Annotated in this window: 377 protein-coding genes, 1 tRNA gene, 3 rRNA genes, 8 pseudogenes and 1 riboswitch (2 of these 390 cut by a window edge); of the genes and pseudogenes, 233 read left to right on the top strand and 156 right to left on the bottom strand. The window is 71.4% G+C overall.

The features are described from left to right. Both pepN and BR98_RS41965 read right to left on the bottom strand, forming a co-directional pair. Positions 1–941 carry the beginning of an aminopeptidase N gene (gene pepN / locus BR98_RS10700; RefSeq protein WP_035842072.1) on the bottom strand. Its footprint begins 1,633 nt before the window's first position, so only the first 941 of its 2,574 coding nucleotides appear in the window; the start codon lies at positions 939–941; its stop codon lies beyond the left edge, outside the window. A 175-nt stretch (positions 942–1,116) separates the two neighbouring features. Further along, positions 1,117–2,886 (bottom strand): outer membrane protein assembly factor BamB family protein, encoded by a 1,770-nt coding sequence (locus BR98_RS41965; protein WP_035842070.1) that lies wholly within the window; start codon positions 2,884–2,886, stop codon positions 1,117–1,119. A 324-nt stretch (positions 2,887–3,210) separates the two neighbouring features. On the opposite strand from BR98_RS41965, the gene BR98_RS10690 reads away from it, so the two are divergent. The 6 genes from BR98_RS10690 (at position 3,211) to BR98_RS10665 (ending at position 11,589) form a co-directional block, all read left to right on the top strand. Then, on the top strand, positions 3,211–4,407 hold the full coding sequence (locus tag BR98_RS10690; protein ID WP_051969656.1) for an ROK family transcriptional regulator: 1,197 nt from the start codon (positions 3,211–3,213) through the stop codon (positions 4,405–4,407). Positions 4,408–4,606: 199 nt separating this feature from the next. Then, positions 4,607–5,701 (top strand): sugar ABC transporter substrate-binding protein, encoded by a 1,095-nt coding sequence (locus BR98_RS10685; protein ID WP_035842067.1) that lies wholly within the window; start codon positions 4,607–4,609, stop codon positions 5,699–5,701. 105 nt (positions 5,702–5,806) lie between these two features. Continuing rightward, the gene (locus BR98_RS10680) at positions 5,807–6,616 is read left to right on the top strand and encodes an ATP-binding cassette domain-containing protein (RefSeq protein ID WP_035842064.1); all 810 of its coding nucleotides are present in this window, start codon (positions 5,807–5,809) and stop codon (positions 6,614–6,616) included. Beyond that, on the top strand, positions 6,613–7,896 hold the full coding sequence (locus BR98_RS10675; RefSeq protein ID WP_035842061.1) for a sugar ABC transporter permease: 1,284 nt from the start codon (positions 6,613–6,615) through the stop codon (positions 7,894–7,896). The genes BR98_RS10680 and BR98_RS10675 overlap by 4 nt, the downstream gene beginning before the upstream one ends. Positions 7,897–8,055: 159 nt before the next feature. Next, the gene (gene dxs, locus BR98_RS10670; protein WP_035842058.1) at positions 8,056–9,981 is read left to right on the top strand and encodes a 1-deoxy-D-xylulose-5-phosphate synthase; all 1,926 of its coding nucleotides are present in this window, start codon (positions 8,056–8,058) and stop codon (positions 9,979–9,981) included. A gap of 54 nt (positions 9,982–10,035) precedes the next feature. Beyond that, positions 10,036–11,589 (top strand): ArnT family glycosyltransferase, encoded by a 1,554-nt coding sequence (locus BR98_RS10665; RefSeq protein ID WP_407639430.1) that lies wholly within the window; start codon positions 10,036–10,038, stop codon positions 11,587–11,589. Positions 11,590–11,697: 108 nt separating this feature from the next. Here BR98_RS10665 and BR98_RS10660 read toward each other — a convergent pair whose 3' ends face one another. The 6 genes from BR98_RS10660 to BR98_RS10635 all read right to left on the bottom strand — a co-directional run bounded on the left by BR98_RS10660 (position 11,698) and on the right by BR98_RS10635 (position 18,860). After that, positions 11,698–12,144, bottom strand: a complete 447-nt coding sequence (locus tag BR98_RS10660) for an SPW repeat protein (protein ID WP_035842055.1) — start codon at positions 12,142–12,144, stop codon at positions 11,698–11,700. 160 nt (positions 12,145–12,304) lie between these two features. Further along, positions 12,305–14,434 (bottom strand): 3-hydroxyacyl-CoA dehydrogenase NAD-binding domain-containing protein, encoded by a 2,130-nt coding sequence (locus tag BR98_RS10655; RefSeq protein ID WP_035842052.1) that lies wholly within the window; start codon positions 14,432–14,434, stop codon positions 12,305–12,307. 2 nt (positions 14,435–14,436) lie between these two features. Next, the gene (locus tag BR98_RS10650; RefSeq protein ID WP_035842049.1) at positions 14,437–15,654 is read right to left on the bottom strand and encodes a thiolase family protein; all 1,218 of its coding nucleotides are present in this window, start codon (positions 15,652–15,654) and stop codon (positions 14,437–14,439) included. A 179-nt stretch (positions 15,655–15,833) separates the two neighbouring features. After that, complete coding sequence (locus BR98_RS10645; RefSeq protein ID WP_035842047.1) at positions 15,834–17,078, bottom strand: HRDC domain-containing protein; 1,245 nt, start codon at positions 17,076–17,078, stop codon at positions 15,834–15,836. A gap of 111 nt (positions 17,079–17,189) precedes the next feature. Continuing rightward, a complete protein-coding gene (locus tag BR98_RS10640) occupies positions 17,190–17,906 on the bottom strand; it encodes a response regulator transcription factor (RefSeq protein ID WP_035842044.1) in 717 nt (238 codons plus the stop codon). A 303-nt stretch (positions 17,907–18,209) separates the two neighbouring features. Next, positions 18,210–18,860 (bottom strand): DUF3000 domain-containing protein, encoded by a 651-nt coding sequence (locus tag BR98_RS10635; RefSeq protein WP_035842042.1) that lies wholly within the window; start codon positions 18,858–18,860, stop codon positions 18,210–18,212. A 126-nt stretch (positions 18,861–18,986) separates the two neighbouring features. Between BR98_RS10635 and hemE the strand changes: the two genes are divergently transcribed. Next, positions 18,987–20,063 carry a uroporphyrinogen decarboxylase gene (gene hemE / locus BR98_RS10630; protein ID WP_035842041.1) on the top strand — a complete coding sequence of 359 codons (1,077 nt, stop codon included), beginning with the start codon at positions 18,987–18,989 and terminating at the stop codon, positions 20,061–20,063. On the opposite strand, the gene BR98_RS10625 is transcribed toward hemE, so the two are convergent. Continuing rightward, a complete protein-coding gene (locus tag BR98_RS10625) occupies positions 20,064–21,062 on the bottom strand; it encodes a DUF4349 domain-containing protein (protein WP_035842039.1) in 999 nt (332 codons plus the stop codon). It lies immediately after the preceding gene. Between the two features lie 163 nt (positions 21,063–21,225). On the opposite strand from BR98_RS10625, the gene hemG reads away from it, so the two are divergent. Together hemG and hemQ are read left to right on the top strand one after the other, a co-directional pair. Further along, the gene (gene hemG, locus BR98_RS10620) at positions 21,226–22,638 is read left to right on the top strand and encodes a protoporphyrinogen oxidase (protein WP_035842036.1); all 1,413 of its coding nucleotides are present in this window, start codon (positions 21,226–21,228) and stop codon (positions 22,636–22,638) included. After that, positions 22,635–23,348 (top strand): hydrogen peroxide-dependent heme synthase, encoded by a 714-nt coding sequence (hemQ, locus tag BR98_RS10615; protein ID WP_035842034.1) that lies wholly within the window; start codon positions 22,635–22,637, stop codon positions 23,346–23,348. Before hemG ends, hemQ begins: the two co-directional genes overlap by 4 nt. 28 nt (positions 23,349–23,376) lie before the next feature. Here hemQ and BR98_RS10610 read toward each other — a convergent pair whose 3' ends face one another. The 7 genes from BR98_RS10610 to BR98_RS10580 form a co-directional block, all read right to left on the bottom strand. Next, positions 23,377–24,174, bottom strand: coding sequence for a TIGR04222 domain-containing membrane protein (locus BR98_RS10610; protein ID WP_035842031.1), 798 nt, complete (start codon positions 24,172–24,174; stop codon positions 23,377–23,379). A gap of 144 nt (positions 24,175–24,318) precedes the next feature. Beyond that, on the bottom strand, positions 24,319–24,819 hold the full coding sequence (locus tag BR98_RS10605; RefSeq protein WP_035842029.1) for a SigE family RNA polymerase sigma factor: 501 nt from the start codon (positions 24,817–24,819) through the stop codon (positions 24,319–24,321). A gap of 71 nt (positions 24,820–24,890) precedes the next feature. Beyond that, the gene (locus BR98_RS10600; RefSeq protein WP_035842026.1) at positions 24,891–25,820 is read right to left on the bottom strand and encodes a hypothetical protein; all 930 of its coding nucleotides are present in this window, start codon (positions 25,818–25,820) and stop codon (positions 24,891–24,893) included. 207 nt (positions 25,821–26,027) lie between these two features. After that, a complete protein-coding gene (msrB, locus tag BR98_RS10595; protein ID WP_035842024.1) occupies positions 26,028–26,438 on the bottom strand; it encodes a peptide-methionine (R)-S-oxide reductase MsrB in 411 nt (136 codons plus the stop codon). Further along, on the bottom strand, positions 26,435–27,802 hold the full coding sequence (gene murC, locus BR98_RS10590) for a UDP-N-acetylmuramate--L-alanine ligase (protein ID WP_035843943.1): 1,368 nt from the start codon (positions 27,800–27,802) through the stop codon (positions 26,435–26,437). The genes msrB and murC overlap by 4 nt, the downstream gene beginning before the upstream one ends. 122 nt (positions 27,803–27,924) lie before the next feature. Continuing rightward, a complete protein-coding gene (locus BR98_RS10585; protein WP_083976248.1) occupies positions 27,925–28,383 on the bottom strand; it encodes an indole-3-glycerol phosphate synthase in 459 nt (152 codons plus the stop codon). A 110-nt stretch (positions 28,384–28,493) separates the two neighbouring features. Further along, entirely contained in the window at positions 28,494–29,264 is a 771-nt protein-coding gene (locus BR98_RS10580) for a dihydrofolate reductase family protein (RefSeq protein WP_035842021.1), read from the bottom strand. Between BR98_RS10580 and zapE the strand changes: the two genes are divergently transcribed. From zapE to BR98_RS10555, 5 genes are all read left to right on the top strand, one after another. Further along, the gene (gene zapE / locus BR98_RS10575) at positions 29,263–30,366 is read left to right on the top strand and encodes a cell division protein ZapE (RefSeq protein WP_083976245.1); all 1,104 of its coding nucleotides are present in this window, start codon (positions 29,263–29,265) and stop codon (positions 30,364–30,366) included. The two genes, BR98_RS10580 and zapE, sit on opposite strands and share 2 nt — an antisense overlap. A 101-nt stretch (positions 30,367–30,467) precedes the next feature. Continuing rightward, positions 30,468–32,723 carry a glycoside hydrolase family protein gene (locus BR98_RS10570; RefSeq protein ID WP_035842018.1) on the top strand — a complete coding sequence of 752 codons (2,256 nt, stop codon included), beginning with the start codon at positions 30,468–30,470 and terminating at the stop codon, positions 32,721–32,723. A gap of 48 nt (positions 32,724–32,771) precedes the next feature. Then, complete coding sequence (uvrB, locus tag BR98_RS10565) at positions 32,772–34,865, top strand: excinuclease ABC subunit UvrB (RefSeq protein ID WP_035842015.1); 2,094 nt, start codon at positions 32,772–32,774, stop codon at positions 34,863–34,865. Positions 34,866–34,949: 84 nt separating this feature from the next. Further along, positions 34,950–35,534: a TerD family protein gene (locus BR98_RS10560; RefSeq protein ID WP_035842013.1), complete on the top strand. Its 585-nt coding sequence runs from the start codon at positions 34,950–34,952 to the stop codon at positions 35,532–35,534. A 209-nt stretch (positions 35,535–35,743) separates the two neighbouring features. Then, positions 35,744–36,667 (top strand): TerC family protein, encoded by a 924-nt coding sequence (locus BR98_RS10555; protein WP_035842010.1) that lies wholly within the window; start codon positions 35,744–35,746, stop codon positions 36,665–36,667. Positions 36,668–36,693: 26 nt separating this feature from the next. Here BR98_RS10555 and BR98_RS10550 read toward each other — a convergent pair whose 3' ends face one another. The 3 genes from BR98_RS10550 to BR98_RS10540 all read right to left on the bottom strand — a co-directional run bounded on the left by BR98_RS10550 (position 36,694) and on the right by BR98_RS10540 (position 39,432). After that, a complete protein-coding gene (locus BR98_RS10550) occupies positions 36,694–37,788 on the bottom strand; it encodes a hypothetical protein (protein WP_035842007.1) in 1,095 nt (364 codons plus the stop codon). Positions 37,789–37,960: 172 nt separating this feature from the next. Beyond that, positions 37,961–38,614: an MBL fold metallo-hydrolase gene (locus BR98_RS10545; RefSeq protein ID WP_035842005.1), complete on the bottom strand. Its 654-nt coding sequence runs from the start codon at positions 38,612–38,614 to the stop codon at positions 37,961–37,963. 47 nt (positions 38,615–38,661) lie between these two features. Further along, entirely contained in the window at positions 38,662–39,432 is a 771-nt protein-coding gene (locus tag BR98_RS10540; RefSeq protein ID WP_051969543.1) for a maleylpyruvate isomerase family mycothiol-dependent enzyme, read from the bottom strand. Between the two features lie 250 nt (positions 39,433–39,682). Here BR98_RS10540 and uvrA point away from each other — a divergent pair, with 250 nt between their 5' ends. The 15 genes from uvrA to BR98_RS10470 all read left to right on the top strand — a co-directional run bounded on the left by uvrA (position 39,683) and on the right by BR98_RS10470 (position 54,884). Further along, complete coding sequence (gene uvrA, locus BR98_RS10535) at positions 39,683–42,589, top strand: excinuclease ABC subunit UvrA (protein ID WP_035843935.1); 2,907 nt, start codon at positions 39,683–39,685, stop codon at positions 42,587–42,589. Between the two features lie 75 nt (positions 42,590–42,664). Continuing rightward, the gene (locus tag BR98_RS10530; protein ID WP_035842002.1) at positions 42,665–43,117 is read left to right on the top strand and encodes a Rieske (2Fe-2S) protein; all 453 of its coding nucleotides are present in this window, start codon (positions 42,665–42,667) and stop codon (positions 43,115–43,117) included. Positions 43,118–43,152: 35 nt separating this feature from the next. Next, entirely contained in the window at positions 43,153–44,982 is a 1,830-nt protein-coding gene (gene uvrC, locus BR98_RS10525; protein WP_407639429.1) for an excinuclease ABC subunit UvrC, read from the top strand. Positions 44,983–44,996: 14 nt separating this feature from the next. Beyond that, positions 44,997–45,266, top strand: coding sequence for a helix-hairpin-helix domain-containing protein (locus BR98_RS42520; RefSeq protein WP_407639444.1), 270 nt, complete (start codon positions 44,997–44,999; stop codon positions 45,264–45,266). After that, positions 45,263–46,174, top strand: coding sequence for an RNase adapter RapZ (gene rapZ, locus BR98_RS10520; RefSeq protein WP_407639428.1), 912 nt, complete (start codon positions 45,263–45,265; stop codon positions 46,172–46,174). Before BR98_RS42520 ends, rapZ begins: the two co-directional genes overlap by 4 nt. Before the next feature lie 45 nt (positions 46,175–46,219). Beyond that, on the top strand, positions 46,220–47,299 hold the full coding sequence (locus BR98_RS10515) for a gluconeogenesis factor YvcK family protein (protein WP_035841999.1): 1,080 nt from the start codon (positions 46,220–46,222) through the stop codon (positions 47,297–47,299). Further along, a complete protein-coding gene (gene whiA / locus BR98_RS10510) occupies positions 47,290–48,270 on the top strand; it encodes a DNA-binding protein WhiA (protein ID WP_035841998.1) in 981 nt (326 codons plus the stop codon). Before BR98_RS10515 ends, whiA begins: the two co-directional genes overlap by 10 nt. A gap of 176 nt (positions 48,271–48,446) precedes the next feature. After that, positions 48,447–49,451 carry a type I glyceraldehyde-3-phosphate dehydrogenase gene (gene gap / locus BR98_RS10505; protein ID WP_035841995.1) on the top strand — a complete coding sequence of 335 codons (1,005 nt, stop codon included), beginning with the start codon at positions 48,447–48,449 and terminating at the stop codon, positions 49,449–49,451. A 159-nt stretch (positions 49,452–49,610) separates the two neighbouring features. Beyond that, the gene (locus tag BR98_RS41075) at positions 49,611–50,816 is read left to right on the top strand and encodes a phosphoglycerate kinase (RefSeq protein ID WP_035841992.1); all 1,206 of its coding nucleotides are present in this window, start codon (positions 49,611–49,613) and stop codon (positions 50,814–50,816) included. Between the two features lie 3 nt (positions 50,817–50,819). Beyond that, a complete protein-coding gene (gene tpiA, locus BR98_RS41070) occupies positions 50,820–51,605 on the top strand; it encodes a triose-phosphate isomerase (RefSeq protein WP_035841984.1) in 786 nt (261 codons plus the stop codon). A 95-nt stretch (positions 51,606–51,700) separates the two neighbouring features. Further along, entirely contained in the window at positions 51,701–51,937 is a 237-nt protein-coding gene (secG, locus tag BR98_RS10490) for a preprotein translocase subunit SecG (protein WP_035841981.1), read from the top strand. Between the two features lie 142 nt (positions 51,938–52,079). Next, the gene (locus BR98_RS10485) at positions 52,080–52,415 is read left to right on the top strand and encodes an RNA polymerase-binding protein RbpA (RefSeq protein ID WP_035841977.1); all 336 of its coding nucleotides are present in this window, start codon (positions 52,080–52,082) and stop codon (positions 52,413–52,415) included. 152 nt (positions 52,416–52,567) lie between these two features. Continuing rightward, entirely contained in the window at positions 52,568–52,972 is a 405-nt protein-coding gene (locus BR98_RS10480) for a GntR family transcriptional regulator (RefSeq protein ID WP_035841973.1), read from the top strand. Then, complete coding sequence (locus BR98_RS10475; protein ID WP_035841970.1) at positions 52,969–53,856, top strand: ATP-binding cassette domain-containing protein; 888 nt, start codon at positions 52,969–52,971, stop codon at positions 53,854–53,856. The genes BR98_RS10480 and BR98_RS10475 overlap by 4 nt, the downstream gene beginning before the upstream one ends. Beyond that, positions 53,853–54,884, top strand: coding sequence for an ABC transporter permease subunit (locus tag BR98_RS10470; RefSeq protein ID WP_051969542.1), 1,032 nt, complete (start codon positions 53,853–53,855; stop codon positions 54,882–54,884). The genes BR98_RS10475 and BR98_RS10470 overlap by 4 nt, the downstream gene beginning before the upstream one ends. A 94-nt stretch (positions 54,885–54,978) precedes the next feature. Here the strand turns inward: BR98_RS10470 and pgl are convergent, their stop codons facing one another. The 5 genes from pgl to tkt form a co-directional block, all read right to left on the bottom strand. Further along, positions 54,979–55,764 (bottom strand): 6-phosphogluconolactonase, encoded by a 786-nt coding sequence (pgl, locus tag BR98_RS10465; RefSeq protein ID WP_035841966.1) that lies wholly within the window; start codon positions 55,762–55,764, stop codon positions 54,979–54,981. Beyond that, a complete protein-coding gene (opcA, locus tag BR98_RS10460) occupies positions 55,761–56,924 on the bottom strand; it encodes a glucose-6-phosphate dehydrogenase assembly protein OpcA (protein WP_035841963.1) in 1,164 nt (387 codons plus the stop codon). The genes pgl and opcA overlap by 4 nt, the downstream gene beginning before the upstream one ends. After that, positions 56,921–58,450 (bottom strand): glucose-6-phosphate dehydrogenase, encoded by a 1,530-nt coding sequence (zwf, locus tag BR98_RS10455; RefSeq protein WP_035843928.1) that lies wholly within the window; start codon positions 58,448–58,450, stop codon positions 56,921–56,923. The genes opcA and zwf overlap by 4 nt, the downstream gene beginning before the upstream one ends. Before the next feature lie 90 nt (positions 58,451–58,540). Beyond that, positions 58,541–59,686 carry a transaldolase gene (gene tal, locus BR98_RS10450; RefSeq protein ID WP_035841961.1) on the bottom strand — a complete coding sequence of 382 codons (1,146 nt, stop codon included), beginning with the start codon at positions 59,684–59,686 and terminating at the stop codon, positions 58,541–58,543. Between the two features lie 48 nt (positions 59,687–59,734). Then, on the bottom strand, positions 59,735–61,834 hold the full coding sequence (gene tkt, locus BR98_RS10445) for a transketolase (protein WP_035841957.1): 2,100 nt from the start codon (positions 61,832–61,834) through the stop codon (positions 59,735–59,737). A gap of 436 nt (positions 61,835–62,270) precedes the next feature. On the opposite strand from tkt, the gene BR98_RS10440 reads away from it, so the two are divergent. After that, positions 62,271–63,212 carry a heme o synthase gene (locus BR98_RS10440; protein WP_035843926.1) on the top strand — a complete coding sequence of 314 codons (942 nt, stop codon included), beginning with the start codon at positions 62,271–62,273 and terminating at the stop codon, positions 63,210–63,212. 69 nt (positions 63,213–63,281) lie between these two features. Here the strand turns inward: BR98_RS10440 and BR98_RS10435 are convergent, their stop codons facing one another. Further along, positions 63,282–63,926 (bottom strand): DUF2461 domain-containing protein, encoded by a 645-nt coding sequence (locus tag BR98_RS10435; protein WP_035841954.1) that lies wholly within the window; start codon positions 63,924–63,926, stop codon positions 63,282–63,284. Positions 63,927–64,016: 90 nt separating this feature from the next. On the opposite strand from BR98_RS10435, the gene BR98_RS10430 reads away from it, so the two are divergent. Then, positions 64,017–64,346: a hypothetical protein gene (locus BR98_RS10430; RefSeq protein WP_035841951.1), complete on the top strand. Its 330-nt coding sequence runs from the start codon at positions 64,017–64,019 to the stop codon at positions 64,344–64,346. A gap of 112 nt (positions 64,347–64,458) precedes the next feature. On the opposite strand, the gene BR98_RS10425 is transcribed toward BR98_RS10430, so the two are convergent. Further along, positions 64,459–65,415 carry a COX15/CtaA family protein gene (locus tag BR98_RS10425; protein WP_035841948.1) on the bottom strand — a complete coding sequence of 319 codons (957 nt, stop codon included), beginning with the start codon at positions 65,413–65,415 and terminating at the stop codon, positions 64,459–64,461. Between the two features lie 158 nt (positions 65,416–65,573). Here BR98_RS10425 and BR98_RS10420 point away from each other — a divergent pair, with 158 nt between their 5' ends. After that, positions 65,574–66,110 (top strand): flavoprotein, encoded by a 537-nt coding sequence (locus BR98_RS10420; protein ID WP_035841945.1) that lies wholly within the window; start codon positions 65,574–65,576, stop codon positions 66,108–66,110. 12 nt (positions 66,111–66,122) lie between these two features. Here BR98_RS10420 and BR98_RS10415 read toward each other — a convergent pair whose 3' ends face one another. The 5 genes from BR98_RS10415 to BR98_RS36200 form a co-directional block, all read right to left on the bottom strand. Continuing rightward, positions 66,123–66,836 (bottom strand): hypothetical protein, encoded by a 714-nt coding sequence (locus BR98_RS10415; protein ID WP_035841942.1) that lies wholly within the window; start codon positions 66,834–66,836, stop codon positions 66,123–66,125. Between the two features lie 22 nt (positions 66,837–66,858). Beyond that, on the bottom strand, positions 66,859–67,548 hold the full coding sequence (locus BR98_RS10410; protein ID WP_051969541.1) for a pentapeptide repeat-containing protein: 690 nt from the start codon (positions 67,546–67,548) through the stop codon (positions 66,859–66,861). A 65-nt stretch (positions 67,549–67,613) separates the two neighbouring features. Next, positions 67,614–67,787: a multiple cyclophane-containing RiPP AmcA gene (gene amcA / locus BR98_RS39170; protein WP_157537587.1), complete on the bottom strand. Its 174-nt coding sequence runs from the start codon at positions 67,785–67,787 to the stop codon at positions 67,614–67,616. After that, complete coding sequence (gene amcB, locus BR98_RS10405; RefSeq protein WP_035841940.1) at positions 67,784–68,932, bottom strand: cyclophane-forming radical SAM peptide maturase AmcB; 1,149 nt, start codon at positions 68,930–68,932, stop codon at positions 67,784–67,786. The genes amcA and amcB overlap by 4 nt, the downstream gene beginning before the upstream one ends. Beyond that, the gene (locus BR98_RS36200; protein ID WP_083976242.1) at positions 68,932–69,384 is read right to left on the bottom strand and encodes an ATP-binding protein; all 453 of its coding nucleotides are present in this window, start codon (positions 69,382–69,384) and stop codon (positions 68,932–68,934) included. Before BR98_RS36200 ends, amcB begins: the two co-directional genes overlap by 1 nt. 289 nt (positions 69,385–69,673) lie before the next feature. Between BR98_RS36200 and BR98_RS10395 the strand changes: the two genes are divergently transcribed. The 3 genes from BR98_RS10395 (at position 69,674) to BR98_RS39165 (ending at position 72,431) form a co-directional block, all read left to right on the top strand. After that, complete coding sequence (locus BR98_RS10395) at positions 69,674–70,927, top strand: helix-turn-helix domain-containing protein (RefSeq protein WP_035841937.1); 1,254 nt, start codon at positions 69,674–69,676, stop codon at positions 70,925–70,927. A gap of 15 nt (positions 70,928–70,942) precedes the next feature. Then, positions 70,943–71,299 carry a hypothetical protein gene (locus BR98_RS10390; RefSeq protein WP_035841933.1) on the top strand — a complete coding sequence of 119 codons (357 nt, stop codon included), beginning with the start codon at positions 70,943–70,945 and terminating at the stop codon, positions 71,297–71,299. A 421-nt stretch (positions 71,300–71,720) separates the two neighbouring features. Further along, complete coding sequence (locus BR98_RS39165; RefSeq protein ID WP_198042153.1) at positions 71,721–72,431, top strand: LAETG motif-containing sortase-dependent surface protein; 711 nt, start codon at positions 71,721–71,723, stop codon at positions 72,429–72,431. A 70-nt stretch (positions 72,432–72,501) separates the two neighbouring features. On the opposite strand, the gene BR98_RS10380 is transcribed toward BR98_RS39165, so the two are convergent. Together BR98_RS10380 and BR98_RS10375 are read right to left on the bottom strand one after the other, a co-directional pair. After that, positions 72,502–73,221, bottom strand: coding sequence for an ABC transporter permease (locus BR98_RS10380; RefSeq protein WP_051969654.1), 720 nt, complete (start codon positions 73,219–73,221; stop codon positions 72,502–72,504). 41 nt (positions 73,222–73,262) lie between these two features. Then, a complete protein-coding gene (locus tag BR98_RS10375) occupies positions 73,263–74,192 on the bottom strand; it encodes an ABC transporter ATP-binding protein (RefSeq protein ID WP_035841924.1) in 930 nt (309 codons plus the stop codon). Positions 74,193–74,348: 156 nt separating this feature from the next. Here BR98_RS10375 and BR98_RS10370 point away from each other — a divergent pair, with 156 nt between their 5' ends. From BR98_RS10370 to BR98_RS10330, 9 genes are all read left to right on the top strand, one after another. Beyond that, positions 74,349–75,203, top strand: coding sequence for a helix-turn-helix transcriptional regulator (locus BR98_RS10370; RefSeq protein WP_035841921.1), 855 nt, complete (start codon positions 74,349–74,351; stop codon positions 75,201–75,203). Beyond that, complete coding sequence (sufB, locus tag BR98_RS10365) at positions 75,200–76,615, top strand: Fe-S cluster assembly protein SufB (protein WP_035841919.1); 1,416 nt, start codon at positions 75,200–75,202, stop codon at positions 76,613–76,615. The genes BR98_RS10370 and sufB overlap by 4 nt, the downstream gene beginning before the upstream one ends. Positions 76,616–76,674: 59 nt before the next feature. Next, positions 76,675–77,907 (top strand): Fe-S cluster assembly protein SufD, encoded by a 1,233-nt coding sequence (sufD, locus tag BR98_RS10360; RefSeq protein WP_035841917.1) that lies wholly within the window; start codon positions 76,675–76,677, stop codon positions 77,905–77,907. Continuing rightward, entirely contained in the window at positions 77,904–78,221 is a 318-nt protein-coding gene (locus tag BR98_RS10355; protein WP_035841915.1) for a bifunctional 3-phenylpropionate/cinnamic acid dioxygenase ferredoxin subunit, read from the top strand. Before sufD ends, BR98_RS10355 begins: the two co-directional genes overlap by 4 nt. 5 nt (positions 78,222–78,226) lie before the next feature. Then, the gene (gene sufC, locus BR98_RS10350; protein WP_035841913.1) at positions 78,227–78,991 is read left to right on the top strand and encodes a Fe-S cluster assembly ATPase SufC; all 765 of its coding nucleotides are present in this window, start codon (positions 78,227–78,229) and stop codon (positions 78,989–78,991) included. A 5-nt stretch (positions 78,992–78,996) separates the two neighbouring features. Continuing rightward, positions 78,997–80,262, top strand: coding sequence for a cysteine desulfurase (locus tag BR98_RS10345; protein ID WP_324606667.1), 1,266 nt, complete (start codon positions 78,997–78,999; stop codon positions 80,260–80,262). A gap of 14 nt (positions 80,263–80,276) precedes the next feature. Then, positions 80,277–80,729, top strand: coding sequence for a Fe-S cluster assembly sulfur transfer protein SufU (gene sufU / locus BR98_RS10340; RefSeq protein ID WP_035841911.1), 453 nt, complete (start codon positions 80,277–80,279; stop codon positions 80,727–80,729). Positions 80,730–80,740: 11 nt separating this feature from the next. Then, positions 80,741–81,127: a metal-sulfur cluster assembly factor gene (locus BR98_RS10335; RefSeq protein WP_267886045.1), complete on the top strand. Its 387-nt coding sequence runs from the start codon at positions 80,741–80,743 to the stop codon at positions 81,125–81,127. Positions 81,128–81,242: 115 nt separating this feature from the next. Next, positions 81,243–82,286, top strand: a complete 1,044-nt coding sequence (locus BR98_RS10330; RefSeq protein ID WP_035841909.1) for an AraC-like ligand-binding domain-containing protein — start codon at positions 81,243–81,245, stop codon at positions 82,284–82,286. Between the two features lie 207 nt (positions 82,287–82,493). Here BR98_RS10330 and BR98_RS10325 read toward each other — a convergent pair whose 3' ends face one another. Next, on the bottom strand, positions 82,494–83,831 hold the full coding sequence (locus BR98_RS10325) for an MFS transporter (protein ID WP_083976236.1): 1,338 nt from the start codon (positions 83,829–83,831) through the stop codon (positions 82,494–82,496). 270 nt (positions 83,832–84,101) lie between these two features. Between BR98_RS10325 and BR98_RS10320 the strand changes: the two genes are divergently transcribed. Further along, on the top strand, positions 84,102–85,739 hold the full coding sequence (locus tag BR98_RS10320) for a hypothetical protein (protein WP_157537582.1): 1,638 nt from the start codon (positions 84,102–84,104) through the stop codon (positions 85,737–85,739). Here BR98_RS10320 and BR98_RS10315 read toward each other — a convergent pair. Together BR98_RS10315 and BR98_RS10310 are read right to left on the bottom strand one after the other, a co-directional pair. Continuing rightward, on the bottom strand, positions 85,717–86,178 hold the full coding sequence (locus BR98_RS10315; protein WP_035841907.1) for an SRPBCC family protein: 462 nt from the start codon (positions 86,176–86,178) through the stop codon (positions 85,717–85,719). The genes BR98_RS10320 and BR98_RS10315 overlap by 23 nt on opposite strands. Further along, positions 86,178–86,621: a VOC family protein gene (locus tag BR98_RS10310; RefSeq protein WP_035841902.1), complete on the bottom strand. Its 444-nt coding sequence runs from the start codon at positions 86,619–86,621 to the stop codon at positions 86,178–86,180. Before BR98_RS10310 ends, BR98_RS10315 begins: the two co-directional genes overlap by 1 nt. 242 nt (positions 86,622–86,863) lie before the next feature. Between BR98_RS10310 and BR98_RS10305 the strand changes: the two genes are divergently transcribed. Beyond that, a complete protein-coding gene (locus tag BR98_RS10305; protein ID WP_035841900.1) occupies positions 86,864–88,069 on the top strand; it encodes a hypothetical protein in 1,206 nt (401 codons plus the stop codon). Here the strand turns inward: BR98_RS10305 and BR98_RS10300 are convergent. Then, on the bottom strand, positions 88,066–89,682 hold the full coding sequence (locus BR98_RS10300; RefSeq protein ID WP_232247315.1) for a PucR family transcriptional regulator: 1,617 nt from the start codon (positions 89,680–89,682) through the stop codon (positions 88,066–88,068). The genes BR98_RS10305 and BR98_RS10300 overlap by 4 nt on opposite strands. Before the next feature lie 148 nt (positions 89,683–89,830). On the opposite strand from BR98_RS10300, the gene pruA reads away from it, so the two are divergent. After that, positions 89,831–91,459, top strand: coding sequence for an L-glutamate gamma-semialdehyde dehydrogenase (gene pruA / locus BR98_RS10295; protein WP_035841898.1), 1,629 nt, complete (start codon positions 89,831–89,833; stop codon positions 91,457–91,459). 97 nt (positions 91,460–91,556) lie between these two features. Next, the gene (locus tag BR98_RS10290) at positions 91,557–92,486 is read left to right on the top strand and encodes a proline dehydrogenase family protein (RefSeq protein WP_035841896.1); all 930 of its coding nucleotides are present in this window, start codon (positions 91,557–91,559) and stop codon (positions 92,484–92,486) included. Between the two features lie 66 nt (positions 92,487–92,552). On the opposite strand, the gene BR98_RS10285 is transcribed toward BR98_RS10290, so the two are convergent. The 9 genes and pseudogenes from BR98_RS10285 to BR98_RS10250 form a co-directional block, all read right to left on the bottom strand. Further along, positions 92,553–93,176: a GOLPH3/VPS74 family protein gene (locus BR98_RS10285; RefSeq protein WP_035841894.1), complete on the bottom strand. Its 624-nt coding sequence runs from the start codon at positions 93,174–93,176 to the stop codon at positions 92,553–92,555. 5 nt (positions 93,177–93,181) lie between these two features. Further along, a complete protein-coding gene (locus BR98_RS10280) occupies positions 93,182–93,403 on the bottom strand; it encodes a hypothetical protein (RefSeq protein ID WP_035841893.1) in 222 nt (73 codons plus the stop codon). A 12-nt stretch (positions 93,404–93,415) separates the two neighbouring features. Beyond that, positions 93,416–94,348 (bottom strand): SPFH domain-containing protein, encoded by a 933-nt coding sequence (locus BR98_RS10275; protein ID WP_035841891.1) that lies wholly within the window; start codon positions 94,346–94,348, stop codon positions 93,416–93,418. A 101-nt stretch (positions 94,349–94,449) separates the two neighbouring features. Further along, on the bottom strand, positions 94,450–95,247 hold the full coding sequence (locus BR98_RS10270) for a putative protein N(5)-glutamine methyltransferase (RefSeq protein ID WP_035841889.1): 798 nt from the start codon (positions 95,245–95,247) through the stop codon (positions 94,450–94,452). A gap of 185 nt (positions 95,248–95,432) precedes the next feature. Continuing rightward, positions 95,433–95,780 (bottom strand): Uma2 family endonuclease, encoded by a 348-nt coding sequence (locus BR98_RS10265; protein ID WP_083976234.1) that lies wholly within the window; start codon positions 95,778–95,780, stop codon positions 95,433–95,435. Positions 95,781–95,869: 89 nt separating this feature from the next. Then, entirely contained in the window at positions 95,870–97,471 is a 1,602-nt protein-coding gene (locus BR98_RS10260; RefSeq protein ID WP_035841887.1) for a peptide chain release factor 3, read from the bottom strand. 115 nt (positions 97,472–97,586) lie between these two features. Then, positions 97,587–98,411, bottom strand: a complete 825-nt coding sequence (locus BR98_RS10255) for a TerD family protein (protein ID WP_407639427.1) — start codon at positions 98,409–98,411, stop codon at positions 97,587–97,589. Then, positions 98,408–98,770 (bottom strand): annotated as a pseudogene (locus BR98_RS42515) (TerD family protein); the annotation flags it as partial. The pseudogene BR98_RS42515 and the gene BR98_RS10255, both read right to left, overlap by 4 nt. 200 nt (positions 98,771–98,970) lie before the next feature. Then, the gene (locus tag BR98_RS10250) at positions 98,971–100,404 is read right to left on the bottom strand and encodes a hypothetical protein (protein ID WP_035841885.1); all 1,434 of its coding nucleotides are present in this window, start codon (positions 100,402–100,404) and stop codon (positions 98,971–98,973) included. 485 nt (positions 100,405–100,889) lie between these two features. On the opposite strand from BR98_RS10250, the gene BR98_RS37750 reads away from it, so the two are divergent. Further along, entirely contained in the window at positions 100,890–101,384 is a 495-nt protein-coding gene (locus tag BR98_RS37750; RefSeq protein ID WP_051969537.1) for an SsgA family sporulation/cell division regulator, read from the top strand. Positions 101,385–101,431: 47 nt separating this feature from the next. Here the strand turns inward: BR98_RS37750 and BR98_RS10240 are convergent, their stop codons facing one another. The 3 genes from BR98_RS10240 to BR98_RS10230 form a co-directional block, all read right to left on the bottom strand. Next, entirely contained in the window at positions 101,432–102,823 is a 1,392-nt protein-coding gene (locus BR98_RS10240) for a helix-turn-helix domain-containing protein (protein WP_063774734.1), read from the bottom strand. Between the two features lie 337 nt (positions 102,824–103,160). Next, positions 103,161–104,216 (bottom strand): M56 family metallopeptidase, encoded by a 1,056-nt coding sequence (locus BR98_RS10235; RefSeq protein ID WP_035841883.1) that lies wholly within the window; start codon positions 104,214–104,216, stop codon positions 103,161–103,163. Beyond that, positions 104,213–104,626, bottom strand: coding sequence for a BlaI/MecI/CopY family transcriptional regulator (locus BR98_RS10230; RefSeq protein ID WP_035841882.1), 414 nt, complete (start codon positions 104,624–104,626; stop codon positions 104,213–104,215). Before BR98_RS10230 ends, BR98_RS10235 begins: the two co-directional genes overlap by 4 nt. A 95-nt stretch (positions 104,627–104,721) precedes the next feature. On the opposite strand from BR98_RS10230, the gene BR98_RS10225 reads away from it, so the two are divergent. From BR98_RS10225 to BR98_RS10195, 7 genes are all read left to right on the top strand, one after another. Continuing rightward, positions 104,722–105,402 (top strand): DedA family protein, encoded by a 681-nt coding sequence (locus BR98_RS10225; protein ID WP_035841880.1) that lies wholly within the window; start codon positions 104,722–104,724, stop codon positions 105,400–105,402. Then, positions 105,399–106,046, top strand: a complete 648-nt coding sequence (locus BR98_RS10220) for a phosphatase PAP2 family protein (RefSeq protein WP_035841878.1) — start codon at positions 105,399–105,401, stop codon at positions 106,044–106,046. The genes BR98_RS10225 and BR98_RS10220 overlap by 4 nt, the downstream gene beginning before the upstream one ends. A 208-nt stretch (positions 106,047–106,254) precedes the next feature. Then, entirely contained in the window at positions 106,255–106,767 is a 513-nt protein-coding gene (locus BR98_RS10215; RefSeq protein ID WP_035841876.1) for a pyridoxamine 5'-phosphate oxidase family protein, read from the top strand. A gap of 111 nt (positions 106,768–106,878) precedes the next feature. Then, positions 106,879–108,000, top strand: a complete 1,122-nt coding sequence (locus BR98_RS10210; RefSeq protein WP_035841874.1) for a TIGR03364 family FAD-dependent oxidoreductase — start codon at positions 106,879–106,881, stop codon at positions 107,998–108,000. Between the two features lie 57 nt (positions 108,001–108,057). Continuing rightward, positions 108,058–108,741 carry a phosphonatase-like hydrolase gene (locus BR98_RS10205; RefSeq protein ID WP_035841872.1) on the top strand — a complete coding sequence of 228 codons (684 nt, stop codon included), beginning with the start codon at positions 108,058–108,060 and terminating at the stop codon, positions 108,739–108,741. Between the two features lie 285 nt (positions 108,742–109,026). After that, positions 109,027–110,007 (top strand): hypothetical protein, encoded by a 981-nt coding sequence (locus BR98_RS10200; RefSeq protein WP_051969536.1) that lies wholly within the window; start codon positions 109,027–109,029, stop codon positions 110,005–110,007. A 15-nt stretch (positions 110,008–110,022) separates the two neighbouring features. After that, the gene (locus BR98_RS10195) at positions 110,023–111,186 is read left to right on the top strand and encodes a hypothetical protein (protein ID WP_157537578.1); all 1,164 of its coding nucleotides are present in this window, start codon (positions 110,023–110,025) and stop codon (positions 111,184–111,186) included. 11 nt (positions 111,187–111,197) lie between these two features. Here the strand turns inward: BR98_RS10195 and BR98_RS10190 are convergent, their stop codons facing one another. Beyond that, positions 111,198–111,407, bottom strand: coding sequence for a hypothetical protein (locus tag BR98_RS10190; protein ID WP_035841868.1), 210 nt, complete (start codon positions 111,405–111,407; stop codon positions 111,198–111,200). A gap of 250 nt (positions 111,408–111,657) precedes the next feature. On the opposite strand from BR98_RS10190, the gene BR98_RS39160 reads away from it, so the two are divergent. From BR98_RS39160 to BR98_RS10170, 4 genes are all read left to right on the top strand, one after another. Then, positions 111,658–112,497 (top strand): hypothetical protein, encoded by an 840-nt coding sequence (locus tag BR98_RS39160; protein WP_035841866.1) that lies wholly within the window; start codon positions 111,658–111,660, stop codon positions 112,495–112,497. 23 nt (positions 112,498–112,520) lie between these two features. Continuing rightward, positions 112,521–113,987 (top strand): effector-associated constant component EACC1, encoded by a 1,467-nt coding sequence (locus BR98_RS10180; protein ID WP_157537576.1) that lies wholly within the window; start codon positions 112,521–112,523, stop codon positions 113,985–113,987. Beyond that, positions 113,984–114,952, top strand: coding sequence for a caspase family protein (locus BR98_RS36195; RefSeq protein WP_051969535.1), 969 nt, complete (start codon positions 113,984–113,986; stop codon positions 114,950–114,952). The genes BR98_RS10180 and BR98_RS36195 overlap by 4 nt, the downstream gene beginning before the upstream one ends. Positions 114,953–115,022: 70 nt before the next feature. Further along, positions 115,023–115,481 (top strand): pyridoxamine 5'-phosphate oxidase family protein, encoded by a 459-nt coding sequence (locus BR98_RS10170; protein WP_035841862.1) that lies wholly within the window; start codon positions 115,023–115,025, stop codon positions 115,479–115,481. Positions 115,482–115,565: 84 nt separating this feature from the next. Here BR98_RS10170 and BR98_RS10165 read toward each other — a convergent pair whose 3' ends face one another. The 8 genes from BR98_RS10165 to BR98_RS10130 form a co-directional block, all read right to left on the bottom strand. After that, complete coding sequence (locus tag BR98_RS10165) at positions 115,566–116,183, bottom strand: GNAT family N-acetyltransferase (RefSeq protein ID WP_083976226.1); 618 nt, start codon at positions 116,181–116,183, stop codon at positions 115,566–115,568. Positions 116,184–116,307: 124 nt separating this feature from the next. Next, on the bottom strand, positions 116,308–118,434 hold the full coding sequence (locus BR98_RS10160; protein WP_051969652.1) for an MMPL family transporter: 2,127 nt from the start codon (positions 118,432–118,434) through the stop codon (positions 116,308–116,310). Positions 118,435–118,456: 22 nt separating this feature from the next. After that, positions 118,457–118,777 (bottom strand): DMT family transporter, encoded by a 321-nt coding sequence (locus BR98_RS10155; RefSeq protein ID WP_035841856.1) that lies wholly within the window; start codon positions 118,775–118,777, stop codon positions 118,457–118,459. A gap of 5 nt (positions 118,778–118,782) precedes the next feature. Beyond that, positions 118,783–119,448, bottom strand: coding sequence for an HAD family hydrolase (locus BR98_RS10150; RefSeq protein WP_035841855.1), 666 nt, complete (start codon positions 119,446–119,448; stop codon positions 118,783–118,785). 2 nt (positions 119,449–119,450) lie between these two features. After that, positions 119,451–120,542 carry an ABC transporter ATP-binding protein gene (locus BR98_RS10145; RefSeq protein ID WP_051969534.1) on the bottom strand — a complete coding sequence of 364 codons (1,092 nt, stop codon included), beginning with the start codon at positions 120,540–120,542 and terminating at the stop codon, positions 119,451–119,453. Positions 120,543–120,585: 43 nt separating this feature from the next. Beyond that, complete coding sequence (locus BR98_RS10140; protein WP_035843898.1) at positions 120,586–121,398, bottom strand: ABC transporter permease; 813 nt, start codon at positions 121,396–121,398, stop codon at positions 120,586–120,588. Positions 121,399–121,406: 8 nt separating this feature from the next. Then, positions 121,407–122,384 (bottom strand): ABC transporter permease, encoded by a 978-nt coding sequence (locus BR98_RS10135; RefSeq protein WP_035841853.1) that lies wholly within the window; start codon positions 122,382–122,384, stop codon positions 121,407–121,409. Positions 122,385–122,393: 9 nt separating this feature from the next. After that, the gene (locus tag BR98_RS10130) at positions 122,394–123,554 is read right to left on the bottom strand and encodes an ABC transporter substrate-binding protein (RefSeq protein ID WP_035841851.1); all 1,161 of its coding nucleotides are present in this window, start codon (positions 123,552–123,554) and stop codon (positions 122,394–122,396) included. A 343-nt stretch (positions 123,555–123,897) separates the two neighbouring features. Here BR98_RS10130 and BR98_RS10125 point away from each other — a divergent pair, with 343 nt between their 5' ends. After that, positions 123,898–124,695, top strand: coding sequence for a GntR family transcriptional regulator (locus BR98_RS10125; protein WP_051969533.1), 798 nt, complete (start codon positions 123,898–123,900; stop codon positions 124,693–124,695). A 33-nt stretch (positions 124,696–124,728) separates the two neighbouring features. Here the strand turns inward: BR98_RS10125 and tmpA are convergent, their stop codons facing one another. Next, positions 124,729–126,369, bottom strand: a complete 1,641-nt coding sequence (gene tmpA / locus BR98_RS10120; RefSeq protein ID WP_035841850.1) for a 2-trimethylaminoethylphosphonate dioxygenase — start codon at positions 126,367–126,369, stop codon at positions 124,729–124,731. A gap of 378 nt (positions 126,370–126,747) precedes the next feature. Here tmpA and BR98_RS10115 point away from each other — a divergent pair, with 378 nt between their 5' ends. From BR98_RS10115 to BR98_RS10065, 11 genes and pseudogenes are all read left to right on the top strand, one after another. Next, positions 126,748–127,839 carry an amidohydrolase family protein gene (locus tag BR98_RS10115; RefSeq protein WP_035841848.1) on the top strand — a complete coding sequence of 364 codons (1,092 nt, stop codon included), beginning with the start codon at positions 126,748–126,750 and terminating at the stop codon, positions 127,837–127,839. Positions 127,840–127,863: 24 nt separating this feature from the next. Beyond that, positions 127,864–128,541, top strand: coding sequence for a uracil-DNA glycosylase (locus BR98_RS10110; RefSeq protein WP_035841846.1), 678 nt, complete (start codon positions 127,864–127,866; stop codon positions 128,539–128,541). Between the two features lie 901 nt (positions 128,542–129,442). Next, positions 129,443–130,654, top strand: a complete 1,212-nt coding sequence (locus BR98_RS10105; RefSeq protein WP_035841844.1) for a TolB family protein — start codon at positions 129,443–129,445, stop codon at positions 130,652–130,654. 630 nt (positions 130,655–131,284) lie between these two features. Next, positions 131,285–131,754, top strand: a pseudogene (locus tag BR98_RS10100) (uracil-DNA glycosylase); the annotation flags it as partial. A 517-nt stretch (positions 131,755–132,271) separates the two neighbouring features. Beyond that, entirely contained in the window at positions 132,272–132,568 is a 297-nt protein-coding gene (locus BR98_RS10095; RefSeq protein ID WP_035841842.1) for a WXG100 family type VII secretion target, read from the top strand. Then, on the top strand, positions 132,565–133,968 hold the full coding sequence (locus tag BR98_RS10090) for a WXG100 family type VII secretion target (RefSeq protein ID WP_035841840.1): 1,404 nt from the start codon (positions 132,565–132,567) through the stop codon (positions 133,966–133,968). Before BR98_RS10095 ends, BR98_RS10090 begins: the two co-directional genes overlap by 4 nt. A 12-nt stretch (positions 133,969–133,980) precedes the next feature. Then, positions 133,981–134,316 carry a hypothetical protein gene (locus tag BR98_RS10085; protein ID WP_157537572.1) on the top strand — a complete coding sequence of 112 codons (336 nt, stop codon included), beginning with the start codon at positions 133,981–133,983 and terminating at the stop codon, positions 134,314–134,316. Positions 134,317–134,944: 628 nt separating this feature from the next. Beyond that, positions 134,945–136,309, top strand: coding sequence for an ABC transporter substrate-binding protein (locus tag BR98_RS10080; RefSeq protein ID WP_035841838.1), 1,365 nt, complete (start codon positions 134,945–134,947; stop codon positions 136,307–136,309). Positions 136,310–136,350: 41 nt separating this feature from the next. Further along, complete coding sequence (locus tag BR98_RS10075; RefSeq protein WP_051969651.1) at positions 136,351–137,220, top strand: carbohydrate ABC transporter permease; 870 nt, start codon at positions 136,351–136,353, stop codon at positions 137,218–137,220. Beyond that, the gene (locus BR98_RS10070) at positions 137,210–138,148 is read left to right on the top strand and encodes a carbohydrate ABC transporter permease (protein WP_083976220.1); all 939 of its coding nucleotides are present in this window, start codon (positions 137,210–137,212) and stop codon (positions 138,146–138,148) included. Before BR98_RS10075 ends, BR98_RS10070 begins: the two co-directional genes overlap by 11 nt. A 42-nt stretch (positions 138,149–138,190) precedes the next feature. Beyond that, a complete protein-coding gene (locus tag BR98_RS10065) occupies positions 138,191–140,125 on the top strand; it encodes a hypothetical protein (protein WP_035841834.1) in 1,935 nt (644 codons plus the stop codon). Between the two features lie 96 nt (positions 140,126–140,221). Here BR98_RS10065 and BR98_RS36190 read toward each other — a convergent pair whose 3' ends face one another. After that, the gene (locus tag BR98_RS36190) at positions 140,222–141,862 is read right to left on the bottom strand and encodes a histidine phosphatase family protein (protein ID WP_051969532.1); all 1,641 of its coding nucleotides are present in this window, start codon (positions 141,860–141,862) and stop codon (positions 140,222–140,224) included. 282 nt (positions 141,863–142,144) lie between these two features. Here BR98_RS36190 and BR98_RS10050 point away from each other — a divergent pair, with 282 nt between their 5' ends. From BR98_RS10050 to BR98_RS10030, 5 genes are all read left to right on the top strand, one after another. Continuing rightward, positions 142,145–142,675: a Rieske (2Fe-2S) protein gene (locus tag BR98_RS10050; RefSeq protein WP_035841832.1), complete on the top strand. Its 531-nt coding sequence runs from the start codon at positions 142,145–142,147 to the stop codon at positions 142,673–142,675. Positions 142,676–142,966: 291 nt separating this feature from the next. Next, a complete protein-coding gene (locus tag BR98_RS10045) occupies positions 142,967–144,091 on the top strand; it encodes an ABC transporter substrate-binding protein (RefSeq protein ID WP_232247313.1) in 1,125 nt (374 codons plus the stop codon). 112 nt (positions 144,092–144,203) lie between these two features. Next, positions 144,204–145,046, top strand: coding sequence for an ABC transporter ATP-binding protein (locus BR98_RS10040; RefSeq protein ID WP_035841830.1), 843 nt, complete (start codon positions 144,204–144,206; stop codon positions 145,044–145,046). Positions 145,047–145,054: 8 nt separating this feature from the next. Then, positions 145,055–145,813 (top strand): ABC transporter permease, encoded by a 759-nt coding sequence (locus tag BR98_RS10035; RefSeq protein ID WP_035841828.1) that lies wholly within the window; start codon positions 145,055–145,057, stop codon positions 145,811–145,813. Continuing rightward, entirely contained in the window at positions 145,810–146,598 is a 789-nt protein-coding gene (locus BR98_RS10030) for an ABC transporter permease (RefSeq protein WP_035841826.1), read from the top strand. The genes BR98_RS10035 and BR98_RS10030 overlap by 4 nt, the downstream gene beginning before the upstream one ends. Before the next feature lie 37 nt (positions 146,599–146,635). On the opposite strand, the gene BR98_RS10025 is transcribed toward BR98_RS10030, so the two are convergent. The 3 genes from BR98_RS10025 to BR98_RS10015 all read right to left on the bottom strand — a co-directional run bounded on the left by BR98_RS10025 (position 146,636) and on the right by BR98_RS10015 (position 149,680). Next, positions 146,636–147,877 (bottom strand): ABC transporter substrate-binding protein, encoded by a 1,242-nt coding sequence (locus BR98_RS10025; protein ID WP_198042152.1) that lies wholly within the window; start codon positions 147,875–147,877, stop codon positions 146,636–146,638. An 83-nt stretch (positions 147,878–147,960) separates the two neighbouring features. Next, the gene (locus tag BR98_RS10020; protein ID WP_035841824.1) at positions 147,961–149,268 is read right to left on the bottom strand and encodes a hypothetical protein; all 1,308 of its coding nucleotides are present in this window, start codon (positions 149,266–149,268) and stop codon (positions 147,961–147,963) included. 4 nt (positions 149,269–149,272) lie between these two features. After that, complete coding sequence (locus BR98_RS10015) at positions 149,273–149,680, bottom strand: hypothetical protein (RefSeq protein ID WP_035841822.1); 408 nt, start codon at positions 149,678–149,680, stop codon at positions 149,273–149,275. Positions 149,681–149,945: 265 nt separating this feature from the next. Here BR98_RS10015 and BR98_RS10010 point away from each other — a divergent pair, with 265 nt between their 5' ends. Beyond that, the gene (locus BR98_RS10010) at positions 149,946–150,932 is read left to right on the top strand and encodes an SCO1860 family LAETG-anchored protein (protein WP_035841820.1); all 987 of its coding nucleotides are present in this window, start codon (positions 149,946–149,948) and stop codon (positions 150,930–150,932) included. A 147-nt stretch (positions 150,933–151,079) separates the two neighbouring features. After that, the gene (gene glnII / locus BR98_RS10005) at positions 151,080–152,102 is read left to right on the top strand and encodes a glutamine synthetase (RefSeq protein WP_035841818.1); all 1,023 of its coding nucleotides are present in this window, start codon (positions 151,080–151,082) and stop codon (positions 152,100–152,102) included. A 76-nt stretch (positions 152,103–152,178) separates the two neighbouring features. Here glnII and BR98_RS10000 read toward each other — a convergent pair whose 3' ends face one another. Further along, positions 152,179–153,423, bottom strand: coding sequence for an MFS transporter (locus BR98_RS10000; RefSeq protein ID WP_063774732.1), 1,245 nt, complete (start codon positions 153,421–153,423; stop codon positions 152,179–152,181). Between the two features lie 71 nt (positions 153,424–153,494). On the opposite strand from BR98_RS10000, the gene BR98_RS09995 reads away from it, so the two are divergent. Next, a complete protein-coding gene (locus BR98_RS09995; RefSeq protein WP_051969529.1) occupies positions 153,495–154,490 on the top strand; it encodes an ArsR/SmtB family transcription factor in 996 nt (331 codons plus the stop codon). 9 nt (positions 154,491–154,499) lie between these two features. After that, positions 154,500–155,264 (top strand): MOSC domain-containing protein, encoded by a 765-nt coding sequence (locus BR98_RS09990; RefSeq protein WP_035841816.1) that lies wholly within the window; start codon positions 154,500–154,502, stop codon positions 155,262–155,264. Here BR98_RS09990 and cobC read toward each other — a convergent pair. Continuing rightward, on the bottom strand, positions 155,257–156,666 hold the full coding sequence (gene cobC, locus BR98_RS09985; protein WP_232247312.1) for an Rv2231c family pyridoxal phosphate-dependent protein CobC: 1,410 nt from the start codon (positions 156,664–156,666) through the stop codon (positions 155,257–155,259). The genes BR98_RS09990 and cobC overlap by 8 nt on opposite strands. Positions 156,667–156,822: 156 nt before the next feature. Between cobC and BR98_RS09980 the strand changes: the two genes are divergently transcribed. From BR98_RS09980 to BR98_RS09970, 3 genes are read left to right on the top strand one after another with little or no spacing between them, the layout of a single operon-like run. Next, entirely contained in the window at positions 156,823–157,701 is an 879-nt protein-coding gene (locus BR98_RS09980; RefSeq protein WP_035841814.1) for an alkaline phosphatase family protein, read from the top strand. A gap of 4 nt (positions 157,702–157,705) precedes the next feature. Beyond that, positions 157,706–158,989, top strand: a complete 1,284-nt coding sequence (locus BR98_RS09975; RefSeq protein WP_035841812.1) for an MFS transporter — start codon at positions 157,706–157,708, stop codon at positions 158,987–158,989. Next, on the top strand, positions 158,986–160,005 hold the full coding sequence (locus BR98_RS09970) for a TolB family protein (RefSeq protein ID WP_035841810.1): 1,020 nt from the start codon (positions 158,986–158,988) through the stop codon (positions 160,003–160,005). The genes BR98_RS09975 and BR98_RS09970 overlap by 4 nt, the downstream gene beginning before the upstream one ends. A gap of 34 nt (positions 160,006–160,039) precedes the next feature. On the opposite strand, the gene BR98_RS09965 is transcribed toward BR98_RS09970, so the two are convergent. Then, complete coding sequence (locus BR98_RS09965; RefSeq protein ID WP_035841808.1) at positions 160,040–160,531, bottom strand: YcxB family protein; 492 nt, start codon at positions 160,529–160,531, stop codon at positions 160,040–160,042. Positions 160,532–160,674: 143 nt separating this feature from the next. On the opposite strand from BR98_RS09965, the gene BR98_RS09960 reads away from it, so the two are divergent. Beyond that, complete coding sequence (locus tag BR98_RS09960; RefSeq protein WP_035841806.1) at positions 160,675–161,412, top strand: SDR family NAD(P)-dependent oxidoreductase; 738 nt, start codon at positions 160,675–160,677, stop codon at positions 161,410–161,412. Here BR98_RS09960 and BR98_RS09955 read toward each other — a convergent pair. The 5 genes from BR98_RS09955 to BR98_RS09935 are packed head-to-tail and all read right to left on the bottom strand — an operon-like array spanning position 161,400 to position 167,964. Further along, positions 161,400–162,788, bottom strand: a complete 1,389-nt coding sequence (locus tag BR98_RS09955) for a cobyrinate a,c-diamide synthase (RefSeq protein WP_083976210.1) — start codon at positions 162,786–162,788, stop codon at positions 161,400–161,402. The two genes, BR98_RS09960 and BR98_RS09955, sit on opposite strands and share 13 nt — an antisense overlap. A 4-nt stretch (positions 162,789–162,792) precedes the next feature. Further along, a complete protein-coding gene (gene cobO, locus BR98_RS09950; protein WP_035843880.1) occupies positions 162,793–163,398 on the bottom strand; it encodes a cob(I)yrinic acid a,c-diamide adenosyltransferase in 606 nt (201 codons plus the stop codon). Positions 163,399–163,403: 5 nt separating this feature from the next. Beyond that, positions 163,404–165,395: a putative cobaltochelatase gene (locus BR98_RS09945; protein WP_051969649.1), complete on the bottom strand. Its 1,992-nt coding sequence runs from the start codon at positions 165,393–165,395 to the stop codon at positions 163,404–163,406. Positions 165,396–165,430: 35 nt separating this feature from the next. Beyond that, a complete protein-coding gene (locus BR98_RS09940; protein ID WP_035841792.1) occupies positions 165,431–166,978 on the bottom strand; it encodes a cobyric acid synthase in 1,548 nt (515 codons plus the stop codon). Continuing rightward, positions 166,975–167,964 (bottom strand): cobalamin biosynthesis protein, encoded by a 990-nt coding sequence (locus BR98_RS09935; protein WP_035841790.1) that lies wholly within the window; start codon positions 167,962–167,964, stop codon positions 166,975–166,977. Before BR98_RS09935 ends, BR98_RS09940 begins: the two co-directional genes overlap by 4 nt. A gap of 32 nt (positions 167,965–167,996) precedes the next feature. Further along, positions 167,997–168,203: riboswitch (cobalamin riboswitch) on the bottom strand. Positions 168,204–168,393: 190 nt separating this feature from the next. Here BR98_RS09935 and BR98_RS09930 point away from each other — a divergent pair. The 3 genes from BR98_RS09930 (at position 168,394) to BR98_RS09920 (ending at position 172,030) form a co-directional block, all read left to right on the top strand. Continuing rightward, on the top strand, positions 168,394–169,104 hold the full coding sequence (locus BR98_RS09930) for a helix-turn-helix domain-containing protein (RefSeq protein WP_157537570.1): 711 nt from the start codon (positions 168,394–168,396) through the stop codon (positions 169,102–169,104). A gap of 109 nt (positions 169,105–169,213) precedes the next feature. Continuing rightward, a complete protein-coding gene (locus BR98_RS09925; RefSeq protein WP_035841788.1) occupies positions 169,214–170,341 on the top strand; it encodes an alpha/beta hydrolase in 1,128 nt (375 codons plus the stop codon). Between the two features lie 363 nt (positions 170,342–170,704). Beyond that, positions 170,705–172,030 (top strand): coiled-coil domain-containing protein, encoded by a 1,326-nt coding sequence (locus BR98_RS09920; protein ID WP_035841785.1) that lies wholly within the window; start codon positions 170,705–170,707, stop codon positions 172,028–172,030. A 93-nt stretch (positions 172,031–172,123) separates the two neighbouring features. On the opposite strand, the gene BR98_RS09915 is transcribed toward BR98_RS09920, so the two are convergent. The 9 genes from BR98_RS09915 to BR98_RS09875 form a co-directional block, all read right to left on the bottom strand. After that, positions 172,124–173,020, bottom strand: a complete 897-nt coding sequence (locus BR98_RS09915) for a CDP-alcohol phosphatidyltransferase family protein (RefSeq protein WP_035841783.1) — start codon at positions 173,018–173,020, stop codon at positions 172,124–172,126. Then, positions 173,007–173,699, bottom strand: a complete 693-nt coding sequence (locus BR98_RS09910; protein ID WP_035841781.1) for a phosphatidylserine decarboxylase — start codon at positions 173,697–173,699, stop codon at positions 173,007–173,009. Before BR98_RS09910 ends, BR98_RS09915 begins: the two co-directional genes overlap by 14 nt. Before the next feature lie 285 nt (positions 173,700–173,984). Then, entirely contained in the window at positions 173,985–175,187 is a 1,203-nt protein-coding gene (locus tag BR98_RS09905) for an acyl-CoA dehydrogenase family protein (RefSeq protein WP_035841779.1), read from the bottom strand. 168 nt (positions 175,188–175,355) lie between these two features. Continuing rightward, entirely contained in the window at positions 175,356–175,859 is a 504-nt protein-coding gene (locus tag BR98_RS09900; protein WP_035841777.1) for a MaoC family dehydratase, read from the bottom strand. A gap of 2 nt (positions 175,860–175,861) precedes the next feature. After that, positions 175,862–176,827 carry an HpcH/HpaI aldolase/citrate lyase family protein gene (locus BR98_RS09895; protein ID WP_035841775.1) on the bottom strand — a complete coding sequence of 322 codons (966 nt, stop codon included), beginning with the start codon at positions 176,825–176,827 and terminating at the stop codon, positions 175,862–175,864. Continuing rightward, positions 176,824–178,863, bottom strand: a complete 2,040-nt coding sequence (locus tag BR98_RS09890; RefSeq protein WP_035841773.1) for a protein meaA — start codon at positions 178,861–178,863, stop codon at positions 176,824–176,826. Before BR98_RS09890 ends, BR98_RS09895 begins: the two co-directional genes overlap by 4 nt. After that, positions 178,863–180,200, bottom strand: coding sequence for a crotonyl-CoA carboxylase/reductase (gene ccrA / locus BR98_RS09885; RefSeq protein WP_035841771.1), 1,338 nt, complete (start codon positions 180,198–180,200; stop codon positions 178,863–178,865). The genes BR98_RS09890 and ccrA overlap by 1 nt, the downstream gene beginning before the upstream one ends. A 324-nt stretch (positions 180,201–180,524) precedes the next feature. After that, positions 180,525–181,400, bottom strand: coding sequence for a TetR family transcriptional regulator (locus BR98_RS09880; protein WP_035841769.1), 876 nt, complete (start codon positions 181,398–181,400; stop codon positions 180,525–180,527). Between the two features lie 182 nt (positions 181,401–181,582). Further along, positions 181,583–183,388 (bottom strand): 3-hydroxyacyl-CoA dehydrogenase family protein, encoded by a 1,806-nt coding sequence (locus tag BR98_RS09875; protein ID WP_035841767.1) that lies wholly within the window; start codon positions 183,386–183,388, stop codon positions 181,583–181,585. 457 nt (positions 183,389–183,845) lie between these two features. Between BR98_RS09875 and BR98_RS09870 the strand changes: the two genes are divergently transcribed. The 7 genes from BR98_RS09870 to BR98_RS09845 all read left to right on the top strand — a co-directional run bounded on the left by BR98_RS09870 (position 183,846) and on the right by BR98_RS09845 (position 190,197). Beyond that, a complete protein-coding gene (locus tag BR98_RS09870) occupies positions 183,846–185,267 on the top strand; it encodes a type I glutamate--ammonia ligase (protein ID WP_083976208.1) in 1,422 nt (473 codons plus the stop codon). Between the two features lie 10 nt (positions 185,268–185,277). Beyond that, complete coding sequence (locus BR98_RS42280) at positions 185,278–185,907, top strand: hypothetical protein (RefSeq protein ID WP_324606665.1); 630 nt, start codon at positions 185,278–185,280, stop codon at positions 185,905–185,907. Then, complete coding sequence (locus BR98_RS42275) at positions 185,832–186,431, top strand: amidohydrolase family protein (protein WP_324606664.1); 600 nt, start codon at positions 185,832–185,834, stop codon at positions 186,429–186,431. The genes BR98_RS42280 and BR98_RS42275 overlap by 76 nt, the downstream gene beginning before the upstream one ends. 180 nt (positions 186,432–186,611) lie before the next feature. Continuing rightward, on the top strand, positions 186,612–187,376 hold the full coding sequence (locus BR98_RS09860; protein ID WP_035841765.1) for a hypothetical protein: 765 nt from the start codon (positions 186,612–186,614) through the stop codon (positions 187,374–187,376). Positions 187,377–187,580: 204 nt separating this feature from the next. Beyond that, positions 187,581–189,074, top strand: coding sequence for a S8 family peptidase (locus BR98_RS09855; protein ID WP_051969526.1), 1,494 nt, complete (start codon positions 187,581–187,583; stop codon positions 189,072–189,074). A 108-nt stretch (positions 189,075–189,182) separates the two neighbouring features. Then, positions 189,183–189,398: a hypothetical protein gene (locus BR98_RS09850; RefSeq protein ID WP_157537568.1), complete on the top strand. Its 216-nt coding sequence runs from the start codon at positions 189,183–189,185 to the stop codon at positions 189,396–189,398. Between the two features lie 10 nt (positions 189,399–189,408). After that, a complete protein-coding gene (locus BR98_RS09845) occupies positions 189,409–190,197 on the top strand; it encodes an MBL fold metallo-hydrolase (protein ID WP_035841762.1) in 789 nt (262 codons plus the stop codon). Here BR98_RS09845 and BR98_RS36185 read toward each other — a convergent pair whose 3' ends face one another. Together BR98_RS36185 and BR98_RS09835 are read right to left on the bottom strand one after the other, a co-directional pair. Continuing rightward, positions 190,198–194,598, bottom strand: a complete 4,401-nt coding sequence (locus BR98_RS36185; RefSeq protein WP_083976206.1) for an nSTAND1 domain-containing NTPase — start codon at positions 194,596–194,598, stop codon at positions 190,198–190,200. A 4-nt stretch (positions 194,599–194,602) separates the two neighbouring features. Continuing rightward, positions 194,603–194,944 carry a CU044_2847 family protein gene (locus tag BR98_RS09835; RefSeq protein ID WP_232247311.1) on the bottom strand — a complete coding sequence of 114 codons (342 nt, stop codon included), beginning with the start codon at positions 194,942–194,944 and terminating at the stop codon, positions 194,603–194,605. 201 nt (positions 194,945–195,145) lie between these two features. On the opposite strand from BR98_RS09835, the gene BR98_RS36180 reads away from it, so the two are divergent. From BR98_RS36180 to BR98_RS09820, 3 genes are all read left to right on the top strand, one after another. After that, positions 195,146–195,523 (top strand): hypothetical protein, encoded by a 378-nt coding sequence (locus BR98_RS36180; RefSeq protein WP_157537566.1) that lies wholly within the window; start codon positions 195,146–195,148, stop codon positions 195,521–195,523. A 328-nt stretch (positions 195,524–195,851) separates the two neighbouring features. Continuing rightward, complete coding sequence (locus BR98_RS09825; protein ID WP_035841756.1) at positions 195,852–196,085, top strand: hypothetical protein; 234 nt, start codon at positions 195,852–195,854, stop codon at positions 196,083–196,085. Positions 196,086–196,444: 359 nt separating this feature from the next. Beyond that, positions 196,445–197,593, top strand: coding sequence for a hypothetical protein (locus tag BR98_RS09820; RefSeq protein ID WP_157537565.1), 1,149 nt, complete (start codon positions 196,445–196,447; stop codon positions 197,591–197,593). Between the two features lie 18 nt (positions 197,594–197,611). Here BR98_RS09820 and BR98_RS09815 read toward each other — a convergent pair whose 3' ends face one another. Further along, positions 197,612–198,475, bottom strand: a complete 864-nt coding sequence (locus BR98_RS09815) for a HipA family kinase (protein ID WP_035841752.1) — start codon at positions 198,473–198,475, stop codon at positions 197,612–197,614. A 56-nt stretch (positions 198,476–198,531) separates the two neighbouring features. Here BR98_RS09815 and BR98_RS09810 point away from each other — a divergent pair, with 56 nt between their 5' ends. Continuing rightward, positions 198,532–198,975: an SRPBCC family protein gene (locus BR98_RS09810; RefSeq protein ID WP_035841750.1), complete on the top strand. Its 444-nt coding sequence runs from the start codon at positions 198,532–198,534 to the stop codon at positions 198,973–198,975. A gap of 128 nt (positions 198,976–199,103) precedes the next feature. After that, positions 199,104–200,252 carry a glycosyltransferase gene (locus BR98_RS09805; RefSeq protein ID WP_035841748.1) on the top strand — a complete coding sequence of 383 codons (1,149 nt, stop codon included), beginning with the start codon at positions 199,104–199,106 and terminating at the stop codon, positions 200,250–200,252. A 123-nt stretch (positions 200,253–200,375) separates the two neighbouring features. Here BR98_RS09805 and BR98_RS09800 read toward each other — a convergent pair whose 3' ends face one another. Beyond that, positions 200,376–201,146 carry a zinc ribbon domain-containing protein gene (locus BR98_RS09800; protein ID WP_063774731.1) on the bottom strand — a complete coding sequence of 257 codons (771 nt, stop codon included), beginning with the start codon at positions 201,144–201,146 and terminating at the stop codon, positions 200,376–200,378. A gap of 330 nt (positions 201,147–201,476) precedes the next feature. Here BR98_RS09800 and BR98_RS39155 point away from each other — a divergent pair, with 330 nt between their 5' ends. From BR98_RS39155 to BR98_RS09765, 7 genes are read left to right on the top strand one after another with little or no spacing between them, the layout of a single operon-like run. Continuing rightward, on the top strand, positions 201,477–203,033 hold the full coding sequence (locus BR98_RS39155) for a sugar transferase (RefSeq protein WP_035841746.1): 1,557 nt from the start codon (positions 201,477–201,479) through the stop codon (positions 203,031–203,033). Positions 203,034–203,039: 6 nt separating this feature from the next. Further along, positions 203,040–204,383 carry an O-antigen ligase family protein gene (locus BR98_RS39150; protein WP_035841744.1) on the top strand — a complete coding sequence of 448 codons (1,344 nt, stop codon included), beginning with the start codon at positions 203,040–203,042 and terminating at the stop codon, positions 204,381–204,383. Next, complete coding sequence (locus tag BR98_RS09785; RefSeq protein ID WP_051969522.1) at positions 204,380–206,119, top strand: lipid II flippase MurJ; 1,740 nt, start codon at positions 204,380–204,382, stop codon at positions 206,117–206,119. Before BR98_RS39150 ends, BR98_RS09785 begins: the two co-directional genes overlap by 4 nt. After that, positions 206,109–206,903 (top strand): polysaccharide deacetylase family protein, encoded by a 795-nt coding sequence (locus BR98_RS09780; RefSeq protein WP_035841740.1) that lies wholly within the window; start codon positions 206,109–206,111, stop codon positions 206,901–206,903. Before BR98_RS09785 ends, BR98_RS09780 begins: the two co-directional genes overlap by 11 nt. Continuing rightward, the gene (locus BR98_RS09775) at positions 206,900–208,072 is read left to right on the top strand and encodes a glycosyltransferase (RefSeq protein WP_407639426.1); all 1,173 of its coding nucleotides are present in this window, start codon (positions 206,900–206,902) and stop codon (positions 208,070–208,072) included. The genes BR98_RS09780 and BR98_RS09775 overlap by 4 nt, the downstream gene beginning before the upstream one ends. Before the next feature lies 1 nt (position 208,073). Further along, the gene (locus BR98_RS09770; protein WP_051969520.1) at positions 208,074–208,853 is read left to right on the top strand and encodes a Wzz/FepE/Etk N-terminal domain-containing protein; all 780 of its coding nucleotides are present in this window, start codon (positions 208,074–208,076) and stop codon (positions 208,851–208,853) included. Then, entirely contained in the window at positions 208,850–210,022 is a 1,173-nt protein-coding gene (locus tag BR98_RS09765) for a GNAT family N-acetyltransferase (protein WP_083976204.1), read from the top strand. Before BR98_RS09770 ends, BR98_RS09765 begins: the two co-directional genes overlap by 4 nt. A gap of 39 nt (positions 210,023–210,061) precedes the next feature. Here the strand turns inward: BR98_RS09765 and BR98_RS09760 are convergent, their stop codons facing one another. Beyond that, positions 210,062–211,366 (bottom strand): glycoside hydrolase family 26 protein, encoded by a 1,305-nt coding sequence (locus BR98_RS09760; protein WP_157537563.1) that lies wholly within the window; start codon positions 211,364–211,366, stop codon positions 210,062–210,064. A gap of 346 nt (positions 211,367–211,712) precedes the next feature. Here BR98_RS09760 and BR98_RS09755 point away from each other — a divergent pair, with 346 nt between their 5' ends. The 9 genes from BR98_RS09755 to BR98_RS09715 all read left to right on the top strand — a co-directional run bounded on the left by BR98_RS09755 (position 211,713) and on the right by BR98_RS09715 (position 218,666). Beyond that, positions 211,713–212,639 (top strand): hypothetical protein, encoded by a 927-nt coding sequence (locus BR98_RS09755; protein ID WP_035841736.1) that lies wholly within the window; start codon positions 211,713–211,715, stop codon positions 212,637–212,639. 179 nt (positions 212,640–212,818) lie between these two features. Continuing rightward, positions 212,819–214,417, top strand: coding sequence for an ABC-F family ATP-binding cassette domain-containing protein (locus tag BR98_RS09750; RefSeq protein ID WP_035841735.1), 1,599 nt, complete (start codon positions 212,819–212,821; stop codon positions 214,415–214,417). Between the two features lie 355 nt (positions 214,418–214,772). Next, positions 214,773–215,006, top strand: a complete 234-nt coding sequence (locus tag BR98_RS09745) for a helix-turn-helix domain-containing protein (protein WP_035843861.1) — start codon at positions 214,773–214,775, stop codon at positions 215,004–215,006. A 259-nt stretch (positions 215,007–215,265) separates the two neighbouring features. After that, positions 215,266–216,084 (top strand): enoyl-CoA hydratase/isomerase family protein, encoded by an 819-nt coding sequence (locus BR98_RS09740; RefSeq protein WP_051969519.1) that lies wholly within the window; start codon positions 215,266–215,268, stop codon positions 216,082–216,084. 175 nt (positions 216,085–216,259) lie between these two features. Next, the gene (locus tag BR98_RS09735) at positions 216,260–216,760 is read left to right on the top strand and encodes an Asp23/Gls24 family envelope stress response protein (protein WP_051969518.1); all 501 of its coding nucleotides are present in this window, start codon (positions 216,260–216,262) and stop codon (positions 216,758–216,760) included. A gap of 29 nt (positions 216,761–216,789) precedes the next feature. Continuing rightward, complete coding sequence (locus tag BR98_RS09730) at positions 216,790–216,981, top strand: hypothetical protein (protein WP_035841733.1); 192 nt, start codon at positions 216,790–216,792, stop codon at positions 216,979–216,981. Next, positions 216,981–217,367, top strand: a complete 387-nt coding sequence (locus BR98_RS09725) for a hypothetical protein (protein ID WP_051969517.1) — start codon at positions 216,981–216,983, stop codon at positions 217,365–217,367. The genes BR98_RS09730 and BR98_RS09725 overlap by 1 nt, the downstream gene beginning before the upstream one ends. Then, entirely contained in the window at positions 217,354–217,974 is a 621-nt protein-coding gene (locus tag BR98_RS09720; RefSeq protein ID WP_051969516.1) for a DUF6286 domain-containing protein, read from the top strand. Before BR98_RS09725 ends, BR98_RS09720 begins: the two co-directional genes overlap by 14 nt. Positions 217,975–218,021: 47 nt before the next feature. Beyond that, positions 218,022–218,666 (top strand): hypothetical protein, encoded by a 645-nt coding sequence (locus BR98_RS09715; protein ID WP_051969515.1) that lies wholly within the window; start codon positions 218,022–218,024, stop codon positions 218,664–218,666. A gap of 26 nt (positions 218,667–218,692) precedes the next feature. On the opposite strand, the gene BR98_RS09710 is transcribed toward BR98_RS09715, so the two are convergent. Genes BR98_RS09710 through BR98_RS09700 form a run of 3 tightly spaced genes read right to left on the bottom strand, consistent with a single transcriptional unit; the run spans position 218,693 to position 221,340 of the window. After that, positions 218,693–219,454 (bottom strand): SDR family oxidoreductase, encoded by a 762-nt coding sequence (locus BR98_RS09710; RefSeq protein WP_035841731.1) that lies wholly within the window; start codon positions 219,452–219,454, stop codon positions 218,693–218,695. A gap of 59 nt (positions 219,455–219,513) precedes the next feature. Next, positions 219,514–220,314: an SURF1 family cytochrome oxidase biogenesis protein gene (locus BR98_RS09705; protein WP_035841730.1), complete on the bottom strand. Its 801-nt coding sequence runs from the start codon at positions 220,312–220,314 to the stop codon at positions 219,514–219,516. A gap of 30 nt (positions 220,315–220,344) precedes the next feature. Further along, complete coding sequence (locus BR98_RS09700; protein ID WP_035841729.1) at positions 220,345–221,340, bottom strand: DEDDh family exonuclease; 996 nt, start codon at positions 221,338–221,340, stop codon at positions 220,345–220,347. An 89-nt stretch (positions 221,341–221,429) separates the two neighbouring features. Here BR98_RS09700 and BR98_RS09695 point away from each other — a divergent pair, with 89 nt between their 5' ends. The 5 genes from BR98_RS09695 (at position 221,430) to moaA (ending at position 227,499) form a co-directional block, all read left to right on the top strand. Next, the gene (locus BR98_RS09695; RefSeq protein WP_035841727.1) at positions 221,430–222,473 is read left to right on the top strand and encodes a zinc-dependent alcohol dehydrogenase family protein; all 1,044 of its coding nucleotides are present in this window, start codon (positions 221,430–221,432) and stop codon (positions 222,471–222,473) included. Positions 222,474–222,636: 163 nt separating this feature from the next. Beyond that, positions 222,637–223,944, top strand: coding sequence for an IS4 family transposase (locus BR98_RS09690; protein ID WP_157537561.1), 1,308 nt, complete (start codon positions 222,637–222,639; stop codon positions 223,942–223,944). A 367-nt stretch (positions 223,945–224,311) separates the two neighbouring features. Next, complete coding sequence (locus BR98_RS09685) at positions 224,312–224,695, top strand: DUF485 domain-containing protein (RefSeq protein ID WP_035841726.1); 384 nt, start codon at positions 224,312–224,314, stop codon at positions 224,693–224,695. Continuing rightward, entirely contained in the window at positions 224,692–226,329 is a 1,638-nt protein-coding gene (locus BR98_RS09680; RefSeq protein ID WP_035841725.1) for a solute symporter family protein, read from the top strand. The genes BR98_RS09685 and BR98_RS09680 overlap by 4 nt, the downstream gene beginning before the upstream one ends. A gap of 180 nt (positions 226,330–226,509) precedes the next feature. After that, the gene (gene moaA / locus BR98_RS09675) at positions 226,510–227,499 is read left to right on the top strand and encodes a GTP 3',8-cyclase MoaA (RefSeq protein ID WP_035841723.1); all 990 of its coding nucleotides are present in this window, start codon (positions 226,510–226,512) and stop codon (positions 227,497–227,499) included. A gap of 24 nt (positions 227,500–227,523) precedes the next feature. Here moaA and BR98_RS09670 read toward each other — a convergent pair whose 3' ends face one another. The 6 genes from BR98_RS09670 to BR98_RS09645 all read right to left on the bottom strand — a co-directional run bounded on the left by BR98_RS09670 (position 227,524) and on the right by BR98_RS09645 (position 233,353). Continuing rightward, positions 227,524–227,769, bottom strand: coding sequence for a hypothetical protein (locus BR98_RS09670; protein WP_035841721.1), 246 nt, complete (start codon positions 227,767–227,769; stop codon positions 227,524–227,526). A gap of 304 nt (positions 227,770–228,073) precedes the next feature. Beyond that, positions 228,074–228,460: a DUF3099 domain-containing protein gene (locus tag BR98_RS09665; protein WP_083976203.1), complete on the bottom strand. Its 387-nt coding sequence runs from the start codon at positions 228,458–228,460 to the stop codon at positions 228,074–228,076. Positions 228,461–228,519: 59 nt separating this feature from the next. Continuing rightward, positions 228,520–229,107, bottom strand: a complete 588-nt coding sequence (locus BR98_RS09660) for an RNA 2'-phosphotransferase (RefSeq protein ID WP_051969513.1) — start codon at positions 229,105–229,107, stop codon at positions 228,520–228,522. 12 nt (positions 229,108–229,119) lie between these two features. Beyond that, on the bottom strand, positions 229,120–230,520 hold the full coding sequence (locus BR98_RS09655; RefSeq protein ID WP_035841720.1) for a metallopeptidase TldD-related protein: 1,401 nt from the start codon (positions 230,518–230,520) through the stop codon (positions 229,120–229,122). Next, on the bottom strand, positions 230,520–232,067 hold the full coding sequence (locus tag BR98_RS09650) for a TldD/PmbA family protein (protein ID WP_051969512.1): 1,548 nt from the start codon (positions 232,065–232,067) through the stop codon (positions 230,520–230,522). Before BR98_RS09650 ends, BR98_RS09655 begins: the two co-directional genes overlap by 1 nt. A 140-nt stretch (positions 232,068–232,207) precedes the next feature. Further along, the gene (locus tag BR98_RS09645; protein WP_083976202.1) at positions 232,208–233,353 is read right to left on the bottom strand and encodes an MBL fold metallo-hydrolase; all 1,146 of its coding nucleotides are present in this window, start codon (positions 233,351–233,353) and stop codon (positions 232,208–232,210) included. 280 nt (positions 233,354–233,633) lie between these two features. Here BR98_RS09645 and fabG point away from each other — a divergent pair, with 280 nt between their 5' ends. Beyond that, a complete protein-coding gene (gene fabG / locus BR98_RS09640; RefSeq protein WP_035841719.1) occupies positions 233,634–234,353 on the top strand; it encodes a 3-oxoacyl-[acyl-carrier-protein] reductase in 720 nt (239 codons plus the stop codon). 5 nt (positions 234,354–234,358) lie between these two features. After that, positions 234,359–235,126: an enoyl-ACP reductase FabI gene (gene fabI, locus BR98_RS09635; protein WP_035841718.1), complete on the top strand. Its 768-nt coding sequence runs from the start codon at positions 234,359–234,361 to the stop codon at positions 235,124–235,126. Between the two features lie 78 nt (positions 235,127–235,204). Here fabI and BR98_RS09630 read toward each other — a convergent pair whose 3' ends face one another. Next, positions 235,205–235,891, bottom strand: a complete 687-nt coding sequence (locus BR98_RS09630; protein WP_035841716.1) for a FadR/GntR family transcriptional regulator — start codon at positions 235,889–235,891, stop codon at positions 235,205–235,207. Positions 235,892–235,971: 80 nt separating this feature from the next. Between BR98_RS09630 and BR98_RS09625 the strand changes: the two genes are divergently transcribed. The 3 genes from BR98_RS09625 to BR98_RS09620 are packed head-to-tail and all read left to right on the top strand — an operon-like array spanning position 235,972 to position 238,005. After that, positions 235,972–237,288, top strand: a complete 1,317-nt coding sequence (locus BR98_RS09625) for an MFS transporter (RefSeq protein WP_407639443.1) — start codon at positions 235,972–235,974, stop codon at positions 237,286–237,288. A 27-nt stretch (positions 237,289–237,315) separates the two neighbouring features. Next, positions 237,316–237,438, top strand: a complete 123-nt coding sequence (locus BR98_RS41960) for an SGM_5486 family transporter-associated protein (RefSeq protein WP_267886044.1) — start codon at positions 237,316–237,318, stop codon at positions 237,436–237,438. Positions 237,439–237,477: 39 nt separating this feature from the next. Beyond that, positions 237,478–238,005, top strand: coding sequence for a SixA phosphatase family protein (locus BR98_RS09620; RefSeq protein WP_035841715.1), 528 nt, complete (start codon positions 237,478–237,480; stop codon positions 238,003–238,005). 20 nt (positions 238,006–238,025) lie between these two features. Here the strand turns inward: BR98_RS09620 and serB are convergent, their stop codons facing one another. Next, a complete protein-coding gene (gene serB, locus BR98_RS09615) occupies positions 238,026–239,267 on the bottom strand; it encodes a phosphoserine phosphatase SerB (RefSeq protein WP_035841714.1) in 1,242 nt (413 codons plus the stop codon). 224 nt (positions 239,268–239,491) lie between these two features. On the opposite strand from serB, the gene BR98_RS09610 reads away from it, so the two are divergent. Both BR98_RS09610 and BR98_RS09605 read left to right on the top strand, forming a co-directional pair. After that, a complete protein-coding gene (locus BR98_RS09610; RefSeq protein ID WP_035841712.1) occupies positions 239,492–242,098 on the top strand; it encodes an FHA domain-containing protein in 2,607 nt (868 codons plus the stop codon). Between the two features lie 102 nt (positions 242,099–242,200). Further along, positions 242,201–243,730, top strand: a complete 1,530-nt coding sequence (locus BR98_RS09605; RefSeq protein ID WP_035841711.1) for a helix-turn-helix domain-containing protein — start codon at positions 242,201–242,203, stop codon at positions 243,728–243,730. 77 nt (positions 243,731–243,807) lie between these two features. On the opposite strand, the gene BR98_RS09600 is transcribed toward BR98_RS09605, so the two are convergent. From BR98_RS09600 to BR98_RS09580, 5 genes are all read right to left on the bottom strand, one after another. Next, positions 243,808–244,563 carry a TetR/AcrR family transcriptional regulator gene (locus BR98_RS09600; RefSeq protein ID WP_035841710.1) on the bottom strand — a complete coding sequence of 252 codons (756 nt, stop codon included), beginning with the start codon at positions 244,561–244,563 and terminating at the stop codon, positions 243,808–243,810. Positions 244,564–244,635: 72 nt separating this feature from the next. After that, a complete protein-coding gene (locus tag BR98_RS09595) occupies positions 244,636–246,177 on the bottom strand; it encodes an MFS transporter (protein WP_035841707.1) in 1,542 nt (513 codons plus the stop codon). A 23-nt stretch (positions 246,178–246,200) separates the two neighbouring features. Continuing rightward, positions 246,201–246,764 (bottom strand): GNAT family N-acetyltransferase, encoded by a 564-nt coding sequence (locus BR98_RS09590; protein ID WP_051969510.1) that lies wholly within the window; start codon positions 246,762–246,764, stop codon positions 246,201–246,203. A 10-nt stretch (positions 246,765–246,774) separates the two neighbouring features. Beyond that, complete coding sequence (locus BR98_RS40200) at positions 246,775–249,003, bottom strand: hypothetical protein (protein WP_035841703.1); 2,229 nt, start codon at positions 249,001–249,003, stop codon at positions 246,775–246,777. A 94-nt stretch (positions 249,004–249,097) separates the two neighbouring features. Next, positions 249,098–253,051, bottom strand: coding sequence for a type VII secretion protein EccC (locus tag BR98_RS09580; protein WP_035841699.1), 3,954 nt, complete (start codon positions 253,049–253,051; stop codon positions 249,098–249,100). A 189-nt stretch (positions 253,052–253,240) separates the two neighbouring features. Between BR98_RS09580 and eccD the strand changes: the two genes are divergently transcribed. The 13 genes from eccD (at position 253,241) to BR98_RS09515 (ending at position 281,514) form a co-directional block, all read left to right on the top strand. Continuing rightward, positions 253,241–254,623, top strand: a complete 1,383-nt coding sequence (eccD, locus tag BR98_RS09575) for a type VII secretion integral membrane protein EccD (RefSeq protein WP_035841695.1) — start codon at positions 253,241–253,243, stop codon at positions 254,621–254,623. A 126-nt stretch (positions 254,624–254,749) separates the two neighbouring features. After that, the gene (gene eccB, locus BR98_RS09570; protein ID WP_035841692.1) at positions 254,750–256,177 is read left to right on the top strand and encodes a type VII secretion protein EccB; all 1,428 of its coding nucleotides are present in this window, start codon (positions 254,750–254,752) and stop codon (positions 256,175–256,177) included. A gap of 104 nt (positions 256,178–256,281) precedes the next feature. Continuing rightward, the gene (locus BR98_RS09565) at positions 256,282–256,626 is read left to right on the top strand and encodes a hypothetical protein (protein WP_035841687.1); all 345 of its coding nucleotides are present in this window, start codon (positions 256,282–256,284) and stop codon (positions 256,624–256,626) included. A gap of 39 nt (positions 256,627–256,665) precedes the next feature. Next, the gene (locus BR98_RS09560; protein ID WP_035841685.1) at positions 256,666–256,947 is read left to right on the top strand and encodes a WXG100 family type VII secretion target; all 282 of its coding nucleotides are present in this window, start codon (positions 256,666–256,668) and stop codon (positions 256,945–256,947) included. Positions 256,948–256,957: 10 nt separating this feature from the next. Further along, on the top strand, positions 256,958–257,398 hold the full coding sequence (locus BR98_RS09555) for a hypothetical protein (RefSeq protein ID WP_035841683.1): 441 nt from the start codon (positions 256,958–256,960) through the stop codon (positions 257,396–257,398). 142 nt (positions 257,399–257,540) lie between these two features. Beyond that, a complete protein-coding gene (locus tag BR98_RS09550; protein ID WP_157537557.1) occupies positions 257,541–259,703 on the top strand; it encodes a hypothetical protein in 2,163 nt (720 codons plus the stop codon). Between the two features lie 80 nt (positions 259,704–259,783). After that, the gene (locus BR98_RS09545) at positions 259,784–260,224 is read left to right on the top strand and encodes a YbaB/EbfC family nucleoid-associated protein (RefSeq protein WP_051969509.1); all 441 of its coding nucleotides are present in this window, start codon (positions 259,784–259,786) and stop codon (positions 260,222–260,224) included. Next, a complete protein-coding gene (locus BR98_RS09540; protein WP_035841680.1) occupies positions 260,217–260,525 on the top strand; it encodes a hypothetical protein in 309 nt (102 codons plus the stop codon). The genes BR98_RS09545 and BR98_RS09540 overlap by 8 nt, the downstream gene beginning before the upstream one ends. 45 nt (positions 260,526–260,570) lie before the next feature. Next, positions 260,571–274,994 (top strand): WXG100-like domain-containing protein, encoded by a 14,424-nt coding sequence (locus BR98_RS09535; RefSeq protein ID WP_157537555.1) that lies wholly within the window; start codon positions 260,571–260,573, stop codon positions 274,992–274,994. A 96-nt stretch (positions 274,995–275,090) separates the two neighbouring features. Then, positions 275,091–275,534, top strand: coding sequence for a hypothetical protein (locus tag BR98_RS09530; RefSeq protein ID WP_051969508.1), 444 nt, complete (start codon positions 275,091–275,093; stop codon positions 275,532–275,534). 62 nt (positions 275,535–275,596) lie between these two features. Next, the gene (locus BR98_RS36175; protein WP_051969507.1) at positions 275,597–277,003 is read left to right on the top strand and encodes a hypothetical protein; all 1,407 of its coding nucleotides are present in this window, start codon (positions 275,597–275,599) and stop codon (positions 277,001–277,003) included. Positions 277,004–277,039: 36 nt separating this feature from the next. Continuing rightward, complete coding sequence (locus BR98_RS09520; protein ID WP_035841677.1) at positions 277,040–280,390, top strand: right-handed parallel beta-helix repeat-containing protein; 3,351 nt, start codon at positions 277,040–277,042, stop codon at positions 280,388–280,390. Further along, entirely contained in the window at positions 280,387–281,514 is a 1,128-nt protein-coding gene (locus tag BR98_RS09515) for a S8 family serine peptidase (RefSeq protein ID WP_051969506.1), read from the top strand. The genes BR98_RS09520 and BR98_RS09515 overlap by 4 nt, the downstream gene beginning before the upstream one ends. Before the next feature lie 7 nt (positions 281,515–281,521). On the opposite strand, the gene BR98_RS09510 is transcribed toward BR98_RS09515, so the two are convergent. After that, complete coding sequence (locus BR98_RS09510) at positions 281,522–282,712, bottom strand: MinD/ParA family ATP-binding protein (RefSeq protein WP_157537553.1); 1,191 nt, start codon at positions 282,710–282,712, stop codon at positions 281,522–281,524. A 173-nt stretch (positions 282,713–282,885) separates the two neighbouring features. Between BR98_RS09510 and BR98_RS09505 the strand changes: the two genes are divergently transcribed. Together BR98_RS09505 and BR98_RS09500 are read left to right on the top strand one after the other, a co-directional pair. Beyond that, entirely contained in the window at positions 282,886–283,257 is a 372-nt protein-coding gene (locus tag BR98_RS09505) for a hypothetical protein (RefSeq protein WP_035841676.1), read from the top strand. Between the two features lie 225 nt (positions 283,258–283,482). Further along, entirely contained in the window at positions 283,483–284,085 is a 603-nt protein-coding gene (locus BR98_RS09500) for a sigma-70 family RNA polymerase sigma factor (protein ID WP_083976200.1), read from the top strand. A 56-nt stretch (positions 284,086–284,141) separates the two neighbouring features. Here the strand turns inward: BR98_RS09500 and BR98_RS09495 are convergent, their stop codons facing one another. After that, positions 284,142–287,003 (bottom strand): AfsR/SARP family transcriptional regulator, encoded by a 2,862-nt coding sequence (locus tag BR98_RS09495; protein ID WP_051969504.1) that lies wholly within the window; start codon positions 287,001–287,003, stop codon positions 284,142–284,144. Between the two features lie 359 nt (positions 287,004–287,362). Here BR98_RS09495 and BR98_RS09490 point away from each other — a divergent pair, with 359 nt between their 5' ends. Beyond that, complete coding sequence (locus BR98_RS09490; protein WP_051969503.1) at positions 287,363–290,101, top strand: AfsR/SARP family transcriptional regulator; 2,739 nt, start codon at positions 287,363–287,365, stop codon at positions 290,099–290,101. Between the two features lie 82 nt (positions 290,102–290,183). Here the strand turns inward: BR98_RS09490 and BR98_RS09485 are convergent, their stop codons facing one another. Then, positions 290,184–295,007, bottom strand: a complete 4,824-nt coding sequence (locus tag BR98_RS09485; RefSeq protein ID WP_157537551.1) for a ricin-type beta-trefoil lectin domain protein — start codon at positions 295,005–295,007, stop codon at positions 290,184–290,186. Between the two features lie 367 nt (positions 295,008–295,374). On the opposite strand from BR98_RS09485, the gene BR98_RS41955 reads away from it, so the two are divergent. Continuing rightward, positions 295,375–302,379, top strand: coding sequence for an RHS repeat-associated core domain-containing protein (locus tag BR98_RS41955; RefSeq protein WP_157537549.1), 7,005 nt, complete (start codon positions 295,375–295,377; stop codon positions 302,377–302,379). Next, positions 302,376–302,735 carry a DUF6086 family protein gene (locus BR98_RS09470; RefSeq protein ID WP_051969501.1) on the top strand — a complete coding sequence of 120 codons (360 nt, stop codon included), beginning with the start codon at positions 302,376–302,378 and terminating at the stop codon, positions 302,733–302,735. The genes BR98_RS41955 and BR98_RS09470 overlap by 4 nt, the downstream gene beginning before the upstream one ends. A 916-nt stretch (positions 302,736–303,651) precedes the next feature. Here BR98_RS09470 and BR98_RS41055 read toward each other — a convergent pair. Further along, complete coding sequence (locus BR98_RS41055; protein WP_035841671.1) at positions 303,652–303,861, bottom strand: hypothetical protein; 210 nt, start codon at positions 303,859–303,861, stop codon at positions 303,652–303,654. 107 nt (positions 303,862–303,968) lie between these two features. On the opposite strand from BR98_RS41055, the gene BR98_RS09460 reads away from it, so the two are divergent. Beyond that, positions 303,969–305,108 carry a GAF domain-containing sensor histidine kinase gene (locus tag BR98_RS09460; RefSeq protein WP_051969500.1) on the top strand — a complete coding sequence of 380 codons (1,140 nt, stop codon included), beginning with the start codon at positions 303,969–303,971 and terminating at the stop codon, positions 305,106–305,108. Beyond that, the gene (locus BR98_RS09455; RefSeq protein WP_051969499.1) at positions 305,101–305,772 is read left to right on the top strand and encodes a response regulator; all 672 of its coding nucleotides are present in this window, start codon (positions 305,101–305,103) and stop codon (positions 305,770–305,772) included. The genes BR98_RS09460 and BR98_RS09455 overlap by 8 nt, the downstream gene beginning before the upstream one ends. Before the next feature lie 27 nt (positions 305,773–305,799). On the opposite strand, the gene BR98_RS09450 is transcribed toward BR98_RS09455, so the two are convergent. Then, positions 305,800–306,612: a hypothetical protein gene (locus BR98_RS09450; protein ID WP_051969498.1), complete on the bottom strand. Its 813-nt coding sequence runs from the start codon at positions 306,610–306,612 to the stop codon at positions 305,800–305,802. Positions 306,613–306,782: 170 nt separating this feature from the next. On the opposite strand from BR98_RS09450, the gene BR98_RS09445 reads away from it, so the two are divergent. The 6 genes from BR98_RS09445 to BR98_RS09420 all read left to right on the top strand — a co-directional run bounded on the left by BR98_RS09445 (position 306,783) and on the right by BR98_RS09420 (position 312,389). After that, entirely contained in the window at positions 306,783–307,574 is a 792-nt protein-coding gene (locus BR98_RS09445) for an ABC transporter ATP-binding protein (protein WP_035841670.1), read from the top strand. Positions 307,575–307,685: 111 nt separating this feature from the next. After that, positions 307,686–308,108 (top strand): NfeD family protein, encoded by a 423-nt coding sequence (locus tag BR98_RS09440; protein WP_035841668.1) that lies wholly within the window; start codon positions 307,686–307,688, stop codon positions 308,106–308,108. 93 nt (positions 308,109–308,201) lie between these two features. Continuing rightward, positions 308,202–309,233 carry an SPFH domain-containing protein gene (locus BR98_RS09435; RefSeq protein ID WP_035841667.1) on the top strand — a complete coding sequence of 344 codons (1,032 nt, stop codon included), beginning with the start codon at positions 308,202–308,204 and terminating at the stop codon, positions 309,231–309,233. A 220-nt stretch (positions 309,234–309,453) separates the two neighbouring features. Continuing rightward, positions 309,454–310,212 carry a sulfite exporter TauE/SafE family protein gene (locus BR98_RS09430; RefSeq protein WP_035841666.1) on the top strand — a complete coding sequence of 253 codons (759 nt, stop codon included), beginning with the start codon at positions 309,454–309,456 and terminating at the stop codon, positions 310,210–310,212. A gap of 43 nt (positions 310,213–310,255) precedes the next feature. Then, complete coding sequence (locus BR98_RS09425; RefSeq protein WP_035841664.1) at positions 310,256–310,552, top strand: 4a-hydroxytetrahydrobiopterin dehydratase; 297 nt, start codon at positions 310,256–310,258, stop codon at positions 310,550–310,552. Between the two features lie 64 nt (positions 310,553–310,616). Then, positions 310,617–312,389: an outer membrane protein assembly factor BamB family protein gene (locus tag BR98_RS09420; RefSeq protein ID WP_035841663.1), complete on the top strand. Its 1,773-nt coding sequence runs from the start codon at positions 310,617–310,619 to the stop codon at positions 312,387–312,389. Positions 312,390–312,395: 6 nt separating this feature from the next. Here the strand turns inward: BR98_RS09420 and BR98_RS09415 are convergent, their stop codons facing one another. Further along, positions 312,396–312,935: an HNH endonuclease gene (locus BR98_RS09415; protein ID WP_035841661.1), complete on the bottom strand. Its 540-nt coding sequence runs from the start codon at positions 312,933–312,935 to the stop codon at positions 312,396–312,398. A 149-nt stretch (positions 312,936–313,084) separates the two neighbouring features. Here BR98_RS09415 and BR98_RS09410 point away from each other — a divergent pair, with 149 nt between their 5' ends. The 6 genes from BR98_RS09410 to BR98_RS42770 all read left to right on the top strand — a co-directional run bounded on the left by BR98_RS09410 (position 313,085) and on the right by BR98_RS42770 (position 323,464). Next, positions 313,085–313,726, top strand: coding sequence for a DNA-3-methyladenine glycosylase (locus tag BR98_RS09410; RefSeq protein WP_035841660.1), 642 nt, complete (start codon positions 313,085–313,087; stop codon positions 313,724–313,726). 94 nt (positions 313,727–313,820) lie between these two features. Beyond that, complete coding sequence (gene tyrS, locus BR98_RS09405; protein ID WP_035843798.1) at positions 313,821–315,086, top strand: tyrosine--tRNA ligase; 1,266 nt, start codon at positions 313,821–313,823, stop codon at positions 315,084–315,086. A gap of 628 nt (positions 315,087–315,714) precedes the next feature. Continuing rightward, positions 315,715–317,236 (top strand): 16S ribosomal RNA (locus BR98_RS09400). A gap of 280 nt (positions 317,237–317,516) precedes the next feature. Beyond that, positions 317,517–320,632: ribosomal RNA gene (locus BR98_RS09395) — 23S ribosomal RNA — on the top strand. A 137-nt stretch (positions 320,633–320,769) separates the two neighbouring features. Next, a 5S ribosomal RNA gene (rrf, locus tag BR98_RS09390) occupies positions 320,770–320,886 on the top strand. Together the 16S, 23S and 5S rRNA genes form the textbook arrangement of a ribosomal RNA operon. 235 nt (positions 320,887–321,121) lie before the next feature. Then, positions 321,122–323,464, top strand: a complete 2,343-nt coding sequence (locus BR98_RS42770) for a tetratricopeptide repeat protein (RefSeq protein ID WP_232247307.1) — start codon at positions 321,122–321,124, stop codon at positions 323,462–323,464. 60 nt (positions 323,465–323,524) lie between these two features. Here BR98_RS42770 and BR98_RS09375 read toward each other — a convergent pair whose 3' ends face one another. Then, entirely contained in the window at positions 323,525–324,895 is a 1,371-nt protein-coding gene (locus BR98_RS09375; RefSeq protein ID WP_083976196.1) for a DUF1015 family protein, read from the bottom strand. A 294-nt stretch (positions 324,896–325,189) separates the two neighbouring features. On the opposite strand from BR98_RS09375, the gene BR98_RS09370 reads away from it, so the two are divergent. Both BR98_RS09370 and BR98_RS09365 read left to right on the top strand, forming a co-directional pair. After that, complete coding sequence (locus BR98_RS09370) at positions 325,190–325,882, top strand: tetratricopeptide repeat protein (RefSeq protein WP_232247306.1); 693 nt, start codon at positions 325,190–325,192, stop codon at positions 325,880–325,882. Beyond that, a complete protein-coding gene (locus BR98_RS09365) occupies positions 325,879–326,904 on the top strand; it encodes an HAD-IIA family hydrolase (protein WP_035841657.1) in 1,026 nt (341 codons plus the stop codon). The genes BR98_RS09370 and BR98_RS09365 overlap by 4 nt, the downstream gene beginning before the upstream one ends. A gap of 67 nt (positions 326,905–326,971) precedes the next feature. Here the strand turns inward: BR98_RS09365 and BR98_RS09360 are convergent, their stop codons facing one another. After that, on the bottom strand, positions 326,972–327,319 hold the full coding sequence (locus BR98_RS09360) for an SCP2 sterol-binding domain-containing protein (RefSeq protein WP_035841656.1): 348 nt from the start codon (positions 327,317–327,319) through the stop codon (positions 326,972–326,974). A gap of 174 nt (positions 327,320–327,493) precedes the next feature. Here BR98_RS09360 and BR98_RS40190 point away from each other — a divergent pair, with 174 nt between their 5' ends. Genes BR98_RS40190 through BR98_RS09340 form a run of 4 tightly spaced genes read left to right on the top strand, consistent with a single transcriptional unit; the run spans position 327,494 to position 330,405 of the window. Further along, the gene (locus BR98_RS40190; RefSeq protein WP_063774730.1) at positions 327,494–328,330 is read left to right on the top strand and encodes a hypothetical protein; all 837 of its coding nucleotides are present in this window, start codon (positions 327,494–327,496) and stop codon (positions 328,328–328,330) included. After that, entirely contained in the window at positions 328,323–328,616 is a 294-nt protein-coding gene (locus tag BR98_RS09350; protein WP_232247305.1) for a hypothetical protein, read from the top strand. Before BR98_RS40190 ends, BR98_RS09350 begins: the two co-directional genes overlap by 8 nt. A 20-nt stretch (positions 328,617–328,636) precedes the next feature. Then, the gene (locus BR98_RS09345) at positions 328,637–329,443 is read left to right on the top strand and encodes a TlyA family RNA methyltransferase (RefSeq protein WP_035841654.1); all 807 of its coding nucleotides are present in this window, start codon (positions 328,637–328,639) and stop codon (positions 329,441–329,443) included. Positions 329,444–329,502: 59 nt separating this feature from the next. Next, on the top strand, positions 329,503–330,405 hold the full coding sequence (locus tag BR98_RS09340) for an NAD kinase (RefSeq protein WP_035841653.1): 903 nt from the start codon (positions 329,503–329,505) through the stop codon (positions 330,403–330,405). Between the two features lie 32 nt (positions 330,406–330,437). Here BR98_RS09340 and yczR read toward each other — a convergent pair whose 3' ends face one another. Continuing rightward, entirely contained in the window at positions 330,438–331,937 is a 1,500-nt protein-coding gene (gene yczR, locus BR98_RS09335) for a MocR-like transcription factor YczR (protein ID WP_035841651.1), read from the bottom strand. A gap of 91 nt (positions 331,938–332,028) precedes the next feature. Here yczR and yczE point away from each other — a divergent pair, with 91 nt between their 5' ends. The 3 genes from yczE to BR98_RS09320 all read left to right on the top strand — a co-directional run bounded on the left by yczE (position 332,029) and on the right by BR98_RS09320 (position 335,737). After that, the gene (yczE, locus tag BR98_RS09330) at positions 332,029–332,670 is read left to right on the top strand and encodes a membrane protein YczE (protein ID WP_232247304.1); all 642 of its coding nucleotides are present in this window, start codon (positions 332,029–332,031) and stop codon (positions 332,668–332,670) included. A gap of 75 nt (positions 332,671–332,745) precedes the next feature. Beyond that, entirely contained in the window at positions 332,746–334,479 is a 1,734-nt protein-coding gene (gene recN, locus BR98_RS09325) for a DNA repair protein RecN (RefSeq protein WP_198042183.1), read from the top strand. Positions 334,480–334,570: 91 nt separating this feature from the next. Further along, complete coding sequence (locus tag BR98_RS09320) at positions 334,571–335,737, top strand: glycosyltransferase family 4 protein (RefSeq protein WP_051969496.1); 1,167 nt, start codon at positions 334,571–334,573, stop codon at positions 335,735–335,737. 91 nt (positions 335,738–335,828) lie between these two features. On the opposite strand, the gene BR98_RS09315 is transcribed toward BR98_RS09320, so the two are convergent. Continuing rightward, positions 335,829–337,814, bottom strand: coding sequence for a glycoside hydrolase family 15 protein (locus BR98_RS09315; RefSeq protein WP_083976194.1), 1,986 nt, complete (start codon positions 337,812–337,814; stop codon positions 335,829–335,831). A gap of 611 nt (positions 337,815–338,425) precedes the next feature. Here BR98_RS09315 and BR98_RS09310 point away from each other — a divergent pair. The 11 genes from BR98_RS09310 (at position 338,426) to BR98_RS09265 (ending at position 350,789) form a co-directional block, all read left to right on the top strand. Further along, complete coding sequence (locus BR98_RS09310) at positions 338,426–340,060, top strand: CTP synthase (protein WP_035843781.1); 1,635 nt, start codon at positions 338,426–338,428, stop codon at positions 340,058–340,060. 117 nt (positions 340,061–340,177) lie between these two features. Continuing rightward, on the top strand, positions 340,178–340,804 hold the full coding sequence (locus tag BR98_RS09305) for an NUDIX domain-containing protein (protein WP_035841648.1): 627 nt from the start codon (positions 340,178–340,180) through the stop codon (positions 340,802–340,804). 145 nt (positions 340,805–340,949) lie between these two features. Continuing rightward, positions 340,950–341,438 carry an AAA family ATPase gene (locus BR98_RS42510; protein WP_157537547.1) on the top strand — a complete coding sequence of 163 codons (489 nt, stop codon included), beginning with the start codon at positions 340,950–340,952 and terminating at the stop codon, positions 341,436–341,438. Between the two features lie 173 nt (positions 341,439–341,611). Continuing rightward, positions 341,612–342,742 carry a hypothetical protein gene (locus BR98_RS42505; RefSeq protein ID WP_407639442.1) on the top strand — a complete coding sequence of 377 codons (1,131 nt, stop codon included), beginning with the start codon at positions 341,612–341,614 and terminating at the stop codon, positions 342,740–342,742. A 298-nt stretch (positions 342,743–343,040) separates the two neighbouring features. Then, positions 343,041–344,159 (top strand): alanine dehydrogenase, encoded by a 1,119-nt coding sequence (gene ald / locus BR98_RS09295; RefSeq protein ID WP_407639425.1) that lies wholly within the window; start codon positions 343,041–343,043, stop codon positions 344,157–344,159. A gap of 316 nt (positions 344,160–344,475) precedes the next feature. Beyond that, positions 344,476–345,600 (top strand): ParA family protein, encoded by a 1,125-nt coding sequence (locus tag BR98_RS09290; protein ID WP_051969640.1) that lies wholly within the window; start codon positions 344,476–344,478, stop codon positions 345,598–345,600. A 41-nt stretch (positions 345,601–345,641) separates the two neighbouring features. Then, positions 345,642–346,154, top strand: a complete 513-nt coding sequence (locus BR98_RS09285; RefSeq protein WP_198042182.1) for a hypothetical protein — start codon at positions 345,642–345,644, stop codon at positions 346,152–346,154. A 67-nt stretch (positions 346,155–346,221) separates the two neighbouring features. Further along, entirely contained in the window at positions 346,222–347,130 is a 909-nt protein-coding gene (locus BR98_RS09280) for a segregation and condensation protein A (protein ID WP_051969494.1), read from the top strand. Between the two features lie 407 nt (positions 347,131–347,537). Next, complete coding sequence (scpB, locus tag BR98_RS09275) at positions 347,538–348,095, top strand: SMC-Scp complex subunit ScpB (RefSeq protein ID WP_157537649.1); 558 nt, start codon at positions 347,538–347,540, stop codon at positions 348,093–348,095. 57 nt (positions 348,096–348,152) lie between these two features. Then, positions 348,153–349,565, top strand: a complete 1,413-nt coding sequence (locus tag BR98_RS41940) for a pseudouridine synthase (RefSeq protein WP_035841643.1) — start codon at positions 348,153–348,155, stop codon at positions 349,563–349,565. Positions 349,566–349,799: 234 nt separating this feature from the next. Then, positions 349,800–350,789, top strand: coding sequence for a helix-turn-helix domain-containing protein (locus BR98_RS09265; RefSeq protein ID WP_035843775.1), 990 nt, complete (start codon positions 349,800–349,802; stop codon positions 350,787–350,789). Between the two features lie 27 nt (positions 350,790–350,816). On the opposite strand, the gene BR98_RS09260 is transcribed toward BR98_RS09265, so the two are convergent. Genes BR98_RS09260 through BR98_RS09250 form a run of 3 tightly spaced genes read right to left on the bottom strand, consistent with a single transcriptional unit; the run spans position 350,817 to position 354,989 of the window. Then, positions 350,817–351,179: a DUF952 domain-containing protein gene (locus BR98_RS09260; RefSeq protein ID WP_035841641.1), complete on the bottom strand. Its 363-nt coding sequence runs from the start codon at positions 351,177–351,179 to the stop codon at positions 350,817–350,819. A 15-nt stretch (positions 351,180–351,194) separates the two neighbouring features. Further along, complete coding sequence (locus BR98_RS09255) at positions 351,195–352,817, bottom strand: DUF4139 domain-containing protein (RefSeq protein WP_232247303.1); 1,623 nt, start codon at positions 352,815–352,817, stop codon at positions 351,195–351,197. Between the two features lie 3 nt (positions 352,818–352,820). After that, positions 352,821–354,989 (bottom strand): DUF4139 domain-containing protein, encoded by a 2,169-nt coding sequence (locus tag BR98_RS09250; protein WP_157537543.1) that lies wholly within the window; start codon positions 354,987–354,989, stop codon positions 352,821–352,823. Positions 354,990–355,175: 186 nt separating this feature from the next. On the opposite strand from BR98_RS09250, the gene BR98_RS09245 reads away from it, so the two are divergent. From BR98_RS09245 to der, 3 genes are all read left to right on the top strand, one after another. Then, entirely contained in the window at positions 355,176–356,261 is a 1,086-nt protein-coding gene (locus BR98_RS09245) for a prephenate dehydrogenase (protein WP_035841639.1), read from the top strand. 140 nt (positions 356,262–356,401) lie between these two features. Beyond that, complete coding sequence (gene cmk / locus BR98_RS09240; protein WP_035841637.1) at positions 356,402–357,118, top strand: (d)CMP kinase; 717 nt, start codon at positions 356,402–356,404, stop codon at positions 357,116–357,118. 95 nt (positions 357,119–357,213) lie between these two features. Beyond that, the gene (gene der, locus BR98_RS09235; protein ID WP_035841635.1) at positions 357,214–358,659 is read left to right on the top strand and encodes a ribosome biogenesis GTPase Der; all 1,446 of its coding nucleotides are present in this window, start codon (positions 357,214–357,216) and stop codon (positions 358,657–358,659) included. An 18-nt stretch (positions 358,660–358,677) separates the two neighbouring features. On the opposite strand, the gene BR98_RS39135 is transcribed toward der, so the two are convergent. Together BR98_RS39135 and BR98_RS09225 are read right to left on the bottom strand one after the other, a co-directional pair. Beyond that, positions 358,678–359,352, bottom strand: a complete 675-nt coding sequence (locus BR98_RS39135; protein ID WP_051969491.1) for a hypothetical protein — start codon at positions 359,350–359,352, stop codon at positions 358,678–358,680. A gap of 162 nt (positions 359,353–359,514) precedes the next feature. After that, entirely contained in the window at positions 359,515–360,501 is a 987-nt protein-coding gene (locus BR98_RS09225) for a hypothetical protein (protein ID WP_035841633.1), read from the bottom strand. A gap of 591 nt (positions 360,502–361,092) precedes the next feature. On the opposite strand from BR98_RS09225, the gene BR98_RS09220 reads away from it, so the two are divergent. The 7 genes from BR98_RS09220 (at position 361,093) to BR98_RS09190 (ending at position 366,852) form a co-directional block, all read left to right on the top strand. Continuing rightward, the gene (locus tag BR98_RS09220; protein WP_083976191.1) at positions 361,093–361,842 is read left to right on the top strand and encodes a transglycosylase family protein; all 750 of its coding nucleotides are present in this window, start codon (positions 361,093–361,095) and stop codon (positions 361,840–361,842) included. 187 nt (positions 361,843–362,029) lie between these two features. Then, positions 362,030–362,392, top strand: coding sequence for a transglycosylase family protein (locus BR98_RS09215; protein ID WP_083976189.1), 363 nt, complete (start codon positions 362,030–362,032; stop codon positions 362,390–362,392). Positions 362,393–362,423: 31 nt separating this feature from the next. Beyond that, positions 362,424–363,350 carry a ribokinase gene (locus BR98_RS09210; protein ID WP_232247302.1) on the top strand — a complete coding sequence of 309 codons (927 nt, stop codon included), beginning with the start codon at positions 362,424–362,426 and terminating at the stop codon, positions 363,348–363,350. A 142-nt stretch (positions 363,351–363,492) separates the two neighbouring features. Beyond that, entirely contained in the window at positions 363,493–364,356 is an 864-nt protein-coding gene (locus BR98_RS09205) for an acyl-CoA thioesterase (RefSeq protein ID WP_035841631.1), read from the top strand. Between the two features lie 56 nt (positions 364,357–364,412). Beyond that, complete coding sequence (locus BR98_RS09200) at positions 364,413–365,192, top strand: DUF1684 domain-containing protein (RefSeq protein WP_035841629.1); 780 nt, start codon at positions 364,413–364,415, stop codon at positions 365,190–365,192. A 215-nt stretch (positions 365,193–365,407) separates the two neighbouring features. Then, positions 365,408–366,628: an MFS transporter gene (locus BR98_RS09195; protein ID WP_051969490.1), complete on the top strand. Its 1,221-nt coding sequence runs from the start codon at positions 365,408–365,410 to the stop codon at positions 366,626–366,628. A 150-nt stretch (positions 366,629–366,778) separates the two neighbouring features. Beyond that, a tRNA-Pro gene (locus tag BR98_RS09190) sits at positions 366,779–366,852 on the top strand. A 95-nt stretch (positions 366,853–366,947) separates the two neighbouring features. On the opposite strand, the gene BR98_RS09185 is transcribed toward BR98_RS09190, so the two are convergent. The 5 genes from BR98_RS09185 to BR98_RS09165 all read right to left on the bottom strand — a co-directional run bounded on the left by BR98_RS09185 (position 366,948) and on the right by BR98_RS09165 (position 371,573). Next, on the bottom strand, positions 366,948–368,261 hold the full coding sequence (locus BR98_RS09185) for a tyrosine-type recombinase/integrase (RefSeq protein ID WP_157537542.1): 1,314 nt from the start codon (positions 368,259–368,261) through the stop codon (positions 366,948–366,950). A gap of 379 nt (positions 368,262–368,640) precedes the next feature. Continuing rightward, a complete protein-coding gene (locus tag BR98_RS09180; RefSeq protein ID WP_198042151.1) occupies positions 368,641–369,777 on the bottom strand; it encodes a hypothetical protein in 1,137 nt (378 codons plus the stop codon). Positions 369,778–369,981: 204 nt separating this feature from the next. Continuing rightward, positions 369,982–370,608 (bottom strand): DNA-3-methyladenine glycosylase I, encoded by a 627-nt coding sequence (locus tag BR98_RS09175; RefSeq protein WP_035841627.1) that lies wholly within the window; start codon positions 370,606–370,608, stop codon positions 369,982–369,984. A gap of 36 nt (positions 370,609–370,644) precedes the next feature. Beyond that, positions 370,645–370,932, bottom strand: a complete 288-nt coding sequence (locus tag BR98_RS09170; RefSeq protein WP_035841625.1) for a YciI family protein — start codon at positions 370,930–370,932, stop codon at positions 370,645–370,647. 29 nt (positions 370,933–370,961) lie between these two features. Continuing rightward, positions 370,962–371,573: a TetR/AcrR family transcriptional regulator gene (locus BR98_RS09165; protein WP_035841622.1), complete on the bottom strand. Its 612-nt coding sequence runs from the start codon at positions 371,571–371,573 to the stop codon at positions 370,962–370,964. A 201-nt stretch (positions 371,574–371,774) separates the two neighbouring features. Between BR98_RS09165 and BR98_RS09160 the strand changes: the two genes are divergently transcribed. After that, a complete protein-coding gene (locus tag BR98_RS09160) occupies positions 371,775–372,386 on the top strand; it encodes a TetR/AcrR family transcriptional regulator (RefSeq protein ID WP_035841620.1) in 612 nt (203 codons plus the stop codon). Next, positions 372,383–372,943, top strand: a complete 561-nt coding sequence (locus BR98_RS09155; protein ID WP_051969488.1) for a carboxymuconolactone decarboxylase family protein — start codon at positions 372,383–372,385, stop codon at positions 372,941–372,943. The genes BR98_RS09160 and BR98_RS09155 overlap by 4 nt, the downstream gene beginning before the upstream one ends. Positions 372,944–373,031: 88 nt before the next feature. Here the strand turns inward: BR98_RS09155 and BR98_RS41040 are convergent, their stop codons facing one another. Then, positions 373,032–373,235 carry a MerR family DNA-binding transcriptional regulator gene (locus tag BR98_RS41040; protein ID WP_083976187.1) on the bottom strand — a complete coding sequence of 68 codons (204 nt, stop codon included), beginning with the start codon at positions 373,233–373,235 and terminating at the stop codon, positions 373,032–373,034. Positions 373,236–373,274: 39 nt separating this feature from the next. Then, entirely contained in the window at positions 373,275–373,460 is a 186-nt protein-coding gene (locus BR98_RS39130; RefSeq protein ID WP_035841618.1) for a hypothetical protein, read from the bottom strand. Positions 373,461–373,603: 143 nt separating this feature from the next. Here BR98_RS39130 and BR98_RS09140 point away from each other — a divergent pair, with 143 nt between their 5' ends. Then, the gene (locus BR98_RS09140; RefSeq protein WP_232247301.1) at positions 373,604–374,551 is read left to right on the top strand and encodes a maleylpyruvate isomerase family mycothiol-dependent enzyme; all 948 of its coding nucleotides are present in this window, start codon (positions 373,604–373,606) and stop codon (positions 374,549–374,551) included. Positions 374,552–374,729: 178 nt separating this feature from the next. On the opposite strand, the gene BR98_RS09135 is transcribed toward BR98_RS09140, so the two are convergent. Together BR98_RS09135 and BR98_RS09130 are read right to left on the bottom strand one after the other, a co-directional pair. Beyond that, complete coding sequence (locus BR98_RS09135) at positions 374,730–375,659, bottom strand: class I SAM-dependent methyltransferase (RefSeq protein ID WP_232247300.1); 930 nt, start codon at positions 375,657–375,659, stop codon at positions 374,730–374,732. Between the two features lie 309 nt (positions 375,660–375,968). Then, positions 375,969–377,516 (bottom strand): Na+/H+ antiporter, encoded by a 1,548-nt coding sequence (locus BR98_RS09130; RefSeq protein ID WP_035841616.1) that lies wholly within the window; start codon positions 377,514–377,516, stop codon positions 375,969–375,971. A 799-nt stretch (positions 377,517–378,315) separates the two neighbouring features. Here BR98_RS09130 and BR98_RS09125 point away from each other — a divergent pair. Both BR98_RS09125 and BR98_RS39125 read left to right on the top strand, forming a co-directional pair. Continuing rightward, on the top strand, positions 378,316–379,638 hold the full coding sequence (locus BR98_RS09125) for an APC family permease (RefSeq protein WP_035841614.1): 1,323 nt from the start codon (positions 378,316–378,318) through the stop codon (positions 379,636–379,638). A gap of 28 nt (positions 379,639–379,666) precedes the next feature. Next, positions 379,667–380,254, top strand: a complete 588-nt coding sequence (locus tag BR98_RS39125; RefSeq protein ID WP_157537540.1) for a hypothetical protein — start codon at positions 379,667–379,669, stop codon at positions 380,252–380,254. Between the two features lie 216 nt (positions 380,255–380,470). On the opposite strand, the gene BR98_RS09115 is transcribed toward BR98_RS39125, so the two are convergent. Together BR98_RS09115 and BR98_RS09110 are read right to left on the bottom strand one after the other, a co-directional pair. Beyond that, a complete protein-coding gene (locus BR98_RS09115) occupies positions 380,471–381,685 on the bottom strand; it encodes a YncE family protein (protein ID WP_035841612.1) in 1,215 nt (404 codons plus the stop codon). Continuing rightward, the gene (locus BR98_RS09110) at positions 381,685–382,476 is read right to left on the bottom strand and encodes a polysaccharide deacetylase family protein (protein ID WP_035841610.1); all 792 of its coding nucleotides are present in this window, start codon (positions 382,474–382,476) and stop codon (positions 381,685–381,687) included. The genes BR98_RS09115 and BR98_RS09110 overlap by 1 nt, the downstream gene beginning before the upstream one ends. Before the next feature lie 398 nt (positions 382,477–382,874). Here BR98_RS09110 and BR98_RS09105 point away from each other — a divergent pair, with 398 nt between their 5' ends. Continuing rightward, positions 382,875–383,048, top strand: a complete 174-nt coding sequence (locus tag BR98_RS09105) for a hypothetical protein (RefSeq protein ID WP_157537538.1) — start codon at positions 382,875–382,877, stop codon at positions 383,046–383,048. 36 nt (positions 383,049–383,084) lie between these two features. Beyond that, positions 383,085–383,609, top strand: a complete 525-nt coding sequence (locus BR98_RS09100) for a nitroreductase family deazaflavin-dependent oxidoreductase (protein WP_051969486.1) — start codon at positions 383,085–383,087, stop codon at positions 383,607–383,609. Here BR98_RS09100 and BR98_RS42500 read toward each other — a convergent pair. The 4 genes from BR98_RS42500 to BR98_RS09085 form a co-directional block, all read right to left on the bottom strand. After that, positions 383,594–384,085: a universal stress protein gene (locus BR98_RS42500; RefSeq protein WP_407639441.1), complete on the bottom strand. Its 492-nt coding sequence runs from the start codon at positions 384,083–384,085 to the stop codon at positions 383,594–383,596. The genes BR98_RS09100 and BR98_RS42500 overlap by 16 nt on opposite strands. A 92-nt stretch (positions 384,086–384,177) precedes the next feature. Then, a complete protein-coding gene (locus BR98_RS39115) occupies positions 384,178–384,327 on the bottom strand; it encodes a hypothetical protein (RefSeq protein WP_157537535.1) in 150 nt (49 codons plus the stop codon). Positions 384,328–384,549: 222 nt separating this feature from the next. Then, positions 384,550–388,488, bottom strand: coding sequence for a tetratricopeptide repeat protein (locus BR98_RS09090; protein WP_051969485.1), 3,939 nt, complete (start codon positions 388,486–388,488; stop codon positions 384,550–384,552). Further along, positions 388,485–388,913 (bottom strand): hypothetical protein, encoded by a 429-nt coding sequence (locus BR98_RS09085; RefSeq protein WP_051969484.1) that lies wholly within the window; start codon positions 388,911–388,913, stop codon positions 388,485–388,487. Before BR98_RS09085 ends, BR98_RS09090 begins: the two co-directional genes overlap by 4 nt. Positions 388,914–389,289: 376 nt before the next feature. On the opposite strand from BR98_RS09085, the pseudogene BR98_RS41035 reads away from it, so the two are divergent. Next, positions 389,290–389,444, top strand: a pseudogene (locus tag BR98_RS41035) (aminotransferase); the annotation flags it as partial. 87 nt (positions 389,445–389,531) lie between these two features. Here BR98_RS41035 and BR98_RS09080 read toward each other — a convergent pair. Further along, entirely contained in the window at positions 389,532–391,235 is a 1,704-nt protein-coding gene (locus BR98_RS09080; protein WP_035843738.1) for a chloride channel protein, read from the bottom strand. A gap of 385 nt (positions 391,236–391,620) precedes the next feature. Between BR98_RS09080 and BR98_RS09075 the strand changes: the two genes are divergently transcribed. The 3 genes from BR98_RS09075 (at position 391,621) to BR98_RS39110 (ending at position 393,349) form a co-directional block, all read left to right on the top strand. Beyond that, complete coding sequence (locus BR98_RS09075; protein ID WP_051969636.1) at positions 391,621–392,640, top strand: PP2C family protein-serine/threonine phosphatase; 1,020 nt, start codon at positions 391,621–391,623, stop codon at positions 392,638–392,640. A 174-nt stretch (positions 392,641–392,814) separates the two neighbouring features. After that, on the top strand, positions 392,815–393,006 hold the full coding sequence (locus BR98_RS09070) for a hypothetical protein (RefSeq protein ID WP_035841601.1): 192 nt from the start codon (positions 392,815–392,817) through the stop codon (positions 393,004–393,006). A 166-nt stretch (positions 393,007–393,172) separates the two neighbouring features. Beyond that, on the top strand, positions 393,173–393,349 hold the full coding sequence (locus BR98_RS39110) for a hypothetical protein (protein WP_157537533.1): 177 nt from the start codon (positions 393,173–393,175) through the stop codon (positions 393,347–393,349). Positions 393,350–393,748: 399 nt separating this feature from the next. On the opposite strand, the gene BR98_RS37695 is transcribed toward BR98_RS39110, so the two are convergent. From BR98_RS37695 to BR98_RS09050, 4 genes are all read right to left on the bottom strand, one after another. Then, on the bottom strand, positions 393,749–394,501 hold the full coding sequence (locus tag BR98_RS37695; RefSeq protein ID WP_198042148.1) for an STAS domain-containing protein: 753 nt from the start codon (positions 394,499–394,501) through the stop codon (positions 393,749–393,751). Between the two features lie 775 nt (positions 394,502–395,276). Then, positions 395,277–396,668 carry a nitrate/nitrite transporter gene (locus tag BR98_RS09060; RefSeq protein WP_035841597.1) on the bottom strand — a complete coding sequence of 464 codons (1,392 nt, stop codon included), beginning with the start codon at positions 396,666–396,668 and terminating at the stop codon, positions 395,277–395,279. Positions 396,669–397,030: 362 nt separating this feature from the next. Beyond that, positions 397,031–397,282: an ABC transporter permease gene (locus BR98_RS09055; protein WP_232247299.1), complete on the bottom strand. Its 252-nt coding sequence runs from the start codon at positions 397,280–397,282 to the stop codon at positions 397,031–397,033. 10 nt (positions 397,283–397,292) lie between these two features. Beyond that, positions 397,293–397,559, bottom strand: a complete 267-nt coding sequence (locus BR98_RS09050) for an STAS domain-containing protein (protein ID WP_267886056.1) — start codon at positions 397,557–397,559, stop codon at positions 397,293–397,295. A gap of 65 nt (positions 397,560–397,624) precedes the next feature. Here BR98_RS09050 and BR98_RS09045 point away from each other — a divergent pair, with 65 nt between their 5' ends. Beyond that, on the top strand, positions 397,625–399,274 hold the full coding sequence (locus BR98_RS09045) for an ISAzo13 family transposase (protein WP_407639401.1): 1,650 nt from the start codon (positions 397,625–397,627) through the stop codon (positions 399,272–399,274). Positions 399,275–399,469: 195 nt separating this feature from the next. On the opposite strand, the gene BR98_RS39105 is transcribed toward BR98_RS09045, so the two are convergent. Continuing rightward, positions 399,470–399,628: a hypothetical protein gene (locus BR98_RS39105; protein WP_157537529.1), complete on the bottom strand. Its 159-nt coding sequence runs from the start codon at positions 399,626–399,628 to the stop codon at positions 399,470–399,472. Between the two features lie 506 nt (positions 399,629–400,134). On the opposite strand from BR98_RS39105, the gene BR98_RS09040 reads away from it, so the two are divergent. From BR98_RS09040 to BR98_RS09020, 5 genes are all read left to right on the top strand, one after another. Continuing rightward, positions 400,135–400,818, top strand: a complete 684-nt coding sequence (locus BR98_RS09040; RefSeq protein WP_035841591.1) for a DUF3105 domain-containing protein — start codon at positions 400,135–400,137, stop codon at positions 400,816–400,818. Between the two features lie 14 nt (positions 400,819–400,832). Continuing rightward, entirely contained in the window at positions 400,833–401,519 is a 687-nt protein-coding gene (locus tag BR98_RS09035; RefSeq protein WP_232247298.1) for a DUF305 domain-containing protein, read from the top strand. Between the two features lie 279 nt (positions 401,520–401,798). After that, positions 401,799–402,311, top strand: a complete 513-nt coding sequence (locus BR98_RS09030) for a MarR family winged helix-turn-helix transcriptional regulator (RefSeq protein WP_035841589.1) — start codon at positions 401,799–401,801, stop codon at positions 402,309–402,311. A 618-nt stretch (positions 402,312–402,929) separates the two neighbouring features. Then, positions 402,930–403,325: a carboxymuconolactone decarboxylase family protein gene (locus BR98_RS09025; protein WP_051969483.1), complete on the top strand. Its 396-nt coding sequence runs from the start codon at positions 402,930–402,932 to the stop codon at positions 403,323–403,325. 3 nt (positions 403,326–403,328) lie between these two features. Further along, on the top strand, positions 403,329–403,568 hold the full coding sequence (locus BR98_RS09020) for a hypothetical protein (protein ID WP_035841587.1): 240 nt from the start codon (positions 403,329–403,331) through the stop codon (positions 403,566–403,568). Positions 403,569–403,676: 108 nt separating this feature from the next. Here the strand turns inward: BR98_RS09020 and BR98_RS39100 are convergent, their stop codons facing one another. Continuing rightward, entirely contained in the window at positions 403,677–404,048 is a 372-nt protein-coding gene (locus BR98_RS39100) for a hypothetical protein (RefSeq protein WP_051969482.1), read from the bottom strand. A 10-nt stretch (positions 404,049–404,058) separates the two neighbouring features. Further along, positions 404,059–404,232 (bottom strand): annotated as a pseudogene (locus BR98_RS41030) (IS21 family transposase); the annotation flags it as partial. Positions 404,233–404,461: 229 nt separating this feature from the next. On the opposite strand from BR98_RS41030, the gene BR98_RS09010 reads away from it, so the two are divergent. Genes BR98_RS09010 through BR98_RS09000 form a run of 3 tightly spaced genes read left to right on the top strand, consistent with a single transcriptional unit; the run spans position 404,462 to position 408,606 of the window. Continuing rightward, positions 404,462–405,439: an AAA family ATPase gene (locus BR98_RS09010; RefSeq protein ID WP_035841583.1), complete on the top strand. Its 978-nt coding sequence runs from the start codon at positions 404,462–404,464 to the stop codon at positions 405,437–405,439. Next, the gene (locus BR98_RS09005) at positions 405,432–408,062 is read left to right on the top strand and encodes a S8 family peptidase (protein WP_051969481.1); all 2,631 of its coding nucleotides are present in this window, start codon (positions 405,432–405,434) and stop codon (positions 408,060–408,062) included. The genes BR98_RS09010 and BR98_RS09005 overlap by 8 nt, the downstream gene beginning before the upstream one ends. 58 nt (positions 408,063–408,120) lie before the next feature. Continuing rightward, positions 408,121–408,606 carry a hypothetical protein gene (locus tag BR98_RS09000; protein ID WP_035841581.1) on the top strand — a complete coding sequence of 162 codons (486 nt, stop codon included), beginning with the start codon at positions 408,121–408,123 and terminating at the stop codon, positions 408,604–408,606. Positions 408,607–408,637: 31 nt separating this feature from the next. Here the strand turns inward: BR98_RS09000 and BR98_RS08995 are convergent, their stop codons facing one another. The 4 genes from BR98_RS08995 to BR98_RS08980 all read right to left on the bottom strand — a co-directional run bounded on the left by BR98_RS08995 (position 408,638) and on the right by BR98_RS08980 (position 414,603). After that, positions 408,638–409,771, bottom strand: a complete 1,134-nt coding sequence (locus BR98_RS08995; RefSeq protein WP_232247297.1) for a hypothetical protein — start codon at positions 409,769–409,771, stop codon at positions 408,638–408,640. A 162-nt stretch (positions 409,772–409,933) separates the two neighbouring features. Beyond that, positions 409,934–411,184 carry a tyrosine-type recombinase/integrase gene (locus BR98_RS08990; protein ID WP_051969480.1) on the bottom strand — a complete coding sequence of 417 codons (1,251 nt, stop codon included), beginning with the start codon at positions 411,182–411,184 and terminating at the stop codon, positions 409,934–409,936. A gap of 665 nt (positions 411,185–411,849) precedes the next feature. Next, positions 411,850–413,166: a tyrosine-type recombinase/integrase gene (locus tag BR98_RS08985; RefSeq protein WP_157537527.1), complete on the bottom strand. Its 1,317-nt coding sequence runs from the start codon at positions 413,164–413,166 to the stop codon at positions 411,850–411,852. Between the two features lie 285 nt (positions 413,167–413,451). Next, complete coding sequence (locus BR98_RS08980) at positions 413,452–414,603, bottom strand: hypothetical protein (protein WP_035841580.1); 1,152 nt, start codon at positions 414,601–414,603, stop codon at positions 413,452–413,454. Between the two features lie 341 nt (positions 414,604–414,944). On the opposite strand from BR98_RS08980, the gene BR98_RS08975 reads away from it, so the two are divergent. Then, on the top strand, positions 414,945–415,247 hold the full coding sequence (locus BR98_RS08975) for a hypothetical protein (RefSeq protein WP_035841578.1): 303 nt from the start codon (positions 414,945–414,947) through the stop codon (positions 415,245–415,247). A gap of 254 nt (positions 415,248–415,501) precedes the next feature. Next, positions 415,502–415,921, top strand: coding sequence for a cupin domain-containing protein (locus tag BR98_RS41025; RefSeq protein WP_157537525.1), 420 nt, complete (start codon positions 415,502–415,504; stop codon positions 415,919–415,921). Positions 415,922–416,161: 240 nt separating this feature from the next. Here BR98_RS41025 and BR98_RS42495 read toward each other — a convergent pair. Together BR98_RS42495 and BR98_RS08955 are read right to left on the bottom strand one after the other, a co-directional pair. Continuing rightward, positions 416,162–416,371, bottom strand: a pseudogene (locus tag BR98_RS42495) (transposase); the annotation flags it as partial. A gap of 210 nt (positions 416,372–416,581) precedes the next feature. Further along, the gene (locus BR98_RS08955; RefSeq protein WP_035841573.1) at positions 416,582–416,878 is read right to left on the bottom strand and encodes a hypothetical protein; all 297 of its coding nucleotides are present in this window, start codon (positions 416,876–416,878) and stop codon (positions 416,582–416,584) included. Positions 416,879–417,317: 439 nt separating this feature from the next. Between BR98_RS08955 and BR98_RS36165 the strand changes: the two genes are divergently transcribed. Next, entirely contained in the window at positions 417,318–417,725 is a 408-nt protein-coding gene (locus BR98_RS36165; protein WP_051969478.1) for a YciI family protein, read from the top strand. Here BR98_RS36165 and BR98_RS08945 read toward each other — a convergent pair. The 3 genes from BR98_RS08945 to BR98_RS08935 all read right to left on the bottom strand — a co-directional run bounded on the left by BR98_RS08945 (position 417,697) and on the right by BR98_RS08935 (position 422,164). Further along, entirely contained in the window at positions 417,697–418,761 is a 1,065-nt protein-coding gene (locus BR98_RS08945; RefSeq protein WP_035841570.1) for a class I SAM-dependent methyltransferase, read from the bottom strand. The genes BR98_RS36165 and BR98_RS08945 overlap by 29 nt on opposite strands. 269 nt (positions 418,762–419,030) lie before the next feature. After that, the gene (locus tag BR98_RS08940) at positions 419,031–420,578 is read right to left on the bottom strand and encodes a Na+/H+ antiporter (RefSeq protein WP_035843720.1); all 1,548 of its coding nucleotides are present in this window, start codon (positions 420,576–420,578) and stop codon (positions 419,031–419,033) included. Positions 420,579–421,015: 437 nt separating this feature from the next. Beyond that, the gene (locus BR98_RS08935) at positions 421,016–422,164 is read right to left on the bottom strand and encodes a lactonase family protein (protein ID WP_157537523.1); all 1,149 of its coding nucleotides are present in this window, start codon (positions 422,162–422,164) and stop codon (positions 421,016–421,018) included. Positions 422,165–422,579: 415 nt separating this feature from the next. Here BR98_RS08935 and BR98_RS08930 point away from each other — a divergent pair, with 415 nt between their 5' ends. From BR98_RS08930 to BR98_RS08915, 4 genes are all read left to right on the top strand, one after another. Beyond that, positions 422,580–423,296, top strand: a complete 717-nt coding sequence (locus tag BR98_RS08930; protein ID WP_035841569.1) for a flavodoxin family protein — start codon at positions 422,580–422,582, stop codon at positions 423,294–423,296. Between the two features lie 204 nt (positions 423,297–423,500). Beyond that, on the top strand, positions 423,501–424,223 hold the full coding sequence (locus tag BR98_RS08925; RefSeq protein ID WP_035841567.1) for a hypothetical protein: 723 nt from the start codon (positions 423,501–423,503) through the stop codon (positions 424,221–424,223). A 142-nt stretch (positions 424,224–424,365) separates the two neighbouring features. Beyond that, positions 424,366–424,686 carry a hypothetical protein gene (locus tag BR98_RS08920; RefSeq protein WP_035841566.1) on the top strand — a complete coding sequence of 107 codons (321 nt, stop codon included), beginning with the start codon at positions 424,366–424,368 and terminating at the stop codon, positions 424,684–424,686. Continuing rightward, entirely contained in the window at positions 424,686–425,333 is a 648-nt protein-coding gene (locus BR98_RS08915; protein ID WP_035841565.1) for a nucleotidyl transferase AbiEii/AbiGii toxin family protein, read from the top strand. The genes BR98_RS08920 and BR98_RS08915 overlap by 1 nt, the downstream gene beginning before the upstream one ends. Before the next feature lie 51 nt (positions 425,334–425,384). On the opposite strand, the gene BR98_RS08910 is transcribed toward BR98_RS08915, so the two are convergent. The 3 genes and pseudogenes from BR98_RS08910 to BR98_RS41020 form a co-directional block, all read right to left on the bottom strand. Further along, positions 425,385–426,635: a tyrosine-type recombinase/integrase gene (locus BR98_RS08910; protein WP_051969476.1), complete on the bottom strand. Its 1,251-nt coding sequence runs from the start codon at positions 426,633–426,635 to the stop codon at positions 425,385–425,387. 1,345 nt (positions 426,636–427,980) lie between these two features. Beyond that, complete coding sequence (locus BR98_RS08900; RefSeq protein ID WP_035841563.1) at positions 427,981–429,174, bottom strand: IS110 family RNA-guided transposase; 1,194 nt, start codon at positions 429,172–429,174, stop codon at positions 427,981–427,983. Positions 429,175–429,432: 258 nt separating this feature from the next. Continuing rightward, a pseudogene (locus BR98_RS41020) lies at positions 429,433–429,739 on the bottom strand (LacI family DNA-binding transcriptional regulator); the annotation flags it as partial. 385 nt (positions 429,740–430,124) lie between these two features. Here BR98_RS41020 and BR98_RS36160 point away from each other — a divergent pair. Continuing rightward, complete coding sequence (locus BR98_RS36160; RefSeq protein WP_051969475.1) at positions 430,125–432,305, top strand: autotransporter outer membrane beta-barrel domain-containing protein; 2,181 nt, start codon at positions 430,125–430,127, stop codon at positions 432,303–432,305. Between the two features lie 220 nt (positions 432,306–432,525). On the opposite strand, the pseudogene BR98_RS41015 reads toward BR98_RS36160, so the two are convergent. Beyond that, positions 432,526–432,663, bottom strand: a pseudogene (locus BR98_RS41015) (IS1380 family transposase); the annotation flags it as partial. Positions 432,664–432,768: 105 nt separating this feature from the next. Between BR98_RS41015 and BR98_RS08890 the strand changes: the two are divergent. The 3 genes from BR98_RS08890 to BR98_RS08880 all read left to right on the top strand — a co-directional run bounded on the left by BR98_RS08890 (position 432,769) and on the right by BR98_RS08880 (position 436,605). Next, on the top strand, positions 432,769–433,809 hold the full coding sequence (locus BR98_RS08890; protein WP_035841561.1) for a LacI family DNA-binding transcriptional regulator: 1,041 nt from the start codon (positions 432,769–432,771) through the stop codon (positions 433,807–433,809). 2 nt (positions 433,810–433,811) lie between these two features. After that, positions 433,812–434,855, top strand: a complete 1,044-nt coding sequence (locus BR98_RS08885; protein ID WP_232247354.1) for a LacI family DNA-binding transcriptional regulator — start codon at positions 433,812–433,814, stop codon at positions 434,853–434,855. A gap of 232 nt (positions 434,856–435,087) precedes the next feature. Further along, the gene (locus tag BR98_RS08880) at positions 435,088–436,605 is read left to right on the top strand and encodes an alpha-N-arabinofuranosidase (protein ID WP_035841558.1); all 1,518 of its coding nucleotides are present in this window, start codon (positions 435,088–435,090) and stop codon (positions 436,603–436,605) included. A gap of 136 nt (positions 436,606–436,741) precedes the next feature. Here BR98_RS08880 and BR98_RS41010 read toward each other — a convergent pair. The 3 genes and pseudogenes from BR98_RS41010 to BR98_RS08865 all read right to left on the bottom strand — a co-directional run. Beyond that, positions 436,742–437,095: pseudogene (locus BR98_RS41010) on the bottom strand (integrase core domain-containing protein); the annotation flags it as partial. A gap of 135 nt (positions 437,096–437,230) precedes the next feature. Continuing rightward, positions 437,231–439,345: an RICIN domain-containing protein gene (locus tag BR98_RS08870; protein WP_083976408.1), complete on the bottom strand. Its 2,115-nt coding sequence runs from the start codon at positions 439,343–439,345 to the stop codon at positions 437,231–437,233. A 1,191-nt stretch (positions 439,346–440,536) separates the two neighbouring features. Continuing rightward, positions 440,537–441,823 carry a glycoside hydrolase family 27 protein gene (locus BR98_RS08865; RefSeq protein ID WP_232247295.1) on the bottom strand — a complete coding sequence of 429 codons (1,287 nt, stop codon included), beginning with the start codon at positions 441,821–441,823 and terminating at the stop codon, positions 440,537–440,539. Positions 441,824–442,560: 737 nt separating this feature from the next. Here BR98_RS08865 and BR98_RS41005 point away from each other — a divergent pair. After that, entirely contained in the window at positions 442,561–443,388 is an 828-nt protein-coding gene (locus tag BR98_RS41005; RefSeq protein ID WP_051969471.1) for a DeoR/GlpR family DNA-binding transcription regulator, read from the top strand. Between the two features lie 210 nt (positions 443,389–443,598). Here BR98_RS41005 and BR98_RS08855 read toward each other — a convergent pair whose 3' ends face one another. After that, complete coding sequence (locus BR98_RS08855) at positions 443,599–444,672, bottom strand: LacI family DNA-binding transcriptional regulator (RefSeq protein ID WP_157537521.1); 1,074 nt, start codon at positions 444,670–444,672, stop codon at positions 443,599–443,601. Between the two features lie 415 nt (positions 444,673–445,087). Between BR98_RS08855 and BR98_RS08850 the strand changes: the two genes are divergently transcribed. The 11 genes from BR98_RS08850 to BR98_RS08800 form a co-directional block, all read left to right on the top strand. After that, positions 445,088–446,308 (top strand): ABC transporter substrate-binding protein, encoded by a 1,221-nt coding sequence (locus BR98_RS08850; protein WP_232247293.1) that lies wholly within the window; start codon positions 445,088–445,090, stop codon positions 446,306–446,308. A 78-nt stretch (positions 446,309–446,386) separates the two neighbouring features. Next, complete coding sequence (locus BR98_RS08845; protein ID WP_035841555.1) at positions 446,387–447,259, top strand: carbohydrate ABC transporter permease; 873 nt, start codon at positions 446,387–446,389, stop codon at positions 447,257–447,259. Between the two features lie 12 nt (positions 447,260–447,271). After that, positions 447,272–448,186: a carbohydrate ABC transporter permease gene (locus BR98_RS08840; protein ID WP_035841554.1), complete on the top strand. Its 915-nt coding sequence runs from the start codon at positions 447,272–447,274 to the stop codon at positions 448,184–448,186. Between the two features lie 139 nt (positions 448,187–448,325). Next, positions 448,326–449,183: a glycoside hydrolase family 43 protein gene (locus tag BR98_RS08835; RefSeq protein ID WP_035841552.1), complete on the top strand. Its 858-nt coding sequence runs from the start codon at positions 448,326–448,328 to the stop codon at positions 449,181–449,183. A gap of 177 nt (positions 449,184–449,360) precedes the next feature. Then, positions 449,361–451,763 (top strand): carbohydrate binding domain-containing protein, encoded by a 2,403-nt coding sequence (locus BR98_RS08830; protein WP_232247292.1) that lies wholly within the window; start codon positions 449,361–449,363, stop codon positions 451,761–451,763. A 113-nt stretch (positions 451,764–451,876) separates the two neighbouring features. Beyond that, on the top strand, positions 451,877–453,853 hold the full coding sequence (locus BR98_RS08825; RefSeq protein WP_035841549.1) for a glycoside hydrolase family 31 protein: 1,977 nt from the start codon (positions 451,877–451,879) through the stop codon (positions 453,851–453,853). Between the two features lie 33 nt (positions 453,854–453,886). Next, positions 453,887–456,202 (top strand): glycoside hydrolase family 127 protein, encoded by a 2,316-nt coding sequence (locus tag BR98_RS08820; protein WP_035841547.1) that lies wholly within the window; start codon positions 453,887–453,889, stop codon positions 456,200–456,202. A 10-nt stretch (positions 456,203–456,212) separates the two neighbouring features. After that, positions 456,213–456,356, top strand: a complete 144-nt coding sequence (locus tag BR98_RS39095) for a hypothetical protein (RefSeq protein WP_157537518.1) — start codon at positions 456,213–456,215, stop codon at positions 456,354–456,356. Positions 456,357–457,550: 1,194 nt separating this feature from the next. Further along, entirely contained in the window at positions 457,551–458,765 is a 1,215-nt protein-coding gene (locus BR98_RS08815) for a helix-turn-helix domain-containing protein (protein WP_157537516.1), read from the top strand. Between the two features lie 986 nt (positions 458,766–459,751). After that, complete coding sequence (locus BR98_RS08805) at positions 459,752–460,189, top strand: hypothetical protein (protein ID WP_035841543.1); 438 nt, start codon at positions 459,752–459,754, stop codon at positions 460,187–460,189. Between the two features lie 237 nt (positions 460,190–460,426). Beyond that, positions 460,427–461,373, top strand: the 5' portion of a protein-coding gene (locus BR98_RS08800; protein ID WP_407639424.1) for a sensor histidine kinase. Its footprint extends 607 nt past the window's final position; only the first 947 of its 1,554 coding nucleotides appear in the window; it begins with the start codon at positions 460,427–460,429; its stop codon lies off the right edge, out of view.

Here is a 461,373-nt window from a genome sequence, read left to right as displayed (position 1 = left end):
TCCATGGTGACCAGGTTGCCGAACCACATGTGGGCCAGCTCGTGCAGGATCGTGGTGGCCCGCGCCTCGTAGGAGGCGTCGGTCACCTTGGACCGGAACACGTACTGGTCGCGGAAGGTGACGGCGCCCGCGTTCTCCATCGCGCCCGCGTTGAACTCGGGGACGAAGAGCTGGTCGTACTTCTCGAAGGGGTAGGCGAAGTCGAACTTCTCCTGGAAGTACCGGAAGCCCTGCTTGGTGACGTCGAAGATGGCCTCGGCGTCCAGGAACTCCTTCAGCGACGGGCGGCAGTAGATGCCCAGCGGTACCCGCTGCGCGCCGTCCGCGAACTCGTCGAAGACGCCGACGTACGGGCCGGCGATGATCGCGGTGATGTAGGAGGAGATCCGGCCGGTCGGGGAGAAGGACCAGACCTGGGCCTCGCCGTCGCCGGTCGGCTCGGGGGTGGGGGAGTTGGAGACGACCACCCAGCCGCGCGGCGCGGTGACGGTGAACCGGAAGCTCGCCTTGAGGTCCGGCTGCTCGAAGGAGGCGAACACCCGACGGGCGTCCGGGACCTCGAACTGGCTGTAGAGGTAGGTCTCGCCGTCCACCGGGTCGACGAAGCGGTGCAGGCCCTCGCCGGTGTTGGTGTACGCGCAGTCGGCGACCACCCGCAGCTCGTTCTCCGCAGCCAGGCCGGTCAGCGCGATCCGGCTGTCGGCGAAGGCGGAGACGTCCACCGGCGCGCCGTTGAGCACGATCTCGTGCACGGTGGGAGCGACCAGGTCGATGAAGGTGGCGGCGCCGGGCGCGTTGGCGGTGAACCGGACCACGGTGGTGGACCGGAAGGTGCCCCCGTCACGGGCCGAGCTCAGGTCGAGCTCGATGTCGTACGCATCCACGTGGAGGAGCGCGGCCCGGGTGCGGGCCTCCTCACGGGTCAAGTTGGTGCCAGGCACTCGCAGGACTCCTTCGTCAGGCTACTTGGCCGCATCCTCCCACGAGGACCGGTCGTAGCCGGAGTGAGTTGCTCGTCCTGGGAATGCCGACGGGGTGCGAGGAAGTCCTCGCACCCCGTCAGCCGGCCGCTGTCAGCCGGGCCGTTGTCGGCCGGGCCGCCGGATCAGCGCCGGGTCACTTCTTGGCGAACAGTGTGGCGGTGGCTTCCATCGGCAGCGAGGGAATGGTCAGCACCTGGCCGTCGCTGGAGGCGAAGACCTGGGCGTCCTGGAACGGCATGAAGCCGATGTCCTTGGTGCCGAAGCTCGCTGTCGCGGTGAAGCTGCCGTCGGTGGCCGACAGGGTGCCCAGCCGGGCGCCCTTCTCGTAGCCGTCCATCGCGATCACGGTGGGGCCGTCGCCGGTGGTGCGGTCCACCAGGCGCAGGCCCTGATCGGCGTTGCCGTCGGTCGTCCACAGGGTCCGCCCGGAGGACAGGTCGATCGCCCGGACCGCGGTCTTGCTGTTCTTGTCGATCTCGACGTAGAAGGTGTTGCCGATCACCAGGCTCTTGGCCACCGGGGCGCCGGCGGCCGAGGGGCGCAGCTTGTCCTCGCCGGTGACCTTCAGCGGGATCTTGGTCCCCGGGTTGCCGGAGGCGTCGACCTCCACCATGTAGTCCTGGTCCGAACCGGAGGAGATCTGCAGCACCAGCGGCTTGGTGGAGAGGATGTTGCTCAGCCGCTCGCTTTCGCCGTTCAGCGCGAAGCTCTCGGAGGCCTTGCCGGTGTTGGCGTCGAGCACCTGCAACTGCTGCTTGGGGGAGCCGTCCGAGCAGTAGTCGCTGACCACCACCATGCCGCCGGCCGCCTCCGCGCTCTCGTTGCAGTACTTGCCGCGGTCCTGGTAGCTCCAGAGGGACTTGCCGTCGGTGATGCTGAACCCGGCCAGCAGCGAGCTGCTGGCGGCCGCCACCGCGGTGTCGGAGACGGTGACCGTGGTGTCGTAGCTCTTGCTGCTCAGCGGCGAGCCGACCTTGAAGATCAGCTTGCCGGTGTTGGCGTCGACGGCGCCGACCGAGGCGCAGTCCTCGTCGCCGAGGTTGAAGCTGACCCCGCCGATGTTGTTCTTGTTGAGGCCCGGGGACATGCTGCAGAAGGCCTTGGTGCCGCTGGGGGCGGGCAGCGTCCAAGCCTGCTTGCCGTCGCTCAGGTTGTAGGCGGTCAGCGCGGTGGCGTCGCCGCGCACCAGCAGCTTGTCGGTGGTCCACTCGCCGATGAGGCTGTGGTCGCTGGCGCTGCCGTCGGTCTTGGGGACGGTCCAGCTGACGGCCAGCTTGCCGCCGGTGCCACCACCGCCACCACCGCCGGTGGCGCCGCCGGTGACCCCGCTGCTGGTGCCGCCGGAGGTCTTCGGCCCCGGGTCGTGACCGCCGAACAGCACCACCAGGCCGATCACGATGCCGACCGCCAGCACCGAGCCGGCGATCGCGCCGAACATGAAGATCGGGTTGCGCTGCTTGGCCGGTGCCGGGACGCCGGCGGCCGGGCCGGGGTAGCCGTACCCGTAGCCGGGGGCGGCGGGCTGCTGGCCGTACGGCTGCTGCGGCTGCGGCTGCGCGTACCCGGGAGCGGGCTGCGCGGCGGGGTACCCGGGCGGCGCGGCCGGCGGGGGAGTCTGCGGGTAGCCGTAGCCGGCCGCGCCCTGCGGGTCGTACGGGCCGACCGGCGCACCCGGGGCCGGCGGTGCGGGCTGGGCAGGGAAGGCCGGTGCGGTCGGCTGGTAGGCGACCTGGGCCGCTCCCGGCTGCGGCGGTGCGCCCAGTGGTGCGCCCGGCGCCGGGTGGGCCTGCTGGCTCGGGATCGGCGCCCCGTCCAGCTGCGTCATCTGGTCCGCGACCGCCGCCGGGTCGACTCCGGGCCGCTGCGGTACCCCGCCGCCCGCGCTGGGCTGATCCCCTGCCATGTGATGCCCCGTCATTTGTCCGTGTGGGCCGCCCCGCCCGGCGCACTCTGGTGCACCGGATGCTGGATGGGCGGCTGAGAATAAGGGACATCGTAGAGGTGCGCGGTTTACGAGCTGCCCAAGGGCTGCCTCCCCGGCGCCCGGGCGTCGCGCCGGGCCGGTTCGGGTGTCCTGCGACGGCCTGCGGCTGCGCGGTGGCACCGGGTCGGCATAGAGTTCACAAGTTGAAGGTGAACTTCTGATAGACGCGAGCTCCGCCGCAACGGCGCGGCGTGGGCCGGGGGCGGTCGGGTTCCCGGGCCCTGAGGAGGGTTATTCATGTCCATGGACACGCCGGGTTCGCAGTCCTCACTGCACCGCGCCAACCTCGAACGGGTGTTGCGCGCGGTGCGGATGGCGGGTTCGCTCACCCAGGCCGAGATCGCCAGGTCCACCGGCCTGTCGGCGGCGACGGTCTCCAACATCGTCCGTGAGCTCAAGGAGAGCGGCACCGTGGTGGTGGCCGACACCTCCTCGGGCGGCCGGCGGGCCCGCAGCGTCTCGCTGAGCGGGGACGCCGGGATCGTGGTGGGCGTGGACTTCGGCCACTCCCACCTGCGGGTGGCGGTCGGCAACCTGGCGCACCGGGTGCTGGCCGAGGAGAGCGAGCCGATGAACGTGGACGTCTCGGCCGAGCAGGGCTTCGCCCGGGCCGAGGCGATGGTGGAGCGGCTGCTGGCGCAGGCCGGGTTCCGGCCGGACAAGGTGATCGGGGTGGGTCTGGGCGTGCCGGGCCCGATCGACGTGGAGACCGGCGCACTGGGCTCCACCGCGATCCTGCCGGGCTGGACCGGCATCGCGCCCGGGCGGGAACTGGCCCAGCGCCTGGGCATGGAGGTGTACGTCGACAACGACGCCAACCTCGGCGCGCTGGGCGAGCTGGTCTGGGGTGCCGGGCGCGGACTGAGCGACCTGGCGTACATCAAGGTGGCCAGCGGTGTGGGCTCCGGACTGGTCATCAACGGGCAGATCTACCGGGGGCCGGGCGGTACGGCGGGCGAGATCGGGCACATCACGCTGGACGAGGCCGGGCCGGTCTGCCGTTGCGGCAACCGCGGCTGTCTGGAGACCTTCGTGGGTTCGCGCTACCTGCTCAACCTCTTGAACGCGAGTCATGACCGTGAGCTGACCCTGTCCGAGGTGGTCCAGCTGGCGCAGCAGGGCGATCTGGGCTGTCGCAGAGTGATCGCGGATGCCGGCCGGCAGATCGGGACCGGTGTCGCCACCCTGTGCAACCTGCTGAATCCTCGTCGGGTGATCCTCGGCGGCGACCTCGCCGAGGCCGGTGAGCTGGTGCTTTCCCCGATCCGCGACTCGGTGGCGCGCTATGCGATCCCGTCGGCGGCCCGTCAGCTCTCCATCGTGCCGGGCACCCTGGGTGGTCGCGCCGAGGTGCTCGGGGCGCTGGCACTGGTGATGAGCGAAATGGGCGAAACTGGTGCAATCGGGCACGCTTCGCATGCGGTGGGTGCGCGCGGCTGACGGAACGTCGCCCCCCGAAAGGGGGACGAAACGGGACAGCCTGGGTCGGTTTGATCTCGGCTTAGCCTTCAGGAAGGTAACGAAAGGGTTTGGATCCTTCAAGGCTTGGGTTTACTTGTTGACGACAAGCCGGGGTGACGGGTTGACTCCTGTCACCTCGCCGCAACGTTGCGGCTCTGTCAGGGAGGCTTCCCCCACCATGAACGCAATGATGCGTCGCGTCGTCGTCGGCACCGCCGCGGTCTCGATGGCTCTCACCATGGCCGCCTGTGGCAAGGCCGGTGGCAGCAGCTCGAACTCCGCCAACTCGGGTGACAGCAAGACGGTCGGTCTGCTCCTGCCGGAGAACTCCTCCTCGGTCCGCTACGAGTCCTTCGACAAGCCGCTCATCGAGGCGAAGGTCAAGGCGCTCTGCAGCGACTGCACCGTCAAGTACAACAACGCCAACGGCGACGCGGCGATCCAGAAGCAGCAGTTCGACACCCTGGTCTCGCAGGGCGTCAAGGTGATCCTGCTCGACGCGGTCAACGCCAAGGGCACCGCCTCCTGGGTCACCGACGCGCAGAAGAAGGGCGTCAAGGTCATCGCGTACGACCGCCTGGCCTCCGGCCCGGTCGCCGCGTACATCTCCTTCGACAACGAGAAGGTCGGCGAGCTGCAGGGCCAGGCCCTGGTCGAGGCGCTGGGCGCCAAGGCCAAGGACGCCAACATCGTCATGATCAACGGTGACGACGCCGACCCGAACGCGGGCATGTTCAAGGCCGGCGCGCACAAGGTGCTCGACGCCGGTGTCAAGAAGATCGCCTACGAGCAGTCCGGTGAGTGGAAGCCCACCGTGGCCAGCCAGAAGATCGGCGCCGCCATCACCTCGCTGGGCAAGGACGGCTTCCAGGCCGTCTACTCCGCCAACGACGGCATGGCCGCCGCCATCATCACCGCGCTGAAGGCCCAGGGCATCAGCAACGTCCCGGTCGGTGGCCAGGACGCCGCCTCCGACGCCGTCCAGCGGATCCTGACGGGCGACCAGGCGTACACCATCTACAAGGCGTACAAGCCGGAGGCCGACGGCGCCGCCACCCTGGCCGTCAACCTGCTGCACAACCTGGACGTGACCGGCACGGCCACCGCGTCCACCGACAGCGACGGCGCCAAGATCCCGTCCCTGCTGCTCACCCCGGTCGTGGTGACCAAGGCCAACGTCAAGGACACCGTGATCGCCGACGGCCTGTACAAGGCCGCCGACATCTGCACCGCCCAGTACGCGGACGCCTGCAAGGCCGCCAACATCCAGTAGTACCGCGCGCCGGCCGGGCCACCACCAAAGGGCCCGGCCGGCCCCGCTTTGCCCCGCGCGAGACCGACTGAGCCGCGCCCCCAACTCCCCACGGAGCCCACAACCATGGTCCAGACAGACGCACCCGTACTGGCGTTGCGCGGAGTCTCCAAGCGCTTCGGCGCCGTCCAGGTGCTGACCGGTGTCGACCTGGAGGTGCATTCCTCCCAGGTGGTCGCGCTGGTCGGCGACAACGGCGCCGGCAAGTCCACCCTGGTCAAGACGATCGCCGGGGTGCACCCGATCGACGAGGGAACCATCGAGTGGGCGGGTCGGCCGGTCCACCTGAACCGCCCTCAGGACGCCCAGGCCCTCGGCGTCGCGACGGTCTATCAGGACCTCGCGCTCTGCGACAACCTCGACGTGGTCGCCAACCTCTTCCTCGGCCGCGAGCTGGTCCGCGGCGGGCGCCTCGACGAGGTGGCCATGGAGAAGAAGGCCAAGGAACTGCTCGACACCCTGTCCATCCGGATCCCCAGCGTGCGGATCCCGGTGGCCGCGCTCTCCGGCGGCCAGCGCCAGGTGGTCGCCATCGCCCGCGCGCTGATCGGCGACCCGAAGATCGTGATCCTGGACGAGCCGACCGCGGCGCTGGGCGTCGAGCAGACCGCCCAGGTGCTCGACCTGGTCGAGCGGCTGCGCGACCGCAGCCTCGGCGTGATCCTGATCAGCCACAACATGGCCGACGTGCGCGCCGTGGCCGACCAGGTCGCGGTGCTGCGACTGGGCCGCAACAACGGCGTCTTCCCGGTCGCCACCACCAGCCACGAAACCATCATCTCGGCCATCACCGGCGCCACCGACAACGCGGTGACCCGACGTCAGGCCCGCGTCGCGGACGCGACCGTTCACGCGAACGCGGAGGCGAACCAGTGAGCAAGCACGCCACCACCCAGAAGGCTTCTACGGTGACCGAGACCTCCGAGTCCGCCCCCATCCCCGCGGTCGACCCGCGCCTGCTGGTCCGCGAGCAGGGCCTGGCCGGCTACCTCTCCGAGTTCCAGCGCAAGCTGCGCAGCGGCGACCTCGGCTCGCTGCCCGTGGTGCTCGGCCTGGTCCTGATCGCCGCCATCTTCCAGGGCCTGACCGGCAAGTTCCTCACCGCCGGCAACCTGTCCAACATCACCCTCTACATCGCCGGCCCGGGCCTGATCTCGGTCGGCATCGTCTTCGTGCTGCTGCTCGGCGAGATCGACCTGTCGCTCGGCTCGGTGGCCGGCGTCTCGGCCGCGGTCTCGGCGGTGCTCTCCATCCAGCACGGCGTCAACGAGTACCTGGCGGCCGCGATAGCCGTGGTCGCGGCGCTGCTGATCGGCGCGCTGCACGGCTTCTTCTTCGCCAAGATCGGCGTGCCGGCCTTCGTGGTGACGCTGGCCGGCCTGCTGGCCTGGAGCGGTCTGCAGGGCTACGTGATGGGCAACACCGGGACGCTCAACAACATCCCGGACGGCTTCGTCGCCAACCTGGACAACTACTTCTTCGACTCGGTGGCCGCTGCCTACGGCCTGGCCGCGGTCTCGGTCGCCGGCTACCTGGTGGCCGCGCTGCTGGGCGCCAAGAACCGCCGCCAGGCCGGCCTGCCGGCCAAGCCGTCCAGCGAGATCGTGCTGCGCGCCGTGCTGCTGGCGGCGCTCGCCTTCGGCGCCGCCTACACCCTCAACCAGGACCGCGGCCTGCCGCTGGCGCTGGTGGTCTTCCTCGGTGTCGTGGTGGTCACCGACTTCGTGCTGCGCCGCACCTCCTACGGCCGCAAGGTCTTCGCGGTCGGCGGCGGCGTCGAGGCGGCCCGCCGGGCCGGCATCAACGTGGCCCGGGTGCGGATCTCGGTCTTCATGATCTCGGCCGGTCTGGCCGCGGTCGGCGGTCTGTTCATCGCCTCGCAGGCCGGCTTCGCGGACAAGCAGCTGGGCAGCGGCAACGTGCTGATGAACTCGATCGCGGCGGCCGTGATCGGCGGCACCAGCCTGTTCGGCGGCCGGGGCAAGACCTGGTCGGCGCTGCTGGGCATGCTGGTGATCCAGTCCATCGTCACCGGCCTGGACCTGCAGGGCATCAGCCAGTCGATCCAGTACATGATCACCGGCGCGGTGCTGCTGGCCGCGGTGGTCCTGGACTCGGTCTCCCGCCGCACCCAGAAGTCCTCCGGCCGAGGCTGAACATTCGCGCAGTGAGCTGGGACACGCCACCGTCAGGGGGCGTGTCCCTCGCTTTTGCGCGCCCCTCCCGGCGCAAGCTGTCCGAGAGGCGGACATTAGACTCGACCAGCCGGGCAGGCCGTAAGCCTGCCGGGACACGTACCGAAAGAGGAGGAACGGGTGCCCCTGCTGACCCGCATTCGGGGACCGCGCGATCTCGACCGGCTCACCCCGGGGCAGCTGACTGCCCTCGCCGAGGAGATCCGTGGCTTCCTGATCGAAGAGGTCGCCAAGACCGGCGGACACCTGGGCCCGAACCTCGGCGTGGTCGAGCTGACCATCGCCCTGCACCGGGTCTTCGACTCGCCGCGCGAGCGGATCCTCTTCGACACCGGGCACCAGTCCTACGTGCACAAGCTGCTGACCGGCCGGCAGGACTTCAGCCGACTGAAGATGAAGGGCGGCCTGTCCGGCTACCCGTCCCGGGCCGAGTCCGAGCACGACGTGATCGAGAACTCGCACGCCTCCACCGTGCTCGGCTACGCCGACGGCATCGCCAAGGCCAACCAGTTGCTGGGCCACCAGGACTGCCCGGTGGTCGCGGTCACCGGCGACGGCGCGCTGACCGGCGGCATGGCCTGGGAGGCGCTCAACAACATCGCCGAGGGCAAGGACCGCCCGGTGGTGATCGTGGTCAACGACAACGAGCGCTCCTACTCGCCGACCATCGGCGGCCTGGCCAACCACCTGAGCACGCTGCGCACCACCCAGGGCTACGAGCGCTTCCTGACCTGGGGCAAGGACGCGCTGCAGCGCACCCCCGTGGTCGGCCAGCCGCTGGCCGGCGCGCTGCACGGCGCCAAGAAGGGCCTGAAGGACTTCATCGCCCCGCAGGGCATGTTCGAGGACCTCGGCCTGAAGTACCTCGGCCCGATCGACGGCCACGACATCACCGCCCTGGAGTCCGCGCTGCGCAAGGCCCGCGGCTTCGGCGGCCCGGTGATCGTGCACTGCATCACCGAGAAGGGCCGCGGCTACCACGCGGCGCTCAACAACGACGAGGACCGCTTCCACGCGGTCGGCGTGATCCACCCCGACAGCGGTCTGCCGGTGAAGACCTCCGGCAAGGACTGGACCTCGGTCTTCGGCGAGGAGATGGTCGAACTCGGCCGCGAGCGCAAGGACATCGTGGCGATCACCGCCGCGATGCTGCACCCGGTGGGCCTGGCGCCGTTCGCCAAGGCCTTCCCGGAGCGCACCTTCGACGTCGGCATCGCCGAGCAGCACGCGGCGGTCTCGGCGGCCGGTCTGGCCACCGCCGGTCTGCATCCGGTGGTCGCGGTCTACGCGACCTTCCTCAACCGGGCCTTCGACCAGGTGCTGATGGACGTCGCGCTGCACAAGCTGGGCGTCACCTTCGTGCTGGACCGCGCGGGCGTCACCGGCACCGACGGCGCCTCGCACAACGGCATGTGGGACATGTCGATCCTGCAGGTGGTCCCCGGCCTGCGACTGGCCGCCCCGCGTGACGCCGAGCAGCTGCGCGCCCAGCTGCGCGAGGCCGTCGAGGTCAAGGACGCGCCGACGGTGGTCCGTTACTCCAAGGGCTCGGTCGGCCCGGCGGTCGCCTCGCTCGGCCGGATCGGCGGGATGGACCTGCTGCACGGCTCGCTCGAGTCCGCGCCCGAGGGCGAGAAGCGCGCGGACGTGCTGATCGTCTCGGTCGGCGCGCTGGCCCCGCTCTGCCTGGAGGCCGCCGCACTGCTGGACGCCCAGGGCATCAGCGCCACCGTGGTCGACCCGCGCTGGGTCAAGCCGGTGGACGCCGCGCTGCCCGGCCTGGCCGCCGAGCACCGGGTGGTGGTCACGGTCGAGGACAACGGGCGCGCCGGCGGCGTCGGCTCGGCCGTCGCCCAGGCACTGCGGGACGCCGAGATCGACCTGCCGCTGCGCGACTTCGGCATCCCGCAGGAGTTCCTCGACCACGCCAAGCGCGAGGAGATCCTGGCCGAGATCGGCCTGACCGCCACCGACATCGCCCGCCAGGTGACCGCTCTGGTCTCCCGGCTGGACATCGGTGTCGAGGTCAGTGGTCTGACAAAGTGACGGTCATAACCAAGGCCGGTATGGGCGCTGTGCCGCTCCGGCCCGCCCGGTAGGGTGCCCCTCGTGCCGACCGACACCGCAAGCCCCGTGCGCCCCGCCCAGCCGGCCACACCGGCCACCTCGCCGGCCGGGCGGCTGGTCGACCGCATCCGCGCGGGGTACTGGAGCAGGCTGGTCCCGGTGCTGGCGCTGCTCGCGGTGGTCACCCACATCCCCTCCTTCATGCGGCCGGTCTGGAGCCCCGACGAGGGCTACCTGGCCACCCAGGCCCGGATGCTGGCCAGCGGCGGGGTGCTCTACGACACCGTGGTGGACCGCAAGCCGCCGCTGCTGCCCTGGCTCTACGAGGCCTGCTTCTCGATCTTCGGCTCGCTCTCGCTCTGGCCGCTGCGCACCCTGGCGATCGTGGCCCACCTGGTCACCGCGATCCTGCTGGCCTCGATCGCCCGCGGCCGCTGGGGCAACCGGGCCGGCGCCGCGGCCGGCGCGCTCTACCTGATGGTCTCCATCGGGCTCTCCCCGGAGGACACCCAGGCGGCCACCTTCGAGGTCTTCATGCTGCCCGCCATGGTGGCCGCCTTCCGCTACGCCGAGCGGCGCCGCTGGCTGGCCGCCGGCATCGCGGTGGCGGTCTGCTCGTTGACCAAGCAGACCGGCGGCGCGGTGCTGCTGCCGGTGCTCTGGATGCTCTGGCAGGACGCCCGGCACCGCGGCGAACGCTGGCGGCCGGCCGCCGCCAAGGTCGCCTTCGGCTTCGCGCTGCCGATAGCGCTGGTCGCGGCGATCCTCACCAAGCCCAAGGGCTTCCTGTTCTGGGTGGTCACCGGCAGCGGCGACTACGCCTCGCTGGGCGGCGACTGGTTGCAGATGATCGGCCGGGCGCTCGGCAACTCGGCCATCCTGCTCGCCGCCGGCCTCGGCTTCCTCTTCCCGCTCGGCCACCGGCTCTGGATGCGCCACCGGACCGGCAGCGCGCTGCCGACCCGCGGTGAGGCGCACGGATCGGTCGGCGACCTGTGGGTCTGGCTGGCCTCCTCGGCGGTGGCCGTGGCCACCGGGTTCCACTTCTTCGGCCACTACTACCTGCAGTTGATGCCGCCGCTGGTGCTGCTCGGCGTCGGCGCGGTCTCCACCTCGGCGGTGCGCTGGAAGCCGGTGCTGGTCTACAGCACCGCCGCGGCCGCCGCCTTCTGGACGCTGGCCATGGCCTGGCCGGGGGAGCAGCTCAGCCAGACCACCCAGGTGGCCACTGCGGTGGCCGAACGCTCCAAGCCGCAGGACAGCATGCTGGTCTGGGGGATGCACCCGGAGCTCTACTGGCTGGCCGACCGGAAGCCTGCCTCCCGCTACCTGACCGCCGGCTTCCTGACCAACTTCAGCGGCGGCAAGGGTGCCGAGAACGTCGGCGAGCAGTACAGCGTCGCCGACGCCTGGCAGACCTTCGACAAGGACCTGGTCACCAACGGCCTGCCGGAGATCGTGGTGGACGACTCCGGCAACGCGCCCTACCAGCCGTCGCTGGTGCACGAGATCCAGAACCTGCTGGACAGCCGCTACCAGGTGGTGGGCGCCTACGGCGACACCATGGTGTACCAGCTCAAGAAGTGACCCGCTGAAGTGAGCTGCTGAAGTGAGCTGCTGAAGAAGTCCGCGGGCGATCCGCCGAAAGAGTGACCTGCCCGGCCGCGACGGCCGAGCAGGTCTGCGGGTGAGTGGTCAGCTTCGGCGACGAGTACCCATCACCATGCCGGCCGCGGTGAAGGCGAGCAGGCAGGTCAGGCCGCCCACGATCACCTGGTTCCAGATCATGCCCCGGGTCGCGGTGTGTCCGACGGTCACCACCCAGGGGGAGATGATCAGGAACACGCCGGTCGCGGCCATCGCCCAGGTCAGCCCGAACATCCGGGCCGGGGCGAGGGTGAGACCGAGTCCGAGCGCGGCGATGCCGATTCCCAGGATCAGGTTGCAGATCACCAGCTCGTGACTGGCGGCACTGAAGTGCACCACGTAGGGCGAGATGGCCAGGTACAGGCCCGCGAGGACAACCAGTCCGTCGACGGCTACTCCCTGCGGTCCGTCCATCATGCGTGCGTACCGGGTCCGCATCTCCGCGATGTCCGGATGCGTGCGGAGATCACCGGCTCGATGTGAGACGTCGGCCATACGACTCGCCTCCTTCGGGTGTGCAAGTCTGACTCGCTTGGCCTAACGGTATTATGCGCTTTGTCCGGATTTACTGTATAGCCGAAAGGGCGCCTCCCTCCGGTCGGAGAGAGGCGCCCTTCGTGTTGCGGCTGAACCTTAGGTGTGCTGCGGCTGAACCTTAGGCCGGAATGCTGGCCAGGCCGGGAGCCAGGAACTTCTTACCGGTGACCCGCTCGGAGACGCCCTCGCGGTCCAGGTACGGGGTGATCCCGCCCAGGTGGAAGGGCCACCCGGCGCCGGTGATCATGCACAGGTCGATGTCCTGCGCCTCGCCGACCACGCCCTCGTCCAGCATCAGGCCGATCTCCTGCGCGACGGCGTCCAGCGCCCGGGTCCGGACCTGCTCCTCGGTCAGCACGGAGTCGCCGAAGGAGAGCAGCGCCAGCACCTCGGGGTCGAGGACCTGCTTGCCGTCCTGCCAGATGTAGAAGCCGCGCTTGCCGGCCTTGACCACCTTGGCGAGGTTCTCGGAGACGGTGAACCGCTCCGGGAAGGCGCCGTGCAGGGTCTCCGAGACGTGCAGCGCGATGGCCGGGCCGACCAGCTCGAGCAGCGCGATCGGGGACATCGGCAGACCCAGCGGGAGCACGGCCTGCTCGACGGTCTCGAAGGAGGTGCCCTCGTCGATGATGTTCTGGATCTCGCCCATGAAGCGGGTCAGGATCCGGTTCACCACGAACGCCGGGGCGTCCTTGGTCAGCACGGCCGTCTTCTTCAGCTTCTTGGCGACCGCGAAGGCGGTGGCCAGCGAGCCGTCGTCGGTCTTCTCGGCCCGGACGATCTCCAGCAGCGGCAGGATCGCGACCGGGTTGAAGAAGTGGAAGCCGACGACCCGCTCCGGGTTCTGGAGCTTGGAGGCCATCTCGCTGACCGAGAGCGAGGAGGTGTTGGTGGCCAGGATCGTGGTCGGCGAGACCACGGCCTCCAGCTCGGCGAGGACGTTCTGCTTGACGCCCATCTCCTCGAACACGGCCTCGATGACGAAGTCCGCGTCACCGAAGGCGGTGGCCTTGTCCAGGTGACCGGAGACCAGGCCCTTGAGCTTGTTCGCCTTGTCGCCGTTGACCCGGCCCTTGGCCAGCAGCTTGTCGATCTCGGCGTGCACGTAGCCGACGCCCTTGTCGATCCGCTCCTGGTCGATGTCGGTGAGCACCACCGGCACCTCGAGGCGGCGGGCGAAGAGCAGCGCCAGCTGAGAGGCCATCAGGCCGGCGCCGACCACGCCGACCTTGGAGACCGGGCGGGCCAGCGACTTGTCCGGCGCGCCGAACGGGCGCTTGGCCCGGCGCTGCACCAGGTTGAAGGCGTAGATGCCGGCCCGCAGCTCGCCGCCCATGATCAGGTCGGCCAGCGCCACGTCCTCGGCGTCGAAGCCGGCCTGCAGGTCGCCGTCCTTGGCCGCGGCCATGATGTCCAGCGCGCGGTAGGCGGCCGGAGCGGCGCCGTGCACCTTGGCGTCGGCGACCGCGCGACCCCAGGCGATGCACTGGTCCCAGTTGTCGCCGCGGTCGATCTCCGGGCGCTCGACGGTGACCTCGCCCTTGAGGACCTGGGCGGCCCACAGCAGCGACTGCTCCAGGAAGTCGGCCGGCTCGAAGATCGCGTCCGCGATACCGAGCTCGAACACCTCCTTGCCCTTGAGCTGCTTGTTCTGGCTCATCGAGTTCTCGATGATGACCTTGACCGCGTTGGCCGGGCCGACCAGGTTCGGCAGGATGGTGCAGCCGCCCCAGCCGGGGACCAGGCCGAGGAAGACCTCGGGCAGCGAGAAGGCCGGCACACCGGAGCTGACGGTGCGGTAGGTGCAGTGCAGACCGACCTCGACACCGCCGCCCATCGCGGCGCCGTTGTAGAAGGTGAAGCTCGGCACCGGCAGCGCGGCGATCCGCTTGAAGACCTCGTGGCCGCCCTTGCCGATGGCCAGCGCGTCCGCGTGCTCCTTGAGGATCTCGACGCCCTTGAGGTCGGCGCCGACCGCGAAGATGAACGGCTTGCCGGTGATCGCGACGGCGACCACCTTGCCCTCGGCGGCCTCGGCCTCGACCTGGTCCAGCGCCTCGGAGAGCTTGAGCAGCGAGCCCGGGCCGAAGGTGGTCGGCTTGGTGTGGTCGAAGCCGTTGTCCAGGGTGATCAGCGCCAGCTTGCCGGCCTGCAGCGGCAGGTCCAGGTGACGCACGTGCGCGGTGGTGACGACCTCGCCGGGGAACAGCTCGGCGCCGCGCTTGAGGAGATCAGTGGTGTTGGTCATGGTCACTTGCCACCCTCGAAGTGGGGATTCTCCCAGATGATGGTGCCGCCCATGCCGAAGCCGATGCACATGGTGGTCAGGCCGTAGCGGACGTCCGGGCGCTGCTCGAAGCGGCGGGCCAGCTGGTTCATCAGGCGCACGCCGGAGGAGGCCAGCGGGTGGCCGTAGGCGATGGCGCCACCGAACGGGTTGACCCGCTCGTCGTCGTCCGCGATGCCGTAGTGGTCCAGGAAGGCCAGCACCTGGATCGCGAAGGCCTCGTTGACCTCGAAGGCCTGGATGTCGTCGATCGTCAGACCGGCCTTGGCCAGCGCCTTCTCGGTCGCCGGCACCGGGCCGATGCCCATCACCTCGGGCTCGACGCCGGCGAAGGCGTACGAGACCAGGCGCATCTTGACCGGCAGGCCGAGCTCCTCGGCCACGTCCTCCGCGGCCAGCAGCGAGGCGGTGGCGCCGTCGTTCAGACCGGCCGAGTTGCCCGCGGTGATGTTGCCGTGCGGACGGAACGGGGTCTTCAGGTTGGCCAGCGACTCCATCGTGGTGCCCGGGCGCAGCGGCTCGTCCACGGTGGCCAGGCCCCAGCCGGTCTCGCCGACCTCGGGGTTGGTGTTGCGGATCGCGATCGGCACCAGGTCGGGCTGGATGTCGCCGTTGGCGTAGGCCTTGGCGGCCTTCTCCTGGGAGCGCACCGCGTAGGCGTCGCAGCGCTCCTTGGTCAGGTGCGGGAACCGGTCGTGCAGGTTCTCCGCGGTCATGCCCATGAACAGGGCGGACTCGTCGACCAGCTTCTCCGAGACGAAGCGCGGGTTCGGGTCCACGCCCTCGCCCATCGGGTGGCGGCCCATGTGCTCGACGCCACCGGCGACGACGATGTCGTACGCGCCGAAGGCGATGCCGCCCGCGGTGGTGGTGACGGCGGTGAGCGCGCCGGCGCACATCCGGTCGATGGCGTAGCCGGGGACCGACTTCGGCAGGCCCGACAGCAGCGCGGCGGTGCGGCCGATGGTCAGACCCTGGTCGCCGATCTGCGTGGTGGCCGCGACGGCGACCTCGTCGATCCGCTCGACGGGCAGGTTCGGGTTGCGGCGCACGAGCTCCCGGATGCACTTGACGACCAGGTCGTCGGCACGGGTCTCGTGGTAGATGCCCTTCGGGCCGGCCTTGCCGAACGGGGTGCGGACGCCGTCAACGAAGACGACGTCCCTCGCGGTACGAGGCACGGGGGCTCTCCTCCCAGGGGACATGACATGGTGCGCAGATCCGCGCTCGCAAACGAGCAGCGCTGCTTCACCGGCCATGCTACTGGTCGGTAACCAACTTGCCCAGGGCAGGGCCCGTGCACTCGGATGTGTCCCGCGCCACGTGTGTCACCCGGTGGCCCGTGGGCCGCTGCGTGAGCTCACTCGCTGGGGGTGGCCGCCTTGGTGAAGGCCTCGGCGACGACCGGGGCCACCAGCTCGACCTGCCAGCGGCGGGCGCCGAGGGTGCGCAGCGCTCCGGCCACCGCGGGGGCGGTGATCTCGGTGGGCGGCTCCCAGGAGACCCGGCGGACCAGCTCGGGGGTGATCAGGTTCTCGGCCGGCAGCTTCAGCTGCTCGGCCAGCTCACTGATCGCGGCCCGGGCGCCGGAGAGCCGGGCGGCGGCCACCGGGTCCTTCTCGGCCCAGGCGCGCGGCGGCGGCGGGCCCTCGTGCGGTGCGGCGGCCGGCGGCAGCTGGGCCTCCGGGATCGCCCGGGCCCGGTCCAGGGCGCCCAGCCACTGCTCCAGCTGGCGCCGGTGCACGCGGGGTCCGAAGCCCTGCAGGCTTTGCAAACTTTGCAAATTAGTAGGCATGGCAAGCGCGGCGGCCACGATCGCGGCATCCGAGAGCACCCGCCCAGGCGACACGTCGCGGTCCTGGGCGATCCGGTCGCGGGCCTGCCACAGCTCGCGCACGGCGGCCAGCTGCCGCCGCCGGCGGATCTTGTGCAGCCCGGAGGTGCGCCGCCACGGGTCCACCCGGGGCGCGGGGCGCGGGGCCGCGGCGATCGCCGCGAACTCCTCCAGTGCCCATTCCAGCTTGCCCTGCTCGGTCAGCTCCGCCTCCAGCGCGTCGCGCAGCTCGACCAGCACCTCGACGTCCAGCGCGGCGTACCGCAGCCAGGGCTCGGGCAGCGGACGGGTCGACCAGTCCACCGCGGAGTGCTCCTTGGCCAGGCTGTAGCCGAGCACGTTCTCGGTCATCGGGCCGAGCCCGACCCGGGCGAACCCGGCGATCCGGCCGGCCAGTTCGGTGTCGAAGAGCCGCTGCGGGCGCATCCCGACCTCGGCCAGGCAGGGCAGGTCCTGGGTGGCCGCGTGCACCACCCACTCGGCGTCGGCGAGCACCTCGCCGAGCCCGCCGAGTTCGGGGCAGGCGATCGGGTCGATCAGCGCGGTGCCGGCGCCGGCCCGCCGCAGCTGGATCAGATAGGCCCGCTGGCCGTAGCGGTAACCGGAGGCCCGCTCGGCGTCCACCGCGACCGGGCCGGTGCCCTTCGCGAAGGCCGCGACCACGGCGGCCAGCGCCGTCTCGTCGGCCACCACCGGTGGCAGACCCTCCCGGGGTTCGAGCAGCGGCACCGGGGTGGTCTCTAGGGCGATGGCTTCTGCGGCGTCGGTCACCCCCTTAGGGTACGACGAGCCTTGCGGGGCCGACCCTGATCGTCAGGCGTGGACCAGCTCGAATGCCAACGGCGGTCCGGAGGAAACGTTCCTCCGGACCGCCGTCGCCGTTCAGTGGATGATGCCGGTGCGCAAGGCCACCGCGACCATGCCGGCCCGGTCCCCGGTGCCCAGCTTGCGGGCGATCCGAGCCAGGTGGCTCTTCACGGTCAGCGCGGACAGGCCCATCGCGACGCCGATCGCCTTGTTGGACTGGCCCTCCGCGACCAGCCGCAGCACCTCGACCTCGCGGCCGGACAGCTCCCGGTAGGCGGCCGGCTGGGCGCCGGGCACACCGGGCGCGCCGGGAGCCCCGGGGGCACCCACGTGGCCGGGCGCGCCGGGGATCCCCGGACGGCGCATCCGGCCCGCCAGGCCGCCCGCGCCCAGCGGCAGTCCCGGACGGCCGGGCAGCGCCACATTGGTCCGGGTCCCGGTGACCACGTAGCCCTTGACGCCGCCGGCCAGCGCGCTGCGCACCGCGCCGATGTCGTCGGCCGCGGAGAGCGCCAGGCCGTTGGGCCAGCCCGCCGCGCGGGTCTCGGCCAGGATGGTCAGCCCCGACCCGTCCGGCAGGTGGACATCGGCCACGCAGATGTCCCGGGGGGTGGAGACCCGCGGCCGGGCCTCCGCGATCGACGACACCTCGATGACGTCGCGCACACCGAGCGCCCACAGATGACGCGTGACGGTGTTGCGGACCCGCGGGTCGGCGATCACCACCATCGCGGTGGGCTTGGTCGGACGGTAGGCGACCACGTTTGCGGGGTGCTCTAGCAGGACCGACACCGTGCCTCCTGAGGGGAGTGGCGGACGGAACCCCGATGGGCGAAGGAGTCGGAGTGTTCCGCGTGTGGAAAGGGTCACAGACTGCTTCGGCATCATCCGTGCCCGGCTTTAGCGAATGATCACGATCTAGTGAGTCACAATACGGACATTTCGAGCGGACGACTGATACGACATGCCCAGAAGTCGGTCAAAATCGAATGTGATCGATACGAAACGGTCAGCCAGAGGTCGTTAGTTGACGACCCGTAATGGCCTGTGAGCAGGAGGTACCCGGGTTCGGCGGGGTCGCGGGCCCGTCAGCCTTCAGTGTGAGCGCGGACGGCGCCGGGCCGGCATCGGGACCACTCCGCCGAGTGACGGCGCGTCAGGCAGCGGCAGGGGCGTGGGTGCCGAGGGCGGCAGCCCCGCACAGACGCAGAGCAGGTCGGCCCAGGCGGTCAGGTGCCGCTCGAACCGGCCGTCGGCCGGCGTCCAGGAGGCCCGCAGCTCGATCTCGGTGGAGGCCGGCCGCTCGGCCAGCGCGCCGAAGTACTGCGAGGCGCAGTGGGTCACCGTGCCGCCCGGCTCGGCATAGCCCGCGCCGTGCGCCTGCAGCGCGTCCATCAGCCAGGCCCAGCCCACCTCGCCGAGCATCGGGTCGCCGGCGATCTCCGGCTCCAGCTCGGCCCGGGTCATGGTGACCACCCGGAACTCGCCGTGCCAGGCCTCCTGGCCGGCCGGGTCGTGCAGCAGCACGAAGCGGCCGTCGGCCAGCTCCTCGCCGTCCACCTCCACCTCGGCGGTCACCGCCCAGCTGTACGGGGCCAGCCGCCGGGGCGCGGGGGTGGGGGAGAGCCGAACCTCCGGGCGCAGCGAGGTGCCCGCGAGCGCTTCGATCGCGTTGCGGAACCCCATCGGCGCCGACTCCTTGCCCGTTCCGCCGTGCTGCGAGGGGTTCCCACCGACCGATGCCATGAGCTGAAGACTAGGCCCTGCCCGGCAGTTCCCTAAGGACCGGCACGCAGCTCACCGGGTCGTCGTTGGACTATCCCACGAGTGGGCCGCGCCATTGGGGCGCCTGGCGCGTGGGAGGATGGCCGGGTGAGTGAGACGACCGCAGCCCAGCCTTCCGCGCGCCGGAGTGCCGCGCACGACTCCGCCTTCCTGCGTGCCTGCCGGCACGAGCCGGTGCCGCACACCCCGGTCTGGTTCATGCGGCAGGCCGGGCGCTCGCTGCCCGAGTACCTCAAGGTGCGCGAGGGCATCCCGATGCTCGAGTCCTGCATGCGGCCCGAGCTGGTCAAGGAGATCACCCTGCAGCCGGTGCGCCGGCACAAGGTGGACGCGGCGATCTTCTTCAGCGACATCGTGGTCCCGCTCAAGGCGGTCGGCATCGACGTCGACATCAAGCCCGGCATCGGCCCGGTGATCGCCGACCCGATCCGCACCGCCGCCGACCTCGAGCGGCTGCGCCCGCTGGAGCCGGACGACGTCCCCTACATCACCGAGGCGGTCGGCCTGCTGGTCGACGAGCTCGGCGCCACCCCGCTGATCGGCTTCGCCGGCGCGCCGTTCACGCTGGCCAGCTACCTGGTCGAGGGCGGCCCGTCGAAGAGCCACGAGCGCACCAAGGCCATGATGTACGGCGAGCCCGAGCTGTGGGCGCAGCTGGTGGACCGCCTCGCGGTGATCACCGCCGGCTTCCTCAAGGTGCAGCTCGATGCGGGTGTCTCCGCGGTGCAGCTCTTCGACTCCTGGGTCGGCTCGCTGGCGCCGGACGACTACCGGCGCTCCGTCATGCCGGCCAGCACCAAGGTCTTCGACGCGGTGGCCGAGTACGGCGTGCCGCGGATCCACTTCGGCGTCGGCACCGGCGAGTTGCTCGGACTGATGGGCGAGGCCGGCGCGGACGTGGTCGGCGTCGACTGGCGGGTGCCGCTCAACGAGGCGGCCCGCCGGGTCGGTCCCGGCAAGGCGCTGCAGGGCAATCTCGACCCGGCGGTGCTCTTCGCCCCCACCAAGGTGGTGGAGACCAAGGCCCGCGAGGTGCTGCACGCGGCCTCCGCGCTGGGCACCAGCGGTCACATCTTCAACCTCGGCCACGGCGTCATGCCGAGCATGGACCCGGACGCGCTGTCCCGTCTGGTGGCCTTCGTGCACGAGGCCAGCGCGCGCTGATCACTCGGCGGGTGCGCCGCCCGCCTCGGACGGTTCGCCCGCTTCGCCCGCTTCGGCCGGTTCCGCCGGTTCCGCCGGGGCGGGGCGCGGCCGACGCCGGTCGAGGTCCGGACGGCGCCGGAGGAACCAGCGCAGCGCCCAGCCGAGCGGCCCGAGCACCAGCAGGAACGGTGTCAGCGCGGCGATCCCGACCAGCAGACCGTGCAGCACCGCGACCAGCACGTGCCAGCCGCCGCCCAGCGCGTGGCCGATCGAGCCCCAGAAACCGGGCTTGGCCGGCGCGGCGGGGACCGGTGGCGGGGCGGCCGGGGTCGGCTTGGTGCTCAGCTCCAGGGTGACGGTGGAGAGCGAGGTCTTGCCGGCCAGCTCCTGAGCCTGGCGCTGCAGCGACTCCAGGTCCGCCTCGCGCTTGCTCAGCTCGCTCTCCAACGAGACCACGTCGGCCAGCGTCTTGGCGTCCTGCATCAGCGCCCGCACCCGGTCCACGCTGGCCTGCTGGCTCTTCACCCGGCTGTCCAGGTCCACCTTCTGCTCGGTCAGGTCGTCGGCCTGGGAGGTGCGGTCGAGCACCTTGCCGAGCGCGGCCAGCTGGTCCAGCGCGCCCGCGAAGGAGGCGGACGGGATGCGCAGCACCAGCTCGGCGGTGTCGCCGGCGGCGTTCTCGTGCTGCACGTAGCCGGACTGGGCGGTGGCGAGGTCCTGGGCCCGGGTCAGTGCGGTGGTGACGTCGTCGACCTGTAGGTCGAGCTTGCCGGTGTAGGCCATCGCGCGGTCGGCGGCCGCGCTCGGGACGGGTGCGGGGGTCCCGGCGGCGCCCGGGACCTTGGCGGCGCCGGTCGCCGCGCCCCCGCCCACACCGCCGCCCGTGCCTGCGGCCGGGGCCGGGTAGGCCCCGTGCGCCGCCGCGCTGTCGTGGGACGAGCTGCCCGCGCTGCAGCCGGCCACCCCGATGACTGCTGCCACGGCCAGTGCGGCGGCGGCTCTTGCCCGATGCTCCATGTGGTGTCCCTCCCCGTTGCCGGTGAATCCGTCCACCCTTGGACGGGCCGGTAGTTGACGAGGTTTCACCTCTCCGGTTGCGAACCGATCACAGAACGAACACCATCCGCTACCCCTACCCCGCACCCAGGTCCGCCCCTCGGCGGGTGCGAGACTGCGGAGCATGGCAGAAGCACTACCCAAGGTCGCGGTCATCGGCGGCGGCATCGCCGGCCTCACCGCCGCCGCTCAGCTCGCCGGGGTGGCCGACGGCTCGCCCCGGGCGGCGGTCACGGTCTTCGAGGCCACCGACCGGTTCGGCGGCAAGCTGCGCACCGGCGAGGTCGGCGGGGTCCAGGTCGACCTGGGCGCCGAGTCGATGCTCGCCCGCCGCCCCGAGGCCGTCCAGCTCGCCCGGGAAGTCGGCCTGGCCGACTTCCTGGAGCCGCCCAGCACCGCCAAGGCCGCCGTCTGGACCCGAGGCGCGCTGCGCCCGCTGCCCGGCGGCCAACTCATGGGCGTACCGGGCGACCTGGACGCGCTGGCCGCCTCCGGCGTGCTGACCGAACAGGGCCTGGCCCGGGTGCGGGCCGAGCAGCCGGCCGAACTCGGCACGGATGTCGCGATCGGCGCCTACGTGGCCGAGCGGCTCGGCCAGGAGGTGGTGGACCGGCTGATCGAACCGCTGCTCGGCGGCGTCTACGCCGGACGGGCCGAGGAGATCTCGCTGCGCGCCGCCGTCCCCCAGCTGCTCGCCGTCGCCCAGGGCGGCGGCTCACTGGTCGAGGGCGTGCACCGGCTGCTGGACCGGCCGCAGGCGGGCGGACCGGTCTTCCAGGGCCTGCGCGGCGGCATCGGCACCCTGCCGGTCGCGGTCGCCGCCGCCTGCGAGCGGGCAGGCGTGGAACTGCGGCGCAACAACCCGGTGGGCGAGCTGCGTCGCACCCCCGAGGGCTGGTCGGTGGACGGCCGGGCCTTCGACGCCGTCCTGCTCACCGCCCCCGCACCGGTGGCCGCCGAGCTGCTGGCCCAGGCGGCACCGGCGGTCGCCGCCGAGCTGGCCGGGATCGAGTACGCGGGCATGGCGCTGGTCACGATGGCCTTCCACCGCGCCGACCTGCCCGCCCCGCCGCCCGGCAGCGGATTCCTGGTCCCGCCGGTGGACGGCCGCGCGATCAAGGCCGCGACCTTCTCCAGCCAGAAGTGGGGCTGGCTGGACCGCGCCGCCCCCGAGACCTTCCTGCTGCGCACCTCGCTCGGCCGCTACCGCGAGGAGGCGGCCCTCGACCTCGACGACGCCGAGCTGGTCAAGCGCTCGCTCGCCGACCTGCGCGAGGCCGTCGGCCTGACCGCCCAGCCGTACGCCACGACGGTGACCCGCTGGCGGGCCGGCCTGCCGCAGTACCCCGTCGGCCACCAGGACCGGGTGGCCCGGATCCGCGCCCGGGCGGCCGAGCTCGGCGGCCTGGCACTGGCCGGCGCGGCCTACGACGGCGTGGGCATCCCGGCCTGCATCGCCAGTGCCCGCCGCGCCGTCGACGTTCTGTTGACCCCGGCGCCGGGCGCGGCCGGTACGGAAGGGACAATGAGGGCATGACTGAGACCACCGAGCAGCAGCCGCAGAAGAAGAAGGCCCGCGACCTGAACCAGGTCATCCGCTACACCATGTGGTCGGTGTTCAAGCTCAAGGACGCGCTCCCCGAGGACCGCGCCGCGCTGGCCACCGAGGTCGACGAGCTGTTCGAGCAGCTCGCCGCCAAGGACGTGACGGTTCGCGGCAGTTACGACGTCTCCGGCCTGCGCGCCGACGCCGATCTGATGATCTGGTGGCACGCCGAGAAGTCCGACGACCTGCAGGAGGCGTACAACCGCTTCCGCCGCACCCGACTGGGCCGCCTGCTGAAGCCGGTCTGGTCGAACATGGCGCTGCACCGCCCCGCCGAGTTCAACAAGTCGCACATCCCGGCCTTCCTGGCCGACGAGCAGGCCCGCGAGTACGTCTGCGTCTACCCGTTCGTCCGCTCCTACGAGTGGTACCTGCTCCCCGACGAGGAGCGCCGGGCGATGCTGGCCGAGCACGGCCAGATGGCCCGCGGCTACCCCGACGTGCGGGCCAACACCGTCGCCTCGTTCGCGCTGGGCGACTACGAGTGGCTGCTCGCCTTCGAGGCGGACGAGCTGCACCGGATCGTGGACCTGATGCGCGACCTGCGCCCGTCCCGCGCGCGGCTGCACGTGCGCGAGGAGGTCCCGTTCTTCACCGGCCGTCGCAAGCCGGTCAGCGAGCTGCTCAACGGCCTGGCCTGACCGGTCCGGCGGGCGCTGCGCGGGTCTCTCAGCCGCGCAGCGCCGCCCGCAGCCGGGCGTCCGGCAGCGCCTCGGTGCCCTCGATCGCCACCGCGGTCAGCAGCCGCCGCTCGGCGTCACCGGCCGGATCGACCGGCTGCCGGCCGGTGCCCAGCTGCTGCGGGACGCGGATCTCGCGCAGCAGCTCGAGCCCGGCCGGCGCCGCCCAGCGGGTGTAGGGATGCACGTCCACCCGGGCCATCAGCAGGGTGCCGGTGGTCAGGATCAGCGGCAGCGAGAACCAGGCCAGGGTGGCCGGCGTACCGCCGTCGCCCGGCCAGGTCAGGGTCAGCGCGGCGGTCAGCAGCAGCACCGCGAGCAGCAGCGCCTGGCGCACCTGCCGCACCGCCAGCACCGTGCTCTCGCGCACCCCCGCCGGTGTGGCGAGCCCGGCCAGCGACAGCCGCACCCCGATCTCGGTCACCGTCGGGTGCCCGCTCAGCGACTCGCGCAGCTCGGCCGTGCGGCACTGCCCGTCCGGCCCGATCTCGCTGATCAGCGCCCGCTCCAGCCGGCTGCGGCCCTGCGGGTCGACCACCGTGGTCCAGCCGGTGTGCGCCAGGTGCAGCCGGCCCCGCCCGGTCATCAGCACCAGCGCCAGGTCCACCACCCGGCGCGGCCCGCCGGCCAGGTACGCCGTCTCGTACAGCCCGATCGCCACCGACTCCGACTCCGACTCCTCGTCCGTGAGTCCCGCCATCGCGTCGGCGGTGGCCGCCGCGCGCACCAGGCGCAGACAGGAGAGCACCGCGACGACACAGGCCGGGACCAGGAAGAGCAACCACATGGGCCCTGTTGTAGACCGCCGATGCCCGTCCTGGCAGGACAAACCGGTCGCGCGATACCGAATCGTGACCGCGGCGCGATCGCTGTTGTCCGGCCGCCACACCGGGGGGACTACCGGCCGGGCTTACCGGCCGGGTTTACCGGCTCAGCTGAAGAGCAGTTCGCGGTGCTCGCCGAGTTGGGTACGGAGCAGCGCCAGCGCCCGGCTGCTCTGCGACTTCACCACCGAGGTGCTCACCCCCAGCGTCTCGGCGGTCTGCTCCACGCTCTGGTCCTCCCAGTAGCGCAGCAGGACGATCGCCCGGTCCCGGTGGGGGAGCAGCGCCAGGGCGTTCAGCAGGGTCAGCCGCTCGGCCGTCGGGTCGCTGTGCTGCGGGCGGTCCGGAAGCTGGTCCACCGCCAGCTCACCGGTGCTGCGCAGCCGCTTGTGGTCGAGCAGCGTGTTGAGCAGCACCTTGCGGGCGTAGGCGAACGGGTCGCCGCCCTGGCGGGAGAGCCGCTTCCAGGCGAGGTACATCTTGGTGAGCGTGCTCTGGGTCAGGTCCTGGGACAGGTGCCAGTCCCGGCACATCAGGTAGGCGATCTGTCGCAGGCGGGTGGCGTTCGCCTCGGCGAAAGCGGTGAAATCGGCTTCGTTGCGCACCATCGGCTCCCGGTTTCGGTGGGGTTGAAGGGGATGCCGCGGCCCCGTCCCGGGGCCGCGGCGGTGACGGTGCGTCACATGGTGGGCAGATTCGGGTACTTCGCGTCGGCACCCTCGACGAAGGCCTTCGGCATGGTGAGGCCGATCGCCGGGTTGTCGGCCAGGGCCACGGCCTGGTCCTGCGTCAGGGCCGGGACGGCGGGCGGGTTCTTCCCGCTGTCCGAGGCCAGGCAGCTGCCGATGTCGATCCTGACGTCGACGCCGTCGGCCCGGCGGACCGTGATCGCGGTCGCCTGGATGCAGTTGGTGGAGTTGGTCTCCACCTGGACCAGGTTGCCCTTGGCGTCCTGGAGGCAGGTGTCGACGAACGGTGAGCCCTTCGGGCTCGGCTTGCAGTTCAGCGGGTTGTCGGGGTCGTCCTTGTACGCCGTGACGATGATCTGGCCGGTGCCGCTCGGGGTGTTCACGAAGGTGCGGACGGCCGGCGTCAGGACCGAGCCGTCGGGGAGGGTCCGCTTCGGGTTGGCGGCGTAGTGGTCGGTGGTCACCCCGTCCGGCAGGGAGTTCAGCACAGCGGCCAGCAGACCGGCCGGGCTGGCCTCGACCAGCGGACCGGGGTCGGCCGACGGGGTGGCCGACGGAGCAGCCGACCCGGCGGCGGAGGCACTCGCCGACCCGGCGGGGCCGGGGGTGGTGGAGGCCGCCGCGCTGCCGGCGGTGCCCGGTGACGCGGCGGCGGACGGACCCGCTGCCGCGGCCAGCTCGTTCGGCTGCTTGCCGTTGCCTCCCGCGGCACCCAGTGTCCCGACCAGCAGTGCGGCCGTGACGCCGACGGCGGCCACCGAACCGGCGAGCGCCGCCCCGGTCCGCCACCGCCGCTGCCGACGCCCGCGCCGGGTGGCCTGGCCCACCAGGTCACCCAGCGGCGGCGCGCCGAGCGCAGCCAGCTCGGTGGCCAGCGTGCTGTGGAACTCGTCGGAGTGGAACTCGACTTCCTCGTTCATTTCGGTTGCTTCCTCTGGTGGTCAACCGCACGCCGGCCATGCGGACCCGCTCCTGCGCGGGGCTCTGCACACCAGGACGGTTCGGACCACCGGGTCGGTCGCACCCGGGCCGAAAATAGGTTCCACGGTCGGCGCGGCCGACCTGCGGGGCACTGGACGGGAGCGGGACGAGATCGCCTCGCCCCGCTCCCGTCCGGTCGCCCTCGTTCAGTCGCTCTCGGCCGGCCGCAGCGTCAGCGAGATGCTGTTGATGCAGTACCGCTGGTCGGTCGGGGTGCCGTAGCCCTCACCCTCGAACACGTGGCCCAGGTGGCCGCCGCAGCGCGCACACCGGACCTCGACCCGGCGCATGCCCATCGAGCTGTCCTCGATGTACTCGACCCGGTCCTCGGCCAGCGGCGCGTAGTAGGACGGCCAGCCGCAGTGGCTGTCGAACTTGGTCTCGGAGCTGAACAGTTCGGCCCCGCAGGCGCGGCAGCCGTACACGCCGACCGTCTTGGTGTCGGTGTACTCGCCGACGAACGGCCGCTCGGTGCCGGCCTCGCGCAGCACGTGGTACTCCTGCGGGCTGAGCTGCTCGCGCCACTCGGCCTCGGTCTTGTTGATCTCGTAGGTCATCGGGCCAGCTCCTCCAGGATCGCCGGGCCGAGGTTGGTGACGTCCCCGGCTCCCATGGTGAGAACCAGATCGCCCGGCTTGGCCATTCCGGCCAGCAGCGCGGGGGCGGCGGCGAAATCGTGCTCGGCGGTCACGTCGGCGTCGGCGCGGTGGGCGGCCTCGATGATCAGATCGCTGGTGACGCCGGGGATCGGGTCCTCGCGGGCCGGGTAGATGTCCAGCACCACCGAGGCGTCGGCCAGCGCCAGTGCCTGGCCCATCTCCTCGGCCAGCTGCTGGGTGCGGCTGAACAGGTGCGGCTGGAAGACCACCAGCAGCCGGCCCTCGGCGGCCTCCCGGATCGCCTCCAGGTCGGCGGTCATCTCGGTGGGGTGGTGCGCGTAGGAGTCGATCACCTGGACGCCCGCGGCCTCGCCCTTGAGCTGCAGCCGCCGGCGCACGCCGGTGTACGAGCCGAGCGCCTCGGCCAGCTCCTCGGCGGGCACGCCGAGCGCGATCCCGGCGGCCAGCGCGGCCACCGCGTTGTGCGCGTAGTGCCGGCCCGGCACCGAGACGGTGAAGCTCAGCTCGGCGCCCTCCAGCTCCACGGTGACCTCGCTGGTCATCCCGCGCGGGACGACCGACAGCACCCGCACGGTGGCGTCCTCGGCGGCGCCGACGGTGACGATGCTCAGGCCGTCCAGGCCGAGCACCCGGGCGGTCAGCTCGCGGGCGCCGGGGTGGTCGGCGGAGATCACCAGCGTGCCGCCGGGCTGGATCCGCCGCACGAAGGCCCCGAAGGAGTCGTGGATCTCGTCCATCGAGGCGTAGTTGGCGTGGTGGTCGAGCTCCACGTTGAGGATGATGGCCACCTCGGGGGCGTACTTGTGGAAGCTGCGGTCGCTCTCGTCCGCCTCGGCCACGAAGATCTCGCCGGCGCCGTGGTGGGCGTTGGAGCCGGGGGCGTCCAGATCGCCGCCGATCGCGTAGGACGGGTCCAGGCCGAGGGTGGCCAGCGAGACCGCGAGCATGCTGGTGGTGGTGGTCTTGCCGTGGGTGCCGGCCACCGCCAGGGCCCGGCGCCCGCCCATCAGCGCGGCCAGCGCGTCGGAGCGGTGCACCACCGGGATGCCGCGCTCGCGGGCCGCGGCCAGCTCGGGGTTGTCGGCCCGGATCGCGCTGGAGACCACGATGCAGCTGGCGCCCTCCGGCACGTTCTCGGCGGCGTGGCCGACCCCTACGGCGGCGCCGAGCGCGCGCAGCGCCAGCACGGTCTCGGACTCCTTGGAGTCGCTCCCGGAGACCTTGGCGCCGCGCACCGTCAGGATCTTCGCCAGACCGGACATGCCGGCCCCGCCGATGCCGATGAAGTGCGGGGCGTGCAGGTCGTGGGCGGCGTCGTTCAAGGGAGTGCTCCGTAGTGAGTGGCGAAGTGAGTGGCGAATCGTCCTCGCGGGCCTGCCCGCAAGGACGATTCTGCACCAACCGGCGGTTCTCGCCGACCGCCTCAGGCTTCGCTGGCGAACAGCTTCAGCACTGGGACGCCCACCTTGTGCCGGGCCTGGGAGGCCCAGTCGCGGTGGAAGAACTCCTCCACGAAGTGCGGGGCGGTGAGCACCAGCACCTCGTCCGCCCCGGTCTCCTCGACCACGGCCCGCAGGCTGTCCAGCGGGTGGTCCTCGACCACCTTGCCGACCGCCTCGGCGCCGGCCTGGCGCAGGTGGCGCAGGCTGTGCTCGAGCGATTCCCCCGCCACGCTCGGGCCGCCCGGCTCCTCGCGCTCGTGCACCGCCTTGTCGAGATGACCGAGGGCCACGTCGTCAAGGGCGCGCAGCAGTTCGTCCGTCTTGCCACGGGGTTGCATCAGGACGACGAACGAGACCTTCTCCTCGCCGTGGAGCGTGGTGACCAGCTCCACGTCGGCGTCGGAGAGCGCCTTTTCGATCATCAATACGGTCTTGAACACAAGAGTCCCTTCCGTGTTGCAGGCCCCCGGGGTCCGGTGTCCCCTCCCATAGTGCCCGGAGGAAGCTTTCCTCACGCGGCACACACGGCGCACGGGCCACGTGGGAGTGATCAAAAGGCCGGACTGCTGACGGGGGTACGGCAGTAGCGAGTGAAGAGGAAACCTTTCTGCTCGATCAATGAGACCAGTCGCATCCGCTGCGCGTCAGCCATTTCGGCACCGTGCATGATCCGTGGTGCGTCGCCGGCGGTGACGAGCGGGGCCAGCGAGAGGCAGAGCTCGTCCAGCAGCCCGGCCGCGGCGAGCTGGGCCAGCAGCCGCGGGCCGCCCTCGGTGAGCTGGCGGGTCCAGCCCCGGGCGGTGAGCGCGGCCTGGGCGGCCGGCAGGTCGACCGAGCCGCGGCCGACCGCGACCAGGTCGGCGACCTCGGCGACGGCGGCCCGGGCGGCGGCCGGGGCGTCCTCGGTGGTGATCACCACGGTCCGCACCAGCGGCTCGGTGAACAGCGGGGCGGTCAGGTCCAGCGTCAGGCTGCGGCTGACCACCGCGATCGCGGGCGCCGGCGCCTGACCGGCCGCCTCCCGCGCCGCCGCGAACGCCTCCCGCGCCCGGGCCGGCCGGTAGCCCTCGGCCCTTACCGTCTCGGCGCCGACCAGCACCACGTCACTGAGCGCCCGCAGCACCCCGAAGATCCGTTTGTCGGCATCGCCCGACAGGCCCTCGGAGAGACCGGCGAGCTTGGCCGCCCCGTCCAGCGAGGAGACCATGTTCGCCCGCAGCCAGGGGCGGCCCAGGTTCACCTGCTCGGGGTACGCATACGTCTCGGCGAGCGCCTCCAGTGAGGAGAGATCGCGATGTGACGGAGAGATCAGCTGGCGCATGACTGGCAGTGTTCCACGACGCGTACCCTTTACTACCGTGCCCGGAGCCTCCCACCCTGATGCCATAGCCACCGCCACGACGACCGCGCCGGTGGCCCTCGCCGAGCGCCGCCCGGTGGTCCCGGCCGAGCGGCTGGTCGCCGAGATGGTGCCGCCGCCGCGCTTCGCCGGGGTGAGCTTCGGTTCCTACCTGCCGGACCCGACCCAGCCCAGCCAGTACGAGGCCGTCACCGTCCTGGAGGAGTTCGCGGCCGGGCTGAATGCCGCCGAGGCCCCCAAGCGCGGCTGGTTCCGCCGGGCCCCCGCGGCCCCCAGCGGCCCGGCCGGGGTCTACCTGGACGGCGGCTACGGCGTCGGCAAGACCCACCTGCTGGCCTCGCTCTGGCACGCGGCGCCCGGGCCGAAGGCTTTCGGCACCTTCGTGGAGCTGACCAACCTGGTCGGTGCGCTGGGCTTCCAGCAGGCCGTGCAGACCCTGTCCGGGCACAAGCTGCTCTGCATCGACGAGTTCGAGCTGGACGACCCCGGCGACACCGTGCTGGTCTCCACCCTGCTCTCCCGGCTGGTGGAGGCAGGGGTGAAGCTGGCCGCCACCTCGAACACGCTGCCGGAGAAGCTCGGCGAGGGCCGGTTCGCCGCCACCGACTTCCTGCGCGAGATCCAGGGCCTCTCGGCGCACTTCCGCCCGCTGAGGATCGACGGCCAGGACTACCGCCACCGCGGCCTGCCGGACGCCCCGCCGCCCTGCACCGACGAGGAGGTCACCGAGCGCGCCACCGGCACCCCCGGCGCCGCGCTGGACGACTTCTCCGACCTGCTGGCCCACCTCTCGGCCGTCCACCCCAGCCGCTACGGCGCGCTGCTCGACGACGTGCACGCCGTCTTCCTGCGCGGCGTCTGCCCGGTGGAGGACCAGTCCACCGCGCTGCGCCTGGTGGTGCTGGCCGACCGGATGTACGACCGCGAGCTGCCGATCACCGCCTCGGGCGTCCCGTTCGACCAGGTGTTCTCCGAGGAGATGCTCAAGGGCGGCTACCGCAAGAAGTACCTGCGGGCGATCTCCCGCCTGGTGGCGCTGGCCCGGGACAGCGCGCGGGCCTGATCGCCGTTATCGAGCGATGAGCGGCTCGTGATGCCGGCTTCCTACGATGACGGTTCGTCCACTACCGGACGATCCGTCATTTCTCACGCTGGAGCTCATCGATGCCCCGCGCCACCCGCCGTCCCGGCCTGCTCGCAGCCGTCCTGCTGCTGATAGCCGCGCTCTTCGGCACTGTCCAGGCCGCCCAGGCCGCCCAGGCGGCCACCCCGGCCACCCCGACTGCCCCGGCCGTCGTCGCCCCCGCCGCCACGACCCCGCCGGCCGGGGTCACGGTCACCGGCGTCGACCTGCACGACGGTCAGATCCAGAAGTTCGGTTCGACGTACTACCTGTACGGCACCATGTACAACTGTGGCTACCAGTGGCTGCAGGCGCCCACGCCCTGGTGCGGATTCGGCGTCTCCACCGCGCCGAGCATGAACGGCCCGTGGACCACGCCGACCATGCTCTTCTCGAAGGACGCGGCCGACCCGTACAACCCGGGCAACACGTACCAGGCGATCTGTGGCGGCTACGGTTCGGGCTGCTTCTCGCCGCGGATGGTGCAGCGCTCGGGCTGGGGGGCCAACGACGGCGTCTTCGTGCTCTGGTTCAACGCGCCCGCCTACATGAACCTGCCGGCCCCGAACACGGCCCCGCACGCCTACATGACGATGGGCTGCAACGGCCCGGCGGGCCCGTGCGGCGCCTCGGCCGGTGCGCCCTACGGCAGCACGTACCGCCCGGTCCTGCACCAGTGCGGCACCGCCAACGGCGACCCGGGGCTGACCGCCAGCTCCGAGAACGGCTCGATCGCCCTGATCTGCCCGGCAGTCGGCACCACCTCGGTCTCCATCGAGCAGCTCGACAAGTGGGGCACCAACGGCACCGGCGTCGGCGTCACCAACGTGGCCGGCCTGAGCAGTGCCGAGGCGATGGGCGCCTACCGGGACGCCGCCACCGGCACCTGGGTGATGACCTTCGCCGACCGCAACTGCGGCTACTGCGCGGGCACCGGGGCGGGCTACGCGACGGCGCCCAGCATGATGGGCCCGTGGACTGCGCCGACCAACCTCGGCGTCGGCCAGTCCGCCGACGCCCGTCGGGTGTTCTCCGCCAACTCCTGCGGCGGGCAGGTCGACACGGTCTCGGTGATCGACGGCCAGGCCTGGGAGAAGGTCGACTTGTGGACCGGCGCGATGAACGAGAAGGGTGCCGGCCTGCGCTTCGAGCCGCTCACCTTCACTCCCAGCACCCGTACCGCCGGTGACGCCCAGGTCTGGCGTCCCGAACTGGCACCGTTCGGCTGCACCGACACGCCCAGCACCACGACCCTGCCGGCGCCCGTCACGATCAGCGGTGTGGACCTGCACGACGGTCAGATCCAGAAGTTCGGTTCGACGTACTACCTGTACGGCACGATGTACAACTGCGGCTACACCTGGCTGAAGAACCCCACCACCTGGTGCGGCTTCGGCGTCTCCACCGCGACCAGCATGAACGGGCCGTGGTCCACCCCGACGCTGCTGTTCTCACCGAACGCGGCGGACCCGCTGAACAACAACAACAGTTACCAGGCGGTCTGCGCCAGTGGCTCCGGGTGCTTCTCGCCGCGGATGATCCAGCGCTCCGGTTGGGGCGCCAACGACGGCGTCTTCATCCTCTGGTTCAACGCGCCCGGGTACCTGAACCTCGGCGCCCCGAACGGCTACGTGGCGATGGGCTGCAACGGCCCGGCGGGCCCCTGCGGCGCTTCGGCCGGTGCGCCCTACGGCACCACCCACCGTCCCAACCTGCACCAGTGCAACGGCGCCAACGGCGACGCGGGGCTGACCACCTCGCCGGAGAACGGGGCGATCGCGCTGGTCTGCCCGCAGGCCGGCACCACCTCGCTCGCGCTCGAGCAGCTGAGCTACTGGGGCACCGACGGCACCGGCACCGGCGTCACCGGCCTGGCCGGACTCAGCAGCGTGGAGTCCACCGGCGTCTACCGGGACACCGCCACCGGCACCTGGGTGCTGACCTACGCCGACAAGAACTGCGGCTTCTGCTCGGGCACCGGGACCGGCTACGCGACCGCCCCCAGCCTGCTGGGCCCGTGGACGGCGCCGGCCAACCTCGGGGTCTGGAACACCAGCGTGCCCGATTCGCCCGCGCACGGCCGCCGGCAGATCACCGCGAACTCCTGCGGCGGCAAGCCCGACACCGTCTCGGTGATCGACGGGCAGGCCTGGCAGAAGATCAACCTGTGGACCGGTTCGACCGCACCGGCCGGTTCCAACCTGCACTTCGAGCCGCTCGGCTACAGCCCGTCGACCCACAAGGCGGGCGACGGACAGCTCTGGCGGCCCGAGGTCGCGCCCTTCAGCTGCGGGTGATCGGCTGATCCCCGGTTGAATGTCCGTGGTGGGTCGTACGGTGGTCTCGTGCGACCCATCACGAGCATTGAGCGGACCACGGCGCCTTTCGAGGTCGTCAGCCCCTACCAGCCCAACGGAGACCAGCCGGCGGCCATCGCCGAGCTGGAGCGCCGCATCCGCGCGGGCGAGAAGGACGTCGTCCTGCTCGGCGCCACCGGCACCGGCAAGTCGGCCACCACCGCCTGGATGATCGAGAAGCTCCAGCGGCCCACCCTGGTGATGGCGCCGAACAAGACCCTGGCCGCCCAGCTGGCCAACGAGTTCCGCGAGCTGCTGCCGAACAACGCGGTCGAGTACTTCGTCTCGTACTACGACTACTACCAGCCCGAGGCCTACGTCCCGCAGACGGACACCTACATCGAGAAGGACTCCTCGATCAACGAGGAGGTCGAGCGGCTGCGCCACTCCGCCACCAACTCGCTGCTCACCCGCCGGGACGTGATCGTGGTCGCCTCGGTCTCCTGCATCTACGGCCTCGGCACCCCGCAGGAGTACGTGGACCGGATGGTCCGGCTCAAGGTCGGCGAGGAGATCGACCGGGACGCGCTGCTGCGCCGCTTCGTCGACATCCAGTACACCCGCAACGACCTCGCCTTCACCCGCGGCACCTTCCGGGTCCGGGGCGACACCGTGGAGATCTTCCCGGTCTACGAGGAACTCGCGCTGCGGATCGAGATGTTCGGCGACGAGATCGAGGCGCTCTACACCCTGCACCCGCTGACCGGCGAGATCATCAGCCAGGACGACTCCATCCACGTCTTCCCCGCCACCCACTACGTGGCCGGGCCGGAGCGGATGGAGCGGGCGATCAACGGCATCGAGGTCGAGCTGGCGGAGCGGCTGGCCACCCTGGAGAAGCAGGGCAAGCTGCTGGAGGCCCAGCGGCTGCGGATGCGCACCACCTACGACATCGAGATGCTCCGCCAGATCGGCAGCTGCTCCGGCGTCGAGAACTACTCGATGCACTTCGACGGCCGCGAGCCCGGCAGCCCGCCCAACACCCTGCTCGACTACTTCCCGGAGGACTTCCTCCTGGTCATCGACGAGTCGCACGTGACCGTCCCGCAGATCGGCGCGATGTACGAGGGCGACGCCTCGCGCAAGCGCACCCTGGTCGACCACGGCTTCCGGCTGCCCTCCGCGCTGGACAACCGCCCGCTGAAGTGGGAGGAGTTCCTCGGCCGGATCGGCCAGACCGTCTACCTCTCCGCCACCCCCGGCCCCTACGAACTCTCCCGCGGCGACGGTCAGGTGGAGCAGATCATCCGCCCCACCGGCCTGATCGACCCCGAGGTGATCGTCAAGCCCACCGAGGGCCAGATCGACGACCTGGTGCACGAGATCCGCGACCGGGTGGCCAAGGACGAGCGGGTGCTGGTCACCACGCTCACCAAGAAGATGTCCGAGGACCTCACCGACTACCTGCTCGGCCTGGACATCCGGGTCCGGTACCTGCACAGCGACATCGACACGCTGCGCCGGGTCGAGCTGCTGCGCGAGCTGCGGGCCGGCAAGTACGACGTCCTGGTCGGCATCAACCTGCTCCGCGAGGGCCTGGACCTGCCCGAGGTCTCGCTGGTGGCGATCCTGGACGCCGACAAGGAGGGCTTCCTGCGCTCCGGCACCTCGCTGATCCAGACCATCGGCCGCGCCGCCCGTAACGTCTCCGGCCAGGTCCACATGTACGCGGACCGGATCACCCCGTCGATGGAGAAGGCGATCGAGGAGACCAACCGCCGCCGCGAGGTCCAGCAGGCCTACAACCAGAAGCACGGCATCGACCCGCAGCCGCTGCGCAAGAAGATCGGCGACATCCTGGACACCCTGGCCCGGGAGGAGATCGACACCGAGGAGCTGATGGCCACCGGTTACCGGGACACCAAGGCCAAGGGCAAGGCCCCGGTGCCGGCGCTGGGCGCCGACCGCAAGCAGGCCAAGAGCCTGCCGGCCACCGAACTCGCCGCGCTGATCGAGGACATGACGCAGCGCATGCACAATGCCGCGGCCTCGCTCCAGTTCGAACTGGCCGCCCGGCTGCGCGACGAGGTCAAGGAGCTGAAGAAGGAGCTGCGCCAGATGCGTGAGGCGGGCATCGCGTAGTAGCCCCGGCGACGGCGGCGCCCCTGGCCCGGGCGCCGCCCAGGGCCTAGGGTGAGCAGGGCGAAACGAAGAGGGGGCCGCACAGTGTCGGTGAGTCTGAGCAAGGGCCAGCAGGTGAGCCTGCGCAAGGCAAGCGGGGAGTCGCTGAGCCTGGTCAGGATGGGCCTGGGTTGGCGGGCGGCGCCCAAGCGCGGCCTGTTCGGCAGCCGGACCCGGCAGATCGACCTGGACGCCTCCGCGCTGCTCTACGCCGAGCACACCCCGGCCGACGTGGTCTTCTTCCAGCAGCTGGTGAGCAAGGACGGCTCGGTGCGGCACACCGGGGACAACCTGGTCGGCGGCGCCGGGGCGGGGGCGGACGACGAGTCCATCGTGGTGGACCTGACCCGGATCCCGGAGCGGATCACCCAGGTGGTCTTCACCGTCAGCTCGTACACCGGGCAGACCTTCGCCGAGGTGCAGAACGCGCACTGCCGGCTGTTGGACGAGCTGACCAACCAGGAGCTGGCCCGCTACGACCTGGCCGGCGGTGGCGGGCACACCGGGCAGATCATGGCCAAGGTCTTCCGCGAGCCGAGCGGCGGCGGCTGGGGGATGCAGGCGATCGGCGCGCCGGCCAAGGCGCGGACCTTCCAGGACCTGCTGCCCGCGATCGAGCCGTTCCTGTAGAGCTCTTTACCTTCTCTTGGGAATCACTGGTACTCTCCTTGGTATCGGAGGGGAGTATTCCCCTACGGTGCTCCCGTCATCACGGTGACCTTTCTGGTGGTCACCCGGGTTCACCGGTCCGCCTGAGCAGACGTTCCCGACCAGACGTCCCTCAGCAGGCGGACGGAAGAGACCTCCGGCAGTCGACACCTGCCGGAGGAGCAGCTTCCATGGACGTCTCTCTCACCCTGTGGATCACCACCATCGGGGTGCTGGTCGCCCTGATCGCCGCCGACTTCTTCATCGGCGGCCGCAAGCCGCACGAGGTCTCGATCAAGGAGGCCGGTGCCTGGACCGCGGTCTGGGTGGTGCTGGCGCTGATCTTCGGCGGTTTCCTCTGGTGGCGGTTCGGCGGGCAGCCGGCCGGGGAGTTCTTCGCCGGCTACGTCACCGAGAAGTCGCTGAGCGTCGACAACCTCTTCGTCTTCGTCCTGATCATGGCCAAGTTCGCGGTGCCGAAGGTCCAGCAGGCCCGGGTGCTGATGGTCGGCGTGATCATCGCGCTGGTGCTGCGGGCGGTCTTCATCGCCGGCGGCGCGGCCCTGGTCGCCACCTTCTCCTGGGTCTTCTACTTCTTCGGCGCCTTCCTGGTCTGGACGGCCTGGAAGCTGGTCAAGGAGGCCCGGGCGGGCCGTCAGGAGGCCGAGTTCGAGGAGAACCGGCTGCTCACGGCCGTCCGGCGGCGGTTCCCGGCGATCTCCGCGATGACCGTGGTGATGCTGGCGATCGGCACCACCGACCTGCTCTTCGCGCTGGACTCGATCCCGGCCATCTTCGGCCTCACCCAGCAGCCGTACATCGTGCTCACCGCCAACGCCTTCGCCCTGATGGGCCTGCGCCAGCTCTACTTCCTGCTCGGCGGGCTGCTGAAGAAGCTGGTCCACCTCTCGTACGGGCTCTCGGTGATCCTCGGCTTCATCGGCGTGAAGCTGGTGCTGCACGCCCTGCACGAGAGCGGGGTGCGGGTGCCCGAGATCGGCATCCCGCTCTCGCTGGGCTTCATCGTGCTGGTCCTGGCGGTCACCACGGTCACCAGCCTGCGGGCCTCGAGGCGGGCCGAGCTGCGGGCCGAGCTGCGGGCGGCCGAGGGCTGAGTCCCCGGCCGCCCGCGGAACGGGTGCTACTCGCCGGCGCCCGCGACGGTCACCGCGGTGCCCGAGTAGGAGCCGGGGACGGCGGCGTTGACGTTGCCGAAGGAGGTCCAGTGGCCGGTGGTGTCGCGCAGGGTGTGGAACAGCCCGCCGTTGTCGGTCAGCACGGCGATCTGCAGCACCGGGCTGCCGGTGATGGCACTGGTGCCGGAGGCGCCGACGCCGGTGATCCTGCCGGGGTTGCCGGCGGCGGCCTCGACGTTGCCGAAGACGGTCCAGTTGCCGGTCGCGTTGCGGATCGCGTGGTAGACGCCGGTCCCGTTGTTGCCGCTCACCACCACCTGCAGCTGGCCGTTGACGCCACCCACGGCGACGTGCTCGGCGGTGCCCGGGTTGCTGGAGTTGGCGAAGACGTCGCCCCAGCTGGAGAAGGCGCTCGCGCTGTCGGCCCGCTTGGCGTGCCAGAGCTTGCCGCCGGCCACGGCCACCAGCTGGGTGTCGGTGCCGTCGGTGCTGGCGGCGGCGAGCTCGGTGGTGCTGCCGATGCCGTTGAGCGACAGGCTCAGGTCGGACCAGTTGGTCCAGCTGCCGTCGGTGTGCCGGACGATCTCGTACAGGCCGCCGTTGCCGGCGATCGCGAAGAGGTGGAACTCGCCACCGACCACGACGGAGGCGGCCAGCTTGACCACCGGGGTGGTCGGCGGGCTGAACTGCGAGTGCACGATCGGGATCGAGCTGCTGATCGGCGCGGTGGTGCCGGTCGGCGAGACCCAGCCGGAGTTCTGGCTGTAGATCAGGAACTGGATCTCGTCGGCGAACATCGAGGCCAGGAAGGTGCTTCCGGAGCCGTTCTCGGCCTGGGTCAGCGACGAGGTGGCGCCGGGGTTGAAGTACATGTCCGGCACCGAGTCCCAGGCACTCCAGGTGCCGTCGGCGTGCCGGACGGTGTGGTACGGCGCCCCGTTGGGGCCGGTGTTGATGGTGAGCTGGAAGTCGTTCGGCGGCGAGACCACGCCGATCGGACCGACCGTCAGGGCGTTGGCCGGGACCGAGCTCACGGCCAGCGCGACGGCGGCGGCGCCGACCGCCAGGCGCAGCGCGGTGCGGGACAGACGAGTGGTCATGGAAATTCCCCCTGTGGTGAACAGCTGATGAAGGATCAGCAGCTCAACGGCGTGATCGCCGGATGCTGACCGGTACGGACCCTACCCGTTGACGATCATCGCCGAAAGCCCGTTCCAGGGGAGAGGCCCGGGGCCGCCCGGGAGGCCCCGGGCGGCGTTCACCGGGCGGCGTTCACCAGCCGCGCTCGCGCCACTGCGGCAGCTGCGGGCGCTCGGCGCCGAGGGTGGTGTCCTTGCCGTGGCCCGGGTAGACCCAGGACTCGTCCGGCAGCACGTCGAAGAGCTTGGTGGTGACGTCCCGGTAGAGGCTGTCGAAGGCCGCCGGGTCGTTCCAGGTATTGCCGACACCCCCGGGGAAGAGGCAGTCCCCGGTGAAGACGTGCGGGTGGCCCTCCGGGTCGTCGTAGATCAGCACGATCGCGCCCGGGGTGTGGCCGACCAGGTGACGGACCGTCAGCGACACCTCGCCGACCCGCACGGTGTCGCCGTCCGCGAGCAGCAGGTCGGTGGGGACCTCGATGCCCTCCGCGTCGAACTGGCCGGCCGCGGTGCGGGCGCCGGTGGCGGCGACCACCTCGGCCAGCGCGTTCCAGTGGTCGTGGTGGCGGTGCGTGGTCACCACGGTGGCCAGCTGCTCGCCGACGGTCTCCAGCAGGGTCGGGGCGTCGGCGGCCGCGTCGATCAGCAGCTGCTCGTCGGTGGCACGGCAGCGCAGCAGGTAGGCGTTGTTGTCGAACGGCCCGACCGCGACCTTGGTGATGATCAGGTGGGCGAGTTCCCGCAGGTCCGGCCGCCCGCCGACGTGGACGTCTCCGTGGTAGCTCAAGGGTCACTCCTCAGTCCGCTGTCCAGGGTGGACACCATGATCCTCCGTCAGCCCATCGGAGGGAGGGTGGGCAGGGCGGTGCGCGGGTCGGCGAGCAGGTGGCCGTCCCGGTGCACCTGCAGGCCGTCGCCGTCGGAGCGGCCGGAGAGCCAGGCGGTCAGGGCGCGCACCGGGCCCTCGACCCGCAGCTCGAACGGCGCCTCGGCGGCCGCCCCGGTGCCGAGCCGGGCCCGGTCGCCGGTGTCCTCGGCGACCAGCTCGACGCTCGGCAGGCCGTCCAGGGTGGCGAACCGGCGGGCCAGCTTGCCGAACTCGACGGTGGCGAACTCCTGGGGCCAGTGCGCGGGGGTGTAGCCGACGGCCAGGTCGACGTGGTGGTACTCCAGTTCGGCCAGCCGCTTCCAGGGCAGCTCGCTGGCCTGGAAGGTGTAGCCGTGCCGGTGCTTCAGCTCGGCCGCCCAGGCCTCGGCGGGCAGCTCGGCGGCGGCCGCGGCCAGCCGCTCGGCGGAGCTGCGCAGGTCGGCGAGCTGCTCGTCGAGCGGGCGGGGCGCGCCCTGCTGGATGCCGTCCTCGCGGGCCTGCTCGCTCGCGTACTGCGGGATGTCCTGGCCGGTGCGGGCCGATTCCAGCAGGTTGACCAGTGAGTCGGCGTTGCGGGACAGGTGCGCCAGCAGGTGGCCGCGGGTCCAGCCGGGCAGCGCGCTGGGCTCGGCCACCGCCGTGGGCGGCAGCTCGGCGACGGTGCGCAGCAGGTGCTCGGTGCTGGCTTCGACGGTGCGCAGGGTGGCGGCGGCGGTCTGGGCCGGGTCGCTGGTCATCGGGCGGGCCTCCTGGGTGGGCGTTGCCTTGGCTGGGCCGGACTCGTTGGAACAGCCGAAGGCTATCGCCGGGGGCGAGGCTGAGCAGGGGGTTTCCCGACGCCGGCCCGATTGTCAGTGGTGTGGTGTTCACTCCTTCGGGTGGTGTCGGCTGGACAAGGTCGATAATCGAACGCCTGAGCTATACGCTGATCGGCGACACTGGAAAAGCTCTTTTGTTGTCCGTTCCCGGAGAAAGGCGCCAGTAGCAGTGGCCGACCGCCTCATCGTCCGCGGTGCTCGCGAGCACAACCTCAAGAACGTCTCGCTCGACCTGCCCCGGGACTCGCTGATCGTCTTCACGGGGCTCTCCGGGTCGGGCAAGTCCTCGCTGGCCTTCGACACCATCTTCGCCGAGGGGCAGCGCCGCTACGTCGAGTCGCTCTCCTCCTACGCCCGCCAGTTCCTCGGGCAGATGGACAAGCCCGACGTCGACTTCATCGAGGGCCTCTCGCCGGCCGTCTCGATCGACCAGAAGTCCACCAACCGGAACCCGCGCTCCACCGTCGGCACCATCACCGAGGTCTACGACTACCTTCGGCTGCTCTTCGCCCGGGTCGGCAAGCCGCACTGCCCGCACTGCGGCCGGCCGATCGCCAAGCAGTCCCCGCAGGCGATCGTGGACAAGGTGCTGGAGCTCACCGAGGGCACCCGCTTCCAGGTGCTCAGCCCGGTGGTCCGCGAGCGCAAGGGCGAGTTCGTCGACCTCTTCGCCGACCTGCAGTCCAAGGGCTACGCCCGGGCCCGGGTGGACGGCGAGACCATCCAGCTGACCGAGCCGCCCAAGCTCAAGAAGCAGGAGAAGCACACCATCGAGGTGGTGATCGACCGCCTCACCGTCAAGGAGAGCGCCAAGCGCCGGCTGACCGACTCGGTCGAGACCGCCCTCAAGCTCTCCGCCGGCATGGTGGTGCTCGACTTCGTCGACCTCGACGCGGACGACCCCGAGCGCGAGCGGATGTACTCCGAGCACCTCTACTGCCCGTACGACGACGTCTCCTTCGAGGAGCTCGAGCCGCGCTCCTTCTCCTTCAACTCCCCGTTCGGCGCCTGCCCGGAGTGCACCGGCCTGGGCAGCCGGATGGAGGTGGACCCGGAGCTGGTGGTCCCCGACGAGGAGAAGTCGCTCGACGAGGGCGCCATCCACCCCTGGACCGGCGGCCACATGAAGGAGTACTTCGGCCGGCTGATCGACGCCCTCGCCGGCGAGCTGGGCTTCCGCACCGACATCCCGTGGGCCGGTCTGCCGGCCCGGGCCAAGAAGGCGCTGCTCTACGGCCACAAGGCCAAGGTCGAGGTCCGCTACAACAACCGCTACGGCCGCGAGCGCTCCTACGTCACCGGTTTCGAGGGCGTGATCCCGTTCGTCCAGCGCCGGCACACCGAGGCGGAGACGGACAGCAGCCGGGAGCGCTTCGAGGGCTACATGCGCGAGGTGCCCTGCCCGGCCTGCGAGGGCACCCGGCTCAAGCCGGTGGTGCTCGCGGTCACCGTCCAGGGCAGGTCGATCGCCGAGGTCTCGGCCATGTCGATCAGCGACTGCGCCGACTTCCTGGGCGCGATGAAGCTGACGGCCCGGGACAAGAAGATCGCCGAGCGGGTGCTGAAGGAGGTCAACGAGCGACTGCGGTTCCTGGTCGACGTCGGCCTGGACTACCTCTCGCTCAACCGCGCGGCCGGCACCCTGTCCGGCGGCGAGGCGCAGCGGATCCGGCTGGCCACCCAGATCGGCTCCGGCCTGGTCGGCGTGCTCTACGTGCTGGACGAGCCGTCGATCGGCCTGCACCAGCGCGACAACCACCGGCTGATCGAGACCCTGGTCCGGCTGCGGGACATCGGCAACACCCTGATCGTGGTGGAGCACGACGAGGACACCATCAAGACCGCGGACTGGGTGGTCGACATCGGCCCCGGGGCCGGCGAGCACGGCGGCAAGGTGGTGCACTCCGGCGCGCTCAAGGAGCTGCTCGCCAACGAGGAGTCGCTGACCGGCCAGTACCTCTCCGGCAAGCGGTCGATCCCGATCCCGGCGGTGCGCCGCCCGCGGGACAAGAAGCGCCAGATCGTGGTGCACGGCGCCCGCGAGCACAACCTCAAGGACGTCACGGTCGCCTTCCCGCTCGGCACCTTCACCGCGATCACCGGGGTCTCCGGCTCGGGCAAGTCCACCCTGGTCAACGACATCCTCTACACCCACCTGGCCCGTGAGCTGAACGGCGCCCGAAGCGTGCCGGGCCGGCACACCCGGATCACCGGCACCGACCAGGTGGACAAGGTGGTGCACGTCGACCAGTCGCCGATCGGCCGCACCCCGCGCTCCAACCCGGCCACCTACACCGGCGTCTTCGACCACGTCCGCAAGCTCTTCGCGGAGACCACCGAGGCGAAGGTCCGCGGCTACCTGCAGGGCCGGTTCTCCTTCAACGTCAAGGGCGGCCGCTGCGAGAACTGCTCGGGCGACGGCACCATCAAGATCGAGATGAACTTCCTGCCGGACGTCTACGTCCCCTGCGAGGTCTGCCACGGGGCGCGGTACAACCGGGAGACCCTGGAGGTGCACTACAAGGGCAAGTCCATCGCCGAGGTGCTGGACATGCCGATCGAGGAGGCCCTGCACTTCTTCGAGGCGGTCCCCGCGATCGCCCGCCACCTGCGCACGCTCAACGACGTCGGCCTCGGCTACGTCCGGCTCGGCCAGAGCGCGCCGACCCTGTCCGGCGGTGAGGCGCAGCGCGTCAAGCTCGCCTCCGAGCTGCAGAAGCGCTCCACCGGGCGGACCGTCTACGTGCTGGACGAGCCCACCACCGGTCTGCACTTCGAGGACATCAGCAAGCTGATCAAGGTGCTCTCCGGCCTGGTGGAGAAGGGCAACACGGTGATCGTCATCGAGCACAACCTCGATGTGATCAAGACCGCCGACTGGCTGGTGGACATGGGCCCCGAGGGCGGCAGCGGCGGCGGCATGGTGGTCGCCGAGGGCACCCCGGAGGAGATCGCCGGGGTGACGGCCAGTCACACCGGCAAGTTCCTGCGGGACATCCTGGGCGAGCGGGTCACCGACGAGGCCCCGGTGCCGGCCCCGCGCGGCGCCCGCAAGCGGGCCGTGGCGAAGAAGTAGCGGCGCGCGGAGCGGCTGAGGACGCGCGGTTAGACTGCCGCCGTCCCCAGCCGCTGCCCGCGAAGGAGCCGCACGATGTCCGAGGCCGCCGAGATGCCCACCACCTCCCGACGGACCCTGCTCTGCTGCGGCGCGGCAGTGCTGGCCGGCGGCTCCGCGGTCGCGGTGGCGGGCTGCTCCAGCAGCTCCGGCAGCAACTCCGGCTCGCAGGGCGGCGGCAAGTCCTCGGCCCCGGTCGACCTGGGCGCCGCGGCCGACGTCCCGGTCGGCGGCGGCAAGGTCTACCGCGACCAGAAGATCGTGGTCACCCAGCCCAGCGCCGGGGTGTACAAGGCGTTCAGCGCCCGCTGCACGCACGCCGGTTGCATCGTGGACCAGGTGGTCGACGGCACCATCCGCTGCCCCTGCCACGGCAGCCGGTTCGCCGTCGGCGACGGCTCGGTCCAGGACGGTCCGGCGCCCAAGCCGCTGCCCGCGTACCAGGTCACCGTCGCGGACGGAAAGCTTCAGGTGACCACCGCGAGCTAGGGTTTTGATGGCAGCGCAGCACAAGGGGGACCACGATGGCTGACCCGTCCACCTACCGGCCGGCACCCGGGGCGATCCCGACCTCGCCCGGGGTCTACCGGTTCCGGGACGAGCACGGCCGGGTGATCTACGTCGGCAAGGCCAAGAGCCTGCGCCCGCGCCTGTCCTCGTACTTCCAGGACGTGGCGAACCTGCACCCGCGCACGGCCACCATGGTCACCACCGCCGCCTCGGTGGAGTGGACCGTGGTCGGCACCGAGGTCGAGGCGCTGCAGCTGGAGTACTCCTGGATCAAGGAGTTCGACCCCCGGTTCAACGTCAAGTACCGCGACGACAAGAGCTATCCGGAACTCGCCGTCACCCTGAACGAGGAGTTCCCCCGGGTCCAGGTGATGCGCGGGGCGCACAAGCGGGGCGTGCGGTACTTCGGCCCGTACGGCCACGCCTGGGCGATCCGCGAGACGGTGGACCTGCTGCTGCGCGTCTTCCCGGTCCGCACCTGCTCCAACGGCGTCTTCAAGCGCGCCCAGCAGGTCGGCCGGCCCTGTCTGCTCGGCTACATCGGCAAGTGCGCGGCCCCCTGCGTCGGCAAGATCTCGGCGGACGACCACCTCGCGCTGGCCGAGGAGTTCTGCGACTTCATGGCCGGCCGCACCGGCAACTACCTGCGCCGGCTCGAGGAGCAGATGCGCGAGGCGGCGGCCGAGCTGGAGTACGAGAAGGCGGCCCGGCTGCGGGACGACATCGAGGCGCTCAAGCGCGCGATGGAGAAGAACGCCGTGGTGCTCGCCGACGGCACCGACGCCGACCTGCTGGCGCTGGCCGAGGACGAGTTGGAAGCCGCGGTGCAGATCTTCCACGTCCGCGGCGGCCGGGTGCGCGGCCAGCGCGGCTGGGTCACCGACAAGGTCGAGGACGTGGACACCGCCGCGCTGGTCGAGCACGCGCTGCAGCAGCTCTACGGCGGGGCCAACGAGGACGAGCTGCGGGAGTCCGTCCCGCGCGAGGTGCTGGTCCCGGCGCTGCCCGACCCGGTCGGCCCGGTGGCCGAGTGGCTGGCCGGCCTGCGCGGCGCGGCCGTCGACCTGCGGGTCCCGCAGCGCGGCGACAAGAAGGACCTGATGGCCACCGTCGAGCGCAACGCCCAGCAGGCGCTGGCGCTGCACAAGACCAAGCGGGCCTCCGACCTGACCACCCGCAGCCGGGCGCTGCAGGAGATCGCCGACGCGCTGGAGCTGGACAGCGTCCCGCTGCGGATCGAGTGCTTCGACATCTCGCACCTGCAGGGCCAGGACGTGGTGGCCTCGATGGTGGTCTTCGAGGACGGGCTGGCCCGCAAGAGCGAGTACCGGCGGTTCCAGATCAAGGGCTTCGAGGGCCAGGACGACGTCCGCTCGATGCACGAGGTGATCAGCCGCCGGTTCCGCCGCTACCTGCAGGAGCGCGAGCAGACGGGGGAGTGGGCGGTCCCCGAGTCCCCGGACGAGCCCGAGGACTCCCGAAGCGAGGACGGCCGCACCGAGGACCCCCGCACCGAAGACGCCCGCACCGAGGACCCCCCACCGAAGACGCCCGCACCGAGGACGGCCGCCCGAAGCGCTTCGCCTACCCGCCCCAGCTGCTGGTGGTCGACGGCGGCCAGCCCCAGGTCGCCGCCGCCCAGCGGGCCCTGGACGAGCTCGGCATCGACGATGTCGCGCTCTGCGGCCTGGCCAAGCGCCTGGAGGAGGTCTGGCTGCCCGGCGAGGACGACCCGGTGGTGCTGCCCCGCAGCAGCGAGGGCCTCTACCTGCTGCAGCGGGTCCGCGACGAGGCGCACCGCTTCGCGATCAGCTACCAGCGCGCCAAGCGGGCCAAGCGCCTGACCAGCGGCGGCGGCCTGGACGCCGTCCCCGGGCTGGGCGAGACCCGGCGCACCGCGCTGCTCAAGCACTTCGGCTCGGTGAAGAAGCTGCGCGCCGCCACGGTCGAGCAGATCTGCGAGGTCCCCGGGATCGGTCGGCGCACCGCCGAGACTGTTGTCGCGGCGTTGTCCTCCCGGACACCCACGACATTCGCCGTGAACACCGCCACAGGCGAGATCATGGAGGAGGCCGTGCAGCAGAGCACGGCAAGCACGGCAAGCACTGAGAGCGGGGAACCGAAGTGACTCTGTCCGACGATGGGGGTACCACCCGGCCGGAGGCCGGCGGCGAGACCGCCCCGGAGCTGGTGATCATCTCCGGCATGTCCGGAGCCGGTCGCAGCACGGCGGCCAAGTGCCTGGAGGACCTCGGCTGGTTCGTGGTCGACAACCTGCCGCCCGCACTGATCCCCACCATGGTCGACCTCGGCGCCCGCTCGCAGGGCGCGGTGGCCCGGATCGGCGTGGTGATCGACGTCCGCGGCCGGCAGTTCTTCGACGACCTGCGGGCCTCGCTGGAGGAGCTGGACAAGCGCGGCACCCGGCTGCGGGTGGTCTTCCTGGAGTCCAGTGACGACGCCCTGGTCCGCCGCTTCGAGAGCGTGCGCCGCCCGCACCCGCTGCAGGGCGACGGCCGGATCGTGGACGGCATCGCCCAGGAGCGCGACCTGCTGCGCGAACTGCGCGGCGAGGCGGACCTGGTGATCGACACCACCGACCTCAACGTGCACCAGCTGCGGGCCAAGCTGGACGCCCAGTTCGCCGACCACGACGAGCCGGAGCTGCGCTGCACCGTGATGAGCTTCGGTTTCAAGTACGGCCTGCCGGTCGACGCCGACCTGGTGGTGGACTGCCGCTTCCTGCCCAACCCGCACTGGGTCCCCGAGCTGCGGGCCCGCACCGGCACCGACCCGGAGGTCGCCGACTACGTCTTCCAGCAGGTCGGTGCCAAGGAGTTCCTGGACGGTTACACCGAGCTCCTGCGTATTGTCACCGAGGGTTATCGGCGAGAGGGTAAGCGGTACATGACCCTTGCCGTAGGCTGCACCGGTGGCAAGCATCGCAGCGTGGCCATGTCCGAGCGGCTGACGAAGCGTCTGATCGCCGACGGCGTGGAGACGGTGCTGGTGCACCGCGACATGGGACGGGAGTAGCGGCGGTCCCCAGCACCGCCGACCGGACAGGAACGTGGGGTAGGTGTGACGGGATACTCGCCAGGGCGGCAGACCCAGAACAAGGCCGCTGAGCGGGGATCCCCGGGCGCATCGAGGAGAACGCCCCCGAACGTCAAGGGAGCGGCGCCGCGGATCACCGCGCTGGGCGGCGGGCAGGGCCTGTCCGCCTCGCTCTCCGCACTGCGCCGGCTCACCTCGGACCTGACCGCCGTGGTCACCGTCGCCGACGACGGCGGCTCCAGCGGCCGGCTGCGGGCCGAGCTCGGCGTGCTGCCGCCCGGCGACCTGCGCAAGGCGCTGGCCGCGCTGTGCGGGGACGACGACTGGGGCCGCACCTGGTCCGAGGTGATCCAGCAGCGCTTCTCCGGCACCGGCGAGCTGGGCGGCCACGCGGTCGGCAACCTGCTGATCGTGGCCCTGTGGGAGAAGCTCGGCGACCCGGTGACGGCGCTGGAATGGGTCGGCCGACTGCTCAACGTGCAGGGCCGGGTGCTGCCCATGTCGGCCGTCCCGCTGGACATCGAGGCCCAGGTGCGCGGCCACGACCCGGCCCACCCGGCCGCCGTCACCGCGGTGCGCGGCCAGGCCAGCGTGGCCGTCACCCCGGGCACCGTGCAGTCGGTCCGGCTGCTGCCCGAGCAGCCGCCCGCGGTGCCCGAGGCGGTGGCCGCGGTGCTGGAGGCGGACTGGGTGGTGCTCGGTCCGGGCTCCTGGTTCACCAGCGTGCTGCCGCACCTGCTGGTGCCCGAGCTGGCCGAGGCCCTGGTCAAGACCAAGGCCCGCCGGCTGCTCTGCCTCAACCTGGCCCCGCAGCCGGGCGAGACCGAGGGCTTCACCCCGCAGCGTCACCTGGAGGTGATCGCCGACCACGCCCCGGAACTGGGCGTGGATGCGATCCTGGTGGACGAGCGGGCGGTCACCGGCGGCGCCTTCGGGGTCGCCGACCTGGCCGGCCTGGAGAAGGCGGCCGAGCGGATGGGCGCGGCGCTGGTGCTGGACACGGTGGCCGCCGCGGACGGTACCCCGCGACACGACCCGGAGCTTCTGGCCGCCGCGTACGACCGGATTTTCCGGACACATGGAAGGATCGGCCCATGGCGATGACGGCAGCGGTGAAGGACGAAATCTCGCGGCTCCCTGTCACCCGGGCCTGCTGTCGCAAGGCTGAGGTGTCGGCGATCCTGCGATTCGCGGGCGGACTGCACATTGTGAGCGGTCGGATCGTGATCGAGGCGGAACTCGACACCGGCATTGCGGCCCGGCGGCTGCGCAAGGACCTGCTGGAGATCTTCGGGCACGCATCCGAACTGGTGGTGATGGCCCCCAGCGGCCTGCGGCGCGGCAGCCGGTACGTGGTTCGGGTGATCAAGGACGGTGAGTTGCTGGCCCGGCAGACCGGGCTGGTGGACGGGCGCGGTCGCCCGATCCGGGGCCTGCCCCCGGCGGTGGTGTCCGGTGCGACCTGTGACGCCGAGGCGGCCTGGCGCGGCGCCTTCCTGGCGCACGGCTCGCTCACCGAGCCCGGCAGGTCCTCCTCGCTGGAGATCACCTGCCCCGGCTCGGAGGCGGCGCTGGCCCTGGTCGGCGCGGCCCGTCGGCTCGGCATCCCGGCCAAGGCCCGCGAGGTGCGCGGCGCCGACCGGGTGGTGATCCGCGACGGCGACGCGATCGGCGCGCTGCTCACCCGGCTCGGCGCGCACGAGTCGGTGCTGGCCTGGGAGGAGCGCCGACTGCGCCGCGAGGTGCGGGCCACCGCCAACCGGCTGGCCAACTTCGACGACGCCAACCTGCGCCGCTCGGCCCGCGCGGCCGTCGCGGCCGGGGCCCGGGTGCAGCGGGCCCTGGAGATCCTCGGCGACGAGGTCCCCGAGCACCTGGCCGCGGCCGGCCAGCTGCGGATGCAGCACAAGCAGGCCTCGCTCGAGGAGTTGGGCGCGCTGGCCGACCCGCCGCTGACCAAGGACGCGGTGGCCGGCCGGATCCGTCGGCTGCTGGCGATGGCCGACAAGCGCGCGATGGAGCTGGGCCTGCCCAGCACCGAGGCGAACCTGACCGAGGAAATGGCGCTCAACTGACCGTCCTGCTATGGCGTGGTGTACTCGGTTGACCTCCACAAGTACGCCACGCCAAGGGCTTGACCATGGGCTGATGTGCCCTGGCCGCGCCCAGCGAGGTAGGGTCATGGGTGGTCGGGGACATCCCATTTCCACCCCGTCGGCATAGCCCGGCGTACCTCAGAGGAGATCGGTTCGTGACGATCCGGGTAGGCATCAACGGATTCGGCCGCATCGGCCGCAACTTCTTCCGTGCGGTCAAGTCTCAGGGCGCGGACATCGAGATCGTCGGTGTCAACGACCTGACCGACACCAAGACCCTGGCTCACCTGCTCAAGTACGACTCCATCCTGGGCACCCTCCAGGCTGAGGTCACCCACACCGCGGACAGCATCACGGTGGACGGCCACACCTTCAAGGTGATCGCCGAGCGCGACCCGGCCAACCTCCCCTGGGGCGAGCTGGGCGTGGACATCGTGATCGAGTCCACCGGCATCTTCACCAAGGCCGACCAGGCCAAGAAGCACGTCGCCGCCGGCGCCAAGAAGGTCATCATCTCGGCGCCCGCCACCGACGAGGACGTCACCATCGTGATGGGCGTCAACGACGACAAGTACGACGCGGCGAACCACACCGTCATCTCCAACGCCTCCTGCACCACCAACTGCGTGGCGCCGCTGGCGAAGGTGCTGAACGAGAACTTCGGCATCGTCAAGGGTCTGATGACCACGGTGCACGCGTACACCAACGACCAGGTCACCCTTGACTTCCCGCACAAGGACCTGCGTCGGGCCCGTGCCGCCGCGCTGAACATCATCCCGACCTCCACCGGTGCCGCCAAGGCCACCGCGCTGGTGCTGCCGGAGCTCAAGGGCAAGCTGGACGGCACCTCGCTGCGCGTCCCGGTCCCGACCGGCTCGATCACCGACCTGGTCGTCACCCTGGAGCGCGAGGTCACCGTCGAGGAGGTCAACGCGGCCTTCCAGAAGGCCTCCGAGGGTTCCCTCAAGGGCATCCTGCAGTACACCGAGGACCCGATCGTCTCCTCCGACATCGTGAACTCGCCGTTCTCCACGATCTTCGACTCGCTGATGACCATGGTCCAGGGCAACCAGGTCAAGGTCTTCGGCTGGTACGACAACGAGTGGGGCTACTCGAACCGCCTCGTCAACCTGACCTCCCTGGTCGGCGGCCAGCTCTGACGCAGCGGGAGCTGACGTGATGTGAGGAGCAGGGCCCGGACGGCACGCACCACCGCCGCCGGGCCCTGCTCCTGCCCGCCCTCACCTGTCAAATCCCACCGGCGGCCCGGCGCTGTGCCGCCCCCAGCGCCACCCCCCTCTCTCTGGAGATCGAAGACCGTGAAGACCATCGACGACCTCGATGTGGCCGGCAAGCGGGTTTTCGTCCGCGCCGACCTCAACGTGCCGCTCAGCGGCAGCACCATCACCGACGACGGCCGGATCCGCGCCGTCGCCCCGACGATCGCCTCGCTGCTGGAGCGCGGCGCCAAGGTGATCGTCGCCTCGCACCTCGGCCGTCCCAAGGGCGAGCCGGACCCGCAGTACTCGCTCGCGCCGGCCGCCGTGCGCCTCGGTGAGATCCTCGGCAAGCCGGTCGCCTTCGCGACCGACACCGTGGGTGACAGCGCGAAGGCCACCGTCGCCGCCCTGGCCGACGGCGAGGTCACGCTGCTCGAGAACCTGCGCTTCAACGCCGGTGAGACCAGCAAGGACGACGCCGAGCGCGCCGCCTTCGCCGACCAGCTGGCGGCCCTGGCCGACCTGTACGTCGGCGACGGCTTCGGCGCCGTGCACCGTAAGCACGCCTCGGTCTACGACCTGCCGGCCCGGCTGCCGCACGCGGCCGGCCTGCTGATCGAGAAGGAGGTGGCCGTCCTCAAGAAGCTCACCGACGAGGTGGCCCGCCCCTACGTGGTGGTGCTCGGCGGCGCCAAGGTCTCCGACAAGCTCGCGGTGATCGACAACCTGCTGGGCAAGGCCGACCGGATCCTGGTCGGCGGCGGCATGGCGTACACCTTCCTCAAGGCCCAGGGCCACGAGGTCGGCCTGTCGCTGCTGCAGGAGGACCAGATCCCGGTCGTCCTGGAGTACCTGCAGCGGGCCAAGGACAACGGCGTCGAGTTCGTGCTGCCGGTGGACGTCGCGGTCTCCTCGGACTTCCCGGACACCAAGACGCACAAGCCCGTCGAGGACTTCGAGATCGTCGACGCCGACAAGATCCCGGCCACCAAGGAGGGCCTGGACGTCGGCCCGAAGAGCCAGGTGCTGTTCGCCGAGAAGCTGGCCGACGCGGCCACCATCTTCTGGAACGGCCCGCTCGGAGTCTTCGAGCACCCGACCTTCGCGGAGGGCTGCAAGGCCGTCGCCCAGGCGCTGATCGACTCTGATGCGTTCACCGTGGTCGGTGGCGGCGACTCCGCCGCGGCCGTGCGCATCCTGGGCTTCGACGAGACGAAGTTCGGACACATCTCGACCGGTGGCGGCGCGAGCCTCGAGTACCTCGAGGGCAAGACGCTCCCCGGTCTCGCCGCCCTGGAAGGCTGACACATGAGCGAGCGTCTCCCGCTGATGGCGGGCAACTGGAAGATGAACCTCAACCACCTCGAGGCCATCCAGCACACCCAGAAGCTGGCCTTCGCGCTGGCCGACAAGGACTACGCGGCCGTCGAGGTCGCCGTGCTGACCCCCTTCACCGACCTGCGCTCGGTGCAGACCCTGGTGGACGGCGACAAGCTGAAGATCAAGTACGGCGCCCAGGACATCTCGGCGCACGACTCCGGTGCCTACACCGGCGAGGTCTCCGGCCCGATGCTGGCCAAGCTGAAGTGCACCTACGCGGTGATCGGCCACTCGGAGCGCCGCCAGTACCACGGCGAGAACGAGCAGATCGTCAACGCCAAGGTGAAGGCCGCCTACCGCAACGGGATCCTGCCGATCCTGTGCATCGGCGAGCCGCTGGAGATCCGCAAGGCCGGCACCCACGTCGAGTACACGCTGGCCCAGCTGGACGGCGCGCTGGCCGAGGTGCCGGCGAGCGACGTCGAGCAGATCGTCGTCGCGTACGAGCCGGTCTGGGCGATCGGCACCGGCGAGGTGGCCACCCCGGAGGACGCGCAGGAGGTCTGCGCGGCGATCCGGGCCCGGCTGGCCGAGCTGTACGACGCCGAGCTGGCCGACAAGGTCCGCATCCTGTACGGCGGTTCCGTGAAGTCCTCGAGCGCGGCCGGCCTGATGGCCAAGCCCGACGTGGACGGCGCGCTGATCGGCGGGGCCTCGCTGGACGCCGACGAGTTCGTCAAGATCGTGCGGTACCGCGAGCAGGCGGTAGGCTAACGCCCTCGCAGCAACGTACTCTTTGGGCCGGGCCTCCTTCCCAGGGGGTCCGGCCCTTCGCCAAACGAGCCTTGTTCTAGAGAGTTGGTCCCGCCGTGATTCTCGGGTTCTCGATCGCCCTGATCATCTTCAGTGCGCTGATGGTCCTCCTGGTGCTGCTGCACAAGGGGAAGGGCGGCGGCCTGTCCGACATGTTCGGCGGCGGCGCGATGTCCGCCGGCGGCGGTTCCGCGGTGGCCGAGCGCAACCTGGACCGGATCACCATCATCGTCGGCCTGGGTTGGTTCGCCTGCATCGTCGTACTGGGTCTGCTGATCAAGGTCAAGAGCTGATTCGGACTCAGTTGTGCAGGCGGTGCGGACAGATCCTTATCCACTCCGTACACTAGGACAACTTGCCACTGTCCGCAGCGGGCGGCCGGTCGGCAGCGCCTGGGCACACCCAGGCGGTTAAGGGCACGCAGGGAGTCAGACCGTGGCAAGTGGCAACGCCATCCGTGGCAGCAGGGTCGGGGCCGGCCCGATGGGTGAGGCGGAGCGCGGCGAGTCCGCCCCCCGCAACCGGATCTCCTTCTGGTGCGCCAACAAGCACGAGACGCGCCCCAGCTTCGCTGCCGAGGCCGTCATCCCGGACACTTGGGACTGCCCGCGCTGCGGGTTCCCGGCCGGGCAGGACGAGCACAACCCGCCGGCGCCCTCGCGCAACGAGCCGTACAAGACGCACCTCGCCTACGTCCGTGAGCGTCGCACCGACGCCGACGGCGAGGCGATCCTCGCCGAGGCGCTGGCCAAGCTGCGCGGCGAGATCTGACGCTGCTCGAGCCTGAGCGCGGGCGGTGGACCTGAGGGTCCACCGCCCGCGCTCTTTCGTTTTCGCGTGCACCGGCGTTCCCCCTCGACTTGACGATCATGGCACCCCTGCATCACCATTCCACTAATGCCTTAGTGGAATGGTGATGCAGGATGGAATACCGCATCGACCGGCACAGCGGGGTGGCCACATACCTGCAGATCGTGCAGCAGACCAAGCACGCGCTGCGGCTGGGCCTGCTGGTGCCGGGGGACAAGCTGCCGACCGCCAAGGAGGTGGTGGCGGCGACGGCGATCAACCCGAACACGGTGCTCAAGGCCTACCGGGAGCTGGAGCGGGAGGGGCTGGTCGCACCCCGGCCCGGGCTCGGCACCTTCGTGCTGCGCTCGCTGGCCCGGGAGGAGGCCGGCACCGACTCGCCGCTGCGCGCCGAGCTGGCCGGCTGGGCCGCCCGGGCCCGGCAGGCCGGACTGGACCGGGACGACGTCGCCGCACTCGTGGCATCCGTGGTGGAGCAGGAGTTCGCCGACCGGCGAACTCAGGAGGGGAACCGATGACCGAGCTACACCCCGCCCTGGCCGCACACGGCCTCGGCAAGCGTTACCGGCGCGGTTGGGCGCTGCGGGACTGCACCTTCCGGCTGCCGGCCGGACGGATCTGCGCCCTGGTCGGGCCGAACGGTGCGGGCAAGAGCACCCTGCTCGCGCTGGCGGCGGGCCTGTTGACGCCCACCGACGGCCGGATCGAGCGGCCGGCCGGCGCCGGGCTGGCGTACGTCGCGCAGGACAAGCCGCTCTACCCGGGCTTCCGGGTCGCCGAGATCCTGCGGATGGGCCAGGAGCTGAACCCCGGCTGGGACCAGGCCAAGGCCGAACTGGTCCTGGCCGACGGCGGATTCCCGCTGAGCGCCCGGGTCGGCTCGCTCTCCGGCGGCCAGCGCACCCGGGTCTCACTGGCCCTGGCCCTCGGCCAGCGGCCCGACCTGCTGCTGCTCGACGAGCCGATGGCCGACCTCGACCCGTTGGCCCGCCACCAGGTGATGGGCCTGCTGATGGCCGAGGCCGCCGAACGCGGGCTCACCGTGCTGATGTCCTCGCACGTGATCGCCGAACTCCAGGAAGCCTGCGACTACCTGGTGCTGATGGCCCGTGGCCAGGTCCGGCTGGCCGGTGACATCGAGGAACTGCTCGCCGCCCACCGGGTGTTGGTCGGCCCGCAGACCGCGGCCGCCGCACTGGCCGGGCACCTGGTGGTGGAGGCCCGCGAGACCGGTCGCCAACTGACCGCCCTGGTCCGCCCGTCCGGCCCGGTGGCCGATCCCTGGGAGACCACCGCCCCGACCCTGGAGGAACTGTTGCTCGCCCATCTGCGCGCTCAGGACGCCCCCGCCCTGCTGACCGCCGAGGCGCAGGCCGAGCAGCCGATGGAGGTGGCGGCGTGATCCGGACGGAGGAGGTGAGCGCCCCGGCCCCGACTCCGGCCACCGCCGCAACTGCGGAGCGGGGGCGGCTGCGGCTGCGCGGTCTCGGCTGGCTGATGTGGCGTCAGCTGCGGCTGCCGGTCTGGGGCTGGCTGGCCCTGGTGGCGGTGGCCGCGGTGGCGGCGGTGGTGTTCCACGCGCGGGAGGTCTCGTACTTCAGCAGCCACCAGATCGCGGGCTGCGCCGAGATCAGCCTGGATCCCGCCTGCCAGCAGCCCGGGATCCAGCAGTCGGTGATGGAGTTCCGCACCACCTACGGGGAGCCGCTCAAGCTGGCCGGCCTGGCGCTGCTGCTCCTACCGGTCGGGCTCGGCGCCGCACTGGGCGCGCCGCTGCTGGCCCAGGAGTTGGAGCGCGGCACCTGGAAGGTGGTGCTGACCCAGCCGGTGAGCCGGACCCGCTGGGTGCTGGCGAAGCTGGCGGCGGTCGCGCTGTCGGCCGGTCTCGGCTCGGTGGCGCTGATGCTGATCTACCGCTGGGTCTGGCAGCCGGGGGCCAACGACGTCTCGGGGATCGCCTGGTACAGCACGGTCTTCTTCGCCTCCGGCGGCCCGGTGCTGGTGTCCACCGTGCTGCTCGCCCTGGCCGTGGGCGCGCTGGCCGGGGCGGTGCTGCGGCGCACGCAGCCGGCGATGGCGGCCACCGTCGTACTGGTGGGCCTGCTGCAGTACGGGCTGGACACCCTGCGCCCGTACCTGTGGGGCTGGCAGACCGAACTGGTCTCCCGCTCCGAACTGCCGAACAACACCTGGGGCTTCGCCCAGGGCTTCATGACCCCGAGCGGCACCCGGCTGCCGTACGACATCTGCGGCCGCCAGCTGGACTACCTGAGCTGCACCAAGCGCTACGCGGACGCCAGGGAGTACACCGACCTGCACCACGTGGCGGACTACTGGCCGCTGCAGCTGGTCGAGTCGGGCATCGGCCTGGCGCTGGCGCTCGCGCTGGTCGTCGGCACCCTCTACTGGGTCCGGCGCCGACTGGGCTGAGCCGCCCCGGAAAGGCAGCGGGACAGCGCACCTGGTCGGTGCACCGTCCCGCTGCCGTGCTGTGCCGTGCTGTGTGCTGTGCTGTGACAGACCGTCAGGCCGAGGCCGGCGGGTAGAGCTGCGGCGGCAGTTTGGCCGCAGCCGCGCGGTCCAGCAGCCAGAGTGTGCGGACCGTGCCGTACGCACCCGAGGCCGGGGCCAGCAGCTCGCCCGGACCGGACAGGGCCAGCGCCACGGCGTCCGCCTTGTCCTCACCGGCCGCCAACAGCCAGACCTCGCGCGCCGCCCGGATGGCCGGCAGGGTCAGCGAGATCCGGGTGGGCGGAGGCTTGGGCGCCCCGCGCACCCCGACCACCGTGCGCGCGGTCTCCCGCACGCCCGGGTGCTCGGGGAAGAGCGAGGCCACGTGGGTGTCCGGGCCGACCCCGAGCAGCAGCACGTCGAAGGCGGGCACCCGGCCGCGGTCCTGCGGACCCGCGGCCTTGGCCAGCTCCTCGGCGTACCGCTCGGCGGCGGCCTCCACGTCGGCGCCGTCGACGCCGTCCGAGGCGGGCATGAAGTGCACCCGGGCCGGGTCCAGCGGGACCCGGCCGAGCAGCTCGTCGGTGGCCTGCACCGCGTTGCGCTCGGGATCGGCGGAGGGGACGAAGCGCTCGTCGCCCCACCACAGGTCCAGCCGGGACCAGTCCACCGCGTCCCGGGCCGGGGACTCGGCGATGGCCGCGAGCAGCGCATTGCCGTTGCGGCCGCCGGTGAGCACCACGGAGGCGGTGCCCCGGGCGGACTGCGCGTCGACGATCCTGGTGATCAGTCGCGCGGCGGCCGCCTGGGCCATCAGCTCCTTGTCGCGGTGCACCACCAGCTGCGGGACCGGGGTCATGCGCCGCTCCGCTTGCGGGCGGTGGCCTTCTTCGTGGTGGCCGCCTTCTTGGCCGCGGGGGCCTTCTTGGCAGCCGCCGTCTTCGTTGCAGCGGGCTGCGCCACGGCGGGCTGCTCGGCGGCGGGGACCTTGGCGGTCACCATGGGCGTGGCCACCGCGGCCTCGACCACGGTGCTGCCCGCCGCCGCGGCCGGATCGGCCTCGACGACGGCGCCGGCCGGAGCCCGGCCCTTCGACGTGTTCAGGCTCTTCACGCCGGTGCGAACCGCCGCCGCGTAGATGTCGTCCGGGTCGAGCCGGCGCAGCTCCTCGGCGATCAGCTCGGCGGTCTCGCGCCGCTTGAGCGCCACCATCCGGTCCGGAGCACCGGGGATGGAGAGGGTGCCCATCAGGCCGTCCGGCCGGTCGAGCACGATCTCGCCGTCCCGGGTGCGCAGCCGCACCGCGGTGATGCCCGGGCCGCCGCTGACCACCCGGTCCACCGGCACCCGCAGGCGGTCGTGCAGCCAGAGCCCGAGCAACTCCACGCTCGGGTTGTACGACTCGCCCTCGACCACCGCGGAGGTGACCTTGGTGGGCTTCTGGTCCAGGGCGGCGGCCAGCATCGAGCGCCAGCCGGTGATCCTGGTCCAGGCGAGGTCGGTGTCACCCGGGCTGTAGCTCTCGGCCCGGACCGCCAGCTGGTCGACCGGCGACTCGGCGGTGACCGCGTCGGTGATCCGGCGCTGGGCGATCGCACCCAGCGGGTCCTGCGCGGCGTGCAGCGGCGCGTTCTCCGGCCACCAGACCACCACGGGGGCGTCCGGCAGCAGCAGCGGCAGCACCACGGACTGCGCGTGCGAGACCAGCTCGCCGTGCATCCGCAGCACCACCGTCTCGCCCGAGCCGGCGTCCGAGCCGACCAGGATCTCGGCGTCCAGCCGGGTCCCGGCGCGGGCCCGCGGCGAACGCCCGGCCCGCTTGATCACCGCCAGGATCCGCGAGGGGTGCTCACGGGAGGCGTCGTTCGCGGCCTTGAGGGCGTCGTACGCGCTGCCCTCGTCCACCACGATGACGAGCGTGAGAACCATCCCGGCCGCGGTGGAACCGCTGGCCCGGCGGGCGTCCATCAGAGCACTGTTGATCTTGCTGGACGTGGTGTCCGTCAGGTCGATCTTCATGGCCGGCGCCAGCTCCTGCCGTCTCGTGCGAGCATCTCGTCCGCCTCGGCCGGACCCCAGGTGCCGGCCGGGTACTGCGCGGGCTTGCCGTGCTGGTCCCAGTACTTCTCGATCGGGTCGAGGATCTCCCAGGAGAGCTCGACCTCCTGGTGCCGCGGGAAGAGGTTGGCGTCACCGAGGAGCACGTCCAGGATGAGCCGCTCGTAGGCCTCCGGGCTGGACTCGGTGAACGACTCGCCGTAGGCGAAGTCCATCGTGACGTCCCGGACCTCCATCGAGGTCCCCGGCACCTTGGAACCGAACCGCACCGTGACGCCCTCGTCCGGCTGCACCCGGATCACCAGGGCGTTCTGCCCCAGCTCCTCGGTCGCGTAGGAGTCGAACGGCAGGTACGGGGCCCGCTGGAAGACCACCGCGATCTCGGTCACCCGGCGGCCCAGGCGCTTGCCCGTGCGCAGGTAGAACGGGACCCCGGCCCAGCGCCGGTTGTTGATCTCCAGCTTGATCGCCGCGTAGGTGTCGGTCTTGGACTCGGGGTCGATGCCGTCCTCGTCCAGGTACCCGACCACCTCCTCGCCGCCCTGCCAGCCGGACGCGTACTGGCCGCGCACGGTGTGCCGGCCGAGGTCCTTGGGCAGCTGCACGGCGCTGAGCACCTTGAGCTTCTCCGCGACCAGGGCCTTGGGGTGGAACGAGGCCGGCTCCTCGATGGCGGTCAGCGCCATCAGCTGGAGCAGGTGGTTCTGGATCACGTCACGGGCCGAGCCGATGCCGTCGTAGTACCCGGCGCGGCCCCCGATGCCGATGTCCTCGGCCATGGTGATCTGCACGTGGTCCACGTAGGACCGGTTCCAGATCGGCTCGAACATCGAGTTGGCGAAGCGCAGCGCCAGGATGTTCTGGACCGTCTCCTTGCCGAGGTAGTGGTCGATCCGGAATACCTCGTCGCGCGGGAAGACCTCGTGCACGACCTTGTTGAGCTCCTGAGCGCTCGTCAGGTCGTGACCGAAGGGCTTCTCGATCACCGCACGGCGCCAGGAGCCCTGCGGCGGGTCGGCCAGGCCGTGCTTCTTCAACTGCTGGACCACGTTGGGGAAGAACTTCGGGGGCACCGAGAGGTAGAAGGCGAAGTTGCCGCTGGTGCCCTGTGCCTTGTCCAGGTCCTCGATGGTCTGGCGCAGCGTCTCGAAGGCCTCGTCGTCGTCGAAGGTGCCCTGGACGAACCGCATGCCCTTGGCGAGCTGCTGCCACACCTCCTCACGGAAGGGGGTGCGTGCGTGCTCCTTGACGGCGTCGTGCACCTCCTTCGCGAAGTCCTCGTGCTCCCACTCGCGGCGGGCGAAGCCCACCAGTGAGAAACCCGGCGGCAGCAGGCCGCGGTTGGCCAGGTCGTAGATCGCCGGCATCAACTTCTTCCGGGAGAGGTCCCCGGTGACGCCGAAGATGACCAGGCCGGACGGGCCGGCGATGCGCGGCAGCCGGCGGTCCGCCGGGTCGCGCAGCGGGTTCGCGGGCAACTGCGGGATCTCGCCTTGCGTCACCTCGGCCCCCTCAAGGTCGGGAAATGCCTGTGCATTGCTCACTGATGGGCTCCGCTTCAGTGCAGTCGAGCAGGGTCACTTACCTTCGGCGAAGGAGGCCAGCGAGGCGGTCACCGTGTCGAGCAGCTCCTGCCAGGAGACCTCGAACTTGCTGACGCCCTCGTCCTCCAGGACCTGCACCACGTCGTCGTAGTCGACGCCGACCGCGGCCAGCGCGTCCAGCACGCCCTGCGCCTCGGCGTAGCCGCCGGTGATGGTGTCACCGGTCACCACGCCGTGGTCGCCGGTGGCGTCCAGGGTGGCCTCGGGCATGGTGTTGACGGTGCCGGGGGCCACCAGCTCGGTCACGTACAGGGTGTCCGGCAGCGCCGGGTCCTTCACGCCGGTCGAGGCCCAGAGCGGACGCTGCGGCTTGGCACCGGCCGCCTCCAGGGCGGTCCAGCGGTCGCTGGCCGGCTTCTTGCCGTCCACCGAGCCGAAGACCTCCTCGTACGCCTGGTAGGCGAGCCGGGCGTTGGCCAGCGCGGCCTTGGAGCGCAGCGACTTGGCCTCGTCGGTGCCGATCGCGTCGAGCCGCTTGTCGATCTCGCTGTCCACCCGGGACACGAAGAAGGAGGCGACCGACTCGATCGAGGACAGGTCGATGCCCTTGGCCCTGGCCTCCTCGAGACCGGTCAGGAAGGCGTCGATCACGGCCTTGTAGCGGTCCAGCGAGAAGATCAGCGTGACGTTGACGCTGATGCCCCGGCCGATCACCTCGCTGATCGCGGGCAGGCCGGCCTTGGTGGCCGGGATCTTGATGAAGATGTTCGGACGGTCCACCAGCCACCACAGCTGCTTGGCCTCGGCCACGGTGGGCGCGGTCTGGTGGGCCAGCCGCGGGTCCACCTCGATCGAGACCCGGCCGTCGCGGCCGTTGCTCGCGTCGTACACCGAGCGCAGCACGTCGGCGGCGTCCCGCACGTCCGAGGTGGTGATCATGCGGATCGCCTCGTCGGTGGTGACCTTGCGCACCGCGAGGTCGCGCAGCTGGCCGTCGTAGGAGGTGTCGCCGCTGCCGGCGATCGCCTTCTGGAAGATGGTCGGGTTGGTGGTGACACCGACGACGTGCTTGCTCTGCACCAGTTCGGCCAGGTTGCCGCTGTTCAGCCGGGCGCGGCTGAGGTCGTCCAGCCAGATCGCCACGCCTTCGTCGCTGAGGCGCTTCAATGCGTCAGTCATACTGCTCAGTCCTTCGTGTCTATCAGTGGTTCAGGAAGCGGGCGGGGTCTAGCGGTTGACGGCTTCCAGCGAGCGCAGCGACTTGTGGGCGGCGTGCGTCACGGCCTCGGCGGTGATGCCGAACTCCTGGTACAGCACCTGGTAGTCGGCCGACGCGCCGAAGTGGTCCAGGCTGACGATCTGGCCGTGGTCGCCCACGAACTCGCGCCAGCCCTGGGCGATCCCGGCCTCGACCGAGACCCGGGCCTTGACGGTGGGCGGCAGCACCTGGTCGCGGTACGCCTGGTCCTGCTCGTGGAACCACTCGACGGACGGCATCGAGACCACGCGGGTGGGGATGCCCTCGGCCTCCAGTGTCTCGCGCGCCTGGACCGCCAGCTGAACCTCGGAGCCGGTGCCGATCAGGATCACCTGCGGGGCGCCGTTGGAGGCCTCGGCCAGCACGTAGCCGCCCTTCGCGGTGCCGTCGGCCGAGCCGAAGACCTCGCGGTCCCAGGTCGGCACGCCCTGGCGGGTCAGCGCCAGGCCGACCGGGCCGGGGTGGGTGGTCTGGCGCTCCAGGACGGTGCGCCAGGCGACCGCGGTCTCGTTGGCGTCGGCCGGGCGGACCACCGACAGGCCCGGGATGGCGCGCAGCGCGGCCAGGTGCTCGACCGGCTGGTGGGTCGGGCCGTCCTCGCCGAGGCCGATCGAGTCGTGCGTCCAGACGTAGGTGACCGGCAGCTTCATCAGCGCGGCCAGCCGGACCGCCGGGCGCATGTAGTCCGAGAAGACCAGGAAGGTGCCGCCGTACACGCGGGTCTTGCCGTGCAGCGCGATGCCGTTCATGGCCGAGCCCATGGCGTGCTCGCGGATGCCGAAGTGGATGGTCCGGCCGTACGGGTTGGCGCCCTTGAGCGGGTTGTCCTCGGGGAGGAAGGAGCTGCCCTCGTCGATCGTGGTGAGGTTGGACTCCGCGAGGTCGGCCGAGCCGCCCCACAGCTCCGGGATCACCGCGCCGAAGGCCTTCAGGGTGTCGCCGCCGGCCTTGCGGGTGGCGACGTCCTTGCCGGCCGGGAAGACCGGGAGCAGCTTCTTCCAGCCGTTGGGCAGCTCGCCGGCCTGGATCCGGTCGAACTCGGCCGCGCGCGACGGGTCGCTGGCGCGCCACTCCAGGTAGGACTTCTCCCACTCGGCACGGGCCGCCTTGCCGCGCTGGATCACCTGACGGGCGTGGCTGAGCACCTCGTCGGTGACCTCGAAGGTGCGCTCGGGGTCGAAGCCCAGCACCTTCTTGGTGGCGGCGATCTCGGCGGCGCCGAGCGCGGAGCCGTGCGCCTTGGCGGTGTTCTGCGCGTCCGGGGCCGGCCAGGCGATGATCGTGCGCATCGCGATGATCGACGGGCGCGAGGTCTCGGCCTTGGCGGCGGCCAGCGCGGCGCCCAGCTCCTGGACGTCGATGTCGCCGTTGCTCTTCGGGGCGACCCGCTGCACGTGCCAGCCGTACGCCTCGTAGCGGTGCAGCACGTCCTCGGAGAAGGCGGTGTGGGTGTCGCCCTCGATCGAGATGTGGTTGTCGTCGTAGAGCGCGACCAGGTTGCCCAGCTTCTGGTGGCCGGCCAGCGAGGAGGCCTCGGCGGAGATGCCCTCCTCCAGGTCGCCGTCGGAGACGATGGCCCAGATGGTGTGGTCGAACGGCGAGCTGCCCTCGGGCGCCTGCGGGTCGAACAGGCCACGCTCGTAGCGGGCCGCCATCGCCATGCCCACCGCGTTGGCGATGCCCTGGCCGAGCGGACCGGTGGTGGTCTCCACGCCGGCGGTGTGGCCGTGCTCCGGGTGGCCCGGGGTGCGGCTGCCGTGCACCCGGAAGGACTTCAGGTCGTCCAGCTCCAGGCCGTAGCCGGAGAGGAAGAGCTGGGTGTACAGGGTCATGCTGGTGTGACCCGGGGACAGCACGAAGCGGTCCCGGCCCACCCAGTTGGGGTCGGTCGGGTCATGGCGCAGAAAGCGCTGGAAGATGACGTAGGCGGCAGGGGCCAGGGCCATAGCGGTACCCGGGTGCCCGTTCCCGACCTTCTGTACTGCGTCCATGGCCAAAACGCGGGCCGTGTCCACCGTTCGCTCGTCAAGGTCGGACCACTCGATTGCGTTCGTCGGCGTCGTGCTCACCCTTCTCAGGGCTCCTTCCGTATTGAACTGTGACCCCGTGAAGGGACCGGGTCGGCCACCACACTGTGGGCCTGACGCTTGATCGGTAGTGCCGGTCACGGAGGGCTGTTCCCGCTTCTCCGGGCGAGCCTACCGTCAGTGCCGGGGCCCGCCTTCCGATCGCCCACAACCCGGCATTTCGCGGCCAGATTCCCAGTCGCACTGTGTGCAGTGCATCAGGGGCACCCATCCCACCTTGGCCTGGTTTGTCCCGGGTCGCGCTCCGCTGAACTGGGCAGTTCACCCACGGGGGTGCGGTCGGGCCCCGTCAGCCGACCCCGGAGCCGATCGGCGGATCGGAACCGTCTAAGGTGGCGTGGTACGCGCAGCGTGAACGGATTCACGAGCTCCTCGGAACCGGAACGCCTGCGAAGATTCATCTTCAGTTGGGGTGTTCGTGACCGCCGTCGAATCCCGCCCCGCCGGGGACAGTGGGACGACCCCCACCCCTCGGTCGTTCGGGGCCCGTCTAGGGGCATTCGTCGCACTGACCAAGCCGCGGATCATCGAGCTGCTGCTGATGAGCACGGTCCCGGTGATGTTCCTGGCGCAGCGCGGGGTCCCGAACCTGGTCCTGGTGCTGGCGGTGGTCGTCGGCGGCTACCTGTCGGCGGGCGGCGCCAACGCGCTCAACATGTACATCGACCGCGACATCGACGCCGTGATGAGCCGCACCGAGCGGCGGCCGCTGGTCACCGGGATGGTCTCGCCGCGCGAGGCGATGGTCTTCGGCATCGCGCTGGGCGTGGTCTCCACCCTCTGGCTCGGCTTCCTGGTGAACTGGCTGGCCTCCGGGCTGGCGCTGGCCGGCTACCTCTTCTACGTCTTCGTCTACACCCTGGGCCTGAAGCGGCGCACCGCGCAGAACATCGTCTGGGGCGGCATCGCCGGCTGCATGCCGGTGCTGGTGGGCTGGGCGGCGGTGACCGGCTCGCTGAGCTGGGCGCCGTTCGTGCTCTTCCTGGTGATCTTCTTCTGGACGCCGCCGCACTACTGGCCGCTCTCCATGAAGGTGCGCGAGGACTACGCCAAGGCCGGCGTGCCGATGCTGCCGGTCACGGCGGGCAACCTGGCCGTGGCCCGACAGATCGTCATCTACAGCTGGGTCATGGTCGCGGTCTCGCTGGCCCTGTGGCCGCTGGCGCACACCAGCTGGCTGTACCCCGTCTCGGCGGTGCTGCTGGGCGCGTTCTGGCTCAAGGAGGCGCACGGGCTGTATGCGCGCGCCAAGGCCGGAGTGGTGGGCGCGAAGCTCAAGGAGATGCGGCTGTTCCACTGGTCGATCACCTACCTGACGCTGCTGATGGTGGCGATCGCGGTGGATCCGTTCCTGCGGTAGTCCTCCAGCCTTCTTTTCTCCCTGCCTTCCTGCTTTCCTGCTTTCCTACCTCCCTGTCTTCCTGTCTTCCTACCGTCTCGGCGGTTCCTGGCTCGGCCCCACCCGGGTGCCGAGCCAGTCCTTCAACGGCCGGGCACCGCGCAGGAAGGCGGCGATCCGGGTCTTGGCCTCGGCGGTGCCAAGCCAGGGCTCCACCGGCCACTCCTGCCAGGCGATCAGCCCCTTGTGCCGCAGCAGTTCGATCCGCGGATGGTCCTTCGGGTAGCCGCGCGGGGCGCTCTTCAGCGAGCTCACCCCGACCACGCCGATGTCCTTCTTCGCCAGCTGGGCGATCACCCGCTCCAACTCCCGGCCGGTCACCTCCTCGTCGACCGCGCGCCGGTAGCGGTCCAGCTGATCCGTCGCCAGCTGGTACATGCCCAGGCCGGACGCCAGCCCGTTGGCCGAGAGCTGGATGTAGCCGCCCTGCTCCAGGAAGGCGCCCAGGTGGGTCTTGTACGGGGACTTGTCGGCGCTGAACCGCAGGTCGCGGTTGGGCCGGAAGATCTTGCCGGGGCCGAACTCGCCCTCCAGCTCCGCCAGCAGCTCGGCGGTCGGCCCGTGCACCGCCTCGTCGTAGAGCGCCTTGTGGGCGGTCCAGTAGGTCTTCGAGTTGTCGGCCTCGAGGCCCTCGTAGAAGTCGAGGGCCTCGGCCGGCCAGCCGTGGAAGGTCATGGGGCCAGGCTAGGGCCAGGTGGCGCGCTGTGGCCCGTGGCACACGCCCCTGCCGTCGCCAGCCCCGCTACCCGTGGGTAGCATGCGGACATGAGCAGCGCAGAGACCCTCGCCCCCGCCTCGGACGCCCGTGCCGAGCGCCGCGCCAAGCGCATCGCCAAGAACCTCACCGCGTTCAGCAAGCAGCACGGCGGCAGCGCCGACGCCGTGGTGGAGTACGTCGGCCGGGTCGCCACCCGGATCGTCCTGGTCGGCGCGGACGGCTCCTGGGGCGACCAGGTCGCGCCCAGCTACGCCGTCGGCCGCCGCGCCGCCGAGCTGGCCGGCCTGACGCTGCACGACTCCTTCGAGGGCGAGCTCGCCCTCAAGGTGCGCACCGGCCCGTACGAGTGGAAGCGGATGGCCGGCATCCAGCTCTGACACTCTGTCGAAGACATTCTGTCGAGCACACAGACAGAGGCCCTGACCCCCAGGTGCGGAGTGGGGTCAGGGCCTCTTGCCTGTCTTCGCCCGTCTATCTGTCTTCGCCCGTCTATACGGCTGCTGTCTCCTGCAGCTGTGCCGGCACCGCGGCGGGCTCGTCCGCCCTGCCGCGCAGCGCCAACGGGATCCGCAGCGCGGCGATCCAGGTCAGCGAGGCGCCCAGCATGTGCAGGCCGACCAGCACCTCGGGCACGTCGGTGAAGTACTGCACGTACCCGATCACCCCTTGGGCCAGCAGCACCAGGAAGAGCTCACGCGCACGGGCCCGGGCGGCCGGCGGCGCCTTGACGGCGGCCAGCACGAAGATGACCGCCAGCGAGAGGCCGACGGTGACGAACGCCAGGTCCGCGTGCACCTGGGCCAGCCGGTCGTAGTTGATCGGGATTCGCGGCACGTCGCTTGAGTCGCCCGGGTGGTGGCCCGCACCGGTCACCAGCGTCCCGGCCACCACCAGCGCGCCGACCACGCCCACCAGGACGTTCGCCAGCTTCCGCAGCGGTTCGGCGACCAGCGCCCTGACCGGCCCGTCCCCCTCCTTGGCCCGTTCCCAGGTCAGCACCGCGACCCAGACCAGCGCCAGCGCGGCAATCATGTGGCAGGCCACGACATAGGGGTTGAGCCCCGCGAGAACGGTGATCCCACCGAGCACCGCGTTGCTCATCACCACCCAGAACTGCGCCCAGCCCAGCCGGGTCAGGCTCCTGCGCCAGACCGGCGCGCAGCGCGCGGCCAGGATGGCCCAGCCGACCGCCGCGCAGAGCACGTACGTCAGCATCCGGTTGGTGAACTCGATGATGCCGTGCACCCCCATCGCAGGCGTCGGCGTCAGGCTCGCGGAGGTGCAGGTCGGCCAGGTACTGCAGCCGAGCCCGGACCCGGTCAGGCGCACCGCGCCACCGGTGACGACGATGACCACGCTCATCGCCAGCGCGATCAGGGCGGCCAGCCGCACCTGGGCGGCGGACGGGTGCCAGCGCTCGGCGAGGAGAGAGAAGGGGGTACGCACGGGTCGATTCTAGGTTGCGGGGCGGGCGATCTTGCGGCGGGGGCACGCAAGGCAAAACGGGACACTTCCGGCGGGCGCTGGACTGGTGGTCCCCTGCATCCGGTAGACCTGAGCGCACGCCGAGCCCCGCCGTTTCCGCCAGGAGTTGGAGTCCAGCCGTGACCGAGCACCGCGAGCCGTTCCTGTACGTCGTCGTCTGCGCCTCAGGCATCGCGGACGGGGTGGGCGAGTTGATCACCGCAGCCCACGCCGAGGGGTGGGGCGTCGGTGTGATCGCCACCCCCACCGCGCTCGGCTTCATAGACCAGCAAGCCATCGAGCTGCAGACCGGCTACCCGATCCGCTCGGCCTGGCGCACGCCCGGCATCCCGCAGCCCCTTCCACCGGCCGACGCCATCGCGGTCGCGCCCGCCACCTTCAACACCATCAACAAGTGGGCCGCCGGCATCTGCGACACACTCGCACTCGGCATCCTCTGCGAGGCGTACGGCCTCGGTATCCCCGTCGCCGTCCAGCCGTACGTCAACTCCGCCCAGGCAGCACACCCCGCGTACGACGACAGCCTGGCCCGCCTCCGCTCCATGGGCGTCCTGCTCGGCGACAGCGTCCCCCACAAGCCCAAGGCCGGCGGAGCCCGCGACAGTTACAACTGGACCCACGTCCTGGACCTGCTTCGTCCCGTGCTGAGCGCGTAGGCCGCCGGGTGCTCAGACCAGGGAGGGCAGAACTCCGCAGGGCCAGCGCCCGAGCCAGAAGGCGGCAGCGGACGGGTGGGGCTGGTCCTGGGTGGACCCGTCGTGGGGGAGCAGTTCGGTCGGGGCAAGGTAGCCCTCGCCTGGAGCCAGGCGGAGGCGATAGATGAGCAGCGGCTGGCGGGCTGCGACGTAGGCCCGGAGGTCATCGGTGTGTGGGTAGCGCTGCTCAGGGTTCTGGTGCATCGCTCGGCAGATCGACTGGATGTCGGTGGCACCGACGAGGAGATAGCGCGTACCGGGTCCGAGGTTGACGCACAGTCGGCGGCGGCCCTGGTGTTTGGTGGTGTACGACAGCTTGTCCCAGTTGTCGACGTGCAGGCCGATGCGGCGGCCATCGGTGTAATTCTCGGTAGTGGTCAGAGCGTTGGCGGAGCTGGCGGCTTGGCCGAGGTAGCTGGCATTCGGGTCGCCGAGGTTGTCTGCCAGCTGGGGGAGCGCGCCGGGGAGGTGACCCGGCAGCTTGATCAGCTCAATCAGCCGAGCGTCATCGGTTAGGGCAGTCGGCCTGAGAGTCCGTGCCTCCTGCGCACTGATGGCCCGCCAGGGGCCCGCCGGCACGACGGCGCCGTTCTCGTATCCGGGCTCGTGGTGGGTATGGCGGGCGGCGGTGACTTCACACCGCCCGCGCAGGGCAGACGAGTTGGTGTAGGCGATGCTGAGGTTCATCTGGTCCCTTCCGGGACCGGGCTCAGCGGCGGTCGTCGAGGGTGTCACCGAAGGTGACGTCGAGCTCGGCGACGAGGGCTTCGGCGAGCTCAGGCTGCTGGGACCGGTCGATGATGATCTTCTTGAGTGTGGTGACGCCCCTCACCGTGGAGAGATCGTTGCCGCGAAGGTCGAGCTCCTTGTACGTGCCACGCCCGAACTCGGTCAGCCGCAGTGTGCAGGCGTCGAAGACGGCCCGGCTCAGGTCACACCCGGTAAAGGTGGCCTCGGTCAGTACGGACTTGGAGAAGGCGACAGGGCCGGTGGCGCGGATGCCCTCCCAGGTCGCGTAATCGAGCTTGCAGCCTTCGAACAGGACGTTGTCCAGGGTGAGGCGGGCCAGGTCGGCGCCCATGAGCCTGCAATTCCGGAAGACGACGCGAGAGAGCTTGCTGTCGCTCCACTGGGTGGAGCCGAGATCGCAGCTGTCGAATTCGACTGAGTCCACCCGGAGATCAGCCAGCTGAACGCGGTCAGCGCGAAGGCCGGTGATACGGCCGGTGATGAGATGGGTCCTCAGCAGGTCGAGTTCGCGCAGATCGGCGTCGGCGTACCGGAAGTCCTGGACGGTGCCGCGAGGGTTCTCCAACGAGGCGACGTTCGTGAGGTAGATGCCGGGCCCGCTGACCTCGGGGAGAGTGATGCTGGTGCGGCCGACGCGGCGGGTGTCCATGGGTTTTCGCTCCTCGAGGATCGGGGCCGGGGCCGCGCAGGTTCGCGGCCCCGACGGTGTGGCGGCTAGCTCGCCTTGTTCCAGTTGTCCCAGGTCGGCCGGTTGTCGAACTTGGGGGTGTTGTTGTTCCAGGTGGGCCGGTTGTCGAACTTGGCAGTCGGGACGAGGCCGGCCGCAGCGGACGTGAGGTCGGTGAGAACCGGGGCCTGGGCCTCGGCCAGGTATTCGAGCATGGTCATTCCGGCTGTTCCTCTCGGACGGTATCGGACAGTGCGGTGATCAGGGCCTGCCTGGACACGCGGCAGTAGTTGGTTTCGGCGCTGTCCAGGCGGCCGTTCTCGAAGTAGCGATTGCCGGCCTGAGCTCCCCGGCAGAAGTCGAAGAACTGGCAACCGGCCTCGCACCTCTCCAGGCCGGTTAGGAACTCGTCCACGTATCGCAGCCGGTGGGCTTTGCCGAGCATGGCGGCGATGGACTCGCTGAGAACGTTCCCGGCCAGGAAGTCGTCGTACTCGGGGGCTGTCACGCCGGCCAGCTCAGGCGACAGCAGCACCACGTCCCCGCTGGAGGAGACAGTTGGGATGGGATCGAGACAGGCCGCCTCGGGGTTGACCTGCTGGCAGGTCCGTAGGGTCTTGAGGTAGTCGCCAAGACGGGCCACCTCCCGCACCGAACTGGTCGGATTACGGCGGGCCCACGCGATCGTGCGGCGCCAGAACTCAGCGGCCTGTTCTATGGTCAGCTGCGGGCGCTCGGTGTTGGCACCCTCGATCTCCTCAATGTTCAGGCCGATCGTGTGGCACCCCAGAGAGGCAAGAAAGCCGAGCAGGGCCTCGGGGCTGCCGATGGCTTGGGTCGTCACCACCGCGATGACGGAGAACGGGATCCCACGCTCCCGCAGACGGCTGATTCCCCGCGTGATCCGGTCGAAGGCAGGGCGGCCTTTTCGGTCGACGCGCTCGGTGTTGAGAGCCGCTGGACCATCAATGCTGACACCGACGCGGAACTGACGCTTCATCAGAAAGTCGCACCAGGCGTCAGTGATCAGAGTGGCATTGGTCTGGACGTAGTGCTGCAACAGGCCGGCCTGCCGGAGCGGCTCGAACGGCCTGGCCAGCTCGGTGAACCGGCGCACGCCGATTGCGAGGGGTTCGCCGGCGTGCCAGACGAGTTCGATGGGATGGTCCGGCGAAGCGAGCTCGGTGGCGGAGGTGGCGATGGCGGCAGCGACCTCGGCGGACATGGGGGCGCGCTTGTGTTTGTCGGGGAGGTAGCAGTAGGTGCAGGCCAGGTTGCAGAAGCTGTCCGGCTGGATGACAAGGGTCGTGGGCTGCGGTGAGATCCACCTGCGGTATCGGGCGGGACTGCTGGGCTGATATGTCATCAGGAATGGCTCCGATGGGTCAGCGGGAGTGGCTGGCAGCCGTGCGGCGCCGGGTCGGTTGGAGCGCACTCGAACCACACGGTCTTGCCGGTGCCGGCAGGCAGCCAACCCCAGCGCAGGGAAAGCGCATCCACCAGGGCGAGGCCTCGCCCCCGCAGTTCGTTGTTTCGGGGCTTGATCACTTCGGGAGGTCGCATGCTGGGGTCCCGTACCTCGACCCGCAGCGTCGTCCCGGTCCAGCGCACGGTGACCTTGCAGCGGGCACCGGTGTGCTCGATCGCGTTGGCGATGATCTCGCCTGCGCACAGCGCCACGTCGCTCAATGTGTCTTCAGACAAGGGCAGTTGCCAGAACCGAACGACGTCCAGCAGCGTGCGACGGGCGATCGGGACGTGTGCCAGTTCCGGCTCGACGCCCCACTCGTAGGGGCACGGGAAGCCGGCCGCCATCATCGTCCACCGCGTGGTGGCGACTGGTCGAAGGCGGTCGAGCTCTCGACCCGGCGGTTGTGTGGAGTAGGGAGGTGTCGCATTGGTGTTCTCCAGCAGTGCGAGGTCATGCCGCCCGGCGCTCTTCCACGGTCACCGTCGGGGGAGCGGCTTCCTGACGCCGGGCGACGTACGCCATTGAATGGCGCGGCAGTTGTCACCGACCAGAGCCGATGACGGGCAGAAACCAGGCATAATCAGCGCACTGGCTTTTCTGACCTCGAAGAACATCCTTTGTGGATCGGGGACATCGGTGGCGCGGAGGCGTGATCGTTTTGTCGAACGGCGTAGGACGCTGGGCTACAGTCAGGAGAAGCTCGCAGAGCAGCTGGGGGTTGCCCCCTCCACGATCGTGCGCTGGGAGAACGGCAGGGCCACTCCCCAGCCGTTCTTACGCCCGAAGATCGCTCGGCTCCTGAGGGTCACCGCCGTGGAGCTGACAGGTCTTCTGACATCAGACCGGCAGGCGTCCACCGGCGCGGTGATCTCGGGAAACCCTTCGAATGCTGGTGATGCTGAAGATATGAAACGCCGTGACTTCCTCGGGCTGCTGACCATAACCGGGACGCTTGTCGCGCTACCGCCGACTGATGCACAGGCCGAGGCCGAGGCGCTCACGCCTTCGGCCGAGACAGCCGTCCAGATGGCCCCACACCTCTGGCGTGTGTTCGGCCTCGCCGAGTCCAAACAGGACGTCTATCCGCTTGTGCGCCAGCAAATCGGTGCGCTCGCACGAGGCTTGGAAACGGTCCGCACCGAGGCTGGGCACAAGCAGCTGTGCGCGACGGCGGGAGAGCTCTACCAGTTGGCCGGTGAGATCTTCTTCGACGCCAACCGCTATGCCGACGCAGCGCACTGCTACACCCTGGCAGCCACCGCGAGCAGGGAGGCCGGAGCCCACGACCTCTGGGCCTGCGCGATGACAAGGCACGCATTCATCGAGCTGTACGAGCGCCGGTTCTCGGTGGCCGCGCCGATGCTGTCAGCGGCCTCAATGGTTGCTCAGCGGGGCGACGATCAGCTTTCCACGCGGTACTGGGTGGCGGCGGTCCAGGCAGAGGCCTACGCGGGCCTCGGCGATCTGGGGTCGTGCAGCAGGGCGCTTGATCTGGCAGACCAAGTCCATTCGTTGGGAGGCGAGGTGCACAACGGCGGCTGGCTGCGGTTCGACGGTTCGCGGCTCGCCGAGGAGCGCGGGACCTGCTACCTCGAACTGGGCCGGCCGGACCTCGCAGAGCAGTCATTGATGGCGGCACTGCAGCAGGACTTGTCGCTTCGTCGACGCGGGGCGGTTCTCGCGGATCTGGCCGCGCTCGGTGCGCAGCGCGGGGATCTCGATCAGGTGATGCACTACAGCGAGGCCGCTCTGGAGGTGGCCGGACAGACTGGGTCCGGATTCATCGGCAAGAAGCTGGCTGGGCTTCAGCCGCGCCTTGCGACGATGCCGAGAGATGGTCGAGTGTCGGACCTGTATCAGCGGATCGCGGCGCTCTCCAGCGCTGCCTGACGACAAGGAGTCGATGTGACGGACGATGGTCGAGTCTTCCGTGAGGCCTGGATCGACGGTGTGAAGAAGCACTTCCCCGGCGAGCCGAAGCCCGGTTACATCACGCCGTGGGATGACACGCCCGCGTGGGAGCGGCAGGCAGCCGCAGCCGTGTTCGGGCAGGTGCGTGACTTCGTGGTGGTCAGTGGGGGCACTGCCCGAAGGCTCAGCCGGGAGCAGAAGGGGCGCTTCGTGGCGCTGTGCTGGATCGCCCAGATCCACAAGCACATCGAGGATCCGAAGCCGTCGTACGTCGCCGACTGGGACGAGCTGCCCGCCTGGCAGCAGGAGACCGACGCGGACATCTTCGAGCGGATCGAGCAGGCCGTCTGACGTCGTTCGCCGGGTAGCGAAGAGAAACGGGCAGCGTGGAGGAGCCTCTGGAGGCTTGGTACGCCCGGCGTCGGCCGGAGGGCGCCCGCCGTGTCGTTCGCGCTCGTTGACCGTGGCGGTGTGGGCCGTGGGTGGCGGCATTGTGGTGGCCGCTTGGCGGCGGGCGGTCCGGAGGGGCTGAGCTTTCGTCAACTGTGTGTGAGGGAACCCCTGGTGATCAGCCCTGATCGCCGGGGGTGATTCGTTCGTCGGCAAACACAGGCACACCGACTTTTGAACCGCCAGATCCGATCCGGTCGTTCTGTTTGGGGGGTCACCGACAACAAGTGGCGGTAGAGTCCCCACACACCAGATGTAGCCGGTCGCTCACTGCTCCATTCAACGCCCGTGCTGCACAACCCCATTCGGAAGGATCATGGTTATGGCGCGACAAGGGCGGATATCCGGTCGGACGCTCGCCGGGGCAGCGGCACTCGCGGTGATCGGTACCGGTGCACTGGCCACCGACGCCTGGGCACACCACCCCACCATCAGCGCGACGTGCTCGACGGTGACGGTCGACCTCACCGACTACAACGACAAGGTGACCAACACGGTCACCGTCACGGTGGGTGGCCAGAAGGTGGTGGACGCCGAGAAGTTCGGCAGCTCGTACCACCACGTGTTCCAGGTGCCGGCGCACACCAAGCCGGTGCTCACGGTGCTGGACGTGGCTGCTGGGGACGACCTCAAGGGCGACAACAAGTGGAGCGGTGAGTGGACGGCGACCTCCGAGGTCTGCCCGACCCCCACGCCGACGCCCACCCCGACGCCCACTCCCACCCCGACCCCGACCCCGACCCCCACCCCGACGCCCAGCCACACCCCGACGCCGACTCCGAGCCCCACCATCCCGGTGCCGACCACTCCGGCGCCGACCACCCCCGCGCCGACCACCGCCGCGCCCACTTCGGCGGCCCCGAGCAGCAAGGCCCCGACCTCGGTCGCGCCGACCCCGTCGCCCACCGGCCCGGTGTTGGCCTCCACCGGTGGCGGCAGCAATGCCGGTCTGATCGCGGGCATCGGTGCCGCGGTGGTCGTGGTCGGCGGTGGCCTGGTGTTCTTCGGCCGTCGTCGGGCCGGTCGTCACTGAGTGCCTGAGTAAGCAGTAAAGGGGCGCGGACCATCGGTCCGCGCCCCTTTCATGTCAGAGGGTCACACGCCTACTCCCAGCGGAAGAACCGCGCCGCCGCGGCCAGGCCGAGCACCGCCCAGACCGCCAGGATGCCCAGGTCCGACCACGGCACCCCGGCGCCGGCCTGCAGCACCGAGCGGAGCCCGTCCGAGAGCGCGCTGATCGGCAGCAGTTCCAGTGCGCCGCGCACCGCCGAGGGGAACTTGGTGAGCGGCACGATCACCCCGCCCGCCAGCAGCAGCAGGATGAAGACCAGGTTGGCGGCGGCCAGCGTGGCCTCGGCCTTGAGCGTGCCGGCCATCAGCAGCCCGAGGCCGGAGAAGGCGGCGGTGCCCAGCACCAGGAGCAGCACCACGGACACCGGGTTGCCGTGCGGGGACCAGCCGAGCGCCAGCGCGATCACCGAGAGCAGTGCCACCTGCAGGGCTTCGGTCACCAGTACGCAGCCGGTCTTCGCGGTGAGCAGCGCCCAGCGCGGCAGCGGGGTGGCGCCGAGGCGCTTGAGCACGCCGTAGCGGCGCTCGAAGCCGGTGGCGATGGCCTGGCCGGTGAAGGCGGTGGACATCACGGCGAGGGCCAGCAGGCCGGGTGCCAGGAAGTCGACCCGCTTGCCCGGGCCGGTCACGGACACCACGTCGACGGCGCTGAACAGCACCAGCAGCACGGCCGGGATGACCACGGTGAGCAGCAGCTGCTCGCCGTTGCGCAGCAGCATCTTCGTCTCGAGGGCGGTCTGCGCGAGCAGCATCCGGCCGACGGGAGCGGCACCCGGCCGCGGGGCGTAGGTACTCACGAGCGCAGCTCCCGGCCGGTCAGTTCGAGGAAGACGTCTTCGAGGCTTCGGCGTTGCACCGTCAACGTGGACGGCATCACGCCGACGCCCGCGCACCAGGCGGTGACCGTGGCGACCAGCTGGGGGTCCAGTGGTGCGGCGTCCACCCGGTAGGAGCCGGGGGCGAGTTCGACGGCCGAGGCGCCGTCGGGCAGCACCTTGGTGAGTGCGCCGAGGTCGAGGCCGGCGGGTCCGGCGAAGTGCAGGCTGCTCTCGGCGCCGCCGCGGCAGAGCTCCTCGGGGGTGCCGGTGGCGATCACCCGACCCTGGTCGACGATGGCGACGGCGTCGGCCAGCTGTTCGGCCTCGTCCATGTGGTGGGTGGTGACGACCACGGTGACCCCGTCCCGGCGCAGGTCGCGGACCAGGTCCCAGGTGGCGCGGCGGGCCTGCGGGTCGAGGCCGGCGGTCGGCTCGTCCAGGAAGACCAGCTCGGGCCGGCCGACCACGGCCATCGCGAGGGCGAGCCGCTGCTGCTGGCCGCCGGAGAGCCGGCGGTAGGTGGTGCGGCCGCAGGAGCCGAGGCCGAGGCGCTCGACCAGCGCCGGGACGTCCAGCGGGTTGGCGTGCAACCTGGCACAGTGCGTCAGCATTTCGACGGCGCGGGCGCCCGGGTACACGCCGCCGGACTGGAGCATCACGCCGATCCGGGGCCGCAGCGCGGCCGCTTCGCGGACCGGATCCAGGCCGAGCACCCGAACCGTGCCGGCGTCGGGGCGGCGGTAGCCCTCGCAGGTCTCGATGGTGGTGGTCTTGCCGGCGCCGTTCGGTCCGAGCACGGCGGTGACGGTGCCGCGCTCGATGCGCAGGTCAAGGCCGTCCACGGCGGTCTTGTCGCCGTAGCGCTTGACCAGCCCGGCCACGTCGACCGCGGGTGTGGAATCCATACCGGCGAGTGTAAGAGCCCGCAACCGGGCTCCCCGACGGCGCCCCGGCTGGATCGTTCAGGCAGGTCAGGTAAGGCTTACCTGCGTGATGGATCCCACCGTTGAGGCGTGGATCACGGCTTGTTCGGCTGGGATTAATTACGCAACAATGGTGTTGTGAAAAACATGCGCGAGCACCAGCAGGAGTCGGAGGTCGAGTCGACCCCCGGGTTCCCGGTGCCCGCGACCTCGGCGGAGGTGCTCCTGGACGGGCACCGGGCGACCCGTGACCGGGTCGCTCGTTCGATTCTGGACCACGGTCCGTCCTCCGCCGCCGACCTGGCCAGCCGGCTCGGCCTCACCGCCGCCGCCGTCCGCCGTCACCTGGACGGTCTGGCCGCCACCGGTTTGGTCGAGTCCCGCGAACAGCGGGTCTACGGCAGCCGGGGCCGGGGTCGTCCGGCCAAGGTCTTCGCGCTCACCGAGTCCGGTCGGGACGCCTTCTACCAGGCGTACGACCAGCTCGCGGCCGACGCGCTGCGCTGGATCGCCGAGGCGGTCGGCGGCGGCAAGGCCGGGGAGGAGGCGGTCGCCGCCTTCGCCCGGGCCCGCTTCGGCCGGCAGGGCCAGAAGTACCTCACCGTGCTGGAGCAGGCCTCGGCCGACCAGCGCACCGAGGCGCTCGCCGAGGCCTTGAGTGCCGACGGGTACGCTGCCACCGTGCGGCGTGTCCCGACCGCCACGGCGTCGAAGGCGCCGGCCGGCGCCCAGCTCTGCCAGCACCACTGCCCGGTCGCGCACATCGCCGAGCAGTTCCCCCAGCTCTGCGAGGCGGAGACGGAAGTCTTCTCCCAGCTGCTGGGCACCCATGTGCAACGGCTGGCCACCATCGCCCACGGCGACGGGGTCTGCACCACCTATGTGCCGGCACCCGGTGCCGCACCGTCGCCCCGTCCGGGCTCCGGTGCAGCGCCGACTGCCGGTACGACCACCGAACCACCCGCTACGTCCGCGCGGAGGAACCCCGCATGACTGACACCGTTTCCCACCCGGAGCTCGAAGGTCTGGGCACCTACGAGTACGGCTGGTCGGACCCCGACGCGGCCGGCTCGGTGGCCAAGCGCGGCCTGAGCGAGGAGGTCGTCCGCGACATCTCGGGCAAGAAGTCCGAGTCGGAGTGGATGCTCAACCTGCGTCTCAAGGGCCTGAAGCTGTTCGAGAAGAAGCCCATGCCGACCTGGGGTTCCGACCTCTCCGGCATCGACTTCGACAACATCAAGTACTTCGTGCGCTCGACCGAGAAGCAGGCTGAGTCCTGGGAGGACCTGCCCGCCGACATCAAGGCGACCTACGACAAGCTCGGCATCCCCGAGGCCGAGAAGCAGCGCCTGGTCGCCGGTGTCGCCGCGCAGTACGAGTCCGAGGTCGTCTACCACCAGATCCGCGAGGACCTGGAGGAGCAGGGCGTCATCTTCCTGGACACCGACACCGCGCTCAAGCAGCACCCGGAGCTCTTCAAGGAGTACTTCGGCACCGTGATCCCGGCCGGCGACAACAAGTTCGCCGCGCTGAACACGGCCGTGTGGTCCGGCGGATCGTTCATCTACGTGCCGAAGGGCGTGCGCGTGGACATCCCGCTGCAGGCCTACTTCCGGATCAACACCGAGAACATGGGCCAGTTCGAGCGGACGCTGATCATCGTCGACGAGGACGCCTACGTCCACTACGTCGAGGGCTGCACCGCGCCGATCTACTCCTCGGACTCGCTGCACAGCGCCGTGGTCGAGATCATCGTCAAGAAGGGCGGCCGCTGCCGCTACACGACGATCCAGAACTGGTCGAACAACGTCTACAACCTGGTCACCAAGCGCGCCGTGGCGTACGAGGGCGCGACCATGGAGTGGATCGACGGCAACATCGGTTCCAAGGTCACCATGAAGTACCCGGCCGTCTACCTGATGGGCGAGCACGCCAAGGGCGAGACCCTGTCGATCGCCTTCGCGGGCGAGGGGCAGCACCAGGACGCCGGCGCCAAGATGGTGCACCTGGCGCCGAACACCTCCTCCAACATCGTCTCCAAGTCGGTGGCGCGCGGCGGTGGCCGCACCTCCTACCGCGGTCTGATCGAGATCGGCGAGGGCTCCAAGGGCGCCAAGTCCAATGTGCTCTGTGACGCGCTGCTGGTGGACACGATCTCCCGCTCGGACACCTACCCGTACGTGGACGTCCGCGAGGACGACGTGTCGATGGGCCACGAGGCGACCGTCTCCAAGGTCAGCGAGGACCAGCTCTTCTACCTGATGAGCCGTGGCATGACCGAGTTCGAGGCGATGGCGATGATCGTCCGCGGCTTCGTCGAGCCGATCGCGCGTGAGCTGCCGATGGAGTACGCGCTGGAGCTCAACCGGCTGATCGAGCTGCAGATGGAGGGTTCCGTCGGCTGACGCCCAGTCAGCTTGCAGGACCACCGGAACTTTTGAGGAAGAGAGCAAAACGAACAGCCATGGCTGACGTCAACACCCCCTCCGGCTCCACCACCGCCGGGTCGATCGAGGTCGGCACCGCCGGTGCGGGCGCCCAGCTGGCCGGTCCCGGCACCGGTCGGGCCACCGTGCAGCAGCCGATCGACGCCCGCGTTTCGGTCAAGCCGTCCTACGACGTGAACGACTTCCCGGTGCCCACCGGCCGCGAGGAGGACTGGCGGTTCACCCCGCTGCACCGCCTGGCCGGTCTGCACGACGGCTCGGCCCTCACCGCCGCCACCGGCGAGGACAAGGTCGAGTTCAGCCTGCCGGACGGCGTCACCGCCGACCTGGTGGGCCGGGACGACGCGCGGGTCGGCAAGGCCGGCAAGCCGGTCGACCGGGTCGCCGCGCAGGCGTTCAGCGCCTTCGAGCAGGCGCTGGTGGTCACCGTCCCCAAGGACGCCGTGCTCACCGAGCCGGTGAAGATCGACGTGCACGGCGAGGGCGGCGTCCGGTTCGCGCACCTGGTGATCGACGTCAAGCCGTTCGCCGAGGCCGTCGTGGTGCTCAACCACACCGGCACCGGCACCCGGGCCGCCAACGTCGAGCTGCTGCTCGGTGACGGCGCCAAGCTGACCTTCGTCTCGGTCCAGGACTGGGAGCGCGACGCCGTGCACACCGCCCAGCAGACCGCGCTGGTCGGCCGGGACGCCTCGCTCAAGTCGGTCGTGGTCACCTTCGGCGGCGACCTGGTGCGCATCCACCCCCGGGTCACCTACGCGGGCCCCGGCGGCGAGGCCGAGCTCTTCGGCCTCTACTTCGCCGACGCCGGCCAGCACCTCGAGCACCGCCTGCAGATCGACCACGACACCCCGCACTGCCGGTCCAACGTGGTCTACAAGGGCGCGCTGCAGGGCCAGGACGCGCACGCCGTCTGGGTCGGCGACGTGCTGATCCGGGCCGCCGCCGAGGGCACCGACACCTACGAGCACAACCGCAACCTGGTGCTCACCGACGGCGCCCGGGTCGACTCGATCCCGAACCTGGAGATCGAGACCGGCGAGATCGTCGGCGCCGGCCACGCCTCGGCCACCGGCCGCTTCGACGACGAGCAGCTCTTCTACCTGCAGTCCCGCGGCATCCCGCAGGAGGAAGCCCGCCGCCTGGTGGTGCGCGGCTTCTTCGCCGAGCTGGTCCAGCAGATCGGCGTGCCGGAGATCCACGACCACCTGATGGAGAAGATCGAGGCCGAGCTGGCGGGCGTGGCATGAGTTACCTGAAGGTCTGTTCGCTGAGCGAGCTGGCCGAGGACACGCCGCGGCGCGTGGAGGTCGGCGGCATCGCCGTCTCCGTGGTGCGCACCGAGGGCGAGGTGTTCGCGATCAACGACATCTGCTCGCACGCGAACGTGTCGCTCTCCGAGGGCGAGGTCGAGGACTGCCGGATCGAGTGCTGGCTGCACGGCTCCAGCTTCGACCTGCGTACCGGCAAGCCGTCCGGACTGCCCGCCACCAAGCCGGTTCCCGTTTACCCCGTAAAGATCGAAGGGGACGATGTGCTCGTCTCCGTCACCCAGGAGTCCTGAGCAACATGGCTACCCTTGAAATCCGCGACCTGCACGTCTCCGTCGACGCCGAAGGCGGCCCGCGCGAGATCCTCCGTGGCGTCGACCTGACGGTCAAGCAGGGCGAGACGCACGCCATCATGGGCCCGAACGGCTCCGGCAAGTCCACCCTGGCCTACTCGCTGGCCGGCCACCCGAAGTACACCGTCACCAGCGGCGAGGTGCTGCTGGACGGCGAGGACGTGCTCGCCATGTCGGTGGACGAGCGGGCCCGGGCCGGCGTCTTCCTGGCCATGCAGTACCCGGTCGAGGTGCCCGGCGTCTCGGTCTCCAACTTCCTGCGCACCGCGGCCACCGCCGTGCGTGGCGAGGCCCCCAAGCTGCGGCTGTGGGTCAAGGAGGTCAAGGAGGCCATGGCGGCGCTGCACATGGACCCGGCCTTCGCCGAGCGCAACGTCAACGAGGGCTTCTCCGGCGGTGAGAAGAAGCGCCACGAGATCCTCCAGCTGGAGCTGCTCAAGCCGAAGATCGCGATCCTGGACGAGACCGACTCCGGCCTCGACGTGGACGCGCTGCGCCAGGTGTCCGAGGGGATCAACCGGGTCGCCTCCACCGGCGAGGTGGGGACCCTGCTGGTCACCCACTACACCCGCATCCTGAAGTACATCAAGCCCGACTACGTGCACGTCTTCTCGGCCGGTCGGATCGTCGAGTCCGGCGGTGCGGAGCTGGCCGACAAGCTGGAGAACGAGGGCTACGCGGCTTACGTGAAGGGTGGCGCTTCCGAGTGACAATCATTCATCCCGGCTCGACGCTGAGCGGTCTGCTCGACACCGACGCGATCCGCAAGGACTTCCCGATCCTGCAGCGGGTGCTGCACGACGGCAAGCCCCTGGTGTACCTGGACAACGCGGCCACCTCGCAGAAGCCCCGTCAGGTGCTGGACGCGCTGAACGCCTACTACGAGCGGCACAACGCCAACGTCCACCGCGGTGTGCACGTGCTGGCCGAAGAGGCCACCGCGCTGTACGAGGGCGCCCGGGACAAGGTCGCGGCGTTCATCAACGCGCCCAGCCGGGACGAGGTGATCTTCACCAAGAACGCCTCGGAGTCGCTCAACCTGGTCGCCAACATGCTCGGCTGGGCCGACGAGCCGTACCGCGTGGACGCGGACGCGGAGATCGTCATCACCGAGATGGAGCACCACTCCAACATCGTCCCGTGGCAGCTGCTCTCGCAGCGCACCGGCGCGAAGCTGAAGTGGTTCGGGCTGACCGACGAGGGCCGGCTCGACCTGTCCAACATCAACGAGCTGATCACCGAGAAGACGAAGATCGTCTCCTTCACGCTGGTCTCCAACCTGCTGGGCACGGTCAACCCGGTCGAGGCGATCGTCCGGCGCGCCCAGGACGTCGGCGCGCTGGTGCTGATCGACGCCTCGCAGGCCGCCCCGCACATGGTGCTGGACGTGCAGGCGCTGGAGGCCGACTTCGTCGCCTTCACCGGGCACAAGATGCTGGCGCCGACCGGCATCGGCGTGCTGTGGGGCCGGCAGGAGCTGCTCGAGGACCTGCCGCCGTTCCTCGGCGGTGGCGAGATGATCGAGACCGTCACCATGGGCTCGTCCACCTACGCCCCCGCGCCGCACAAGTTCGAGGCCGGCACCCCGCCGATCGCCCAGGCGGTCGGGCTGGGCGCGGCGATCGACTACCTGTCGAACATCGGCATGGAGAAGATCGCCGCCCACGAGCACGCGATCACCGAGTACGCGGTGACCCGCCTGCAGGAGGTCCCCGACCTGCGGATCATCGGCCCGCGCACGGCCGTGGACCGCGGTGCCGCGATCTCCTTCGTGCTCGGCGACATCCACCCGCACGATGTCGGCCAGGTGCTGGACGAGCAGGGCATCGCAGTCCGGGTCGGCCACCACTGCGCCCGCCCCGTCTGCCTGCGGTACGGAATTCCGGCGACCACCAGGGCGTCGTTCTACCTGTACTCGACGCCGGGCGAGGTGGACCAGCTGATCGACGGCCTGCACCACGTCCGCAACTTCTTCGGCTGAGGAGTGGCTGCGGCATGAAGCTCGACTCCATGTACCAGGAGATCATCCTGGAGCACTACAAGAACCCGCACGGCAAGGGGCTGCGCGACGGCGACGCCGAGGTGCACCACGTCAACCCGACCTGTGGCGACGAGATCACCCTCCGGGTGCGGCTCGACGGCCCGGTGGTGGCGGACGTCTCCTACGAGTCCCAGGGCTGCTCGATCAGTCAGGCCAGCGCCTCGGTGCTGAACGACCTGGTGGTCGGGAAGACCGTCGGCGAGGCGCAGGCGATCCAGCAGGCCTTCCTGGAGCTGATGCAGAGCAAGGGCCAGGCCGAGGGTGACGAGGACGTACTGGAGGACGCGGTCGCGTTCGCCGGTGTCTCCAAGTTCCCCGCCCGGGTGAAGTGCGCACTGCTGAGCTGGATGGCCTGGAAGGACGCCACCGCCAAGGCGCTCGCCGAACACCCCGTCGTCAACGACTGAAGGAATTACTCATGAGCGACACCGAGGCCGGCACCCCGGCCGAGGCCGCAGTCGAGGGACCGACGGTCATCGTCGGCAGCACGGCCGGCACCGTCTCCGTCGAGGACCTCACCGAGGCCCTGATGGACGTGGTCGACCCCGAGCTGGGCATCGACGTGGTCAACCTGGGCCTGATCTACGGCATCCACATCGACGAGTCCGACGTGGCCACCATCGACATGACCCTCACCTCGGCGGCCTGCCCGCTGACCGACGTGATCGAGGACCAGGCCAAGACCGCCACCGACGGCCTGGTCCAGGACCTGCGGATCAACTGGGTCTGGATGCCGCCGTGGGGCCCGGACAAGATCACCGACGACGGCCGCGAGCAGCTGCGCGCGCTGGGCTTCAACGTCTGACCCGCCGTCATCGCGCACCATCGCGCTGCCGCGTGGATCGCCCCGAACGGGGGCGGGCCACGCGGCAGTTTGCGTCGCTTCAAAGTCTTTCGAGAGTCGCTTCAGGGGGAGTGCGATGCGGTCCACGCTGTCGTCGGCCGAGGTGCCGGCGGGGGAGCGGTTCGACTGGTTCGCCGAGGTGGTCGCCAGCGCGCTGATCCCGACCGTGCTCCGGTGCTCGCAGCCGGGTGAGTTCCTGGCGGACGTCTCGGTGCTCGACCTCGGCCCGGTGCAGGTGTCGACGTTCGACTACGGCGCGGTGCGGTCCTGGCGCACCCCCGCCACGATCAGGCGCAGCGACCCCGAGCAGTACCAACTGGCCCTGGTCACCGGTCGCCCGATGTGGATCTCGCAGCAGCGCAACGACTCCGGACGGTTCCTCGACGACCTGGTGCTCTGGGACACCTCGCGCCCGTTCGAGGCCGGCGTGCTGGACGGGAGCGGACCGGACAGCCTGGTTCGCGCCACCATCATCCAGTGGCCCAAGGACACCTTCCCGTTCCGGCCCGAGCGGGTCGACCGGCTGCTCGCCCGGCGGATCGCCGGCAACCAGGGCATGGGGGCGATCCTGGCCCAGTACCTCACCTCACTGGGAGAGCACGCGGGCGACTGCGGGCCTGCGGAACGCGACCGGCTCGGCCGGGTCGCGATCGACCTGGCCACCGCCTGCCTGGCCCAGCAGCTGGACGCCTACGACGAGTTGCCGGCCGAGACCCGCGCGCAGGTCCTGCTGGAGCGGGTCAACGCGTTCATCGAGCACAACCTCGGCGACCCGCGGCTGACACCGCAGGCCATCGCCGCCCGCCACCACATCTCGGTGCGCAGCCTGCACCTGCTGTTCCAGGGACAGCGGGAGAGCGTCGCCGCCTCCATCCGCAGCCGCCGGCTCGGCCGGTGCCACGCCGACCTGAGCGACCCCGCGCTGCTCGACCGCCCGGTCCACGCCATCGCCGCGCGCTGGGGGTTCACCAGCGCCGCCGTCTTCAGCCGGGGCTTCCGCGAGGCCTACGGGTTGAGCCCCAGCGAGCTGCGCCGCCTGACCGAGCAGAGCGGCTGCCTGGAACGTCAACGAGGCGTGCGCCTGGTGCAAAGTCCCGAGCCCGGCCCGGTCCTAGGCTGACGGACGTCCAGCCGGAACCTGCAACAGGAGAGTCCAGTGGTGAACCGTCCACGATGCGTGGGAACAGCGGGCTCCCCGAACGCCTAGACCCGAACGCCCAGACCCGAACGTACGCCGGATGCATGGCCAACGGCCGGGTGCCCTCCGTCTTCCCCACCCCCACCGGAGGGCACCCGGCCGTCGTCGATGCGTCCGGCAGACCCGGCGTCAGCGGCGCCGCAGCACCGCGCCGGCCAGGGCCAGGCAGCCGGCCGCGGCGACTGCCGCGAAGCCGCTCACGGCGGGCAGCAGGCCGCAGCTGCGGGCCAGTGCGCCGACGGCGACGATCGGCAGCGAGCTGCCGAGGTAGACGATCACCCACAGGGTGCTCATCTGGCTCGCGCGCGAGGCCGGGTCCATCGCGGCGACCGCGCTGGTGAACAGCGAGCGGAAGGCGATGCCCTGGCAGGTGCCGCCGAGGACGCTGCCCAGGAAGAGCAGCGCCGGCAGGTCGGCGTACTGGGCGACGACCACCAGGCTGAGGCCGCCGGCCAGGCCGGTCATGCCGAGCGCGATCAGGCGCGGCGAGCGGGTGGGCGGGACGAGCAGCTGGGCGGTGGCGGAGGAGCCGAGCAGCAGGGCCGCGACCACCGCGCCGACCATCCGCGAGTGGGTGTGCAGCAGTCCGGCCGAGAAGGCGGGGGCCAGGCTGAGGTAGACACCGAAGACCGCGTAGGAGATGAAGCCGGCACCGGCCGCGAGCAGGAAGGTCCGGCGGCCCTGGACCGGCAGCGCGAGGCGGCGCGGCTTGAGGTGGAAGGCGGTGGTGATCCGCGGCGGCTCGGTGGGGTGGCGGCGGGCGCCGGGCATCCGCGGGTGCACCAGGGCGAGCGGGACACACAGCGTCAGCAACGCCAGGGCGTGCACCAGGAACGGGGTGAGCAGCGGATTGCGGCCGCCGGCCAGCGCGGCGCCGACGATCGGGCCGAACGCGACACCGCCCGCCGAGCAGGCCAGGGTGAGCTTGGCGGCCAGCGTCGGGTGGTCGGGCAGCAGGTCGCCGAGCGCGGCGCCGGCGGCGCCGGTGGCCAGCGCCACCGCGATGCCCTGGACGGCGCGTCCCACGGCCAGCTGGCCGAAGGAGTGCGCGGTGGCGAAGATCGCGTCGCCGCTGGCGGCCAGGCAGACCGCGGGCAGGATCAGCGCGCGCCGGCCGAGCAGGTCGGACCAGTGGCCGACTGCGGCCAGCACCGGGACCAGGGCGAAGACGTAGACGGTGAAGAGCAGCGTGGTGTCGAAGGCCGTCAGGCCGAGGCGCTGCTGCAGCAGCGGGTAGACCGGGGTGGCCAGGTTGGCGCCGATCAGCAGCAGCAGCAGGGCGGCGGCGACGAGGCCGACCCGCACGCCGCGCAGGGCGTTCCAACGGCTGACGCCGGAGAGCTGGAGCTGGGTCCGTGGTGCGAGCTCCAGGGGGAGCAGGGCCTCCGAGAGCCGGGTACCGCTGCCGCTCGGACCGCTGAGGGTCGCCGAGGGCAGGCCGGAGCCGGCGGGGGAGAGGTCCGCCATGGCAGGGGTCTCCTGATGTGGCCGGGCGCCACCGCGAGACGGCGGGGTGTGCCGGCAGTCGGAGCGCGCTGTGGTTCTTGGGGTGTGCCGGGCGTCCTTGCCCAGGCGTGACCGCGCGCGGGGTGGGCACGGGGTCATAGGAAGGATACGTGGTGGTACCCGGGCGGCGTGCACGGGTGGCGCGCGCCCCCCGCAGGACGGGCGCCGTGACGGGCCAGGCCGATACGCTGATCGCAGTGCAGCCCCGCCCTTTTGAGGAGATCGCGCCTGATGGCCGGACGACGCCGCAAGAACACTGACCACCCGTCGGCGACCGGGCCTGGCGAGCTGCCCGCGGAGAGTCTGCTGCCGGCCGACTTCGAGCTGGCCGACCTGTACGGCGCACACGGCTCGGACGAGGAGGAGGACTTGGACGACCTCTCGGTCCTGGTGCCCCCGGTGCGCCTGCTCCCCGAGTCGGAGCTGGCCGCCGCCGCGCTCGCCGTCCCGCTGCTGGACCGGGCGATCAAGCTGGCCCGGTGGAGCGCCCCGACCCGTCCGGTGGACGACCTCGGTGACCTGCTGGACGGGGACCGGGAGGCCGCCGCCCGGTTCCTCGGCCTGGCGCCCGCCGACGGCGAGGTCCCCGAGGAGGCGGTCCTGGAGGCGATGCGGGTCTGGTCGCTGGCCGGGGACCTCGAGCTGGTGGTGCTCGCGCACGACGAGGCGGGCAACCGGGCCGGCGGGCCGAGCCAGGAGCTGGCCCCCGTGGAGGCCGGCGACTCGGAGGCGGTGCTGGAGCTCTGGCTGGCCGCCGCCGACGTGATCGCCGAGCTGGCGGCCGAGATCGAGCCGCTGGACGCCGAGCCGGACGCCGGTGAGGAGGCCGACGAGGAGCGCGCCGAGCAGCTGCTCGCCCAGTACGAGGAGGTCCAGGAGGAGGCCGCCGAGCTGCTGGACGAGGCGCTCCAGGTGCTCTACGAGACCACCGCCTTCGCCGAGCCCGGGCAGGAGACCATGCCGCTGGGCGTGCTCGCCGCGCTGCTGGTGGTGCCCGAGGGCGAGGAGCCGGACGAGGAGATGCTCGGCGACATCACCGATGTGATGGTCGCACTGGACCCGATGCTCGCCGACCTCGCCGAGATCGGGCTGCTGGAGTACCAGCCGATCGACCCCGACCTCTTCGACGAGGAGGAGGAACCGGAGTCCGGCGGCGAGCCGAGCGAGCGGGAGCCCGCCACCGGTGAGCTGGACGAGGCGGAGGCGGCCCGGTTCGGGCTGGTCCGGCTCACCCCGCTGGGCCAGTACGGAGTCCGCCAGTGGCTGCTGGACGAGGGCTACGAGGCGCCGCTGATCGGCGAGTACGCCACCGGGGACGCCGCCGCCCTGCTGCAGGGCATCGCGGAGGCCGCCAACGTGCTGCCCGAGCAGGAGATCCGGGCCTGGCTGACGGACCGTGAGCCGCTGGCGGCCGCCCGCGAGCTGCTCGAGGCCGCCCGCGGCAGCGACCGCAGCGCCCCGCTGCGCCGGATGCTCGCCCAGTTGGCGCTGGGCGAGCTGGGCCCGGCCGCCGAGCCGGCCGTCCGCGAGGTGCTGGAGGACCCGGAGCTGGGCGGCGGCGCGCGGGCCTGGCTGGTCTCCCAGGGAGTGACCGGGGTGCCGGCGCCGGAGCGGTCGATGGTGCTGTGGACCACGGTGGACACCTTCGCCGCCCAGCTGCTGGACAGCGAGGGCGACGCCGAGCTGCTGCGCGAGCTGATCTCCGGGATGCCGGTGACGGACAATCCGGCCAGCTTCTTCGGCGAGCTGTGGCGGGTCGACCACCCCTACACCGCGCAGGTGCTGGAGGCGGTCGGCGAGCTGCACGTGGACCGGCTGGTGGCCAAGGAGGCCCGCAAGGCGGCGTTCAAGGCCCGTTCGAAGAACTGAGCAGGCGTCGCAGGCCGCGCTCGCCCGCACGCATCATCAGGGCGTGGTTGACCAGGAAGAGCGGCCGCCCGGGCAGCGCGAGCCGGCGCATCAGCGGCTTGCCCGGGCGGACCTCCTCCTCGAAGACGGCACGACTGGCGCCGGGGCCGTCCGGGCTGACGGTCCACCGGGACCAGCCGGCCAGGTCCCCGGTCAGCTCCGCCTCCAGCACCCCGGCGGCCTCGTCCTGGCGCCGCTCGCGGGCGATCAGCACCAGCTCGTACGGCAGCACCGAGCGGATCCGCACCCGCCCGGAGCTGTCGTCCAACCGCTCCACCTGGCGCACCTGCGGCCACCAGCGCGGATACTCCTCCACCTCGCGCAGCGCGTGGTAGACGGCGGCGGGCGGCGCGGGCAGCCGCCAGCTGCTGACCAGGTGGTAGTGGTTGAAGTCCGGCATCAGGGCAGGTCCAGCTGGCCCCGTTCGGTGAACGGGAAGAACGGATTGTGCGCCAGCTCCCAGAGGTGGCCGTCCGGATCCTCGAAGTACCCGGAGTAACCGCCCCAGTCGGTGGCGGCCGGCGGCTTGACCACCGAGGCGCCGGCCTCGACGGCGACGGCCAGCGCCGCGTCCACCGCCTCGGGCGACTCCAGGTTGATCGCCAGGGTGACACCGCGGAAGGCGGGCTCGCCGCTCGGTGGGATGCCCGCGTCGGCCGCCAGCTCGTCGACCGGGAAGAGGCCGAGCGCCGAGTCGGCGGTGCGGAACCAGACGATCTCCGGGCTGGAGGCGGCGGACCGCTGCCAGCCGAGGGCCGCGTAGAACTCGGCGCTGCGGGCCAAGTCGGTCACGCCGAGGGTGACGATACTGATCCGGGCGGGAACCCCGTGCTCTGCTGTCATGTCTTTCAGCGTAGGCAGGGGCACCGACAAGATAGGGCCGACGGGCGGGTGACGGGGGCCGGACCGCGGATCTGCCAACCGTACGAGGGAAGCTGATGGCCCCGCAGGTCCCGCGCACGTATCGTGGGCGAACGCGGTCCGGCCCGTCCGGGCGACCCCCCTCCCGGCCGGGCGGCCGGAAGGTGCCCCAGCCGCAGTCGGCCCGCGACCGAACGACGGCGAGCCCCGGGGGTGCGGCGAAGGTGACGATCAGCAGCGACAGCTGGGCCGCGGAGCCGGGGGGCGACCTCTTCGCGGTCAACGAGGAGCGCCTGGAGGTCCAGGAACGGACCGTCCGCCAGATCTTCGCCGAACTGGACTTCGTGATCTACGGCGTGGACCGCGGCGGCCGGGGCGTGCGCGGCAACCGGGCCGACAGCAGTGCGGCCGACGGCAACGCCACTGACTGCGACGCGACCGACAGCGACGCGATGAGCGACTACGAGACGCTCAACGGCGACATCTCCTGGTTCGAACTGCGGTCCGGCGACTGGAGCTCGCTGGACGGCCCGTACGTCACGGTGCGCACCTACCAGCCCGGGATCGAGCGGCACACCCCGCTGCCCGAGCTGGAGGAGCTGATCGAGCGCGAGCGGGACCGGGTCTACGAGCAGCTCGGCCTGGACGAGGGCGACAGCCCGGGCCGGGTCCGCAGCCTGCGCGAGTGGATCAACGTCGGGGGTGAGCCGACCCCGGTGCAGATCCACGAGGAGCGCGGGGTCGGGCACGGCCCCACCGCCAAGGCCCGCACGGTCTGGGCCGGCCGGCTGATGGTCTACGGCTCGGTGGTGCTGCTCTGCGGGCGCGGGATCGAGCCCGCCGACGTCGACCTGCGGTACCTGAGCGGACGGGACCACGACCGCTTCATCACCGGCCGCACCGAGCTGCTGCGCCAGGTGGAGATCGCCAAGCTGCAACGGATGGCCCAGGCCAGACGCGGCCAGTCGGCGCTGACCGGGCTGGACGCGCACCGGCTGCTGATCGAGTCCAGTGTGGAGCGGGCCCTCGCCGAGCGGGCCCACCTGGCCTCCTGCGGTCGGGTCAAGCTGCCCCGGCGGTTGCGGGTCGGCGAGCCGGTGGAGCAGTGGACGGCCGCGATCCGGCAGCAGATGCGGTACGCCTCGGAGACCCGGCGGGAGGCGGCGGCCGCGGTGCAGCTGATGGTCGGTCAACTGTGCCGGCTGGCCGAGAAGACCGACTGGCTGGTCGGCAGCGCGGACGGCCGGGCGGCGTTGGAAGAGGTGATCCGCTACACCGTCTTCGCCAGCCAGGTGCCCAGCCTGCCCGCCCAGCTCGCCTGGGCGGAGCTCCAGCGCCGCCCGGCGGACAGCCCGCCGGGCAGCACCCTGCGCTGCGAGGCGGCCTGGCTGGCGGCCTGGGAGCAGTGGCGCCGCGAACGAGCCCGCTAAGCCCCGCTCCTGGGGCCGCCTTCTTCGTTGGGCAGCCGCAGTTGGAGCATCGCGAGCAGTCGCTGCTGCGGTTGGGCCAGGTCGATGCCGGTGAGCTGTTCGGCGCGGCGGACCCGGTAGCGCAGGGTGTTGGGGTGGATGTGCAGGGCCTGGGCGGCGACCCGCACCTCGCCGAGCGCGTCCAGCCAGGCCCGGACCGATTCGGCGAGCCGGGTGCCGTGCCGCACGTCGTAGGCGGTGAGCGCGGACAGCCGCGGGTCGCGCAGCGCCGGCCGCTCCTGCAGCAGCGCCAGCACCTCGCTGACCAGTACCTCCGCCTGCACGTCGATCAGCGCCGCGACCTCCGGCACCACACCGCCGCGCCCCATCGCGTCCAGGATCCGGTCGGCCTGGGCCCGGGAGGCCGGCACCTCGGACAGCCCGCCGACCGTGCTGCCGATCGCCGCCCGCAGCTCCACCGCCAGGTGGTCGCGGGCCGCGTCCACCACCTCCTGCGCCCAGTCCCGCACCGTGCTGGTCGCCAGGTTGGCCGGCAGGTCGGGCAGCAGCACGTAGATCCGCCCGTCGATCGGGGCCAGCACCGCCCCCCGGTGCCGGGCGGCGGTGTGCACCGAGATCAGGCCGGTCACCTCGGCCCGGCCAGGATCGGTGCCCGGCGCCGCGTACGCCAGCACGGTGGCCGGGCGGTGCGGCTGCAGTCCGAGGTGGGTGGCCAGTGACTGCGGGCCGGTGCTGCCCTCCAGCAGTCCGGTCAGCAGGGTCTGGGTGAGCCGGACGTCCGCCGAGACCTCCCGGCGCCGGCGCACCAGCTGTCCCGCCGCCACCCGGGCCGCGCCGACCAGTGCCTGCTCGGCCTGCGGGGCCAGCGGCTGCGAGCCCTCCTGCACCCAGATGGTGCCCAGCGGCTGGGCGCCGGCCCGGATGCCGATCGCCAGCCGTCGGCGCAGCCCCAGCTCCGGGTGCGGCTCGACCGGGATCACACTGTCCGAGCTGCGCAGATGCTGGAAGATGCCCCACTCGCGCAGCTTGGACAGGTACGGCTCGGGGCCCTGCCAGCCGAGGATGGACAGCCGCCGCAGGTCGTCCACCTCGTCGGAGTCGGCCGAGCGGGAGTAGGCCAGCACCCGGCTGGAGGTGTCCTCGATGGAGACGATGCCGCCGGTCAGCACGGCGGTGGTCTGGGCGAGCGAGAAGAGGTCGCCGGCGTTGTGCTCGGGGCTCTCCGGCGCGTCCGGGCCACTGATCACCGCCCGGGCCAGCGCGTCCAGGTGCTCCCAGCGGGTCTCGCGGCGGACCGAGAGCAGTGCCACCCCGGCCTCGGTGGCGGCCTCGCGCAGCGCGTCGGCCTGGCCGGGGGCGTCGAGTTTGACGGCGACGGCGGCGGCCCGGGCCCGGCCCGCGGCGCGCAGGGCGGGCAGCGCGGCCCGGCCACGGGCGCCGATCGCCAGCACCAGCTCGCCGGGGGCGGCGGTGGCCGGGTCCTCGGGGTCGAGGATCGCCACGTCCCGTACCGGCACGTCGAGTCCGGCGGGCGCGGCCTGCAGCTCGACCAGCGGCTCGCCGAGCGACATCAGCAGCTGGCGCAGCGGGATGCCGGCGGCCGGAGTACTCACGTCGCTACCTTCATCCATTCGAACAATGCCGTATGGATGACTTTAGCCGCCTGGCCAACCATGTGGGCCTGCCTCCCGGCTTAACGTTCCTCCATGGCCGACGTGCGACCCTCGTCGGCTCCATGACGAGAAGGAGAGCGTGCGCGCCATGGATGCTGTGACCCAGGTCCCCGCGCCGGTGAACGAGCCGGTCCACAGCTACGCCCCCGGCAGCCCGGAACGGGCTCGCCTGGAGGCCAAGCTGAAGGAGCTGGGAGGCCAGGAGCCTGTCCAGCTGACCATGACGATCAACGGTGAGCGCCGGATGGGCGCCGGCGCCGAGATCCACGTCGTCCAGCCGCACAACCACGCGGCTCGGCTCGGCACCCTGCGCAACGCCACCCAGGCCGACGCGCAGGACGCCATCGACTCTGCCCTGGCGGCTGCCCCCGCCTGGCAGGCGCTCTCCTTCGACTCGCGCGCCGCGATCTTCCTCAAGGCCGCCGACCTGCTGGCCGGCCCCTGGCGCGAGACGCTGGCCGCCGCCACCATGCTCGGCCAGTCCAAGACCGCGCAGCAGGCGGAGATCGACACCCCCTGCGAGCTGGTCGACTTCCTGCGCTTCAACGTGCACTTCGCCCGGCAGATCATCGCCGAGCAGCCGATCTCCTCGGACGGCGTGTGGAACCGCAGCGACCACCGCCCGCTGGAGGGCTTCGTCTACGCGATCACCCCGTTCAACTTCACCGCCATCGCGGGCAACCTGCCCACCGCCCCGGCGCTGATGGGCAACGTGGTGCTGTGGAAGCCGTCCCCCACCCAGCAGTTCTCCGCGCACCTGCTGATGCAGCTGCTGGAGGAGGCCGGCCTGCCCAAGGGCGTCATCAACATGGTGACCGGTGACGGCCTGGCGGTCTCCGAGGTCGCGCTGAAGCACCCCGCGCTGGCCGGCATCCACTTCACCGGCTCCACCGCCACCTTCCAGCACCTGTGGCGCGAGGTCGGCACCAACATCGCCGGCTACCGCACCTACCCGCGGATCGTCGGCGAGACCGGTGGCAAGGACTTCCTGGTCGCCCACCCGTCCGCCGACCCGAAGGTGCTGAAGACCGCGATGACCCGCGGTGCCTTCGAGTTCCAGGGCCAGAAGTGCTCGGCGCTCTCCCGCGCCTACGTCCCCGCCTCCCTCTGGGCCGGCCTGAAGGACGAGTTCCAGGCCGAGGTCGAGGGCCTGACCATGGGTGACGTCAGCGACCTGAGCAACTTCATGAGCGCCGTGATCGACGAGCGTGCCTTCGCCAAGAACAAGGCCGCCATCGACCGCGCCCAGGCCGACCCGACCGTCGAGGTGCTGGCCGGCGGCAGCTACGACGACTCGGTGGGCTACTTCGTCCGTCCGACCGTGCTGGTCTGTGCCGACCCGGCCAGCGAGTACTTCCGCGAGGAGTACTTCGGCCCGATCCTCGCCGTGTACGTCTACCAGGACGACCAGTACGAGGAGATGCTCGCGCAGATGGAGTCGGTCTCGGCCTACGGCCTGACCGGTGCGATCATCGCGCAGGACCGCGCGGCCGCCCAGGACGCGATGCTCAAGCTGCGCAACGCGGCGGGCAACTTCTACATCAACGACAAGCCGACCGGTGCCGTCGTCGGCCAGCAGCCCTTCGGCGGCGGCCGCGCCTCGGGCACCAACGACAAGGCCGGCGCCAAGCAGAACCTGATGCGCTGGACGTCGACCCGCTCGATCAAGGAGACGTTCGTCCCGCCGACGGACTACCGCTACCCGCACATGGGCTGACCCCACGCCCTGTGCCTCCCCGGGGCGGCGGCCCACCCTCAGCCGCCGCCCCACCCTCTCTACTTGACCTTCCTGCCATCCCCCACAGGAGTCCCCGATGCTCCGTTCCGCCCTCCTCGCCGCCTCCCGCTCGCCGCAGGTGCGCACCGTCGTGGAGAAGTTCCCGCCGACCCACGCGATAGTCGAGCGCTTCGTCGCCGGTGAGCTGCTCGACCAGGCGATCACCGCCACCGACGAGCTGGTCGCCACCGGTCGCAAGGTCACCCTCGACCACCTCGGCGAGGACACCAAGGACTCCGCCCAGGCCGCGGACACCGCGCTGGCCTACGAGCACCTGCTCGCCGCCCTCAAGGAGACCGGCCTCGCGGCCAACGCCGAGGTCTCGGTCAAGCTGTCGGCGGTCGGTCAGTTCCTGCCGGTGGACGGCGAGAAGATCGCGCTGGAGAACGCCCGCCGGATCTGCGAGGCGGCCGCCGACGCGGGCACCACGGTCACCCTGGACATGGAGGACCACACCACCACCGACTCCACCCTGTCGATCGCCCGCGAGTTGCGCGCCGACTTCCCGTGGCTGGGCGTCGTGCTGCAGGCCTACCTGCGCCGCACCGAGGCCGACTGCGCCGACTTCGCTGCGGCCGGCTCTCGGGTGCGGCTCTGCAAGGGTGCCTACAAGGAGCCCGAGTCGGTCGCCTTCCAGGGCAAGAAGGACGTGGACCTGGCCTACGTCCGGGCGCTCAAGGTACTGATGGGCGGCGAGGGTTACCCGATGATCGCCTCGCACGACCCCAACATGATCAAGATCGCCGGCCAGCTGGCCGAGTGGAACGGGCGCACCCCGGACAGCTTCGAGTACCAGATGCTCTTCGGCATCCGCCCCGAGGAGCAGCTGCGGCTGGCCGAGGCCGGCAACACCATGCGGGTGTACCTGCCGTACGGGCAGGAGTGGTACGGCTACTTCATGCGCCGCCTGGCGGAGCGTCCGGCCAACCTGACCTTCTTCCTGCGCGCGATGGCGACCCGGGGCTGACCCGGGGTCACCGACGGCCGCGCGGCCCGCTCCCCGGGTGGGGTGCGGGCCGCGCGGGCATTCCGGTCAGCCCTCCGAGTTCCGGTCGCGGATCGCCGCCCGCAGGGCGGCCGGCACCGGGCCGCAGTGCGCGGCCAGTTGCCTGATCCGCTCGCGGTGCTCCCGGCGCTGACCGAAGGTCAGCACCACCCGCAGCTGGGCCGCGTCGGCCAGTGCCACCAGGGCGGCGTCGGCCGGCTCCACCCGGGAGAGCGGGCCGCGCAGGGCGGTGGCGAAGGCGGCCGTCAGCGCCTTGCGCGGGCGCGGGTCGCGCGGCTCGACCCGGGTGGCCGGGAAGAGGCCGAGGACCCGGTACTGCTCCACCCGCAGCACCCCGGTGGCGGCCAGCGCCTGAGGCAGCGTGCGGACCAGGCCGCGGCGCCTGGCGACCCAGTACTTCCAGGAGCGCGGCCGGCTCTCGGCGATCTCCGCCAGCAGCTGGGCCAGCAACGGGACGAGGTCGGCGGGGGCCGGGCCGGTGGCGATCGCCTTGCCCTTCACGTCGCGCAGCAGCCCGCGCTGGAACAGTTCGGTCAGGGCGGCCGCGCCGAGCAGCAACTCCAGGTTGAGCCGGCCGCTGATGCGGCCCTTCTCGGGGTCGTAGCTGAGCAGATAGAGCTTGCCGGGCAGTGTGCGCGGGTGCGCGATCATCGGGTTCACTCCTCCGTCGGGGTCGCGTCGTCGTCCTTGGCCGGGCGCCCCCGCCTGGGCAGCCGGCCGACCCCGCCGGGCATCCGGCCGCTGTCGGCCAGTGCCCGGCGGAGCAGGAACTCGATCTGCGCGTTGGTGCTGCGCAGTTCGTCCGAGGCCCAGCGGGCCAGCGCGTCGTGGACGGCCGGGTCCAGCCGCAGCAGGATCTTCTTCCGCTCCGTCGCCACTGGCCGTGTCTCCTACTGGTAGAGGGAACCGGTGTTGACCACCGGCTGGGTGCCGCGATCGCCGCAGAGCACGACCAGCAGGTTGCTCACCATGGCCGCCTTGCGCTCCTCGTCCAGCTCGACCACGTCGCGCTCGGCGAGCCGCTCGAGGGCCAGCTCCACCATGCCGACCGCACCCTCCACGATCAAACGGCGCGCGGCCACCACGGCGCCGGCCTGCTGACGCTGCAGCATCACCTGGGCCACCTCAGGGGCGTAGGCGAGTCGGGTGATCCGGGACTCGATCACCTTGACGCCGGCCGCGGCGACCCGGGTGCCGATCTCCTCGTCCAGCTTGCGGGTGATCTCGTCGGCGCTGTCGCGCAGCGACAACTGGCCCGGCTGGTGGGCGTCGTAGGGGTAGCTGTTGGCGATGTGCCGGACCGCGGTCTCGGTCTGGATGGCGACGAACTCGACGAAGTCGTCCACCTCGAAGACGGCCTTCGCGGTGTCCTCGACCTGCCAGACCACCACGGCGGCCATCTCGATCGGGTTGCCGTCGGCGTCGTTGACCTTGGTGGTCTCGGTCTCGTGGTTGCGGATCCGGGTGGAGATCCGACGGCGCGAGGTGAAGGGGTTGACGAAGACCAAGCCGTCGGCCCGGATGGTGCCCCGGTAGCGGCCGAGCAGCTGGACCACGCGGGCCTGGCCGGGGGCCACCACGGTGAGGCCGCGCATCAGGATCAGCGAGGTGATCAGCGCCAGCGGGCCGAGGGCGAGCATGGTGACGCCCGCGGCCGAGCCGCCGTGGGCCTGCTGGACGGCGCCGACGATGAGCAGCGCCGGGCCGCCGAGGAACAGCAGCAGGCTGAGCGCCAGCACGGGCAGGCCGCTGCTGCCGGTGATCACTCGCTCGGTGACCTTGGGGGTGGGCATCTCGACGTTCTGGAACTCCTGAGCGGCCATCGGGCCGGCTCCTCTCTCCTCCGTTGCCCGCTAGCGTGGGCTTAGCAAAGTGATATCACTTTTTGCGAAGGTGGGGAAGGGCCGGCCCAGGACCTGCGGGCCTACCGGATCACGGCATGCGGGTTGCGGGTTGCGATCACCACGGTGGCTTCGAAGTCCTCGTCCTCGGCGATCCGCGCGGTCAGGCCGGCCCCGGTGACGATCCGGACGGCGCTCGCCACCTGCCGCTCGCTGGTCTCGAAGAGCAGATGCCCGCCCGGGGCCAGCCAGTGCGGCGCCTCGCCGGCCACCCGGCGCAGCACCTCCAGCCCGTCGGGCCCGCCGTCGAGCGCCACCCGGGCCTCGTGCACCCGGGCCTCGGCGGGGAGCAGCGCGATCGACGCGGTGGGGACGTACGGCACGTTGGCCAGCAGGAGCGCGACCCGGCCGCGCAGCGCGTCCGGCAGCGGGTCGAACAAGTCGCCCGCGTGCACGGCGCCCCGCCCTGCGAGGTTGCGGCGGGCGCAGGCCACGGCCGCCGGGTCGATGTCGGCGGCGTGCAGCTCGACCTCGACGCCGGCCGCCAGCGCCGCGCCCAACGCGCCCGACCCGCAGCAGAGGTCGACCACCACCGTGCCCGGGACGGTCAGCGCGCCCGCCTGCGCGAGCAGGAACTCGGTGCGCCGCCGGGGGACGAAGACCCCGGGGTCGACAGCGATCCGCAGCCCGCAGAACTCGGCCCAGCCGAGGACGTGCTCGAGCGGCTGGCCGGCGACCCGGCGCTCGACCAGCTCGGCGAGCTCGGCGGAAGTGGTGGCAGCGGCCAGGATCAGGTCGGCCTCGTCCTCGGCGAAGACACAGCCGGCGGCGCGCAGGGTGGTGACGAGATGAGGCACGACGAGGTGCGGCACAAGAGACATGAGAGCCTTTCGGGAAACCGAAGGATGCTCTCGCGGTTCAGCTCGCGTGACGGCGACCGCGCGGAGGGAGCACCCGGACAACAACAGCGTTGATGGGTCTCACCTCCTCGATCGGGGGCCACGGACCGGCCTGCTGGAACCGTACCAGAGCCGGGTTCGAAAGAATCAAGGTGCCTGACGCGCGCTCAGAGGAACGCGGCGGTGTCGAACTCGAAGTCGAACGGCGCGGGGAGCAGCAGGGGCTTGCCGAAGGCGACGCCGTGGTTCTCGGTGTACTCCTCGCCCTCTGGGGCGGAGAAGAGGGCGACGGCGGACTCCTCGCCGTCGATGAGGAGGTAGAGCGGGATCCGCGCGAGGGCGTAGCCGTGGCGCTTGGCGATGCGGTCCTGGAGGGGCTTGCTGGAGGTGACCTCTCCATCGATGAGCTCGGCTCGGAAGCCTTCAGGAGTGGCCAGGCTGAGGAACGCCTCCAGGAGGATCTCGTCCTCGGGCAGCGCCCCCTGAGCCGGCTGCTCATGTGTCATAGCACTCATGATGCCTCCTTCCGCGGGTCGCGGTAAGACTAGCCAGGCCGCTTCGCCGGGGAGGCGGAAGCGGCCTGGCGTCACCCGTTCGGGGAGGGTCAGTCCGCGGTGGCGATCAGGGGCTGGAGGTAGATGTTCGGCTTGGCGCGCTGGAAGGCGTTGAGGTGCCACTTGTCGGCGAACAGGGCCAGCAGGGCGTTGTCCGAGCGGCGGGTGAGGACCTCGGCGTCGGTGAGGCGGGCCTTGGCGAGCTCGGCGGCGCCGTCGGGGTCGGTGACCCGGGCGAGCTGGTAGGAGAGCCGGTCCAGGGTGATCGGCGAGGAGAACTCGTTGGCCATCCGGTGCAGCACCACGTCGAACTGCATCGGGCCGACGGCGGCCATCACCGGGGCCTGGTCGCCGCGTCGGTCGGAGACCAGCACCTGGACCACGCCCTCCTCGTCCAGCTGGGCGACGCCCTTGCGGAACTGCTTGGAGCGGCTGATGTCCTTGGGGCGGGCCACCGCGAAGTACTCGGGGGCGAACGCGGGCAGCGCCGGGAAGTCGGCCTTCTTGCCCGCGTAAAGGGTGTCGCCGACCCGCAGCGCGCTGGCGTTGATCAGGCCGACCACGTCACCGGGGTAGGCGGTGTCGACCACGGTGCGCTCGGCGCCGAAGACGGTGGAGGCGTACTTGGTGGCGAAGGAGCGGCCACTGGCGGCGCGGGTGACGTTCATACCGCGCTCGAAGACGCCGGAGCAGACCCGGACGAAGGCGATCCGGTCGCGGTGCGCCGGGTCCATGTTGGCCTGGATCTTGAAGACCAGACCGGAGAAGTCCTCGGCCACCTCGCGCGCGCCACCCGCGGCCAGCGGTCGCGGGCTGGGCGCCGGGGCCAGCTCCACCACGGCGTCCAGCAGCAGCTTCACACCGATGTTGGTGAGTGCGGCACCGAAGTAGACGGGGCTGATCTTGCCCGCCTCGAAGGCCTCCTGGTCGTAGCCGGGGCCGGAGGAGAGCACCAGCTCCAGCTCCTCCAGCGCGGTCTCCCAGAGCTCGCCCTCCTGCTCGGCGGCCTCGGCGGCGGTCAGGGTCTCCTCCAGCGCGGCGTGGGTGCCGCTGGGGACCTTGGTGTAGCGCAGCATGTGGTCGGTGTCCTCGGCCCGCACCACGCCGCGCAGGTTGCCGGCGGTGCCGACCGGCCAGACCATCGGGACGGGGGTGATGCCGAGGATCGTCTCGATGTCGTCCAGCAGGGCCAGCGCCTCGCGGCCCCGGCGGTCCCACTTGTTGATGAAGGTGATCACCGGGACGCCGCGGTGCCGGCAGACCGCGAACAGCTTGCGGGTCTGCTCCTCGAGGCCCTTGGCCGCGTCGACCAGCATGATCGCGCAGTCCACGGCCGCGAGCACCCGGTAGGTGTCCTCGGAGAAGTCGGCGTGGCCCGGGGTGTCGACCAGGTTCATCACACGGTCGCGGTAGCCGAACTGCAGCGCCGCCGAGGTGACGGAGATCCCGCGCTCGCGCTCCAGCTCCATCCAGTCGGAGGTCACACCGCGCCGGTCGCCCTTGCCGTGCACCGCACCGGCCGAGGTGATCGCCCGGGCGTGCAGGGCCAGCGCCTCGGTCAGGGTGGACTTACCGGCGTCGGGGTGGCTGATCACGGCGAAGGTCCGGCGGCGGCCGGCCTCGTCGAGGAGCTGCGCGGTGGTGATGGACATGGGCTGACTCACGTGTCACTGACCTCGGATTACCGACTGGGCACCGGCTTGGTGCAAGCGGCCGAGTCTACCCGGGGTTACCGGTCGAGCGGGAATCTGTCGGTAGCCGCGCTGGTCAGAGCAGTGCGGCCGAGGGCTTGACCATGCCGCGGGCGGTCTTGGCGTCGACGTACTCGCCGATCGCGGTCATCACCCACTCACCGGAGTACTGGCGGACCAGCTTGCACATCACCACCCCGGTGTGCGGTTCGGCGTTGGTGAGGTCGAAGCGGACCAGCTCGTCGCCGGAGCTGGCGTCGAGCAGCCGGCAGTACGCGTTGCGCACGTCGGTGAAGCGCTGGCCGGAGAAGGAGTTGATCACGAAGACCAGACCGCAGACCTCGGCGGGCAGGCTCTCGAGGTGGACGTCGATCGCCTCGTCGTCGCCGGAGCCGGCGCCGGTGAGGTTGTCGCCGGTGTGCTGGATGGCGCCGTTGAAGACGTTCAGCTTCATGAACCAGACGGTCTCCAGCCGCTCGCGCTTGGAGTCGAAGACGATGCAGGAGGCGTCCAGGTCGATGTTGCGGCCGTGGCCGGCCGGCTCCCAGCCGAGCCCCAGCCGGACCGAACTGAGCAGCGGGCGCCCGTTCTTGACCAGCGAGACCGAGCCGCCCTTGACCAGGTTGACCCGGCCCTTGTCCAGGTTGATCCGGGGCGCGGCAGGGGCGGTGGGGATGTGCGGGGGACGTTCGGCGGGGTGGCCGGGCGCGGCGGGGCGGCCGGCGGCGCGAGCGGGGCCTGCGGGGCCTGCGCGGTGGGTGAGCCGGCCGGCGCCGGCGGGGCGTAGTCGGGCATCGGTGGGATCTCGGCCGGTCCCGGCTCGTCCACCGAGACGCCGAAGTCGGTGGCGATCCCGGCCAGCCCGTTGGCGTAGCCCTGCCCGACGGCGCGGACCTTCCACTCGGCGCCGCGCCGGTAGATCTCGACCACCACCAGGGCGGTCTCACGGGTCAGTCGGGGCGGGGTGAAGGTGGTCAGCACCCGGCCGGTGTCGGCGTCGCGGATGGTCGCGGTCGGTTCGGTGCCCGCGAAGGTGGCGGCCGGGTCGTCCAGGCTGGCGGCGACCACGATCTTGGCCACATCGGCCGGAACCGCCCAGGTGTCCACGGTGATCGCGTCCGGCGCCGAACCGCTGGCCGGGCGGTGGGTGACGCCGGGGCCGCGCGGGGCGTTGAAGAAGACCAGGTCCGCGTCGGAGCGGACCTTGCCGGCCGCGGTGAGCAGCAGGCCCGAGACGTCCAGTCGCTGAGGGGCAGTCACCTCCACGCTCACCCGGACGGCAGACAGCGGGGCATTCGCCCCCTGAGTCAGGGCGGTGGTCACGTGATCCTCCTCGGCTGAGCGGCTACCAAGACGCTGCGGCGGCGTACGGGTCCGAACCACCGGCGCGCGGACACCCGAGCGAGCGCCGTGACGCGCCGGTATGCGCTCAGCCTAGCCAAGGGGGCGTAGTAGTGGGGTTAGCGCTTGGGGGCAAAAGGGCTGACGGGCTGTGGTTTGGCGGTGTTCTCCAGCGCGAAGCCGCCGTGGGCGGCGACCGCCTGGGGGTGGTGCAGGGCGAAACCGGAGGCGGTCCAGCCGCTGCCCGCGTCGCGGATGCCGGGGGCGGCCGCGCGGGAGTCCTGCACGGTGAAGGTGTAGGTGCCGGGCTGGACGTCCTCGCCGGGGGGTGGGGCGAAGCGGTAGACCAGGGTGGAGCCGTCCTGAAGGAGCGTCACCCGGGCGCCGGGGAGGGTGCTCCAGGTCATCGCGCCGGCGGTGGCGTCGGCGCGGTCCAGGCGCAGTTCGACCTCCGCGGCGGCGAGCGGCTCGGTGACGGTCAGGGTGACGGTGTGGCGGCGGCCGAGGCCGGCGGGGTCGGTGGTGCTGCCCTGGCCGGTGAGGATCAGGGCCTCGGCGCCCGCGTCGGCGTCCGCGTCCGCGCCGGTGTTGCCGGGCAGGTCCCGGAGGCCGGCGAGGTCGGCGAACTCGGCCAGGTCGGCCAGGCCGGTGACGTCGGTGCTGTCCGTGGCCTCGGGGGAGGGGCGCGGCGCCGGGACCACCGGTGTGATCGGCGCGGGCGAGGGGACGGGCGTGCGGGCCGGCGGGATCGGAACGGACGGCGTGGGCTTCCCGCTCGTGTCGCCGCTGGGCGTGGCCGCGGGCGTCGAGCCGGGCTTGCCGGTGGCCGTGGCGGTCGGCAGCACGCTGGGCGCGATGGTGGGCACCGTCCCCGCGGAGATGGTCGGCCGCGGGGTCGGCGTGGTCGACGGGCTCGAGCCGGCCGGTGTGCCGGCCGATCCGGTGCTGCTGGGGGCCGGTTGCGAGAGCAGGCCGGGCGCCGTCCCGGAGGGCAGCGGCCCGTCCGCGAGGCCGCCGGCTGCCGGGGGGCTGGCGGGAGCAGTCGGGGGGTGCGCGCCGTCGGTGGTGGGCGCGGAGGGCCCGGCGTGCGCTGGGCCGACCGGCTGGCCGACCGGTGCGGCCGACCCGGTCGTGGTCCCGGTGCCCCCGCTGGTCCTCGTGCCCCCGCCGACCGGTCGCGGCATCGGCGCCGGGCTGGTCGCCGAGCCCACCGGGGCGCCGGAGCCCGCGGCCCCGCCCGCCAGCGGCCCCACCGGGGCGCCGGACGGCGCCGGCTGACCGGGCGCGGTCGGGCCGGTGGGGGTGGCGCCCACGGTGGACATCCGCACGCCGTAGCCGACCCGCTGCTGGGCGCTGATCAGCCAGGTGGTGGCGATGCTGATGCCCACCACGGTGGACATCGCCATCGCCGCGCCGGAGACCTTGATCGCGGGCAGCCTGAGTTGGCCGCCGACCGGCTTCGGTCGGCTGTGCCGACCGTGCGGCAGCGGCGGCAGCTCCGGCCGGTCGGCGGTCCGCCGCGCGGCCGCAGGGGTGCTCTCCCGGTGCGTCACCGGACTCCTCTCCTCCCCAGTCGGCCTCCCCGGCCGACTGCCGCTACCCTGCTTAGGCCTCGTGGCGCCGGAGGCCTGACGAACCGTCGTTGCCGGGTGAACCGCCCGGCCCTGGTGGGCCGTCGGTTCCGGTGAGCCCGCTTCCCCCGTGGCCCACCCGTATCGACAGGGTGACGAGAGTACCAGCGTGACGGCGCTGCGTGACCGGCGTGGTCGGCGCCGGCTTGCCGCGCGAGGCCGGAACCGGCCAGCATCAATCGGCCGGACCGGCCACCTGGCGACGAAAACTGACGTACCGTCGGATGGATCGTCCCGAACGCGGGAGCGGACCAGGCGGCCCGAGGGCGGGCCGGAGCCGGGCCGAGTGGCTACCCAGCGGCGTCGAGCAGCCTGTCGAGCAGGCATTGCAACCCCCTGCAACCTTTGCGGCAGGGCACGACGGTCGAGCACGCTGGGCCGTCCCGTCTCGCCTCGGAGAATCAGCCATGCCGCGCGATCCACTGTCCGCCAGCAGCGGAGCCCCGTTCCAGGCCGGGCAGGTCCGGCCGGTGCCCTTCCGTCCGGCCCTGCCGGTGGAGGAGGTCCTGACCCTGCGCATCGCGCTGGGCCGGGACAAGGTCGGCACCGTGCCCACCCGCTTCCGGTACGAACCGGAACGCCCCTACGAGGTACTGGTCACCTTCCACCTCGGCCGTCCGGACGAGGTGGACTGGGTCTTCTCCCGGGAACTGCTCCGCGACGGCCTGCGTGGCCTGACCGGGCAGGGAGACGTCCGACTCTGGCCCGCACACTGCCCGTGCCACGGTGCGACCCTGCACCTGGCCCTGGAATCCCCTTATGGCAGCGCCCTGTTGGAGGCATCCGCACCGCGGGTGCGGGATTGGCTGGACCGCACCTATCTGGAGGTGCCGGAGGGCGCCGAACCGGACTGCGGGCCGACCGACGACCAGCTCTCGGCGCTGCTCTTCGGGGAGGACTAGGGCAGGTTCCGCGGGCCCCTGCCCCGCCTCGGCTCGCCGCCCAGCGGTCAGTCGGTCTCGTCCGGCTGTCTGGGGCTGGGGATCTGGGTGGGCAGGGTGTCGGCCAGGGCGCCCACGGTGCGGCAGCCCGGGAGCAGGGCGGTGCCACTGTCGAGCAGGGCGCGCAGGCGGCGGATGCCGGGGGCCGAGGAGGCCGCGAGCAGCTGGTACGGGTCCTGCGGGCGGACCACCTCCACCTGCACCGACTCCGCGAAGCGGTACGGCCGGTGCTCCAGCAGCCCGCCCAGGTACCGCCGCAGTCGGGAGAGTTCGGCCCGGACGGTGACCGTTCTGGTCGGGTCGCCGAACAGGCCCTCGGCCAGCTGGGCCGCTGTCCGCCCGGCCTGATGGGTGGCCAGCAGCAGCAACAGCTCGGCGTGCCGCGGGCTCAGCTGGTGCGACCAACTGCCCGCCCCGCCGCGCACCGAGACCTCGGGACGGTCCCCGCTGCTCAGGTCGAGCACCAGCCGGGCGCCCGCCGACTGCTCGGAGACGGCCTGCGGCGAGCCGGTCAACGGCCGTACCAGCCAGCCGTCCGCCAGCGGCTCGACCGCGCAGTCGCCCAGCGAGGGCAGCCAGTGCACCGGGGCCGAACCCCAGCCGTCGGTGGGCAGCCGCAGCCGGTTGACCGGGGCCAGGCCGGCGGTGGCGGCCGTCCAGCCGTCCCGGTCCACCACCAGGGCGGGGCCGGAGGCCTGGGCCAGCACCGGCTCGGCGACCGTGCGCAGCCGGTGCAGCGACTCCAACTGGGCGGCGCGCAGCTCGGTTTCGGCCAGTCGGGCGGCGGTGACGGCCAGTGCCAGCAGCTGCGGGTGGACGCCGCGGGCCGGGCCGCTGAGGTCCACCACGCCCGCCACCCGCCCGGTGCGCGGGTCACGGACGGGGGCGCCGACGCAGGTCCAGGCGTGCTGGTTGCGGACGTAGTGCTCGGTGGAGTGGACCCGCAGCGGCCGCCCGGTGCGGGCCACGGTGCCGATGCCGTTGGTGCCGACCGACTCCTCGCCCCAGCGGCCGCCGGTCATGAAGCCGATCAGGTCGGCGCTGCGGCGCAGTTGGCGGGGGCCCTCGTGCCAGAGCAGGGTGCCCGAGGAGTCGGCGACGGCGAGGATCAACGGCAGGTCGGTGACCGGGTCGAGCAGGGTGCCGCGCAGCGTGGGCATCACCGCGTCGAGGCCGCTGGCGCGGCGCCGGTGCTCGATCTCGGCGGTGCTCAGGTGCTCGGGGTCGCGGCCGCGTTCGGGGTCCAGGCCGAGGCGGCGCAGCCGCTCCCAGGAGTCGCCGATCTCCGGCCGGGGAGCCTGGCGTGGGATCTCGCCGGTGACCACCTGCTCGTGGGTCGACTCCGCGGGCGGACGGCCGAGGGCGCTGTCGGTCCGGCCCAGGTGCGCGGTCTCTCGCATGGTGGCTCCCCTCGCCGCGTCTGAAGGCTCCGCTCCCGGCCGGGGCAGGCCCTGGCGGTCCTGTCGCCCACAGCGTACGGGTGCGGGTGGTCGATCGGTCGAGCGATCCTTGCACGAGCGGGGGAGGTTGACGCCGTCTCGGGCGCACCTTCTAGGACGGGGCGTGACCGTCGGCGGAGCGCCGGGCCGGGCGCCGGGCGCGCTGCGGACCGGCTCCGCGCCGGTGAGCCGGGGAACGTTGCAGGTCAGTGCGGTGTGGTGGCGGTCGTCGGCAGCGGGGGCGCGTGTCGGGGTCGGCGAGCCGGTGCGAACCGCCGTGCACTCCGTGCGGTCGGCGTCAGTGCTCCTGGTCGCCCTGCAACTGGGCGCTCTCCACGGCGTGGTGCAGGTCCCGAGTGGCGTCGGCGGTGGCGGCCGCGCTGACCGCGAGGCAGGCGGTGAGCGCCAGCGCGGCGACCGTGCGGCGGCGTCGGCCGACCGAGTCGGGCGGGGTGCCGCGGTGCGGCGAGAGCAGCGCGGCCACCCGTCGGGGGACCGGACCGGTCGCGGCGGCGGGGGCCAGGAGCGGCCGGTCGCGGCGCGGTGCCTTGGCGGCGGCCAGCGCGGCCCGGCCGACCGCGCGGGCGGTCACCGCACGGTCGCCGACCGAGCGGGCGGCGTCCTCGTCGGCCCAGCGCTCGAGGTGGAAGCCGAGCGGTGTGCGCAGCTGGCGCAGCGCCGGGTGGAGCACGGCGGTGTACTCGGCGGCGGCCAGGAAGAGGTGGTGACGGGAGGTCAGGTGGGCCCGCTCGTGGGCCAGCAGCGCGGCCCGTTCGGGGGCCGGCAGCGCCCGCAGCATGCCGGCGGTGACCACGATCCGGCCGGGGCGGCCCGGCAGCGCGTAGGCGTCCGCGCGGTCGTCGTCGAGGACGGCGAGCGGGTGGCCCGGGGCGGGCCGGCCCGGACCGGCGGTCGGCAGGCCGACGGCCGCGGCGGCCCGGCGCAGCAGCGTCAGCGGGCGGCGCCACTCGGGTTCGACCGTCCGAGTCGGGTCCAGGCCGAGCGCGGCGCGGGCCCGGCGCAGGTCGCTGTACTGCTGGTGGGCGGTGCGCAGGGTCAGCGCGCCGGTGACCACCAGGGCGACCGCGGCCAAGGTGGCCAGCACCACGGTGGTCGGCGAGGCGTCGGCGAGCCAGGGCACCGAGAGGTGGCCGAGCGCGGCGACGGCCGGGATCCGCAGCAGTCCGCCGGCCACCAGCAGCCCGAGCGAGGCGGCGCTGGCCCCGGCCAGCAGCACGCCGGTGGCGCCGAGCACCCAGGCGGCGGCCCGGGGCGGCAGCGCGTCGGCAAGCAGCCGGGCGGCCGGGGCGGCGAGGAAGGGGACCAGGAAGGGGGCCCAGACGGCGAGGATCACGCGCGGCCGCCGGACACCGGATCGGTGGGTCCCTCGCCGGCCGGTCCGTCGCCGAGCAGCTCGCGCAGCAGCCGCTCGTCGTCGTCGGACAGGTCGGAGACGAAGCGGGCCAGCACGGTGGAACGGTCCTGCTCGCGGTCGAGCTCGGTGCGCATCCGACGGGCCGCGAGACCGGCCGGGTCCTGGACCGTCGGGGTGTAGGCGTAGGCGCGTCCGGCGCGGGTCCGCTCGACGGTGCCTTTGTCGTGCAGCCTGGCCAGGATGGTGGCGATGGTGGTCCGGGCCAGCTCACCGCCGAGGGCCAGCTGCACGTCCTGTGGGGTGAGCGGCTGGTCGGCGGCCCAGAGGGCGGCCAGCACCTGGGCTTCGAGCTCCCCGGACGGGCGGCGCGCGGCTGGCAGTTCCGGCATGTCGACGTGACCTCCAGTCGTCGTCTACAGTCGTGTAGACCGTCTACGTCACTGTAGACGGTCGGGGCGCGTTCCGCAGGACCGCCTCCACCAGTATGAGAGGTCCGCCAACCGTGCTCTCCGCCTCCTCCCAGCTCGCGGTGAACGTGCTCGATGCGTCGTCCCTGCTGGCCGCCTTCGGGGCCCTCGGCATCGCCGCCGTGCTCTTCGCCGAGACCGGCCTGCTGGTCGGGTTCTTCCTGCCCGGCGACTCGCTGCTGTTCACCGCCGGACTGCTCTGCGTCTCCGGCACCCACAGCGGGCCGCACCTGGTGCTCTGGCAGGTGATATTGGCCGCGCTGGCCGGCGCACTGGTCGGCGCCCAGATCGGGTACCTGATCGGCAAGCGCGGCGGACGGGCGCTGCTGGCCCGCAGCAAGCGCAAGAGCCTGCAGCAGGGCGTCGACCGGGCCGAGGAACTGCTGGCCAAGTACGGCTACGGCAAGGCCATCGTGCTGGCCCGGTTCATCCCGGTGGTGCGTACGGTGCTCAACCCGCTGGCCGGCGTGCTGGAGGTGCCGCAGCGCACCTTCACCTTCTGGCAGGTGATCGGCGGCACGATCTGGGTGGTCGGCGTGGTGCTGGCCGGATACGGGCTGGGGTCCTCCGTTCCCAATATCGACCAATACTTGTTGCCCATCATTGGTCTGGTAGTAGTTGTCTCTGTGATTCCGATTGCTCTCGAATTGTTCCGCGCCCGCAAGGCCGCCCGCCGCAACGACGGTGATGCCAGGTGACCGCGACCTCTCCCACCGGTGCCGCACTGCTCGCCTACGACGGCAGCGGTATCGACGGCGGCCTCTACCGGACCGTCAACGGCTGGGCCGACGACGCACCGCACTGGCTGGACCAGATGATCAAGACCTGGTCCGCGCTGGGGCTCGGCGTCTTCGCCGTGCTGATGCTGCTGGCCTGGTGGCAGGCCAGGCGGGCCGACTCGGTGGTGATGGCCCGGGTGCTGGCCGCGCCGCTGATCGTGGTGGCGGCCTACGTCGCCAACTCGGTGCTCAAGAGCGTGGTGCAGGAGGTCCGGCCCTGCCAGCAGCTCGGCACGGTCTCGCTGGAGGCCTGCCCGGGTGCCGGGGACTGGTCGTTCCCGAGCAACCACACGGTGATCGCCTTCGCGGCGGCGGCCGCGCTCTGGTTCGCGTATCGCTGGATCGGCTGGATCGCGCTGGTGGCCGCGGTGCTGATGGGCGCCTCCCGGGTCTGGGTGGGCGTGCACTACCCGCACGACGTGCTGGTCGGCGCCCTGGTCGGGCTGCTGGTGGGGATCCTGCTGGCGGTGGCGGCCGGGCGGGTCGCGCCGCTGGTGGAGCGGCTGCGGACCGGGGCGCTGGGGCCGTTCCTCGGGGCGGGGCCGGCGGTGCCGCAGACGTAGCGCGCCGCGGACGTAGCGTGCCGCAGACGTAGCGCCTCCCCGGCGGGGGAGGGCATGGTGTGAGCCTCGGGCCGGGTCGACGATTGGACGTCGACCCGGCCTGAGCCTTGTGCGGGTGTGGTCGCGGGAGCAGCATGAGACGCCCGTCGTGGTTCTGATCCGTCCGCTCCGTCCGTCGAAGGACTGCCTAGATTCCTAAGGACGCGCCATGCCGTACCAGCTCGAAGTCACCCAGGGCGACTGGCCCGCCGAGGAACTCCGCAAGGGCGTCGAGGGCCTGTTGGCCGAGTCGATGGTGCTCACCCTGGCCACTGCGGGCCCCGAGCACGGCCCGCACGCCAACCTCGCCTTCTACGCCTTCGACGAGGACCTGGTGCTCTACTTCGTCAGCGAGCGCTCCACCCGGCACAGCCTGCACCTGGCCGAGCAGGCCAGAGCCGCCGCCACGGTCTTCCTGCCGCCGCCGGTCTTCGGCGAGCAGCTGCGCGGGCTGCAGCTGACCGGACGGGCCGGCGAGGCCTGGGGGCAGCACGCCGAGGCGGCGCTGGCGGCCTATCAGGGGCGCTACCCGACTTTCGCCCAGGATCCCGAGGTGCGCGAACAGTTCCTGGCCGGCGGTGGTGCGGCCGCGCTCTACCGGTTCCAGGTGGAGGAGCTCACCGCGGTGGACGAGCCGCACTTCGGCCGGCGCAACTACCTGCGGGCCCGGGTGCTGAGGTAGTCCAGTTGTTCAGGTTGGCGAGGCCTGTTGTCTGTACAACTTGATGATTATTGGCTTTGAGGTCGCCGACTGGACACCCCCTGGTCACTTGGGCCACGCAGCCTGGTCGCCATGAGAGTCATAGTCGTTGGAGCGGGCGTGCTCGGCACCATGCATGCCTGGCAGGCCGTCGAGCGCGGCCACGAGGTGATCCACCTGGAGCGCGAGGCCGAGGCCCGCGGCGCCTCGGTGCGCAACTTCGGCCTGGTCTGGGTCGGCGGCCGGGCCGGTGGGGAGGAGCTGGCCACCGCGCTGCGAGCCCGCGAGCTGTGGGAGGGCATCGGGGCGAGGGTGCCCGAGCTCGGCTTCCGGCCGTCCGGATCCCTCACCGTCGCCCGCACCGAGGCCGAACTCGCCGTCGCCGAGCAGGCGCTGAGCCTGCCGGAGGCCGCGTCCCGCGGCTTCAAACTGCTCGACGCCGCCGAGACCCGCGCCGTCAACCCCGCCCTGCGCGGCACCTTCCTCGGCGCCCTGTGGTGCGAGCGGGACGGCGCCGTCGAGCCGCGCACCGCCCAGCGCGCACTGCGCCAGGCACTGCTGGCCAGCGGCCGCTACACCTTCCTGCCCGGGCGCGAGGTCCGCGAGGTGGTCGGCGAGCGGGCGGTCCGCGACGACCACGGCCAGACGCACACCGGCGACGCCGTGATCCTCTGCACCGGCGCCTGGCTGGGCGGACTGGTCCGCGAGCTGGTGCCCGAGCTGCCGGTCCGCCGGGTCCGACTGCAGATGATGCAGACCGACCCGCTGGACGAGCCGCTGACCACCGCCGTCGCCGACGGTGACAGCTTCCGCTACTACCCCGCCTACGCCGGCACCGCACTGGACGCGCTGCAGGCCGGCCAGCCGCAGCCGCCGGTCGCGGCCGAGCACAAGATGCAGCTGCTGCTGGTCCAGCGCCGGGACGGCTCGCTGACCATCGGCGACACCCACGAGTACGAGCACCCGTTCAACTTCGACGTGGTCGAGGAGCCGTACGAGCACCTGGTGGGCGTGGCCGAGGAACTGCTCGGGCGCCCGCTGCCGCGGATCCGCCGCCGCTGGGCCGGGGTGTACGCGCAGTGCGTCGACACCAGCCGGGTGGTGCACCGCGAACAGGTCCGCGACGGCGTCTGGCTGGTCACCGGACCGGGCGGCCGCGGCATGACCTGCTCCCCGGCCATCGCCGAATCCACCGCTGAGCTGCTCAACCTCTAACGACTCCTGAACCTTGAACCTCATAAAGACTCCTCAACCTGTAAAGGCACTTCACTGATGAGCACCTCCGACATCCGGCTCGTGGTCCTGGACATGGCCGGCACCACCGTGGCCGACGACGGCCTGGTCGAGCAGGCCTTCAATGCCGCCGCCACCGCGCTGGGCGTGCAGCCCGGCAGCCCCGAGCACGAGCCGATGCTCGCGCACGTGCGGGCCACCATGGGCGAGTCCAAGATCTCCGTCTTCCGGCACCTGTTCGGCGAGGAGGAGAAGGCCCAGCAGGCCAACGCCGCCTTCGAGCAGGCCTACGACGAGCTGGTGACGGCCGGGTACTGCGCGCCGCTGCCCGGCGCGGCCGAGGCGATCGCCGAACTGCGGGCCTCCGGGCGCAAGGTGGTGCTGACCACGGGCTTCTCGCGGGCCACCCAGGACCGCATCCTGGGCGCGCTGGGCTGGGAGCAGATCGCCGACCTGACCCTGTGCCCCGCCGATGCGGGCCGCGGGCGCCCGTACCCCGACATGGCGCTCACCGCGCTGCTGCGCACCGGGACCGACTCGGTGCGGCAGATGGCGGTGGTCGGTGACACCGGCTACGACATGCTGACCGGCACCCGGGCGGGCGCCTCGGTGGTGGCCGGTGTGCTCACCGGTGCGCACGGGGCGGAGCGGCTGCGCACCGACGGGGCCACGCACGTTCTGGGATCGATCGCGGAGCTGCCGGGGGTGCTGGGGGCGCTCTGAGGATTGTGGGCGGGCGGAGCGCTTTGAGTGAGCGCTTGCTCAGGGCGTTGGGGGACTCTGAGCGAGCGCTTGCTTGGGGGTGACGGGGCGGGGGAGCCCTGAGTGAGCGCTTGCTCAGGGCGCTGGGGGGCTCTGAGCAAGCGCTTGCTCGGAGCCTTGGGCTGAGCAAGCGCTCACTCAGAGCGCCGATGCTCTGTCACCTCGCGTGGTCACGCGAGGTGACAGAGCGTCAGTGATGTGCCACGATGCTCTGCGCAGTTGACGGTATGTCGCATCGGGGGACACATGCTCAACGGAAACGCGCTGCCCATTCCCGGCTGGGTGGGTGGTGACGGCAACAGCGCCTATCTGGACAAGACCCTGCGCCACGAAGCGGTCGAGGTGTCGCTGGACGACCGGGTCTCCGGACAGACGGTCTTCCGGCTCTGGCAGCGGGCGGCGATCGTCGCCTTCATCGTCTTCCTGGTCCAGATCCCGTTCCTGGCGATCTCGCTGATCAACTCTGGCGAGACCGACTACTACGGCCGGAGCAGCGGCCCGGATCTGGGGTTCCTGGCGGTCGTGCTGATCGACACTCCGCTGGTCTTCCTGCTGGTGCTGCTCTTCGCCAAGCTCACCGAGCCGATCGCCGAGTGGCGGGTGCTGCTGCACGACCGCAGCGAGCAGGACGTGCAGTCCACCTACTACAAGATCTGTGGCGTGGCGGCTCGGCGCGGCTTCCCGCTCGGCGTCAACTACCGTCGCCTGGCCACCGGTTACGGCGCCGAGCAGGCGAACAGTCGGCTCGCCTTCAGCAATGGCGACTGCGAGGCCGTGATCTCGGTCTTCCGCTACGGCGACAGCCTCTACCTGGGCTGGCAGATGTGGCGCACCCGGCGCGGCTGGCGGCTGATCGGGCGCTTCCTCGGCGACACCCTGGGCGGCATCTTCGGCCAGGCCGACCTCGCCTGGGCGATGCTGCGCACCGAGAACGTGCGGGCGATGCGCGAGGCGGTGCACTCGGTCTGCCGCGAGGGGCTGGTGACGGCGGTCGAACGGCAGGTGGTGACTGCGGAGTTCGGGTTCGGCGGCGGCCGGCCGCCGCAGCCGGAGTACCCGCGGGTGGCGCCGGTGCCGGGTGGCGTCGCCGCTGGGGCGCCGCTGTCGCGGGCGGTGCCGAGCCCGTCCGCCGGACAGCCTCCGTTGCAGGCGCCGATTCCGCCGCAGGCGCCGCCGCAGGATCCGCCGACCATCGGTGGGAACTGGACCGACCCCGCCCAGTCGTAAGGGGGCTGGGGCGTCGTGGGTACGAGCGTGGGCGCGGGCGACGGGGTGCTGCTGCACGTCACCCCCGCCGGTAGCTGGGCCTGGGTCGGCCTGCGGCTGGCCCCGGCCCGGGCGCTGGGCGGGCATCGCGGCTACGCCGACGTGCCGGAGCAGGAGCGTCGCCGCCAGGCCGTGGCCGCCGAGTTGGCCTGGCTGCGGGCGCAGTGCCGCCCGGGTGAGGGGAGCCGGTTCGACCTGCGGTATGTCACCGAGCCGGGCACCGGCTCGGTGCGGGCCGTGCTGCTGGGGCAGGTGGTGGCGGCCGGCTCTGAGCAAGCGCTCAGTCAGGGGCTGGCCCTGCGCAAGCGGTTGGCGGCGCTGCCGGCTCACCTGGTCGCCCGCCCCATCACCGACTCGGCCGAACTGCTGGCCGAGCTGCGCCCGGTGGACCCGGCGCACGAGGTCGTCGAGGTACGCAAGCGGCTCACCGCCCTGCCGATGCGCCGACCGGACAGCGACCGCAGCCACGCCGTCCTCGCCGACCCGCTGGTCGCCACAGGAGAGAGTTGGGAGCCGGTCTGGGCCGCCCTGGCCGCGCTGGCTGCCCGAGCCGAGCGCACCGTCCTCTCCGTCGCACTCGAACCCGTCCAGTCGGCCCCCGCCGAGCTCGCCGAACTGGCCCGCTACGCCGCCGAGTACCGCCGGCTCGCCACCCCCGGCCACACCGCCCCGCCCTGGCCGCAGATCCTGCCGGGCGACCCGGCCGCCCAGCAGGCCGCCGCCGCACTCGAGCAGGCCGCTCGCCGCCTGGCAGCGCCCTGCTACCGAATCCGGGTGACGCTGGCCGGCCCCGGAGCAGGGCAGCTGGCTCCGCTGCTGGCGGGCGTCGCGGGCGCAGCAGTCCTCCCGGTAGCTCCGGTCGACCACCCTGTGGTCCACGCCAACCTCGCCGGCCTCAACCTCGCCCCGCTGCCCGCCAGCTACCCGCAGTCGCTGCCGCAAGGCCACTACGGCTGGGTCGAGCAGACCTTGAGCTCGGTCGCCGACCCGGACGAGGCCGCAGCCGTCCTCCGGCTGCCGTACGAGATCCTGACGCACCGTCAACTCTTCGACGACCGCTTCGTGATCGCTGCTGCCGCGCCCGAGCCGCCGCACGAAGCCTCGCTGAAGGCGCCGGAACCCCCGTTTCCGGACCTCTGATCGCAGGTGCGCTACCGCCCCGCGAAGAGGTAGCCGAGCGCGGCGCCGGCCGAGGACATGATCAGGCTGCCCGCCAACACATTGAGCCGGTCCGGCAGTTCGAGTACGAGGCGAATCCCGCAGACCCGGACGTCCAACACCGGGGAGCTGGACGGGTTCGGTGCGCCCGCCTGCTCCGAAGCCTCCGACACGCTGCTCTGCGGGTTGTCACTGCTGGACATGGCCACTCTCCAGGGGGATGGTTCCACAGCCGGTGATCCGGTCGAACGGAGATAGGTCGCCGACACCGGGCGAACCCCACGGGACTACGGACAGATGGCCCGATCCGACCATTTCTGCGGCGGACGTTGGGAGGCCGTGGGCCGGTGCCTATAACACCGGGCAGGCGTCGCGACGGTGCGGTCGCCCGAAGCCAGTCTCGAGTCCAGTCTCGAAGTCCGGTAGATCTCCCGTCGATGTCCAGGAGCGCATATGGGTCAGGCCGAGCGGAGCGGTGAGACTCCACGCCCCGCCCAAGCCGATGGCCAGTCGACTGCGCAGGTTCCGCCGCCGACCCGGCCCACGGACCGCCGTCGGCTCTCCGCAGCGGCCGCGCTGCAACAACGGCAGGCCGACCGTGCACTGGTCGAGAAGCTGGCCGAACAGGATTGGTGTGGACCGGCGTTCCAGCTGTTGGAGCGCCGGCTCATAGAGATCGGCACCCAGGTGCTGACTCGCTGGATCAGCAGGGGCGAGATCTACGAGCGGTGCTACCTGCAGGGTCGCCCGATCGTCACCGACGCGGCCGCGCGGGCCGTCCTGCGCGAGGACCACGACGAACGCGCATCACTGGTGGGCGAGGCCGTCGCCCAGGCCTGGAAGCGGTTCCGCGAGCGGGCATTGATCGGCGGCGGCTGGTTGGCGGAGGGCGGGAGTTCACTCGCCTCCTATTTCGTCGGCGCCGTCCTGCTGGCCTTCCCGGCCGTCCACCGCCGGTGGTACCGGGAACGCGGCGTGGCCTCCCGGGAACACCTGACCGAGGACTGGGAGGCCCTCGCGGCCACCGGCCCGGCCGCCGTCCAGCCGGCCGCTGCCGCAGCGGATCTGGCCGAGGCCACGGATGTGCTGGTGGAGGTCGCGCCGGAGCTCACCGGCGAGCGGCTGCGGGTGCTCGCCGCGATCTTCCAAGGGATCACCGAGGGGCTCACCTACGCGGAGATCGGCTCCAAGGTTGGCCTGTCGGGGGAAGCCGTGGGCATGCGGGTCGCGAGATTCCGCAGTCAGTTGACCGAGAAGAAGCAGGGCACGGAGAACAGGCAGGGCCCGGAGTGACCAGAAGGGAGGAGGACGCAATCATGACCCAAGCCATGCCCGAGGCCGTCACCGGCGACCTGATCCGTTGGGCCCTGGATGTCCTGGAGGATTCCGCGCAGGCATCGGTGCCGGGCGACCCGGTGGATCAAAGTGCGGACTGGAAGCATCAGTTGGCCGCACTGCAACTGCCCGAGGACGACGACCAGTCCGTTGACGTCAGCTCGTTGAGCGAGCCGCTGGCCGAGTTCCTGACCGAGCTGGCCCGCTCCTCGCTGGCCCTCGGCAGCGAGTTCACGGAGATCGAGCCGGCCTTCGACTGGGACGAGGACCCCGGCGAGGCCCTGCCGGGGCTGCCGGGCCGGACGGCGAGCTTCACGGCCGATGTGGACCGGCTGGAAAGCCTGGGGGAGGCAGTCGACTTGAGGCACCACGCCATCCTGCTCGTGGACATCGAGGGCTTCGCGGCTCGCGCAGCGGAAGAGCAGCGCGCCCTCGAGCGCACGCTCTGGTCCACCCTTGCTGCGGTCCGCCTTCGCGCCGGACGCCACGAAGCTCCCATGACGCAGCTGGATAGTGGTGACGGCTTCCTGGTGCTGCTGCCCGCCGACACCTCGGAGAGCGACCTGGTCCACTGGATCCGCCAGTTCGGTCGCCAGGTGGTCGCGACCCAGCGTTCTGGGCCGGACCCGGCCGTTCGAGCTGTCGCCCGTCTGGACCGCATTCCCGGGGGGCGGTGGCTGACAGCACACCCCGCCGGCGTCGCCTCTTTTTTTCGCGATCCGTACTTCTTCCTCAGCTACGCGCAATCGCCGTCCGGCCACCGATGGGGCTCGGGTTCGCTGATGTTCATCGACGACCGCAGCGGACCGGCCTACGAGTGGGGTCGGGAGGCCGCCTGGGTACCGGATGCCGCCACCGGCCCACCGGGATTCCATGCGATGGCTCGCCAACGTTGGCTGGATCCCGTTCCGGATGTGAGTGTGCTGCTTCGTCTGAGTGCCCCCGGAGCCCGCAGCTCAGGACCCGATTGGCTGTCCCGTCCCGTAGACCCCCTCCCCACCTGGTACGGGACGCCGACGCCGACGGATACTGGCGGGAGGAATGGCGCCTGGCGTCGGCCGTCTGAGAGGAACTCACCATCCGTGACCCAGTACACCATCGCCTTCGACGGTGACCCCGAGGAGTTCGACGCCGACGCCCGCGAGCTGCGCGAGTTCCTCAGCCAGGACGGGGCGTTGCGGGGGCGGATCGAGAACCGGCTGGTCGCGCCGGCGCCGGGGGAGCAGGGCGGGGTGGCCGATGCGGTGCGGTACGCCACCGAACTCGGGCCGCTGGTGCTGCCGCCGTTGACCCTCTGGCTCGCCGCCAGGCTGCGCAAGGGCGGCAAGGTCTCACTGACCCTGCACCGGCCCGACGGGGCCGAACTCAAGCTGGACACCGAGAGCATCGCCGACGCCAATGTGCTGCTCGACCGGTTGGAAAGCTTCCTGGACCCCGAGGAGGAGTGAACCCGCAGGTGTTCTGGCCGCCGCTGCTCCCCGATCCCGGGAAGTCCCGGGCCGTGCTGGTCTCGGTAGCCACCTTCCATGACCCGGGCCTCGACGCGTTGCCCCAAGCCCACTGCGCCATCGACGAGTTGGCGGATGCCTTGGCCGGCCCGACCGGCCTGTTGCCCTGGGACCGGATCACCCGGATCCACGACCCGCGCAGCACGGACGAGGTGCTGGGGCCGCTGCGGGCGGCGTGCAGGGAAACCGAGGACCTGCTGCTCTTCTACTACGCCGGTCACGGTGTGCTGGACGGCCGGCGGCTGCACTTCGCGCTGCCCGACACGGATCAGGACCATGCGCCGACCACCGCCCTGTCCGCCCAACAGGTCCTGGAACTCATGCAGTCCAGCCCGGCCCGACATCGCCTGGCCTGGCTGGACTGCTGCTTCGCGGGACTGGCCCTGGACCTGCCGTCGGCCGGCGACGTCAACCTCCTCACCGCCGCCGACCGCACCCGCAAGGCGCTGTCGCCGCCCGGCCTGCGCAGCACGCTGTTCGCGACCACCCTGACCGACCTGCTGCGCGACGGCGTACCCGACGGCCCGCCGCACCTGGACCTGCCGCTGATCCACCGTCGCACCGAGATCGCCCTCGGCCAGGTCCCACCGGGCATGCCCAAGCGCACCCAGCCGCCCAACCCGGTCCACCGCCTGACCCACACCAGCGCCGACCTGGCCCTCGCCCGCAACGCCGCGCACGGCACCGCCCGCACCCGCGAGGGCCTGCTGTCCCGGGGCCGGTTCGCCCTGCAGACCGCCAAGGCGGACGCGGCCGGCCGCCCGGGGCGGGCCGCCCAGGCCGTCGCCCTGCTCACGGAGATCCTGCGGGAGGCCGAGGAGGTCATGGGCCCGACCGACCCGGACACCGAGCGGGTCCGCCAAGCCCTCGACTGGGCCAGGTGGCAGGCCGGCCGATCCGACTGACTGCTGCTCGGGGCGCGCGACACGCTCCGTGTCAGGGGCTGATGTCAGTCGCCGCTGGTATCCAGGAGTCATGGTGAGTTGGAGTGAGTTCGTCGCGGCCGAGCCCGAGTTCGCGTACCGGGTGCACGAGGTGTTCGAGGTGCGCAAGCACAAGACCGTGGCGACCCTGCGCCGTGACGGGGCGCCACGGATCAGCGGGATCGAGACGAGGTTTGAGGACGGCCAGCTCTGGGTGGGCATGATGCCGGACTCCGTGAAGGCCGCCGACCTGCGGCGGGATCCGCGGCTCGCGCTGCACAGTCCGACCGTGGACCCACCGCAGGACGATCCGAGTTCCTGGGCCGGAGAAGCGAAGATCAGCGGTCGTGGGATCGAGGCACCCGCATCCGAGGCGGGCGGCGAGCCGTCCGACCGCTTCCGGATCGAACTGGAGGAGGTCGTGCTGACCTACGTCGGCCGACCCGCTGATCACCTGGTCATCGAGTCCTGGAGCCCTGGCGGGGGGCTGCGCCGCCGCGAACGCCGCTAGTGCAAAGGCTGCCTAGTGCAAAGGGTTGGCTAGCGCAAAGGTTGGCTAGCGCAAAGGTTGCCTGGCGCGGCCCTGGGGAGCCCGTCAGGCCTCGCCGCGGGCTGCGCGGAGACGTTCACCGCGCAGGCCGACGCAGTCCAGCGCCCAGAAGGTCTCGGAGTAGACGAAGGTGCCCGTCATCCACGGCTCGTAGGCGGACAGTCGGGCGACCTGGAACGCACCGTCGGGATAGCGCAGCGACGGCGCGCGGAAGCCGGCCGCTTCGGCGGACCGGAAGCCGCGCCCGCCGTAGTAGCGGGGCGAACCCTCCAGGAAGACCAGCGGAATCGCGGCGGCGTCGGCTGCCGTGAGGGCGTGTTGGACGAGCCGGGTGCCGATGCCCTGGCACTGGAACTCGGGGAGCACACCCAGCGGCGACAGGGAGAGGACGTCGACCAGCCGGCTGGGTGCGTCCAGTCGGCCCGCGCTCAGCATGACGTGTCCGACGACCCGGTCATCGAGGGTGGCGACGAAGGACATCGGCGTCAACGGGGCTTTGGCGACGCGAAGTTCTGCCACCAGCCGGGGAACCCGTTCGCTGTTGCCGAAGGCCTGCGCGTGGAGGTCGCGTACCGGGACGTGATCGCCGTCCGTCTCCTGGCGGATGACCAACTCGGCATCGGCAGGCCCGATTCGGGGATCCGGAGCAGCGTGCGATGTCATGGTCGCGAGGCTAGCCCGGCGGCCGCAGGTGTGCGAGGCAATTGCGTGGCCTCGTGGCGGTGATCGAGTTGGTGATGCCGCCGCTGTACTTCTGGCTGGCGGACGCGGACGAGGCCCGATCCCGCTAGACGTGCGGCAGCAGTCGGTCCAGCCAGCGCGGCAGCCACCAGTTCACGCTGCCCAGCAGCTCCATGATCGCCGGGACCAGGACCATCCGGACCAGGGTGGCGTCGAGGAAGACGGCGACGGCCAGGCCCAGGCCGAACTCCTTGACCGCGATGTCGGGGGTGGCCAGCACCGAGAGGAAGACGGTGACCATGATGGCCGCGGCTGCGGTGATCACCCGGGCGGTGCGGCCCAGGCCCTGGGCCACGGCTTCGCGGGTGGCGGCGCCCCCGTCGTACTCCTCGCGGATCCGGGAGACCAGGAAGACCTCGTAGTCGGTGGAGAGGCCGAACAGGATCGGGAAGATGAAGAGCGGCACCCAGGCGGTGATCGGCGCGGTGGTCGGGAAGCCGAACAGCGAGCCGAGCCAGCCCCACTGGACGATCATGACCAGCACGCCGAACGCGGCGCCGACCGAGAGCAGGGTCATCACCGCGGCCTTCACGGCGATGGCCACCGACCGGACCAGGAAGACCAGCAGGACCAGCGCCAACCCGATCACCGCCGCGATCAGGTACGGCAGTCGCGCGGCGACCTCGGCGGCGAAGTCGGCGTCCCCGGCGGTCGGACCGCCCACGTGGACCACCAGGCCGGTGCCCGTGACGGCGGTGGGGATCACCTGACCGCGCAGCCGGTCGAGCAGTTTCGGGGTGGCGGCGTCCTGGTGCGCGGTGGTCGGGTAGGCGACGAAGAGCGCGGCCCGTCCGTCCCGGCTGGTCTGCACCGGGGTGACCGCCGCGACACCCGGGGTGCTCGCGACCGCCCCGACGAGTGGCGCCATCGTGGCGGCCGAGCCGCCCGCGGGCAGCTCGGCGACGATCACGAACGGCGCGTCGAAGCCCGCGCCGAAGCCCTCGCTCAGGATCCGGTGCGAGGCGTAGCCGCTGGTGTCGTGCGGCTCGGTGCTGTTGTCCTCGAAGCTCAGCCGCATCGAGAAGGCCGGGACGGCGAGCAGGATCATCACGGACGCGCCGGCCACCAGCCCGGTGACCGGACGCCGCTGGATCACCCGGGCCCAGCGCTCGGCCATCGGGCTGCGCGAGCCGGTCCGGCCCAGGAACGGCAGCTTGAACCGGTCGATGCCACGCCCGGCGAAGCCGAGCAGCGCGGGCAGCAGGGTGACCGCCGTGATCATGGTCATCAGCACCGTGACGGAGGCTGCCACGGCGGTGGCGTTGAGCAGCCGCTGCTGCACCACGAAGAGACCGAGCATCGCGATCACCACGGTGGCCCCGGCGAACAGCACCGAGCGCCCGGCCCGCGCGACCGAGACCACCACCGCCTGCTCGGGCTCGACGCCCTCGGCCAGCGCCTCGCGGTAGCGGGTGACGATGAACAGCGCGTAGTCGATACCGACGCCCAGGCCCAGCAGGGTGGCCACGATCGGGCTGAACCCGGGTGCCGGGAAGACGTACCCGAGCAGGAAGGTGATGGCCAGTCCGCTGCCGATGCCGAACAGCGCGCCCAGCATGGTCAGGCCCATCGCCAGCAGCGAGCCGAAGGCGATCAGGATCACCAGCATCGCCGCGAGCGCGCCGATCGCGTCCGACACGCCGCCGTAGGGGGTCTCGGCCCCGACCACGTCGGCGCCGCCCAGCGCGAAGACCACCCCGGACCCGCTCGCCCCGCGGGTCAGCCCGATCAGGTGCTTGACCTCGGAGGCCGGCAGTGGATTGGTGTCGGTCTGGATGGTCGCGAAGGCGATCGTGCCGTTCTGCGAGATCTGCCCGGGCACGGCGTAGGGCGAGCGGATCGCGGTGACGTGCGGGGCGGCCGCCAACTGCGCCGTCAGCGCGTCGACCCGCTGGTGCACCGCCGGCGTCGCGACCCCGGCGGGGGCCTGCACCGCCAGGGTCAGCGAGCTGCCCCTGCGTTCCGGGAAGTGCTGCTTGATCAGCTGCTGCGCCTGCGCGGACTGCGAGCGCCCGCCGGTGAAGTCGTTGTCGGCGGGCGCCTTGAAGCCGAAGCCGGCGGCCATCACCAGGACCAGGCCGACCGCCCAGAGCACGACCACCAGCCGCCGACGCCGGTAGCAGAACCGGCCGAGCCGCCCGAGAGCCCCTTGGTGTGCCGTACCCGAAGTCACCCGGCCCACGCTAATACGCAGGTCAGTGGGTGGCCCGCAGGTTGAGCAGCACCACGCCGACGATGATCAGCGCGATGCCCAGCAGCTGCGGCTTCCCCAGCTGCTCGCCGAAGGCGACCATGCCGATCGCCGCCACCGCCGCGGTGCCGGCGCCGGACCAGACGGCGTAGGCGACCGAGACGGGTATCTGCTTCAGCGCCTGGCCGAGCAGCACGAAGGACAGCACGTACCCGATGCCCACCCCCACACTCGGCCACAACTTGCTGAAGCCGTCGGTGAGTTTGAGGCAGCTGGTGGCGCAGACCTCGCTGAGGATGGCGAAGGTGAGGAGGAGGTAGGGCATGCCGGCTATTCTGCGGGCCGGGCGGTGAGCCCGGCGAGCAGGGGCAGGTCGGCCAGCAGCAGGCTGGACAGCAGCGTGATGCCGGGGCCGGCCGGGATCGCCACGTCCGAGGACGGGACCGCCAGCACCGCGCAGCCGGCCGCGTGCGCCGAGGCGACGCCGGTCGGGGTGTCCTCCACGGCCACGCAGACGGCGGGGTCCAGGCCCAGGTGGGCGGCCGCGGCCAGGTAGGGCGCCGGGTCCGGCTTGGTGCGCTCGGTGTCCTCGGCGGCCAGCGTGACGGTGAACCAGTCCCGGCCGAGGTGGGTGAGCACCAGGTCGACCACCTGCCGGGGCGAGGCGGAGACCAGCGCGGTCGGCACGGCGGCGTCGCGCAGTTCGGCGAGCAGGGCCAGCGCGCCCGGGCGCGGCACCACTTGGGCGGCGACCCGGCTGGTGAACGCGGAGTTGAGGCGCTCGCCGAGCACCGCCGCACCCGGCGAGCCGGTGACCACCGAGTCCAGGTGGGCGGCGGTGTGCTCGACCGCGTGGCCGAGCACCTCGGGCAGGTCGGAGTCACCGAGGGTGTACCCGACCTCGGCGGCGACCTCGGCGGTCGCCTCCCACCAGAGGTGCTCGGTGTCGACCAGGGTGCCGTCCATGTCGAAGAGGACGGCGGAGGGAAGCGGCATGGTCAGTTCCCCGCAGTGGTGCGCACGTCCACCAGGACCGGGCGGTCGGGCAGCACCAGCGAAGCGCTGCCGCCGATCGGCAGCTGCGCCGCCTGCTCGGTCGGCAGGTCGGCCTTGACCAGGGTGCCGTCGGACAGTCGGACGGTCAGCCGGGTGACCGCGCCGAGGAAGCTGGCACCGGTGACCACGGCGTCCCCGCCGGGCGTCAGGCCGACGTTCTCCGGGCGCACCAGCACGTCCAGCGCGCCGGACCTGGGCAGCACGCCGTCCACCGGGTGGCGCCGGCCCAGCACCTCGACGCCGTCGCCGGAGCGGACGGCCGGGATCCGGCTCATGGTGCCGACGAACTCCGCGACGAAGGCGGTGGCCGGACGCGCGTACAGCTCGCTGGGCGTCGCGCACTGCTCCAGTCGGCCGGCCCGCAGCACCGCGACCCGGTCGGCCATCGACAGCGCCTCCTCCTGGTCGTGGGTCACGAACAGGGTGGTGATGCCGAGCTCCTGCTGCAGCCGGCGGATCTCCTCGCGCAGGTTGAGCCGCACCTTGGCGTCCAGCGCCGAGAGCGGCTCGTCCAGCAGCAGCACCCGCGGCTGCAGCGCCAGCGCCCGGGCCAGCGCGATGCGCTGCTGCTGGCCGCCGGACATCTGGTGCGGGTAGTGCCCGGCCCGCTGCGGCAGGCCGACCAGCTCCAGCAACTCCTGGGCCTTGGCCCGCCGTTCGGCCTTGCCGAGGCCGCGCATCTTGAGCCCGAAGGAGACGTTGTCCACCGCGGTCAGGTGCGGGAAGAGGCTGTAGGACTGGAAGACCATGCCGGCGTCGCGCTTGTGCGCGGGCGTACGGGTGACGTCCTCGCCGTCGACCAGCACCTGGCCCGCGTCGTGGGTCTCGAAGCCGGCCAGGATCCGCAGCGCGGTGGTCTTGCCGCAGCCGGACGGGCCGAGCAGGGCCAGCAGCTCGCCGGGGTGGACCGTCAGGTCGAGTCCGTCGAGGGCGACCGTCGAGCCGAACGCCCTGCGCAGCGAACGGAACTCGACGGTGGCGCTGCCGGGGTGCAGCGGCGCCCCGTAGGGCGGGGCGACAGTGGAGGTGGTCATGGCGGTGAACTCCTGGAGAAGCTGTACGAGGGGGCGCGGGGGATCAGGACCGGGCGCGCCGCTGGCGGCCGACGGCGGACATCAGCAGCAGGACGATCCAGACGATCAGCAGGCTCAGGATCGAGACCGCGACCGACATCTGGCCGTCGCTCTTGCCGTTGGAGTTGATCCACACCGAGAACGGCGCGAAGCCGAGGATGGCGGCGGTGGTGAACTCGCCGAGGACCAACGCCACGGTGATCACCGAGGCGTTGAGCAGCGCGGTGCGCAGGTTGGGGATGACCACCGAGACGACCGCGCGCGGCCAGCTGGCACCGCAGCTGCGGGCCGCCTCGACCAGGGTCTTGACGTCCACCCCGCGCAGCCCGCCGTCGATCGCCCGGTAGGCGAACGGCAGTGCCATCGGCACGTAGGCGATGACCAGCACGATGGGGAAGTTCTGGTCCTGGATCACCATCAGCGTCTGGTAGAAGGGCGTGGCGCGCAGCTTGGGCGCCCAGCCGAGCACGTTGCTGATGCCGGTGGTGAGGGCGACGACCGGCACCACCAGCGGCAGCGAGCAGACGAACTCCAGCACCGGGCGCAGCTTCGGGGCGCCGAGCCGGACCGCGATCATGGCCGGGACCAGGACCAGCAGCAGCACCACGACGCTGGTCACGGCCAGCTCCAGGCTGAGCTGCAGGGCCGGCAGGAACCCGGGGGCCTTCAGCAGCTGGGTGTAGGCGTGGAAGTCGATGCCCTTGCGGCTGTCGATGCTGAAGTAGGCCGAGGCGGCCAGCGGCACCGCGAAGTACAGGCCGCCGAGCAGCATGACCGTGCCGCGGCCCCAGCGCACCTTCGAAAGACGGTTGTTCATCGGGGGGTTCAGCTCAGCCACTTGGCACTCCGGCGCTGGAGGGGCAGGTAGATCGCCATGACCAGGCAGGCGACCACGATCATGTCGAGGCCCAGGGCCATCGCCACGTTGCCCTGGCCGACCAGCACGTTGCCGGAGAGCGCGTCCGCGATCTGCAGGCTGACCAGCGGGATCGAGGAGCCCACCATGGCGTCGGCGGTGGCGTAGGCGGCGAAGGCCGAGCCGAAGAGCAGCACGAAGCCGCCCAGCAGCGAGGGCAGCAGGATCGGCAGCGCGACATGCCGCCAGTACTGCACCGTGGTGGCCCCGTTGTTGGCCGCCGCCTCACGCCACTGCACCCGCAGACCCTCCAGGGCCGGGGTGATGGTGAGGATCATCAGCGGGATCAGGAAGTACAGGTACACCACCGACAGGCCGGTGAAGGTGTACAGGCTCCAGCCGTGCGAGGTCAGCTTGAACTGCTTGGTGATCTCACCGGAGTTGCCGAGGGTGGCGACGAACATGAAGGCCAGCGGGACACCGCCGAAGTTGGCCAGCACGCCGGAGCCGGCCATCACGGCCTCGCGCAGCGCGCGGAACCGGGAGGTGGCCACCGCCTGGGCCAGCGGCAGGCCGATCACGGTGCCGAGCAGCGCGGTGAGCGCGGAGAGCTTCACACTGCCCCACAGCGAGGTCGCGTAGGCGCCCTGCAGGGAGTGGGTGACGTTGCCGGTGGTGAAGGTGCCGCCGCCGTCGGGGGCGTCGGAGGAGGTGGTGAAGGCGCCGATCAGGATGGCCAGCGCGGGCAGGCCGAAGCCGATCGCGAAGAAGGCCAGCAGCGGCACGGTGGCCAGCCAGGCGCCGCCACGGGGGCGTCGGCGGCGGGCGTGCGCGGCGGTGCCGGGGGCGGTGGGGGGTGAAAGCGTGGCGGCAACGGCCCCGGGGCCGCCGCTGAGCGTCTCAGCGGCGGCCGGGGACGGCGCCGGGGTGGGAGCCGTGTCATTCATGATGGATCGTCAGCCGCCGATCGCCTTGGCCCAGTTCTCGGTCACGACCTTCTTGGCCGCGTCGGTCTGCTCCTGGGTCGGGAAGGTGGTGAAGGGCTTCTCGATGGCCGGCAGCTTGGCCACCGAGGCGGCGTCCAGGGTGCCCGCAGTCTTCATCGCGTCGAACAGGGCCGGGGTGGCGTAGCCCTTGAGGAAGCCGTTCTGGCCCTCGGCGGAGTAGAGGTACTCCTCCCACAGGCGGGCGGCGGCCGGGTGCGGCGCGTCCTTGTTGATCGCCTGGTTGTAGTACTGGGCGTAGGAGCCGTCCGAGGGGATCGACACCTTCCAGTCGATGCCCTTGTCCTTGAACTTGTCGGCGTAGCCGGAGCTCAGGTAGGACCAGTCGACGGTGATCGGGGTCTCGCCCTTCTCGATCGTCGCCGGGGTCGCCTCGACCGGGTTGAAGTTGCCGGCCTGCTTCAGCTTGCCGAAGAAGTCGATGCCGGGCTGGATGTTGTCCAGCGAACCGCCGTTGGCCAGCGCGGCCGCGTAGACGGCGCCGAAGGCGGCACCGGCCTTGGTCGGGTTGCCGTTCAGGGCGACCATGCCCTTGTAGGCGGGGTTCAGCAGGTCCGCGAAGGTCTTCGGGCAGGTGCCGACCTTCTTGGCGTCGCAGCCGATCGACATGTAGCCGCCGTAGTCGTTGTAGCGCAGACCGTTGGCGTCCTTCATGGTGGCCGGGATCTTGTCGAAGTCGGCGACCTTGTAGGGGGCGAGGATGCCGCTGGAGGCGGCGCTCAGCGCGAAGGCGCTGCCCAGGTCGACCACGTCGGGGGCGCGGTCCTGGCCCTTGCGGGAGTTGATCGCGTTGATCTCGTCCTGGCTCGAGCCGTCCGGGTTCTCGTCCTCGATCTTGATGCCGTACTTCGCGGTGAAGCCGTCCATCAGCTGGCCGTAGTTGGCCCAGTCCCGGGGAAGGGTGATGACGTGGAGGTTGCCCTCCTTCTTCGCGGCGGCGACCAGGGCGTCCATGCCGCCGAAGTCGGCAGCGGAGGTGGCGGCCTTGGCGTCCTTGCCGCCCGCGGCCTTGCTGTCGGTGGAGGAGCCCGCGGAGCCGCAGGCGGTGAGGGAGAGCGCGGCGGCGGTCAGCACTGCCGCGAAGGCGGCGGCACGGGCGCGGTGCACGGTCACGGGAGGATCTCCTGGATCGAGGTGCGGCAGAGGGTCGCACGGCAGGTGCGCGGCTGCGACATGGAGGGGTGAGTCGGGGCCTGATTGGCCATCAAGTTGGCCAGCCAACTTCCTCCGACGCCGCCAAGTACGCCGGACCCCGGTGACGGGAAGGTGAACGGGCGCCCCAGAACAGGGGGCGGCTGCGGGAACGGTGCTGCCCGGATGGTGGATAACCGCCCATGTGGTGCGCGAACGGCCGACGCCGAACGGATAGGGTCGGACCCGTCCAATGCCGCGAACGTGGGCCGGACACTTGATCTGGGAGGGGGAACCGGTGGGAACGAGCGTGACGGAGAACGCGATGCAGTTGGACGGCCAGGAGGACGCGGCGGGCCAGGAGAACGGTCCTGACGCCGGTGGCGCCCTCTACCGCCGGGTTGCGGCCGACCTGCGCGAGGCGATCACCACCGGCGCCTACGGCGAGGCCGGCCGGCTGCCCGCCGAGGGCGCGCTGGCCGAGCGCTACGGCGTCTCGCGCGGCACCGTGCGCCAGGCGCTGGCGGTGCTGCGCGCCGACGGCCTGGTCACCTCCCGGCGCGGGACCCGGCGGGTGGTGCTGGGCAACGCCCGCGTGCAGAGCTTCTCCGAGCTGCTCAGCTTCACCCACTGGGCGCGCTCGATGGGCGAGGAGCCGGGCGGCCGGCTGGAGTCGCTGATCCGCCGGCCCGCCGACGCCGCCGAGCGCGAGCAGCTGCGGCTGGACCCGGGCGCCGAGGTGTACGTGACGCTGCGGCTGCGCACCCTGTCCGGCACCCCCGTGATGGTGGAGCGCACCATCTACCCGCCCCATGTCGGCGTGCTGGTCGCCCAGCTGCCGGCCGACGTGGTCTCGCACACCGAACACCTGCGGGAGCACGGGATCCTGTTCACCGACGCCGACCACACCATCGACGTGGTGACCGCCAACGCCGAGGACGCCAAGCTGCTCGGCTGCCGCCGCGGCGCCCCGCTGCTGCGCGAACGCCGCCGCACGACCGACCCCACCGGGCGCCCGGTGGAGTGGTCGCAGGACCGCTACCTGCCCGGCACGGTCGCCTTCAGCGTGCACAACTCGCTGGCCACCTCGGCGCTTTCCCGGCACGCGCGGGAGAGCGACTAGGGCCGGACAGGACCTGGCGCCGGCTGCCGGCCGTCAGGCGCTGGCCATCAGGGTGGCCAGCAGCGGGCGGAACTCCTCGAAGCCGGGCGTTCCGGCGTCGACCGCCTTCGCCTGGTCGTCCCAGCGGCGCACGGCGATCGCGTCCGCCGCGCCCGGCAGTTCGGCGAAGGCGGCGGCCTGCGCGGCGTCGTACGGGCCGCCCTGCACCAGCAGGGTGTACTCGGAGGCCTCCGAGAGGCCGGCCCGGTAGGCGGGTTCGACCGTGCACAGGTACCGCTTGGCCGCCACGTGCAGCCGGATCGGCTCGGTGACGGCCGGGCCGAACCACTGGGCCAGCCAGTCGGCGCCGGTGTCGCTGTGCCGGTTGTCCTGGCCCTGCATCAACTGGCGCCCGGTCACCGCTCCTTGACTGTGCTGGTCGAAGAAGTGACCCACATCGTGCAGCAGCGCCGCGGCCACCAGGTGGTCCGGCGCCCCCGCCGCCCGGGCCAGCGCCGCCGCCTGCAGCATGTGCTCGGCCTGGGTCACCGCCTCGCCCAGGTACTCCTGTGCGCCCTCCCGCTCGAACAGCTCCTGCAGTTCGTCCAGCGCGGCCGTGCGCCGGTCCAGCACCGCCAGGGTGGAGGCCAGCGAGTCCAGGTCGGCGTAGCACCCTTGCAGGTGCCGGCGCCCTCCCCCAGCCCCCTCGGGGGACTGGGAGGTGCCCCCAGGCTCAAAAGCGGTCCGGGCGTGCAGCAGCCGGACGTTGTCGAAGACCAGGCAGTCGCCCGGCCCCAGCCGGAACTCCAGCTGCAGCTCGGGCCGCAGGGTGATCTCGGCGAACCGTCGGTAGGCGGCGTAGAAGGCGTCCAACTCCGCCGTGGGCAGGTCGAGTCGGCCGATCGAGCGGTTGTTGAACCGGACCTCGCGGATCCGCCCGCGCGGGTCGGTCTCGATCAGCGGCCGGTCGGCCCGCAGCTCGGTGCGCCGGTCGCGGAAGACGAACGGCACCAGGGTGCGGGTCAGCACCGCGAAGTCGGCCGGCGACTCGGCGCGCAGCAGCGCGGCGGCCCGGAAGCCGTCGGCCAGTCCGGAGTCGCCGCCGACGGCCGCGTTCTCCAGGCAGTGCAGCAGCTGCAGGGTGGGTACCGGGTCGCGGTACGGGTTGTCGGTGTGCGGCGCGATCGCCACGCTGGTGAAGGCCAGGTTGTTCGGGTCCGGCTCGACCCGGACGTCGAACAGCTCGCCGTAGTTGGTCTGCCGGACGTAGCCGAAGCTCTCCGCCACCGCGCGCACCTGCCCCGGTCGGCACGGCACTTCGCGCAGCACCACGAAGCCGAAGCGCTGTACCGCGCGCAGCACGGCGGCCTGCTCGGCCGGGTCGGCCAGGTACGCCGACCACTGCGCCTCGGGGATGCCGGCGGCGAAGTCGGCGGCCTGCCAGAGCTGCTTGCCCTGCTCGGTACGCCGGTCGTCCCCGCCCGGGGTGGCCGGCCAGTCCTGCGGGTAGCGCGAGCGGTGGCCGTCCGACCAGAGCACCTCCAGCTGCCCGTCCCGCGTGGTGCTGGCGGCCACGGCGAGGTCCGCGGGCAGGTCGGTGATCTGGAAGAGCTTCTGGTCGGTGCGCGGGTCCCGGCACTGGGTGCAGGGGCAGTTGTCGCGCAGCCAGTACGGGGAACGGGCTGGGTCGGGCATGGCGAGTCCTTCGGCTCTCGTGAAGTTGTATAGCCAACTTCGCCTGAGAGGGACCCTGTCGAAGACGGGTGAGCAGCATGCGGCCGGCAGGTGGCGGGCGGCTGAACAGGATGGGGATGGGCTGCGCCCGGACTCGACGGGACCGGGGGGTGGTCCCGTCGAGCCCGGGCGCGGGCTCGACGGCGGCGACGGAGACAGGCGCGTCGCGGGCGGCGAGCCGCTGGAGCGGCCGGGTCGAATGGGCGGATGCGACCCGGCCGGCTCCGCGTGGAGAGGGCCTGGTAATGAGTCAATCACGCTTGTCATGTGTAGTCAATGAGCCTGTCAAGATCCTGTGGTAGGCGGAAGATCCACTCCGGCCCGGCATAGAGTGCGGGCATGACGGATGGCGTGGTGCTGCACATCAAGGGGCGGGTGCTGGTCGGCCCCGACGAGGTGAGGGACGAACTCTGGGTGCTGGACGGCCGGGTGAGCCACCAGCCGCCGGTCGGCGCCCGGGACGTCCGGACGGTCGCCGGCTGGGTGCTGCCCGGCCTGGTCGACGCGCACTGCCACGTCGGCCTGGACGCGCACGGCGCGGTCGACGAGGCGACCAGCGAGAAGCAGGCGCTGACCGACCGGGAGGCCGGCACCCTGCTGATCCGCGACGCCGGCTCGGCCGCCGACACCCGCTGGATCGACGAGCGCGAGGACCTGCCGAAGATCATCCGAGCCGGCCGGCACATCGCCCGCACCCGCCGCTACATCCGCAACTACGCGCACGAGATCGAGCCCGGCGACCTGGCCGCCTACGTGGTCCAGGAGGCCCGGCGGGGCGACGGCTGGGTCAAGCTGGTCGGCGACTGGATCGACCGCGACCGCGGCGACCTGGCCGCCTGCTGGCCGGCCGACGCGCTGAACGAGGCGATCGCGGCGGCGCACGCCGAGGGCGCGCGGGTCACCGCGCACTGCTTCGCGGCCGAGTCGCTGCCCGACCTGCTAGCCGCCGGTATCGACTGCGTGGAGCACGCCACCGGCCTGACCGAGGAGTTGATCCCGCTCTTCGCCGAGCGGCGGGTGGCGATCGTGCCGACCCTGATCAACATCGCCACCTTCCCCAAGCTGGCCGACGGCGGGCAGGAGAAGTTCCCGGCCTGGTCCGCCCACATGCGCCGGCTGCACGAGCGCCGCTACGACACCGTCGGCGCCGCGCACGAGGCGGGCGTCCCGGTCTACGTCGGCACCGACGCCGGCGGCTCGCTGGCGCACGGACTGGTCGCCGCCGAGGTGGCCGAGCTGGTCAAGGCCGGCCTGACCGCCACCGAGGCGCTCTCGGCAGCCAGTTGGGGAGCCCGCGAATGGCTCGGCCGGGACGGCCTGACCGAGGGGGCGTCGGCCGACCTGGTGGTCTACGCCGCCGACCCGCGCGCGGACGTGCGGGTGCTGGCGGACCCGCAGTTGGTGGTGCTGCGCGGGCGTCCGGTCGGCTAGGGCTGGGCCGATAGGGTGAGCGGTATGGCACCACGTCCCCTGCATGAGATCGTCGAACCCGGTTGGGCCCAAGCCCTGCAGCCGGTGGCCGGGCGGGTCGCCGCCATGGGCGAGTTCCTGCGCGGCGAGTTGGCCGCCGGGCGCACCTACCTGCCGGCCGGGCCGAACGTGCTGCGCGCCTTCCAACAGCCGTTCGACGAGGTGCGGGTCCTGATCATGGGGCAGGACCCATACCCCACCCCGGGCATGGCGATCGGTCTCAGCTTCGCGGTCGACCCGCAGGTGCGGAACCTGCCCGGCAGTCTGGTCAACATCTACCGCGAGCTTGGCCAGGACCTCGGTGGTCCGCCGCCCAGCAACGGTGACCTGACGCCGTGGACCCGGCAGGGTGTGCTGCTGCTCAACCGGGCGCTGACCACGGCGCCCGGCAAGCCGGCGGCACACCGCGGCAAGGGTTGGGAGGAGGTCACCGAGCAGGCGATCCGCGCCCTGGTGGCCCGTGGCGGCCCGCTGGTGGCGATCCTGTGGGGGCGCGACGCGCGCAACCTGCGCCCGCTGCTCGGCCCGGTGCCGGCTGTCGAGTCGGCGCACCCGAGCCCGATGTCTGCCGACCGCGGCTTCTTCGGCTCCCGCCCGTTCAGCCGCGCCAACGACCTGCTGGTCAACCAGGGAAGCCAGCCTGTGGACTGGCGGCTGCCCTAAGCTTGGCGTTTAACTTCGGCGGGTTCCTTGATTGACTCCGTGACCCTACCTTCGGTTTGGGAATCGCTTCTGAGCGCTCACAGGACTGTCGTCAAGACCTTCGGTCAACTCGGCGATGATGTCGGGCGGAGCGCCGCATCCGCGCGCCGCGAGGGCTCGACGGATCGCCTGCTAGCGCAAACGATGGCCCCTTTCGCGGAGAACCGCTCCTCCCCCGACTGCATGTCGGGCGCTTCGACGAACCTCCGAACGGTAGGGCTCCCCACCGCGGCAAGGTGCGACGCGGGGGAGCCGACAATCCCATCACCGACTTCCGGCCTGCCCGCGGAGCGAGCAAGAAATGTCGCACCCGTACGGTCCTTTCGCCTCCAGGACCGAGAGATCACCAACCATGTGAGTACACGTCAGACCCCGTTCATATCAGCCAGATTGATGCGCGAAATTGAGCCCCGGAAGGGCATCCGTTCCAGATCCAGGGCTGGTTGACATAGTAATTGTTTGCGCTAACAATCAGCTCTGGGGAGACATCAGAACGGATACGGATGTCCATCGACAACTCGGTCCGGCTGCGGCTATCGGGTTCCGATCCGTGCACGCGTGACCTGCGTCTGCGCCTTCCCTGTCTCTCCGTTTGCAGCGCAACTCTCCGGGACCGCCACTACGAGGTCACCGGACGGGCCGCGCCTCCTCCTTACCGATCGGAGCACATATGCCACGTCCTACCGCAGCACGCCGCCGACTGCCCGTCAGGGGTCCCGCCGTCCTGGGTGCGGCATCCGCCGCGCTGCTCCTCGCTGTGAGCCCCGCTGTGGCCGCCCCCGCCTCCCCGGCCCCACCCGCCAGCCTTGTGATCCCGATCTCCGCGTCGCAGAGCGGCGTGGCGGGGAACGGCTACAGCACTATGCCCAGCGTCTCCGCGGACGGCCGTCTGGTGGTCTTCCAGTCGAGCTCCACAGACCTGGTCGCGGGGATACCCACGCCTCCGCCCGGCGACGAGGACGCCCCGCCTCCCCCGGCTCAGATCTACATACGGGACGTCGTCGCGGGCACCACCAAGCTGGTGTCCGCCTCTGCGAGTGGCACACCTGGCGACTTCAGCAGCGACACTCCGGTGATCACGCCCAACGGCCGCACCATCGTGTTCTACTCCTACGCGACGAACCTGGTCCCCGGCGACACCAACGGCTCGTCCGACGTCTTCGAGTACGACGTGGCGACGGGTGTGACCACCCGGGTGTCCCTCGCCGCGGACGGCAGTCAGGCGAACAACGGCGTGCTGCCGGGCTACCACAGTCCGGCAGCGGTGTCCGACGACGGCAAGACGGTGGTGTTCACCTCCAGCTCCACCAACCTGGTTCCCGGGGTGGGAAGCGCGTCGAGCGCTCTGGTGTACGCGCGTGACCTGCGGCGCGGCACCACCGTCCTGGTCTCCGCGAACCAGGCGGGACAGCCGGCACAGGACTTCAGCCAGGGTCAGGCGATCTCGGGCGACGGAAGGGTCGTGGCGTTCTCGTCACTCGCGAGCAACCTGGTCCCCGGCGACACCAACAACAACTACGACGTGTTCGTCCGGGACCTGAGGACGGGCACCGTCACCCGGGTGTCGGTCAGCAGCACCGGAGCCCAGGGAACCGGCAGTTCCAGCACCGACCCCGTCATCTCGCGGGACGGGAGCACGGTGGCGTTCATGTCGGGCGCGAACGGGCTGACCTCGGACGGGCCGGCCAACCCCACGGGAGACATCTTCGTGCGCAACCTGCGCACCGGCACCACGGTCAAGGCATCCATCGGTCTGGACGGCCAATCCGGCAACGGCTGGAGCGGGAGCCGCGCTGCCTCGCTGTCGGCCGACGGGCGGTACGTCTCCTTCCAGTCACTGTCCACGAACCTGGTGTCACAGCCCCTGGCCTCCGGCTACCACGTCTTCGTGCGTGACCTGCTGTGCAAGAACACGCGCGTGGTGACGACTGCGCCCAACGAGAGCGGGGGCGGCGGATACGCGGGCGGTCTGACCGCGTCCGGGAAGTACGTGGTCTTCTACTCCTGGGCCTCCGATCTCGTTCCCGGGTGGACCAACAGCAGCAACCCGCAGATCTACCTCCGCAGGATCTGAGGCTCGGCCGTGCGGCGGGGCACCTGCCCGGGTGCTCCGCCGCACGGTCCATCTCCCCGGCGCTCGTACGAGCGGGCCGAACACGTCCGGCACCCAGGGCGACGCGGCAAGGACCGCCCCCGCCGACAGGCTTGCCCAGCTGGTGTCGGCGAAGGTGTCGGCGAAGGGATACGCAGGCCCCCTCGTCGCTCAAGATCCCACTTCCGATCAGGCATTCGAGGCCGCAGCCGTCTGCGTGTCGGCTGTGATGTCGTCGAGCGGCCCTCGCGCACACGGGAGGCGTCGCGCTGCCGACGTCGCGGCAACTGCGGAGGGCCACTTCACCGGCCGATGTGGGCTGGGCCCGCCGGGTAACGGGGTGGGCGTTGTCGGCGGCGGTGAACCGTGACCCACTTTGGGCTGTTGAGTTCTGACCCTTCGCGTCGTCGAAGCTGCAGTTGCCGATGCCAGAGGTGACATTCGGCGATGGGGGCATGGCGTTCGCCATGGAGGTGGAGACACTGCGCCGCGCCCGTAGCAGGGTGGGACGCTGACCAGGAGGAAAAGCGTCCTCGCTGGAAGGCGCAGCCCACCATGAATCAGGTCGGAGCGGGCGAGCTGAATCCACCAGGTCGGGCGCGGTGATCGGATCCGGGTTCCGGGCACGCGGTCGGCCTGAGCTTGTCGGTCGACCCGCAGGTGCGGAACCTTCCCGGCAGTCTGGTCAACATCTACCGGGAGATGGGCCAGGACCTCGGCACTCCGCCGCCCAGCAACGGTGACCTGACGCCGTGGACCCGGCAGGGGGTGCTGCTGCTCAACCGGGCGCTGACCACCGCGCCCGGCAAGCCGGCGGCGCACCGCGGCAAGGGCTGGGAGGAGGTCACCGAGCAGGCGATCCGCGCCCTGGTGGCGCGCGGCGGCCCGCTGGTGGCGATCCTCTGGGGCCGCGACGCCCGCAACCTGCGCCCGCTGCTGGGCCAGGTGCCGCGGCGATCGAGTCGGCGCACCCCAGCCCGATGTCGGCCGACCGCGGCTTCTTCGGCTCGCGGCCTTTCAGCCGCGCGAACGACCTGCTGATCAAGCAGGGCGCGCAGCCCGTGGACTGGAGCATGTCCTAGCTAGTGCCGCGTCAGGCAACCTTCGCCCCGTCGCGACGCCCGGCACGCACTCTCGCCGCACCGGCCGAAAGCCCAAGTACGTCCAGTACGAGGACTTCCGGCCGGCACGCCGAGAGCACGCACCGGACGCCGCTCCTTGACGGGCAAAGGTTGCCTGACGCGGCACTAGCGATGGACTCGTTCCTTGTAGTCGGCCTTGTCGCACCTCGGCGGTCGACCTCCGTGGGAGCCATCGTGCAGCCGATTCCGCGTCTACGCAGGTAGGCGCGGTTCGCGCGGGAGCCGTACGCCCTGTCGATGGCGGGTCCGAGCAGGGCGAGGGCAGTGCCAGCGGTGCCTTCCAGGAAGGCGGGCCCGACCGAGGCGAGCAGCCGCTGGGCTTGCGATGGGTGCTGCCGACGACGCGTTCTCGCGCCGCTCAGGCGGGAGTTGGGACGAGATCGAGACGGATCGGGGACTGCCGCAACACTCGGGCGTCGGTACTGTTGCACACAGGTTGCTTGCTCGGGGAGGGCACATGACCGATCGTCTGGTGGTCGATTTCGGCTCGATGGATCAGCTGCACACGGGACTTGGCGCGAGCGCCGACCGTCTGGAGGAGTGGCTCACCGACTTGGACCAGGCACTGGAGCGGATCGCCCGCTCCTGGCAGGGCGAGGCGCACGACGCCTTCTACGCCGCGTTCGCCCACTGGCGCGGCACCTCGCGTGAACTGCACGCGGATCTGCGCAAGTTGCACGAGCTGACCGGTACCGCACACGGGAACTACCGCGCCGCGCAGAGCGCCAACCGCGCTATCTGGCGGAATGTATGACGGCCCGTGCGGTCACCGACGGCGGTGGCGGCGGCCCGATCGCGATCACTCCGGCGGACCTCCAGCAGGCGGCCCTCGCCTTCGCGGGCGGTCAGGACAAACTGGACGCCGCCTGCTCGGCCCTCAACTCCGTGCTGCAGAACTCGGCGGGGATGGCAGGCGACGACAAGTGGGGCACGGGATTCGCCAAGAGCTATGACCCGGCGGCCACGAAGCTGTTCGACACGATGTCCGCGGCCGTCCGGGCGCTCGGGCAGGCCTCCACCGCGCTGGTCGGCACGGCGAACAACTACCTCAAGGCTGACCACCACTCGAACGCGTTGCCCTCGGCCCTCGGGCCGGACACCTACCAACCGCCCGCCGTGTACGCCGACATCGTTTACCCGGCGCCGCCGACCTGTGTCGGCCCGGGGAGCAACGACTGGCCACCGCCGCTGGACTCGCACTGGCCCGACGGGCACCAGGACCAGCTGCGGACCGCGGCCGGCGCCTACCGCACGGCAGCAGGCGCGCTGGACGACCTCGCCGGTTCGTTGCAACTCACCGTGCAGGGCCTGACGGACACCAATACCAGCGAGTCGGTGGACGCCATGGGCCGGTTCTGGGGGCACGTCTGGAAGGACGGCGACCCGGGCGGTGGTGCACCGCTCTCCACCGCGAAGCTTGCCTGCACAGTGCTGGCCAAGGCCTGCGACGACTACGCCAACGCGATCGACAAGGCGCACAGCGAGTTCGAGAACCAGCTGGCCGAGGCCGGCATCGCGATCGGCGTGACCACGGCCCTGGGCGTGCTCGGCACGGTGTTCACCCTCGGGATGTCCGACGGTGCGGCGGCCGGCCTGGATGCGGCCGAGGCGGCCGCGATCGTCGGCGGCGCGGACGCGTTGGCCGATGCCGCTCTCACCGACATCGCCGCGGAGGGGGTCGCCACCCTCGACACAGAACTCACGACGGCCGCGGAGAGCGTCCCGGAGCTGGCCACCGCGGATGCCGAGACTGCCGACGTCGAGACGACGCTCGACAAGGAACTGACCGATGCCGAGACCCGTGCGGAGGATCCCGCCGCCGATCCCGCCCAGTTGACTCTGGCCGAGAAGTCGCAGGCGGTCCGCGAGATCCTCACCGACTCCGACGGCAATTTGATAGGCGAGGAGAGCGCGACGGGGGTGCGCATGGTCACGCAGGAACAGGTCGACCAGGTGAAGCAGGAGCTCTACGACCGCCTCGGGCCGCCGGAGACCAGGACGCTACCAAAGGGTAACCTTGAGAATTGGCAGCTTTCCGGCGACCCGAAGGTCACCATCTCGTTCCGGGACTTCTCCGACTCGGGTGGCGATACGATCGACTTCAACAACGTCCCTGACCTGCCGGTCAAGCGTCTGCACATTCCGCAATCCTGAGAGGCTGGAATGATGTTCACCCCCTCGGAGTATCTCGAGGAGTTCTCCTACCTGAGCGACTACGTCCGCGAGGACTGGCTCGGGTTCTCGGTGATCACGGGCGCCGCGGCGAAGCTGCTCGGTGACGAGTACTCGGTCCCGGCGGAGCGGGAGTTGTGCCTGCGGCTGATCCGCGACCTGCTCGCCGAGGGCGCCCGTGCAGGCGACTTCAGCGAGGCCCTCCCGGGCAACCCGTTCGTACCATGGGAGTTGGACGCGGCCGGCACACTGGCCCGGATCCGGGCGGAGCTGGAGGCACTGGGGAAGTCGCCCGACTCCGGGGACGTCTGCTGGTTCCGGACGGTCTGACCGAGTGGTGTAAGCGGGTCCGAGGTCGGGTCGACGCCGGCGCGTGGCCGGAGTTGCATCAGTGATCGGTGGTTCCCCTGACACGGGATCATGGCGCCCTCGTCCCCCGCCGAGACTGATCGGTCCGGTCTCGTACTCGGCTGCGACAGTCCCGCCGAAGCCGGTGAGGGCGGCGAACATGTCGGTCGGGTCGATGTCCGATCGGATGCTCCCGGTGGCGGTCGCGGCGTCCGGGAGCGAGGCGAGGGCGGTCATCATCCCCCACGCGGTGCGCAGCCGATGTCCCGTCGCAGCTTTCGTCTGCCACTCATACCGCCGATAAAAGTATTAGTAATAGTCCCCCTGGGGGATTTTTCCGCCTAAGAAAAGGCGCGCAGCGATAAACGCTGGGGGCATCTATAGAATGCCGATGGCATTAACCCGCTCATCATTCTGACGAGCCTCGACATGAGGGCTTCCATGTGCGAAGAAAGCACGGCTTCGCTCCGTCCGGAAGGTTTGACATGAGGGAGTTCAACGCCTCCTGGGGCTACCCGCAGTGCCAGACCGTGAACGGGCCTGTGGAAGTGCGACATGTTCGGCCCGCATCCCGGTGGTGGACGGGCGCCACGACATAGTGGAGTTGTTCATGACAGCGAATGTCCGTGCGGTCGGCGCGAAGACAGCTGGCGGACCCCGCAGACGCACCGGCCTGCCGGTCGTGGCCGGCGCTCTCGTGATGGCCGCCGTCGCCGCGTGCGGCAGCGGTGGAACGGGCGGGTCCGCCGGAGGCTTCCATCCGGTGAAGCAGACCGGCGGCACTTTGACGGTATGGGTGGACTCCACCCGCCTGGCGGCCGCCAAGCTGTACCAGCAGGAGCACCCCGAGGTGAAGATGGACATCGTCACCTACGACGGGGACGCCAACGGCTCCGGCTACCTGCGCACCAAGGTCGACCTGTTCAACCGCACCGGCAAGGGCTGGCCGGACGTGGTCTTCAGCAGTCAGAACAACGAGACCACCTGGGCCGTGGACGCCGGCTTCACCGCCCCACTGAACAAGGGCCTCATCCCCGACTCAACGCTGTCCAAATGGGCGAAGGACGCCAACGTTCCCTGTACGGTCAACGGCACGTTGTACTGCCTGCGCAACGACCTGGCCCAGACGGTGCTGTGGTACAACGCGCCACTGATGAAGAAATGGGGCTACCAGGTCCCGCAGACCTGGGAGCAGTACCAGGCGCTCGGGCAGCAGGTGGCCGCCGAACACCCCGGGTATCTGGTGGGTTCGGTCGGCGACGCCTTCGCACCCGAGATCTACATGTGGGCGAGCAAGTGCGGGGCCAACCAGATCACCGGTCCCAAGACGGTGACGGTCCAAGCCACCGGTGAGAACTGCAAGCGCATGGCGTCGCTGCTCGACACGCTGATCGAGAACAAGACGATGTCGCTGAGCAGCGTCTTCAGCTCGGACTTCGGCAAGAACCAGGCCGACAAGATCCTCCTGATGCCCGGCCCGTCCTGGTTCGGCGGCGCGCTGTTCCAGGACACCTTCAAAACCCCGGCGGGCCAGCTCGCCGTCGCGCCGACGCCCAGATGGTCCGCCGAGGCCGGCACCACCGTGGGCAACGTGGGTGGCGGAACCTGGCTGCTGTCCGCCCACAGCGCGAACCTCGAGGCCGGCACGGCCTTCATGACATGGGTGACGACCTCGGACGATTACCAGGCCGACCTCGCCCCCAGCTACCCCGCCTACCTTCCCGCAGCCGAGCACTGGCTGGCCAAGCAGGCCGCCTCGGGCTACTACGTGGGTGACATCGCCGGACCGCTGCAGGCCGCGGCAGGCCAGGTCTGGCCCGGCTGGGGATACGGCGAGTTCAGTCAGGAAGCCGTCTGGGCAGCCACGATGACCCCCAAGCTGACCGCGGGGGAGTCGATGGTCTCCCTCCTGCCGACCTGGCAGAACGCGATCGTCGACTACGCCCGCGCCGACGGCTACACGGTGACGCAGTGACCTCGCACCACGTCGAGACCGGCCGGGCCACTGCGCGGAGCTTGCGCGCACGGTGGCCCGGCCGGGCCGGGCACGCCTTCGTCGCGCCCTACGTGGTGCTGCTGATCGCCTTCGGCCTGGTGCCGACCGGCTACGCGATCTACTACGCGTTCACCGACGTCGGGGGCTCCTTCACCGGCCTGTCCAACTTCTCCACCGCCGTGAACGATTTTCGGTTCGCTCCCGCCGTCTGGCACCTGGCCCTGTATCTGGTGTGCTGGCTGACGTCGCTGGTCGTCTTCGTCGTCGGCCTCGCTCTCCTGCTGCACCGCTTGGCACTGAAGGGCGTGAGCAGGGCCCTGCGGTTCCTCTACTACGTGCCCGGCGCGCTGGCCGGGGCGGCCGGCGTCATGGTGTGGCTGTTCGTGCTGGACCCCGCGGTCAGTCCCGTCGACTTCCTGCTGCGGGCCCTCGGTTACCACTCCTTCGGCGAGGTCATCGCCCCCGGCCACCTGCCGATCCTGTTCACCCTCATGGCCTTCTGGACCGGGGCGGGCGGCTGGATCGTGGTGATGTACGGAGCGCTGAACAACATCTCGACCGATGTCCTGGAGGCCGCGCGGATCGACGGCGCGGGAGCCTGGCAGACGGCCTGGCGAATCGAGATTCCGCTGCTGCGGAAGTGGATCGTCTACATGGTCGTCCTCGTTTTCGCAGGCGGTACCCAGTTGTTCATCGAACCCCAGTTGCTGTCCCAGGCGAGCTTGGGCGTCGCGGGCCGGGACTACTCGCTCAACCAACTCGCCTACGGTTTCGCGTTCCTGAACAACGACGTCAACACCGCGGCCGCCATTTCGGTCGGGCTCCTGGTGGTCGGACTGGCCGCGACGGGCGTCTTCGTGGCCAGATCAGGGTTCTTCGATGCGGACTGACATCGGGCGGCGCTCCGTCGCCCCCCTCGACCGGCAGGGCGCCGGGGCCGGTCCGGCCGGGAGGACCGGGCGAGGCCGCGTGAACCCGCTGCCGGCCCTGGTGCTGCTGCTGTTCCTCGTCTTCTTCGTGCTGCCGGTGCTCTGGCTGCTGCTGGCCGCCACCAAGACCGACGAGCAGTTGGCGCACAGCAGTCCCCTGTCGTTCGGCTCCCTCCACGCGCTGAAGGCCAACTGGGATTCCCTGACCGCCTACCAGGGTGGCGTGATCTTCACCTGGCTGCGGAATTCGGCCGTCTACTCGTTCGTCGCGCTGGCCATCACCCTGTGCGCGGTGGTACCGGCCGGCTACGCCGTGGCGATGATGGAGTTCCGCGGCCGGCACGTGCTTCTGATCGCCACGCTGGTGGTGATGCTGATGCCGAGCGCCGCCCTGGTCGTACCGCTGTTCCTGGAGCTCAACGTGGTGCACCTGATCGGCTCGATGTGGTCGATCATCCTGCCGTACGCGTTCTACCCGTTCGGGGTGTACCTGACCTACATCTACTTCAGCACGGCCCTGCCCCGGGAACTGCTGGACGCGGCCCGGCTCGACGGCTGCTCGGAATTCGGCGTCTTCCGCCGGATCGCGCTGCCGCTGGCGGCCCCGGTCGTCGCCCTGGTCGGCTTCTTCAGCTTCGTCGCCAACTGGACCAACTACTACCTGCCCTACGTGATGCTGCCGGAGAGCAACCAGTACCCCGTCCAGGTGGGCCTGGGAATACTGCTCAACTCGGTCCCCGAGTTCAACCCGACCGTGGGAACAGTGTCGGTCCAGCGTCCCGAACTGGCCCTGGCCACGCTGCTGGCGATCACGCCCGTCCTGGCCGTCTTCCTGTTCTCCCAGCGGTTCCTGGTCTCCGGCCTGCTCGCCGGCGCCAACAAGAACTGACCCCAGCCGGTCGCCTCGCGTGCCTGAACGGAGTTGTCCCTGATGCATCCCCTCCTCACGGCCTCGGTGCCGCTGCTCGAACCGCCGGGCTGGGCGATCGCGCAGCGCGAGCTGTTCGATCTGCTGGACCGGGCCCGGCGCCGGTTCGCGGCCGACTTCACCGGCCCGGACGGGCGGCTTCGCTACACCGGTGAACTGACCACCCGCGACGGCGCGGACGACTTCTACGAGGTCTTCTTCAACTGGCCGCAGCTCTACCTGCTCGGCGGCTCGGACGACATCCTGCGACAGGCCGAGCGGCACTGGGAGGGCGTCACACACCAGCTGACCGAGCTGGGCATGCTCAAGAACGAGTACGAGCGCGGCTATGACTGGTTCCACCAGGGCGAGAGCCTGCTCCTGCTGTACTTCCTGTGCATGGCCGCCCCCGACCGGTGGGCCGGGCGGGCACTGCGCTTCGCCGACCTGTACGTGAACCCCGCGCACGGCAACTACGACCCCGAACACCGCACCATCCGCCGGCCCCACAACGGCAGCGACCCCGACCGCGAAGGACTCTTCGACGGCGACGCCTACCCCTGGCTGCCGAACGAAGCCCGGACGTACGGCTTCCCGCTCGACTGGATCCTTCCCGCCGGGGCCCCGCAGCCGCCGCTGGAGGCCGACCCGCGCCTCGGCGAGGAGATGCGCCGCCGCATGGGCTCCGGCGACACCGCGGTCAACCTGGCCGCCGCCGGCCTGGTCCACAACGCCTGGATGCTCTCCGGCGAACAGCGCTACGCGGACTGGATCACCGAGTACGTCGGGGCCTGGCGGAACCGCGCCGCCGCCAACGGCGGGATCCTGCCCGACAACGTCGCCCCCGACGGCACGGTCGGCGGCCTGCTGGAGGGTCGCTGGTACGGCGGCCACTACGGCTGGTCCTGGCCGCACGGCTGGTACAGCATCGGGCACGCGGCGATCGTCGCCGCGCTGGCGGGCGCCGCCGTTACCGGCGACGACTCCTACCTGGACCTGGTACGCCCCGCTCTGGACGAGGTCATCTCGCACGGCAAGGTGATGCCCTTCACCGCGGCGGACTCCAGTCTCCGCTCCAAGTGGATCCCCCAGCTCGCCGAGGAGGTACGCACCCCCACCTTCCACGTGCCGCTGCGTTACAAGGACGAAGGCTGGTTCGACTACAACCCCATGCTGATGGCGGTGCCGACCGCGCTGTGGCACCACACGGCGTCGGAGGCCGACCAGCAGCGCATCGAGCGCCTGCGCGCTGCCGCCGGACACGACTGGCGCACGGTCCGCTCCTTCCGCAGCAAGGAGGAAGCCGGGCATGAGGAGCCCTGGCTGGCGTTCCTGGCGGGAGACAATCCGGACTACCCGGAGAAGATCCTGGCCGCCGCCCAGGCCCAGGTACGTCACCGGCTGACCCGGATGGAGCTCTACCGTGACAGGGAGGTGCCTGAAGCCGACATCCACCTGTGGCAGCAGTCCAACCCCGTCGTCACCGAGGCACTGGTCCAACTGACCTGGGGCGGCCCCCAGGTGGTCTACAACGGGGGACTGCAGCAGGCGCGCGTGCGCTACTACGACGCCGCCGCCCGCCGCCCCGGCCTGCCCGTCGGCGTCGCGGCCCTGGTGTCGTCCATCGACCCGGACGCCACGGTCGTCGACCTGGTCAACCTCGACCCCGAACTCGCCCGCTCGGTGATCGTCCAGGCCGGCGCCTTCGCCGAACACACCATCCGCACGGTCGATCACACCGCATGCGAGGACCCCTCCTGGATCGGCGACCTGTACGACTACGGTCACACGGCCCCGACAGTCACCACCCGCACGACGCAGGTCGAAGGGCCCTGGCTACAAGTGGAACTGCCCCGCTCCAGCACGGTCCGCCTCACCCTGCGGCTCGGCCTGCGCACCCAGGCGCCCTCCTACCGCACGCCCTTCGACATGCCCGGGTCGGTACGGCCCTCGGTGTAACTCCCGATCTTGAGAGAACACCTGATGAGCGAGGTGATCGTCTCCGTTGAGGCGGTTGAAGAGGTCCAGCCGGTCGAGCTTTCGCCGCTCATGGCGCTACTGGGGCGTGGGGGTGGTGAGCACCGGTGGGCGGGCCCGCCGGATGGCGGCCCGCAGGTCCTGGGAGTGGCCGTACCGGAAGACGTGCTCGTCGCCGTAGACCGCGAGGAAGAAGACCAGGGCGACGCCCAGGCCGATCACGGACGGGTGGGAGCCGGCGGCGGGTGCCAGGACCGCGGCCATGGCCAGCCACAGGAAGACGTTCGGGGTGTTCTGAGTGATGATCAGGTCGCGGCCGAGCCCGGCGGTCGGGCGCCGCAGCCGCAGGAACGCGACGGTCAGCAGCCGCAGGGCGGCGAGCAGGGCACCGGTGGCGGCCATGACCAGCAGCAGTTGCCAGGCCAGGTGGGGAATGTCGCGGACGTCCGCAGGGGTGAGCGCGAAGGTGGCGAGTCCGGCGAGCGGTACCAGGGCGAGGCCGCCGAGCCAGTTCCAGTTGGTGCTGAGGGCGCCGGCGCGGATGGGGTCACGGCGGCGCAGTACCTGTGCCCCGATTCCGGGCAGGACCAGGGCGACCAGCAGCACGGCGCCGTAGCTGAGCAGCGCCGCACCGAGGCCGCCGCCCGAGTGGGTCTCCCGGGTCGGTGCGATGGCGAGGGCGCCGAGCAGCGCCACCGGCATGACGACCGAGGCGGCGACGGTGTGCCGTACCGCGAAGAAGTAGTCACCTCCCCAGAGCAGGGACAGGGTCGGGGCGATCAGGGCGGGCGGCAGCAGTAGGAACAGCCCGGCGAGTTCGAGCGGCAGGCTGCTGCTCCCACCCCACAGCAGAGCCAGTCCGACGGCGAACCGGGCCAGGAGCAGTGGCAGGGCGGGACGTATGCTGCCCGGCGTATCGCGCAGGGTGTGCGGGTCGACGCGCAATAAGGTGAAGAAGGTCCCCACCCCTAGCAGCAGCGTCATCGAGGTGGCGAACACCCAGGGCGGCACGTGTACGCCGGCGAGCAGTTGGGCGGCGACGCCGGCGGCGGCCGCGAGGGCGACCAGCAGCGGCAGCCGGATCTCGACGATCTCGCCGAGGTCGTTGAGCAGTCCGGCCGCAGCCGGCGCGTTGGCGGCGCGCCGCAGGTCGTCCTCGGTCAGGGGGCGGGCGTTGGGGATCTTCAGATCGCGGTACCGCTCGGGCGGCAGGCCCGCGGCGGCGATCGCGAACATCTCCACGATGTACTTGTGGGCGACGACGACCACGGTGCGCCCGGCGTCGGACGCGGGCAACAGGACGTCGTGGTAGTAGACGGCGACCCGGTCGTACATCTCGCGCCAGCTCTCCCCGCCGGGCGGTCGGCCGGTGTGCGAGTGGAACGCCTCGGAGTAGCCGGCGAAGCCGATGCTCTTCTTGACCAGGCTCTTGTTGCGGCCGCTGAAGATCCCGAAGTCACGTTCCATCAGGGACTCGCTGACGACCAGTCGGTCGGGGCGGTGCTGCTGGCCGGCCATGATGATCTCGGCGGTCCGGCGAGCCCGGCCGAGGGTTGACACGTGCACCTCGTCGAGCTTCAGACCGAGTGCGGTGACCCGCCGAGCGGCCTGCTCGGCCTGGCGGACGCCGAGGTCGGTGAGTGGGGTGTCCAGTTGCCCGGCGAAACGATTCTGTTCGTTGGCCTGGGATTCGCCATGGCGGATGAAGTACAGGGGCATGGGCGTCCTCTGCGCTTGGAGGCGATGTGCGCGGACTTGAGGTGTGCCAGTCAACCCGGGGCCTAGTTGAACAGTCAAGTAAAAGTTAGCGTTCACATTGGGGCGGCCGACCGTGCCCTGACGCGGTAGCCCGGGCGAAAGACGCGCGGCCGGCAGAAACTCGTCCGCCGAATTGAGCGCAGAGCCGTCGGCGAACGTATGAGCGGTAGAACGCGGGCAACGCGCTCCCCGGTCGATCACGGACCCGTGTCACCGGCACTCTTCACCGAACAGGAACACGCAGTGGCTGAAAGCTCCAGAGCGACAGGATTCCCCACGCGCCGCGCGGTAGTGGCGGCCGCGGGCGGTACCGGGTTGGTGGCCGCCCTGGCCGCGTGCTCGGGCAACGACAAGCCGGCGACGGCGCAGGCACCTGCTGCCGGCGACTCCGCATCCGCAGCAGCCGGGATCACGCCGCCGGCGTCCAACAAGCCCGCCCCGACCGCGAGCGACTCGCCGGCCGCGAGCCACTCGCCTGCCGCCGGCGGAGCTCCGCTGGCCAACACCTCGGACATCCCCGTGGGCGGCGGCATGGTCTTCAAGGAGCAGAAGGTCGTCGTGACGCAGCCCGCCCCGGGCGAGTTCAAGGCCTTCTCGGCGGTCTGCACCCATCGAGGCTGCGCGGTCCAGGACGTGGCCGGCGGGACGATCAACTGCCCGTGCCACGGAAGCAAGTTCAAGATCAGCGACGGCAGTGTGGCGAACGGCCCGGCCACCCAGCCGCTGCCGGAAGCCAAGGTGACGGTGTCCGGGAACTCGATCGCTCTCGGCTGACCGCAAGGGAGCGTTGAGCCGCCGTTCGGGAGGCGCGCCGCCGGATCAGGCGGCCGCCGCCCGGACTGCCCGCGCGGCTCGGCCTGCCGACCGTCTGCCTGGCGGTGCCTGCGAAGGCACCCGCTCGAGACCCGCACCGACGCCGCCGAGGTGCAGTGGTTCCCGCCCGGACACAGCCGGGAAACATCGGTGCAATGCCGGCCGCCTAGCTTCCTCCCACGATCGATGTCTACGCGTGGAGACGCGCCCGCTGAAGCAGGCCGGATCCGCGAGCGAGCAAGGAGGGTTGCCGTGCAGCGGAACAACGCTGAGCGAGCTCTGGACAGAAACCGCCCGGGCGAGTCCGACCCGGGTCGGCGGGCGTTCCTGGCGCGGACCCTGGGACTGGGCGGCCTGCTGGTGGCCGGCGGGCCGCTGCTCGCCGCCTGCGGCAGCAGCGGCCCGGCCTCGAGCACCGCCGCCTCCGGGGCGGCCTCCGGCAAGCCCTCCCTCGGCACCGCCGCACTGCGCCTCGGCTGGGTCAAGAACGTGGAGTTCGCGGGCAGTTACCTCGCCGACAGCAAGGGCTACTACGCGGCCGAGGGGTTCAGCAAGGTCACCCTGGTCCCCGGCGGGCCCAGCGCGCCGTCCGCGGAGGCCGACGTCAGCGGCGGCAAGGCGCTGCTCGGCCTGACCTCGCCGGACATCACCGGCGCGGCGATCCTCAAGGGCGCCAAGCTCAAGGTCGTCGCGGCGCAGTACCAGGCGAACCCGTACGCCATCCTCTCGATGGCCTCGAACCCGATCGCGAAGCCGGAGGACATGTACGGCAAGAAGATCGGCGTCCAGGCCATCAACGAGTCGATCTGGAACGCCTTCCTCAAGGCCGCCAAGCTGGACGCCTCGAAGATCACCAAGGTGCCGGTGCAGTTCGACCCCACGCCGCTGACCCAGGGTCAGGTCGACGGCTGGTTCTCCTACATCACCAACGAGCCCAACACCCTGCGGGCCAAGGGCCTCAACGTGGTGACCTTCGCGCTGGCCGACCACGACTACCCGATGGTCAGCTCGGTCTACATCGCCACCGAGGAGGCGATCAAGACCAAGCGCGAGGCGATCAAGGCACTGCTGCGGGCCGAGATCCGCGGCTGGAAGGACAACATCACCGACCCGGTCGCCGGAGCGAAGCTGGCGGTCGGGACCTACGGCAAGGATCTGGGCCTGGACGAGGCCGAGCAGACCCTGGAGTCCAAGTCGGAGAACGCCCTCATCGTCACCGCCGACACCACGAAGAACGGCATCTTCACGGTCACCGACGACCTGGTGGCGAAGAGCATCGCCACCCTCAAGATCGCCGGGGTGGACATCACGTCGGCGCAACTGTTCGACCTCTCGCTGATCAACGAGATCTACAAGGCCGACCCTTCGCTCATCTGAGCCGCCCGAGTCACCTGAGCCGCCCGAGTCACCTGGGCCGCCCGAGTTACTTGAGCCGACTGAGTCACCTGAGCCGACTGAGTCACCTGAGCCACCCATCGCAGGAGTTTCAATGAACCACACCCCGGCGCCCGCCGAAGCCCTCGGGCCTGGCCCAGGCGCGCCGCCGGCCGACGCCCCGTCCGGACTCTCCGTGCGCGACCTGCGCAAGGAGTTCCGGCTGGGCCGAGGGCGGACCACCGCGCTGGACGGCGTGGACCTGGACAGCGCGCAGGGGCAGTTCCTCTCGCTGCTCGGCCCCTCCGGCTGCGGCAAGTCCACCGTGCTGCGCATCCTCGCCGGGCTGGAGGACCCCACCGCTGGCACCGCAACCGTGCACGGCGAGTCACCCCGCACCGTCCAGCAGCGCCACCAGCTCGGCATCGCCTTCCAGGACAGCGCCCTGCTGCCCTGGCGCAGCGTCGAGGCCAACATCCGCCTGCCGCTGGAGATCGCGGGCCTGCGCCCGCAGCCCGAGCAGATCGCCGAGCTGGTCGAGCTGGTCGGACTGACCGGCTTCGAGAAGGCCCGCCCCGCTCAGCTCTCCGGCGGGATGCGCCAACGCGTGGCGATCGCCCGGGCGCTGGTGGTCGAACCCGCGGTGCTGCTGCTGGACGAGCCGTTCGGCGCGCTCGACGACATGACCCGTCAGCGGCTCAACCTGGAACTCCAGCGGATCTGGCAGGCCCGCGCCACCACCACGCTGCTGGTCACCCACTCCATCACCGAGGCCGTGCTGCTCAGCGACACCGTCGCCGTGATGACGCCGCGGCCGGGCCGGATCGCGGCCGTGGTGCCGATCGACCTGCCGCGCCCGCGCACCCCGGAGATGATGCGCACCCCCGAGTTCCACGCCTACCAGGACCAGCTGTCCGAACTGCTCTTCGGCGGCGCGCTCCCGGGCGATGCCAGGTGAGGGCCTCGGTGCGGCGCTGGACGCCGACCGCGGTCGGTGTCGCGGCGCTGCTGGGCCTGTGGACGCTGCTCGCCCTCACGGTGCTCTCCACCGGGGTGCCGACACCGTGGGCGGTGGTCGGCAAACTCTCCTCCGACGGCTGGGCGTTCTACCAGCCGCACCTGAGCCAGACCGGCGGGGAGGCGCTCGCCGGCTACCTGGCGGGCAACGCCGTCGCGCTGCTCTGCGCGCTGCTGGTGCTGCTGGTCCCCGCGCTCGAACGGGTCGTCATGCAGCTCGCCGTCGCCTCCTACTGCATGCCGGTGATCGCCATCGGCCCGCTGCTGGCGCTCACCCTCGACGGTGACCAGCCGATGGTGGTGATGGCCGGGCTCTCGGTCTTCTTCACCACCTTGATCGGCGCACTTCTGGGCCTGCGCTCGGCCGATCCGACCAGCCTGGACCTGGTCCGCGCCTACGGTGGGGGGCGGTGGCAGCAGCTGCGCCGGGTCCGGCTGGCCGCCGCGCTGCCCAGCACGCTGGCGGCGCTGAAGATCTCGGCACCGGCCGCGCTGCTCGGCGCCATCATCGGCGAGTACCTGGGACGGGTGGACAACGGCCTGGGCGTCGCCATGACGATCAGTCAGCAGCAGCTCGACATCCCGCGCACCTGGGGGATCGCGCTGGTCTCGGGCGCCGTCGCGGGACTCGGCTACCTGCTCACTTCTCTGCTCGGGCGCCTCGCCACCCCGTGGGCCCGCGACACCACGGCAGGAGAGGGCCTGTGACCGCCACTGCCGTCGTGCGCCGCCTGCTCGCCGTCGTCGCCTCCGCGGCCCTGGTCGTCGCGGCCTGGTGGGCGTTGGTCAAGGGCTTCAGCCTCGATCCGCTGATCGCCAAGACGCCGCTGGACGTCTGGCACTACCTCAGCAGCGAACCCGACGCCGCCGTGCACCGCTCGCTGCTCGCCCACGGCCTGGGCACCACCCTGCTCGACGCCGTGGTGGGCTTCGTCTCGGGGCTGCTCGCCGCGCTGGTGGTCGCGCTGCTCTTCGTCCTGGTCAAAGCCGTCGAACAGACCTTCCTGCCCCTGGCGTTGACCGTCCGCTCGGTGCCGCTGGTGGCGATGACCCCGCTGATCACCCTGGTCTTCGGCCGGGGCCTGGCCGCCGCCGCCGTGGTGAGCGGCGTGGTGGTCTTCTTCCCCGCGCTGGTGACCATCACCTTCGGCCTGCGCAGCGCCTCCCGCCAGGCGGTCGACCTCTGCCGCGCGTACGGCGCGGGGCCCTGGACGATCGCCCGCCGGGTCCTGCTGCCCAGCGCCCTGCCCGCGCTGTTCGCCGGCGCCCGGGTGGCGGTGCCGGGTGCGATGGTCGGAGCCATGCTGGTGGAGTGGCTGGCCACGGGCAGGGGCCTGGGGTACGCGATGCTCCAGGACGGGTCCACCTTCGAGTACGAGCACCTGTGGGCTGCGGTCGTGCTGCTGACCGTGACCTCGGTGGTGCTGTACTACGCGCTGGCGGCCACGGAGGCGCTGGTGCTGCGCCGGTTCGGCCCGGGGGAGCGGCGGTAGCCGGATTCGCTTCAACGCGGCGGGCGCCTCGCGCGGCTCAGCCGTAGGCGGTGGCCCGCACCCGGTCCAGGTCGGCGAGGAGGGCGTCCAGCCGGGACGGGTCGTCGACGTAGGAGAGGACCGCCGAGGAGAACGCGGACTGCATCGCGGCGGGCATCTGGTCGGAGGCGTCGAACCGCACGGCGCTCGCGCCGGTCAGCAGCTTGCCGAGCCGCGCCGACAGATCGTCCGGGTAACTGCTCGGGGTGACCAGCCGGTTCGGGCTGAGCGCACCGCCGCGCTGCACCCAGATCGACTGGGCCTCGGGGGTGCTGAGGTAGGCGATGAGGTCGCGGGCGGCCGCGGTCGGACGGAACATCGCGAGCAGGTCCGCGCCGACCTCCCGGGCGCCGCTGAACGCCGGATCGAGCTGCGGGAAGGGAACGAAGTCGAAGTCCCGGCCCGCCTCGATCAGCGGACCGTCCTTCAGGTAGTCGTCGGTGATGAAGGAGGCCTCGTGGTCGAAGTAGCAGCCCGGAGAGGTGGTGAACAGCGGCTCGCCGACAGCGGCGAAGTTGGAGAGCAGCATGCCCCGCGGACCGTCGCGCACCATGCCCGCGGCGGCGACCACGTCGGCCCAGGTCTGCCACGCCCGGCGGATCTGCGGGGAGGACCAGGGCAGGCTGCCGGCTGTCCACTGGTCGTAGACCTCCGGGCCGGACTGTGCCAGGACGATGTCCTCCAGCCAGTCGGTGCCCGGCCAGCCTGAGCCGGAGCTGTCCTCCAGCCCGATGCACCACGGGGAGGTTCCGGTGGCGGCGATCCGCCGGTCCAGCGCGGTCAGCTCGTCCCAGCTGGCGGGCGGCCGCCAGCCGTGCGCGGCAAGGGCTTTGGGCGAGTACCAGAGCAGGCTCTTCAGGGTCGCCTTGACGACCACCGCGTACTGCTTCCCGTTCACGCTGCCCAGCCGCAGCCAGCTCGGATCGTACTGCTCGGCCAGCCCCGGGAGGCTGAGCGCGCCGTCCAGCGGGGTCAGCTGCCCGGCCTTGGCGTACTGCGTGAGCTTCCCGGGGCTGGACAGCACCGCGAGGTCGGGCGCGTTGCCGGCGGCGACCCGGTCGGCCAGCACACTGTCCGCGGCGCGGGAACCCTCGTAGACCACCTTGATCCCGGTCCGCTGCTCGAACGGCGCGACCATGGCCAGGAATTTGGCCTGCTCGCCGCCGCCCAGCCCCTCGCCGGTCCAGCCGCCGAGCACATGCACGACCTGCTGGGGGCGGCCGCTGCCGCAGGCCGTCAAGCCGCAGAGGGCGACCAGGAGCAGCGCCAGAACGGCCCTCGGCCATGCGCGGCTCGCGCCTCGGACCGCAACCCGTGGGCCGTTCATCGCACCCCCCGGTACTCGTCGATTCGTGGCCACAACCCGAGCAGGCACAGTCCCGCCACCGTGACGCTCAGCAGCGGCAGGCCCGGGCCGAGGCCCAACTCGGCGCCCGCCGAGGACTGGGCGGCGCCGAGCCGCTGCTGGGCGAGGACCGTCAGCCGGCTCAGCCCGGCGTCCAGGGCGGCGCCGCTGCCGCCCAGTTGGGCCGGGCCCCGGCCCAGCACCGTCGCTGCCGCGGCCGGATCCCGCCCGGCCGCCTGCCGCTCCACCTCGGCGTTGGCCGCCCTGAACTTCTCCAAGGAGTCGATCACCTGGGCCGTGGTGTCCTGGTCGGTGGGGGCGGAGTCGCTCTGCACCAGATCGCGGACCTGATCGGCATACCCGACGAGGCCGGCGGGGAACGACTCGGCGGGATCACCTTCGACCACGGCCAGCGCGTCCCCGGCCGAGGCCTGGGCGGCGAGGGCACGGGCCTGCCAGGCGCCGGAGAGGTTGTCCAGCGCAGCGGTCGCCGAGTCGAACGCCCGGTCGGTGTGCAGGCTCTGCACCAGACCCCAGCCCGCCAGCCCGGCCAGCAGCAAGGAGCCCGCCAGCAGCGCCGGATTGAGTCGCCGGTTGAAGTGGCGGCTGAGGAAGCGCTGCGTGCCGACCAGCAGGGCCAGGCCCAGGGCGGCCGGGGCGAGCACTCCGAGGAGCACGCCGGGCGCGAGCCAGGGGCTCTGCCGGTGCTGGTCCACCGCCTGCCGTTCGTCCCGCCGCAGCTTCTCGACCCGGGCGAGGATGCCACTGTCCGGCGCCTGCATCAGACGGGAGGCGTAGCTCAGGTAGGCGCCGGCCAGCACGCTCTGGCCGGCGTTGGCGTGGGCCTGCTCGACCAGACTGGTGTAGTCGACCAGCAGTCCCTCGACCGTCTGAAGCTTCCCGCTGCCGCTCGCCCCCGTCGCATCGTGCTCGGCGGCCTGGGCCAGTGCCTGGTGCGCGTTCTTGAGGTCCTCCTGGTAGCGCTGGCCCGGCCCGCTCAGCCGCATCGTCCCCGACAGCAGGCTCTCGACCGCGACCCGGTCGGCGTCCGCCAGGAAGTACCCGACCTGCGCGGTGTCGGCAACCGCCGGCACCGCCCTCGCATCGGCGTCCGACACCGCCCCGTGCGCCCCGCCGAAGGTCAGCCCCATCGTCGCCCACAGCGCGGCGACGCAGAGCAGCAGGGCGAGGACACGCAGCCGCAGCGACGCCGGAGTGCTGCGAGCGCCTGACAACCGGCCGGCGGAGCGGACCCGCCTGACGGGGAAGGTGCGCGTCGACGCCATCGGTTCAGCGCCGCCGGACCCAGGCGACCGCCTTCGTCGAGCCGAACCCCGCGATGACCACTGCCGAGACCAGCATGCCGAGCAGGCCCGACACCGTCCCGCCGAGCAGCACGAGGAGCACGCCGCCCAGAATGTTCAGCACCTCCAGTGCGATCACGGTGCGCCGCGCCCAGTCGTGGCGAGCCGCCGCACCCAGCGCGCCGGCCGCCAGGAGCAGCGCCGTTCCCAGCGTCACGCACGCCCCCGTCACGAGCAGGCCGCTGTCGTCCGTGTAGCCGTGGTCGATGTTGTTCCGGTTCTCGTGGAACAGGACCACGGCGAAAACGAGGTTGACGACCGCCTGGAGCCAGACCACCGCCAGTGCGCCTTTGAGACCACCCGGCATCCGGTCGGTCGAGTAGGACTGCACCATCTGTCCACCCCCTGCTTCCCCTGCGTCTCAGCATCGAGCGCGTTAGCTCAGATTAATGCAATTACTGCAGTCGTTCACAGTGGCTTTGATGGATCGTCAGTGAGTGAACCGGCGAGCCGGCGGCCCGTAGTGGCCCACTCCGGTCGATTGGCGGCTCACTTGAGGTTGTTTCATTCCAACGGGTGAACGGCGACCGGGAGTTGCCCCTGGGTTGGATGATCCGAGCAGAGGATGACGCTCTCATCACACCTATGGGAGCGTCATCTTGTCGTCTCGTACCGCCGCCCTGCTCGCCGCGACCGCGCTGGCCGCCCTGCCGGTCGCCCTGCCGGTCACCCCGGCCGCCGCCGCCCCGGCCGGCAGCACCGGCAACACCGGCAGCGCCAGCGCCGTCACCGCCGAACTCGACCTGCACGTCAGCCTGCTGAACAACGCGGTGGACGTGCCCGTGGAGCTGTCCCTGAACAAGGTCCACTCCCCGGCCGAGCTGCACGGCTCCATGCTGACGGCGACGGTGGCCGGCGTGGCCCAACCCGATCCGGTGACCCTGGTCAAGGCGGACATCGGCCGCTCGGACACCCACGTCGACGCGCAGGGCGCCAAGGCCTCGGTCACGCTGGCCAACGCCGACGTGCACGCCCCCGGCCTGCCGCTGACCGCGTTGCTCGGCCTGGAGGCGCTCAGCAGCGAGGCCGACTGCCCGGTGGACGGGCCGCCGACCGCCAAGGTGACCTCGCCCGCCCGGCTCACCGTGCTCGGCAAGCCGGTCACCCTGAGCGTGTACGGGCCGACCCATGTGGCGGTGCCCGGGATCGGCAGCGTGGACATGGAGTTCTCCCAGCGCACCACCACCTCCACCACCGCGGCCGCCTCGGCGCTGGTGGTGAAGGTGGCGGTCAACCCGCTGAACCTCAATGTGGCCAAGGTGGACGGGACCATCACGGTCGCCTCGGTGAGCTGCGAGAAGCCGACCGGGGGCCCGTCCGGGGCGGCCACGCCGAGCGCCGCGCCGTCCGGAGCGCCGGCGCAGGGGAGCGCGCAGCCCAGCACCGCCGCCCAGGTCGCCGATGCCTCCGCCGTCGCGACTTCCTCCGGCGCCCCTTCCGTCACCCCCACGAAACACGCCGTCCCCGGTGCCGAGCTCGCCTCCACCGGCAGCAGCGGCACCCTCCCGGTGGCCGCCGCCGGTGCTGCCCTGCTGGTCGCGGGTGGCGTGGCCGTCACCCTCGGGCGACGGCGCCGCCGGGACTGACCTGTCATGTCCGCCTGCACTCTCGCAGAGTGAGGGTGTCAGCGCGGACAGTCGGTTCACATGCTGGTTACATACGGGGAACAACCGGGAAACGGCGGCTTGCGACGCTACGCGGGCACCCACCACTCAAGTTCGCGAGGTATCCCCGTGGCAATCAAGGCCGAGTACATCTGGATCGACGGCACCCAGCCGACCGCCAAGCTCCGCTCGAAGACCCGGGTGCTGCCGAACGCGGACAAGATTCCGACCTGGGGCTTCGACGGATCCTCGACCAACCAGGCTGAGGGCCACGCCTCGGACCGCGTCCTCGAGCCGGTTCGCACCTACCCGGACCCGATCCGCGGCGGCGACAACATCCTCGTGCTCTGCGAGGTCAACGAGATCGACGGCTCCGCGCACCCGTCCAACACCCGCGCGCTGCTGCGTCCGATCGCCGAGCAGTTCGCCGCGCAGGAGCCGATCTTCGGCATCGAGCAGGAGTACACCTTCTTCAAGGGCTCCCGCCCGCTCGGCTTCCCCGAGGGCGGCTACCCGGCCCCGCAGGGCGGCTACTACTGCGGCGTCGGCGCCGAGGAGGTCTTCGGCCGCGAGATCGTCGAGCTGCACCTGGACCGCTGCATCGCGGCCGGCCTGGCCATCTGCGGCATCAACGCCGAGGTCATGCCCGGCCAGTGGGAGTTCCAGATCGGCCCGGTGGACCCGCTGCAGGTCTCCGACGACCTGTGGGTCGGCCGCTACCTGCTCTACCGCACCGCCGAGGAGTTCGGCATCGACGCCACCCTGGACGCCAAGCCGGCGCGCGGTGACTGGAACGGCGCGGGCGCCCACACCAACTTCTCCACCAAGGCCATGCGTGAGGGCTACGAGGCCATCATCACCGCCTGCGAGTCGCTCGGCGAGAGCCAGGAGAAGGTGTTCGAGCACGTCAACCAGTACGGCGACGACATCCAGTCCCGCCTCACCGGCAAGCACGAGACCGCCCCGTGGAACGTCTACTCCTACGGCGTCTCCGACCGTGGCGCCTCGGTGCGCATCCCGTGGCAGGTCGAGGTGGAGCAGAAGGGCTACATCGAGGACCGTCGCCCGAACGCCAACGTCGACCCGTACGTGGTGACCCGCCTGCTGGTCAACACCTGCTGCACCGCGCTGGAGAAGGTCGGCCAGGTCTGATCCGCCGCCAGTTCTGACGCTGCCCGCCCATCCCGCAAGGGGTGGGCGGGCAGCGGCGCGTCACCGGTGTCACGGTTCAGGCTCCGGTGCGGGCCTGGATCTTGCGGGCCAGCAGCAGGGTGGTCGCCGCGCCGGTCAGGCCGAGCAGCAGGCAGCCCCACCAGAGCGAGGCCGCGCCGAGCCCCGCGTAGGCGGCCGAGCCGAGCAGCAGCGCACCGAACCGGGCCGCCCCGCGCGCCCAGCCCGACAGCCCCTGGTAGCGGCCCTGCGCCCCGGCCGGCGCCAGGTCGGCCACCAGCGAGGAGTAGAGCCCGCTCACGCAGACCTCGCCGAGGCTCCAGACCAGCACGGTCAGCACGAAGCCCCAGGCGCTGTCCGCGGTCCCGGTCAGCGCCACCCCGAGGGTGACCAGCGTGCTGCCCAGGGCCCAGAGCCCGGCCCGGTCGAAGCGGCTCAGCACCGCCGCGGCGAACGGCTGCAGGGCCACCACCAGCACCGCGTTGACCACCGCGGCCAACCCGAAGACGGTGGCCGGCAGCCCGTGGTCGCGGATCGCCAGCGGCAGCGCGAACTCGGTCTGCGCGTAGGTCGCCTCGGCCAGCACCACCGGCAGCAGCAGACTGAGCATCAGCCGGTCGCGCAGCACCGTCCGGTAGCCGCCGCGGGCCTGCCGGGCACCCTCGGCCCGGCCCGCCGAGCGCGGCAGCCGGGCGGCGACCAGGGCCGCGTACGCCAGGCAGGTCGCCGCGTCCAGCGCGAACAGCAGCCCGTAGCCGTGCTCGGCCAGGAAGCCGCCGACCGCGCCCGCGACCGCCGTGCCGACGTTGATCGACCAGTGGAAGAGCCCGAAGGCGATCCGCCGCCGGGTGCCGCCGGCCGCGCCCGCCACCACCGCGCCGGCGCCCGGCATGTGCAGGCTGCCCGCCGCGCCCAGCGTGCCCGCCGCCAGGACCAGGGTGGCCAGGTTCGGCGCGACGAAGAGCAGGCCCTGCGCGCCGGCGGTGGCCAGCATGCCGGTGATCATGGCGGGCCGGCTGCCGAACCGGTCGGTCAGCAGTCCGCCGAGCACCGGGCCGACCAGCCCGCCCGCGCCCAGCGCGCCCAGCACGAACGGGATCCGGTCGGTCGGCACGTGCCGGAAACCGAGGAAGAAGACCAGGAACGGCAGCACCATGGTGCCGATCCGGTTGACCGCGGTGCCGCCGATCACCACCCAGAACGGGGCGCCGAAGCCGCCGAAGCGGGCCCGCAGGTAGGACGGGGCGGCAGGGGTGGAAACCGGTTCGGGCGGGCAGGCGGGGGCGATGAGCTGCGAGGTCATGCCGGAATCCTGCGGCGACCGCTACGGTTGCACCATTCATTCGGGCTCAGCCGAATCCACGGGGGGACACCGTGCTGGAACTGGCCTTCACGGCTCGCGACCTGGCCGTGACCAGGCTCGCCTACTCGCCGCTGTGGGAGGTGGTGACCAGCCGTCGGCTGCTGACCTCCGCCACCGCCCGCCCGCTGCACCGCCGCTGGGCGGACCGGGCCCGGCCCCGGCTGGCGGCCGCCGGCCTCGGCACCGGGCTGCTCGCCGACCTGATCCCCGAGCGGGGATACCTGCCCGACTTCCTCAACCCGCCGCCCGCGTCCACCACTCCCAGCCCGCGCGCCGACCGGGCGCTGGACGCCGAACTCGCCGTGCTGGCCCGCAGCACGCCGGAGCAGATCCGCGCCGACCTCGAGCGGCTCGAACACTGGTCACCGGCGGTGCACGCCTTCCACCAGGACCCGGCGGCCGTGCTGCCGCACCTGCTCGCCGAACTGCGCGGCTACTGGGAGGTGGCGCTCGCCCCGCACTGGCCGCGGCTGCGCGCGGTGCTGGAGGGCGAGTTGCTGCACCAGTCCCGCCGGTTCGCCACCGAGGGGCCGGCCGCCGTGCTGCGCGGGCTGCACCCCGGTGTCGAGTGGTGCAGCGAGACGCTGACCCTGCGGCACTACACCTGCGCCGCCGGCTCACGTGAACTCTCCGGACGCGGGCTGCTGCTGGTCCCCTCGGCCTTCGTCGGCCCGGCCAAGGTACTGATGGTCAACCGGCCGGCCGAGGTGGTCCAGCTCTGCTACCCGAGCCGCGGCGTCGGGGTGCTCTGGGAGCAGGCCACCGCCGAGGTGCCGGAGGCGGTGGCCGCCGTGCTCGGCCGCTCCCGCGCCCTGCTGCTCGCCGAACTCGCCGCACCCGCCTCCACCACGGAACTCTCGCACCGCACCGGCATGTCGGCCGGCGGCATCTCGCAACACCTCACCGCACTGCGGGCCGCCGGTATCGTCTCCTCGCAGCGCCTCGGCCGCTCGGTGCTCTACCAGCGCACCCAGCTGGCCGACTCACTGCTGGCCGCCGCCGGTTAAGCTGCCCGCATGATCGTGGGGGCGGTGCGTGAACTGCGGCGGTATCCGGTCAAGTCGATGCTGGGCGAGACGGTCCGGGCAGCGACGGTGACCGAGCGCGGGCTGGACGGGGACCGGCGCCTGGCCCTGCTGGACCTGGCCACCGGCAAGGTGGCCAGCGCCAAACAGCCCAGGCTCTGGCGGGAGTTGCTGACCGATCGGGCGGCCCGGGCGCTGCGTTCGGCCCGGGTCGGCGCGGTCGCCGACGAACTGTCGGACCTGCTCGGCCGCACGGTGCTGCTCACCGACCAGCCGCCCGCGGACGCCACCCTGGACCGGGCCAGGCCGGAGGAGGTGCTCAGCGCCGGCCCCGAGGCCGAAGTCGCCCACGACGTCAGCCGGCTGCGGGCCGGGACCTTCTTCGACTTCGCCCCGCTGCACCTGGTCAGCACCGCGACGCTGGCCCGGGTCGGCGCCGAGGCGGCCCGCTACCGGCCCAATGTGGTGGTCGAGGTGCCGGGCCAGGGCTTCGTCGAGAACGCCTGGGTGGGACGGGAGCTGACGATAGGTCAGGAACTCAGGCTGCAGGTCGTGGCGCCCACCCCGCGCTGCGCGATCCCCACCCTGCCGCACGGAGCGCTGCCCGCGCACCCCGAGGCGCTGCGCATCCCGGCCCGCGACAACCGCCTGGTCCCGCTGCCCGGCATGGCCGAGTTCCCGTGCGCCGGGGTCTACGCCCAGATCCTCGCCCCCGGCCGGGTGGCCGAGGGCGATCAGGTGTGCCTGGTCAGCTGAGCAGCTCGCCCAGTGCCGCGATGAACCCGTCCGTGGTGTGCGGATCGCGCACCGCCAGCCGTAGCCAGTCGGTCCCCAACCCCGGGAACGTGTCCCCGCGCCGCACCGCGTAGCCGGCCGTGCGCAGCCGGGTGCGGATCTCGGCCGCGCCCGGGAGTTCGATCAGCAGGAAGGAAGCCTGCGGGGCGCCGTGCACCCGGATCGCCGGGAACCGCGTCAGCTGCTCCAGCAGATACGCGCGGTGCTCCGCGAGTTGCCCGGCCGCCGCCTCGGCCTCGGCCAGGGCCGGTGGCCCGCTGCAGAGTTCGGCCGCCACCAGGGCGGGGGTGGAGACCGGCCAGAGCGGCTGCGCCCGGCCCAGCTCGGCGATCAGCCCGGCCGGCCCGAGCACGTATCCGATCCGCAGCCCCGCCAGCCCCCAGGTCTTGGTCAGACTGCGCAACACCACCACCTGCCCCGGGAGTCGGCGCAGCCCCGCGAGCGACTCGGTCTCGCCGGGGACGGTGTCCATGAAGGCCTCGTCCACCACCAGGGTGCGCCCCGGGCGGGCCAGCGCGAGCAGCGCATCGGCGGGGTGCAGGACCGAGGTCGGGTTGGTCGGGTTGCCGATCACCACCAGGTCGGCCTGCTCGGGCACCGCCCCGGCGGTCAGCCGGAAGCCCTCGGCCGGCGAGAGCAGCACCCGGTGCACGGTGACTCCGGCATCGCGCAGCGCCGCCTCCGGTTCGGTGAACTGCGGGTGCACCACCACGGCGTGGCGCGGTCGCAGGGTGCGGGCCAGCAGCACGAAGGCCTCGGCCGCACCCGAGGTGAGCAGTACCTCGTCCACCGGACGGCCGTGCCGGGCGGCGACGGCGGCCCGGGCCGCCGACTGCTCGGGGTAGGCGGCCAACTCGCCGAGCGAGTCCGCCAGCGCCTCGCGCAGCCAGCCCGGCGGGGTGCCGGAGCGCACGTTCACCGCCAGGTCCACCAGGCCCGGTGTGCGGACCTCGGCGTCGCCGTGGTGTCGCAGGTCGGGCGTCGGCAGCGTCGCGACGGCCACCGTCGACCGGGCCGACTTCCGCTTCGCGACCAGCAGTTCGCCGCCCGCCAGCAAGGCCGCCGCCTCCGCCACACTCGGGGTCCCGGTGACCGCCAGCACCTCGGGGGAGGGGGTCGGCACCCGGACGGCGGCCAGCCGGTCGGCCGGGTGTCCGACCAGCGGTACTCCGAAGGCCCGGGCCGCGCCGAGCAGTCCGGGCTCGGCGGCCCGGGCCTGCACGGTGGCCAGCAGCCGCACCGCCGTCGCGGGCAGCGCCGCCTCGGCCAGCACCTCGCCGATCAGCCCGAGCACCTCCTGCTCGGGCACTCCGGCACTCGCGCCGACTCCGACCACCACGCCGGCCGCGTTCTCGCTGTTCACCCGCGAAATCCCATCACGGTGCGTGATCGGGAGTCAATCCGCAGTGGTGTGCCGTTCCTCGCTTCTTCACTTTCGGTGTGCTGTCCGCGTCACCCCGTCACTCCTACGCTTGCCGCGCTCGGCCCGATCCCCCAAACCCCGTACGGAGGACCCGCCATGCCCACCCTGCCCCGTCGCGCCCTGACCGCGGCCGCCGCCGCGCTCGGCCTCGTCGCCGGCTCCGCCGCCCTGTGGCTGTCGGGCGGCGCCACCGCCCAGGCCGCGACCGGCCTGCCCACCCCCGACCACGTGATCGTGGTGGTGATGGAGAACCACGCGTACTCGCAGATCATCGGCAGCTCCAGCGCCCCGTACATCAACAACACCCTGAAGGCCGGGGGTGGCAACCTGACCAACTCCTTCGGCATCACCCACCCGAGCGAGCCCAACTACTACGCGCTGTTCTCCGGCAGCACCCAGGGCCGCACCGACGACAGCTGCATCGCCGTCCAGTCGCTGTCCGCCGCCAACCTGGGCTCCGAGCTGCTGGCCGCCGGCAAGACCTGGGCCAGCTACAACGAGTCGCTGCCGAGCCAGGGTTCGACCACCTGCAGCAGCGGCAAGTACGCGCAGAAGCACAACCCGTGGTTCGGCTTCAACAACGTGCCGCTGAACAGCGCGTACACCTTCGCGCAGTTCCCGACCGACTACACCACGCTGCCCAAGGAGGCGTTCGTGGTGCCGAACCTGTGCAGCGACATGCACGACTGCTCGGTCAGCACCGGCGACACCTGGATCAAGAACAACCTCGGCGCCTACGCGACCTGGGCGCAGACCCACAACAGCCTGCTGGTCGTCACCTTCGACGAGGACAACGGCAGCAACGGCAACCACATCGCGACCGTGGTCTACGGCCAGCACGTGGCTCCCGGCAGCTCCGCCACCGCCACCTACAACCACTACAGCGTGCTGCGCACCCTGGAGGACCTGGCCGGCCTGACCAGCCACGCGGGCAACGCCGCGAGCGCCTCGGACATCACCGGCATCTGGAACTGACACCGTGTACCTCGCGGATCGCCGCAGCTCTGCGACGGCGACCGCCGAAGCCGCCCCGGGCCACGGCCCGGGGCGGTCGGCGGTACGGGCCGTCTCGGCGACCGTGCTCGCACTGGGCACGGTCAGCCTGATCACCGACATCTCCTCCGAGATGGTCACCGCCGTGCTGCCGCTCTACCTGGTGGCCGGCCTCGGCGTCTCGCCGCTCGGCTTCGGGCTGCTGGACGGCATCTACAACGGCGTCGGCGCGCTCGTGAAGCTCTCCGCCGGCGTGGTGGCGGACCGCGGCGGCGGCCGGCACAAGGCGGTGGCGCTGGTCGGCTACGGTCTCTCCGCACTGTGCAAGCCGCTGCTGCTGGTGGCCGGTTCGGTGGCCGCACTCGGTGCGGTGCTCGCGGTGGACCGCACCGGCAAGGGGCTGCGCACCGCGCCCCGGGACGCGCTGATCTCGCTGTCCAGCGAACCCGAGCACCGGGGCCGGGCGTTCGGGGTGCACCGGGCGATGGACACCGCCGGGGCGCTGCTGGGGCCGCTGCTGGCCTTCGTGCTGCTGCGGGCCACCCAGGGGCAGTTGCTGGTGGTGGGTGGCGACCGGGCCGGGTACCGCGCGGTCTTCGCGGTGAGCGGCTGCGTGGCGGCGGTCGGTGTGGTGGTGCTGCTGCTCTTCGTGCCGGGGCGGTCGAGCGGCGGTGCGGCGGGCGGGCGACCGGCGGTGACCCGGGCCCTGTGGCGCCTGGCCGGGCTGCGCCGGCTGACCGTCTGCGCGGTGCTGCTCGGGCTGACCACGGTCAGCGACTCCTTCGTCTACCTGCTGATCCAGCGTCAGCTGGACCTGCCCGCCCAGTACTTCCCGCTGCTGCCGCTCGGCACGGCGGCCGGCTTCCTGCTGCTCGCGGTGCCCTTCGGTCTGCTGGCGGACAAGGTGGGCCGGCGCGGGCTGTTCCTGGCCGGGCACGGCGCGCTGCTCACCGGGTACGGGCTGCTGCTCGGCGCGGGTGGCGGCGGTTGGGTGCCGTTCGCGGTGCTCGCGCTGCACGGCACCTTCTACGCGGCCACCGACGGGGTGCTGGCCGCGGCCGCCGCCGACGTGATCCCCGAGGCCCATCGGGGCGCCGGGCTCGCCCTGGTGGGGACCGGGCAGACCGCCGCGCGGTTCGTCTGCTCGCTCGGCTTCGGTGCGGCCTGGACCGCCTGGGGTCCGCACAGCGCGTTGGCCGCAGCGGCCGGTGCGTTGGCGCTGGCGGCCGTGCTGGTCGCCGTCCTGCTACGAACGGAGCGTCCCGCGTGAGCCGAACCGCCCGCCTGACCGTGCTGTTGGTGACGCTGCTGCTGCTCGGCGGCGTCGCCACCGTGAGCGTGCTGCACGCCGCCGACCGGGCCGGGCGGCGCGATGTGGCGCAGCAGGGCGGCCCGACAGTGGCCCCCGGCGCGGTCTCGCTGCGGCCGGGCGCCCGAACCGTGGTCTTCCGCTCCACCGCCTGGGGCCCGCACCGCGACGAACTGGCCGCCGTGCCGGCCGACCGGCCGCAGGCGGAGCGCACCGCCTCGGGCGTCAAGTGCGAGCGCTTCTACGCGGCCGCCGGGACGGGGATCTGCCTGCGCGCCGACCCGGGCGCGGTTCAGGACGGCTACCGCGCGGTGGTGATGGACGCCCAGCTGCACGATCTGAAGTCCTTCCCGCTGGCGGGCATCCCCAGCCGGTCCCGGGTCTCGCCCTCCGGGCACCTGGCCGCCTGGACCGTGTTCACCAGTGGCGACAACTACGGCAGCCTCAACTTCTCCACCCGGACCTCGATCGTGGACACCCGCGACTGGCACCTGGAGGAGAACCTGGAGACCTTCGCGGTGCTCAAGGACGGTCAGCGGTACCAGGCGCAGGACATCAACGTCTGGGGCGTCACCTTCGCCGACGACACCACCTTCTACGCCACCGTGGCCTCGGCAGGCCAGACCTGGCTGGTCCGCGGCGACCTCGGCGCGCGGACGCTGACCACCCTGCACTCGAACGTGGAGTGCCCCTCGCTCTCGCCGGACGGCACCCGGGTCGCCTACAAGCACCGGATCACCGGGGCCGCCAACGACGTCCCCTGGCTGCTCTACGTGCTGGACCTGCGCACCGGCGTGGAGACCCCGACCGCCGAGAGCCGCAGCGTGGACGACCAGGCGGTCTGGGCCGACGACCACACCCTGGTCTACGCCCTGCCCGGCGACTACGGCAGCGACCTGTGGACCGTGCCGGCCGACGGCTCCGGCGCCGCGCGCGAGCTGCTCGGCGCCGCGCTCGCCCCGGCCTACCTGGGCTAGGGCCCGTCCGGACGGGCCCTGGCGGGACGGAGGATCAGATGAGCGCCCGGTACCACGGCCGCGGCTGCGCGGGCAGCTTCGCGGCGAAGAACGCGGCAACCTGGGCGCGGTCGGTCTCGTTGAAGGCCTGCTGGGGCAGGAAGGAGACGGCCCGGTTGGCCTGGTGCAGGTACCAGAAGCCGGCCCGCTCGGTCACCTCGCGGTAGTTGCTCCAGCCCACCTTGGCCGAGCTCGCGTTGGTCTCCAGCCGGTAGCTGCCCTCGGTGACCCGCACCGTCCAGGGGTTGGCGAGCAGCGGCGCGCTGCGCCGGGTGGCGCCGCGGACCGCCGCCAGCTCCAGGAAGACCAGCAGGCCCGGGCCGGTCACGATCAGCCACCACTGCGGGTGGTTGCTGGTGAACAGCTCCACCAGCCCCGCCACGGTGAACAGGACGCTCAGCAGCGCGATCCGGCGAATCGTCGGCAGGTTGCGGATCGCCTGGCGGAACTCGCGCGGGGTCAGCTGGAAGGTGGCGGTGACGTCCACAGGGTTCGTGGGCCTTTCTGCCTGGTCGGTACGGACTACCCGGGATTCTCGCAGCCACCACCGGTCGGATTCCCGGCGGCCCCGTCACCCGCCGGCGGTTAGGCTGCCGGGGACATCCAGTCATACGAGGGGAGTGGCGCACCATGCGTCAGATTGTCGTCACCGGCGGCGGTACGGGCATCGGCAAGGCCATCGCGGCCGCCTTCGCCGAGCAGGGGGACCAGGTGGTGATCACCGGGCGTCGCAAGGACGTGCTGGCCGAGGCCGCCGCCGAACTCGGGCCCAGGGTGCGCCCGGTGGTCTTCGACGCCGCCGACCCGGCGCAGGTCGAGGCCGCGCTGTCCGAACTGCCCGAGCGGGTCGACGTCCTGGTCAACAACGCGGGCGGCAACCGCGACCGCACCGGTCAGCCGGACGCCGCGCCGACCGGTCTGGCCGGTCTGGCCGCCGCCTGGCAGGCCAACCTGGACGCCAACCTGTTCACCGCCGTGCTGGTCACCACCGCCCTGCGCGAGCGGCTCAACCCGGGCGCCCGGGTGATCAACTTCAGCTCGATCGCCGCGCACCGCGGCGGTTCCGGCTCCTACGGTGCGGCCAAGGCCGCTGTGGAGAACTGGAACGTCACGCTGGCCCAGGAGTTGGGCCCCGAGGGCATCACCGCCAACGTGATCGCCCCCGGCTACATCGCCGAGACCGACTTCTTCGGCACCGGCGGCATCTCCGCCGAGCGGGTGGCCTGGAACGTCGGCCAGTCCGCCACCAAGCGGGTCGGCGTCCCCGCCGACATCGTCGGCATCGCCCTCTACCTCGCCTCCCCGGCCGCCGCCCACCTGACCGCCCAGGTCTTCCACCTGGACGGCGGCACGATCTACGGTCGCTGACCGGTCGCCGGGCCGGCGCAGTGCTCGACGAGGCGCTGCGCCACGCCCGGCGCTCCCGCCCAGTGCACGTGCAGGTAACTGGCGTGCAGGTTCGGGGTGCTGAAGCCCTCGGTGGCGGGGGCGCCGGTGGGGGTGCGCCAGCCCCAGGCGGGGGTGGTGGCGCAGGCCCCGGGGTCGCAGCTGGTGCGGTGGAATTCGTGGCCGCGCAGCCGGGTGCCGGCGGGGGCCAGCGGGCTGTCGTGCAGGGCCACGGCCTCGCGGTAGCCGAGGGTGAGGCGTTCGGTCATCCAGGCCGTGGCGTCGAGGATTCCGCACATCGGGCGGCCGTCCAACTCGCGGGCCAGGTAGAGGAGTCCGGCGCACTCGGCGGCGATCGGGGCGCCGGCGGCGACGAGCGAGGAGATGGCCTCGCGCAGCGGGGCGTTCTCGCTCAGCTCGGCCGCGTACACCTCGGGGAAGCCGCCGCCGATCACCAGTCCTGACGTTCCGTCAGGCAGTGCGGTGTCGTGCAGCGGGTCGAAGGGCAGCACCTCGGCGCCTGCGGCGGCCAGGAGTTCGGCGTTCTCCGCGTACGAGAAGGAGAAGGCGGGGCCGGCCGCGAGGGCGATCCGCGGGCGCCCGGGGACCGTGGAAACCTCGGCGGCGGGATCCCACGGCTCGGCGGAGAGCGGCGGAGCGGACTTGGCCAGAGCCAGGATCGCGTCCAAGTCCACTGAAGCGTCGATGAGTTCGCCCATGTCGCGGACCGCCTGGACGGCCTGCGCCGAACGTTCGACCACCGGGACCAGGCCGAGGTGCCGGGACGGCGTCGCCACCGAGGCGGTCCGCCGCACCGCGCCCAGCACCGGCACCCCCGCGCCCTCCTCCAGGGCCTCGCGCAGCAGTTGCTCGTGCCGGTCCGAGGCGACCCGGTTCAGGATCACCCCGGCGAGCCGGACCTCGGGGTCCCAGGAGGCGAAGCCGTGCACCAGGGCGGCCACCGAGCGCGACTGCGAGGACCCGTCCACCACCAGCACCACCGGCGCCCGGAGCAGCTTGGCGACATGCGCGGTGGAGGCCAACTCGCCACGCCCGGAAGCGCCGTCGAACATCCCCATGACGCCCTCGACCACCGCCACGTCCGCCCCCGCGGCCCCGTGCAGGAAGAGCGGCTCGACCCGCTCGGGCCCGCACAGGAAGGCGTCCAGGTTCCGGCCGGGCCGGCCGGTGGCCAGCCCGTGGTAGCCCGGGTCGATGTAGTCCGGCCCGACCTTGTGCGGGGAGACCTTGAGGCCGCGCGCGGTGAGCGCGGCCATCAGGCCGGTGGCGACGGTGGTCTTGCCGGCCCCCGAGGAGGGAGCGGCGATGACGATGCGGGGGATGTGCACGGAACTCAGAGCCCTACCACTCGATCCCGCGCTGGCCCTTGCGGCCGGCGTCCATCGGGTGCTTCACCTTGGTCATCTCGGTGACCAGGTCCGCGAGTTCGAGCAGCGGCTCGGGGGCGTAGCGGCCGGTGACCACGACATGCTGGGAACCCGGACGGTCGCGCAGCACCTCGACCACCTCGGCCACGTCCACCCAGCCCCAGTGCATGGGGTAGGTGAACTCGTCCAGCACGTAGAGCCGGTAGGTCTCGGCGGCCAGGTCGCGCTTGACCTGCTCCCAGCCCTCCTTGGCGGCCTCCTCGCTGGACTGCTCCATCTCGGCGGAGCGCTGCACCCAGGACCAGCCCTCGCCCATCTTGTGCCAGGCCACCGTGCCGCCCTCGCCGGAGGCACCCAGCACCTTCAGCGCGTTCTCCTCGCCCACCTTCCACTTGGCGGACTTGACGAACTGGAACACCCCGATCGGCCAGCCCTGGTTCCAGGCCCGCAGCGCGAGGCCGAAGGCAGCGGTGGACTTGCCCTTGCCGGGGCCGGTGTGCACGGCGGTGATCGGCTGGGTACGGCGCTGACGGGTGGTCAGGCCGTCGTTGGGGACGACATCGGGCTTGCCCTGGGGCATCGAGGTCACGCTGCCTTTCGCTGCGGGTGGGAGGCGGAACGGTGGGCGTGCACCAGGGCGGCCACGCCCTCGGCGCGCAGCTCGTCCAAGGTGACGGCGGTGGCGTTCAGTTGGGTGGCCAGCGTGCGGGCGAGGCCGAGTCGGACCGGGCCCGACTCGCAGTCCAGCACCACGGCGGCGGTGCCCTGCGCGGCCAGCAGCCCGGCCGCCCGGCCGGCCTCGGCGAGCGCGGCCCGTCCGCCGGTGGCCCGGCCGTCGGTGACCAGTACCATCAGCGGGCGGCGCTGCGGGTCGCGCACCCGCTCCAGCCGCAGCACCTCGTGGGCGCGCAGCAGGCCGGCGGCCAGCGGGGTGCGGCCACCGGTGGGCAGCTGCTCCAGCCGGGCCGCGCCGACCTCCACCGAGGAGGTCGGCGGCAGCGCCAACTCGGCGCCGCTGCCCCGGAAGGTGATCATGCCGATCTTGTCGCGGCGCTGGTAGGCGTCCATCAGCAGCGAGAGCACCGCGCCCTTGACGGCGGTCATCCGCTGCCGGGCGGCCATCGAGCCGGAGGCGTCGACCACGAAGAGCACCAGGTTGGACTCGCGACCCCGGCGCACCTGCTCGCGGAAGTCGTCGGAGCGCAGCACCAGGGCCCGGCCGGCGCGGCCGCGGGCCAGCTGGTGCGGGGCGGCGGCCTGCAGGGTGGCGGACAGGTGCAGCCGGGTCAGCGCGCCCTGCGGGCGGCGGGACCGCACGGTGTGGCCGCCGTCGGTCTCGGCGGGGGAGCGGCGGCCCTGGGTGCCGCGACCGGTGCCGGGGACCTTGAACAGCTTGGTGCGGTAGGCCTCGCCGGCCGCCACCGGGGCGGACTCGCGGGGCGGGGCGCTGCCGGGCCGGGGGAGCTGGGGCGTGCCGGGCTGGTCCTCGGCGCTGTCGGCGGCCTCGGCGGGGGCCGACGGCTCGCCGGGCTCGGGAGCTCCGCCGCCGGGTCCGTCCGGGCCGCTGCCGGGCCCGTCGTCCTCGGGGTCGGTGGGCTCCTCGGGTTCCGCGTGCTCGTCCAGCGTCCGGTCCAGCTGCTCCTCGTCCAGCCCGGGCGCGTCGAAGGGGTTGCGTCGGCGGCGGTGCGGCAGTGCGAGCTGGGCGGCCTTGCGGACGTCCTCCTCGGCCACCGCCGTCCGCCCGTCCCAGGCGGCCAGCGCCACGGCGGTGCGCGCCATCACGATGTCCGCGCGCAGCCCGTCCACCTCGAAGGCCGCGCAGACGGCGGTGATCTGACGCAGCGCCGGATCGCCGAGCTCGACCGAGGGCAGCAGCTCGCGGGCGGCGACGATGCGCTGAGCAAGCGCTTGCTCAGCAGCCTCGTAGCCCGCCGCGAACCCGGCCGGGTCCGCGTCGTACGCCAGCCGTCGGCGCACCACCTCGGCCCGCTCCGCCGGGTCCCGGGTCGCGGCGATCTCCACGGTCAGCCCGAACCGGTCGAGCAGCTGCGGCCGCAGCTCGCCCTCCTCCGGGTTCATCGTCCCCACCAGCAGGAACCGCGCCGCGTGCCGCACCGAGACGCCTTCGCGCTCCACGTACGAGCGCCCCATCGCGGCGGCGTCCAGCAGCAGGTCCACCACGTGGTCCTGCAGCAGGTTGACCTCGTCGATGTAGAGCACACCCCGGTGCGCCTGGGCCAGCAGCCCCGGCTCGTAGGCCTTCACGCCCTGAGCAAGCGCTTGTTCAAGGTCCAGCGAGCCGACGATCCGGTCCTCGGTGACGCCGACCGGCAACTCCACCAGCCGGGCCGGCCGTTCGGTGGAGCCGGCACCGTGCGGCCCGTCCGGGCACTGCGGATCCGGCGAGCCGGGATCGCAGGCGAACCGGCACCCGTCCGCCACCGCGATCGACGGCAGCAGCCCGGCCAGGGCCCGCACCATGGTCGACTTCGCGGTCCCCTTCTCGCCACGCACCAGGACCCCGCCGACCGCCGGTGAGACGGCGTTCAGCAGGAGCCCGAGCCGCAGGTCGGCCATCCCGACAATCGCGGTGAACGGGTATCGAACGTCACTCACAGTTGCTCACTTTCCATGCCACGTGCGGCCGGAGCCCCCGGCGGGACGAACGGCAGGCCATCCCCGGCCCCGCCCTCGATCAGCCGCCACAGCGCGTCCGTGTCGGCATGCTCCTCGATCAGATCTCCCAGCCGGTCCAACCGGGCCTCCCGCGCCGCCGCGAAGGAGGTGTCGGTCGAGGGCACGAAGGCCCGCCCCGCCATCGCCGCGACCTCGCGCAGGAAGGCCCGCCGGAATCCGTCGTTCTCCAGCGCCCCGTGCCAGGTGGTGCCCCAGACCGAGCCGACCCGGCAGCCGTCGAGGCTCTGCCCATGGTCATCAGAGATGAACGGCTCCCCGCCCTCCACCGAAACCAACCCGTGGTGGATCTCGTACCCCTCCACCCGCTCGCCGTACGCCTCGCCCACCGGCCGTCCGAGCACCTTCTCACGCCCGAACTCCACCGCCACCGGCAGCAGTCCGAGCCCGTCCACGGCCCCGGCGCCCGACTCCACCTGGTCGACGATCCGCCGCCCGAGCATCTGGTACCCGCCGCACACCCCCAGCACCGGCTGCCCGGCCGCCGCCCGCTCCCGCAGCGCCCGTTCCAGCCCGCGTTCGCGCAGCCAGGCCAGGTCCGCGACGGTGGCCCGGGTACCGGGCAGCACCACCAGATCGGCGTCGGCCAGCTCCTCGGGCCGGGTGGCCCAGCGGACCAGCACCCCCGGCTCCTGGGCCAGCGCGTCCAGGTCGGTGAAGTTGGACAGCCGCGGGAACCGCAGCACCGCCACCCGCAGCACGTCGGCGCCGAGCGGACCCTCGGACACCCGATCGACCACCGTCGACAGGTCCAGCGAGTCCTCCGCGTCCAGCCACAGGCCCGCCAGCATCGGCAGCGTGCCCAGCACCGGACGGCCGGTCAGCTCGTGCAGCATGTCCAGGCCCGGCTTCAGCAGCCGGGCGTCGCCGCGGAACTTGTTCACCAGCCAGCCCGCCACCAGCCGCTGGTCCTCGGCGCTCAGCAGCGCCAGGGTGCCGTACATCGCCGCGAACACCCCGCCCCGGTCGATGTCGCCGACCACCAGAACCGGCAGGTCGGCGGCCCGGGCCAGGCCCATGTTGGCGATGTCGCGGTCGCGCAGGTTGATCTCCGCGGGGGAGCCGGCGCCCTCGCAGACCACCACGTCGAAGCGGCCGCGCAGGTCGGCCAGGCACTCCAGCGAGCGCTCCAGCAGGTACGGCTTGCGCTCCCGGTAGTCCAGCGCGCCGACCTCGGCGATCGGACGGCCGAGCAGCACCACCTGGCTGCGGCCGTCCGCACCGGGCTTGAGCAGCACCGGGTTCATCGCCGCCTCCGGCTCCACCCGGGCCGCCTGCGCCTGCATCACCTGGGCCCGGCCGATCTCGGCGCCGTCGGTGGTGACCATCGAGTTGAGCGACATGTTCTGCGCCTTGAAGGGGGCCACCCGCACCCCCTTGCGGGCCAGCCAACGGCAGATCCCGGCGGTCACCACGCTCTTGCCCGCATCCGAGGTGGTGCCGGCGATCAGGATCGCGTTGCTCATATTCGTCCCCTCCAGAGAACCCGTGCCGAGAGACCCCGTGCCGAGAGAACCCGTGCCGTCAGAACCCGTGCCGCCACCGTCGTGCCCAGCGCCAACAACCCGACCCGGCGCGACAGTCGGCAGGCCCGCTCGATGTCCGAGACCGCCACCGGCCGCAACTCCGCACCCAGTACCGGCCGGTGCTCCACCCTCTCGCCGTACTGCAGCGTGCCGCCCAGCCGGACGCCCAGGGCGCCCGCGAAGGCCGACTCGGCCTGCCCGGCGTTGGGGCTCGGGTGGCTCGACCCGTCCCGGCGCCAGACCTTCCAGGCGGTCGCGGGGGAGTCGGCGGCCGCCACCGTGAGCAGCGCGGTGAGGCGCGCACCGGGCCAGCCCGCCACGTCGTCCAGCCGCGCGGCCGCCCAGCCGAACCGCCGGTAGCGGGGCGACTTGTGCCCGACCATCGCGTCCAGCGTGTTGACGGCCCGGAAGGCGAGCAGCCCGGGAGCCCCGGCCAGCGTGCCCCAGACCAGGGCGTTGACCACGGCGTCGGCGGTGTTCTCGGCCACCGACTCGACCACCGCGCGGGCGATCTGCTGCTCGTCCAGCGCGCTGGGGTCGCGTCCGCACAGGTGCGGCAGGCGCTGCCGAGCCGCCGTCAGGTCCTCGGCGGCGAGCGCGGCGCCGATGGTGCGGGCCTCCCGGGTCAGCGAGGTGCCGCCGAGCACCGTCCAGGTGGCCAGCGCGGCGGTGACGGTCCGTCGGGCGGAGCCGGCGCGGCGCTGCAGGGCGGCCGCGCCGAGCGCGACGGCGCCCACGCCGATCGCGGTGTGCAGGGCCCCCGCGCCCCGGTGGTCGCGCCACAGCACACGTTCCAGGGAGCCCGCCGCCCGGCCGAAGGCGGCCACCGGGTGACCGCGGCGGGGGTCGGCGAGCGCGGCGTCGGCGGCGTAGCCGACCACCGCGCCGAGCGCGTATCCAAGCGCAGGCGGCACGGCGCGCTGCATCGAAGCGTGTCCTCACTCAGGGTCCGCGCCCTGGATCGACGTAACCGGAGGCGAGAGTCTCCTGGCTCCCGGGTACAGACGCACGCCCGGGCCCGCTGGTGGAGCCGGCTGATGTCACTGCCGGCGGTCCTGTGGCGGACCGCCGTGACCATCTCTCGAACGTGCTCCCCGGTGACAGTGGCGGGACCGCGCCGGATTCGCACCGGCTTCCTCTGCTTGCCTCCGTTTGGCCCAAGGATCCCATCACGCGCCGGAACCGGGCGTCAACCAGGCGCCACCGCCGCGAACGGAGTGGTTGATCACACCGGCGGGGGCGCCGGTTCAACGCCCGTAGCTGGTGAATCGTCCAATGCCGTGTCAAGGCCCGCCGCCGCTCTTCGTGCGTTCAGCGGCTGGGGGCCGGATCGGCCCGGCCCTACCGTCACGGGCATGCGAAGAAGCAGGCCCCCCGCCCCCGCTCCGGTCCCGTTCTCCCCCGAGGCCGCCCGCGCCCATCGCGCCGGCCTCGGACTCACTCCGGAGCAGGTGGCGGCGGGGATGGCCGCGCACGGCGTACGGCTGCCGGCGGCCCATGTGCTCGGCTGGGAGAGCGGCGTGATCCGCCCCGGCGAGGAGGAGTTCATCGCGCTGGCCCGGGCCCTGTGGTGCCCGGCCGCGCAGTTGATGGGCACCGCGCCGGACTCGCTGCGCGACTTCCGGGTGGCCCGCGAGCTGACCCAGGAGCAGACGGCGGCCCGGATCGGGATCGGCCTGCACAGCTACGCGAGCGCCGAGCAGACCGGTCGCTGGAGCGGGGACGCGGACCAGAGCGCCGCCCTGGTCGAGGTGCTCGGCCTGCGGCTGCGCGACCTGGTCCGGATCACCGGCGTGGCCGAGGAGCTGGACCAGCGGCTGCGCCAGTGCGTGGACGGCCGCTGGCAGGCGCAGCTGAAGGCGGTGGCCAAACTGGTGCCGGTGCCGCGGGAGAGCATCGCGACGGCGCTCGCCGCGCTGCAGAACGAGCACCAGGTGCCCTCGCACTGGGGTTCCTCGACCTGGGGTCCCGCGACGCCCGCGGTCGAGCCGGAGCCCGCCGAGCCCCCGTACGACCGTTTCTGGGCGCTGCTGGCCCGCACCGACACCGGCGGTCTTCCGGTCTAGGCCCTTGACGTAGTCCGTCCCAACGGCGGCGCTGCGGTGGCCGCCCCGACCGGAACGCGATGAACTGGACGGACCCGTCCGACCCGCCATCACCACCCCGGGGAGAGCCATGCGTTGGGGAACCGCCGTCGCCACGGCCACCGCCGTCGCCATCGCAGCGGGCGCGGCCGCCCTGTTGATCGGACGTCGGGTCTCCGACCTCAGCCTGCGCCCCGCCACGGCCGAGGGCGGCCAGGCCAAGGGCGAGCCGGCGCTGCGGGTGCACGAGGTGGGCGCCCGGGAGGTGGTCCTCACCCGCACCGTGGCCAGCGCCCGGCGCGGCCGGTACGCGCTGGAGTGGCCCGGCGGGCACGCGGTGGTCGGCGAGGTGCTGGGCACCGGTCCGCAGACCGTCACCCGCCGCCTGGAGCTCACCGCCGGCAGCCCGCTCGCGGCCGGCACCGAGGTGGAGTTGAGCACCCGGGTGCTGCGCGGCGACCCCGGCTCGGCCTGCGGCCTCGACTACATGGACGTGCTGGTCGACGGCGAGCTCGGCACCCTGCCCGCCTGGTACGTCCCGGCGATCCGCGGCACCTGGGTGATCGCCGTGCACGGCACGCTGGCCGACCGCCGGCAGGCGCTGCCGATCCTGCCGGTGCTCCGCCGGCTCCAGCTGCCCGCCCTGGTGGTCAGCTACCGCGGCGACCAGGGCGCGCCGGCCTCACCGGACGGAATCGGCCATTTCGGCGAGACCGAGTGGCGCGACGTGGAGGCGGCGATCCGGTTCGCCAAGAGCGCCGGGGCCGGCCGGATCGTCCTCTACGGCTGGTCGGTCGGCGCGGCCACCGTGCTGCAGACCGCCGCCCGTTCGGACTTCCGCGACCAGTTGGCCGGCCTGGTGCTCGACTCCCCGGTGCTGGACCCGACGGTCGCGGTGCGCGGGGTCGCGGCCCGGGCCGGGATGCCCACCGGGCTGGCCGGGCAGCTCGGCGTCTGGGCGGCCGAGGGCCGCACCGGCGTGGACCTGGCCGGCTTCGCGCGGATCGCCGACGGCACCGACCTGACCGCCCCCACCCTGCTGCTGCACAGCCCGCAGGACAGCGTGGCGCCGTGGCGCGCGGCCCAGCGGCTGGCCGACCGGCGGCCCGATCTGGTGACCCTGCGCCCGGTCCCCGGGGCCGGGCACGCGGCGCTGTGGAACGCGGACCCGGCCGGGTACGAGGAGGCGCTGCGCCGTTTCCTGACCCCGATCCTGTGAACCCGCTGGGTCACCTCTTGACCACGCACTGTGCCCCCGCTACTGTCGTGCACAGATCACGGCCAACATTATCGGCCCGGTTTGGCCGCTCTTGCCCCGAGTCGGCCCCGGCTGCCACCCTGGTCTGTCCAAGACGCGCCGAACTCGATGTGACAACCGCCCCTTACACGGGGAAGACTGCACGGCGTGACGTCTCGGAATCCGCGCGACCGTGATGCCCCGCTCCCGCCGACCACGGGTACCGGCGCGACGGTGACCCGTCTACCCGGTACGGCCCGTCGGGCTGACGGCGCCCAGCCGGGCCGTTCCGCCGCCCCCCGCCGCCGTACCCCGACACCGGCCCCCGGCCGGGGTCGCGTCCCGGTGCCGGAAGGCTTCCCGGGCCCCGCCGAACTCGCCCCGCTGGCCCGCCGGATGCTCGCCGACGCGGTCCGGATCGCCCGCTGGGCCGGCGAACTGGAGACCGTCGACAAGCGCGGCGAACTGCTGCCCGAGGACGCCCGCGCGGCCGGTCGCGCGCTGGCCATGACGGTCGGCGCCGCCGCCAAGGCCTGGGGCCAGGCCCTGCTGGTCGGCCTGGTCGAGCCGCGTGACGGCGGCGCGGCCCCCGGTTGGCGGCTGCATGCCTGGGAGCACGACGACGAGGCCGTGCTGCGCGGCTGGTCCGCGCTGTTCGACGCCTGGACGCTGCTCGCCCCGGTGCCGCCCGCCGCGCTGCGCGGCGTCTTCGCCGTGCTCGCCGGGCAGGCCGTCGACCAGGCGCCGCAGCTGCTCTCCTTCCTGCACCTGGTGGACGGCCCGGTCGCCGACAGCGAGCTGATGGAGCTGCTCCGCCGCGGCCTGGACGAGCGCCGGCACGGCGGGACGGGCTTCGCCGCCCTCTCGCCGGTCCCGCACGCCGCCTCCGCCGTCTCCGCCGTCCGCGGCACCTGCCGCGAGCCGCAGATCGACGCCCCGCCGGCCCCGTCCGACGTGGCCGCCGTGCTGGACTGGATGCTGGACGGCCTGACCGCCGTCGGCGCCGTGGTCCGCGCGGACGCCGCCGCCGAGCTCTCCGCGCTCGGGCACTGGGCGGTGCGGGCCAAGCTGGAGGAGATCTGCACGGTGGCCCAGACCGCCGCCGGGCACATCGAGCAGAGCGCGCTGGAGCTGCTGGACGCCTGCGCCAACTACTCGCCGGGACCGGCCCGCGCCGAGTACCGGGCCTGGGTCGCGGCCCGCCCGGTCGACCGCGCGGTGGCCGAGCTCCTGGAAGCCGCCCGCGGCGAGGACGCGCTGCTGCGCGGGCTCGCCTTCGAGGCGCTGCGGGTGGCCGGCGGAACCGCCGAGCAGGCGGTGCGCGCCGCGGTGGACGAGCCGGTGCTGCGCCCCTACGCCCTGCTCTGGCTGGCCGAGCAGCTCGACGAAGGCGGGGTGATCCCGTCCGACGTGCTGAGCGCGGAGGACGCCGCCTGGCTCTGGGTGGACACCGCCGCCGCCGTCCTGGACCACGGTGAGACCGAGCTGCTGGTCGGCCATGTCGAGGGCGCCAGCGCCGGCGACCCGGTCCGGCTGTTCGCCCGGGCCCGCCAGTCCGGCCACGCCCGCGCCGCCTCGGTCCTGACCGCCGTCGCCTCGGTCCACCCCGATCCGGCCGTGGCCCGAGCGGCCCGCCGCTCCGCCTTCAGCGTCCACAACGGCGGGGCGTAACCCGGGCCCAAGCCCGGGCCCAGGCCCAGCTGGAAGCACTTCGCCCCCGGAACCAGCGGTTCCGGGGGCGAAGTGCTTGACGGTGCTAGGCGATCAGCAGTCGCGGGCGCCGGCGCGGCGGGCGCGGACGTCGCCGACCTTCTGGCCGACCTTGCGGCGGATGACCAGCAGCGGGGCCATCGCGGCCAGCGCGATCTGGGCGAAGGCGCCGATGTGCATCAGCACGTCGCCACCGGGCAGGCCGGCCGCCCAGGCGGCCAGGCAGCCGATCGAGACCACGATCCAGCCGAGCGTGGCGGTGGCCAGCAGGCCCTGCGGCTTGGGGTACTCGACCTGGCTGACCATCAGGTAGGCCACGCCGAAGATGGCCAGCAGGCCGGCCAGGAACGGCGGGTCGAGCAGCACGATGGCGATCACCGTCATGGCGCCCATCGGGCAGGGCATGCCCTGGAAGACGCCCGGTCGCATCTTGACCGCCGAGAAGCGGGCGAGGCGCAGCACCACGGCGAGCAGCACGGTCAGCGCGATGAAGGCGGACAGGCCCTGGTTGCTGCCGGGCCCGCCGACGATGCCCCAGACCGCGACGAAGTACGCCGGCGCGATGCCGAAGCTGATCAGGTCGGCCAGGTTGTCCAGCTCCGCGCCGAGCGCCGAGGAGCGCAGCTTGCGGGCCACCAGGCCGTCGAAGAGGTCGCACATCGAGCCGAGCAGCAGCAGGGTGACGGCGGTGGCGGCGCCGTGCCGCACCATGCCGCCGCCGGTGCCGTCGCCGGTGCCGTTGATGTGCGGGATGAGCATGTTCGTGGTGATCGAGTAGATCGCCAGGAACCCGCAGACGGCGTTGCCCAGGGTCAGGAAGTCGGCCGTGGACAGGGTCTGCGGCGAGCGTGGCGCCCGCAGCTCGCGGTCGCGCGCCCAGCGGCGCCGGCGCAGCTCGGTCTCTTCCGAGTCGCCGAGGCCGACCAGGGTCTCGGGATCAGTCACGGTCAAGGCGTGTCACCCCCGCGGTCGTCTTCTGGCCGACCTCGACGCCGACCTCGACGCCGGCCGGCAGGTAGGTGTCGACGCGGGAGCCGAACCGGATCAGACCGATCCGCTCGCCCTGCTCGACCTTGGTGCCGGCGGGGACGTACGGCACGATGCGGCGCGCCACGGCGCCCGCGATCTGCACCATCTCGATGTCGCCGAGCTCGGTGTCGAAGTGCCAGACGACGCGCTCGTTGCGGTCGCTGTCCTTGTTGAACGCGGGAACGAAACCGCCCGCGATGTGCTCGACGGAGGTCACCGTGCCGGGCAGCGGGGCCCGGTTGACGTGCACGTTGAGCGGACTCATGAAGATCGCGACCCGGGTCCGACCGTCCGGCCAGGCGTCGATGCTCTGCACCACTCCGTCGGCCGGCGAGATGACTCTGCCGGTGCCGATCTCACGCTCGGGGTCGCGGAAGAACCACAGCATGCCCGCGCTGAGCGCGCAGGTCGGAACCGCCGCCAGAGCCCACTTGCCGTTCCGCCTGCTGAGAGCGGTGGTCAGGGCCGCGGTGGCCAGGGTCGGGACGAACCAGGGAGTGGCTCCGCGCGCGATGGTCACGCGCGGTCGCCGACCGGCCGTCTCGGGAGCGAGGGCATCGCGCTCAGTGACGGAGGTGTGAGGGGACGGGCTGAGGGGCATCGAAGACCTTTGTCGCGGGGGATCTGGACCACTGGACGGGCCACCGCGGGGATCGGGTGATAAGGGGACAGCTGCTGTCCCGGTGGATGCTATCGGGAGCAGGCGGTAGGTGGGCAACCCGCCTGCTCGTTCAACTGTCTCCAGCCGTGCCGGGATGCACGCGCTATGTATACGACCGTAGCTGGCCGGATCCCGGTTCCCAAGGGTCGCGTCAAGATCCGTGAGTCATCTCTCAGCCTTGGGGCGCGGGCCCTCGGGGCTTCCCGGGGGCCCGCACGGCCCGCCCTAGTCGGCGAGCTTGTACTCCTCCAGCAGACGACGACCCACGATCATCTTCTGGATCTCCGCCGTACCCTCACCGATCAGCAGCATCGGGGCCTCGCGGTAGAGCCGCTCGATCTCGTACTCCTTGGAGAAGCCGTAGCCGCCGTGGATCCGGAAGGCGTCCTCCACGACCTCCTTGCAGTACTCGGAGGCGAGGTACTTGGCCATGCCGGCCTCGAGGTCGTTGCGCTCGCCGCTGTCCTTCTTGCGGGCGGCCATCACCATCATCTGGTGCGCGGCCTCGACCTTGGTGGCCATCTCGGCCAGCTTGAACTGGATCGCCTGGTGCTCGGCGATCTTCTTGCCGAAGGTGGTGCGCTGCTGGGCGTAGGAGATGCCCAGCTCGAAGGCGCGGCGGGCCACTCCGCAGCCGCGGGCGGCCACGTTGACCCGACCGACCTCGACGCCGTCCATCATCTGGTAGAAGCCCTTGCCGGGGACGCCGCCGAGGATCCGGTCGGCCGGGATCCGGACGTCCTGCAGCACCAGCTCGGTGGTGTCGACGCCCTTGTAGCCCATCTTCTCGATCTTGCCGGGCACGGTGAGGCCGGGGACCGTCGGGTTCGGGCCGAACCCGGGGGTCTTCTCGATCAGGAAGGTGGTCATGTTCTTGTACGGGGTGTTGCCGCCCTCGTCGGTCTTGCACAGGACCGCGACCAGGGTGGAGGTGCCGCCGTTGGTCAGCCACATCTTCTGGCCGTTCAGGACGTAGAAATCGCCGTCCTTGACGCCCTTGGTGGAGATGGCCGCTACGTCGGAGCCCAGCGCCGGCTCGGACATCGAGAAGGCGCCGCGGATCTCGCCGGCCGCCATCCTGGGCAGGAAGTAGTCCTTCTGCTCCTGGGTGCCGTGCGCGTTGATCATGTGCGCCACGATGAAGTGGGTGTTGACGATGCCGGAGACGGACATCCAGCCGCGGGCGATCTCCTCGACCACCAGGGCGTAGGTGAGCAGCGACTCGCCGAGGCCGCCGTACTCCTCGGGGATGGTCAGACCGAACAGGCCGAGCTGCTTCATGCCCTCGACGATGGCGGTCGGGTACTCGTCCTTGTGCTCCAGCTCGGTGGCGACCGGAATGATCTCCTTGTCGACAAAGTCCCGCACGGTGGCGAGGATGTCCCGCTGGATCTCGGTGAGGCCGTCGGTCTGTGCGAGGCGTCCCATCGTGCGGCTCCGTATGTCTCTGAGGGTGGTGAGGGGGCACCCCCGGCCGGAAGCTGGGGGAGGGTTCGGGGGCTGCGCGAAGCGTGACTTCCGCGCAGCCCCCTGACCGGGGGTGAGGGCGATGACGGCGCCCGCCTCCGGGGGCTCTTCTGTTTGAACAGCAGGGGGTCAGGACAGGGGCGTCGGGCGGCCGGGCTGCTCGCCGCCGCGCTCCTTGATGTAGGTCTCGGTCGGCACCATCACCTTGCGGCGGAAGATGCAGACGACCGTGCCGTCCTGCTTGTAGCCCTTGGTCTCGACGTAGACGATGCCCCGGTCGTCCTTGGACTTGGAGGGCCACTTGTCGAGCACCACGGTCTCGCCGTAGATGGTGTCGCCGTGGAAGGTCGGCGCCACGTGCCGCAGCGACTCGATCTCCAGGTTGGCGATCGCCTTGCCGGAGACGTCCGGGACGGACATCCCGAGCAGCAGCGAGTAGATGTAGTTGCCGACGACGACGTTCCTGCCGAAGTCCGTCGTCTTCTCCGCATAGTTGGTGTCCATGTGGAGCGGGTGGTGGTTCATGGTCAGCAGGCAGAAGAGGTGATCGTCGTACTCGGTGACGGTCTTTCCGGGCCAGTGCTTGTAGACCGCGCCGACCTCGAACTCCTCGTAGGTGCGTCCGAACTGCATGGTCAGGCCTCCGGGGCTTCGAACTTGCTGGTGCGCTGCATGCCCGCGGCGCGGCCCTTGCCGGAGATGACCAGCGCCATCTTGCGGCTGGCCTCGTCGATCATCTCGTCGCCGAGCATCGCCGAGCCCTTGAAGCCGCCGGCCTCCGAGGTGCACCAGTCGTAGGCGTCCAGGATCAGCTCGGCGTGGTCGTAGTCCTCCTGCGAGGGCGAGAAGATCTCGTTCGCGGCGCCGACCTGGTCCGGGTGCAGCACCCACTTGCCGTCGAAGCCCAGCGCGGCGGCCCGGCCGGCCACCTCGCGGTAGCCGTCGGGGTTGCGGATCTGCAGGTAGGGGCCGTCGATCGCCTGCAGGTCGTTGGCGCGGGCCGCCATCAGGATCCGCATCAGGATGTAGTGGTAGGCGTCGGCCGAGTAGCCGGGCGGCTGCTCACCGACCACCAGTGACTTCATGTTGATCGAGGCCATGAAGTCGGCCGGGCCGAAGATGATGGTCTCCAGCCGCGGCGAGGCGGTGGCGATGGTGTCGACGTTGATCAGGCCCTTGGCGTTCTCGATCTGCGCCTCGATCCCGATCCTGCCGACCTCGAAGCCCATGGTCTTCTCGATCTGGGTGAGCAGCAGGTCCAGCGCCTTGACCTGCTCGGCGTCCTGCACCTTGGGCAGCATGATGCAGTCCAGGTTGGGGCCCGCGCCCTCGACCACCGTGATCACGTCGCGGTAGGTCCAGTGGGTGGTCCAGTCGTTGACCCGGACGACCTTGGTCTTCTTGCCCCAGTCGCCGTTGTTCAGCGCGTCCACGATGTGGTGCCGGGCGCTCTCCTTGACCAGGGGGGCGCAGGCGTCCTCCAGGTCCAGGAAGACCTGGTCGGCCGGCAGGCCCTGGGCCTTCTCCAGGAAGCGCGGGTTGCTGCCGGGCACGGCCAGGCAGGAGCGGCGGGGGCGAAGACGGTTAACGGGCGTCGTCATGATGCGAGGGTCTCTTCCTTGATGGGGTCGAGGTTGTTTGCCAGTCGGATCTCGTCCACGATCCGGCCGATGATGGTGGTGATGCCGAAGTCCTTCGGGGTGAAGACCGCGGCGACACCGGCGGCCTTGAGGGCCTCGGCGTCCGCAGCGGGGATGATGCCACCGACGATCACCGGCACATCCTCCACCCCCGCGCGGCGCAGCCGCTGCAGGACGTCCGGCACCAGCTCCGGGTGTGCGCCGGAGAGGATCGACAGACCCACGCAGTGCACGTCCTCGGCGACCGCCGCGGCGACGATCTGCTCCGGGGTCAGCCGGATGCCCTGGTACACCACCTCGAAGCCGGCGTCGCGGGCGCGCACCGCGATCTGCTCGGCGCCGTTGGAGTGCCCGTCCAGGCCCGGCTTGCCGACCAGCAGGCGCAGCTTGCCGGTACCCAGCTCGGCGGCCGTGGCGGCCACCGCCTGGCGCACCGCCGCCAGCTCGCCGCCCTGCTCGGCGGCCACCGCGACCGGCGCGCCGCCGACCCCGGTGGGGGCCCGGTACTCGCCGAAGACCTCGCGCAGCGCGAAGGACCACTCGCCGGTGGTCACCCCCGCCCGGGCGCAGGCCAGGGTGGCGGCCATCAGGTTCTGCTCGGTGGCGGCGACGGCCTTGAGCTGCTGCAGGGCGGTCTGCACGGCCACCTCGTCGCGCTGGGCGCGCCACTGCTCAAGCGCCGTCAGCACGGCCTGCTCGCTGGCCGGGTCCACCACCATGATCGCGGTGTCCAGGTCGGCGGTGAGCGGGCTCTCCTCGGTGGTGTCGAAGCAGTTCACCCCGACGATCTTGTCCTCGCCGGCCTCGATCCGGGCCCGCCGCTCGGCGTGCGAGGCGACCAGTGCGGACTTGAGGTAGCCGGACTCGACGGCGGGGATGATCCCCTGACTTCCTGCTTCGGCGCCCATGTCGAGGATCTTGGCGATCTCCGCCTCGGCGCCTTCCAGCAGCTCGGCGGTCTTGGCCTCGATCACCTCGGAGCCGTTGAAGATGTCGCCGTACTCCAGCAGGTCCGACTCGTAGGCCAGCACCTGCTGGATCCGCAGCGACCACTGCTGGTCCCAGGGCCGGGGCAGGCCCAGCGCCTCGTTCCAGGCCGGCAGCTGGACGGCCCGCGCACGGGCGTCCTTGGAGAGCGTGACGGCCAGCATCTCCAGCACGATCCGCTGGACGTTGTTCTCCGGCTGCGCCTCGGTCAGGCCCAGCGAGTTGACCTGCACGCCGTAGCGGAACCGGCGCTGCTTGGGGTCCTCGATGCCGTAGCGCTCCAGCGTGACCTTCTCCCAGAGCCGGGCGAAGGCGCGCATCTTGCACATCTCCTCGACGAACCGCACGCCGGCGTTCACGAAGAAGGAGATCCGGCCGACCACCTCGCCCATCCGCTCGGCCGGCACCTGGCCGGAGTCGCGCACCGAGTCCAGCACGGTGATCGCGGTGCACATCGCGAAGGCGATCTCCTGGACCGGGGTGGCCCCGGCCTCCTGCAGGTGGTAGCTGCAGATGTTGATCGGGTTCCACTTCGGGATGTTGCCGACCGTGTAGGCGATCATGTCGGTGATCAGGCGCACCGAGGGGCCGGGCGGGAAGACGTGCGTCCCGCGCGACAGGTACTCCTTGACGATGTCGTTCTGGGTGGTGCCGGTGAGCTTGGCGATGTCCGCGCCCTGCTCCTCGGCGGCCACCTGGTAGAGCGCCAGCAGCCACATGGCGGTGGCGTTGATCGTCATCGAGGTGTTGGTCTGCTCGAGCGGGATGCCGTCGAACAGGGTGCGCATGTCGCCGATGTGGCCGACCGGGACGCCGACCCGGCCGACCTCGCCGCGGGCCAGCACGTGGTCCGAGTCGTAGCCGGTCTGGGTGGGCAGGTCGAAGGCCACCGAGAGGCCGGTCTGCCCCTTGGCGAGGTTCTTGCGGTAGAGCGCGTTGGAGTCACTCGCGGTGGAGTGGCCCGCGTAGGTGCGCATCAACCACGGGCGGTCCTTCTGACGGGCGGTCATCAGATGTCCCTGAAGCGGTTGATCGCCGGCAGGTGCTTCTCCCGCAGCTCGTGGTCCCGCACGCCCAGGCCCTCCTGCGGCGCCAGGCAGAGCACGCCGACCTTGCCCTGGTGCTTGTTGTGGTGCACGTCCAGCGCCGCCTGGCCGGTCTGGTCCAGCGAGTAGACCTTGGAGACGGTCGGGTGGATCTTGCCCTTGGCGATCAGCCGGTTGGCCTCCCAGGCCTCGCGGTAGTTGGCGAAGTGCGAGCCGACGATCTTCTTCAGCGACATCCACAGGTAGCGGTTGTCGTACTGGTGCATGTAGCCCGAGGTGGAGGCGCAGGTGACGATGGTGCCGCCCTTGCGGGTGACGTAGACGCTGGCCCCGAAGGTCTCGCGGCCCGGGTGCTCGAAGACGATGTCCACGTCCTCGCCGCCGGTCAGCTCGCGGATCCGCCCGCCCAGGCGCTTCCACTCGCGCGGGTCCTGGGTGTTCTCGTCCTTCCAGAACTTGTAGCCCTCGGCGCTGCGGTCGATGATCGCCTCGGCGCCCATGGCCCGGCAGATCTCGGCCTTCTGGTCGCTGGAGACCACGCAGATCGGGGTGGCGCCACCGGCCAGCGCGTACTGCGTGGCGTAGGAGCCGAGGCCGCCGCTGGCGCCCCAGATCAGCACGTTGTCGCCCTGCTTCATGCCGGCGCCGTTGCGCGAGACCAGCTGACGGTAGGCGGTGGAGTTGACCAGACCGGGGGAGGCGGCCTCCTCCCAGGTGAGGTGGGCCGGCTTGGGCATCAGCTGGTTGGTCTTCACCAGGGCCAGCTGGGCCAGGCCGCCGAAGTTGGTCTCGAAGCCCCAGATCCGCTGCTCCGGGTCCATCATCGTGTCGTTGTGGCCGTCACTGGACTCCAGCTCGACCGAGAGGCAGTGCGCGACCACCTCGTCGCCCGGCTTCCAGGCGTTGACGCCGGCGCCGGTGCGCAGCACGACGCCCGCGAGGTCGGAACCGACCACGTGGTAGGGCAGGTCGTGCCGCTTGGTCAGCGGGGACAGGCGGCCGTAGCGCTCGAGGAAGCCGAAGGTGGAGACCGGCTCGAAGATCGAGGACCAGACGGTGTTGTAGTTGACGGCGCTGGCCATCACGGCCACCAGGGCCTCGCCCGGGCCCAGTTCGGGCAGCGGGACGTCCTCCAGGTGGAGGGACTTGCGGGGGTCCTTGTCGCGGCTGTCCAGCCCGGCGAACATCTGCTCCTCGTCCTTGTGGAGCGTGACGGCTCGGTAGGACTCGGGGAGCTTCAGCGCGGCGAAGTCCGCGGCCGTGCTGTCGGCGCTGAGGATCGCGTCGAGGATTTCCTTCATGGCTGCCTCCGAAGGCGTACCTGTGTGAGGGCGCACAGGGCGTCTGGGGGAGCCGGGAGCGGACACCGGCTACACAAGGGACTTGGGTGGGTTTCGGGCTCGCCCCCTGGGTGTGGGGACGCCGGACAACGGCGCGCCGAGGTGGGGAGCCGCGGCGCCGCGACTGGTGAGTAACAAGCTACTGGCACCCTGTGCCACTCGTAAAGACACTCGGTGCCATGATTTTCCGTCCATTCCCGAGAGTCCGCAAGACTTCGCCGAGGCAGCCGAAAGGCCCGCCCCGGATATCCGGGACGGGCCTTCTGACCTGCGGTTTTATTGGGTTCAACGATTGAACGCGGCCTTGATGCTGTCCAGCACCACGTCCAGCGGAGCGTCCGTTCTGGCCACTGTGATGAGTACCTCACCGCCCGGGGTGGCACTCAGTGCGCTGGCGGCACCGAGCTCCAAGGCCGTCGCGGCATCCCCACTGGCACTGGGTGTCACAACCGTGCCACGGCGTCGCACCCCGCTCGGCGGGGTGGCCCAGAAGGTGCCCCGGATCACCTCGAAGGAGTGTTCCAGCTGGGCTTCCACGTCCCCGTGCCCGCCGGCCCGCAGCCAGCGCCGCAGCACGTGGTTGTGGGCCGCGACCACCGCGGCCGCCGAGACCTCGGCGAGCATCGAGTCGTCGTCACCGCCGTGCTGCCAGGTGGCCGGAATGGTGTCGGAGGCGTCGAAGCGCCCGAGCAGGTAGCGGGTGAAGAGCCGCTCGTAGCGGGCCACGACCGCGATCTCCCGCTCGCGCAGCGCCGGGACCTGACGGATCAACTGGTAGCGGGCCACCGAGACCGCGGGCGTGGAGGCGTACATCCGCAGCACCTCCTTGATGCCGCGGCAGACCACGTCCAGCGGGTGCTCGTCGGGCTCGGCGCTGGCCAGCAGGTCGGCCACCCGGACCAGGGTGTCGTCGTGGTCCGGGAAGATCGCCTCCTCCTTGGACCGGAAGTACCGGAAGAAGGTGCGCCGGGCCACCCCGGCGGCGGCGGCGATCTGATCGACCGTCGTCTCCTCGTAGCCCTGGGTGGCGAACAGGTCCATCGCGGCCGCCGCCAGGTCCTGACGCATCTGCTGGCGCTGGGCGGCCGCCCGGCGGCTGCCGGGGCCGTGGTCGGCGACCGTACGGGCGTCCTGCTCGGCGGATGACTGTTCGCGCTCCATGCCCGGAACGCTACCCGACTGGACGGTGGTGGCCGGTCCGCTTTGCGGCATCCCCCGGCGCACCGGGCCGGTGGGGGCCGCGACCGCGGGCCGGGGCCAGCGGGCCGAGACCGCCCCCGGACCCCAGACCGCGTGCTGCGGCCCGCCCGGCGCCGGCGCCGGCCCGCCTTGCCCCGAGCTGGTCACCGGCGTGCGTGGTCGCGGAACCCGCGACCCGTCTTGCGGCCCAGGCAGCCGGCCGCCACCAGGTGCTCGAGCAGCGGCGCCGCCGCCAGGCCGGGCTCGCGGAACTCCTGGTGCAGCACCCGCTCGATGGTCAGCGAGACGTCCAGGCCGACCACGTCCAGCAGTTCGAACGGGCCCATCGGATAGCCGCAGCCGAGCTTCATCGCGGTGTCGATGTCGTCCACCGTCGCGTAGTGCTCCTCGAGCATCCGCACCGCGTCGTTCAGATAGGGGAAGAGCAGCGCGTTGACGATGAAGCCGGCCCGGTCGCCGCACTCCACCGCGTGCTTGCGGACCTTGCCGCACAGCTCCAGCACGGTCGAGGTGACCTCGGGCGCGGTCAGCACGGTGGAGACCACCTCGACCAGCTTCATGGCCGGCGCCGGGTTGAAGAAGTGCATGCCGATCACGTCCTGCGGCCGCGAGGTCGCGGTGGCGCAGCTGATCACCGGCAGGCTGGAGGTGGTGGTGGCCAGCACCGCGCCGGGCTTGCAGATCTTGTCCAGGGCGGCGAACAGCTCGCGCTTGACGGCCAGGTCCTCGGCCACCGCCTCGAGCACCAGGTCGGCGCCGGACAGGTCGGCGAGCTGTCCGCTCGGGGTGACCAGGTCCAGCGTCGCGTCGCGCTGCTCGGCGCTGAGCCGGCCCTTGGCCACCGAGCGGTCCAGCGAACGGGTCAGCTGGGCCTTGGCCTTGTCGGCCTTCTCCTGGCTGCGGGCGACCAGGGTCACCGGGTAGCCGGCCTTGGCGAAGACCTCGGCGATGCCGGTGGCCATGGTGCCCGAGCCGCAGACGCCGACGCTCGCGACCGTGCGTCCGGCCACCCGGGCGGCCGCGGCGGCGCCGGCCCCGGCGACCACCTTGGAGGAGCCGGGCGCCTCGTAGCTGTAGAAGCCGCGGCCGGTCTTGCGGCCCAGCAGGCCGGCGTTGACCAGCTGGCCGAGGATCGGGGCCGGGGCGTGCAGCCGGTCCTTGGACTGCTCGTACATCGCCTCCAGCACGGTGCGGGCGGTGTCCAGACCGATCAGGTCGAGCAGCGCCAGCGGGCCCATCGGCAGGCCGCAGCCCAGCCGCATCGCCGCGTCGATGTCCTCGCGGGTGGCGTAGCGCGACTCGTACATCGCGGCGGCCTGGTTGAGGTACGCGAAGAGCAGGCCGTTGACCACGAAGCCGGCCCGGTCACCGGCGGCCACCGGCTCCTTGCCCAGCTCGCGGGCGAACTCGGCGGCCTGATCGGCGACCTGAGGATCCGTCAGCACGCTGCGGACCACCTCGACCAGCTTCATCGCGTGCACCGGGTTGAAGAAGTGCAGGCCGAGCACCCGCTCCGGGCGGGCGGTGGCGGCGGCGATCCGGGTCACCGAGAGCGAGGTGGTGCCGGTGGCCAGCACCGTCTCCGGCGGGCAGATCCGGTCCAGCGCGGCGAAGAGTTCGCGCTTGAGCTCCAGCTGCTCGGGGATCTCCTCGATCACCAGGTCGGCGCCGGCGGCGGCGTCCAGCTGGTCGCCGACGGTGATCAGCGCGAGCAGCGCGGTGCGCTCCTCGGCGGTCAGCCGCTCGCGCTCCACGGCGTGCGCGGTGGCCTCCTCGATCCGGGCCAGGGCGCGCCCTGCGGCGGCGCCGTCGGCCTCGATGCCGATCACCCGGCGGCCGCTGCGGGCGATCGCGACGGCGATCCCGGCGCCCATGGTGCCGAGGCCGACCACGGCGACGGTGGGGAACGGGCGGATGGTGGTGGCGGTGGTGGGTTCGGGAGCCTGCATCGTTGCTGGTCCTTTCGGGAAAGCCGGACGGCCTGACCGGAAGGACGGTCAGGGGTGGGCCGTGGCTGAGCGCACGTGAAGGGTGATCGCGGAGCTCGGCGGTCGGCCGGTCCGCTCCGGCCGTACCGCGAGATGTCCGCCGGTTCGGTGAAGACCGGACCGGTGAAAGGAGATTCGGTCCCGTCGGGGCTGATCGCCCGGGGCCGTGGAAAGCGCACCGACCGCACGCATGACGCGCGGCGCCCCGCCGGTGCGGCTCCCGAAGCCCGGCGGTGGTGCGTGCGGTCACTGTAGCGAAGTTACTGCCAAGTAGGAAGACCCTCGACGCGAGGAACAGTGCTTCACACAACCGGCTGCGGGGCGCCCCGCCCGCCGGTGCTCGTCGTCAGCCCGCGGCCGCGAGGACCACCCTTCCGGGTAGTTCCGCTCGATGTCCGAGCGCGTCAGCATGGGTGGTATGAGTACGACCGTCGCCGCCCAGCAGCCCGCCGAGCCCGCCGAGACCCTGTCGGTTCCCGCGGACGCGCGGGCCGAGCGCGCGGCCCGAGCGCGGGTCGCCGCAGCCCGGCTCGCCGCCGAGGGTGTCGCGGGCGTGATGCTCAGCTGGGTCGACAACGCCGGGCTCACCCGGGTCAAGACCGTCCCGGTCCGCCGCCTGGAGCACACCGCCGCCTGGGGCGTCGGCGCCGCCCCCTGCTTCGACGTCTTCCTGGTCGACGACTCGATCACCACCAGCCGCCACATCGGCGGGCCCGCCGGGGACCTGCGCCTGATCCCCGACCTCGGCCGGCTGACCCGGCTCGCCGCCCAGCCCGGCTGGGCCTGGGCCCCCGCCGACCGCTACGCCCAGGACGGCACCGCGCACCCCGGCTGCCAACGCCAGTTCGCCCAGCGGATGGTGGCCGCCGCCGGGCTGCGCGGGCTGGAGGTGCGGGCCGGCATCGAGGTGGAGTGGGTGGTCGCACTGGCCGGCCCGCCCGAGCAGCCGCCCGTGTACCCCACCCACGGCCCCGCCTACGGGATGCACCGCGTGGTCGACATGTCCGACTACCTGCGCGACCTGCTGCAAGCACTCGACGAACAGCAGCTGACGGTCCTCCAGGTGCACCCCGAGTACGCACCGGGCCAGTTCGAGGTCTCGGTGGCCGCCGAGAGCCCGGTCGGTGCGGCCGACACCACCGTGCTGGTCCGCCAGACCATCCGGGCGGTCGGCCTGCGGCACGGGCTGCGCACCTCGTTCGCCCCGGCCGTCGAGCCGGACGCCGTCGGCAACGGCGGCCATCTGCACCTGTCCCTGTGGCGCGGCGAGCGCAACCTCGGCCAGGGCGGCAGCGGGCCCTACGGGCTGACCGGCGAGGCCGAGTCCTTCCTGGCCGGCGTGCTCGCCGAGCTGCCCGCCCTGCTCGCGCTCGGCGCGCCCAGCCCCGCCAGCTACCTGCGCCTGGTCCCGCAGCGCTGGGCCGGCGCCTACCAGTGCTGGGGCCTGGAGAACCGCGAGGCCGCGCTGCGGCTGATCCCCGGACCGCCCGGGGAGGGGGTCGGCAGCGCCAACGCCGAGCTCAAGTGCTTCGACGCCGCCGCCAACCCCTATCTGCTGATCGGCGCCGCGCTGGCCGCCGGCCTGGCCGGGATCGACGCCCGCCGGGTGCTGCCCGTCGAGGTCCCCGGCGATCCGGCCGCACTGTCCGAGGGCGAGGTCCCGCGCCTGCCCGGCAGCCTGCTGGAGGTGATCGCCGAGTACCGCGCCTCGGGCGTGCTGCGGGAGGCGCTCGGCGATCCGCTCTACGAAGCGGTGCTGGCGGTCCGTCAGGGCGAGCACGAACTCTTCGCCGACAGCACCCCGGAGCAGCTCGCGGCGGCCGCCCGGTGGCGGTACTGAGGTGCTGCCGTTGATCGACCACCACTGCCACAGCGTGGTGGTCGACGACCTCGGCCCGGAGGCCTTCCGCTCACTGCTCACCGAGTCCGACCGTCCGCTCGCCACCGATCCCTTCGACAGCGCGCTCGGCTGGGCCGTCCGCCGCTGGTGCCCGCCGGCCCTCGGCCTCGCCGCCCATGCCGGCGCCGAGGAGTACCTGGATCGGCGACGTGCCCTCGGACCGGTTGAGGCCACCCGACGACTGCTCACCGCAGCCGGGCTCGGCGCGCTCCTGGTGGACACCGGGCTCACCGCGGCCGCCGGGCAGCCGCTGGTCCCGCTGCCGGAGCTCGGAGCGCTCGCCGGCGAGGTACCCGTGCGGGAGATCGTCCGGCTGGAGAGCATCGCCGAGGCGGTGGCCGCCCGCGCGCCGTCCGCTGACGGCTGGGCCACGGCGCTGACCGACGCGCTCGCCACCGCGCTTGCCCCGGCCGTCGCGGTGAAGTCGGTGCTCGCCTACCGCCACGGCCTCGACATCCCCGGGGACCGGCCCAGCACCGCCGAGGTCGTCCGGGCCGCCTCCCGGTGGCTCTCGTCCCCCGCCGCCGCCCCCGCCGCCCCTCTGCTGCCTCCCCCTCCGCTGCCTTTTCCTCCCGGCTGACCGACCCCGTCCTGCTCCGCCACCTCCTCTTCACCGCCGTCGACCTGTGCGCCGCCCGCCGCCAGCGCCTCCCGCTGCAACTCCACACCGGCTTCGGCGACCCCGACCTGACCCTGCACCGGGCCGACCCCGCGCTGCTCACCCCGTTCATCCGCGCCGTCGAGCCCACCGGCGTCCCGCTCGTCCTGCTGCACGCTTACCCCTACCACCGCCAGGCCGGCTACCTCGCCCAGGTCTTCCCGCAGGTCCACACCGACCCCGGCCTCACCCTCAGCCACACCGGCCCCCGCGCCGCCACCGTCCTCGGCGAACTCCTCGAACTCGCCCCCTTCGGCAAAGTGCTCGCCTCCACCGACGGCTACGGCCTCCCCGAACTCCACCTCACCGGCGCCGCCCAGTTCCGTCACGCCCTCGCCACCCTGCTCGGCGAGTGGCAAGCCGCCGGCGCCTGCACGGCGGCGGACGGCGACCGACTGACCGCGCTGATCACCGCCGACAACGCGCGGGTGCTCTACGGCCTCTGACAACCCGCCGGTCGATCACCGCTCTGGTAGGACTATCAGCCTGATTTCTGGCCGGTTCTCGACCGGCTCACAGCTGGGCCGTGAGTTTCAGCCGATCGCCGTTCGAGTCATTCTGCCGTGTGCTTGCGGCTGCGATAGCTTGATCTTGGCTCACACCACTGAACACGGGGAGTTCTGACCATGCGTCAAGCCGTTCGCCGCCGCCTTGCCGGCGCCGCTCTTACTCTCGCCCTCGCCGCCGGACCCGCCCTCGCCGCTGCACCGGCGCACGCGGCCCCGGTCTCGGCCGGCGTCCCGACCTTCAGCGATGTGCTGCGCTCGGTAGAGGTGGACTGGGCCGAGGGCCACTGGAACTGGACCGCCTGGAACGACAGCACGCCGGTCGCCTTCGGCGCCGACCAGCCGGACTACCAGTGCGCCGAGTACGTCGCCCGGGCGCTGGCCGCCGCCGGCCTGGTCCCCGGGCTCGGCCCGGACGACTCGCAGGACGACTACTTCCACTACACCGCGCCCAACGGCGTCACCTACGACCTGCTGCTGATCAGCGACCTGCCGCAGTACCACAACCTGTATGACTACCTGATGGACAGTCAGCTCGGCACGGACATCGGTGACCACCCCGAGCAGGCCCGTCCGGGTGACGTGGTCGTCACCTACGCCGGCCCGGGTGGCGGCAAGAGCCACACCGGCCTGGTGGCCACCGCGCCCGACGGCGCGTCGGAGGCGACGGTGGACGCCCACAACCGCGCCCGCCAGCACTACGGCTACCACTACTACGCGCCCTCGCACCTGGTCCGGATCGAGCCGCTCGGCCTGCTCGACGGCTTCGAGAACGCGCAGCTGGCGGCCCCCAAGCCGGCTACGAAGTCGGCCCCGAGGGTAAATGCGCCCAGGGCCACGGCTTCGCAGTTCGACCGGATGGACCCGGCGGGCCCGCAGGGCTGACCCGCTCCCGAGCGCCGCACCGGCCCGCCTCCCCACTCAGGGAGGCGGGCCGTCTGCTTGCTCCGGCACACCCCTGCCCACTCCTGCCGCAGATTCATCTGCTCGTGCTCTTGTGTGATTCATTGCCGGGTCAATACCTTTCGGTTACTCGAGCGCGGGGCCACCAGCCGCCGCGTCGACGTCAACTCGGGAGGGCCAACCCCTATGGGAGTTCGTCGAATTCACCGGCTGCGCGGGGGCGCGGCCGGCCTCGCTCTGGCCACGCTGGTCGCGCTGGCGGTGCCGGCCTTCGGTGGTACCGCGGCGGCGGCACCGGCGAAGGCCGAGACGCCCGGCGCCACCGGTCCGCTGCTCAGCTACGTGGTGAACACCAGGGCCAACCACGGCCAGGTGCAGAAGGCCGAGCGGGCCATCACCGCGGCCGGCGGCATCGTGGTCCAGGCGTACGAGCAGATCGGGGTGGTGATCGCCCGGTCCACCGACACCGCCTTCGCGGCCAACCTCCGTACCCGCAACGGGATCGAGTCGGTGGGTGCGACCCGGACGGCGGGCATCCTGGCCGGCGACGTGGAGACCACCGAGGTGGTGGACTCGCCGCCGACCGCTCCGGCCGACGGCAGCGAGCCGCTGGAGGCCAACCAGTGGGACCTGCGCCAGATCGGCGCCGACCAGGCCCACCAGGTCACGTTGGGCAGCCGCAACGTGGTGGTCGGGGTGCTCGACTCCGGCATCGACGCCACGCACGAGGACCTGGCCGCCAACGTGGACCCCTCGCTCTCCGCCTCCTGCATCAAGGGCGGTGTGACGGACACCAGTTGGCAGTCCTGGCAGCCCACCGCCAGTGACCACGGCACGCACGTCGCAGGCACCATAGCCGCGGCCAAGAACGGCAAGGGCGTCGTGGGCATCGCGCCGAACGTGCGACTGGCCGCGGTGAAGGTGGTGGACGACGGCGGGTTCATCTACCCGGAGTACGCGGTCTGCGGCTTCGTCTGGGCGGCCGAGCACCACTTCAAGGTGACCAACAACAGCTACTACATCGACCCCTGGCTCTACAACTGCCAGTCCGACCCGGACCAGGCGGCGATCGTCACCGCGGTCCGCCGCGCCGTGGCGTACTCGCAGGACAACGGCGTGCTGAACGTCGCGGCGGCCGGCAACTTCAACACCGACCTGGCGCACAAGACCACCGACCCGACCAGCCCCGACGACACCACGCCGGGCACCCGGCCGGTCGACAACACCTGCCTCTCGCTGCCGGCCGAGCTGCCCGGCGTGATCGCGGTCTCCGCGGTGGGCAGCAAGGGCGACAAGTCCTTCTACTCCAGCTACGGCGCGGGCGTGATCACCGTGGCCGCCCCCGGCGGCGACTCGCGGTTCCAGCTGCCCGACACCCCCGACCACAACGGCCGGGTGCTCTCCACCGTCCCCGGCAACAAGTACGGCTACAAGCAGGGCACCTCGATGGCCACCCCGCACGTGACCGGCGTCGTCGCGCTGCTGGCGAGCGCCCACCCGTGGGCAGGCCCCGAGGCGCTGACCGCCCTGCTCACCGCCGAGGCCCACCCCATCGCCTGCCCGGCCTCGTTCAACCCCGGCGGCGACGGCGCCTGGCAGGCCACCTGCGAGGGCTCGCTCTTCGACAACGGCTTCTACGGCCACGGCCTGATCGACGCGAACGCGGCGGTCCGGTTCTGAGCTGAGTCGCCTGTTGGTGTGCGCGGGAAGTCGACCCGGTCGACTTCCCGCGCACACTGCATCCCCGGCGCCCGTGTCCTCGGGGCGGGCTCCCTCGTTGCCCCAGGCATGAAGAAGCGCAGCATGCTCGCCGTCGCCTCCCTCGCCGTCGGCGTGGTGGCCTCCCTCGCCGCCCCCAGCGCCAACGCGGGCACCGACGAACACCGTACGAGCGCGGCCCCCGTCACCGGCGGAGTCGACACGACGGCCAACGGCAACGAGATCGGCCCGCTCAACGAGGTCAAGAGCACCCTCGGCCTGCTCGGCGGACTCCCGCACGTGTAGATTCCGGGCCATGGACGTCCGCTGGATCCACGGTTCCCCCTCGGCCAAGCACGACGCCGACCCCGAGATCCAGGTGTACCGCTACGACGAGCGCACCGTGATCCTGCGGCAGAACAAGTCCGTCAACTACGAGGCGCCCTTCCTCTACCTCCTCCTGGGCGAGCAGCGCGCGGTGCTGATCGACACCGGTGCCACTGCGTCGGCGGACTTCTTCCCGCTGCGCCGGGTGGTGGACGAGCTGCTCGGTGGCCTGCCGCTGCTCGTCCTGCACACCCACGCCCACGGTGACCACGTGGCGGCCGACGGTCAGTTCGTCGACCGCCCCGACACCGAACTCGTGCCCGCGGACCGGGAGTCCGCCTGGCGCTGGTTCGGCTTCGGCTCCGACCCGGACCGCGTCGCCACCGTCGACCTCGGTGGCCGGGTCCTGGAGTGCCTGGCCACCCCCGGCCACCACGAGGCCGCCGTCACCTTCTACGACCCGGCCACCGGCTTCCTGCTCACCGGCGACACCGTCTATCGCGGCCGCCTCTACGTCGACGACTGGCCGGCCTTCACCCGCACCGTCGACCGCCTGATCGCCTTCACCGACACCCGCCCGGTCACCCACGTCCTCGGCTGTCACATCGAGATGACCACCACCCCGGGTGTCGACTACCCCATCCGCACGACGTACCAGCCCGACGAGCCGCCGCTGCAGATGACGGTGGATCACCTCCACCGGATCCGCGCCGCCATCAGCGAGATCGGCGACCGTCCGGGGCGGCACGCGTACCCGGATTTCGTGATCTGCCGCTGATCAGCAGGGCTTCTGGTAGGCGGTTCCGGGAGCGTAGCGCTGCCACTGCGCGCTGGTCACGGAGCTGCCGACGTAGGAGCACAGCCGGTCGGCGAGCTTGGCGGGGTCCGTGTCGTAGATGTGTACCTCTGCACTGTCGGCGACGAGCAGTTGGGTGCGCGTCGGAGAGAACATGACCGCCTCGACGTAGCCGGACGCGACCTCGATGGTGTTCCTCAGCGCCGGGGTGGTCAGGTCGTGGATGTCCCACAGCTGTATCGGTTTCCCGCTGCCCCAGACGGCCATGAGGTTGTCCGGGCCGAAGTCGATCTCGCTCACCTTCCCGACGGTGGAGATGGTGGTCAGGAACCGGGGCTCCGCCCGGTGGGTGATGTCCCACAGGCTGACGGAATTGTCGGCGGGTCCGGTTGTGGCAAGCAGGTTGCGATCGGTGTTCAGGCCCAGGATTCCACCGGTCGCACCCGGGACCACCGCCGCCGACTTCTGCCGACCGCCCGAGAATTGGAGCAGGTGGACCACCTGGCCCGAGCCGGCGGCGTTCGTGCCGGTCACCACGGCGGTGGTGTCGTCGTTCTCGACGAGGTAGTTCAACGACGGATCGTCGAGCGACAGCATTTGGTCGGGGACGGGGTGCGCGGGGTCGTTGAGGTTCCACCACTGAATCCCGCCCTTCTTGACCAGGAAGGCCGCACTGCCGTCGGCCAGCAGTCCCGCCGGGCCGGTGGGGGCGTCGGCGGCGGGTATCGACGCGGTCTCCACGGCGTTGGTCGCGCCGAGGATGTGCCACAGGTGCAGCTTCTGATCCGGGCCCAGCACGGTGACCCGGTCTCCGGAACTGTCCGGCACGACCATGGCCGGCGCATTGCGGAACACGCCTTCGCCCTCCGCGATGCTGCCCAGGGATGCGCCGCGGGCCGGGTGCGTTGGGTCGTGCAGGTCCCAGAGTTGGACCGTGTTGTCGTTCGCGACGGTCAGCACGGTGGTCGCCGCGAGGTAGTCGATCAGTTGGTCGTTGACCGGGATGGTCCCGACCCGTACCGGTGAGGCGGACCGGGAGAGGTCCCAGACGCCCACCGAGCTCTGATCCGGGGATGAGCTGGGCCCCGCCACGTTCGCCAGCAGCAGGTGTGCGTCCGGGCTGACGGCCCACCAGGCGGCACTGGGAATCGTGACCCCGCTGACCGTCGGCAGTGCCGATCGCCACTGCCGTACCGATCCGTCGTCGTCGCCGGTCAGCAGGGCGCCGGCGGGTGTGTAGGCCAGCGAGAGGGTGCCGAAACCGTCCGTGCCGGTGCAGACCGGTTCGAGTGTGGTGCTGCGCTGGTCCGGCGAGACGTCGACGTAACACTGGCTGCCCGTTGCGTGGTTGGTGTCCTCGCCGCCGAACTCCAACCGATGGCCGTCCGGGCTGAACGCCGCCGCTTGCAGGTCGAGCAGGAAGTCGTCCTGCAGGTCGACACTGACCTGGGCCGGGGAGCTCGGGTTGGCGAGGTTGAACAGGCCGAACGCGTTGTCCCCCACCGCAGCCAGCAGTCCGCCGTCCGGGCTGAAGGTGACGCTGCGGTAGCCGGTCTGGATGGTCGCCACGCGGGGCGGGGCGGTCGGTTTGCTGACGTCCCACAGCTGGGTGGCGCCGCCCAGGATCGTCGCGGCCAGCAGGTTGCCGTGCGGGGAGAACGCCACACCGGCCAGCGCGGAACCCGACCGCGTGGTCGGGGTGGGCAGTTCGGCCAGCAGGCTGGGACTCGCGGGCTGCGTGATCGACCACAGCAGGGTGACGCCCGTCCGCGAAGCGGCGGCCGCCATCGTGCCGTCCGCGCTGATGGCCATCGACGTAATGGCGACGGTGCCGCCCGGGGCGTCGGCGGGCAGCGGGAGTTGCGCCGTGACCGCCGGGTGCCGCGGGTCGGCCAGGCTCCACAGGCACATGCCCGCAGGGCACGGACCGGCCAGGACCTTCCCCCCGGGGGCAATCGCCACGCCTTCCAACTGCGCCTGGACGGTCGCGTCCAGAATCGGGGCGGCGGGATCGGACAGGTCGAGAATCCGCACGTTCCCGTCCGTGGTGACGGCGGCGGCCAGTGGACCGTCCGGCTGGGTCGCAAGGATCATGATCCCCTTGCCGGGGCTGTCGACCACCCGGTCGAGCGTCGTGTTCAACGTCGAGTACAGGCCGGCGACGGCGTCCGGGGTGGCCGAGGACCGGAAACCGGCGATCGCGAACTGCCCGGCCAGTCCAGGGTCGGCATCTCGAAGCGCGCTCGCGTCGGCGGTCAGGGTGTTGGCGCGGATGAACGCCGCCTTCTGCGCGGCGGTGGTCCGCTGATGCACTGCGTCGTCGTGCTGGAGGAACCCGATCACCAGGGCCGAGGCGGCGGTCAGCACCAAGGCGGTGAACAGAGCGGTCCACCTGAGTCGACGGCGGCCCTTGGCCCGTTGGTGGGCGGCGCCGCGCGCCAGATAGTCGCGTTCGGCATCGCTCAGGGAGTCGGCGCGGTCGCTCTGCCAGGCCTTCGCGCCTTCCAGGGCGGCGGCTGCCGGCAGCAGATCGTCGGTGTGCTCGCCCTGCTGCCAGCGGGCCAGGTCGTATCGCAGCGACTCACGCCAAGCCAGGAAGGAGCGGTCCGTGGCGACCCATCCGGCCAGCTTGGTCCAGCCGGTGATCAGCGCGTCGTGGGCGATCTCGACGGTCTCCCGGTCCTCGACGCGCCCGACGACCAGCAGCCGGGTCGCGGCCAACCGTTGAGCGATGTGCCACTCGTCCTCGCCGAGCTCTGATCGCAGCGCGACCCTGCGGGTGGCGGTCGCCGCGCCGATCGGGAGCCGGAGCAGCCTGGTGAACAGGCGCTGCGCCGCCTGCTCGTCCTCGCGCGGGACGTTCTCGGTCCAGACCCGCTCGGCGTAGGCGCCGAGTGCTCCGGTGACGCCGCCGAGCTCGTGGTAGGCCCTGAGGGTGAGCCGGCCGCCGGTCTGCCGGTGCCACAGCAGGTCCAGGGTGAAGCCCAGCAGTGGCAGGGCGCCCGGCTCGGCACCGGTGTCGGCAAGGATGCTTTCCACCAGGCCCGGCTCGTAGTGCACGCTGGGGATGGCCTCGATCGGCGCGACGATGCTCTCGCGCAGCTGGGCGGGCCCCATCGCCCCGAGTGCGTAGACCTGGCGGCGCAAGGTCGCCGGTAGGGCGGGGTGTGCGAGGGCCGCGTCCAGGAAGTCGGCCCGCAGCGTGGCCAACACCCGGACTGTCTCGGGCAGCTCCTGGTCGAACAGAACCGCGGCGAACTTCTCGATGTCGTCCGTGCTCCAGGTGAGCAGCTCTTCCAGCTGGTCGATGACGACGAGCAGCCGCGGCCGGCCCTGCCGGCCTGCCAGCAGTTGGGCGGCCACGTCGGCCAGTCCGTGCCGCCGGGCCAGCTGTGCGGTCAACTCCGGGATCCGCGCGAGATGTTCCAGCGTGGACCGGCCCGGTTCCAGCAACGGCAGCAGCGCGGCGGCCAGCGCCGCCAGCGGGCTGCTGCCCAGGGAAGGTCGCACACTGACCGCGACGGCGCCGGTGGCCCGCACCAGCGGTATCACCCCGGCCATGGCCAGCGAGGACTTGCCGGAACCCGACGGCCCGACGACCAGGGTCCAACGGTCGCGTGCGACCAGGGCCGCGACCTCGTTGCTCTCGGCCGTTCTCCCGTGGAACAACGCCGTGTCCTGCTCCTCGAACGCCGCCAGGCTGCGGAACGGGGTCGGCGGCATGGCCAGCTCGCGCAACTCGGGCCAGGCCTGCGTCAGCCCGTCCGAGGGGATCAGATAGCTCACCGGAGGTTCGCCGGACTCGGCGACGACCACCATGCCGACCACGCCGCCGAGCAGGTCGTCCCAGACCGGGCCGCCGCTGAACCCACCGGAGACCCGGTACCCGCTGCTCGCTGCGAGATCGGTCTGGATCCAGCCGTTCGCCTGCCGAGCGCGCAGCAGACCCGAGTGCCAGACCCCGCCAGGGCGGCCCACCGGGAACCCGTACGCCCGTGCCGAATGCCCCCAGACCTCCTTCGTCTCGACCAGCCGGACCGGTCGGGTGCCCGGCACGGCTTCGGTGAGCCGAAGCACCGCCACGTCCCCGCCATGAGACGGCTCCGAAGGTACGAACTGCTCGATGCTCGCCGCGACCGCGCCACTACCCGGGAGCAGCGGGAAGTCGACCTGCAGCCGCGCGGAGGGCTCAGGGCGCTGGGTCTCCGCCGTGCCGAGCGCGGCGGAGACCACATGGGCACACGTGACAGCCAGGTCGGGACCGACCAGGAATCCCAGACCCACCGGCTCCCCGTCCCGGTCGAAGACCCGGACCACAGCCGCCCCCAACACCTCCGTGCCCAAAGCATCGTGCGGCTGCGGCGTCCCCTCGGACGAGGTCACGGCGTCAGCCCTCCGAGCTCTCGGAGCCTTCGGAACCTTCCGGGCTCTCGGGGTTCTCGGGGCTCCCTGGACGGGGTCGATGCCAGGTCAGCGAGACCTGGAAGTGGGCGTTCGCGGCGGTACTCGAGATCACCACATCCGCCGCGGCGGACAGCGAGAGCCCGAACTCGACGGATATCTCGTCCGGAGCGACAGCCATCCCTCGGAACCCGTTGACGAATTGCTCGGCGACCGGCCGCACCCCGGCCACCATCTCGCCCAGCGACCGAGTCGCCCGCGCGACCACCTGCCCGGGCCGAGCCACCTTGACCAGGCCGTCCGGCATGGTCTCGATGCTGGCCTTCACGATTTCCAATGCACCGTCAGCACCGGTGACCGGTACCTCCACGAAGTAGGTCACAGTCCGCCACGCCCCGTCATCAAGATGCCTGCACTGCCAGTGTCCGAGCCAGGCTTTCCGATTGCTGATGCACTGTCAACCAACTTGGGCGATCCCAGAGGCGACTCAACTGACATATGGTGCAACAGTTTTGCATCGCATCGAGGAGTGTCTGATAGCCGGGTGCTGGGGATCGCCGGGCTCGGGGTGTACGGGCTGGTGGCGCCGCACCACCCGGCCGCTGCGAAGAGCACGGTGGCGCTGAGTCCGTCGACCGTCTACCCGCAACAGGTCAGCTGCTACACCCTGGTCGCCGAGAAGGCCAACCCCGACTGCACCGGGCCGGACACCGTGGCCCCCACGCTGGCGGGCCTGATCACGCACAGCCATGGCTGCGCGGGGGTCGACCTGGCGCTGTACCGTGACGCCGACGGGAACGAGTACAACCTCGTGTTGTTCACCAGGTCGCAGGTGGTGCCCACAAGCGGGTCGCCGGGCTTGAGCGTTGGGGACATCGCCATGCTGGCGGTGTGGGTTATGCGGTAGGGGGCGAGGGCGTAGACGCCGCCGGCCACCGTGGTGGCGACACCCAGGCCGTCGGTGGTGCGCTCGATCCGGTTGATCCGAGTGCGGTGGGTATGGGTCAGCGTGCCAAGCCGTGCCTGTATCAGGCCTTTGCGCTTCCGAGCACGTCGGACGCGGTCGGCAAAGAACTCCGCGATCGACTCCGTCGGGTCAATTCCCTCGCTCATGCGTTCACTTCCTTCCTTGCATCACAGGAATAAGCTCCCGCCCTCTTTAAATCGTAGTCGCACACTGCAACGCTTGGGGCACAGTCGGTGACATTGCCCAGTTACAGAAAGCGAGCCCCGCCATGCCCTCCATCTACCAAGCCGCCACCGCCCCCCAGCGCGCCGCTGCCGCTGACGCCCAGCGTGAGCTGATTCTCGCCCTCGCCTCGGACGGCATCATCACGCCCTCCATCTGCCTCGACCAGCCCTCCTCCCTCACCGGCAATATGTTGGTCCAACTCGGTTGTGTCCAGCCGGAGGTGGCGCTGCGGATCGCGGCGCTGATCCGGCGCGGAGTCGCGTGTGCGCACCACTGATCCCTGGCAGTTGCTCCTCCGGGAGTGGCCGAGCCGATCCCGTCGAAGAAGCATCCCTTGCCCCCTGCTCTGGCCCAACTTCCCCCTCTATGAGAGAGGGTGAGTCGCCCGTGAAATCAACCCGCACCGCACCTCCGCGATGGCCGTGTGCACCTCATACCTCCACCCGGTCACCGACTAGTGGCCGGCCTGCCGGTGCCCGCTCTGCGCGCCGCCCCCGTTGTTCGATGGCTCGGGTACGAGCTGAGCGTCACGCTTCTGTGCCAATCGCCGGACTGCCTTTCGACACCCGTTAACCGGGGCAAGACTCGATCTGTCGGGGGCCGACAGGATCGGGGTCGAACATGCCAATTCACTTGGTGCGAACGAGAGTTCGAACGAGACGGGGAGGTGCGCTGCTCGCCGTCGGGCTGCTGGTGGTGGGGACGGCGGTCTGGTTGCTGGCCGGCGGGTGGGCGGCCGACCCGGCGGCGGCGGAGCCGCTGCTGACCGACGCTTCGCTCGGCGGGTTGTTCCGGGTCAGCGCGCCGGGTACGGGGGACGTGACCGATGGTGGTCTGGTGATCAGGGTGGCCACCGGCAAGTCGCTCACGCTGCTCGGGCTGACGCTCGCCGACGGCGACGCGCCGGTCCGACTGACTTCTGCCGAGCCGCAGTTGCTGCCGGTCGACGCGGACGCGAAGCAGGCGGTGGGCGTGCGGCAGGGGCAGCCGAGCATGCTGGACGCAGGCACTGGGGCACAGCTGCGACCGCTGGCGGGCGCGACGGTGTCCGGTAAGGGCTCTGGGGCGTACGAGATCCTGCTCGCCCTGCACACGCCCGCCGCCAACGGTGCTCCGTGGCACGTCAGTAGCGTCACCGCGACCTTCCGGGTCGGCTCCACCGTCCGGTCGCAGACCTTCCGGCACGATCTGACGGTCTGCGCGGTCGGCAACCGGAACCCGTGCGGCGACACGGCCGGAAGTTCGACGACAACGGTCCAGGGCCACGGGGTGGTCTGCGACACGGGCATGTCCAGCCAGGTGAGCGGCAAGCCGGTGGACGCCTGGCTGGCGACCGATCAGCACAGTCCGCTCTGGCAGGGCAGCGGCGGTCAGATCAACTGGTCCACCACGCACTCGGCGAGCTTCACCGTCACGGCCTCGGCCAGCGCGGACTTCCACGAGGAGGTGGGCTTCCCGTTCAAGCTCCTCGACGTGCAGGTCTCCGCCGACCAGCACTTCGGGATCAGCATCACCTCGAAGACCACGACCACCACCACCTGGGCGCAGCAGGTGACGGTTCCGCCGAGCGCCCAGGCGCGCCGGGTCACCGTCTTCGTCAAGGGCTGGGCGCTGCCGACCACGACCACCACGGTCAACCGCGACTGCAGCAGCACGTCCTACTACGGCACCGTCTACGCGCCGGCCAACGGCGTCAGCACGACGGACGGGAGCACGGACTACTGCCTCGCCCTCGACACCTACCCGGGCCTGCTCGACCTCGGGCCCACCTGCCACGCGGAGTAGGGCACCGAGAGAAGCAGCTCAGTGCCCGTGCAGGTCCGGTACCTGCTGCAGCCAGGCCGGCCGACCGGCCTGGCTGCGCGCCCGGGCGGCCGCCTCCGCCGAGCGCAGCTGCTCCTCCGTCGCGAACTCCCGCGGCAGCCACCGCTCGGAGACCGCGGCACGGGCTGCCAGGTGCTGCACATAGGCCTCGCGCAGCTCGTCGACGGTGGCGAAGCCGTCCTCGGCCGGGGTGAGCCACTCCTCGGGTACCAGCGCCACCACCTCGCGCAGCAGCGCCTCGGTCACCTTCGGCGCCAACTCGGCGTCCGCGTGCGCGACATCGGGTGCGTACGGGCCGAGCGCGTGGTTCTCCATCGGATAGCCGCGGTCGATCGAGGTGAGGTGGGTCGACCAGCGGTGGTGGAAGACCAGCCCGGCGCCGTTGTCGATCAGCCAGAGCCGCCGGTGCCAGACCATCAGGTTCGGGTTGCTGCGGGTGCGGTCGACGTTGGCGGTCAGCGCGTCCAGCCAGACCACCCGTCCGGCTTCGACCCGGTCGACCGCCAGGGCCTCGCCGGGCCTGAAGTCGCGTGAGCCGGGCAGGTAGTCCATCCCCAGGTTGAGGCCGGCGCTGGCCTTCAGCAGGTCCTGGATCTCGGGGTCGGGCTCGTGCGCGGCCACCGCCGGGTCGAAGTCGACCAGCACCAGCTCGGGGATCCGCAGGCCCAACCGGCGGCCCAGCTCGCCGACGATCACCTCGGCCACCAGCGCCTTGTGGCCCTGCGCGGCGCCGGTGAACTTGACCACGTAGGTGCCCAGGTCGTCGGTCTCCACGATGCCGGGGACCGAACCGCCGGCCCGCAGCGGGTCGAGATAGCGAAGAGCCTTCACCGAAGTCAGCACAGCAGTCAGCCTAAGCTGGGCGGGCCCAACGCATCGACTGTTATAGGAGCAGCCCCATGGCCCAGGTCCACGCCCGCACCGAGCGGACCTACACCGCCACCCCGGAGCAGGTGTACGAGGCGGTCGCCGACTACAGCACGGTCCGGCCGAAGCTGCTGCCCGCGCAGTACAGCGAGTACGAGGTGCGGGCCGGCGGGATCGGCGCGGGCACCCAGGTGCACTGGAAGCTGCAGGCCACCGAGAAGCGGGTGCGGGACTGCCTCTTCACGGTCAGCGCGCCCACGGCCGGCACCCTGGTGGAGACCGACGCCAACTCCTCGATGGTGATCACCTGGACGGTCGCCGCGGCCGCCGCCGCCGGGCAGACCACGGTGGCGATCGAGACCACTTGGCAGGGCGCCGGCGGCATCGGCGGCTTCTTCGAGCGCACCTTCGCGCCCAAGGGCCTGAACCGGATCCACGACGAGGTGCTGGCCCGCCTCGAGAACTACGTGAAGTGAAGTACGTCGGCCAAAGCAGGCTGAAGTAACGGACACCCGTACGACCCGCCAGCCGTACGGGCGAACCCCGACCCCTGGCGGGTGACGGCGCACGGATCGCCACCCGAAGCCACCCTAGGCTCGCGGCCGTGCATCTGACGATCCTTCATGTCTCCCAGCCGGTGGACGGCGGCGTCGCCCGAGTGGTCACCGATCTGGTGCGCGGGCAGCGCGCGGCCGGCCACCGGGTGCTGGTGGCCTGCCCGCCCGGCGGCCGGCTCGGGCCCGAGGCGGTGGCGGCGGGGGCCGAGTCGCTGGACTGGCCGGCCCGCCGCTCGCCGGGGCCCAGCGTGACCGCCGAGACCGCCCGGCTGCGCCGCCTGGTCCAGCAGGTGGCCCCCGACCTGGTCCACCTGCACAGCGCCAAGGCCGGTCTGGCCGGCCGGCTGGCCGTGCGGGGGCGGCTGCCCACCGTCTTCCAGCCGCACGCCTGGTCCTTCGCCGCCGCCACCGGGTCCCTCGCCACCGCCAGCATCCGCTGGGAGCGGTATGCGACGCGCTGGGCCAGCTCGGTGCTCTGTGTCAGCGAGCAGGAGCAGCTCGACGGCGAGGCGGTCGGCGTCGAGGCCGCGTTCACCGTGGTGCCCAACGGGGTCGACCTGGCCCACTACGCGCCGGCCGAGCGCCGGGCCGCCCGCCTCTCGCTCGGCCTCGACCTGTCCGAGCCGCTGGCCGTCTGCGTGGGCCGGCTCTGTCGGCAGAAGGGGCAGGACCTGCTGCTCGCCGCCTGGCCGGCGGTGCTGCGCCGGGTGCCGACGGCCCGGTTGGCGCTGGTCGGCGGCGGTCCGGACGCGCAGGCGCTGGCCGCGCAGGCGCGGGCGCTGCCGGAGCCGTACCGGGTGCGGCTGACCGGTGACGTACCGGACCCGCGCCCCTGGTTGGCGGCCGCCGATCTGGTGGTGCTGCCCTCGCGCTGGGAAGGGATGGCGCTGGCCCCGCTGGAGGCGATGGCGATGGCCCGGCCGGTGCTGCTGGCCGATGTGCCGGGGGCCCGCGAGCAGTTGCCGCCGGCCCAGCGGGAGGGTGGGCTGATCCCGGTGAACGATCCGGCCGCGCTGACCAACGCGCTGGCGGCGGCGCTGTCCGAGCCGCTGGACTGTGCCCAGCGCGGGGTGGCGGCGCGGGGCTGGGTGACGGGCCGTCATGACATTCGCACGGTGGTCGCTCGGGTGTCCGAGCTGTATCAGAAGTCGATCATCGCGGGCCAGTCGACTCCCCGTGTCCCCGCGCGGATCTGATCGTTTCTCAGGCAGTCAACTTCTCTGTCCTGCACGTGGCCGAGGTTGTTGGCTCGGTCGTCCAGGACGTTGATAGCTGCTCAGCCGTGCCCGGTACGAGGGGGCGCGGTCGGCCGCAACGCTCTATGCCACTTTGGAGGTGGGTTCGAGTTGGGGCATGTTGACGAAGGCCCACGCCGAGCGTGCGCGGTTGCGCACATTGACCCCGGCGACGACATCGGCGGGCCCAGCGAGACCGCACCGACGACAACAGAACCAATCCCGACTTGGACGGTTCCTGCGGGAGACATGCCGACAGCGCGGGCACGTCTGGGAGGTGTAGGCCGCGTCCACCATGAGCACGGGGACGCCCTTGCGGGCGGCCTTGTAGGCGACGTGCTCGCCGAGCTGGTGGAACGGCCAGGAGGAGAGCGCGGCCCGCTGGTGCTGGTGAGGCCGTACCCGGTCGCGGATCGTCCCGAGGTCTTCCAGGGCGATCCCGCGTCCGGTGCGTTCGCCAATCGATACCGTCCCTGCGTCGTGCCGCCAGGACAGCAAGCGGTCGTCGTACGGCTGTGCTGCATCGGAGCGGAAGGCGATCGGCTTTCCTTCGGCCTTGCAACGGCGTTTGGAGGCGGGGCCGCCGAGGTTTCCGGCCCGCACGCTGGCGCGAAGCGTCGTGTAGGCGTCGACGACCTTCTTCACGGTCCGCACCGCGGCCTGCGCTCCCAGCCCGAACTGCGCTTTGAGGTCCGCGTATACGAGCTTCTGCAATTCGTTGCGGGAGAACGCCTTCTCCTTGAACGCGACCACCGACGCCGCGTCAGCGGCCTGGTTGCACGTAGACAGGGTTGCGCTGAGCGCCGCCGCCTGCTGGGCGGTCGGCAACAGCTTCACCTGCACCACGACCTTCACCCTCGCAAGGTAACAAGAGGGACTGACAATGTCCGCCGACCGCCAGTCGAGCGCACGCGTTTCCGTCTGATTCGGCGTTGCCCGTGGCTTGCCCGGGACTGAGTGAATCTCCAGATGAAGGCCCAAGCGCGGACCCAGTCGAGACTTAGTCAGAAATTCATATTAATAGGCGAGTGGAATGAAATGGCAAGTCAACTTCCGGAAATGTAGCCGATGTTCGGTAATGTCTGATTTCGCCTGCTTCTTTCTGATTAATTGCAAGAACGATGAGCAGGTGGGCACACCCGGTACCGGGAATCCCGGGTACACAGCAGGGGAGTTCGTGCGCTGATGACCATTGACCACGAGAGCGTGCCGCGGCCTGGGCGAACCGCGGCCAACGGCCGGCGGCTCGCAACCGAGGTCCTCGACCGGCCCGCCCGGCCCACTCAGCCGCGCACCGCAACCCAACTGGGCCGGCACCGCCGGCGTCTGCGCTCGCGGGCCGCGCTGCCGCTCGGGCTGCTCGTGGTCGACCTGGTCGCCGCCTGCGCCGGGTCGCTGGCCTGCGCCACCGGTCCCGCCCACCCGCTGAGCACCGCCGCGGCCGTACTGCCCGTCCTGCTGCCGCTCAACCTGGCCGCCGGCCTGTACCGCACCCGGATGACCCCCTCCGCGCTGGACGAACTGCCCGCGCTGGCGGCCCGCGCGGTGGTCGCGCTCGCCGTCGCGGTCACCCTGGCAGGCTGCCTGCCCAGCGCCTGGCCCAGCTGCGGCCCGACCGGCTGGCCCCGACTGCTCGCCCTGCTCACCGTGCTGGTCACGCTCGCGCTGCTCGGCCGCACCCTGCTCTACGGACTGCTCCGCCGGGTCCGGCGCCGCCACCCGGTACCGGTGCTGCTGCTCGGCGCCGGACCGCTCGGCCAGCGGATCGCCACCGCGCTGCTGGAGCGGCCCGAGTACGGCATGCGCCCGATCGGCTTCCTCGACCCGTCCCCCGTCCTGCTGCCCGGTGACTCCCGGCTGTCCGGTGACTCGCGGCTGCCGGGCGACTCCCGGCTGACCGCGCCGGTGCCGGTGCTCGGCGGCCGCGAGGTGCTGGAACGCGAGGTCCGCCGGCACGGAGTGCGCCGCCTGATCGCCACCGCCGGCGCCTCCGACGAGCAGGAGACCGCCGTCGCGCTGCGCGAGGCGGTCCGGCTCGGCTGCCAGGTCTGGCTGGTCCCGGCGCTGCGCGAGCACGGCGCGCTGGAGCCGGGCATCCGCCGCACCGCCGACCACCTCTGGGGCTACCCCTGCCTGCGGCTGCCCCGCCCCGCGATGCGCCGACCCAACTGGGCGGTCAAGCGAGCACTGGACATCGCCGCCGCCGGGCTCGGCGTGCTGCTGCTCTCCCCGGTGCTCGCCGCCTGCGCGGTCGCCGTGCGCTTCGACACCGGCAGGGGCGTGCTGTTCCGCCAGCAGCGCACCGGACTCGACGGCCGGGTCTTCACCGTGCTCAAGTTCCGCACCCTGCGCCCCAGCAACGAGCACGAGTCGGCGACCCGCTGGAACATCTCCCAGGACCACCGGATGGGCGCCGTCGGCCGGTTGCTGCGCCGCAGCTCGCTGGACGAACTCCCGCAGCTGTGGAACGTGCTGCGCGGCGACATGACCCTGGTCGGCCCGCGTCCCGAACGCCCGTACTTCGTCATGCGGTTCAGCCAGGCCTACCCGGAGTACGCCGACCGGCACCGGGTCCCGGTCGGACTGACCGGTCTGGCCCAGGTGAACGGGCTGCGCGGGGACACCTCGATCGAGGACCGGGCCCGCTTCGACAACCGCTACATCGAGAGCTGGAGCCTCTGGCTGGACGTCAAGATCCTGCTGCGCACCGCGGCCCTGATGCTCCGACCCGACGGGAGCTGACCCACTGTGGCGCTCACCCTGCCCGCCGCCGACGGCTTGAAACTGCCCGCGGTGCTGCGGCGAGCCGGAGTCACGGCCCTGCTGCGCCGGCCCAGCCTGCTCGCGGCCGCGACCATCCTGCTGGTCTGCGTGCCGACCGGCGAGAAGGACGTGGCCGCCGCCGTCCACATCACCCCGGCCGACCTCGCCTCACTCGCCCTGGTCGGGCTGCTCGCCCTCGACCTGCTGCGCGGCCGCCCGGCAAGATCGGCCGGACAGGCCCCAGGGCTGAGCCGCCCGGCCGCGCTGGTCTTCGCGGCCGTCACGGTGGCGGCCGCCGCCGCGACCGTCACCTCGATCGACCCGTCCGCCAGCCTGACCGGGTTCATCCGGCTGGTGCAGATCTTCGTGCTGGTCCCGGCCGCCGTGCTGGCCGCGCTGCGCGACCGCACCGACCTGCGGGTGGTGCTCGGCGCCTTCGTGCTGGCCGCGCTGATCGAGGGCGTGGTCGGTGCCGAGCAGTACCTGACCGGCACCGGCGCCTCCTACACCGGGCAGCCGATCCGGGCGGTCGGCACCTTCGGCGCGCTCGACATCATGGCGATGTCCGGGGTGGTCAGCTTCGGGCTGCTGGCCGCGCTGGCCCTCGGCCTGGCGGAGCGGCCGGGCAGTTGGGGCCGGCGGGCGCTGCTGGCGACGGCGGCCTTCCTGGTCTTCCCGCTCGCCGTCTCGTTCAGCCGCGGCAGCTGGATCGCCACCGCCGTCGGCGCCACCGTGCTGCTGCTCAAGGCGGACCGCCGGCTCGCGCTGCGCTGGGCCGCACTGGGCGTGGCGGCGGCGATCGTGCTGGTCGGCGGGCTGGGCGCGGGCGGCGGCGGGGTGGCCGAGCGGCTCAGCAGCATCGGCTCGGTCTCCGGCGGCAACGAGGACCACTCGGTCAGCGACCGCTACGACCTGTGGGCCACCGCCCGGGCGATCTGGGCCGACCACCCGGTCACCGGCGCCGGACCGAAGAGCTTCCAGCGGCTGCGCGACTCGCACGCCCCGCTGCGGCTCTCCTCCGGCAGCGATGCCGCGGACTCCACCATCGGCTTCACCCGCGAACCGCTGCTCTCCCCGCACAACATGTACTTCCTGGTGCTCAGCGAGCAGGGCCTGGTCGGGATGGTGGCCTACGGCGGCCTCTTCCTCTCCCTGCTGATCGGCTGCCTGCGACGGCCCGGTGCGGCCGGTACCGCCGCCGTCGGGCTGCTCTGCTGGGTCCTGGTGGACTTCCTCTACGCCGACATCGGGGGCACCACCACGGTGCTGACCTCGGTGATCCTGGGCGTGGCGACCTGGTGGGCGCTGCCGGCCCGGGAGACCCCATGACCACCACCCAGAGCCCGCCGGCGCCCCCGCAGGTCGAGCGCGGGCGCCAATCCTCCTTCCTGGCCAAGGCCTTCGGCATCACCGCGGTGCTCAGTGCGGCCGGCTCGGCGCTCGGCCTGCTGCGCGACCTGCTGCTGGCCCGGTTCTTCGGAGCGGACGAGGGCACCGACGCCTTCCTGGTCTCCTGGACGGTCCCCGAGACGGCGGCGCCGCTGCTGATCGAGGACGCGATGGCCTTCCTGATGGTCCCGGCCTTCAGCCTGGCCCTGGTGCTGCGCGAGGAGCGGCCCGAAGGCCCGGACCCGGTACGGCAGTTGACGGCCGCCACGCTGCCCTGGCTGCTGGCCGGGCTGTGCGGCCTGTCCGGGGCCACCATGCTCTGGGCGCCCCAGCTGGTGCACACCCTGGCCCCGGGGCTGGCCGACCCGGCGCTCGCCGTCACCTGCACCCGGATCACCGCCGTCACCATCCTGCCGTTCGGCGTGGCCGGCTACCTCGGCGCCGCCCTGCGCGCGCACCACCGCTTCACCGCCCCGGCCGTCATCTACGTGGCCTACAACCTGGGCATCCTGACCATCCTGACGGTCTGCCACAGCCTCTTCGGGGTCCGCGCGGCCGCCCTCGGAGTGGCCTTCGGCAGCCTGCTGATGGCCGGGGTGCTGGTCGGTCCGTTCGTCCGGGCGCTACGGGACGGTCGACGCGGGCGGGGGCGGGCGCCGCGCGGCGGCCGCGGACTGCTGCTCAGCCCGCTGGCGCTGCTGCCGGTGGCCGCCTTCACACTGACCCGACAGTCGCAGGTGTTCATCGAGCGCTTCCTCGGCTCGACGCTGCCGGCCGGGACCATCTCGCACCTCAACTACGCCGCCAAGGTCTCCCAGTTGGCGATGACCACCGCGATCCTGATCTGCACGGTGACCTTCCCCCTGGTAGCTCGGGCGCTGGCCGCCGGGGACCTGACCGCCGCCCGGGACCGGGTGGAGAAGGACCTCGGGCAGGCGGCCGCGGTGGTGCTGGCCGGCACGGCCTTCCTGATCGCCTGCGCACCCGCGGTGGTCTCGCTGCTCTTCCAGCGCGGCGCCTTCAGCCGGGCCGACACGGCCGCCACCGCGCAGGTGATCCAGGTGTACAGCTTCGGACTGCTGGCGCAGGCGCTGATCGGGGTGATGGTCCGCCCGTTCTTCTCGATGCGGCCGGCCGTGCGCCGGGCGGACGATCCGCGCCCCGAGGAGGCGGCGGACCGGCTGCTGGACTGGTACCCGGTCGGGGCGATGGCCTTCGGCCTGGTGGTCACCACCCTGGTAGGCCTACTGGCGATCCGTCAGTTCGGCGCGCTGGGACTGGCGGCGGGCAACGCGGCCGGCATCACCACCACGGCGGTGCTGCTGCTGCGCGGGCTCGCACTGCGCGGCATCGCGCTGCGGATGCGCCAGGTGCTCGCCGGGCAGGCCAGGTTGCTGCTTGCGGCTGCGGGCGCCGCAGCCGCCGGCGCGCTCGCCGCCCGCGCGGTGCATCCGGCACCGCTGTCGATCCTGACCGGCGGCAGCGCCGTGCTCACGGTCTACCTCGGCCTCGGCGCCTGGCTCGGAGCCCGCGAACTGACCGGCCCCGCCCGCCGGGTGATCGGACTGCTGCCAAGGCTGCGGCCCACCCGGCGCCACGGGGACGGGGAGGGCGCCGGTCCGGGAGCCGCACCGGCGCCAAGTCTGGAGGAAGGAACGCTGACCGATGGTCGCTGAACTCACCCGCCGCCCGCGCCTGCCCCGCCAGAGCGGCGCCGACGGGGGTCGCCGGTACGGCGCCCCGTGGATCCTGATGTACCACTCGGTGGCCGAGGAGGAGGAAGACCCCTACCTACTCACGGTCAGCCCCGAGCGGTTCGCCGCCCAGATGCGCTGGCTGGCCGCTCGCGGCTGGCGCGGCGTCAGCATGCGCGAGCTGCTGGCCGCCCGGGCCGCCGGGCGGCGAGAGCGGCTGGTCGGCCTGACCTTCGACGACGGCTACGCCGACTTCGCTCGGCATGTCGTCCCGGTGCTCTCCACCTACGGCTTCACCGCCACCGCTTACGTGGTCGCGGGCCGGCTCGGTGGCGACAACGGCTGGGACGTCGAGGGGCCGCGCAAGGCCCTGCTCACCGTCGACCAGGTCCGTGAACTGGCCGCCAGCGGCTGGGAGATCGGCTCGCACGGGGTCAGCCACGTGGCCCTGCCGGGGGTGCCGGCCGAGCTGCTCCGCGCGGAAGTGCGGGACAGCCGCACCACCCTGGAGCAGCTGGTCGGCGGCCGGGTCGGCGGCTTCTGCTACCCGTACGGTGACGTGGACGAGCCCGCCACCCGCGCCGTCGAGGAGGCCGGCTACGACTACGCGGTGGCGATCCGGCACAGCACCCTGGCCGGGCGGTTCGCGCTGCCGCGCTGCTACGTCGGCGACCGCGACGGCGCCTGGCGGCTGCGCGCCAAACGCGGCCGGCACGGCCTGCGCGACGTGATGACCGAGCTGCGCCGACGGGGGGCCGCCCGATGAGCGGCGCACCCGGGCGAGTCCCGCCCGCGCGAGTCCGGCCGATGCGGGTGCTGCACATCATCACCGGCCTGGCCGCCGGCGGCGCCGAACAGCAGCTGCTGCTGACGATCCGTCACCTGCCGCCCGGCATCGACTGCGAGGTGGCCACGCTGACCAATCCCGGCAGCGTCGCGGCGGCGCTGCGGGCCGAGGGCGTGCCGGTGCACGACCTGGCGATGCGCGGGAACCGGGACGTCGCGGTGCTGCCCAGGCTGACCCGGCTGATCCGGCGCGGCCGCTACGACGTCGTGCACACCCACCTCTACCGGGCCGGGCTGTACGGGCGGTTGGCGGCCCGGTTGGCGGGGGTCCGGGTGGTGCTGGCCACCGAGCACTCGCTGCATGCGGGCACCATCGAGGGGCGGGCGGTCGGCACCGGTGTCAAGTCGCTCTACCTGGTGGCCGAGCGGCTCGGCAGCACCACCGTCGCGGTGTCCCGGCAGGTGGCCGGGCAGCTGGCCGACTGGGGCGTGCCCGAGCAGCGGGTGGCGGTGCTGCCGAACGGCATCGAGGTCGGCCGGTTCGCCGCAACCGGCGCGGACCGGACCGCCCGGCGGGCCCGGATCCGGCGGGAGTTGGGCCTGCCCGCCGATGCCTTCGTGGTCGGCGCGGTGGGTCGGCTGGTGCCCGGCAAGCGCTTCGAGGTGCTGGTCGAGGCAGTGACCGGGCTCTCCGGATCGGTCCGGCTGCTGGTGGTGGGCGAAGGACCGGAGCGGGCCGCACTGCAGCGGGCGGCCGGCGAGCGGGCCGTCTTCGTCGGTGAACGGGCCGACGTGCCGGAGCTGTTGACGGCCATGGACGTGCTCGCCGCGCCCTCGACTGAGGAGACCTTCGGGCTCGCGGTGCTGGAGGGGCTGGCGGCCGGCCTGCCGATCCTGCACAGCGGCTGCCCGGCACTGGAGGAGCTGCCCGCCGACGCCGCCCCCGGAGCCGTCAAGTTGCCCTCGAGGGCCGGTGCGTACCGCGACGCGCTGTTCGACCTGGCGACCGCGCCCACCGGGACCGTCACGCTGCCCAGGCCGGCTGCCGTGGCGCACTACGACATTGTCCGCACAGCGGCCCAACTGGGCGAGCTGTACCAGCGGTTGGGGCAGGGCCAGGGGCCGGTCCCGACCGGGAGGAAGAGCTGAGATGACCGCTCGACTGCAGAACGTCCGCAAGCTGGCCAGGCGTTGGTGGCCGATCGCCCTGGCGGTCCCCGTCGGCGCGGTCGCCGGAGCCGGCTACGCCGTCGTCACCCCGCCCGCCTACGCCGCCAACTCCTATGTGGTGGTGGTCCCGGAGAACACCACCGAACCCGGCGTGGCGGTCAACTTCGCGCAGGCGTACGGCCGACTGGCCGGGCAGCCGCAGGTGCTGGTGCTGGCGGCCGCCGACGCCGGGCACAGCGGCGCGGAGCTGGCCCAGCTGGTGCACGGCACCACCTCGCCGGACGCACCCGTGATCGAGATCGACGGTACCGGGAGCAAGCCGCAGGAGGCTGTGAAGGCGGCGGACGCGGTGGCCAAGGCACTGGTCTCGTTCGCCAACACCAGCTCCAAGGAGACCGGGGTCAAACTGGTGCCGCTGGCGGCCGCCGCCGAGCCGGACAAGCCGACCACGCCCAGCGCACAGCTGGACGTCGCGGTGGGCGCGGCGGCGGGAGTGCTGGTGGGGGCGCTGGGGATGACGGTCCGCCGCAAGCCGACCGAGCAAGCACAGGCGGAGACGGCGGAGACCCCCGCGATCCTGGAGACCCCCGCGGTCCCGGAGACCCCCGTGACTCCGGAGACCGCACCGATCCCGGAGACCCCCGTGGTCCCCGCCCCCAAGAAGCAAGCCGCACCCAGGAAGCAGGCCGTCCCCAAGGCTGGCGCCAAGGCCACCCCCGCCGAGCAGCCCGAGCCGGAGCCGGCCGGGAGTACCAAATGACCGCCCTGCACCTCTTCCGCCCGACCGCCGCCCCCAGCCAGCCTGGCCCGGCCGCCGGCCTGCCCGCCGACACCGCGCAGTGGACCATCGAGATCCGCCGCGAGGACGACGCCCTGCGCACCCTGGCCCCCGAGTGGGAGGCCCTCGCCGCCCGCTGCCGCACCGCCACCCCGTTCCAGTCCGCCGCCTGGCAGGCCTCCTGGTGGCGGGCCTACGGCCGGCCGGGCGCCCTGCGGGTGGTGCTGGTCCGCCGGGACGGACTGCTGGTCGGCGCCGCGGCGCTGGCCCGCACCCGCACCGGCACCCTGACCGGCCTCGGCGGTGGCCTGATCGACTTCACCGACGTGCTGTTGGACGACCAGCGCCGGGAGAGCGCCGCCGCCGCCCTGGCCGCCGCGCTGCCGCTGCGGCGCCCCTGGCAAGCCCTGGAGCTGCGCGAGGTCCGACCCGGCTCGGCGGCGCACCAGCTGTACGCGGCCTGGACCGGGCGCCGCCACCAGCTGCTGGACTCGGTCTGCCAGCACCTTCCGGCCGTCCCGATGGAGCAGCTGCTGAGTCGGCTTCCCGGTCGCACCGCCCAGCGCAGCCGGGCCAAGCAGCGCAAGCTGCTGGAGGCCGGGGTCGCGGCCCGCCGGGTGCCGGTGGCCGAGACCCGTGCGGCGATGGCCGACCTGCTGCGGCTGCACGCGCTGCAGTGGGAGAGCCGGACCGTCACGCCCGAGCACGTCAGCGACCGGTTCCGGCGGCATCTGGCCGAGTCCACCGAGGGGTTGGCCCGGCTCGGCCAGGCCGTGGTGTACCGCTACTACCTGGGCGAGCAGCTGATGGCGGTGGACCTGCTGCTGCTCTGCCCGTCCTTCGCGGGGCTCTACCTGTACGGCGCGCACCCGCAGTTGCGCGAGCGGATCGACATCGCGGGCCTGCTCTTCGGCACCTCGCTGGAGGAGGCCGTGCGCGCCGGGATCCCGGAGCTCAGTCTGATGCGCGGTGAGGAGCCGTACAAGGAGCGCTGGCGGCCGGAGCGGGAGCACAACCACCGGCTGTTGCTCGGCCCGCGCCACTTCGCGCTCGTGCTGAGCCTGCGGCTGGCGTTGGCGCGGGCTCGCGCAGCTGCCACGCCCAGGCTGCGCGAGCCGGTCCGCCGGCTGCGCGCCCTGCTCAACCGCTGACCGGCCCCGGCCGCCGGCGGGTCCGGTCGCTGACCGGCCTCAACCGCTGACCGGCCGGCCCGGGAATCCGGGCAGGTTGGACAGCCCCGGCAGCCCGGGGATCGCGGGCAGTTCCGGCAGACCCGGCGGCAGACCCGGCAGCAGCGGGGCTGACGGAGTGGCAGAGGGCGAGGCCGACGGCGTGGGTGTGGCCAGCGGCGACGGGCTGGGAGACGCGGAGGGGCCGGCCGAAGCCGACGTCGAGTTAGACGGCGCAGGACTGCCGCTCGGCCGCGGCCGGGTCGGACGCTGTGGCCCCGCGCCCTTCGAGCCGCTCAGCAGCTGCTTGTACACCGAACTGGAGCGCGGGTTGTTGTTGCACTCCCAGAACCCGTGCGGGCAGTAGTCGGTCAGCGTCTGGTACGCCGTGTCGTGGGTGCGCATCCAGTCGACCATCCGCCGCACGAACTCGGGGTTGTCGCCGTTGCGGAACAGCCCCCACTCCGGGTACGAGACCGGCTTGCCGCGCTTGGCGGCGAACTCCACCTGGTCCTCCAGGCCGTACGGCTCGTGGACGTAGTCGTCGAAGGCGGCGCCGGCCGGCTGGTCGTAGCTGTCGGTGCCGATGATGTCCACCACGTCGTCGCCGGGGTAGCACTTGGTCCAGGCGATCGCGTCCAGCCCGCGGTTCGGGGTGAAGTCGAAGCGGAACCGCTGCCCGGGCACCGAGCGCATCACGCCGATGATCCGCCGCCAGTAGGCCTTCCACGCGGTCGGGTCGGGCTTGCAGCGGCTGCTGTAGGTGATGCCGTTCATCTCCCAGCCGAGCACGATCACGGTGTCGCTGCCGCCGAGCGCGACCAGCTTGCGGGCCAGCCTCAGGAAGTGCTGGTCGAAGGCGCCGTGCGCGCCCTGGCCGAGCAGCTGGGCGACCTGGTCGTCCGGCAGGTCGCCCTCGTTGGGCACCACCATCGGCACGTTGAGCACCAGGGTCCGGCTGCGGTCGGCGAGGCGCCACTGCGACCAGAGGGCCAGCACCTTGGTCTCGCCCTCGACATCGGCCCAGCTGTTTCCGGCCAAGTAGGTGTGACCGACCTGCATGTTGGCGCCGTTCAGCCAGCCGGACATCCTGGCGATCTGCGGAATGTAGTTGTCCCAGGAGCCGACGAAGGCGCCGAACGGGACTTCGTGGCTGGCCATCTGGGTGGCCGGCTTGGGCGCTGCGGCGCGCGGGGTGGGGCTCGGCGAGTCGGTCGCGGCGGGCGTGCGGTCCGCGGTGCTGAGCGGGTTGCTGCCGCTCTCGATCCCTGCGGTGGTGAGCAGCAGCAGGGCGGCGGCGGCCAGTGCCAGGCGGCCGATTCGCATCGTGACTCCTCCGGTCTGGCCGTCGTTCGCGCTGTGACTGAGCGGGCCGCGCTCGGTGTGCGCGTGCCCACTGACAGTAAGCCGAGCTGCCGTCAGAAAAGCCGAATGTCACCCTAAAGTGGACAGTTGTCGCGAGTCTGGCCGAATTCGACGGGACAGCGCCGCCTTCCTGACCGATCGTCAGTCGCCACAGGTTCGTTGTGAGACCGCTCACTTCTGTAAAACGGCCGTAAAAGCGGCCCACCCCGACGCCCGGCCCCCGCCGAATGTCCGGTTATCCGTCCGCAGGCTGGACGTACGGCCCCGCCATGCTGACGCCCACGGGTTGGCCAGGTACCCTCCCGAGGTGTCCTGGAAGCCGCTTCGTACTCTGACCCCCCGCTCGGCGCTGCCCGCTCTGGCGGTGCTGCTGGTGCTCGGTGTGGGCGCTGCCGCGCACGCCAACAAGCCGGTTCCGTTCGGGGACCAGGTCTCCGCCCCCGGCAAGGCCGGGGCCAGCCCGGTCAGTGCGCAGTCCGCCGAGCCGGTCACCCCCGACTTCCGGGTCGGCCCCGGGCTCGAGGCCTACGACCCGGCTACCGGCTCGCTGCTCTGGTCCTACCGCCGGGACGGCGCCACCGCGCTGCACCTGTCGATGCTGACCCAGGGTTCGCAGCCGCAGAGCGCGGTGGTGGTCTGGGACGACGGCATGGTCACCTCGGTCCAGATCAGCGACCACCAGGTCCGCTGGCACCGCGCGGTGCCCGGCCTGGCCGACTGGCTGCGCGGCGACGGCGAGCCCGGCGACGCCCAGCGCACCGACGCCCAGCGCAAGCAGCTCCAGCTGGAGCGGGCCGCCGCCGCGGTGCGGACCGCGACCGCCCCCGAGCCCTGGGTGCAGGTGCTGACGCCCAACCTGACCATGGGCTTCCGGGACCGTGACGGGGATCTCAGATTCAACTCCCGCCCGCAGACCGGCTGCGTCTACGACCCGCTGCGCGCGGTCGGCACCGACTCCGCGGTGCTGGTCCCGCGCACCTGCACCGGCACCACCAGCTCCGGACGGCTGCTGCCCGGTGCGGTCTCCGGCTTCCGCCTGGACGGCCACGGCTACCAGCTCAGCGCCGGTCCGAAGGTGCAGCTCAAGCGGCTGGACGGGCACCAGGTGCTGATCGACGACGGCCCGCTGGTCGGCAGCCGGGTCTTCGACACCGAGCAGGGCGCCCCCGAGACCGGCTGCGACAACCCGGCCGCGCTGTTCGCCGCGGTGAAGTCCGGGACCGGCTGCCACTGACCGTCCCGGTAGCCGTCCCGGGGGTGTCCCAGCGGCCGTCCGGGCCGGAAATTGCTCCGGGCGCACTCAACGCGCCCGGTAGACTCATCGGCATGGCTGTTCTCTCTCTGCATTAGCGCGGTGACCGCCAGCTCGCCCCTGCCCCCCGCCGCGTCCCGCCCCAGGAGTTTCGACCAGCCATGATTTCTGCCAACGCCCTCGAACTGCGCGCCGGCGCCCGCATCCTCATCGAGTCCGCCAGCTTCCGGGTGGCCCCCGGCGACCGGATCGGCCTGGTCGGGCGCAACGGCGCCGGCAAGACCACGCTGACCAAGGTGCTGGCCGGCGAGGGCCTGCCGGCCGGCGGCACCGTCACCCGCTCCGGCGAGGTCGGCTACCTCCCGCAGGACCCGCGCACCGGCGACCTCGACGTGCTCGCCCGCGACCGGATCCTGTCGGCCCGCGGCCTCGACACCGTGCTCAAGAAGATGCGCGAGAACGAGGAGCGGATGGCCAACGGCAAGGGCGCCACCCGCGACAACGCGATGAAGAAGTACGCCCGGCTGGAGACCGAGTTCCTGACCAAGGGCGGCTACGCCGCCGAGGCCGAGGCCGCCACCATCGCCGCCGCGCTCGGCCTGCCGGACCGGATCCTCGCCCAGGAGCTGCACACCCTCTCGGGTGGTCAGCGCCGCCGGGTCGAGCTGGCCCGGATCCTCTTCTCGGACGCCGACATCCTGCTGCTCGACGAGCCGACCAACCACCTCGACGCCGACTCGATCGCCTGGCTGCGGGACTTCCTGAAGACCTACAAGGGCGGCTTCATCGTCATCTCGCACGATGTCGAGCTGGTCGAGACGGTCGTCAACAAGGTCTTCTACCTGGACGCCAACCGCTCCGCGATCGACATCTACAACATGGGCTGGCGGCAGTACCAGCAGCAGCGCGAGGACGACGAGAAGCGCCGCAAGCGCGAGCGGGCCAACGCCGAGAAGAAGGCCGCCACCCTCAACGCGCAGGCCGACAAGATGCGCGCCAAGGCCACCAAGACGGTCGCCGCGCAGAACATGGCCCGCCGCGCCGAGAAGCTGCTCTCCGGCCTCGAGCAGGTCCGGGCCTCCGACAAGGTCGCCAAGCTGCGCTTCCCCGACCCGGCCCCGTGCGGCAAGACCCCGCTGACGGCCAGTGGACTGTCCAAGTCCTACGGCTCGCTGGAGATCTTCACCGACGTGGACCTGGCGATCGACCGCGGTTCCCGGGTCGTGGTGCTCGGCCTCAACGGCGCCGGCAAGACCACCCTGCTGCGGATGCTCGCGGGTGTCGAGAAGCCGGACACCGGCGAGGTGATCCCCGGCCACGGCCTGAAGATCGGCTACTACGCCCAGGAGCACGAGACGCTCGACCCCGAGCGCACCGTGCTGGAGAACATGCGCTCCTCGGCGCCGGACACCGACCTGGTGCAGATCCGCAAGATCCTCGGCTCCTTCCTGTTCTCCGGCGACGACGTCGACAAGCCGGCCGGTGTGCTCTCCGGCGGTGAGAAGACCCGGCTCGCGCTGGCCTCGCTGGTGGTCTCCTCGGCCAACGTGCTGCTGCTCGACGAGCCCACCAACAACCTCGACCCGGCCAGCCGCGAGGAGATCCTCGGCGCGCTGCGCACCTTCACCGGCGCGGTGGTGCTGGTCACCCACGACGAGGGGGCGGTCGACGCGCTGGAGCCGGAGCGGATCATCCTGCTGCCGGACGGCGTCGAGGACCTGTGGACCCCGGCCTACCACGACCTGGTCGCGCTGGCCTGACGGCCGTTCGGTCGTACCCCTCGGTTGCAGTCGCTCGCGGCGAGTAGACGCGCGCTCCGGCAACCGGCCGATGATTTCTCATCACTCTGGCAGGTCCGGGAATGCAGAGGTCTCGGATTCCGTTTTAGCCAGATCACGCTGCCGCGCCGCCGTGCCGACCCTGCTGATCAGCTGTTTCGCCCTCGCCGGCCGCTCCGGGCAGGGGCGTGCACACCCAGGGTGAGCGCCCTGATGCGCTGGCGGCACCCCCGAGAGGCGCCCTTTTCCCAGGACTGACCCTGTCGAATGGGTGGCCAGGACGCAGGGGATGGGTGATCATGGGAATCTGACCGAGCACAGCTACGAGGAGGCACGGGTGGCCGAGACTCTGAAAAAGGGCAGCCGGGTGACTGGTGCCGCGCGTGAGAAGCTCGCGGCCGAGTTGAAGAAGAAGTACGACTCCGGAGCGAGCATCCGCGCGCTGGCGGAGGAGACCGGCCGTTCGTACGGCTTCGTGCACCGCATGCTGAGCGAGTCCGGGGTGAATCTCCGGGGTCGTGGTGGCGCCACGCGCGGTAAGGCCAAGGCTGCTGCGGCAGCTGGGTCCTGACTGTCCGTCAGGCCGGAGCGGTGCGGATCCTCCGGTTGGTCGGCGAAGAGCAGCCGAAGAATTCTGACAGTCCGTCAGCAGTATCAGACGCATCGGCGACCGGGACAGTTCTCACTCCGGCCGCCGATCGTCATGTCCGCAACGGGCCGGTGATCGGCGGCGCGGTCCGTCGGTATCCAAGGTCCCGGCAATAAGTTACTCTCCGGTAGACATGTGGGCAGCGCGCTGGAGCCTGCCCTGATCCTCGCCGGAGGTGCCCATGACCGCGCCCGTCTCCACCCCTGCCAGCTCGCCGGACTCCGCAGCCCGGGAAGCGGCCGGCGTCCGACTGGAGGTCGAGGGCGAGCTCGCCGTGGTCACGCTCTGCCATCCCAAGCGGCGCAACGCCCAGAGCCCCGCGATGTGGCGCGCGCTGGCCGCCATCGGCCGTGAACTGCCCGGCACGGTGCGCGTGGTGCTGCTGCGCGCCGAGGGCGTCTCGTTCTCGGCAGGCCTGGACCGGGCCATGTTCAGCCCCGAGGGGATCCCCGGCGAGCCGAACTTCCTGGCCCTGGCCGCCGCCTCCGACCAGGAGCTGGACGCCGCGATCGCCGGCTACCAGGAGGGCTTCACCTGGTGGCGCCGGCCCGACCTGATCACCATCGCTGCCGTCCAGGGGCACGCGGTGGGCGCCGGATTCCAGCTCGCCCTCGCCTGCGACCTGCGGGTCTGCGCCGAGGACGCGCAGTTCTCGATGCGCGAGACCTCGCTCGGCCTGGTCCCCGACCTGACCGGCACCAAGCCGCTGACCGACCTGGTCGGCTACGCCCGCGCGCTGGAGATCTGCGCCACCGGCCGCTGGGTCGGCGCGGCCGAGGCCGCCTCGACCGGTCTGGCCAACCTGGTGGTGGCCGGCGAGGAGCTGGACGCCGCCGCCCGCGACCTGGCCGCCGCACTGCTGGCCGCCCCGCGCGACGCGGTGATCGAGACCAAGGCACTGCTCCAGGGCGCGGGCGACCGCAGCTACGAGGAGCAGCGGGCCGCCGAGCGGGCGGCGCAGGCGCGACGGCTGCGGGACCTGGCGGGGATCGGGGACTGACGGCTCGTCGAACGACAGCGGGGTCCGGCTCTTGGAGGGAGAGAGCCGGGCCCCGCTCTGCTGTCCGCGCGCGGGAGCGGGCCCGGTAGTAGTTCCGGGAGCGAGTTTCGTGGCGGAATGTCAGAGTTGGGGCAGATTGCGGTATAGCTGGACCCGTACCTCAGGAGGCACCCCCATGCCCGACACGCCCAAGCCGTCCGACCTGACCAAGCCCGCCGCCCCGCACGTCGGTCCGCACGTCGCGCCGCAGGTGGTCAAGGACACCGGCGAGGACCGCGGCCGGACCGCGCTGGCCGACGGTGTGGTGGAGAAGATCGCGGGCATGGCGGCCCGGGAAGTCCCGGGCATCCATGCGCTCGGCTCCGGTCTGGCCCGCACCTTCGGCGCGATGCGCGACCGGGTGCCGGGCGGCCGGGCCAGCGTCTCGCGCGGCATCAAGGCCGAGGTGGGCGAGCGGCAGACAGCGATCGACATCGCCCTGGTGGTCGAGTACGGGGTGGTGATCCCGGAACTCGCGGCGGCCGTGCGGCGCAACATCATCGTGGCGGTGGAGCGGATGACCGGCCTGGAGGTGGTCGAGGTGAACATCGCCGTCAACGACGTCCACCTGCCCGACGAGCCGGACGAGGAGGAGAGCGTGCCGACCTCCTCCGAGCGGCGGCCCCGGGTCCAGTAGCCACGTACTCAAGCGCTCGGGAGCACTCGATGAATCTCGCCCTGATCGGACTGGTGGCCGGCATGGCCCTGGGCTTCGCCGGCTACTTCGGCGGGTTCGCCGCCTTCCTGCTGGTCGCCGTGCTCGGCGCCGTCGGCTTCGTGGTCGGCCGGCTACTGGAGGGCGACCTCGATCTGGGCGACCTCGGTGACCTGCTGCGCAGCCGCGACCGGCGCCGCTGATGCCCGCGGGGGACTACGAGCTGCGCCGGGGCGCGGGCTGGGGCCGCGACACCGGACGGGACACCGCGCCCGCCCGGCGCGGGCGACTGCGGATCGCGGACCGGGTGCTGGCCCGGATCGCCTGGCTGGCAGCCCGGGACGCGCTGGGCCCGGACGCGCCGGGCGAGCCGCCACGGGTGACGGTTGCCGTGGCGGCCGGCTCGGCGCAGGTACGGGTCGGGGTGGACCTGCCGTTCCCCTCCGACCTGGTGCGCCAGGCGGGCGCGGTGCAGGCGGCGGTGGCCGACCGGGTCGGGACGCTGACCGGGATCCCGGCCCAGGAGGTGGTCGTGGTGGTGGAGCGGCTGCACCCGGCGCTGGTGGTGGCGGCGGGTGCCGGTGACTGAGCCGGTGGCGGCCGGGCCTCGGTCGGAGCAGCTGCCGTCGGAGCCGCTCGGCTCGGAGCGGCTCGGCTCGGAGCGGCTTCGGTCGGAGCGGCTTCGGTCGGAGCGGGTGCGGCCGGCGCTGGTGGTGGGCCTGCTGGTGCTGGCCGGGACCGGGGTGCTGCTCTACGACGCGGTGGCGGTGTGGACCGGGCACCGGGCGGGCAGCTGGCGCAGCTGGTTGGCCGGGCAGCTGGCCGGCCGGCAGCTGGACTCGCCGTGGGTGCTGGCCGGCGCGGCCGTGGTCGCGCTGCTCGGCTGCTGGCTGCTGGTGCTGGCCGTCACCGCCGGCGAGCGGCGCTGGCTCCCGCTGCGGAACGGGCCCGGGGCGGTGATCGACCGGGTCGGGGTCGCCGCGATGCTGGAGACCCGGGTCCGCGAGCAGCCGATGGTGGCCGCCGCACGGGTGCGGGTGGGCCGGCGGCGGGCCCTGGTGAAGGTCTACGGCAGCGCCGACCTGGACCGGGCCCGCAGCGAACTGGCGGCCGAGCTGACCCGGATCGGACTGGTCCACGAACCGGTGCTGCGGGTCCGCGGCCGACCGGCCCGGCACCGGCCGCCGATGCACTGACGCCGTGTGAGTCCTGGAAGGTGAGTTCTGGAAGGGCTGGGAGCTCGATGACCCGATCCACCGTCAACCGGGTGCTGCTCGGGCTGGTCGGCGCGGTGCTGGTGGCGGGGACGCTGCTGGTACTGGCGGGCGGCTTCGACCTGTACCACCACCTCGGCGTGACGCCGCCCGCCCACTGGCCGCTCACCTCGCCCGGCCAGCCCGTACTGAGCGACGCCGCGCGCACCCGCTGGCGGGACCGGGGCTGGTGGTGGCCGGCGGTGGTGGCCGGCCTCACGGCGCTGCTGCTGCTGGCCCTCGGCTGGATCGCCCTCCAACTGCGCCGCCCGGCGCCCGCCGAACTGGACCTGCCCACCCCCGACCTGCCCGGCCTGCGCCTACGCCTGCGCGGCGCCGCGCTGGCGGCAGCCGTCCAGGGCGCCGCCGTCGACCTGCCCCGGGTGACGGCCGCCCGGGTCCGCCTGGTCGGCCGCAGGCGCAAGCTGCGGCTGCGCGCGGTGCTGCTCCTGGAACCGGGCTCGGACCCGGGCGGAGCGGTCCGCGCCTTCCGCACCGGCCCGCTCGGCCACGCCCGGGCAGCGCTGGGCCTGACCGAGGACCTGCCCCTGGACCTGCGCCTCCAGGTCACCCCGACCCCGACGGCCCGTCAGCCCCACGAGAAGCGGACCCGCCGGGCACCGCGGGTGCAGTGAGCCCGGGGGCCGGAGGGGGAGCGGGGCTACAGGGCGTGGAGGGCGCCGCCGTCGACGGGGAGCATGACGCCGGTGAGGTAGGAGGCGGCGGGGGAGAGGGCGAAGGCGGCGACCTTGCCGAACTCCTCGGGGGTGCCGTAGCGGCCCAGCGGGATGCGGGCGCCGGCGGCGGCGCGGGCGGCGGCCGGGTCCGCGGCGAGGGCGTCCAGCTCGCGGAGCCGGTCGGTGTCGATCCGGCCGGGGAGCAGGCCGAGGACCCGGATGCCGCGCGGGCCGAGCTCGTTGGCCAGCGACTTGGCCGCCATCGCCAGGCCCGGGCGCAGCCCGTTGGAGATGCCCAGTCCGCCGATCGGCTCGCGCACCGAGGAGGAGAGCACGAAGCCGATCACGCCGCCCTCGCCCAGCACCTCGGCGGCCGCCCTGGCCAGTCGCAGGGCGCCGAGGAAGACGGTCTCGAAGGCGCCGCGCCAGGCCTCGTCGTCGGCACCCAGGACCGGTCCGGCGGGCGGCCCGCCGACGCTGATCAGCACCCCGTCCAGCCGGCCGAAGCGCTCGGTCGCGGCGGCGATCACCCGTGCGGCGGACTCCTGGTCCCCGTTGTCCGCGACCAGGCCGAGGGCCCGCTCGCTGCCGCCGAGCTGCTCGACGGCCGCGTCCAGCCGGTCCTGCTGGCGCCCCGTCAGCACCACCCGGGCGCCGTCCGCCGCCAACTCCCGTGCGGCCGCGAACCCGAGCCCGCGGCTGGCGCCGGTGACCACGTACACCCTGTCCTGCAATCCGAGATCCATGGGCCCATCCTGCCGTAGCCAGAACCGTCAGAGGCAGTCGGCAGGGTCAGTGGGAAGGGTCAGCCGGCCGGGACCAGCTCCGGGGTGTCGGCCTCGGCGGCCGCCGAGACGCGGTCCCTGGCCTCGCGGCGGATCAGGATCAGCAGGCCGACCGGGACCAGCGAGGCGAACAGCCACCACTGGATCGCGTACGCCATGTGCGGGCCGATGTCCGAGTGGTTGGGCTCGGGGAGCAGCTGCGCCTGGTCGGCGGGCGCGGGGGTGGTGGTCGCGAGCTCCAGGTAGCCGCCGAGCACCGTGGCGCCGGAGGCCTTGGCCTGCTGCTCGCTGTTGATCAGCATGTACTGCCGCTGCGGCAGCCCGCCCCGGTCCCGGATGCCGCTGGTGGCGCTGGTCTCGTCGGCCCGCAGCCGTCCGGTCACGGTGACCTGCCCGCCCGGTGCGGCCGGTACCGGCGGGAACTGGGTGGCGTCACTCCCGGAGTCCACCCAGCCGCGGTTGACCAGCACCTCGCCGTGCCCGTCCGCGAGCCGCAGCGGGGTGATCACGAAGTACCCGATGGTGCTGCCGTCGGAGGCGGTGCGCTGCCGGACCACGAACTCGTGCGCACTGTCGTACTCGCCGGTCGCGGTGACCGTCCGCCAGGTCAGGTCCTTGGGGACGGCGTAGCCGGGGCCGGTGGAGAGCGAGTCGAAGGCGACCGGCGCGGCCTTGAGGCTCTGGCCGATCAGGTTGTTCCGGGCGACCCGCGCCTCGTGCCGGTGCAGCTGCCAGAACCCCAGCTTGATGCAGGCGGGGATCAGCAGCAGCGCGATCAGCGTGGTGATCGCCCAGCGCCAGGAGAGCAGAAAACGGTACACACCGGCACGCTACGCCCACATCCCCGGTGATCAGCCACCGGGGTGCGGCGCGACGTCCGCGAGCAGCTGCAGGAAGGCGTCCTCGCCGATCACCGGGGTGCCGACCTCGCGGGCCTTGCGGGCCTTGCCGCTCCAGCTGCCCGGCTCGTTGGTGACCAGCAGGCTGGTGAGCCGGCTCACCGAGGAGGCGATGTGCAGGCCGGCCGCGATCGCCCGGTCCTCCAGCAGCTCGCGGTCGGTGGCGGTGTCGCCGGTGATCGCCACCCGCATGCCCTGGACCAGCGGCCCGCCCTCCTGCCAGCGTCCGGGGTTCGGGTACGGGCAGGCCGGCCGCTTGCGCGCGGGGCGGTAGGAGGAGCTCCAGGAGCCGCGGGCGGGGGAGACCGGCACGGCGGCGTCCTCGCCGAGGTCGGTGACGGCCACGCAGGTGGTCAGCGGCAGCGGCACGCCCCCGCTGAGCGCGAGCTGCAGGCTGGGGCGGAACGCCTCGGCGAGCACCCGGGCGTCGTCCAGCGCGTTGTGCGCGTGGCGCTGACGGACCCCGAAGTACTCGGCCAGGGTGGAGAGCTTGCCGTTGGGCAGCGGCAGGCCGAGGTCGCGGGAGAGCACCATGGTGCAGAGCCGCTGCTCGACGGGGGCCCGCAGGCCGGCCCGCGCGTACTCACGGGAGATCATGTTCCAGTCGAAGAGCGCGTTGTGGGCCACCATCACCCGGCCGCTCAGTCGCTCGCCGAGCTCCTCGGCGATCTCCGGGAAGGTCGGCGCGTCGGCCAGCATCGCGGTGGTCAGGCCGTGGATCCAGATCGGTCCGGGATCGCGCAGCGGATTGACCAGGGTGTACCAGTGGTCGATCACCTCGCCGGCCTCGTCCAGCCGGTACACGCCCGCCGAGATCACCCGGTCGGTGCGGCCGAGGCCGGTGGTCTCGACGTCGACCACCGCATACCCCGACGGTGCCTCGGCGCCCGCGAATACACCGGTGCGCTGCGTGGGGATCGGGCCGACCGAGGGCTGGAGCGCATGCATGGTGCACCAGCTTAAGGGGAGCGGCTGATCGCTCAGGCATAGAGTGGCCAGTGGGACAAGCACGACAAGAACACTTAAGGAACAGCCTCATGCGCGCCACCGTGATCCACGGCCCCCACGACATCCGGATCGAGGAGGTGCCCGACCCGGTGATCCAGCAGCCCACTGATGCGGTGGTGCGCGTGGTCAACGCCTGTATCTGCGGCAGCGACCTCTGGGCCTACCGGGGTGTCGCGTCCCGCGAGCCCGGGCAGCGGATCGGACACGAGTTCCTCGGCATCGTCGAGGCGGTCGGCTCCGAGGTGGGCGGCGTCAAGGTCGGCGACCTGGTGGTGGCCCCCTTCGTCTGGTCGGACGGTGTCTGCGAGTACTGCCGGGAGGGGCTGCAGACCTCCTGCCCGCACGGCGGCTTCTGGGGGAGCGTCGGCTCGGACGGCGGCCAGGGCGAGGCGGTCCGGGTGCCGTTCGCCGACGGCACCCTGGTGCGGCTGCCCAAGGAGGCGGCCAGCGACCAGGCGCTGCTGCCCAGCCTGCTGGCGCTGTCCGACGTGATGGCCACCGGGCACCACGCGGCGGTGGCCGCCCGGGTCCGCCCGGGTGCCACGGTGGCGGTGGTCGGCGACGGCGCGGTGGGCCTGTGCGGGGTGCTGGCCGCGCACCGGCTCGGCGCCGGTCGGATCATCGCGCTGGGTCGGCACGAGGCGCGCACCGCGATCGCCCGTAAGTTCGGCGCCACCGACGTGGTGGCCGAGCGCGGCGAGGCGGCGATCGAGGCGGTGCGCGAGCTGACCGGCGGTCAGGGGGCGCACGCCGTGCTGGAGGCGGTCGGCACCGAGGAGTCGATGCGCACCGCGATCTCGATCACCCGCGACGGTGGCGCGGTCGGCTATGTCGGCGTGCCGCACGGCGGCAGCGCCGGTGTCGACATCGGCCAGATGTTCGGCCGAAACGTTTCGCTCGGCGGCGGTGTCGCGCCGGCCCGCGCGTACATCCCGGAGCTGCTCGCCGACGTGCTGAACGGATCGATCGAGCCGGGCCTGGTCTTCGACCGCACGGTCGGACTTGACGAGGTCCCGGACGGTTACCGGGCGATGGACGACCGCTCGGCGCTCAAGGTGCGGATCGCCTTCTAGACCCAACGTCGTTCAGTTTGGCGTGGTGGCTGTTCGTCAAGGCCGGTGAGCAAGGCAGCGGAGCTGCTGTAGAAGAGGTCTGTCACTCCAAGACATCCTCACCACAGGAGCTCCGCTGTTGGAACAGGCTGCCATATCAAGGACTTTCGGGGTAGCGGCGGGGGTGTTCGCGCCGGGTCACCTCGGTGAACTGACCCGGATTATCCCGTTCGAGATGGTCGACGAGGTACTGGCGCAGACCGGTGCCGTGCAGCGCAGGATCAGGCTGGTGCCGGCACGGGTCACGGTGTACCTGCTGCTGGCCGCGGCGCTCTTCGCCGGGCTGGGCTACCGGCAGGTCTTCGACCGGCTGTGCGCCGGGCTGGCGGACCTGGCACCGGTCCGGCCTAGCGGCAGCGCTCTTCGCCAGGCCCGCCAGCGGCTGGGGCCGGCACCGATGAAGGCACTGTTCGACCTGGTGAGGGGCCCTGCGGCCACCATCGCTGCCGCCGGGCGGTGGCGGGGGCTGAGGGTCGTCGCGGTCGACGGCACCCTGCTGTCGGTCCCCGACTGTCCGGCCAACCTCGCGGTGTTCGCCCGCCAGCGGCTCGGCAACGGGATCTCGGGCTACCCGCAACTGCGTCTGGCCATGCTGGTCGCCTGCGGGACCCGGTCGGTGATCGGGGCTGTCTTCGGCCCGGCCACCACCGGAGAGCTGGAGTACGTCCGCCGTCTGGCGGCGGACCTGCGGGCGGGGATGCTGCTGCTGGGCGACCGGAACTTCGCCGCGGCCGACTTGCTGAACCGCCTGGCCGCCTCCGGCGCCGACCTGCTGGTGCGCTGCAAGTCCGGTCGCAAGCTGCCGCCGGTGGCCCGCTGCCGTGACGGCTCGTTCCTGGCCCGGCTCGGCGGCCTGACGGTGCGCGTGATCGATGCGGAGATCAGCATCGCCACGTCCCGGGGCACCCGCACCGGCCACTACCGGCTGCTGACCACCCTCACCGACCCCGCCTCCCACCCGGCCGCCGAACTGGTCCGGCTCTACCACGAGCGCTGGGAGGTCGAGACCGCCTACGCGGAGCTGAAGTCCACGATCCTGGGCGGACGCGTCCTGCGGGCCCGCACCCCGCAGGGCATCGAGCAGGAGGTCTGGGCCCTGCTGACCGCCTACCAGGTACTGCGAACCGCGATGACCGACGCCACCGACAGCGTCCCGGGCACCGACCCGGACCGGGCCGGCTTCACCACGGCCCTCGCCGCCGCCCGCGACCAGCTCGTCCTGGCCGCCGGAATCACCGCCGACACTGTGATCGACCTGGTCGGGGTCATCGGCCGCCACGTCCTGGGCCAGCTCCTGCCCGCCCGACGCGTCCGCACCAAAGACCGCATCGTCAAACGCGCGATCTCCAAGTACAACGCACGCGGACCCGCCATCGACCGGACCACCTACAAGGCCACCATCAACATCAACATGCTCACGGACAGCCCTTGACGCCCCCGGCCAAGTCCAAACTGAACGGCGTTGCTTCTAGACCTGGGCGGCAAAGTCGCCGACACAACGTCAACTCCCCATCGGGGGCGGTACCAATGCCTGGTAGCGCCCCCTTTGCGTATTCGCAACCGGGGGCTCGTACCGGCGCATTTCGGCCAGTTTCACGGCGCGTCAGTGTGAAGAGCGGGCCGAATGTGCTCAAACGCTGTTCGCAACCGTCTGCTCGCTCTTAGCATGCATCGGCACGCGCAACGGCTGTGACGCCTCTCACCTCGCGTGCGCTCCACCCGTACAGCACCGCGCGGACCCGTCCTGACGACCCACCATCCGCGCGGTCTGGCTCACCACGACGTACAGGAGAGATGGAGTGGACCATCCCCCGCAGCCCGGGTCCCCGCCGGACAGCGCCGTCCCGACCGACCTGACGACAGAGGAACGGATCGAACAGAGCGCGGAGTTCCGCGCCCTGCGCAGCACCTTCCGCGGTTTCGCCTTCCCGGTGACCGCGGGCTTCCTGCTCTGGTACCTGCTCTACGTGCTGCTCTCCAGCTACGCCCACGGCTTCATGGCCACCACGGTCTTCGGGCACGTCAACGTGGCCCTGCTGCTCGGCCTGCTGCAGTTCGTCAGCACCTTCGCGATCGCCGCCTGGTACGCGAGGTTCGCCGGCCGCCGGCTCGACCCGGCCGCGGCCGCGATCCGGCAGGAGTACGGACAGTCCGTCGTCACTCCCAGAGAGGCAGGCGAATGACCGCCCCGCAGATCCTCGCCGGCGGCCAGCTGCTCGCCAGCTCGGCCAGCAGCCACCGCGGCCTGACCATGTCGCTCTTCGCCGGCTTCGTGCTGGTCACCCTCGGGATCACCGTGTGGGCCGGCCGGCAGACCAAGGACGCCACCGACTTCTACGCCGGCGGCCGCGGCTTCACCGGCTTCCAGAACGGCCTGGCGGTCTCCGGCGACTACATGTCGGCCGCCTCCTTCCTGGGCATCGCCGGAGCCATCGCGCTCTCCGGCTACGACGGCTTCCTGTACTCGATCGGCTTCCTGGTGGCCTGGCTGGTCGCGCTGCTGCTGATCGCCGAGCCGCTGCGCAACTCCGGCCGCTACACCATGGCCGACGTGCTGGCCTTCCGGATGCGCCAGCGCCCGGTGCGCACCGCCGCCGGAATCTCCACCATCGTGGTGTCGATCTTCTACCTGCTGGCCCAGATGGTCGGCGCCGGCTCGCTGGTCGCGCTGCTGCTGGGCATCGAGGGCACGGCCGCCAAGCGCTGGACGGTGGTCGCGGTCGGCGCCCTGATGGTGCTGTACGTCGCGATCGGCGGCATGAAGGGCACCACCTGGGTGCAGATCGTCAAGGCGGTGCTGCTGATCGCGGGCGCCGCACTGATGACCGTGATGGTGCTGGCCAAGTACCACTTCAACCCGTCCAGCCTGCTCGGCGCCGCCGCGCACGCCAGCGGCAAGGGCTCGGCCTTCCTGGAACCCGGGCTCAAATACGGCCTCAACGGCACCAGCAAACTGGACTTCATCAGCCTGGGCCTGGCCCTGGTGCTCGGCACCGCGGGCCTGCCGCACATCCTGGTCCGCTTCTACACCGTGCCCACCGCCAGGACCGCGCGGAAGTCGGTGCTCTGGGCGATCGGCATCATCGGCGTCTTCTACCTGATGACCCTGGTGCTCGGCTTCGGCGCGGCCGCCCTGGTCGGCCCGAAGACCATCAAGGCCTCCAACGCGGCCGGCAACACCGCGGCCCCGCTGCTGGCCCAGCACCTGGGCGGCGGCGAGGGCTCCACCGGCGGGGCGATCCTGCTGGCGGTGATCTCGGCGGTGGCCTTCGCCACCATCCTGGCCGTGGTCGCCGGGCTCACCCTGGCCTCATCGGCCTCCTTCGCCCACGACCTCTACGCCAACGTGATCCGCAAGGGCAAGGTCACCGAGCAGGAGGAGGTGCGCTCGGCCAAGCTCTCCGCGGTGGTGATCGGCGCGGTCGCGATAGTGCTGAGCATCTACGCGGAGAAGCTCAACACCGCCGCGCTGGTCGCGCTGGCCTTCGCGGTGGCGGCCTCGGCGAACCTGCCGAACCTGCTCTTCTCGCTCTTCTGGAAGCGGTTCAACACCACCGGCGCGGTCTGGTCGGTCTACGGCGGGCTGATCAGCTCGGTGCTGCTGGTGGTCTTCTCCACCGTGGTCTCCGGCAAGCCGACCTCGCTCTTCCCGCACTCCGACTTCCACTGGTTCCCGCTGGAGAACCCGGGCCTGGTGTCGATCCCGATCGGCTTCCTGCTCGGCTGGCTCGGCACCCTGCTGTCCAGGAGCTCCACCGACCCGGCGAAGTACGCTGAACTGGAAGTCCGTTCGCTCACCGGGATCGGCGCGCACTGAGGGCCAAGATCTTGCTGGTCCGAGACTGCCCGGCGATTGGGGGGCGGGTGAAGGAGCGGGGTCCAGGCGAGAGCCCGGGCGTCGCGACGCCGCCCCCCAATCGCCGGGCAGTCTAAGCTGGCGCCCGGTTCACCCCAACGGTGGGCCGGGCGCCAGTCGCGATTCGGGAAGGTGCGCACCGTGCTCCTCGACACCTTCGGTCGGCAGGCCGTGGACCTGCGGGTCTCCCTGACCGACCGCTGCAACCTGCGGTGCACCTACTGCATGCCGGAGCAGGGCCTGCAGTGGCTGGCCAAGCCCGAGCTGCTCACCGACGAGGAGATCGTCCGGCTGGTCACCCTCGCCGTGCGCGACCTCGGGGTGCGCGAGGTGCGGTTCACCGGCGGCGAGCCGCTGCTGCGCCCGGGGGTGGTCGGCATCGTCGCGGCGTGCGCCGAGCTCGAGCCGCGGCCCGAGCTGTCGCTCACCACCAACGGCATCGGCCTGGCCCGCACGGCGGTGGCCCTGCGCGAAGCCGGCCTGGACCGGGTCAACGTCTCGCTGGACACCCTCGACCCGGAGACCTTCCACACCCTCACCCGCCGGCACCGCCACCAGGACGTCCTGGACGGCCTGGCCGCCGCGGAGGCCGCCGGGCTCACCCCGGTCAAGCTCAACGCGGTGCTGATGCGCGGGGTCAACGACCACGAGGCCGCCGAGCTGCTCGGCTGGTGCCTGGAACGCGGCTACCAGCTGCGCTTCATCGAGCAGATGCCGCTGGACGCCCAGCACGGCTGGGACCGCTCGCAGATGATCACCGCCGAGGAGATCCTGGACCGGCTCGCCGACCGCTTCTCGCTCACCCCGGAGCCCTCCGCGGTGCGCGGCGCGGCCCCGGCCGAACGCTGGCTGGTGGACGGCGGTCCGGGCAGCGTCGGAGTGATCGCCTCGGTCACCCGGCCGTTCTGCCGGGCCTGCGACCGCACCCGGCTGACCGCTGACGGCCAGGTCCGCAACTGCCTGTTCGCCACCGGTGAGACCGACCTGCGCACCGCCCTGCGCGAGGGCGCCTCGGACGCCGAGCTGGGCGAGCTGTGGCGGGCCGCGATGTGGGGCAAGAAGGCCGGCGCGGGGATCGACAACCCCGAGTTCCACCAGCCCGAGCGGCCGATGTCGGCGATCGGCGGCTGACGGAGCCGGGTCAGCGGGCCGGGGTCAGTCCTCGGTCCAGTCGGCGAGCGCCACGGTCTCCTTCAGGAAGCCGCGCACGCTGAGGAACTGGCTGAGGTGCTCGCGGTGTTCCTCGCAGGCCAGCCAGGTCTTGCGGCGGTCCGGGGTGTGCAGCTTGGGGTTGTTCCACACCAGCACCCAGGCGGCGGCGGACCTGCAGCCCTTGGCCGAGCACTTGGGGGGTCCGGCCGGGCCCTCGTTCGCGGCGCCGCCGAAGAAGTCGATGCTCATGATCAGAAGTCTCTCACCCGGGATAAGTGGGTAAGGTCTGAAATGGCCCTGCCAACCGAAAAAGAGGATGGCGACGCCGGGCAGCCACGGGGGGAGCCGCCCGGCGTCGGTCCGTCGCTCCGACGGGGGATGCGGAGCGCGTACGCAGTATGTCACGGAGAACCAGGGCGTTGGCTAGAGCTTACAAGATTTATTTGAGCATTTCCTGAGGTTCAGGGGTGGCAAGTAGCAACAAAAACGGGCGAGTCGGGCGCGACTCGAATGAAACCCGAGTCGGCGGCCGAGCTCGCCCGTGTACGGAGAGTCAGGATGACGGGGCGTCAGATCGGCTGGCCGTGGTGCCGCCGGTGCCGCCAGGGCCGCTGGCAGCACCGCCACCGCCGGTACCGCCCGGGCCGAGCATCAGCGGCGTGGTGGCCGGGACGTCGAAGGTGCTGGGCAGCCCGGGAGCCCGCTCCCGGCCGGCGTTGGCGATGATCACCGCGAAGTAGGGCAGCAGCACCCCCGCGCCGAGCGCGCCGAAGGCCACGTACCGCTGGACGTTCCAGAGCACCACGGCCAGCAGCACGCAGGCGGTACGGATCAGCATGGAGATCACGTAGCGGCGCTGCCGCCCGCGGACGTCCTCGGAGAGGCTGGTCCGGGCTCCGGTGATCCGGAAGACTTCGCCGTCGTCCGTACTCCTGCTCATTGGCCCGCCGCCCTCGTGTTCCGTCCGTTCCGCCCGGTCCGTCCCACGGTACGCCGCTCTTATCCCGTCGAGGAGACCGGGGCGAGCCCGTGTCGACTCAAGCCGTGTCGACTCAAGAAGGCGGGCGGCACGGTGTCGGTGAGCCAGACGCCGTTGGCGCTGCGCCGGAACTCGTGGCCGGTGGCCGCCAGCCCCGCCGCGTCCACCCGCAGCACCGCCGGGCGGCCGTGCCGGGAGCCGACCTTGACGGCCGTCTCGACGTCCGCCGAGAGGTGCACGTCCTGGCGGCTCATCGGGCGCAGGCCCTCGCGCATGATCGCCGCCACCGACTGCTGACCGGTGCCGTGGAAGAGCACCGGCGGGGGCTCGACCGCGGTCAGGCCCAGGTCGACGGCGATGGTGTGGCCCTGGCTGGCCCGGATCCGGGAGCCGTCCTCGCTGTAGGCGAAGCGCTGCTTGTTGTTGGTGGCCACCACGTGGTCCAACTGCTCCCGGCTCAGCGGGTTGCCCCGCCGGGCGAGGGCGGCGAGCAGGGTGGCGACCGCCACCCAGCCGCCCTCGTCCAGCTCGATCCCGATCCGACCGGGATCGTGGCGCAAGATCCTCGCGAGCATCTTCGAGGTCTTGACCAGGCGTTTTTCGTCCAATGTCGATTTCTCCTAGGAAGCCTGACTGACCGAGCTCATGTTGAAGTCGGTCACGCGGACCGGGGGCATCGCCGCCCGGCTGAAGTAGTCGCCCCACTCGCGGGGCAGGCAGCGCTCGGTGCGGCCCACCTCGGTGATGCGGCCGAGCAGGTCGACCGGGGACTCGTTGAACCGGAAGTTGTTGACCTCACCGACCACCTGGCCGTCCTCGACCAGGTAGACGCCGTCCCGGGTCAGGCCGGTGAGCAGCAGGGTGGCCGGGTCCACCTCGCGGATGTACCAGATGCAGGTGAGCAGCAGCGCCCGCTCGGTGCCGGCGATCATCTCCTCCAGGGTCGGCGCGCCGGCCTGGTCGGCGGTCTCCAGCACCAGGTTGTCGACCAGCGGCCGGACCGGCAGCCCGGTCAGCCCGGCGGTGTGCCGGGTGGCCTGCAGGCTGGTCAGCTCGCCGTCGCGGATCCACTTGGTGGGGGTGATCGGCAGGCCGTTGTCGAAGACCGACTGGAAGTCGCCGGAGGAGTGGGCGAGCACGAAGGGCGCGCACTCCAGGCCCGGCTCGGCCGGGTCGGAGCGCAGCGTCAGCGGCAGCTGGGAGAGCCGTTCGCCGAGCTTGGTGGCGCCGTTCGGTCGGCTGAAGACGGTGCGGCCCTCGACGGCGTCGCGGGCGCTGGTGGTCCAGTTGAGGTAGACCATCAGGTCCGCCACCGCGGCCGGCGGGATCAGGGTCTCGTAGCGGCCGGCCGGCAGCTCGATCTTGCGCTTGCCCCAGGCCAGTCGCTGGTCCAGCCGGGACTGCAGGGCGGCGACGTCGATGTCGGTGAAGTCCCGGGTGGCGTCGCCGCACCAGGCCGAGGAGCCGCCGGCCTTGGCGTTGAGCTCCACGGTGCCGGTGGGCTGGTCGTGGCGCAGCCGCAGGCCGGTGGAGCTGCCCAGGTAGGTGGAGGTGAGCTCGTGCCGGGCGAAGCCGTAGAGCGCCTGGCCGGCCGCGCGGGCCCGGGCGAAGGCGGCGCCGAGCTCGGGGGCGAAGTCCTTGAAGACCTCGATCGAGGTCTCGGCGGGCGGCGCGGTGAAGTCGCCGCCGGAGGCCGCGCCGGGCGGCAGCAGCGGCTGCGCGTCCTCGGCCGGGCCGGCCTCGCGGGCGGCGGCCTCGGCGGCCCGGACCAGCTCCTCGACCTCGGCGGCGGTGACGGCCTCGCGGGCGACCACGCCGGAGGCGGTGCCCTCGGCGCCGTCCACGGTGGCGATCACGGTCAGCCGGCGGCCGCGGCTGACGCCGTTGGTGGTCAGGGCGTTGTTGGCCCAGCGCAGGTTGGCGGTGGTCTCCTCGTCGACCAGGACCACGCAGCCGTCGGCCCGGGAGAGTTCCAGGGCTCGCTCGACCAGCTGGTGCGGGGCATTGTTCTGGGTGGACATCAGCGACCCGCCTCCTGCTGCGTGTTGAGCACGTTGACCTGCTGGAAGAGCGCCGACGGGCAGCCGTGGCTGACCGCCGCGACCTGGCCCGGCTGGGCCTTGCCGCAGTTGAAGGCGCCGCCCAGCAGGTAGGTCTGCGGGCCGCCGACCGCAGCCATCGAGCCCCAGAAGTCGGTGGTGGTGGCCTGGTAGGCGAAGTCCTTGACCTGGCCGGCCAGTTGACCGTTCCTGATCGCGTAGGCGCGCTGGCCGGTGAACTGGAAGTTGTACCGCTGCATGTCGATCGACCAGGACCGGTCGCCGACGATGTACAGACCGTTCTGCACCCCGGCGAACAGGCCCTCGGTGTCGGGGCCGTCGGCCACCGGCTGGAGCGAGACGTTGGCCATCCGCTGCACCGGGACGTGCGCGGGGGAGTCGGCGAAGGCGCAGCCGTTGGACCGGCCAAGGCCCTTGAGCCTGGCCATCCGGCGGTCCAGCTGGTAGCCGGTCAGCACGCCGTCCTTGACCAGGTCCCAGGACTGGGTGGCCACGCCCTCGTCGTCGTAGCCGATGGTGGACAGGCCGTGCTCGGCGGTCCGGTCGCCGGTGACGTGCATCAGCGCGGAGCCGTACTCGAGGGTGCCGAGCTTGTCGAAGGTGGCGAAGGAGGTGCCGGCGTAGGCGGCCTCGTAGCCCAGTGCCCGGTCCAGTTCGGTGGCGTGGCCGATCGACTCGTGGATGGTCAGCCAGAGGTTGGTGGGGTCGATCACCAGGTCGTAGCGGCCGGCCTCGACGCTGGGGGCCTGCACCTTCTCGGCCAGGTACTCGGGGATCCGGGCCAGCTCGTCCTGCCAGTCCCAGCCGGTGCCGTGCAGGTACTCCCAGCCGCGCCCGACCGGCGGGGCGACGGTGCGCATCGACTCGAAGCTGCCGGTGCGCTCGTCCACCGAGACCGCCTCCAGCGAGGGGTGCAGCCGGATCCGCTGCTGGGTGGTGACGGTGCCGGCGGTGTCGGCGTAGAACTTGTTCTCCTGCACGGTCAGCAGACTGGCCGTCACATGCGAGACCCCGTCGGCGGCCAGCAGCCGGCTGCTCCAGTCGGCCAGCAGCGCGGTCTTCTCGGCGTCCGGGACCTCGAAGGGGTTGATCTCGTAGGCCGAGATCCAGGTGGCGTCCCGGTGCACCGGCTCCTCGGCCAGCTCCACCACGTCCGCGCCGCCCGCCGCCCGGCTGATCTGCGCGGAGAGCCTGGCCACCGCGACGGCCTGCTCGGCCACCTGGGCGGCGGCCTGCGGGGTCAGGTCCACACCGGCGGCGAAGCCCCAGGCCCCGTCCAGCACCACGCGCACCGCGAAGCCCAGCTGGAGGGAGTCGGAGCTGCCCGCCGGACGGGCGTCGCGCAGCCGCCAGGAGGCGCTGCGGACCCGCTCGAGGCGGAAGTCGGCGTGGCTGACGCCGAGCTGCCGGGCCCGGTCCAGCGCGGCGTCGGCCAGCGGACGCAACGGCAGGGCCAGGAACAGCGGATCGACGGCGCGGGCAGGTGGGGCGCTCGGTGTCGGCGGCATCGGACTCCCTGAGGGTGACGGAGCGGTGTCGAAGCCCCGAGGTCAAGGGGCTCCGACCGCATCATGTCCCGTCAGGGGAGTTCTAGGCCAGGAGATATCGCGCGCGTCGAGGGTCGGTCAGTGCTGGTGGCGGCCCGGTTTCAGGCCAGGCCGACCCACCAGGCGTCCAGCTCCGGCGGCTCGGCCACGTCCACCCGCTCGCCCGGGCGGGGGATGGCCACCGGGACGCCCTGCGCCTTGGCCTCCGCGAGCAGCCGTTCGACCGGCTCGGCCCACGGGTGCAGGCCCAGGTTGAAGGTGCACCAGTGGACCGGCACCAGCAGCCCGCCGCCCAGCTCGCGGTGGGCCAGCACGGCGTCCTCGGGCGTCATGTGGATGTCCGCCCAGGCCTCGTCGTAGGCGCCGATCTGGACCAGCGAGGCGTCGAACGGGCCGTGCTGGGCGCCGATCGCCGCATAGCCCTCGAAGTAGCCGGAGTCGCCGGTGTAGAAGACCTTGCGGGTCGGACCGGCGATCACCCAGGAGCCCCAGAGCGTGGTGTTGCGGGTCAGCGAGCGGCCGGAGAAGTGGTGCGCGGCGGTCAGCGTCACGGTCAGCTCGCCGAGCGTGCAGGTCTCGTCCCAGTCCAGCTCGATGATCCGGTGCTCGGGCACGCCCCAGCGGCGCAGGTGGCCGCCGATGCCCAGCGGCACCGCGAACGGCGCCGACTGGCTGCGCAGCAGGCGCTTGACGGTGGCCATGTCCAGGTGGTCGTAGTGGTCGTGCGAGATCAGCACGGCGTCGACCGCGGGCAGGTCCTCCAGCTCCACCGGCACCGGGTGCAGCCGCTTGGGGCCCAGGTGCGCGGAGGGGGAGCAGCGCTCGCTCCAGATCGGGTCGAGCAGCACCCGGGCGCCCTCGATCTCGACCAGCGCGGAGGCGTGGCCGTACCAGGTGATCTGCACGCCGGCGGTCTTCGGCTCAACGGCGGCTGCGGGGCGGACCAGCGGGATCGGGCGGACGGGGGTGCGGCCGGCCCGGTCGAAGAGCATCCGGCGGAAGGTGTCGCGGTCGGGGCGGGTGGGCCCGGAGGAGCGGGCGAGGTCGGAGGGCGCGTTGTGGAAGGTGCCGTCCGCGTACTGGGGGGAGTTGCGGATCCGGCCGTCCCGCTCGCCGTCCGGGTCACGCCCGAAGGCGACGGGGACCTCGCGCAGCGTCCAGGCCGCGGCGCCCAGGCCGGTGGCCAGCGCCGTCAGGGTGAGCAGTCGGCCCCGGCGCCTGCCGGTCCCAGGGGTTGCCTCGCTCATCGGGGTGCCGCCCTTTACTGGATCGTTCTCTGCATCGGTCGCGGCACGGGAGCCCGCGGGGGACACTGCGCGCCGACGGTGAAACGGGCGTCCGGCGCGTGGTGTTCCCGAGGCATTCTGCCCGGACCGATTGTCGGAAGACGACAGTTCCGGCGTGGATGACCTGTGGAGGGTCGATTCGTCGTGGTGTGGAATCGACCGATAGCGTCACAGTGCGTACGTTCCCCCATGTGGGCGGGACACCCCGCGTTGCGGGACACACACAGGGAGAGGTGGATCGTTGAGCCGCTCGGTTCTCGTCACCGGAGGTAACCGGGGCATCGGCCTCGCCATCGCCCAGGCCTTCGCCGAGGCGGGCGACAAGGTCGCCATCACCAGCCGCTCCGGGGAGGTGCCGGAGGCGCTGGCCAAGTACGAGGTGCTCGCGGTGCGCTGCGACATCAACGACGCCGCGCAGGTGGACGCCGCCTTCACGGAGATCGAGGCCAAGCACGGCGCCGTCGAGGTGCTGGTCGCCAACGCTGGCATCACCAAGGACGTCCTGATGCTGCGGATGACCGAGGAGGACTTCACCTCGGTCCTGGACACCAACCTGACGGGCACCTTCCGGGTGGTCAAGCGGGCCTCGGCGAAGATGCTGCGGGCGCGCAAGGGCCGCCTGGTGCTGGTCTCCTCGGTGGTCGGTCTGACCGGCTCGCCGGGCCAGGCCAACTACGCCGCCTCCAAGGCCGGTCTGGTCGGCTTCGCCCGGTCGCTGGCCCGCGAGTACGGCCCGCGCAACATCACCGTCAATGTGGTCGCCCCCGGCTTCGTGGACACCGACATGACCGCGGTGCTCAGCGACGAGCGCCGCGCCGAGATCGTCTCGGGGGTGCCGCTGGGCCGCTATGCCGCGCCTGCCGAGGTCGCCTCCACCGTGCGGTTCCTCGCCTCCGACGAGGCCGCGTACATCACCGGAGCCGTCATTCCCGTCGACGGCGGATTGGGCATGGGTCACTGAGCAACATGAGTGGAATCCTTGAGGGCAAGCGGATCCTGATCACCGGAGTGCTGATGGAGTCCTCCATCGCCTTCCACACCGCGAAGCTGGCCCAGGAGCAGGGCGCGGAGATCATCCTCACCGCCTTCCCGCGGCCCACCCTGACCGAGCGGATCGCCAAGAAGCTGCCGAAGCCGGTGAAGGTGCTGGAGCTGGACGTCTCCAGCGAGGAGCAGCTGGCCGGCATCGCGGACCAGGTGCGCGAGTACCTGCCCACGCTGGACGGTGTGGTGCACTCGATCGGGTTCGCGCCGCAGGACGCGCTGGGCGGCAACTTCCTGAACACGCCGTGGGAGTCGGTGGCGACCGCCATGCAGGTCTCGGCGTTCTCGCTGAAGTCGCTGACCATGGCGCTGCTGCCGCTGATGCAGGACGGCGGCTCGGTGGTCGGCCTGACCTTCGACGCGCAGTTCGCCTGGCCGCAGTACGACTGGATGGGCCCGGCCAAGGCCGCGCTGGAGTCCACCAACCGGTACCTGGCGCGCTACCTGGGTGAGCGGGACATCCGCTGCAACCTGATCTCGGCAGGTCCGCTCGGCTCGATGGCGGCGAAGTCGATCCCCGGCTTCGGCGACCTGGCCGACACCTGGAGCCACCGCTCGCCGCTGAAGTGGGACCTGACGGACCCCGAGCCGACCGGGCGCGGCGTGGTCGCGCTGCTGTCGGACTGGTTCCCGAAGACCACCGGCGAGATCATCCACGTGGACGGGGGGCTGCACGCGATCGGCGCGTGACGCCCTCGCTCTGACGCCCGACGGCCCCGACGCGCTCTGCGCGTCGGGGCCGTCGGCGTTTCGCCGTCCGGTGGCCTGTCAGCGCTTGCGGGCGGCGTCCTCGCGGCCGCAAGCCCCGATCGCCGCCGAGGCCTCGCGGGAGGCGGCGGCGCTGTCCCGGTCGTGGATGGCGACCAGGATCCGGTCGTGCCCCACGTACCGCTCCGGCGAGAGCACCGGGCCGATGTCCTGGCGCAGGTGGGCCCGGAGCACCTCGCCCAGGTCCGCGTAGAGCGCCGCCAGCACGTCGTTGTGCGCGGCCGCCACCACCGCCTGGTGGAAGGCCGCGTCGGCCTGCACGAACACCTCGGTGTCGCCGCCGAACCAGGCCTCCTCGCGGCGGGCCAGCGCGGTCTCCAGCAGCACCAGGTCCCGCTCGGTGCGCCGCTCGGCGGCCAGCGCGGCGGCCGAGGCCTCCAGCAGCGAGCGCAGCTCGGCGACCTGGCTCTGCTCGGCGTCGGAGAACCGGCGGTGCATCACCCCGGCCAGTTCACTGGTGGCCAGCACATAGGTGCCCGAGCCCTGGCGGATGTCCAGCAGCCCGTTGTGCGCCAGCGCGCGGACGGCCTCGCGGACGGTGTTGCGGGCCACGCCCAGCTGCTCGACCAGCGCGGCCTCGGTGGGGATCCGGGAGCCGACCGGCCACTCGCCCGAGGTGATCTGGGCCCGCAACTGGGCGATCACCTGGTCGGCCAGCGGGGTGCGCCGGGGCGTGGACAGCGTCATGGGGCTCCTTGGTCGACTCTGGGTGAGGGGTACATCTTCCACCTGAAATGGACTGTCTCAATTCATCCCATCATTCTATGATGGCGCCTGTGCCGATCACAGAGACCACCGTAGAGACCCCCGCAGACACCACCAGCCGGCAGACCGCGACCGAGACCCCCAGGGCCCGCCCCAGTACCCGGGTGCTGGGCTGGCTGCTGGCCGCCGCCGTGGCCCTGGCCGCGCTCAACCTGCGCCCGGTGGTCGCCAGCCTCGGCCCGCTGCTCGGCCGGGTCCGCACCGACCTGCACATGAGCGCCACGGTGGCCGGTCTGCTCGCCGCCGTACCGTCCGTCTGCTTCGCGGTCTTCGGCTTCGCCGCGCCCGCCCTGGCCCGCCGGTTCGGGCCCACCGTGGTGGTCACCGCCGGCATGGGGGCCGTCGCGGCGGGCGTGGCGGCCCGCTCCTTCGCCGGCGGCACCGCCGTCTTCCTGCTGCTCACCGCGCTGGCGCTGGCCGGGGTGGCGGTCTCCAACGTGCTCATCCCGGTGGTGATCAAGCGGTACTTCCCGGACCGGGTCGGTCCGATGATCGGCCTGTACTCGATGGCGCTGTCGGCCGGCACCGCGCTGGCCGCCGCCACCACCGTGCCGCTGACCAGTGCACTCGGCGGCGATTGGCGGGTGGGCCTGGGGGTCTGGGCGGCGCTCGCGCTGCTTGCGCTGCTGGTCTGGCTGGTCACCCTGGCGCTGCGCCGGGACGGCCGGTCCGCCGGCGCCGGCACGGTCGCCGAGCCCGCCCGCAAGCTGCCGATCACCCGCAGCCGCACCGCCTGGGCACTGGCGCTGTTCTTCGGCTGCCAGGCCACCGGCGCCTACTCCACCATGGGCTGGATCTCGCAGATCTACCAGGACGCCGGGGTGAGCGCGAGCATCTCCGGCGTGCTGCTGGCCGTGATCATGGCGATCAGCGTGCCGATCTCCTTCGTGCTGCCCAACCTGGCCGCCCGCCGCGGCGACCAGCGGATCTTCGTGGTCGTCCTGGCGAGCTGCGGGATCGCCGGCTACCTGGGCCTGATGCTGGCCCCGGCCGGCGGGGCCTGGCTCTGGGCGGCGCTGGTGGGCCTGTCCAACTGCGCCTTCCCGCTGGTGCTGACCATGATCGGGCTGCGGGCCCGGACCAGCGGCGGGGTGGCTCAGCTGTCCGCCTTCGTGCAGGGCGTCGGCTACCTGCTCTCCATCCCCGGCCCGATCCTGGTCGGCACCCTCTACCAGAGCACCGGCGGCTGGTACCTGCCGCTGGGCTTCATGGCGCTGCTGCTGGTGCCGCAGGTGCTGATCGGGCTGCGGGCCGCCAGGCAGCGCTTCGTGGAGGACGAGGTGGGCATCGAGGACGAGGCGACCCCCGGCCACGGCTGATTCCGGACGAGTGCGACACTTCTGTCCATGCCCGTTCTCGATCCAAATCCGCCGGACAGCCGCAAGAAGCTGCTGCAGCTCATGGGCCTGATCCTCGGCGTCGTCGTACTGGTCTCGATCGTCGCCACCATCGCCCAGTCGATGGGCTAAGAGCCCCCGACCAGCGGGGTTTTCTGCCAAGCTGAGCCAATGAGCGTCAACACGTCCCGCAGGATCATTGTGCTCCGTCACGCCAAGGCCGACTGGCCGCAGGTGGACGATCACGAGAGGCCGCTCGCCGAGCGCGGCCGCCACGACGCGCCGATCGCCGGGCAGTGGCTCGCCGACTCGGGGATCGACCCCGACTACGTGCTCTGCTCCACCTCGGTGCGCACCCGGGAGACCTGGAAGCTGGCCTCGCACGAGCTGCCCAAGCGGACTCGCCGGACGAACTTCGAGAAGCGGATCTACGACGCCAGCGCGGGCGAGATCATCGAGGTCCTCAAGGAGACGCCCCAGGAGGTCGCCGACCTGATCCTGGTCGGCCACAACCCCGGGGTGCAGAACCTGGTCGAGGTGCTGGCCGGCGACGAGAGCCTCGGCGACGAACTCGCCCAGCTCCGCCAGCAGGGCTTCCCCACCGCCGGTATCGCCGTGCTGACCTTCGACGGCTCCTGGCAGGCGGTCGAGCCGGGCGTGGGCAGGCTGGTCTCGTACTGGGCGCCGCCCCGGGACTGAGGCGGCACCCAGGACCTCGCCTACTCCTCGGCGGTGCCGTGCAGTTCGTCGGCGGCCTCGACCTCGTCACGGGTGATGCCGAGCAGGTAGAGCACGGTGTCGAGGAAGGGCACGTTGACGGCGGTGTCGGCGGCCTCGCGGACGACCGGCTTGGCGTTGAAGGCGACGCCGAGGCCGGCGGCGTTGAGCATGTCGAGGTCGTTGGCGCCGTCACCGATGGCGACGGTCTGCTCCAGCGGGACCTTGGCCTGCTCGGCGAAGCGGGTGAGCCAGCGGGCCTTGCCGGCGCGGTCGACGATCTCGCCGGTGACGCGGCCGGTGAAGCGACCGTTCTCCACCTCGAGGGTGTTGGCGGCGGCGAAGTCCAGACCGAGCAGCTCGACCAGGTAGTCGGTGACCTGGGTGAAACCGCCGGAGACGATGCCCACCTGGTAGCCGAGACGCTGGAGCGTGCGGATCAGGGTGCGCGCCCCCGGCGTGAGTCGCACCTCCGTGCGGACCTTCTCCACCACCCCCGCGTCCAGCCCGGCGAGCAGCTTCACCCGGGCCCGCAGGGACTCGGCGAAGTCCAGCTCGCCGCGCATCGCGGCCGCCGTCACCTCGGCCACCTCGGCCTCGCAGCCGGCGTGCGCGGCGAAGAGCTCGATCACCTCGTCCTGGATCAGGGTGGAGTCCACGTCCATCACCACCAGGCGCTTGGCCCGCCGTTCCAGGCCGGCCGAGACCACCGCGACGTCCATCCGCTGGGCCGCCGCCTCCACCGCGAGAGCGGCGCGCAGCTTCTCGGTGGCCACCCCGGAGACGGCCAGCTCGACCGCCGTCACCGGGTACTTGGCCAGCCGGAACACCCGGTCGATGTTGCCGCCGGACTCGGTGACCCGGGCGGTCAGCGCCGAGACGGCGGAGGCGGTGAGCGGGTGGCCGAGCACCGTGACGTGCGAACGACCCTCGGCGCGCGGGCGGTTGTCACCGGTGCCGGAGATGATCTCGGCCTGGAGCTTGAGCCCCTCGGCCCACCGGTGCACGGTGGCGCGCAGCGCGCCCTCCGCGCCGGGGGCGCCGCCGGCCGGCGGGGTGACCAGGGCGCAGAGCGTTATCCGGCCACGGGTGACGACCTGTTCGATGTCGATCACGTCCACGTCGAAGCCGGCGAGCGTGGCGAACAGGCCGGTGGTGATGCCCGGGCGGTCCTTGCCGAACACCTTGACCAGCAGGGTGCGCTCGTCGTCGGCGGTCCGGGGCTGCGGGGGAGTGGTGTTCATGGTGTGCCCAACGCTACCTGGCGCGACGCGCCAGCTCAGCGTGCGTCCGGCTCGTGGACGCCGGCCGACGGTGACAGTGTTGCCGCCTGGTCACAGTCCGCGGGCCCGACTTTCCGGCGCGACGGCCGAGCTGGAATGATTACCCCCCGTCAGACGCGATATTCCTCACCCTCCCCGCTCACGGGGATGCCATCGGGGGACCGAGAGAGCGGGGCAGGCGGACAGTGCCGCAACTCGTACTTGAGATCAACGGGCAGCACCGGACACTGGAGCCGGGACAGTCCTACACCATCGGGCGGGATCCGCAAGCGGATTTCCCGTTCGACGACGCCAGGGTCTCCTGGCGGCACGCGACCATCTCGTTCAACGGCGCCGCCTGGCAGCTGGAGGACCACGGCAGCACCAACGGCACCTGGGCGGGCGGTGCCCGTACGCTGCACGCGCAGTTGCTGCCGGGCACCGTGCTGCTCCTGGGGAACGCGGAGAACGGGCCGCGGCTGAGCTTCTCGGCCCCGGCCGTCGCCCCGGTGTCGTCCGGGCCGGTCGCCGGCGGCGGCTGGCACGAGGCGGAGACCAGCAAGCACGGTGCCTCCGGCGCCCCGGCCTGGCAGCAGCCGCAGCAGTCCTACCCGCCGCAGCAGGCCCAGCCGATGCAGCACGCCCAGCAGGCCCAGCCGATGCAGGGCTACCAGCAGCCGCCCGCCTTCCCGCAGCAGCAGGGCTACGCCTACCAGCAGCCGCCGGCCGCCCAGCAGGTCGGCCCGCAGGCCGTGCCGCAGCAGCAGAGCTTCCCCGCCGACCCGCAGGGCTTCGCGGGCGAGCGCAATCCGACGATGATCCGCAACCTGACCGCGGGCATGCGGATCATCCGGATCGGTCGCGCCCTCGACAACGACATCGTCGTCTCCGACCTGCAGGTCTCCCGCCACCACGCCGAGCTGCGCCAGCTGCCCGACGGCCGGTACGAGATCGTCGACCTGGGTTCGCACAACGGGATCTTCGTCAACGGCCAGCCGGTGCAGCGTCAGCTGCTCGGCCCGCAGGACCGCCTGACGGTCGGCCACTCCTCCTTCCAGCTGGTCGGCGACCAGCTGCAGGAGTTCATCGACAACGGCCCGGTCTCCTTCTCCGCGCACCACCTGACCGTCGAGGTGGAGCACAAGGGCGCCAAGAAGATCCTGCTCAACGACGTCAGCTTCGGGGTTCCGGAGAAGTCGCTGATCGCGGTGATCGGCCCGTCCGGTTCCGGCAAGTCGACCCTGCTGCGCGCGCTCACCGGCTACCGGCCGGCCGACCGCGGCGAGGTGCTCTACGACGGCCGCAACCTCTACAAGCAGTTCGCCGAGCTGCGCCAGCGGATCGGCCTGGTGCCGCAGTCGGAGATCCTGCACAAGGAGCTGACGGTCCGCACCGGTCTGAAGTACGCGGCCCGGCTGCGCTTCCCCGGCGACACTGAGGCCGCCGAGCGCGACCGCCGGATCGACGAGGTGCTGTACGAACTGCGCCTGGACAAGCGCGCCGACAACCGGATCACCGCGCTCTCCGGTGGCCAGCAGAAGCGCGTCTCGGTGGCCCTCGAGCTGCTCACCAAGCCCTCGCTGATCTTCCTGGACGAGCCCACCTCGGGCCTGGACCCGGGTATGGACCGCGAGGTCATGCAGATGCTGCGGGGTCTGGCCGACGACGGCCGGACGATCCTGGTGGTCACCCACTCGGTGGCCGAACTCGCGCTCTGCGACCGCCTGTTGGTGATGGCGCCGGGCGGTTCGGTGGCCTACTTCGGCCCGCCGGACGAGGCGCTGCACTTCTTCGGCTACGAGACCTGGGCGGACGTCTTCCAGGCCTTCGAGAACTACCCGGACCACGACTGGGCCGGCCGCTACCGCAGTTCGGTGCACTACCAGCAGTACTCGGCGGACGTGGCCGCGGTCTCGGTGCAGCAGGCGCCGGTCAACCACCAGCCGGTCATCCCGCCCAAGCCGCAGAGCTGGGGTTCGCAGCTGTGGACGCTGATCCGCCGCTACCTGTCGGTGATCGCCTCCGACCGCGGCTTCCTGGCGCTGTCGGTGCTGCTGCCCGCGGTGCTGGGTGTGGTCTCCACGGTGGTCCCGGCCACCCACGGTCTGCGGCCCAACCCGCAGGGCGGCTCCAACAACGCGGCCGGCACCATCATGCTGGTGCTCGCGATCGGCGCCTGCTTCTCCGGGGCGGCCAACTCGGTCCGTGAGTTGATCAAGGAACGGGCGATCTACGAACGAGAACGAGCCACCGGCCTGTCCCGCAGCGCCTACCTGATGTCGAAGATCATCGTGCTCGGCATCTTCAGCGTGCTGCAGGGCGCGATCATCGCCGCGGTCGGGTTCTCCACCCGCAAGCTGCCCACCGAGGGTCTGATCTTCTCGGGTGCGCCCGCCATCGAGATGGCGATCGGCATCATCCTGCTGAGCTTCGCCTCGATGATGTTCGGCCTGGTGATCTCGGCCCTGGTGAAGACCGCCGAGAAGACCATGCCGCTGCTGGTGATGTTCGCGATCATCCAGGTGGTCTTCACCGGCTGCCTCTTCCAGCTCTTCGACAAGGCCGGGCTCGCGCAGTTCGCCTGGCTGATGCCGGCCCGCTGGGGCGTCGGGGTGGTCGGCACCACGCTGGACCTCGGGCACATGATGGTGCTCGACCCGGCGCACATGAACAAGCATGACGGGCTGTGGACGCACAGCGTGGCCCAGTGGTCGATCGACGCCGGGATGCTGGTGGTCATCTCCACCGCGCTGGCCTTCCTGGTGCTGCGCCTGCTGCGCCGGCACGAGCCCGAGGTCATGCAGAAGGGCTGACGGTCCTTTGCTGATGGTCCTTTAGGGGACTCTGGTGGGCGGTTCACCCGAATGGGGGAGCCGCCCACAGTCGTATCTCATGGATGAGATATCGTCTCGCCCATGGCAGATGACTACCTCTCGCGCATCGGCAAGCTCATCCGCGACGCCCGCAAGCACCGCGGCTGGACGCAGGCAGAGCTGGGGACGGCACTGGGCACCAGCCAGAGCGCCGTCAACCGGATCGAGAACGGCGGCCAGAACATCAGCCTTGAGATGATCGCCCGGATCGGCGAGGCACTGGACAGCGAGATCGTCTCGCTCGGCTACGCCGGCCCGATGCACCTGCGGGTGGTCGGCGGCCGTCGCCTCTCCGGCAGCATCGACGTCAAGACCAGCAAGAACGCCTGCGTCGCCCTGCTCTGCGCCTCGCTGCTCACCACCGGCCGCACCACACTGCGCCGGGTGGCCCGGATCGAGGAGGTCTACCGCCTGCTGGAGGTGCTGAACAGCATCGGCGTGAAGACCCGCTGGATCAACGAGGGCGCCGACCTGGAGATCACCCCGCCGGCCGTGCTCGACCTGGACGCGATAGACCAGGACGCGGCCCGCCGCACCCGGTCCGTGCTGATGTTCCTCGGCCCGCTGATGCACCGGGTGGACCGCTTCAAGCTCCCCTACGCCGGCGGCTGCGACCTCGGCACCCGCACCGTCGAGCCGCACCTGGTCGCGCTGCGCCGGTTCGGCCTGGAGGTCACCGCCACCACCGGCGTCTACCACGCCGAGGTGGACCGCACGGTCGGCCCCGAGCGCCCGATCGTGCTCACCGAGCGCGGCGACACCGTGACCGAGAACGCGCTGCTGGCCGCCGCCCGGCACGACGGCGTCACGGTGATCCGCAACGCCAGCCCCAACTACATGGTCCAGGACCTCTGCTTCTTCCTGGAGCTGCTGGGCGTCAAGGTCGAGGGCATCGGCACCACCACGCTGACCGTGCACGGACTGGCCGAGATCAGCTGCGACGTGGACTACGCGCCCAGCGAGGACCCGGTGGAGGCGATGAGCCTGCTGGCCGCCGCCGTGGTCACCGAGTCGGAGCTGACGGTCCGTCGGGCGCCGGTGGAGTTCCTGGAGATCGAGCTCGCGGTGCTGGAGGAGATGGGCCTGGACTACGACCGGGGCCCGGAGTACTTCGCCGACAACGGCCGCACCCGACTGGTCGACCTGACGGTCCGTCCGTCCAAGCTGCGCTCGCCGATAGACAAGATCCACCCGATGCCGTTCCCCGGCATCAACATCGACAACGTGCCGTTCTTCGCGGCCATCGCGGCCACCGCGCAGGGCTCCACGCTGATCCACGACTGGGTCTACGACAACCGCGCCATCTACCTGACCGAGCTGACCCGGCTCGGCGCCCACGTGCAGCTGATGGACCCGCACCGGGTGCTGGTGGAGGGGCCGACCCGCTGGCGGGCCGCCGAGATGATGTGCCCGCCCGCGCTGCGGCCCGCCGTCGTGGTGCTGTTGGCGATGCTGGCCACCGAGGGGACCTCGGTGCTGCGCAACGTCTATGTGATCAACCGCGGCTACGAGGACCTGGCTGACCGGCTCAACTCGATCGGCGCGCAGATCGAGACCTTCCGCGACATCTAGCCCTGCTGGTCCTGGCGGTCGGGGCGGTCGGGGCGGTCGGGGCGGTCCGGGCGGTCGGGGCGGTCCGGGCGGTCCTGCTAGTCCTGCCGGTCCGGGAGCTGGGCGATGGCGGCCTCGATGCCGGCCATCGCCAGCTCCAGCCCGGCGTCGAACTGGCGGTTGCGGCCGATCTCGACGGTTTCGTGCGAGGTGAACTCCAGCACCTCGTCGACCTCGGCGTGGCGGGGGTCGGCGGCGACCATCGCCCCGTAGATCCGGTGGAAGAGCTCGGTCTCGTCGGTCCCGGCCAGCCGCACCCGCTGGTTCCACTGGGCCTCGGCGCGGGCGAAGCCGTAGGCGTACTGGAAGAGCAGCGCCAGCGCGCCGCTCAACTGGTCGCCCCGCAGCCCGGTGCCGGACAGGGCGCTGACCGCGCTGGTGGACATCAGCATCGCGTTCGGGCCGATCGCCAGGTAGCGGCCCGCCAACTCGGCCGCCCAGGGGTGGCGCAGGTAGCAGGTGCGGTACTCGTGGACCATCACGTAGATGTGCCGGCGCCAGTCCCCGTGGTCCTCCAGCGGTGGCACCCGCATCTCCCCGAAGGCCGCGTCCAGGGCGAGTTCGAGCAGCTCGTCCTTGTTGTCGACATACCAGTAGACCGACATCGGGGTGACCTCGAGCTCGGCCGCCAGCTTGCGCATCGAGAAGGCCTGCACCCCCTCGGCGTCCAGCAGCGCCACGGCCGTGGCGATGATCCGGTCCCGGCTCAGCCCGGTCGGTGCGCTGCCCCGCTTCCTGGGCCGGGGCGAGGAGAGCCAGATGCTCACGGTCGGGTCGTGGGGCTTCTCGGCCATGGCTGCCTCTGCTTCTACGGGATCGACGATCGCTACCGGGGTCCGGCAGCGATCGTAGATCCTCTCGTGCGGTCAGCCGGCCTGGGCGGCTTCCTGCTCGCTCGGGCCCGAGGTCGGGGCCGGGGCTGCGGGCTGGGCGGCGCCGGCCCGGCTCAACAGCCAGGCGGCGAGCAGGCCGCCGGCCAGCACCGCGACCGCGCCGATCAGCTGGCTGTCGGTCAGGTTGTCCGCGAAGGCCGAGCGCACCTGGTGCGCGGCGGCCGGACCGGCTGCCGCCAGCGCGTCCGGCAGTGAGCGGCCGGCCGAACTCGGCAGTCCCGCCGGCAGCGCGTTCGCGAACCCGGCGGCGAGCACCGCACCGAGGACGGCCACGCCGAGCGAGTTGCCCAGTTCGCTGAGCGTGCCCATCAGGCCCGAGCCGATGCCCGCCTTCTCCGGCGGGATGGAGCTCATGATCGAACCCGCCATGGCCGGCTGCGCGCAGGCCGCGCCGGCGCCGATCAGCACCAGGCCGAGCAGGATGCCCGGGTAGGAGCCGCCGTGCCCGAACTCGGCGATCGCCGCCAGCCCGGCGGCCAGCAGGGTCAGCCCGAGGGCGATCGCGAACGGCGGCTTGAGCTTCATGGTGAGCCGCATGCCGACGCCGGTGAGGTTGAGTGCGACCACCGTCAGCGCCATCGGTGCGGTGCGCAGGCCGGCGGCCAGCGGGTCGTAGCCGAGGACGAACTGCAGGTGCTGGGTGAGCAGGAAGAGCGAGCCGCCCATCCCGAAGCTGACCAGCACACCGCCCGAGATGGCGCCCCGGAACCGGGCGTTGCGGAAGAAGCCGAGGTCGAGCAGCGGGTGCTCGATCCGCCGCTCCCAGAACAGGAAGGCGAGCAGGAGGAGCAGGCCGAGCCCGCCGGCGGTGAGGGTGCGCGGCGCGGTCCAACCGGCGCCCGGGCCCTGGATGATCGCGTAGACCAGGCCGACCATGCCGGCGGTGGAGAGCACCGCGCCGAGCAGGTCGGGCCGCTCGCCGCGCGGGTCCTTGGACTCGGGGACCAGCCGGGCGACCGCGATCAGGCCGAGCACCGCGACCGGCAGGTTGACCAGGAAGACCGAGCCCCACCAGAAGTGGGCCAGCAGCACCCCGCCGATCACCGGGCCGAGCGCGACGCCGAGCGAGGCGATGGCCGTCCAGACGCCGATGGCCTTGGGCTGCTCGTCCTGGTCGAAGGTGCGCACCACGATCGCCAGGCTGGTGGCCAGCAGCAGGCTGCCGCCGACCCCCATGCCCGCGCGGGCCGCGATCAGCTGCCCAGGGTCGCCGGCCAGCGCCGCCCCGAACGAGCCGATCCCGAACAGCGCCAGCCCGATCAGCTGGACCTTCTTGCGCCCGTACCGGTCGGCCAGCCCGCCGGCCGCGATCAGCAGCCCCGCCTGCGCGAGCGAGTACGCCCCGACCGCCCACTGGGTCTGCGCGGTGGTGGCGCCCAGTTCCCTGGTGAGGGAGGGGAGGGCGACGTTGAGGATGGTGTTGTCGAGGATCACTACGAGCTGGGCCAGGCAGATCACGGCCAGCACCAGCCAGCGGTCAGGGCGGCGGGTTGGTGCTGCGGTTGTTTCGGACATGGGTCCCCCGGGTCCTGTGTCTTCTACGGTGTAGAAGTGTTGTACACCGTAGAAGTGGAGGTGGGCAAGGCCATTCCCATTAGCAGGTCGAGCCGCCAGTCGTTGCTGCGCATGAACCGGCCGGTGCCGGGCGGGTACTCGAAGTCGCACTCGCCGAGCAGGGTGAAGCCGGCGCGCCGGCAGACGGCGTTGGAGGCCGGGTTGTCGGTGGCCGGGAAGGCGTGCAGGTGGCGGTGCTTGTGCGCGGCGGCCGCGTGCTCGGCGCCGGCCCGGGCCGCCAGGGCGGCGATGCCCCGGCCCTGGAACGGCGGCAGGACGTTCCAGCCCATCTCGTAGACGGTCTCGCCGCGCCAGACGCGCTCCGCGTACCCGACGCTGCCGACCGACTCGCCCGTCCCGGTGCTGACGATCCGGAACATCTGGCCGGCGCCGAGGCCGGGGAAGGCGAGGTAGCGGCGGTGGCGGACCAGCACGGCCTCCGGGCTCTCCGCGCCGCCGACGTGCTTGCGCATGGTCGGAGTGTTGATCGCCTGCAGCAGGGCGAGGTCGTCCTCGGCCCAGGGTTCGATGTGGATCAAGGAGCTCATGCGGCGGAGGTTAGCCGGTGGGGGTCGGGATTCCGAGGGGATTTGTCAGCCGGTACCGCTCCGGGTTCGCGACCGGGCGGCGGTCGGCGACCGGGACGGCGTCGCGGCGGGCCAGCCAGGCGAGCAGGCGGTCGGGGGTCGGGGGAGTGGGGCGGTTCTGGTGCTCGTGGAGCAGGACGCGGGCGGGGGTGGCGGAGTTGGCAGTGGTGCTGGTGCTGGTGCTGGTGCTGGTGCTGGCGGTGCCGGCGCTGCTGGCGGCGTGGCTCGGGAAGTCGGCGGGTTCGACTTTCAGGACGGTGAAGCGGGTGTTCGGGGGGAACACGACGGCGGGTTCGTCGGTGGGATCGCCGAAGACGGTGGTCCGACGGGCGCTGGTGGACCAGATGGCGAACTCCAGCCTGGGCTCGGGATCCTCGGGATCGAGGAGCACGTCCGGGGAGGTGAGGCCGCTGATGGGGGCGGGCTCGGTGAGGACGGCGCCGGGGGCGTAGCGGGCCAGGTCGATGGGCCCGGCCGGGGCGGCGAGCAGCACCGCGCCGTGGTGGCTGGGCAGTCGGCGAAGGCCGGCGGCGAGGCAGTTGAGGTACGGGCGGAGCGGGTGGTCGGGGCCGGCGGAGCGAGCCGCCTCGGCGAGTTCGGCGCGGGTCGCGGGGGTGGGGGAGTCGAGGTGGTGGAGCAGGACCGCGACGAGATCGGGGAGCAGGTCCTCGGTACCGGGGTGCGAGCGCAGCGAGGGCAGGCGGGTGGCGAGCTGCTCGGCGCGGCTGGCCCAGCGGTGGTAGTGCGGGGCGAGGAGGGCCTGGAGCGCCTGGCGGTCGGTGCTGGGGGGCGTCTCGGTGGCGGGCGCCTCGGTGGGGGTGGGGACGGGTTCCGGTGGTGCGGGGGTGAGGAGCAGGGTGGGGGGATCGGCGGGAACCGGCGCGGGTTCGGCGGTGGGCCGAGGTGGCGTCAGGTCCGGGGCGACCCAGCGGAGCTTGTACATCCGCGCGCTGAACCGGGCCACGGCCTCGGACTCGGCGTCCATCGCCCCGGTGACCAGCAGCGCGGGGAGCGGCAGCCCGAGCAGCGGCAGCTCGGCGAGCAGCTCGCCCAGGTGGTCCCAGACCTCCTGCGGCACGGGCGCGTTCGGCGAACCGACGATCAGCATCGGCTGTCCCGGGTCCGGGCGGCGCAACCGGATGGCGCGGTCGCCGACGGCAGCCGCCGGGCGGAGCCAGAGGCCGGCCGGGACGGCCTCCAGGAGCCAGCCGGGGAACGCGTCGAAGAGCGCCGGTCCGACGGTGCGCCAGGAACCGGGGCGGGCCCGCCAGGCCCTGGGGCTGACGGTTCGTGAGCCGGGCGAGGCGGTGAGCTCGGTGAGGCAGGGCTCCCAGCCGGGCATGGACCGCTGGTCGAGGAGTACGGCGGAGTCGCCGCCGGAGGAGCGGACGGGCAGACCGATGGCCGTGTGCACCTCGCGGTCGAGCGAGGCGGCGAGTAGGGCGGCCAGCTCGACCAGCGGGGCGGGGGCGGCCCAGGGCGCGCTCAGCAGGAGGCGACCGGGGCTGGTCGGGAGCAGGGTCGCCGCGACGGTGGCGAGCTGGTGGGGGCTGGGGAGGGCGGGGTGCTCGGGCTGGCCGAGGACGAGGAGCAGCGTGTCGGGGGTCGGGGCGGCGGAGTGCAGTACTGGCGGGGTGTGGGTGGGCGGGGTGCTGGTGAGCCAGTAGCCGGCGGGGAGGCGGGTGACGGTGGGGTCGGTCGCGGGCTGCTCAGGTGCGGGTGTGGGTGTGGGCGCCGCAGGTAGCGGGGTCACTGCTGCTTCCGGCCAGCGCTCGCCCAGCCGCTCCCCCCGTCGCGCCGGTGGGCAGCGCCACCAGGATCCGCTGGTGCGCAGCGACCCGTCCGGCTCGATCGAGACCGGTCCGTCCGGCCCGACCACCGTCAGCCCGGCCAGGTCGGCCAGTTGCTCGGCGGGCCGACGGCCCCGAGGCCCGGGCGCGGCCAGTCCGGAGGCGGCGACCAGCAGCGTGTCCGCGCCCCGTGCGGCGGCGATCAGCGCCAGCTCCGGGAGCTGCTCGCGCAGCACCGGCGCCGCGTCGGCGGCAGCGGCCAGCACCACCAGCGTCCCGGGCACCGGACGCAGCGGTGCGAGGGCGGCGGCCAGTCCTTCCTCCTCCGCGCCGGGTGGCGCGATGACGAAGTGCGGGCCCACCTCCCGCAGGGTCGAGCGGGTGGCGGTCAGGAGTCGTACCGAGGCCATTGCCCGGCCCTCCGTTCTGCTGCGGGACGGCATTGCGGAGTCCGGACCTGGTCAGGCGCTCCACCAGGTGTACGAGGCCGGCCGGTCGCAGGGTTCACTCGCCCTTGCCCATCGCTCCCGTCTGGACCTGCACCGTGCGCCGCCGGGTGATGTACAGGCCCCGGCCCACCGGCAGCTGACGCGGTTTCACATTGCCGAACAGGTACCCCTCCGAGGGCGGGCAGGAGAGCAGCAGCGCCGGGGAGTTGATCTCCTGGAGCTTGCGCAGCAGCGGGTCTCCCAGCCCTCGGCCGGCGCCGTTGGCGCCGCGCGCGACGATCAGGTGCAGTCCGATCTCCGCGCCCTGGGCGAGGTGGTCGAGCACCGGGGCGAACGGGTGCGCGCCGCTGCCCGCGGCGAGCAGGTCGTAGTCGTCGACCAGGATGAAGAGTTCGGGTCCGTCCCACCAGTCGCGCAGCTTGAGCCGAGCCGGGGTGATGTCCGCGGGCGGGATCCGGTTCTTCATCGCGCGCGCCGCGCCGTCCACGATCTGGCGCAGCATGTCCACCGCGACGGCGTAGCCGAGGCGGTACTCCTGCGGTACCGCCTCGTAGAGTTCGCGGCGGTAGTCCACCAGCATGATCCGGGCCTCGGCGGGCGTGTACCCGGTGGTGATCGAACTGATCAGCAGCTTCAGCAGGTTGGTCTTGCCGGATTCGGTGTCGCCGATCACCAGCAGGTGCGGGTTCTCCTCGAAGTCGTGCCACAGCGGCGCGACCTCGGTGTCCTCCAGGCCGATCGGTGCCCGCAACCGGCCTTCGGGGGGCGGAAGTTCGGCGGCGTCCAGGACCAGCGGGAGCATCCGCACCTCGGGGGCCCGGGGGCCGGTCCAGTGCTCGCCGATCGCGTCCACCAGGTCGGCGATGCCCTCGGCGAGGTCCTCGGTGCGGCCGGAGCCGTCGATCCGCGGCAGGGCGGTCAGGAAGTGCAGCTGCTCCTCGGTCAGGCCGCGCCCGGGGAGCTTGGGCACCTTGGCGGCCGCCCGCATGTTGATCACCGAGTCGACGGCGTCGCCGAGCCGCAGCTCGAACCTGGTCTGCAACTGGTCGCGCAGGCCGCCGGAGATCTCGCCCCAGCGGGTGGTGGCGATCATCAGGTGGACGCCGTAGTTGATGCCGCGCTGGGAGATCAGGGTGAGCGGCTGGACCAGGTCGTTGAACTCCTGGCGCAGGGTGTTCCAGCCGTCGATGACCAGGAAGACGTCCCCGTGCGGGTCGTCCGGCAGGGCGCCCTCGGCCTTGCGGCGGCGGAAGGTGGCGACCGAGTCGATGCCCAGCTCGGCGAAGTACTTCTCGCGGCGGGTGATGATCGCGTTGATCTCCGCGACGGTGCGCAGCACCCGTTCGCCGTCGTGCCGTCCGGTGACCGAGCCCAGGTGCGGCAGGCCGCGCAGGCCGGCGAGCGTGCCACCGCCGAAGTCCAGGCAGTAGAACTGGACTTCGGCCGGGGTGTGGGTCAGCGCCAGGGAGCTGATCAGGGTGCGCAGCAGGGTGGACTTGCCGCTCTGCGGGGCGCCGGCGATGCCGACGTGGCCGCCGGCCCCGGACAGGTCGGCGGTCATCAGGTCACGCAGCTGGTGGAACGGGCGGTCGACCACGCCGACCGGCACGGTCAGTGTGCCGTGTCCGGTCAACCCGTCGACGGTCAGGCCGCGTTCGGGGTGCGGGGCGAGCGGTGGCAGCAGCTCGTCCAGGGTCGGCGGCACGTCCAGCGGCGGCAGCCAGACCCGGTGGGCGGGCGGCCCGGCATCGTCCAGCCTGGCCGCGGCGATCTCCAGCAGCGAGCCCGCATCGGTCGCGACCGACTCCTCCTCGACCGGCGCGGCCGACTGACGTGGCGTCACATAGCCGGTGCTGTACGGGACGACCTGCCCGGCCAGGGCGGCCTGGACGGCCGGTCGCCGCTTGGGCCGGTACGGGCCGGAGACGTAGGCCGCCTTGAACCGGGTCAGGGTGGAGATGTCGCTGCGCAGGAAGCCGTTGCCCGGCTGCGAGGGCAACTGGTACGCGTCCGGCACGCCGAGTACGCCGCGGCTCTCCATCGCGGAGAAGGTGCGCAGGCCGATCCGGTAGGACAGGTGCGACTCCAGGGCGTTCATCCGCCCCTCGTCCAAGCGCTGGGAGGCGAGCAGCAGATGGACGCCCAGCGAGCGACCGAGCCGCCCGACCATGATGAACAGCTCCATGAAGTCCCGGTGCGCGGCCAGCAGTTCACTGAACTCGTCGACCACCACGAAGAGCGTCGGCAGTGGTGCCAGCGGGGTGCCGGCGGCGCGGGCCGTCTCGTACTCCAGCAGCGAGGCGTAGTTGCCCGCCGAGCGCAACAGCTCTTGGCGGCGCACCAGTTCGCCGTGCAGGGCGTCACGCATCCGGTCCACCAGGGCGGCCTCGTCGGCCAGGTTGGTGATCACCGCGGAGGTGTGCGGCAGCGCGTCCAGGCCGAGGAAGGTGGCGCCGCCCTTGAAGTCGACCAGGACGAAGTTGAGCACCTCGGAGGAGTGGGTGAGCGCGAGCGCCAGCACCAGGGTGCGCAGCAGCTCGGACTTGCCGGAGCCGGTGGCGCCGATCAGCATGCCGTGCGGGCCCATACCGCCCTGTGCCGACTCCTTGAGGTCGAGATCGACCGGGCGCCCGTCGGCGCCGAGGCCGAGCGGGACCCGCAGCCGCTCGCTCGGACCACGCCGGCCCCAGAGCTTCTCCACCTCCAGCTGGTGCAGATCGGGGATGCCGAGGAGGGCGGTCAGGTCGAAGTCGGTGGCCAGCGGCTCGCCCGCGTCCACCGCGTCGCCGATCCGGTAACCGGCCAGTCGGGCGGCCAGCCGGGTGGCGGCGCGCAGCGAGAGTGCGTCGGGGCGGCCGAGTTCGGTGACGGTGTCCTTGCGGTTGCGGTCGGCGCCGATCATGGCCAGCCGGCCCGCCTCGATCCGCAGCCGCAACGTGGTCCGGGACGGCTTCCACTCCAGCGAGTCGGCCAGGTCGATCACCACGGCGTTGCGGTAGCCGGCCAGGGCGGCCCGGCCCGCGCCGTGGGTGCCGGCGCTGTCCAACACCAGGACGGTGAACGGCTCGTCGCGGTGCGGCACGGCGTCCGGCTCGTAGCCCGGCCGGCCGGTGAACTCCTCGCCGAGCAGCTGCTCGGCCTCGCCGAGGGTGCTCGCCACCAGTCGCACCGGACCGGCGCCGTCACTCTCACTCGGATGCAGCGCGTGCGGCAGCCACTTGGCCCACTCCCAGGCGGCGCGCTGCTCCGGGGCGGCGACCACGGCGATCCGCAGCTCGTCCGGACCGTGCACCACGGCCAGCGAGGCCAGCAGCGCCCGGACCAGCGCGCGCGAAGCCGACGGATCGTCAGACCGCAGCAGCAGCTGGGCGAACCCACGCAGGTGGATGGCCACCGGCTGGTCCGCCACGGTGCCGTAGGCGTGGATGAAGCGGCGCAGCGCGTGCGCACAGAGCGGCTCCAGATCCTCCACCGGCTTGGTGGCCAGCGGGGCGAGTCGCACCGAGAGACGCTGCGGACCGGTGGCGATCCGCACATCGCTGAAGTCCGGGTGGGCGGCCCGGCGTTCCCACAGACGCGAGGTGCCGACCAGCGAGCCGAGCTCCTCCGGCGCCGGGTGGCGCCAGGCCAGCGCCTCCTGCTGGCCGGTGATCGAACGGCGGACCTGGCGGCGGATCTGCGAGAGGTAGCGCAGGTAGTCGCGGCGCTCGGCACGCAGCTGCTGCTTGCGGTCGCTGGAGCCCCGGATCAGTTGGGTGACCAGCATGCCGACCGCGGAGAGGGCCATCATGCCGATCGCCACATAGGTGAGCGCTCCGCCACCGCCGTCCGGGCGCAGGAAGAGGAAGACCATGGAGAGCGAGCCGAGAGCCATCGGCGCCATGCTGATCATGCTCGCCATGCCGCCCTGCGGCTCCGGCAGCCCGGGCGGCTCCTGCAACTGGATCTCGCCGTCGGGCATTTCCGGCCCCGGGCGGCGAGCCGTGCGGTTGACCAGGACCACACTCACCGTTGGACTCCTTACTGGCCGGCGCTGTCCCCCGGGTCTACGGACGCTTCGGCGGGGCGGGTTCACCGGGTGAACGCGGGCCGGGCTCAGCGGTGGACCCGGCCGCACTGGTGCACGCGGTCGGATGCCGCGTGCACGCGATCCGGTGCCGCGTGAACGCGATCCGGGGCCGCGCCCGTAGACCCGGGCGTGAACAGTAGCGCCGTGGCCGGACTGTGCCGGCTCAGGTTCCACGCGCCGGGGTCGGTCTTCGAACTCGCCGTGCCCGCCGACGTGCCGCTCGCCGACCTGCTCCCCGCCGTGCTCGGCCACGCCGGTGCCGACCTGGCCGAACAGGGCCTGGAGCACGGCGGATGGGTGCTCCAACGGCTCGGCGAGGAACCGCTCGACGAGGAGCAGACCGCCGACGCGCTCGAACTGCGCGACGGCGACGCGCTCCACCTGCGGCCGCGCCGGGCCGCGCTGCCACCGGTGCACTTCGACGACCTGGTGGACGGCGTGGCCACCGGCATGCGCGAACGCGGCGACAGCTGGCGCCCGGTACTCACCCACCACCTGGCCGTCGGCCTGACCCTGCTGGCCCTGGCCGGCGGACTGGTGCTGCTCGCCCTGCCCGGCGCGGCCGGACCGCGCGAGGCGGCCGCCGCCGTCACCGCCGCGCTGCTGCTGCTCGGCGCCGCCAGCGCCTCGCGGGCGATGGCCGACCCCGGCGCGGGTACCGCTCTGGGCGCCGCCGCCGTGCCCTACCTGGCGCTGGCCGCGCTGCTGCTGCCGGGCGGACCGGCCGGCCACGAACTGCTCGGCGCCCGAGTGCTGGCGGCCGCCTCGGCTGCCGCCGGGGCGGCGGTGCTGGCACTCGCGGCGGTGGGTGGCGGGGCGCCGCTCTTCCTCGGGGTGGTGCTGGTCGCGGTGGTGGGGGTGGTGGCGGGGGCGTTGCTCATCGGCGGTCTGACGGTCGATCAACTCGCTGCGGTGATCGCGGTGGTGGCGGTGCTGGTCGGATCCTTCGTGCCCTCGGTCGCGTTCCGGCTCTCCGGGCTGCGGCTGCCCGCGCTGCCGCGCAACGCGGACGAACTGCAGGAGGGGATCGAACCGTTCCCGGCGCCCGGGGTGCTCTCGCGCAGCCTGGTCGCCGACGACTACCTGATGGCGCTCTACACGGCGGTCGGCGTGGTCTGCGCGGTGAGCCTGGTGCTGCTCGCCTTCGGCGCGGGTTGGGCCGGGCCGGCCCAGGGCGGGGCGTTGGCGGTGCTGCTCCTGCTGCACGGGCGGGCGATCGGCAGCATCCGGCAGCGGCTGGTCCTGCTGTTGCCCGGGGTGGGCGGGGTGGCGCTGCTCGGTGTGCGGCTGGCGGCGGCCCAGTCGGCGGGCGGGCGGCTGCTGATCCTGGCCGGGCTGCTGGCGCTCGGGCTGGCGCTGCTGGTCGCGGCCTGGACGGTACCGGGGCGCCGCCTGCTCCCGTACTGGGGCCGCGCGGCCGACCTGCTGCACACGCTGAGCGCGGTGGCCCTGCTGCCGTTGGCCCTGCTGGTCTGCGGGGTGTACCACGCGATGCGCGGCATGAGCGGCTGAGCACCTGAGCGGCGGGGTCACGGGCCGCGGGCCGAGGGCCGAGGGCCGGGTGGTGCGGGTGGTGTGGGTGGTGTGGGTGGTCGGTGCGAGTGGCCCGGGTGGGCCGGGAGTTGAGGAGAGGCCAGGATGCAGTCCCGACGCGACCAGGTGCAGGCGCATCTGTTCGTGCTGAGCAGGCTCGCCTCCGGCATGCTGCGGGCCGAGCCCGACGCGCCGGACACACCGACCGGGCGGACCACCCGGGGGGCGGTCGCCGGGTTGGCGCTCGGCGTGTTGATCGCGCTGGTGGTGACCGTGATCGGGGTGCTGAAGCCCGGCGGCAGCACGGAGTGGGCCAAGCCCGGCACGCTGGTCGTGGTCGAGGAGACCGGCGCCCGCTACCTCTACCTCGGCGGTCTGCTGCACCCGGTGCTCAACCAGGCCAGTGCGAAGCTGCTGGCGGGGGATCAGTTGACGGTCCAGCAGGTGAGCGAGCGCTCACTCAGCAGCGTGCAGCGCGGCGCACCCGTGGGCCTGCTCGGTGCTCCCGACGGGCTGCCGGCGGCTGCCGCGCTCGCCGCCCAGCAGACCTGGCTCACCTGCGCCGAGCCCGCCGGCGCGGCCGCGAAGCTCGCCCTGGCCATTGGCCCGCGGACCGAGGGCGCCCCGCTCACGCCCACCCAGGCGCTGCTCGTCAGCGCCCCCGACAGCACCCAGTACCTGCTCTGGCAGGGCCGCCGGCTGCGCGTCGACGTCCACAACAGCGCTGAGCAAGCGCTTGGTTACACCAGCGCGACCGTCACCCCGTTCCCGGTCGGCGCCGCCTTCCTCGACACCCTGCCCGCCGGCCCCGACCTGACCGCCCCGGACATCCCCGGGCGCGGCTCGCCCGGCCCGGTGCTCGCCGCCCGGCAGACCCGGGTCGGCCAGCTCTTCGAGGCCCCCGGCGGCGCCCGCTACGTGCTCACCACCACCGGCCTGGCCCCGCTCAGCGCGCTCCAGTACGCGCTGCTGCGCGGCGACCCCCGCACCCAGAGCGTCGCGTACGCCGACGCCGCCCCCGCCCCCGTCGCGATCGGCCCGGCCGATCTCGCCGCCCACACCGCCGCCGCCCCGCCGAGCAGCCCGCTGCCCGCCGACCCGCCCGAACTGGTCACCCCCGCCCCGGGCCAGGCGCTCTGCGCCGACCTGCACCCGACCACCGACGCCGCGCCGCGCACCTCGGTCACGGTGCTGGACAGCGCTGCCCTCGACGGCCAGTCCCCGACTGCCCAGCCCGGTGTGGCCCCCTCCTGCACCCCCGCCGACCGGATCGCGGTCCGTCCCGGCGGCGGCGCGCTGGTCCGCGCGACCCTCGCGGGCGGCAGCCCGGGCGCCGCCGAGTACCTGGTGACGGACGGCGGCGTGAAGTACCCGGTGCCCTCGGCGGCCGCCGCCAAGCAGCTCGGCTACGCCTCCGTGCCCCCGGCCGCCGTCCCCGACACGCTGCTCGCCCTGCTGCCCACCGGTCCGTCCCTGGACCCGGCAGCACCGGCCACCGGAGTGCCGACACCGCCTGCCGGCTCGGCCTGTTGACGAACCGTCAGATCTGAACCAGCTCGCCAGGGCGGACCGTTCTACCCGGCAGACAGCAGCCCGGGGCCGCCGCCCCGGCTGTCCGACCCGACACAGGAGCCACCATGGCCGACCCGACCGGCAACCTTCTCACTACCGACGACCAGAGCGTGCAGCAGGCGCTGACCGGCCTGGGGCACCAGATCTCCGCCATGATCACCGCCGGCCAGACGGTCGAGCGGATCAACGAGGAGATCGCCGCCAAGTACGTCTCCGGCGCCAGCAGCGCCTTCCAGGACCGGGTGACCGACTGGGTGGACCGCTACAAGGTGATCATGAGGTCCGTCGAGCACCTGATGGAGAGCACCGCCTCCGCGAGCAAGGTGCTCACCAAGGCCGAGGACGACGCCCACGTGGTCGGCGGCAACTGGGGTGCCTCGGACGGCGTCTACTCCGCGCTCAACGGCTGACCCTTCCCTTCCCTCCTCCCGTCCGAAAGGAGCCACCCCGTGGCGAACATCCAGCTCCATCACGAGTCGATCGACAACGCCTTCCAGGACCTGCTGCAGGCGGCGCAGAGCATGCAGAACAACCTGGACGAGCTGATCCAGACGCTCACCCCGCTGCGCGCCCACTCCGGCAGCTACAAGGAGGCGTTCGAGCAGTTCTTCACCGCGGTGCAGCAGAACGAGGGCCAGATGCACCAGGACATCACCAAGGGCGCCCAGATCCTGGACGAGATGAACCACACCATGCGGTACGCCGACCAGGCTGCCGCGCAGGGCTTCTGAGGGGCGTGCCGTGAGCCCACTCAAGGTCACCGACGGCTACCTGACCAAACTCGCCGACAACGGGATCAAGGATCTGGTCAAGTCGATGACCGGCATCAATCCCAACGACGCGAACGGCAAGGCGATCGGCCATGTGATGGACTTCGCCGCCGGCGGTGGCGGGTTGCCCAGCATCGACGGCAACTACACCCAACTGCTCGCCGGAGCCGCCCCGTTCACCGCCGGGGTCAATCTGGCGGGTGACTTCAAGACCTTCGCCGGTCTGATCAAGCAGCAGCTCGGCGCCATCTCGGACTCGCTGCTGCAGCTGGCCGAGGCGGCGTACAAGGCCGAGAAGACGTTCAACAACGCCGAGGACGACGCGCTCACCGCAGCGCAGATGTTCACCATCCTCGGCGGCTCGCCCAGTGGGCCGTCCGGTGGGCCACCGGCCGGACCGCCGTCGGTCTGACCGCCGTCGGTCTGACCGGCCGTCCGACGACGCGAACCGACCACGCGATCCGGTTCGCGTCGTCGGATCCGTAGCCCCGGACCCCGGCCCCCTTGGCCCCATCCCCCTGCCCGCACCACCATCACCTCGGGAGTCGACGCACGTGAACTGGGAAGAGGCCATGTCGGCGTTCGCCAGCACCGACAAGACCAAGAGCGTCGCCTCGCGCGACGAGGTGGCCAGCGGCAACTGGGTGCCGAGCCACGGGGTCGACCTGGTGCTGGCGGGGACGTACGACGCGAACAAGTACGACATCTCCTGGGTGTCGAAGCCGGTCTCCATCACGTACCAGGCCGGCGGCGGAAACGCGGGCGGTTACCCCACGTACGTGACCAACGACTACGTGGTGGTGGCCTGGGGATCCGGGGCCTGGGGGGACTGGCTGAGCAAGGACGGGACGACCAGCAAGCTCGACCAGTTCAGCGGAGGCTCGCTGAACGTGCTCAACACGCTGGTCTACGCCCCGCACGAGAGCAACACCACCAGCGTGCGCAGCTTCCAGGCGGCGATCGACATGCTCAACGGCCTGCACCTGTGGATCACCGAGGACATGCACAACAAGATCGCGGGACTGACCAAGGACCTGGACGTCCCCGACGGCGAACTCCAGGGCAGCGCGGCCGGAGAGTTGAAGTCCTACCTGACCAGTGTCGAGACCTCGCTGACCGACATGTGGCGGATGCTCAACTACCTCGGTGACCCGGTGCAGCTGCTCACCACCGCCAAGGACGACTTCAGCGCCGGTCTGACCAACCTGCTGACGGGCTACTGGAACTGGCGCGGCGACAAGAGCGGCAACATGGGCGTCTACGGGGACAAGGACCAGTACGCGACCACCAAGCGCGACCCGAGCCAGGCCTACCCGGTGAACTGCGTGGTCAACGCCCTCTTCGAGAAGATGGCCGGCGCGCAGCTGGTGCCGAACGGCAGCACCAGCTACAAGGTCATGGTCGGTGGCGCGGACGCCAGTTCGGACGCCTTCTGGACCACGGTGAGCGACCGGGCGCACGAGATGTGGAAGGAGGCGGTGGTCTACTACCTGGACGCCGCCGTCAACGACTTCACCAAAACCGTCGGCGGATCCTTCGACACCGTCCACCGGATGCTCGGCGCTACCAAGTTCAAGACCGAGACGCCCCAGGGCGCCGGCCTGCCCGCACCCGATCCGGGCAAGGGAGGCGGCGACGGCACCGGCGGCGGACCGGGCGGGATCGGCGCCGGTGGTGGGGGCAGCGGCGCGCCGAACCTCGGCAAGACCCCGCCGCCACCCCCGCCGCACATCGACCCCTCGCACAGCAACTCCGGCCCGCCCAACCTGAACGGCACCGCCCCGCTGCTCGACGCCAACGGCAAACCGCTCACCGGCAAGGACGGCAAGCCGCTGACCGTGCCGGCCGGTTCGCACATCGACGCCAACGGCAACGTGATCGGCCCGGACGGCAAGCCGGTGCTCGGCAAGGACGGCAAGCCCGAGAAGGTACCCAAGGGGACCACCATCGGGACGCCGAGCAACCCCGGCCCGATCTCGCTCGGCGGCGGGCCGTTCACCGTCCCGCCCGGCTCGCACGTGGACGAGAACGGCATGGTGATCGGCCCGGACGGCAAGCCGGTGCTGGACGCCAACGGCAACAAGGTCTACGCGGGCAAGAAGGCCACCATCACCAAGGACGGCCAGATACTCGACGCCAACGGCAAACCGGTCAGCAACCAGAGCCAGTTGCTGGCCAACGAGGAGCAGGCGCTGAGCGAGCACCTGACGCCGCTCAACCCCAGCCGCAGCAACCTCGGCTACAACCCGCCCGAGGACTTCAACGCACCGCTGACCAGCGGCGAACGGCTCTCCTTCGGCGGTGAGAAGTCGCTGTTCGGCGAGGGGATCGGCGGTGCGAAGTCGATCTCGACGGTCGGCGGCACCTCGCTGAGCAACGCCGCGATGGGGCTGGGCCCCAAGGCGTTGGAGAACGGCGGTGCGCTGTCGGCCAAGGACCTGGCGGCCCAGGAGGCGATGGCCGCCGAGAAGGCGGCCGCCGAGCGCACCGTGGCCGGTGAGCGGGCCGCGATGGGCGCCGCCGAGGAGGCTCAGCTGATGGGCCGGTCGGTGGCCACCACCGGCGGCGGCGGGATGCCGCCGATGATGCCGCCCGGCGGCGGGGCAGGCGGCGGCGCGCCCGGCGGGCAGGAGCGGCAACGGACCACCTGGCTGGCCGAGGACGAGGAGGTCTGGGGCACCGAGACCGGCACCGTGGACGGCGTGATCGGCCGCTGAACTGCGCCCGAGGCCCCGGCCGTAGGAATCCGTAGGAAGAAGTTCAGCAGGACGAAGTCCCGTAGCGAGAAAGGACCGAGATGGCGGCGTCCCCGTTCGCGGACCAGATCGAGCAGGCGATGGCCACGCTGCGCGAGCAGCAGGCGAGGATGGCCGAGACCACCAGGGAGTTGCAGGCCAGCACCGCCTCGGTCACCTCCAAGGACCGGATGGTCACCGCCGTGGTCGGCGCGCAGGGCGAGGTGGTCTCGCTCACCTTCCACACCACCGCCTACCGCTCGATGGCCCCGGCCCAACTGGCCGGCATCCTCACCGAGGTGCTCAACGAGGCACGCGCCGACCTCGGGGCGAAGGTGCTGGAGGCGATGCGTTCCTTCGAGGGCCTCGGCGAGGCGCTGCGCACCTCGATGACCGGCGGCACCGAACTGGACGAGCTGCTGGCCCCGTTGCAGGCGATGCGCCCCAGCCATGCGGCCGCCGAGGCCCGCCGGACCGCGCGGCAGGAGGAGTTCCGTGGCTGAGCGGTTCACCGCACTCTCCGAACTGAAGACGGCGTTCGGCAAGTTCGGCGAGATGTCCGACCTGCTCGACCGGATGCGCGGCAAGGTCGGCGAGATCAACAAGTTCAACAAGGACTCCGCCGGTCAGGACGACATCGGCAAGCAGTACCACCAGACCGTCGACCGGCCCACCAAGGACCTGACCGACCTGCTCACCCAGGTCCGGGAGTCGGTGGACAAGGTCGGCGAGAACGGCAAGGACGCCACCGACCAGTTCACCAACACCGACCAGAACCTGAAGGACACCACCAGCGGGTTCTGACTCTGTCCGCACAGCAGTTGACGATCGATCAGGAGTAGTCCCGGCATGGCGATAATGCTTCCGGAAGGGCTGGCCAAGCTCTTCTCGGGCCTGACCGGCATGCACTGGCCGGAGGCGGACGAGGACAGGCTCCGGATCGCCGGCGAGGACTACCTGGTGATCGCCAAGGACATCCCGCAACTGCGGGAGTACATCGCCGAGATGGTCGGGGTCTGCACCGCCCAGTTCGAGGGGCAGGCGGCCGACGCCTTCGTCGGCACGATGCAGAACCTGATCGGGCTGACCGGCGGCGACGACTACCTCACCATGGCCGGCAAGCAGGCCGCCGACCTCGGCAAGACCGCGCACGACACGGCCAACCAGGTCGAGTACGCGAAGTGGATGACGATCGCCCAACTGGTCCAGCTGGCCTTCGAGATCGCCTGGGCGATCGCCATGCTGCCGTTCACCGGCGGGGCCTCGCTGGGCACCATCGTCGCCGCGAGGCTGGTCGCCGAGGGCGTCATCCGCAAGATCTTCGCCTGGCTGCTGGACCAGATCGCGGTGCACGTCTTCATGGGTGTGGTGGGCGGCCTGGCGCTGGACGCGATCATCCAGATCGCGCAGATCGACCAGGGGCACAAGACCTGGAGCGAATGGGACACCAAGTCCACCCTGCAAGCCCTGGAGTTCGGCGCGCTCAGCGGGCTGATCGGCGGGCCGCTGAACCTGCTCGGGTCGGGGCTCGGCAAACTGTTCGGCGGGACGATCGGCAAGTCGCTGGGCAAGAGCGGTGGCGAGGCACTCGGGCACGGCCTGGAGGGCGTCTCCAACGGGCTGGCCAAGGACGGGCTCGGCGCGGTGGGCAAGGGGCTGGCCAAGGACGGGCTCGGCGCGGGCGAACGGACCCTCGCGCACGACGCGGGCAACCTCGCCGCCAAGGACGCGCTCGGCGCGGGCGGCAAGGGCTTCGCGCACGAGGCGGAGCACCTCGCCGCCAAGGACGGCGGAGCCTGGCTGGAGAAGGAGGGCGCCAAGGCCTTCGGCGAGGACCTCGGCAGGACTCTCGGCAAGTACTCCTCGGAGTTCGCCGCCGGCTTCGGCGAGAAGGCCGCCGCCCGCTTCGAGAGCGAGCTGGGCAAGGTCTTCGAGCAGCACTTCGGCGAACTGCTCGGCCGGGACACCGCGAAGGAACTCGGCGAGAACTTCGCCAAGAGCATCGCGCAGGACGCCGCCCGGGGTGCCGGCGGTCACACGGTGATGAACGAGGCCCTGAAGACCGTGCTGGGCGACTCCTCGCTGCACCACGGCGCCGTCGACCTGCTGGTCAAGGAGGTGCCGGGCCTGGTCGGCAAGGTCGGCGGCGACACCATGGTGTTCAAGGTCGGCATGGCGGTCGGTGGGTACCTCCGAGGCGGCGTGCACAACAGCCTCACCGAGGGCTTCTACAACCTGACCTTCGGCGAGGACCACAGCTTCTCGCTCACCTGGGAGACCTTCGTCTCGGGCGTCGGGATGGGCGCGCTCGGCCACCTGGGCCACACCCTCGCCCACCCGATCGGCGAGAAGTGGAAGGCGTTCGCCGGCGAGTGGCTGGCCGACCCGACCAAGAGCGAGTACTACGGGCCGCTGCACCCGCTCACCCTGCTCTCGGTGGTCGCCAACCTGAGCGGCCACTCGGCTCCGCTGCCGATGATGCGACCGAAGCCCGTGCTGGGCCACGCCGAGGAGCACTGGCCGGTCGAGCAGCAGCGGCCGACCGATGAGCACCGTCCGGTCAGCGAGCCGACGAAGCGGAGCACGGTCGGCGAGGGGGCCAAGCAGGCGCCGGAGCTGCCGCCCAAGCAGGCGCCGATCCAGACCGTTAGCAAGGACCAGCCGCCGACGCCGAGCAGCTCCGAGGAACACGGCGTGCAGCCGCCGCAGCAGCGGCCGACGACCTCCCAGCACCCGACGACCTCGCAGCACCCGCAGCAGACCGAGTCACCGGTACCGCAGCCGGAACCGCAGGCCGCCGCCGCTGCCACGGTCACTGCCACCGCCGGGCACCTGCCGACACCTGACCTGGCAACACACGTTGAGCCCACCCCCGGCTACCACTACACCGCCGCGCCGAGCCACGCCCGCCCCGAGGACCCGCGCACCGAGCAGTGGCAGCAGACCCAGCAGCACCTGCAGGACAGCTACCGGGACAGGCTCAGCGCGCCCCCGACCGCCGAGCACGCCCTCGACCAGCGGGTCGACTCGCTGCTCGAGGAGCACTTCGAGCACGCCGCCGGCATCCCCGAGGGCGCCCGTCCCGGCTTCCGCGACCAGGTCCGGGACCACGCCAAGGAGCAGCTGCGGCTGGCCGAGACGCCCGCCGACGTGGCCCCGGCCTTCGTCGAGCGGGTGGTCCGGCTCGCCACCCTGCACACCGCCGCCGTCGACCTGGCGATGGACCGGTTCCACCGGACGGTGACCGACTGGGCCGCACCCTCCCGGCTGCCGCTGTCTGACGCGGCACTGGGCGACGGGCACACCGAGACCCGGGCCCCGCGCGAACTCACGCCCGAGGCGGTGGCCCGGATCCGGGCCCACCAGGCGGTGGAGTTCAAGGCCAGGGCCGAGGCGGCCGTCAGCAAGCTCTACTCCGACCCCGAGCGGGTCGACCAGCAGACCAACGCCCGTGCCCAGCAGCAGCTGAACGGCCTGCTCGAACAGCTCGGCCACGATCTGGAGCGACGCGCCGACTACGAGACCGCCCTGGGCATGGCCGACCACCTGGTGGACCAGGCGGTCGGCGGCTGGCACGGCGGACTCGGCCGGCCCGAACGGGAGTTGCTCACCGCCGCCGGGACGGCCGGGCATCCCGAGCTGTCCGCCGAGAGCCTGGCGGCGGTGAAACAGAAGATGCGGGACAAGCTGACCGCCGACTTCGACCGGATCCTCGCCACCGAGGAGGGCGCCCGCGACCGGGAGTCGGCCGGCGCGGAGTTCCTCAAGGCGCTGAACCGGCACGAGTCCGAGCTCCCGCACGCGTTCGCCGTGCAGGCGGCCCGTGAGTCGGTGATCCGCCGCGCGGTGGACAGCGCGGGCAAGGCGGTCGGGAGTTGGCAGCACGGCGGGCTGGAGAAGCTCGGCGTGACGGGAACGCACATGCTGGCGGCGGAGCGCGCGGTCACCCGTGAGCTGGCCGCCGAGCTGGACCGGGTGGTGGTCAACGGCGGCGACCTCGGCACGTCCCTGACCGAACTGCCCGACCAGGCGCGGCTGACCGCGCGACTCACCCGCGAGGCGGTCCGCCAGGCGGTCGGTGAGCGGGCCCGTCGGGCCACCGACCAGCACCCCGAGCTCAGCACGGAGTCCGCCGAGCGCGTCGCCCAAGGCCACACCGACCGGGTCCTCAAGGCCTTCGACAAGCTCTTCGAGCGCCCCGAGGGCTTCGAGCGATGGAGCGTGGAGGAGCTGAAGCTCAGTCAGGAACTAGCCCGGCACGTGGCGTTCGAGCGCGAGGTGATGCCGGCCCTGCGCGACGCCGCCCAGGGCTTCGACAAGCTCGCCGCCGGCCACGGCGGCACCGAGAAGGCGGCGGCCGCCCTCAAGCGCGAGTACGGCGGGGAGTTCTTCGACAAGTACCGCGAACTCTGGGGGCCGGCCGGCCTGGACGCCAACCGCTGGCGCGCCCACGAGAGCGCCCACGAGGACACCTTCGGCGAGGCCCCGCGCCAGGCGCCCGACCTGGGGCACGAAGGGTGGCAGCTGGCCCCGGCCGGACACACCCCGGAGCCGTCCGGTACCCGGGAGCTGCCCGAGACGCGGGTGCTGAACGGGCCCGGCGGACAGCCGCACGGCGCCTGGGTCGATGACCCGCACACCGAGCCCGAGGTGCGCCGACAGATCGAGGAGGTGCTCGCCGCGCTGCCCGCCGACCCGAGCCGGTTCGTGCTGGCGATGCATCTCACCGAGGGCGCCGAGCCGCCGCTCGATCCGGCCGAACTCGCCAATCGGCTGGTCGAGTTGAAGGAGACCGGCGCCTGGGATCCGGCTCGCCAGACGGTGGACTTCCTGGCCTGCGGGCTGGACCGGGTGATGGACTCGGGCTATGTCCGGCAGGTGATGGACCAGCTGCTGCCGCAGGTGCCGAACGCCCGGGTGCGGGCGGCGGACGGCCCGGTCTGGGTGGTGCCGGGCGTGGGCTATGTGGTCGCCCGGCAGGTCGGCGTCAACCATGCCGGCCAGCTGGTCATCAGCGGCCGCGGCGACTGGCACGCCTACGGAAAGGACGCTGACGTACTGCCGGCGGCCGGCTTCGAGGAGGTCCGACCCGAGGAGCTGGCCGGCCCCCTGCCCGGCGCCTTCGCCTTCGGCAGCCCGCTGGTCAAGGAGGGCGTGGGCACCCACGGGTGGTGGGAGGACGATCCCGCCCTCGGCGAGGTCGCCCACCGCGCGCTGGCCGAGACGGTGGCCCGGATCGACCACGAGCCGGGCGTCTTCACCGTGGTGCTGCGCACCGATCCCGCCACCGGGCTGCCGGTGCACGAGGGCCGGGCCGTGAGCCCCGAGCAGCTCGGCGACCTGCTGGTTCGGCTCCGGGACCAGGGGCACTGGAACGGCACCGACGAACTGCGGTTCGCCAGCAGCAAGTTCGACGCCGGACAGCTGACCGCGCTGCGGCAGCGACTGGCCGAGCACGACATCCAGGTCGGGATGCGGATCGCCGACAAGCGGGTCTGGTTCGTACCCAGCCAGCAGCACACGGTCGGCGGCGGCGCACTGGTGAGTGCCGACCGGATCGGCACCGAGCTGCCGCAGGGGGAGCGTCGGCAGCGGGTCCCGGCGGTCAGCGGCCTCGGCTCCTGGCACCACTACGACGAGCACGGTGAGCTGCGGTCCGAGGAGCCCGAGCAGGTCCCGCCCGGGTACGTCGAGTCCAAGGTCGGCGGCCCGCTGGCCGGGGCGATGGAGCTCGGCAGCAAGCCGGAGCCGGTCTGGAAGACCGCGGTGGACCGGTTCCGGCAGGACGACCAGGGCAAGGTGGTGCAGGACGCGAACGGGGCCCTGGTACGGGAGGAGGTGCCGCCCTCGCCGCGGATCCGGCTCAACGGCGAGCCGGTGACACCACGCCGGATCGAACAGTGGCTGGCCGCGAAGGAGCTGCTGCTCGACCACCGGGACCACGAGCAGCTGACCAGCTACCTGCGCGACGGCGCGGCCCACTCCTACGGCCCCGAGGACCAGGACCGGTTCTGGGCCGACATGCGGGCCCACCAGGCGGCCCGGCACCACGAGTGGCAGCAGGAACTGCTCGGCGCGGTCAGCGCGGCCGGGGACTGGATCGTCGCCGAGTATCCGCCGGAGAAGTACTTCTACCTCGGCCTCGGGCGCAGCCCGGCCGCGGTCATCGCCTACCTGGAGGGCAAGCACGACGCGACCTCGATGCCGCTGTCCAAGTTCCGCCCCGGGCCGCGCGAGCCGTTCGCGGTGGTCGGCGCCGGGCTGCGGGACCCGCGCGGCCGGGCCAACCCGATGCCCGACGAGTGGCAGCACGCGGCGATCCGGGAACTCTTCCAGCGCGCGGTGGACCCGAAGGTGACCGCGCGGCTCGACGGGCGGGACATCCTGCTGGTGGACTACGTCCAGGGCGCGCAGTCGCTGGTCGCGGCGCAGCACTACCTGCAGGAGTACCTGGCGGGCGAGGGCTTCCCGACCAAGGTCCTCGCGCTGGCCCTGCACGAGAGCAGCAACTCCACCTCGGTGGGCGAGATCTACCAGGCGATCAGCGCGCCGCGTTCCGGCTTTCGCGATCCGCTGGACGCCTTCTTCAACACCGCGGCCCGCGAGGAGTGGGGGCGGCACTTCTTCCCGACGCCGGTCGACAGCAGGCTCGGCTCGCTTGGCAAGACGCTGGGTGACGCGTTCCGCAACGAACTCTTCGACGACTACGCGCGGTACGGCTCGCTGGAGATCCTCTCGGTCGAGCCGCACCGGATCGACGAGGTACTCGACCGGGTGCTGGCCGACCACCCGCAGGCGGCCGAGCTGCAGGCGACGGCCTATCAGGTGTTGAAGGAGGAGATCAGCCGGGTCAACGACTGGCACGGCCGGACCGGGCGCTCGCTGTCGCACCTCGGCGGCGGGGCGCAGGGCCGTTGGCTCGGCGACTCCACGGTCGCGCCGCTCGCGGACCACCAGGCCCGCCAGGCGCTGGCCCGACTCCCGCACCAGGAGGGAGTGTTCACGGTCGCGCTGCACACCGACCCGGTGACCGGGCTGCCGGTGCGGGACGGGCGGCCGCTGGGTGCCACCGAACTGGGCGACCTGCTGGCCGAGTTGCACCGGGACGGGGTGTGGAACGGCACGGACCGGCTGGAGTTCGTCTCCTGCGGGCTCGGGCTGACCGACGGGGGGCGGTATGTGCCCGAGCTGCTCGAGCACCTCGCCCAGCAGCACGGGATCCACGCCGAGGCCCGCGCGGCCGAACAGCCGGTCTGGCTGGTGCCGCTGCGCGACGGGTCCACCCGGGCGGTCGCCGCCGCGAGCGTCGGCTACCGCGCCGACGGCACACCGGTGATCAGCGCGGGCGGGCACTGGGTGGCGTACCGGGCGTCGCAGACCGCCCCTCGGCACGAGCCGGCCAGGATCCCCGAGCAGGCGCCGCCGGGCTACCGGACCGGTGAGCCGGACCTCGCGCAGGGGCCGCTGGTGGGCAGCGTGAAGTTCGGGGAGTCCCCGTCCGCCCCGCTGCCCAAGGAGTCGCTCTACGCCACCGCGCAACACCGGGAGCGGGCAGCGGAGTTCGAGAAGAAGCTGGGCGCCCTGGCGTTCCGGCACCCGAAGGCCCAGGCGGCGGCCCGCAACAGCGTCCGGCGGCTGTTCGAAGCCCTGCGGACGGCCCACCCGGACCGCACCGAGCAGGAGCTCTACCGGGTCTTCCTCAAGGACGACCCGAGCTCGGCCGGGCAGGTCGGTGAGCAGCTCACGCTGGCCGAGTTCCACCAGATGATGGCGACCGGCAACACCCGCGAGCTGATGACCGCCTTCTTCAACGCGGCCTACGCCAAGGACTCGCCGCTCGGCCTCAAGAGCGTGCTGCAGCAGATCCTGGCGGCCGACGACTCCGCGCGGGCCGCCGCCATGGGGCTGGACCTGCGAGAGGTGCGGGCCCAGTCGGACTTCCTCAACGGCGGGGTGCGCGCCACCCTGGAGAAGTTGCCGGGCCTGGCCTCGATGTTCGGCAAGGACTTCTTCGGCACCGGCAGCATCATCAAGCAGGCCGCCGAGCCGCTCAAGGCCGGCGCGGAGTACCTGGGCAGCCTCAAGGCCCGCAGCTCCCGCCCGGTCCCGCTCAACGACCTGACGGTCGCGCACTTCGAGCAGCATGGCCTGCCGCTGAGCGAGCGCGAGTTGTCCTTCCAGCAGCAGCACGGCGGCGAGGTCACGCTGCGCTGGCGGACCGGCCGTTCGCTCTACACCGTCAACGACAAGTCGGACTGGTACGGCGCCACCCACGGCGAGAAGGGCATGCCGGTCAGCACCGGCATCTCGGCCACCACGGCGAAGATGATGAACGCCTTCCAGCTGCTCAAGGTCCCGCACAGCGAGCCGCAGGACATGCTGCTCGCCCTCACCGGCTGGATGCTCCCGCTCGGCGACCACTCGCTCTACGAGCTCCTCAAGGGCTCGCAGCTGCTGGACGAACTGCCGCCGATCCCCCCGCACGCGCTGACCGACGTGGCCGCCATGTACCAGCACGTCCCCGGCATCCCGCAGGAACAGGTGCGCGCCGAGCTCGGCGAGGACGGCATGCTGCCGCACGAGGCCGCCTACCACGAGCTGGTCAACACACCTCGGGCGGACGGTGGCTACTACGACGACAGGATGCTGCGAGCCCGCCGCAACCGGTACGAGTTCGAGGCGGTGCTGAACGACCCGGCGCACGCCAGGCCGGAGGTGCTGGACTGGCTGGCCCGCAACGGGCTGACCGCCCAGCAACTGCTGGACATCCTGACGGTCGCGCACTTCGAGGCCCTGGGCATCTACACCGGGCCGACCTTCCCGCTGATCAACGTGATGCTGCGGTTCGGCCCGCTCACCCGGCACACCGCGCTGGCCTACCAGGTCAAGGCCCTGCTGGACGACAAGCTGTTGAACCAGCTGCCCTCGATCCTCAAGGACCACCCGACGCTCAACGCGATCATCAACAACACCCAGCCCAGGAACCGCACTCCGGAGCAGAAGGCGGCGCTGCACAAGGCGGCGCAGCAGCTGGTCCCGGCGATCGAGAAGGAGCTGCGGGTCCACGCGGACCTGGTCCGGGAGGCGCTGGAGAAGCTGCCGCCGGTGACCGGCCCGCTCTGGCGCGGCGAGCGGGTGCTGGGCCACCTGGGCTCGGGCCTGGGCAGTCGGCTGTCGCCCTCCTACGGCGGCTCGACCTTCAGCAACCGGGACTTCCTCAGCACCAGCCGCGACCGCCAGGTGGCGCTGAACTTCATGCAGGGCCGCACCCAACTGCCGGTCACCCACCGGGCGCTGGTCCACTTCGACCTGAACGGCGGCGGCAGCGCCTACGACATCGAGCCGTTCTCGGTCAGCGCCGGCGAGGCCGAGGTGCTGATCAAGCCGGGCAGCACCTTCGAACTGACGGACCGTCACATCGAGACGGACGCCACCGGCCACCGGTACGAGCAGATCGAGGCCACCGAGCCCGCGCCGGTGCCGCCCTTCCCGAAGGCGAGCCCCGAGGACCAGGTGCTGCACGAGACGCTGGCCAAGCTCGCCAACATCCCCGAGCTGCGCACCCACGAGGACCTGTGGCCGCTGGCCGAGTACATCGGCGCCGACCACGGCCGCCCGTTCGGCGCGCAGGTCACCGACCTGCTCTCCACCCCCGCCGCGCGCCGCGCAGCGAGCCTGAACGCCTGGCGCACCGCCAAGCTCGCCCTGGAGCTGCACGGCAGCGCCGAGCGGCTCACCCTGGCCCGGCTCACCCAGGTGCGCCGGACCGCCGACCTGGTCCGCGAGGCGCTCGGCCGACCGGCCGACGAGCAGCTCACCCGCGCCCAGCTGGACCAGTTCGTCACCGAGTTGAACGGCGGTACGGCGGCCGGCGCGGGCGACCTGAACCGGCTCGTCGACCTGGTCGACACCCTCAAGCACCCCGGCCACGCGGTGACCCTCGCCGAGCTGCGCCAGGCCTGGCGGGACCCGCTGCACCCGGCGGTGCCCGACCTGACCGCGCTGCACGCCCAGCAGCTGTACTGGATCGGCACCCGGCGCGCCGACTGGCCGACCCTCACCGAGTCCGTCTTCCACCGCTTCCCGCACGCCGAGGACTACCTGACCCTCGCCATGCACACCGTCGAGGGCCGACCGGTGCTGGACCACAGCCAGATCCCGCCGGTGGACATCGCCCGTGAGCTGCTCAAACTCCACCAGGAGGGCGCCTGGGACGGGGTGAAGCCGGTGCGCTTCGTCGCCTGCGACCTCAACGCCGGACCGGACCGAGGCTACGTCGAGGAGGTCATGCAGCACCTCTGGGACCAGGGCCTGACCACCGAGGCCTACGCGGCCGACGGGCCGGTCTGGTTCACCGAGCGGCTCAACCCGGACGGCACCGTCGACCGGGAGCACCCCGGCCACCTGGTGGCGACCGCCGCAGTCGGGCTGACCGCCGCCGGCCGCCCGGTGATCGTCCCCGGTGGCAACTGGATGCGGATCGGCCCGGCCGGCCCGCCCGAGCTGCTGGGCCCGTACCTGCACGGGGACCACGGCGCCACCGAGTACCCGCAGGTGCCGCCGCACCGGGTGGACCGGCTGCTGCCCGGCGCGGTCCGCTTCGGCACCGACCAGCCCCCCGTCTTCGCGGTCCCCGGCGAGTCGCACCTCGGCCCGAGCCGCCCGTTCGAGGCGCGGGTGCTCTTCCGCCCGTCCGGCACCGACCCGGCCGCCGGGAGGTACGTGGTCGAGCCCAAGGCGGTCTACCGGGGCGTGGTCGAGACCGAGCCCTGGGGGCCGAACGGTGAGCCGCACGTGCGGCTCTACACGACGGTCGCCAAGCACGAGAAGCTCACCCACACCCCCGGCTCGCGCGAGGCCACCTCCAGCTTCAAGGACATCCAGCAGGATCCGTCCGACGGCACGCTGCTGATCTCGCCGGGAAAGCCCAACGATCCGATGTGGACCAGCGCCGGACGTCCGCTGCGCGCGCTCAAATGGGCCGAGAAGTACCTGGCCGAGCACCCGACCTGGGCGAAGCCGCTGATCCGCTCCTACCTGGTGCCGCTCGGCACCTACCACGAGCTGGTCGGCGAGCTGATCCACGAGGAGGACCGCAACGCCGAGCCGCTGCCCGCGCACACCGACCTCGCCGAGCAGCTGCGGCAGGCCCAGCAGGGCTACCAGGAGAAGATCGCGCAGGCCCAGGACGCGGTGCAGGGCGAGAGCGAGGCGTTCCGCAAGGAGGTGCTGCAGCGGGTGCGTTGGGACTCGGACATCCCCGAGCTCGTCGCGGAGTACCGGCGGAACCCGCAGCCGGTCAACCCGCCCAACTCGGCCCGGTCGTTCAACGTCGACCACCGGGGCGAGGAGAACCAGATCGGCTTCTCGAACGCCGCGCTGGCCGTGCTGCGCCGGCACGCGGTGCCCGGCTCACTGATCACCTACCACTACGACAGCTCGCTGCCCGACGAGGGCAGCGCGGAGCTGACCGCCAAGGTGCACGGCACGGTGCTGCACGTCGACACGCTGCGCGAGCGGATCGGCGCACCGCCGGTCGGCGCCCGCAAGCTGGTGGCCGACCTGCACCCGTGGCTGGACGGTCCCAACTTCCGCAACGACGCCAAGGACCTCGGCAGGATCGCCGCCACACTGCGCCAACACGCGGTCACCTGGCGGCAGTCCAAGCAGGACCAGGTGGACCGGCGGCCCGACGCGCTGCTCGAGGGCCAGCGCGAGCTGCCCTACGAAGTCCGGTTCAAGCAGCTCGGCGAGTTCCTGACGCAACACGACGAGGACCAGAACGACCACGCGGCCGTGGACCGCTTCATGGCGGAGACGGTGCTGCCCTGGGCCGACCAGGCGGCCATCGCCGAGGCGCTGTCGCGCGGCTACGACGAGATGCAGGCCGATTTCGACGTGCTCGGCACCCCGCACAGCACCGACTACCACGCCCTGCTGGAGGGCCTCGCCGAGCAGCGGGCCCTGCAGACCGCCGTCGGGCAGCAGTGGACCGGACTGTGGCGGTCCGGCGCGCACCCGGTCGAGCTGATCGGCCGGCTCGAGCACGAATTCCCCGCGCTGATCCGCAAGTACGACGAGATCGCCGCCGTCACCGAGAACTACAGCTTCCACGCGCACGCCCAACTGGTGCTCGGCCAGTTCCGCAAGCTCACCGAGGCCTCGGCCGGCCAACCACGCTTCCTCGAGCCGGAGGTGATGGCCAAGGCGATCCTCTTCCACGACATCCAGAAGCAGAACTCCAAGGCCATGTACGGCAAGGGCAAGGAGATCCACGACCAGGAGCCGGAGCACATCGGCGCGGTCGAGATGATGCGGGAGCTGCGCCACCTGTGGGCCGACGAGCGCGAACACAGCGCGGCCCTGCTGCTGGTGGACTCCGACCCGTACGGCTTCTACCTGCGGGGCAACCACAACAAGGAGACGGTATTCGGCTACCTCGCGGACTCCGTCCTGAAGCTCTCCAGCGAGCATCTCGACGATGAGCTGACCAACCGTCAGATCGCGGACCTCCAGCGCTTCTTCCACGAGTTCCACCAGTACTACCAGGCCGACTTCTCCTCCTACACCTCGCACACCGAGTACCGGGACCGCGCGGACCAGGAGCACCGCGGCAAGGCCACCTTCGACAAGGAGTTCGCCACCGGCCCCTCGGGCCTGGAACTGGCGCCCGCCCCGCCGCTCGGCCTGGACGGCCACCCGCTGCCGCGCCGCTTCGGCTACAAGGAGCAGTACGAGAAGAGCTTCGCCGAGCTGGAGGCGATGTTCGCCGACGCGGGAACCATCCGCTCGACCTACCAGACGCTCCAGCGGCAGCGGTTGGAGCGCGAGGCCCGCCTGCTGGCCGACACCCGGGTGAGCGAGCCGAAGCAGAAGGTGGAGCAGGAGGAGGTGGACCTCGGGGACGCCATGGACCTCTTCGCGCTGGGCCCCTCCGCGCCGCCGCGCCACGCCGCCTCGGTGTCGGACCTGGTGCTGGAAGCCCTGTCGCCGTCCCCGTCCCCGGCCCTCCCACAGACCCTCCCGCCGACCCGGCCGGTGGTCGAGGCCGCCCAGCGGGTGCCCCGGCCGGCCGGCCAGGGCTGGCGGCAGCGGCTCGCCGACGCCCCGGTGGCCCGGGTGCGCACCGAGCACTTCGACCCGGCCCGGCACCCGATGACGGACCGCCCGCCGCAGAAGCTGGCCGGCACGCTGGCGCTGATCCGCGCCGAGGTGCGTCGGGTGCAGGACGACAACGGCACCTGGGTGCGGCACCACCTGGTGCGGCTGCCGGCCCACGGCCTGGCAGAGAAGGACCTGGCCGCCGTCCAGCAGAAGATCCAGAAGGCGCTGGACGAGCACCTCAACACCGGTCTGGCGCTGCCCCGTTCAGGGGACCAGTTCCACCTGGACGTGGAGCTGGTGGCCGACCCGGCACACCCGGAGAAGGTGACCATCACCCGCAGCGAGCAGTTCGCCGACTCCGACCAGCGCTCCTGGCACCTGCCCGCCGACCCGCGCGAGGACGCCGCCCAGCTGCCCGTGCTGGTGCACGAGATCCTGCACTACCTGGGCCTGAAGGACGAGTACTTCGACGAGGAGACGTTGTTCCGCCGGCTCGCCGACAGCAGTTCGGTGCACCCGGACGGGTTGATGGCGAGCGCCGACCACTTCACCGAGCTACCCGCCCGCCACCTGGAGAGCATCGAGTCCACCGTCGACCACACCGCCGTCCTCAAGGACCATCCGCTCGGCGCCCCCGAGCACACCGAGCCGGTGCCGGAGGCCGCTCAGCAGCCCGAGGCGAGCCCCTGGCCGGCGCCACGGACGCTCACGGTGGCCGGCGCCGCCCAGGCACACGCCTGGCAGGCCTACCGGGACATCCGCGATGCGCTCGGCACCGACCCGCTGACCGAACGCTGGCTGGACCCCGAGCAGCGGCCGCAGATCATCAAGGTCCTCACCGAGTGGATCGAGGCGCCCGCGCCGCCCCGGATGCCGACGGCGGACGGCACGCCCCGGCCGGAGGAAGCGGAGAACGCCCTGGCCCGCAGCTACCCGACGGCGCTCGAGGCCGCGAAGGCGGTGCTCGACCGGGTCAAGTCGCTGCCGGTGGTCGAGGTCGAGGAGGCCCTCGCCGAGCAACTGCGCACCGACCCGGTGGTCTACCAGCGGCTGGTGGACTTCGCCAAGGACGAACTGCTGCCGTGGCTCAGCACGCTGGAGGCAGGCCCGGGAACCAACGGGCCCGCGGAGCGGGAGGCGCTGAACCAGCTGCTGGCGGCGAACATACCGACGCTCGCCGCCCAGAAGCGCCTGTACCTGCCCTTCGTCGACTACGGCGCACGGACCCTGCGGGAGATCCTCGCCACACCCGAGCTCGACACCCCGGGCAGCACACCGCAAGAGCGGGGGCGCAGGTTCGCCACGCTGGTCGCCGCCATCCACGACGCCGCCGAACTCCTCTCCGGGTTCGACAGCCTGAAGAGCCACGTCTGGGTGACGGAGCAGGAGTTCAAGGGGCTGGTGATCAAGGAGTCGCCCGGCCCCGAGGCCGAGCGGAACCTGCCGGGCTGGACCACCGGCGCGGCCCACCCGGACGGCCTGCTGCTGGAGCGAAAGCCCATGCTGAACTACCGCGGCGCCAGCGCCACGCCCCTGCAGACCAACCAGCAGGTGGAGACGGCCGGCCGACTCGGCTACCCCGTCTCACTCGGCCCGTCGCGCACCACCGGCAAGCTGATCCGGCTCGCCCACGTGGTCGGCGCCGACGAGGCGACCAAGCGCACCCTCGCCCACTCGCTGGCCGCCTTCTGGTACAAGGACTACCGCCGCGACCTCACCGACATCCACCGCTACCACTTCGCCCTCGACATGGCGGCGAACTTCGGGGTGGACTACGACCCGCTCACCGCGCCCCGCCATCCGGTGACCGACGAGGAGAGCTACCAGGAGCTGATCACCGCGGCCTGGCAGCGCCACGTCCAGCAGGCCGCGCAGACCGCTGAGCTGCACGCCGAGGAGCAGTTCCCGCCGGCCCCCGAGGTGCAGCCGGAGCCGGCGCCCGCTCCGGCCGCCGAGCTCCCGGCCTGGCAGCAGAACGAGGCCGCGAGCCGGCTGCTCCGCCGGCTCGCCACCGGCCGGGCGACCCCGGAAGCGCTGCAGCAGGAACTCGCGCTGACCCCCGAGCAGTTCGACCAGGCACTCGGGCAGCTCCGCGCGGCCGGGCTGGTGGTGGAGGGGAACCTGAAGATCAGCAGCCAGGGGAAGAAGGCGGCCCGCACGCTCGGATGAACCCTGAGGGAGCTGCCGCCCGTCGCACCAGGTGAAGGCCGGGCGAAGGCCGGGCGAGTGCCAGACGAGTACCAGTCGAGTGCGAGGAGTGGGCGGATGACCGAGACGGTACCGGGCGGGCTGCAGCTCGCCGCGGTCTTCGACGGAGTGGACCCGGTGACCGGGCCGTCCTTCGCCCCCGAGCACCCCCGCCTCGCCGAGGGCGCCGAGCGCGCGGCCGTGCTGCGCTACCTGCGGGCTGGGACGGCGGTGCTGATGACACCGATGCTCGCCGACGACGTGGTCGACCCGTCCCGACGGGGCGTGGTGCCGATGGCCTTCCGCACCGACGGCGAATGGATCTGGACCGACACCGTCGGCTACTACCTGGAGCAGTACGGACTCGCCCCCGAGGCGCGGCTGTTGGCCCACGTACGCGGCAAGGGCGCGGCGCAGCCCGTGGTGCCGGCGCCGGAGGTGCTGGAGCGCGCGGTGGCGTTCGTGCTGGCGCCGCCGGAGCCCGACGAGGTGGTCTGGAGGGTGGGACCGGCCACCGGGTGAACCCCGGCGGCCCCGCCGTCCGTCACTCGGGTGAGGAATGTCGTCAACGGCAGGGGAGCAGGGTGGGCGCGGAGCGGCAGAGCGGCGGGCAGGGGTACCAACTTCCGGCGGTGGCCTGGTCCTTCGACGAGACTGAGGAAACCGAGGAAACGGACGAGGCGGCAGGCTCCGGGGAGTCCGCAGCGGCCTCGGCGACGGTGCCGGAGCCGCGTCCCGGCCTCGGTGCCGTTCCCGAGGTCGCGGCGGCCGCACCCGAGCCAGCAGGCACACCCGAGCCCGCGGCCGCACCCGAGCCCGCGGCCGCACCCGAGCCCGCAGGCGCGGCCGCCGCGCTGCCCGCCGCTGCGGAGACCGAACTTGACGAGGCGTCGGAACCGGCTCCCGCGCAGGACGAGAAGGCGGCCAAGCCCGGCCGGATCTCCAAGCCGATGCTCGCCGCCGCCGTGACCGCAGGGCTGGTGCTGGTCGGGTTGCCGTTGTTGCTCACCCGGCTCGGCGGATCGGCGCCGCAGCACACCGCCCAGGGCGGCGGCCCGGTCGGCTTCAGCCAGCAGGGCGGCAACTCGGGCGGCAACGGCTATGTGCCGGGCTTCGACTCGCACGGTGACACCGGAGGGCCGGCGGTCACCGGGACGCCCGCGCCGGCCGGGGCAGTGCCGGCGGCGGACGCCAGCTCGGCCTTGCCCTCGGCGAGCCCGACCGACCCGGGTGCCCCCGCCGGCCATCCCGGTGGCTCGGGCGGCTCGGGGGGCTCCGGTCACCCAGGTGGTTCGGGCGGATCCGGTGGTGGCAGCGGCACGGGCGGCGGCGGCAGCAGCGGCTCCGGCGGCGGTGGCGTCGTCGTGGCCCCGCCCGCCGGCGGTGGCCAGCCCGCCCCCGGGCCCACCACCCCCGCCGCCCCCGCGACCCAGCCCGCCCCGCCGGTGTCGAACCCCACCCCGCAGCCCGTCGCGCACACCGTGGTGGCCGGCCCGTACTGCGGCCAACAGGGCGCGAGTTTCCACCAGCACGGCTGGTTCTCCGGTTCCGGTGCCGACGGCTGGAAGAGCAACTCCGGTGGCTGGACCGGCGACCAGTGCAACGGGACGTACAACTCGGTGCCGATGTCCGGCGACGCCAACAAGGACGACGGCAACTCGGTCGTCTGGACCTTCACCGGCCTGCAGTCCGCCAGCGGCAGTTGCGACCTCGCCGTCTACATCCCGTCCGACGGCGATGTGAAGCTGGTCGGCGGCAACCCGACCTACTACACCGTGCAGAGCGGATCGCAGCCCGGCAGCGGCACCATCGGCTCGTTCTCGATCAAGCAGACCGCCAACCGCGGAAGTTGGGTGTCGGCCGGCAGCTTCCGGCTGACGAACGGTCAGCTCTCGGTGATGCTGCACACCCGCGGCCTGGACTGGTCGGGCAGCACCAAGACCTACGCCCACCACGCGGCCGACGCGGTCCGCGCCACCTGCAGCTACTGACCCGTTGCCGCCACTGCCCCCGGAAGGGAATGAACCATGTCGCGCCCGGTGCTGACGGTCTGCGCGGAGCAGCGGGAGGCGGGCTGCTACCGCACGATCGGCGAGGCCCTGCAGGCGGCCCGCAGCGGCGCCGTGATCTCGGTGCGGCCCGGCCGCTACGAGGAGAACCTGGTGATCACCAAGATGGTCACCATCACCGCCGAGGACGTCCGGGGCAGCGTGCGGATCAGCCCGCGCACCGGTGCGGTGGTCCAAGTCGTGGCCGAAGCCGTCCAGTTGACCGGACTGGTGCTGCACGGCCAGGATGATGAGCTGCCCGCCGTCGACGTGCCGCGCGGCCAGGCGGCGCTGCAGGACTGCGAGGTGGTCGGCAACTCCTGGACGGCCGTCCTCACCCGCCAGCAGGGCTCGGTGGCGATGCGCGGCTGCCGGGTGGTCAACGCGGCCGGCGCCGGCCTGGTGGAGACCTCCACCGGCACCAGCGTGATCGAGGACTGCGTGATCGAACACCTCGGCACCTCCGCCGTGGTGATCGGCGAGCGGGCCAACCCGGTGGTCCGGCGCTGCGTGCTGCGGGACGCGCGGGGCAACGGCATCTGCGCCAACGGCCAGGCGCAGGGCGTGATCGAGGACTGCGAGATCTCCGCCACCGACAAACCGGCCGTCGCGCTGGAGGAGCAGAGCACCACCCGGCTGCTGCGCACCGAGATCCGCGACTGCGCACTCGGCGTCTTCATCAGCTCCTCGGCCCGGGTGGTCCTGGAGGACTGCGTGGTCACCGGCGTGCGCGGCCACGCGATCGCACTGGCCGGCGGCACCGACCCGCTGCTGCGCCGCTGCCGCACGGTCCGCGGCCAGGGCCACGGCCTGCACATCGGCGACCGCTCCCGGGGCACCTTCGAGGACTGCGAGGTCACCGCGCCCGCGATGGCCGGCATCTGGGTCGGCGAGTCCGCGAGCCCCACCCTGGTCCGGGCCGTGGTGCGGGACAGCGCGACCGTCGGCGTCGAACTGGTGGGGGAGAGTGCCGCCGAGTTCGACCGCCTGGAGGTGCGCGACCCGGCCGGCGCCGGAGTGAGCCTGCGGGACGGGGCCAACCCGTTGCTGCGCCGGGTGACGGTGAGCGGCGCCACCGGGGTCGGCGTGGAGGTGCTGCGCGGCGGGCGCGGCCGGCTGGAGGACGCCACCGTGGTCGACTCCGGCCAGGTGGGCCTGCGGATCGCCGACGGCGCCAACACCTACGTCGGTGGCACCACCGTGCGCGGCTCGGGCGGCTGCGGGGTCTCGATCGGCGACGGCGGCATCGCCACCCTGCGCGACTGCGAGGTGGCCGACAGCGCGATGGACGGGGTCAGCGTCGAGCGTGACGGCGAGCTGACCGCGACCCGCTCCCGGCTGCGTGCCAACCGGCGCCACGGACTGCACCTCCTGCCCGGCTCCCGAGCCAATCTGACGGACTGTCAGCTAGTCGAGAACGTGGTGGACGGCATCCGGCTGGAGACCACCGAGCCGGTGCGGCTGACCGACTGCCTGGTCGCCGAGAACCAGGGCTCCGGCCTGCGCCAGACGGAGGCGAGCGAGCGGCTCTCGGTGGAGAACCTGGACAGTCGCGGCAACCGCGGCCCGGACGCGCACGGCACCGCGACCGCCGCCCCGGCCACCGCCGACTCCCGGCAGCCGGCCGAACCGCCGCCGACCGCCGAGGTCAAGGGGCCGCAGGCCGTGCTGCAGGCGCTGGTCGGCCTGGAGGCGGTGAAGGAACAGGTGGCCACCCTGGTCAACCTCAACAAGCTGGCCAAGCGCCGCGAGCAGGCCGGCATGCCGGCCCTCCCGATGAGCCGCCATCTGGTCTTCGCCGGCCCGCCCGGCACCGGCAAGACCACGGTGGCCCGCCTCTACGGCGCCATCCTGGCCGAGTTGGGCGTGCTGCGCAGCGGCCACCTGACCGAGGTGGCCCGGGCCGACCTGGTCGCCTCCATCATCGGCGGGACCGCCCTGAAGACCACCGAGGTGGTCAAGCAGGCACTCGGCGGGGTGCTCTTCATCGACGAGGCCTACACCCTGTCGGCCGGCTCCGGCGGCACCGGCACCGGTCCCGACTTCGGTCGGGAGGCGATCGACACCCTGGTCAAACTGATGGAGGACCACCGCGAGGACCTGGTGGTGATCGTGGCCGGATACTCCGGCGAGATCCGCGAGTTCCTCAACTCCAATCCCGGCCTCGCCTCGCGGTTCAGCCGCACCGTCGAGTTCGAGAACTACTCGGTGCCGGAGCTGACCACCATCGTGGAGCTGGCCGCCGCCGGCCACGGCTACCAACTCGCCGACGGCACCCGGGAAGCCCTGGCCTTCCACTTCGAACGGATGCCCAAGGGAGCCGACTTCGGCAACGGCCGGGCCGCGCGCAAGGTCTTCGAGGAGATGGTCGACCGCCAGGCCTCCCGGCTGGCCCAGTTGGACTCCTTCGGCAACGAGGACCTGGCGCTGCTGGTGCCGCAGGACGTCAGCGAGCAGGCGGCCGCCGGCGTCACCGCCGAGCCCGACGGGGTCGGCCTGCTCGAGCAGCTGCGCACGATGATCGGTCTGCGGGCGGCGAAGCAGCAGGTGGAGGACCTGGTCAGCCTGACCCGGCAGACCCGCCGCCGGGCCGAGGCCGGACTGCCGACCGCCCGGATCAGCCACCACCTGGTGTTCGCCGGCCCGCCCGGCACCGGCAAGACCACGGTGGCCCGGCTCTACGGCGAACTGCTCGCCGAACTGGATGTGTTGCCGGTCGGCCAGCTGGTCGAGACGGCCCGCGCCGACCTGGTCGGCCGGTACGTCGGTCACACCGCACAGCTCACCCGGGACGCCTTCGAACGGGCCCGCGGCGGCGTGCTCTTCATCGACGAGGCCTACACCCTGACGCCACGCGGCGGTGGCGCCGGCAACGACTTCGGCCAGGAGGCGGTGGACACCCTGATGAAGCTGATGGAGGACCACCGCGACGAGGTGGTGGTGATCGTGGCCGGCTACGAGGAGGAGATGCGCGGCTTCCTGGCCTCCAACCCCGGCCTGGCCTCGCGGTTCTCCCGTCAGGTGAGCTTCGAGCACTACTCGGACGAGGAGTTGACGGCCATCGTGCGGGCCCAGGCCGAGGCGGCGGGCTACGAGTGCCCACCGCAGACGGCGGCCGCGCTGACCGCGCTGTTCCACTCCGTCCCGCGCGACCGCTCCTTCGGCAACGGTCGGTTCGCCCGGCAGACCCTGGAGACGATGATCACCCGCCAGGCCGGCCGGCTCAGTCGACTGGACATCGCCGACCTGGCCGAGCTGAGCATGCTGCTGCCCCAGGACCTGCCGGCCTCCCCGGCCTCCCCGGCCTCGCGGATCGGCACGCCGGCGTGAGGCGGCGGCTCGCGGTGGTGCCGCTGATCGGCCTGCTCCTCATCCCGGCCGTCCCCGCACGGGCGGACGACGAGACGCTGCCGGGCATCGCGCAGACCGCCAAGGCGTGCGCCTCGGCCTCCGCCAAGAACGTGCAGGCGGTCCCGTGGCCGCAGACCTTCCTGCACCCCGAGGAGGCCTGGCCGCTCGCCCAGGGGGACGGAGTCACGGTCGCCGTCCTGGGCTCGGGCGTGACCGACGCGGCCGGCATCCTCGGCGGCCGGCTCGCCGGCTCCTCCCCGCACGACTGCGTGGGACACGGGACCTTCCTGGCCGGGCTGATCGCGGCCGCCCACCGGGACGGGACCGGCTTCGCCGGGATCGCGCCGCGCGCGCGGATCCTGGCGGTGGGCGTCACCGACGACACCGGCGCGAGCAGCGCCGACCAGCTGGCGACGGGGATCCGGACGGCGGCCGACGCCGGGGCACGGGTGATCTGCGTGGGCGTCACGGTGCCGACCGGCTCCGACGCGCTGCTGACCGCGGTCCGCTACGCGGTGGGCAAGGGCTCCCTGGTGGTGGCCCCCGCCGCCGCCGACTCCACCGCCGGCTCCGCCGCCCAGCCACCGGCGGCCGTCTACCCAGCCGGCTACGCCGAGGTGCTCGCCGTCCGCGACCTCGGCCCGGGCGGTGTCATCCCGCCGAACAGCGCGGTCCCCGGCCGGGTCGACCTCGCCGCCCCGGGGGACGCCGTGATGGGCCCTGGCCCGTCCGGCGCAGGCTACTTCACGGGCTCCGGGCCCAGCTTCGCCACCGCCCTGGTGGCCGGCGCGGCCGCCCTGACCCTCAGCTACCAGCCGGATCTGACGGTCAGTCAGCTCATCCGGCGACTCAAGGGCACCGCCTACCCGACCCCCGTCCCCACCCTCGACCTGGTGGCCGCCGTCACCGCCACCCTCCCCGAGGCCACCCCGGTGTCCCCGCTCCCGGCCCGCCTCACCATGCCCCCCGCCGCCCCCGCCTCGCCGGCTCCCCGCCAGGCCGCGGTCATCGCCGGGGGAGCCCTCGCGCTGGTCGCCCTGGTGGCCGTCGCCGCCGCCGTGCTTCCCCGGGGCCGCCGGCGCGGCTGGCGACCCCGGGCCTGATCACCCGTCACCCGAGCGCGGGGTGCCGTCCCGCCATGCCGTCCCCGACCAGCGCCGCCAGCTCCAGCTGGGCGCTGCGGGTCCGTGCCCGCAGGCGGTCCACCTCCACCTCGCCACCCGCCGCCAGGTGGCCGTCGGTCGGGATCACCACGACGCCCCGGCAGCGGGTGTCGAAGTGCGTGGCCAGCCGCTCCGCGGGGAGGGCCCGGCCGCCCTGCGGGGTGGGCGAGACGACCATCACGCTTCCCGCCACCAGCGCCGCGTGCCCCTCGGAGGCGAGCCAGGCCATCAGGCCCTCCGCCCCCGCCGCACCGCGCACCGAGGCGTTGGTGCAGATCACCAGCTGGTCGGCCGAGGCGAGTGCCGCACGCGCCGCCGCGTCCGAGGTGCCGGTGTCGCTGAGCACCACCGGGTACTGGCTGCTCACCGCGTCCAGCGCGCGCCGGTACCCGTCCTCGCCCACCGGTGAGCCGGCCAGGACCTCCAGGCCGCTGCCGCCGCGCGAGGTGAAGCGGCGCAGGTCCTGGTAGGAGGCGGCGGGGAGGCCGGCCACCAGTTCGCCGAGTCCCAGCTCGGTCTCCCGCCCGGCTCGCGCACCCAGGGCCCCGTCCGCCAGGTCCAGCGCGATCACCCGGTCCGGACGGTGGGTCGCGAGCAGGGTGCCGAGGGCCAGGGTGGTGACGGTCCGGCCGGTGCCGGCCGCATGGCCGAGTACCGCGATCCGGTGCGCGGTCTGCAGCGGCGTGCGGATCCGCTCCACCAGGCGGGCCTGTTCCTGCTGGGCGCCGCCGAACGAGAACCGCCGTCCTCGGGCGGGACGTTGGCGCACCAGGCGTTCGGCAGTGAGCTCCAACGCGGCGGACCGGCCGAGCGCGGGGTCGGGCCGGGGGACGGGGCGCTCGGGCGCATTGTCGTGGACGGGCGCGGCGTTGGGGATCGGCACGGCGTTGGGGATCGGAGCGGCGTTGGGGACGGCGGTGATCACCGTCAGCTCGGTGGTCGGACGCGGCGTCAGCACCGCGCGCGCCGCCGGCGGGATCAGCACCGTGCCCAACGGGTCCAGTGGCATCCGCATCGCCAGCGGGAGCGGCTCGGGCCAGACCTCGGGCGCGTAGTCCGGCGCCGGGCCGGGCCAACCACCCGACCGTAGCTCTGCCGAACCCACCCGCTGGACCACCGCAACGACACCGTCGGTCACGACCACCACTCCTCCCGCCCGAGCTCTCTCAACCGGTGAACGGCCCAAGTCACAGCGCCCGTTCACCGCCCCGGCCCAAGCGGTGAAATTCGAGGTGAACCCGGCCGGGACCGGGTACCGTCCCTTGTGGATGGCACCCTCGCCAAGGTCGGGGGACAGGGGAGAGGGTTTGGATGTCCCAGGACGGGGCGGCGCCCAGAGCGCGGCAGCTCATCGCGGGCTGGTTGGCCGAGCCGCCGGCCGAGCTGGCGGGTGAGCCGGGGCTCAGGGTGCCCGAGGCCCCCGCGCCCGAGGTGATCGCCGCGGCCCGGCGGATCGCCGTGGGCCCGGGCAAGGGCGATCAACTCTGCCCCACCGCGCATCCCGACCTGCTTCGGCTCGCGGCGGCGCTGGTGGTGGACGAGCATCCGTCGGCGGCGAGTTGGCGGCGCCGGGAACGGGAGGAGCTGACGGCCTGGGTCGCGGTGCTGATCGAGCGGCGCGGCGAGGACGGGATCCAGGCACTGCTGTACGCGCTGAACGAGCGCTCAGCCGCAACGGACTGAGCGGCGACCCGTCCGTCGGTGACACCGTCACCGCCGGCGGCCGCCGCACCGTCGACCAATCCCGCGTTGGCGCGGGCATTGGTCCTCTCTTGGCGCAATCTTGGCGGCCCACGGCAGCGTGGGACCTGCGCGAGGTCGGGTGCTCCCCTCTCGGCCTCGCGTCCGGCTGCCCACACGGCCGGCATCGAGCAGGCCCCAGCCGGACCGAAGAGGTAGTGCGTGACCATGCAACCCGTTGCCCGCCAGCCCCTGGACGCCCCCCGGCCCCCGGCCCGGCAGCCCGAGGAGTCCCGCCAGACGCTCGACCAGGAGACCCTGGCCGAGCTGTACCGCCTGCACGGCGGTTACCTGCTGCGCGCGCTGCTACGGGTGACCAACGGTGACCGCGGCAAGGCCGAGGACATCCTGCAGGAGACCCTGCTGCGGGCCTGGCAGCACCCGGAGGCGGTTTCGCGCGGGGCCGAGCAGAGCCGGCCCTGGCTCTTCACGGTGGCCCGGCGGATCGCCATCGACCACTTCCGGATGGCGGCGGCCCGGGCCCAGGAGGTCTCCGGCGAGATGCTGGAGGACCGGCCGCTGGCCGAGGACCCGTACGAGGCGGTGCTGGCCGGGCGCGACATCGCGGTGGTCCTAGAGGGTCTGCAACCGCACCACCGGGAGGTGCTGGTCGAGTTGCACCTGAAGGACCGGTCGGTGCTGGAGGCTGCCGAGCGGCTCGGCGTCCCGCCCGGCACGGTCAAGTCCCGCAACTTCTACGCGATCCGGGCGCTGCGCCCGATCTTGGCCGAACACGAGGAGTACGCGCCCCGCCCGGAGCGCGCCGCCTGAGACCGACCGGCACTCGGCGGGTCGGTCCGAGACCGACCGCCGGTCGGGCCGGTCGCTCAGTCCCCGATCAGCTGCTCCACCTTGGCCAGCAGGTCGGTCACCGCAGCGGCCAGGTGCCCGTGCAGCTGGTAGAGGCCGACGGCCGAGCGCAGGTGTTCGGCGGCCTCCTGCTCGCGGCCCAGACGCAGCAGGTAGTCGGCGTAGGCCTGCTCGGCGATCGCGTGCAGGTGCAGGAAACCCGCGTCCTGGCAGATCGCCAGCAGCTGTGACCAGACCAGCTCCGAGGCGTCGAACTCGCCCAACTGCTGCAGCGCCTGGGCCTCGGACAGCATGGCCCAGACGTGGATCGTCGCCGCCGGGTGACCGGTCAGCAGCCGACGGGCCTCGCGGGCGTAGCGCAGTCCGGTGGCGGTCTCGCCGGCCAGTACCGCGATCGCGGCCGCATAGGCCAGCGCCGCGCCGATGTGCTCGGGGCCTGCGCTCTGCCGTGCCAACACCAGTGCACGCTGCGCCAGTTGGTCGGCCTCGACTGGATCGCCGAGCACCGCGGTGGCGAGTGCGAGGGTGAACAGGGTGCGGGCGTGCACCACGCCGTCCGCCGAGCCGGTACGGTCCACCGATCGGCGGGCCAACTCGGCTGCCTCGGGGAGGCGTTCGACACCGATCAGGGCGTTGGCCAGGGTGCTCTCGATGTCGGCGACGGCCTTCGGTGGGCCGGTCTGCCGGGCGGCGGTCAGCCCGGCCCGCAGGCAGGCCAGCCAGTCGATCAGCCGGCTCGCGCCGTAGTACAGCCCGCTGGCCAACCTGGCCAGTCGCCAGGCGCGTTCGGGGTCCTGCTCGGCCGCCGAGGTGACCAGGGCGCGGATCGTCGGCTCCTCGGAGCCGAACCAGGTCAGCGCGGCGCGGGCGTCGGCCGGTTGCGGCAGTGCGCGGGGCGGGTGGGCCCGCTCACCGTGCGGGTCCTGGCCCGGGTCCACGTGCTCGCCGCAGTGCCGGACCGCCTCCAGGTAGTAGTCGAGCAGCCGCTCGGTGGCCTGGCGGTGGACCTCGGCGGGCTGGGCGGCGAGCAGTTCCATGCCGAAGAGCCGGATCAGGTCGTGGCGGCTGTACCGGCCGGGCGTGCTCTCGGTCAGCAGGTGGTAGGCGGCCAGCTCGCCGAGGGCGGCGCGGGCCGTCACCAGGTCGCAGCCGAGCAGCGCCGCGCCCGCATAGGAGTCCACCTCGCGACCCGGGTGCGCCGCCAGCAGGGTGATCAACCGTCCGGCATCGCCCGACAGGTGACGGTAGGTCAGCACCAGGGCGGCTCGTACGCTGACCGCGCCGTGGGTGTCCAGGGTGAGCAACCTGGTCCGTTCGTCGGAGAGTTCGGTCACCAGGTCGGCAATGGTCCAGCCGGGCCGGGCGGCCAGCCGGGAGGCCGCGATCCGCAGGGCCAGCGGCAGCTGGTCGCAGAAGGCGATCAACTGCCGTGCCGCCGACTGCTCGGCCCGCACCCGCTCAGGGGTCAGTGCGCGTTCCAGCAGCTGCAGCGCGTCGTCGCCGGGCAGTGCCGCCAACCGCAGCAGCGCGGCGCCCTCGGTCACCACCAGGTCTTCCAAGGTATTGCGGCTGGTGACCACGGTGGCGCTGCCGGGCCCGCTGAGCAGCAGGTCGGCCACCTGGTCGGCGCTGTGGGCGTTGTCCAGCAGCACCAGCAGGCGCAGCCGGTCGGTCCTGGCCCGGTAGAGCGCCGCGCGGCTCGGCCCGTCCTCGGGGATCGCGGTCTCGGGCACGCCGAGCGCGAGCAGGAAGTCGCCCAGCACCTCGACCTGGTCGACCGGTCCGGCCGGGTCGAAGCCGCGCAGGTCCACGAAGAGTTGGCCGTCCGGGAAGGCCGCGGCAGCGGCGTGCGCCCAGCGGACCACGGTGGCGCTCTTGCCGGCCCCGGCCGCGCCGACCACCAGGGCGAGACCGTCGCCGACCCGCCCGGGCCCGCACTCGCGGTCCAACCAGCGGGACTCCTCGCCCCGGCCGACGAAGCCGGCGGGCTGGCGGGGGAGCTGACGGGGGACCGGCCCGTCCGGCCGCTCGACCGTCGGGCCGAGCGGAGGAACCTCGGCGAGCCTGCCCGGTATCGCAGAGCCCGGTATCGCAGAGCCCGACAGTGCAGGACCCGGCAGTGCGGGGCTCGGCAGGGGAGCCGTGGGCTCCGCGCACGGCTCCAGCACCTCCGCCAGCGCCGCCTGCAGCCGCGCACCCGGCACCACGCCCAGCTCCGCGTCCAGCCGCTCCCGCGCCTGGTGATAGACCGTCAGCGCGTCCGAGACCCGCCCCGCCTGGTGCAGGCAGCGGATCAGCAGCGCTACCACCGACTCGCGCAGCCCGTCCGCCCGCACGCTCTGCTCCAGCGCCGGGATCGCCACCGCGCCGCTGCCCAGCCGCAGTCGGCGTTCGGCCCAGTCGGTCAGCACGGTGGTCCGCTGCGCCGTCAACTGGTCGACCAGCGCGCGGCGCAGCTCGGTGTCCGGTAGGTCGGCCAGTGCCGCGCCGCGCCACAGGCCCAGCGCCTGCTCCAGCAGCAGGACGGCCTGCGCGTCGTCCTCGGCGCCTGCGGCCCGGGCGGCCAGCAGCTCGAAGCGGTGCACGTCGATCGAGTCCGCCCCGCCCGCCAGCAGGTAGCCGGGGGACCGGGTGAGCAGCAGGAACGGAGTGCCGGTCAGCACCTTGCGCAGCGCCGCGACATGCCCCTGCAGTGCGGCTCTGGCCCGGGACGGCGGCTGCTCGCCCCAGAGCAGCTCGAAGAACCGCTCCACCGGCACCACCCGCTCCGCGCGCAGCGCCAGCAAGGCGAGCACGGCGCGGCGTTGGGCACCCGCGAGCTCGGCGGGCTCGTCGCCGGCGGCCCGCAGCTCTACTGGTCCGAGCAGTCGGATCCCCATGCGCTCCCCCCTGTTTCTGCCATGCTCCCCGTTTCCCCCGTGGTCCCCGTCCCCGAAGCCCTCCGGGCCGCTCCGGGCCGCTCCGCTCAGCAGTGTAACCAGCTCTGGCGTGGTCACCTCAGCCTCGCCCGGGCCCGGCCGACCGGCCCCGACCTGCGCGGACGTGCCGGCGGGAGCCCTCAGCCCGGCCACCTTGGCGGCCGGCCCGCACCTTCGCTGACGCGACCACCGTCACACCCGGTTCCCGAACCCCGCACGGCCGCGGATCCGTACCCGCACCCCGTCTCGGCCACCCCCAGTGGTCGGAGTACTGCTCGATCCGCCGTACCATCGGGGTCCGATCGATCCGGGGAGGGCGGATGAGGATCAGGCTGCTCGGCCCGGTCATGGTGCAGAGCCACACCGGCGACCCGGTCACCCCGACCGCACCCAAGCGCCGCGCGCTGCTCAGCTCGCTCGCCCTGGAACTCGGGCAGGTGGTGCCCACCGTCCGATTGCTCGAACTGGTCTGGGAGGGCAACCCGCCGCCCACCGCCCGGGCCGCACTGCAGGGCCACATCGCCGAGCTGCGCCGCCTGCTGGACGACCGCCTCACCCTCACCACCCGCGGGGCCGGCTACCTGCTGACCGGCGACCCCGAACAGGTGGACGCGCTGCACTTCGAGCGCCTCTGCGCCGAGGCCGAGGAGTTCGGCGAGCCCGGCGCCGCCGTTCCGCTGCTCCGGCAGGCGCTGGCACTGTGGCGCGGTCCGGCGCTGGCCGACTGCGGCTCCACCCTGCTGCGCGAGACGGTCGCCCCGCGGCTGACCGAGCTGCGCCTGCTCGCCCTGCAGCGCCTCGCCGAGCAGCTGTGCCGACTCGGCCGGGGCGCTGAGCTGGCCGACGACACGGGTGAACTCGCCCGGGCCGTCGCCGCCGACCCCACCCGTGAGCAGCTGGCCGCCCAGCTGATCCGCTGTCTGGAGCAGGCGGGCCGCCAGGCCGACGCGCTGGCCGTCCACCAGCGGGCCGTCCACCACCGGACCGTGCACCAGCAGACCGTGCAGCGGCTGGCCACCGAACGGGGCGCCGGCCCGAGCCCCGTCCTGCGCGCCGCCCACCCGAGCCTGACGCCCGGCCCGGCTCTCGGTCTGACGCCCCGCCCGGACCTCGGCCCCACCATCGCCCAACTCCCGCGCCGCAACCGTCGCTTCACCGGGCGAGCCGCAGAACTCGCCCGGCTGGACGCGGCCGTGGCCCCGTACCTCGCGCCCGGCTCCGCCGCCACGTCTGCCACCCCCGTCGACCGCTGCCCGATCCTGGTCACCGGCCCGGCCGGCGTCGGCAAGACCAGCCTGGTCCTGCACTGGTCCCACCAGATCGCCCCGCGCTTCCCCGGCGGCCAGCTCTACGCCGATTTGCGCGGCTTCGACGAGACCGAACCCCGCGACCCCGCCGAGGTGTTGGCCGGATTCCTGACCGCCCTCGGGGTCGCCGCCGCCGACCTCCCGCACACCCTGGACGCCCGATCCCGCCGCTACCGCGAGCTGCTGACGGATCGTCAACTCCTGCTCGTGCTCGACAATGCCCGCGACTACGAGCAGCTCTCCCCGCTGCTGCCCTCGCCCGACAGCGCCCCCGTGACCCTGATCACCAGCCGCAACCGGCTCGGCGACCTGCTGGTCCAGGACAACGCGGTACCGCTCGCACTCGACGTGCTGACCCCCGACGAAGCCGTCGAACTGCTCGGCCGGGTGCTCGGCCCGCAGCGGATCGCCGCCGAACCCCAGGCCGCCGCCGAGATCGCCGAACGCTGCGACCACCTCCCGCTCGCGCTGCGGCTGGCCGCCGCCCGACTGGCCACCCGGCCCGACTGGGCGCTGCGCGACCTGGCCGGGGAGATCCTGGACGAGCAGTCCCGGCTCGCCGCGCTGGCCACCACCGGCGGCGGCTCGCTGGGCGTCTCGGCCGCCCTCAACCTGACCCGCCGCGCCCTGTCCGAGCCGGCCGCCCGGTTCTTCGGCTACCTCGGCCTGCACCCGGGCGCCGTGATCGACCCGCACGCCGCCGCCGTGCTCGGCGACGTCCCGCCCGCCGAAGCCCGCACCCTGCTCGCCCAGCTCGACGCCGCCCACCTGGTCGAGGAGACCGCCCCCGGCCTGTTCGCCCGACACGACCTGGTCCGCCTCTACAGCGCCCAGCTCGCCGCCGAACTCACCTGCGCCCAGCGCGAGTCGGCGATGGACCGGATGATCGGCCACTACCTGGCGGCGACCGCCGCCGCCTGCGCGGGACTGGGCAGTCGCAGCGTGCTGCCCGCCGACCCGCAGCCGTCCGCCGACCCGCTGCCCCCGCTCGGCACCCCTGGCCAGGCGATCGCCTGGTTCCGCCGCGAGGAGCGCGCCGTGCGCGGTGTGGTGGTCAGCGCCGAGCAGTACGGGCGCCCGGCCCCCGCCTGGCAACTCGCCCACCAGGCCTGCGTCCTGTACTACAACGAGAACCGCAGCCGTCGCGAGTGGCGGCAGACCGCCGAGGCCGGCCTACGGGCCGCCCGCGCCTGCGAGGACCCCACCGCGCTGGTGCGGATGCACGCCGACTTGGCGGTGGTGATGATCGAACAGGCCGACTTCGCGGCCGCCACCGACCACCTCGACCAGGCCATCGCCCTGGCCGACGTGCTCGGCGACCCGGTGCTCGGCCACCACTGCCGCACCCGCCTGGCCAACGGCCTGGTCCGAGCCGGCGAACACGCCCGCGCCATCCCGTTGATGACCCGGATCGTCGAGCACGCCCGCACCCTGGCCGACTCCCGACTGCTCGCCCAGTCCCTGAACAACCTCGCCAACGCCCTGGTCCGAGCCGGCGCCCCGCTCCACGCCCTCGCTCACGCCACCGAGGCCGTCCAACTGCTCAGCGCCCACCCCGACGACCCCAAAATCATCATCGCCACCCAGACCCGCGCCGAAGCCCTGCACGCCCTTGGCCGCCACCACGCCGCCCTCGCCACCGCCCGCCAGGCCCTCACCCTCGGCCAGTCCCAGGGCAACCTCCGCTTCGAGTCCCACTCCCGCCACTTCATCACCGCCGTCCTGCGGGCCCTGGGCCGCGCGACCGTGTGAGGACAGACGGCCGGAAAAGGGCCGCGCCCCGTCCCGAGGCGTGAACCTCGGGACGGGGCGCGGCCGGTGGAGCGCTCCGCGATCAGCTGGCCTTGTTGATGGTCCAGCTCTGCGCGTTGGAGGAGTTGCAGTCGTAGACCTGGAGCTGTGTGCCGTTGGCGGTGTTGCTCTGCGGGATGTCCAGACACTCGTTGTGCGTCTGGCTCACCAGTCGGTTGTTGTTGTTCGGGTCCGGGAAGAACTTCTGCGGCGTGGTGCCGTTGCAGTCCCAGAGGACGACCTTGGTGCCCACGGTCCCGGCCCCGGAGTCGACACACTTGCCGAAGATGTGGATGGTGCCGTCACCGGGGAAGGAGAACTTCTGCGCGTCGCTGCCGTTGCAGTCCCAGATCTGGATGGAGTTGCCGTCGTTCAGCCCACCCTGGCTGTCGTCCATGCACTTGCTGCTGCTCAGACCGCTGCTCACGGACTGCCTCGGCAGGTTGTACAGCGCGGCGACCTGCTGCGAGGTCAGCGCGTAGGGGTAGGTGCGGACATCGGAGACCGAGCCGTTGAGCGCGTTGACGAGGCTGCCGTAGTTGTTGCCGAAGTAGCAGCCACCGATCGTCATGGGACGGGTTTCGCCCCAGCCGACGGCCGGCGTGGCGCCGGCGAAGTAGCCGTTGAGGTAGAAGCTCAGCGCCTTGGTGTCGGCCGAGTACGTTGCGGTGAGGTGCGTCCAGGCGCCGACGAACCCGGTCCAGCCGGGCGCGCCCGCGAACTGCCAGGCGGTGTTGTTGTCGTCCTGGGAGGTGGAGACGGCGGACCAGCTGTGGCTGGAGGACCGGTAGGTGAAGGCGAACGAGGGGACGGTGTTGCCCTGCTGGCAGATCGGGCTCTGGTCGCCGCCGGTTTCACCGTTGAGCTTCACCCAGGCGGAGACGCTGTAGCTTCCGGTGGTGTCCAGGCCGGGAACGGCGGGGCTGCTGCCACCGGGATTGCCGGTGGCGACTCGCACGTTGCTGTAGGCGGAGTTGTAGGTGTTGCTGGTCCAGAGCACCTTGCTGTTGTTGTCGTAGACGACCAGGTTGCGGTCGGTCTGCAGCCGCAGCCGGTTGGTGCCGAAGGTCTGGGTCGACCAGAGCGCGTTGTTGGAGCTGTCGTAGACCACGAAGTTGCCGTCGACCTGCATCTTCGCGTAGGCGCCCGGGTGGTTGTACGTGCCTGAAGCCCACAGCACGGTCGAGGAGTTGAGCGGTGACAGGATCAGGTTGCCGTCGCCCTGCATGGTCAGCGTGGTGGTGGTCGAGACGATCCGCTGGCCCGAGCCGATGACCTGGTCGGTATTGGTCAGGACTGTGGAGGCCGAGTCGTCCTTGTTGACCCACGGGGTGGTGAGGACGCCCCCGTTGTTCAGCGCCACCGATCCCTTCAGCGGGGTGTTCCCGGGGGAGTCGGTGCCGTAGGTGACGCTGCCGGTGCCGCTCAGCGGGTTGATGCCGGCGCGGTCTGCGCCGCCGACTCCGGTGCTCTCCTGGCTGGTCGTGCCGAGCCACTGATCCGGAACCGTGGTGGTGTTGCCGATGCTCCAGTCGCCGGGGCTCCAGTTGTAGCCGGTGGCGACGCCGTTGGTCATGATCGGGCTGCCGTACCAGGTGGTGATCCGGGTGCCGCCGGGGGTGACACCCCACAGGGACGGGGAGCCCTGGCCGGTGAGGTTGCCGTCGGACTGCAGGATCGGGACATCGGACACCTGGACGTTGCCGATGGTGACCGGAGCGCTGATCGCCGTCAGGGTGTCCCAGGTGAGGTTGACCGGGCCACCGGTGGAGTCGGTCCCCGAGGTCAGCGTGTAGCCGGTGATGACGCCGGTGCTGCGGTTGCGGGCCCACAGGCCCGGAGTGCCGGTCTGGGCCCAGTCACCGGGGGTGATCAGGTCCAGGCCCGCCCAGCCGGTGGTCGCGAGCTGGACCGGCTTGCCGAAGGTGCCGTAGGTCGGGGTCGGGTAGAACCAGAGGCCGGTGTTGCCGTCCTTGCCGACCTCCTCGGTGATCAGGCCGGCCTTGTGGTAGTCGACCGGGTTGAGCTTGCTGTTCTTCGGGTCGCCGATCGCGGCGATCTGCACCGTGCTGGACCAGTCGGTCTGGTAGGTGCTGCAGTCCTGGTTGGCGCCGGTGACGCAGTTCGGCTTGGTCAGCGTCGACTTGGCGCCCAGCCGCCCGGGGACGCCACTGGCCGTGGAGTTGTTCGGGTAGTAGTAGAGATTGGCGTCGCTGGGCTTGTGGACGATCACGTCGTCCACGTTGTTGCCGCCGCTCAGGCTGCCCCGGTGGGTGATCTGGTAGTTCGACCAGGGGTCGTTGTCGGGGTTGTTGGCGTCGTAGTGCGGGCTGTCACTCTTCAGCGCGGAGAGCGCGACCGCCGGGCCGCTGGCGGCGGCGTTGCCGGGCACGCTGTAGGTGCGCAGGTTGCCGCCGGCGTCGGTGGTCAGGATGTCGGGGGCACCGTCACCGGTGAGGTCACCGAAGACCGGCGGGGGGCCATTGGGGTTCCACGGCGCGTAGTAGGCGTACTGCAGCACGGGAGAGACGTTGCCCGCGTTGTCCTTGGCCTGGACGTACTCGATGTTGGTGCCCCAGTGCCCCGGCGTGACCGGGACCTGCCCGTTCGGCATGTTGCTCCCGCAGTGGAAGCTGGAGCCGTTGAACTGCGGGTCGGCGGACCACATCAGGCAAGCGATGCCGGAGGAGGCGAGGCCGCCACCGGGGGCGGGGTCGGTCGCACTGATCGGCAGGAAGCCGGGCTGGCCGGCGAAGAGTTGGGTGACCTGCCCGTTGCCGGACGGCGGGAACTGGTGCGCCAGGTCCGTCGCCGCGCTGGTGTTCACCACCGGCGGCGTCTGGTCCACCGCGAAGGTGCAGACCGGACCCCAGCCGGACCAGGAGGCACCGGAGAGCTCGTCGGTGGCCTGCAGGTGGTAGCCGTAGATGTGGCCGTCCTTGATGAAGCCACCCGGCAGCGTGTACGTCGCCCGCGAGCCGTTGGGCGCCCACGGCGACTCGGTGTTGGGGTTGCCCGGAAGGCCGGCGTTGTTGTTGGTGTAGTCCCAGATGTTGAGGTTGCTGCGCAGCTGGTCCTGCGGAGCCGGGCTGGAGACCACGGTGCTGATGCTCACCGCACCCGCCGCGTCGGTGCCGGCGCCCAGCCAACTCCAGTTGTTCCAACCACCGTTGCAGTTCTGGTTGGTCTGGCCGGTGCTCACCATGTAGGGCGCCGGGTTGACCTGCGGGTCGGTGGGCACGTTGGGCACCCGGTCGTACGTCACCGAGAGGCTGGCGTTGTACTCGAAGCGCTTGAACGCGTTCTGGTTGCTCTCGTTGCCGCGCAGGCCGAGGGTCACCATGTTGTTGTTGCTGATGGCGTTGTTGAGCGTCGCGCCCATGTTCCAGTACTGGACGTCGATGTCGTTGTAGCAGCCGCTGCCGCCGGATCCGGCGACATTGGTGGAGTCGAGCTTTCCGCCCTGGGGGTTGGGCTGGTTGCCCCAAACGGTGTTGGGACCGATCGGGCCGTCCTCCCAGTACACGTCGACGGGGTAGGTGTTGGTGCAGCTCCAGTCGGCGGAGGCGTACTCCCAGACGTCCAGCTTGGCGGAGTTGATGATCACGCCGTGCAGGGCACTGGTGTCGAACTGGTAGAAGGCGCGGTAGAGGCCGGACGGGACGCAGCTGTCGCCGGCGGCGTAGGTGCCGCACATACCGACACCGAGGCGCTCGTTGTTCTTGTTGTAGTGGTTCGCGCTCTGGTAGTTCGACTGGACGAAGGTGTTGCCGTTGCTGCTGGTCGACCAGGGGATCCAGGCCGGGTCGACGTAGAAGGGCGCGTCGCCGGTGGCCAGCAGGTTCTGATCAGGCGTCAGATCGATTCCGTCGCTGTGGGTTTCGACCGGCATCTTGGCCACCTTGGCCGCACTGCCCGGGCCGTCGGTGGAACTCGCCGCCTCGGCCTGCGGCTTGCTGCCCTGAGCGGGCGCGGCGGGAGCCGACTGACTCGACTGGGCTGACTGGGCGTCAGCACTGGCGCTTCCGGCAGCAGCCTTGGCCTGCTGGGGCTTGGCGTTGCTGCTGTCCCACATGGTGGGTGCGGGCGCGGTCCAGCGGGGCTTGCCGTCGCTGCCCTGGGCGGTGAGGTTCTGGTCGGCACCCGTCTGGACGGTGACACCGTCGGTGGTGGTGGCGAAGTGCAGCTTCTTCAACGCCGGGTTGGTGGCGGCCGCCTTGGTCTTGAGGACCAGCACGGTACTGACGCTGCCGCTCTTGCCGACGGTGACCTTCAGGTCGGTGTCGGGCAGCACGCCCGGGTAGAGCAGGTTGTCGCCGTTGACCTGCGGGGCGGGCAGGTTGAAGGGCGCGGTGAGGGCGAGCTTCTTGCCGTCGGGGCTGGTCATCGTGGCCAGCGGCCCGTTGCCGCCGGCGGAGAGCACCACGCCGGAGGGAGTCGCGGCGGGCGCGTAGCCGCCGCCGGCCTGCGGCTTGAGGGTGGCGTCCAGGTTCTTCCACTGGCCGCCGGCCTTCAGGCGCTGCTGGTCGGGGTGGCCGGTCTGCTGGTAGTGGCCGGCCGGCGTCGCGTAGGTCTCGGTGAACTCCGTGGTCAGCCGGTCGATCTGGACGTTTTTCCCGGTCGACTTGGCCTGCGCGAACTCCTTGGCGTCGTCGCCGGCCGGACTCGGGTCCTTCGCGTGCGCGGCGTTGATGGCGGCGGCGGTGGCGGCGTCCGGGATGCCGGCGGCGGCACTGGCATGAGTGGCCAGACCGGCCTGCGTGGCCAGGGTCGCGCCCGCGAGCGCGATCACGCTCGCGGCGGCAGCCCAGCGCCGTGCGGCGCCGAGTGACGTGCGCTGTCGGCGCACGGTTGGTGAGTTGGGCACAGGGGTCCCCCACGTGATGGATGTGATGGTCGGCGCACGCATCGTGCACGTGTGCGCCGACACGCTGCGCGCTCAACTGTGCCTTTCGCAAATGGATATGACCGATTTGGCTGTAGATGATCTAGATCGCTCGAGGTGTGAGATGAATCACTCGGCACAGTTCACGGGCGAGCCTCGCGCTAGTTGATCTCCAGCCGCTACGGTCGGCTCGCCATTCGTTGCGTAGGGGTGCAAATAAGGGTGACGAGAATGTCACCAGTGGGGGTTTCTGGTGGAGATACCAGCTGGCCGCCCGGGTTCCAGCGGAATCTGGCGGTCGATTCGTCCGCGTCTGGCTGTGGTCAGCGCGTTGGCGGTGGTGACAGCGATGCTGTCCACGCCGGCCTTTGCGCTGGCGGGTGATCCGAACGACAAGGTCTGGACGCCGCCCAACACGCCGTTGCCGAAGACGGCTTCGGTGCCAGGCAAGAGTCAGGCGGCGCTGGCGGCGTCGAAGCCTTCCTATCCGGCGGGTCAGGTGTGGACGCCTCCTGCTGCGGGTGGGAAGAAGGCGAAGCCGGGGCAGGCGAGTGTGACGCTGCCGGCCGCGCCTGCTGCGGGTGTGACGGCTCCGCGGGCGAATGCGGTGGGTGGGACGGAGCAGGCTCCGGCCGCTGGTGCCGAGGTGCAGGCGGGGTCGCTGCCGGTATGGTTGGCGCCGCTGGCTCCGGAGAAGTCCGCGAACTCCGCGCAGGCGCAGGCCCAGTCGGCTGACGGATCGGTAGGTTCGGTCCAGGTCTCCCTTGTCGATCAGGCAACCGCCACCGCCGCCGGGGCTCCGGACGGCCTCATTGCGCTCTCGGGTGACGGTGCGAAGCCGGGCTCGAAGCTTCGCGTCGGTGTGGCGCTCGACCAGCTCGGCACGGTGGGCGGTAGCTTCGCCGACCGCGCGACCCTGGTGTCGCTGCCGGCGTGTGCTCTGACGACGCCACAGGTGAAGGGCTGTCAGACTCGTACTCCGCTGCCTTCGCACTACGACCGGGTGAGCAAGCGCTTGGTCGCTGACGTGACCACCCCGGCCGCTGCCCCCACCGGCACGCAGCCGCGGGCGATGGCTGCGACCGCTGATGGGGTGACGGCTTCGGCTGCAAGTGCCTCGGTTGTCGGCGTGGTCACCGGGACCAGCAGTGGGGCCGGCACCTACAGTGCGACGTCGTTGAACCCCAGCACGAACTGGACTGCGGGTGGCTCGTCGGGGGCGTTCACGTACGGGTATCCGGTGTCGGTCCCGCCATCGATCGGCGGGTCTGCACCCAGTGTTGGACTGTCCTATGACTCGGCGTCGGTGGACGGTAAGACGTCCTCGACGAACTCGCAGGCGTCGTGGGTGGGTGGTGACGGCTGGGACCTGAGTACGGGTTTCGTGGAGCGCTCGTACCAGCCGTGCAGCCGTGACGGGATCACGGGGTCGGGTGACGACTGCTGGGCGGGTGCGAATCTCACGATGTCGTTGGCGGGTCACTCGGGTGAGCTGGTGCCGGACGACGCGTCGTGCAACAAGACGTTCGTTGCCGCTGAGGAGCAGTCGAACTGCTCGTGGCACTTGAAGAACGACGACGGCACGAAGATCGAGTACCTGACCGGTGCGAGCAACGGCACCTGGAACGGCTCCTACCTGCGGGTCACCGACACGACTGGCACGGTGTACTACTTCGGCGCCAGCCACCTGCCCGGTGCGGACGGCAAGGCGAGCACCATCGGCCCGGACGCGCAGTCCGCATGGACGGTCCCGGTGTACTCACCGAAGCCGGGTGACCCCTGCTACAACTCCTCGACCACCACGTCTTCGTGGTGCCAGAGTGCGTGGCGTTGGAACCTGGACGCTGTCGTTGACCTGCACGGGAATCTGACGACGTACCGGTACAACGCGGAGGCGAACTACTACTCGCGTGGTGCCGGCCAGAACGGCGGCAGCGGCAGCAACTCCTCCTACACCCGCGCGGGTGTCCTAGCGGAGATCGACTACGGCCAGCTGCTCTCCGACCAGCTGGGCGCCAACGGCAACTACCAGAGCGCGGCCAAGGTCGTCTTCACCTCGGGCGAGCGCTGTGTGACCTCGACGGCCGCGTGCGACCCGAGCCAGCGCACTTTGGCGAACGCCGCGAGCTGGCCGGACGTCCCGCTGGACCAGCAGTGCGATGCCTCGAGCTGCGCGAACAACAGCCCCTCGTTCTGGACCAGCAAGTGGCTGAACACGATTGCCACGCAGGTGCGTAGCAACGGTTCCTACCGGACGGTGGACAGCTACCAGTTGTCGCACGTGTTCGTGAACGCGCAGAACAGCTCGGAGAACACCCAGATCCCGTGGCTGGCCTCGGTGCAGCACACCGCGCAGGACAACCAGAATGGCCAGTCGGCGGTCACCTTGCCGGCGGTCTCCTTCACCTGGCAGCTGATGCAGAACCGGGTGGACGGCAACAGCCCGGCTCGCCCCGACTACAACCGTCCCCGCCTGACGGTGGTCACCACCGAGACGGGCGGGACGATCGGCGTCGTCTACCAGCAGGGGCACACCTTCCCGTCATGGTGTTCGAACGCGTATCACCAGATGCCGCCGGCGACTGCCGTCGGCGACACCATGAGCTGCTTCAACGTCAAGTGGTACGGGCCGAACTCGACCGCCGACAGCACACCGACGGACGACTGGTTCCAGCGGTACCCGGTCAGTCTGGTCACGGTCGACCCCAAGCTCGCCGCTGGCGACAAGCCGCAGGTCACCACGTACACCTATGGTCTGGCAGCCTGGCACCACAACGACGCGACCATCGTGGACGCCAAGTCCCGTACCTGGGACCAGTTCCGCGGCTACGCGTCGGTGACGGCAGTCACCGGTACCGGCACCGACGGCCCGCAGGGGCAGAGTTCGACCAGCTTCTACCAGGGTATGAACGGCGACCAGAGCACGGGCACCACTCAGGTGAACGTGTCGGGTCCGAAGAGCGGCCCGGTCTCGGACGACGACTGGCTCTCCGGCCAGACGCTGGAATCCGACACCTACAACACCGTCGGCGCTCCACCCGCGGCCTATACGGCGAACACCAGCAGCGGCCCGGTCACCACGGCCACCCACCCGCGCGCGGGGCTACCGGACCTGGTCGCCCGCTTCACGAGCACCTCGACCACGGGTATCACCAAGGCGCTGAAGACCGACGGCTTCTGGCAGGCCGCGAGTACCGTCACGACGACAGACCCGGCACACGCCAACCGAGTGGTCTCCACCCTGAGCACTGCTGACGGCACGCCCGATACCTGCACGGTGCCGACATACGCGACGAGCAGCAACCCGATGCTGACCGGCCTGGTTGCGCAGACCCTGACCATCTCCGGACCCAGCGCCTGCACTGCCACGCCGACGGCGTCGAACACCGTCTCGGGTGGCCGCACGCTCTTCGACGGCCAGGCCTACGGCACGGCCGGCGCCAAAGCCGAGGTGACCGGGCTTCAGGTGCTTGACCACTACGATGCCGGCGGCAACGGCCAATTCACGACTACAGGGACGACTCAATACGACACGTACGGTCGTATCGTCTCGGTGGCCAATCCGAATACGACGGACAGTTCACACACCGGTGGCTCGATCACGAGGACGGTGTATGGCAATGCGAACTCCGGTGAGTTGCCGAACTCAGTCGCGGTGACAACTCCCGCCCCGGCGGGTGCGTCGGACGCGGCAAGCGGCCGCACTATCGCGACCGTCTTGGACATCGCCCGAGCGCTGCCGTTGACGGTCACTGATCCCAACGGTCAGGTTGTCACCAGGTCCTACGACGCCCTCGGCAGGCTCACGGCGGCCTGGTCGCCTGGTCGGTCGACTTCGCAGAGCGCTTCGGCGACGTTCGCCTACACGGTTAGCGGCACCAGCGGTGCCTCGACTGTCACCAGCAGCTCGCTGCAGAGCGACGGCGCCAACTACAGCACGTCGATCGCGATCATGGACGGTCTCGGCCGGACGATTCAGACGCAGGGCACTCCCGGTTACAGCGGTTATGCGGGCCGGATGGTGACGGACAACTTCTACGACTCGCAGGGCCACGTCTGGCGGGCCAACGCCGCCTACTACAACGCGGATGCGGCTCCGAGCACGACGTGGTTCAACCCTGATCTGACGCACGTCCCGCACCAGACGCTGACCACCTTTGACGGCCGCGGCCGGGCGCTGACCAGTCAGTTCCGGGCCTACGACGTCCCGCAGAACACCACTACGACCGCCTACCCGGGCGTGGACCGTGTCGACGTCACCCCGCCCACCGGGGCCACTGCCACCAGCACCGTGCTGGACGTCCGTGGTCGCACCGCGCAGCTGTGGCAGTACCGGACCGCGACAGCGACCGGTAACGCGAGCGACGCGGATGTCACCCGGTACACCTACAACCCGTCCGGCCAGCCCAACACCCGTCAGGACGCGTCCGGCAACTCCTGGTCCTACACCTACGATCTGCGCAACCGTCAGAGCTCGGTCACAGACCCGGATGCCGGCACCAGCACCCTGGCTTACGATGCAGCTGGCCGTCTGGCCACGGTGACGGATGGCCGCGGTCAGTCGATCGCTTACAGCTACGACCTGCTTGGTCGCAAGACCGGTTCGTTCAGTGGTACGTCCACGACGGATCCGACGAAGCAGCTAACCGGCTTCACCTACGACACTGTCTCGGGTGGCAAGGGTCAGCCGGCTACTTCGATCCGCTACGTTGGTGGGACTTCGGGGAGTGTGTACTCCAAGACCATCAACTCCTACGACGCGGCATACCGCCCGACTTCGGTCACGGAGAGCATCCCGGGCAGTGAGGTCGGCCTGACCACTCCGTATACATTCACCGACCTGCCCACCTACGACTCGATCACCGGGGCGATGAAGCAGGACGTTCGCGGTGCTGTCGGCGACGTGGCGGCCGAGCAGATCAACTTCGCTTATGACCTGCGGGGTCCGCTGATCGGCTACGGCAGCGCGACTGCGTACGACAAGGTCAACGCCTATGACGCGTACGGTCGTTCGGTGCGGACCACGGTGAATCCGTGGGGTACCGAGCTGGTCGCCACCAACACGTGGGACGAGCCGACCGGCCGTCAGGTCTCCCAGTTCGTGGACGCGCAGCCGAACCCGACCGGTTCGGTGCAGCAGCTGAACTACGCCTACAACCAGGCCGGTCAGATCACGGCGATCAGCTCGATTCCGAACAACACGCCGTCGGCGACCGACCGTCAGTGCTTCACCTACGACTACCTCGGCCGCCTGGGCATGGCGTGGACCGACACCGGCTCCACCACCATGGCGGCGCAGCCCTCCGTCGGTGCGATCGGGAACTGCACCAACACGACACCCACCAGCGGCGCCCAGGCGCCCAACCGCACCACGGTCGGCGGCCCGTCCGCGTACTGGCAGTCGTACAGCTACGACCTGACCGGCAACCGCACCCAGCTGGTGCAGCACGACACCGCCGGTGACACGACGAAGGACCTGACGACCAACCAGACCTTCCAGCCCGCCGGTTCGGTCAACAACGGCAACGGCAACGGCGGCCCGCACGCCCTGACCGGCAGCCAGAACAGCGTCAACGGCGTGACCGCCTACGCCGGCAATGACACCTACGACGGCGCCGGCAACACCACGGCGATCAACCCGCCGTCCGGTACCCGCAACCTCTTCGGCGGCTGGGTCCTCGGCAGCGGCCAGAGCATCACGTCGAACTCCACGCGCTTGTCGATGCAGGCGGACGGCAACCTCGTCCTGGTCTCGCTGCGCACGGGCGCGGTGACCTGGGCCAGTGGTACCTGGGGGCATGCGGGCGCGCACGCCACGATGCAGACCGATGGCAACTTCGTCATCTATGACGTCAACAACACCCCGCTGTGGTCCTCGGGCACGTACCCGAACCCGGGCGCGTACCTGGCGCTGCAGGACGACGGGAACCTGGTCGTCTACAAGTCGGCGCAGGCGTTGAACCAGAACCCGCTGTGGAGCACCAACACCTGGAACGGCACCGACGCCAACCCCAGTGCCACCCTCGCCTGGGACGCGGAGGGCAAGCTCGCCTCCGAAACCGTCGGCGGGGCCACCACCACGTATGTCTACGACGCGGAGGGCAACCAGCTCATCCGCCGCAACCCCGGCAAGACGACCGTCACCCTCGACGGCGGCCAGGACGAGCTGACCTATACCCCGTCCAACGGCGCCCGGACCGGTACCCGCTACTACACGATGCCGGGCGGTGTGACCCTGGTCCGCACGGTCGGTAGCTCGACCTACCAGTTCGCCGACCAGCACGGCACCAACACCCTGTCCATCGACGCCAACTCCCTTACGCAGACACGCAACCCCGTCGACCCCTTCGGCAACCAGCGGGCCACCAACACCGCCACCAACAACTGGGCCGGCGACAAGGGCTTCGTCGGCGGCACCCGAGACACCAACACCAACCTCACCAACCTCGGCGCCCGCGAATACCAGGCCTCTACCGGCCGATTCATCAACCCCGACCCACTCCTGGACAGCGCCGACCCCCAGCAGTGGAACGGCTACGCCTACGGCAACAACAGCCCGCTCAACCAGAGCGACCCCACTGGAAAACGCTCCGTGTGTGGCCAGAATGGCGACGACCCGTGCGGAACCAACGGTGGTCCCGCCACTGGCGGTAGCAGCCTAAATATCTCTCCGGCCGTGACCCCCGGGAACGGGCCTGGGACAGGTGGCAATGGCGATAACCCGGATACCAGCACCCTTGACAGCTTGGCCAACTCTGCGCTGACGCATGCACAACAGGCGACGGACGCCAATACGCGGCTCCAACAAGACCTAGCGAAGCTGACCAAGGAGATCCATCAGTACGACCGCAGGAACGATTGGACCGGCTGGATCGGCTTCATTACCGCCTATGGTGTGCCAGACTCCGAGCGGGATCAGATCAGGGATGATCTTCAGCAAGTCTATGACAACATGGCGCAAGCTGACTCGGCTGTGGGTGCGATGGCCGCGATGCTACCCCTTCTTCCCGGCGGGAAGCCTGCGCCGCTCCCCAATGACTTCGTTGTGAAGGATCCAAATGATCCGGGTAGAATCATCACTGACATTGACAGGACGATCAATGGAAGATTGACTGAGCTAAAGACGGCAATCGGGGCTCAGGATCCGAAGGGGTGGGCGGCTAAGCACATTACGGAAAAACTCGACAAGTATCTTGAGGCCCGCCAACATATCCCCGGCTACGAAAATGCTGAACTCGGCATGAAGTTCACCAAGCCGGGAATTGAAGCGGCACTGCGAAGCGAGGTTAACGCCGCCGTGGATCAATGGGTGGAAAAGAACTCCGTCAAGGTTTTGGTGGAGTTTGCAGAATGAGTTTCATCTTCGATGACCTGGAAAACGAGACAGTGTGGAGCCCGGCGGTTACCGCTGGAGAGCTATTCGTTGCCACCGCCAACAGCCTGGCGGGATCATACGAAGTGCCCACTGGACTCGAGGCGCGCGCGGCCGACTGGTACAGGGTTGACGGACCGATTTTCAAGAGTTTCGTAAGAGAGATTGCGGCCCGGACATCTCAGCATCCAGTCCTGAGGGAGCTTTCGCGAGGTTTTATCGCAACCTCGCTCGTCATTCTTGAGCGATCCGGCTACCGAGTGGACGATCTGATTGGCGAACAGGAAAGAGAGAGCTTCTTGTCGGTCGAGGAGCTAGCCAACAATATGGCGCGGTGACTGCTAGCCATCACTATTGTGGCCTCGTAGGACCTTAGCCTCGATCATGCGTGAGGGCCCGTCAGCTAACTGACGGGCCCTTTTCGCTTGCTATGGGTGGTGTCCGGGGCAAGCTCGCTTCAGTCGCGCAGGCCAGCCAGGGCGCGTCGGACTAGAGCGTGGCCGATCCCCTCCGGCGGTCTCGCGCTCGCCGCCCCGCCGCTCCAGATATCGATGGCGGGCCTCACCTGCTCGGACTCCGCCTGACCAAGTAGCCGACCCCGTCGATCCGATCGCGGGCGCCCTCGACGAACCACCATCGACCGACCAACTGCCCGGCATCGGCCGGCGCCTGACGGTACGGTGCGAGCAGCGAGGCCAGTTCGGCGTACCGAGAATCGATCCCCGTACCCAGGATGGCTGGCCGACCCGACAGCCCACGTCTTGCACCTTTGGTCTCACCGGGCGAAGATCGCCCACTGCTCTCATCCCGTCGCCAGAGCGTCCTCGCTCGCTGGCCACACAGCGTATTCGTCGGCGTCATCGAGATCGTCCTAGTCATCGCACTGGAAGCAGTGTGGCACGTCATCGACACTGGTTTTCCATGCGCATGATCACATTCTATGCAGGAGAGGGAGCTAAACCCGCTTCAACTGGCTCGCTGCCACCCGGCTCAAATGCCTTGAGTGGCAGTGGTAGTGGGGACGTCACCTGCGGTGGGTGTGCAGGGGAGAAGGTCAGTCCGTGGCCTTGAGGTTGCGGGTGCCCGCATAGGTGATCCAGGCGGTTTGGTTGGCATCGTCCAGCAGATACCAGATACGTGCACCGCCGGTGACCTCGTACTGCCAGCGTTCGAGTTCCTGGCCCTTGAGGGATTGTCTGCGGAGTGGGGAGTGGCCCGGATCTTCTCGTAGGCTCGGCGCGGGTTGCCCGCGTCTTAGCGGCTCAGGTGCTCCCAGCCGTCGGCGGCCTCGGTGTTGGCGAAGCGAAGGCGTGCTCGTCTCCGATCGGGGGCGGCGCGGTCCGGTCTCCGCGCTTCGGGCTCACTCCCCACCTCGGGCTTGGAGGCCGGTCTGAGGTCGCCCTCGGGATTGCGGGTGAGGAGGGCGATCGGGGCGAGGTTGTCCAGGGCTACCGCACCGCCCACCGTATCCACCAGATCGGTGAGCGACAGGGGACCTAAGCCCCACGTCTCACCCCCACCCCGCCCCCAGCCCCACGCCCGCCACCGCCGCCCCGCGCTACCGTTCCCCCATGGGGAAGATCGACGGTGAGGCGCTTGGCGGGCTCGAGGCCGTGAGTGATGCGGTGCTTGCGATGAGTGGGCATCTCGAGGTGCGTGAGGTGCTGCGGCGGATCACCGCTTCCGCGCGGAGTCTGCTGGGGGCCGAGTACGCGGCGCTCGGGGTGCCGGACGACCACGGGGGGTTCGCGCAGTTCGTGGTGGACGGGGTGACCGACGAGCAGTGGAAGGCGATCGGGCCACTGCCGCGTCAGCACGGGGTGCTCGCGACGATGCTGCACGAGGTGACGCCGACCCGGTTGGCCGATGTCAGGAAGGCGCCGGCCTTCGAGGGGTGGCCCGAGGCGCATCCGGACATGAAGGACTTCCTCGGGATGCCGATCCTCGACGGTGCGGAGATCCTCGGCGCGATCTTCCTCGCCAACAAGGCGGGAGGCTTCACCGACCGCGACGAGCGGCTGCTGCGGATCCTCGCCGCGCACGCCTCGATAGCGCTGGCCAACGCCCGCCTGTACGAGCGCAGCCGGGAGCTGACGCTGGCGGGCGAGCGCGCGCGGATCGCCCATGACCTGCACGACGCGGTCTCGCAGAAGCTGTTCAGCCTGCGCCTGACGGCGAAGGCCGCGGCCACTCTGGTGGACCGGGACCCGGCTCGGGCGAAGCAGGAGCTGCACGAGGTCGCCCGGCTGGCGGCCGAGGCGGCCGACGAGCTGCGCGCCGTGGTGGTCGAGTTGCGCCCGGCCGCGCTGGACGAGGACGGCCTGGTCGCCACCCTGGCCTCCCAGGTGCAGGTGCTCGACCGCGCGCACACCGCCACCGTCGCCTTCGACGAGGACGGCGGCGTGCGCACCCTGCCGCCCGCGCAGGAGGCGGCCGTCCTGCGGATCGCCCAGGAGGCGCTGCACAACGCGTTGCGGCACGCCGAGCCGAAGCACGTGCAGGTGACGCTCAGGGGCACCAGCACCCGCGGCGCCGTTCTGCGGATCACCGACGACGGCCGCGGTTTCGACCCCGAGTCGGTCCGTCGAGCCGGCCGCCACCTCGGACTGGTGTCGATGCGCGACCGCGCGCAGACTGTCGGCGGCCGCCTGACCCTCACCTCGGCTCCCGGGCAGGGGACCGTCATCGAACTGGAGGTGCCCGGTGCCTGACGAGACGTTCAAGGACAGCGACAGCGGCAGGGACAGGATTCGGGTGCTGCTGGTCGACGACCACCAGGTGGTCCGCCGCGGCCTGCGTACCTTCCTCGAAGTGCAGGACGACATCGAGGTGGTGGGTGAGGCCGCCGACGGCGCCGAGGGCGTGACGAAGGCTCAGGAGCTCTCCCCGCACGTCGTCCTGATGGACCTCAAGATGCCCGGCGTCGACGGCCTCGAAGCCCTCAAGCGGCTCAAGGCGGACGGCAACCCGGCCCGCGTGCTGATCGTCACCAGCTTCACCGAACACCGCACCGTGGTCCCGGCGCTGCGCGCGGGCGCGGCCGGCTACGTCTACAAGGACGTGGACCCGGAGGCGCTGGCGGGGGCGATCCGCTCGGTGCACGCCGGCCATGTGCTGCTCCAGCCCGAGCTGGCCGGCGCACTGCTCGCCGACGACTCCCCGCGCGCTCCGCAGGGCCGGGGCGGGACCCTGACGGAGCGTGAGCGGGAGGTGCTCGGGCACATCGCGGACGGCCGCTCCAACCGGGAGATCGCCCGCAGCCTCAACCTCTCCGAGAAGACGGTCAAGACGCACGTCTCCAACATCCTGATGAAGCTGGACCTGGCCGACCGCACCCAGGCCGCCCTCTGGGCCGTCCGCCACGGAGATGCATAAGGGCTGCACACAGACGTTCAGCAGGAACTACGACGAAGCCTCGTCCACCAGCGCGTTGTACGCCGCCACCTGCGCCCGCCGCGCCGTGCGCCGAAGCGGCGTCAGCGCCGCGGCCCGGGCGGCCATCTCACCCGCACTCACCGCGGCGCCGTGGCTGTCCGCCGCGATGTTCAGCAGTGCCGAGACCTGACGCGCCGACTCCAGCACCCGTACCGCCCGCGGCGGGTAGCCGGGCGCGAGCAGTGAACCGTGTGTCCGTCGCCGGTACTGCTCCAGCGCCCGCAGCGCCTCCGGGCCGGCGCCGGCGACATCCAGTCGGGAGAGCAGCAGGGTCGTCTCGCGCAGGCCCTCCGCGAGCTCGCGCTCGGCCTCGTACAGGGACGGCACGTCGGCCGGTGGCGCGTCCCGCACCTCGAGGCAGCGCCACAGCACGGTGGCCGACTGGTCCCCGGGCGGGCCGTACACCTCGATCTCGGGGACGAAGCCGATCGGCACCCCGACGGCCAGCACCGCCTCGCCGACCGCCAGCGCCGCGACGTTGAACGGGGCCGGGCCGGTCAGGCCCAGCGGGTGCCCCTCGGCGGGCAGGGCCAGGCGCAGGCCCTTCACCCCGAGCACCCGCAGCCGCCCCAGCCCCCAGCTGAGCGCGTGCTGCTCGCCCTCGACGTCCCCGGGCAGCCCGACCATCCGGTGTCTCTCGTCGCTGCCGACCACCTCCTCCACCACGTGGTCCGGGGGTGCGAAACCGGCCAGCAGCGAGTTGCCCCAGGCGGTCAGGCGGGCGGAGCGGGGCTCGGCGAACGGGTCGGCGGCAGGTGACGATGCAGGTGTCAGCGGCATCCCGCCAGCCTACGGACAACGCCGACATCCGGGTGGCGTAGGTTTGCCCTGTTGCTGTGCGCGCAACCCGCTCCCTCCCCGCCCACCAGGTCGGCGGAGTAGGCTGCCCGCCCGCACCGACGGCCGAGAATCTGCTCGAGTAGCTGCACTGGATTGGGAGAAGCGTAGGCATGAGCGACGTGCTGGAGCTGGTTGACGTTTCCGTTGTCCGCGAGGGGCGCGCGCTGATCAACCAGGTCTCCTGGTCGGTGGCCGAGGGCGAGCGCTGGGTGATCCTCGGGCCGAACGGCGCCGGCAAGACCACCCTGCTCCAGGTGGCCGCCAGTTACCTGCACCCGACCAGCGGCCAGGTCGCCGTGCTCGGCGAGAAGCTCGGCTCGGTGGACGTCTTCGACCTGCGCCAGCGGATCGGCCTGGCCGGCGTCTCGCTGCTGGACCGGATCCCGCGCGAGCAGACCGTGCTGCAGACGGTGCTCACCGCGGCCTACGGCATGACCGCGACCTGGCAGGAGACCTACGAGACCACCGACGAGTCGCGTGCCCTGCTGCTGCTCGACCGGCTCGGCATGGGCGGCTACGAGCAGCGCCAGTTCGGCACCCTGTCCGAGGGCGAGCGCAAGCGCACCCTGATCGCCCGTGCCCTGATGACCGACCCCGAGCTGCTGCTGCTCGACGAGCCGGCCGCCGGCCTGGACCTCGGCGGCCGCGAGGACCTGGTCCGCCGCCTCGGCGCGCTGGCCCAGGACGCCTACGCCCCGGCGATGGCGATGGTCACCCACCACGTCGAGGAGATCGCGCCCGGCTTCACCCACGTGCTGATGATCCGTCAGGGCAAGGTGCTGGCGGCCGGCCCGATCGACACCGAGCTGACGGCGCGCAACCTCTCGCTCTGCTTCGGCCTGCCGCTGACCCTGGAGCGGCACGGCGACCGCTGGTCGGCCCAGGGCCTGCCGCTCGGCTGAGAGCCTTTGCCTGACCGCGCCCGGCGCGAGCGCGCACAGATGACCGGTTTCCAGCCGTCCACCTGCGGGAACCCACCACACCGGACGTCGTTTCCTCCCTAGGATGGCTCTGTGGACAGCTGGGTGTGGTGGCTGCTGGTCGCCGTGGGTCTGGGCGTGCCGCTGGCGGCCACCGCGCTGCCGGAGTTCGGCCTGTTCGCGGTCGGCGCGGTCGCGGCCTCGATAGCCGCCGGGCTCGGGGCGGGGGTGGTCTGGCAGTTCCTCGTCTTCGTCGGGGTCGCGGTGGCCATGCTGGTGGTGGTCCGGCCGATCGCCTACCGGCAGCTCAAGAAGGGCCCGCAGGTCCGGATGGGCATCGAGGCGCTGCTCGGAGCCAGGGCCGTCGTGCAGGAACGGGTGGACGAGACGGGCGGACGGATCAAGCTGAACGGCGAGATCTGGTCGGCCCGCTCGCTGCATCCGGACCATGTCTACGAGCCGGGCCAGCAAGTGGATGTCATCGAAATCCAGGGCGCCACCGCCCTGGTCGACTAGCAGCCGGCGGCAGGCGCAGGCCGTCCAGTCGTCCAGTTGTCCAGTCGTACACGGCAGTTGTCAGAGCTCGTCCAGTTGTCCAGGGGAGACACCGTGGAACCCGTCCTCATCGTGCTGATCATTCTGGTTGTGCTGGCGCTCATCGCACTGATCCGGACGATCCAGGTGATCCCGCAGGCCAGCGCGGCGATCGTGGAGCGCTTCGGCCGCTACACCCGGACCCTGAACGCCGGCCTCAACATCGTGGTGCCGTTCGTCGACACCATCCGCAACCGGATCGACCTGCGCGAGCAGGTGGTCCCGTTCCCGCCGCAGCCGGTGATCACCCAGGACAACCTGGTGGTCAACATCGACACCGTCATCTACTACCAGGTGACCGACGCCCGGGCCGCGACCTACGAGGTGGCCAGCTTCATCCAGGCCATCGAGCAGCTCACCGTCACCACACTGCGCAACATCATCGGCTCGATGGACCTGGAGTCCACCCTCACCTCCCGCGAGGTGATCAACGCCGGGCTGCGCGGGGTGCTGGACGAGGCCACCGGCAAGTGGGGCATCCGGGTCAACCGGGTGGAGCTCAAGGCGATCGAGCCGCCGACCTCCATCCAGGACTCGATGGAGAAGCAGATGCGCGCCGAACGGGACAAGCGCGCGGCGGTGCTGACCGCCGAGGGCGCCCGGCAGGCCGCGATCCTGCGCGCCGAGGGTGAGAAGCAGGCCGCGGTGCTCAGCGCCGAGGGTGAGGCGCAGGCCGCCGTGCTGCGCGCCGACGGTGAGGCGGCCGCGATCCGCACCGTCTTCGAGGCCATCCACGAGGGCGACGCCGACCAGAAGCTGCTCGCCTACCAGTACCTGCAGACCCTGCCCGAGTTGGCCAAGGGCGACGCCAACAAGCTCTGGATCATCCCCAGCGAGGTCGGCGACGCGCTCAAGGGGCTGGGCGGCGCCTTCGGCGGACTGGCCGGCCAGAGCGCCGGCCCCGCCGCTGCGGCTCCCAGCCCGGACCTGACGAAGCAGGTCCCCGCCGGCGGCAACGGTCCGCGCCCGCTCGACGCCGACGACAAGGGCGCTGCCCGGCCCCGGGTCACCCCGACCAGGGAGTACCCGCAGATCGACCCGGAGTAGGCCGCCGGAGCAAGTCGACCCGCGTTAAGTCGCCGGATCAAGCCGACCCGGATCAAGCCGACCCGGAGCAGGTCGACGCGGAGTAAGTGGATCGTCCGCACCGTCTCACGTGTTGTCTCTCATCCTGAAACCCGCTGGGCGGCGGGGCCGTCGTCCGGAATGATCGCGAGAGCCGCCACCCGGAACCGGGGGCGGACACGCGAGACGTAGGGACGAGTCCATGACTCCTTGGGAAGGACTGGCGGTCTTCGCCGCCGGAGCCGGCGCGGGCACCATCAACGTCATCGTGGGATCGGGAACGCTGATCACGTTCCCGGTCCTGCTGGCGTTCGGGCTGCCCCCGGTCACCGCCAACGTGTCCAACACGCTGGGCCTGGTGCCGGGATCGGTCAGCGGTGCGATCGGCTACCGGCGCGAACTGGTCGGTCAGCGCGGCCGGCTGATCCGGCTGGGCATCGCGTCGATGCTCGGCGGCCTGCTCGGCGCGATGCTGCTCACCCGGCTGCCCAGCAAGGCCTTCGACGCGATCGTCCCGGTGCTGATCCTGCTCGCCCTGGTCCTGGTGGTGATCCAGCCCCGGGTGGCCCGCGCGGTCGCCGCCCGCGGCGGCGCCACCACCCACCCGGACGGCAGCCCCGCCCTGGTCGCCGGTGTCTTCCTGACCGGCATCTACGGCGGCTACTTCGGCGCCGCCCAGGGCGTCCTGCTGCTCGCCCTGATGGGCATGCTGCTCCGCGACGAACTGCAGCGGATGAACGCCGTCAAGAACGTGCTGGCGCTGATCGTCAACGCTGTCGCCGCGATCTTCTTCATGTTCACCGCCCACATCGACTGGCTGGTGGCGCTGCTGATCGCGGTCGGCTCGGCGCTCGGTGGCCTTATCGGCGCCAAGGTCGGCCGCCGCCTGCCACCCGTCGCCCTGCGCGGCCTGATCGTGGTGGTCGGCCTGATCGCGGTCACCAAGCTGCTGATCAGCTGACGTTCCATCAGATTTCGTCCTCGGTCCCCTAAGCTCGGGAAACATGACCAACCGCATCCTGCTGACCGAGGACGAAATCACCGCCGGACTGGCCGAACTCCCCGGCTGGCAGCGCCAGGGCGACTCGATCGCCAGGACCGCCGACGCCGCCGACTTCCCGGCCGCGATCCGGGTGGTGGTGGCGGTCGCCGAGGCCGCCGAGGAGCTCGACCACCACCCGGACATCGACATCCGCTGGCGCACCCTCAGCTTCGTCCTGTCCACCCACAGCGCCGGCGGCCTGACCGGCCTGGACCTCCAACTCGCGGCCAGGATCGACCGGGCGCTGCGCGAATCCTGAGTACCCACCCCGGGTGGCGTGAGATGCTGGCGGCTGCCAGACGCAGTCGGGACAAAGGGAACGCATGACTCAGGACGGCTACGAGTACCAGCACTCCTGGTACCCCGGGACCGACCAGCAGCCACCGCAGTACCAGCCGCAGCCGGGGGACCAGACCTGGCAGTGGCACGGCTACCAGGAGCAGTACCAGCCGGGGCAGCACCAGCCGGGGCCGTACTCGCAGGAGCCGTACTCGCAGGAGCCGTTCCAGCAGGACCAGTACCAGCAGGTCGAGGCACCGCAGTACGTGGACCCGTACGCGGTCCCCGCCCCGGCAGCCGACCCCGACCCGCTGAACCCGCTGGAGCCGGTGGCCGTCCCGGCCCCCGAACCGGACGCCCAGCCCGCCGCGGACCCGACCACCGACCCCGCCGCGGACCCGGCCCCGGGCTCGGACCCCGCCTCCAGCCCCCGGCGCGGCGGCGGCTCCCTGCTCGACCGCGCCCGCTCCACCGCCAAGGGCGCCGTCTCCGGCGTCCTCGCCACCGACGGCCTGCCCGACCGCCGCGCCCTGCTGATCCGCGGCGCCGCGGGTGTCGCCGCGCTCGCCGTCCTGATCACCGCGGGCATCGTGGTCACCAGCGGCGGCAGCGGCAGCAAGAGCACGCCGGCCGGCCCGGCCAGTGACACCGGCTTCGCCGTCGCCCACAACAAGATCTGGGCCGCCCAGCCGGCCGCCGCCCCCCAGCAGGGCGGCGACGACACCCTCACCGGCAGCTGGCTGCTGGCCGACGCCCTGGTCCGCGCCGACAGCACCGGCGTGCACGCCTACGACCTGGCGACCGGCAAGCCCACCTGGACCCTGGACGCCCCCGCCCAGGGCGCCGTGCCCTGCGGCCTGTCACCCACCGTCAACCCGGCCGGCCTCGGCGGCGCACTGTTCCGCACCCAGGCCGACCCGAAGAGCCCCTGCACCCTGCTCGCCGCCGTCGACACCAAGGCCGGCAAGACCGCCTGGACCAAGAAGCTCTCCGACACCAACAACCCGTACGCCGCCCACGTCGCCGTCACCGACGACAAGGTGATCGCGGTCGGCGACGACAAGGTGTCCGCCTGGGCCGCCGCCGACGGCAAGGACGCCTGGCAGTACGGCGGCCAGGGCAAGTTCTGCACCCTCTCCGGCAACGCCTCCGGCGCCACCGTGCTGCTGCACAGCGCCTGCGCCGACAGCAACCCCGGCGAGCAGGTGGTCGCGCTCGGCGTCGCCGACGGCAAGGTGACCTGGTCGCACGGACTGGACGGCCAGCCCAAGACCGTCAGCGTGCTGTCCGCCGAACCCGCCGCACTGCTCACCACCGGCGACCAGCCCACCGACGAGAAGGTCCTCGCCTTCGGCCAGAACGGCGACCCGGCCGGCACCGTGGCGATCATGCAGGACGGCTCCCGACTGGACGCCACCCACGGCACCTTCGACCCGGTGCCCACCGTCTTCTTCCAGGACCACACCCTGGTCAGCACCCTGGCCGCCGCCGACGGCACCCTCGCCGCGGCCGCCTACGACCTCGGCAACGGCAAGCAGCTCTGGCACACCGCCGTCAACGAGAAGGGCACCGTCCGCGCGGTCGGCCTGGACAACGGCGCGCTGGTGCTGGGCGCCGACGAGCGGGTCGGCCAGCCCGCCCACCTGAGCCGGTTCGCCCTGACGACCGGTCAGGAGAGCGTCGGCGGCGGCTTTCCCCGGGACACCGGTTCGCTGCTCACCTCGGGCCGAGTGCTGATCGGCGGCGGCCGGGTGCTGGCCGTCCCCGAGCACTCGACCCACTTCGGCACGGCGACGGCCTACCAGGCCAAGAGCTGACGTCCGTCAGGCCGGCACCGGCTGTGACGCCGACACCGACACCGGCTGCGGCAGCCAGTCGGCCAGCTCCCCGGCCTCACCGGCCCGCAGGCCCAGCGCCAGCATCAGCGAGGCCTCCGGGGTCGGCTCGAACGGGCGCCGCAGCAGCACCATCTGGGCCTGCTCCGGCGTCCGGTCGGCCTTGCGCTGGTTGTCCTCGGCGCAGGCCGCCACGGTGTTCAGCCAGCTGTCGGCACCGCCGCGCGACTTGGGCACCAGGTGGTCCACCGTGGTCGCGCGCCGCCCGCAGTAGGCGCACAGGTGCTGGTCACGGACCAGCACACCGCGCCGCGACCACGGGGCCCGTTGTCGGAACGGCACTCTGACGTACCGCTGCAGCCTGATCACCCGGGGTACCGGCACCGAAAGACCCGTCGCCCGCACCACTCGCAGCGGATGGGCCTGCTCGACCACGGCCTTGTCCTGGAGCACCAGCACCACCGCACGCTGCAGCGACACCGTCGACAGCGGCTCGTAGCTCGCGTTCAGCACCAGCGTGTTGCGCATCTTCCGGGCACCTCCCAGGCCTTCGCCGCCGTCCGGCGGACCCGACCACTGTGACCTTCAAGAGGCCTGCCGGACAACGGAATTTCCGCCGCTCAACGCGGCTGCCCGGGCCTCGGCCGGCAGAGGCGGACAGGCCCTAGGCTCGGCTCGTGCCCAAGGACCCTGCCGCCCCCCTCCCGCGCGGCTTCTTCGACCGCCCGTCCCCCGAGGTGGCCCCCGACCTGCTCGGCCGGGTGCTGCGCTGCACCCTGCCCGCCGGCAGCGTCGAACTGCGCCTCACCGAGGTCGAGGCCTACCAGGGACCTGACGACCCCGCGTCACACGCCTATCGCGGCCGCACCGCGCGCAACGCCGTGATGTTCGGCCCGCCCGGCCACGCGTACGTGTACTTCACCTACGGCATGCACTTCTGCCTCAACCTGGTCTGCGGCCCCGAACTCCACCCCGGCGGAGTGCTGCTGAGGGCCGGCGAGGTGACCGGGGGAGTGGCACTGGCCCGCAGCCGCCGCAGCACCAGCCGACGCGACCACGACCTCGCCCAGGGCCCGGCCCGGCTCGCCCTCGCGCTCGGCGTCGACCGCGCCCAGGACGGCGAGGACGTGGTCGACGGGCCGGTCTTCAGCCTGCTCCCCGGCACCCCGCCGCCCGCCGCGCGGATCCGCACCGGCCCGCGCACCGGCGTCGCCACCGCCGCCGACACCCCCTGGCGGTTCTGGATCGACGGCGATCCCACGGTCAGCCCGTACCGCGCGCACACCCCGCGCCGACGCTCACCGAGTAAAACCGGCTAGCGCGGACCGCGTACCCTCGGACACGCTGGAACCAAGCCTGATGCTGTCGGCCCGCCCAGCGGCGGACCCGACCCGACCAAGGAGAACCGTGACCGTGACGGACATCGTCGACGAGCTGCAGTGGCGCGGGCTGCTCGCCCTCTCCACTGACGAGGACGCATTGCGCAAGGCGTTCGCGGACGGCCCGGTCACGTTCTATTGCGGCTTCGACCCGACCGCGCCGAGCCTGCACCTCGGCAACCTGGTGCAGATCCTCACCATGCGCCGGATCCAGCAGGCCGGACACCTGCCGCTGGGCCTGGTCGGTGGCGCCACGGGTCTGATCGGCGATCCCAAGCCGACCGCCGAGCGAGTGCTCAACGACCCCGAGACGGTGGCCGGCTGGGTCCTTCGCCTGCGCGGCCAGATCGAGAAGTTCCTCGACTTCGAGGGCCCGTTCGCGGCCCGCATGGTCAACAACCTCGACTGGACCTCGGGCCTGTCGGCGATCAGCCTGCTGCGCGACGTCGGCAAGTACTTCCGGGTCAACAACATGATCGCCAAGGAGGCCGTGGCCCGACGGCTCAACTCCGACGCGGGCATCAGCTACACCGAGTTCAGCTACCAGATCCTCCAGGGCATGGACTTCCTGGAGCTGAACCGCCGCTACAACTGCACCCTGCAGACCGGCGGCAGCGACCAGTGGGGCAACCTCACCGCCGGCACCGACCTGATCCGCAAGGCCGAGGGCAAGTCGGTGCACGCCCTGGCCACCCCGCTGATCGTGAAGGCCGACGGCACCAAGTTCGGCAAGACCGAGTCCGGCACCATCTGGCTCGACCCCGAGCTGACCACGCCCTACGCCTTCTACCAGTTCTGGCTCAACGCGGACGACCGCGATGTCGCCACCTTCCTGCGGATCTTCTCGTTCCGTTCGAAGGAGGAGATCGAGGAGCTGGAGCGGGAGACCGCCGAGCGTCCGCAGGCCCGCCTCGCCCAGCGCGCGCTGGCCGAGGAGCTCACCACCCTGGTGCACAGCGCCGAGGAGTACGAGCGCGCCGTCGCCGCCTCCAAGGCGCTGTTCGGCCAGGGCGACCTCGCCGAACTGGCGGCCGCCACCCTGGCCTCGGCCCTCGCCGAGGTGCCGCGCGCCACGGTCACGGAGCTGGCCCCGATGGCCGACCTGCTGGTCGCCGTCGGCCTGGCCCCGAGCCGCTCGGCCGCCCGCCGCACCCTGAAGGAGGGCGGCGCGTACCTCAACAACGCGAAGGTCGCCGACGAGGACGCGGTCCCCACCGAGGCCGATCTGCTGCACGGCCGCTGGCTGGTGCTGCGCCGCGGCAAGCGCAACCTCGCGGCCGTGGAGCTGGTCACGAACTGATGCCGTTTCACTCCACCGGACGCTGAGAGTCTGTCAGGTGGCTTGATCGGTACCAGCCTTGAGCTGGGAAGACAGCCCGGAGGGGCCAGATCTGGTCAGATCTGGCCCCTCCGTGTTTGACGGAGCCGCTCGGCTGGCCTAGTGTTGACCGAGTCGCCTGAACCCGGGCGGGCAGCAGGGCAGCCGAGAGGCCGACCCGGAACCCGAACGGTGCGACCATCACATTTACTGATTTACCAGCCTCGCTTTTTCCCTTCGGATTCAGCATGGTCCGGACCTGGTCCGGAAATACAGTAGAGTGACGGTCGCCGCGAAAGCAGGAAAGACGGACCTGGCCAGCCAGGAAGTCGGAAAAGGCACTGCGCCGGATCTGATAAGCTGGAAACATGAACGAAACACTCGGAGAGCCTGCGAGAGCGGCTTGAAGAAAGTATCCGTTCCTTGAGAACTCAACAGCGTGCCAAAAGTCAACGCCAGATATGTTGACATCCCCGGCCTGGACCTTCTGGTTCGGGTTGGAGATTCCTTTTGAAGTAAAACACTAGCGAGGACGCAGTGCACGGGGTCGGCCTATTCCGCTGATTGTCGTGCCGCTCTGCGCGGGTGTCGACCCGATTACGGGAAAACATTCACGGAGAGTTTGATCCTGGCTCAGGACGAACGCTGGCGGCGTGCTTAACACATGCAAGTCGAACGGTGAAGCCCTTCGGGGTGGATCAGTGGCGAACGGGTGAGTAACACGTGGGCAATCTGCCCTGCACTCTGGGACAAGCCCTGGAAACGGGGTCTAATACCGGATATGACCTGGGACCGCATGGTTCTGGGTGTAAAGCTCCGGCGGTGCAGGATGAGCCCGCGGCCTATCAGCTTGTTGGTGGGGTAATGGCCTACCAAGGCGACGACGGGTAGCCGGCCTGAGAGGGCGACCGGCCACACTGGGACTGAGACACGGCCCAGACTCCTACGGGAGGCAGCAGTGGGGAATATTGCACAATGGGCGAAAGCCTGATGCAGCGACGCCGCGTGAGGGATGACGGCCTTCGGGTTGTAAACCTCTTTCAGCAGGGAAGAAGCGCAAGTGACGGTACCTGCAGAAGAAGCACCGGCTAACTACGTGCCAGCAGCCGCGGTAATACGTAGGGTGCGAGCGTTGTCCGGAATTATTGGGCGTAAAGAGCTCGTAGGCGGCCTGTCGCGTCGGATGTGAAAGCCCGGGGCTTAACCCCGGGTCTGCATTCGATACGGGCAGGCTAGAGTGTGGTAGGGGAGATCGGAATTCCTGGTGTAGCGGTGAAATGCGCAGATATCAGGAGGAACACCGGTGGCGAAGGCGGATCTCTGGGCCATTACTGACGCTGAGGAGCGAAAGCGTGGGGAGCGAACAGGATTAGATACCCTGGTAGTCCACGCCGTAAACGTTGGGAACTAGGTGTTGGCGACATTCCACGTCGTCGGTGCCGCAGCTAACGCATTAAGTTCCCCGCCTGGGGAGTACGGCCGCAAGGCTAAAACTCAAAGGAATTGACGGGGGCCCGCACAAGCAGCGGAGCATGTGGCTTAATTCGACGCAACGCGAAGAACCTTACCAAGGCTTGACATATATCGGAAACGGCTAGAGATAGTCGCCCCCTTGTGGTCGGTATACAGGTGGTGCATGGTTGTCGTCAGCTCGTGTCGTGAGATGTTGGGTTAAGTCCCGCAACGAGCGCAACCCTTGTTCTGTGTTGCCAGCACGCCTTTCGGGGTGGTGGGGACTCACAGGAGACTGCCGGGGTCAACTCGGAGGAAGGTGGGGACGACGTCAAATCATCATGCCCCTTATGTCTTGGGCTGCACACGTGCTACAATGGTCGGTACAAAGGGCTGCGATGCCGCGAGGCGGAGCGAATCCCAAAAAGCCGGCCTCAGTTCGGATTGGGGTCTGCAACTCGACCCCATGAAGTTGGAGTTGCTAGTAATCGCAGATCAGCATGCTGCGGTGAATACGTTCCCGGGCCTTGTACACACCGCCCGTCACGTCACGAAAGTCGGTAACACCCGAAGCCGGTGGCCTAACCCTTGGGAGGGAGCCGTCGAAGGTGGGACCAGCGATTGGGACGAAGTCGTAACAAGGTAGCCGTACCGGAAGGTGCGGCTGGATCACCTCCTTTCTAAGGAGCACATGGCCGGTTGCGAGCGAATGTCTCGCACGGTTGCTCATGGGTGGAACGTTGACTATTCGGCACACTGGGTGATGGTTCGTGAGTACTGCTTCGGCGTGGAAAGCGTTCTTGAGTCTGGTGTGTCGGGCACGTTGTTGGGTCCTGAGGGAATGGCCGTCATGGTCTGAACCTCGAGGATGCCGGTCCCACGGACAGTGCTCGTTTTCGGGTGGTGTAGGTGGGTGTCTGGTCGTTGTTTGAGAACTGCACAGTGGACGCGAGCATCTGTGGCCAAGTTTTTAAGGGCGCACGGTGGATGCCTTGGCACCAGGAACCGATGAAGGACGTGGGAGGCCGCGATAGGCCCCGGGGAGCTGTCAACCGAGCTTTGATCCGGGGGTGTCCGAATGGGGAAACCCGGCAGTCGTCATGGGCTGTCACCCGCACCTGAACACATAGGGTGCGTGGAGGGAACGCGGGGAAGTGAAACATCTCAGTACCCGCAGGAAGAGAAAACAACCGTGATTCCGGGAGTAGTGGCGAGCGAAACCGGATGAGGCTAAACCGTATTGGTGTGAGACCCGGCAGGGGTTGCCGATACGGGGTCGTGGGAAAGTTCTTCAGTCGTCTGCCGGCGGCTGGGTGAGTCAGAAACCGTTGGTGTAGTCGAAGGACATGCGAAAGGTCCGGCGTAGAGGGTAAGACCCCCGTAGACGAAACATTAGCGGCTCACTTGAGCTTCTCCCAAGTAGCACGGAGCCCGAGAAATTCCGTGTGAATCTGGCGGGACCACCCGCTAAGCCTAAATATTCCCTGGTGACCGATAGCGGATAGTACCGTGAGGGAATGGTGAAAAGTACCGCGGGAGCGGAGTGAAATAGTACCTGAAACCGTGTGCCTACAAGCCGTGGGAGCGTCGTTGGTCTTCGGACCAGCCGTGACTGCGTGCCTTTTGAAGAATGAGCCTGCGAGTTTGCGGTGTGTAGCGAGGTTAACCCGTGTGGGGTAGCCGTAGCGAAAGCGAGTCCGAATAGGGCGTTTGAGTTGCATGCCCAAGACCCGAAGCGGAGTGATCTAGCCATGGGCAGGTTGAAGCGCGGGTAAGACCGTGTGGAGGACCGAACCCACCAGGGTTGAAAACCTGGGGGATGACCTGTGGTTAGGGGTGAAAGGCCAATCAAACTCCGTGATAGCTGGTTCTCCCCGAAATGCATTTAGGTGCAGCGTCACGTGTTTCTTGCCGGAGGTAGAGCACTGGATAGGCGATGGGCCTCACCGGGTTACTGACCTTAGCCAAACTCCGAATGCCGGTAAGTGAGAGCGCGGCAGTGAGACTGTGGGGGATAAGCTCCATGGTCGAGAGGGAAACAGCCCAGAACACCGACTAAGGTCCCTAAGCGTGTGCTAAGTGGGAAAGGATGTGGAGTCGCAGAGACAACCAGGAGGTTGGCTTAGAAGCAGCCACCCTTGAAAGAGTGCGTAATAGCTCACTGGTCAAGTGATTCCGCGCCGACAATGTAGCGGGGCTCAAGCACACCACCGAAGTCGTGTCATTCACAGAATACGTCCAACGACGCTGTGGATGGGTAGGGGAGCGTCGTGTTCCGGGTGAAGCGGCCGAGGAATCGAGTCGTGGACGGGATACGAGTGAGAATGCAGGCATGAGTAGCGATACAAGAGTGGGAAACTCTTGCGCCGATTGACCAAGGGTTCCTGGGTCAAGCTGATCTGCCCAGGGTAAGTCGGGACCTAAGGCGAGGCCGACAGGCGTAGTCGATGGACAACGGGTTGATATTCCCGTACCCGCTTTGAAGCGCCAACGCTGAACCAGGTGATGCTAAGCCCGTGAAGCCGGCCCGGAGTCTTCGGACAAAGGGACGTGGTGGAGCCGGTGGTCCAAGTCTGTAGTAGGTGAGCGATGGGGTGACGCAGGAAGGTAGTCCAGCCCGGGCGGTGGTTGTCCCGGGGTAAGGGTGTAGGACGCAAGGTAGGCAAATCCGCCTTGCATATAGTCTGAGACCTGATGCCGAGCCGATTGTGGTGAAGTGGATGATCCTATGCTGTCGAGAAAAGCCTCTAGCGAGTTTCATGGCGGCCCGTACCCCAAACCGACTCAGGTGGTCAGGTAGAGAATACCGAGGCGTTCGGGTGAACTATGGTTAAGGAACTCGGCAAAATGCCCCCGTAACTTCGGGAGAAGGGGGGCCGGAACTGGTGGAGGCACTTGCTGCCCGAGCTGGGGCCGGCCGCAGAGACCAGCGAGAAGCGACTGTTTACTAAAAACACAGGTCCGTGCGAAGCCGTAAGGCGATGTATACGGACTGACGCCTGCCCGGTGCTGGAACGTTAAGGGGACCGGTTAGCTTGGATTCGTCCGGGTGAAGCTGAGAACTTAAGCGCCAGTAAACGGCGGTGGTAACTATAACCATCCTAAGGTAGCGAAATTCCTTGTCGGGTAAGTTCCGACCTGCACGAATGGCGTAACGACTTCTCGACTGTCTCAACCATAGGCCCGGTGAAATTGCATTACGAGTAAAGATGCTCGTTTCGCGCAGCAGGACGGAAAGACCCCGGGACCTTTACTATAGCTTGATATTGGTGTTCGGTTCGGCTTGTGTAGGATAGGTGGGAGACTTTGAAGCCTTGACGCCAGTCTTGGTGGAGTCGTCGTTGAAATACCACTCTGGTCGTGCTGGATGTCTAACCTGGGTCCGTGATCCGGATCAGGGACAGTGTCTGGTGGGTAGTTTAACTGGGGCGGTTGCCTCCTAAAGGGTAACGGAGGCGCCCAAAGGTTCCCTCAGCCTGGTTGGCAATCAGGTGTTGAGTGTAAGTGCACAAGGGAGCTTGACTGTGAGACCGACGGGTCGAGCAGGTGCGAAAGCAGGGACTAGTGATCCGGCGGTGGCTTGTGGAAGCGCCGTCGCTCAACGGATAAAAGGTACCCCGGGGATAACAGGCTGATCTTCCCCAAGAGTCCATATCGACGGGATGGTTTGGCACCTCGATGTCGGCTCGTCGCATCCTGGGGCTGGAGTAGGTCCCAAGGGTTGGGCTGTTCGCCCATTAAAGCGGTACGCGAGCTGGGTTTAGAACGTCGTGAGACAGTTCGGTCCCTATCCGCTGTGCGCGTAGGAGTGTTGAGAAGGGCTGTCCCTAGTACGAGAGGACCGGGACGGACGAACCTCTGGTGTGCCAGTTGTCCTGCCAAGGGCATGGCTGGTTGGCTACGTTCGGGAGGGATAACCGCTGAAAGCATCTAAGCGGGAAGCCTGCTTCGAGATGAGCACTCCCACCTCCTTGAGAGGGTAAGGCTCCCAGTAGACGACTGGGTTGATAGGCCGGATGTGGAAGCCCAGTAATGGGTGGAGCTGACCGGTACTAATAGGCCGAGGGCTTGTCCTCAGACGCTCGCGTTCACTGTGTGGTTCCCGGGTAGCGAACAGCTATCGCCGGCGAACACTGGGTCGATTTATTCGGCCCTGCCAAAAAAGCAACACTATTTCAACTGAAAAGTGTGTTCGCTGAATACCCGATAGGGTTTCGGTGGTCATAGCGTGAGGGAAACGCCCGGTTACATTCCGAACCCGGAAGCTAAGCCTCACAGCGCCGATGGTACTGCAGGGGGGACCCTGTGGGAGAGTAGGACACCGCCGAACAATTCTTCATAGGCCGTGGCCCCAGCGATGAGCTGGGGCCACGGCCTTTTGTGTTTTCTCGAACACCTTGCACAAGCAGGATTCGCTCGGTCCGCCCGCCGCCTCTCCAGGCGCGAGGCCGGAGCCGATGCTCGACAATGAAGTTGGTGTGCGGCCGGTGGCCGGCACCTTGCCGCGTAGGGCCTTGTGGTGTCCCGACCTGCGGCGAAGCTGATGAAGTAGAGGAGTCACCGCGATGTCGAACCCGCCCCAGGACCGTCCCGAGCGTCGATCGGGCGAAGGCCGAGGCTACGAGCCCCGCTCCCGTGGAGGTTGGTCGAACGACCGCGGCCCGCGCCGCGACGACCGCGGTGAGGGCGGCTTCCGCCGCGACGACCGTGACCGTGATCGCGGTGGCGACCGTGACCGTGGCGGGGACCGCCCCACCGGTGGCGACCGTGGTGGCTACCGCCCGTCCGGTGACCGTCCCTCCTACGGCGACCGCGATCGCGGCGGCTACCGCCCGTCGGGCGACCGTCCCTCCTACGGCGACCGCGACCGTGGTGGCGACCGCGGCGGCTTCCGCCGCGACGACCGCCCCGCCGGCGGCGGCGGCGACCGTGGTGGGTACCGCGGTGGCGACCGTCCGTCGTACGGTGACCGTGACCGTGGCGGGGATCGTGGCGGCTACCGCCCGTCCGGTGACCGCCCCTCCTACGGCGACCGCGATCGCGGTGGCGACCGCGGCGGCTACCGCCCGTCGGGCGACCGTCCCTCCTACGGCGACCGCGACCGCGGCGGGGATCGTGGCGGCTACCGCCCGTCCGGTGACCGCCCGTCCGGTGGCGACCGTGGTGGCTTCCGCCGTGACGACCGGCCCTCCGGTGGTGACCGTGGCGGCTTCCGTCCCTCGGGTGACCGTCCGTCCTACGGTGACCGTGACCGTGGTGGCGACCGTGGCGGGTTCCGTCGGGATGACCGTCCCTCGGGCTACCGTCCGTCCGGTGACCGTCCCTCGGGAGACCGTCCCTCGTACGGTGACCGTGACCGTGGTGGCGACCGTGGCGGGTTCCGTCGGGATGACCGCCCGTCCGGCGGTGACCGTGGTGGCTTCCGTCGCGACGACCGTCCCTCCGGTGGCGACCGTGGCGGCTACCGTCCGTCCGGTGACCGGCCCTCCGGTGGCGACCGTGGTGGCTTCCGTCCCTCCGGTGACCGTCCGTCCTACGGCGACCGTGACCGTGGTGGCGACCGTGGCGGGTTCCGTCGGGATGACCGTCCCTCGGGCTACCGCCCGTCCGGTGACCGTCCCTCCTACGGCGACCGTGACCGTGACCGTGGTGGCGACCGTGGTGGCTACCGCCCGTCCGGTGACCGCCCGTCCGGCGGCGACCGTGGCGGCTTCCGCCGTGACGACCGCCCCTCCGGTGGCGACCGCGGCGGCTACCGCCCGTCGGGTGACCGTCCGTCCTACGGCGACCGCGACCGTGGCGGGGACCGCGGCGGCTTCCGCCGTGAGGGTCGCCCGGGCGGTGACCGTGGCGGCAGCCGTCCCTACGGGGACCGTGACCGTGGTGGCGACCGTGGCGGCCGCTCCTACGAGGGCCGGCGTGACGACCGCGGCGACCGTGGCGGCTACGACGACCGTCGGGGCCACCAGGAGCCGGTGCACCGCCTCCCGATCCCCGAGGACGTCACGGGGATGGAGATCGACGCGGATGTGCGCCAGGAGCTGAAGAGCCTGCCGAAGACGCTGGCCGACGACGTGGCCCGCAACCTCGTCATGGTGGCCCGCCTGCTCGACACCGAGCCGGAGGAGGCCTACAAGTACTCCCGGGTGGCGCTCCGCCTGGCCTCCCGCGTCCCCTCGGTGCGGGAGGCGGCCGGCTTCGCCTCGTACATGACGCAGCGTTACTCGGAGGCGCTGACCGAGTTCCGGGCGGCTCGCCGGATGACCGGTCGGGCCGACCTGTGGCCGGTGATGGCCGACTGCGAGCGCGGTCTGGGCCGTCCGGAGCGGGCGCTGGCGATGGCCGGTGAGCCCGAGGTGAAGCAGCTGGACAAGGCCGGTCAGGTGGAGATGCGCCTGGTCGCGGCCGGTGCGCGCGCCGACCTGGGGCAGTTCGACGCCGCCGTGGTCACGCTGCAGAGCCCGGAGCTGGCCTCGCACACGGTGCACCCGTGGACGGCGCGGCTGCGTTACGCCTACGCCGACGCGCTGATCGCGGCCGGGCGTGCGGACGAGGCGCGGGACTGGTTCGCGAAGGCCGTGGAGGCCGACCCGGACGGCGCCACCAACGCCTCGGAGCGGCTGGCGGAGATCGACGGGCTGGAGTTCGTCGACGCGCTGGACCCGGAGGCCGAGGAGGTCGAGGAGACCGAGGAGGACGAGGTCTCGTCCGAGGCCCAGGCCGAGGGCCGGTCCGAGGGTCGCCGTGAGGAGCGCCGCGACGTCCGCGAGGACGGCGAGGACCGGGTGATCTTCGAGGACGACGAGGACGTCGAGGAGTACTACGACGATGACGACCTGGAGATCGAGGAGGCCGACGAGGCCGAGACCGACCAGGTGAACCGCGACCGCGAGGCGCGTCGCGACTGACGCGACAAGCAGGCGAACGCCGGTGACCCCCAGCCCTCGGGCCGGGGGTCACCGGCGTTTCTAGCCCAGTTCGAGGCTGCGCAGCACCAGCCCGGTGGCCGGCTTCGGCCCGAAGGAGGTGGACTTGCGCGGCATCGTGACGCCCTGCTCGGCGAGCCGGCGGACCACGCCCTCGTCCACCGGGTGCAGCAGCACGGCCGTGCCGCCGCTGCGGGCGGCCTCGCGCTCGGCGGCCGCGGCCGCGTGCAGGTAGCCGATCTCGTCGGGGCTGTCCGGGACGTGCCAGGTGTGGTCGAGCAGCGTGGAGTGCAGGACGGTCGCGTCCAGGTGGCGCCACTCGTCGGGACGGTCGGTGCGGACGGTGGCGTCGAGCACCGACTCCTCGGGTTCGCCGATCAGCCAGAAGGTGCCGTCGCCGCCGGTCAGCACGAAGGCGTTGCCGCCGTGCGCCTTGGCCTCGGCGAGGGCCTGCAGCGCCGCGTCCAGCGGGCCGGGGACCTCCTTGACCTGCCAGTGCTCGCCGGCGGCGGCCAGCGCGCGGTCCAGCGGCAGCCGGTACAGCACTCGGTGGATGGCCCGGACCCGCAGGGGGTAGCGCGCGGTGTCCACCAGCAGCACCATGCCCCGGTCCCAGGGACTGAACGGCAGGTGGCGGTGTTCGCGCTGCAGTCGCAGGTACATCTCCCACCGGTGGTGCCCGTCGGCGATCAGCGCCCGGCAGGTGGCCAGATCGCGGGTCACCTGGGCCAGTTCGGCGGGGTCGGTGACGGCCCAGAGGCGGTGCCGGGTGCCGTCGGAGGTGGTGGTGGTGAGCAGCGGTTCGCGCTGCACGGTCCGCTCGATCACCGCCGCGGCCCCGCCCTTGCCCCGGTAGGTGAGCAGCAGTGGTTCCAGGTTGGCCCGGGTGGTGCGCATCAGGCCGACCCGGTCGGCGACCGGCCGGGGCATCACGTCCTCGTGCGGGAGGACCACGCCGCCCTCCCGGCCGCTCACCGCGAGGGCGCCGATCAGGCCGCGCTGCAGCAGTTCGCCGCTCGGGCTGCCCTCGGCGGTGCGCTGCTCGTAGACGTACAGGGCCGGCTTCGGGTCGGGGGCCAGCACGCCCTCGCTCAGCCAGTCCTCCAGCAGCCGGGCGGCGTGCCGGTAGCGGGTGTCGCGGTCGGGGCGCTCGCCGGTGTCGTCGGGTTCGGGGCGCGGGAGGATCAGGCGGACCACGTTGTGCGGGTCGGCGGTCTCCAGGCTGAGTCGGCGGTGCGGGTCCACCACGTCGTAGGGCGGGGAGGTCACCGCGGCCAGGGTGCCGACGCGTTCGGGGACGTACCGCAGCCCGCGGAAGGGCGACAGCGAAAGCCCTGCGGTGGCGACGTGGCCGGGGTCACCGGGGCCGCCCGCTGGGGCGGAGGCGTCGCCTTCTGCACGGGGTGCACTCATCAGTTCTCTCCCGAGGGTCCCTGGCCTGGTGGGCCGGAGTTGGGGCTCCCCCCGCCCGGAGGGTGGGGGAGTGTCGGCCCCGTCGTCCTCGGTTGGCGGACTCCGGGGTGGCGGTCGGTGCGGAAGTTGTCCCCTCCACCGGGAGGTGGAGGAGGTCAATCTGGGAAGGGTATCCGGGAACTAGGTTGTTCCCAGATCTTGGAGAAGAATCCGCCGACCGATCGACCGGTAGGCGTCAGGTCGGGTCGGTGGGGCGTGTCGTTGAGGCGGGTCGGTGGAGCGAGGAGGCCGGGCATGAGTGGTGGGCAGGGGCAGGCCGCCGGCGGGGCGGGTGAGGGGCCGGTCACCGGTGACGGTGCGCCGACCGGGGACGTCTACGAATGGTTCCGGCGCGGCGAGCGGCTGCTCGCGGACGGGCATCCGGCGGCGGCCGAGCAGTTGCTGGCCCGGGCGGCGGCCGCCGAACCGCACTCCAAGAGCATCCGGGAGGCGCTGGCCAGGGCCCAGTTCGACGCCGGGTCGTACGCGGCGGCGATGGAGAACTTCCGGGCCATTGCGCAGGCCGATCCCTCGGACGACTACGCTCAGTTCGGTTGGGGCATCGCGGCGGCCCGGCTCGGCGACTTCGAGACCTCGGTCAAGCACCTGGCCCTGGCGGTGGCGATGCGGCCGCAGGCCGAGCACTACCGCAAGGCGTTGCGCCACACCCGGGCCACCCTGGCGGCCCGGGCCGGGGCGTTCGGGCCCCTGCTGCCCGGTGCGCCGGGGTACCTGCCGCCGCAGGGAGCAAGTGACCGGCAGGGAGCAAGCGACCAGCAAGCGGCCACCGACCAGCCGGCGGCCACCGACCAGCCGGCGGCCACCGACCAGCCGGCGGCCACCGACGAGCAGGCAGCCACTGACCAGCCGGCGGCCACCGACGAGCAGGCAGCCACTGACCAGCAGGCAGCCACCGACCAGCCGAAGGACGAGGACAACCAGGCATGACGGACACTCAGGTCCCGGGCCACAGCGAGCAGCCGCTGATGGCGGCCTACGACACCGCACTGCTCGACCTGGACGGGGTGGTCTACGCCGGCCCGGCCGCCATCGAGCACGCGGTGAGCTCGCTGGACGTCGCCCGGGCCCACGGCATGCGGCTCGCGTACGTGACCAACAACGCCTCCCGCCCGCCGCGCGTCGTCGCCGAGCACCTCACCGAGCTGGGTGTCCCGGCGGCGCCCGAGGACGTGATCAACTCCGCCCAGGCCGCCGCCCGGCTGATCGCCGAGAAGGTGCCGGCCGGGTCCAAGGTGCTGGTGGTCGGCGGTGCCGGGCTGATCGAGGCGCTCGCCGAGCACGGCCTGGTGGCCGTGCACTCGCTGGACGACGGCCCGGCGGCCGTGGTCCAGGGCTTCGACCCCTCCGTGGGCTGGGAGCGGCTGGCCGAGGCCTCGTACGCGGTGGCCAGCGGGCTGCCCTGGGTGGCGTCCAACACCGACATGTCGATCCCGACCGGGCGCGGGGTCGCGCCGGGCAACGGGACCCTGGTGGCGGCCGTCCGCGCGGCCACCGGCGTCGAGCCCGAGGTGGCCGGCAAGCCGCTGCCGCCGATGCACCGTGAAACGGTGCTGCGCACCGGCGCGAAGCGGCCGCTGGTGGTCGGCGACCGCCTGGACACCGACATCGAGGGCGCCTTCAACGGCGGGGTGGACAGCCTGCTGGTCTTCACCGGGGTCAGCACCCCGGCGCAGCTGCTGGCCGCGCCGGCCAAGTACCGGCCGACCTACCTCTCGGCCGACCTGCGCGGGCTGCTGGAGCCGCACCCGCCGGTCACCGCACTGCCCGACGGCGGCTTCGACTGCCGCGGCCGGCAGGCCCGGGTGCTGGACGGCGAGCTGCGGCTCGGCGGCGCGGGGGACGACCGGTACGACGGGCTGCGGGCGCTGTGCGCGGCAGCCTGGGCGGAGCTGGACCGGAGCGGGGAGCCGGCCGACGGGCGCAAGGCGCTGGCGGAACTGGGGTTCTGAGCCTTCGGCCGGTCGGCCGGTCGGCCGGTCGGCCGGCCGAATCGAGCCGAGATCGAGCCGAGATCGGCTAGAGGAGCGTGCGCAGGCGCAGCAGGTCGCGGATGCCGGCCTCCAGCTTGACCCGGCCGCCGGCCCAGGCGCTGGCGAAGTTCAGTCGGCCGCCGACCAGGGCCACCAGGTCGTCGCTGGTCATGGTGAGCCGGATGTCGGCCTTCTCGGTCGGCGCTCCGGGGGCCTGGGTGACCTGCTGGATCCGGCCGTCGCGCAGCACACCGGTGAAGGTCAGATCGAGGTCGGTGAGCCGGCAGCTGAGCGAGCGGTCGAGGGAGGCGGCGCTGCGCACGTTCCCGTTGGCCTTGGCCAGGTTCTGGCTGAGCTGCTCCAGCGCCGTGCGGCACTCCTCGGGGTTGGCCATCGTCTCGATCTCCGGGGTCTGCTCTGGGTGCGGGTCCTCGAGCCACGGTACCGGTTGCTCCGGACGCCGATAGCTGCCGCACAGCGGCGGGTGGACACGGTAGCGTCGACACCGGGCAGCGACTGGCAGCAGGCCCGTCCGGGGCCAGGACGGCACACAGGAGGCACCGAGACAATGCGGCAGACACTGCGGGAGTACGTGGACTTGGCTGCCGGACTCGCCGAGCAGACCGGCAAGCGCGTGGTGGAGACGGCCGCCGAGCTGCTCGAACGGGCGGGCGTCGATGTCGCCGCGGCCGAGCGCACGGTGCAGACCCTGGCCCAGGAGATCGTCACGGCGGGCCGCGGCGGGGTGGACCTGGCGGTCGGACTGGCGCGCGCCGAGGCGGAGAAGGCCGTCGAGCGCTTCGGCAAGCTCGGCGACCAGGTGACGAAGGTCGGCGTCGTCCTCGCCTACCTGGAGGGCAAGCTGCGGGACCTGGAGGACGGCGACGGGGCCGCCGGGACGACGGCGCGTGAGCACGCGCGGGGCGGGGCGGGTACGGCCGGTGCGGCCGGCACAGCCGGGCGCGCGGACGGGCTGTTCGCGGAGGACTGGTCACCGGAGCAGGAGACCGCGGCCGGGGCCGGGGCCGCGGAGTGGGAGCCCGAGGGGCTGCACGCGGACGGGGCGCCGCCGGTGAGGCCGAAGCAGACGACGCCCGCGTGGAAGGCTGCTGCCGCCGCGAAGAAGGCCGCTCCGGCGAAGCAGGCCGCTGCGACGAAGAGCGCTGCCAAGAAGGCTCCTGCGCGGAAGGCGCCTGCCAAGAGGGCGGCCGCTGCGGAAGCCGCCGAGCAGCCGCCCGCCGACGCCCGGAAGACGGCTGCGAAGAAGACGGCTGCGAAGAAGGCCCCCGCGAAGAAGACCACCGCGAAGACGGCGAGCGCGAAGAAGGCACCCGCCTCTGCGAAGAAGGCCCCAGCCAAGAAGGCGCCGGCGAAGAAGCCCCACGCAGGTGAGAACGATGTCTGAGGACCTCCCGGTCGAGCCGACCGACCCCACAACCCCCGAGGACACCCTCGCGGAAACCCCCGAGGAAACCCCGTCCCTGGCCGCCCTCTGGGCCCCCGATCCCGAGCCGCTCGGCGTCAGCGTCGACCCCACCGGGCATCCCGAGGTGGACGCCGCGCTGACCCGGCTGGCGCGGCTGGACGGGGTGCCGACCATCGAGCACGCGGTCGTGTACGAAAATGTGCAGCAGACCCTCAGTACCGTCCTCGCCTCGCTGGACAGCGAGCACAGCGAGCAGAGCCCGTAGGAGCTGAACCACCCGTGGCAGTGGCACGACGCCGACTCGACGCAGAGCTGGTCCGACGTAACCTGGCCCGTTCGCGCGAGCACGCCAGCGAGCTGATCGCGGCGGGCCGGGTCAGCGTCGGCGGGGCAACCGCGACCAAGCCGGCCACCCAGGTGGAGACCTCGGCGGCCGTGGTGGTCGCCAAGGACGAGAACGACCCCGACTACGTCTCGCGCGGCGGTCACAAGCTGGCCGGCGCCTTCGCCGCCTTCGTCCCCCAGGGCCTGGTGGTCGAGGGCCGCCGGGCGCTCGACGCGGGCGCCTCCACCGGCGGCTTCACCGACGTGCTGCTGCGTGCCGGTGCCGCGCGGGTGCTGGCCGTGGACGTCGGCTACGGCCAGCTAGCCTGGTCGTTGCAGAGCGACGAGCGGGTCACCGTGATGGACCGCACCAACGTCCGCGAGCTGACCCCGGAGCTGATCGGTGGCGAGCCGGTGGACCTGGTGGTCGGCGACCTCTCGTTCATCTCGCTCGGCCTGGTGCTGCCGGCGCTGGCGGCCTGCGCGGCGCCCGATGCCGACCTGGTGCTGATGGTGAAGCCGCAGTTCGAGATCGGCAAGGAGCGGCTGGGCAGTGGCGGAGTGGTCCGCAGCCCGCAGCTGCGCGCCGAGATGGTCCGTCAGGTCGCGGATCAGGCTTGGCAGTTGGGGTTGGGTGTGCGGGCGGTAACGGCCAGCCCGTTGCCCGGTCCTTCGGGTAATGTCGAATACTTCCTGTGGTTGCGTCGCGACGCCGCGCAGCTCGATCCCGCAGCAGCGGACCGGGCCGTGGCGGAGGGGCCCAGATAGGGTGCTGGACCAGGTACGTCGAAAGGCCAAAGGCGACCAGTAGGCGTAGGGAGAGGGCTTTGAGCGAGGAACGTACGGTCTTCCTGATCGCGCACACCGGCCGGGAGGCCGCGTTGCGCAGCGTCGAGCAGTTGGTGCAGGGGCTGCTCAAGGCGGGTCTCAGGATCAGGCTGCTGGCCGCCGAGGCGGTCGACCTCGATCTGCCTGACGGGGTGGAGACCGTGCAGGCCGGGCACGGTGCGGCGGACGGCTGCGAGCTGATCCTGGTCGCGGGCGGGGACGGCACGCTGCTGCGCGGGGCGGAGTTGTCCCGCGACACCGGGCTGCCGATGCTCGGGATCAACCTGGGCCGGGTCGGCTTCCTGGCCGAGGCCGAGCGGGACGACCTCGCGGTGGTGGTGGAGCGGGTGGTGGACCGCACCTACGAGGTCGAGGAGCGGATGACCCTGGACGTGCTGGTCCGCACCAACGGCGACGTGGTGCACGAGGACTGGGCACTGAACGAAGCATCGGTGGAGAAGGCGGCCCGGGAGCGGATGCTCGAGGTGGTGACCGAGGTGGACGGCCGCCCGGTCTCCAACTTCGGCTGCGACGGCGTGGTCCTCTCCACTCCGACCGGCTCGACCGCGTACGCCTTCTCCGGCGGCGGCCCGGTGGTCTGGCCGGAGGTGGAGGCGCTGCTGATGGTGCCGATCAGCGCGCATGCGCTGTTCGCCCGTCCGCTGGTGACGTCGCCGCACTCGGTGCTGGCCGTGGAGGTGCAGCCGAAGACCCCGCACGGCGTGCTCTGGTGCGACGGGCGGCGCTCCTTCGAGCTGCCCGCCGGGGCCCGGGTCGAGGTCCGGCGCGGGCAGGTCCCGGTCCGGCTGGCCCGCCTGCACCAGGCGCCGTTCACCGACCGGCTGGTGGCCAAGTTCGCGCTGCCGGTGACGGGTTGGCGCGGCCGCACCGGCAACTGCTGAGCCGGCCGGACAGGCCCTGGTCACACGGCTGGTCACACGGCCAGGGCCGTCACCTCGCCCGGCCACGCCGCGCGCCCGTCGCGGTCGGCCAGGGCGACGGTGGCGGCCAGCCGCTCGGCGGTCTCGGCGGCGGCCGCCGGGGGCACGGTGAGCGGCAGCCGGACGTAGCCCTCGAAGGCGCCGTCCACGCCGAACCGCGAACCGGCCGCGATCCGCACCCCGGTGCGCTCGCCGGCCCGGGCCAGCGCCGCGCCGGACAGGCCCCCGGTGTCGATCCAGAGCGTCATGCCGCCGTTCGGCTCGGCGAACCGCCACTGCGGCAGCCGCTCCCGCAGGGCCGGGAGCAGCGCGCCGGCGCTGGCCCGCAGCTGCTCCAGCCGCAGGCTGCGCATCTCGGTCAGCCGCTCGCCGATCAGCGTGGCGCAGATCAGCTGCTCCAGCACGGGTGTGGCGATGTCGTGGTGGACCCGCTCGTTGGCCAGCTGGCGGATCAGCGCGGGGGCCGCCCGTACCCAGCCGACCCGCAGTCCGCCCCAGGCCAGCTTGCCCGCGGAGCCGACGGTGACCACCTGCGCGGAGCGGTCCAGGGCGGCCGTCGGGCGGGGCGGCTCAGGGGTGTTCCAGGCCAGTTCGGCCATCGTCTCGTCGGCCAGCACCACGGTGCCGGCGGCCCGGGCGGCGGCCAGCAGTTCGCGGCGCTGCCGCTCGTCGATCAGCGTGCCGGTCGGGTTGTGGAAGTCGGGGATCACATAGGCGAGCTTGGGCGCGGCCCCGCGCAGCACCCGCTGCCACTCGTCCAGGTCCCAGTCCGGCAGCTGCTCGGGGCCCTCCCGGCGCTGCGGCACCGGGACCAGCCGGACGCCGCCGCTGCGCAGCGCCTGCAGCACGTGCGCATAGCTGGGCGTCTCGACCGCGACCCGCTCGCCGGGCCGGACCAGGGTGCGCCGGACCAGGTCCAGTGCGCTCATCGCGCCGGTGGTGATCAGGATCTGGTCGGGCGTGGTCGGCAGTCCGCGCTCGCTGAACCGCTGCGCGACGGCCTCGCGCAGCACCGGCACGCCGCTCGGGTAGTGGCCGTGGCCGCCGGCGTAGGCGGGCAGCAGCTCGACGGCGTGGGCGGCGGCCTCGGCCAGCAGCTGCTGCGGGGCGGGCGGTGCGGCCACCCCGAGGTCGATCACCTGACCGTGCTCCTCGGGCGGCAGCGGGAAGAGCGCGTCGCCGGGCGGGCGGCTGCCCTCGGGCAGCGCCGTCCAGCTGCCGGAGCCGCGCCGGCTGCGCAGGTAGCCCTCGGTGCGCAGGGTTTCGTAGGCGGTGGCGATGGTGGTGCGGCTGAGGGTCAGGGCGGTGGCCAGCTCGCGTTCGGCGGGCATCCGGGTGCCGACCGGCAGCCGGCCCTCGCTGATCAGCTGCTGGACCTGGCCGGCCAGCGCCCGGTAGGCGGGGCGGTGGCTGCCGATGGGCTCGGGCAGCCGGGCGGTGCGCAGCAGCCGGGCCAGGGCGGGCGGGGTGACGGTGCCGTGCCAGTTGCTCATGCCGATCAGTCCACCTGAGCTGGATTGGACCTGGAGAGTAGTCCAGTGGACTTCCCATCATGGCAGAGCGGATCTACCCGAAGGAGCCACCATGGCGATCCTCGCCCTGCCCACCGACACGATGGCCCTCGGCCGCCGACTGCCCCAACTGCTGGCCGGCCTGGTGCTCTACGGCGTCAGCATGGGGCTGATGTACCGCGCGGCCCTCGGTCTCGACCCGTGGGACGTCTTCCACCAGGGCCTGGCCCAGCACCTGCGGCTGAGCATCGGCACGGTGGTCTTCCTGACCGGCGCTTGCGTGCTGCTGCTCTGGATACCGCTGCGCCAGCGCCCGGGCGTCGGCACCGTCGGCAATGTGCTGATCCTGGGCGTGGCGATGGACGCCACCCTCGCCCTGCTGCCCGCCCAGCACCAGCTCGCGGTGCGGATCCCGCTGCTGGCCGTCGGCATCGCCCTGAACGGCCTGGCCACCGGCCTCTACATCGGCGCCCGGCTCGGCCCGGGACCCCGCGACGGCCTGATGACCGGCCTGCACCGCCGCACCGGCCGTTCGCTGCGCCTGCTGCGCACCGGGCTCGAGCTCACCGTGCTGCTGGCCGGCGTCGGCCTGGGCGGCAACGCGGGGGTGGGAACGGTCGCCTACGCACTGTCGATCGGGCCGCTGGCGCAGTTCTTCCTGCGCTGGTGCACGGTTCCCGCCGCTGCTTCGCCGATGGTCGCCCGGAACGAATGAACTTCACGTCCCAGGGCCCCGGCTCGTCGCGCGGCGGGGGCGGCGTCTCGTAAGGTCGTCTCCGTGCTGGACGAGATGCGGATACGGGATCTTGGTGTCATCGACGATGCGGTAGTGGAGCTGGCCCCCGGCTTCACCGTCGTGACCGGTGAGACCGGTGCGGGCAAGACCATGGTGGTGACCAGCCTCGGCCTGCTGCTGGGCGGCCGCGCCGACCCGGGCCTGGTCCGCGGCGGGGCGAGCCGCGCGGTGGTCGAGGGGCGGTTGGACCTGCCGGCCGGCTCCCCGGCGGCGGCCCGGGCCCTGGAGGCCGGCGCCGAGCTGGACGACGGCGCGCTGCTGATCAGCCGGACGGTCTCCGCCGAGGGCCGCTCCCGCGCGCACGTCGGCGGCCGCTCGGTCCCGGTCGGCCTGCTGGCCGAGCTGGGTGAGGACCTGATCGCCGTGCACGGCCAGAGCGACCAGCAGCGCCTGCTGCGCCCGGCCCGCCAGCGCGGCGCCCTGGACCGCTACGCCGGTGAGGCGCTGGCCGAGCCGCTGGCCCGCTACCGCACCGGCTACCGGCGGCTGCGCGAGGTCACCGCCACCCTGGAGGAGCTGACCACCCAGGCCCGCGAGCGCGCCCAGGAGGCCGACCTGCTGCGCTTCGGCCTGGAGGAGATCGCCGCCGCCGAGCCGGTGGCCGGCGAGGAGGTCGAGCTGGCCGCCGAGGCCGAGCGGCTCGGCCACGCCGACGCGCTCTCCGCCGCCGCCGTGCTGGCCCACGCCGCGCTGGCCGGCGACCCCGCCGACCCGGACTCGGTGGACGCCGGCACCCTGCTCAGCCAGGCCCGCCGCGCCCTGGACGGGGTGCGCGGCCACGACGAGCGGCTGGCCACCCTCGCCGACCGGCTGGCCGAGGTCGGCTACCTGCTGGCCGACGTGGCCGGCGACCTCGCGATGTACGCCGACGGCCTGGACGCCGACCCGGTCCGGCTGGCCGCCGTCGAGGAGCGCCGCGCGGTGCTGGCCCAGCTGCTGCGCAAGTACGGCTCGGTCGACGGAGGCACCGCCGAGGTGGTGGCCTGGGCCGAGCAGGGCGCCGCCCGACTGGCCGAGCTCGACGGCGACGACGACCGGATCGAGGAGCTGCAGGCCGAACAGGACCAGCTGCGCGGCGAGCTGGCCGCGCTGGCCGCCGAGGTCTCCGCCGCCCGCCGGGCCGCCGCCGGACGGTTCGCCGAGGCGGTCTCCGCCGAGCTGACCGAGCTGGCCATGCCGCACGCCAAGGTCACCTTCGAACTCTCCCGGCTGGACGACCCGGACGGCCTGGAGCTGGACGGGCGCACCGTCGCCTACGGCTCGCACGGCGTCGACGAGGTCGAGGTGCTGCTCGCCCCGCACCCCGGCGCCGCCCCGCGCCCGATCGCCAAGGGCGCCTCCGGTGGTGAGCTCTCCCGGGTGATGCTGGCCGTCGAGGTGGTCTTCGCCGGCGCCGACCCGGTGCCGACCTACCTGTTCGACGAGGTCGACGCGGGCGTCGGCGGCAAGGCGGCGGTCGAGATCGGCCGTCGACTCGCCAAGCTGGCCCGCAGCGCCCAGGTCGTGGTGGTCACCCACCTGCCGCAGGTGGCCGCGTTCGCCGACCGGCACCTGGTGGTGGAGAAGACCAACGACGGCACGGTGACCCGCAGCGGGGTGAAGACCCTGACCGACGAGGAGCGGGTGCGCGAACTCTCCCGGATGCTGGCGGGGCTGGAGGACTCCGAACTGGGCCGTGCGCACGCGGAGGAGCTGCTTGCCACGGCCCGCTCTCCCCGGGAGGGTTGATCACCACTTATCGTTTTCCCAGTAGCGGCCAGTTTTGCCGGTAGCGGCCAATTTTGTCAGTAGCAGGCAGATCGAGTCGGAGCGAGACGACGTGGACCATTCCTCCGCCCGGGGCAGCGCGGTCGGCCCGGAATCGGGCCAGCTGCACGTGGTGCTGGTGCAGGCGGCAGGCAGCGGCGGGATCGGCGCCCATGTGCGTTCGCTCGCGCGCGGCCTGACCGCGCACGGCGTGAAGGTGACGCTGTGCGCCCCGGCCGAGTCCGACGCGCTCTTCGCCTTCTCCCGCACCGGGGCGGTCTTCCACCCGGTGGAGATCACCCCGACCTCGGGCGCCCGCAGCGACGCCACCGCGATCGGCGAGCTGCGCCGGGCGTTCACCGGTGCCGACCTGGTGCACGCGCACGGCCTGCGGGCCGGGCTGCTCTCCGACCTGGCCCTGCGCACCGCGGGCCGGCTGCCCGGACTGCGCCCGGAGACCCCGCTGGTGGTGACCTTCCATCACGCGCTGCTGGCCACCGGCCTGGAGCGGCGGCTGCAGCGGCTGATGGAGCGTCGGGTGGCGCGGGCCGCCGACCTGGTGCTCGGCGCCTCCTCCGACCTGGTGGCCCGGGCCCGTGAACTGGGCGCCACCGACGCCCGGCTCGGCCCGGTGGCCGCCCCGCCGCTGGCCACCGCCGCCGTCGACCGGGCCGAGGCCCGGGCCGCGCTGCTCGGGCCCGAGGAGGCGGACCGGCCCCTGGTGCTGGCGATCGGCCGACTGGTCCCGCACAAGGGCTTCGGCCAGCTGCTCGACGCCTCCCGGGAGCTGGCCGGCCTCGACCCGGCGCCGCTGGTGCTGCTCGCCGGGGACGGCCCGGAGGCCGCCGAACTGCGCGAGCGGATCGCCGCCGAGCAGCTCCCGGTGCGCCTGCTGGGCCACCGCACCGATGTGCCCGGGCTGCTGGCGGCCGCCGACGCGGTGGTGATCAGCAGCCGCTGGGAGGCCCGCTCGGCGGTCGCCCAGGAGGCGCTGCGGGCCGGCGTGCCGCTGGTCGCCACGGCGGTCGGCGGCATCCCCGAGCTGGTCGGCGACGCCGCCGTGCTGGTGCCCGGGGGTGACCCGGCGGCCCTGGGCCGGGCGGTGCGCGAGCTGCTGGCCGACCCCGAGCGGCGCGCGGCGCTGGTCAAGGCCGGCCCCGTCCAGGCCGAGACCTGGCCGGACGAGGCCGCCACCGTGGCGCAGGTGCTCAGCACCTACGACGAGCTGACCAACCGTTAGGCGTGTCCGGCCCAGGACCCGTCCGGCCCAGGACCCGTCCGGCCCAGGGCTCGTCCGGCCCAGGGCTCGTCCGGCCCAGGGCTCGTCCGGCCTAGGCCGGAGCGGGCTGGCTGACCACCGGCCCCGGCTGCCCGGCCGGGTGCTGGACCTGCGGGGCCAGGTAGGCCGCCCCACAGGCGGTCAGCCGCAGCGCGGTGTCGATCAGCGGCACGTGGCTGAACGCCTGCGGGAAGTTGCCGACCTGCCGCTTGAGCCGCGGGTCCCACTCCTCGGCGAGCAGCCCCAGGTCGTTGCGGAGCGCCAGCAGCTTCTCGAACAGCTGCCGGGCCTCGGCCACCCGCCCGATCATCGCCAGGTCGTCGGCCAGCCAGAACGAGCAGGCCAGGAAGGCGCCCTCGTGTCCGGACAGCCCGTCGACGTTGTTGCCGTGGTCGTCGTGCGTCGGGTAGCGCAGCACGAACCCGTCCTCGGTGGACAGCTCGCGCTGGATCGCCTCGATGGTGCCGATCACCCGCTTGTCGTCCGGCGGCAGGAACCCGACCTGCGGGATCAGCAGCAGCGAGGCGTCCAGCTCGTGGCCGCCGTAGTACTGGGTGAAGGTGTTGCGGTCGGCGTCGTAGCCCTTCTCGCAGACGTCCGCGTGGATCTCGTCGCGCAGCGCCTTCCAGCGCTCCAGCGGGCCCTCGGCCTCGGTCTGCTCGATCAGCTTGATGGTGCGGTCCACCGCGACCCAGGCCATCACCTTGGAGTGGACGAAGTGCCGGCGCGGCCCGCGCACCTCCCAGATCCCCTCGTCGGGGGCCTTCCAGTGCTCCTCCAGGTAGCTGATCAGGCGCAGCTGCAGCAGGTGGGCGTGGTCGTTGCGGGACAGGCCGGTCATCTGGGCCAGGTACAGCGCCTCGACCACCTCGCCGTAGACGTCCAGCTGGAGTTGGCCGGCCGCGCCGTTGCCGACCCGCACCGGGGCCGAGCCCTCGTAGCCGGGCAGCCAGTCCAGGTGGGTCTCGGTCAGCTCGCGCTGGCCGGTGATCGAGTACATGATCTGCAGGTTCTCCGGGTCGCCGGCGACCGCGCGCAGCAGCCACTCGCGCCAGGCCCGGGCCTCCTCCCGGTAGCCGGTGCGCAGCAGCGAGGAGAGGGTGATCGCGGCGTCCCGCAGCCAGGTGTAGCGGTAGTCCCAGTTGCGCTCACCGCCGATGTCCTCGGGCAGCGAGGTGGTGGGGGCGGCGACGATGCCGCCGGTGGGCGCGTAGGTGAGCCCCTTGAGGGTGATCAGCGAGCGGACCACGGCGTCCCGGTAGGGGCCCTGGTAGGTGCACTGGGCGACCCACTCGAGCCAGAACTCCTCGGTCAGCGCGAGCGAGGCCTCCGGGTCGGGGACCTCCGGCGGCGGCAGGTGGGAGGCCTGCCAGGTGAGCGCGAAGGTGACCCGCTCGCCGGCCTCGACGGTGAAGTCCGCGTAGGTGGTGAGGTGGTGTCCGTAGGTCTCGGCCTCACCGTCCAGCCAGACCGAGTCGGGGCCGGCCACCGCGACCGTGCGGTGCCCGCCGCCCTGCTGCTCCACCCGGTGGACCCAGGGGACGATCTTCCCGTAGCTGAACCGCATCCGCAGCGCCGAGCGCATCCGCACCCGGCCGGCCAGGCCCTCGACGATCCGGATCATCTGCGGCACCGGCGCCTGATCGCTCAGGTGCCGCGGCGGCATGAAGTCGGTGACCCGCACCCGGCCGCCGTGCTCGGTGTCCCACTCCTGCTCCAGGATCAGCGTGTCGCCCCGGTAACGGCGCCGGTCGGCCGGCACGGCGGGCGCGGCGGCACTGCTCGGCACCACCTTGAGATCACCCGTATCGGTGAAGGGCGCACGCGGCGCGGGGGCCGTCGGGGCCGGCCCGGCCGGGGCGATCTCGGCGGGGCCGATCCGCCAGAAGCCGTGTTCATCGGTGCCCAGCAGGCCGGCGAAGACGGCGGGGGAGTCGAATCGGGGCAGGCAGAGCCAGTCCACAGCCCCGTCTCTGCTGACCAGGGCAGCGGTCTGCATGTCCCCGATAAGTGCGTAGTCCTCGATACGGCCGGCCACGTGAATCTCCAGTTCGCGGTAGTGCTCGGCGGTCGCCGACCTGAGCGAGAGCAGGGGACTGCGGGCCGGGGGGTCACGCGGGCGCTGGGGGAGAACGGGTGGAGCGGGGGAGTCCGGTCGCGCATCGGGGACCAAGAGGTGTCGTCCGGACCCCTCGTCCTCGGCGTGCTCTGCTGTCGGCGATGCGTCCGTGCAGGATACGACGACGGGGCTGGGCTGAGCACCCGGAAACGATCAGGTACCGCCGTCTGCTCAGGCGCGGTGGGCGAAAGTAGCCCGACTGGGTGAGCGGCGCAGTTGAACGGGGGATCCGGCGGTGATCATTCCGGGTCATCGCCCCCCGCTCGAACGGACCCCCCATCCGGGGGTCGGATCACCCGGGCGGGTCAGTGCGGAGGCGCGCGAACGCGTGCCGTCCACCTCGCTGATACCCTGGTACCCCGTGGACTGGTGGGATCAACCGCCCCGGACCCGCTGACTGACGACCCCGGTTTTCCGAGGGTTCCGCCAGCGGCGCGCCCGCACTCCACCAGCGTCATCCTCGACATGCGACCCACGGGAGCCCCCTCTTGGCACAGCCCCATTCCGGCAAGGCGGCGAACAGCCGCGCCGTGACGACCAAGCACCTCTTCGTCACCGGGGGTGTCGCCTCATCGCTCGGCAAGGGGCTCACCGCCTCGAGCCTCGGTGCGCTGCTGAAGGCCCGTGGTCTGCGGGTGACGATGCAGAAGCTCGACCCGTACCTGAACGTGGACCCGGGCACCATGAACCCGTTCCAGCACGGCGAGGTGTTCGTCACCGACGACGGCGCGGAGACGGACCTGGACATCGGCCACTACGAGCGGTTCCTGGACACCAACCTGCACGGCTCGGCCAACGTCACCACCGGCCAGGTGTACTCGACCGTCATCGCCAAGGAGCGCCGCGGCGAGTACCTGGGCGACACGGTCCAGGTCATCCCGCACATCACCAACGAGATCAAGTCCCGGATCCGCCGGATGGCGACCGAGGACGTGGACGTGGTGATCACCGAGGTCGGCGGCACCGTCGGCGACATCGAGTCGCTGCCGTTCCTGGAGGCCGTGCGCCAGGTGCGCCACGAGGTCGGCCGGGACAACGTCTTCTTCGTGCACGTCTCGCTGCTGCCGTACATCGGCCCCTCGGGCGAGCTGAAGACCAAGCCGACCCAGCACTCGGTGGCCGCGCTGCGCAACATCGGCATCCAGCCGGACGCCATCGTGCTGCGCGCCGACCGCGAGGTGCCGCAGGCGATCAAGCGCAAGATCTCGCTGATGTGCGACGTGGACGAGGAGGCCGTGGTCGCGGCCATCGACGCCAAGTCGATCTACGACATCCCCAAGGTGCTGCACGGCGAGGGCCTGGACGCCTACGTGGTGCGCCGCCTGGACCTGCCGTTCCGCGACGTGGACTGGACCAGCTGGGACGACCTGCTGCGCCGGGTCCACGAGCCCCAGCACATCGTGAAGGTCGCGCTGGTCGGCAAGTACATCGACCTGCCGGACGCCTACCTCTCGGTGACCGAGGCGCTGCGGGCCGGCGGCTTCGCCAACAACGCCCGGGTCGAGATCAAGTGGGTGACCTCGGACGACTGCGAGACCCCCGAGGGCGCGCGTGAGCAGCTCGGCGACGTCGACGCGATCTGCATCCCCGGCGGTTTCGGCGACCGCGGTGTGACCGGCAAGGTCGCGGCGATCACCTACGCCCGCGAGAACAAGGTGCCGCTGCTGGGCCTGTGCCTGGGCCTGCAGTGCGTGGTAATCGAGGCGGCGCGTTCGCTGGCGGGGCTGGCGGAGGCGAACTCCACCGAGTTCGAGCCGGCCGCCAAGCACCCGGTGATCTCCACGATGGCCGAGCAGCTCGCGATCGTGGACGGCAAGGGCGACCTGGGCGGCACCATGCGCCTGGGCCTGTACCCGGCCAAGCTCGCCGAGGGCTCGATCGTGCGCGAGGTCTACGGCGGCGAACCGTACGTCGAGGAACGCCACCGCCACCGCTACGAGGTCAACAACTCCTACCGCGCCGACCTGGAGAAGACCGGCCTGCAGTTCTCCGGTCTGTCCCCCAAGGGCGACCTCGTCGAGTACGTCGAGTACCCGCGCGAGGTGCACCCGTACCTGGTGGCCACCCAGGCGCACCCGGAGCTGAAGTCCCGTCCGACCCGCCCGCACCCGCTCTTCGCCGGGCTGGTGGCCGCAGCCATCAAGATCAAGACTGACGGTCAGTAGGACGTCGTTCTCCGAACGGCGGCCGCCCGTGCAGCGATGTCTCGACTGCGCGGGCGGCCGCCGTTCGGCGTTAGATTGTGTCGCATTGACGAGAAGGTCGACTGGGGAGTGGGTCTCATGATCACGGACATCGCCGAGGAGTGGACCGTCCGGTCCAGCTCGCAGCCGTTCCAGGGCAAGGTCACCGGCGTGCGCACCGACGAGGTGCTGATGCCGGACGGCAGCTACGCCCGCCGGGACTACCAGACCCACCCCGGCTCGGTGGCGGTACTGGCGCTGGACCAGCAGCAGCGGGTGCTGCTGGTGCGCCAGTACCGGCACCCGGTGCGCCAGCGGCTGTGGGAGCTGCCGGCCGGCCTGCTGGACGTGCCGGGCGAGAACCCGCTGCACGCCGCGCAGCGCGAGCTCTACGAGGAGGCGCACTGCAAGGCGGGCGAGTGGCGGGTGCTGGTCGACTTCTACACCTCGCCCGGCGGGACCGACGAGGCGCTGCGGCTCTTCCTCGCCACCGACCTGGCCGAGGCCGAGGGCGAGCGCTACGAGGCCGGTGGCGAGGAGCTGGAGATCGAGACGGCGCGGGTGCCGCTGGACGAGCTGGTCGCGCTGGTGCTGGCCGGGGAGCTGCACAACCCCACCCTGGTCACCGGCACGCTGGCCCTGCACGCCGCCCTCACCGGCCCCGGCCCGGACGCGCTGCGCCCCGCCGACTCCCCCTGGCCGGCCCGCCCCTTCACCGCCGGGTAGATCAGGCAGTGCCGCCGGGTGAGTGATTGGGCACCTGGTCATACCGGTGTCCTCTCGGCCTGATCGCCAATGCGAACTACGCTTCGCAGACGGGACCGTGGGCGACTGGTCGGGAGTGGCGCTGGTGGCGAGGAAGACGGCGACGATGGACGCACGCCCGGCTGCCGAGGGGCCGGTGGCAGGGCTGCCGCCGTGCCCCGAACCGTTCGCCGGGCGGACCGCCGAGCTGGCCGCGCTGCGGGCCCAGGCGGCCCGGCCCGCCGGCCCGGCCTGCCGGGTCCTGGTGGTGGCCGGGCGCCCGGGCTCCGGCCGGACCGCGCTGGCCCGCTGCTTCGCCCGCACCCTGTCCGCCGAGCACCAGGTGCTCGCCACCCACCTGGCCGCCCCGACGGCACCCCCGACGCCCCCGGCGCCGTCGCCCGCCGCCTGCTCGCGCTGCTCGGCCTGGACACCCGCGCGCTGCCGCCGGACGGGCCGCAGGCCGAGGATCCGGCCTGCGCCGACCTGCGCGCCGCGCTCACCGGCCGCGCCACCCTGCTGCTGCTCGACGACGTCCCCGACGCCGACCACCTGCGCCCGCTGCTGCCCGCCGAACCGCGCTGCCTGGTGGTGGCCGTCACCGCCGGGCCGCTGACCGCGCTGGCCGAGCGCTTCCCGGTGGACCCGGTGATCCTGCGCGGACTGGACGAGGCGGCCGCCGTCGAGCTGCTCACCGGTCTGGTCGGCGGCACCCGGGTCAGCTGCGACCCGGTGGGCGCCGCCGAGTTGGCCGAGGCCTGCGCCGGGCGTCCGGCGCCGCTGCGGCTGATGGCCGGCTGGCTGCGGTCCCGTCCCAAGGCGGCGGTGCCCGAGGCCGCCGGCGCACTGCGCGAGGCGGCCCGGGCGCGGTCGGGCAGCGAGCCGCTGGCCGCCGCGCTGAGCCTGCGGTACGCCGCGCTGCCGGTCGCCCAGGCCCGGCTGCTGCGGATGCTCACCCTGGCCCCCGCCGGCCGGCTCGACCTGCGCACCGCCTCCGCGCTGGCCGGCGCTCCGGCGCCGGAGGCCGCCGCCGCACTGCGCGCGCTGGCCGAGTGCGAGCTGCTGGACGAGGAGGAGCCGGCCGCCGACGGCACCCCGCGCTACCGGGTCCCCGGCCGGTTCTCCGCCGAACTGACGGCACTGCGCGAGCGGCTGGACCGTCCCGGCGAGCTGCAGTTGGCCCGGGCCCGGCTCCTTGAACGGCTGGTCCGCCTGGTGGACTCGGCCCGGGCACTGCTCGACCGCACCGTCCCGGGCCCCGACCCGCTGCCCGGGCCGCTGCGGCTGCGCTCCGCCGCGCAGGCCGGGCACTGGCTGCGCGAGGAGCGCGAGCTGCTGCTGGACGCCGCCGAGCAGGCGATCGCCGGCGGCGACCTGGACGGCTCGGCCGGCCGACTGGTCGGCGCCCTGCTGCGCACCCTGCCACTGGCCGCCGCCGACGGTCTGTCGCCCGCCGACGCCTACCGGCTGCACCGCGCGGTGCTGGCGCTGGCCGAACGCCAGGGCGCCCCGCGCCGCGCGGCGGCCGCGCTGCTCAACCTGGCCGAGCTGCGGGCCGCCGCCGGCCAGTGGGCGGCGGCCGCCGAGCACTACCGGGTAGCCCTCGCGCACACCCGCGATCCGCTGGACGAGCCCGCCGCGGCCCGCGCGTTGGAGGGCGTGGCAGAGTGCCGGCGAGCGCTCGGCGACCCGGTGCGCGCTGCCGACGCGTACGGTCGGGCGTTGGCCCTGCGGCGGAGCCTGGACGAGCCCGCCGCCCAGGCCAGGCTGCTGGTCCGGATCGGCGAGGCGCATGCCGCCCAGCGCCGTTTCGAGGAGGCCGGACGGGAGTACCGCACGGCGCTGGCACTGCTGCGCCGGCTCGGCGACGAGCGCGGGATCGCGGCCGTCGGCACCGCCCTGGAGCGGCTGGGCAGTTGAACGCGCAGTGGCCCACAGGCGTACTTGCGGTATCCCCTGGGGTGTATGGGAGATTTGCCCGTCCTGAGCCGCTTTGCCAGGAACGCTCCGAGGCAAGCCTACGAATCTGCCAATGAGTCCAGCAGATTTAGTCACTTTGGAAGGCTGACGGATGTGCTGGGCTTCATTACACTCGACTTAGTCGCGCAGTGCAGCGCGCCCCGGCAAGGCCGTGTCCAGGCCGGAGGCATGCCCGCGCAAGGCACCCGCCGGTCTTCCCCCGGTTGGGACTCCCATGGCAAGAGGGACGTGTTTAACCGTGACCAAGGTCGGCATCCCCCGCGAGGTCAAGAACCACGAGTACCGCGTGGCCATCACGCCGGCCGGCGTGCATGAGCTGGTCCGCAACGGCCACGAGGTCTACATCGAGGACGGCGCCGGCATCGGCTCCTCCATCCCGAACGAGGAGTACGTGGCCGCCGGTGCCACCATCCTCCCCACCGCCGACGAGGTGTGGGCCACCGCCGACCTGCTGCTGAAGGTCAAGGAGCCGATCGCGCAGGAGTACCACCGCCTGCGCAAGGGCCAGACCCTCTTCACCTACCTGCACCTGGCGGCCGACCGGGCCGGCACCGACGCGCTGGTCGCCTCCGGCACCACCGCGATCGCCTACGAGACCGTGCAGACCGCCAACGGCGCGCTGCCGCTGCTCGCCCCGATGTCCGAGGTCGCGGGCCGGCTGGCCCCGCAGGTCGGCTCGTACCACCTGATGCGCCCGGCCGGCGGCCGTGGCGTGCTGCCCGGCGGCGTGCCCGGCACCCACCCGGCCAAGGCCGTCGTCATCGGCGGTGGCGTCTCCGGCTGGCACGCGGCCACCATCGCGATCGGCATGGGCTACGAGGTCACCCTGCTGGACCGCGACATCAACAAGCTGCGCGAGGCCGACAAGATCTTCGGCACGAAGATCAAGGCCATCATGTCCAACAGCTTCGAGCTGGAGAAGGCCGTGCTGGACGCCGACCTGGTGATCGGCGCCGTGCTGATCCCGGGCGCCAAGGCCCCCAAGCTCGTCACCAACGAGCTGGTCTCCCGGATGAAGCCGGGCTCCGTGCTCGTCGACATCGCGATCGACCAGGGCGGCTGCTTCGAGGACTCCCGTCCGACCACGCACGCCGAGCCGACCTTCCAGGTCCACAACTCGGTCTTCTACTGCGTGGCCAACATGCCGGGCGCCGTCCCGAACACCTCCACCTACGCGCTGACCAACGCCACCCTGCCGTACGTCGTCGAACTGGCGAACCGCGGGTGGAAGGAGGCGCTGCGCCGCGACGCCGCGCTGGCCAAGGGCCTGAACGTGCACGAGGGCCAGATCACCTACGGTGCGGTCGCCGAGGCCTTCGGCCTGCCCGCCATCTCGCTGGAGAGCGTGCTCGCCTGACGCTCCGCCAGGCAGTCGGAAGCACTGCCCGAGGCCCCTGGTCGGCTCACGCCGGCCGGGGGCCTCGGCGTGCGTCAATACCGTGCCGGTCGAGTCACCCGCCCCCTCGCCACCCCTTGACAGAACCCGGTCGGACAGCCGACACATCGGGCCCACTACCGTGGATTGTGTTGCTGCGAACGCCCGGAACGGCCTAGAGTCGCAAACCGTCGGCATGGTGTCAGGCTGACGAATCGACATAATGCCCTGGATGCCCAAGGAGGTAAGACGACTTGTGAATGAGTCGACATTTGCTCCCGGGGGTGGTCAGCCAGGACTGGCGGAGCGCGTCTCCGGACAGCCGACCGACGACACCGGGGCCGCACATTCCACCGTCGGTGCGAGCGAGATCGGCACGGTAGCCGTCCGGACCTTCGAGGCCCGCCAGGCCGCCGCCGCGACCGCCGGTCACGCCATTTACGACGCGGACCTGTCCGCACAGGGCCTCGGCTACGCCGAGTTCCCGTACGGCTCCTACGACGACCCGGACGCCGAGTACGAACCCGATCCGGAGTACGCCGCCACCTTGGCCCCCGATGCAGCACGTCAGCGACGTGAGCGGATCGGCCCCACGGGCCGCCCGCTGCCGTACTTCCCGATCCCCGCGCCGCTGGCCGAGCACGGCCCCGCGCAGATCATCGCGATGTGCAACCAGAAGGGCGGGGTGGGCAAGACCACCTCCACCATCAACCTGGGCGCCGCGCTGGCCGAGTACGGCCGCCGGGTGCTGCTGGTCGACTTCGACCCGCAGGGCGCCCTCTCGGTCGGCCTCGGGGTCAACCCGATGGAGCTGGACGTCACGGTCTACAACCTGCTCATGGAGCGGGGCCTGACGGCCGATGAGGTGCTGCTCAAGACCGCCGTGCCCGGCATGGACCTGCTGCCCTCCAACATCGACCTGTCGGCCGCCGAGGTGCAGCTGGTCAGCGAGGTGGCCCGGGAGTCGGCGCTGGCCCGCGCGCTCAAGCCGCTGCTGCCGGACTACGACTTCGTCATCATCGACTGCCAGCCCTCGCTGGGCCTGCTGACGGTCAGTGCCCTGACGGCCGCTCACAGCGTGATCGTGCCGCTGGAGTGCGAGTTCTTCGCGCTGCGCGGAGTCGCGCTGCTCACCGAGACGATCGAGAAGGTCTGCGAGCGGCTCAACCCCGACCTGCGCCTCGACGGCATCCTGGCCACCATGTACGACTCGCGCACCGTGCACAGCCGCGAGGTGCTGGCCCGGGTGGTCGAGGCCTTCGGCGACCACGTCTTCCACACCGTCATCGGACGGACCGTCAGGTTCCCGGAGACCACCGTGGCCGGTGAGCCGATCACCACGTACGCGACCAACTCGGTCGGCGCCGCCGCCTACCGCCAGCTCGCCAGGGAGGTGCTCGACCGGTGCCGCCCCGTCGAGTGAGCCTCCCGGGCGCCGACGAACTGTTCCGCACCACCGGGGGGATGGCGCTCTCGCCCTCCCTGGCCAGCCGCTCCACCGCCGAGCCGGCGGACGGCGGTGCGCAGCAGCCTGACGCTCCCTCGGCTGACGCTCCCTCGGGTGCGAACGGCGCTCCCGGCACCGCTGCGGCGGCCGGCGCGCCCGGACAGCGGGCACCCCGGGTGCCCGGTGGCCGCCCGGCGGACGGCGGGGCCACCGCGCCCCGGCCCGCAGTGCCCGCTCCGGGCGGCCCGGAGGACCAGCAGCCGGGCGCGGACGGCACCGTCCGACGGCGGCCCCGCGGCCGGGCGCCGCGCCGGCCCAGCGGGCGCGAGCGGCACGACGAGAAGATCACCGTGTACGTCTCCGCCGAGGAGCTGATGGACCTGGAGCACGCGCGGCTGGTGCTGCGCGGCGAGCACGGCCTCGCGGTGGACCGCGGCCGGGTGGTCCGGGAGGCGATCGCGGTGGTGCTGGCCGACCTGGAGCAGCGCGGCGAGGCCAGCATCCTGGTCCGGCGGTTGCGCAACCGCTGAGCGCATGTGCGGTCACTGAGCGCGTGCGCGGCCGGCCCGGAGCCGGTGCGTGTGAAGATGGACTGCGATGTCCAGTACCTCCCAGCCCGCCGCCAGCCCGCCGCGCAGCACCTTCCAGCTGCGGCTGGCCAACTTCGAGGGTCCCTTCGACCTGCTGCTCGGGCTGATCGCCAAGCACAAGCTGGACGTCACCGAGGTGGCGCTGTCCCAGGTCACCGACGAGTTCATGGCGTACATCCGGGCGATGGGCCCGGACTGGGACCTCGACCAGGCCACCGAGTTCCTGGTGGTCGCGGCCACCCTGCTGGACCTCAAGGCCGCCCGGCTGCTGCCCGCCGCCGAGGTGGAGGACGAGGAGGACCTCGCCCTGCTGGAGGCCCGTGACCTGCTCTTCGCCCGGCTGCTGCAGTACCGGGCGTACAAGCGGGTGGCCGCCGTCTTCGAGCAGCGCTGGGCGAGCGAGGCGCTGCGCCGGCCGCGCACCGTGGGCCTGGAGCCGCAGCACGCCGAGCTGCTGCCCGAGGTGGTCATCCACGTCGGACCGGAGCGGTTCGCGCAGCTGGCGGCGAAGGCGATGACGCCCAAGCCGAAGCCGGTGGTGTACGTGGACCACATCCACACCCCACCGGTGAGCGTGCGGGAGCAGGCCGCGCTGGTGGCGGCGTACCTGGCGGAGCACGGGGAGGCGCGGTTCGCCGCCCTGGTCGCCGACGCCGGGGACACCCTGGTGGTGGTCGCCCGCTTCCTGGCGCTGCTGGAGCTCTACCGGGAACGGGCGCTCGCCTTCGAGCAGCCGGAGGCGCTCGGCGAGCTGACGGTCCGCTGGGTGGCGGAGGCCGACCGGACGGTGATCGAGGTGACCGACGAGTTCGACCGACCACCGGGCGAGTCGGCGAGTGAGGCGCAGAGCGAGTCGCACAGCGAGCTGCGCGGCGCGTCACAGGGCGAGTCACAGGGCGAGGAGGAACAGCAGTGAGCGCGGATTCATCGAACACCCCTCGCCGGCGCACCCTGGGCCTGCCCGGACAGCCGCGCGCCGAGGAGTGGCTGGAACCCGCCTACCCGGACGAGGAGGCGGTGGCGGGCGCGGACGAGTGGGTGGAGCCCGAGGGGCTCGAGGAGGCCGCTCCCGCTGCCGTACCCGCGCCTGCCGCTGCTGCTGCCCCCACCCGCCCTCCGCGGGCCAGGAAGGCACCGCAGCCGGTGGAGCGCGACCGCGGCGGCCTGGTCCCCGGCCAGGGCGGCGAGAGCGGCCTGGGGGCCGGTGCCGGGGCCGCGGGAGCGCAGGCCCCGGGGATCGCGGAGCAGAGCGGGAGCGGGCCGGCGGCCGAGGCGCCCGCCGAGCCCGAGGTGGCGCTCAGGCCCGGGCTGGAGGCGGTGCTGATGGTCGCCGACGAGCCGATCGCCGAGGCCCGGCTCGCCGACGTGCTCGGGCACCCGCGGGCCGAGGTGGCCGACGCGCTGCGGGAGTTGGCCGCCGAGTACACCGCCCAGGGCCGCGGCTTCGAGCTGCGCCTGGTGGCCGGCGGCTGGCGGTACTACAGCCGCGCCGCCTGCGCCCCCGCCGTCGACCGGTTCGTGCTGGACGGCCAGCAGGCCCGGCTCACCCAGGCCGCGTTGGAGACCCTTGCGGTGGTCGCCTACCGGCAACCGGTGTCCAGATCCCGGGTCTCGGCGGTACGCGGTGTGAACTGTGACGGCGTGATGCGTACCCTGGTACAGCGAGGACTGGTGGAAGAGACCGGGTCCGAGCCCGAAACAGGTGCGATCCTGTATCGGACGACGAACTACTTCCTGGAACGGATGGGGCTTCGCGGCTTGGACGAGCTGCCGGAGCTGGCGCCCTTCCTGCCCGAGGTCGACGACGTGGAAGCGGAGTCCCTCGAAGGCAGCGCTGTCGCGGACGCGGTGGCCGCCGCGAGCGCACGGGAAGTGCAGTGAGGTCGGCCGGCACGACACCCGCACTTCCCACGAACAACGACGACGTACGGACATTTGATGCGTAGCAGCGGTAGCGGTAACGGCAGGAACAGCGGCGGCGGTGGCGGTGGCAGCCGCGGTGGGCAGCGTGGTGGCAGCGGCGGCGGCTCGTACGGAGGCGGCGGTGGCGGCGGCCGCAGCGGCGGCGGGTCCTACGGCGGTGGCGGCGGTGGCCGCAGCACCGGTGGTGGCGGCTCGTACGGAGGCGGTGGCGGCGGCCGCAGCGGTGGTGGTGGCGGCTCCTACGGCGGTGGCAGCGGCGGCCGCAGCAGCGGTGGCAGCGGCTCCTACGGCGGCGGTGGTGGTGGCCGCAGCGGTGGCGGGTCCTACGGCGGTGGCCGCAGCACCGGTGGTAGCGGCGGCTCCTACAGCGGCGGCCGTGACGACCGTCGCGACAGCCGTCGGGACGACCGCCGTGACGACCGCCGTGACGACCGTCGTCAGTACCCCGACCGTCCGCTGCGCCCGGAGGAGCGTCGCTACGACCGTCCCGAGTTCGGCGGCGGCCCCAACGCCACGCCCAGCCGCAACAGCTACACCGCCCGCCGCCCCGGCCCGGCTCCGCGCCCGCGCCGTGAGGGCCAGGGTGCCCCGGGCGACCCGCGCCGCCAGCCGCAGCGTTCGCGCGAGCTGCAGGCCAAGATCGAGGACGCGGTGCTGGCCCGGCACGACAAGCCGGCCGTGAAGCTGCCCAAGACCTTCGGCGAGCCCGAGGGCGAGCGCCTGCAGAAGGTGCTGGCCCGGGCCGGCATGGGCAGCCGGCGGGCCTGCGAGGAGCTGATCGAGCAGGGTCGGGTCGAGGTCAACGGCGTCCGGGTGACCGAGCAGGGCAAGCGGGTCGACCCCGAGAGCGACGAGATCAAGGTGGACGGCCTCACCGTGGCCACCCAGTCCTACCTGTTCTTCGCGCTCAACAAGCCGGCCGGCGTGGTCTCCACCATGGAGGACCCGGACGGCCGCCAGTGCCTGGGCGACTACGTGACCAACCGGGAGACCCGGCTGTTCCACGTGGGCCGCCTCGACACCGAGACCGAGGGCATCATCCTGCTCACCAACCACGGCGAGCTGGCCCACCGGCTGACCCACCCGCGGTACGGCGTGACCAAGACCTACCTGGCCGCGATCCAGGGCCCGATCCCGCGTGACCTGGGCAAGCAGCTGGCCCAGGGCATCGAGCTGGAGGACGGCTTCGCCCGCGCCGACAGCTTCAAGGTGGTCTCCAACGTCGGCAAGAACTACCTGGTCGAGGTCACCCTGCACGAGGGCCGCAAGCACATCGTGCGCCGGATGCTCGCCGAGGCGGGCTTCCCGGTGGAGAAGCTGGTCCGCACCCACTTCGGCCCGATCGCGCTCGGCGACCAGAAGTCGGGCTGGCTGCGCCGCCTGACCAACCCCGAGGTCGGTCAGCTGATGCGTGAGGTCGGCCTGTAAGGCCCGCCCGTCCCACCAGTCCCGCAGAGGTCCCGCCGCAGTAGGGACCGCCCAGCCGAGGGCCGTGCACGTGAAGTGCGCGGCCCTCGGCGCTGTCCGGAGAGCTGTCTGTACAACGCTCCGGTCGCCGTTGACCTGGACAGGCTTGTCAACGGGCTCGCTCGTGGCAGAAGATGGCCACGAAAACATCACTTTCCATTTGGCGTGAAACCGCCACCCGGGGGAGGGGGCGTCATGCTCGACGCTTTCAGCGCGCTCGGGCTCTCCGAGCCCGACGGCCAGGTCTATGCCGCGCTGGTGGCCGCCCCGCAGTCCACCGCGGCGGAGCTGGCCGAGCGGTGCGGCCTCAGCGTGTCGCAGGGCGACAAGGCACTGCACCGGCTGGCCCAGCAGGGCATGGCGACCCGGGCTCCGGTGGAGCGCGACCGGTACCTGGCGGTGGCCCCCGATGTCGCGATCGGCACCCTGATCGGCCACCGCGAGGCCGAACTGCGCAGCGCCAGGGCCGAGATGCACCGGCTGATGGACGCCTTCCGCGAGGCCTCCCGGTTCACCGACCCGGCCCGCTCGGTGGAGGTGCTGACCGGGGGCGAGGCGATCTCGCAGCGGATCGAGTACCTGCAGGACACCAGCGTGCAGCAGGTCCGCGGCTTCGACTGCCCGCCCTACGTGCAGGACGTGCAGGACGCCGCCTCCTACCTGACCAGGCTGCGCCGCAAGCTCAAGGAGGGGGTGCGGTTCCGCACCGTCTACGACCGCGAGGCGGTGGCCTGGCCGGGCCGGCTGGAGAACGAGATCCTGGTCGGCGCGGCGGACGGCGAGGAGGCCCGGGTGCGGACCACCCTCCCGATGAAGATGATCATGTCGGACGACCGGATGGCGGTGATCCCGATCAGCGCCGGCGACAGCGTGCTGGACGCCGCCTACGTGATCCACCCGTCCGCGCTGCTGCAGGCACTGGACGGGCTCTTCGAGGCCGAGTGGGACCGGGCCGTGCCGCTGCAGGCCGCACTCGGCACCGAGCCGGGCCTGCGCGAGCCGGAGGCCGACCAGCGCAAGCTGCTCGGCCTGCTCGCGGCCGGCCTCACCGACGAGTCGATCGCCCGCTCGCTCGGCTGGAGCGCCCGCACCACCCAGCGGCGGCTGCAGGCGCTGATGCGCGAGCTGGGTGCCACCACCCGCTTCCAGGCGGGCATGGCCGCCCGCGAGCGCGGCTGGCTGTAGCGCCCGCCGGCGGCGGCCTCAGCGCCGTCAGCTCCAGGGGGTGAACCTGGACCAGCGCCCGCTCGAGCCGCGCTCCAGCTTCTCCAGGCCGACCACCGCGTTGCGGTTGAGCCGGCCGTAGATGTGCGGGAAGAGCACGTCAGGGGCGGTACCGGGCGGGCGGTCCCCGGTCGGGGCCTCCCAACGGACCATCGGATCCACCAAGTCCTCCTCGATCAGCAGGGCCATCAGCGGATCCGGCGTCTTGGGGAAGAACAGGTTCGCGACAGCCAACGCGGTGGGCTCGTCCGGGGAGCAGTGGATGAAGCCGTCCGTCAGCAGCGAGGTGGCGCTGTACGGCCGGCCGGGATCGCGGAGCCAGTCGTCCAGGGGCGCGAGATGCAGGATCATAGGTCTGTTGTACCCCTACAGCCCCGCGACTTTGGTGGAGGCGGCGACCTCGTAGACCAGGGTGACGGTCCGCCGGGCGCTCGGGGCGAGCGGAAGCTCCCACCGGACCACCCCTTCGGCGTCCACCGACTGCGGGCGCGGGTCGCAGGCCTCCTCGCGCAGCCGGACCTCGACGGCGGAGACCTCGGAGACCGGGATCCGCTCCCGCAGGGTGACCAGCTGCTCCCCGGTCTCGCCCGGCGGGGAGAGCCGCGAGACGTGCACCCGCACCGTCGTGGTCAGCACGCTGCGCTGGCCGAGCCCCGGCAGGCCGGTGCTGCCCCGGGACTCCTCGACCTCGCGGACCAGGCGGTAGTCGTCGGCGCCGGCGAAGGCCAGCTCGGCCACCGCCCCGGCCGCGGTGAACCGCAGCTCGCCCCGGCCGACGAAGCCGCTGCCCCGGACCAGCTCCACCGGCCCGGCCAGCAGCGGATGGGCGGCCGCATTCCGGAACGTCACCACCTCGCTGACCAGCGGGGACAGCTCCGGCGCAGCCGTCCGCTCGGCAGTGGCGGGCACCGCGAAGGCGCCGAGCGGGACCCGGTGCGCCCGCCCGTCCCCGGGCACGGTGGCCGGGGCGGTGGCGGTCAGCACCCGCACCTCGCCCCCGTCGTCCACCCCGGGCAGCTCGGTCGACCAGGGCGTCGGGCTGTCCGGACCGAGGGTGCTGATCTCCTCCTCGCGCAGCTCGACCTCCACCGTGCGCCGCTCCTCGGCGGAGAGCTCACGCAGCGTCAGGCGGTCCTCGTGCAGCAGCGGCGGCTCGGTGGCCAGTGCGGAGCGGGCGGTGGAGAGGGTGAGCCGGACCCCGGACCAGTCCTCGCCGGTGGCCTGCCAGACCACGGCGTCCGACTCCAGGCGCAGCTCGCCGGCGCCGTAACGAGCGCGGTAGGCGGGGCGCCAGAGCGCACAGGGCGTCAGATGGCGCACCGTCAGCCGGGTGCTCGCAGCCTGCTCGGCGTGGACGGTGAGGTCGAGGTAGGCGAGCAGCGCGGGCTCGGCGGCCTCGGACTCGTCCAGTGCGGCCGTGGCCTGGCGCTCCTGGGCGGTCAGCTCGGCCAGTTCGGCGCGCAGGGCGCGCAGCCGCTCGCCGTGGGTGTCCTGCTCCGCCTCCACCCGCTCCAGCTCGCGCGACCAGCGGACCGGCTCGGCCTCGTCGTGGCCGGTGCCCTCGGCGATCTCGCGCAGCAGCTCGGCGGCGAGCTGCTCCAGCAGGGCGAGCCGGGCGGTGAGGCGCTGCTGCTCGGCGGCGCCGGTGCGCAGGGCGGCTCGCAGCTCGTGCAGGCGGTGCCGCAGCGCGGAGTCCTCGGCGGTGGGCGGGCCCGGCGCGGGTGGGGTCCAGCTGCGGCTCAGCCGGGCGTCCAGCACCCGGGCGGCCGGGTCGGCCAGCTCGGCGCGCACGGTGTGGTCGACCGCGAGCGGGGTGACCGGGCCCAGCCGCAGCCGCTGGGTGCCCGGGGCGAGGGTCAGGGTGGCGGTGCGCTCCAGGTGGGCGCGGTCCTCCAGGCAGGTGGCGGCGGTGACGGGCAGCGGGATCGGCTCGGGCACCGGTGCGGCTGCGGACGTGGCTGCGGACGTGGGCATGGGCGTGGACGTCATGGCTCAGCTCCTTCGGTTGCCGCCGGTCAGGGCCTGGCCGGCCGGGAACCGGATCTCGTAGCCGCCGCTCAGCACGGCCGTGCCGCCGGGTGCCAGGTCGACGCGCCAGCAGCGGGTGCCGCGCGGGTGCTGGAGCGACGGGGCGGCGGGGGCCGACCAGGCGGGCGTGCCGGGCTGGTCCTCGACCCGGATGTCCCGCTCGCCGGTGACCGGGATCCGCTCGCGGACCTCGACCGTGACCGGGTGCGGCAGGCGGTTGGCCAGCTCGACGTGGATCCGCTCGGTGACCACGGTGGTGGAGCCGCGCAGCCCGGCGGTGGACTCCTGGGTCTCGGTCCGCCGGGTGGCGCGCACGCTCTCCGCGACGCCCAGGCCGATCCGGCGGGTGGCGCCCGGGGCCAGTGTCGGCAGCGCGGTGCTGAGCAGGAAGGTGCCGTCGGCCGTGACCTCCAGCGGGCCGGCCAGCAGCGCGTGCGCGGAGTCGTTGGCCAGCAGCAGGGTCGCGTAGACGGCCGGGTCGACGGCGGGCACGCAGACGTACTCGGGGGTGAGGCCGACCGGCAGCTCGGTCAGGCTGACGGTGTGCCAGGCGCCGTCGGAGGGCAGGTCGACCCGGGCGGCGGCGTCGTAGCGCTGGTCGAAGGAGCCGGCCGAGTGGCGGGGGAGCACGGCGTGCGGGGGCAGCGGCGCGGTGTCCGGGGTGCCCAGCGCGCGGTGGCGGGCCGGGGTCGGGTGCAGTCGGCCGCGCTGCGCCGCTGGGGCGGTCGGGCCGGCGAGGGTGAGGCCGGCGTAGTCGAGCAGGTCGGCGGCGGGGGCCGGGGGAGCGGGCGGGGGCGGGGGTGGCGGCGGGGCGCTGGCGAAGGCACCGGCGGGTGCGGGGGCGGCCATGGCGCGCATCGGCTGGCGACCTCCGTCGTCGGCGGAACCGAAAGAACCGGGGGCGCCAGGGGCCACGGGGGCCCCTGGGCCGGCGGGCGCGGGAGGGGCGCCGCCGACGGCGGGCGCGGCTCCGTAGGCCATCCGCCGGCTCATCGCGACCTGCGGCGCCGGTCCGGCGGCCGCCACCACCAGCGGACCCATCGCGCGGAGCGGCGGGGTCACCCGGTCGTAGTCCGCGAAGAGCTCGCCCAGGCCGCTCGGCGGCTCGCGCCAGCCCGACGGAGCCGGCGCCGGCTGCCGGCGGCCGATCCGCAGCGAGCGCAGCCGGGGAACCTCGGCCGGGCGGTGCAGATCGGCCGTGGAGAGCGTGAGCCGGACGTCGGTCCAGTCCTCGCCGGTGCGCTGGGCCACGGCCGCGCGCAGCGTCAGGGTGCCCGTGCCGGCGCCCGGGCGGTGGTCCAGCCGGTAGCTGGGCACCCAGCGGGCGCCCGGGACGCGGTACTCCAGCTCGACGGTGACCGGGGCGCTGGGGCGGGCCTGCCCGGGATCGTCCGGGGTGAGGGTGACCAGGGCGACGAAGGCGGTCTCGACCGGCGCCGCCGCCTGCGCCGTGGACGCCCGCTCCAGCTGGTCGATCAGCAGCTCCTCCTCGTGCTCGGCCAGTTGCAGGCGCTCGCGCAGCTCCTCGGCCTCGGCGTGCAGCGCGGTCAGCCGGGCAGCAACGAACTCGGCGAGCGCGAGCAGCGCGTCGGCGGGCGCGCGGCGGTGCGGCGTCTCGCGGGACGCCTTCGGCGGGACGGCGCGCAGTGCGGCGGTCTGCTCGACGCGGGCCGCCAGCACGTCCCCCCACAGGCGCAGCGCGGCGGTCTTCTGCTGGGCCTCGGTGAGCAGGCGGCGCAGCTCGGGCAGCTCGTCCGGGCTGCGGACCTCGGCCTCGGGGGCCGGCCGGACCTCGGTGATCCGCCAGCCGGGCGGGCCGGCCGGCAGGGTGGCGCGCAGGCTCGCCGCGTCAAGAGCACGGGGCAGGCCGGTCAGCCGCAGCTGGACGGGGACAGCGGTGCTCGCGGTTTCACTCGCGGTGTTCGTGCCATCCGTGCCGTCCGTGCCGTCCGTGCCGTCCGTGCCGTCCGTGCCGTCCGTGCCGTCCGTGCCGTCCGTGCCGTCCGTGGTGCTCGCGGGCAGCCGGCCGGTGGCGAGGCGGTGGCAGAGCGCGCCGGCGGCGTACACCACCACGGAGTCCAGGGTGGTGGGCCAGTCCGGTGGTGACGGGCTGTCTGCGGGCTGGAGTGTCACAGGAGATGTGCCCCTCTCGTGCGTCTCTCGTGCGTCGAGCTGCGCGCTTCGCGGGGCCCAGTCTGCCTGGTGGGGGTGACAGCTGTCGCGGACCCGGGGTTGGCGGGGGCGAGGGAGCGGGGCCGCGGCGGGTACGGGAGGATGGGCCCAGACACCGTGTCCCACCCCCCAGGAGAGCACCCCGCCATGCGCACTGTCGCCGTCGTCGGCACCGGTCTGATCGGCACCTCCGCCGCGCTCGCGCTGTCCGCCCGGGGGATCACGGTCTATCTGGAGGACGCCGACCCGGACGCCGCCCGCACCGCCGCCTCGCTGGGCGCCGGCAGCACCGAGGAGCCGCCCGGCCCGGTCGACCTGGCGGTGGTCGCGGTCCCGCCCGCACTGGTCGGCAAGGTGCTGGCGGACTGTCAGCGGCGTGGCCTGGCCCGCTGCTACACCGACGTGGCCAGCGTGAAGTCCGGCCCGCGCGCCGAGGTGACCGCGCTCGGCCTGGACACCGCGCACTACATCGGCGGCCACCCGATGGCGGGCCGCGAGCAGTCCGGACCGCTGGCCGCCCGCGCCGACCTCTTCGAGGGCCGGCCCTGGGTGCTCACCCCCACCTCCGACACCGACACCGAGACGCTCAACGCGGCACTGGAGCTGGTCGCGCTCTGCGGCGCGATGCCCGTGGTGATGGACGCCGCCGCGCACGACCGCGCGGTCGCGCTGGTCTCGCACGCCCCCCAGCTGCTCTCCTCACTGGCCGCGGCCCGACTGGAGCACGCCGACGACACGGCGGTGCGCCTCGCCGGCCAGGGCGTGCGCGACGTGACCCGGATCGCCGCCTCGGACCCGCGGATGTGGCTGGACATCCTGGCCGCCAACGCCGGCGTGGTGGCCGACATCCTGGAGGAGCTGGCCGGCGACCTGACGAGCACGGTGACCGCGCTGCGCGCGCTGGAGACCGGCGACGCGGCGGCCCGCCAGGCGGGCAGCGAGGGCATCGAGGCCGTGATGCGCCGCGGCAACCTGGGCCAGGCCCGGATCCCCGGCAAGCACGGCGCGCCCCCCACCCGGTACGAGACCGTGGTGGTGGCGATCGGCGACCAGCCCGGCGAACTCGGCCGCCTGTTCCGCGAGGTCGCCCGCGCCGGGGTCAACGTGGAGGACGTGGCGATCGACCACTCGGCCGGCCGCCAGGTCGGCCTGGTCCAGCTCTCGGTCACCCCGAGCGCGGTTCACCAGCTGACGACCAGCCTGCACGAGCGCGGCTGGGACGTCCGGGACTGAGCGACCGCAGCGGGCGACCGAATCGGGCGGGCGGAACCGGGCAGGCGAATCGGGCGGGCGGAATCGAGCGGGCGGTGCGGGGTCGCCGGTCGTCTAACCTTGGTGTATCTCCCCCGGGCGTCAAGAAGAGAGGTTCCCCCGTGGACACTGCCGACCGAGCGCATGCCCCGGTCGTCGTCGCCATCGACGGACCCTCCGGCTCCGGCAAGTCGACCGTCTCCCGTGCGGTGGCCGCCCGGCTCGGGCTGAGCTTCCTGGACACCGGCGCCATGTACCGGGCGATGACCTGGTGGATGCTGGCCAACGAGATCGACGTGGACGACGCCGAGGCGGTCGCCATCGCCTGCAGCAAGCCGGTGATCGTCTCCGGTACCGACGCCGACGGCCCGACCATCACGGTCGACGGGGTGGACGTCTCCGGGCCGATCCGCGGCCCCGAGGTGACCGCCAAGGTCAGTGCGGTGGCTGCGGTCCCGGCGGTCCGGTCCCGGCTGGTGGAGCTGCAGCGCGGCTGCGCCGAGCCGGCACCGCGCGGGATCGTCGCCGAGGGCCGCGACATGGGGACCGTGGTCTTCCCGGACGCCACGGCGAAGATCTTCCTCACCGCCTCAGAGGCGGCCCGGGCCGAGCGCCGGGCGGCCGAGCTGCGCGCCAAGGGCGTGGACGAGGCGACCATCACCGCGATGGCCGCCGACCTGGGACGGCGCGACGCCGCCGACTCGTCCCGGGCGACCGCGCCGCTGAGCCAGGCCGCGGACGCCGTGCTGGTCGACACCAGTGACCTGACGCTCGATCAGGTCATCGACACCATCGCCGAGTTGGTGGAGCAGCGGGCCGGTCACCTGACCGCCGCCTAAGAATTTTTTTCGCGCTGCCCGGGCGTTCGCGCCCGGGCAGGTACGCACGGCCGGTCCCGTACAGCGGGGCGGGCCGGGAAACGGAACAGACGAATATGAGCAACGAGCACCTCGCCACCCACGGCGAGCTGGACGACTCCGAGTACGCGGAGTTCATGGAGCTGGCCGCGGAGGAGGGCTTCGAGGGCGAGGACCTCGACCTCGAGAACGGCGGCCACATCCCGCTGCCCGTGCTGGCCGTCGTCGGCCGCCCCAATGTCGGCAAGTCGACCCTGGTCAACCGGATCATCGGCCGCCGCGAGGCGGTCGTCGAGGACAAGCCCGGCGTGACCCGTGACCGGGTGAGCTACGAGGCGACCTGGAACGGCCGCCGCTTCAAGGTGGTCGACACCGGCGGCTGGGAGATCGACGTCCTCGGCATCGACGCGATGGTCGCCGCGCAGGCCGAACTCGGCATCGAGACCGCCGACGCGGTGCTCTTCGTGGTGGACGCCACGGTCGGCGCCACCGACACCGACGAGGCCCTGATCAAGCTGATCCGCCGGGCCGGCAAGCCGACCGTGCTCTGCGCCAACAAGGTCGACGGCCCGTCCACCGAGGCGGAGGCCGCCTACCTCTGGTCGCTCGGCCTGGGTGAGCCCTACCCCGTCTCCGCGCTGCACGGCCGCGGCTCCGGCGACCTGCTGGACGCCGTGATGGCCGCGCTGCCCGAGGCGCCGCCGCAGACCTTCGGCATGGCGGTGGGCGGTCCGCGCCGGGTGGCGCTGATCGGCCGTCCCAACGTCGGCAAGTCCAGCCTGCTCAACAAGGTGGCCGGCGAGGAGCGGGTGGTCGTCAACGAGCTGGCCGGCACTACCCGCGACCCGGTCGACGAGCTGATCGAACTGGGCGGCAAGACCTGGAAGTTCATCGACACCGCCGGTATCCGCCGCCGGGTCCACCTGACCTCCGGTGCCGACTTCTACGCCTCGCTGCGCACCTCCGCCGCGCTGGACAAGGCCGAGGTCGCGGTCATCCTGATCGACTCCAGCGAGCCGCTCGCCGAGCAGGACACCCGGATCATCTCGATGGCCGTCGAGGCCGGGCGCGCGGTCGTCGTCGCGTACAACAAGTGGGACCAGATGGACGAGGAGCGCCGCTACTACCTGGAGCGCGAGATCGAGCAGGATCTCGTCCAGGTGCAGTGGGCGCCCCGGGTCAACGTCTCGGCGCTGACCGGCCGGCACATGGAGAAGCTGGTGCCGGCGATCGAGACCGCGCTGGCCGGCTGGGAGACCCGGATCTCGACCGCCAAGCTGAACGCCTTCCTGGGCGAGCTGGTCGCGGCCCACCCGCACCCGATCCGCGGTGGCAAGCAGCCGCGCATCCTCTTCGGCACCCAGGCCGGCACCAAGCCGCCGCGCTTCGTGCTCTTCGCCTCCGGCTTCCTGGAGGCGGGCTACCGGCGCTTCGTCGAGCGCCGGCTGCGCGAGGAGTTCGGCTTCGTCGGGACCCCGATCTCGATCTCGGTCCGGGTGCGCGAGAAGCGCAAGCGCAAGTAACGGCCGACCGTCGGGGGGTCAGCCGCGGCCGGGGGGCAGCGAGAGCAGGTTCCCCCGGTGGCGGCCCGGGGCGGCCGGGGCCGGGACGGTGACCGGGGCGAGGTAGCCGGTCGCCACCCAGCCCTGGCCGCCGCCCGACTGCTGGAGCTGCTGCTGGGCGGCAGCGGCCTGCTGGTGCTGCGCGGCGTGCTGCAGCGCGGCGGCGGCCTGCTGCTGGTGGGCCGACTGGTGTTGGGCTGCCGGCTGGAGCTGCTGCGGGGACTGCTGCTGGGCCGGGACGAACTGCGGCACCCCGGGCAGCTGGCCCACGTAGGTGGGGAACGACTGGTGCTGCGGGAGCCCGGTGCCGTACTGCTCGCCGCCGTGCTGGCTGGCGCCGTGCTGACTGACGGCGGGCTGACTGGTGCCGTGCTGGCTGATGCTGTGCTGACCGGCGCTGCGCTGCCCGCGGTAGTCGTCCAGCACGCCGCCGTACGGTCGCTCGCGGACCGCGAAGCCGGTGAACCGCAGGTCCTCCTCGCCGGACCGGTCACCGGGCAGCGCCCGGAAGAGCCGCCGGTACTCGGAGTAGAGCTCGTCGTAGATCGGGGTGGGGACGCTCGGATGCTCCCCGTCGTACGACGGCCTCATCGCCGGGATCCCCCGGGTGGTGGTGGTCTGGCGGAAGGCTGAGGTGACGTCGTAGTTGTACACGTAGGGCCCAACGAGCGAACGGCAATGGGGATGCGGGTCGCCGTGGGTACTCGGGCGCCCGCCAGGGGCCGCGCGCCGGTCGGCGCGCGGCCCCTGCTGTGCTCTCGGTTGCGCCGTCCGGGGAGGGCTCGGCTGCCGCCGGTCGGCGCTGTTCGGTTGGGCTCAGGTGCCGGCCAGCGGCAGGGTCGCGGCGACCACCAGGCCGCGGGCGGAGGCCCGGTCCAGGGCGGTGCGCAGCAGGTCCTCGCGCGGCTGACGGCCGATGGTGCCGGCCGGCGCGGCGTACATCACCACCGTGGACTGCCGGGCGGCCGCCATCCGCCAGGCCTCGGTGACCACCAGCGGCTGATGGGCCTGCCACCAGGCGCTGTTGCCGACCGTCGAGGGCTGCAGGATCGAGTGCAGCCGGCCCATCGCGACCAGCACCGACCAGCCGGGCAGCCGGGCCGGCGGCTGGTCCACGTCGGTGATCGGCGCGAATCCCTGGTCGGCGAGGAGCGAGAGGAACTCGTCCGTGCCGCTGGTGCTGCCCGGCCGGCCGACCGGTCCGGTGGGCTCGACCACCAGGGCGGCGTGCCCGGTGTCCCCGCAGAGCACCAGGCCGCAGGTGACGCCGAGGACGGCGGGCTCACCGGGGGACGGCACCCGGGCGCCCGGGTCGGCGGTCGGTGCCTGCGGTGCGGCGGCGGCCGGGGCGGGGGTCGACGCTCCGTGGAGCGGGTCGCCCAGTGGCGGGCCGAAGGGATCGGTCAGCGGGCCGGTGGGCCGACCGCCGAGCTGGCCGGGCAGCGGATCGGTGAGGTGACCGGTCAGCGGGTCGGGGTAGCCGGCCCCGTCCGGGTAGCCGGCCTGGGTCGGCAGGCCGCTGCCCTGGGCCTGGCTGATGCTGCGCACCGCGCCGAGCAGTTGCTCCTCGGAGACCGGGACCACCTGGGACGGGATGCACCTGGCGTGGGCGAAGGCCAGCACGGCGGTTTCCTCGCCCACGAAGAGCACCGTGCTGGTGCGTTCGTGCAGCGAGTCCCCGGGCGTCCGGCAGGAGGTGCAGTCGTAGGTGTCGGGGGCGTGTGCCCCGCCCAGCAGACGGTCGGCCTCGTCGTCGCCGATCTCGGCGCGGACTTCGTCGCTGACATCGAGCAAGCGCGGCAACAGGACTCCTCGTTTCGGTGGCTGGGCGGGTCGGCGCCCTGGCTCGGCCCGGCGGGCCCGGCCGCCATTACCAACGGTGCCCTGTGGTCGGAGTCACGGCTTGGACCCTGGAGTGTCCGTTTTTGCCGCTGATCCGACTGCGGGTGGTTGATCCGAGTTCACGTTCTGTCGACGATGTGCGCAGGCTCACAGGAGTCGAAATGTGACCGGGGCCACGCGGACAAGAGGTTTGAGTCGCATAAATGGTCTTAAATCGGACAGTCGACCTTGGTCGCCCTTGATCCTTACCGTGGGTAACGGCGAGCTGACCTGGGTCGACCCCGAAGCGATCATGAATCGGTTGATTCCGGGTGGGCGCCGCACCTAGCTTCATTCCCGGTGCAACGAGCACCACCCGGGTTCACCCCCAGCGCACCCCACCGGGTGCCCACCGTCCGGCCGCTCGAACAGGCCGGAGGTTGCGTGGCGGAGTGGCCGGGGCGGCGCGGTACGTCGGACACGTACTCGGCCGCCTCAAGGACGCGGCAGGCGAATCGGCCCCTCACCGGGCCTGGTTCCGCACGCCCGCCCGGGGCAGTCGAGAGGGATTCCATGACTTTCCGTAACGAGAACACCGCCACCACCGCTGCCACCGCCGCCCCGAAGAAGCGCAACTGGGTCCGGATGGCCGTTCTGGGTGGCGCTGCCGCCGCCCTCCCGGTGGCCGGCCTCGTCACGGCCACCACGGCCTCCGCCGCCTCCACCGCCACCTGGGACGCGGTCGCCCAGTGCGAGAGCACCGGCGACTGGAGCATCAACACCGGCAACGGCTTCTACGGCGGCCTGCAGTTCACCTCCTCCACCTGGGCCGCGTACGGCGGCACCCAGTACGCCCCGCAGGCCAACCTGGCCACCAAGGGCCAGCAGATCGCGATCGCCGAGAAGGTGCTCGCCGACCAGGGCCCCGGCGCCTGGCCGGTCTGCTCCGTCAAGGCGGGCCTGACCGCCGGTGGCGCGCCGGCCGCGGTGGACACCTCGTCCTCCGCGAGCTCCGCCACCAAGCAGAGCGCCCCGGTCCAGCAGGCCACCCCCAAGGCCGCCGCCCAGCCGGCCGCCGCCCCGAAGACCAGCGCCCCGGCGCAGGACGCCAAGCCGGCCACGCCGAAGCCCGTCCAGAAGCCGGCCGCGCCGAAGAGCACCCAGTCCACCGGTGGCAGCACCTACACCGTCAAGAGCGGTGACACGCTGAGCGCCATCGCCGCCGCCCACGGCACCAACTGGCAGAGCCTGTACCAGCACAACGTGCAGGTCGTCGGTGGCAACCCCGACCTGATCCTGCCCGGCCAGGTGCTCTCCGTCTGAGCCTGACGCCCCGCGTCACCGGTACTGCTGCGAACCGCCGCTCCCCTCTCCCGGGGCGGCGGTTCGTTGCGTTCTCTGGCGGGGGTTGGGGGCGGGGGTTCGGGGGTTTCGGGGCTGGGCGGGGGCGGCGCTGCTCGAACGGCGTACTGGGTTCGCGGTGGGGTGGCCGCGTGCGCAGAGTCGGAGGATGCGACACCGAATAGCCCTGCTGCCCTGCACAGCCCTGCTGCTCTGCGGCGCCGCGACCCTGCTCGCACTGCCCGCCCAGGCCGCGCCGGCCACCCCGCCGAGCCCCGTTTCCGACGCCACCTGGGAGCGGGTCGCCGACTGCGAGAGCGACGGTGACTGGGCCGCCGACACCGGCAACGGCTACTACGGCGGGCTGCAGATCTGGCCGCCGACCTGGAAGGAGGCGGGCGGACTGGCGTACGCGGCGCGCCCCGACCTGGCCACTCGGCGCCAGCAGATCACCGTGGCCCAGGAGATCCTCCGCCAGCAGGGCTGGCCGGCCTGGGCGGCCTGTGCGCGGGACTTGGGGCTGCTGCGGTGAGAATGCCGCTGTGAGTGGCGAGAATGCCGCCGTGAGTACTGACATCAGCAGCGTGGACAGCGCCAGCGTGGACATCGTGGTGGTGGGCAGCGTCAATCTCGACCAGCTGATCGAGGTGGTGGCGCTGCCGAGGCCGGGGGAGACGGTTCAGGGCGGTCCGGTCGCCCGGCTCGGCGGCGGCAAGGGCGCCAACCAGGCCGTGGCGGCGGCCCGCCTCGGCCGCTCGGTGGCGCTGGTCGGCGCGGTCGGGACGGACCAGGACAGCGCCGGACTGCGCCAGGAGCTCGCCGCCGAGGGCATCGACATCACCCGGCTCGCCGCCGTCCCCGGGCCGCCCGGTCAGGCGGTGGTGCTGGTCGACCAGCAGGCGGAGAACTGCATCGTGGTGTCACCCGGCGCCAACGCCGCGGTCGGGCCGCCGACCGTCGAGGCGGCCGCCCGGGAGCTGGCGGCGGCCGCCGTGGTGGTCGCGCAGCTGGAGATCCCGCTGCCCGCGGTGCTGGCGGCGGCCCGGCTGGCACGCGGGACCTTCGTGCTCAACCCGGCGCCCGCGGTCGCGCTGCCGCCGGAGCTCTGGCCACTGGTCGACGTCCTGGTGCCCAACCGGACCGAGCTGGCCCGGCTCGCCGGGGTGCCCGAGGTGCTGGACGTGGCGCACGCGGCCCGGCTCGCGGCCGCGCTGCCCTGCCCGCGGGTGGTGGTCACCCTGGGCGCCGCCGGTGCGCTGGTGTGCGAAGGGGCGGCGTACGAGCTGATCGCCGCGCCGCCCGCCCGCGCCGTCGACACCACCGGAGCCGGCGACACCTTCTGCGGCGCGCTGGCGGTCGCGCTGGCCGAGGGACGCCCGCTCGGCGCGGCGGCCCGGTTCGCGGTCCGGGCCGCCGCGCTGAGCGTCGAGCGGACCGGCGCGCGCACCGCGATGCCGAGTCGGGCGGCGCTGGAGCGGCGTACGGGGTGACTGGTGGTTCGGTGGGGATTCTGGGGGTTTGCTGGGGCGGTTGGCGAGCTGCGGGAATTCCCGGGGCTCCGGCGGCCTTCTGGATTGACAGCAGCGCTAGGTCGCCGGCGCCTCCGGTGTGCCCGCTGGGAGAGGACACGCCATGGGAACGCCCGTCGACCAGCTCGTCGACCTGCTGGATCTGGAACAGATCGAGCTCAACATCTTCCGGGGCCGCAGCCCCGAGGAGTCGCTCCAGCGCACGTTCGGCGGCCAGGTCGCCGGGCAGGCGCTGGTCGCCGCAGGCCGCACCGTGGACGGCGACCGTCCCGTGCACTCGCTGCACGCCTACTTCCTGCGCCCCGGTGTCCCCGGCGTGCCGATCGTCTACCAGGTCGACCGGATCCGCGACGGCCGCTCCTTCACCACCCGCCGGGTGCTCGGCATCCAGCAGGGCCGCAGCATCTTCGCGCTGACCGCCGACTTCCACGTCCCGGAGCCCGGCGGCATCGAGCACCAGGAGGCGATGCCCGCCGTCCCCGACCCCGAGGAGCTGCCCAGCGCCTTGGACGAGGTCGGCAGCCGACTCGGCGAATTGCCGCCGTTCATCAGCCGCCGTCAGCCGTTCGACATCCGCTATGTCGAGCGGCTGCGGTGGACCCAGGAGGAGCTGTCCGGCGTGCAGCCGCGCAGCGGTGTCTGGCTGCGGACCAACGGCGCGCTGCCCGACGACCCGCTGATCCACGTCTGCGCGCTGACCTACGCCAGCGACATGACCCTGCTGGACTCGGTCCGGGCCCCCGTCGAGCCGCTCTGGGGCCGGCGCAACTTCGACATGGCCTCGCTCGACCACGCGATGTGGTTCCACCGTCCGTTCCGCGCCGACGACTGGCTGCTCTACCAGCAGGAGTCGCCGATCGCGCACGGCGCCCGCGGCCTGGCGCGCGGTCAGATCTTCGACCGGAGCGGCCAGTTGGTGGTGTCTGTCGTGCAGGAGGGTCTGTTCCGACCGCTGCGGGAGCACTGAGCCGCTGTAGTCACCGATGGGTTCTCACTAGTGCTAGTGGATGAGGAGTACCGCCCATGACCGCCGACGCCGAGGAATGGAAGCGTTGGACCGACGCCCGCACCGCGACGGTGAGCGCCCCGCACGGCATGCTCGCACTCACCGGCACGTACTGGCTGGACGCCGAGTCGGTGGAGATACCCGGCATCCCAGGCCGATGGTCCGCCGGGTCGGACGCGGTGCGGGTGGTCGCCGCCGCGGCCGACGGTCTGCGGGCCGGTGACGCCGTGGTCGACGGCGAGCTGCTGCTCCACCCCGACACGTACTCCCGGGCAGGGGTGGTGAGCTACGGGGACACGCTGCTGGTCCCGATCGAGCGCGAGGGCGAGCTCGCCGTGCGGGTCTTCGACCCCGAGGCCGAGAGCCGGGCGAGCTTCGCGGGCATCTCCGTCTTCCCGTACGCGCCCGAGTGGTCGGTCGCCGCCGTCTTCACCCCCTTCGAGGACGGCGAGCAGGCCGTCACCGTCCCGAACGCGGACGGCCGCGAACGGTCCCTGGCGGTGGCCGGCCGGCTCGCCTTCCACCTGGCAGGCGAGCCCTGCACGCTCACCGTGGGCCGTGGGCGCCGGGGCCTCAGCGGCGTGATCGCCGACGCCACCAGCGGCTCGGAGACCTACCGGTTCCGCTTCATCACGCTGCCCGCCCCCGACGCCGACGGTCGCACCGTGCTGGACCTGAACCGCGCGTACCTGCCGCCGTGCGCCTTCGCCGACCACTTCATCTGCCCGTTCCCGCCGCCGGGCAACCGCCTGCCGCTCGCGGTGCGGGCGGGCGAGAAGGCGGTGCTGCGGCGCTGACTTCGCGGGTCGACGCGGCTGACCGAGCGGGCCAGTCCGGACCCTGCCGGTGATCGCCGAGGGAGCAGGGGTGACGATAGGTCGTTGTGTCGACCAATCATCCCACCACTGCTCCCGGCCCTCCTCCGTCTCCGACTCCCGGACCGTCGCCGACTCCGACTCCGACTCCCGATCCGTCTCCTTCCCCTTCTCCGACTCCCGCTCCCGCTCGGCGGATGTTCGCGGACCTGACCCCGCTGCGCTCCAGCCCGCACTACCGGCGGATCTGGTTCGGACAGGGCGTCTCCTCGATCGGCCAGCAGATGACCGCCGTCGCGGTCTCCGTCCAGGTCTACGCGCTCACCCGGTCCACCTTCGCCACCGGCCTGGTCGGCCTCTGCTCGCTGCTCCCGCTGGTCGGCTTCGGCCTGTACGGCGGCGCCATCGCCGACTCCGTCGACCGGCGCAAGCTCGGCCTGATCGGCGCCGCCGGCCTCGCCGCGGTCTCCGCGATCCTGGCCGCCCAGGCGCTGCTCGGCCTGCACCAGGTCGCCGTGCTGTACGTCGCCGTCGCACTGCAGGGCGGCTTCTTCGCGATCTCCTCGCCGGCCCGCTCCTCGATGATCCCGCGCCTGCTGCCCGCCGAGCAGCTACCGGCCGCCAACGCGCTCAACACCATCAGCATGAACCTGGGCATGACGGTCGGTCCGATGCTCGGCGGCCTGCTGATCGGCGCCTACGGCAGCCAGTCCGCCTACCTGGTCGACACCGCCGCCTTCGCCGCCGTCCTGTACGCGATGTGGCGCCTGCCCACGATGCTCCCCGCCAACGGGACCGGCCGGCGCGCCTCGGTGCTCGACGGCCTGCGGTTCCTGCGCGAGCAGCCCAACCTGCGCACCAGCTTCCTGGCCGACCTGGCCGCGATGATCTTCGGCCTGCCGCGCTCGCTCTTCCCCGCCCTCGCCGTCGGCTTCTACGGCGGCGACGCCCGCACCGTCGGCCTGCTGGTCGCCGCCCCCGCCGTCGGCGCCCTGGTCGGCGCCCTGTTCAGCGGCTGGATCTCCCGGGTCCACCGGCACGGCCTCGCCGTCCTGATCGCCGTCGCCGCCTGGGGCCTGTCCATCGCCGCCTTCGGCCTCACCTCGGGCCACCTCTGGCTCGGCCTCGCCCTGCTCGCCGTGGCCGGCTGCGCGGACACCGTGTCCATGATCTTCCGCAACACGATGATGCAGGTCGCCGCCCCCGACGAGATGCGCGGCCGACTCCAGGGCATCTTCATCGTGGTCGTCGCCGGCGGCCCCCGCCTGGGCGACTTCGAGTCCGGCAGCGTCGCCGCCCTGAGCACCCCCCTGGTCTCCGTCCTCACCGGCGGCCTCGCCTGCGTCGCCATCGTCCTCCTCCTCGCCGCCCGCCGCCCCGCCTTCCTCCGCTACGACAACCGCCACCCCACCCCGTGACCCACCCCTCACCGCACGCATCCACCCACACCGTGACCTGCACCGAAACCTGGCAGCGAGCACCCCCCGCCGTGCTGTATTGTTTTCCACGTCGCCGGGACACCGGAGACAAGGTCGAGAAGCCGGGCACCAAGCCCGGGTCCGAGACCACGGGACGTGGCGCAGCTTGGTAGCGCACTTGACTGGGGGTCAAGGGGTCGCAGGTTCAAATCCTGTCGTCCCGACTTGCATTCATGCAGGTCGTAGGCCGTTTCCGCCGTTGGCGGGAGCGGCCTTTCTGGTGTTCTGTCAGCTGGTGGTCGCATGGTGGTCGCGCCGGTCACAGCGGGACGGGGGCGTGGCCTGCGTGTTCGCGCCGGCTGCGGCGCCGGCGGTCGGTGAGGTGGTCGCGGAACTGCTCGATCAGATTCCGTGGCCGATCGGCGCGTTGGGCGGCATGGAGGGCCAGTTCCGCGGAGTCGAGGAGCCGGGCGATGGCGTCGACGGCTTCGCGGGCGGCTTGGCGGGTGAGGTGGCTGTAGATGTTCGCGGTGGTCGACAGGGTGCGGTGGCGTAGCGTCTTGGAGACGATCACGAACGGGACGCCGCCGTCGAGGGCGAGGGTGGTGGCCAGGTGGCGCAGGTCGTGGACGCCGATGCGGGGGACGCCGGCCTTGTCGCAGAGTTTGTGGAAGCGTCTGAGGACGTGGGTCGGGTCGAGCGGGCGGCCGTGGTGTTGGAAGACGTAGCCGTGGGCGGGGACGGCGAGGCCGAGGAAGTGCTGGTCGGCCTGGTCTTCGAGGGCTCGGCGGGCGCGCTTGTTGATGGCGATCCAGGTGAGGCTGCTGGGGGTCTTGGGGGCGGTCAGGACGGCGTAGCGGTTGTCGACGCTGGAGAGGGTGTAGCGGACGAACAGGACACTGTCGTCGAGGTGGACGTCGTCCCAGTGCAGGCCGAGGGCTTCGCCCTTGCGCATACCGGTGTTGATGATGAGTTCGACGAGGCGGGCGAGCAGCGGGTCGTGCTCGTGGGTGTAGTCGAGGAAGCGGACGGCTTCGTCGGGGGTCCAGATCCGGCGTTCGGGCGTGGGCGGGCGGGGGACGACGGCGGGCTTGGCGGGGTTGTGGCCCAGGCGGTGGCGCAGGACGGCGGCGCCGAGGGCGCTGGAGAGCGTGGCGAGGATGCGATGGACGGTGACGCGGCCTCGGCCTGCCTTGAGCTGGGCGCGGGCGTAGTGGTCGATGTGCTCGTAGGCGAGGTCGTCCAGAAGGATGCGGCCGAGGGCGGGGATGAGGTCCTGGTGGACGTAGGCGCGGTAGCGGGCGAGGGTGGTGGGCTTGAGTCGCAGTTCCTGGGCGGCGAGCCAGGCGATCAGGTAGTCGCCGAGGGTCTGGCGGGGGTCGGGGGTGTATCCGTAGGCCTGGCCGTCGAGGAAGCGGTGCAGGTCGGTGCGGGCGGCGTCCTCGTTGGGGTAGCCGCCGCGGCGGACGGTGTGGCGGCGGGTGTCGGGCCAGGGGACGTCCACGGCGTAGGTCCAGGTGCCGTGGTCGGGGTCGGATGCCAGGCGCGGGCAGTGCGCGCCGAGCTGCCGGCGGATGCCGTCGCGGCAGCCGCAGCGCCGGTACACCCGGCCGCGATCCTCGGAGCATTGCATCGTGATCACCTCGATGGCTCGGGCGGAGCTCTCCTTTCAGTCTCGTCCTGTCGACCAGGCGCTGCCCTTGGCGCCAGGCCAAGGGATCGTTGCAGGTCAGCGGGCATGATTTGCGGACGGTGAGCGCGTGGTGGTCGCACCAGGCCCGCTGATCCGGCCGCAAGGAGGTGTGTGCGGCGGCTGGGAGTCGTGCGACGGCGGTGATGCGGACGGGGTGGGTCTCCCGTGTCCGGTCACTCTTTGTGACCGGACACGGGAGAGCGGCCTTCGACTCTTGTTCGCCTTTCGGGTAAGGGTCTTCGACTGTTGACGACTGGCACCAGTCACGGTGAGTGACCTATTCCGGGTGGTCGGGCCGTCGGGCGCACGTGGGCGTGAGTCAGATGAGCCGGTCGCGGTGCTCTGCGGCGACTGCGCGGATGAGCGCGGCGAACTCTGCGCGGCTGTGGTGCTGGTGCCGTTCGGCGCTCTCGTCGTCCGATTCCTCCTCGTCTTCGTCGTCGAGTTCGGCGTACTCGTTGTGGAGGAGCCAGCAGCCGCGGATGCCGGCCAGGAGGTCTTCGAGGAGGTCGCGGGCGGGTCGGCGCGGGTCCAGTGGTGTCAGGCGGATCCCGGTGAGTACCGCGTCCGACTCCGCGTCGTCGGTGTACTCGGCGATCATCTCCTCGGCCTCGTCGAGTTGCTCGCGGAAGGTGGCCGGGTCGGGGAGCATGCCGTCGGCGACGCGCATGGCGTGGCGGACCAGTCCGGTGACGGCGTCGAAGGGGGAGGTTCCGTCGTCGAGGAGTTCCAGGACGAGGGTGGGTGTGTGGTGGGGGAGGGCCTCGATGTTGTCGGCCTGCGCGACCACCTCGGTGGGCGCGTACCCGGACACCTCGGAGACGGCCTCGGCGGCGGCGTACAGCCAGTGCGCCGCCGCGACTGCGGCGGCGGTGGGGTCGATGTCGGAGAACAGTTCGGCCGGGCCGAACGGGTCCTCCTCCAGGAGCCGGTCTGCGGCGGCGACCTGCGCGGGGGAGGCGTCTTCGCGGCTGAGCAGCACGGCCTGCTGGGCTCGGCCGGTGAGGTCTCCGAGCTCGGCGCTTTCCACGGCGGCCAGCTCCGCTGCGGTCTCGGCGTTGACGGCCTGGGTCAGTTCAGGGTTGTCCAGGGCGACGAGGGCTCGCCCGACGCGGTGTGCGTTCTCCAGCAGCGGGCTGTATTGGACCACCATTGAGCCGCCCTGGGGAAGGTTCGGTTCAGCCATGGCCTGGGCGACATCGTCGAACGCCTTTCGTTCCTGTTCGCGTCGCCAGCCCTCGCTGTTGACCTCGAGCGAGTCGGCGGCGCTGGCCGGGTGGGTGTAGGTGCGCCAGGCCGCGGTCGACAGTTGGGTGAGCGTGGCCGCCAGGCGTGACAGCCCGCCGAGGTCCGTGTCGGCCGGGACGGCGGCGAGCCGCGTGGCCAACTCGCCCTGTCCGGTGCCCCAGGTGGCGATGAGTTCGCGTCGAACAGGGTCGACGCAGTATCGGGTCATGGCGGACCACCTCCAGCTCGGCTACGTCATATCACCTGGCAGCGGGTCGTCGTGACGCGACTGGAGATGTTCGTCCGTTCCGGTACTGCCGGAGTCGGTGGGCCGCGGGAGTTCTGCATGCGTGCGAGGACGCCGAACGCAGCGCCCTGGTCAGTGCTGCCGCCGCTGGCCCCACGCGCGGCGAAGTCCACGTTGGCGGTGTGGTTACGAGGAACCGCGGCGGCCAGAGCGCGTGAACGCGGCACGCGCCTGCTCGGCCTCGGGTCGGATCGCGCACTCCTCGGCGTGGTCGTTGAGAAGTCCCATCGCCTGCATGAAGGCGAACACCGTGGTCGGCCCGACGAACTTCCAGCCCTGCTTCCTCAGGTCCTTCGACAGGGCGACCGACGCCGGCGAGGTCGACACGGTCTGCGGCTCGGGCAGGTCCTCCGGGGCGGGCTCGTAGCGCCAGACGAGGGCTGCCAGCGAGTCCTCGCGGTCCAGCAGGTCCTCGACGCGGCGGGCGTTGTTGACCACCGCCTCGATCTTGCCCCGGTGGCGCACGATGCCCGCGTCCTGGAGCAGGCGCTCGACGTCCCGTTCGGTGAAGCGGGCGACGCTGTGGACGTCGAAGCCGTTGAACGCGGCGCGGAAGTTGTCCCGCTTGGCCAGGATGGTGCGCCAGCTGAGCCCGGACTGGAAGCCCTCCAGGCTCAGCTTCTCGAACAGGCGCCGGTCGTCGCCGGCGCCTGGGAAGCCCCACTCGGTGTCGTGGTAGGCCAGGAACTCCGGCGCGGCGCCGCTCCACGGGCAGCGGGGTCGGCCGTCCGGGGCGAAGGTCGGCGTGGTCATCCGATCACGGTCCTCTGTTGTGGCTGGCGGGAGGTCTCAGGCCAGTAGGAACTTCAGGCGGTCGTCGGCCATCCCGGGGGCGATCTCGATGATCTCCGCCTTGACGACGTTCTCTGCGACGAACGGGTCGGCGTTCACCCGGCTCTCCAGCTCCTCCCGGGAGGTGCTGTGCGCCAGGACCGCGCCGCCAAGGCCCGGCTGGATGCTGCCGACGAGCAGGAACACGCCGTCGTCGAGGCCGCGCTGGATCCACTCCTGATGGCCCGCCATGTGCTGGCCGGCGGCGCTCCTGTTGTCGGAGAAGCGCAGCAGCACCACGAACATGTGATCCCCTCTCTGCTGACGCGAGTGCGTCAGTCCCCTGCCGGTTCGCGCAGCAGGCCTGCTGGGCGTTCGGCGCCTTCTGTGTATGTGCTCAGCCAGGTGCACATCTGCTGGACTTCCCGCCGGACGAAGTCCTCGTCCCTGAAGGCGTTCGCGAGTGTGGCGACGCCCTGGCTGAAGGCGAGCACGTGCATCGCCAGTGCGTCGGCCTTCGCCTCGTGCCCGAGCAGCGCGAACTGGGCGCGCAGCCACGTGCGGAAGAGCGTGAAGAGGCCGCCGGCTTCCCCGAGCGCCGAGTGGTTCAGCTTCGCCAGCTCGGTCGTCAGAGTGCCGATCGGGCAGCCGTAACTCTCGATGTCCGCACGGTTGGTCAGCAGGATCTCGATGAACCTGCGGATGCGCGCGCCGGGCTCGTTCTCCTCGGCTTCCCACCGTTCCAGCAGGCAACGCCGCTCCGCCGTGCGGGCGGCGATCACCGCGTCCAGGAGGTCGTCCTTGGACTTGAAGTGGTAGTAGAAGTTGCCCTTCGAGACGCGAGCGGCCTCGGCGATCGTCGCGAACGACGTGTGCTCGTAACCCTGCTGATAGAACAGCCGGTCGGCTGCCGAGACGATCTGGGCCCGGTTGGTCGTGTCGCTCACCACCGTGCGCCTCCTCGTCCGCCGGCCGCTTCGCCGACTGTGCCTCTAGGACGCTCGTCCCACGCAGAGTTTAGGACGTGTGTCCTAAGGGCTGTCAAGGTGGGGGGAGTTCGGCGTGAGGTCCTTCGCTCTTGGCGAGGTGCCGCTGGGCCGCTATCTTGGAATGGTCGTTCCAAGAAGTGTGGCGGAGGCGGAAAGCCGATGGCGGACGTGAAGCACTTTGATCCCGATATCGCGCTCGACAGTGCCCAGCAGCTGTTCTGGCGGCGCGGGGCGGCCGAGGTCGGCATCGCCGACGTGGTCACGGCCACCGGGCTCAGCCGCTCGAGCCTGTACGCCACGTTCGGCGGTAAGCAGCAGCTCTACCTCGCCGCGCTGGAGCGCTACATCCAGCAGGGATCGGCCCCAATGCTTCGCCAACTATCAGAGGACGACCGCGGCTTGCCTGCAGTCGCGGCCTTCTTCGCCCGACTGGTGAGCATCCGCTGCACCGGTCCGCGGGCACGCTGGGGCTGCATGATCGCCAACGCCCATGCCGCCGGCGAAGGCGGCGACGCACAGGTCGCGACCCTCCTGGAACGCCACCACGCCCTGCTCGTCGGCGCGCTGCGTGCAGCGCTGGAACGGGCCGGGGAGCTGGGCCAACTGCGGCCCGGCGCCGAACCCGCCGACTTGGCGGACGTGATGGTCCTGCTCGCCTACGGGGTGAACCTGCGCTCCCGTTCCGGCGCCGACACCGCTGCGCTGCAACGCCCGATCGCCGCCTTCCTGGCCTCGATCTCCGTCAACACGCCGACGAAGGAGCCCTTGTGAGCACCGCGCACTTCCCCCTGCACGACGAGACCACCGCTCCCGAAGCGGCCCGCCCCCACCTGGAATCCGCCAGGCGCAGGATGGGCTTCATCACCACCCTCAACGCCGTCATGGCCACCTCGCCCGAACTCCTCGCCGGATACAACGCCCTGGCCGAGCAGTTCATGAAGTCCTCCCTGCCCGCCCGCGCCAAGCACGTCGTGCTCATCACCGCGAGCGTCGAGAACGGCTGCGCTTACTGCGTGGCCGCCCACTCCACCCTCGCGCTGCGCTCCGGGCTCGAAGCCGACGAGGTGACGGCGCTGCGCAACGCGAATCCCCTGCGGGACCGGGCGCTGGAGGCGGTTCGTCGATTCACGCGGGTGATGGTCGCCGAGCGCGGCTGGGCGCCGCAGGAGGAGGTGGACGCGTTCATCGCCGCTGGGTTCACCGAGCGGCAGGTGCTGGACGTCGTACTCGGCATCGGCATGAAGACGCTGTCCAACTACACCAACCACATCGCCCACACACCCCTCGACCCGGCCTGGCAGCAGCAGGAGTGGACCCCCGACCGCTGACCTGCGTCCGAGCGGGATCCTCAGAACGCAGGCGCCGGCAGCGCGAGAGTGCGATGCCCATGACGCCCGTCATACGTGCTGCCAGTCGTCAGGGTGACGGCCGGCTCTGCGGCGCGACCCGGACGGGTGCCTGGGCGGTGCGGATGAAGGCGACGCGGGTGGTGGCGGTCGGCGGGTAGTCGCGGTAGCCGCCCGGGGTACGCGGGGGCAGGTCCAGCAGGCCGGCCTGCTCGTAGAAGCGCAGGGTTTTGGTGGTGGTGTGGGTGGTTGCGGCGAGGGCTCCGATGCGCATGCCTGCACGTAGCTCCTGACCTTCCAGTGGGATGGAAGGTCAAGCGTCGGCTGCGGCGAACAGGGAGGTGCCGCGATGCGGGTGGAGATGCTGACGGTTCCGGACTGCCCGAACGGCCCGGTCCTCGAGGAACGGCTCGGCGTGGTGCTGGCCGCGCTCCCCGGGGTGGAGCTGGCGCACCACGTGGTGGAGGACCAGGAGGAAGCCGAGCGGCGGGGCATGCATGGTTCGCCGACGCTCTTGATCGACGGGCGTGACCCGTTCGCCGCCCCGGTACCGCGGCCAGTGTGTCGTGCCGGCTCTACCGGGGGTCGGACGGCCGTGCGGGCGGGGCGCCCTCGGTCGACGACCTGCGGCGGGTACTCGGCGTGCCGGACACCACCGCCGACCCCGATCGGCGGACCGCGGATGCCGGCCCTGCCGGTCGAGGCGGCCGGGGCCAAATCGCACCCGCCGAGCGCGGGCTGCGGGCGGTGCAGCAGACCGTGCTGCGGTCCTTCGCCACCACCGGCACCCCGCCCGAGGTCGCTGATCTGCAGCGGGCCGCCGAACCCTTCGGCCTACCGGCCGCGCAGGCGCCCCGTTCGTGCGGCGAGTCCCGTGCAGCTGGTGGGCGGTATCTTGGCGCCGTGGACTACCTGGTTGAGCTTCGGCGTGAACTGGATGCGTTCGGCGCCGCGTTGGATGGTGATCTGTCGGCTCCGGTCGAGCACTGCGGCGGTTGGAGGTTGGTGGATCTGGCCGTGCACATGGGAGCGGGGAACCTGTGGGTCGTCGCGGCGGTGCGGGAGGGGCACGGCGACGGCTATGACGAGGGTGCCGCACCCCGTGACCGGGATGGTCTCAAGGCCTGGTACGCCGAGACGGCGGACGCGCTCGTGCAGGCCCTGTCGGTTGATTCCTCGATGGGGGCGTGGACGTTCTTCCCGCCGCACACGGTCGGTTTCTGGCGTCGGCGCCGCAGCCAGGAGACGCTGATGCACCGGTGGGACGCCGAGCACGCGCTCGGCTCGGCGACGCCGATGGATGCGGCGCTCGCCGCCGACGGTGTCGCCGAGGTCTTCGACACCATGGCGCCCCGCATGATCTCCAAGGGGGCCGCCACCCATCCAGAGCAGGCCGTGCGGATCACCGCCACCGACTCCGGCCGCTGCTGGACTTACGGGCCCGGTGAGCCGATCGCGGAGGTCGCGGGCACTGCCGAGGACCTGCTGCTGATGTTGTGGGGGCGCAAGCCGCGCGATACCGGATCAGTGACCTGGACCGGGGACCGTGAGGCGGGGTTGGGTGTGCTGGCCGGGCCGCTGGTCCCCTGACTTGGGATCAGGCGACGTTCGCCCTGGCAACAACGGCGCGTAGGCTCCGGTCGTCGGCGTGCGATCCGGTTGAGCCGGGATGGCCGGGTGTAGGCGATCTCGACGTTGTCGGCGGCGCCAGTTCGTAGGCCGGTCCCGATTGGCCCACGTACTGGTGCGCCCGCACCGTGCTGGGCTCTCAGCGCTGCGCGACGTAGTACACGTTGAGGATGTCGCCCTCGACCCGCTGGGTGTCGATCCGGCTGAAGCCTGCCTCGCCGAGCATCCGCAGGGCGGTCTGCTCACCCCAGACGGTGCCCAGGCCCTCGCCGCCCTCGCTGAGCGAGACGCTCATACAGTAGAAGGTTGAGAAGGTGTAGAGCGCGGGCCCGAGCGGGTGTTCGAGGTTCTCCTCCAAACGACTGGAGGCGGAGATGTCGCCCATCAGGAAGACGCCGTCGTCCTTCAGCGCGCCGGCGACGGCCGCGAGGGTGCGGGCGGGCCGGGCCAGGTCGTGGATGACGTCGAAGGCGGTGATCAGGTCGTAGGAGCCGGTCAGCTCGGCGCAGTCGCCGACCCGGAAGTCGGTGTTGGTCAGGCCGAGTTCGGCGGCCTCGGCGCGACCGGCCGCGACGCCGTCCTCGGACATGTCGAGCCCGTGGAAGCGGCTGGCGGGGAAGGCCTTGGCCAGGACGTTGACGGCGTGGCCCTGGCCGGTGCCGATGTCCAGCGCGTCGATGCCTGCCCGCAGGCGCTCGGTGAGGCCGGGCACCAGCGCGACGATGCCGTCCACCAGGGCCAGGTCGTAGACCTCCCCGGACTCCTCCGCCTGCAGGGCCTGGAAGCGCGGGTACGCCGAGTACGGCACACCGTCTCCGGTGCGGAAGGCTTCGAGCACCCGCTGCTCGACCTCCCCGCACATGCCGATGTCCTGGGCGATCCGTGCCAGGTTGTCCGGCCCGGCCGACCTGGTGAGCGCCGCGGCGTGCTCGGGTGGCAAGTGGTAGGTGGCCTGCTCGGGCTGGTAGTCGACGAAGCCGCCGACCACCATCGCGCCCAGCCACTCGCGGACGTAGCGCTCGTCCAGCCCGGCGGACCGTGCGATCTCCGCGCTGGTGGCCGGCGCCATGGCGGACATCGTGTCGAACACCCGCTCTCGTGGCCCAGGCCCGTCATCAGGCACAGGCACGCGTCGTTCAGCACCTGGATCATGCGGCCGCCGAACTCCTCAGCCTTCACCGCGTCCAGTTCTGCGACAGACATCGCTCCTCCTCCCGCCATCGGGCCGCGACGAAGGAGACGAGAGGTGCGGCCGACCGCACTCGTGCGGCGGCTCGATGAGACGGCGACGGAATCTCTTCTTCCTCGCCACGCTACGCCGCCCGGTGAAGCTACCGCACTGCCGAAGCGTCACCGGCGACGATGCGGCAGCGGCGTCTCAGCGGTTGCCGAGCGCGGCTTCCTCCCGGTCGAGGTCGTGCTGCAGGCTCCTGCGCGTGGCGTCGCTGATCCGGTGCTCGTCGTACAGGCGGTGCAGCTCCGTGCTCTGGACGGCGATCACCTCGTGCCGCAGCTCGCGGTAGGTGGCCTCCATGGTGCTGCCGTCCGGGCTTTCGATGCTGTGGTCGAGCCGGGCGTTCAGGGCGCGCCGGACGCGGTCGATGACCGGCTCGGGCATCGTCTCCAGGGAGGCGAGGTCGTCGACATGGGCGAGCGCGGCACGGTTGATGGCGTCGCGGGCATCCGCCTCCTCGCGGGCGGTGTGCTCGGGTTCCAGGGCCAGCCCGGAGCGGTTGACCACGGCCGCCAGGCTCAGTCCCTGGACGACCAGGGTGAACACCACGACCGCCGTGGTGAGGACCAGCACCAGGGCACGTCCGGGCAGCGGGCTGCCGCCGTTCGCCACGAGGGGGATCGACAGGGCGGCGGCCAGCGGCATCACGCCGCGGGTGCCTGCCCAGGTCACCACCCCCGCCACCCGCCAGGACATCCGGCCGCGGGAGGGCTTCACCGCCCGGGTCAGCGGCAAGGTCGACAGCACGCGGACGGCGATCAGCACGGCTGCCAGGGTCAGGGCCTGTAGCGGCCACCAGCCGGTGCCCTTGGGCAGGTCGCGCACCAGCGCGGGCAGCTCCAGGCCGACGATGCTGAACACGACGCTCTCCAGCAGGAACACCACGACCGCGTACACGGCATGCAGTTGGAGGCGGATGTGGGCGTCGGTGAGACGGCGCCCGGAGCGCCCGAGCAGGACGCCGGCGACGACGACCGAGGTGATGCCAGAGGTGTGCGCGGACTCCGCCAGCACGTAGGCCGCGTACGGGGTGACCAGGGCGATCACGGTCTCCAGCACCGGGTCGGTGGTGCGGCGGCGGATCAGCCACACCAGGCCCGCGACCGCCGCGCCGATGATGCTGCCGCCACCTCCGAGCAGCAGGAACTCCGCGCCTGCCGCGGGCAGGCTCACCGCAGCCCCGGTGGCCACCGCGATGCCGACGGCGACCTTGAACAGCACCAGCGAGGTCGCGTCGTTGAACAGGCTCTCCGCCTGCACGAGGACCTGGACCCGCCCCGGCAGCGCGAGCCGGCGGCCCAGCGCGGTGACGGCCACCGGGTCGGTGGAGGCGAGCACGGCGCCGAGGACGAACGCCATCGCGGGCGGCAGACCGGTCACCGCGACCGCCACGAAGCCCACCGCCGCAGCCGAGGCGAAGACCAGGCCGAACGCGAGGATCGTGACCGGCTTCCAGACCGTGCGCAGGTCGCGCAGCGAGAGCTCCTCGGCGGAGGCGTACAGCAGTGGGGGCAGCACGACCAGCGCGATCGTCTGCGGCGGGATGTGCAGCGCGGGCACGCCGGGTATCAGTGCCACGGCGAGGCCGGCGAGGACCAGCAGTGATGGGGCGGGGATGCGCCAGCGGCGGGCGAAGGTGGCCACGGCGGTGGCCAGGACCACCAGGAAGAGGACGATTCCCACGGCGCGCATCTGCGAAAGACCCCATCACGACGAGCGGGGTCGCTGCCGCCTGATCGCTGCAGTCGTCCCCCGAGCCGACCAGACTTCCCGGCACACCATGAATAATTTTATCGGGATTTTATCAGGGGAGGCGTGGGGCGGCGTATCGGCGGCGCAGTCGGCAGCTCTCGGTGGGCGAGGCGGTCGCCCGAGCGCATCGGATGGAACGCGTTCGGGAGGCGTGCTGGAGCGCGCCTCCGGACCGGCTGCGAGGAGGGCGGATGCTGCCCGATTCGAACGGGTGTGTGTAACGGCTTCCGCTGGCCCCACCTGTCCAGGTTCGTGTGGCCCCACCTGTGCGTTCGACGGCGGGAACGACATCCCAGCTCCAGGTGCTTCTTTGACCTCGAACACAGCAGACGGGTGGGGCCAACTGAGCCCGTACGAGGTGGGGCCAAACCAACCCGTTACAGACAAACGGGCGGCCCAGGATCGTTCGGCGGGCGATGCTGTCCGCTGTGGAGCCGCGGCAGTGGTCGGCTCGTTTTCGGCAGGCGTGCTGTCGGCGCACCGCGGCTCCGGTCCTGCGCGTGACCACCCGCGACAGGCGGCCCCCGCCCGCAACAGTGGAGCGCGGATCCTGACGCTTTTTTGACGCCACGCTAGCGGTTTCTTGACGTACAGTTACCGCTCGGTGTGCCGGGAAGTCTGGTCGGCGACGTGCTCTGTCGTACCCGTTTCCGGAAAGGCCTCCGACGTGACCGCCGCCAAGACCACCTCTCCCGCTAGTGTCCAGCCCGCTGTGGCCGGCCGGGGACCGCGCCGCTCCGTGCTGTTCTTCGCGTTCGCCTTCGCGGTGATCGCCGATCCGGTCTCCTCGGTCGCTTACGCGATCGAGGCGGCGCTGCGTGCGCTGCACGGTGACCTTGCGCTGCTGCTTCCCACGATGGCTCTGGTGATCGGCCTGGTGGTGCTGGTGACGGCGAACTACTGGCAGCTGGTGCGGCGCTTCCCCAAGGGTGGCGGTGCGGCCGCTGCGGCGGGGCGCGCGTTCGGTGCGCGGTGGACGTTCCTGCCGATCGGCGCGTTGGTGGTGGACTTCGTCCTGACCATCGGGATCTCGATCGCGGCCGCGTCCAGTGCGGCCATCGCCCTGTTCCCGGGACTGGCGCCGGTACGGATACCGCTGGCACTGGGGCTACTGGTGGTCGTGGCGGGGCTGACCTGGTTCGGCCACGGCGGGCGACTGCTGTTTGCCGGGATGACGGTCCTCTTCGTGGTGGTCTCCGTCGCGGTTCTGGTTCTGGGCTTCAACTCCCCTCACGCCCTGGGCGCGGCGCCGACCAGCACGGCACCCGGGCATTCGGCCGCCCTGGCGGTGGTACTGGCGTTCCCGGTCGCGATGGCACTGGCCACCGGCATCGAAGCGCCGTCCACGGCGATCGCCCAGCTCGGCCAGCTCGACGACACCCACCGGCGCCGCTTCGGGCGCGGCACGCTCGCGCTGCTGCTGGTGATCGTCGGCGGCCTCACGCTGGCGCTGACCGCGCTGGCGGTGCGCCTGCACGTCGGTCTGCCGGGCACCGACTCCACCCAGATCGCGGACATCGCGCACGCCGCCGCCGGGCCGGGCTGGCTCTACGGGGCGTTCCAGCTGACGAGCTCGCTGCTGCTGCTGGCCGCGGCCAGTTCCTCCTTCCAGGCCGGCCCCGGGCTGCTGAAGGCGCTGGCCGGAACGAGCACCAATCCGGGTGTGCTGCCTCCCGTGCTGGGCCGGGTGAACAAGCACCACACCCCGTACTGGTCGGTGGTGGTGTACCTGGGCGCAGCGGCGGTGATCATCGTGGCGGCGGCCGGCAAGGAGCAGGAGCTGGTGCTGTTCTACGCGGTCTCGGTGTTCGTGAGCTTCCTGGTGGGCCTGCTGGCGATGGCCCGCTTCGCCCGTACCGAGCGCAAGCCCGCGCTCGCGGCCGTCAACGCCCTCGCGGCGGCGGCGGTCGCGTTCACCCTGCTGGTCAACCTGCTGCGCGGCTGGCCGATGCTCTCGCTGGCGGCGACCGTATTGATCGGCGCCGTCTTGTACGGGCTGTGGGTGCGGGCGGGCAGCCCGAGCGGCATCGAGGATGTGGAGCGGCAGGCCGAGGCCGGATGAGTTGCCGGGTGGGCGCCGGGACGGTGTGGTGCTGACCTTCGCCGCACGCAGACGCGACCTCACGTGGGCGGTGGCGCTCGAGTACGCCACCGTGCTCTGGCTGGCGGCCGGCATCAGCCTGCTGATCCCGGCGGCCAGCGCCTCGCGGGCACCGATGACCGCCGGGCTGGGCATCGACGCGTTCGCCGGAATCCTTGCCTCGTCGGCGGCGCTGAGGGCGCTGCACGCCGCTGACCGTGACGGCCGGCGGCGTGCGTTGGGGCTGGTGCTCGCTGCACTGGCCGCTGCGGCCGGTGGTGTGCTGCTGCCGGGGGCGGCCGTCCTCGACGCGGGCCTCGGGCATGCCGGTCTGGGGCCGACTCGCGGATGGGCGATAGCCTCCGCAGTGGTGATGCTTCTGTTGGCCCTGGGCAAGGCGCGGTTCGGGCGCCGACTGGCGAACACGGCTCTCACGGCGGACGGTCGGCTGGCCGTGGTGCACGCGCTGGTAGCGCTCGGCGTGGTGCTCGCCTCGACCGGTTCCCTGCGCGCTTGGTGGTGGGTTGCGGCCGCGCTGGGCTGTGTGTGCTGTCTGTGGACGGGGCTTGGCACTGCACGGGACCTGCGCAGGACGTGATCGCTCCGAGCGGTGAGAGCCTGGTGCCTGCCCTTGTGAGTGAGACGGGGCTGTCTCGTGGCAAGGACAGGGGCGAGGGTTGGGCCGACCCGGTGGTGAGGACCTTCGGGCCTTCCGCCGCCGGACGCGTGACGGCGAGAGCGGGGAGGGCGTCGGATGCGCGGGCGCGGTGCCGGCGGCTGAGCCGGCGGGTCGCAGATGCCGTGGTTCACCGCGTCAGCGGAAGACACCGGTGTGGCCGAGGGAGTAGCGGCCGGGCTGGGGGTAGACGCACAGGCCGTGGGGGCCGGCGCCGACCTTGATGCGGGCCAGGAGGTGGCCGTCGGCGGTGGAGATGGCGTAGACCTCGGCGTTGTAGCGGCCGCTGAGCCACAGCACGTTGCCGTCGGCCGAGACGCCGCCCATGTCGGGGCTGCCTCCGTCGGGCAGTTGCCACTTGGCGCTCAGGTGGCCGGTGGCGAAGTCGAGGAGGGAGATGGAGCCTTCGCCGCGGTTGGAGATGTAGAGGCTCTTGGAGTCGCGGCTGACGTAGAGGCCGTGGGCGCCCTTGCCGGTGGGCAACAGGGTGGGTGGGGCGAAGGTGTCGCCGTTGAGGATCCAGACGCCGTCGGCCTTCATGTCGGCGATGTACCAGGTGCGTCCGTCGGGGGAGATCTTGACGTCCTGGGGCATGGCGCCGTCGAGGGGGATCTTCTGCTGGGCGGTGACGGTCATGGCGGCGGTGTCGACCTTGAGGAGGTCGCCGGAGAACTCGCAGGAGACGATGAAGTAGCGGCCGTCGGGCGAGAAGTCGGCGTGGTTGACGCCGGCGCAGTCGACCGGGACCGCTTTGACGACGGCCATGGTGTGGGCGTCGCGGAAGACCAGCTGGTGGTCGGCGGAGGCCATGACGACGGCGTACTTGCCGTCGGGGGTGAAGTAGAGGTTGTAGGGGTCGTGCACGTCGACAGGAGCGCCGGGCTTGCCGGTGGCGGGGTCGATGGGGGTGAGGGTGTTGCCGAGGTCGTTGTTGACCCACAGGGTCTTCAAGTCCCAGGAGGGGACGACGTGCTGGGGTTGGTGGTCGACGTGGAGAGTGTCGAGGACCTGGTAGGTGGCGGGGTCGATGACGGTGACGGTGTCGGACTCGGTGTTCGGTACGTAGACCCGGGAGGGGAACCGGCGGACGGTATCGGCCAGTTGGCCGGGGCGGTCGGCGGCGTACAGGTCGTGCGGGTCCAGCGGCGGTGGCATGCCCGGCAGCAGGTTGGGGTCGGTTGATGGCGATGCGGCAGCGGGCCGGGCGGCATTGGCCGGCGCGGGCGCGGCGCTGGTCTGGGCTGTCGTGGCCGAGGGAGTGGAGCAGGCTGTGGGTAGCAGGAGGCAGGTGGGGGCGAGCAGGAGGGCGAGTGCGGTCAGGAGGGTCCGGCGGGCAGGACGGTGAGTGGGCATCAGGTGAGGAGCTCCGACATCGTGACGGGTTGGAGGGAGCGGGCGCGGAGGCCGTCGAGGATCGCGGGCAGCGCGGTCACGGTGCCCGGGTGTCCGAGGTGCAGGCTGACCACCGAGCCGGGCCGGACCGCGTCCAGCACCGTGCGGGTGACGGCTTCGGGGCCGGGGTCGGTGGAGTCGAGAGAGTCCAGGCCGTAGCCCAGGCAGTGCCCGTAGCCGGCGAGGCGGGCCTGGGCGGCCACCATGGGGGTGCAGTCCTTCGCCTGGGAGGGGCGGAACCAGCGGCCGGGTGAGCCGGTCAGGCGTGTGAGGCGGTCGGCGCAGTCGGTGATCTCGGCGAGGGCGCGATCTGCGGGCAGGGCGGAGATGTCGAGGTGGTGCATGGTGTGGTTGCCCAGTTCGTGGCCGCCGTCGAGGATCCGCCGGGCAGTGCGGGGCTGGTCGTCCAGCCATGCGCCCACCGCCAGGACCGTGATCCGTGCACCTGCCGACTCGGCCTCGCGCAGCAGCGCGGTCGCGAGATCTGCGTCGCCCTGACCGTGGAAGGTCAGGGCGACGCGGGGCGAGCCGACGGGGCCCGAGCTGATCTGGAACGGGGCGGCTGAGCCGGTGCTGGACGCGCTGCTGGCGATTCCGAAGCTTGGCGTCGACGAGGCGCTGGCGGCTGGCGTGCTGCCGCGGGCAGTTGCGAGCCCGGAGCGGGAGTGGGAGGCGCACGCGCTGCCGGTCGGCCCGAGGATGGCGGCTGCGGCCAGCGTCCGCAGCAGGGACCGGCGTGCGAGGCCTGTCACGGCCCGTGCTCCGTATCCGAACGCGGAAGGTCGTCCGGCGGGATCGTCCGGCGGCGCGGCAGGCGACTGCGCACGCCCCTCCGGCGGCGGGCGCATCGCGCTGCGCCCGCCGCGGCCGGCCCGAGGAGCGTCGGCATGGTCCCCGGCGGTGGGCATGGCGGGGCGGAGCTGTGCGGGCGATACCCGCAATGCAATCTTTGCACAGTGCAACAGTATCCGCCGCGAGTCCGGCGGCCGAACTCGCCACGCGGGGCATCAGCCCACTGGTGGTCGGGCTCGGGAAGCGCGCGGCCTCGGGTCGGCGGTGGCGGACGTCCAGTATTCTTTGCATAATGCAATGAGATCTGGGAGTACTCGTGCCGACCTCCCGCGTCCGCCCCACGTACCCGGAGTGTGCCGTGCAGCCACCGAACTCGGACGATCCGCGCCACGCCCGTTTCATTCGCGACTGCCTTTCCACGGGTATACCGCTGGCCGAGGCGCAGGCGATGCTTGCCGCTCACCAGCGGCGCGACGTCACCCACCCGGCGCTGTCCGGGGTCGAAGACGCAGGCCAGGGCGAGGAGTTGTGACCCTGCCCGCCCGAGCATGCTGAACGGAGGGCCCTGATGCCCCGAAGGATCGCTCCCGCGCCCGCTCCGACCGGACTTCGCCGCCACCTGCTCCGCGCGCCGATCCGCCTGTACCGCTGGCACCTGGGGTGGCTCCTGGGCGCGCGCTTCCTGCTGCTCACCCATGTCGGCCGGGTCAGCGGCCAGCCACGCCACGTCGTCCTGGAAGTCGTGGGCCGCGACGCCCAGACCGGCGCCTATCACCTCGCCTCCGGCTTCGGCCCACGCTCGGACTGGTACCGCAACATCCGGCAGCACGCAGGCGTGGAGGTCCAGGTCGGCCGGCACCGGCTGAGCGGCTATGCACGCCCCATGACCCGCGAGCAGTCGGGCCGCGCGATGGCCGTCTACGCGCTGCGCCGCCCGAGGGCCGCCCGCCGCCTGATGGCGTTCTGCGGGCTTGAGGTGGACGGGACTTCGCAGGACTACTTCCTCGTGGGCCGGGACCACATCCCGTTCGTCGCCGTCCACCCCGCCGCGCTGGGGGCGCCACTGTCCCGCGGCACTCAACTCGCCGGATGAAGGCCGCCACCTGCCGGTGCCACGAGGACCGGGCAGTACGCACGGTGCAGGACATCGCTGCTGACCGATCCGCTGCGCAGACGCGGGATCCCGTTGCGCCCGTGGGAGCCGACGAGAAGGCGGGCGTGTCGGCTCGCCGCCACCAGCACGGCTCTGAGACTGTGTGCTCGACCCGCACGGTGGCGGGCAGGTCGCGGTAGCGGGCCCGCAGGGAGCCGATGCGCAGTTCGAGAGCTTGGTGCTCTGCGTCGACCACGTCGGCGCGGGTGGACCGTACGGCGGGCGCCAGGCCGGGGGTGAGCAACTGCGGGTGGCGGTCGGCGTGGAGGATGTCCAGCTCGGCGCCGTGCAGGGCCGCCTCGGCGAAGGCCAGGTGGAGTACGGGCTCCCCCGGCTCGGTGGCCCCCACGCCCGCAACCACGGGACCCGCCGCGTTCGAAGCCGCGAGGGCGGGCCGGACCACGAGAACGGGGCAGGGTGCGGCCGGCCAGGCGCAGGGCAACCGAGCCGATCCGGACACGGGTCGGGCCGAGCTTGACGTGGTGGCCACGACGGTCAACAGAGCGTCCTACGAGCGCGAGACGAGCGACCGCACGATCTGTCCGTCACCCCGCAGCTGCCGTACCGGGATGTTGGGGAACTCGTGGGACAGAACCCGGGCGCAGGGCACGGTCACGGCGTGGGCGGCCGACTGCGCGGTCGCGGTCGCGGTGGCCACAGCCGGTACCGGCCGGTCGACCACGTGCAGCAGTCGTACGCCTGCGGCTCGCGGCTCGGCTTCGCGGGCGGCGCGGCACACCAGTGGGTGCAGTCGTGTCGGCCGTCGATGCCGACCAGTGGGGGGCTGGTGTCCGCGGCGCTGTAGGTCACCCGTTGTCGATCCTGCTTTCCCGGGCCTTTGTCACCGGGTGCCCGGTCGCCTGGGGCAAGCCCTGTTCACTTACCCATTGACCGGTGAAGCAGGATCGTCCCGAAGCCGCTCGCGGATCTCCGCTGCTTCCGCTGTCCGCCCGACACTCTCCAGTCCACTGGCCAAGTTCGCCTCAACTACTTGCAGCTTCTCAAGGAAAGCACCGGGGTCGCCGGCCGCCAGGCGGCGGTAGACCTCGGCCGACTGCGCTGCGGCCTCCAGTGCTTCGTCGGGCCGTCCGGCTTGCCACAGGCCGATGGCGAGGTCGCTCAGATAGCCCGCGAGAGTGGGTTCGTAGGTCCCGGGGTCGGCGGCGGCCAGCCGCCGGTGCCTGGCGACGAGCTCCGCTGCCGCCTCCACCAGGTCGGGCCACTGCTCCATCGAGTGGTGCAGGAAGCCGAGGTTGGCGAGGGCGGTGATGAGCAGGGGCTCGCGGCCCGGCTGGCTGGACACCACCGACCGGTGGATCAGGACAGCCTCCTCCAGGGCCGCCCGCGCCTCCTCTCGGCGTCCCGCTTTGAACAGCTCACCGCCGAGGTTGCCCAGCGCCGTCGCGAGGCCCTTCTCGTGCACACGCCCGTGGCGCTCGACCGCCACCCGGCCGAGCGCCACGGCCTCCTGGGTAGCGGCGAGCGCCTCCTGCGGGCGGGCAGCATGTGACAGGGCGACCCCGTGGTTCAAGACCGCGTTCGCCAGAGCGGGCTCGTGAGCCAACGGGTCTGCGGCGACCAGCCGCCGGCTGAGCGCCACGGCCTCCTCGCTCACGGCCAGCGCCTCCTGAAGGCGTCCCGCTGGGAGGAGCATGTGCACCAGGTTGCCCAGCACCAGGGCGAGCTCGGGCTCGTGTGCCGCAGGGTTGCCGTCCGCCAGCCGCCGGTGCACCGATACGGCCTCCTCGGCGGTCGGCAGTCCGCCTCCCACCTCGGCCAGGGTGCCCAGCGCCTGGGCGAGCTGGGGCTCGTGGAGCAGGTCGGCCTCGGCCAACCGCCGGTAGCGTGCCACGGACTCCTCGCCGGCCGCCAGCGCCTCGGCCCCGCGGCCGACCGCCCGCAGGTAACTTGCGAGGTTGTTCAGCGCCATGGCGAGGTCCGGCTCGTGGGCTTGCTCGTTGCCGGCCACCAGGCGCCGCCATCGGGATACGGCCTCCTCGGTCACTGCCAGCGCCTCGGCCGAGCGCCCCGCCTGCACGCGGGCCGCACCGAGGTTGACCAGCGCCGTGGCGAGGTCCGGTTCATAGGCCGGCGCGTTGTCCGCGGCCAGCGCCCGCCACAGGGCGACGGACTCCTCGCCGACGGCCAGCGCCTCGGCCGGGCGACCGCCATCCAGCAGGTGCTTGACGAGATTGACCAGGACTTTGGCAAGGTCGGGCTGATGGGCCAGGGGGTTGCCGGCGGCCAACTCCCGGTAGAGAGCGGTGGCTTCCTCGGTGGTGTCGAGTGCCTCGGTCCGACGCCCCGCGCGCGCCAGCAGCGTCCCGAACGTGATCAACGCCTCGGCCAGGCCCGGCTGGTGAGCCTGCGGGTTGGCGGCCGCCAGTCGGCGCCGGATGGCAACGGACTCCTCGCTCATCGTCCGGTCGCCCATCGCCGCGCCGAGATTGTTCAGCGCCTGGGCGAGCCCGGGCTCGTACCTTCGAGGGTTGACCTCGACCAGCCGCCGGAAGATCTGCACCGCCTCTTCGGCCGGTCGCCGGGCCTCGTCCCGGTCTCCCAGCTGCCCTGCGAGGTTGGTCAGCTCCCTGGCCAAGTCGGGGTCGTAGGCCTGTGGGTTGCCGGCGGTCTGCCCCCGCCGCAGCTCGATGGCCTCCGTTGTGGCCTGCCGTGCCTCCTGCCGCCGCCCCACTTCGGCGAGTTGGACGCCCAGGTTGCCGAGCGCCAGAGCGAGCAGCGGCCCGTGCAGCTGTGGATCGGCGGCGGCCAACCGCCGTCCGAGGGCGACCGCCTCCTCGGTCGGCTCCAGTGCCTCGCACCGTAGGCCCGTCTTGGACCGCATAGAACCCAGGTTGGTCAGGGTCGTGACGAAGTCCTTCTCATGGGACGGGTCGAAGGCGGCCAGCCGCCGGTAGACGGGTGCGGCCTCCTCGGCTGCCGCCAGGGCCTCGCTGGGTCGTCCCTCGTCCGCCAGCCGGGCCCCGAGGTTCGCCAGCGACCTCGCGTAGTCGGCCTCGTACGCCTGTGGGTCGGCGGCGGCCAACCGCCGATGGATCGCCAGCGCCTGCCTGGTCGCCTCGAGCGCCTCCTCGCCGAGCCCCAGATCGGAGAGGCAGAGTCCGAGTTGACTGAGCGCATCGGCGAGGGCGGGCTCATGAGCCGACGGGTCGCCGTCCGCCAGGTCGCGCAGTACGGCGACCGCCTCGCGGCTCGCCGTCACGGCCTCCTCGCTCAGCATGGCCCAGGAAAGGCGCTTGGCGAGCAGGTCGAGGATGCGCGCGCGACCAGCCGGATCCTCGGTGGTGGCCAGGTAGTGGGTCGCGGTGCGGCGGACGATGGCAGCCGCGGCGACGTCCAGATCGGTGTGCTGGGACTTCGGGAGTAGTTCCTCGATCGCGTCCAGGACATCGATGTCGACACCGTCGAGACTCGCCAGCGCGGTGAGCGCGGCCCCGCCGGCCTGGAGGGCGAGCTCGGGATGAGCGGTGAGCAGCGGGTAGAGGTAGCCGCTGGCGACCTCGGGCCAGCGGCGCGCGGTCTCGATCAGTACTGTCAGCGTGCTGCGGATCCATGGTGCCGGGTCGTCGGGGTCCGGGCTGCTGAGCAGCAGCCGAACCGCCCGAGCGGCCCATTCGTCAGGGGAGGCGTTCGTCTGCTGGTGGCCGACGATGGCCAGACCGAGGAAGTCCTCACCGAGACGGTCCGGCTGCAACGGCTCCAACACCGTCGAGGCGTCACGCGGTGGATAGCAGTACCTGTGATCGCTGATGATCTGCTGGGCCATGGCGTTGGAATCGGCCAGGTCGGTCCGCCGCATGGCGGCGTACGCGTCGTCGATCACCTGCGGGCGGGTGAGAGTGACGACGAACACGGCGTGCCCCATACGCTCCGGGCCGGTGGTCAGCGGTTCCGGCGTGCGCCGGTGCAGCTTGGTCCAGTGCAGCAGTTCGCGGTCGAGGAGGTAGGCGGAGGTCCGGATCGGGTCACCGGGCACCTCCTCGCCGCGCATCTCGGCGTCGACGGCGGCCAGCGCGGCGGCGTGGATCGTCAGGACCTGTGCGTAGTCCTTGCCGTGGTCAAGGTCCGGGGGCGGTGCGATGCCCCGTGCCCGGTCCTCCGGCAGTCCGAGTTCCCTGGCGAAGCACACGCACGCCTCGGTGAACAACGCGGCTCTCGACGTCGGTTCGCCGGCCAGCGGTGGTAACTGCCACTCGTCGGTGGCCACCTCCAGCTCGTTGGCGATCGACGTCTTCAGGGCCCGCCACCAGAGGTCGGCCGGGCGCGCGAGCAGCAGCACCCGAACCGGTCCGCTGCTCTCGTAGCCGAGGGCGTCCTCCAGCAGGTCGTCCAGCGCGGTGGCGGACCAGCGTTCGGCGTAGTCCACCACCAGGAGGGTTCCCCGTCCGGACGGAAGGGCCGAGGTCTCCGGCTGCCGCCCCCGCTTGGCGCGCGCGACCGCTTGCAGGACCACCCACCCGGCCGCGCGGCTGAGCTCGGCGAAATGTGCGGCCAAGCGGGTCTTGCCCTGCCCACCGGGCCCGTGCAGCAACCGCACCGTCATGACCGGGCCCGTCGGATCGTCGCGCCACCGGGTGAGGCTGTCCAGGTCATCCTGACGGCCGGTGAACGTCACCACCTGGTGCCAGGACGTGAGCAGTTGGGAGGGCTGCCCGGCCAACTCTCCGTATTTCACCGGGCGAGGCTGCTGCGGGAAGTCCTCGATCCGGTAGCCGGGCCGCCACTGGTACACGTTGATCGTGCCGCCGCCCTGCGTGGCGAAGACACTTTGGCCGGTGTTGGTCTGCTGGTAGCTGCTCACGGCCGCTGCCCGGGCGGCGCCTGGTGCACGTTGATCGTGCCACCGCCCTGCGTGGCGTTGACCTGGCCGCCGTTCTCAGCGCTGTTGTTCTGCACCCAGTTCTGCGCGTTCTGCGGCAGTTCCTTGCTCAGCGCCTCCATCAGAGCCCGCAACTCGGCTTCGGCCTCGGGGTGCTCGCGCAGCAGTGTCGCCAGTCGTCGCCGCCACGAACCCACCAGATCCTGGCGGGCCGCATCGCGGTCCTCCTCCCGTGCCACCTCGGCAGCATCGTCGTCCAGCCTGGCCTCGATGGCCGCCGGATCCTGCCCCCGACGGCGGAACAACTGGACGATACCGGTCCGGGCGGCCTCCCACGCTCCGGTCGCCATCGCCGACACGATGGTCGTCGCCCCGGCCATGGCCAGGCTGGCCAGCTCCTGCTCCATCCCAACGCCCCCTCTAAGCACTGATGCACCAACTTGCCATTCATACATTTAATCTGATCAACCATCACGCATTCACGGCCCGGCACTATCGGGCTGCTAGCGGGGCCGTGCTTGCCCCAATGGCGTTGCCTTTGGCCCCGAGTCCTCGGGGCCTCGTGCTTGACGGGGCGCCATCACCGCCATCACCTAGACCCAGGTTGTCGGCAGTCGCACCGTCAGCACTCCGCCGCCGGGTGGGCCGCGACCGGGACCACCAGACGTTGTCCGACGTCAATGCGAGTGGTGTCGAGGAAATTGATGGCCTGCAGTTTCGTGACCGTCGTCCGGTAGCGGCAGGCGAGCAGACTCAAGCTGTCGCCCTGTTTGACGACGATCGCTGATCATCACGGACGAGGTTACAAGCACCTCGTCTTCGCCACTGGCCACCACCCCATCGCCGCCCTTCCCGGCATGCGCGAGCGCACCGTCTCGATCTCCTTGGCCGGCAAGACCTTGTCCTTCATGGGTTGGAAGGTTGGTTGTCGGACTGCCCCACCAGTCGGGTGCCCCTAGCGGCCCGGGTCGAACATCGCTGCCCGGGGAGCACTGGTTCTCGCTGGTGCTCCTGTCGGCCCGTGGTCACGCGTCGGCGGGCGGCGTGTGCGGTGGCGTGGGGCGGTGGAGGGCGGCGAGGAGGGACTGATGGGTGATCCAGCCGGTCAGGTGGGTGTGGGTGGGGTCGAGGACGGGCAGGCCGGCGCCGTCGGTGTCGACCAGGGCTTCCAGGGCGGTGGACAGGTCGCTGTCGGCGGTGATGAGTGCGGGCCGGTGGGTGATGGCGACGACGGTGGAGGTGTCCGCGGTGCCGGCGGCCAGGGCCTCGGCGGCGCGGCGCGCGGTGGCGGTGCCCAGGTAGTTGCCGTCCTCGGTGAGGACGGGCAGCACGCCGTGTGGGGAGGCGGCGAGCACGTCGACGGCCTTGGCCAGTGGCATGGTCTCGTCCACGGTGTCGGGCAGGGGTTCCATGACGGTGGCGACGGTGAGGCCGGCGAAGGGTGTGCCTGGGGTGGGTGCGTCGAGGTCGATGCCGCGGCGGCGCAGCTTGAGGCTGTAGATGGTGTCCCGGGACAGGGCTCGGCTGGTCAGGGTGGCGAGCACGATGGCGGTCATCAGCGGCAGGATGATCGTGTATTCGCCGGTGAGTTCGAACAGGATGATGACGGCGGTGATGGGGGCGCGGGCGGCGCCCGCGAAGACCGCTCCCATGCCGATCAGGCCGTAGGCGCCGACGGGCCCGGCGACGCCTGGGGCAAGGTGCTGGGTGGTGGCGCCGAAGGCGGCGCCGAGCATGGCCCCCATGAACAGCGAGGGGGCGAAGACGCCGCCGGACCCGCCGATGCCGATGGTCAGGCTGGTCGCGGCGATCTTCCCGATGAGGAGCAGGAGCAGGAAGCCGATGGCGTACTTGCCGTTGACGGCGTTCTCCAGCACGGGGTAGCCGACGCCGTACATCTGCGGCAGCACCAGCAGGAGCAGGCCGAGGAAGAGGCCGCCGACGGCGGGGCGGGCCCATTCGGGTCCGCGCCAGGCCCAGTCGCAGGCGTCCTCGATCCAGTACAGGATGCGGGTGAAGCCGACGCCGACCGCTCCGGCGAGCACGCCGAGGAGGGCGAAGAGCAGGTACTGGGACAGGTGGTGGACGCCGAAGGCGGGCAGTTGGAGGAAGGGGGTGTTGCCGAAGGCGGCGCGTCCGATGACGGAGGCGACCACGGAGGCGAGGACCACCATGCCGAAGGCCTCGGCGGTGAAGTCGCGCAGGATCAGCTCCATCGCGAAGAACACTCCGGCCAGTGGCGCGTTGAAGGTTGCCGCGATACCGCCGGCCGCGCCGCAGGCGACCAGGACCCGCATCCGGTCCTCGGCGACCCGCACGAGCCGGCCCAGGGTCGAGCCGAGGGCGGAGCCGATCTGCACGATCGGCCCTTCGCGGCCGACCGAGCCGCCGCCGCCGATGGTCAGCGCCGAGGCGAGGGACTTCACGAGGGCGACCTGCGGGGCGATCCGCCCGCCGCGGCGGGCGACGGCGTACATCACCTCGGGCACGCCGTGCCCGCGGGCCTCGCGGGCGAACCGCTGCACCAGCGGCCCGTACAGCAGCCCGGCGACCACCGGCGCCAGCACCACGAACCACATGCCGAGCCAGGGCACGTGCGGGTTGGCGGCGTGCCCGGCGGCGGAGTAGTCGGCGTGGCCGGACAGCAACATGGTGAACGTCTTGATCAGCCAGCGGAAGACGATCGCGCCGCCGCCGGCGCCGGCACCGACGACAAGGGCCAGGACCAGCAGGCCGCTCTTGGTCTCGCGCAGGGCGCTCGGAGCGTCGGCCAGGCCGCGGCGAACGCGCGGTCCGAGGGAGGCGGACGGCGCGGGGGATGAGGGTGTCGCTTCGGCTCCAGTCACCTTTGCATTATGCAAAACATATCGTCGGACTGTGCAAAGGTCTCTCTGGTTGAGACGCTCGCAGTGGGGAGAAGCGGGCTGGGCTGCCTGTGCTCCTGAGTGCCGGCGCTCTGTTGCGCATGCCGGCGCGGGTAGGAAGCAGGCGGAACCTTGCCCTAGTCCTTTGCATGATGCAAGAGTAGAGGTGGATCGCAGGTTGGAGGAGGGGTGCGTGGCGCAACAGGGGCAGGGCCGCCAGCCGCTGCTTGCCGCGCTGCCATTCGCGGTGATGGTGCTGGTGGCGAGCGTGGACGTGCTGGCCGGACCGGATGTCGGCTACCTCGCACTGTTCTCGCTGGGCCCGGCGTTCGCCTGCGTGACGGGCTCGGTGCGCCGGGCCGTGCTCGTCGGTGCCGTCGCGTTCGTCCTGTGTGTGAACGTGGCCTGGTACGACACACTCCTGACGACGCGTCGGGCAGTGGTCGCGCTGGCCGCCGTGGTGGGCGCGACCGCCGCCGCGCTGGCGGCAGCGGTGCGTCGGCGCCACGAGCGGGAGCTCGCCGACGTGCGTTCGGTCGCCGAAGCCGCGCAACGAGTGCTGCTGCGCCCGGTGCCTCGCACGGCGGGCCGGATGCGGGTGGCGGTCTCCTACACCTCCGCCGCCGCGGAGGCCCGGATCGGCGGGGACCTGTACGAGGTGGTGCCGGCTGCCGCCGGCGGCGCGCGGGTGATCGTCGGGGACGTGCAGGGCAAGGGCCTTGACGCGGTGGAGACCGCGGCACTGGTCCTGGGTGCATTCCGGGAGGCGGCCCCGGACGAGCAGTACCTCGATGCGGTGGGCCGGCGCCTCGAGCGGGCCCTCAACCGCCGCCTGGACGGCGAGGAGTTCGTCACCGCGGTCCTGGCCGAGGTGGACGCCGACCACACCGTCACCCTGCTCAACTACGGCCACCCGGCACCGCTGTTGATCGGCGCCGACGGGACGGTCCGGCTCGCCGAACCGGACGTCGCCGCCCCGCCGCTGGGCCTGGCGAGCCTGGGCCCGGCCGGCCCCGAGGCCCACACGGTCGACCTGCGTCCGGGCGACCAGATGCTGCTCTACACCGACGGTGTCGCCGAGGCGCGCAACAGCCGAGGAGAGTTCTACCCGCTGGTCGACCGCGCGTTCCTGCTCGACCACGAGGACCCCGAGCGGGCGCTGGAGGCCCTGCGCCAGGACCTCGTCAGCCACGCCGGCGGGCCGTCGAACGACGACGCCGCCATGCTCCTGCTGCGCTACCGGGACGAGCCCGACGGGCCGTCGCAGTGATGGGGGTGCGCCGTTCGGCGGGCGCGGGCGGCGGGTGGTCGACCGTGTCCCGCACCGGTCACAGGCCATCCACCGGAGCGAAGACGCGATGACGTGAAGAACGCCGCTATTTCGTCACCATCTTCTGCGAACAGGGCCGTTGGCACGACAGGTGCTCGGCACGGAGGGACGGCAGTGAGCAACGTGTTCGACCAGGAGCTGCGTGAGAAGCTCCACGAGGCCCGCAGATTGCGCGACGACGCTCGCAGCGCGAATGACGAGGACGGCGCCCAGGCCTATGCCGGACGGGTGGCCCTCCTGCTGCGGATCGCGGAGCAGCACGGTGTCGTGGTCGAGCGCTGCGAGGCGGCGGTCGACGTGGACTGAGGTGTCGGGTTCGCCGTGCCACGCGGAGGTGGAGTTCCCTCACGGGCGGGGGCACCCGGCACCGCTCCGGGGGACGGCGCCGTTGCGGGGCGGGCTGCGTCCGGTGCGCGAACTGCTCGCGAAGATCAAGATCGAGTGTGGGCCCCGACCAGAAGGAGACACCGAGTTGCGCTTCGAGATCACCGCCTACGACGACAGCGGTGCCCGGATCCGTTGCGAGACCGGCGACGAGGCGAGGGTGCGCGAGCTGATCGACGAGGCGGCCGGCGCAGGCTGGCGACTGCACATCCGCCCCAGCCCGGTCGACAGCTCCGCTCCGTGCGAGAAGGAGACCGGCCGGTGAGCGAGGCCGCCGACGACGGGAAGGGCACGCAGCGGCCCTGGCAATGATCACGGTCGCCCTGGGCCGTCGAAACGACGGTCCGCTCCGTGCGGGGGTTCATCCATCGCCTGCCTCGCACCGGGCGGGGGCGGCAGCAGGGGCGGAGTGGCCGGCGTGCCCGATGGCGGGTTTCTCCTGGTCGCCGATCCCGTCAGGAGGGCCGCGACCCGCGCCTGTGTGGTGAGCGCGAGGCGTCTGGCCGCTGCGTGGGTCGCGCGCATGCGCAGGGCGTCGACGAGTGGGATCCCGGCGGCGTCGGCTGCTTCCAGGAAGCGCTCGCACTGCGGGTCGTGGAACGGCTGCTGGCTGGGCAAGGTGCTTGTCCCTCGTGCGGGTTCCGGGGCCCGGTTCTCCGGTCGGTCATTTGCGCTGACGCGGCATGGCGCCAAGCGGCGGCCGTTGCCCGGCCGACAGGGCCTGGGTGCCGCAGCAGTCCGCGTCCGTCGCGGGGCGGCAGTCGGCGAGAGCGTCGGCCGCGCTGGCGTAGGTCTGGAACACGCGGTCGGTGCCGAAGGCGCTCAGGGCCGTGCGGGCGTTGCTCGCCGGTGCCGGAAGGACCAGGCGGAGCTCTCCGCCGCGGGCGGCCATCTGGCGGCGTGTGGCGACCAGGACCGCGAAGCCGCCGGAGTCGCAGAAGTCCAGACCGCCCAGGTCGACGACGAGCTGTCGGCAGCCGTCCCAGATCAGCCGGAGCAGCCGCTCGCGGAGGGCGGAGACAGCGGTGAGGTCGAGGGTCCCGCCGATGTGGATCAGGGTCCATCCGTGGCGCTGGCCGTAGGTGACGTGCGCGGTGCTCAGGGCGGTGCCTTTCGCCGCCTGTGGCCGGCTCCCGACGCAGCGGGGGCGCCGGCCACAGGAGTGTGGGAGGTGGACCGCCGCGCGGATTCGGTGTTTGACGGTCGCCGGGCTGGGCAGCCGCCGGTGTCGGAAGCCGACTCCGGCGGCCGTCGGCAGGCCTGGAGAACCTGGCGACGGCCGAGCGCCGGAGCCCCCTCCCGAGGGCGGGGGAGATGCCCGGGGGAAGGTGTTGTGCCCCGCAGCGGGCGCCGGGACAGCCGCTCGCGAACGAGGTGGCCGTGTCCGGCGCGGTGGACACCGACGAGACCATTGCATTATGCAAAGAAATCTGACGATGCGCCAGTCTTGGGCGTGAAAGGGGGCGTGCGAGGCTTGTGGCAGCCCTTGGGTGCGCCTGGAGTCGACCTGCTGGTCGGCTCTGCGGGAGCCTGCGGCGGGTCCGCCGGACAGCCTGTGCCGTCGCGGCTGGCTTCGTACTTCGTGGGTGACTGAATCAGCTGGTTCGGGGCCCGCAGGGGTGTCTGTTGGAGCCGTGGCGGCGTGACGAAGTCTTCCCGGTCCCCGCGGCCACGGTCGGTGCGTCGGCGCATGGAGTGCGCAGTCAGTGCCGTGGTGGAGAAGCGCCTGGGCGCTCTGCCTGTCGGTGCCGAGTTTCCGCGCAGGCTGGATGTGGCCGGGACCGTCGACCGGTGGTGCCCGGGCCGGGACACCGCTCATCTGACAGGGTGCATCCCGACCTCAATCGCGGACCGTGCCGTAAGGGCGGGAGGCGCGACGCGGCTTCTCCGTGCTCCGGGAACCCGTCCTGCAAAGGGGTGTTGGGCAAGATCCAAGCGCGTCGCGAGGCATCCGCAGGCAGCGCTGGGTTGCCTCAGGCACCACAAGGGCCTCGTAGCCCATCCGGCGTGGGGCCTTCGTCATGATGCGCCCGCACAATCGCGGTGACAGGGAAGCGAAGTGGTGCCCGGACGGTGCAACCGGGCCCCACCTCGCTACCGGGCGTCGCCGGCTCGCGGCTCCGGGGGCAGTCGAGCATTACCTGCTCTCGGTGCGGTGTGGCCGGCCGCGGCCGCTGGAGCGGGACCCAGGTTCAGACCCCGATGAGGCTGTCGTGCGACGAGCGAACGTACACCGCCCAGGTCAGCACGGCACACAGCGCGTAGAAGGCGATGAAGGCGATGTAGGCCGCGTCGCCGGTGCCGGTCGACAGGAACGACTGACGGAACGCGATCTGCACCAGGACGCCGCCGAAGGCACCGACTGCTCCGGCGACCCCGACCAGGGCGCTGGCCAGCTTTCGGGCCTGGAAGCTCTCCTGTTTGGCGTCGGCGCCCTCGCTGAGCCGGGTGACGGCCCGGGCGTGGAAGATCGCCGGGATCATCTTGTACACCGATCCGTTCCCGACGCCCGTCAGTGCGAACAGCACGGTGAACGCCAGCACGAACAGTGGTACCGACTTGGCGTGGGAGGTCGCCAGTACGGCCCCGGACACCAGCGTCATCGCGACGAAGTTCCACATTGTCACCGTTGAGCCGCGGAAGCGGTCGGCCAGTGCTCCGCCGACCGGGCGGATCAGCGATCCGACGAAGGCCCCCAACCAGACCACGTAGATCGGGTGCGCGACACCGGACGCGGCCAGTACCTGGCCGAAGGCGAAGCCGAAGCCGATGAACGAGCCGAAGGTGCCGATGTAGAGGAAGGAGATGATCCAGGTGTGCCGGTGGCGGGCGACTTCGCGCAATGCGCCGGAGTCGTTGGTCGCCTCGGTGAGATTGTCCATCCGCGTCCACGCCGTTGCGGTGACCACGAGGACCAAGGGGATGTAGATGTACAGCAGGACGCGGGGATCGGTGGCCGCGCCGAAGGCTGCGATGATCAATGCGCCGGCGATCTGCACGGTGGCGACGCCGATGTTGCCGCCGCCCGCGTTGAGTCCGAGCGCGCGGCCCTTGAGCCGCTGCGGGTAGAAGTTGTTGATGTTGGCCATCGACGAGGCGAAGTTGCCGCCACCGACCCCGGCGAGCGCGGTGACGACCAGCAGGGTGTCCAGGGACACCCCTGGCTTGAGCAGGACGAGTGCGAGCACCGAGGGGATCAGCAGCAGCCCGGCGGAGATGACCGTCCAGTTGCGGCCGCCGAATTTGGCGATCGCGAAGGTGTAGGGAAGTCGTACGAACGAGCCCAGCGCCGCCGGAGTGGTCGTCAGCAGGAACTTGTCGCTCACGCTGAAGCCGTAGGTCTTCTGGGGCATGAACAGCACCAGGACCGACCAGATGGTCCACACAGAGAAGCCGATGTGCTCGGAGAGGATCGAGAAGATCAGGTTGCGGCGCGCGGTCCGGGAACCGACGGTCTCCCAGAACTGCTGGTCCTCCGGCAGCCAGCGGTCGATCCACCGATGCGGTCGGCGCTGCAGGAGCTCGTCGTCGGAAGCCTGCTCAGTCAGCTGTCCGGATGTGGTCGCGTTTGTGTCGGTCGCCATGAGGGTGTCCTTTCGCCGGGCGGTCGAATGCCTTCCGGCGCCAGCACGCTAGGCGGACCGTGTTAACCGGCCGCCCACCTCCACTACGCGGCCTGTAACGAGGTCCTAACACCGCCGGCGGGACACTGTGAGGTGGCCGTTTCGCCACCTCGACATGACGGATCCATGTCGGCGATCGTCATGCGCCTCACAGCGGCCACGGTGTCTTCCGTTACTGAATTCCCCGGACTGGCGAGCAGCTCGGCATTCCAGCAGATGAAGCTCGGGTGCCCACCGCTGGTGTGCTCACACGTCTGGTCCCAGACCGTGTGCAGGGCGGCGACCTCGGCAGGGTGTTCATCCAGGCCGTTGGGCTGACCTCGCTACTGGCGGGTGCGGTAGGCGTGCATGGTCAGCGGCCCGAAGAAGGTGACCAGGGTGGCCGAGGCGAGCAGTACGGTGCCGACCTGTCCGAGGGTGGCTGTGCCTGCCATTGCGTCCCGCACCGTGGTGACCAGGTGGGTCACGGGGTTGGCGTCGACGAGGGCGTGCAGCCAGCCGGGCATGGTGTGCGGGGCGACGAAGGTGTTGCTGGCCGGGGTGAGCGGGAACAGCACGACCATGGCCAGGCTCATGATGGCGGAGCTAGCGACGGTCGGCGGGACCGGAGCTCCCGTTGCCCCGATCCCGTTGCCCGGACTCGGACTCGGACTCGGGCTCCGGTGCGGGGTCGGGCGTCGCATGGAGCAGCAGGTGGTCCAGCCCGGCCTGTCGCATGGCGGACCGGGCCTGGGGTGGGGCGCCGAGGACGACGACGGCGACTCCTTGGGTGCGTGCGGCTGCGACGGCGGACAGCAGAGCGGACGCGCCGGCCGGGCTGAGGTGTCCCACTTCGGACATGTCGACCTCCAGGGTGCCGTTCGGGGCCGTCGATGAATTAGTGGGTTGCTTACGGTAGTTGGGCTCGTTGATGTGGCATGGGGCGCTTTGATGGATCGGTGGAGTCGTTACGGGCGAAGTTCGAGGCGGTGACGCCGCATTTGAACGAGCGGCAGCGCCGGATCCTGTACGCGGCGGAGGCCCGGCAGTTCGGGCACGGCGGGATTGCCGCGGTGGCACAGGCTGCGGGCGTCTCGAAAGGCCGCGTCAGCCGTGGCCTGGCCGAACTCGATGCGGGCGAGGGACCGGACGGGCGGGTACGGCGGTCGGGTGCGGGCCGCCCGGCCCTGGCGGACAGGGACCCAGGTTTGGTGCCGGCCTTGCTGGCGCTGGTCGAGGACAGCACACAGGGCGATCCGATGAAGCCCCTGACGTGGACGACGAAGTCGTTGCGCCGCCTCGCGGATGAACTCGCCGCCCAGGGCAGGAAGGTGGGCCGCGACACTGTCGCGGCCCTGCTGAAAGGGGCCGGGTTCAGCCTGCGCGGCAACGCGCGGGTGCTGGCCGGCAGCCACCACCCAGACCGGGACGCGCAGTTCCAGCATCTCAACTCCACGGTGGCCGAGTTCCTCCAGGCCGGTGATCCGGTGATCAGCGTGGACACCAAGAAGAAGGAGCAGATCGGACTCTTCGCCCGGCCCGGACGCGAGTGGGCCCCGCCGGGCGCCCCGGTCAAGGTCCTCGACCACGACTTCCCCTCCCACGCCACGGGCACAGCGATCCCCTACGGCATCTACGACCTGGGCCGCAATACCGGGTTCGTCGTGGTGGGCACCGATCACGACACCGCCGCGTTCGCCGTCTCCAGCCTGCGCCGCTGGTGGACCGAGGAAGGGCGGCCCGCCTATCCACAGGCAAGACGCCTGCTGATCACCGCGGACGGCGGCGGCTCCAACAGCTCCCGCGCCAAGGCGTGGAAGGCCAACCTCGCCGTTCTCGCCACCGAGACCGGCCTGGAGATCAGCGTGTGCCACCTACCTCCGGGGACTTCGAAGTGGAACCGGGTCGAGCACCGCCTGTTCTCCTTCATCTCCCTCAACTGGCGTTCCCACCCGCTGACCAGCTACGAGACCGCCCTGAACCTCATCTCGGCGACCACCACCCGCACCGGACTGACCGTGACCGCCCGCCTGGACACCGGCAGCTACCCCACCGGCATCGAGATCAGCGAACAACACGCGTCCGCCCTCACGATCCGCCCGGAAGACTTCCACGGGGAGTGGAACTACACGATCCCGCCCCAGCCCGGCATCCCCGACGTCCCGCTCCACCCGCCCGGCCCCAGATCCCACCCCCGGCACGCGCACACCTTCGGCGCGACCCTGGCCACCCACCCCCTGCTGACCGGCATCGAGCGCCATGACCTGGACGAACTCACCGTCAGCGTCCGCGACCGGTTGGACGCCCTGCCGCCCAAGGAGCGGCCCCGGCACCGCAAGATGACCACAGAGAACATCATCTGGGCCGCCATCCTCGACCAGCGCGGCCTGTCCCGCTCGCTGACCGCTTACCTCTTCCGCGTCGGGGAGAACCAGATCAGAGCCCTGATCAAGCAGGTCCGCCCCATCCTGGAAGACCTGGGACACCACCCGGAACCGATCCCCGCCCGCCTGATCGACCCCAGCGACCTCGCGAACTACGTCATGCACGCGACAGCCGCAGACCGCGAGGACAAATCAACCCACTAATTCATCGACGGCCCCTCGCGTGCCGCATGGCCGCCCGCAGCTGGTGTGCGATGCGGTCCCCGTTGCGGCTGTCGATCTGGCCGGCCAGTCGGACGCGGGTGCTGTGCGGCGCGGTGGTTCCGGCCGCTTCCGAAAGGCGCGACACAAGGCCGCACAGCAGGCGGGCGACGCGGGGTGCGGTGGGCGGGCGCATCGTCACGGCCGCCCGCGTCGGGCAGCCCGCCGGCGGGCCTGGGACCGGGCGCGGTCGAACAGGTGCGGCAGCGTGGTCGAAGCAGCTCCGGCCGCGAGGACCGCGCTGACCGCCGTGCACGCCGCGACCGTGCCGCGGTGCAGGTGAAAGGCGCGTGGCACCGCATGGATGGTCGCGGCACACAGCAGGAGGGCGCTGCCGAGGGAGCCGGCGAGCTGCTGGGGGCTGGGCGCGGCGCCCTGCGGCGGTCTCGGTTCCCTGTCGTCGGACTGGAGGCGTGCCTCATCGGCACGGCGCTCGGGAGTGCCGGGTGGGTGGTGGGTAGTGCAGGCGGTGTCTGCTGCGGGTTTCGGCATCCGGTTCACTCGGGTTTCGGTCCCCTCAAGAGCGCGGGCGAGAGGATGAGCCTACTTCATTGCACAGGGCAAAGGATTCGTGGAAAACTGGCCGTCCCAAGCGGGTATGTGACCCGGACGGCGGGGTGCGGTCTGTGGGAGAGGCCTCGGACTCCGAAGTCGATGCCGCCGTGCCCCTTCCCGGGCTTGCAGCTGTCCGATACCGGGCGGCAAGGGCGCGCAAGCCGTTGCGTGCCGCTGCCGCGGGCTCGTGTCGTTGCCCGCCTCGCCCTGCCGCCGAACCGCCTCGTGGCGGAGACAAGGATGCCCCGATGGGTTCCACATCGAACGGTACTGCCGGTGACCGCTCCTCGCGGGGCAAGAGCGCAGGCGCGGCTGCGGATCGCCGCGCCCGGATCGCCGAACTGCGTGCCCAGGAGCAGCGCCGGGAGCGCCGCAACCGAATCGTCGCGATCGCGGCTGCCATCGTCGTGGTCCTCGGTGCGGCCGGTGCCGGCACCTACGCGGTCGAGCGTGCCGCCGACCAGAAGAGGGCCAGGGCTGCTGCGGCGAGTGCCTCCATACCTGGGGTGAAGACCTTCGGGACCTTCACCCGCAACCATGTCACCACGCCCGTGCAGTACTCGCAGACCCCGCCGGTCGGCGGTGACCACAACCCGGTCTGGACGCCCTGCATGGGCAACGTCTACGACCAGCCGCTGCACAACGAGAACGCGGTGCACTCGTTGGAGCACGGCGCGGTGTGGGTCACCTACAACGGCAAGGCCACCGCCGCCGACATCAAGACCCTCTCGGACAAGGTCAAGGCCACCCCGTACTCGTTCATGAGCCCCTATCCCGACGAGCCGGGCACCATCACCCTGAGCGCCTGGAGCACCCAGCTCGTCCTCGACAGCGCCACCGACCCGCGCGTCAACGAGTTCTTCACCAAGTACGTCCAGGGACCCCAGACCCAGGAGCCCGGAGCATCCTGCAGCGCCGGGTCGATGCAGTGAGCGGCGGCGAGCAGATGACGGAGCAGCAGGTGACGGACGGTCAGCAGCCTGCGGCTGCGCCGGTCGGCACCGTCCGGACGGGCCGGCGGATGTGGTGGCCGGCCGCGCTGGCGGCGGCGGGCGCGCTCTGCCTCGGGGTGCCCGCACTCGCAGCCGGCACCTCCTCTGTGCATGCGGTCGCCGCTGCGGCCGACGGCTCCCCGGAGGCGGGCTTCGCCCGGGACATGGCCACTCATCACCAGCAGGCCATCGACCTGTCGTTCATCATCCGCGACCGGACCCGGAATCCCGAGGTCCGCGGTTTCGCCTTCGACATCATCAACACCCAGGCCAACCAGCGGGGCATGATGACGGGCTGGCTCGACCAGTGGGGGCTGACCCAGAACTCGTCGGCGAAGCCGATGGCCTGGATGCACATGGACGACTACCAGGCCCACGACGGCTCCCTGATGCCCGGCATGGCCACCAACGCCCAGATGGACCGCCTTCGCTCGCTGAGCGGAACGCCGGCCGAGGTGCTCTTCCTGCAGCTGATGATCGAGCACCACAAGGGCGGCGTCGAGATGGCCCAGGGCTACGTCGACCTGGCCGGGAACGCGGCCGAGAAGCGGCTCGCCCAGTCGATGGTCGACGCCCAGACCTCCGAGATCCAGCTGATGACCGGCATGCTCGCAGACCGCGGCGCCAAGCCGCTCTCCTGACGGCGGCCGCGTGAAGTGCTCGACACCACGGCCGGCCCGCCAGAGGAGCAGAAGCCCCTGGCAGGCCGACCGCCTCGGGCAGCCGCCGCCGCGGGCGGGCAGGCGCGGGCGGCGGACGTCCGACCCTGCGGGCGTCGTCGGGAACCGCAGTTCCCGGGGCAGTGGGCACCCGCAGAGATCTTTGCAGTATGCAATAAATCCGCTTCGGAGGCCAGTAGGGCGGGAGCCGGACGTACCCGTGTGGCGCACAGACGTGCGTGCGGGATGTAAAAAGGACTCATGCCGCACGACCGTTCCCAGCCGCCCGCCCTCGACTCCTCCCTGCCCGGGGTCGAGGAGGACCTTGTCACGGCGGTGCTCACCGCCTCCCGCGTCCTGGTGGCGATCTCCGCCAGATCGCTGGGCGAGGTGGCGGAAGCGCTCACCCTCCCTCAGTTCCGCATGCTGGTCGTGCTGCAGACCCGCGGCGCCATGAGCCTGTCCCGACTGGCCGAGCATCTGGCCGTCAACCCCTCCACCGCGATGCGGATGATCGAACGCCTGGTCACAGCCGGCATGGTGCTACGGGAGGCGAGCCCGCAGGACCGCCGCGAGATTCGGATCGAACTCACCGCCGAGGGCGCCCGCACGGTGGTCGACGCCACGGACCGGCGCCGCGCCGAGATCGCCCGGGTCGTCGCGCAGATGCCTGAGGACCAGCGCGCCGGCCTGGTGAGCGCCCTGCGCGCCTTCGCCGAAGCCGGCGGGGAGCCGGCCGCACCGCACAAGCACCTGGACCTGCTCGGCTGGTGAAGTCGACGAGCCGACCGGCCGGTAGCGGCCGGCCCGTGCGGGGAGGGCGCGCGATGCGGCTGCTCCCCGCGCCAGGCCGAGTGGTGGAGCCGCAGCCGGACCGACGAGGGCCGTCGCCGGACTGAGCACGTTTGCCGCCCTGCTGCTCTTCGGCGCACTGCTGACGCCCGCGCCGCTCGCGAACCGCTCGGTCGGCGGGTACGCGGCAGTGGTGCTGTCGATCACGCTGATTCGGCCCGCCGCGCTGCTGATCCCGCTGCTCAGTACCCGGCTCGCCTGCCACGAGAAGCCGGCGGCGGCCTGGGCCGGGCCGAAGAGCTTCGCCTCGGTGGTCTACGGGTGCCGGTACTGCCGGCCGCAATCCCGCAGGGGCCGAAGACCTACTGCTCATAGAGGCGTGCATCGCCTTCTCCATCGCCGCGCACAGCAGCTCGTACGTGCCGAAGACGCGCTTGTGGATCAACGGCTCACCGGGCCGCCGGCAGATCGCCTGAGACCTCAGGGCACCGGCGTAATCTGAGGGGGAGGGCCTGTGGACAGTCGGCGCGGTGCCCCTCCAGCTCGCGGTCCCGCGAGCGAGCGCCGGTCGCGGACGCCCGGCCTTCGGAGGAGGCCGTGATGGCTGACACAGTGAGTCGTGCCGAGGTCGAGGCGGACATCAAGGAGACGCTGGGCCTGGTCCCGCACTTCTTCCAACGCATCCCGACCGAGCTGCTGGGACCCGAGTGGGAGATCTTCAAGCGGATCGAGCTCGGGGAGACGCTGATCCCCAACAAGTACAAGGAACTGATCGGCGTCGGCCTGCACGCCGAGACGAAGTGCCACTACTGCAGCCTGTTCCACACCGAGGCCGCCAAGCTCTTCGGCGCCACGGACGAGGAGATCCAGGAGGCCGTGCACTACGCGAAGGCGAGCCTGGGCTGGAGCGCCTACATCAACGGCATGCAGGAGGACTACGACCAGTTCGCCGCCGAGCTGGGCCAGGTCGTCGACTACGTGAAGTCCAAGGGCTGACCGATGGAGCTGGAGAGGCTGCGCCCGACGGTGCTGCGCGCCACTTTCCACGTGTACGAGCTGTCCGCGCTGGTCGCGGCAGCTCGTTACGTCGTGGAGTCGGCCCCGGCCGATGTCCCCGCCGAATCACTCGACCAGCTCCGCCAGTTGCTGGGTGACTACGACCAGCAGCTGCGAGACCTGCCGACCGCACCCACCCAGCCGTCAGGCGGATCTGCCGGTACAGCACCAGAAGCCAGCTGATCGGCCGCACCGACCAACTTCACGGTCACGAGTGGCCGGCCTACCCCTCGCGGAGCACGAGGCGGCCGCGCGCCCTGGCGCACTGCGGCCATCAACTCCGGGGCACCGTCAGGCCATAACCTCGAGTTGGAAGTCCGGGAACACCTTCGCCAGCCGGACTGCCACTTCCCCGTAGTCGTCGGGGTTGCTCAGGCCGCCGAGGGCGAAGTACACGGGCTTGTCGACGGCGGTGAGCCTGCCGCGGTCCAGGTCGTAGGTCTTGAACGTCTTCAGGAACGCCCGGATGCCGGCCGGCCGCTTGGCCATCCACGGCGGCGAGGGACCGGGCGGCGGAGCCGACACCACCTCGGGCTTGACGCCCAAGCGCATGAACTCCGCCATGAACTCCCGCGGCGGCAGAGCTTCCAGTTCGTCGTACTGCGCCCAGAGCGCAGTGTGCTCCGGGCTCCAGTCCCAGCTTCCCGCCCACGCCGGCTCCAACAGCGCCAGGCCCGCGATTCCGGCCGATCCGTTCCGCGATCACGGTCACCGGCATCGTCGGGGTCTGCTTGAGCAGCTCGCGGACCGCAGGCTCCACCGCGTCGACCGCAGAGCCCTTCGCCGTCCGCCGGTAGACCGGCGGACGGTCCGAGGCTCGGGAACGCCCCCGCCGACGGCTGGAACCGCTTGAGCCGCGCCCCCGTACCTCACCGAGGGCAGGCCCAGTCGCAGCCACGTCCGCCCCGCTGGGAAACCAGGACGTGACAACGCCTGTTTGTGCGCAGGGCCTCGCCAGCTCCTACCGTCCCCGTACGATGGCGGAATGCGCCGGCTCTTCTGCCGTGCGAGTGCCGAGTGTCATCAACGCTCGTTTACATGGCGGGCCCGGTTTACGGAGAAGGAGCGTGAGGTGCGTGGCTGCGACAGCTGACCACCTCAAGGCGCTCCTCACCGCCCATGCCGAAGGCGACGAGGACCTCTTCTACAGCGTCGCCCTCCAGGTCGCCGCGAAGTCCGCCCGCCAGGGGCATGGCAAGCTCGCCGTCGAGATCCGCGAGCTCATCGACGCCGCCCGCGCCCAGAAGATCCCCCGCACCGGCCCCACTCCTGTCGTGCAGCCCAGGGGCGAGCTGGCCAGCCTGCTCACCGCCGGCTACTCCGACATCCGCCTGGACGACATGACCCTCGCCGAGGACCTACGTGCCTGCCTGGACAAGGTCCTCCACGAACAGCGTCAGCGCGCCCGCCTGGAACGCTTCGGCTTCACACCGGTCCACCGGATCCTGCTGTCCGGCCCGCCAGGCACCGGCAAGAGCATGACCGCGGCGGCCCTGGCCAAGGAACTCTCCCTGCCGCTGTTCACCATCCGCCTCGACGGGCTGATCAGCCGCTTCATGGGCGAGACCGCCTCCAAACTCCGCCTGGTCTTCGAAGCGGCCGCCGAGACCCGGGCCGTGTACCTCTTCGACGAGTTCGACGCCCTCGGCGCCGAGCGCACCGCCGGCAACGACGTCGGCGAAGCCCGCCGCATCCTCAACTCCTTCCTCCTCTTCCTCGACGAAGCCCCCTCCGAAAGCCTCGTCATCGCCGCCACCAACCACCGCCAGCTCCTCGACCGAGCCCTGTTCCGCCGCTTCGACCTCGTCGTGCACTACGCACCCCCCTCCGAGGAGCAGGCGATCGAGGTTTTGCAGCGAAGGCTCACCGGTATGAACACCGCAGCAGTACGGTGGTCCGACCTGACCGGCAAAGTTGACCAGCTCAGCCATGCCGAGCTGGTCAAGGCAGCGGAGTCGGCGGCCAAGCGCGCCATCCTCGGAGGGGACGACATGATCGACGAACGCCTACTCATCGACGCCCTGGACGAGCGGCACGCGCTGCGCCATGCCTGACCCGGCCCCACCGCGGTTCACCCCGCACCTGCTCGTCCCGTGGAGCGCCGCCACCCTGGTGCCGAAGAAGCAGATCGTCCGCGGTGGCGGGGACGCCCTGGTCGACAGGTCCGCCGACCGGCAAGGCCACGTCACGCGCCTGCTCGAAGGACTGCGCCAGGCCCAGCAGGCCGCTGTCGAGGACCGGCGGGACATCGCCGCCGAGAACCGGCCCAGCGGATTCGCCATCCGCGTCGAAGCAGCCGAAGGCCACGGCCTGAACCTGGGGGCCCTGGACAACTCCGGCCTCACCCTCCTGAGCGCCCACCCTGCGACACCCGGGCACCCGCAGGACGCGGTGGTCTGGATCCCGGACGGCCGCGCCCAGACCTTCGCCAACAAGATCAGCCAGTTCACCCAGGACACACCGGCCGGCCGTCCGAAGCAGGCCGCTGTCGTCGCCAACGTCGAGCGCATCCAGCGGGCGCTGCTGGAACACCTGTGGCAGGAGGAGACGCCGCTTCCGGAGATGCACACCCCCAGATGGTGGGAGCTGTGGTTCGACCCCGCCCTCGCTGAGGAGGACCAGGTCGCCGCCCTTCGCCGCACGGCGGCGGAGCACGGTTGGCAGGTAGCGCCGCGCTCGGTCACCATCGGCGACTACCACGTGGCCCAGGTCGAGGCGCCCGGCGACGAGCTGAGGCTGCTGGTGACCACCAACTGCCCGGCCGAGATCCGGCGGCCCAACTTCACCGAAGAGATCCACACGACCGAGCGTGCCCTGCAGGGGCCGCTCGTGGCCGATCTCGCAGCCCGGCTCGAGCAGGCGCCGCCCGGATCGCCCACGGTGTGCATCCTGGACACCGGCATCCGCCAGGAGCACATCCTGCTGAAGGACGCGCTCGCCGGGCGAGCACAGAGCGCCTTCCCCACGGAAGGCCCGGACGACCGCAACGGCCACGGCACCTGGATGGCCGGCCTCGCCCTCTACGGTGACCTCGACGCCGCACTGGCAACCAACGATGCCGTGCGCCTCACCCACGGGATCGAAGCCGTCAAGCTCCTGCCCGCGAAGACCCCCGACGCGCCCCGTACCTTCGGCGAGGTCACGGCCGACGCCGTAGCCGTCGCCGAGACCGGGGCCGTCGAGCAGCCCCGCGCCCGAGTGTTCTCGATGGCCGTCACCAAGCACTCCGTCCGCCCGGAGAACGGCACGGACGGAACAGCGACCCTGTGGTCCGCCACCGTCGACGCCCTCGCGGTAGGCACGTCCGTCACCGTCCGCGCCGACAGGATCGAACTGCACGGCGCCCCCGACCCCGCGGCCTCCCGGCTGATCGTCGTCTCCGTTGGCAACATCCGCGACCGCCTGCCGCACGAAATGCGAGCCGCCGACGGCAGCCCTACCCACCTCGACCTGTGCGACACCTCCCGCATCGAAGACCCCGCACAGGCCTGGAACATCCTCGCCGTTGGAGCCCACACCAACCTCACCGACGTCCCCGACACCCCGGACTTCAGGGGCTACCGCGCTCTCGCAGCAGCAGGCGAACTCTCGCCCTTCAGCCGCACCACCGTCACGATGAGCGAGACCACCCCCATCAAGCCCGACATCGTCCTCGAAGGCGGCAACCTCCTCGTCGACGACGCCAACACCCAGTGGCACGAACACGACATCGTCGGCCTCACCACCACCGGCATCCACATCGACCGGCCCCTTACCACGGCCAATGCCACCAGCGCGGCCACCGCCCAGGCCGCCCGCCTGGCAGCCATGGCCCACGCCGCCTACCCCGCGCTCGGCCCCGAAGCCATCCGCGCCCTGCTCGTCCACGAAGCCCGCTGGACCACGCCCATGCTCCAGGGCGTCTACACCAGGACCGGCAAGCCCAAAATGGGGTCAGGTGACTTCGCCAGAAAGGTACTGCGCCGCTACGGCTGGGGCGTACCGACGCAGGAGAGGGTCCTGTCGAGCGCCGCGAACGCCGTCACCCTCATGATCCAGGGCTCGCTCATCCCGTACCGCCGCTACCCCGGCGGCGTGCGCCTTGGCGAGCTCAAGCTCCACGAACTTCCCTGGCCCCGCGAGCAACTGGACGAGATGGGCGGCACCGACGTCGAGCTGCGGGTCACCCTGTCCTACTTCGTCGAACCCAACCCCGGCCGACGCGGCGTCAGAGGCCAGCACACCTACCCCTCCCACCGGCTCAGGTTCGCCATGAAGGGCTCCCTCGAATCCCAGGCCGCCTTCGAGCGCCGCATCGCGGAGACCGCCGAGGCGGAGGACGACGGAATCACCAAAGTCAAGAAGTTCGAGGCCGACGACGCCTGGGTCGTCGGTCCCACCAACCGCAAACGCGGCTCACTCCACTCCGACGTCTGGAGGGGCGACGCGACAGCACTGGCCGGCAGCGGCATGCTCGCCGTCTACCCCGCCGGCGGCTGGTGGAAGGACCACGACCGCTCCGACCGCGTCGGCCTTCCCGTCTCCTATGCACTACTGGTGTCCCTGGCGACACCAGAGGTCGAGACCGACCTCTACACGCCCACCGCCGTGAAACTCGACGTGCCGATCCCGGCCAGCCTCGCCGCCCGAGTCGAGACATCCCAAGGAGTGCCGGTCCAACTGCCGATCAACTGGTAGGTGACACCGGGCAGGCAGCGGCCAATCGAGCATCACGACAAGGGGGGCGGGAGCAGGTATGGACGGGCAGGACAGCGAGTTGGCGTACTACGGCGATCCTCCGCGCTTCGACATCCGGATGGTTCCGCTGCTCGGAATGGAGCGACCGAGCAGGTCAGTGATCGTCGCGGACAGCAAGGCCCTGCGCGAGGCCGTCGATGTGATCGGCCAACAATTCCGGCGGGAGACGAACAACGACGTCGCCCCGTTCAGCACTGAACGCAGCGACGTAGAGGGCGTGCTGTTCGTCTCCCGGCGTTTCCACGCCACGTTCCCGATCGCCGCGGGCGCTGCCGGCTTCGCGATGGAGGACGGCGTGTGGTGGATGGACTGGATCTGGATCCACCCCTACGAGCGGGGGAGAGGGCTCATGGACGTCGTCTGGATCGACCTGGAGCACCGCTACGGGCAGTTCCACATCGACGGCCCCTACTCCAGGGCGATGTCGGCCTTCCTCCGGCGCCGCAACGTCTCCACCGAGCGCCTCAACCGGCCGCTGAAGTAGAAGACGGAGCAGCCCGGCCAAGGTGACCAGTTCAGCCGCCGACATGTTGGCGCCCGGCAAGTGTGGTGGTGAGTTCGACCGTGGCCAGGTACCACCAGAAGATCCAGTCGAGGAACGCCGGGTCGTAGTCCTCCTGCTGGGAGGCGTCGCGGTGACGGATCTCGAACTTATTGGCGACCATGAACAATGCGCCGTCGTCGGGCTTGCCGAGTTCCGTGCGGATCAGGTCGCGCCGCTCCTCGAGGATGCCCGCCAGGGCGATGATCGCTGAGCGCTTCTCCTCGATGGCTGCGCCGCGGCCGCGGTAGAGGGCGATGGCGTGCGCGGTGCGCTGCTTGATGTCGGGGTCGGTCACGGCCAGGGCACGGTGGACGAGGTCGGCGCGGGCGTCGTCCGTCACGGCCACCAGGCGCCCCTGGTCCTCTCCCTCATCGGCGAGCCGGTAGTGGATTCCGGCACCGTCGAGCAGCCGGTTCACCCGCCACCGGTACAGCACCCGGGCGGGGCCGGCGTGGAACTCCCGGTGGTGCCAGCCACACTGGTTCCAGTCATGGAAGTAGCGGTCGCGCGGACGCGACACCAGGTCGTGGAAGACCTCCACGAGGCCGAAGAACGTGTCCTCGTCCCACTGTTGCGGCTTGAGAGGCCACAGCTGTGCGATGCCCAGGCGTAGCTCCAAGACCTCGGCTGCGTCCGGCAGCTTCTCGTCGACGTCGACGCACTCCTCGCCGAAGTGCTCGGCGAGGTAGCCGTTGCCGTGCATCTCCATGACCAGCCGGGCGAATCCGAGGCGCACCGAGTCCGGGTGCGCCGACGTCTTGGGGGTGACCTGCCCCTGGCGGTGCGGCCAGTAGGGGCGGGGCTCCGTGAAGTGCCGGATCTCCTTCGCCTGGTCGGCCAACTCCCGAAACCACGTCCGCTGCGTCAGCACCGGAGCCTGCACCCACGCAGGAGGGGCGGGCTGCCCCCAAGGGTCGTCGGCCTTGGAGGCCGTGGCGGGCAGGTTCTCGAAGTCCGAGCAGGCACTGGATCCCTGGAACGCCTCGGTGAGCAGCCATTCGGCCCTGGAGGTCCAGTCCCGCCGGCCGGATGCCGCGATGTGGTTGGCCTCGGCGATGAAGAGATCGGCAGGCCAGAGCAACTCGTAGTTGCTGAGATCTATCACAGGGGTCCTTCCATGCCTGCTGGCCAAGGGAGTTGGCCAGCAGGGCGACCGGTCGGGATGAGGTGCCGGCCACCGTAAAGGGAGGATACCTGCGACTCCGGACAGACCATCCGAATTTCGGCAGACAGTCGACCTTGCCCAAGTCGCTCTGCCAGCAGGGCTCTACGCGGCGAAGCGAGCGGACGCGTCGATGGCAGCCGGGGCGTCCTCACGCTCGGCGTCGGCTTGGTCGAGTGCTTTGGCGAGGGCGTTGACGGCTTGGTCGGCGGAGTCTTTGAAGAGGTGGCCGTAGAGGTTGATGGTGGTGGCGAGGGTGGCGTGGCGCAGGGTCTTGGAGACGATGGCCAGGGGGATGCCCATGGCGATCATGATGCTGGCGGCGGTGTGTCGCAGGTCGTGAAGGCCGATCTTGGGGAGGTCGACCTCGGCGGTGCGCTTGCGGAGCTGGTCGAGGACCCACTGGGGTCGCAGGGGTGATCCGTCGCCGTGGGAGAAGACGAGTCCTTCGAGACGCCCGTTGGGGTGGGCTGCCATCTGGATGGCGGCTTGGCGGTGGAGGGTGGTCATGACTCTGGGGGAGAGGCTGATCCAGGCGCGGCTGGCGGGGGTTTTGGGTTGGCCGAGGTGGAGTTTGCCGTTGTTGACCGCGGCCAGGGTCCAGCGGACGAAGAGCTTGCGGTCCATGAGGTGGACGTCGGACCAGTGCAGGGCGAGGATTTCGCCGCGGCGCATGCCGGTGCCGAGCATGACCTCGAAGAGATCGGTCAGCTGGTCGGCGTAGTTCTGGGTGCTGTGGCGCAGGAAGGTCGCGGCCTGCTCGGGCGTCCAGCAGGTGCGTTCCTCTGCGCGGGGCTTGGGCGGGACGGAGTGTTTGGCGGGGTTGTAGCGCAGGCGCCAGGAGCGGACGGCGGCGTTCAGCGCGTTGCGCAGGGTGGAGACGGCCCGGTAGACGGTGACGGTGCCTCGTTTCGCTGCGAGTTGGGCGGTGATCCAGTCGTCGATGTGCTTGGCGCGCAGGTCGAGGAGCCTGCGGTGGCCGAAGGCGGGGATGAGGTCCCGTTCGACGCAGGCCTTGTAGCCGGCGTAGGTGTTCGGGGCGAGGGTCGGCTGCTTGATGGTGAGCCATTCGCGTAGGTAGCCGGCGACGGTGGTGCGGCGGTTCTCGTAGACGCCGCGCAGCTCGCCGCCCAGGGCGGCGGCCATCTCGCGGGCGGCCTCGGTGCGGCTGGCGAAGCCGCCCCTTCGGCGGGTTCGGCGCCGGCCGTCCTCGGGGGCGAGGTCGACGGCGTAGGTCCATGTGCCGTGCTTCGCGTCCTCCAGCAGTCGCATGCACCAGGGGCCGAGCTGCTTCTTGTTCTCGTCCTGGCACCCACACCGGCGGTAGACCCGGCCTCGTGTCGTGCGCTGCGCCATGGGTGGTTCCTCCTTGGACTGGGTGATTCCGAGGCCCAGGTTCGCCGGGAGGCTCGGCGTGTCGGCAGAGCGTGCGGGGCGGTGCGCGAGGCACGTCAGAACCAGCCGGACAGGACACGCTCAAGACGACACACCGCCCGGAAGATCACAATGCGTAGCCGATGGGTAGGCGCTCTTGATCTGCCCGAGGCGACCCACTCGGTCAGTGGCACTGCTCGGTGGACCGCTGCGTGTTGCCGACGGGGTGTCTGCTGACGAGCTGCCAGATTTCTGTTGCTCGCAGTGACTGGAGCGGGTTGAGCGCTCTGGGACCACTTTGGGACCACACGCGGTGAGCTCCAGTGAGCGCCCATGGGCGAAAACGGGCATCTATGCACGAACTGAACGCTGACCGGATGTCATCTGCAATCGCGCCCTGCTGTCAAAGGCTGCCTGTCGTTCTCGTCAACTTCCCTTGCTTCCAATCCAGTTGCGCAGCGAAAAAGCCGAGGCTTCGAGGCCTCGGCTGTGGACACTACTTGAACCCCTCTGGGGGTCAAGGGGTCGCAGGTTCAAATCCTGTCGTCCCGACTTGCTTTTACGCAGGTCGTAGGCCGTTTCCGCCGTTGGCGGGAGCGGCCTTTCTGGTGTTCTGTCAGCTGGTGGTCGCATGGTGGTCGCACCGCTCACAGCGGGACGGGTGCGTGGCCTGCGTGTTCGCGCCGGCTGCGGCGCCGGCGGTCGGTGAGGTGGTCGCGGAATTGTTCGATCAGATTCCGTGGCCGGTCTGCGCGTTGGGCGGCGTGGAGGGCCAGTTCCGCGGAGTCGAGGAGGCGGCCGATGGCGTCGACGGCTTCGCGGGCGGCTTGGCGGGTGAGGTGGCTGTAGATGTTCGCGGTGGTCGACAGGGTGCGGTGGCGTAGCGTCTTGGAGACGATCACGAACGGGACGCCGCCGTCGAGGGCGAGGGTGGTGGCCAGGTGGCGCAGGTCGTGGACGCCGATGCGGGGGACGCCGGCCTTGTCGCAGAGTTTGTGGAAGCGCCTGAGGACGTGGGTCGGGTCGAGGGGGCGGCCGTGGTGTTGGAAGACGTAGCCGTGGGCGGGGACGGCGAGGCCGAGGAAGTGCTGGTCGGCCTGGTCTTCGAGGGCTCGGCGGGCGCGCTTGTTGATGGCGATCCAGGTCAGGCTGCTGGGGGTCTTGGGGGCGGTCAGGACGGCGTAGCGGTTGTCGACCGTGGAGAGGGTGTAGCGGACGAACAGGACACTGTCGTCGAGGTGGACGTCGTCCCAGTGCAGGCCGAGGGCTTCGCCTTTGCGCATGCCGGTGTTGATGATGAGTTCGACGAGGCGGGCGAGCAGCGGGTCGTGCTCGTGGGTGTAGTCGAGGAAGCGGACGGCTTCGTCGGGGGTCCAGATTCGGCGTTCGGGTGTGGGCGGGCGGGGGACGATGGCGGGTTTGGCGGGGTTGTGCCCGAGGCGGTGGCGCAGGACGGCGGCGCCGAGGGCGCTGGAGAGGGTGGCGAGGATGCGGTGGACGGTGACGCGGCCTCGGCCTGCCTTGAGTTGGGCGCGGGCGTAGTGGTCGATGTGCCCGTAGGCGAGGTCGTCGAGGGGGATGTGGCCGAGGGTGGGGATGAGGTCTTGGTGGACGTAGGCGCGGTAGCGGGCGAGGGTGGTGGGCTTGAGTCGCAGTTCCTGGGCGGCGAGCCAGGCGGTCAGGTAGTCGCCGAGGGTCTGGCGGGGGTCGGGGGTGTATCCGTAGGCCTGGCCGTCGAGGAAGCGGTGCAGGTCGGTGCGGGCGGCGTCCTCGTTGGGGTAGCCGCCGCGGCGTACCGTGTGGCGGCGGCCGTCGGGCCAGGGGACGTCCACGGCGTAGGTCCAGGTGCCGTGGCCGGGGTCGGTGGCGAGGTGGGGGCAGTGGGCGCCGAGCTGGCGGCGTAGGTCGTCGCGGCAGCCGCAGCGCCGGTAGACGCGTCCGCGGTCGCGGGTTGTGGATCGCATGGTGGTCACCTCGGCGGCTCGTGAGCAGGCGTTCCTCTCAGGGTTCGCTTGGGCCACCCTTGGCGCCAGCGCAAGGGATCGTCGCAGGTCACAGGGCTGGTTGAGGCGGTGGTGAGCGCATGGTGGTCGCGGTCGAGTCGCTGGTTCGGCCGCGGGTGAGCGAGTGAAGCGGGTCGCAGTGGCACGGCTGCGGTCGGGGAACGGGATCCGACCCCACCTTTAGTCACTGTCCGTGATCAGCGGCGGGGTCGGATTTCGCCGGCGGACTGCTGCGGGTGCGGGAGGTCAGAGCAGTCGTTCGCGGTGGGTGGCGGCGGTTTCGCGGACGAGTTGGGCGAAGTGCTGGCGGCTGCGGTCCTGGTGCAGTTCGGCCTGTTCGTCGTCCCACTCTCCTTCCTCGTCGTCGGAGTCGTTCTCTTCGTCAAGGTCGTTGTACTCGCTGTGCAAGAGCCAGCAGGCGTGGATGCCGGCGAGGAGGTCTTCCAGGAGGTCGCGGGCGGGACGGCGGGGGTCGAGCGGGGTCAGGCGCAGGGCGACGTCCGCGAGGCCGGGTGCGTCCTCACCGGTGTACTCGGCGAGGGTCTCCTCCAGGTCGTCGAGCTGCTCGCGCAGGGCGGCGGGGTCGGGCAGCAGGCCGTCGGTGACGTGCATGGCGTGGCGTACCAGGCCGGTGACGGCCTCGCGCGGGGTGGCTCCGTCGTCGATGAGGCCGAGGACGAGGGTGGGGGTCTCGTGCGGGAGGGCCTGGATGTTGTCGGCTTCCAGGACGACCTGGGTGGGGTGGGTTCCGGAGGCTTCGGCGGCGACTTCGGCCGCGGCGGCGAGCCAGTGGGCCGCGGCGACGGCCGCGGCGGTGGGGTCGATCGCCAAGAAGAGTTCGGCGGGGCCGAACGGGTCCTGCTCGAGGAGGTGGTCGGCGGCGGCGACCTGGACGGGGGATGCGTCCTCGCGGCTGAGCAGTACGGCCTGCTGGGCGCGGCCGGCCAGGTCGCCCAGCTCGGCTCTCTCGACCGCGGCCAGCTCGACCGCTGCTTCGGCGAGCATGGCCTTGGTCAGTTCGGGGTCGGCGATATCGTGCAGGGCGCGCCCGACACGGTGCGCGGATTCGAGCAGCGGGCTGTAGGAGACGGTCATCGTGCCGCCGCGGGGCAGGTTCGGCTCGCTGATCGCGCTGGCAACTTCGCCGAAGACGGCGCGTTCCTGGTCGCGCTGCCAGCCCTCGCTGTTGGGCTCCAGCGAGGGTGCGGCGCTGGCTGGGTGGGTGTAGGTATGCCAGGCAGCCTCGGAGACCTGGGTCAGCGCACGAGCCAGACCCAACAGCACACCAACCGCGCAATCGGCGGGAAGAGCGGCGACTCGGGTCGCGAGGTCGCCCTCGCCCGTTCCCCAGGAGCCGATCAGCACGTGCCGGTCGGGGTCGATGCTGTAGCGGGTCATGAACTGGGACCTCCGGATCCACCCGGCTGCACTGCCGGACACTCGCTCATTCTGATGCACCGCCGCTTTTCCCTGCAGCCAGCCTCGTTGCCGGTGCCCCCGAACACGTGGGCGTCCGCAGCGTTTTGCCGGCGTGACGCTGGCGCGGACATGACTCCGGAGCGACCTTCGGGGAGGTGGGCCCTGACCCGGGCTGTCCAGCCCAGCCATGGGCACCCGACGTCAGGGCTCCATCGGATGCCGACCCTCATGGACGTCATGCCTCGCTATTGCCCGCAGCCAAGGAGCGGTCCGGCACGGAGGGTTAGCCTGGAAAGCACGAAAGTGATGGGAGCACTGCCATGGCTGTCGTTTTGTCTTTCAGTTGGGCGGGTGCCACGCCCGCGCAGTACGACGCGGTCCGTGACCTGGTCCGCTGGGAGGAGCAGACGCCGGACGGCGCTGTCCTCCACGTTGCCTGGTTCGACGCGGACGGCCTGCGGGTCACCGACGTGTGGAAAGCGGAGGACGACTTCAACCGCTTCATGCAGGAGAGGCTGGCGCCCGCGATCGAGAAGGTCGGCATCGAAGGGAAGCCGGAGTTCGGCTTCACCGCCATGCACCGCCGGTTTGTCGCCCCGGGAGTCACGGGAGCCGCCTCCTGACGCCACCCCGCTCAGGCGAGAGTCTTCGACCCGCCGGAGCAGCTGCTCAGATGTCCCGGCGGACAGCGCTGACGTTTGTGCCGAGCACCTGGGTCGGGTCGGAGCTGAGGTCTGGATCCGCCCGCAGAGTCGTCATCGCAGCGTTTCCCGGCGTCGAGTTGTTGGACGTGGCCGGCCCCGCCGAGATGTCGGTCGCCGGCTTGTCGGTGGGGTTCTTGGGTCGCTTGTTCGGCCGGTAGCTGGGGCCGTTCAGGATGACTTGGTGGCTGGTGTTGATCAGCCGATCCAGGAGCGACTCGGCGACGACGGGGTTGGGGAAGAGCGGATACCAGTCGCTGGGCGGCGGTGACCTGGGCGAAGGTGTGGACCACGTGCCGGGGAAGGTGGAGCTGGTCAACCTGGATGCCGGAGCAGTGGGCCGGGGAACCTTCGAGCCGGGATGGAAGTGGTCGACGCACGTCAAGCCCATCGCGGGGACAGCGAGCTGCCAAGCCTCGCACATGGGCTATGTGATCTCCGGCCGGATGAACATCGTCATGGACGATGGCGAGTCAGCGGAATTCGGCCCCGGCGACTTCATGATCTGTCAGCCGGGACACGACGCCTGGGTCGTGGGCGACGAGGCGTGCGTCGTCATCGACTGGCAGGGCTTCGCCGACTACGCCAAGAGGTGACGCGTCAGCCCTGATCCGCCGGCGTTGTGCTCGCAGCAGTCGGCATTGGTGTTCACCGCACCGCCAGGGGCACCGCCGGTCTCGTGCCGGGACACCCCTGGTCGACCTCGCGATCTGCTCGTAGCTACGGCTGGCGTGCTTGGAGGCCGAGGCATCGAACTTCGAGCCGTCGACGGCGAGCCCCGCCACCTCGACCAGGCCAGCCTCGGCGCAGAGGTCGAGCACCTGGCCGCAGAGGTCAGTGAGGGACTCCTGGTGGCGGACCCGGAAGCGGGCGATCGTCGCGTGGTCGGGGGCCTGGTTTGCGCAGATCACCCGGAAGACGACGTTCTCGCCGCAGCGGCGCTCGATCCTGCGCGAGCTTCGCTCGCCGACGCGGTAGGAGTAGCGGGAGGGTGAGCAATCGTCTTCGGCTCGTGGGCGGCCCGGCCGTGCCCGTCGGAGCGACAGGCGCCGTAGAAGGGCTCGAGGTGGAGCTGCTCGATCGCCTTGATCATGGACCGGGCGAGGTGGTCCTCGGGCAGCCAGTCACTCAGGTCAGGGGACTGCAGGGCCGCAGCAGTGGTTGGTCTCGATCGCATGTGAGGAAGTTCTGTGGCATGCCCCGATGGTCCAAAACGGCCCGGACGGCAGGGGTTTGCGCGATAGTCCCCTTGAGAATCAGGTACCAGAGTTGTCGACGAACCCCATGATATCGAGGTATTCGATTTTGGGTGGGACGCCATAAATCCCCGCCACCTTGTCGACGAGCTCCTCCGTGAAGAAGGCGCGGGCTTTGTCCTCGTCATCCCACACGTAGAAGTTCCTTGCCTGAACGCCGTCTTCGTCGAGCATGAAGCTCTTGAAGCGAAGGCCAGCCATGCCTTCGAACGGTCCTCGGAGTTCGCCGGCAATCTTTGCGAGAGTTGAACGATCGAACTTGTCGCTCTGCGTGAAAGTCACGAGTACGCCGATCATCGGGGCTCCTATCGATTGGGTGAGCAACGGTCGATCGAGTGATGCTAGAGGCGGATACTAGTACGCGCGGCCGGAAATTCTGGTTGTTAGGCCGCGAGTCGGACGTGCGGCTTGCGGTCGGCGATGCGGACCAGGAGCGCGTCGGGCTTTGCGCGCGTGAATGCCCATCGAACGGGTGGGCGATTTGGCGCATAATTCCGACCAATACTTGCGGCCGCGCTACTGGGCACGTATTGAGTCGTGATCATCTGTGGGATTTGTCCTCGCTCCGAGGTCTGATCCGGTAGATCATCTTGCGTGACGCGTCCGCCGCCTGGCTCATCACCGCCCAACGTCACGGTGTCCCCGGCTGACAGCCACCGCCGAGGGGCTCCGCCACGGCTCGGCCACCCAGGGGTCCTCCTGCGGCCACCACACCAGTACCACCAGGGAGCGAGCAATGACCTTCTTCGCCGTCATCCGTGAAGCCAGACCCATGAACAATCTCGCCGACCAGGGCCTTGTCCTGATCGCCGACCCGCTCGCTGGCAGCGAGCACGATCGGATCCGTGTGCTCCTGGTCGCCGACGCTGACAGTGAGGCCGACATCCACCGCCGCTTCGCCGACGATCCATGGGAACAGACCTACCGGCTGGTGACCACGAGTGTCGAGCCGTGGACCGTTCTCGTTGGCAAAGATGGCCTGCGTGGGCAGACCGTCGCTCACGCCCTGACGGCGTTGCCGATCGCGTTCGTCGAGGCCGGCGAGCGACCCGCTGGAGTCGACTGCGGCGACGGCTGCCAGGGACCTACGGGTGTGCCCGCACCGTGCTGGGCTCTCAGCGCTGCGCGACGTAGTACACGTTGAGGATGTCGCCCTCGACCCGCTGGGTGTCGATCCGGCTGAAGCCGGCCTCGCCGAGCATCTGCAGGGCGGTCTGCTCGCCCCACACGGTGCCCAGGCCCTCGCCGCCCTCGCTGAGCGAGACGCTCATGCAGTAGAACGTCGAGAACGTGTAGAGCGCGGGCCCGAGCGGGTGCTCGAGGTTTTCCTCCAGTCGGCTGGAGGCGGAGATGTCGCCCATCAGGAAGACGCCGTCGTCCTTGAGTGCGCCGGCGACGGCCGCGAGGGTGCGGGTGGGCCGGGCCAGGTCGTGGATGACGTCGAAGGCGGTGATCAGGTCGTAGGAGCCGGTCAGGTCGGCGCAGTCGCCGACCTGGAAGTCGGTGTTGGCCAGGCCGAGTTCGGCGGCTTCGGCGCGTGCGGCGGCGATGCCGTCCTCGGACATGTCGAGCCCGTGGAAGCGGCTGGCGGGGAATGCCTTGGCCAGCACGTTGACCGCGTGGCCTTGGCCGGTGCCGATGTCCAGCGCGTCGATGCCCGCCCGCAGCCGCTCGGTGAGGCCGGGCGCCAGCGGAACGATGCCGTCCACCAGGGCCAGGTCGTAGACCTCGCCGGACTCCTCCGCCTGCAGGGCCTGGAAGCGCGGGTACGCGGAGTACGGCACACCGGCCCCGGTGCGGAAGGCATCGAGTACCCGCTGCTCGACCTCGCCGCACATGCCGACGTCCTGGGCGATGCGTGCCAGGTTGTCCGGTCCGGCCGCCCTGGTGAGTGCCGCGGCGTGCTCGGGCGGCAGCTGGTAGGTGGCCTGTTCGGGTTGGTAGTCGACGAAGCCGCCGACCACCATCGCGCCCAGCCACTCCCGGACGTAGCGCTCGTCCAGCCCGGCGGCCCGGGCGATCTCGGCGCTGGTGGCCGGCGCCATGGCGGACATCGTGTCGAACAACCCGCTTTCGTGGCCCAGGCCCGTCATCAGGCACAGGCAGGCGTCGTTCAGCACCTGGATCATGCGGCCGCCGAACTCCTCCTGCTTCACCGCGTCCAGCTCTGCGACAGACATCGCTCCTCCTCTCGCCATCGGGCCGCGGCGAAGGAGACGAGCTTTGCGGCCGGCCGCACTTGGGGCGGCGGCTCGATGGGACGGCGACGGAATCTCTCTTCCTCCGCCACGCTACCCGCCCAGACGCGAGTCGTCGCTGCAGCTCCGGCCGACTGGGCCGGCGCGGTGCTCTACTCCCGGTCGCGGCCGGTGCGGGCCGCCTGAGCACCGCGCCGCCCGCCGCGGCCGCGGTGTCGGATCATCACCGGCGGCGATGCGGCAGCTGTGCTTCAGCGGTTGCCGAGTGCCGCCTCCTCCCGGTCAAGGTCGTGCTGCAGGCTCCTGCGGGTGGCGTCGCTGATCCGGTGCTCGTCGTACAGGCGGTGCAGTTCCGTGCCCTGGACGGCGATCACCTCGTGCCGAAGCTCGCGGTAGGCGGCATCCGCGGTGCCACCGTCCGGGCCGTCGATGCTGTGGTCGAGGCGGGCGCTGAGCCCGCGCCGGACCCGGTCGATGACGGCCTCGGGCATGGCCTCCAGCGAGGCGAGGTCGTCGACATGGGTCAGCGCGGCACGGTTGAGGGCGTCGCGGGCCTGGGCCTCCTCGCGGGCGGTGTGCTCGGGTTCCAGGGCCAGCCCGGAGCGGTTGACCACGGCCGCCAGGCTCAGCCCCTGGACGACCAGGGTGAACACCACGACCGCGGTGGTGAGGACCAGCACCAGCGCCCGTCCGGGCAGTGGGCTGCCGCTGTTCGCGACGAGGGGGATGGACAGGGCGGCGGCCAGCGGCATCACGCCGCGGGTGCCGGCCCAGGTCACCACCCCGGCCACGCGCCAGGACATCCGGCCGCGGCTGGGCTTGACCGCGCGGGTCAGCGGGAGCGTCGACAGGACACGGACGGCGATCAGCACGGCCGCCAGGGCCAACGCCTGCAGCGGCCACCAGCCGGCACCCGCCGGCAGGCCGCGCACCAGTGCGGGCAGCTCCAGGCCAACGATGCTGAAGACGACGCTTTCCAGCAGGAACACGACGACCGCGTACACGGCGTGCAGCTGGAGGCGGATGTGGGCGTCGGTGAGGCGGTGGCCGGAGCGGCCGAGCAGCACGCCCGCGACGACGACCGAGGTGATCCCGGAGGTGTGCGCGGACTCCGCCAGCACGTACGCCGCGTACGGGGTGACCAGGGCGATCACCGTCTCCAGTACCGGATCCGTGGTGCGGCGGCGGACCAGCCACACCAAGCCGGCGACCACGGCGCCGATCACGCTGCCGCCGCCCCCGAGCAGCAGGAACTCGCCGCCGGCTGCGGGCAGGCTCACCGCGCCGCCCGCCGCCACCGCGATGCCGACCGCGACCTTGAACAGCACCAGCGAGGTGGCGTCGTTGAACAGGCTCTCCGCCTGCACCAGCACCTGAACGCGGCCGGGCAGGGCCAGGCGCCGGCCGAGCGCGGTGACGGCCACCGGGTCGGTACTGGCCAGCACCGCGCCGAGCACGAACGCCATCGCGGGCGGCAGCCCGGTCACCGCGACCGCCACGAAGCCGACCGCCGCAGCCGAGGCGAAGACCAGACCGAAGGCCAGGATCGTGACCGGCTTCCAGACCATGCGCAGGTCGCGCAGCGACAGTTCCTCGGCGGAGGCGTACAGCAGGGGCGGCAGCACGACCAGCGCGATGGTCTGCGGAGGGATCCGCAACGCGGGCGTCCCGGGTATCAGCGCTACCGCCAGGCCGGCGAGGACCAGCAGCGAGGGGGCGGGGACGCGCCAGCGCCGGGCGAAGGTCGCCACGGCCGTGGCCAGCACCACAAGGAAGAGAATGGTCGCCACTGCGCGCATCCGTGAAGCCCCGATCACGAAACGGGGGTTCGCTGCCGCCGATTGCTGCAGTCCGTCCCCCACGCCGACCAGGCTTCCCGGCACACCGTCGATCATTTTATCGGAAACTTAGCGCTGCGGGACCGTCGGCGGCACGGTCGCTCGGCTGATCGGTCGTGCAGTCTCCGGCCGGGACGTCTCGGCTGGGGCGGCGGTTCCGGTCCGCGGCAGGACCGCCGAGGCGATGCCGCCGTCGGCGTTCGATGAGCCCTCGGACTCCGGCATCCCGCAGGTCACTCGAAAGCTCGGTGGCCGACGGCCGGTGTGGTCGTGGTCGGCGCCGACCGCCAGGGGGAGTGGGCCGAGGGCGCCTCGGAAGCAGCAAGCGGCTATGGAGCATGGTGGGCCGCGACCCCGCAGTGCGGCGAGAGTCGTGGCCTGTGCCGTGCGCGGTCGGATCAGAACGCGACGATGCCTTCGCCGCCAGTGCCGTCGGGGACGGTTTGGGAGCCCAGTGGGGTGAGGGAGCCGTCGTCGTTGACGGTGAAGGCGTCGAGGATGCCGTTGACGCCGGTCTGGACATAGAGGAAGTGCCCGTTGGTGGAGACCGCGGCGTCCACGGTGCCGGGGTTGGTGGGCGTGTTACCCAGGGCGGTCAGACTGCGGCCGTGGTCGGCGGTTCGGAAGCCGGTGAGCGTCGAGCTGCCGGCGTTCGAGGTGTAGAGCAGGTCGCGCACGGCGACCACCCAGCAGGTCGCCGACTTGCCGGTGGCCGCGGAGGCGTCCTGGGTGGCGGTGCCGTCGGGGTGGATGGTGAAGGTGGCCAGGGTGTTGGGGCCGGCCTCGGTGAGGAAGATGCCGTGGCGGCCGTTGGGGACGAAGCCGAACGGCACCGCGCCCGGCAGGTTGGTGACGACCGGGGTGTCGGAGGGGGCGCCCGCGTGGTCGAGCTGGAAGATGTCGAGGTTGTTGCCGTTGGCCTTGGTGGTGACGACCAGTTGCGAGCCGTCGGACACGAAGCCGACCTGCCCGGGCGTGTGGGTGAACTGCGGGGTGGGGTTCGGGTCCAGCCCCAGGCAACGGTTCCAGTCGGCCTGCTTGTGCAGGTGCCCGTCGTGCACGGTGTAGCCCTGGACGGAGCCGCCGTCCAGGGCGTTGAGGACGTAGACGATGTCGTCGTGGACGGCGACGCTCACCGGGAACCGGCCACCGGAGTCGATGACCTGGCGCTTGTCCAGGTGGTCGCCGTCGACGGAGAAGACGGTCACGGTGTCGCTGCCGGCGTTGACGGCGTACAGCAGGCCGTGCTGTTCGTCGTAGGTCAGCGCCCCCTGAGAGGCCAGGTGGTCGGCGACCGAGCCGTCGAGGACGCCCCCGAGGCCGCCGGTGTCGTAGAGCCCGTCCTGGGTCAGCGTGCCGTCGTCCGCGCGGTGGTAGGCGACGATCTGGTTGCCGGCGGGGTTGTCGGTCTGGACGAACACCGCGTGGTGCCCGCCGCGGTGGGGTCCGTTGTCCCCGTGCGCCGTGGCAGCGGCGGACGGGGCGAAGGCGCCGACCGCCGCGAGCGCGGTGGCGGCGGCCACGCCGAGACGAGTGATTCCGTGCACGATAACTGCCTCCTGTGGGATCGGGGTGCCGTCGTCTCGCGGGAGGCCTACGTCTCCGGGCGGTCCGGAGCCGGGTGGCTCGGCCTCCTGGCGAGGCGACGTGGACAACAGCACGGCGGGCACAGGCACGAGGCTCACTGAGGACCCTGGGCAGAGACCCGGCCACCGCTTCTCACTCGTACGGTATGTGACGATATGTCGAGAACATCGGAAGCATGCGCGCAAGCCGTGCCGGGCCGCGGAGCGGACGGTGGAACGTGGGCCGACCGGCGGACACCGCCCGGGCGAAGGCGGTATCGCCGCCCGATCGGCTCGATCCCGACCGCACGTCCGGCCCAGCCCGGCCTGCGCCGCCGTGCCCCGGCTGGTGAAGTGGACGGGAGCCCATGCCCGCCCCGAGGACGGAAGCACCCGCATGCCGGACACCGAGACTTCCTATGCCGACCTGCGCGCCCTGGTGATCAACTGCACGCTCAAGCGCTCGCCCGAGCGCAGCCACACCCAGGGACTGATCGACGTCAGTACGGGGATTATGGAGCGCCAGGGCGTCGCGGTCGACATCATCCGCGCCGTCGACCACGACATCGCCACCGGCGTCTGGCCCGACATGACCGAGCACGGCTGGGACAGCGACGAGTGGCCGGTCCTCTACAGCCAGGTGATGGCCGCCGACATCCTGATCCTCGCCGGGCCGATCTGGCTCGGCGACAACTCCTCCGTGACGAAGCGGGTCATCGAGCGCCTCTACGCCTGCTCCTCGCTGCTGAACGAGGCCGGCCAGTACGCCTACTACGGACGCGCGGGCGGCTGCCTGATCACCGGCAACGAGGACGGCGTCAAGCACTGCGCGATGAACGTCCTCTACAGCCTGCAGCACCTCGGCTACACGATCCCGCCGCAAGCCGACGCGGGCTGGATCGGTGAGGCGGGCCCCGGCCCGTCGTACCTGGACGAGGGGTCCGGCGGCCCGGAGAACGAGTTCACCAACCGCAACACCACCTTCATGACCTGGAACCTCCTGCACCTCGCCAGGATGCTCAAGGACGCCGGCGGCATCCCGGCCCACGGGAACCAGCGCTCCGAGTGGGACGCGGGATGCCGTTTCGACTTCGAGAACCCCGAGCACCGCTGACCGGCCGGTCTGATACCGGAAGCCGGGGCCGGGGTGTCGGCGGACCGGCGTACGGCGACGGCCGGACACGGGCTGCCGTTGAGCGCGGCCAGAGATCAGATTGAAGCCCCGCACGCTCCGTGTCCAGCCCATTGCTGATATGAACCTACGAAGCGACGGCTTGGTGGGCGGCTGCTGTCAGTGCCCATCGTTAGCCTGGGGCTCATGACCTCGAAGAAGGCGCGCCGCCCGATCAGTGAACTCCCCGGAGATCCAGCTCACTTGCGCTTCGTGTACTCCCACGCGCACCCCGCGGAGCCGTACGAGTTCGAGGACACCCTCGAAGCCTGGGGCGTCTCCGTCCTGGCCCCGCCCAGCGATGAAGAGGACGAGGACTACGATCCCAACTCCGCGCCGCGGGTCGGCAGGGTCTCGTTGTATCGCCTGCGCGACTTCGCCGAGGACGACCGCTGGGACGCGGCCGACAGCTGGTCCGGGGACCTCGAGGTGATCGCCGCCGCCGTGCTCGGCGGTTACGGGCGCAGGCAGGGCTATGCGAAGGCGTTCGAGAACCGGATCACGCAGCCCGTCGGCGATCTGCTCATCCTCGACCGAGTCCACCTCGACCGGGAATGGCGCGGATTCGGCCTCGGGCCGATCATCGCGGCGGAGGCCATCCGACGACTGTCGCCGGGGTGCTGCGCGGTCGCCGCCTACCCCGCCATGAGCGAGTACCCGCAGAACCGGGAGGAGGTCACCGACACCTACCGCAAGCGCGCGAAGAAGAAGATCGCCGCCCTCTGGGAAAGCATCGGCTTCGAGCGCTTCCGCAACGGCGTGTGGCTGCTGGACACCGCTCTTCAGGAGCCGATCGACCTCCACCGAGCCCGCCGGGCCGACCTGCTCGCTCTCTCACACGCCTACCGCGGGGCGTCACGGGAAGCGTAGGCGCGGCGGAGACGACGACCAGCAAACTCTGGCCGTCCCGCACTCCGCCACGCCCAGGCAGGGCGGCCGTACCGAGTGTTCCGATCCGGCCGTGATCGGCGATCCGCCATCGCCACCGCCGGTCGTACGGCAGACTGAGGGCATGAGTAGGTATGCCGTGGCCAAGCCCTATGCGCTACCGGCCTCGCTCGGCCTGTTGACCGGGCCGACGACCGGCACGGTCGCGTTGCCGCGATACATCGACTGGGGCCCGCAGTACGCCTACGACCTCGCGGATCATGCCGACCTCGTGCTGATGTACGAGCGCGTGATCCGGGAGGCGCAGACCCCCGACGACCTCCATGCCAACTTGGACCGGGCCACCCTGCTGAGGATCTGGCCCGAGCTGTTCCTGCCCCGGGAGGCCCGTGCGGTCTGGCAGGCCCGCTTCCCCGAGCTCGGGTCGAGGGCGGCTGCCGCGTAGTGGACGACCTGCACCGGCGCCTGATCACGATCGGGCTGGACGCTCTCGCCGAGGACTACGGCTATGCCCTCGCGGGCGGCTACGCCGTCCAAGCGCACCACATCGTCGACCGGCTCAGCGACGATGTCGACTTGTTCGCGCCGATCGACCGCGCGGCCAAGGAGATGCCGGCCGCCGTCGTGCGGGCCGCTGCGGCGTACGAGGCCGCCGGGTATTCGGTTGAGGTCGCGCAGCAGGTGCCGACCTACGCCCGCATGAACGTCACCGACCCGGCCACGGGATTCCAGAGCAAGGTCGAGTTGGTCGCTGAGTTCCTCCACCACCCGCCGGTGGCCTCCGACCTCGGGCCGGTCCTGCATCGCGATGACGTCGCCGCGGGAAAGACCGGTGCGCTGTTCAGCCGAGCGGAGGTCCGCGACGCGATCGACGTCGACGGACTCCTCAAAGCCGGCTACTCCCGCCAGCGGCTGCTCGAACTCGCCGCCCAGAACGACGCCGGCTTCGACGAGCAGATGTTCGCCGACGCACTGCGGCGCGTCGCTCGCTACAGCGACAAGCAGTTCGCCGCCTACGGGCTCGACCCGGCCGCGGCCGCTGCGATCCGCGAGGAGTTCGCTGACTGGCACCAGGAACTCACCGGAGCGTAGGGCGCGACCGCTGCTGCGGAGTCACCTATGAGGGTCAGTCACATCCCGGGTCTATGCCGCCATCGGCGGCACACTCTCGATCACGGGAGTGGCGCTCCGGTGATCGGCATCGGCCTTGTCCAGGGCGTCGCCGAGGGCGTTGACGGCTTGGTCGGCGGAGTCTTTGAAGAGGTGGCCGTAGAGGTTGATGGTGGTGGCGAGGGTGGCGTGGCGCAGGGTCTTGGAGACGATGGCCAGGGGGATGCCCATGGCGATCATGATGCTGGCGGCGGTGTGTCTGAGGTCGTGAAGGCCGATGCGGGGCAGGTCGATCTCGGCGGTGCGCTTGCGGAGCTGGTCGAGGACCCATTGGGGTCGCAGGGGTGATCCGTCGCCGTGGGAGAAGACGAGTCCTTCGAGGCGGCCGTCGGGGTGGTTGGCCATCTGGATGGCGGCTCGGCGGTGGAGGGTGGTCATGACTCTGGGGGAGAGGCTGATCCAGGCGCGGCTGGCTGGAGTTTTGGGCTGGCCGAGGTGGAGTTTGCCGTTGTTGACGGCGGCCAGGTTCCAGCGGACGAAGAGCTTGCGGTCCATGAGGTGGACGTCGGACCAGTGCAGGGCCAGGATCTCGCCGCGGCGCATGCCGGTGCCGAGCATGACTTCGAAGAGGTCGGTGAGCTGGTCGGCGTAGTGCTCGGCGCAGTGTCGAAGGAAGGTCGCGGCCTGCTCGGGTGTCCAGCAGGTGCGCTCGTCTGCGCGGGGCTTGGGCGGGACGGAGTGTTTGGCGGGGTTGTAGCGCAGCCGCCAGGAGCGGACCGCGGCGTTCAGCGCGTTGCGGAGAGTAGAGATAGCCCGGTAGACGGTGACGCTGCCCCGCTTGGCTGCGAGTTGGGCGGTGATCCAGTCGTTGATGTGCTTGGCGCGCAGGTCGAGGAGTCTGCGGTGGCCGAAGGCGGGGATGAGGTCGCGTTCGACGCAGGCCTTGTAGCCGGCGTAGGTGTTCGGCGCGAGAGCCTCCTTCCTCACGGCGAGCCATTCGCGTAGGTAGCCGGCGACGGTGGTGCGGCGGTTCTCGTAGACGCCGCGCAGCTCGCCGTCCAGGACGGCGGCCATCTCGCGGGCGGCTTCGGCACGGGTGGCGAATCCGCCCCTGCGGCGGGTTCGGCGCCGGCCGTCCTCGGGGGCGAGGTCGACGGCGTAGGTCCAGGTGCCGTGCTTCGCGTCCTCCAGCAGTCGCATGCACCAGGGGCCGAGCTGCTTCTTGTTCTGGTCCTGGCAGCCGCATCGGCGGTAGACCCTGCCGCGCTTCGTACGCTGTCCCATGGTGGTTCCTCCTTGGCCCGGGCGGTTACGGGTCCAAGATTCGCCGGGCGGTCGGGCGTGTCGGCAGAGCGCGCGGAGCGGGGCGCGAGGCAGGGCGGGAGCAATCGGGCAGGACACGCTCAAGAAGACACACCGCGCGGAAGATCACGATCCGTAGCCGATGGGTAGTCGACCTTGATCTGCTCGCAGCGGTCACAACGGTCGGCGGCGTTGCGTGGGGCCTGCCGGGCGCGGCCACCGGTGGTTGCTGAGGGTCCGCCAGATTGCTGTTACTCGCGGTGACTGGAGCCGCCCCGGAACTCTTGGGACCACTTTGGGACCACACGCGATGAGCGCCTATGAGCGCCCATGGGTCATAACGGGCGCTTGTGCACAAAGTAGTAACTGACGAACCGTCATCTATTCCCGACGGTGCCTGTTCGGTTTAGGCGTTCGCATAATCCAACTTGCTTATCTCCGAGTCTTGTTGACGCAACAGAGAAGCCAGGACCTCAAGGTCCTGGCTGGCGACACTACTTGAAGCACTTGACTGGGGGTCAAGGGGTCGCAGGTTCAAATCCTGTCGTCCCGACTTCGGACTGATGTCCAAAGTCGCAGGTCAGAGGCCGTATTCTGCTTTCGGGATACGGCCTTTTGCCGTTCCTGGGGTGGGGTTCTGGGAGCACGGGGGCTGGGAGTGTTGGAAGTAAATGGGAGCGATTCGCTCCCAGGGGTCAACACGGAGCCGCGGATCGTCACCCGATCCGGTCGAGTTGGCAAAGATCTTCCCGTGTCGGGGTGGGCGCGTTGGGCATGTAGGGAGCGCGGGGCTGCGGACAACCGGTTGCGGGTCGCTGACCTGCTGCTCCCACGTTCCTTTGGCTGGGAGCAGTGTTACCTGTCAACGGTTTTGGGCCCTTGAAGTTGGGAGTGCCCGTGTCCCGAGGCCATTTGACAGCTGGTCAAGGGTGTACCTGCTGATTCGCTGACACCTGATGGTGGTTTTGCGCTGATGGGTGTGGTGCCGGCGGTTGGGCTGGGAGCGACGGCTCCCAGCGCTACAACGCTGTACGGCGCCGGGTGGCGGGAGGCGAGGACAGGCGACCAGCCGGACTCCGTGGAACCTGAAGCGAGCTTTGGTCGAGTCGAGTTGGCCATTAGGGGTTCAACTCGGAGGGGGACACGCACCGTTGCCCACGGCGGTCGGGGGTGGTTGGGGTGCTGGAGCTGTTGTGACCGGTTGGCTCATGGCACTACCACTGGTGACGCTACCAACGGCTACAGGTCGGCGCCCGCCCGTTGCTGCGGTCCATGTTGGTCCGCGCGTGCACGACTTCGAGCTCTACTACGATTTCTAATGTTGTTGTCAAGCGGCCGCGGTGACGGGCGGTAGCGGCTCATAGCACCGTCCGTCACGCAGGAGGGCCCACAGAACATTGACGCGGCGTCGGGCAAGGGCGAGGACTGCCTGAGTGTGCCGCTTGCCCTCGGCGCGCTTGCGGTCGTAGAAGCGGCGGGACTCCTCGCAGCACCGGATGCTGATCAACGCGGAGGTGTAGAAGACGCGTTGAAGACCTCGGCTGTATCGCTTGGGGCGATGGAGGTTGCCGCTGATCTTGCCCGAGTCGCGGGGAGCCGGGGCGACTCCGGCGAATCCGGCAAGGCGGTCCGGGGTGGCGAATGCGGACAGGTCGCCGCCGGTGGCGGCGAGGAACTCGGCGCCGAGCAGGGGCCCGATGCCGCCGGGCATGCTCGCGACTACTTCGGCGTGCGCGTGCTCGCGAAACCGGGCCTCGATGACCTTGTCGATGTCGGCGACCTGCTGGTTGAGGCGCGTCACATCCCTCGCCAGGGTTTGCGCGAGTTGGGCCGTGGGCTTCTCGCCGGTCACGCTGGTGTGCTGGCTCCCGGCTGCGGCCAGGGCGTCCGCGGCCAGCTGTGCGGCCCCGCGGACCTTGCGGTTGCGCAACCAGGTCTCCAGGCGCCGGGCACCGGTGCGACGTAGGGCGGCCGGGGTTTGGTAGCCGGCGAGGAGGACCAGCGGGCCGGCGTTGGTCAGGTCCAGGGCTCGTTCCAGAGCGGGGAAGATACCGGTGAGGTGTCCGCGCAGCCGGTTGACCGTCCGGGTGCGGTCGTCCACGAGGTCGCGGCGGTGGCCGGTGAGGACTTTGAGCTCGGTGATCAGTTCGTCGCCGGGTCGCAGAGGTTGCGGGTCCCGGCGGATGCGGGCCTGGTCGGCGATGATCGCCGCGTCCTTGGCGTCGGTCTTGCCGTCGCCGCGGTAACCCTCGGAGGCGCGGTTGACGGCCATGCCCGGAATGTAGAGCGCGTGCTGGCCGTGGTTGAGCAGCAGCTCGATCACGAGGGCGGCACCACCGTCGGCCAGGTCGATGCCCCAGGTGACCTGGTCGCCCAGGGCCAGGACGTCGGCGAGGAGCTGAAGGAGTTCCAGCTCGTCGTTGGCCACACGCCGCGACAGCAGCCGCTTACCGGTGTCGTCGATCACCACGCAGTGGTGGTGGGCCTTGCCGGCGTCGATACCGGCCCAGATCGCTCTCACGTGCGCTCTCCACGGGTCGTTTGCCTACGTGCACCACAGACGACCTCGCTGTCGAGTCCCTACACAGCGATCGGAGTCGCAATTCCTAATCAGCAGCCGAGTCGTCGGGGGTGTCGGGCGGCGCATCGATGGAAGCCACGGGCGGCAGACCTCTGAAAGCCACACCCGACACCCTGGGTGAGCCAACCCTACGAGTGGCTCGCTCATCCCGATCAACAAGGTAGGGACCTCTGAATCGAGGTTGTTGAGCCTACTCAGCAAACCACCCCTATCCAGCAGCACGTCGTAGCCGAACCCGCTGGCGGCCTCGACCAGCGAGCCGATGAAATCCAACTGCATGTCGGGGTAGTGGCCGCTGGCCGGCGGAAACGCCAGACCCACGGTGCGGGTCTCACCCGAGGACAGCGCCCGCGGGGTGGCGCTGGGCTGGTAGGTAGTCGAGCTCGTCTATCAACGCCTGGATCCGCGCCCGGGTCTCGGGCGGGATCGGACGCTTCCCGGACAGCGCGTACGACACCGTGCTGCGCGCAACTCCCGCACGCCGAGCGATCTCACCAATGTTCACGCGACTCTCCGATGCTGGATGATGCGGATCGACTCCCGCGCGTCGAACCGGTTCGAACCGTTGAGTGGACGCGAGGCTAGTCCCTACGGGGGTCATGTGTCGACCACATGAACGGCCTGCTTCTTTTCTGAAACCTAACGCTCATCCGGCATTGACATCACCGATCCGGGCCCCCTACTTTCTGACGAACCGATTCGACACCGGGCGTCTCGCCCGGACGGCGATCCGAGGGCATACCACCCCGCCCTCCCCACGTACGACGCATCGCGCGCCGAACGGCGGACCGGCCCGCCCCCCGCCCCCCGAACAGGGAATCTCCGGACTGGGGCCTGACCGATCCCGGCAAGTGCACCATCGTGTTTCTTCATCCAGAAGGACAGTCCCCATGGCACTCCCTGCACGCCTCAAGATCAAGAGCTGGCTGGCGGTCGCCGCGACCGCCGCCCTGACGCTGCTGGTCATACCGCCCACAGCCAGCGCCACCACCGAAACGCTGAGCGTCGACCTGTCCACCACCGCCGGGCCCATGACCGGCGTCGGCGAGGGCTACCTGTACGGCCTGAGCCAGGACGGCAGCGCCCCCGGCGACAACTACCTCCAGCCGCTCAACCTCACCCTGATGCGCGGCGGCGGGGCGCGCGTCGCCGGCGACGGCTGGATCGGCGACGGCTACAAGGCCGGGGCCGGCTACCAGGCCCGCATCAACTCCATCATCGCCCAGGCCAAGCGCGTCACCCAGGCCCCGTACCACGCCGAGTACGTCCTGATGCTCAGCGACCTGTGGGGCGCCGACCTGTCCCAGCCGGGCAACGCGCTCTACCCCTGCAACAACGGCGACTGCTCGAGCTGGACCACGTTCATCGACGACACCGTGGCCGCCATGCAGTCCGCCGGCGTCACCGTCACCTACGAGCCCTACAACGAGCCCAACGCCGGCGGCTTCTTCCCTCCCGGGATCGGCACGCAGTACTGGAACATGTGGAACAGCGCCGTCCGGGAAATCCGGCGGGTCGCCCCGTCCGCGCGCATCGACGGCCCCGCGTACGCCTCCAACCCCACGAGCGCCCTGCAGACGTGGATCCAGACCGCACAGGCCGCCGGCACCCTGCCCAACGTCATCAGTTATCACCTCGGAGGCGGCACCACCGACGACCCGGTCGCCGCGGTCGCCCAGGTCAACGGATACCTGTCCGCCGCCGGCATCACCGGCCTCACCCAGTCCTCCAACGAGTACCTCGTCCCGAACCAGCAGGACGCCGCCCACACCGCCTGGATCCTGGACCGCTTCGCCCAGTCCGGCATGGCCACCGCGGCCCGCACGGAGTGGATCAACTGCTGCACCTCCGGCGACCTCGGCGTCACCCTCACCCACACCGGCGGGAACCTGGTCCCCTCCGGCCAGTACTGGACCTACCGCGCCTACGCGACCCTGACCGGAACGCGGGTGGCCACCACCGGCAGCGGTAGCACCACCATCACCGCCGCCATCGACAGCACCAAGAACCAGGCCGCCGCGCTCATCGGCGATTCGGCCGGATTCGTCGGACAGGCCAACGTCTCCATCACCGGATTCGGGTCGGTCCCCTGGCTCGCCTCCGGTGGAGCCACCCACGTCGAGGTCGACCGGATCCCCGACGTGGCCTCGTTGAACAGCCCCCAGACCGTCTTCAGCGGCAACCTCACCGTCTCCGGCGGGGCCATCACCGTGCCGGTCGCCCTGGGCGACAAGAACGGCGCCTACGCCGTGTACGTGACGCCGCCCGGCTCGGTCACCAGCGACACCACCACCGACGACACCGCCACCTCCGGCACCGACCACTTCGGCTACGGCGCCAACTGGGGCACCGCCACCGGCGTGTCAGACCTGCTCCAGGGCACCGCGCACTGGAGCAACACCACCGGCGCCAGCGCCACCTACACCTTCACCGGCAGCGGCGCCACCATCTGGGGCGTCAAGGACCACGACCAGGGGATCGCCGCGTTCTCCGTCGACGGCGGCCCGGCGACCTACGCCGACGACTACGCCACCACCCGCACCTCACAGGCACCCCTGTGGTCCACCACCGGCCTCAGCTCCGGCACCCACACCGTCACCATCAGCAACACCGGGACGAAGAACACCGCCAGCACCAACGTGACGGTCGCCCTGGACTACGCCACCGTCACGCCGAACGTCTCGACCATCGACGACGCAGCCACCACCGGCACCAACCGGTTCGGTTACGGCAGCAACTGGGGCGCCACCACCGGCATCGGCGACCTGTACAGCGGAACCACCCACTGGAACAACACCACCGGATCGACCGCCACACTCACCTTCACCGGCACCGGCGCGGTCATCTACGGCGTCAAGGACGTGGACCAGGGCATCGCCACCTACTCGGTGGACGGCGGCACCGCCCGCAGCGTCGACGACTACAGCGCCACCCGGATCCCGGGAGCCAGCCTGTTCACCATCTCGGGCCTGACCTCCGGAACCCACACCGTCACCATCACCGTCACCGGAACCAAGAACGGCGCGAGCTCCAACAACACCATCGCCCTGGACTCGGCAACCACCTTCTGACACCACACACCACCTGGTCCGGGCCGCCGAAACACCGGCGGCCCGGACCGCACCTCGGGAGCCTGCGGGCACGCCGGATCCCGCCGCGCCGACACCTGGCACACCTTCCCGCGCTCCCAGGCCGAAACGATCCCGGCGATCGACTTCCCGCAAGTCGACGCCGGCATGCCGCAACGGCTGCACGAGGCGACCGTCATCGAGGTCGGCAGTCGCAGGCGGCGAGGTGGTCGACTGCAGTGATACCGCCGGCGTTTCCTGGCCGCAGCAGGCCCGCGACCGGCTCACCAGACCCCGTGCGACCGTGGTCGCCGAACACGAACAGCGGGTGATGACCGAATGCCTTCTTCCAGGTCGAGGCCTCACATCACAGACGTGGTGCAGGAGTTCTCGATGCCCCGGTCGCCTCTGAGCCGAATGCGCCGGGCTCTGCGGCCTGGCCCCGGCCGGAGTATAGGGTTCTGCCATGGCCACGATGCATGACGTCGCCCAACGGGCCGGAGTCTCACCCAAAACGGTCTCCCGCGTGGTCAACGGCGAAGCCAACGTCAGCGAGCGGACCCGGCGCAAGGTCGACGCCGCCATAGCGGAACTGGACTTCCGTCCCAACACGATCGCCCGCAACCTGCGCACCGGCCGGACCGGACTCGTCGCTCTGGCCCTGCCCCACCTCTCGCAGCCCTTCTACGCGGAACTCGCCGAAGCGGTCATGCGCGAGGCCGAACGCCGTGGGCTGACCGTGCTGATCGAGCTCACCGGCGGCGATGCCGAGGCCGAGCTCGCGCTGGTGCGCGACCACGGGCCACACGTCGGCGGGCTGCTGATGTACCCGGTGGGGCTGTCGGACGCGCAGGCCCGCTTGGTCGCGCAGACCGTGCCGACAGTATTCATGACGGAACGCTCCTATGACGCCCCGGTCGACCGAGTCGCCATGGCGAACCGGGAGGGCGTGCGGGCCCTGGTCAACCACGTGGTCTCCTTCGGGTACACGCGGATCGCGGCCCTCGGCGCCGGCGACACCGACCGGCCCGACCAGGCTGCCGCCCACCTGCGGCTGGAGGGCTACCGGGACGGACTACGCGACGCGGGCCTGCCCTACCTGCCCGAGCTCGTCCGCGAGGTGGACACTGCCGACTGGAACCGCCGTGCGGGCGCCGCCGGAATACAGCGGCTGATCGATGCCGGGATCCGGTTCGATGCCGTTGTGGCCTTCGCCGACGTCCTGGCCCTGGGCGCCCTGCACGCCGTTCAGGCGGCCGGGCTGAAGGTACCCGCGGAGGTGGCCGTCGCGGGCTTCGACGACATCGACGACGCCCGCTACTCCCATCCGTCGCTCACCTCTGTCGCGCCTGGCACCGCGCGGATCGCCCGCGAGGCCCTGGCCCTGCTGAACGACCGTATGAACGGCACGGCCACCGTGGAGGAAGGCCGGCTGATCGTCGCCGACTTCGACCTGGCGGTACGTGAATCAACACTGGGAGGGATAGCACCATGGGGCGGGGCGTGACCATGCGCACCGTGGCCGAACGGGCCGGGGTGTCGACGAAGACGGTCTCCAACGTCATCAACGGGACCGGCTCCTACAGCCAGGAGACCGAGGAGCGGGTGCGGGCGGTCGTGGAGGAATTCGGTTACCGGATCAATCCCTTCGCCCGCGGGCTGCGTTCCCGCCGCACGGGCACGATCGCCCTCGTCATCCCCAACGTCTACCAGCCCTTCAACGCGGAACTGGCCGAGCAGATCCTCATGGCCCCCGAGACCCTGGGGCTGAAGGTGGTGGTCGAGGCCACCCGCGGTGACGCCCAGCGGGAACGCACCCTGCTGACCACGTCGTACGGCGAACTCGTGGACGGGATCATCTACGTGCCGCACGCGCTGTCGCCCCAGGAATATCTGCCGCTGCTTGAGGCCCAGCCCGCGGTGGTCCTCGGTGAGCGCCCCACCGAGGCGGACGGAATGAGCCTGGACTACGTCGAGATCGCCGACGAGCAGGGCGCACACGCCGCCGTCGCCCACCTGCTCTCCCAGGGCCGCCGCCGCATCGCCGCCATCTGCGAACCGGCAGGCCCCCGCGCCGGCGGCCGACGCCTGCACGGCTACCGCTCGGCCCTCGAGGAAGCCGGAGTCGCATACGACGACTCGCTGGTCCTGGGGGTGGACAACGCCGACCTCTGGTCCTCCGGTGCCGGAGCCGTGACCCGGCTGCTGCGCACCCGCGTCCGCTTCGACGCCCTCTTCTGCTACAACGACGTGGTCGCCATCGGCGCGCTTTCCGTCCTGCACCGCAGCGGCGTCGCTGTCCCCGACGACGTGGTACTGGCGGGCTTCGACGACATCGAAGCAGCCCGCTACACGACACCGCCCCTGACCACGGTCGATCCCCAGCGCCCGTCGATCGCCCGCACGGCCGTCGCACTGCTGCGCTCCCGCATGGACCACGCGGACTCCCGCGCACTGCCCGGCCGGACCGAGACCGCCGACTTCACACTGCGGGTACGCCGGTCGTCGTCTGCGGGGACGGAGACCAAGGACGGCGAGCGGCATGTGCCCTGACGCCCACCACCAGTCACTGCTGCGGGATCCGAGCCGATGAGCCCCGATCCGCGAGCCTTGGGCCTTCCCGACGCCACCGCCCTCAAAGCCTCGGGCGGGGAAGCCGCAACGAAGACGGCCGGCGACCTGCCACGGCTCGCCGTCGCCCTCCTCGCCCACCGCTCGCCGTCGCCGACGTGTGCTGGTGAGCTTTGAGTGTCACACGCCCACACACCCACACAGGAGTGCGCCCGTGACCCGCGCCACCGCGATCATCAACCTCGACATCGAGGGCCCGACGATCAGCCGCCACCTCTACGGCCACTTCGCCGAGCACCTCGGCCGCTGCATCTACGGCGGCTTCTGGGTCGGAGAGGACTCGCCGATACCCAACGAGGGCGGCATCCGCCTCGACATCGTGCAGGCGCTGCGCGCCCTGAACATCCCCAACCTGCGCTGGCCCGGCGGCTGTTTTGCCGACGAATACCACTGGAAGGACGGCATCGGCCCGAGGGACCAGCGCCCCAGAATGGTCAACACCCACTGGGGCGACGTCGAGGAGAACAACCACTTCGGCACCCATGAGTTCATGGCCCTGTGCGAACTGCTCGGCGCCGAGCCGTACGTCAGCGGCAACGTGGGCAGCGGCACCGTGCAGGAGATGAGCGAGTGGGTCGAGTACCTGACGCGTGACGGCGACAGCCCGATGGTGCGGCTGCGCAGGGCCAACGGCCGCGAGGCTCCCTGGCGCGTGAAGTTCTGGGGCATCGGGAACGAGACCTGGGGTTGCGGCGGCAACATGCGCGCCGAATACTCCGCCGACCTGGCCCGGCAGTACGCCACGTACTGCCGGGACCACGGTGACAACAAGCTCTACCGCATCGCCTCGGGCGCGTCCGGCGACGACTACAAGTGGACCGAGACGCTGATGCAGCAGATCAGCTGCTTCGGCTGCGAGGCCACCCCGCGCAACTTCTTCCAGGGCATCACCGTCCACCACTACACGCTGGCCGGCCCCTGGGAGGCGAAGGGCAGCGCCACCGCCTTCGACACGGACGACTACTACCGGACGATTCTCTCGGCTCGGAGGATCGACCGAATCCTCACCGGCCATTCCACGGTCATGGACTGCTACGACCCCGGCCGGAGGATCGGCCTGGTCCTGGACGAGTGGGGCACTTGGTGGGACGTGGAGCCCGGCACCAACCCCGGCTTCCTGTACCAGCAGAACACCCTGCGCGACGCACTCGTGGCGAGCACGCACTTCGACATCTTCCACAGGCACGCCGAGCGGCTGTACATGGCCAACATCGCCCAGACCGTCAACGTCCTGCAGGCGATGCTCCTCACCGACGGCGACACCCTCGTCCGCACGCCCACCTACCACGTGTTCGAGATGAACAAGGGCCACCAGGACGCCACCTCGCTCGCCGTCCATCTCCGCGCCGATGACGCCCGGCGCACCGTCGGGGACGTGGAACTCGAGACCCTGACCGCCTCTGCCAGTGTCAAGGACGGGGAGGCGCTGATCTCACTGTCCAACCTCGACGCCGAGGAACCCGCCGAGGTCACCCTCGACCTGCGCGGCCGCGCCATCGGCGAGCCGACCGCCCGCATCCTGACCGCCGACCGCCTCCAGGACCACAACACCCCCGGTGCCCCGGAAACGGTCAGCCCCCGCCCCTTCGAGAGCCTGAGGACGACCGGTCAGGGACTCGCTCTGACCCTGCCGCCCCACTCGTTCCTCACCGTACGGATGCCGCTGCGCTGACCCTGTGCCGCTCGAAAATACGATTCGGCACTGTGAGTTGCGGCGATGCCGTGCGGTCAAGCGGCGTGGTGATACTCGTTGATCAGGCCGCCAAGGCCAGGTCGTCGGCGGGTTCGGTGAGCCTGGAGGTCGGTGACGGTGGCCGGGGTGGGCTGAGCAGAATCTCCACATCGTCGGCCTCGAACACGGCGTCAAAGGCGTTCGTGCACTTGCTGTCTCGGTCCCGGTTGAGGAAGCGCAGCGAGTCCATGCGGCACTCCAGCGTCATGGCAGGGTTCCTGGATTGCTGCGCGGTCCAGTGGGCGGTGGGGTGGTCGGTGACGCCGGCGAGATGCACGCGCCGGGTGCCGTGTTCGATGAAGACCAGGGCGTACAGGCGCTTGAGTGACACGGTGTCGAGGTGCAGGAAGTCGGCGGCGATGATGCCGTGGGCCTGGGTGGTGAGGAACTGGTGCCAGGTCGGGCCGGTGCGCTGCGGGGCGGGGTTGATGCGTCGGCACGAGCGGTCCGGCCTCCCGCACGCCGCCCTTGGCGTGCTCAAGGTCGTCATGTTGCAGTGAGTTTCCACGATCGCGCGGCCCGCGGAGTGATCGACCGTCGATCACTCCGCGGGCAGCGGCCGTCCTTACTGCAGGGTCCACTTCTGGTTGCCGCCGGCGTTGCAGGCCCACAGGTCCAGGGCGGTGCCGTTGGCCGTGGCCGCGTTGGAAGCGTCCAGGCACAGGCCGGCCTTCACGTTGGTGATGGTGCCGTCGGCGTTCACGTTCCACTTCTGGTTGTCGCCGCCGGTGCAGTCCCAGATGACGACCTTGGTGCCGTTGGTCGTACCTGCCTGATAGGCGTCCAGGCACTTGTTGCCGTAGACCACGAACTCCTTGCGCGCGGTGTACGTCCAGGTCTGGTTGCTGCCGGCGTTGCAGTCCCACAGGGCTGCCTGGGTGCCGTTGGTGATGGTGCTGTTGAAGATGTCCGCGCAGCGGCCCGACTGCTGGCCGACGATCTCGTTGCCGTTCGTGCCGGGGAGGTCGCTCACCTTGACGGCATCGAGGTCGGGAGCCCAGGCGGAGGCGTTGGAGAAGGTCAGCGTGTTGGCGGAGCCCTGTGCCAGCGGCACCTCGACCGAGACGGTGCCGGGAGTGCTCCAGGAGCCGGTCGGCGGGAAGGAGACGGTGGTGGCGGTCTGCCCGTTGACCTGGAGCTGGGCCGTGCGGGGCTTGCTGTCGCCGTTGACGTAGGCGATGTCGACGACCTTGACGCCGGTGTTTCCGGCGGCGACGCTGTTGAACCGCAGGGTGTTGGCGGCGCCGTTGCCGATGCCGCCCACCTTGGTGCCGCCGGAGCAGTTGGCACAGGCCACGTTGGCGGCCGATCCGGCCTTGGTGTTGGCGGTGGACTCCGCCTCGTAGGTGGTGCCTGCCGCCTCGGTGCCGCTGACGGTGAGTAGCACCGCGTCCGTGGCGGGGACGCTGGTGGTGAAGCCGGTGCCGAAGCTGCCGGCGTCCGTCTGCGTCCACACGTTGCGGACGGCGGCGGACGCGCCGGTCAGGCCGAGGTCGGACCAGCGGACGGTGATGTTCTGGGTGCTGGAGGTGCGGTTGAGCAGGACGACGGCGCGCTTGCCGCTGCCGGAGAGCACCTTGCCGTACACCTGAAGGCCCGTGGTGTCCTCGGCGACCTTGACGCCCTGCAGGCCGCGCGGATCCTGGTCGATGGCGATGACCTCGGGGTTCTTCAGGATTCCGGCGGTCTCGGCGGTCATCGTCGTCAGGTCGTTGCCGGCCAGCAGCGGCGCGCCGGAGATCGCCCACAGGCCCATGTGGGCGCGGTTCTGGGCGGCGGTGAAGCCGGTCATCCCGACCATCAGCATGTCCGGGTCGTTGTAGTACCCGGTGTGCTGCGCCGAGGGATGCAGGGTCTGGTCGAAGGTGGACAGCATCCTGGACCAGGACGGCGAGTTGCCGAAGAAGACGATGTCATCGCTGGTCCGCCACAGAGGGGCCATACCGGCGCCCCAGTTCCACGGGTTCTGCTTGCCCCAGTTGCAGATGGACAGCGTCAGGGGGCGGCCTGTGGTGGCCGCCGCCTGTGCGGCAGCGTCGCTGATGGCCTGGTAGGTGCTCTTGGCGTCGAGCTTCTCGGCGTCGCCGCCGCACCAGTCGACCTTGACGAAGTCGAAGCCCCAGTTGGAGAACTGCAGCATGTCCTGCGCGTAGTGGCCCTCGCTGCCGGTCCCCGGTGCCGCCGGACGGCCCGTCGGGAAGTAGAACCCGCAGCCGTCCTTGCCCGCGTCGGTGTAGATGCCGGCCTTGAGGCCCTTGCTGTGGATGTAGTCGGCGATGGCGCGCATTCCGCCGGGCCACTCACCGGTGTCGACCGTGATGTTGCCCGCACTGTCGCGGGTGCCCTGCCACCAGCCCTCGTCGATGTTGATGTCCGTGTATCCGGCGGCCGGCAGGCCGGCTGCCACGAAGGCGTCCGTCTGCGACTTGATCACATTGAAGTTGATCTTGGCGGCGAAGCTGTTCCACGACGCCCAGCCCATCGGCGCCGCGGGTACGGACACCTGGTTCGACGTCACCGCGGTCGGCTCGGTGCGGGCGAGATCGGTCGCCGCCCCATGCTGAACACCGACGAGCGCGGCGACCCCGGCTGTCGCGAGCACCACGGTCCGGACTAGGGCATTTCGACACAGGCGCCAAAGGCCTGTTGAACGTGACTGGGGCACAGGGAGTCCTTTCATCTTGTCCGGCAACCCGTGTCGACCACCACCAGCGCTCCGCGGGGCGCCGGTCGACGAGCTTGCTGAAGGCCGGGACTGTCACATTTCGGACAGAACCTGGGGGCGCGGTGCGCTCTGGCTTGAGCGGAGCCCGCTGGAGCGGGCGGTCGGCGGCTTCCCCGGCGGGCCGGAATGTTAGCGTTCACAATTTTCGACGGCCGTTCTCGGGGTGCCCCTTGAAGGATGCAGGGCGACGAGTGAGCGGCGCGACGGCCATCACTATGGGTCAGCTGCGGCGTTGCGTCAAGGTTTCCGGCACGTAAGAACGACCGGTCACAGAATGGCATTCACAGGTGGGAAACGACTATGCGAGTTGACGAGGTGACAGATCAGAGGGCTGCCTCTCGTGGCTCAAATCGCTTCGCCGCCCGGCACCCCACGACGACTCGGCCGCCGACTAGGAGGTACGAACAAGTCGCTGAGTAGAGCAATGCCGGCGAGGTCGTCCGTGGCACGAGCAACACGAACACGCACGTCAGGAGCGCGATGAGCCGGATATGGCCGTGGCCGACGGCAGCCAGGTGACCTGGGCGATCGACATGACCGGCGGCGGGGGAACCTCACCCCGCTCGAGACCCGGACCAGACTGCAACGCGACTTCACCCGCCGCAGCGTAGAAATCCGCTGTCCAAGATCAGGGGGGCTTCACGCCTGACGCTCCGTGACCGCGCCACGGCAGGTGTGCCACCCTCCAACACCCTGTCAGAAACAATCAGCCGGTTCGGAAGGCGGTTCCTCCCAGGCCACCGAGTACCGGCGGAGCATATGCCGGCGGTACCGCAAGTCGGGCAGCAGCCGACGCACGGCGGCCCGCACCTCCCTGTAGCTCAACTGTGGGTCGGCGACCGGCATCCCCTCGGGGCCGCGCGAAGTCCATGTGGTGGACCGTGGTCACCGAGCAGACGAAGTCGAAGCCCCCGACGGGGAGGTCGGCGGCGAGGAAGTCTCATGAGCTGCGGGCGGTGTCAGCCTGCAACGGTTGGGCGATGACTCGGGAGGGCCGCGGTCGCGACGGGTGGTCCTCGATCGTGGGCAGATCTGCGAGACGACGGACCGGGGTAAGTGGTGAGGGCTATGGATGACAGGAAGGCTCGCAACGGGCGGCTGTTCCGCACCATCCGTTAGGGCCCGGCGTCTGCTGGGGCATGCCCCTCATGGCGAGAGGCGGTAGAGAGCGGCGCCGTGGGTCGGGAGGTCGATGCGCAGGCTGTGGCCGTCGTGCGGGGTGTCGGTACGGGTCCACAGCTCCCGGATGTGGTCGCCGGGTCGTGCCCCGATGGAGCCGAGCGGTACCGTGACCTGCTCGGGGGTGTCGGCCAGGGAGAACACGGCGGCGTAGCGGGTGCGCCGGTCGGTGTCGTCGGCGGTCCACAGGATGAGGTTCTGCTCCCGGAGCACCTCGCGGTTGCCTGTGCTGTGCCACAGGACGGCGAGCGCTTCGTCGTTGGTGAGCAGCTCTATGGTCTCCGGTGGGCTGGTGGGGAGGTCGCCGCCCATCATCAGCGGGGAGCGGGAGATGACCCACAGGGTGAGCAGGCTGATCTGCTCCGGGTGGGTGAGGGAGCACAGCCGGTCCTCGCCGCGCTCGGCGCGGATGCCGATACGGCCCAGGGGCAGCATGTCGGCGTCCGCCCAGCCGCCCTCACCCTGCCAGGGGGCCCATCGCGCAGTGCGGGCGAACTGGGCTTCGACGTCCTCCCACCTGTCCCACAAGTCGTCGCAGATCCGCCACATGGTGGCGTTGTCCCGCAGGTGGTCGAGGTGGGCGAGAGAGAGGTCGGTGCCCGGCGACAGGCTCAGTTCGATCGGCCGCCCGCTGCGCTCGATGGCCCGGGCGTAGGCGGCGATCTCCCGTTCGTGATACGGGAAGAGCATGTCGTCGGCCTTGATGAAGTCGACGCCCCAGTCGGCGAACTGGGCGACCTGGGAGTCGTAGTACGCCTGGGCTCCTGGGTGGTCGTGGTTCAGGCCGTAGTTGTCGGCGTTCCAGGGGCAGACGGAGCCGGTGTCGGCGATCTCGTCGGCGGTCCAGCCGGTGCCCGCCACCGGCATGCGGTCGGCGACGGCGCGGCGCGGGATGCCGCGCATGATGTGCAGGCCGAAGCGCAGGCCGAGTTGGTGCACGCGGTCGGCCAGCGGCCCGAATCCCGCGCTGCCCACCGCGGAGGGGAACCGGTTCGGGGCGGGCAGTTGGCGGCCGTGGCCGTCGAGGACCACCGGGGCGTCCGGGTTGTAGCCGTGCGCGCGGGCCGTGGGCTCGTACCACTGGATGTCCACGACGACGGTGTCCCAGCCGTGGCTCAGCAGGTGGTCCCGCATGAAGGCCGCGTTGGCCAGGACCTCCTCCTCGGTGACGGTGGTGCCGTAACAGTCCCAGCTGTTCCAGCCCATCGGCGGACGCAGGTGTCGTTCGGGCAGCGGACGTGTGGACCGGGTCATGGCTGATCTCCTGGACAGGTACGGCGGGGCGGGACAGCTGCGCGGCGGATTGCGTCAGATCCTGGGACCGCAATCGTGCTGGAGGTAATGAGAGCGCCCCCGCATGCTCGAAAGGTGGGGCGGTCGAGTTGCGTGCCGCGAGGTCGGCGTGCCCTTGCATGTGGTCCACGAGGAGCTGCTGTCCGTACTCCTTATGCCTGCACGGCCCAGTCGCACCGGATCCCGGGGTGAGAAAGCCTGGCCGAAGCCTGCGCCAGCCACCCGGTTCGTTGCCATGCGGGGACGCCAGGGCGACACTCTAACGCCTGCCGACTGTAACGTTAAGCCTCACGCAGAGTCAATGAAACCCTGCCTTGCGAAGGCTTCTCTCGGGGCAGAGCTGCCGAGGTGGCGACTCTCTGTCGTAGGCGCGCTGCATAAAGTTAGGAATAGATGGCGCCTAAGTTTTTCGTTACAGTTCCCGGACGGCGGCGCGTGACTTCGTCGCCACTTGGGTCAACACTGCCTTCGCGCGGGTTCCACCAACCCACACGGAAGCGACCGTCTACTGCGACAAGAACTCCGGCTCGTCCGCCGGATTCTGCGACAACTACACCCTGATCAAGCTCTCCTGACGCCCCCCGGCAGGGACAGCCGGTGCCGCCGGCACCGCAGACGGCACCGGCCGTCCCTGGCCATGGGGCCCGTCACGGCCACCTTGCGCCAGAGCCCGATCGACCCGAGGAGCAGGAGGAGCGATGCCCCGTCAAGCACCCGATGCCGCCCCGCTCACGCAGGAGCGCCGCAACCGCATCCGTCTCGAGCTGCAGCATTCCGGCGCGGTCCGCAGCAAGGAGTTGAGCGCTCGGTGGGCCGTCTCACCCATGACGATCCGCCGCGACCTGGCTGCCCTCGAGTCCGCGGGGCACGCGGTGCGGGTACACGGCGGAGCGCTGAACGGACCCGAGGCGACACACGCGCCGCAACCCAGCCCCGACCGACCCGGCGGACAGCGCGCGCAGCTGCGGGAAATCGCGGCCGCGGCGGCGGCCACCGTGCGGCCGGGCATGGCCATCGGCCTGGTCGGCGGCCCCGCGATAGAGCTGCTGGCAGCTGAACTGACGCAGCGTCAGGACATCACCGTGGTGACCAACTCGCTCAGAATCGACGGCCTGCTCAACAGCACGAGCCACACCTCGCCCACGGTGATCCTGACCGGTGGCCAGCGCGGACCAGGCGGGCTGCTCGCCGGGCCGATCGCCATGCGCGCGCTGGCGGGCATCCAGGTGGACACCGTGTTCGTGGACTGCTCCGGTGCCGATTCCGAGGCAGGGCTGACCGTCGACGACCTCGCCGAGGCTGAATTGCGACGCCAGCTGTTCCGCTCGGCCGGTCGCCGCGTCCTGCTGGCCGAGTCCACGGTCTTCGGCGCCCGTGCCTTGGCGCCCTTCGCGCCCCTGTCCGACCTCGATGCCGTCTTCACCGAACCCGACGACTCCGCCAGCCGGGCACGCGGCGCGGTACTCGGCGCAATCGGTCGGTCCGGCGCCGGAAACAGACCGGCTCGACACCGAGAGGGCGACTGAGCGGTGTGCACCGTGTCGTCCGGACGCCACCCGTCCCCGCGACGCAGCACGGAGCTCCGCCAGTACCGCACCACCGTTCCCCCGCCTTGCACTCCCCGGCGTCCAGGAACTAGCTCGGACGCCGGGGCTCCGCGTCACGGTGTTACGGCGTGAGCAGGGCGAGGTCCACGGCGTTGGCCATCGGCCGTCGACCCGTTGGGAAATCGCTTCTCAGGCCCGGAGCCCGTCCCGCGGTGCCGGTCCGCGCATGCTCCGCTCGGCGGTGGTCCGTGCACTGCCGGGTGGTGGGGCGGTCGAGTTGCGTACCACGAGGTCGGTGGGCACTTGCATGTGGTCCATGAGGAGCTGCTGTCCGTCGATGAGGGACAGCAGCGCGCGGGCCGCCTTCTGGCCCATGTCGTGCAGCGGCTGGCGCACGGTGGTCAGGCCGGGGAAACTCTGGGCCGCTTGCGGCAGATCGTCGAAGCCGACGACGGAGAAGTCGGTGGGTACGTCGAGGCCGTGGGCCCGTGCCGCGTCGATGGCGCCGAGGGCCATCAGATCGGCACCGGCGACGATCGCCGTGGGACGGTGATCCGCTATCAGGCGAGAGGCGGTACGGAAGCCGCAGGTGTAGGAGAAGTCGCACTCGGCGACGAGCCGTTCGTCGACGCCCAGCCCTGCGAGCCGCATCGCGTCCCGGAAGCCCTGGAAGCGGAGGGAGGTGCTTTCGAGGTCCTCTTCGCCGCGGATGTAGGCGATCCGGGTGTGGCCGAGATCGATCAGGTGCTGTGTACCGAGGCGCATCCCGTGGTAATTGTCGACACTCAGCCGAGGCAGCGGCACATCCAGGCGCCGCGGGTCGATGATCACGCAGGGCAGGTTCCGTCGGCGCAGCAGTTCGACCGCCTGGTCCTCCAGGACCGGCGCGATCATGAGCACACCGTCGACGAGACCACGCGCCAGGAACTCGATCCGCTCGATTTCCCGCACCGCGTCCTGGTAGGTGGCGTTGACGAGCAGTTCCCGCTCGGCACCGGCGAGTTCTTCCGCGACGCCGCGCAGGATCTCCAATCCGTACTGGGTGGTCAGGTCCAGAGCGATGAGGCCGACGAGCCCGGTACGGCCGGCTTTGAGATTGCGGGCCGCGACGTTCGGACGGTACCCGAGTCTCGCCGCCACCTCCGTGACACGGCGCCGGGTCTCCTCGGACGCCCCCGGCTTGCCGTTCATGACGTTGGACACGGTCATCGCCGAGACGCCGGCTTCCTCGGCCACCTGAGCGATGGTCACCCGCTCTGCCACTCCAACTCCTTATGCCAGCCACTCGGTGCGTTGCCGCACGGAGAGGTAAAGGCCACCCCCATATGTTGCCGACTGTAACGTTAAGCCTCCTGCGGAGTCAACGAACCCCCGTCTTGTGGAGGCTTCTCCCAAGCCAGGGCCGCCACGATGACAACTCTCTGCGGTAAACCCGCTGCGCAAAGTTACGTATAGATGTTGCCTAAGTTTTTCGTTACAGTGCCCGGACATCGGCGCGTAACTTCGTCGCCACCTTGGTCAACATGACCTTCTCGCGGGTTCCACACCGACCCGCACAGAAGCGGCCTACCGGTTGCAACCCCTTCAGACACGACGAGTCCGGCTGTGCCGGCAATGGGTGAGGTATGCAATGAAGCACTCTGGGAGACGTCTCGCGGTCGCCACCACAGTCGTCGCGATGGCGATGTCACTCGCCGCGTGCGGCGGAGGATCGTCCGGCACCGCGGCGGACGGCACGGTGACCATCCACGTGGAGGCATGGAAGGGCGGCGGCGCGGAGCCGGCGAACGTCGCGGAGATCAACCAGGCGTTCGAGGCGGCCAACCCCAAGATCAAGGTCGACTTCCAGTACGTCACCGCGAACGACACCTACATGCAGAAGCTCCAGCCCGAGCTGCTCGGCGGCAAGGCCGGAGACGTGATCATGGTGGACTCGTCCAAGGTGCAGAAGTGGGGCGACTCCGGCTACCTGGCCGACCTGTCCAAGGAGTCCTGGGCCAACAAGATCTCCGACGGGGCCAAGCCGTTCGTCCAGAACGGCGGCAAGACGCTGGCCATGCCGATGGAGCTGGTCGGTATCGGGCTGTACGCCAACACGGACCTGCTCAAGAAGGCCGGCATCGGCGCGGTGCCGACCGACTGGCCGACCTTCCTCGACGACCTGGGCAAGCTGAAGGCGGCCGGGGTCAACCCGATCGCGCTGCCCGACAAGGCTGGCTGGACGGCCCAGTCCGCCCTCCAGGCCAGCGGCTCGACGGTGGTCTACCAGAAGAACAAGCAGTGGGACGCCGATTTCCTGGCCGGCAAGACGTCGATCCCCTCCGACTGGCAGGAGCCGCTCAACCAGCTCAAGGCGCTGGGCGACCAGGGCTACGTGAACTGGAAGGACGAACTCGGCGTCGACGAGTGGTCGCAGGGCTCGCAGGACTTCATGGCCGGCAAGAGTGCCTTCTGGTACCAGGGCGCGTGGCAGATCTCGAGCGTCAAGAAGGCCGGGTTCCCGATCTCCTTCGCCCCCTGGCCCGGCGGCGCGGCCGGCACCAAGCCCAACGCCATGTTCTTCACGGGCACCATGTGGGGCGTCAACTCCCAGTCCAAGAACACCGATGCCGCGCGCAAGTACGTCGAGTTCTGGTCGCAGGCGCAGAACCTGTCCAAGTTCCTCGAGGCCGAGAACGGCGCCTCCCCCTTCACCGACGGCTCCACCCCCATCGCCCAGGAGACGACCGCCTTCGGCGCCGCCTTCACCGAGGGCCGCTACCGGCTGATGCCCTCCAACACCTGGCTGAGCGGGCCGACCGAGACCGCCGCGGGCACCGCGCTCCAGGCGTTCCTGCTGGGCCAGAAGTCCGCCGACCAGACGCTGAAGGACATTCAGGCCGCGGCGACCGCCAAGTAACCGGCTCCTGAACAGCCGCGGTGGGGAACCTCCCTGTGCCTTCCCCACCGCGGCCACCAGCCGACGGAAGGACTCTCCGTGATCCACCGCAGGCGGACCGCCATGGCCGCCTTCCTCCTCCCCGCGATCGCCGTCTACGGCGTGTTCATGATCTATCCGCTGGTGCGAGGCGTCTACCTGAGCCTCACCAACAGCCTCGGCGGTCCGCGGGCCGACTTCGTCGGCCTGGAGCAGTACCGCGCGATGATGGACAAGCCACAGGTCACGGCGGCCCTGTGGCACACCGTGCTCTACGCGATCGTGGTCGTCGTCGTGCAGAACGCCCTCGGCCTGCTCTTCGCGAGCATGCTGTTCCGCCGGCCCAAGGTCCGCAAGGTGCTCAGCGTGGTCCTGCTGACGCCGACTCTGATCTCGCCGATGATGGCCGCGTTCATCTGGTCCTACCTGTTCGCTCCGAGCGGCGGGATCAACGCACTGCTCGGCGTCTTCGGCCTCGACGGGCTGCAACACGTCTGGCTCGGCGACCCGTCCACCGCGCTCTACGCGGTGGCTGCCGTCAACATCTGGATGTTCGCCGGCTACTCGTGCGCCATCTTCCTCGCCAGCTACATGAGCATGCCCACCGAACTGCTCGACGCGGCCGCCGTCGACGGCGCCACCGGATGGCGGCGCTTCCGCAGCGTGGAATGGCCGCTGCTCGCGCCCGCACTGACCGTGAACGTGACGCTCAGCCTCATCGGCTCGCTGAAGGTCTTCGAGTTCCCACTCGTCCTGACCAACGGCGGACCGGCCGGCTCGACGGACACCCTGACCCTGCTGGTGTACCGCAACGTCTTCGGCGGCGGGAAGTTCGCCTTCGGCATCGCCGTCTCCGTCCTGCTGCTCGCGACCGTGGTCGTCCTCTCCAGCGCCACCTCCTCCCTGCTCCGCCTTCGCGAGCGACGAATCTGACAGGCCGCCACCATGACCTCCGAGACCCTTACGCCGCGAAGCGGGCCGCGGCCCGCAGCCGACCACCGACGCACCGGCAGCAGCCCCGGGACCTGGCGGACGCGTCTTCGCCGCGTCCGCGGCCCGCTCGGCACCGCGCTGCTGTGCCTGGGCACGGTGCTGTTCGTCCTGCCGTTCCTGTTCACGATCACCACCTCGCTGCGCACAGCGGCGGACGTCACCCGGTCCCCCCTGGGTCTTCCGCACTCCCTGACCCTGAAGAACTTCTCCGACGTCTTCGGCCAGATGCACTACGGCCCCAGCGCGCTCAACACCCTGCTGATCACCGGCCTGTCGTGCGTGTGCATCACCGTGATCGGGGCGCTCGCCAGCTACCCGCTGGCCCGCCTCACCCAGAACTGGTCCGCCTGGGTGTACCGGCTGTTCATCCTCGGCACCTCGGTCCCGGTGTTCGTCGTCGTGGCACCGCTGTACCTGCTGATGCGCGACCTCGACCTGCTGGACAGCTACACCGGGCTGGTCCTCATCTACACGGCGCTGAACCTTCCGCTGGCCGTCTTCTTCTACACCAGCTTCATCCGCTCGATCCCGGTCGATCTGGAGGAGGCCGCCGCCCTCGACGGCTGCGGTGCGCTCCGTACCTTCTTCACGATCATCCTGCCGCTGCTGCGCCCGGTCACCAGCACCCTGCTGACCTTCATCTCCCTGCAGATCTGGAACGACCTGTTGGTCCCGCTGGTCTTCCTGCAGGATCCCGCCAAGCGCACCGTGATGGTCAACGCCTACTCCTTCATCGACCCGCACACGGTCCAGCCGACCACCCTGTTCCCGGCGGCCCTGCTCGGCGTCCTGCCGCTGCTGGTGATCTTCATCTTCCTGCAGCGCCAGGTGGTCGCCGGCATCTCCGCCGGGGCCGTCAAGTCCTGAACCCCGTCTGGCCGTCAGCTTTACGCCGTGGGCCCGTGGAGTCCGCAGAACAGCGGCCGCGGGCGGCATCCGGCATGGCCAGCTCACCCTCGTCCAAGGGCGTCCCGCGCCCCGACGTCCGGAAGGAACCTTCCCACCGATGTATGTGGTCTCATACTTCACCGACGCCGACGAGGCCCTGCACCTGGCCTACAGCCACGACGGCGAGGAGTTCAGAACGGTGAACGGCGGCCGACCCGTTCTGCGGGGCACCGTCGGCACCGGTCGGCTCCGGGACCCGTTCATCGGGGTGGGACCCGACGGCCTGTTCCATCTGCTGGCCACCGACGGCTGGACAAGTCCCGGCATAGTCCACGCCACCTCTGCGGACCTCCTCACCTGGTCGGATCAGCGACTGGTCCCGGTCATGGCAGGTGTGGACGGGGCCCACAACGCCTGGGCCCCGGAGTTCTTCCTGGACCGCGCGACCGGGCTGTACCACCTGATCTGGTCGTCGGTCGTCGAGTCCGGGAGCACGGCCGAGGGCCGCGACTTCGAGTACGTCAGCCAGGACCACCGCATCTGGCACTGCACCACCGAGGACTTCAGGACGTTCTCGGACCCGTCGGTCTTCTTCGATCCGGGCTACTCGGTCATCGACGCCACCGTGCACGAGCTGGACGGCGGTGGATTCCTCATGGCCTTCAAGGACGAACGCGGCACCAACGACCCCGCCACCGCCCACAAGGACATTCATGTGACCACGTTCGACTCTCCCGGTGGTCCGTACGCCTCGCCCACAGGACCGATCACCCCCTCACTCGTGGAGGGGCCGTGTCTCTTCCGCCGCGGAGAGGAGTGGGTCGTGATCTTCGACCACTTCATCGAGGGGAAGTACGGAGCGGCCCGCAGCAAGGACGGCATGGCGTGGGAGCCCCTCTCGCTCACCCTGCCGCCGGGCATGCGGCACGCCTCCGTCCTTGAAACGGCCCTCCCGACATCGCTTCCGGAGTCGTGAGGGCCGCCACGGATTCCGGGTGGCGGGGTCCGGCCGGCCCGCCCGGTGCTTTGAGATTCGCGTCGCGAGCCCGCGGCGCGGAGGAAACGTTCATCTGCAAGGAGCGTCGCAATGAAGCGTCGTAGATCGGCACATCCGGTCCGCCGGGCCTCACGGTTCCTGGCTATCCTCGCCACGGTGGCGGGTGCACTCCTGCCGGCCCACGCCGCCGTGGCAGCGGGCACCGCCCACTTCGTGGACTGCTCGGCCGCCACCAACGGCAACGGCACCCAGGCCAGCCCCTGGAATTCCGTCACCAGCGTCAACACCACCACCTTCGGCGCGGGCGACAGCATCCTGTTCGCCGCCGGCACCACCTGCACCGGCCAGCTCACCCCCCAGGGCTCGGGCGCCTCCGGCAGCCCCGTCACCATCGGCTCCTTCGGTACCGGTGCCAAGCCCGTGATCAACGCGGGTGGCGCGTCCGGGGCCGTGATCCACCTGCTCAACCAGCAGTACTGGGAGATCGGCGGCCTGGAGCTCATCAACTCCGCCGCCTCCCCCGACTACCGCTCGGGTGTCCTCGCCGAGAACAGCTCCGGCGGAATCCTGCACCACATCCGGGTGCACGACATGTTCATCCACAACATCAGCGGCTGGTCGGCGGGTTGGTACGCGACCAACGCGGGTGTCGGTGTCCAGACCGACCACACCACGCCCGTCTCCACCTGGGACGACGTCGTCGTCGAGAACAACACCTTCGACCACGTCGACCGCATCGCCGTCGCCGTCACTCCGGACCACGACGGCCAGGGCACCGGACTGACCACCAACGCGATCATCCGCGGCAACACGATGACCTACGACGGCGCCGACGACATCCTCGTCGTCAAGGGTGACGGTCCCCTCATCGACGGCAACAAGGCCGCGCACGGAGGGCTGAAGAGCACCTGCCCGCCCTCCGGGCAGTACTGCAACCGCGCGTCCGCGGGCATCTGGGTGGCCGCCAGCCAGAACAGCCTGATCCAGCACAACGAGGTCAGCTGCGCCGCCAACTTCCAGGACGGCACCGGCTTCGACGTCGACTGGGGCAACCACAACACCACGTTCCAGTACAACTACAGCCACCAGAACGCCGGCGGCTTCCTGCTGGTGATGCCGCCCTTCTCCATCGCCAACGAGCCCACCTCGACCGTGCCCAGCGACGGCACCGTGGTGCGCTACAACGTCAGCGAGAACGACGGCTCCAACGCCGGCTGCCCGGACGTCGGCACCTCCAACCACGCCGACTCCGTCATCGACATGCCGGGCAACATCCCGAACAAGAGCGGCAGCAGCGGCATGGCCCCGCTGATCTACAACAACTCGTTCTACGTCAGGGACGGCCTGAGCACCGCGATCACGGGCGGCCGCGGCAGGACCAGCGTCTCCGGGGTCTGGAACTTCGAGAACAACGCGGTCTTCAACTACGGCTCGGGCGGCTACCTCGCCACCGGCGCCGGGTCCGTCTACTCGAACAACCTGTTCTACGGCCAGCACCCGTCCTCCGAGCCCGCCGACCCGGCGAAGGTCGTGGCCGACCCCGAGTTCCGCAACCCGGGCAACGCGGACGGCTCCTCGTCGTTCACCGGGCTCAACGCCTACCAGGTCCACCCGTCCTCGCCCGCGATCCGGGCCGGTGCGGTGATCGCCAACAACGGCGGCCTGGATGCCTTCGGCAACGCGGTCTCCGCCACGGCCGCGCCCAGCATCGGCGCGTACAACGGCACGGGCGGCAACCTCGTCGCCAACGGAGGGTTCGAGACGGGCTCGCTCAGCCCGTGGACGCTCAGCGGCGGCGGGTCCGCCGTGGTCGCCTCCAACGCCCGCACCGGCGCCGACTCGCTGCAGACCGGTGCCTCCGGCAGCGGCGTGGAGCAGGCCCTGAGCGGGTTGAGCCCCAACTCCACGTACCTGCTGACGGGTTGGGCGAAGGTGGCGAACGCGGGCGAGACGCTCGCGATCGGCGTGAAGAACTTCGGCGGCACCGAGACGTTCACCAACCTCTCGGCCACCTCGTACAGCGAGGCGGCGGTGCTGTTCACCACCGGCAGCACCAACACCCAGGCCACGATCTACTGCTGGAAGAACGCGGGCGGCACCGGGTCCGGGAACTGCGACGACATCGCCGTCGAGCGGGTCTCCACCCCGGCCAACCTCCTGAGCAACGCCGGCTTCGAGACGGGCTCGCTCAGCCCGTGGACGCTCAGCGGCAGCGGCTCCGCCGTCGTGAACTCCAACGCCCGCACCGGCACCTTCGCCCTGCAGACCGGCACCGCCAACAGCGGCGTCCAGCAGGCCCCCACCGGCCTGTCCTCCAGCGGCACCTACCTGCTGGCCGGCTGGGCGAAGGTCGCCAACGGCAGCGAGCAGGTCGCCGTCGGCGTGAAGAACTTCGGCGGCACCGAAACCTTCCTGAGAACCTCCACCACCGCCTACTCCCAGCAGCCGATCTTCTTCACCACCGGCAGCACCAACACCTCCGCCACCGCGTACTGCTACAAGAACTCCGGCACGGCCGCCGGATACTGCGACGACTACACCCTGATCAAGCTCTCCTGAAACACCGCCTCCGGCCAGGGACGGCCGGTGCCGTCGAGCACCACAGACGGCACCGGCCGTCCGTCCCTGGCCACGGACCCGCACGGGCCCTGAGGAAGAACAGAGGAACTGCCTTGTCCTACAGCATCCGCTCAGGCGGCCTCGAACGTCACACCGCCGAAGAGATCCTCCGCATCGAGCCCTGGGGGCCGCACGCGGTGCGGGTGCGAGCCGCGTCCGGGACGGTCGATCCCTGCGCCCCCGGCGCGCTGGAGAGCCCTGCGCCCTCTCCGGGCGCCGAACTTTCCGTGGCGGACGACGGCTCCGCCCGCCTGATCAACGGCCGGATCGTGGTCGAGGCCGCCGCAGACGGCCGGCTGCGGTTCGTCGACGCCGCGTCGGGCCGCAAACTCCTCGCCGACAAGGCCCCGTACGCCCACCACCCGGGCCCCCGCGTCCACACGGCCGGCGGCCGGACCGAGCAACACTTCGAGGCGTACGACGGTGAGCGGCTGCACGGACTCGGCCAGCACCTGCATGGGCGGCTGGACCAGAAGGGCTGCGTGATCGACCTCGTCCAGGCCAACACCGTCGCCGCCGTCCCGTTCCTGCACTCCTCGCGCGGCTACGGACTGCTGTGGAACAACCCGGCCACCGGCCGGGTCGAGCTGGGCGCCGACATCACGCGGTGGACCTCTGACGGCGGCAGGCGCATCGACTACTGGATCACCGCCGGCGACACCCCGGCCCAGATCCTGGACGCCTACACCCTGGCCACCGGACGCCCGCCCCTGCTGCCCGACTGGGCGTCCGGCTTCTGGCAGTCCAAGCTGCGCTACCGCACCCAGGACGAACTCCTTGCCGTGGCGCGGGAGTACAAGGATCGGGGGCTGCCGCTGTCGGTCATCGTCTGCGACTTCTTCCACTGGCCGAACATGGGCGACTGGCGCTTCGAGGAGAGCGAGTGGCCCGATCCGACCGCCATGGTGGCGGAGTTGGAGGGCCTCGGGGTGAAGCTCGCCGTCTCGGTGTGGCCGACTGTCGAGCCCGGCAGCGACACCTTCGACGAGCTGCGCTCGGCCGGACAGCTCGTCCAGGACGCGGCGGGCGGTCTGATGACCTTCCCGTGGCCCTCCCGGAGTGCCGAGGAGCCGATGCGTCCGATGGCCTACTACGACGCCACCAACCCCGCGGCACGCGCCGCGCTGTGGCAGCGGCTGAACGACAACTACCGTGCGCACGGCGTGACCTGCTTCTGGCTGGACGCCTGCGAACCCGACGTGACCCCGGACGTCGCCGAGCGCGCCGTCTACGCCGCCGGGCCGGCCGCCGAGGTCGCGAACCTCTACCCCGTGCTGCACACCCGTACGGTCGCCGACGGGCTGCGCGCGGCGGGTGACGACCGGCCGCTGTCCCTGGTCCGCTCCGCCTGGGCGGGCAGCCAGAAGTACGGTGCCCTGCTGTGGTCCGGCGACATCCCGACCACGTTCGACTCGCTGGCGCGCCAGATCAGGGCCGGGCTGAACGTCGCGATGAGCGCCATCCCGTGGTGGAACACCGACATCGGCGGCTTCGCCGGCGGCGACCCGGACGACCCCGCCTACCGCGAACTGCTGATCCGCTGGTTCCAGTACGGCACATTCACCCCCGTCATGCGGCTGCACGGAGACCGTGCCCCCAACCAGCCGTTCTCGGCCACGTTCACCGGCGGGCCGAACGAGGTCTGGTCCTACGGGGAGCAGGCGTACGGCATCCTCCGGGACCACGTGCTGCTGCGCGAGCGCCTGCGCCCCTACGTGCACGCGCTGTCCGAGGACGCTCACCGCACCGGCGCCCCGCCGATGCGCCCGCTGTTCTTCGAATTCCCCGAGGACGGGCACGCCTGGGACATCGACGACCAGTTCCTGCTGGGCCCCGACCTGCTGGTGGCACCCGTGTACCTGGCGGGCGCGCGCACCCGCCAGGTGTACCTGCCCTCCGGCGCCCGCTGGCTCGACCCGGCAACCGGGCGGGTGTTCGAAGGCGGCACGACGCTCGACGCCGACGCCCCGCTGGAGCGCATCCCCTTCTTCGTGCGCGAGGGAGCCGCCATCGCACCCGTGGTGCGCTGACCCCGCGCCTCCCCATTCAAGGAAGACGAGAGCATGCAGTCCCTCCTCCGCAGCGCGGTACGCCTTCTTCCCGGCCCGTTCCTGGATGCGCAGGCGACCGCCCTGGAATACCTGCTGTCCCTCGACCCCGACCGGCTGCTTGCGCCCCTGCGGCGCGAGGCGGGCCTGCCGCCGGTCGCCGAGTCCTACGGCAACTGGGAGAGCTCCGGCCTGGACGGCCACACCGTCGGGCACGCGCTCTCGGGCGCGGCGCTGATGAGCGCCGTGACCGGTGATCCCCGGCCGAGGGCCATGGTCGATCGCCTGGTCCAGGGCGTCGTGGAGTGCCAGGACGCCCTGGGCACCGGTTACGTCGGGGGTATCCCGGGCGGTGTGCAGCTGTGGGAGCGGGTGGCCGCCGGGCAGGTGGAGCGGGACTCCTTCGAGCTCGGCGGCGCCTGGGTGCCGTGGTACAACCTGCACAAGCTCTTCGCGGGCCTGCTGGACGCCCACCGCCACACCGGCTCAAGCTCGGCCCTGAGCGCGGTGTGCCGCTTGGCCGACTGGTGGGACCGGGTGGCGGCGGGGATGGACGACGACACCCACGAAGCCATGCTCCGCACGGAGTTCGGCGGGATGTGCGAGGTGCTGGCGGACCTCGCCGACGTCACCGGAACGGACCGGTACGCCGTCCTGGCACGGCGGTTCCTCGACCAGTCGCTGCTCGGCCCGTTGCGCGAGCACCGCGACGTCCTCGACGGGATGCACGCCAACACCCAGATCGCCAAGGCCGTCGGCTACCAGCGGCTCGGCGAGGTCGCCGACGACCCCGGCCTGCGGGACGCCGCCCGCTTTTTCTGGCAGACCGTCAGCAGACACCGGACCTTCTCGTTCGGCGGCAACTCCGTGCGCGAACACCTGCACCCCCGCAGCGACTTCAGCTCCGCACTGGAGTCGCCCGAGGGCCCCGAGACATGCAACACCTACAACATGCTCAAGCTGAGCCGCGCGCTGTTCCTCGAACAGCCGGATGCCGAGGTCCTCGACTACTACGAGCGTGCGACGGTCAACCACATCCTGTCCTCCCTGCATCCGGAGGGCGGACTGGTCTACTTCACGCCGGTGCGACCGGGCCACTACCGCGTGGTCTCCACAGCGCAAGACTGCTTCTGGTGCTGCGTCGGCACCGGGCTGGAGAACCACGCGAAGTACGGCGAGCTGATCTACACCGCCGAGGGCGGCGAGTTGTTCGTCAACCTCTTCATCGCCTCCCGGCTCAGCCGACCCGAACACGACCTGGTGGTCGAGCAGACCTCGACGGCGCCCTACGACGACCAGGTCACCCTCATGGTGCGCCGGGCCCCGGCTACCCCCGTGGCGATCCACCTGCGCGTCCCCGGCTGGACCGAGGGGACACCAGAGGTCCGTATCAACGGCGCACCGCCCGAGGAAGAACCGGCCCCGCTCACGACCCACCGCACACCAGGCGGCCGGCCGCTGACATACCTGCGTCTCGAACGGCAGTGGCGGGAAGGCGACACCGTCACCATGCGCCTTCGCCCGCGCGTCAATGCCGAACTGCTCCCCGACGGCTCGCCATGGGTCTCGTTCCGCTACGGGCCCACCGTCCTCGCCGCCGAGAGCGACCGCGACGATCTGACCGGGCACTTCGCCGACGACACCAGGATGGGACACGTCGCCGCCGGCCCGTTGCGCCCGCTGGAGCACCTGCCCGTCGTGCTCGCCCGCACCTGCGGTGATGCGGCGGCCGCCGTGCGCCGGCTCGACCCGAACCGGTTGGCCTTCGCCCTGGACCACGCTGACGTACCGTCAGGTGGGTCCGTCGTCCTGGTCCCGTTCGCCGGGCTCCACGACTCCCGCTACACCCTCTACTTCCCGCTGGCCGAACCGCAGCGGCTCGAGGAGCGGCGGGCGCAGCTGCGCGCGGCCGACGAGGCGGCGCTCACCCTGCGGGACCGAACCGTCGACGCCGTCGCCGCCGGCGAGCAGCAGCCCGAGAGCGACCACCGGTTCCAGGGACAGGACACCTGGTCGGGCCTCACCACCGGGCTGCGCTGGCGGAGCGCCACCGGATGGTGGTCCTACCACCTCGCGGACCCGCACCACGCCGCCATCGCCCTTCAGGTGACCTACCTCTCCGACCCGGATGCCGGCCCCACCCGCGTCTTGGCCGACGGACACCCGCTGGGCACGCTCACCCCCACCCCCGGTCCCGAGGGCGAGGAAATCACCCACACGATCCCCCTCCACCCGGACCGCCCTGCCGGTCCCGTCGAAGTCCGCTTCGAAGCCGTCGGCCCTGCGACCACTATCCGGCTGCGCGAAGTGCGCCTGGTTTCTCCTTCGTGATCAGGCACAGGTGGCACCGGGTCAGGGCGAGGCGGCGGAAGATGGTGCGGCAGCGTTCATGCTGCCCGTGCGGTTCCAGACGCTCGTCGACCCGGACGTGCTGACGCCGCTCATCGCCAAGGGAGTTGGCCAGCAGGGTGACCGGTCGGGATGAGGTGCCGGCCACCGTAACGGGAGGATACCTGCGACCCCGGACAGGCTGGGGGTCAAGGGGTCGCAGGTTCAAATCCTGTCGTCCCGATATATGTGACCAGCGGGTCTGTCAGAAATGACAGGCCCAGCTGGGTGACGCCGAGGCTCTCAGCGACCTCCTCAACTCTTCGGACGCGGGTAGCCAGCCCGGCGAGGAGTTCCCAACTGCGTCTAGCTCGGGGCCGAAGAGCGTGCTGGCCCTCAGGGAGTCGCACCCGACTTCGACAGTCAGTAGGCACACAAGCCGGGCTGAAAGGGCATTTGACCTGCGAAGTCTGACGTCGCGGCAGGCTCGTGTCGTGTGCCCACGCGCAGCAACCCGTCACTGGGGCCGGTGAGGTCGAACCTCTACGCGAGACGATGCTACCGACTCGTCCTCCGCGCGCGATGAGAGTTCACGAACTTCAGTCATGGCATCTGACCAGGCCATATCCTCGTCCGCAGAGCCTGTGGGAGTATGCGCGGACCGTGCCGGCGGATGGTTTGCCGGAAACGTTCGAGTTCATCCCGACCGATCGCCCTGGTGTGTGAGAAGCGCCGTGGGCACACGCGCTACAGCGCGCGGTCTCCCAACTGACCTGGTCAGACGCCCTATCGGTGCGAGTGTGTGCCCGCCAACTGTCGAAGCCGGGTCGCAGAGCCGCCGGGCTCCGCGCCTTGGACCTTGGTGAACGTCTGGCATTCGGTGGAGTGCTGAATGAGAGTGAGGTTGATGCGTCAGCGGTGAAGCGGCCGGCGAAATAGCTGACCGAGAGCCCGTGGTGATGCTGTGGGGCGCGCGCCCAGCCCTGGTCCACAGCCGTGGTCAACGTTGTTCTTGCTCGGCACTGGCAGGATCTCTGTGCTCTTCGCGGGGGTGGATCGGCGCAGCAGAGCAAGCAAGCGAAGCGCCGTGTAGACGATCCGTACGACGACAGGGACCGATCACGCCCGGTCGCCGGCCAGGGCCATCGCCCGAGGTCAGTGGTGGTGAGGCAAATTTGATGCACACGGTGGGCCGAGCTCTCGAGCCCTGCGGCTGGGGCTTGTCAGGAACGACACCCATCTGGGTGAGGCAGGGCCTCCTGCGAGGGGCGCAGTCAGAGCTGCCTGGTAGACATACCTCTGGCGGTTCTGAATCAAAGCCGTAGAATTGATTCACCAGAGGAGGTGCGACGTGGATCTTGTACGCGTGGGGGAACGGATCCGGCGTGAGCGCGAACGTGTCGGTTACAGTCAGCGACAGCTCGCTGACCTAGCGAAGCTTTCGCAGTCCACTCTTAACCGCATTGAGCTCGGCACTAGGTCGAACGTGACACTGGCAGAGATCGACCGAATCGCGACCAGTCTTCAGATCCCACTGCGACTGATCACCAGCGGGAATCCAGTGCGGGAGCGAGTGCAGATCGCGGCCAGGATCAACGCGCTCGTTGAGGCAGACCGCGAAGAGGCGCTTCGCCAGTCCTTGGCGATCCTGGAGCTGGATGCGAGGCTTGACAAGATCGGGTCAGCAGCCTCGGACGAGAGGCGCCAGCAGCGCCGACCAGCTGGCGTCACCTTGCCCAGCGAGGTGGACCCGCCGGAGCGGCAGGGCAAAGTATTGGCAACCGCAGTTCGCACTGCGCTTGATCTTGGCACCGCGCCGATCGCCGATCTCGACGAGCTGATCGAGCAACTCACCGGGGTCGACACTGCTGTCATCCAGCTCCCGGATACAGTGGATGGCTTTACTCTGACGGACCCGGTCCGTGACATGACCCTGATCGTGGTGCGCGCATGCGATGTCCCTGAGCGGCAGCGGTTCACCTTCGGCCACGAGTTGGGGCATCTGCTTCTCGGAGACGGCGCGGACGAACATCAGATCGGCGACGGGAACACTCCAGCAGAGGCGCGGAGCAACGCTTTCGCTCGTCATCTGCTCGCACCGGAGGACGGCATCCGGTCCTGGCTCGCAACGCAGTCCCAGTCGGCAGGCTTGGAGTCGTGGGCATGTGATGAGCGGGAAGTCGCTTTGCTTGCCAGGCATTTCAGGGTCAGCTTCTCGGTCATTCTCATCCAGCTCGAACGGATGCGCGTGATCTCGGCGTCGCGTAAGGAATCCATGAAAGGACCTACCGGAGTGCAGCTCGCTCAGCGTTACGGCTGGGGCCCTGCGTACGAGAAGGAGCAGGTCGCTGCGAATATCGTGCGTCCTCCTCGCCGCATCCTGGAGCGGGCGACACTGGCGTATCGTGAGAACCGCATCGGCGTAAGGGCGTTGGCTGCATTGGAGGGGCGGCCGGTTGCAGAGACCGAGGCGGCGTTGAAGGAAGCTGGAATCTTGCCGACTCCACCGACAACGCGTCGTGCTGACCTAGGGCTTCTGCTCAGTCACGGGTCCGCCGGCCGCTAGGGCCAGCGGTGATGTTGTTGTAGTGGGGAGGGGCAGTCGATTGTCCGAGGGAACTGCCGGAGCTGAGGGCCAGCTGCGGAACCCCGAGCCGCTCTGTATTCTGGATGCGGTGATTTGCGTCCATTTCGTTGCCGCAAATGCGCACCGTATCCTCGTTGACGTCCTCCGGCGGGCGGGGCTTGTCCTGATGGTCCCTCAGGAGGTTGTGAATGAGGTGACCGGGAAGGTCCTGTGGCTCACATCTCCCTTCCAGAGCTGGGCGTCCATAGACGGACCGCACCTCCTCGCAGCTGTGCCGCAGTGAGACAAAACACTGCGGCTCGCCCGCCTCTCACATTGCTCTGACCTGCTGCTCCCACGTTCCTTTGGCTGGGAGCAGTGTTACCTGTCAACGGTTTTGGGCCCTTGAAGTTGGGAGTGCCCGTGTCCCGAGGCCATTTGACAGCTGGTCAAGGGTGTACCTGCTGATTCGCTGACACCTGATGGTGGTTTGGCGCTGATGGGTGTGGTGCCGGCGGTTGGGCTGGGAGCGACAGCTCCCAGCGCTACAACGCTGTACGGCGCCGGGTGGCGGGAGGCGAGGACAGGCGACCAGCCGGACTCCGTGGAACCTGAAGCGAGCTCTGGTCGAGTCGAGTTGGCCATTAGGGGTTCAACTCGGAGGCCGGACACAACCCATACGCACATCCCGCCGCTGGTGGGGGAGCTGTCCCTGCCGTAGCCCCGGGGACCGCCACCCGGCGGCCATTGTGACTGGACGCTGTACGACCTGGTGCAGCACATCGGCTTCGCCTGGCGGCGGCCGGCGTCTCGTGCACCGCGAAGGCCAGCGACGTGGTCCTCGCCATGTACGCCCGCGTCCCGGTCGACGTCCCCAAGATCGAAGGCGACTTCGCCATCGTCGAGCACCTCGTCGAGCACCTCGTCGAGTGGGAGCCGGAGGAGTAGCACGACAACCGGCCCGTGCGGTGCGAGGATGTCTTCCCATGACGGACTCGGGCCGCACGGGCCATTCCGGTTACTCGGGCACGCCGCTGGCCAAGAAGCTGCGGATCAAGCCCGGACAGTGCGTCACCCTCTGGCACGCCCCCGTGGGTTGGGCCCTGCCGGAGCTGCCCGAGGGCGTCCGGGTCGAGCACGGGCCCGGGGGCCTCACCGAGGCGGACGTGGTGCTCGCCTTCCACCGCTCGGCCGACGAACTGCGCGCGGGCGTGCAAGCCCTGGTGGACGCGCTGCGCCCGGCCTCCTGCCTGTGGATCCTGTGGCCCCGTCGGGCGGCCGGCCACGTCAGTGACCTGACGGAGAACCTGCTGCGCGAAGTCCTGCTGCCGCTCGGTGTGGTGGACGTGAAGGTCGCGGCCGTGGGGGAGGACTGGTCGGGACTGGCCTTCGTCTGGCGCAAGGAGAACCGTCCCCGGCGGTGACGCCGGGTAGCGGGACATGGCTCAGGGTCGACGTTAGCAGATCTGATGGCCCGTCAAGTCAATTATCTCCGAGGCATATTGATCTGCCATTTGCCGCCCGTTTGGCGGCTAGGCTGCCGCGCAGGCCGTGTCGGGGTCAGCGCGACCGGTCGGCGTCACCAGGTGTGTCCAGACGCGTACCGGTGCGGACGGGGGAGCTGACACGCCGTCACGCCCAACCTGATCCCAAGGACCCCCATGGTTCGTGCTGACTCTTCGCCTGGCGATGGCTCCGCCGCAGCCGGCGCCGCCCCAACGCTCTGGATACTGCCCGCCGTGGTGGCCGCCCTCGCCTGGGCGGGTGCGGCGACTGCGGTGCCGGCCGGTGACAGGTGGGTGGTCGCGGAGTGCGGGGCGGTGGCCGCGGTGATGGCCGCGCTGCTGTCCGTCGAGGTCACCCGGCGCGCACGGCAGGTCGCCGAGCTGGGCCGGCGCCGAGCGGCCGGGGAGCGGCTGCTGCACGGCAGACTCGCCGCACAGGAGCGGCAACTCAAGTACCTCTCCGAGCAGTTGCTGCCCCAAGGTGTGGCCAGGGTGCAGCGCGGCGAACCGGTGGAGGAGATCCTGCAGGGCCAGGACACCGACGAGGGCGCCGTCACGGCCGAGTTCGCGGTGGCCGCGCGGACCGCGCTGCGCACGGTCCTTGAGGCGGTGGAAGCCGAGGAGGGGCTGCGCGAGTCGGCGCAGCGGGCCTTCGTCAACATCGCACGGCGGGTGCAGGCCATCGTCCACCGGCAGGCGCAGGACCTGCGGGAGATGGAGGACCGGCACGGCGAGGACCCCCGAGTCTTCGACGACCTGCTGCGCCTGGACCACGGCAACGCGCTGGTCGGCCGCCTGGCCGACTCCATCGCGGTGCTCGGTGGCGCGCGCCCGGGACGCCAGTGGGGCCGGTCGGTGCCGCTGTACAGCGTGCTGCGTGGCGCGATGTCGCGGATCCTTGACTACCAGCGGGTGGACCTGCACCCGGTGTCCGAGGTCGCCGTGCTCGGGCCGACCGTCGAGCCGCTGATCCACGCGCTCGCGGAACTGCTCGACAACGCCACCCGCTACTCGCCGCCGCACACGCGGGTGCATCTGACGGCGGCCGAGGTGCAGAGCGGCATCGCCGTGGAGATCGAGGACGGCGGTCTGAGCCTCAGTGA

Source organism: Kitasatospora azatica KCTC 9699, from assembly GCF_000744785.1.
Taxonomy (GTDB): domain Bacteria; phylum Actinomycetota; class Actinomycetes; order Streptomycetales; family Streptomycetaceae; genus Kitasatospora; species Kitasatospora azatica.
The sequence above is the reverse complement of the archived record's forward strand: the minus strand, read 5'-3'. Positions and strand labels throughout refer to the sequence as shown.

Coding starts and splice junctions, on each gene's coding strand:
- BR98_RS41005 (WP_051969471.1), top strand. CDS start 442,561: ATGCCCCGTCAAGCACCCGATGCCGCCCCGCTCACGCAGGAGCGCCGC.
- BR98_RS09280 (WP_051969494.1), top strand. CDS start 346,222: ATGTCCAGTACCTCCCAGCCCGCCGCCAGCCCGCCGCGCAGCACCTTC.
- BR98_RS10480 (WP_035841973.1), top strand. CDS start 52,568: ATGGAATACCGCATCGACCGGCACAGCGGGGTGGCCACATACCTGCAG.
- BR98_RS08835 (WP_035841552.1), top strand. CDS start 448,326: ATGTATGTGGTCTCATACTTCACCGACGCCGACGAGGCCCTGCACCTG.
- BR98_RS09005 (WP_051969481.1), top strand. CDS start 405,432: ATGCCTGACCCGGCCCCACCGCGGTTCACCCCGCACCTGCTCGTCCCG.
- BR98_RS09030 (WP_035841589.1), top strand. CDS start 401,799: ATGCCGCACGACCGTTCCCAGCCGCCCGCCCTCGACTCCTCCCTGCCC.
- pruA (WP_035841898.1), top strand. CDS start 89,831: ATGGATGCTGTGACCCAGGTCCCCGCGCCGGTGAACGAGCCGGTCCAC.
- fabI (WP_035841718.1), top strand. CDS start 234,359: ATGAGTGGAATCCTTGAGGGCAAGCGGATCCTGATCACCGGAGTGCTG.
- BR98_RS09980 (WP_035841814.1), top strand. CDS start 156,823: ATGCCCACCCTGCCCCGTCGCGCCCTGACCGCGGCCGCCGCCGCGCTC.
- BR98_RS09000 (WP_035841581.1), top strand. CDS start 408,121: ATGGACGGGCAGGACAGCGAGTTGGCGTACTACGGCGATCCTCCGCGC.
- BR98_RS10380 (WP_051969654.1), bottom strand. CDS start 73,221: ATGCTGCTCGCGCAGACCGCCCTCGAGACGAAGATGCTGCTGCGCAAC.
- BR98_RS10335 (WP_267886045.1), top strand. CDS start 80,741: ATGAGCGACACCGAGGCCGGCACCCCGGCCGAGGCCGCAGTCGAGGGA.
- BR98_RS09630 (WP_035841716.1), bottom strand. CDS start 235,891: ATGACGCTGTCCACGCCCCGGCGCACCCCGCTGGCCGACCAGGTGATC.
- BR98_RS39160 (WP_035841866.1), top strand. CDS start 111,658: ATGGGTCAGGCCGAGCGGAGCGGTGAGACTCCACGCCCCGCCCAAGCC.
- BR98_RS10140 (WP_035843898.1), bottom strand. CDS start 121,398: ATGAACAACCGTCTTTCGAAGGTGCGCTGGGGCCGCGGCACGGTCATG.
- BR98_RS10125 (WP_051969533.1), top strand. CDS start 123,898: ATGCAGTTGGACGGCCAGGAGGACGCGGCGGGCCAGGAGAACGGTCCT.
- BR98_RS10225 (WP_035841880.1), top strand. CDS start 104,722: ATGAGAGGTCCGCCAACCGTGCTCTCCGCCTCCTCCCAGCTCGCGGTG.
- BR98_RS41940 (WP_035841643.1), top strand. CDS start 348,153: ATGCGTAGCAGCGGTAGCGGTAACGGCAGGAACAGCGGCGGCGGTGGC.
- BR98_RS09875 (WP_035841767.1), bottom strand. CDS start 183,388: ATGCAGGCTCCCGAACCCACCACCGCCACCACCATCCGCCCGTTCCCC.
- BR98_RS09170 (WP_035841625.1), bottom strand. CDS start 370,932: ATGTTCGTGGTGCTGCTGCGCTTCTCCGACAACAGGAGCGCCGCCGGC.
- BR98_RS09905 (WP_035841779.1), bottom strand. CDS start 175,187: ATGGGACGCCTCGCACAGACCGACGGCCTCACCGAGATCCAGCGGGAC.
- BR98_RS09285 (WP_198042182.1), top strand. CDS start 345,642: ATGGCGCTCTCGCCCTCCCTGGCCAGCCGCTCCACCGCCGAGCCGGCG.
- BR98_RS09665 (WP_083976203.1), bottom strand. CDS start 228,460: ATGAGCAGGAGTACGGACGACGGCGAAGTCTTCCGGATCACCGGAGCC.
- BR98_RS09855 (WP_051969526.1), top strand. CDS start 187,581: ATGGGAGTTCGTCGAATTCACCGGCTGCGCGGGGGCGCGGCCGGCCTC.
- BR98_RS37695 (WP_198042148.1), bottom strand. CDS start 394,501: ATGCAATGGTCTCGTCGGTGTCCACCGCGCCGGACACGGCCACCTCGT.
- BR98_RS08870 (WP_083976408.1), bottom strand. CDS start 439,345: ATGAAAGGACTCCCTGTGCCCCAGTCACGTTCAACAGGCCTTTGGCGC.
- BR98_RS09620 (WP_035841715.1), top strand. CDS start 237,478: ATGAGCGTCAACACGTCCCGCAGGATCATTGTGCTCCGTCACGCCAAG.
- BR98_RS10610 (WP_035842031.1), bottom strand. CDS start 24,174: ATGTGGTTGCTCTTCCTGGTCCCGGCCTGTGTCGTCGCGGTGCTCTCC.
- BR98_RS09020 (WP_035841587.1), top strand. CDS start 403,329: ATGGAGCTGGAGAGGCTGCGCCCGACGGTGCTGCGCGCCACTTTCCAC.
- BR98_RS09160 (WP_035841620.1), top strand. CDS start 371,775: ATGGCGGACGTGAAGCACTTTGATCCCGATATCGCGCTCGACAGTGCC.
- BR98_RS08850 (WP_232247293.1), top strand. CDS start 445,088: ATGGCGATGTCACTCGCCGCGTGCGGCGGAGGATCGTCCGGCACCGCG.
- BR98_RS42770 (WP_232247307.1), top strand. CDS start 321,122: ATGTCGAACCCGCCCCAGGACCGTCCCGAGCGTCGATCGGGCGAAGGC.
- uvrC (WP_407639429.1), top strand. CDS start 43,153: ATGGCTGACCCGTCCACCTACCGGCCGGCACCCGGGGCGATCCCGACC.
- BR98_RS09990 (WP_035841816.1), top strand. CDS start 154,500: ATGATCGTGGGGGCGGTGCGTGAACTGCGGCGGTATCCGGTCAAGTCG.
- BR98_RS09730 (WP_035841733.1), top strand. CDS start 216,790: ATGAATCTCGCCCTGATCGGACTGGTGGCCGGCATGGCCCTGGGCTTC.
- BR98_RS41960 (WP_267886044.1), top strand. CDS start 237,316: ATGCCCGTTCTCGATCCAAATCCGCCGGACAGCCGCAAGAAGCTGCTG.
- BR98_RS10475 (WP_035841970.1), top strand. CDS start 52,969: ATGACCGAGCTACACCCCGCCCTGGCCGCACACGGCCTCGGCAAGCGT.
- BR98_RS09785 (WP_051969522.1), top strand. CDS start 204,380: ATGACCACCACCCAGAGCCCGCCGGCGCCCCCGCAGGTCGAGCGCGGG.
- BR98_RS36160 (WP_051969475.1), top strand. CDS start 430,125: ATGGCACTCCCTGCACGCCTCAAGATCAAGAGCTGGCTGGCGGTCGCC.
- BR98_RS10205 (WP_035841872.1), top strand. CDS start 108,058: ATGAGCACCTCCGACATCCGGCTCGTGGTCCTGGACATGGCCGGCACC.
- BR98_RS10265 (WP_083976234.1), bottom strand. CDS start 95,780: ATGAGTGCTATGACACATGAGCAGCCGGCTCAGGGGGCGCTGCCCGAG.
- BR98_RS08865 (WP_232247295.1), bottom strand. CDS start 441,823: ATGACCCGGTCCACACGTCCGCTGCCCGAACGACACCTGCGTCCGCCG.
- BR98_RS10320 (WP_157537582.1), top strand. CDS start 84,102: ATGGCCGGACGACGCCGCAAGAACACTGACCACCCGTCGGCGACCGGG.
- BR98_RS09470 (WP_051969501.1), top strand. CDS start 302,376: ATGAGTTTCATCTTCGATGACCTGGAAAACGAGACAGTGTGGAGCCCG.
- BR98_RS09545 (WP_051969509.1), top strand. CDS start 259,784: ATGGCGGCGTCCCCGTTCGCGGACCAGATCGAGCAGGCGATGGCCACG.
- BR98_RS09895 (WP_035841775.1), bottom strand. CDS start 176,827: ATGACGACGCCCGTTAACCGTCTTCGCCCCCGCCGCTCCTGCCTGGCC.
- recN (WP_198042183.1), top strand. CDS start 332,746: ATGCGGATACGGGATCTTGGTGTCATCGACGATGCGGTAGTGGAGCTG.
- BR98_RS09945 (WP_051969649.1), bottom strand. CDS start 165,395: ATGGCCGACCTGCGGCTCGGGCTCCTGCTGAACGCCGTCTCACCGGCG.
- msrB (WP_035842024.1), bottom strand. CDS start 26,438: ATGACCTACGAGATCAACAAGACCGAGGCCGAGTGGCGCGAGCAGCTC.
- BR98_RS10210 (WP_035841874.1), top strand. CDS start 106,879: ATGAGAGTCATAGTCGTTGGAGCGGGCGTGCTCGGCACCATGCATGCC.
- BR98_RS10020 (WP_035841824.1), bottom strand. CDS start 149,268: ATGGCGTCGACGCGCACCTTCCCCGTCAGGCGGGTCCGCTCCGCCGGC.
- BR98_RS10550 (WP_035842007.1), bottom strand. CDS start 37,788: ATGACCACTCGTCTGTCCCGCACCGCGCTGCGCCTGGCGGTCGGCGCC.
- BR98_RS09770 (WP_051969520.1), top strand. CDS start 208,074: ATGACCGCTCGACTGCAGAACGTCCGCAAGCTGGCCAGGCGTTGGTGG.
- BR98_RS10155 (WP_035841856.1), bottom strand. CDS start 118,777: ATGCCCTACCTCCTCCTCACCTTCGCCATCCTCAGCGAGGTCTGCGCC.
- BR98_RS09750 (WP_035841735.1), top strand. CDS start 212,819: ATGATTTCTGCCAACGCCCTCGAACTGCGCGCCGGCGCCCGCATCCTC.
- BR98_RS36200 (WP_083976242.1), bottom strand. CDS start 69,384: ATGATGGCGGCCGGCTTCCCGTGCCCCTACGAGTGGGGCGTCGAGCCG.
- BR98_RS09450 (WP_051969498.1), bottom strand. CDS start 306,612: ATGCCGCTGACACCTGCATCGTCACCTGCCGCCGACCCGTTCGCCGAG.
- BR98_RS08920 (WP_035841566.1), top strand. CDS start 424,366: ATGAGTAGGTATGCCGTGGCCAAGCCCTATGCGCTACCGGCCTCGCTC.
- BR98_RS10230 (WP_035841882.1), bottom strand. CDS start 104,626: ATGCCGGAACTGCCAGCCGCGCGCCGCCCGTCCGGGGAGCTCGAAGCC.
- BR98_RS09925 (WP_035841788.1), top strand. CDS start 169,214: ATGCGTTGGGGAACCGCCGTCGCCACGGCCACCGCCGTCGCCATCGCA.
- BR98_RS09205 (WP_035841631.1), top strand. CDS start 363,493: ATGGGAACGCCCGTCGACCAGCTCGTCGACCTGCTGGATCTGGAACAG.
- BR98_RS09255 (WP_232247303.1), bottom strand. CDS start 352,817: ATGACGTCCACGCCCATGCCCACGTCCGCAGCCACGTCCGCAGCCGCA.
- BR98_RS10310 (WP_035841902.1), bottom strand. CDS start 86,621: ATGACAGCAGAGCACGGGGTTCCCGCCCGGATCAGTATCGTCACCCTC.
- scpB (WP_157537649.1), top strand. CDS start 347,538: ATGGTCGCCGACGAGCCGATCGCCGAGGCCCGGCTCGCCGACGTGCTC.
- BR98_RS41965 (WP_035842070.1), bottom strand. CDS start 2,886: ATGGCAGGGGATCAGCCCAGCGCGGGCGGCGGGGTACCGCAGCGGCCC.
- BR98_RS09650 (WP_051969512.1), bottom strand. CDS start 232,067: ATGCCGCCGACACCGAGCGCCCCACCTGCCCGCGCCGTCGATCCGCTG.
- BR98_RS09495 (WP_051969504.1), bottom strand. CDS start 287,003: ATGGGGATCCGACTGCTCGGACCAGTAGAGCTGCGGGCCGCCGGCGAC.
- BR98_RS10570 (WP_035842018.1), top strand. CDS start 30,468: ATGCCCCGCGCCACCCGCCGTCCCGGCCTGCTCGCAGCCGTCCTGCTG.
- BR98_RS09130 (WP_035841616.1), bottom strand. CDS start 377,516: ATGCGCGCCGTGGGAATCGTCCTCTTCCTGGTGGTCCTGGCCACCGCC.
- BR98_RS10145 (WP_051969534.1), bottom strand. CDS start 120,542: ATGACCACCTCCACTGTCGCCCCGCCCTACGGGGCGCCGCTGCACCCC.
- BR98_RS09565 (WP_035841687.1), top strand. CDS start 256,282: ATGGCCGACCCGACCGGCAACCTTCTCACTACCGACGACCAGAGCGTG.
- BR98_RS09535 (WP_157537555.1), top strand. CDS start 260,571: ATGGCGATAATGCTTCCGGAAGGGCTGGCCAAGCTCTTCTCGGGCCTG.
- BR98_RS09245 (WP_035841639.1), top strand. CDS start 355,176: ATGCGCACTGTCGCCGTCGTCGGCACCGGTCTGATCGGCACCTCCGCC.
- BR98_RS08820 (WP_035841547.1), top strand. CDS start 453,887: ATGCAGTCCCTCCTCCGCAGCGCGGTACGCCTTCTTCCCGGCCCGTTC.
- BR98_RS10260 (WP_035841887.1), bottom strand. CDS start 97,471: ATGTCCATCACCACCGCGCAGCTCCTCGACGAGGCCGGCCGCCGCCGG.
- BR98_RS10070 (WP_083976220.1), top strand. CDS start 137,210: ATGCGGACTGACATCGGGCGGCGCTCCGTCGCCCCCCTCGACCGGCAG.
- BR98_RS10180 (WP_157537576.1), top strand. CDS start 112,521: ATGACCCAAGCCATGCCCGAGGCCGTCACCGGCGACCTGATCCGTTGG.
- BR98_RS10605 (WP_035842029.1), bottom strand. CDS start 24,819: ATGGTGCGCAACGAAGCCGATTTCACCGCTTTCGCCGAGGCGAACGCC.
- BR98_RS10090 (WP_035841840.1), top strand. CDS start 132,565: ATGACGGCCCGTGCGGTCACCGACGGCGGTGGCGGCGGCCCGATCGCG.
- BR98_RS41025 (WP_157537525.1), top strand. CDS start 415,502: ATGACTTGGTGGCTGGTGTTGATCAGCCGATCCAGGAGCGACTCGGCG.
- amcB (WP_035841940.1), bottom strand. CDS start 68,932: ATGACATATCAGCCCAGCAGTCCCGCCCGATACCGCAGGTGGATCTCA.
- BR98_RS09445 (WP_035841670.1), top strand. CDS start 306,783: ATGAGCGACGTGCTGGAGCTGGTTGACGTTTCCGTTGTCCGCGAGGGG.
- BR98_RS10150 (WP_035841855.1), bottom strand. CDS start 119,448: ATGCCGCTTCCCTCCGCCGTCCTCTTCGACATGGACGGCACCCTGGTC.
- BR98_RS10215 (WP_035841876.1), top strand. CDS start 106,255: ATGCCGTACCAGCTCGAAGTCACCCAGGGCGACTGGCCCGCCGAGGAA.
- BR98_RS09725 (WP_051969517.1), top strand. CDS start 216,981: ATGCCCGCGGGGGACTACGAGCTGCGCCGGGGCGCGGGCTGGGGCCGC.
- BR98_RS09175 (WP_035841627.1), bottom strand. CDS start 370,608: ATGACCACGCCGACCTTCGCCCCGGACGGCCGACCCCGCTGCCCGTGG.
- BR98_RS08990 (WP_051969480.1), bottom strand. CDS start 411,184: ATGGCGCAGCGCACGACACGAGGCCGGGTCTACCGCCGGTGTGGGTGC.
- BR98_RS08955 (WP_035841573.1), bottom strand. CDS start 416,878: ATGATCGGCGTACTCGTGACTTTCACGCAGAGCGACAAGTTCGATCGT.
- BR98_RS10655 (WP_035842052.1), bottom strand. CDS start 14,434: ATGACCAACACCACTGATCTCCTCAAGCGCGGCGCCGAGCTGTTCCCC.
- BR98_RS09595 (WP_035841707.1), bottom strand. CDS start 246,177: ATGTCCGAAACAACCGCAGCACCAACCCGCCGCCCTGACCGCTGGCTG.
- BR98_RS09530 (WP_051969508.1), top strand. CDS start 275,091: ATGACCGAGACGGTACCGGGCGGGCTGCAGCTCGCCGCGGTCTTCGAC.
- BR98_RS10530 (WP_035842002.1), top strand. CDS start 42,665: ATGTCCGAGGCCGCCGAGATGCCCACCACCTCCCGACGGACCCTGCTC.
- BR98_RS08945 (WP_035841570.1), bottom strand. CDS start 418,761: ATGTCTGTCGCAGAGCTGGACGCGGTGAAGCAGGAGGAGTTCGGCGGC.
- BR98_RS09500 (WP_083976200.1), top strand. CDS start 283,483: ATGCAACCCGTTGCCCGCCAGCCCCTGGACGCCCCCCGGCCCCCGGCC.
- BR98_RS09680 (WP_035841725.1), top strand. CDS start 224,692: ATGACCGCCCCGCAGATCCTCGCCGGCGGCCAGCTGCTCGCCAGCTCG.
- der (WP_035841635.1), top strand. CDS start 357,214: ATGAGCAACGAGCACCTCGCCACCCACGGCGAGCTGGACGACTCCGAG.
- ccrA (WP_035841771.1), bottom strand. CDS start 180,200: ATGAAGGAAATCCTCGACGCGATCCTCAGCGCCGACAGCACGGCCGCG.
- BR98_RS09765 (WP_083976204.1), top strand. CDS start 208,850: ATGACCGCCCTGCACCTCTTCCGCCCGACCGCCGCCCCCAGCCAGCCT.
- BR98_RS10095 (WP_035841842.1), top strand. CDS start 132,272: ATGACCGATCGTCTGGTGGTCGATTTCGGCTCGATGGATCAGCTGCAC.
- BR98_RS10555 (WP_035842010.1), top strand. CDS start 35,744: ATGGACGTCTCTCTCACCCTGTGGATCACCACCATCGGGGTGCTGGTC.
- hemG (WP_035842036.1), top strand. CDS start 21,226: ATGGCAGAAGCACTACCCAAGGTCGCGGTCATCGGCGGCGGCATCGCC.
- hemQ (WP_035842034.1), top strand. CDS start 22,635: ATGACTGAGACCACCGAGCAGCAGCCGCAGAAGAAGAAGGCCCGCGAC.
- BR98_RS09600 (WP_035841710.1), bottom strand. CDS start 244,563: ATGGCCGAGAAGCCCCACGACCCGACCGTGAGCATCTGGCTCTCCTCG.
- BR98_RS09040 (WP_035841591.1), top strand. CDS start 400,135: ATGGGTTCCACATCGAACGGTACTGCCGGTGACCGCTCCTCGCGGGGC.
- BR98_RS09075 (WP_051969636.1), top strand. CDS start 391,621: ATGGTGCTGGTGGCGAGCGTGGACGTGCTGGCCGGACCGGATGTCGGC.
- BR98_RS10270 (WP_035841889.1), bottom strand. CDS start 95,247: ATGTCTCTTGTGCCGCACCTCGTCGTGCCTCATCTCGTCACCACCCTG.
- BR98_RS39165 (WP_198042153.1), top strand. CDS start 71,721: ATGGCGCGACAAGGGCGGATATCCGGTCGGACGCTCGCCGGGGCAGCG.
- BR98_RS09420 (WP_035841663.1), top strand. CDS start 310,617: ATGACTCAGGACGGCTACGAGTACCAGCACTCCTGGTACCCCGGGACC.
- BR98_RS10275 (WP_035841891.1), bottom strand. CDS start 94,348: ATGGCCGCTCAGGAGTTCCAGAACGTCGAGATGCCCACCCCCAAGGTC.
- BR98_RS09045 (WP_407639401.1), top strand. CDS start 397,625: ATGGGGCGCTTTGATGGATCGGTGGAGTCGTTACGGGCGAAGTTCGAG.
- BR98_RS09185 (WP_157537542.1), bottom strand. CDS start 368,261: ATGCAATGCTCCGAGGATCGCGGCCGGGTGTACCGGCGCTGCGGCTGC.
- BR98_RS09735 (WP_051969518.1), top strand. CDS start 216,260: ATGCCCGACACGCCCAAGCCGTCCGACCTGACCAAGCCCGCCGCCCCG.
- BR98_RS09695 (WP_035841727.1), top strand. CDS start 221,430: ATGCGCGCCACCGTGATCCACGGCCCCCACGACATCCGGATCGAGGAG.
- BR98_RS08910 (WP_051969476.1), bottom strand. CDS start 426,635: ATGGGACAGCGTACGAAGCGCGGCAGGGTCTACCGCCGATGCGGCTGC.
- opcA (WP_035841963.1), bottom strand. CDS start 56,924: ATGAAGATCGACCTGACGGACACCACGTCCAGCAAGATCAACAGTGCT.
- BR98_RS08885 (WP_232247354.1), top strand. CDS start 433,812: ATGCGCACCGTGGCCGAACGGGCCGGGGTGTCGACGAAGACGGTCTCC.
- BR98_RS09880 (WP_035841769.1), bottom strand. CDS start 181,400: ATGGAGCGCGAACAGTCATCCGCCGAGCAGGACGCCCGTACGGTCGCC.
- BR98_RS10325 (WP_083976236.1), bottom strand. CDS start 83,831: ATGGCGGACCTCTCCCCCGCCGGCTCCGGCCTGCCCTCGGCGACCCTC.
- BR98_RS09520 (WP_035841677.1), top strand. CDS start 277,040: ATGTCGCGCCCGGTGCTGACGGTCTGCGCGGAGCAGCGGGAGGCGGGC.
- BR98_RS09870 (WP_083976208.1), top strand. CDS start 183,846: ATGAGTACGACCGTCGCCGCCCAGCAGCCCGCCGAGCCCGCCGAGACC.
- BR98_RS09715 (WP_051969515.1), top strand. CDS start 218,022: ATGACCCGATCCACCGTCAACCGGGTGCTGCTCGGGCTGGTCGGCGCG.
- BR98_RS10355 (WP_035841915.1), top strand. CDS start 77,904: ATGAGTTACCTGAAGGTCTGTTCGCTGAGCGAGCTGGCCGAGGACACG.
- amcA (WP_157537587.1), bottom strand. CDS start 67,787: ATGACCATGCTCGAATACCTGGCCGAGGCCCAGGCCCCGGTTCTCACC.
- BR98_RS08930 (WP_035841569.1), top strand. CDS start 422,580: ATGCCGGACACCGAGACTTCCTATGCCGACCTGCGCGCCCTGGTGATC.
- BR98_RS09350 (WP_232247305.1), top strand. CDS start 328,323: ATGTCTGAGGACCTCCCGGTCGAGCCGACCGACCCCACAACCCCCGAG.
- BR98_RS09850 (WP_157537568.1), top strand. CDS start 189,183: ATGAAGAAGCGCAGCATGCTCGCCGTCGCCTCCCTCGCCGTCGGCGTG.
- BR98_RS10690 (WP_051969656.1), top strand. CDS start 3,211: ATGGACACGCCGGGTTCGCAGTCCTCACTGCACCGCGCCAACCTCGAA.
- BR98_RS09670 (WP_035841721.1), bottom strand. CDS start 227,769: ATGAGCATCGACTTCTTCGGCGGCGCCGCGAACGAGGGCCCGGCCGGA.
- BR98_RS40190 (WP_063774730.1), top strand. CDS start 327,494: ATGCGGCAGACACTGCGGGAGTACGTGGACTTGGCTGCCGGACTCGCC.
- BR98_RS08805 (WP_035841543.1), top strand. CDS start 459,752: ATGACGGACTCGGGCCGCACGGGCCATTCCGGTTACTCGGGCACGCCG.
- cobO (WP_035843880.1), bottom strand. CDS start 163,398: ATGCCCCAGGGCAAGCCCGATGTCGTCCCCAACGACGGCCTGACCACC.
- BR98_RS42505 (WP_407639442.1), top strand. CDS start 341,612: ATGGCCGGCTGGCTGCGGTCCCGTCCCAAGGCGGCGGTGCCCGAGGCC.
- BR98_RS09490 (WP_051969503.1), top strand. CDS start 287,363: ATGAGGATCAGGCTGCTCGGCCCGGTCATGGTGCAGAGCCACACCGGC.
- BR98_RS08985 (WP_157537527.1), bottom strand. CDS start 413,166: ATGCGATCCACAACCCGCGACCGCGGACGCGTCTACCGGCGCTGCGGC.
- BR98_RS09360 (WP_035841656.1), bottom strand. CDS start 327,319: ATGGCCAACCCCGAGGAGTGCCGCACGGCGCTGGAGCAGCTCAGCCAG.
- BR98_RS10375 (WP_035841924.1), bottom strand. CDS start 74,192: ATGGATTCCACACCCGCGGTCGACGTGGCCGGGCTGGTCAAGCGCTAC.
- BR98_RS09810 (WP_035841750.1), top strand. CDS start 198,532: ATGGCCCAGGTCCACGCCCGCACCGAGCGGACCTACACCGCCACCCCG.
- BR98_RS09200 (WP_035841629.1), top strand. CDS start 364,413: ATGACCGCCGACGCCGAGGAATGGAAGCGTTGGACCGACGCCCGCACC.
- BR98_RS09055 (WP_232247299.1), bottom strand. CDS start 397,282: ATGAGCCTGGCCATGGTCGTGCTGTTCCCGCTCACCCCGGCCAGCAAC.
- BR98_RS10540 (WP_051969543.1), bottom strand. CDS start 39,432: ATGACCAGCGACCCGGCCCAGACCGCCGCCGCCACCCTGCGCACCGTC.
- BR98_RS10000 (WP_063774732.1), bottom strand. CDS start 153,423: ATGACCTCGCAGCTCATCGCCCCCGCCTGCCCGCCCGAACCGGTTTCC.
- BR98_RS09415 (WP_035841661.1), bottom strand. CDS start 312,935: ATGCGCAACACGCTGGTGCTGAACGCGAGCTACGAGCCGCTGTCGACG.
- BR98_RS09425 (WP_035841664.1), top strand. CDS start 310,256: ATGACCAACCGCATCCTGCTGACCGAGGACGAAATCACCGCCGGACTG.
- BR98_RS09215 (WP_083976189.1), top strand. CDS start 362,030: ATGCGACACCGAATAGCCCTGCTGCCCTGCACAGCCCTGCTGCTCTGC.
- BR98_RS37750 (WP_051969537.1), top strand. CDS start 100,890: ATGCCGCGCGATCCACTGTCCGCCAGCAGCGGAGCCCCGTTCCAGGCC.
- BR98_RS09260 (WP_035841641.1), bottom strand. CDS start 351,179: ATGATCCTGCATCTCGCGCCCCTGGACGACTGGCTCCGCGATCCCGGC.
- BR98_RS09760 (WP_157537563.1), bottom strand. CDS start 211,366: ATGCGAATCGGCCGCCTGGCACTGGCCGCCGCCGCCCTGCTGCTGCTC.
- BR98_RS10165 (WP_083976226.1), bottom strand. CDS start 116,183: ATGACATCGCACGCTGCTCCGGATCCCCGAATCGGGCCTGCCGATGCC.
- BR98_RS36190 (WP_051969532.1), bottom strand. CDS start 141,862: ATGCCCCTGTACTTCATCCGCCATGGCGAATCCCAGGCCAACGAACAG.
- BR98_RS09780 (WP_035841740.1), top strand. CDS start 206,109: ATGGTCGCTGAACTCACCCGCCGCCCGCGCCTGCCCCGCCAGAGCGGC.
- tpiA (WP_035841984.1), top strand. CDS start 50,820: ATGAGCGAGCGTCTCCCGCTGATGGCGGGCAACTGGAAGATGAACCTC.
- BR98_RS09505 (WP_035841676.1), top strand. CDS start 282,886: ATGTCCCAGGACGGGGCGGCGCCCAGAGCGCGGCAGCTCATCGCGGGC.
- sufD (WP_035841917.1), top strand. CDS start 76,675: ATGGCTGACGTCAACACCCCCTCCGGCTCCACCACCGCCGGGTCGATC.
- BR98_RS08980 (WP_035841580.1), bottom strand. CDS start 414,603: ATGACCCGCTACAGCATCGACCCCGACCGGCACGTGCTGATCGGCTCC.
- BR98_RS10685 (WP_035842067.1), top strand. CDS start 4,607: ATGAACGCAATGATGCGTCGCGTCGTCGTCGGCACCGCCGCGGTCTCG.
- BR98_RS10290 (WP_035841896.1), top strand. CDS start 91,557: ATGCTCCGTTCCGCCCTCCTCGCCGCCTCCCGCTCGCCGCAGGTGCGC.
- BR98_RS09035 (WP_232247298.1), top strand. CDS start 400,833: ATGACGGAGCAGCAGGTGACGGACGGTCAGCAGCCTGCGGCTGCGCCG.
- BR98_RS09060 (WP_035841597.1), bottom strand. CDS start 396,668: ATGGCGACCGACACAAACGCGACCACATCCGGACAGCTGACTGAGCAG.
- BR98_RS10435 (WP_035841954.1), bottom strand. CDS start 63,926: ATGACCTTCCACGGCTGGCCGGCCGAGGCCCTCGACTTCTACGAGGGC.
- BR98_RS09940 (WP_035841792.1), bottom strand. CDS start 166,978: ATGAGCAACGCGATCCTGATCGCCGGCACCACCTCGGATGCGGGCAAG.
- BR98_RS10105 (WP_035841844.1), top strand. CDS start 129,443: ATGCCCAGCGTCTCCGCGGACGGCCGTCTGGTGGTCTTCCAGTCGAGC.
- BR98_RS10330 (WP_035841909.1), top strand. CDS start 81,243: ATGCGGTCCACGCTGTCGTCGGCCGAGGTGCCGGCGGGGGAGCGGTTC.
- BR98_RS09220 (WP_083976191.1), top strand. CDS start 361,093: ATGACTTTCCGTAACGAGAACACCGCCACCACCGCTGCCACCGCCGCC.
- BR98_RS10015 (WP_035841822.1), bottom strand. CDS start 149,680: ATGGTGCAGTCCTACTCGACCGACCGGATGCCGGGTGGTCTCAAAGGC.
- BR98_RS09265 (WP_035843775.1), top strand. CDS start 349,800: ATGCTCGACGCTTTCAGCGCGCTCGGGCTCTCCGAGCCCGACGGCCAG.
- BR98_RS09960 (WP_035841806.1), top strand. CDS start 160,675: ATGCGTCAGATTGTCGTCACCGGCGGCGGTACGGGCATCGGCAAGGCC.
- BR98_RS10085 (WP_157537572.1), top strand. CDS start 133,981: ATGTTCACCCCCTCGGAGTATCTCGAGGAGTTCTCCTACCTGAGCGAC.
- tal (WP_035841961.1), bottom strand. CDS start 59,686: ATGACTGACGCATTGAAGCGCCTCAGCGACGAAGGCGTGGCGATCTGG.
- BR98_RS36165 (WP_051969478.1), top strand. CDS start 417,318: ATGACCTTCTTCGCCGTCATCCGTGAAGCCAGACCCATGAACAATCTC.
- BR98_RS41040 (WP_083976187.1), bottom strand. CDS start 373,235: ATGCGCATCGGAGCCCTCGCCGCAACCACCCACACCACCACCAAAACC.
- yczR (WP_035841651.1), bottom strand. CDS start 331,937: ATGAGCAACTGGCACGGCACCGTCACCCCGCCCGCCCTGGCCCGGCTG.
- BR98_RS10680 (WP_035842064.1), top strand. CDS start 5,807: ATGGTCCAGACAGACGCACCCGTACTGGCGTTGCGCGGAGTCTCCAAG.
- BR98_RS09625 (WP_407639443.1), top strand. CDS start 235,972: ATGGCGCCTGTGCCGATCACAGAGACCACCGTAGAGACCCCCGCAGAC.
- BR98_RS10240 (WP_063774734.1), bottom strand. CDS start 102,823: ATGCGAGAGACCGCGCACCTGGGCCGGACCGACAGCGCCCTCGGCCGT.
- BR98_RS39155 (WP_035841746.1), top strand. CDS start 201,477: ATGACCATTGACCACGAGAGCGTGCCGCGGCCTGGGCGAACCGCGGCC.
- BR98_RS09700 (WP_035841729.1), bottom strand. CDS start 221,340: ATGCATGCGCTCCAGCCCTCGGTCGGCCCGATCCCCACGCAGCGCACC.
- BR98_RS10065 (WP_035841834.1), top strand. CDS start 138,191: ATGCATCCCCTCCTCACGGCCTCGGTGCCGCTGCTCGAACCGCCGGGC.
- BR98_RS09305 (WP_035841648.1), top strand. CDS start 340,178: ATGATCACGGACATCGCCGAGGAGTGGACCGTCCGGTCCAGCTCGCAG.
- BR98_RS09460 (WP_051969500.1), top strand. CDS start 303,969: ATGGGGAAGATCGACGGTGAGGCGCTTGGCGGGCTCGAGGCCGTGAGT.
- BR98_RS09135 (WP_232247300.1), bottom strand. CDS start 375,659: ATGGCGCCGGCCACCAGCGCGGAGATCGCACGGTCCGCCGGGCTGGAC.
- BR98_RS09900 (WP_035841777.1), bottom strand. CDS start 175,859: ATGCAGTTCGGACGCACCTACGAGGAGTTCGAGGTCGGCGCGGTCTAC.
- sufC (WP_035841913.1), top strand. CDS start 78,227: ATGGCTACCCTTGAAATCCGCGACCTGCACGTCTCCGTCGACGCCGAA.
- BR98_RS09085 (WP_051969484.1), bottom strand. CDS start 388,913: ATGGAGCAGGAGCTGGCCAGCCTGGCCATGGCCGGGGCGACGACCATC.
- BR98_RS09655 (WP_035841720.1), bottom strand. CDS start 230,520: ATGTCCACCCAGAACAATGCCCCGCACCAGCTGGTCGAGCGAGCCCTG.
- BR98_RS10660 (WP_035842055.1), bottom strand. CDS start 12,144: ATGGCCGACGTCTCACATCGAGCCGGTGATCTCCGCACGCATCCGGAC.
- BR98_RS09825 (WP_035841756.1), top strand. CDS start 195,852: ATGCCCTCCATCTACCAAGCCGCCACCGCCCCCCAGCGCGCCGCTGCC.
- BR98_RS09845 (WP_035841762.1), top strand. CDS start 189,409: ATGGACGTCCGCTGGATCCACGGTTCCCCCTCGGCCAAGCACGACGCC.
- BR98_RS09890 (WP_035841773.1), bottom strand. CDS start 178,863: ATGACCGCCCGTCAGAAGGACCGCCCGTGGTTGATGCGCACCTACGCG.
- BR98_RS10080 (WP_035841838.1), top strand. CDS start 134,945: ATGACAGCGAATGTCCGTGCGGTCGGCGCGAAGACAGCTGGCGGACCC.
- BR98_RS09370 (WP_232247306.1), top strand. CDS start 325,190: ATGAGTGGTGGGCAGGGGCAGGCCGCCGGCGGGGCGGGTGAGGGGCCG.
- BR98_RS09195 (WP_051969490.1), top strand. CDS start 365,408: ATGTTCGCGGACCTGACCCCGCTGCGCTCCAGCCCGCACTACCGGCGG.
- BR98_RS39130 (WP_035841618.1), bottom strand. CDS start 373,460: ATGCATGCCCCGCCGCTCGGCTTCCTCCTGGTCCTCCACCACGTGGTG.
- BR98_RS08925 (WP_035841567.1), top strand. CDS start 423,501: ATGACCTCGAAGAAGGCGCGCCGCCCGATCAGTGAACTCCCCGGAGAT.
- BR98_RS10410 (WP_051969541.1), bottom strand. CDS start 67,548: ATGGACACCCGCCGCGTCGGCCGCACCAGCATCACTCTCCCCGAGGTC.
- BR98_RS10415 (WP_035841942.1), bottom strand. CDS start 66,836: ATGAACCTCAGCATCGCCTACACCAACTCGTCTGCCCTGCGCGGGCGG.
- BR98_RS09775 (WP_407639426.1), top strand. CDS start 206,900: ATGAGCGGCGCACCCGGGCGAGTCCCGCCCGCGCGAGTCCGGCCGATG.
- BR98_RS09910 (WP_035841781.1), bottom strand. CDS start 173,699: ATGCCCCTCAGCCCGTCCCCTCACACCTCCGTCACTGAGCGCGATGCC.
- BR98_RS10200 (WP_051969536.1), top strand. CDS start 109,027: ATGCTCAACGGAAACGCGCTGCCCATTCCCGGCTGGGTGGGTGGTGAC.
- BR98_RS09605 (WP_035841711.1), top strand. CDS start 242,201: ATGGCAGATGACTACCTCTCGCGCATCGGCAAGCTCATCCGCGACGCC.
- BR98_RS09365 (WP_035841657.1), top strand. CDS start 325,879: ATGACGGACACTCAGGTCCCGGGCCACAGCGAGCAGCCGCTGATGGCG.
- BR98_RS10135 (WP_035841853.1), bottom strand. CDS start 122,384: ATGAATGACACGGCTCCCACCCCGGCGCCGTCCCCGGCCGCCGCTGAG.
- yczE (WP_232247304.1), top strand. CDS start 332,029: ATGGCGATCCTCGCCCTGCCCACCGACACGATGGCCCTCGGCCGCCGA.
- BR98_RS40200 (WP_035841703.1), bottom strand. CDS start 249,003: ATGGCCTCGGTACGACTCCTGACCGCCACCCGCTCGACCCTGCGGGAG.
- pgl (WP_035841966.1), bottom strand. CDS start 55,764: ATGACCCCGGTCCCGCAGCTGGTGGTGCACCGCGACAAGGAGCTGATG.
- BR98_RS41955 (WP_157537549.1), top strand. CDS start 295,375: ATGCTGTCCACGCCGGCCTTTGCGCTGGCGGGTGATCCGAACGACAAG.
- serB (WP_035841714.1), bottom strand. CDS start 239,267: ATGAACACCACTCCCCCGCAGCCCCGGACCGCCGACGACGAGCGCACC.
- BR98_RS09930 (WP_157537570.1), top strand. CDS start 168,394: ATGCGAAGAAGCAGGCCCCCCGCCCCCGCTCCGGTCCCGTTCTCCCCC.
- BR98_RS10600 (WP_035842026.1), bottom strand. CDS start 25,820: ATGAACGAGGAAGTCGAGTTCCACTCCGACGAGTTCCACAGCACGCTG.
- BR98_RS42510 (WP_157537547.1), top strand. CDS start 340,950: ATGGACGCACGCCCGGCTGCCGAGGGGCCGGTGGCAGGGCTGCCGCCG.
- BR98_RS09935 (WP_035841790.1), bottom strand. CDS start 167,964: ATGCAGCGCGCCGTGCCGCCTGCGCTTGGATACGCGCTCGGCGCGGTG.
- BR98_RS09860 (WP_035841765.1), top strand. CDS start 186,612: ATGCGTCAAGCCGTTCGCCGCCGCCTTGCCGGCGCCGCTCTTACTCTC.
- tmpA (WP_035841850.1), bottom strand. CDS start 126,369: ATGCCCGACCCAGCCCGTTCCCCGTACTGGCTGCGCGACAACTGCCCC.
- sufU (WP_035841911.1), top strand. CDS start 80,277: ATGAAGCTCGACTCCATGTACCAGGAGATCATCCTGGAGCACTACAAG.
- zapE (WP_083976245.1), top strand. CDS start 29,263: ATGACTGGCAGTGTTCCACGACGCGTACCCTTTACTACCGTGCCCGGA.
- BR98_RS09100 (WP_051969486.1), top strand. CDS start 383,085: ATGCCCCGAAGGATCGCTCCCGCGCCCGCTCCGACCGGACTTCGCCGC.
- BR98_RS09375 (WP_083976196.1), bottom strand. CDS start 324,895: ATGAGTGCACCCCGTGCAGAAGGCGACGCCTCCGCCCCAGCGGGCGGC.
- sufB (WP_035841919.1), top strand. CDS start 75,200: ATGACTGACACCGTTTCCCACCCGGAGCTCGAAGGTCTGGGCACCTAC.
- BR98_RS10170 (WP_035841862.1), top strand. CDS start 115,023: ATGGTGAGTTGGAGTGAGTTCGTCGCGGCCGAGCCCGAGTTCGCGTAC.
- BR98_RS08940 (WP_035843720.1), bottom strand. CDS start 420,578: ATGCGCGCAGTGGCGACCATTCTCTTCCTTGTGGTGCTGGCCACGGCC.
- BR98_RS10285 (WP_035841894.1), bottom strand. CDS start 93,176: ATGATCGCGCACCCGCGCACACTGCCCGGCAAGCTCTATCTGCTCAGC.
- BR98_RS08890 (WP_035841561.1), top strand. CDS start 432,769: ATGGCCACGATGCATGACGTCGCCCAACGGGCCGGAGTCTCACCCAAA.
- BR98_RS09180 (WP_198042151.1), bottom strand. CDS start 369,777: ATGACCCGATACTGCGTCGACCCTGTTCGACGCGAACTCATCGCCACC.
- whiA (WP_035841998.1), top strand. CDS start 47,290: ATGGCGATGACGGCAGCGGTGAAGGACGAAATCTCGCGGCTCCCTGTC.
- eccB (WP_035841692.1), top strand. CDS start 254,750: ATGCAGTCCCGACGCGACCAGGTGCAGGCGCATCTGTTCGTGCTGAGC.
- BR98_RS10040 (WP_035841830.1), top strand. CDS start 144,204: ATGAACCACACCCCGGCGCCCGCCGAAGCCCTCGGGCCTGGCCCAGGC.
- BR98_RS09115 (WP_035841612.1), bottom strand. CDS start 381,685: ATGCCCACTCACCGTCCTGCCCGCCGGACCCTCCTGACCGCACTCGCC.
- BR98_RS10190 (WP_035841868.1), bottom strand. CDS start 111,407: ATGTCCAGCAGTGACAACCCGCAGAGCAGCGTGTCGGAGGCTTCGGAG.
- BR98_RS09740 (WP_051969519.1), top strand. CDS start 215,266: ATGACCGCGCCCGTCTCCACCCCTGCCAGCTCGCCGGACTCCGCAGCC.
- BR98_RS10115 (WP_035841848.1), top strand. CDS start 126,748: ATGACGGATGGCGTGGTGCTGCACATCAAGGGGCGGGTGCTGGTCGGC.
- BR98_RS09645 (WP_083976202.1), bottom strand. CDS start 233,353: ATGAGCGAGGCAACCCCTGGGACCGGCAGGCGCCGGGGCCGACTGCTC.
- BR98_RS10625 (WP_035842039.1), bottom strand. CDS start 21,062: ATGGAGCATCGGGCAAGAGCCGCCGCCGCACTGGCCGTGGCAGCAGTC.
- BR98_RS10580 (WP_035842021.1), bottom strand. CDS start 29,264: ATGCGCCAGCTGATCTCTCCGTCACATCGCGATCTCTCCTCACTGGAG.
- BR98_RS10315 (WP_035841907.1), bottom strand. CDS start 86,178: ATGCCGGACTTCAACCACTACCACCTGGTCAGCAGCTGGCGGCTGCCC.
- BR98_RS09590 (WP_051969510.1), bottom strand. CDS start 246,764: ATGAGCTCCTTGATCCACATCGAACCCTGGGCCGAGGACGACCTCGCC.
- BR98_RS10430 (WP_035841951.1), top strand. CDS start 64,017: ATGAGCAGCGCAGAGACCCTCGCCCCCGCCTCGGACGCCCGTGCCGAG.
- BR98_RS09025 (WP_051969483.1), top strand. CDS start 402,930: ATGGCTGACACAGTGAGTCGTGCCGAGGTCGAGGCGGACATCAAGGAG.
- BR98_RS10110 (WP_035841846.1), top strand. CDS start 127,864: ATGGCACCACGTCCCCTGCATGAGATCGTCGAACCCGGTTGGGCCCAA.
- BR98_RS09430 (WP_035841666.1), top strand. CDS start 309,454: ATGACTCCTTGGGAAGGACTGGCGGTCTTCGCCGCCGGAGCCGGCGCG.
- BR98_RS08975 (WP_035841578.1), top strand. CDS start 414,945: ATGGCTGTCGTTTTGTCTTTCAGTTGGGCGGGTGCCACGCCCGCGCAG.
- BR98_RS10635 (WP_035842042.1), bottom strand. CDS start 18,860: ATGGCATCGGTCGGTGGGAACCCCTCGCAGCACGGCGGAACGGGCAAG.
- BR98_RS09710 (WP_035841731.1), bottom strand. CDS start 219,454: ATGGATCTCGGATTGCAGGACAGGGTGTACGTGGTCACCGGCGCCAGC.
- BR98_RS08840 (WP_035841554.1), top strand. CDS start 447,272: ATGACCTCCGAGACCCTTACGCCGCGAAGCGGGCCGCGGCCCGCAGCC.